Annotated in this window: 492 protein-coding genes, 1 tRNA gene, 2 pseudogenes, 10 riboswitches and 3 other annotated features (2 of these 508 only partly in view); of the genes and pseudogenes, 95 read left to right on the top strand and 400 right to left on the bottom strand. The window is 41.3% G+C overall.

Going from position 1 to position 461,373, the window contains the following annotated elements:
- The 66 genes from ACN6NB_RS07810 to ACN6NB_RS07485 form a co-directional block, all read right to left on the bottom strand.
- On the bottom strand, positions 1-332 hold the 5' portion of the coding sequence (locus ACN6NB_RS07810; RefSeq protein ID WP_064498448.1) for a hypothetical protein. It extends 208 nt beyond the left edge of the window; 332 of the gene's 540 nt are visible here — the first part of the coding sequence; it begins with the start codon at positions 330-332; its stop codon lies beyond the left edge, outside the window.
- Positions 333-353: 21 nt separating this feature from the next.
- On the bottom strand, positions 354-1,121 hold the full coding sequence (locus ACN6NB_RS07805) for a FliA/WhiG family RNA polymerase sigma factor (RefSeq protein ID WP_024424154.1): 768 nt from the start codon (positions 1,119-1,121) through the stop codon (positions 354-356).
- A gap of 24 nt (positions 1,122-1,145) precedes the next feature.
- The gene (locus tag ACN6NB_RS07800) at positions 1,146-1,646 is read right to left on the bottom strand and encodes a chemotaxis protein CheD (protein WP_039178568.1); all 501 of its coding nucleotides are present in this window, start codon (positions 1,644-1,646) and stop codon (positions 1,146-1,148) included.
- Positions 1,646-2,272, bottom strand: coding sequence for a chemotaxis protein CheC (locus ACN6NB_RS07795; protein ID WP_024424156.1), 627 nt, complete (start codon positions 2,270-2,272; stop codon positions 1,646-1,648). Before ACN6NB_RS07795 ends, ACN6NB_RS07800 begins: the two co-directional genes overlap by 1 nt.
- Before the next feature lie 12 nt (positions 2,273-2,284).
- Entirely contained in the window at positions 2,285-2,746 is a 462-nt protein-coding gene (locus tag ACN6NB_RS07790) for a chemotaxis protein CheW (RefSeq protein WP_024424157.1), read from the bottom strand.
- 24 nt (positions 2,747-2,770) lie between these two features.
- A complete protein-coding gene (locus ACN6NB_RS07785; RefSeq protein ID WP_039178565.1) occupies positions 2,771-4,798 on the bottom strand; it encodes a chemotaxis protein CheA in 2,028 nt (675 codons plus the stop codon).
- Between the two features lie 5 nt (positions 4,799-4,803).
- Positions 4,804-5,877: a protein-glutamate methylesterase/protein-glutamine glutaminase gene (locus ACN6NB_RS07780; RefSeq protein WP_039178562.1), complete on the bottom strand. Its 1,074-nt coding sequence runs from the start codon at positions 5,875-5,877 to the stop codon at positions 4,804-4,806.
- Positions 5,874-6,779 carry a MinD/ParA family protein gene (locus ACN6NB_RS07775; RefSeq protein ID WP_059375106.1) on the bottom strand — a complete coding sequence of 302 codons (906 nt, stop codon included), beginning with the start codon at positions 6,777-6,779 and terminating at the stop codon, positions 5,874-5,876. Before ACN6NB_RS07775 ends, ACN6NB_RS07780 begins: the two co-directional genes overlap by 4 nt.
- Complete coding sequence (gene flhF / locus ACN6NB_RS07770) at positions 6,773-7,891, bottom strand: flagellar biosynthesis protein FlhF (protein WP_144490548.1); 1,119 nt, start codon at positions 7,889-7,891, stop codon at positions 6,773-6,775. Before flhF ends, ACN6NB_RS07775 begins: the two co-directional genes overlap by 7 nt.
- Positions 7,891-9,924, bottom strand: coding sequence for a flagellar biosynthesis protein FlhA (gene flhA, locus ACN6NB_RS07765; protein ID WP_039178556.1), 2,034 nt, complete (start codon positions 9,922-9,924; stop codon positions 7,891-7,893). Before flhA ends, flhF begins: the two co-directional genes overlap by 1 nt.
- A gap of 29 nt (positions 9,925-9,953) precedes the next feature.
- Entirely contained in the window at positions 9,954-11,042 is a 1,089-nt protein-coding gene (gene flhB / locus ACN6NB_RS07760; RefSeq protein ID WP_039178554.1) for a flagellar biosynthesis protein FlhB, read from the bottom strand.
- Positions 11,039-11,818: a flagellar biosynthetic protein FliR gene (fliR, locus tag ACN6NB_RS07755; protein ID WP_024426982.1), complete on the bottom strand. Its 780-nt coding sequence runs from the start codon at positions 11,816-11,818 to the stop codon at positions 11,039-11,041. Before fliR ends, flhB begins: the two co-directional genes overlap by 4 nt.
- Positions 11,819-11,824: 6 nt before the next feature.
- Complete coding sequence (fliQ, locus tag ACN6NB_RS07750) at positions 11,825-12,094, bottom strand: flagellar biosynthesis protein FliQ (protein WP_003211206.1); 270 nt, start codon at positions 12,092-12,094, stop codon at positions 11,825-11,827.
- 16 nt (positions 12,095-12,110) lie between these two features.
- Positions 12,111-12,776: a flagellar type III secretion system pore protein FliP gene (gene fliP, locus ACN6NB_RS07745; protein ID WP_008354479.1), complete on the bottom strand. Its 666-nt coding sequence runs from the start codon at positions 12,774-12,776 to the stop codon at positions 12,111-12,113.
- The gene (gene fliZ, locus ACN6NB_RS07740; protein ID WP_039178546.1) at positions 12,769-13,428 is read right to left on the bottom strand and encodes a flagella biosynthesis regulatory protein FliZ; all 660 of its coding nucleotides are present in this window, start codon (positions 13,426-13,428) and stop codon (positions 12,769-12,771) included. The genes fliP and fliZ overlap by 8 nt, the downstream gene beginning before the upstream one ends.
- A gap of 18 nt (positions 13,429-13,446) precedes the next feature.
- Positions 13,447-13,809 (bottom strand): response regulator, encoded by a 363-nt coding sequence (locus ACN6NB_RS07735; RefSeq protein ID WP_007499584.1) that lies wholly within the window; start codon positions 13,807-13,809, stop codon positions 13,447-13,449.
- 27 nt (positions 13,810-13,836) lie between these two features.
- Complete coding sequence (fliY, locus tag ACN6NB_RS07730) at positions 13,837-14,955, bottom strand: flagellar motor switch phosphatase FliY (RefSeq protein WP_039178540.1); 1,119 nt, start codon at positions 14,953-14,955, stop codon at positions 13,837-13,839.
- Entirely contained in the window at positions 14,945-15,943 is a 999-nt protein-coding gene (fliM, locus tag ACN6NB_RS07725; protein WP_024424167.1) for a flagellar motor switch protein FliM, read from the bottom strand. The genes fliY and fliM overlap by 11 nt, the downstream gene beginning before the upstream one ends.
- Positions 15,944-15,975: 32 nt before the next feature.
- Positions 15,976-16,404 (bottom strand): flagellar basal body-associated protein FliL, encoded by a 429-nt coding sequence (gene fliL, locus ACN6NB_RS07720; protein ID WP_024424168.1) that lies wholly within the window; start codon positions 16,402-16,404, stop codon positions 15,976-15,978.
- Entirely contained in the window at positions 16,401-16,616 is a 216-nt protein-coding gene (gene swrD, locus ACN6NB_RS07715; protein ID WP_008344794.1) for a swarming motility protein SwrD, read from the bottom strand. The genes fliL and swrD overlap by 4 nt, the downstream gene beginning before the upstream one ends.
- A gap of 37 nt (positions 16,617-16,653) precedes the next feature.
- Positions 16,654-17,445 carry a flagellar basal body rod protein FlgG gene (gene flgG, locus ACN6NB_RS07710; RefSeq protein WP_047202163.1) on the bottom strand — a complete coding sequence of 264 codons (792 nt, stop codon included), beginning with the start codon at positions 17,443-17,445 and terminating at the stop codon, positions 16,654-16,656.
- A 17-nt stretch (positions 17,446-17,462) separates the two neighbouring features.
- Positions 17,463-17,909 (bottom strand): flagellar hook assembly protein FlgD, encoded by a 447-nt coding sequence (gene flgD, locus ACN6NB_RS07705; RefSeq protein ID WP_039178531.1) that lies wholly within the window; start codon positions 17,907-17,909, stop codon positions 17,463-17,465.
- Complete coding sequence (locus ACN6NB_RS07700) at positions 17,909-19,234, bottom strand: flagellar hook-length control protein FliK (RefSeq protein WP_474253295.1); 1,326 nt, start codon at positions 19,232-19,234, stop codon at positions 17,909-17,911. The genes flgD and ACN6NB_RS07700 overlap by 1 nt, the downstream gene beginning before the upstream one ends.
- Positions 19,235-19,936 carry a MotE family protein gene (locus ACN6NB_RS07695; protein WP_126681804.1) on the bottom strand — a complete coding sequence of 234 codons (702 nt, stop codon included), beginning with the start codon at positions 19,934-19,936 and terminating at the stop codon, positions 19,235-19,237.
- A gap of 12 nt (positions 19,937-19,948) precedes the next feature.
- Positions 19,949-20,392, bottom strand: coding sequence for a flagellar export protein FliJ (gene fliJ, locus ACN6NB_RS07690; RefSeq protein WP_024424173.1), 444 nt, complete (start codon positions 20,390-20,392; stop codon positions 19,949-19,951).
- An 8-nt stretch (positions 20,393-20,400) separates the two neighbouring features.
- The gene (fliI, locus tag ACN6NB_RS07685; RefSeq protein WP_024424174.1) at positions 20,401-21,717 is read right to left on the bottom strand and encodes a flagellar protein export ATPase FliI; all 1,317 of its coding nucleotides are present in this window, start codon (positions 21,715-21,717) and stop codon (positions 20,401-20,403) included.
- The gene (gene fliH, locus ACN6NB_RS07680; RefSeq protein WP_126681803.1) at positions 21,714-22,478 is read right to left on the bottom strand and encodes a flagellar assembly protein FliH; all 765 of its coding nucleotides are present in this window, start codon (positions 22,476-22,478) and stop codon (positions 21,714-21,716) included. The genes fliI and fliH overlap by 4 nt, the downstream gene beginning before the upstream one ends.
- Positions 22,471-23,487, bottom strand: a complete 1,017-nt coding sequence (gene fliG / locus ACN6NB_RS07675; RefSeq protein ID WP_039178520.1) for a flagellar motor switch protein FliG — start codon at positions 23,485-23,487, stop codon at positions 22,471-22,473. The genes fliH and fliG overlap by 8 nt, the downstream gene beginning before the upstream one ends.
- A gap of 11 nt (positions 23,488-23,498) precedes the next feature.
- Positions 23,499-25,091, bottom strand: a complete 1,593-nt coding sequence (fliF, locus tag ACN6NB_RS07670) for a flagellar basal-body MS-ring/collar protein FliF (protein ID WP_039178517.1) — start codon at positions 25,089-25,091, stop codon at positions 23,499-23,501.
- Positions 25,092-25,140: 49 nt separating this feature from the next.
- A complete protein-coding gene (gene fliE / locus ACN6NB_RS07665) occupies positions 25,141-25,458 on the bottom strand; it encodes a flagellar hook-basal body complex protein FliE (RefSeq protein ID WP_039178515.1) in 318 nt (105 codons plus the stop codon).
- An 11-nt stretch (positions 25,459-25,469) separates the two neighbouring features.
- Positions 25,470-25,922, bottom strand: a complete 453-nt coding sequence (flgC, locus tag ACN6NB_RS07660; RefSeq protein ID WP_024424179.1) for a flagellar basal body rod protein FlgC — start codon at positions 25,920-25,922, stop codon at positions 25,470-25,472.
- Complete coding sequence (flgB, locus tag ACN6NB_RS07655; RefSeq protein WP_039178512.1) at positions 25,922-26,311, bottom strand: flagellar basal body rod protein FlgB; 390 nt, start codon at positions 26,309-26,311, stop codon at positions 25,922-25,924. The genes flgC and flgB overlap by 1 nt, the downstream gene beginning before the upstream one ends.
- Before the next feature lie 288 nt (positions 26,312-26,599).
- Positions 26,600-27,379, bottom strand: a complete 780-nt coding sequence (codY, locus tag ACN6NB_RS07650; protein ID WP_007499612.1) for a GTP-sensing pleiotropic transcriptional regulator CodY — start codon at positions 27,377-27,379, stop codon at positions 26,600-26,602.
- A 34-nt stretch (positions 27,380-27,413) separates the two neighbouring features.
- Complete coding sequence (hslU, locus tag ACN6NB_RS07645; protein ID WP_474253294.1) at positions 27,414-28,814, bottom strand: HslU--HslV peptidase ATPase subunit; 1,401 nt, start codon at positions 28,812-28,814, stop codon at positions 27,414-27,416.
- A gap of 16 nt (positions 28,815-28,830) precedes the next feature.
- Complete coding sequence (gene hslV, locus ACN6NB_RS07640; RefSeq protein ID WP_024424181.1) at positions 28,831-29,376, bottom strand: ATP-dependent protease subunit HslV; 546 nt, start codon at positions 29,374-29,376, stop codon at positions 28,831-28,833.
- A gap of 14 nt (positions 29,377-29,390) precedes the next feature.
- Positions 29,391-30,308 (bottom strand): tyrosine recombinase XerC, encoded by a 918-nt coding sequence (gene xerC / locus ACN6NB_RS07635; protein WP_058837707.1) that lies wholly within the window; start codon positions 30,306-30,308, stop codon positions 29,391-29,393.
- A 62-nt stretch (positions 30,309-30,370) separates the two neighbouring features.
- On the bottom strand, positions 30,371-31,675 hold the full coding sequence (gene trmFO / locus ACN6NB_RS07630) for an FADH(2)-oxidizing methylenetetrahydrofolate--tRNA-(uracil(54)-C(5))-methyltransferase TrmFO (protein WP_034317774.1): 1,305 nt from the start codon (positions 31,673-31,675) through the stop codon (positions 30,371-30,373).
- Positions 31,676-31,745: 70 nt separating this feature from the next.
- On the bottom strand, positions 31,746-33,821 hold the full coding sequence (gene topA / locus ACN6NB_RS07625) for a type I DNA topoisomerase (protein ID WP_058837708.1): 2,076 nt from the start codon (positions 33,819-33,821) through the stop codon (positions 31,746-31,748).
- Between the two features lie 193 nt (positions 33,822-34,014).
- Entirely contained in the window at positions 34,015-34,917 is a 903-nt protein-coding gene (gene dprA, locus ACN6NB_RS07620) for a DNA-processing protein DprA (RefSeq protein ID WP_064498440.1), read from the bottom strand.
- Positions 34,918-34,980: 63 nt separating this feature from the next.
- Complete coding sequence (sucD, locus tag ACN6NB_RS07615; RefSeq protein WP_007499624.1) at positions 34,981-35,883, bottom strand: succinate--CoA ligase subunit alpha; 903 nt, start codon at positions 35,881-35,883, stop codon at positions 34,981-34,983.
- 22 nt (positions 35,884-35,905) lie between these two features.
- Positions 35,906-37,066, bottom strand: a complete 1,161-nt coding sequence (gene sucC / locus ACN6NB_RS07610; protein WP_059375084.1) for an ADP-forming succinate--CoA ligase subunit beta — start codon at positions 37,064-37,066, stop codon at positions 35,906-35,908.
- 176 nt (positions 37,067-37,242) lie between these two features.
- Positions 37,243-37,518, bottom strand: coding sequence for a FlhB-like flagellar biosynthesis protein (locus tag ACN6NB_RS07605; protein ID WP_003211418.1), 276 nt, complete (start codon positions 37,516-37,518; stop codon positions 37,243-37,245).
- A complete protein-coding gene (locus ACN6NB_RS07600; RefSeq protein WP_461199564.1) occupies positions 37,515-39,254 on the bottom strand; it encodes a glycosyltransferase in 1,740 nt (579 codons plus the stop codon). Before ACN6NB_RS07600 ends, ACN6NB_RS07605 begins: the two co-directional genes overlap by 4 nt.
- A gap of 26 nt (positions 39,255-39,280) precedes the next feature.
- Positions 39,281-40,045, bottom strand: a complete 765-nt coding sequence (locus ACN6NB_RS07595; RefSeq protein WP_327841989.1) for a ribonuclease HII — start codon at positions 40,043-40,045, stop codon at positions 39,281-39,283.
- Between the two features lie 76 nt (positions 40,046-40,121).
- Positions 40,122-40,970: a ribosome biogenesis GTPase YlqF gene (ylqF, locus tag ACN6NB_RS07590; protein ID WP_024424188.1), complete on the bottom strand. Its 849-nt coding sequence runs from the start codon at positions 40,968-40,970 to the stop codon at positions 40,122-40,124.
- A gap of 90 nt (positions 40,971-41,060) precedes the next feature.
- The gene (gene rplS / locus ACN6NB_RS07585; RefSeq protein ID WP_008354510.1) at positions 41,061-41,408 is read right to left on the bottom strand and encodes a 50S ribosomal protein L19; all 348 of its coding nucleotides are present in this window, start codon (positions 41,406-41,408) and stop codon (positions 41,061-41,063) included.
- 137 nt (positions 41,409-41,545) lie between these two features.
- On the bottom strand, positions 41,546-42,280 hold the full coding sequence (gene trmD / locus ACN6NB_RS07580) for a tRNA (guanosine(37)-N1)-methyltransferase TrmD (RefSeq protein WP_058837710.1): 735 nt from the start codon (positions 42,278-42,280) through the stop codon (positions 41,546-41,548).
- Complete coding sequence (rimM, locus tag ACN6NB_RS07575) at positions 42,277-42,801, bottom strand: ribosome maturation factor RimM (RefSeq protein WP_064498436.1); 525 nt, start codon at positions 42,799-42,801, stop codon at positions 42,277-42,279. The genes trmD and rimM overlap by 4 nt, the downstream gene beginning before the upstream one ends.
- Positions 42,802-42,809: 8 nt before the next feature.
- Positions 42,810-43,196 carry a YlqD family protein gene (locus ACN6NB_RS07570; RefSeq protein WP_024424191.1) on the bottom strand — a complete coding sequence of 129 codons (387 nt, stop codon included), beginning with the start codon at positions 43,194-43,196 and terminating at the stop codon, positions 42,810-42,812.
- Positions 43,197-43,299: 103 nt separating this feature from the next.
- Positions 43,300-43,545, bottom strand: a complete 246-nt coding sequence (locus tag ACN6NB_RS07565) for a KH domain-containing protein (protein WP_024424192.1) — start codon at positions 43,543-43,545, stop codon at positions 43,300-43,302.
- The gene (rpsP, locus tag ACN6NB_RS07560; protein WP_008344841.1) at positions 43,545-43,817 is read right to left on the bottom strand and encodes a 30S ribosomal protein S16; all 273 of its coding nucleotides are present in this window, start codon (positions 43,815-43,817) and stop codon (positions 43,545-43,547) included. The genes ACN6NB_RS07565 and rpsP overlap by 1 nt, the downstream gene beginning before the upstream one ends.
- 105 nt (positions 43,818-43,922) lie before the next feature.
- On the bottom strand, positions 43,923-45,263 hold the full coding sequence (gene ffh / locus ACN6NB_RS07555) for a signal recognition particle protein (RefSeq protein WP_474253293.1): 1,341 nt from the start codon (positions 45,261-45,263) through the stop codon (positions 43,923-43,925).
- Positions 45,264-45,276: 13 nt separating this feature from the next.
- Positions 45,277-45,609 carry a putative DNA-binding protein gene (locus ACN6NB_RS07550; protein ID WP_012009935.1) on the bottom strand — a complete coding sequence of 111 codons (333 nt, stop codon included), beginning with the start codon at positions 45,607-45,609 and terminating at the stop codon, positions 45,277-45,279.
- 143 nt (positions 45,610-45,752) lie between these two features.
- Positions 45,753-46,739, bottom strand: coding sequence for a signal recognition particle-docking protein FtsY (ftsY, locus tag ACN6NB_RS07545; RefSeq protein WP_024424194.1), 987 nt, complete (start codon positions 46,737-46,739; stop codon positions 45,753-45,755).
- Positions 46,740-46,760: 21 nt separating this feature from the next.
- Complete coding sequence (gene smc / locus ACN6NB_RS07540; protein WP_474253292.1) at positions 46,761-50,321, bottom strand: chromosome segregation protein SMC; 3,561 nt, start codon at positions 50,319-50,321, stop codon at positions 46,761-46,763.
- A gap of 105 nt (positions 50,322-50,426) precedes the next feature.
- The gene (gene rnc / locus ACN6NB_RS07535; RefSeq protein WP_008344850.1) at positions 50,427-51,170 is read right to left on the bottom strand and encodes a ribonuclease III; all 744 of its coding nucleotides are present in this window, start codon (positions 51,168-51,170) and stop codon (positions 50,427-50,429) included.
- A 181-nt stretch (positions 51,171-51,351) separates the two neighbouring features.
- Positions 51,352-51,585 (bottom strand): acyl carrier protein, encoded by a 234-nt coding sequence (gene acpP / locus ACN6NB_RS07530; protein WP_008344853.1) that lies wholly within the window; start codon positions 51,583-51,585, stop codon positions 51,352-51,354.
- An 81-nt stretch (positions 51,586-51,666) separates the two neighbouring features.
- The gene (gene fabG, locus ACN6NB_RS07525; protein ID WP_039178486.1) at positions 51,667-52,410 is read right to left on the bottom strand and encodes a 3-oxoacyl-[acyl-carrier-protein] reductase; all 744 of its coding nucleotides are present in this window, start codon (positions 52,408-52,410) and stop codon (positions 51,667-51,669) included.
- The gene (gene fabD / locus ACN6NB_RS07520) at positions 52,410-53,354 is read right to left on the bottom strand and encodes an ACP S-malonyltransferase (RefSeq protein WP_047202149.1); all 945 of its coding nucleotides are present in this window, start codon (positions 53,352-53,354) and stop codon (positions 52,410-52,412) included. Before fabD ends, fabG begins: the two co-directional genes overlap by 1 nt.
- Before the next feature lie 15 nt (positions 53,355-53,369).
- Positions 53,370-54,368, bottom strand: coding sequence for a phosphate acyltransferase PlsX (plsX, locus tag ACN6NB_RS07515; protein ID WP_024426965.1), 999 nt, complete (start codon positions 54,366-54,368; stop codon positions 53,370-53,372).
- Between the two features lie 15 nt (positions 54,369-54,383).
- Positions 54,384-54,950: a transcription factor FapR gene (gene fapR, locus ACN6NB_RS07510; protein WP_024424199.1), complete on the bottom strand. Its 567-nt coding sequence runs from the start codon at positions 54,948-54,950 to the stop codon at positions 54,384-54,386.
- 112 nt (positions 54,951-55,062) lie between these two features.
- A complete protein-coding gene (gene recG, locus ACN6NB_RS07505) occupies positions 55,063-57,111 on the bottom strand; it encodes an ATP-dependent DNA helicase RecG (protein WP_151284278.1) in 2,049 nt (682 codons plus the stop codon).
- Complete coding sequence (sdaAA, locus tag ACN6NB_RS07500) at positions 57,089-57,991, bottom strand: L-serine ammonia-lyase, iron-sulfur-dependent, subunit alpha (protein ID WP_024424200.1); 903 nt, start codon at positions 57,989-57,991, stop codon at positions 57,089-57,091. Before sdaAA ends, recG begins: the two co-directional genes overlap by 23 nt.
- Before the next feature lie 20 nt (positions 57,992-58,011).
- A complete protein-coding gene (gene sdaAB / locus ACN6NB_RS07495) occupies positions 58,012-58,674 on the bottom strand; it encodes an L-serine ammonia-lyase, iron-sulfur-dependent subunit beta (protein WP_047202147.1) in 663 nt (220 codons plus the stop codon).
- Between the two features lie 148 nt (positions 58,675-58,822).
- Positions 58,823-60,496, bottom strand: coding sequence for a DAK2 domain-containing protein (locus ACN6NB_RS07490; protein WP_474253291.1), 1,674 nt, complete (start codon positions 60,494-60,496; stop codon positions 58,823-58,825).
- Positions 60,497-60,511: 15 nt separating this feature from the next.
- On the bottom strand, positions 60,512-60,874 hold the full coding sequence (locus ACN6NB_RS07485; RefSeq protein ID WP_008344871.1) for an Asp23/Gls24 family envelope stress response protein: 363 nt from the start codon (positions 60,872-60,874) through the stop codon (positions 60,512-60,514).
- 271 nt (positions 60,875-61,145) lie between these two features.
- Between ACN6NB_RS07485 and rpmB the strand changes: the two genes are divergently transcribed.
- Complete coding sequence (gene rpmB / locus ACN6NB_RS07480; RefSeq protein ID WP_003212514.1) at positions 61,146-61,334, top strand: 50S ribosomal protein L28; 189 nt, start codon at positions 61,146-61,148, stop codon at positions 61,332-61,334.
- Between the two features lie 69 nt (positions 61,335-61,403).
- On the opposite strand, the gene spoVM is transcribed toward rpmB, so the two are convergent.
- The 17 genes from spoVM to ACN6NB_RS07395 form a co-directional block, all read right to left on the bottom strand.
- Complete coding sequence (gene spoVM, locus ACN6NB_RS07475; protein ID WP_008354550.1) at positions 61,404-61,484, bottom strand: stage V sporulation protein SpoVM; 81 nt, start codon at positions 61,482-61,484, stop codon at positions 61,404-61,406.
- Positions 61,485-61,555: 71 nt separating this feature from the next.
- A complete protein-coding gene (locus tag ACN6NB_RS07470; RefSeq protein ID WP_474253290.1) occupies positions 61,556-62,200 on the bottom strand; it encodes a thiamine diphosphokinase in 645 nt (214 codons plus the stop codon).
- A gap of 60 nt (positions 62,201-62,260) precedes the next feature.
- Entirely contained in the window at positions 62,261-62,911 is a 651-nt protein-coding gene (rpe, locus tag ACN6NB_RS07465) for a ribulose-phosphate 3-epimerase (RefSeq protein WP_144491193.1), read from the bottom strand.
- 3 nt (positions 62,912-62,914) lie between these two features.
- Positions 62,915-63,811: a ribosome small subunit-dependent GTPase A gene (gene rsgA, locus ACN6NB_RS07460; RefSeq protein ID WP_058837719.1), complete on the bottom strand. Its 897-nt coding sequence runs from the start codon at positions 63,809-63,811 to the stop codon at positions 62,915-62,917.
- 12 nt (positions 63,812-63,823) lie between these two features.
- The gene (gene pknB, locus ACN6NB_RS07455) at positions 63,824-65,779 is read right to left on the bottom strand and encodes a Stk1 family PASTA domain-containing Ser/Thr kinase (protein ID WP_144490564.1); all 1,956 of its coding nucleotides are present in this window, start codon (positions 65,777-65,779) and stop codon (positions 63,824-63,826) included.
- Positions 65,773-66,543 (bottom strand): Stp1/IreP family PP2C-type Ser/Thr phosphatase, encoded by a 771-nt coding sequence (locus tag ACN6NB_RS07450; RefSeq protein ID WP_029706534.1) that lies wholly within the window; start codon positions 66,541-66,543, stop codon positions 65,773-65,775. The genes pknB and ACN6NB_RS07450 overlap by 7 nt, the downstream gene beginning before the upstream one ends.
- A gap of 3 nt (positions 66,544-66,546) precedes the next feature.
- Positions 66,547-67,629, bottom strand: a complete 1,083-nt coding sequence (gene rlmN, locus ACN6NB_RS07445; RefSeq protein WP_024424208.1) for a dual-specificity RNA methyltransferase RlmN — start codon at positions 67,627-67,629, stop codon at positions 66,547-66,549.
- 3 nt (positions 67,630-67,632) lie between these two features.
- Positions 67,633-68,976, bottom strand: a complete 1,344-nt coding sequence (rsmB, locus tag ACN6NB_RS07440; protein ID WP_474253289.1) for a 16S rRNA (cytosine(967)-C(5))-methyltransferase RsmB — start codon at positions 68,974-68,976, stop codon at positions 67,633-67,635.
- Positions 68,963-69,916 carry a methionyl-tRNA formyltransferase gene (gene fmt / locus ACN6NB_RS07435; protein ID WP_474253288.1) on the bottom strand — a complete coding sequence of 318 codons (954 nt, stop codon included), beginning with the start codon at positions 69,914-69,916 and terminating at the stop codon, positions 68,963-68,965. The genes rsmB and fmt overlap by 14 nt, the downstream gene beginning before the upstream one ends.
- A gap of 5 nt (positions 69,917-69,921) precedes the next feature.
- Complete coding sequence (gene def / locus ACN6NB_RS07430; RefSeq protein WP_039178446.1) at positions 69,922-70,404, bottom strand: peptide deformylase; 483 nt, start codon at positions 70,402-70,404, stop codon at positions 69,922-69,924.
- Between the two features lie 15 nt (positions 70,405-70,419).
- Entirely contained in the window at positions 70,420-72,828 is a 2,409-nt protein-coding gene (priA, locus tag ACN6NB_RS07425; protein WP_099663246.1) for a primosomal protein N', read from the bottom strand.
- Positions 72,825-74,042: a bifunctional phosphopantothenoylcysteine decarboxylase/phosphopantothenate--cysteine ligase CoaBC gene (gene coaBC, locus ACN6NB_RS07420; protein ID WP_366204739.1), complete on the bottom strand. Its 1,218-nt coding sequence runs from the start codon at positions 74,040-74,042 to the stop codon at positions 72,825-72,827. The genes priA and coaBC overlap by 4 nt, the downstream gene beginning before the upstream one ends.
- A gap of 117 nt (positions 74,043-74,159) precedes the next feature.
- On the bottom strand, positions 74,160-74,363 hold the full coding sequence (gene rpoZ, locus ACN6NB_RS07415; protein ID WP_003211647.1) for a DNA-directed RNA polymerase subunit omega: 204 nt from the start codon (positions 74,361-74,363) through the stop codon (positions 74,160-74,162).
- A 3-nt stretch (positions 74,364-74,366) separates the two neighbouring features.
- On the bottom strand, positions 74,367-74,981 hold the full coding sequence (gmk, locus tag ACN6NB_RS07410; protein WP_024424214.1) for a guanylate kinase: 615 nt from the start codon (positions 74,979-74,981) through the stop codon (positions 74,367-74,369).
- Positions 74,982-74,990: 9 nt separating this feature from the next.
- On the bottom strand, positions 74,991-75,260 hold the full coding sequence (gene remA / locus ACN6NB_RS07405; protein ID WP_008344898.1) for an extracellular matrix/biofilm regulator RemA: 270 nt from the start codon (positions 75,258-75,260) through the stop codon (positions 74,991-74,993).
- Positions 75,261-75,336: 76 nt separating this feature from the next.
- Positions 75,337-76,212 carry a YicC/YloC family endoribonuclease gene (locus tag ACN6NB_RS07400; protein ID WP_107163640.1) on the bottom strand — a complete coding sequence of 292 codons (876 nt, stop codon included), beginning with the start codon at positions 76,210-76,212 and terminating at the stop codon, positions 75,337-75,339.
- A gap of 83 nt (positions 76,213-76,295) precedes the next feature.
- Entirely contained in the window at positions 76,296-78,971 is a 2,676-nt protein-coding gene (locus tag ACN6NB_RS07395; protein WP_247544212.1) for a calcium-translocating P-type ATPase, SERCA-type, read from the bottom strand.
- Positions 78,972-79,136: 165 nt separating this feature from the next.
- Here ACN6NB_RS07395 and ACN6NB_RS07390 point away from each other — a divergent pair, with 165 nt between their 5' ends.
- Positions 79,137-80,846, top strand: coding sequence for an Rqc2 family fibronectin-binding protein (locus ACN6NB_RS07390; protein ID WP_144491190.1), 1,710 nt, complete (start codon positions 79,137-79,139; stop codon positions 80,844-80,846).
- Between the two features lie 34 nt (positions 80,847-80,880).
- On the opposite strand, the gene ACN6NB_RS07385 is transcribed toward ACN6NB_RS07390, so the two are convergent.
- The 59 genes from ACN6NB_RS07385 to ACN6NB_RS07095 form a co-directional block, all read right to left on the bottom strand.
- Entirely contained in the window at positions 80,881-81,384 is a 504-nt protein-coding gene (locus ACN6NB_RS07385) for a precorrin-2 dehydrogenase/sirohydrochlorin ferrochelatase family protein (protein WP_047202134.1), read from the bottom strand.
- Positions 81,365-82,150: a sirohydrochlorin chelatase gene (locus ACN6NB_RS07380; protein WP_144491189.1), complete on the bottom strand. Its 786-nt coding sequence runs from the start codon at positions 82,148-82,150 to the stop codon at positions 81,365-81,367. Before ACN6NB_RS07380 ends, ACN6NB_RS07385 begins: the two co-directional genes overlap by 20 nt.
- A gap of 73 nt (positions 82,151-82,223) precedes the next feature.
- On the bottom strand, positions 82,224-82,979 hold the full coding sequence (cobA, locus tag ACN6NB_RS07375; protein ID WP_047202132.1) for a uroporphyrinogen-III C-methyltransferase: 756 nt from the start codon (positions 82,977-82,979) through the stop codon (positions 82,224-82,226).
- A gap of 29 nt (positions 82,980-83,008) precedes the next feature.
- The gene (gene cysC, locus ACN6NB_RS07370) at positions 83,009-83,602 is read right to left on the bottom strand and encodes an adenylyl-sulfate kinase (RefSeq protein WP_059377086.1); all 594 of its coding nucleotides are present in this window, start codon (positions 83,600-83,602) and stop codon (positions 83,009-83,011) included.
- 14 nt (positions 83,603-83,616) lie between these two features.
- Positions 83,617-84,753 (bottom strand): sulfate adenylyltransferase, encoded by a 1,137-nt coding sequence (gene sat / locus ACN6NB_RS07365; protein ID WP_144491188.1) that lies wholly within the window; start codon positions 84,751-84,753, stop codon positions 83,617-83,619.
- 57 nt (positions 84,754-84,810) lie between these two features.
- The gene (locus ACN6NB_RS07360) at positions 84,811-85,875 is read right to left on the bottom strand and encodes an inorganic phosphate transporter (RefSeq protein WP_047202130.1); all 1,065 of its coding nucleotides are present in this window, start codon (positions 85,873-85,875) and stop codon (positions 84,811-84,813) included.
- Between the two features lie 13 nt (positions 85,876-85,888).
- A complete protein-coding gene (locus ACN6NB_RS07355) occupies positions 85,889-86,590 on the bottom strand; it encodes a phosphoadenylyl-sulfate reductase (protein ID WP_047202129.1) in 702 nt (233 codons plus the stop codon).
- A 45-nt stretch (positions 86,591-86,635) separates the two neighbouring features.
- Positions 86,636-86,740 carry a DUF2292 domain-containing protein gene (locus ACN6NB_RS07350; RefSeq protein ID WP_369810469.1) on the bottom strand — a complete coding sequence of 35 codons (105 nt, stop codon included), beginning with the start codon at positions 86,738-86,740 and terminating at the stop codon, positions 86,636-86,638.
- 116 nt (positions 86,741-86,856) lie between these two features.
- Positions 86,857-86,959: riboswitch (SAM riboswitch) on the bottom strand.
- A 162-nt stretch (positions 86,960-87,121) separates the two neighbouring features.
- The gene (gene pyrE / locus ACN6NB_RS07345; protein WP_474253287.1) at positions 87,122-87,760 is read right to left on the bottom strand and encodes an orotate phosphoribosyltransferase; all 639 of its coding nucleotides are present in this window, start codon (positions 87,758-87,760) and stop codon (positions 87,122-87,124) included.
- A 7-nt stretch (positions 87,761-87,767) separates the two neighbouring features.
- The gene (pyrF, locus tag ACN6NB_RS07340; protein ID WP_474253286.1) at positions 87,768-88,472 is read right to left on the bottom strand and encodes an orotidine-5'-phosphate decarboxylase; all 705 of its coding nucleotides are present in this window, start codon (positions 88,470-88,472) and stop codon (positions 87,768-87,770) included.
- A complete protein-coding gene (locus ACN6NB_RS07335) occupies positions 88,444-89,376 on the bottom strand; it encodes a dihydroorotate dehydrogenase (RefSeq protein ID WP_047202127.1) in 933 nt (310 codons plus the stop codon). Before ACN6NB_RS07335 ends, pyrF begins: the two co-directional genes overlap by 29 nt.
- The gene (locus ACN6NB_RS07330) at positions 89,370-90,146 is read right to left on the bottom strand and encodes a dihydroorotate dehydrogenase electron transfer subunit (protein WP_474253285.1); all 777 of its coding nucleotides are present in this window, start codon (positions 90,144-90,146) and stop codon (positions 89,370-89,372) included. The genes ACN6NB_RS07335 and ACN6NB_RS07330 overlap by 7 nt, the downstream gene beginning before the upstream one ends.
- On the bottom strand, positions 90,143-93,358 hold the full coding sequence (gene carB / locus ACN6NB_RS07325; RefSeq protein ID WP_474253284.1) for a carbamoyl-phosphate synthase (glutamine-hydrolyzing) large subunit: 3,216 nt from the start codon (positions 93,356-93,358) through the stop codon (positions 90,143-90,145). The genes ACN6NB_RS07330 and carB overlap by 4 nt, the downstream gene beginning before the upstream one ends.
- Positions 93,343-94,437: a carbamoyl phosphate synthase small subunit gene (locus ACN6NB_RS07320; RefSeq protein WP_058837736.1), complete on the bottom strand. Its 1,095-nt coding sequence runs from the start codon at positions 94,435-94,437 to the stop codon at positions 93,343-93,345. Before ACN6NB_RS07320 ends, carB begins: the two co-directional genes overlap by 16 nt.
- Complete coding sequence (locus ACN6NB_RS07315) at positions 94,434-95,720, bottom strand: dihydroorotase (RefSeq protein ID WP_039178394.1); 1,287 nt, start codon at positions 95,718-95,720, stop codon at positions 94,434-94,436. The genes ACN6NB_RS07320 and ACN6NB_RS07315 overlap by 4 nt, the downstream gene beginning before the upstream one ends.
- The gene (locus ACN6NB_RS07310) at positions 95,704-96,627 is read right to left on the bottom strand and encodes an aspartate carbamoyltransferase catalytic subunit (RefSeq protein ID WP_039178391.1); all 924 of its coding nucleotides are present in this window, start codon (positions 96,625-96,627) and stop codon (positions 95,704-95,706) included. Before ACN6NB_RS07310 ends, ACN6NB_RS07315 begins: the two co-directional genes overlap by 17 nt.
- 130 nt (positions 96,628-96,757) lie before the next feature.
- Positions 96,758-98,086 (bottom strand): solute carrier family 23 protein, encoded by a 1,329-nt coding sequence (locus ACN6NB_RS07305; RefSeq protein WP_039178389.1) that lies wholly within the window; start codon positions 98,084-98,086, stop codon positions 96,758-96,760.
- Positions 98,087-98,241: 155 nt separating this feature from the next.
- On the bottom strand, positions 98,242-98,784 hold the full coding sequence (gene pyrR, locus ACN6NB_RS07300) for a bifunctional pyr operon transcriptional regulator/uracil phosphoribosyltransferase PyrR (RefSeq protein WP_024424234.1): 543 nt from the start codon (positions 98,782-98,784) through the stop codon (positions 98,242-98,244).
- Between the two features lie 170 nt (positions 98,785-98,954).
- The gene (locus ACN6NB_RS07295) at positions 98,955-99,869 is read right to left on the bottom strand and encodes an RluA family pseudouridine synthase (RefSeq protein ID WP_039178386.1); all 915 of its coding nucleotides are present in this window, start codon (positions 99,867-99,869) and stop codon (positions 98,955-98,957) included.
- On the bottom strand, positions 99,866-100,333 hold the full coding sequence (gene lspA, locus ACN6NB_RS07290; protein ID WP_024424236.1) for a signal peptidase II: 468 nt from the start codon (positions 100,331-100,333) through the stop codon (positions 99,866-99,868). Before lspA ends, ACN6NB_RS07295 begins: the two co-directional genes overlap by 4 nt.
- 94 nt (positions 100,334-100,427) lie before the next feature.
- Positions 100,428-100,802, bottom strand: coding sequence for a TraR/DksA family transcriptional regulator (locus tag ACN6NB_RS07285; RefSeq protein ID WP_039178384.1), 375 nt, complete (start codon positions 100,800-100,802; stop codon positions 100,428-100,430).
- A gap of 160 nt (positions 100,803-100,962) precedes the next feature.
- A complete protein-coding gene (gene ileS, locus ACN6NB_RS07280; protein ID WP_058837738.1) occupies positions 100,963-103,728 on the bottom strand; it encodes an isoleucine--tRNA ligase in 2,766 nt (921 codons plus the stop codon).
- A gap of 59 nt (positions 103,729-103,787) precedes the next feature.
- Positions 103,788-104,025, bottom strand: a binding site (T-box leader).
- A 59-nt stretch (positions 104,026-104,084) separates the two neighbouring features.
- Positions 104,085-104,579 (bottom strand): DivIVA domain-containing protein, encoded by a 495-nt coding sequence (locus tag ACN6NB_RS07275; protein ID WP_008344947.1) that lies wholly within the window; start codon positions 104,577-104,579, stop codon positions 104,085-104,087.
- A gap of 26 nt (positions 104,580-104,605) precedes the next feature.
- On the bottom strand, positions 104,606-105,382 hold the full coding sequence (locus ACN6NB_RS07270; protein ID WP_039178378.1) for a YlmH family RNA-binding protein: 777 nt from the start codon (positions 105,380-105,382) through the stop codon (positions 104,606-104,608).
- 53 nt (positions 105,383-105,435) lie between these two features.
- The gene (locus tag ACN6NB_RS07265; protein WP_041084921.1) at positions 105,436-105,717 is read right to left on the bottom strand and encodes a YggT family protein; all 282 of its coding nucleotides are present in this window, start codon (positions 105,715-105,717) and stop codon (positions 105,436-105,438) included.
- Positions 105,718-105,723: 6 nt separating this feature from the next.
- Positions 105,724-106,182 (bottom strand): cell division protein SepF, encoded by a 459-nt coding sequence (gene sepF, locus ACN6NB_RS07260; protein WP_003212271.1) that lies wholly within the window; start codon positions 106,180-106,182, stop codon positions 105,724-105,726.
- A gap of 1 nt (position 106,183) precedes the next feature.
- Complete coding sequence (locus ACN6NB_RS07255) at positions 106,184-106,873, bottom strand: YggS family pyridoxal phosphate-dependent enzyme (protein ID WP_039183105.1); 690 nt, start codon at positions 106,871-106,873, stop codon at positions 106,184-106,186.
- 6 nt (positions 106,874-106,879) lie between these two features.
- Positions 106,880-107,743 (bottom strand): peptidoglycan editing factor PgeF, encoded by an 864-nt coding sequence (pgeF, locus tag ACN6NB_RS07250; RefSeq protein ID WP_126681782.1) that lies wholly within the window; start codon positions 107,741-107,743, stop codon positions 106,880-106,882.
- A 211-nt stretch (positions 107,744-107,954) separates the two neighbouring features.
- On the bottom strand, positions 107,955-108,191 hold the full coding sequence (locus tag ACN6NB_RS07245; protein ID WP_008344958.1) for a YlmC/YmxH family sporulation protein: 237 nt from the start codon (positions 108,189-108,191) through the stop codon (positions 107,955-107,957).
- Between the two features lie 79 nt (positions 108,192-108,270).
- On the bottom strand, positions 108,271-109,047 hold the full coding sequence (locus ACN6NB_RS07240) for an ABC transporter ATP-binding protein (protein WP_144491182.1): 777 nt from the start codon (positions 109,045-109,047) through the stop codon (positions 108,271-108,273).
- A gap of 128 nt (positions 109,048-109,175) precedes the next feature.
- Entirely contained in the window at positions 109,176-109,532 is a 357-nt protein-coding gene (locus ACN6NB_RS07235; RefSeq protein ID WP_007499733.1) for a PTS glucitol/sorbitol transporter subunit IIA, read from the bottom strand.
- Between the two features lie 26 nt (positions 109,533-109,558).
- Positions 109,559-110,569, bottom strand: coding sequence for a PTS glucitol/sorbitol transporter subunit IIB (gene srlE / locus ACN6NB_RS07230; protein WP_024426936.1), 1,011 nt, complete (start codon positions 110,567-110,569; stop codon positions 109,559-109,561).
- A 13-nt stretch (positions 110,570-110,582) separates the two neighbouring features.
- The gene (gene srlA, locus ACN6NB_RS07225) at positions 110,583-111,113 is read right to left on the bottom strand and encodes a PTS glucitol/sorbitol transporter subunit IIC (protein ID WP_003210918.1); all 531 of its coding nucleotides are present in this window, start codon (positions 111,111-111,113) and stop codon (positions 110,583-110,585) included.
- Between the two features lie 18 nt (positions 111,114-111,131).
- Positions 111,132-111,563, bottom strand: coding sequence for a transcriptional regulator GutM (locus ACN6NB_RS07220; RefSeq protein WP_144491181.1), 432 nt, complete (start codon positions 111,561-111,563; stop codon positions 111,132-111,134).
- Positions 111,564-111,575: 12 nt separating this feature from the next.
- The gene (locus ACN6NB_RS07215; protein WP_039178366.1) at positions 111,576-112,820 is read right to left on the bottom strand and encodes an NAD(P)H-dependent oxidoreductase; all 1,245 of its coding nucleotides are present in this window, start codon (positions 112,818-112,820) and stop codon (positions 111,576-111,578) included.
- 244 nt (positions 112,821-113,064) lie between these two features.
- A complete protein-coding gene (locus ACN6NB_RS07210) occupies positions 113,065-114,003 on the bottom strand; it encodes a sugar-binding transcriptional regulator (RefSeq protein ID WP_039178363.1) in 939 nt (312 codons plus the stop codon).
- A gap of 151 nt (positions 114,004-114,154) precedes the next feature.
- Entirely contained in the window at positions 114,155-114,934 is a 780-nt protein-coding gene (gene sigG, locus ACN6NB_RS07205) for an RNA polymerase sporulation sigma factor SigG (RefSeq protein ID WP_024424250.1), read from the bottom strand.
- Between the two features lie 143 nt (positions 114,935-115,077).
- A complete protein-coding gene (gene sigE, locus ACN6NB_RS07200) occupies positions 115,078-115,797 on the bottom strand; it encodes an RNA polymerase sporulation sigma factor SigE (RefSeq protein WP_007499746.1) in 720 nt (239 codons plus the stop codon).
- A gap of 58 nt (positions 115,798-115,855) precedes the next feature.
- A complete protein-coding gene (gene spoIIGA, locus ACN6NB_RS07195) occupies positions 115,856-116,785 on the bottom strand; it encodes a sigma-E processing peptidase SpoIIGA (protein ID WP_039178359.1) in 930 nt (309 codons plus the stop codon).
- A 250-nt stretch (positions 116,786-117,035) separates the two neighbouring features.
- On the bottom strand, positions 117,036-121,352 hold the full coding sequence (locus ACN6NB_RS07190; RefSeq protein ID WP_144491180.1) for a S8 family serine peptidase: 4,317 nt from the start codon (positions 121,350-121,352) through the stop codon (positions 117,036-117,038).
- Between the two features lie 302 nt (positions 121,353-121,654).
- Positions 121,655-122,800, bottom strand: a complete 1,146-nt coding sequence (gene ftsZ / locus ACN6NB_RS07185; protein ID WP_024424252.1) for a cell division protein FtsZ — start codon at positions 122,798-122,800, stop codon at positions 121,655-121,657.
- 33 nt (positions 122,801-122,833) lie between these two features.
- Positions 122,834-124,156 (bottom strand): cell division protein FtsA, encoded by a 1,323-nt coding sequence (gene ftsA, locus ACN6NB_RS07180; protein ID WP_039178353.1) that lies wholly within the window; start codon positions 124,154-124,156, stop codon positions 122,834-122,836.
- 159 nt (positions 124,157-124,315) lie between these two features.
- Positions 124,316-124,684, bottom strand: coding sequence for a small basic family protein (locus ACN6NB_RS07175; protein ID WP_003210988.1), 369 nt, complete (start codon positions 124,682-124,684; stop codon positions 124,316-124,318).
- Positions 124,684-125,409: a DUF881 domain-containing protein gene (locus tag ACN6NB_RS07170; RefSeq protein WP_058837740.1), complete on the bottom strand. Its 726-nt coding sequence runs from the start codon at positions 125,407-125,409 to the stop codon at positions 124,684-124,686. The genes ACN6NB_RS07175 and ACN6NB_RS07170 overlap by 1 nt, the downstream gene beginning before the upstream one ends.
- 20 nt (positions 125,410-125,429) lie before the next feature.
- Positions 125,430-126,119 (bottom strand): DUF881 domain-containing protein, encoded by a 690-nt coding sequence (locus ACN6NB_RS07165; RefSeq protein WP_039178348.1) that lies wholly within the window; start codon positions 126,117-126,119, stop codon positions 125,430-125,432.
- Positions 126,116-126,895 carry a cell division protein FtsQ/DivIB gene (locus ACN6NB_RS07160; protein ID WP_039178345.1) on the bottom strand — a complete coding sequence of 260 codons (780 nt, stop codon included), beginning with the start codon at positions 126,893-126,895 and terminating at the stop codon, positions 126,116-126,118. Before ACN6NB_RS07160 ends, ACN6NB_RS07165 begins: the two co-directional genes overlap by 4 nt.
- Positions 126,896-127,022: 127 nt before the next feature.
- A complete protein-coding gene (gene murB / locus ACN6NB_RS07155; protein ID WP_041084933.1) occupies positions 127,023-127,934 on the bottom strand; it encodes a UDP-N-acetylmuramate dehydrogenase in 912 nt (303 codons plus the stop codon).
- A gap of 31 nt (positions 127,935-127,965) precedes the next feature.
- Positions 127,966-129,060, bottom strand: coding sequence for an undecaprenyldiphospho-muramoylpentapeptide beta-N-acetylglucosaminyltransferase (murG, locus tag ACN6NB_RS07150; protein WP_058837741.1), 1,095 nt, complete (start codon positions 129,058-129,060; stop codon positions 127,966-127,968).
- Positions 129,061-129,259: 199 nt separating this feature from the next.
- Entirely contained in the window at positions 129,260-130,360 is a 1,101-nt protein-coding gene (gene spoVE / locus ACN6NB_RS07145; protein WP_024424259.1) for a stage V sporulation protein E, read from the bottom strand.
- Between the two features lie 59 nt (positions 130,361-130,419).
- Complete coding sequence (gene murD / locus ACN6NB_RS07140; protein WP_052196550.1) at positions 130,420-131,766, bottom strand: UDP-N-acetylmuramoyl-L-alanine--D-glutamate ligase; 1,347 nt, start codon at positions 131,764-131,766, stop codon at positions 130,420-130,422.
- A 9-nt stretch (positions 131,767-131,775) separates the two neighbouring features.
- Complete coding sequence (gene mraY / locus ACN6NB_RS07135; RefSeq protein ID WP_003211854.1) at positions 131,776-132,750, bottom strand: phospho-N-acetylmuramoyl-pentapeptide-transferase; 975 nt, start codon at positions 132,748-132,750, stop codon at positions 131,776-131,778.
- A 135-nt stretch (positions 132,751-132,885) separates the two neighbouring features.
- On the bottom strand, positions 132,886-134,361 hold the full coding sequence (locus ACN6NB_RS07130; protein ID WP_144491179.1) for a UDP-N-acetylmuramoyl-L-alanyl-D-glutamate--2,6-diaminopimelate ligase: 1,476 nt from the start codon (positions 134,359-134,361) through the stop codon (positions 132,886-132,888).
- Positions 134,362-134,572: 211 nt separating this feature from the next.
- Positions 134,573-136,492 (bottom strand): stage V sporulation protein D, encoded by a 1,920-nt coding sequence (locus ACN6NB_RS07125; RefSeq protein WP_039178327.1) that lies wholly within the window; start codon positions 136,490-136,492, stop codon positions 134,573-134,575.
- A 128-nt stretch (positions 136,493-136,620) separates the two neighbouring features.
- Complete coding sequence (locus ACN6NB_RS07120) at positions 136,621-138,771, bottom strand: penicillin-binding protein (RefSeq protein WP_222123947.1); 2,151 nt, start codon at positions 138,769-138,771, stop codon at positions 136,621-136,623.
- Between the two features lie 7 nt (positions 138,772-138,778).
- Entirely contained in the window at positions 138,779-139,126 is a 348-nt protein-coding gene (gene ftsL, locus ACN6NB_RS07115; RefSeq protein WP_039178324.1) for a cell division protein FtsL, read from the bottom strand.
- A 37-nt stretch (positions 139,127-139,163) separates the two neighbouring features.
- On the bottom strand, positions 139,164-140,096 hold the full coding sequence (gene rsmH / locus ACN6NB_RS07110) for a 16S rRNA (cytosine(1402)-N(4))-methyltransferase RsmH (protein ID WP_024426925.1): 933 nt from the start codon (positions 140,094-140,096) through the stop codon (positions 139,164-139,166).
- A 66-nt stretch (positions 140,097-140,162) separates the two neighbouring features.
- Positions 140,163-140,594, bottom strand: a complete 432-nt coding sequence (gene mraZ / locus ACN6NB_RS07105; RefSeq protein WP_003211163.1) for a division/cell wall cluster transcriptional repressor MraZ — start codon at positions 140,592-140,594, stop codon at positions 140,163-140,165.
- A gap of 128 nt (positions 140,595-140,722) precedes the next feature.
- Positions 140,723-142,342 (bottom strand): bacillithiol biosynthesis cysteine-adding enzyme BshC, encoded by a 1,620-nt coding sequence (gene bshC / locus ACN6NB_RS07100; RefSeq protein ID WP_039178321.1) that lies wholly within the window; start codon positions 142,340-142,342, stop codon positions 140,723-140,725.
- A 65-nt stretch (positions 142,343-142,407) separates the two neighbouring features.
- On the bottom strand, positions 142,408-143,316 hold the full coding sequence (locus ACN6NB_RS07095) for a 2-dehydropantoate 2-reductase (RefSeq protein WP_474253283.1): 909 nt from the start codon (positions 143,314-143,316) through the stop codon (positions 142,408-142,410).
- Positions 143,317-143,517: 201 nt separating this feature from the next.
- Here ACN6NB_RS07095 and ACN6NB_RS07090 point away from each other — a divergent pair, with 201 nt between their 5' ends.
- Positions 143,518-143,997: an N-acetyltransferase gene (locus tag ACN6NB_RS07090; protein WP_007499784.1), complete on the top strand. Its 480-nt coding sequence runs from the start codon at positions 143,518-143,520 to the stop codon at positions 143,995-143,997.
- A gap of 45 nt (positions 143,998-144,042) precedes the next feature.
- Here the strand turns inward: ACN6NB_RS07090 and gerR are convergent, their stop codons facing one another.
- The 3 genes from gerR to ACN6NB_RS07075 form a co-directional block, all read right to left on the bottom strand.
- Entirely contained in the window at positions 144,043-144,582 is a 540-nt protein-coding gene (gene gerR / locus ACN6NB_RS07085) for a sporulation-specific transcriptional regulator GerR (RefSeq protein ID WP_039178316.1), read from the bottom strand.
- A 138-nt stretch (positions 144,583-144,720) separates the two neighbouring features.
- Positions 144,721-144,894, bottom strand: a complete 174-nt coding sequence (gene rpmF, locus ACN6NB_RS07080) for a 50S ribosomal protein L32 (protein ID WP_008354700.1) — start codon at positions 144,892-144,894, stop codon at positions 144,721-144,723.
- A 21-nt stretch (positions 144,895-144,915) separates the two neighbouring features.
- Positions 144,916-145,434 (bottom strand): YceD family protein, encoded by a 519-nt coding sequence (locus ACN6NB_RS07075; protein WP_019743276.1) that lies wholly within the window; start codon positions 145,432-145,434, stop codon positions 144,916-144,918.
- 206 nt (positions 145,435-145,640) lie between these two features.
- On the opposite strand from ACN6NB_RS07075, the gene ACN6NB_RS07070 reads away from it, so the two are divergent.
- Positions 145,641-146,885 (top strand): nucleotidyltransferase, encoded by a 1,245-nt coding sequence (locus ACN6NB_RS07070; protein WP_186319780.1) that lies wholly within the window; start codon positions 145,641-145,643, stop codon positions 146,883-146,885.
- 40 nt (positions 146,886-146,925) lie between these two features.
- Here ACN6NB_RS07070 and ACN6NB_RS07065 read toward each other — a convergent pair whose 3' ends face one another.
- Both ACN6NB_RS07065 and ACN6NB_RS07060 read right to left on the bottom strand, forming a co-directional pair.
- Positions 146,926-147,954 (bottom strand): SepM family pheromone-processing serine protease, encoded by a 1,029-nt coding sequence (locus ACN6NB_RS07065; protein WP_144491176.1) that lies wholly within the window; start codon positions 147,952-147,954, stop codon positions 146,926-146,928.
- Positions 147,955-147,958: 4 nt separating this feature from the next.
- A complete protein-coding gene (locus ACN6NB_RS07060) occupies positions 147,959-148,738 on the bottom strand; it encodes a patatin-like phospholipase family protein (protein WP_041084940.1) in 780 nt (259 codons plus the stop codon).
- Between the two features lie 148 nt (positions 148,739-148,886).
- Here ACN6NB_RS07060 and ylbJ point away from each other — a divergent pair, with 148 nt between their 5' ends.
- Positions 148,887-150,095: a sporulation integral membrane protein YlbJ gene (gene ylbJ, locus ACN6NB_RS07055; RefSeq protein WP_106025212.1), complete on the top strand. Its 1,209-nt coding sequence runs from the start codon at positions 148,887-148,889 to the stop codon at positions 150,093-150,095.
- A 13-nt stretch (positions 150,096-150,108) separates the two neighbouring features.
- On the opposite strand, the gene coaD is transcribed toward ylbJ, so the two are convergent.
- The 9 genes from coaD to ACN6NB_RS07010 all read right to left on the bottom strand — a co-directional run bounded on the left by coaD (position 150,109) and on the right by ACN6NB_RS07010 (position 155,166).
- A complete protein-coding gene (gene coaD / locus ACN6NB_RS07050; RefSeq protein ID WP_024426917.1) occupies positions 150,109-150,591 on the bottom strand; it encodes a pantetheine-phosphate adenylyltransferase in 483 nt (160 codons plus the stop codon).
- 1 nt (position 150,592) lies between these two features.
- Positions 150,593-151,150 (bottom strand): 16S rRNA (guanine(966)-N(2))-methyltransferase RsmD, encoded by a 558-nt coding sequence (gene rsmD, locus ACN6NB_RS07045; RefSeq protein WP_039178303.1) that lies wholly within the window; start codon positions 151,148-151,150, stop codon positions 150,593-150,595.
- A 310-nt stretch (positions 151,151-151,460) separates the two neighbouring features.
- Positions 151,461-151,733, bottom strand: a complete 273-nt coding sequence (locus tag ACN6NB_RS07040; protein WP_003212137.1) for a YlbG family protein — start codon at positions 151,731-151,733, stop codon at positions 151,461-151,463.
- Between the two features lie 65 nt (positions 151,734-151,798).
- The gene (ricF, locus tag ACN6NB_RS07035; protein WP_007499807.1) at positions 151,799-152,248 is read right to left on the bottom strand and encodes a regulatory iron-sulfur-containing complex subunit RicF; all 450 of its coding nucleotides are present in this window, start codon (positions 152,246-152,248) and stop codon (positions 151,799-151,801) included.
- Positions 152,249-152,305: 57 nt separating this feature from the next.
- Positions 152,306-152,713, bottom strand: a complete 408-nt coding sequence (locus tag ACN6NB_RS07030) for a hypothetical protein (protein ID WP_039178300.1) — start codon at positions 152,711-152,713, stop codon at positions 152,306-152,308.
- 72 nt (positions 152,714-152,785) lie between these two features.
- On the bottom strand, positions 152,786-153,034 hold the full coding sequence (locus ACN6NB_RS07025) for a YlbE-like family protein (RefSeq protein ID WP_039178297.1): 249 nt from the start codon (positions 153,032-153,034) through the stop codon (positions 152,786-152,788).
- Positions 153,035-153,053: 19 nt separating this feature from the next.
- Positions 153,054-153,467, bottom strand: coding sequence for a YlbD family protein (locus ACN6NB_RS07020; RefSeq protein WP_064498407.1), 414 nt, complete (start codon positions 153,465-153,467; stop codon positions 153,054-153,056).
- A gap of 110 nt (positions 153,468-153,577) precedes the next feature.
- On the bottom strand, positions 153,578-154,621 hold the full coding sequence (locus ACN6NB_RS07015; protein ID WP_058837749.1) for a CAP domain-containing protein: 1,044 nt from the start codon (positions 154,619-154,621) through the stop codon (positions 153,578-153,580).
- 122 nt (positions 154,622-154,743) lie between these two features.
- Positions 154,744-155,166, bottom strand: coding sequence for a CBS domain-containing protein (locus tag ACN6NB_RS07010; protein ID WP_039183094.1), 423 nt, complete (start codon positions 155,164-155,166; stop codon positions 154,744-154,746).
- 161 nt (positions 155,167-155,327) lie between these two features.
- Between ACN6NB_RS07010 and ACN6NB_RS07005 the strand changes: the two genes are divergently transcribed.
- Positions 155,328-155,693 carry a YugN family protein gene (locus tag ACN6NB_RS07005; RefSeq protein ID WP_039178290.1) on the top strand — a complete coding sequence of 122 codons (366 nt, stop codon included), beginning with the start codon at positions 155,328-155,330 and terminating at the stop codon, positions 155,691-155,693.
- A gap of 67 nt (positions 155,694-155,760) precedes the next feature.
- Here the strand turns inward: ACN6NB_RS07005 and ctaG are convergent, their stop codons facing one another.
- From ctaG to cyoE, 6 genes are all read right to left on the bottom strand, one after another.
- A complete protein-coding gene (ctaG, locus tag ACN6NB_RS07000; protein ID WP_041084946.1) occupies positions 155,761-156,639 on the bottom strand; it encodes a cytochrome c oxidase assembly factor CtaG in 879 nt (292 codons plus the stop codon).
- 30 nt (positions 156,640-156,669) lie between these two features.
- Complete coding sequence (ctaF, locus tag ACN6NB_RS06995; protein WP_024426910.1) at positions 156,670-156,999, bottom strand: cytochrome c oxidase subunit IVB; 330 nt, start codon at positions 156,997-156,999, stop codon at positions 156,670-156,672.
- 2 nt (positions 157,000-157,001) lie between these two features.
- Entirely contained in the window at positions 157,002-157,622 is a 621-nt protein-coding gene (gene ctaE, locus ACN6NB_RS06990; protein WP_024424780.1) for a cytochrome c oxidase subunit III, read from the bottom strand.
- Complete coding sequence (ctaD, locus tag ACN6NB_RS06985; protein ID WP_039178285.1) at positions 157,622-159,493, bottom strand: cytochrome c oxidase subunit I; 1,872 nt, start codon at positions 159,491-159,493, stop codon at positions 157,622-157,624. The genes ctaE and ctaD overlap by 1 nt, the downstream gene beginning before the upstream one ends.
- 176 nt (positions 159,494-159,669) lie before the next feature.
- Positions 159,670-160,737: a cytochrome c oxidase subunit II gene (coxB, locus tag ACN6NB_RS06980; protein ID WP_039178282.1), complete on the bottom strand. Its 1,068-nt coding sequence runs from the start codon at positions 160,735-160,737 to the stop codon at positions 159,670-159,672.
- A 279-nt stretch (positions 160,738-161,016) separates the two neighbouring features.
- Positions 161,017-161,934, bottom strand: coding sequence for a heme o synthase (gene cyoE, locus ACN6NB_RS06975; protein WP_003211774.1), 918 nt, complete (start codon positions 161,932-161,934; stop codon positions 161,017-161,019).
- Between the two features lie 393 nt (positions 161,935-162,327).
- On the opposite strand from cyoE, the gene ACN6NB_RS06970 reads away from it, so the two are divergent.
- The gene (locus ACN6NB_RS06970; protein ID WP_039178279.1) at positions 162,328-163,251 is read left to right on the top strand and encodes a COX15/CtaA family protein; all 924 of its coding nucleotides are present in this window, start codon (positions 162,328-162,330) and stop codon (positions 163,249-163,251) included.
- 38 nt (positions 163,252-163,289) lie between these two features.
- Here the strand turns inward: ACN6NB_RS06970 and ACN6NB_RS06965 are convergent, their stop codons facing one another.
- The 5 genes from ACN6NB_RS06965 to glsA form a co-directional block, all read right to left on the bottom strand.
- Complete coding sequence (locus ACN6NB_RS06965; RefSeq protein WP_257218364.1) at positions 163,290-164,726, bottom strand: cryptochrome/photolyase family protein; 1,437 nt, start codon at positions 164,724-164,726, stop codon at positions 163,290-163,292.
- Between the two features lie 100 nt (positions 164,727-164,826).
- Positions 164,827-168,273, bottom strand: coding sequence for a pyruvate carboxylase (gene pyc, locus ACN6NB_RS06960; protein ID WP_474253282.1), 3,447 nt, complete (start codon positions 168,271-168,273; stop codon positions 164,827-164,829).
- A gap of 79 nt (positions 168,274-168,352) precedes the next feature.
- Positions 168,353-169,564: a putative lipid II flippase FtsW gene (gene ftsW, locus ACN6NB_RS06955; RefSeq protein WP_039178273.1), complete on the bottom strand. Its 1,212-nt coding sequence runs from the start codon at positions 169,562-169,564 to the stop codon at positions 168,353-168,355.
- 209 nt (positions 169,565-169,773) lie between these two features.
- Entirely contained in the window at positions 169,774-170,055 is a 282-nt protein-coding gene (locus ACN6NB_RS06950; RefSeq protein ID WP_003212509.1) for an Fpa/YlaN family protein, read from the bottom strand.
- 122 nt (positions 170,056-170,177) lie between these two features.
- The gene (gene glsA / locus ACN6NB_RS06945) at positions 170,178-171,107 is read right to left on the bottom strand and encodes a glutaminase A (RefSeq protein WP_034281651.1); all 930 of its coding nucleotides are present in this window, start codon (positions 171,105-171,107) and stop codon (positions 170,178-170,180) included.
- 120 nt (positions 171,108-171,227) lie between these two features.
- Here glsA and ACN6NB_RS06940 point away from each other — a divergent pair, with 120 nt between their 5' ends.
- A complete protein-coding gene (locus ACN6NB_RS06940; protein WP_039183087.1) occupies positions 171,228-171,710 on the top strand; it encodes a hypothetical protein in 483 nt (160 codons plus the stop codon).
- A 15-nt stretch (positions 171,711-171,725) separates the two neighbouring features.
- Here the strand turns inward: ACN6NB_RS06940 and ACN6NB_RS06935 are convergent, their stop codons facing one another.
- Complete coding sequence (locus ACN6NB_RS06935; protein WP_039178271.1) at positions 171,726-173,048, bottom strand: PhoH family protein; 1,323 nt, start codon at positions 173,046-173,048, stop codon at positions 171,726-171,728.
- Positions 173,049-173,188: 140 nt separating this feature from the next.
- Between ACN6NB_RS06935 and ACN6NB_RS06930 the strand changes: the two genes are divergently transcribed.
- Together ACN6NB_RS06930 and ACN6NB_RS06925 are read left to right on the top strand one after the other, a co-directional pair.
- Complete coding sequence (locus ACN6NB_RS06930; RefSeq protein ID WP_474253281.1) at positions 173,189-173,806, top strand: YhcN/YlaJ family sporulation lipoprotein; 618 nt, start codon at positions 173,189-173,191, stop codon at positions 173,804-173,806.
- Positions 173,807-173,908: 102 nt separating this feature from the next.
- Entirely contained in the window at positions 173,909-174,139 is a 231-nt protein-coding gene (locus tag ACN6NB_RS06925; RefSeq protein ID WP_024424769.1) for a YlaI family protein, read from the top strand.
- Positions 174,140-174,169: 30 nt separating this feature from the next.
- Here ACN6NB_RS06925 and ACN6NB_RS06920 read toward each other — a convergent pair whose 3' ends face one another.
- Both ACN6NB_RS06920 and typA read right to left on the bottom strand, forming a co-directional pair.
- A complete protein-coding gene (locus ACN6NB_RS06920) occupies positions 174,170-174,451 on the bottom strand; it encodes a YlaH-like family protein (RefSeq protein WP_044334035.1) in 282 nt (93 codons plus the stop codon).
- A gap of 96 nt (positions 174,452-174,547) precedes the next feature.
- Complete coding sequence (gene typA / locus ACN6NB_RS06915) at positions 174,548-176,386, bottom strand: translational GTPase TypA (RefSeq protein ID WP_024424768.1); 1,839 nt, start codon at positions 176,384-176,386, stop codon at positions 174,548-174,550.
- Positions 176,387-176,499: 113 nt separating this feature from the next.
- Here typA and ACN6NB_RS06910 point away from each other — a divergent pair, with 113 nt between their 5' ends.
- Both ACN6NB_RS06910 and ACN6NB_RS06905 read left to right on the top strand, forming a co-directional pair.
- A complete protein-coding gene (locus ACN6NB_RS06910; RefSeq protein ID WP_024426900.1) occupies positions 176,500-176,679 on the top strand; it encodes a DUF5325 family protein in 180 nt (59 codons plus the stop codon).
- Positions 176,680-176,953: 274 nt separating this feature from the next.
- Positions 176,954-177,589 carry a hypothetical protein gene (locus ACN6NB_RS06905; RefSeq protein ID WP_024424766.1) on the top strand — a complete coding sequence of 212 codons (636 nt, stop codon included), beginning with the start codon at positions 176,954-176,956 and terminating at the stop codon, positions 177,587-177,589.
- A 42-nt stretch (positions 177,590-177,631) separates the two neighbouring features.
- Here ACN6NB_RS06905 and ACN6NB_RS06900 read toward each other — a convergent pair whose 3' ends face one another.
- The 6 genes from ACN6NB_RS06900 to ACN6NB_RS06875 form a co-directional block, all read right to left on the bottom strand.
- Positions 177,632-177,928 (bottom strand): anti-sigma factor family protein, encoded by a 297-nt coding sequence (locus ACN6NB_RS06900; RefSeq protein ID WP_047203711.1) that lies wholly within the window; start codon positions 177,926-177,928, stop codon positions 177,632-177,634.
- Positions 177,925-178,443: a sigma-70 family RNA polymerase sigma factor gene (locus tag ACN6NB_RS06895; RefSeq protein WP_039183084.1), complete on the bottom strand. Its 519-nt coding sequence runs from the start codon at positions 178,441-178,443 to the stop codon at positions 177,925-177,927. Before ACN6NB_RS06895 ends, ACN6NB_RS06900 begins: the two co-directional genes overlap by 4 nt.
- Entirely contained in the window at positions 178,443-178,706 is a 264-nt protein-coding gene (locus ACN6NB_RS06890; protein WP_427369343.1) for a hypothetical protein, read from the bottom strand. Before ACN6NB_RS06890 ends, ACN6NB_RS06895 begins: the two co-directional genes overlap by 1 nt.
- Positions 178,696-180,621, bottom strand: coding sequence for a hypothetical protein (locus ACN6NB_RS06885; RefSeq protein WP_404527004.1), 1,926 nt, complete (start codon positions 180,619-180,621; stop codon positions 178,696-178,698). The genes ACN6NB_RS06890 and ACN6NB_RS06885 overlap by 11 nt, the downstream gene beginning before the upstream one ends.
- A 111-nt stretch (positions 180,622-180,732) precedes the next feature.
- Complete coding sequence (locus tag ACN6NB_RS06880) at positions 180,733-181,539, bottom strand: inositol monophosphatase family protein (protein ID WP_039178252.1); 807 nt, start codon at positions 181,537-181,539, stop codon at positions 180,733-180,735.
- 133 nt (positions 181,540-181,672) lie between these two features.
- Positions 181,673-181,861 carry a hypothetical protein gene (locus ACN6NB_RS06875; RefSeq protein WP_039178243.1) on the bottom strand — a complete coding sequence of 63 codons (189 nt, stop codon included), beginning with the start codon at positions 181,859-181,861 and terminating at the stop codon, positions 181,673-181,675.
- Between the two features lie 287 nt (positions 181,862-182,148).
- On the opposite strand from ACN6NB_RS06875, the gene ACN6NB_RS06870 reads away from it, so the two are divergent.
- Positions 182,149-182,784 carry a DUF1054 domain-containing protein gene (locus ACN6NB_RS06870; RefSeq protein ID WP_064498401.1) on the top strand — a complete coding sequence of 212 codons (636 nt, stop codon included), beginning with the start codon at positions 182,149-182,151 and terminating at the stop codon, positions 182,782-182,784.
- Between the two features lie 27 nt (positions 182,785-182,811).
- Here the strand turns inward: ACN6NB_RS06870 and ACN6NB_RS06865 are convergent, their stop codons facing one another.
- Complete coding sequence (locus ACN6NB_RS06865; RefSeq protein ID WP_039178240.1) at positions 182,812-183,081, bottom strand: UPF0223 family protein; 270 nt, start codon at positions 183,079-183,081, stop codon at positions 182,812-182,814.
- A 190-nt stretch (positions 183,082-183,271) separates the two neighbouring features.
- On the opposite strand from ACN6NB_RS06865, the gene ACN6NB_RS06860 reads away from it, so the two are divergent.
- Positions 183,272-184,744, top strand: coding sequence for an aminotransferase class I/II-fold pyridoxal phosphate-dependent enzyme (locus tag ACN6NB_RS06860; protein ID WP_106025214.1), 1,473 nt, complete (start codon positions 183,272-183,274; stop codon positions 184,742-184,744).
- A gap of 44 nt (positions 184,745-184,788) precedes the next feature.
- On the opposite strand, the gene ACN6NB_RS06855 is transcribed toward ACN6NB_RS06860, so the two are convergent.
- Entirely contained in the window at positions 184,789-184,908 is a 120-nt protein-coding gene (locus ACN6NB_RS06855) for a GapA-binding peptide SR1P (protein WP_003212464.1), read from the bottom strand.
- A gap of 316 nt (positions 184,909-185,224) precedes the next feature.
- Between ACN6NB_RS06855 and ACN6NB_RS06850 the strand changes: the two genes are divergently transcribed.
- Entirely contained in the window at positions 185,225-185,605 is a 381-nt protein-coding gene (locus ACN6NB_RS06850) for a hypothetical protein (RefSeq protein WP_224929246.1), read from the top strand.
- 124 nt (positions 185,606-185,729) lie between these two features.
- Here ACN6NB_RS06850 and lpdA (ACN6NB_RS06845) read toward each other — a convergent pair whose 3' ends face one another.
- The 5 genes from lpdA (ACN6NB_RS06845) to ACN6NB_RS06825 form a co-directional block, all read right to left on the bottom strand.
- The gene (gene lpdA, locus ACN6NB_RS06845; RefSeq protein WP_039178233.1) at positions 185,730-187,142 is read right to left on the bottom strand and encodes a dihydrolipoyl dehydrogenase; all 1,413 of its coding nucleotides are present in this window, start codon (positions 187,140-187,142) and stop codon (positions 185,730-185,732) included.
- 4 nt (positions 187,143-187,146) lie between these two features.
- Positions 187,147-188,487, bottom strand: a complete 1,341-nt coding sequence (locus ACN6NB_RS06840) for a dihydrolipoamide acetyltransferase family protein (RefSeq protein WP_059377016.1) — start codon at positions 188,485-188,487, stop codon at positions 187,147-187,149.
- A 107-nt stretch (positions 188,488-188,594) separates the two neighbouring features.
- The gene (pdhB, locus tag ACN6NB_RS06835; RefSeq protein WP_039178226.1) at positions 188,595-189,572 is read right to left on the bottom strand and encodes a pyruvate dehydrogenase complex E1 component subunit beta; all 978 of its coding nucleotides are present in this window, start codon (positions 189,570-189,572) and stop codon (positions 188,595-188,597) included.
- A gap of 3 nt (positions 189,573-189,575) precedes the next feature.
- Positions 189,576-190,691: a pyruvate dehydrogenase (acetyl-transferring) E1 component subunit alpha gene (gene pdhA, locus ACN6NB_RS06830; protein WP_039178223.1), complete on the bottom strand. Its 1,116-nt coding sequence runs from the start codon at positions 190,689-190,691 to the stop codon at positions 189,576-189,578.
- Between the two features lie 409 nt (positions 190,692-191,100).
- The gene (locus tag ACN6NB_RS06825; protein WP_144491170.1) at positions 191,101-191,769 is read right to left on the bottom strand and encodes a YkyA family protein; all 669 of its coding nucleotides are present in this window, start codon (positions 191,767-191,769) and stop codon (positions 191,101-191,103) included.
- A 233-nt stretch (positions 191,770-192,002) separates the two neighbouring features.
- Between ACN6NB_RS06825 and ACN6NB_RS06820 the strand changes: the two genes are divergently transcribed.
- A complete protein-coding gene (locus ACN6NB_RS06820) occupies positions 192,003-192,182 on the top strand; it encodes a YjcZ family sporulation protein (RefSeq protein WP_026050085.1) in 180 nt (59 codons plus the stop codon).
- 111 nt (positions 192,183-192,293) lie between these two features.
- Positions 192,294-192,851, top strand: coding sequence for a peptide deformylase (gene def, locus ACN6NB_RS06815; protein ID WP_024424751.1), 558 nt, complete (start codon positions 192,294-192,296; stop codon positions 192,849-192,851).
- 38 nt (positions 192,852-192,889) lie between these two features.
- Here the strand turns inward: def (ACN6NB_RS06815) and ACN6NB_RS06810 are convergent, their stop codons facing one another.
- Positions 192,890-193,669, bottom strand: a complete 780-nt coding sequence (locus ACN6NB_RS06810; protein WP_059377010.1) for a Cof-type HAD-IIB family hydrolase — start codon at positions 193,667-193,669, stop codon at positions 192,890-192,892.
- A gap of 398 nt (positions 193,670-194,067) precedes the next feature.
- Between ACN6NB_RS06810 and ACN6NB_RS06805 the strand changes: the two genes are divergently transcribed.
- Both ACN6NB_RS06805 and rnjA read left to right on the top strand, forming a co-directional pair.
- The gene (locus tag ACN6NB_RS06805; RefSeq protein ID WP_008345114.1) at positions 194,068-194,277 is read left to right on the top strand and encodes a DNA-dependent RNA polymerase subunit epsilon; all 210 of its coding nucleotides are present in this window, start codon (positions 194,068-194,070) and stop codon (positions 194,275-194,277) included.
- Between the two features lie 5 nt (positions 194,278-194,282).
- The gene (rnjA, locus tag ACN6NB_RS06800) at positions 194,283-195,950 is read left to right on the top strand and encodes a ribonuclease J1 (protein WP_012009818.1); all 1,668 of its coding nucleotides are present in this window, start codon (positions 194,283-194,285) and stop codon (positions 195,948-195,950) included.
- A 92-nt stretch (positions 195,951-196,042) separates the two neighbouring features.
- Here rnjA and ade read toward each other — a convergent pair whose 3' ends face one another.
- The 5 genes from ade to ACN6NB_RS06775 all read right to left on the bottom strand — a co-directional run bounded on the left by ade (position 196,043) and on the right by ACN6NB_RS06775 (position 201,316).
- A complete protein-coding gene (gene ade, locus ACN6NB_RS06795; protein WP_474253280.1) occupies positions 196,043-197,773 on the bottom strand; it encodes an adenine deaminase in 1,731 nt (576 codons plus the stop codon).
- Between the two features lie 262 nt (positions 197,774-198,035).
- A complete protein-coding gene (locus ACN6NB_RS06790) occupies positions 198,036-198,704 on the bottom strand; it encodes a potassium channel family protein (protein WP_008345123.1) in 669 nt (222 codons plus the stop codon).
- 37 nt (positions 198,705-198,741) lie between these two features.
- Positions 198,742-199,578, bottom strand: a complete 837-nt coding sequence (locus ACN6NB_RS06785) for a gamma-glutamylcyclotransferase family protein (protein ID WP_474253279.1) — start codon at positions 199,576-199,578, stop codon at positions 198,742-198,744.
- 4 nt (positions 199,579-199,582) lie between these two features.
- Positions 199,583-200,893 (bottom strand): ATP-binding protein, encoded by a 1,311-nt coding sequence (locus ACN6NB_RS06780; RefSeq protein WP_285604731.1) that lies wholly within the window; start codon positions 200,891-200,893, stop codon positions 199,583-199,585.
- Between the two features lie 144 nt (positions 200,894-201,037).
- On the bottom strand, positions 201,038-201,316 hold the full coding sequence (locus ACN6NB_RS06775) for an AbrB/MazE/SpoVT family DNA-binding domain-containing protein (RefSeq protein ID WP_017359400.1): 279 nt from the start codon (positions 201,314-201,316) through the stop codon (positions 201,038-201,040).
- Positions 201,317-201,592: 276 nt separating this feature from the next.
- On the opposite strand from ACN6NB_RS06775, the gene mreBH reads away from it, so the two are divergent.
- From mreBH to ACN6NB_RS06760, 3 genes are all read left to right on the top strand, one after another.
- On the top strand, positions 201,593-202,600 hold the full coding sequence (gene mreBH / locus ACN6NB_RS06770) for a rod-share determining protein MreBH (RefSeq protein ID WP_024424745.1): 1,008 nt from the start codon (positions 201,593-201,595) through the stop codon (positions 202,598-202,600).
- 74 nt (positions 202,601-202,674) lie between these two features.
- Positions 202,675-202,806: a protein YkpC gene (locus ACN6NB_RS06765; RefSeq protein ID WP_003210922.1), complete on the top strand. Its 132-nt coding sequence runs from the start codon at positions 202,675-202,677 to the stop codon at positions 202,804-202,806.
- A gap of 107 nt (positions 202,807-202,913) precedes the next feature.
- The gene (locus tag ACN6NB_RS06760) at positions 202,914-204,146 is read left to right on the top strand and encodes an aminopeptidase (RefSeq protein ID WP_047203700.1); all 1,233 of its coding nucleotides are present in this window, start codon (positions 202,914-202,916) and stop codon (positions 204,144-204,146) included.
- A 35-nt stretch (positions 204,147-204,181) separates the two neighbouring features.
- On the opposite strand, the gene ACN6NB_RS06755 is transcribed toward ACN6NB_RS06760, so the two are convergent.
- Entirely contained in the window at positions 204,182-205,801 is a 1,620-nt protein-coding gene (locus tag ACN6NB_RS06755; protein WP_327841968.1) for an ABC-F family ATP-binding cassette domain-containing protein, read from the bottom strand.
- A gap of 143 nt (positions 205,802-205,944) precedes the next feature.
- Here ACN6NB_RS06755 and ACN6NB_RS06750 point away from each other — a divergent pair, with 143 nt between their 5' ends.
- A complete protein-coding gene (locus tag ACN6NB_RS06750) occupies positions 205,945-206,220 on the top strand; it encodes a hypothetical protein (RefSeq protein ID WP_474253278.1) in 276 nt (91 codons plus the stop codon).
- A gap of 63 nt (positions 206,221-206,283) precedes the next feature.
- On the opposite strand, the gene lepB is transcribed toward ACN6NB_RS06750, so the two are convergent.
- The 8 genes from lepB to yknW all read right to left on the bottom strand — a co-directional run bounded on the left by lepB (position 206,284) and on the right by yknW (position 214,567).
- Positions 206,284-206,856 carry a signal peptidase I gene (gene lepB, locus ACN6NB_RS06745; protein WP_029706712.1) on the bottom strand — a complete coding sequence of 191 codons (573 nt, stop codon included), beginning with the start codon at positions 206,854-206,856 and terminating at the stop codon, positions 206,284-206,286.
- A gap of 211 nt (positions 206,857-207,067) precedes the next feature.
- A complete protein-coding gene (locus ACN6NB_RS06740) occupies positions 207,068-208,960 on the bottom strand; it encodes a PTS fructose transporter subunit IIABC (RefSeq protein WP_058837767.1) in 1,893 nt (630 codons plus the stop codon).
- Positions 208,961-208,973: 13 nt separating this feature from the next.
- Positions 208,974-209,885, bottom strand: coding sequence for a 1-phosphofructokinase (pfkB, locus tag ACN6NB_RS06735; protein ID WP_059376998.1), 912 nt, complete (start codon positions 209,883-209,885; stop codon positions 208,974-208,976).
- Positions 209,882-210,637 carry a DeoR/GlpR family DNA-binding transcription regulator gene (locus tag ACN6NB_RS06730; protein ID WP_039178192.1) on the bottom strand — a complete coding sequence of 252 codons (756 nt, stop codon included), beginning with the start codon at positions 210,635-210,637 and terminating at the stop codon, positions 209,882-209,884. Before ACN6NB_RS06730 ends, pfkB begins: the two co-directional genes overlap by 4 nt.
- 318 nt (positions 210,638-210,955) lie before the next feature.
- The gene (locus tag ACN6NB_RS06725) at positions 210,956-212,149 is read right to left on the bottom strand and encodes an ABC transporter permease (protein ID WP_058837768.1); all 1,194 of its coding nucleotides are present in this window, start codon (positions 212,147-212,149) and stop codon (positions 210,956-210,958) included.
- Complete coding sequence (locus ACN6NB_RS06720; protein ID WP_058837769.1) at positions 212,136-212,837, bottom strand: ABC transporter ATP-binding protein; 702 nt, start codon at positions 212,835-212,837, stop codon at positions 212,136-212,138. The genes ACN6NB_RS06725 and ACN6NB_RS06720 overlap by 14 nt, the downstream gene beginning before the upstream one ends.
- Positions 212,834-213,931, bottom strand: coding sequence for an efflux RND transporter periplasmic adaptor subunit (locus ACN6NB_RS06715; protein ID WP_247544236.1), 1,098 nt, complete (start codon positions 213,929-213,931; stop codon positions 212,834-212,836). The genes ACN6NB_RS06720 and ACN6NB_RS06715 overlap by 4 nt, the downstream gene beginning before the upstream one ends.
- 9 nt (positions 213,932-213,940) lie before the next feature.
- On the bottom strand, positions 213,941-214,567 hold the full coding sequence (gene yknW, locus ACN6NB_RS06710) for a YknW family membrane protein (RefSeq protein WP_039178183.1): 627 nt from the start codon (positions 214,565-214,567) through the stop codon (positions 213,941-213,943).
- 517 nt (positions 214,568-215,084) lie between these two features.
- On the opposite strand from yknW, the gene ACN6NB_RS06705 reads away from it, so the two are divergent.
- The gene (locus ACN6NB_RS06705) at positions 215,085-215,462 is read left to right on the top strand and encodes a Rok-like winged helix domain-containing protein (RefSeq protein WP_034281609.1); all 378 of its coding nucleotides are present in this window, start codon (positions 215,085-215,087) and stop codon (positions 215,460-215,462) included.
- 47 nt (positions 215,463-215,509) lie between these two features.
- Here ACN6NB_RS06705 and moaD read toward each other — a convergent pair whose 3' ends face one another.
- Genes moaD through ACN6NB_RS06675 form a run of 6 tightly spaced genes read right to left on the bottom strand, consistent with a single transcriptional unit; the run spans position 215,510 to position 219,646 of the window.
- On the bottom strand, positions 215,510-215,743 hold the full coding sequence (moaD, locus tag ACN6NB_RS06700) for a molybdopterin converting factor subunit 1 (RefSeq protein WP_039178180.1): 234 nt from the start codon (positions 215,741-215,743) through the stop codon (positions 215,510-215,512).
- Positions 215,736-216,227, bottom strand: a complete 492-nt coding sequence (locus ACN6NB_RS06695; protein ID WP_058837772.1) for a molybdenum cofactor biosynthesis protein MoaE — start codon at positions 216,225-216,227, stop codon at positions 215,736-215,738. The genes moaD and ACN6NB_RS06695 overlap by 8 nt, the downstream gene beginning before the upstream one ends.
- Positions 216,224-216,748 carry a molybdopterin-guanine dinucleotide biosynthesis protein B gene (gene mobB, locus ACN6NB_RS06690; protein ID WP_144490618.1) on the bottom strand — a complete coding sequence of 175 codons (525 nt, stop codon included), beginning with the start codon at positions 216,746-216,748 and terminating at the stop codon, positions 216,224-216,226. Before mobB ends, ACN6NB_RS06695 begins: the two co-directional genes overlap by 4 nt.
- On the bottom strand, positions 216,730-218,007 hold the full coding sequence (locus tag ACN6NB_RS06685) for a molybdopterin molybdotransferase MoeA (protein WP_186315133.1): 1,278 nt from the start codon (positions 218,005-218,007) through the stop codon (positions 216,730-216,732). Before ACN6NB_RS06685 ends, mobB begins: the two co-directional genes overlap by 19 nt.
- Positions 218,008-218,016: 9 nt before the next feature.
- A complete protein-coding gene (locus tag ACN6NB_RS06680; RefSeq protein ID WP_144490620.1) occupies positions 218,017-219,033 on the bottom strand; it encodes a thiazole biosynthesis adenylyltransferase ThiF in 1,017 nt (338 codons plus the stop codon).
- 31 nt (positions 219,034-219,064) lie between these two features.
- Entirely contained in the window at positions 219,065-219,646 is a 582-nt protein-coding gene (locus ACN6NB_RS06675) for a molybdenum cofactor guanylyltransferase (RefSeq protein ID WP_144490621.1), read from the bottom strand.
- Positions 219,647-219,730: 84 nt separating this feature from the next.
- On the opposite strand from ACN6NB_RS06675, the gene ACN6NB_RS06670 reads away from it, so the two are divergent.
- Positions 219,731-220,648: a coiled-coil domain-containing protein gene (locus tag ACN6NB_RS06670; protein WP_144490622.1), complete on the top strand. Its 918-nt coding sequence runs from the start codon at positions 219,731-219,733 to the stop codon at positions 220,646-220,648.
- 47 nt (positions 220,649-220,695) lie between these two features.
- On the opposite strand, the gene rok is transcribed toward ACN6NB_RS06670, so the two are convergent.
- The 3 genes from rok to ahpA form a co-directional block, all read right to left on the bottom strand.
- Entirely contained in the window at positions 220,696-221,268 is a 573-nt protein-coding gene (gene rok / locus ACN6NB_RS06665; RefSeq protein WP_024426871.1) for a transcriptional regulator Rok, read from the bottom strand.
- A gap of 470 nt (positions 221,269-221,738) precedes the next feature.
- Positions 221,739-222,197: a TlpA family protein disulfide reductase gene (locus tag ACN6NB_RS06660; RefSeq protein ID WP_024424727.1), complete on the bottom strand. Its 459-nt coding sequence runs from the start codon at positions 222,195-222,197 to the stop codon at positions 221,739-221,741.
- Positions 222,198-222,279: 82 nt separating this feature from the next.
- On the bottom strand, positions 222,280-222,822 hold the full coding sequence (gene ahpA / locus ACN6NB_RS06655; RefSeq protein ID WP_003211758.1) for a biofilm-specific peroxidase AhpA: 543 nt from the start codon (positions 222,820-222,822) through the stop codon (positions 222,280-222,282).
- 271 nt (positions 222,823-223,093) lie between these two features.
- On the opposite strand from ahpA, the gene ACN6NB_RS06650 reads away from it, so the two are divergent.
- Positions 223,094-223,903: a mechanosensitive ion channel family protein gene (locus tag ACN6NB_RS06650; protein WP_024424726.1), complete on the top strand. Its 810-nt coding sequence runs from the start codon at positions 223,094-223,096 to the stop codon at positions 223,901-223,903.
- A gap of 22 nt (positions 223,904-223,925) precedes the next feature.
- On the opposite strand, the gene ACN6NB_RS06645 is transcribed toward ACN6NB_RS06650, so the two are convergent.
- The 14 genes from ACN6NB_RS06645 to fadH form a co-directional block, all read right to left on the bottom strand.
- Complete coding sequence (locus tag ACN6NB_RS06645) at positions 223,926-224,168, bottom strand: YkuS family protein (RefSeq protein ID WP_024424725.1); 243 nt, start codon at positions 224,166-224,168, stop codon at positions 223,926-223,928.
- A 50-nt stretch (positions 224,169-224,218) separates the two neighbouring features.
- Entirely contained in the window at positions 224,219-225,397 is a 1,179-nt protein-coding gene (locus ACN6NB_RS06640; protein WP_474253277.1) for an N-acetyldiaminopimelate deacetylase, read from the bottom strand.
- Between the two features lie 33 nt (positions 225,398-225,430).
- Entirely contained in the window at positions 225,431-226,141 is a 711-nt protein-coding gene (gene dapD, locus ACN6NB_RS06635; protein WP_039178160.1) for a 2,3,4,5-tetrahydropyridine-2,6-dicarboxylate N-acetyltransferase, read from the bottom strand.
- Positions 226,142-226,250: 109 nt separating this feature from the next.
- Complete coding sequence (locus ACN6NB_RS06630) at positions 226,251-226,709, bottom strand: flavodoxin (RefSeq protein WP_039178158.1); 459 nt, start codon at positions 226,707-226,709, stop codon at positions 226,251-226,253.
- Between the two features lie 16 nt (positions 226,710-226,725).
- Positions 226,726-227,619, bottom strand: a complete 894-nt coding sequence (locus ACN6NB_RS06625) for a WD40/YVTN/BNR-like repeat-containing protein (RefSeq protein WP_474253276.1) — start codon at positions 227,617-227,619, stop codon at positions 226,726-226,728.
- Positions 227,609-228,085 carry a flavodoxin gene (locus ACN6NB_RS06620; protein WP_144490624.1) on the bottom strand — a complete coding sequence of 159 codons (477 nt, stop codon included), beginning with the start codon at positions 228,083-228,085 and terminating at the stop codon, positions 227,609-227,611. The genes ACN6NB_RS06625 and ACN6NB_RS06620 overlap by 11 nt, the downstream gene beginning before the upstream one ends.
- 123 nt (positions 228,086-228,208) lie before the next feature.
- Positions 228,209-229,090: a LysR family transcriptional regulator gene (locus tag ACN6NB_RS06615; protein ID WP_024424721.1), complete on the bottom strand. Its 882-nt coding sequence runs from the start codon at positions 229,088-229,090 to the stop codon at positions 228,209-228,211.
- 97 nt (positions 229,091-229,187) lie between these two features.
- Entirely contained in the window at positions 229,188-229,631 is a 444-nt protein-coding gene (gene cbpB / locus ACN6NB_RS06610) for a cyclic-di-AMP-binding protein CbpB (protein ID WP_047203681.1), read from the bottom strand.
- Between the two features lie 146 nt (positions 229,632-229,777).
- Entirely contained in the window at positions 229,778-229,969 is a 192-nt protein-coding gene (abbA, locus tag ACN6NB_RS06605; RefSeq protein ID WP_003210802.1) for an antirepressor AbbA, read from the bottom strand.
- A 149-nt stretch (positions 229,970-230,118) separates the two neighbouring features.
- Positions 230,119-230,634 (bottom strand): ribonuclease H-like YkuK family protein, encoded by a 516-nt coding sequence (locus ACN6NB_RS06600; protein WP_039178147.1) that lies wholly within the window; start codon positions 230,632-230,634, stop codon positions 230,119-230,121.
- Between the two features lie 146 nt (positions 230,635-230,780).
- Positions 230,781-231,023 (bottom strand): YkuJ family protein, encoded by a 243-nt coding sequence (locus ACN6NB_RS06595; RefSeq protein ID WP_003212254.1) that lies wholly within the window; start codon positions 231,021-231,023, stop codon positions 230,781-230,783.
- A 184-nt stretch (positions 231,024-231,207) separates the two neighbouring features.
- Positions 231,208-232,104 carry a manganese catalase family protein gene (locus ACN6NB_RS06590; protein ID WP_024424718.1) on the bottom strand — a complete coding sequence of 299 codons (897 nt, stop codon included), beginning with the start codon at positions 232,102-232,104 and terminating at the stop codon, positions 231,208-231,210.
- A 423-nt stretch (positions 232,105-232,527) separates the two neighbouring features.
- The gene (locus ACN6NB_RS06585; protein WP_024426863.1) at positions 232,528-233,748 is read right to left on the bottom strand and encodes an EAL domain-containing protein; all 1,221 of its coding nucleotides are present in this window, start codon (positions 233,746-233,748) and stop codon (positions 232,528-232,530) included.
- 64 nt (positions 233,749-233,812) lie between these two features.
- Entirely contained in the window at positions 233,813-234,577 is a 765-nt protein-coding gene (fadH, locus tag ACN6NB_RS06580) for a 2,4-dienoyl-CoA reductase (RefSeq protein ID WP_039178144.1), read from the bottom strand.
- Between the two features lie 138 nt (positions 234,578-234,715).
- Here fadH and ACN6NB_RS06575 point away from each other — a divergent pair, with 138 nt between their 5' ends.
- The 4 genes from ACN6NB_RS06575 to ACN6NB_RS06560 all read left to right on the top strand — a co-directional run bounded on the left by ACN6NB_RS06575 (position 234,716) and on the right by ACN6NB_RS06560 (position 237,989).
- Positions 234,716-235,573, top strand: coding sequence for a metallophosphoesterase (locus ACN6NB_RS06575; RefSeq protein ID WP_047203677.1), 858 nt, complete (start codon positions 234,716-234,718; stop codon positions 235,571-235,573).
- Positions 235,574-235,729: 156 nt separating this feature from the next.
- Positions 235,730-236,227 carry a L,D-transpeptidase family protein gene (locus tag ACN6NB_RS06570; protein ID WP_474253275.1) on the top strand — a complete coding sequence of 166 codons (498 nt, stop codon included), beginning with the start codon at positions 235,730-235,732 and terminating at the stop codon, positions 236,225-236,227.
- Between the two features lie 73 nt (positions 236,228-236,300).
- Positions 236,301-237,578: an MFS transporter gene (locus tag ACN6NB_RS06565; RefSeq protein ID WP_039178137.1), complete on the top strand. Its 1,278-nt coding sequence runs from the start codon at positions 236,301-236,303 to the stop codon at positions 237,576-237,578.
- Positions 237,579-237,773: 195 nt separating this feature from the next.
- A complete protein-coding gene (locus ACN6NB_RS06560; protein ID WP_039178134.1) occupies positions 237,774-237,989 on the top strand; it encodes a hypothetical protein in 216 nt (71 codons plus the stop codon).
- A gap of 182 nt (positions 237,990-238,171) precedes the next feature.
- On the opposite strand, the gene ACN6NB_RS06555 is transcribed toward ACN6NB_RS06560, so the two are convergent.
- A complete protein-coding gene (locus tag ACN6NB_RS06555) occupies positions 238,172-239,068 on the bottom strand; it encodes a DMT family transporter (protein WP_144490625.1) in 897 nt (298 codons plus the stop codon).
- 113 nt (positions 239,069-239,181) lie between these two features.
- Between ACN6NB_RS06555 and ACN6NB_RS06550 the strand changes: the two genes are divergently transcribed.
- Positions 239,182-240,099, top strand: coding sequence for an AraC family transcriptional regulator (locus ACN6NB_RS06550; RefSeq protein ID WP_064498384.1), 918 nt, complete (start codon positions 239,182-239,184; stop codon positions 240,097-240,099).
- Between the two features lie 92 nt (positions 240,100-240,191).
- On the opposite strand, the gene ACN6NB_RS06545 is transcribed toward ACN6NB_RS06550, so the two are convergent.
- Positions 240,192-240,368 (bottom strand): hypothetical protein, encoded by a 177-nt coding sequence (locus ACN6NB_RS06545; protein WP_186315134.1) that lies wholly within the window; start codon positions 240,366-240,368, stop codon positions 240,192-240,194.
- Positions 240,369-240,602: 234 nt separating this feature from the next.
- Between ACN6NB_RS06545 and ACN6NB_RS06540 the strand changes: the two genes are divergently transcribed.
- On the top strand, positions 240,603-241,064 hold the full coding sequence (locus tag ACN6NB_RS06540) for a YkyB family protein (RefSeq protein ID WP_008356877.1): 462 nt from the start codon (positions 240,603-240,605) through the stop codon (positions 241,062-241,064).
- A 36-nt stretch (positions 241,065-241,100) separates the two neighbouring features.
- On the opposite strand, the gene ACN6NB_RS06535 is transcribed toward ACN6NB_RS06540, so the two are convergent.
- The 3 genes from ACN6NB_RS06535 to ACN6NB_RS06525 form a co-directional block, all read right to left on the bottom strand.
- Complete coding sequence (locus tag ACN6NB_RS06535; RefSeq protein WP_024424709.1) at positions 241,101-242,009, bottom strand: chemotaxis protein; 909 nt, start codon at positions 242,007-242,009, stop codon at positions 241,101-241,103.
- Positions 242,010-242,082: 73 nt separating this feature from the next.
- Entirely contained in the window at positions 242,083-243,393 is a 1,311-nt protein-coding gene (locus tag ACN6NB_RS06530; RefSeq protein ID WP_039178128.1) for an MFS transporter, read from the bottom strand.
- Between the two features lie 123 nt (positions 243,394-243,516).
- Positions 243,517-244,056, bottom strand: a complete 540-nt coding sequence (locus tag ACN6NB_RS06525; RefSeq protein WP_039178127.1) for an RDD family protein — start codon at positions 244,054-244,056, stop codon at positions 243,517-243,519.
- A gap of 301 nt (positions 244,057-244,357) precedes the next feature.
- Here ACN6NB_RS06525 and ACN6NB_RS06520 point away from each other — a divergent pair, with 301 nt between their 5' ends.
- Positions 244,358-244,510 carry a hypothetical protein gene (locus tag ACN6NB_RS06520; RefSeq protein WP_185847125.1) on the top strand — a complete coding sequence of 51 codons (153 nt, stop codon included), beginning with the start codon at positions 244,358-244,360 and terminating at the stop codon, positions 244,508-244,510.
- 64 nt (positions 244,511-244,574) lie between these two features.
- On the opposite strand, the gene ACN6NB_RS06515 is transcribed toward ACN6NB_RS06520, so the two are convergent.
- Positions 244,575-245,459: a cation diffusion facilitator family transporter gene (locus ACN6NB_RS06515; protein ID WP_106025229.1), complete on the bottom strand. Its 885-nt coding sequence runs from the start codon at positions 245,457-245,459 to the stop codon at positions 244,575-244,577.
- 293 nt (positions 245,460-245,752) lie between these two features.
- Here ACN6NB_RS06515 and ACN6NB_RS06510 point away from each other — a divergent pair, with 293 nt between their 5' ends.
- A complete protein-coding gene (locus ACN6NB_RS06510; RefSeq protein ID WP_024426854.1) occupies positions 245,753-246,922 on the top strand; it encodes an aminotransferase A in 1,170 nt (389 codons plus the stop codon).
- Between the two features lie 25 nt (positions 246,923-246,947).
- Here the strand turns inward: ACN6NB_RS06510 and ACN6NB_RS06505 are convergent, their stop codons facing one another.
- The gene (locus ACN6NB_RS06505) at positions 246,948-248,777 is read right to left on the bottom strand and encodes a PAS domain-containing sensor histidine kinase (RefSeq protein ID WP_059376958.1); all 1,830 of its coding nucleotides are present in this window, start codon (positions 248,775-248,777) and stop codon (positions 246,948-246,950) included.
- Between the two features lie 156 nt (positions 248,778-248,933).
- Entirely contained in the window at positions 248,934-251,060 is a 2,127-nt protein-coding gene (locus tag ACN6NB_RS06500; RefSeq protein WP_126681757.1) for a peptidoglycan D,D-transpeptidase FtsI family protein, read from the bottom strand.
- Between the two features lie 337 nt (positions 251,061-251,397).
- On the opposite strand from ACN6NB_RS06500, the gene ACN6NB_RS06495 reads away from it, so the two are divergent.
- Positions 251,398-252,198, top strand: a complete 801-nt coding sequence (locus ACN6NB_RS06495; protein ID WP_039178119.1) for a CAP domain-containing protein — start codon at positions 251,398-251,400, stop codon at positions 252,196-252,198.
- Positions 252,199-252,304: 106 nt separating this feature from the next.
- On the opposite strand, the gene ACN6NB_RS06490 is transcribed toward ACN6NB_RS06495, so the two are convergent.
- From ACN6NB_RS06490 to ACN6NB_RS06445, 10 genes are all read right to left on the bottom strand, one after another.
- The gene (locus ACN6NB_RS06490; protein WP_144490627.1) at positions 252,305-253,177 is read right to left on the bottom strand and encodes an NAD(P)-dependent oxidoreductase; all 873 of its coding nucleotides are present in this window, start codon (positions 253,175-253,177) and stop codon (positions 252,305-252,307) included.
- Positions 253,178-253,190: 13 nt separating this feature from the next.
- Positions 253,191-253,976, bottom strand: coding sequence for an SDR family oxidoreductase (locus ACN6NB_RS06485; RefSeq protein ID WP_228279974.1), 786 nt, complete (start codon positions 253,974-253,976; stop codon positions 253,191-253,193).
- Positions 253,977-254,049: 73 nt separating this feature from the next.
- Positions 254,050-256,011 (bottom strand): methyl-accepting chemotaxis protein, encoded by a 1,962-nt coding sequence (locus tag ACN6NB_RS06480; protein WP_039178114.1) that lies wholly within the window; start codon positions 256,009-256,011, stop codon positions 254,050-254,052.
- A 116-nt stretch (positions 256,012-256,127) separates the two neighbouring features.
- The gene (splB, locus tag ACN6NB_RS06475) at positions 256,128-257,156 is read right to left on the bottom strand and encodes a spore photoproduct lyase (protein ID WP_047203061.1); all 1,029 of its coding nucleotides are present in this window, start codon (positions 257,154-257,156) and stop codon (positions 256,128-256,130) included.
- An 82-nt stretch (positions 257,157-257,238) separates the two neighbouring features.
- Positions 257,239-257,481 carry a transcriptional regulator SplA domain-containing protein gene (locus ACN6NB_RS06470; protein ID WP_044331928.1) on the bottom strand — a complete coding sequence of 81 codons (243 nt, stop codon included), beginning with the start codon at positions 257,479-257,481 and terminating at the stop codon, positions 257,239-257,241.
- Between the two features lie 100 nt (positions 257,482-257,581).
- Positions 257,582-259,300 carry a phosphoenolpyruvate--protein phosphotransferase gene (gene ptsP, locus ACN6NB_RS06465; RefSeq protein ID WP_039178109.1) on the bottom strand — a complete coding sequence of 573 codons (1,719 nt, stop codon included), beginning with the start codon at positions 259,298-259,300 and terminating at the stop codon, positions 257,582-257,584.
- Positions 259,300-259,566, bottom strand: a complete 267-nt coding sequence (locus tag ACN6NB_RS06460) for a phosphocarrier protein HPr (RefSeq protein ID WP_003211078.1) — start codon at positions 259,564-259,566, stop codon at positions 259,300-259,302. The genes ptsP and ACN6NB_RS06460 overlap by 1 nt, the downstream gene beginning before the upstream one ends.
- Before the next feature lie 93 nt (positions 259,567-259,659).
- The gene (gene ptsG, locus ACN6NB_RS06455) at positions 259,660-261,759 is read right to left on the bottom strand and encodes a glucose-specific PTS transporter subunit IIBC (protein WP_058837789.1); all 2,100 of its coding nucleotides are present in this window, start codon (positions 261,757-261,759) and stop codon (positions 259,660-259,662) included.
- A gap of 201 nt (positions 261,760-261,960) precedes the next feature.
- On the bottom strand, positions 261,961-262,815 hold the full coding sequence (gene glcT, locus ACN6NB_RS06450; RefSeq protein WP_151284244.1) for a glucose PTS transporter transcription antiterminator GlcT: 855 nt from the start codon (positions 262,813-262,815) through the stop codon (positions 261,961-261,963).
- 55 nt (positions 262,816-262,870) lie between these two features.
- Positions 262,871-263,860, bottom strand: coding sequence for a LacI family DNA-binding transcriptional regulator (locus ACN6NB_RS06445; RefSeq protein WP_151284243.1), 990 nt, complete (start codon positions 263,858-263,860; stop codon positions 262,871-262,873).
- 93 nt (positions 263,861-263,953) lie between these two features.
- Between ACN6NB_RS06445 and ACN6NB_RS06440 the strand changes: the two genes are divergently transcribed.
- The gene (locus ACN6NB_RS06440; protein WP_162842493.1) at positions 263,954-264,097 is read left to right on the top strand and encodes a hypothetical protein; all 144 of its coding nucleotides are present in this window, start codon (positions 263,954-263,956) and stop codon (positions 264,095-264,097) included.
- Positions 264,098-264,151: 54 nt separating this feature from the next.
- On the opposite strand, the gene ACN6NB_RS06435 is transcribed toward ACN6NB_RS06440, so the two are convergent.
- The 6 genes from ACN6NB_RS06435 to ACN6NB_RS06410 all read right to left on the bottom strand — a co-directional run bounded on the left by ACN6NB_RS06435 (position 264,152) and on the right by ACN6NB_RS06410 (position 270,684).
- Complete coding sequence (locus tag ACN6NB_RS06435) at positions 264,152-265,246, bottom strand: M24 family metallopeptidase (protein WP_075611328.1); 1,095 nt, start codon at positions 265,244-265,246, stop codon at positions 264,152-264,154.
- A gap of 103 nt (positions 265,247-265,349) precedes the next feature.
- Entirely contained in the window at positions 265,350-267,269 is a 1,920-nt protein-coding gene (locus tag ACN6NB_RS06430) for a heavy metal translocating P-type ATPase (protein ID WP_474253274.1), read from the bottom strand.
- Between the two features lie 290 nt (positions 267,270-267,559).
- A complete protein-coding gene (gene stoA / locus ACN6NB_RS06425) occupies positions 267,560-268,048 on the bottom strand; it encodes an endospore biogenesis thiol-disulfide oxidoreductase StoA (protein ID WP_107163565.1) in 489 nt (162 codons plus the stop codon).
- A 54-nt stretch (positions 268,049-268,102) separates the two neighbouring features.
- Entirely contained in the window at positions 268,103-269,419 is a 1,317-nt protein-coding gene (locus ACN6NB_RS06420; protein WP_039178095.1) for a polysaccharide biosynthesis protein, read from the bottom strand.
- A 113-nt stretch (positions 269,420-269,532) separates the two neighbouring features.
- Positions 269,533-270,183, bottom strand: coding sequence for a cell wall hydrolase (locus tag ACN6NB_RS06415; RefSeq protein WP_144491165.1), 651 nt, complete (start codon positions 270,181-270,183; stop codon positions 269,533-269,535).
- A gap of 306 nt (positions 270,184-270,489) precedes the next feature.
- Positions 270,490-270,684 (bottom strand): hypothetical protein, encoded by a 195-nt coding sequence (locus ACN6NB_RS06410; protein WP_039178090.1) that lies wholly within the window; start codon positions 270,682-270,684, stop codon positions 270,490-270,492.
- A gap of 167 nt (positions 270,685-270,851) precedes the next feature.
- On the opposite strand from ACN6NB_RS06410, the gene ACN6NB_RS06405 reads away from it, so the two are divergent.
- Positions 270,852-271,040, top strand: a complete 189-nt coding sequence (locus ACN6NB_RS06405; RefSeq protein WP_003211747.1) for a YkvS family protein — start codon at positions 270,852-270,854, stop codon at positions 271,038-271,040.
- Between the two features lie 123 nt (positions 271,041-271,163).
- On the opposite strand, the gene ACN6NB_RS06400 is transcribed toward ACN6NB_RS06405, so the two are convergent.
- The 6 genes from ACN6NB_RS06400 to ACN6NB_RS06375 all read right to left on the bottom strand — a co-directional run bounded on the left by ACN6NB_RS06400 (position 271,164) and on the right by ACN6NB_RS06375 (position 275,480).
- Complete coding sequence (locus tag ACN6NB_RS06400; protein WP_039178087.1) at positions 271,164-271,382, bottom strand: hypothetical protein; 219 nt, start codon at positions 271,380-271,382, stop codon at positions 271,164-271,166.
- 452 nt (positions 271,383-271,834) lie between these two features.
- Complete coding sequence (gene queF / locus ACN6NB_RS06395) at positions 271,835-272,332, bottom strand: preQ(1) synthase (protein ID WP_003211403.1); 498 nt, start codon at positions 272,330-272,332, stop codon at positions 271,835-271,837.
- A gap of 15 nt (positions 272,333-272,347) precedes the next feature.
- Positions 272,348-273,079 (bottom strand): 7-carboxy-7-deazaguanine synthase QueE, encoded by a 732-nt coding sequence (queE, locus tag ACN6NB_RS06390; RefSeq protein WP_047202223.1) that lies wholly within the window; start codon positions 273,077-273,079, stop codon positions 272,348-272,350.
- Positions 273,072-273,512, bottom strand: coding sequence for a 6-carboxytetrahydropterin synthase QueD (gene queD / locus ACN6NB_RS06385; protein WP_047202222.1), 441 nt, complete (start codon positions 273,510-273,512; stop codon positions 273,072-273,074). Before queD ends, queE begins: the two co-directional genes overlap by 8 nt.
- The gene (gene queC / locus ACN6NB_RS06380; protein WP_126681749.1) at positions 273,513-274,169 is read right to left on the bottom strand and encodes a 7-cyano-7-deazaguanine synthase QueC; all 657 of its coding nucleotides are present in this window, start codon (positions 274,167-274,169) and stop codon (positions 273,513-273,515) included.
- A 151-nt stretch (positions 274,170-274,320) separates the two neighbouring features.
- Positions 274,321-274,365: riboswitch (PreQ1 riboswitch) on the bottom strand.
- A gap of 71 nt (positions 274,366-274,436) precedes the next feature.
- Entirely contained in the window at positions 274,437-275,480 is a 1,044-nt protein-coding gene (locus ACN6NB_RS06375; protein WP_151284238.1) for a YkvI family membrane protein, read from the bottom strand.
- A 244-nt stretch (positions 275,481-275,724) separates the two neighbouring features.
- On the opposite strand from ACN6NB_RS06375, the gene ACN6NB_RS06370 reads away from it, so the two are divergent.
- From ACN6NB_RS06370 to motB, 3 genes are all read left to right on the top strand, one after another.
- Complete coding sequence (locus tag ACN6NB_RS06370) at positions 275,725-277,827, top strand: ATP-dependent Clp protease ATP-binding subunit (protein WP_058838976.1); 2,103 nt, start codon at positions 275,725-275,727, stop codon at positions 277,825-277,827.
- Between the two features lie 379 nt (positions 277,828-278,206).
- The gene (motA, locus tag ACN6NB_RS06365) at positions 278,207-279,001 is read left to right on the top strand and encodes a flagellar motor stator protein MotA (protein ID WP_024424680.1); all 795 of its coding nucleotides are present in this window, start codon (positions 278,207-278,209) and stop codon (positions 278,999-279,001) included.
- The gene (gene motB, locus ACN6NB_RS06360) at positions 278,994-279,764 is read left to right on the top strand and encodes a flagellar motor protein MotB (RefSeq protein WP_039178076.1); all 771 of its coding nucleotides are present in this window, start codon (positions 278,994-278,996) and stop codon (positions 279,762-279,764) included. Before motA ends, motB begins: the two co-directional genes overlap by 8 nt.
- 28 nt (positions 279,765-279,792) lie before the next feature.
- Here the strand turns inward: motB and mhqR are convergent, their stop codons facing one another.
- Entirely contained in the window at positions 279,793-280,248 is a 456-nt protein-coding gene (gene mhqR / locus ACN6NB_RS06355) for a MarR family transcriptional regulator MhqR (RefSeq protein WP_034281539.1), read from the bottom strand.
- A 204-nt stretch (positions 280,249-280,452) separates the two neighbouring features.
- On the opposite strand from mhqR, the gene ACN6NB_RS06350 reads away from it, so the two are divergent.
- Positions 280,453-281,958 carry an ATP-binding protein gene (locus ACN6NB_RS06350; protein WP_058838975.1) on the top strand — a complete coding sequence of 502 codons (1,506 nt, stop codon included), beginning with the start codon at positions 280,453-280,455 and terminating at the stop codon, positions 281,956-281,958.
- 46 nt (positions 281,959-282,004) lie between these two features.
- Here the strand turns inward: ACN6NB_RS06350 and ACN6NB_RS06345 are convergent, their stop codons facing one another.
- The 6 genes from ACN6NB_RS06345 to ACN6NB_RS06320 all read right to left on the bottom strand — a co-directional run bounded on the left by ACN6NB_RS06345 (position 282,005) and on the right by ACN6NB_RS06320 (position 287,051).
- Entirely contained in the window at positions 282,005-282,247 is a 243-nt protein-coding gene (locus tag ACN6NB_RS06345) for an aspartyl-phosphate phosphatase Spo0E family protein (RefSeq protein WP_039178071.1), read from the bottom strand.
- Between the two features lie 300 nt (positions 282,248-282,547).
- On the bottom strand, positions 282,548-283,078 hold the full coding sequence (locus ACN6NB_RS06340; RefSeq protein WP_024426834.1) for a 1,2-dihydroxy-3-keto-5-methylthiopentene dioxygenase: 531 nt from the start codon (positions 283,076-283,078) through the stop codon (positions 282,548-282,550).
- A gap of 16 nt (positions 283,079-283,094) precedes the next feature.
- Positions 283,095-283,733 (bottom strand): methylthioribulose 1-phosphate dehydratase, encoded by a 639-nt coding sequence (locus ACN6NB_RS06335; RefSeq protein ID WP_126681744.1) that lies wholly within the window; start codon positions 283,731-283,733, stop codon positions 283,095-283,097.
- Entirely contained in the window at positions 283,697-284,392 is a 696-nt protein-coding gene (locus ACN6NB_RS06330) for a 2-hydroxy-3-keto-5-methylthiopentenyl-1-phosphate phosphatase (RefSeq protein ID WP_039178068.1), read from the bottom strand. Before ACN6NB_RS06330 ends, ACN6NB_RS06335 begins: the two co-directional genes overlap by 37 nt.
- On the bottom strand, positions 284,392-285,612 hold the full coding sequence (mtnW, locus tag ACN6NB_RS06325) for a 2,3-diketo-5-methylthiopentyl-1-phosphate enolase (RefSeq protein ID WP_144491163.1): 1,221 nt from the start codon (positions 285,610-285,612) through the stop codon (positions 284,392-284,394). Before mtnW ends, ACN6NB_RS06330 begins: the two co-directional genes overlap by 1 nt.
- Before the next feature lie 102 nt (positions 285,613-285,714).
- Positions 285,715-285,816: riboswitch (SAM riboswitch) on the bottom strand.
- A gap of 44 nt (positions 285,817-285,860) precedes the next feature.
- A complete protein-coding gene (locus tag ACN6NB_RS06320) occupies positions 285,861-287,051 on the bottom strand; it encodes a pyridoxal phosphate-dependent aminotransferase (protein ID WP_039178065.1) in 1,191 nt (396 codons plus the stop codon).
- Positions 287,052-287,215: 164 nt separating this feature from the next.
- Positions 287,216-287,373: riboswitch (SAM riboswitch) on the top strand.
- A gap of 80 nt (positions 287,374-287,453) precedes the next feature.
- Here ACN6NB_RS06320 and mtnK point away from each other — a divergent pair.
- Positions 287,454-288,647 carry an S-methyl-5-thioribose kinase gene (gene mtnK, locus ACN6NB_RS06315; RefSeq protein ID WP_039178063.1) on the top strand — a complete coding sequence of 398 codons (1,194 nt, stop codon included), beginning with the start codon at positions 287,454-287,456 and terminating at the stop codon, positions 288,645-288,647.
- A gap of 6 nt (positions 288,648-288,653) precedes the next feature.
- The gene (mtnA, locus tag ACN6NB_RS06310) at positions 288,654-289,715 is read left to right on the top strand and encodes an S-methyl-5-thioribose-1-phosphate isomerase (protein ID WP_327841960.1); all 1,062 of its coding nucleotides are present in this window, start codon (positions 288,654-288,656) and stop codon (positions 289,713-289,715) included.
- 24 nt (positions 289,716-289,739) lie between these two features.
- Here mtnA and ACN6NB_RS06305 read toward each other — a convergent pair whose 3' ends face one another.
- The 3 genes from ACN6NB_RS06305 to ACN6NB_RS06295 form a co-directional block, all read right to left on the bottom strand.
- Positions 289,740-289,877, bottom strand: coding sequence for a hypothetical protein (locus tag ACN6NB_RS06305; RefSeq protein ID WP_180272401.1), 138 nt, complete (start codon positions 289,875-289,877; stop codon positions 289,740-289,742).
- A gap of 89 nt (positions 289,878-289,966) precedes the next feature.
- The gene (locus ACN6NB_RS06300; RefSeq protein WP_126681741.1) at positions 289,967-290,458 is read right to left on the bottom strand and encodes a methylated-DNA--[protein]-cysteine S-methyltransferase; all 492 of its coding nucleotides are present in this window, start codon (positions 290,456-290,458) and stop codon (positions 289,967-289,969) included.
- Between the two features lies 1 nt (position 290,459).
- Complete coding sequence (locus tag ACN6NB_RS06295; protein ID WP_039178058.1) at positions 290,460-292,670, bottom strand: PAS domain-containing sensor histidine kinase; 2,211 nt, start codon at positions 292,668-292,670, stop codon at positions 290,460-290,462.
- A 293-nt stretch (positions 292,671-292,963) separates the two neighbouring features.
- Between ACN6NB_RS06295 and ACN6NB_RS06290 the strand changes: the two genes are divergently transcribed.
- Positions 292,964-293,983 carry an acyltransferase family protein gene (locus ACN6NB_RS06290; protein WP_039178056.1) on the top strand — a complete coding sequence of 340 codons (1,020 nt, stop codon included), beginning with the start codon at positions 292,964-292,966 and terminating at the stop codon, positions 293,981-293,983.
- Between the two features lie 27 nt (positions 293,984-294,010).
- Here ACN6NB_RS06290 and ACN6NB_RS06285 read toward each other — a convergent pair whose 3' ends face one another.
- From ACN6NB_RS06285 to htpX, 5 genes are all read right to left on the bottom strand, one after another.
- Positions 294,011-294,184: a hypothetical protein gene (locus ACN6NB_RS06285; protein ID WP_175297136.1), complete on the bottom strand. Its 174-nt coding sequence runs from the start codon at positions 294,182-294,184 to the stop codon at positions 294,011-294,013.
- A complete protein-coding gene (locus ACN6NB_RS06280; protein ID WP_087975542.1) occupies positions 294,177-294,341 on the bottom strand; it encodes a hypothetical protein in 165 nt (54 codons plus the stop codon). Before ACN6NB_RS06280 ends, ACN6NB_RS06285 begins: the two co-directional genes overlap by 8 nt.
- Positions 294,342-294,347: 6 nt before the next feature.
- A complete protein-coding gene (locus ACN6NB_RS06275) occupies positions 294,348-294,866 on the bottom strand; it encodes a DUF421 domain-containing protein (protein ID WP_144491161.1) in 519 nt (172 codons plus the stop codon).
- 97 nt (positions 294,867-294,963) lie between these two features.
- Positions 294,964-296,310 carry a TrkH family potassium uptake protein gene (locus ACN6NB_RS06270; RefSeq protein ID WP_084096377.1) on the bottom strand — a complete coding sequence of 449 codons (1,347 nt, stop codon included), beginning with the start codon at positions 296,308-296,310 and terminating at the stop codon, positions 294,964-294,966.
- Positions 296,311-296,454: 144 nt separating this feature from the next.
- Positions 296,455-297,354: a protease HtpX gene (gene htpX, locus ACN6NB_RS06265; protein WP_039178050.1), complete on the bottom strand. Its 900-nt coding sequence runs from the start codon at positions 297,352-297,354 to the stop codon at positions 296,455-296,457.
- 279 nt (positions 297,355-297,633) lie between these two features.
- Between htpX and ACN6NB_RS06260 the strand changes: the two genes are divergently transcribed.
- Positions 297,634-298,350 carry a DUF1836 domain-containing protein gene (locus tag ACN6NB_RS06260; RefSeq protein WP_144490633.1) on the top strand — a complete coding sequence of 239 codons (717 nt, stop codon included), beginning with the start codon at positions 297,634-297,636 and terminating at the stop codon, positions 298,348-298,350.
- A 123-nt stretch (positions 298,351-298,473) separates the two neighbouring features.
- On the top strand, positions 298,474-298,671 hold the full coding sequence (locus tag ACN6NB_RS06255) for an alpha/beta-type small acid-soluble spore protein (RefSeq protein WP_034281522.1): 198 nt from the start codon (positions 298,474-298,476) through the stop codon (positions 298,669-298,671).
- Positions 298,672-298,707: 36 nt separating this feature from the next.
- Here the strand turns inward: ACN6NB_RS06255 and ACN6NB_RS06250 are convergent, their stop codons facing one another.
- From ACN6NB_RS06250 to ACN6NB_RS06235, 4 genes are all read right to left on the bottom strand, one after another.
- Positions 298,708-299,886 (bottom strand): anti-sigma factor domain-containing protein, encoded by a 1,179-nt coding sequence (locus ACN6NB_RS06250; protein ID WP_247544250.1) that lies wholly within the window; start codon positions 299,884-299,886, stop codon positions 298,708-298,710.
- Entirely contained in the window at positions 299,883-300,638 is a 756-nt protein-coding gene (sigI, locus tag ACN6NB_RS06245; protein ID WP_039178045.1) for an RNA polymerase sigma factor SigI, read from the bottom strand. The genes ACN6NB_RS06250 and sigI overlap by 4 nt, the downstream gene beginning before the upstream one ends.
- A gap of 215 nt (positions 300,639-300,853) precedes the next feature.
- Positions 300,854-301,645 (bottom strand): TerC family protein, encoded by a 792-nt coding sequence (locus ACN6NB_RS06240; RefSeq protein WP_058838965.1) that lies wholly within the window; start codon positions 301,643-301,645, stop codon positions 300,854-300,856.
- A gap of 33 nt (positions 301,646-301,678) precedes the next feature.
- A riboswitch (yybP-ykoY riboswitch) is annotated at positions 301,679-301,849 on the bottom strand.
- A 77-nt stretch (positions 301,850-301,926) separates the two neighbouring features.
- Positions 301,927-302,541, bottom strand: a complete 615-nt coding sequence (locus ACN6NB_RS06235; RefSeq protein WP_039178042.1) for a DedA family protein — start codon at positions 302,539-302,541, stop codon at positions 301,927-301,929.
- A 246-nt stretch (positions 302,542-302,787) separates the two neighbouring features.
- Here ACN6NB_RS06235 and ACN6NB_RS06230 point away from each other — a divergent pair, with 246 nt between their 5' ends.
- Positions 302,788-305,208 (top strand): bifunctional diguanylate cyclase/phosphodiesterase, encoded by a 2,421-nt coding sequence (locus ACN6NB_RS06230; RefSeq protein ID WP_144491159.1) that lies wholly within the window; start codon positions 302,788-302,790, stop codon positions 305,206-305,208.
- A gap of 234 nt (positions 305,209-305,442) precedes the next feature.
- Here the strand turns inward: ACN6NB_RS06230 and ACN6NB_RS06225 are convergent, their stop codons facing one another.
- From ACN6NB_RS06225 to ACN6NB_RS06215, 3 genes are all read right to left on the bottom strand, one after another.
- Positions 305,443-305,907: a MarR family winged helix-turn-helix transcriptional regulator gene (locus ACN6NB_RS06225; protein ID WP_095408317.1), complete on the bottom strand. Its 465-nt coding sequence runs from the start codon at positions 305,905-305,907 to the stop codon at positions 305,443-305,445.
- A gap of 355 nt (positions 305,908-306,262) precedes the next feature.
- The gene (locus ACN6NB_RS06220; RefSeq protein WP_024426818.1) at positions 306,263-306,427 is read right to left on the bottom strand and encodes a hypothetical protein; all 165 of its coding nucleotides are present in this window, start codon (positions 306,425-306,427) and stop codon (positions 306,263-306,265) included.
- A gap of 38 nt (positions 306,428-306,465) precedes the next feature.
- Complete coding sequence (locus tag ACN6NB_RS06215) at positions 306,466-306,621, bottom strand: hypothetical protein (RefSeq protein ID WP_186319778.1); 156 nt, start codon at positions 306,619-306,621, stop codon at positions 306,466-306,468.
- A gap of 192 nt (positions 306,622-306,813) precedes the next feature.
- Here ACN6NB_RS06215 and ACN6NB_RS06210 point away from each other — a divergent pair, with 192 nt between their 5' ends.
- A complete protein-coding gene (locus tag ACN6NB_RS06210) occupies positions 306,814-307,143 on the top strand; it encodes a MerR family transcriptional regulator (RefSeq protein ID WP_024424656.1) in 330 nt (109 codons plus the stop codon).
- Between the two features lie 128 nt (positions 307,144-307,271).
- Here ACN6NB_RS06210 and ACN6NB_RS06205 read toward each other — a convergent pair whose 3' ends face one another.
- A complete protein-coding gene (locus tag ACN6NB_RS06205) occupies positions 307,272-307,643 on the bottom strand; it encodes a cupin domain-containing protein (RefSeq protein WP_081258444.1) in 372 nt (123 codons plus the stop codon).
- A gap of 209 nt (positions 307,644-307,852) precedes the next feature.
- On the opposite strand from ACN6NB_RS06205, the gene ACN6NB_RS06200 reads away from it, so the two are divergent.
- On the top strand, positions 307,853-308,716 hold the full coding sequence (locus ACN6NB_RS06200; protein ID WP_144491158.1) for a LysR family transcriptional regulator: 864 nt from the start codon (positions 307,853-307,855) through the stop codon (positions 308,714-308,716).
- Between the two features lie 64 nt (positions 308,717-308,780).
- On the opposite strand, the gene ACN6NB_RS06195 is transcribed toward ACN6NB_RS06200, so the two are convergent.
- The 8 genes from ACN6NB_RS06195 to ACN6NB_RS06160 form a co-directional block, all read right to left on the bottom strand.
- Positions 308,781-309,179: a metal ABC transporter substrate-binding protein gene (locus ACN6NB_RS06195; protein ID WP_039178034.1), complete on the bottom strand. Its 399-nt coding sequence runs from the start codon at positions 309,177-309,179 to the stop codon at positions 308,781-308,783.
- A 290-nt stretch (positions 309,180-309,469) separates the two neighbouring features.
- Positions 309,470-310,828 (bottom strand): magnesium transporter, encoded by a 1,359-nt coding sequence (gene mgtE / locus ACN6NB_RS06190; protein ID WP_048238682.1) that lies wholly within the window; start codon positions 310,826-310,828, stop codon positions 309,470-309,472.
- A gap of 208 nt (positions 310,829-311,036) precedes the next feature.
- Positions 311,037-311,201: riboswitch (M-box (ykoK) riboswitch) on the bottom strand.
- A gap of 133 nt (positions 311,202-311,334) precedes the next feature.
- Positions 311,335-311,475 carry a hypothetical protein gene (locus ACN6NB_RS06185; RefSeq protein WP_180272400.1) on the bottom strand — a complete coding sequence of 47 codons (141 nt, stop codon included), beginning with the start codon at positions 311,473-311,475 and terminating at the stop codon, positions 311,335-311,337.
- A 76-nt stretch (positions 311,476-311,551) separates the two neighbouring features.
- Positions 311,552-312,070 (bottom strand): PepSY domain-containing protein, encoded by a 519-nt coding sequence (locus ACN6NB_RS06180; protein ID WP_039178030.1) that lies wholly within the window; start codon positions 312,068-312,070, stop codon positions 311,552-311,554.
- 93 nt (positions 312,071-312,163) lie between these two features.
- Positions 312,164-312,853, bottom strand: coding sequence for a PepSY domain-containing protein (locus ACN6NB_RS06175; RefSeq protein WP_039178029.1), 690 nt, complete (start codon positions 312,851-312,853; stop codon positions 312,164-312,166).
- 66 nt (positions 312,854-312,919) lie between these two features.
- Positions 312,920-314,269: a sensor histidine kinase gene (locus tag ACN6NB_RS06170; RefSeq protein WP_144491157.1), complete on the bottom strand. Its 1,350-nt coding sequence runs from the start codon at positions 314,267-314,269 to the stop codon at positions 312,920-312,922.
- 3 nt (positions 314,270-314,272) lie between these two features.
- Positions 314,273-314,959 (bottom strand): response regulator transcription factor, encoded by a 687-nt coding sequence (locus tag ACN6NB_RS06165; protein ID WP_039178024.1) that lies wholly within the window; start codon positions 314,957-314,959, stop codon positions 314,273-314,275.
- Between the two features lie 210 nt (positions 314,960-315,169).
- Positions 315,170-315,373: a helix-turn-helix transcriptional regulator gene (locus ACN6NB_RS06160; RefSeq protein ID WP_039178022.1), complete on the bottom strand. Its 204-nt coding sequence runs from the start codon at positions 315,371-315,373 to the stop codon at positions 315,170-315,172.
- A gap of 752 nt (positions 315,374-316,125) precedes the next feature.
- Here ACN6NB_RS06160 and ACN6NB_RS06155 point away from each other — a divergent pair.
- From ACN6NB_RS06155 to guaD, 3 genes are all read left to right on the top strand, one after another.
- The gene (locus ACN6NB_RS06155; RefSeq protein WP_039178019.1) at positions 316,126-317,085 is read left to right on the top strand and encodes a S8 family peptidase; all 960 of its coding nucleotides are present in this window, start codon (positions 316,126-316,128) and stop codon (positions 317,083-317,085) included.
- Positions 317,086-317,197: 112 nt separating this feature from the next.
- Positions 317,198-317,389, top strand: a riboswitch (cobalamin riboswitch).
- Positions 317,390-317,539: 150 nt separating this feature from the next.
- Positions 317,540-319,828 carry a 5-methyltetrahydropteroyltriglutamate--homocysteine S-methyltransferase gene (gene metE, locus ACN6NB_RS06150; protein ID WP_474253273.1) on the top strand — a complete coding sequence of 763 codons (2,289 nt, stop codon included), beginning with the start codon at positions 317,540-317,542 and terminating at the stop codon, positions 319,826-319,828.
- Between the two features lie 139 nt (positions 319,829-319,967).
- Positions 319,968-320,438, top strand: a complete 471-nt coding sequence (guaD, locus tag ACN6NB_RS06145) for a guanine deaminase (RefSeq protein ID WP_039178016.1) — start codon at positions 319,968-319,970, stop codon at positions 320,436-320,438.
- A gap of 86 nt (positions 320,439-320,524) precedes the next feature.
- Here the strand turns inward: guaD and ohrB are convergent, their stop codons facing one another.
- Complete coding sequence (gene ohrB / locus ACN6NB_RS06140) at positions 320,525-320,941, bottom strand: organic hydroperoxide resistance protein OhrB (protein WP_039178014.1); 417 nt, start codon at positions 320,939-320,941, stop codon at positions 320,525-320,527.
- 161 nt (positions 320,942-321,102) lie between these two features.
- Here ohrB and ACN6NB_RS06135 point away from each other — a divergent pair, with 161 nt between their 5' ends.
- A complete protein-coding gene (locus tag ACN6NB_RS06135; protein ID WP_039178012.1) occupies positions 321,103-321,549 on the top strand; it encodes a MarR family winged helix-turn-helix transcriptional regulator in 447 nt (148 codons plus the stop codon).
- A 35-nt stretch (positions 321,550-321,584) separates the two neighbouring features.
- On the opposite strand, the gene ACN6NB_RS06130 is transcribed toward ACN6NB_RS06135, so the two are convergent.
- The 6 genes from ACN6NB_RS06130 to purU form a co-directional block, all read right to left on the bottom strand.
- Positions 321,585-322,013 carry an organic hydroperoxide resistance protein gene (locus tag ACN6NB_RS06130; protein ID WP_039178010.1) on the bottom strand — a complete coding sequence of 143 codons (429 nt, stop codon included), beginning with the start codon at positions 322,011-322,013 and terminating at the stop codon, positions 321,585-321,587.
- Positions 322,014-322,182: 169 nt separating this feature from the next.
- Positions 322,183-322,317 (bottom strand): hypothetical protein, encoded by a 135-nt coding sequence (locus tag ACN6NB_RS06125; protein ID WP_024424642.1) that lies wholly within the window; start codon positions 322,315-322,317, stop codon positions 322,183-322,185.
- Complete coding sequence (locus tag ACN6NB_RS06120; protein WP_058838957.1) at positions 322,307-323,443, bottom strand: Rap family tetratricopeptide repeat protein; 1,137 nt, start codon at positions 323,441-323,443, stop codon at positions 322,307-322,309. Before ACN6NB_RS06120 ends, ACN6NB_RS06125 begins: the two co-directional genes overlap by 11 nt.
- A 124-nt stretch (positions 323,444-323,567) precedes the next feature.
- Positions 323,568-324,815 carry a glutamate-5-semialdehyde dehydrogenase gene (locus tag ACN6NB_RS06115; protein WP_058838956.1) on the bottom strand — a complete coding sequence of 416 codons (1,248 nt, stop codon included), beginning with the start codon at positions 324,813-324,815 and terminating at the stop codon, positions 323,568-323,570.
- A gap of 12 nt (positions 324,816-324,827) precedes the next feature.
- Positions 324,828-325,925, bottom strand: coding sequence for a glutamate 5-kinase (gene proB / locus ACN6NB_RS06110; protein ID WP_039178004.1), 1,098 nt, complete (start codon positions 325,923-325,925; stop codon positions 324,828-324,830).
- 55 nt (positions 325,926-325,980) lie between these two features.
- Positions 325,981-326,199 (bottom strand) — a binding site (T-box leader).
- 43 nt (positions 326,200-326,242) lie between these two features.
- Positions 326,243-327,145: a formyltetrahydrofolate deformylase gene (purU, locus tag ACN6NB_RS06105; protein WP_039178002.1), complete on the bottom strand. Its 903-nt coding sequence runs from the start codon at positions 327,143-327,145 to the stop codon at positions 326,243-326,245.
- Positions 327,146-327,306: 161 nt separating this feature from the next.
- Here purU and ACN6NB_RS06100 point away from each other — a divergent pair, with 161 nt between their 5' ends.
- Entirely contained in the window at positions 327,307-327,492 is a 186-nt protein-coding gene (locus ACN6NB_RS06100; protein ID WP_126681736.1) for a hypothetical protein, read from the top strand.
- A gap of 35 nt (positions 327,493-327,527) precedes the next feature.
- Here the strand turns inward: ACN6NB_RS06100 and ACN6NB_RS06095 are convergent, their stop codons facing one another.
- Positions 327,528-327,842 carry a DMT family transporter gene (locus tag ACN6NB_RS06095; RefSeq protein WP_024424636.1) on the bottom strand — a complete coding sequence of 105 codons (315 nt, stop codon included), beginning with the start codon at positions 327,840-327,842 and terminating at the stop codon, positions 327,528-327,530.
- On the bottom strand, positions 327,839-328,168 hold the full coding sequence (locus tag ACN6NB_RS06090) for a DMT family transporter (protein WP_144491155.1): 330 nt from the start codon (positions 328,166-328,168) through the stop codon (positions 327,839-327,841). Before ACN6NB_RS06090 ends, ACN6NB_RS06095 begins: the two co-directional genes overlap by 4 nt.
- Positions 328,169-328,235: 67 nt before the next feature.
- A riboswitch (guanidine-I (ykkC/yxkD leader) is annotated at positions 328,236-328,344 on the bottom strand.
- Positions 328,345-328,564: 220 nt separating this feature from the next.
- Between ACN6NB_RS06090 and ACN6NB_RS06085 the strand changes: the two genes are divergently transcribed.
- The gene (locus tag ACN6NB_RS06085; protein ID WP_073204910.1) at positions 328,565-328,699 is read left to right on the top strand and encodes a YrzI family small protein; all 135 of its coding nucleotides are present in this window, start codon (positions 328,565-328,567) and stop codon (positions 328,697-328,699) included.
- 172 nt (positions 328,700-328,871) lie between these two features.
- Positions 328,872-329,915, top strand: coding sequence for a bifunctional transcriptional activator/DNA repair enzyme AdaA (locus tag ACN6NB_RS06080; RefSeq protein ID WP_144491154.1), 1,044 nt, complete (start codon positions 328,872-328,874; stop codon positions 329,913-329,915).
- An 18-nt stretch (positions 329,916-329,933) separates the two neighbouring features.
- Here ACN6NB_RS06080 and ACN6NB_RS06075 read toward each other — a convergent pair whose 3' ends face one another.
- The 5 genes from ACN6NB_RS06075 to ACN6NB_RS06055 form a co-directional block, all read right to left on the bottom strand.
- Complete coding sequence (locus tag ACN6NB_RS06075) at positions 329,934-330,479, bottom strand: GNAT family N-acetyltransferase (protein ID WP_064498356.1); 546 nt, start codon at positions 330,477-330,479, stop codon at positions 329,934-329,936.
- Between the two features lie 18 nt (positions 330,480-330,497).
- On the bottom strand, positions 330,498-330,986 hold the full coding sequence (locus ACN6NB_RS06070) for a small multi-drug export protein (protein ID WP_059376883.1): 489 nt from the start codon (positions 330,984-330,986) through the stop codon (positions 330,498-330,500).
- A 110-nt stretch (positions 330,987-331,096) separates the two neighbouring features.
- Entirely contained in the window at positions 331,097-331,849 is a 753-nt protein-coding gene (locus tag ACN6NB_RS06065) for an HAAS domain-containing protein (protein ID WP_144491153.1), read from the bottom strand.
- A 4-nt stretch (positions 331,850-331,853) separates the two neighbouring features.
- Positions 331,854-332,180, bottom strand: a complete 327-nt coding sequence (locus ACN6NB_RS06060) for a PadR family transcriptional regulator (protein ID WP_058838949.1) — start codon at positions 332,178-332,180, stop codon at positions 331,854-331,856.
- A gap of 114 nt (positions 332,181-332,294) precedes the next feature.
- On the bottom strand, positions 332,295-332,816 hold the full coding sequence (locus ACN6NB_RS06055; RefSeq protein ID WP_008346212.1) for an acyl-CoA thioesterase: 522 nt from the start codon (positions 332,814-332,816) through the stop codon (positions 332,295-332,297).
- Positions 332,817-332,995: 179 nt separating this feature from the next.
- On the opposite strand from ACN6NB_RS06055, the gene ACN6NB_RS06050 reads away from it, so the two are divergent.
- The gene (locus tag ACN6NB_RS06050) at positions 332,996-333,877 is read left to right on the top strand and encodes a dimethylarginine dimethylaminohydrolase family protein (protein WP_064498354.1); all 882 of its coding nucleotides are present in this window, start codon (positions 332,996-332,998) and stop codon (positions 333,875-333,877) included.
- Between the two features lie 39 nt (positions 333,878-333,916).
- Here ACN6NB_RS06050 and ACN6NB_RS06045 read toward each other — a convergent pair whose 3' ends face one another.
- The 10 genes from ACN6NB_RS06045 to proG form a co-directional block, all read right to left on the bottom strand.
- Positions 333,917-334,885 (bottom strand): ABC transporter ATP-binding protein, encoded by a 969-nt coding sequence (locus tag ACN6NB_RS06045; protein ID WP_064498353.1) that lies wholly within the window; start codon positions 334,883-334,885, stop codon positions 333,917-333,919.
- Positions 334,875-335,792, bottom strand: coding sequence for a C40 family peptidase (locus ACN6NB_RS06040; protein ID WP_474253272.1), 918 nt, complete (start codon positions 335,790-335,792; stop codon positions 334,875-334,877). Before ACN6NB_RS06040 ends, ACN6NB_RS06045 begins: the two co-directional genes overlap by 11 nt.
- Positions 335,792-336,871 carry a dipeptide epimerase gene (locus ACN6NB_RS06035; protein WP_058838946.1) on the bottom strand — a complete coding sequence of 360 codons (1,080 nt, stop codon included), beginning with the start codon at positions 336,869-336,871 and terminating at the stop codon, positions 335,792-335,794. Before ACN6NB_RS06035 ends, ACN6NB_RS06040 begins: the two co-directional genes overlap by 1 nt.
- A complete protein-coding gene (locus ACN6NB_RS06030; protein ID WP_144516366.1) occupies positions 336,868-337,809 on the bottom strand; it encodes a S66 peptidase family protein in 942 nt (313 codons plus the stop codon). The genes ACN6NB_RS06035 and ACN6NB_RS06030 overlap by 4 nt, the downstream gene beginning before the upstream one ends.
- Positions 337,810-337,919: 110 nt before the next feature.
- On the bottom strand, positions 337,920-339,542 hold the full coding sequence (locus tag ACN6NB_RS06025; RefSeq protein WP_099663192.1) for a peptide ABC transporter substrate-binding protein: 1,623 nt from the start codon (positions 339,540-339,542) through the stop codon (positions 337,920-337,922).
- A complete protein-coding gene (locus ACN6NB_RS06020) occupies positions 339,542-340,552 on the bottom strand; it encodes an ABC transporter ATP-binding protein (RefSeq protein WP_064498349.1) in 1,011 nt (336 codons plus the stop codon). The genes ACN6NB_RS06025 and ACN6NB_RS06020 overlap by 1 nt, the downstream gene beginning before the upstream one ends.
- A gap of 7 nt (positions 340,553-340,559) precedes the next feature.
- Positions 340,560-341,522 (bottom strand): ABC transporter permease, encoded by a 963-nt coding sequence (locus ACN6NB_RS06015; RefSeq protein WP_058838943.1) that lies wholly within the window; start codon positions 341,520-341,522, stop codon positions 340,560-340,562.
- Positions 341,519-342,454, bottom strand: a complete 936-nt coding sequence (locus ACN6NB_RS06010; RefSeq protein ID WP_039177974.1) for an ABC transporter permease — start codon at positions 342,452-342,454, stop codon at positions 341,519-341,521. The genes ACN6NB_RS06015 and ACN6NB_RS06010 overlap by 4 nt, the downstream gene beginning before the upstream one ends.
- A gap of 18 nt (positions 342,455-342,472) precedes the next feature.
- Positions 342,473-343,297: a M55 family metallopeptidase gene (locus ACN6NB_RS06005; protein ID WP_064498348.1), complete on the bottom strand. Its 825-nt coding sequence runs from the start codon at positions 343,295-343,297 to the stop codon at positions 342,473-342,475.
- 189 nt (positions 343,298-343,486) lie between these two features.
- Positions 343,487-344,311: a pyrroline-5-carboxylate reductase ProG gene (proG, locus tag ACN6NB_RS06000; protein WP_144491148.1), complete on the bottom strand. Its 825-nt coding sequence runs from the start codon at positions 344,309-344,311 to the stop codon at positions 343,487-343,489.
- A 168-nt stretch (positions 344,312-344,479) separates the two neighbouring features.
- On the opposite strand from proG, the gene ACN6NB_RS05995 reads away from it, so the two are divergent.
- On the top strand, positions 344,480-345,766 hold the full coding sequence (locus ACN6NB_RS05995; RefSeq protein WP_144491147.1) for a S1C family serine protease: 1,287 nt from the start codon (positions 344,480-344,482) through the stop codon (positions 345,764-345,766).
- A 31-nt stretch (positions 345,767-345,797) separates the two neighbouring features.
- Here ACN6NB_RS05995 and ACN6NB_RS05990 read toward each other — a convergent pair whose 3' ends face one another.
- Entirely contained in the window at positions 345,798-346,754 is a 957-nt protein-coding gene (locus ACN6NB_RS05990) for a ring-cleaving dioxygenase (RefSeq protein WP_047203045.1), read from the bottom strand.
- A 329-nt stretch (positions 346,755-347,083) separates the two neighbouring features.
- Between ACN6NB_RS05990 and ACN6NB_RS05985 the strand changes: the two genes are divergently transcribed.
- The gene (locus tag ACN6NB_RS05985) at positions 347,084-348,409 is read left to right on the top strand and encodes an APC family permease (protein ID WP_039177966.1); all 1,326 of its coding nucleotides are present in this window, start codon (positions 347,084-347,086) and stop codon (positions 348,407-348,409) included.
- A gap of 13 nt (positions 348,410-348,422) precedes the next feature.
- On the opposite strand, the gene ACN6NB_RS05980 is transcribed toward ACN6NB_RS05985, so the two are convergent.
- From ACN6NB_RS05980 to ggt, 18 genes are all read right to left on the bottom strand, one after another.
- Positions 348,423-348,752, bottom strand: coding sequence for a hypothetical protein (locus ACN6NB_RS05980; RefSeq protein ID WP_024426788.1), 330 nt, complete (start codon positions 348,750-348,752; stop codon positions 348,423-348,425).
- A gap of 63 nt (positions 348,753-348,815) precedes the next feature.
- A complete protein-coding gene (locus ACN6NB_RS05975; protein WP_058838940.1) occupies positions 348,816-349,772 on the bottom strand; it encodes a sugar-binding transcriptional regulator in 957 nt (318 codons plus the stop codon).
- A gap of 93 nt (positions 349,773-349,865) precedes the next feature.
- Complete coding sequence (locus tag ACN6NB_RS05970; RefSeq protein WP_144491299.1) at positions 349,866-350,651, bottom strand: SDR family NAD(P)-dependent oxidoreductase; 786 nt, start codon at positions 350,649-350,651, stop codon at positions 349,866-349,868.
- The gene (locus ACN6NB_RS05965) at positions 350,629-351,324 is read right to left on the bottom strand and encodes an SDR family NAD(P)-dependent oxidoreductase (protein WP_075611291.1); all 696 of its coding nucleotides are present in this window, start codon (positions 351,322-351,324) and stop codon (positions 350,629-350,631) included. Before ACN6NB_RS05965 ends, ACN6NB_RS05970 begins: the two co-directional genes overlap by 23 nt.
- Positions 351,325-351,355: 31 nt before the next feature.
- Positions 351,356-352,738 carry a dihydrolipoyl dehydrogenase gene (gene lpdA / locus ACN6NB_RS05960; protein ID WP_058838937.1) on the bottom strand — a complete coding sequence of 461 codons (1,383 nt, stop codon included), beginning with the start codon at positions 352,736-352,738 and terminating at the stop codon, positions 351,356-351,358.
- Between the two features lie 12 nt (positions 352,739-352,750).
- Positions 352,751-354,076, bottom strand: coding sequence for a dihydrolipoamide acetyltransferase family protein (locus ACN6NB_RS05955; RefSeq protein ID WP_144491146.1), 1,326 nt, complete (start codon positions 354,074-354,076; stop codon positions 352,751-352,753).
- 17 nt (positions 354,077-354,093) lie between these two features.
- Complete coding sequence (locus tag ACN6NB_RS05950) at positions 354,094-355,074, bottom strand: alpha-ketoacid dehydrogenase subunit beta (RefSeq protein WP_034281944.1); 981 nt, start codon at positions 355,072-355,074, stop codon at positions 354,094-354,096.
- A gap of 31 nt (positions 355,075-355,105) precedes the next feature.
- A complete protein-coding gene (gene pdhA / locus ACN6NB_RS05945) occupies positions 355,106-356,089 on the bottom strand; it encodes a pyruvate dehydrogenase (acetyl-transferring) E1 component subunit alpha (RefSeq protein WP_039177954.1) in 984 nt (327 codons plus the stop codon).
- A 180-nt stretch (positions 356,090-356,269) separates the two neighbouring features.
- Complete coding sequence (locus tag ACN6NB_RS05940; protein ID WP_058838935.1) at positions 356,270-357,301, bottom strand: alcohol dehydrogenase catalytic domain-containing protein; 1,032 nt, start codon at positions 357,299-357,301, stop codon at positions 356,270-356,272.
- On the bottom strand, positions 357,298-357,744 hold the full coding sequence (locus ACN6NB_RS05935) for a hypothetical protein (protein WP_041085086.1): 447 nt from the start codon (positions 357,742-357,744) through the stop codon (positions 357,298-357,300). Before ACN6NB_RS05935 ends, ACN6NB_RS05940 begins: the two co-directional genes overlap by 4 nt.
- Before the next feature lie 61 nt (positions 357,745-357,805).
- Complete coding sequence (locus ACN6NB_RS05930; protein ID WP_047203576.1) at positions 357,806-358,084, bottom strand: PTS sugar transporter subunit IIB; 279 nt, start codon at positions 358,082-358,084, stop codon at positions 357,806-357,808.
- Positions 358,085-358,103: 19 nt separating this feature from the next.
- A complete protein-coding gene (locus ACN6NB_RS05925; RefSeq protein WP_025093457.1) occupies positions 358,104-359,477 on the bottom strand; it encodes a PTS galactitol transporter subunit IIC in 1,374 nt (457 codons plus the stop codon).
- A 53-nt stretch (positions 359,478-359,530) separates the two neighbouring features.
- Positions 359,531-359,998 (bottom strand): PTS sugar transporter subunit IIA, encoded by a 468-nt coding sequence (locus ACN6NB_RS05920; RefSeq protein ID WP_064498339.1) that lies wholly within the window; start codon positions 359,996-359,998, stop codon positions 359,531-359,533.
- A gap of 239 nt (positions 359,999-360,237) precedes the next feature.
- Positions 360,238-360,969 carry a sulfate/molybdate ABC transporter ATP-binding protein gene (locus ACN6NB_RS05915; RefSeq protein ID WP_186319777.1) on the bottom strand — a complete coding sequence of 244 codons (732 nt, stop codon included), beginning with the start codon at positions 360,967-360,969 and terminating at the stop codon, positions 360,238-360,240.
- Positions 360,970-360,984: 15 nt separating this feature from the next.
- Positions 360,985-361,854, bottom strand: coding sequence for a sulfate ABC transporter permease subunit CysW (cysW, locus tag ACN6NB_RS05910; protein WP_144491144.1), 870 nt, complete (start codon positions 361,852-361,854; stop codon positions 360,985-360,987).
- Positions 361,855-361,859: 5 nt separating this feature from the next.
- Entirely contained in the window at positions 361,860-362,705 is an 846-nt protein-coding gene (cysT, locus tag ACN6NB_RS05905; RefSeq protein ID WP_039177942.1) for a sulfate ABC transporter permease subunit CysT, read from the bottom strand.
- 11 nt (positions 362,706-362,716) lie between these two features.
- Positions 362,717-363,754: a sulfate ABC transporter substrate-binding protein gene (locus tag ACN6NB_RS05900; protein ID WP_106025260.1), complete on the bottom strand. Its 1,038-nt coding sequence runs from the start codon at positions 363,752-363,754 to the stop codon at positions 362,717-362,719.
- A 260-nt stretch (positions 363,755-364,014) separates the two neighbouring features.
- Entirely contained in the window at positions 364,015-365,766 is a 1,752-nt protein-coding gene (gene ggt / locus ACN6NB_RS05895; protein WP_058838928.1) for a gamma-glutamyltransferase, read from the bottom strand.
- A 228-nt stretch (positions 365,767-365,994) separates the two neighbouring features.
- On the opposite strand from ggt, the gene ACN6NB_RS05890 reads away from it, so the two are divergent.
- From ACN6NB_RS05890 to ACN6NB_RS05870, 5 genes are all read left to right on the top strand, one after another.
- Positions 365,995-366,453 carry an ASCH domain-containing protein gene (locus ACN6NB_RS05890; RefSeq protein ID WP_039177937.1) on the top strand — a complete coding sequence of 153 codons (459 nt, stop codon included), beginning with the start codon at positions 365,995-365,997 and terminating at the stop codon, positions 366,451-366,453.
- Positions 366,454-366,659: 206 nt separating this feature from the next.
- Entirely contained in the window at positions 366,660-367,277 is a 618-nt protein-coding gene (locus ACN6NB_RS05885; RefSeq protein WP_024426775.1) for a DUF47 domain-containing protein, read from the top strand.
- Positions 367,278-367,292: 15 nt separating this feature from the next.
- On the top strand, positions 367,293-368,291 hold the full coding sequence (locus ACN6NB_RS05880) for an inorganic phosphate transporter (RefSeq protein WP_017359158.1): 999 nt from the start codon (positions 367,293-367,295) through the stop codon (positions 368,289-368,291).
- Positions 368,292-368,437: 146 nt separating this feature from the next.
- Positions 368,438-369,208 (top strand): type II toxin-antitoxin system SpoIISA family toxin, encoded by a 771-nt coding sequence (locus ACN6NB_RS05875; protein ID WP_039177934.1) that lies wholly within the window; start codon positions 368,438-368,440, stop codon positions 369,206-369,208.
- Positions 369,183-369,353 carry a type II toxin-antitoxin system SpoIISB family antitoxin gene (locus ACN6NB_RS05870; protein ID WP_024424961.1) on the top strand — a complete coding sequence of 57 codons (171 nt, stop codon included), beginning with the start codon at positions 369,183-369,185 and terminating at the stop codon, positions 369,351-369,353. Before ACN6NB_RS05875 ends, ACN6NB_RS05870 begins: the two co-directional genes overlap by 26 nt.
- Positions 369,354-369,571: 218 nt before the next feature.
- Here the strand turns inward: ACN6NB_RS05870 and ACN6NB_RS05865 are convergent, their stop codons facing one another.
- On the bottom strand, positions 369,572-370,471 hold the full coding sequence (locus ACN6NB_RS05865; protein WP_039177933.1) for an N-acetylmuramoyl-L-alanine amidase: 900 nt from the start codon (positions 370,469-370,471) through the stop codon (positions 369,572-369,574).
- Positions 370,472-370,780: 309 nt separating this feature from the next.
- On the opposite strand from ACN6NB_RS05865, the gene ACN6NB_RS05860 reads away from it, so the two are divergent.
- Positions 370,781-371,329, top strand: coding sequence for an ImmA/IrrE family metallo-endopeptidase (locus ACN6NB_RS05860; RefSeq protein ID WP_039177931.1), 549 nt, complete (start codon positions 370,781-370,783; stop codon positions 371,327-371,329).
- A gap of 26 nt (positions 371,330-371,355) precedes the next feature.
- Here the strand turns inward: ACN6NB_RS05860 and ACN6NB_RS05855 are convergent, their stop codons facing one another.
- Positions 371,356-371,979, bottom strand: coding sequence for a poly-gamma-glutamate hydrolase family protein (locus ACN6NB_RS05855; RefSeq protein ID WP_059376833.1), 624 nt, complete (start codon positions 371,977-371,979; stop codon positions 371,356-371,358).
- A 242-nt stretch (positions 371,980-372,221) separates the two neighbouring features.
- On the opposite strand from ACN6NB_RS05855, the gene ACN6NB_RS05850 reads away from it, so the two are divergent.
- Entirely contained in the window at positions 372,222-372,593 is a 372-nt protein-coding gene (locus ACN6NB_RS05850; RefSeq protein ID WP_039177928.1) for a DUF5412 domain-containing protein, read from the top strand.
- Between the two features lie 36 nt (positions 372,594-372,629).
- On the opposite strand, the gene ACN6NB_RS05845 is transcribed toward ACN6NB_RS05850, so the two are convergent.
- The gene (locus tag ACN6NB_RS05845; protein ID WP_099663179.1) at positions 372,630-373,454 is read right to left on the bottom strand and encodes a methyl-accepting chemotaxis protein; all 825 of its coding nucleotides are present in this window, start codon (positions 373,452-373,454) and stop codon (positions 372,630-372,632) included.
- 217 nt (positions 373,455-373,671) lie between these two features.
- On the opposite strand from ACN6NB_RS05845, the gene ACN6NB_RS05840 reads away from it, so the two are divergent.
- The gene (locus tag ACN6NB_RS05840) at positions 373,672-375,144 is read left to right on the top strand and encodes an NAD(P)/FAD-dependent oxidoreductase (RefSeq protein ID WP_144491143.1); all 1,473 of its coding nucleotides are present in this window, start codon (positions 373,672-373,674) and stop codon (positions 375,142-375,144) included.
- Between the two features lie 33 nt (positions 375,145-375,177).
- Here the strand turns inward: ACN6NB_RS05840 and hag (ACN6NB_RS05835) are convergent, their stop codons facing one another.
- From hag (ACN6NB_RS05835) to ACN6NB_RS05805, 7 genes are all read right to left on the bottom strand, one after another.
- A complete protein-coding gene (hag, locus tag ACN6NB_RS05835; protein ID WP_107163522.1) occupies positions 375,178-376,128 on the bottom strand; it encodes a flagellin Hag in 951 nt (316 codons plus the stop codon).
- A 282-nt stretch (positions 376,129-376,410) separates the two neighbouring features.
- Positions 376,411-377,322: a flagellin Hag gene (gene hag, locus ACN6NB_RS05830; RefSeq protein ID WP_144490645.1), complete on the bottom strand. Its 912-nt coding sequence runs from the start codon at positions 377,320-377,322 to the stop codon at positions 376,411-376,413.
- Between the two features lie 320 nt (positions 377,323-377,642).
- On the bottom strand, positions 377,643-378,554 hold the full coding sequence (gene hag, locus ACN6NB_RS05825; RefSeq protein WP_133743921.1) for a flagellin Hag: 912 nt from the start codon (positions 378,552-378,554) through the stop codon (positions 377,643-377,645).
- Between the two features lie 211 nt (positions 378,555-378,765).
- Positions 378,766-379,671 carry a flagellin Hag gene (hag, locus tag ACN6NB_RS05820; protein WP_144491142.1) on the bottom strand — a complete coding sequence of 302 codons (906 nt, stop codon included), beginning with the start codon at positions 379,669-379,671 and terminating at the stop codon, positions 378,766-378,768.
- A 230-nt stretch (positions 379,672-379,901) separates the two neighbouring features.
- Positions 379,902-381,425, bottom strand: a complete 1,524-nt coding sequence (locus tag ACN6NB_RS05815; RefSeq protein ID WP_474253271.1) for a Kelch repeat-containing protein — start codon at positions 381,423-381,425, stop codon at positions 379,902-379,904.
- Between the two features lie 102 nt (positions 381,426-381,527).
- On the bottom strand, positions 381,528-382,709 hold the full coding sequence (gene alr, locus ACN6NB_RS05810) for an alanine racemase (RefSeq protein WP_039177916.1): 1,182 nt from the start codon (positions 382,707-382,709) through the stop codon (positions 381,528-381,530).
- A gap of 163 nt (positions 382,710-382,872) precedes the next feature.
- Complete coding sequence (locus ACN6NB_RS05805) at positions 382,873-383,514, bottom strand: hypothetical protein (RefSeq protein ID WP_474253270.1); 642 nt, start codon at positions 383,512-383,514, stop codon at positions 382,873-382,875.
- Positions 383,515-383,628: 114 nt separating this feature from the next.
- On the opposite strand from ACN6NB_RS05805, the gene ACN6NB_RS05800 reads away from it, so the two are divergent.
- Positions 383,629-383,985, top strand: coding sequence for a YunG family protein (locus tag ACN6NB_RS05800; RefSeq protein WP_126681723.1), 357 nt, complete (start codon positions 383,629-383,631; stop codon positions 383,983-383,985).
- 46 nt (positions 383,986-384,031) lie between these two features.
- On the opposite strand, the gene ACN6NB_RS05795 is transcribed toward ACN6NB_RS05800, so the two are convergent.
- The 6 genes and pseudogenes from ACN6NB_RS05795 to ACN6NB_RS05770 form a co-directional block, all read right to left on the bottom strand.
- Positions 384,032-384,481, bottom strand: a complete 450-nt coding sequence (locus ACN6NB_RS05795) for a GyrI-like domain-containing protein (RefSeq protein WP_144491139.1) — start codon at positions 384,479-384,481, stop codon at positions 384,032-384,034.
- A 174-nt stretch (positions 384,482-384,655) separates the two neighbouring features.
- On the bottom strand, positions 384,656-384,889 hold the full coding sequence (locus tag ACN6NB_RS05790; protein ID WP_039177908.1) for a hypothetical protein: 234 nt from the start codon (positions 384,887-384,889) through the stop codon (positions 384,656-384,658).
- A gap of 99 nt (positions 384,890-384,988) precedes the next feature.
- Complete coding sequence (locus ACN6NB_RS05785) at positions 384,989-385,126, bottom strand: aspartate phosphatase (protein WP_095408252.1); 138 nt, start codon at positions 385,124-385,126, stop codon at positions 384,989-384,991.
- Positions 385,116-386,254 (bottom strand): annotated as a pseudogene (locus ACN6NB_RS05780) (response regulator aspartate phosphatase). The gene ACN6NB_RS05785 and the pseudogene ACN6NB_RS05780 overlap by 11 nt, the downstream one beginning before the upstream one ends.
- Positions 386,255-386,383: 129 nt before the next feature.
- Positions 386,384-386,803: a GNAT family N-acetyltransferase gene (locus ACN6NB_RS05775; RefSeq protein ID WP_144491138.1), complete on the bottom strand. Its 420-nt coding sequence runs from the start codon at positions 386,801-386,803 to the stop codon at positions 386,384-386,386.
- Between the two features lie 31 nt (positions 386,804-386,834).
- The gene (locus ACN6NB_RS05770) at positions 386,835-387,404 is read right to left on the bottom strand and encodes a TetR/AcrR family transcriptional regulator (RefSeq protein WP_144491137.1); all 570 of its coding nucleotides are present in this window, start codon (positions 387,402-387,404) and stop codon (positions 386,835-386,837) included.
- Between the two features lie 164 nt (positions 387,405-387,568).
- Between ACN6NB_RS05770 and lpdA (ACN6NB_RS05765) the strand changes: the two genes are divergently transcribed.
- Complete coding sequence (lpdA, locus tag ACN6NB_RS05765) at positions 387,569-388,963, top strand: dihydrolipoyl dehydrogenase (protein WP_144491136.1); 1,395 nt, start codon at positions 387,569-387,571, stop codon at positions 388,961-388,963.
- 110 nt (positions 388,964-389,073) lie between these two features.
- Here the strand turns inward: lpdA (ACN6NB_RS05765) and ACN6NB_RS05760 are convergent, their stop codons facing one another.
- On the bottom strand, positions 389,074-390,231 hold the full coding sequence (locus tag ACN6NB_RS05760) for an MFS transporter (RefSeq protein ID WP_059377839.1): 1,158 nt from the start codon (positions 390,229-390,231) through the stop codon (positions 389,074-389,076).
- A 121-nt stretch (positions 390,232-390,352) separates the two neighbouring features.
- Here ACN6NB_RS05760 and ACN6NB_RS05755 point away from each other — a divergent pair, with 121 nt between their 5' ends.
- A complete protein-coding gene (locus ACN6NB_RS05755) occupies positions 390,353-391,318 on the top strand; it encodes a LysR family transcriptional regulator (RefSeq protein ID WP_260982297.1) in 966 nt (321 codons plus the stop codon).
- Entirely contained in the window at positions 391,260-391,823 is a 564-nt protein-coding gene (locus ACN6NB_RS05750) for a GNAT family N-acetyltransferase (protein WP_039177895.1), read from the top strand. The genes ACN6NB_RS05755 and ACN6NB_RS05750 overlap by 59 nt, the downstream gene beginning before the upstream one ends.
- A 4-nt stretch (positions 391,824-391,827) precedes the next feature.
- Here ACN6NB_RS05750 and ACN6NB_RS05745 read toward each other — a convergent pair whose 3' ends face one another.
- From ACN6NB_RS05745 to ACN6NB_RS05725, 5 genes are all read right to left on the bottom strand, one after another.
- Complete coding sequence (locus tag ACN6NB_RS05745; RefSeq protein WP_039177893.1) at positions 391,828-392,352, bottom strand: DinB family protein; 525 nt, start codon at positions 392,350-392,352, stop codon at positions 391,828-391,830.
- 167 nt (positions 392,353-392,519) lie between these two features.
- Entirely contained in the window at positions 392,520-393,350 is an 831-nt protein-coding gene (locus ACN6NB_RS05740; protein WP_144491135.1) for an SMI1/KNR4 family protein, read from the bottom strand.
- A 275-nt stretch (positions 393,351-393,625) separates the two neighbouring features.
- Complete coding sequence (locus tag ACN6NB_RS05735) at positions 393,626-394,744, bottom strand: Rap family tetratricopeptide repeat protein (protein WP_144491134.1); 1,119 nt, start codon at positions 394,742-394,744, stop codon at positions 393,626-393,628.
- 193 nt (positions 394,745-394,937) lie between these two features.
- Positions 394,938-395,597 (bottom strand): type A chloramphenicol O-acetyltransferase, encoded by a 660-nt coding sequence (gene catA / locus ACN6NB_RS05730; protein ID WP_144491133.1) that lies wholly within the window; start codon positions 395,595-395,597, stop codon positions 394,938-394,940.
- A gap of 233 nt (positions 395,598-395,830) precedes the next feature.
- On the bottom strand, positions 395,831-396,154 hold the full coding sequence (locus tag ACN6NB_RS05725) for a SunI/YnzG family protein (RefSeq protein ID WP_058838868.1): 324 nt from the start codon (positions 396,152-396,154) through the stop codon (positions 395,831-395,833).
- A gap of 331 nt (positions 396,155-396,485) precedes the next feature.
- Here ACN6NB_RS05725 and ACN6NB_RS05720 point away from each other — a divergent pair, with 331 nt between their 5' ends.
- Positions 396,486-396,674, top strand: a complete 189-nt coding sequence (locus ACN6NB_RS05720; protein WP_058838867.1) for a hypothetical protein — start codon at positions 396,486-396,488, stop codon at positions 396,672-396,674.
- A gap of 229 nt (positions 396,675-396,903) precedes the next feature.
- Here ACN6NB_RS05720 and hag (ACN6NB_RS05715) read toward each other — a convergent pair whose 3' ends face one another.
- A complete protein-coding gene (hag, locus tag ACN6NB_RS05715) occupies positions 396,904-397,875 on the bottom strand; it encodes a flagellin Hag (protein WP_058838866.1) in 972 nt (323 codons plus the stop codon).
- Positions 397,876-398,321: 446 nt separating this feature from the next.
- On the opposite strand from hag (ACN6NB_RS05715), the gene ACN6NB_RS05710 reads away from it, so the two are divergent.
- Positions 398,322-398,768 carry a MarR family winged helix-turn-helix transcriptional regulator gene (locus ACN6NB_RS05710; protein WP_059377829.1) on the top strand — a complete coding sequence of 149 codons (447 nt, stop codon included), beginning with the start codon at positions 398,322-398,324 and terminating at the stop codon, positions 398,766-398,768.
- 32 nt (positions 398,769-398,800) lie between these two features.
- The gene (locus ACN6NB_RS05705; RefSeq protein ID WP_144491132.1) at positions 398,801-399,742 is read left to right on the top strand and encodes an acetyl-CoA carboxylase carboxyltransferase subunit alpha; all 942 of its coding nucleotides are present in this window, start codon (positions 398,801-398,803) and stop codon (positions 399,740-399,742) included.
- A gap of 200 nt (positions 399,743-399,942) precedes the next feature.
- On the opposite strand, the pseudogene ACN6NB_RS05700 reads toward ACN6NB_RS05705, so the two are convergent.
- Positions 399,943-400,104 (bottom strand): annotated as a pseudogene (locus ACN6NB_RS05700) (porphobilinogen synthase); the annotation flags it as partial.
- 182 nt (positions 400,105-400,286) lie between these two features.
- Positions 400,287-400,706, bottom strand: coding sequence for a MarR family winged helix-turn-helix transcriptional regulator (locus ACN6NB_RS05695; RefSeq protein WP_039177869.1), 420 nt, complete (start codon positions 400,704-400,706; stop codon positions 400,287-400,289).
- 112 nt (positions 400,707-400,818) lie between these two features.
- On the opposite strand from ACN6NB_RS05695, the gene ACN6NB_RS05690 reads away from it, so the two are divergent.
- Positions 400,819-401,805, top strand: coding sequence for a YhdH/YhfP family quinone oxidoreductase (locus ACN6NB_RS05690; RefSeq protein WP_126681994.1), 987 nt, complete (start codon positions 400,819-400,821; stop codon positions 401,803-401,805).
- 441 nt (positions 401,806-402,246) lie between these two features.
- Positions 402,247-402,642, top strand: coding sequence for a hypothetical protein (locus tag ACN6NB_RS05685; protein ID WP_039177866.1), 396 nt, complete (start codon positions 402,247-402,249; stop codon positions 402,640-402,642).
- A gap of 113 nt (positions 402,643-402,755) precedes the next feature.
- Here the strand turns inward: ACN6NB_RS05685 and ACN6NB_RS05680 are convergent.
- The 3 genes from ACN6NB_RS05680 to ACN6NB_RS05670 form a co-directional block, all read right to left on the bottom strand.
- Positions 402,756-402,828: transfer RNA gene (locus tag ACN6NB_RS05680), tRNA-Val, on the bottom strand.
- Between the two features lie 132 nt (positions 402,829-402,960).
- A complete protein-coding gene (gene metC, locus ACN6NB_RS05675; protein ID WP_039177864.1) occupies positions 402,961-404,139 on the bottom strand; it encodes a cystathionine beta-lyase in 1,179 nt (392 codons plus the stop codon).
- Complete coding sequence (locus ACN6NB_RS05670) at positions 404,136-405,254, bottom strand: methionine biosynthesis PLP-dependent protein (protein ID WP_039177862.1); 1,119 nt, start codon at positions 405,252-405,254, stop codon at positions 404,136-404,138. Before ACN6NB_RS05670 ends, metC begins: the two co-directional genes overlap by 4 nt.
- 78 nt (positions 405,255-405,332) lie before the next feature.
- A riboswitch (SAM riboswitch) is annotated at positions 405,333-405,454 on the bottom strand.
- Positions 405,455-405,675: 221 nt separating this feature from the next.
- Here ACN6NB_RS05670 and ACN6NB_RS05665 point away from each other — a divergent pair.
- Genes ACN6NB_RS05665 through ACN6NB_RS05655 form a run of 3 tightly spaced genes read left to right on the top strand, consistent with a single transcriptional unit; the run spans position 405,676 to position 407,425 of the window.
- Positions 405,676-406,416, top strand: a complete 741-nt coding sequence (locus ACN6NB_RS05665; protein ID WP_039177861.1) for an alpha/beta hydrolase — start codon at positions 405,676-405,678, stop codon at positions 406,414-406,416.
- A gap of 52 nt (positions 406,417-406,468) precedes the next feature.
- Positions 406,469-406,984: a YjcG family protein gene (locus ACN6NB_RS05660; protein WP_039177859.1), complete on the top strand. Its 516-nt coding sequence runs from the start codon at positions 406,469-406,471 to the stop codon at positions 406,982-406,984.
- Positions 406,985-406,990: 6 nt separating this feature from the next.
- Positions 406,991-407,425, top strand: coding sequence for a GNAT family N-acetyltransferase (locus ACN6NB_RS05655; protein ID WP_039177857.1), 435 nt, complete (start codon positions 406,991-406,993; stop codon positions 407,423-407,425).
- An 82-nt stretch (positions 407,426-407,507) separates the two neighbouring features.
- Here ACN6NB_RS05655 and ACN6NB_RS05650 read toward each other — a convergent pair whose 3' ends face one another.
- Positions 407,508-407,765, bottom strand: a complete 258-nt coding sequence (locus tag ACN6NB_RS05650; RefSeq protein WP_003210759.1) for a hypothetical protein — start codon at positions 407,763-407,765, stop codon at positions 407,508-407,510.
- 126 nt (positions 407,766-407,891) lie between these two features.
- On the opposite strand from ACN6NB_RS05650, the gene ACN6NB_RS05645 reads away from it, so the two are divergent.
- Positions 407,892-410,204, top strand: a complete 2,313-nt coding sequence (locus tag ACN6NB_RS05645) for a UvrD-helicase domain-containing protein (protein WP_126682001.1) — start codon at positions 407,892-407,894, stop codon at positions 410,202-410,204.
- Between the two features lie 16 nt (positions 410,205-410,220).
- On the opposite strand, the gene spoVIF is transcribed toward ACN6NB_RS05645, so the two are convergent.
- From spoVIF to ACN6NB_RS05620, 5 genes are all read right to left on the bottom strand, one after another.
- Positions 410,221-410,478: a sporulation-specific transcription regulator SpoVIF gene (gene spoVIF / locus ACN6NB_RS05640; RefSeq protein ID WP_008348417.1), complete on the bottom strand. Its 258-nt coding sequence runs from the start codon at positions 410,476-410,478 to the stop codon at positions 410,221-410,223.
- A gap of 138 nt (positions 410,479-410,616) precedes the next feature.
- On the bottom strand, positions 410,617-410,754 hold the full coding sequence (locus ACN6NB_RS05635; protein WP_024426457.1) for a YjcZ family sporulation protein: 138 nt from the start codon (positions 410,752-410,754) through the stop codon (positions 410,617-410,619).
- A gap of 84 nt (positions 410,755-410,838) precedes the next feature.
- Positions 410,839-411,060, bottom strand: a complete 222-nt coding sequence (locus tag ACN6NB_RS05630) for a hypothetical protein (RefSeq protein ID WP_025093421.1) — start codon at positions 411,058-411,060, stop codon at positions 410,839-410,841.
- A gap of 90 nt (positions 411,061-411,150) precedes the next feature.
- Positions 411,151-411,279: a hypothetical protein gene (locus ACN6NB_RS05625; protein ID WP_254967544.1), complete on the bottom strand. Its 129-nt coding sequence runs from the start codon at positions 411,277-411,279 to the stop codon at positions 411,151-411,153.
- A gap of 71 nt (positions 411,280-411,350) precedes the next feature.
- Complete coding sequence (locus ACN6NB_RS05620; RefSeq protein ID WP_047201814.1) at positions 411,351-411,701, bottom strand: DUF1360 domain-containing protein; 351 nt, start codon at positions 411,699-411,701, stop codon at positions 411,351-411,353.
- 167 nt (positions 411,702-411,868) lie between these two features.
- Here ACN6NB_RS05620 and ACN6NB_RS05615 point away from each other — a divergent pair, with 167 nt between their 5' ends.
- The 5 genes from ACN6NB_RS05615 (at position 411,869) to ACN6NB_RS05595 (ending at position 414,520) form a co-directional block, all read left to right on the top strand.
- On the top strand, positions 411,869-412,264 hold the full coding sequence (locus ACN6NB_RS05615; protein ID WP_228285950.1) for a spore coat protein: 396 nt from the start codon (positions 411,869-411,871) through the stop codon (positions 412,262-412,264).
- Positions 412,265-412,308: 44 nt separating this feature from the next.
- Entirely contained in the window at positions 412,309-412,644 is a 336-nt protein-coding gene (locus ACN6NB_RS05610; protein WP_024425013.1) for a hypothetical protein, read from the top strand.
- 88 nt (positions 412,645-412,732) lie between these two features.
- Positions 412,733-413,236 (top strand): spore coat protein, encoded by a 504-nt coding sequence (locus tag ACN6NB_RS05605; RefSeq protein ID WP_039177849.1) that lies wholly within the window; start codon positions 412,733-412,735, stop codon positions 413,234-413,236.
- Between the two features lie 146 nt (positions 413,237-413,382).
- Positions 413,383-413,874 carry a CotY/CotZ family spore coat protein gene (locus ACN6NB_RS05600; RefSeq protein WP_003211658.1) on the top strand — a complete coding sequence of 164 codons (492 nt, stop codon included), beginning with the start codon at positions 413,383-413,385 and terminating at the stop codon, positions 413,872-413,874.
- Between the two features lie 202 nt (positions 413,875-414,076).
- Positions 414,077-414,520 (top strand): CotY/CotZ family spore coat protein, encoded by a 444-nt coding sequence (locus ACN6NB_RS05595; RefSeq protein ID WP_047201813.1) that lies wholly within the window; start codon positions 414,077-414,079, stop codon positions 414,518-414,520.
- A 35-nt stretch (positions 414,521-414,555) separates the two neighbouring features.
- On the opposite strand, the gene ACN6NB_RS05590 is transcribed toward ACN6NB_RS05595, so the two are convergent.
- The 10 genes from ACN6NB_RS05590 to ACN6NB_RS05545 form a co-directional block, all read right to left on the bottom strand.
- Positions 414,556-415,239, bottom strand: coding sequence for a CotO family spore coat protein (locus ACN6NB_RS05590; RefSeq protein ID WP_144491084.1), 684 nt, complete (start codon positions 415,237-415,239; stop codon positions 414,556-414,558).
- A 114-nt stretch (positions 415,240-415,353) separates the two neighbouring features.
- Positions 415,354-416,130, bottom strand: a complete 777-nt coding sequence (gene fabI, locus ACN6NB_RS05585; RefSeq protein ID WP_024425017.1) for an enoyl-ACP reductase FabI — start codon at positions 416,128-416,130, stop codon at positions 415,354-415,356.
- 149 nt (positions 416,131-416,279) lie between these two features.
- Positions 416,280-417,086 carry a bifunctional hydroxymethylpyrimidine kinase/phosphomethylpyrimidine kinase gene (thiD, locus tag ACN6NB_RS05580; RefSeq protein ID WP_064498310.1) on the bottom strand — a complete coding sequence of 269 codons (807 nt, stop codon included), beginning with the start codon at positions 417,084-417,086 and terminating at the stop codon, positions 416,280-416,282.
- Positions 417,087-417,102: 16 nt separating this feature from the next.
- Positions 417,103-418,116, bottom strand: coding sequence for a thiazole biosynthesis adenylyltransferase ThiF (locus ACN6NB_RS05575; RefSeq protein ID WP_064498309.1), 1,014 nt, complete (start codon positions 418,114-418,116; stop codon positions 417,103-417,105).
- On the bottom strand, positions 418,113-418,880 hold the full coding sequence (locus tag ACN6NB_RS05570) for a thiazole synthase (protein WP_034282033.1): 768 nt from the start codon (positions 418,878-418,880) through the stop codon (positions 418,113-418,115). The genes ACN6NB_RS05575 and ACN6NB_RS05570 overlap by 4 nt, the downstream gene beginning before the upstream one ends.
- Positions 418,881-418,884: 4 nt before the next feature.
- The gene (gene thiS / locus ACN6NB_RS05565) at positions 418,885-419,088 is read right to left on the bottom strand and encodes a sulfur carrier protein ThiS (protein ID WP_039177840.1); all 204 of its coding nucleotides are present in this window, start codon (positions 419,086-419,088) and stop codon (positions 418,885-418,887) included.
- Complete coding sequence (thiO, locus tag ACN6NB_RS05560; protein ID WP_474253269.1) at positions 419,085-420,197, bottom strand: glycine oxidase ThiO; 1,113 nt, start codon at positions 420,195-420,197, stop codon at positions 419,085-419,087. Before thiO ends, thiS begins: the two co-directional genes overlap by 4 nt.
- Positions 420,181-420,798, bottom strand: a complete 618-nt coding sequence (gene tenI, locus ACN6NB_RS05555) for a thiazole tautomerase TenI (RefSeq protein ID WP_039183061.1) — start codon at positions 420,796-420,798, stop codon at positions 420,181-420,183. Before tenI ends, thiO begins: the two co-directional genes overlap by 17 nt.
- Complete coding sequence (gene tenA / locus ACN6NB_RS05550; protein WP_039177838.1) at positions 420,773-421,483, bottom strand: thiaminase II; 711 nt, start codon at positions 421,481-421,483, stop codon at positions 420,773-420,775. Before tenA ends, tenI begins: the two co-directional genes overlap by 26 nt.
- Before the next feature lie 78 nt (positions 421,484-421,561).
- A riboswitch (TPP riboswitch) is annotated at positions 421,562-421,671 on the bottom strand.
- 59 nt (positions 421,672-421,730) lie between these two features.
- Positions 421,731-423,572 (bottom strand): monovalent cation:proton antiporter family protein, encoded by a 1,842-nt coding sequence (locus tag ACN6NB_RS05545; protein WP_058838853.1) that lies wholly within the window; start codon positions 423,570-423,572, stop codon positions 421,731-421,733.
- 162 nt (positions 423,573-423,734) lie between these two features.
- Here ACN6NB_RS05545 and prpE point away from each other — a divergent pair, with 162 nt between their 5' ends.
- Complete coding sequence (gene prpE / locus ACN6NB_RS05540) at positions 423,735-424,478, top strand: bis(5'-nucleosyl)-tetraphosphatase PrpE (protein ID WP_151284197.1); 744 nt, start codon at positions 423,735-423,737, stop codon at positions 424,476-424,478.
- Positions 424,479-424,515: 37 nt separating this feature from the next.
- Here the strand turns inward: prpE and ACN6NB_RS05535 are convergent, their stop codons facing one another.
- The 4 genes from ACN6NB_RS05535 to ACN6NB_RS05520 all read right to left on the bottom strand — a co-directional run bounded on the left by ACN6NB_RS05535 (position 424,516) and on the right by ACN6NB_RS05520 (position 427,322).
- Positions 424,516-425,412, bottom strand: a complete 897-nt coding sequence (locus tag ACN6NB_RS05535; protein WP_039183058.1) for an RluA family pseudouridine synthase — start codon at positions 425,410-425,412, stop codon at positions 424,516-424,518.
- A gap of 17 nt (positions 425,413-425,429) precedes the next feature.
- Complete coding sequence (locus ACN6NB_RS05530) at positions 425,430-426,230, bottom strand: NAD kinase (protein WP_041089854.1); 801 nt, start codon at positions 426,228-426,230, stop codon at positions 425,430-425,432.
- A gap of 63 nt (positions 426,231-426,293) precedes the next feature.
- Entirely contained in the window at positions 426,294-426,923 is a 630-nt protein-coding gene (yjbM, locus tag ACN6NB_RS05525) for a GTP diphosphokinase (protein WP_039177834.1), read from the bottom strand.
- Between the two features lie 33 nt (positions 426,924-426,956).
- The gene (locus ACN6NB_RS05520) at positions 426,957-427,322 is read right to left on the bottom strand and encodes a UPF0738 family protein (RefSeq protein WP_126682009.1); all 366 of its coding nucleotides are present in this window, start codon (positions 427,320-427,322) and stop codon (positions 426,957-426,959) included.
- Positions 427,323-427,557: 235 nt separating this feature from the next.
- On the opposite strand from ACN6NB_RS05520, the gene ACN6NB_RS05515 reads away from it, so the two are divergent.
- The 5 genes from ACN6NB_RS05515 to ACN6NB_RS05495 all read left to right on the top strand — a co-directional run bounded on the left by ACN6NB_RS05515 (position 427,558) and on the right by ACN6NB_RS05495 (position 430,977).
- Complete coding sequence (locus ACN6NB_RS05515) at positions 427,558-428,136, top strand: CYTH domain-containing protein (RefSeq protein ID WP_474253268.1); 579 nt, start codon at positions 427,558-427,560, stop codon at positions 428,134-428,136.
- Between the two features lie 21 nt (positions 428,137-428,157).
- Positions 428,158-428,925 carry a lytic transglycosylase domain-containing protein gene (locus ACN6NB_RS05510; RefSeq protein ID WP_330544946.1) on the top strand — a complete coding sequence of 256 codons (768 nt, stop codon included), beginning with the start codon at positions 428,158-428,160 and terminating at the stop codon, positions 428,923-428,925.
- A 275-nt stretch (positions 428,926-429,200) separates the two neighbouring features.
- On the top strand, positions 429,201-429,599 hold the full coding sequence (locus ACN6NB_RS05505) for a globin domain-containing protein (RefSeq protein WP_008355333.1): 399 nt from the start codon (positions 429,201-429,203) through the stop codon (positions 429,597-429,599).
- Positions 429,596-430,507, top strand: a complete 912-nt coding sequence (locus tag ACN6NB_RS05500) for a ClpXP adapter SpxH family protein (RefSeq protein WP_039177830.1) — start codon at positions 429,596-429,598, stop codon at positions 430,505-430,507. The genes ACN6NB_RS05505 and ACN6NB_RS05500 overlap by 4 nt, the downstream gene beginning before the upstream one ends.
- Before the next feature lie 296 nt (positions 430,508-430,803).
- Complete coding sequence (locus tag ACN6NB_RS05495) at positions 430,804-430,977, top strand: hypothetical protein (RefSeq protein WP_039177829.1); 174 nt, start codon at positions 430,804-430,806, stop codon at positions 430,975-430,977.
- 106 nt (positions 430,978-431,083) lie between these two features.
- Here the strand turns inward: ACN6NB_RS05495 and pepF are convergent, their stop codons facing one another.
- From pepF to mecA, 4 genes are all read right to left on the bottom strand, one after another.
- Positions 431,084-432,910 (bottom strand): oligoendopeptidase F, encoded by a 1,827-nt coding sequence (gene pepF, locus ACN6NB_RS05490; protein ID WP_474253267.1) that lies wholly within the window; start codon positions 432,908-432,910, stop codon positions 431,084-431,086.
- 214 nt (positions 432,911-433,124) lie between these two features.
- Complete coding sequence (locus ACN6NB_RS05485) at positions 433,125-434,285, bottom strand: competence protein CoiA (RefSeq protein WP_144491080.1); 1,161 nt, start codon at positions 434,283-434,285, stop codon at positions 433,125-433,127.
- A gap of 162 nt (positions 434,286-434,447) precedes the next feature.
- Positions 434,448-435,968 carry a cardiolipin synthase gene (gene cls, locus ACN6NB_RS05480; protein WP_144491079.1) on the bottom strand — a complete coding sequence of 507 codons (1,521 nt, stop codon included), beginning with the start codon at positions 435,966-435,968 and terminating at the stop codon, positions 434,448-434,450.
- A gap of 86 nt (positions 435,969-436,054) precedes the next feature.
- Positions 436,055-436,720, bottom strand: coding sequence for an adaptor protein MecA (gene mecA, locus ACN6NB_RS05475; protein ID WP_024425038.1), 666 nt, complete (start codon positions 436,718-436,720; stop codon positions 436,055-436,057).
- Positions 436,721-436,984: 264 nt separating this feature from the next.
- Here mecA and ACN6NB_RS05470 point away from each other — a divergent pair, with 264 nt between their 5' ends.
- On the top strand, positions 436,985-437,650 hold the full coding sequence (locus ACN6NB_RS05470; protein ID WP_064498301.1) for a TerC family protein: 666 nt from the start codon (positions 436,985-436,987) through the stop codon (positions 437,648-437,650).
- 39 nt (positions 437,651-437,689) lie between these two features.
- On the opposite strand, the gene spxA is transcribed toward ACN6NB_RS05470, so the two are convergent.
- The 9 genes from spxA to ACN6NB_RS05425 all read right to left on the bottom strand — a co-directional run bounded on the left by spxA (position 437,690) and on the right by ACN6NB_RS05425 (position 445,624).
- Positions 437,690-438,085 (bottom strand): transcriptional regulator SpxA, encoded by a 396-nt coding sequence (gene spxA, locus ACN6NB_RS05465; RefSeq protein ID WP_003211421.1) that lies wholly within the window; start codon positions 438,083-438,085, stop codon positions 437,690-437,692.
- A gap of 193 nt (positions 438,086-438,278) precedes the next feature.
- Positions 438,279-438,857, bottom strand: coding sequence for a GNAT family N-acetyltransferase (locus ACN6NB_RS05460; protein WP_024425040.1), 579 nt, complete (start codon positions 438,855-438,857; stop codon positions 438,279-438,281).
- A gap of 137 nt (positions 438,858-438,994) precedes the next feature.
- Positions 438,995-439,282: a hypothetical protein gene (locus ACN6NB_RS05455; protein ID WP_144464921.1), complete on the bottom strand. Its 288-nt coding sequence runs from the start codon at positions 439,280-439,282 to the stop codon at positions 438,995-438,997.
- An 18-nt stretch (positions 439,283-439,300) separates the two neighbouring features.
- Entirely contained in the window at positions 439,301-439,786 is a 486-nt protein-coding gene (locus ACN6NB_RS05450) for an HIT family protein (RefSeq protein WP_041089836.1), read from the bottom strand.
- Between the two features lie 204 nt (positions 439,787-439,990).
- A complete protein-coding gene (locus tag ACN6NB_RS05445; RefSeq protein WP_024425041.1) occupies positions 439,991-440,911 on the bottom strand; it encodes an ABC transporter ATP-binding protein in 921 nt (306 codons plus the stop codon).
- 1 nt (position 440,912) lies between these two features.
- Positions 440,913-441,992: an ABC transporter ATP-binding protein gene (locus ACN6NB_RS05440; RefSeq protein WP_064498299.1), complete on the bottom strand. Its 1,080-nt coding sequence runs from the start codon at positions 441,990-441,992 to the stop codon at positions 440,913-440,915.
- 12 nt (positions 441,993-442,004) lie between these two features.
- Positions 442,005-442,922, bottom strand: coding sequence for an ABC transporter permease (locus ACN6NB_RS05435; protein ID WP_048238483.1), 918 nt, complete (start codon positions 442,920-442,922; stop codon positions 442,005-442,007).
- A 3-nt stretch (positions 442,923-442,925) separates the two neighbouring features.
- Positions 442,926-443,870 (bottom strand): ABC transporter permease, encoded by a 945-nt coding sequence (locus ACN6NB_RS05430; protein WP_047201795.1) that lies wholly within the window; start codon positions 443,868-443,870, stop codon positions 442,926-442,928.
- Positions 443,871-443,986: 116 nt separating this feature from the next.
- A complete protein-coding gene (locus tag ACN6NB_RS05425; protein ID WP_059374935.1) occupies positions 443,987-445,624 on the bottom strand; it encodes a peptide ABC transporter substrate-binding protein in 1,638 nt (545 codons plus the stop codon).
- Positions 445,625-446,106: 482 nt separating this feature from the next.
- Positions 446,107-446,327, top strand: a binding site (T-box leader).
- 53 nt (positions 446,328-446,380) lie between these two features.
- On the opposite strand from ACN6NB_RS05425, the gene trpS reads away from it, so the two are divergent.
- Positions 446,381-447,376 (top strand): tryptophan--tRNA ligase, encoded by a 996-nt coding sequence (gene trpS / locus ACN6NB_RS05420; RefSeq protein ID WP_024425046.1) that lies wholly within the window; start codon positions 446,381-446,383, stop codon positions 447,374-447,376.
- Between the two features lie 36 nt (positions 447,377-447,412).
- Here the strand turns inward: trpS and ACN6NB_RS05415 are convergent, their stop codons facing one another.
- The 9 genes from ACN6NB_RS05415 to ACN6NB_RS05375 all read right to left on the bottom strand — a co-directional run bounded on the left by ACN6NB_RS05415 (position 447,413) and on the right by ACN6NB_RS05375 (position 457,374).
- Entirely contained in the window at positions 447,413-448,165 is a 753-nt protein-coding gene (locus ACN6NB_RS05415; RefSeq protein ID WP_039177811.1) for a YjbA family protein, read from the bottom strand.
- Between the two features lie 157 nt (positions 448,166-448,322).
- A complete protein-coding gene (gene opp4C, locus ACN6NB_RS05410) occupies positions 448,323-449,222 on the bottom strand; it encodes an oligopeptide ABC transporter permease (RefSeq protein WP_080772319.1) in 900 nt (299 codons plus the stop codon).
- A gap of 33 nt (positions 449,223-449,255) precedes the next feature.
- A complete protein-coding gene (locus tag ACN6NB_RS05405) occupies positions 449,256-450,206 on the bottom strand; it encodes an ABC transporter permease (protein WP_034621771.1) in 951 nt (316 codons plus the stop codon).
- A 216-nt stretch (positions 450,207-450,422) separates the two neighbouring features.
- Positions 450,423-452,057, bottom strand: coding sequence for a peptide-binding protein (locus ACN6NB_RS05400; RefSeq protein ID WP_039177804.1), 1,635 nt, complete (start codon positions 452,055-452,057; stop codon positions 450,423-450,425).
- Between the two features lie 85 nt (positions 452,058-452,142).
- Positions 452,143-453,165, bottom strand: coding sequence for an ABC transporter ATP-binding protein (locus ACN6NB_RS05395; protein WP_041089820.1), 1,023 nt, complete (start codon positions 453,163-453,165; stop codon positions 452,143-452,145).
- A complete protein-coding gene (locus tag ACN6NB_RS05390) occupies positions 453,162-454,142 on the bottom strand; it encodes an ABC transporter ATP-binding protein (protein WP_039177799.1) in 981 nt (326 codons plus the stop codon). The genes ACN6NB_RS05395 and ACN6NB_RS05390 overlap by 4 nt, the downstream gene beginning before the upstream one ends.
- A 149-nt stretch (positions 454,143-454,291) precedes the next feature.
- Positions 454,292-455,095 carry a DUF2268 domain-containing putative Zn-dependent protease gene (locus tag ACN6NB_RS05385; protein ID WP_064498297.1) on the bottom strand — a complete coding sequence of 268 codons (804 nt, stop codon included), beginning with the start codon at positions 455,093-455,095 and terminating at the stop codon, positions 454,292-454,294.
- Positions 455,096-455,172: 77 nt separating this feature from the next.
- Positions 455,173-456,414, bottom strand: a complete 1,242-nt coding sequence (fabF, locus tag ACN6NB_RS05380) for a beta-ketoacyl-ACP synthase II (protein WP_039177794.1) — start codon at positions 456,412-456,414, stop codon at positions 455,173-455,175.
- A 21-nt stretch (positions 456,415-456,435) separates the two neighbouring features.
- Positions 456,436-457,374, bottom strand: coding sequence for a beta-ketoacyl-ACP synthase III (locus tag ACN6NB_RS05375; RefSeq protein WP_024425052.1), 939 nt, complete (start codon positions 457,372-457,374; stop codon positions 456,436-456,438).
- 171 nt (positions 457,375-457,545) lie between these two features.
- Here ACN6NB_RS05375 and ACN6NB_RS05370 point away from each other — a divergent pair, with 171 nt between their 5' ends.
- Positions 457,546-457,779 carry a hypothetical protein gene (locus ACN6NB_RS05370; RefSeq protein ID WP_474253266.1) on the top strand — a complete coding sequence of 78 codons (234 nt, stop codon included), beginning with the start codon at positions 457,546-457,548 and terminating at the stop codon, positions 457,777-457,779.
- Positions 457,780-457,789: 10 nt separating this feature from the next.
- On the opposite strand, the gene ACN6NB_RS05365 is transcribed toward ACN6NB_RS05370, so the two are convergent.
- The 4 genes from ACN6NB_RS05365 to ACN6NB_RS05350 form a co-directional block, all read right to left on the bottom strand.
- On the bottom strand, positions 457,790-457,987 hold the full coding sequence (locus ACN6NB_RS05365) for a ComZ family protein (protein WP_024425054.1): 198 nt from the start codon (positions 457,985-457,987) through the stop codon (positions 457,790-457,792).
- Positions 457,988-458,000: 13 nt separating this feature from the next.
- Positions 458,001-458,963, bottom strand: coding sequence for a BMP family ABC transporter substrate-binding protein (locus tag ACN6NB_RS05360; RefSeq protein WP_058838840.1), 963 nt, complete (start codon positions 458,961-458,963; stop codon positions 458,001-458,003).
- 91 nt (positions 458,964-459,054) lie between these two features.
- Entirely contained in the window at positions 459,055-459,630 is a 576-nt protein-coding gene (locus tag ACN6NB_RS05355) for a nad binding enzyme (protein ID WP_247544373.1), read from the bottom strand.
- Positions 459,631-459,703: 73 nt separating this feature from the next.
- Entirely contained in the window at positions 459,704-460,444 is a 741-nt protein-coding gene (locus ACN6NB_RS05350; RefSeq protein ID WP_474253265.1) for a hypothetical protein, read from the bottom strand.
- A 212-nt stretch (positions 460,445-460,656) separates the two neighbouring features.
- Between ACN6NB_RS05350 and ACN6NB_RS05345 the strand changes: the two genes are divergently transcribed.
- Positions 460,657-460,851, top strand: coding sequence for a YjzD family protein (locus ACN6NB_RS05345; protein ID WP_003211779.1), 195 nt, complete (start codon positions 460,657-460,659; stop codon positions 460,849-460,851).
- Positions 460,852-460,977: 126 nt separating this feature from the next.
- Here ACN6NB_RS05345 and ACN6NB_RS05340 read toward each other — a convergent pair whose 3' ends face one another.
- Positions 460,978-461,373 carry the 3' portion of an MFS transporter gene (locus ACN6NB_RS05340; protein WP_024426491.1) on the bottom strand. It continues 870 nt past the right edge of the window, so the window shows 396 of its 1,266 coding nt (coding positions 871-1,266); its start codon lies beyond the right edge, outside the window; its stop codon occupies positions 460,978-460,980.

Raw genomic sequence — 461,373 nt, 5'->3', positions numbered from 1 at the left:
ACTTCACTAAGGAGAGCCGACAGGTGCTCTGGTACGGGATCTTCACTTTCGACCGATTGCTGGGATTCAATTGGTGGTTGTGGCTGCTTTGGTGTCTGAAGATCCGATTTCAGCTCTTCAGCAGAAAAATCAGGGGAAGCGGCTGCCACTTTTGTTAGCTTGTCATTCTCTTCTTTGACTTCCATCAAAAATGCAGCCAGGGTATTTTCCGTTTCTTCTAGAAGTTCTCGCTGTTTTTGTTCTGTTGCCTTCAGCGAATTCATTCTCGTATATAAAATAATCACAAAATAAATAAGTGCAGCATGAAGCATGAAGCTAATCAGCCATAACATATTTTTTCACTCACTAACTCTTTAAGATTGAATGGCTTTATCAAGCAGATGCTTAAGCTTGAACAAGGCCTTTGAATGAATTTGCGAAATGCGCGAGGTAGATAAATTGAGCACTTGACCGATTTCCGTTAATGTCAGTTCTTCTTTATAGAAAAGACTGATCACGAGCTTTTCTTTTTCTGAAAGCTCAGTGATTTTTTCAGAAAGCTGTTCAATTAATTCATCTTTCAGCATTTTCTCTTCTGGAGTCACAGACTTCTCGTCGCGAATCATGACTTGGACATTTTCTCCGTCTTCTTGATCATGCAGCTTCTCATCGATTGAGAGCAGATTTGCAAAGAATCCTTCATTCATCGTTGTGACAACATCTTGTTCACTCATGCCGAGTTCCTCAGCCACCTCTGTCGGCGTCACATTACGCAAATAACGCTGTTCAAGCTTTTCAATAGCCGCTTCTACTTTTTTTGTTTTTTCTCTTGATGTACGAGGCAGCCAGTCCTCTTTACGAAGACCGTCGATGATGGCCCCGCGGATTCTGAAGGATGCATATGTATCAAACTTCAGATCTCTTCCGGGATCAAATTTTTCAAGGGCATCATATAAACCGAGCATCCCTAGACTGATCAAGTCTTCTTTATGCACTGACTTCGGGAGACCGATGGAAATTCTTCCAACATGATATGTGACGAGCGGCATATAGCGGCGCATAAGATCATCTCCAGCAGCAGGGTCTTTCCACTCTTTCCATCTAGCCCATAGCGCCTGATCTTCGTAATTTAAGGATTGCATCTTTATCCCCCTATACTTCCTTAGTTATATCTTCATAATGCCTTGCTTCACAGTACGGATCTCAAGCTCTGCCGTAAGCGGATCGAATTCAATCGTACGGCCACTGTTTCCGCCTGTATCCTCACTAATAATCGGGATATGATGAAGAGACAGATGTTCTTTCACAGCTGAAACGTTTCTAGGTCCAATTCTCATAAGATCATTGGTTGACTTAAACTTAAACATTTCCGCCCCGCCAGCAAGTTTTGCCTTTAGCGCATGTTTGCGTGCGCCTGCTTTTAGGAGCAGATCAATTGTATGCTTGACACCTGTATCTGCATATTTAGCCAAGTTCTCCACCGTCCCTTTTGAAAGAGAGGAGTCTGGCAGCATAACATGGACAAGGCCTGCCAGCTTTTTCTCTTGATCAAACAAGACAAGCCCTACGCAAGAACCAAGACCTGATGTCCGAATGCGGTCCGGTGTTTTGACAAGCTGAACATCCGCAATACCAACCTTTACAACTGCCGGAATTTGCACGTTCATTATAGGTTACCTAATGCTTTGAATAGTTTTTCAAACGATTCAAAGTCTGGTAATAGAAACATATTTCCTTTCAGCTCTTGCTTATTTTGATCATCAAAAATAGATGTATCAATCACAATCGCCTGATCACCTAGAGGACTGAATTGCATTAACCCTTCACTAATGACAGCTCCGAACATATCGAGCGTGACATCTGGAACACTTGGGTAAAGCTGCAATTTTGTTAAATCGGCAAGGGCTGATAGATAAGAGCCCGCTAAAATATTTCCCAGTTCATGAAGTGCTGACGTCCCCATCTCATGTTCATGAATCGTATCAATATCAAATGCCGGATCCTGGACAAGCTCTCTTACAAATTGCTCCGCTTGCTCAAACGGCATAATGAAAAAGATTGACCCGGTTAAATCCCCTTCCATTCGCAGGAAAATGCTTGCAACGGGAAGGTCTGCACCGCCAAAGAAATCCATTAAATCTTCAAACGAGAGAACCTTGACAAAAGGAACAGCCATATCAATTTTGCGATCCAATAGGTTGGCAAGAGCAGACGCTGCGTGGCCTGCCCCGATATTCCCAACCTCTCCTAAAATATCTAGCTGTTCATCTTTAATTTCGTTGAAAATGCTCATTTCACATCCCCCTTAATGAACAGGTGCACCTTGAACGCTCTTGTCGAGGACAGCACCGGCATGAATGATATTGAAAAGACGCTGATCATGCTTAATAATACCTGTCACCCATGACTGTCCTTCTTTTTCAGCTGATTCAGGAGAAGATTCTACTTCTTCCTGATGGACGGTTATGACATCATTTGCTTCATCAACAATCCAGCCGACTTCAATATCACCAACTTGTACAATGATCATTCTTGTTTCATCTGTAATCTCGTTGTCAGTAGAACCAAGTCTGACTCTCAGGTCAATGACAGGTGTCACGACACCGCGTAAATTAATAACACCGCATATATAAGGGGCAACGCCAGGAACTCTTGTCGGCTGCTGCCATTTTTCAATGGACTTTACTTCTGATACTGAAATGGCGTATTCTTTTTTGTTTACGATAAACACAATCATCTTTTCGCCAGTTTTGATATCTGTACTCATTTCAGACCGCTCCTCTATTGTTTTTTACTTGATCAGTGCATTACAGTCAACGATGAGTGCAACTTGACCGTCACCTAGGATCGTTGCGCCGGATATCGCAAATACGTTTGGCAGATAATCTCCTAGTGATTTCAATACAACCTCTTGCTGACCAATAAATGAATCGACCACAAATGCTGTCAGCTTGTCTCCTTTACGAACAACAATGATGTGCAGCTCTTCCTCTAATTCATTCGCATTTGGTACGTGGAATTGTTTCTTCAAGTACACGACCGGTACGATAAATCCGCGGAAATCAATCACTTCACGATCATGCGTTTGCAGGATGTCACTTTTCTTAATGACAGCCGTTTCAATAATAGAAGAAATCGGAATCGCAAATGTTTCCTCTTCCAGTTTTACAAGAAGAACGGAAATAATCGATAGTGTCAGCGGAAGCTGGATCGAGAATAGGGAGCCCTGTCCCTCTGTTGAGTTAATACTCACAGATCCGCCAAGTGATTCCAGCTTGTTTTTCACAACGTCAAGACCTACACCGCGGCCTGAGATGTCAGAAATCGTGTCAGCTGTAGAGAATCCTGCTGCAAAGATCAATGAATCAATTTGATGATCTTCAAGTGTTTCTGCTTCTCTTTCTGTAATAACTCCGCGCTCTAATGCTTTTTCAAGCACCTTTTTACGGTTAATCCCGCCTCCATCATCCTCTACTTCAATGAAGACATGGTTTCCGCTATGATACGCTTTTAATAGAACCGTACCTTTTTCCGGCTTGCCTTTTTTCACACGTTCTTCTGGTGATTCAATCCCGTGATCTAGACTGTTTCTAAGTAAGTGCAAGAGCGGATCTCCAATCTCGTCGATCACTGTTCGATCAAGCTCTGTCTCAGCACCCTCAATAATAAGTTCAATTTTCTTATTAAGCTCTTTCGTCAATTGACGAATCATACGCGGGAATCTGTTAAAGACAGTTTCCACAGGTACCATTCTCATGTTCAGGATGATTGATTGCAGGTCTCCAGAAATACGTGTCATTCTTTCGACTGTGTCTGTGAGTTCGTTATTTTCTAGTTCTTTGGCAATCTGTTCTAATCGGCCTCTATCAATCACAAGTTCTTCAAATAGATTCATTAGAGAATCTAGACGGTCGATGTTGACACGAATTGTTTTTGTTCCGCCGGCAGCTGCACCGTTATTGCCATTTGCTTTTGGTGCATCATTTGCTGGCGCTTTCGCAGCAGGAACGGAGACTTCTTCTTTTTTCTGTTCAGGCTGCGCCTCTTGTTTTTCAGCCGGAGCTGCTTCATCAAATGCGGAGACTTCAGAGATCTCAACCTTCTCAACCTCTGAGATCGCCGTGACGATTTTCTGCACTTCGTCCATCGGCAGTTTAGAAAGATAAGAAATGCTGAATTCTGATTCGAAATCTTCTGATTCTAACAGCTCTGCATTCGGAACGGTTTTGACAACCTCGCCTGCTTCATTTAGTCTTTCAAAAATCATATAGACACGAACGGCTTTTAGTAAGCACGCTTCGCTTAATGTCACGTTGAGTTCATAGCATTTAAAGCCTTGCTCTCTCGCTTCATCAAGAACCGTTCGTTCAAATTCGTTATAATCTAAGTCATTAGCAGCTGCTGATGCATCTGCTGTTTCAACGCTAGAAGCTGCCTCAGCATGGCTTCCTGTCACATCTAGCTTTTTACTAATCTCAGTGACATCACGTTTCCCGTCTCCTCCTTCTGCAATCGATTGAACCATTGCTTCAAGATGATCGAGTGCTTCGAACATCGTATCCATTGACTCAGGAGTGACAATCATTTGTTCATTCCGGATAGCATCAAACATGTTTTCTAAATGATGCGTTAAGTGAGCCATATCATCAAAGCCCATCGTTGCACTCATGCCTTTCAATGTATGAGCTGCTCTGAATATATCATTCACTAGCTGCAAGTCGGTTGGGTTCTTTTCTAAATCAAGAAGTTTTTCATTACAAGTTTGTAAGTGTTCTCTGCTTTCATCTAAAAAGATATCTAAGTATTGGTTTACATCCAACGTGTTCACGCCCTCTCTTTTTTCATGGAGCTTATAATTGCATGTGCGATGTCATCCACATGCCTTGTTTCATGTGCAAGGCCTGCTTTAATGACTGATTTAGGCATTCCGAAAACAACACATGATTCTTCTTTTTCTGCAATGACTTTCGTATGACCGCTTGCGACCATTTTTTTGACACCTTCCGTACCGTCACTGCCCATGCCTGTCATAATGACAGCGATTTTCTCGTAACCCTTTATATTGCTGATGGATTCAAATAAATAGTTAACAGATGGTTTGTGCCGGCTTTCCGTGTCTTCAGGGGACAGCCTGATAACAAGTGATCCCCCTTGGTCATGAAGTGACATATTCATTCCACCAGGAGCTATGTAAGCCACTCCATTTTTCGCGATGTCTCCATCTTGCGCTTCTTTAATCGTAATTTGTGATAAATGGTCTAACCTAGCAGCAAGTGATGCCGTAAATCCTGCCGGCATATGCTGCACAATCAATATAGGTGCCTCTATGTCCTTAGGCAGCTTCGTTACGACTCGTTGAAGTGCCCTTGGCCCTCCTGTAGATGTTCCAATAGAAATAATCTTTCGGAGTGAGGCGCCTTTTACTGTTTGCAGACGGGGTGCAGCCACTGGACTTGGCGGCTTTATCACCGGCTTAGGAGACACCTTCTCTTCAGTGCGTTTCCTTGACAGTCCTGCCGCAAGTACCCGCTCTACAATTTGCCCTCTCACTTTGTGCAAATCGAGCGAAATACTTCCCGAAGGTTTTGTCACAAAGTCGAAAGCACCGAGTTCTAAGCAATGGATGGTTAAATCTTTTCCTTGCTTTGTCTGGCTTGACACCATAATTACGGCAAGGTCGTGTTCAGCCAGAATTTGTTTTAATGCTTCTGTTCCATTTAAAACAGGCATTTCCACATCTAATGTGACAACATCTGGATTCAGTTCCTTGATCCGTTTTAAGGCATCTTCCCCATTTCGCGCCGTTCCGACGACTTCAATTTCTTGCTCAGCACTTAGAAAATCACTAATGAGTTTTCTCATAAAGGCCGAGTCATCTACTACTAGCACTCTAATCATGAGTCCACCTTCCTCCTTTTAAAAAAAGAGGACAACTTATCTATAAACGTATGCTGTTCTCTCCGTGCCTCTCTTATCTGCTGATGATATAGTGTTTCTGCCAGCATCTTAATGGTTTTACTCAGCCTTGAATGAGGCTGCTTCATATAAAATGGAATTTGTTCTGATACTGCTTTAGGAACCGCAGGATCATCAGGCACAGCGCCAGCGAATACAAGTTTTCTGTGAAGAAAACTTGTGACCACTCCTGCTAATTTCCGGTAGGTTTCAGACCCTTCTGACGGGGTTTTACACCGGTTGACAATGATTTGCACAGACCGTTCAAACTGATGAATGGCTAAGTGTTTAATTGCGCTGTAGGCATCCATGATGGATGTTGGCTCTGGCGTAGTCACAACGACTACTTCTCCTGCTGATAAGACAAATGGCAGCTGATCTTTTGACAGCCCGGCACCCATATCAAAGAATATACAATCGAAGCCCTGCATCATTTTTTCCATCTCTTCCAAAAAGAACGACCATTGATCTTTATCTAAAGAAAACAGCTGTTCAAGGCCGCTTCCGCCAGAAATGTAATATAGGTTATCCGTTCCTTTTGTCATAGCTGCTTGGAAGGATTTTTTTCTAACGAGAACATCTAATATAGAGCTAGTCGATGTTTTCCCTAGTAAAATATCAATATTCCCCATCCCAAAATCAAGATCGATTACTAACACTCTTTTGCCTGTGCTTGCGATAGACAGTGCCATATTCAGTGTCAAATTCGATTTACCTACCCCGCCTTTGCCGCTCATAACGGCAATGGTTTTTGCCTGTCCGTTGACGTTATGAGGAGCCGGTGTGATCATTTGACTCTGCTGAACTAGTTTTCTTAACCCTTCTGCTTGGTCGGGCTTCATGATTGTAAAACCATCCTTGTAAGTTCACGAGGAGAACCTTCAAGAATATCCTCAGGCACATTTTGGCCATTTGTTAAAAAACCAAGTTTGATTTGAGAGTCAGCAATGATTTGAAAAATGGTTCCCATCGTGTCCGTTTCATCTACTTTTGTAAAAATGAATTGATCGATTGGAACGTGTTCAAAGCGCTTGACCATGGCTTTCATGTCTTGATATTTTGATGTAGCACTCATCACGAGAAAACTTTGAATGCTCTCATCAAATGGAATAATGTCGGTCAGCTCTTTGATATACGCTTCTTCTTTAAAGTTACGGCCTGCTGTATCGATGAAAATATGATCATACTCTTTAAAGGTCTCTTGAGCTTTTACAAAATCCTCTCTCGAATAACAAACCTCAAGCGGTGCATTCAGCAGTTCAGCATATGTTTTCAGCTGTTCGATCGCTGCAATCCGGTACGTATCAGTTGTAATAAAAGCGATCTTTTTTTGCTGCTGAATGGCCGTTTTAGCAGCCAGCTTTGCAATCGTTGTCGTTTTACCAGCTCCAGTTGAACCGAACAGTACAATGTATTTTGAAGAAATCATCGGCTCATCAGAGGTTTTAGCTGGTAGCATATCTGTCAGCAGTTGTTCAAGTTCTTTTTCTATGTGATCTTCTTTAACCGCGCCCTTTGTTAAAAGACCTTTCAGGCATTCGTCTCGAATAGCATCATCAAGACCTTGATCCTTTAGCTTTTGATCGATTGCTACGAGAGGTTCAGGCAGAATACCAGCATGCCGTTCATTCCTCACATATTCTAAAGGCTGAGTATGAGTATGCGCTGGTTTCGCCGCTTTGGGAGCAAAGGATGGCTCTTCGGGCTGCTTTTGAACTTGTTCCTTTTTTGGTAACACTGGAAGAGGCGGCACAGGGTTTAACCCTTTACCAGCTCTTTCTTCGAAATCTTGATCCAGCACTGCAATCACTTCGACCATTTGCTGTTTCTTTAAACCAAACAGTTTGCGTTTGACAACGGTTTTGGAATTTAAAATAACGGCATCTTTCCCAAGCTGCTGCCTGATTTGAATCGTTGCCTCCTGCATAGAATTTGCTGTGATTTTTTTCATTTTCATTAGATATCCACCACTCCGATGCTCTGTACTTCCACATTCGCTTCTAGTTCGTTATAAGATAGTACCGGTAAATCTGGGAAATATCTTTCTAACAACTGCTTCACGTACATTCTTATAGGAGGAGAGCATAATAGAACCGGCGTTTCCTGACGAAGCGAAAGCTGTTCAATTTCTCTCGCCACTGATTGAATCACACTTTCAGAGGATTCTGGATCTAACGATAAGTAGTTGCCATGCTCTGTTTGCTGAACGCTGTCTGCAATCACCTTTTCTACTCGGCCTGAGCATGTCACGACTTTGAGTGATTCATCTTCTCTTGCATACTGTGCGGTAATCTGTCTTGCCAGGGCCTGTCTGACATACTCTGTTAATAAATCTGTATCAGTCGTTAATTTTCCGTAGTCTGCAAGCGTCTCAAAAATGGTGACAAGGTTTCGGATAGAGACCTTTTCTTTCAGCAGCTTCGCCAGTACTTTTTGAATATCACCGACTGCCAGCGGATTTGGCGTTACCTCATCCACTAAGACAGGATAACTTTCTTTCAGATGATCGATTAATTGCTTCGTTTCTTGGCGTCCGAGCAGTTCGTGTGTGTTTTGTCTAATCTTCTCTGTGATGTGAGTAGACACGACAGATGCTGGGTCCACAACCGTATAGCCTAGCATCTCAGCCTGATCTTTTTCTGCTTCGGATATCCATTTAGCCGGCAGTCCAAAGGATGGTTCGATTGTTTCAATCCCTTCAATTGGATCATCATCAGGCGTTGGGGACATCGCTAAGTAGTGATCAAGCAGCAGCTCCCCTTTTGCTACTTCGTTCCCTTTAATTTTCAATCGGTATTCATTTGGGTTCAGTGCAATATTGTCCCGGATCCGGACGACTGGAATGACAAGACCCAGTTCGAGGGCAAGCTGCCTTCGGATCATCACAATTCGGTCTAACAGGTCACCGCCCTGGTTTGCATCAGCGAGCGGGATGAGGCCGTAGCCAAATTCAAATTCAATGGCATCCATTTGCAGGAGATGAATAACGCTTTCTGGACTTTTCATCTCTTCTACCTCTGCCTGTTCCTCCAGTACCTCTTCAATTTCTTCTTGGTCTTGTTTGTTTTTCGACATCATGTATGCGCCAAGTGCAAGTAAACCTGCGATCGGCCCTGTCAAAAGTATGCCGATTGGCGTAAACAGCCCAAGAAGGAAGATCGTGCCCGCTGTCACATAAAGCATGGCTGGGAATGCGAAGAGCTGACCTGTAATGTCTGACCCAAGGTTTCCATTAGAAGCTGCTCTAGTCACAACAATCCCTGTCGCCGTTGAAATGAGGAGTGCCGGAATTTGCGAAACGATTCCGTCTCCTACCGTTAATAGGGTAAAGTGTGAAGCTGATTCTTGAATCGACATGCCTTGCTGAAGCATCCCGATAATGATTCCAAATATAATATTGATGATGACGATGATAATACCTGCGATGGCGTCCCCTTTAACGAACTTACTGGCACCATCCATCGCTCCATAAAAGTCTGCTTCTCTCGCTACTTTTTCACGGCGATTTCTTGCTTCACTTTCTGTCAGCATTCCTGCATTTAAATCTGCGTCAATACTCATTTGTTTACCAGGCATCGCATCGAGTGTAAATCTTGCCGCAACCTCTGATACACGCTCTGCCCCTTTTGTGATAACAATAAACTGAATGATGATCAGGATAAGGAAAACAACAAGACCAACGAGGATATTTCCTCCAACAACAAATGAACCGAACGTTTCGACAACTTTCCCAGCATCTCCTGTTGAAAGAATAGAACGTGTTGTAGAGATGTTAAGCCCTAAACGAAACAGCGTTAAGAGCAAAAGCAATGATGGAAAAATTGAAAATTGCAGTGGTTCTTGCATGTTCATTGTGGTGAGAAGCACGATAAGCGCAAGAGAAATATTAATAATGATTAAAATACTTAATAAAACGGGCGGAAACGGTATGACCAGCATCGCCACAATTAAAATAACACTGAATAAAACAGATAAATCTCTTGCTGACATGCCTGTTCTCTCCTTTTAAAACCAAAAATTCATAAAATCTTTTGTTTCGTTTTATAGACGTAAGCTAAAATTTCTGCGATAGCCTTAAAGTATTCTTCTGGCACCGCTTGGTCGATGTCGACCTGATCATAGAGCGCGCGGGCAAGCGGCCTGTTCTCTACAGTCATGACATCATGTTCTTTCGCAATCGTTCTAATTTTCAAAGCCAAAATATCCGTTCCCTTTGCTACAACATAGGGCGCGTCCATTTTTTCTTCGTCATACTTTAAAGCAATGGCATAGTGGGTTGGGTTTGTAATGATGACGTCCGCTTTTGGGACTTCCTGCATCATCCGTCTCATGGCCATTTCCCGCTGACGCTGTTTAATCTTTGATTTGATGAGCGGGTCACCCTCTGATTTTTTATACTCATCTTTGATGTCTTGTTTGGACATCCGCAAGTTTTTTTCATAATCAAATTTCTGATACATATAATCAAGCCCTGCCAAGATCAGAAGAGCACCAGCAGCATACAGCCCCATAATCAAGGTCATATTTGCGACGAAATGAAGGGTTTCCTCTGCTGTTAATAAAGGAAGCCGCAGAATTTCATCAAAGTGCATCCAAAGAGCAATAAATGTCGCAAAGCCAACAAAGCCAATTTTCAAAATGGATTTTAATAGCTCTACGAGGGCTCGAATACTGTATATTCGTTTAAATCCTTTGATTGGGTCAAGCTTTTCTAATTTCGGTTGAATCACTTCTGTCGAAAAGAGAAAGCCGACTTGTAAATAGTTACTGAGAACGCCTGCCAGCATACCAACACCAAGGATTGGCATAAGGAGGATCCCTGTTTCCTGAAGCAATTCCAAGAATAATTGATGAATATTAGATGTGCTAACCTTCATTAGCATAGTTGTTGAATAAAAACGTTCAATGAGCGCGATAATCCGCTCTTTCATAAAAGGCCCAATAAAAAAGAATGATAAAAAGATTAATAGAAATGAGATGGCTGTATTGACGTCGGTACTTTTGGCAACCTGTCCTTTTTTACGTGAATCCCGTCTTTTTTTCGGCGTTGCTTTTTCTGTTTTTTCACCTGCGAAAAATTGCAAGTCTAGTCTAAGCCTTGTCATCATGACGAACCACCGACCAATGCTAAGAAATTCCTCATGGTGAGTACAATCGTTTCAAATGTATTTTGGACAACACCGAAGATGACGCCCATACAAATGATGATCATAATAAAACTCACACCCATTTTAATAGGAAGTCCGACCACAAAAACGTTCATTTGCGGAACTGTACGTGCCACAATCCCCAGTGCCAAATCGACTAAAAACAGACTTGCCACTACAGGTGCCGAGATTTGAAAGGCAATGATAAACATTTGGTTGAAGCTCTTTGCGATAAAGTAAGCAAAGGATTCACTGCCGAAATTCAGCGCGTATTGATCAACTGCAATGTATTGAAAGCTGTAATAGATTCCATCAAGCAGCAGGTGATGTGCGTTTGTTGCCAGCATCAACAGCAGTGTGACCGTATAAAAAAACTGTCCCATCAGCGGCGTCTGCGCCCCTGTTTGCGGATCGATAATATTGGCAATCGCAAAACCCATTTGAAAATCAATGAATGAGCCGGCAATTTGAACAGCGGACACCATGATGTATGCAATCAGCCCAAGCAGCAGACCGACCATTGCTTCTTTCACCGCAAGCATCATATAAAGACCGTCGATGTCAAGTGCTGGCGGTTCTTTTATGGTGCTAAAACTAATGACAGCTAAAAACAGTGAGAATCCAACTCTGTGTACAGCTGGGATCGTTCTATGCGCTAAAAGCGGTACTGTCACAAAAAAAGCGGTGATCCGAATAAAAACTAAAAGAAAAGCAGGGAATAATTCTATGATTGACATCTCTGCTTAACCTGCAAATCGATCTAAATTCGAGAACAGTTCTGTCGTAAAAGACACAATTGTTGAAAGCATCCATGGACCAAACACAACGAGTCCAATGAGTACTGCAACAATCTTAGGAATAAACGCAAGCGTCTGTTCTTGAATTTGGGTTGTCGCCTGAAACACACTGACAATCAGTCCCACAATGAGTGCGAGCGCTAGAAGCGGCCCACTCACAAGCAATACTACATACACTGATCTTTCAGCCATCGTAATGACAAATTCTGAACTCATGTTTTAAGCACCTACTCTAAAAGCTTTGCAGCAAAGATTTAACTATCAAATACCATCCATCGACTAAAACAAATAACAATATTTTGAAAGGGAGTGATATCATAACCGGCGGAAGCATCATCATCCCCATTGACATCAGAACACTTGCGACCACCATGTCAATAATTAAAAATGGAATAAAGATCATAAAACCAATTTGAAATGCCGTCTTTAATTCTGAGATGGCAAAAGCGGGAACCATCGCCGTTAATGGAATATCTTTAATCGATTCAGGTGTATCCATTTTTGCGTAGCTAAGAAATAAAGCCAAATCTTTCTGTCTTGTATGTTTACTCATAAACTCTTTAATAGGCACTTCGGCTTTTTCATATGCCTGATTTAACGTGATGTCATCATTTAAAAGCGGCGTGAGCGCCTCTTTATTAATCTGTGAGAACGTGGGTGCCATGATAAAAAATGTGAGAAACAAAGCAAGTCCAACAAGCACTTGGTTTGGCGGCATTGAGTTGGTTGCAAGTGATGTTCTGACAAATGAAAGAACAATCACAATCCGTGTAAAACACGTCATTAAAATGAGAATGCCCGGTGCAACCGAAAATACAGTTAAAAGTAATAGAAGACGGACAGATGTGCTAATATTTCCTGCACCGCTGGAATTAAATAAATCGATAAACTCATTCATTTTGTTTCGGGCCTTTCTTTCTGACTTCTGATTGGGTCTTTTTCAATTCGGCTAGCTGCGCCTTTAAATTGGCTGAAAAAGAAGAAGTGGTCGGCTGATCATGTTTCTTTACCTGCGAGGTGAATTTTTGAACCATTTTTGGTAAATCGGTCTTACTCTCCATCGCTTCTTCATATTGTTTTACGATTGCTTCACATTCTTGTTCATCATCAATTTCTTTTAGCAGCTGGATTGAATCTGCTACGCCGACAACTAATACTCGTTTGCCCACCTTGATCAGCTGGACTGAACGGTTTTGTCCGACTGTCGTTCCGCCAATATTTTCAACATAGCGAAATGGTTTGAGTAAGCGGTTTTGCTTACCAACAAATCTCACCAATCCATAAATAAGCAGGATGACAAATAGTAAGGCACCAATCATTTTGACAAAATCCATAATGGAGACAGAAGAAGAGGGAACTTCTTCTGCCGGATTCGTTTGATTGTCAGTGGTTTTCTTCTCTGTATCCTTTTTGCTTTCTTTCTCATCTTTGAGCCAGTCATTCACTGTGCCATTCTCAGGATCTTTCGTTTCAGCAAACAGTGAGGCAGGCTGCATCGTCAAGAAAAGCATAAAACTGATCATTGCTATACATATCAAACGTTTTTTCAACAAATCTTACACCCTTTTTTAGCCTAACGTTTTATTAATTGCTTCAAGTACACGGTCTGCCTGGAATGGCTTCACGATAAAGTCTTTTGCGCCTGCTTGGATCGCGTCAATAACCATTGACTGCTGTCCCATTGCAGAACACATGATGATTTTTGCAGAAGCATCGATTTGTTTAATTTCTTTTAGTGCAGTGATTCCGTCCATTTCTGGCATTGTGATATCCATTGTGACAAGATCAGGAGATGTTTCTTTGTATTTTTCAACTGCTTGTGCGCCGTTTTCTGCTTCTCCTACTACATCAAATCCGTTTTTTACAAGAATATCCTTGATCATCATTCTCATGAATGCTGCATCATCTACGATTAATACCTTAGTAGCCATTTACTTATTCTCTCCCTGTATGTTTGTTTATTTTAAATTAGAAAGTCTTTCTGACTGGCTTAAAATGTCAGTCACACGAACACCAAAGTTCTCATCAATGACAACGACTTCCCCTTTGGCGACGATTCGTTTGTTAACTAGAATGTCTACTGGCTCACCAGCAAGTTTGTCCAGTTCAATGATACTTCCAGCTGAAAGCTCAAGAACTTCTTTCACACTGCGCTGAGTTCTTCCAAGTTCCACCGTAATGGAAAGCGGAATGTCCATCAGCATATCAAGATTTCCAAGCTGGCTTGTTGTATGCTGAGGCTCACTGAACGCTTCAAATTCGACTGGCGCCACATTTACAGGTGCTGCCGGCTTCGCCTGTCTTTTCGGCGGTGCCGCTTGCTGCGCTGGGGCAGACTGCGTTTGCGTTGCTGCCGGCTGAGGTTCAGGTGTGCTCACTTGAGCTTCTTGAACAGGCTCTTCTTCTTGCGCAGGGACTGTTAATTCTGCGATTAAATCCTTCGCAAATGTAATAGGATAAAGCTGCATAATATTTGAATCGATCAGTTCACCTATTGTTAATCTGAAGGATACTTTGACAAGCATTTCTTCAGCTGGAATGCGGTCTGTCCCTTCTCCTTCTTTCACATCAAGTAATTCGACGCGCGGCGGAGAAATATCAATCTTTTTATTAAAGACTGTCGACATAGACGTCGCAGCAGAACCCATCATTTGGTTCATCGCTTCTTGCACTGCACTTAAATGAATTTCGCTTAAAGAAGGGTCAGCATTTGTGCCGTCTCCGCCCATCATTAAGTCCGCAATGACTGCTGCATCTGTTTGCTGGATAACAAGCAGGTTACTTGCGCTGAAGCCCTCTGTATAATTCACTTCAATAGCGACATACGGATGAGGAAATTCCTCATTCAGCTTACTTTTTTGAATTACTGTAACCGTTGGAGTTGTAATCTCCACTTTTTGATTTAATAGGGTTGAAAGTGCTGTTGCAGAGCTGCCAAATGAAATATTACCGATTTCTCCAATGGCATCTTGCTCCATTGCAGAAAGGATTGTATCAGGCTCTATATCGTCATTGCTGCCTCCTTTAAGGAGCGCATCGATTTCGTCTTGTGATAATTTACTTCCGTTATTCTCCATCTTCTTCACCTCTTATGTCGTGATCTAGAATTTGAATCGCCTGTTTCCGATTCACGCGGCCGGCCTGTCCCAAGAATTTCGGTTTATTTCCGACCATAACAGTAAGAGGCGCATTTACTGGTTTGTCCAAGGCAATACAATCACCAATTTCCAAATTCAAAAACTCTTCCACCGTCATTTCCGATTGTCCCAGCTCTGCGACTACCGGTATTTTTGCCTTCATAATCCGTTTTTCAATGGCCTTTGTCTCTTGCTGTTTTGGTTCATTTCGTTCAGACTGCATCCAGTAGTGTACAGACAGCTTCGGAATAATAGGCTCTAATACAACGTGAGGAATACATAGGTTAATAACCCCGCTTACCTCGCCAATCTGTGTATTAAGAGAAATGACGACAACTGTTTCGTTTGGTGACACCATTTGAACAAACTGGGGATTTACCTCGAAATCTGCCATTTCAGGCTCGATGTCGGTTATGGACTGCCACGCTTCTCTGTAATTTTCCAAAGCTCCCTCAAACATGTTTGAGATAATCTTTGTTTCAATTTCTGTAAGTGATTCTGTCTTATTATGACTAATGCCAATCCCGCCCATCAGCCTGTCCATCATCGCATAGCCGATTGTTGGGTTTACTTCAAGCATGATTCTTCCTTCAAGCGGGCTGACATAAAATAAGTTTAATAATGTCATATTAGGAATCGAACGAATAAATTCTTCGTATGGTACTTGGTCAACCGAGCTGACAGTAATTTGAATATATGATCTTAGCTGCGCTGAAAAGTGAGTGGTGAGCAGTCTAGCGAAGTTATCATGAATCCTTGTTAAACTTCGAATCTGGTCTTTTGAAAAGCGCAGTGCACGTTTAAAGTCATACACTTTCACTTTTTTCGTCGTTTCTTCTTTTTTCAGCTCTTCTGCATCCATTTCGCCTGTTGAGATGGCGGATAATAATGCGTCGATCTCATTCTGGGAAAGCACTTCTCCTGACATTTCTTCACCTCCGTCGCGTTAATTAATCGCCTCTATTGCAGATTAAAGGAGGTTATATATACTTCTTTCACCTTGCCATCTTGCAAATAGTTATTCACTTTGTTTTTGACTTGTGTTTTAAAATGTTCTCTGCCTTTTTTGCCATCAAGTTCATCTGCATTCGTGTCTGATAAAATGTCGATTACAGCATCTTTTACTTGGAAACTTCTTTTCTCAAGCTCTGATTTTGCCTTTTCAGAGTCCGTTTCAATATTCAGGACAAGTTTGACAGCATTTCCTTCAGATTTTAAATTGGTGATAATCTCAGGAATTTCAACAGAAGCTTTTACGACTTCATCTGCTGTTGGCTCTTTTTCAGCTTTTGCTTCGTCTGACCCATTCAGCAGAAAAAAGATGCCTGCTCCAATTCCGACGATGGCAATAATCATGATTAGCATTACTACGACTAATTTCTTCTTCATTCAAACTCCTCTATTCCTTGATTCAATGAAATGACTTGGATTTTTCTGTAGAAAGAAATGATTTTCTCTTGAAGCTGCTCTTCATCTTCTTTCACAACGAATTTCTTTCCATTGGCCAAAGTAATGGTCGTGTCTGGAAAACTTTCGATTTGCTCGATATGGAGAGCGTTCAGCATAAATCCTTTGCCATTTAATCTTGTCACTTCAATCATATTAAGCAGAGAAGCGATCATCCGCTCCCCCTACCTCCTATCGTTTCAGATTCACAAGCTCTTGCAGAATTTCATCAGAAGTTGTGATCGTCTTTGCATTCGATTGGAATCCGCGCTGCGCGATAATCATTTCAGTAAACTCATCTGTTAAATCAACGTTTGACATTTCAAGTTTCCCTGTTTGGATCACGCCAGTTCCTTCTTCACCAGGTACGATAGGATTACTTGGTGCACCTGAGCTTAACGTTTGGCGGTAAAGGTTGTCACCAACTTTGTCTAATCCTCCTGCGTTACGGAAAGATACGAGTGAAATCTGTCCAACAGTTCTAGATACGTTGTTTTCAACAACCGAAACCGTTCCATCTGGACCAACACTTACACTTGAAACGCCATCTGGAATCGTTATCTTTTGTCCATTCATTCCAAGCAGATAATTTCCATCAGGGGTGACTAAGCTTCCCTCTGAATCAGTGTCGAAATTCCCTGTTCTTGTATAAAGAATTTCTCCTTGACTTTCAATACGGAAAAACCCATCTCCATTGATATAGAAGTCGTAAGGTTCATTTGTATTTTGAGAAGATCCCGCTGACATGATTTTATCAATAGAAGATAAAGATGATCCTAAACCAATTTGTTTTGAGTTGATTGAACCAGAGTTGTTCGTTGGTCCACCTGAACTTCCAATGGTTTGGCTGACCATATCTTTAAACGTGATACGGCTTTTTTTGTATCCGTGTGTATTGACGTTGGCTACGTTGTTGGCTACCACATCTAATTTTGATTGGAAGTTTTTCATTCCGCTAATTCCTGAGTAAAGTGAGCGTAACATTTATTTTCCTCCTCGAATTACTTCGTTTTTTCTCCAACTGCTGTAACATCCCAAGGGCTGATTTTCGTTCCATCTTCCAAAATAAGCAAGTATTCATTGTCTATGTTTTTAACAGACTTCACAGTGCCCGATATCTCTTTATCATCCAGCTTGCCCGATACTTCTTTACCAATCCAGCCTACATACGTCGTAAACGGATCTTGGTGTGCAACAAATGTAGACATGAGCTGATTCAGCTTGGTGATCGAATCGTTCATATTGGTTTGCTGTTCTAAAGATGAAAAAGTGGCAAGCTGCGTGACAAACTCACGGTCATCAAGTGGGTTTGTCGGATCTTGGTTTTGAAGCTGTGTGAGCAAAATTTTCAAGAATTGATCTTTGCCGAGCGTATCTGTTTTCTTTTCTGCTTTTGAAGAAGTGTCTGTTTGTGCGGCTGTTCTATTCGTAGCATCAACTGTTGCCATTAGATCTCCTCCTCTTCTTCATCTGACCCAACAAGAGCATCTAGGACATCTTGGAATTCTGCTTCCTGTTCATCAGTCTGCTGGAAATTCTGTCCTTTTGGCTGCTGCTGCTTGTTTTCTTCACTAAACTGTCCAAATAACGGCTGCTCATTTGATTGAAGCGGTATATGGAAACGGTCCACTTGAACCGACATATTCGGAAGCGCCTGCTTGAGCTGCGGAAGGTGATGCTCTAACAGCTCTTTTGCTGCTTGCGTCGAGGCAGTAATTTTACTCGCATACATACCGTTTTGTTTCGTTAGCTGAATGGTAATAAATCCAAGATTTTCAGGATTTAATCGAACGGTAAACCGTCCGCTTGAATTGCCAAACGGCGTGAATTTCATTTGCTTCCACGTGTTTAGAATTTGCTGATCAACTGTTCCTGGCTTTTCATCCGTCGTTTGTGTCTGCTGAACAGGAGCCGCTGACTGCAGGTGGAAAAACTGCTTATGACCTGGCAGAAGCGAGTGGGTCATTATTTTTTCAGAAGCTGGCGCAGCAGTGCTTTGTCCTTTAACGACTTCTTTTTTGATGAGCCACTCAAGAGATGCATTCCCTTTTGCCGGAGAAGCGAGAGTAGATTCTTGTTTTGGAGAGACCAGTTCCTTCAACTCTCCTAGTGAAATTTTCCACTCTTTGTCAGATCCTTTCGCACTCGCCATCATATGATCGATTAACTGATTAAAGTGCTTTAGCTCACTTTGAGTCATCGAATTCAGCTTTGGTGCTGAACCCTGCGAAAAGAACTGCTCTTTTACTTGCTGAACGAGTTTCTCATCTACCCAGTTTTTCGAAAGAAAGTCGATGAAGTCTTGACCTTTTCCTTCAATATCCTGCACAAGTTTCGCATCAAAGCTGAGCGGCTGTTGATTAAGCAATTGATAGATGAAAAAGTGGACTTGTATGAGCTGTTCACTATGTTCAGAACCTGGCTTTTCAGCTTGATCACCGTAAATGGAAGATTCCATTTTTTGAAATAATTCTTCAAGTGACTTGAGATCAGTTGCTTCAAGTGTTTGACCTTGTAGTGTTTGAAGCGCACTTAGTAGATCTGCGCTCATTCCTTCTTCAGGTGATTGCATCCATTTTTCAATGATCTGCATCGCATCATTGATAGAAAGTGAGGTAGAAGCGGCTGTCTCAGCATCAACAGGACCGCTTTGGGCGCCTGCTCCGCTAAGTAATTGTTTAAACAAACCGCTGGCAGTTGCCGCGCCGCCTCCCTTTAGTCCCGAGAGACCTTGAGAAGATTGCTGTAAGGCTGCAATATCCAATAGCTTCACTTATTGTCCACCCCCATTTTCACGTTCTTCTTTTTTGGCAAGCTCTTTTGTAAACGTTGCTGCCTTCTGAGGTGTCAGTTTTGCTAATATGTCTGTCAGTTTATTTTTGCTCAGCTCTTCAAGGATTTTTAATGCCTCTTTATCACTTAGTTCTGATAAAATTTTGGCGGATTTCCCTGGGTCCATGCTTTCATAAATGCTGGCGATCTTTCCTTTTGTCTGCTGATTAGAGGATGCCGCTGCATCAGAGGACTCCGCTGCCGAGTTATTACCTGACGTATTATTTGATGAGCTGTTATTCGATGAACTGTCATTGGCTGACGTATTCTTTGCATCATTTTCAGATGTTTTTTCAAGTGAGTTGATTTTTTGATTCAGTCTTTTAATCTCTTCATCACTTGTTTTCAAATCTTTTTGTGCAATTTCGAGCTCATTTTTTTGCTCTTTAATAGTCTTTTTCAGTTCTTTCAACTCTGCATCGCTTTGATCATTAGGTGAAGATGACGTTTTTGAGGTGTCATCTGAACCAACTAAGCTGCTGATCACCGGAATGTTTTGGAGCGGTTTTTTTAGATCAAAACCTGCCATATAAAGGATCGTGCCAGTGACAATCACAAGCACAATCAATGGGATGATGACAATAAACAAGATCCATTGAAATTTCCCGCCGCCTGATTCCTTTGTTTTTTCCTTCTTAGGCATTCATCTCGACTCCTAATGTCCTTGAAACATGAATTGGCTGATAGAGATATCATCCATTTCTTTCATTTCAATTGCCTTATGTTCAAGGGAAAACTTTTCAAATTGCTTTTCTTTCATTTTTTCAAACTTTTTAAACTCAATGTTTTTTTCAGTTAAATCAGATTGTTTTTCATTCATTTGATGACGTTTCATGATCACAAGCTGCTGATAATGCTGAATGGTGTTATCTAAGTTGGTCACAAATTGCTGGTAATGACGCATTTCTTGAACACTCATTCCACTTCTCAGCTTTTCTTCTTTGCTTTTTTCCATTAGCTCTTTTTTACTCATATTTTCATAGAGTTTTTCAGCGACTTGCTCAAATGCCGAAACGGATTGTTGGTACGCTGCAAGTGACTTGTCTTTTTCACTTTCTTTCAGTTCTAAGAGCTTTTGAAATTTGTATTGATATCTCACTGTTTTTGTCAATCCTCTCTATTCATCAAACTGAGCAATAAACTCACACTGTCTTCAATAGATACAGCCTCTTCTACATCCTGCTTTAAAAATGAAATCAGATGAGGGTAAGCCTGCATGGCCTCATCAATATCTTTGGAGGAGCCTTTTTTATATGCTCCTATATTAATGAGGTCTTCAGCGTTTTGATAAGTGGATAAAAGCTGGCGGAACCGGTTAGCTGCTTCCTTGTGATCATGACTTGCGATATTGCTCATGACACGGCTGATACTTTTCAAAATATTAACAGCGGGAAATTGTCCTTTGTTGGCTAAAGCACGATCAAGGACAATGTGGCCATCCAGGATCCCCCTCACTGTATCAGCGATCGGTTCATTCATATCGTCCCCATCAACAAGAACTGTGTAAAACGCTGTGATCGAACCAAGCTGATTTGTCCCAGTTCGTTCGAGCAATTTTGGCAGTATAGCGAACACTGATGGTGTATATCCTTTTGTTGTTGGCGGCTCGCCAGTTGCAAGACCTATTTCCCTTTGCGCCATGGCAACCCTCGTAACAGAATCCATCATGAACATGACATTTTTGCCTCTGTCTCTGAAATATTCCGCAATGGCTGTTGCAGTATAGGCAGCTTTCAGTCTCGTCAGTGCAGGCTGGTCAGAAGTTGCGACGACAACAATTGATCGCTTCAGTCCTTCAGCACCTAAATCCTTTTCAATAAACTCACGAACTTCACGGCCACGCTCTCCAACAAGGGCAATGACATTGAGGTCTGCTTCTGTCTGCTTTGCAATCATCCCCATTAAGGTACTTTTTCCAACACCACTTCCGGCAAAAATCCCGATCCTTTGACCAGTGCCAACTGTGAGCAAACTATCAATGACTCTAACGCCGACACCCATCTTTTCTCGAATAGGCGGTCTGTCCATCGGATTTGGGGGTGATTGATCTGTCGAAACAGGTGCAAGTCCCTTTGGAAGCATACTGCCATCAAGCGGATCACCGAAGGCATCAACGACTTCACCTATTAATCCAGTCCCTACTTTGACCTTCAGCGACTCACCCGTCGCTTCCACAAGACTTCCTGGTGAAATATTGGATGCTTCTACATAAGGCATGAGCAGAATGTTTTCATCTCTAAACCCTACGACCTCTGCTTTTATCGGATGGTGCTTGCTCCCTTTTTTATGAATGAGACACACGTCACCGATCGAACTCTCCGGCCCCTTAGATTCAATCATCAGCCCAACCACTCGGTTGACTTTTCCAAATCGTTTATAAGGATCAGCGGTTTCAATCGTTTCTTTTAACACATCCATTTTCATTTGTGATCACCTGAATCAATGACTTCTAATAATTTTTCTTTCAGCTGATTCAATTGGGTATCAACACTCGCTTCCACTTTTCCAAAACTTGTTTCTACGTAACAAGTTCCTTTTGGCGCTTTTTCATCCGAGTAAATGGCAAGATGTGTATCCTTTTGAAGGATTCTAATCAATTCGTCTTTATATTCCATCACATGCTCGTAATGTTCAGGGTCAACATAGATGGAAATATCGTCATATTCTTTCACTTCTGAAATGACCTGCTTCACAAGAGCCAAAAATTGATCTTTCGTCTCCTCTGCTGCATTCCAAACGCGTTTGGCGAGTTCAAAAGCAAGTTCCACAATTTGCTCAGCAGAGCTTTCAATTTTTTCTTCGTAGTCCTGCCTTGCAAGACCGGCGATGTCATTTGCTTGATCAAGAATAGCTTGGTACTGCAAATTCGCATCTGCTTCGCCCTTTTGAAAGCCGTCTTGATAACCTGCTTGTTTCGCTTCTTCAATGAGCTGTATTCTTTCTTCTTCAAAATCAGTTCTGCGCTGATTGATTTCAGCCATTGTTTTTTCCAGCTCACTGTTTGCTTGTTCTAATATGCGGCTCGCCTGATCTTCTGCATCACTAAGTACAAGCTGTGATGCCTCGGTTTCATTGACAAGCTCTTCTTCGTGATGTTCTCTTTTAAACTCCACTTGCTGTAAAGGAATCGTTTGCCGTCCTTGTTCAGGAATAACAGATGTTTCATGTTTGATAATCCTAGACAATGATATCGTCTCCTCCGCCTCGAGCTATGACGATTTCTCCAGCTTCCTCAAGTCGTCTTACGATGCTGACAATACGGGTTTGTGCTTCCTCGACATCTCTAAGCCGGACAGGCCCCATAAACTCCATTTCTTCCTTGAATGTTTCGACCATCCGCTGTGACATGTTGCGGAAGACAATTTCTTTGACCTCTTCGCTTGCCACTTTGAGTGCGAGCAATAAGTCATCATTTTCAACATCTCTGATGACACGCTGAATCGCTCTGCTGTCAAGAGTGACAATATCTTCAAAGACAAACATACGTTTCTTAATTTCATCAGCAAGTTCAGGATCTTGAATTTCAAGTGTGTCTAAAATGGTCTTCTCCGTAGCACGGTCTACACCATTTAGCACTTCCACAACCGCTTCGACTCCGCCTGTTTGCGTGTAGTCCTGCGTAAAGGTTGAAGACAGCTTTTGTTCAAGAATGCGTTCCACCTCATTGATGATCTCTGGAGATGTGCGGTCCATTAAGGCAATACGTCTTGCAACCTCAGTTTGTACTTCCTCGCCTAATTCAGATAAAATTTGCCCAGCCTGCACTGGATCCAGGTAGGAAAGGATGAGCGCAATCGTTTGTGGATGCTCATGCTGGATAAAGTTTAAAATTTGTTCTGGTTCAGCCTTTCGAGCAAAATCAAATGGTTTTACTTGAAGAGAGGATGTTAACCGGTTTAAGATGCTGTCCGCTTTGTCCTCACCAAGCGCTTTTTCAAGCACTTGTCTTGCGTACATAAGACCGCCCTGCGATATGTAGTCCTGCGCGATGGCAATGCTGTGAAACTCTTCGATGATTTCATCTTTTTTAGCAGTATCTACACTTCGTACATTGGAAATTTCTAATGTTAATTTTTCTATTTCGTCTTCAGACAGATGTTTGTATACAGATGCTGACACGTCTAGCCCTAAGGAAATCATTAGGATTGCTGCTTTTTGTCTGCCTGTTAGTCGATTTGGATCTTTTCTCGACATGTGTATTCCTCCTAATCCTCGGACAGCCAGCTGCGTAGCAATTTAGCAAAGTCTTCTGGTTTTTCTTTTGCCATTTTTTCAAGCTGATTTTTTCTCACCATTTCTTCTGTTTCTGGTTCAGTGTCGATATCAGGAACATCGATTGGTGTACGTTCATCAAACTCAAACTCTTCTTCCTCATCTCTTCTACGCTTACGTACAAGAAGAATGATAAGAGCGATAATTGCAAGTAGGAGCACACCGCCTACAATATAAACCCAGATTGGAATATTATTTGAAGGGTTATCTGCCGCAGTTTGCTGTTTACCGTCTAATTTTGATACTGATAAAACGATTTTGTTATCTAAGTCTGCTTGAGTGAGCGCTTGACCATTTGTGTATTCTTTATCAATCGATGTGCTAATGATCGTTGAAAGAATCTTTTTGATATCATCTTGTCTTTCAGCTGTTAAAGAGTTTGCATCGTTTGCAGTTGGTGGTTCGACCAACGCTTGAATGCCAACATCTCTAATTTTATAAGGGCTTTCTTTGATATCTTTATGAATGCGGTTGACTTCATAATTGATACGATCTTCACTCTTCTCGTAATCTCCGCTTCCATTCGCTCCATCGGCACCTTGATAATTTGTGACATCATCGTCACCTGTTCCAGCGGTGCCTCCAGCTGCTGCTCCATTGCCTGAATATGTTTCAGCAATCTTTTCAGCGCTGACAGCAATCCCCTGCATGTTTTCTTTATCAACAGGTTCTACAAGGTCTTCTTTTCTTTTTTCTTCAGTAAAATCAATGTCTGTTGTGACCGATACAGCCACTTTATCTTGACCCATCATTGTTCCGAGCAGCTGCTGAATTTTTCTTTGAAGATTCTTTTCGATTTCCTCTTTTTTCTGCTGCTGTGCATCCATTCCACTTGCATAAGAATCGGAACTGGTGTTTAAGTCGTAGTAGTTGGAATCTTGGTCCATAATGACAATGTTTTCTGTTTTTAAATTCGGCACACTTTTTGAAATAAGATGATAAAGGCCTTTTACTTGCTGCGGCGTAAGCGTGTAGCCAGGCTCAACTTGCAGCACAATGGATGCTGATGCATTACTTTGCTCTTCTCCAACAAAAACGGAATCTTTTGGCAGGTTAATCATCACTTTTGAATCTTTAATCCCATCAATTGTGTTGATCAGATTGGATAGTTCTGTCTGAGTTGCGTCTACTTTCAGAACATCAAATTCATTATCTGTTAAACCGAAGCCTGAATTGTTTGCAAAGAAGGAATAATCAATGTTGCCTGTCTTAGGAAGCCCTTCAGATGCGAGTGTTACTTTTAAAGAGTCTGCTTGCTTTTCTGGAACGAGAATCGTTGTTCCATTGTTTGCAAGTTCCGATTTAACGTTTTTGCCATCTAGTTCCTGTTTGATTTGTCCAGCTTCTGCCTCAGACAAGTCTCTAAAGAGCGGAACCATTTTTTCAGAAGAAGCAAAGATGCTAACAACCGTAATAATGATTGCTAGGGCAGCAACGCCGCCAATCATGAGTATTTTTTGTAATTTTGATCGATTTCGCCAAAACTCAACTGTTTTTGTTCTTAATTGCATTAAAGTACGATTCATCTTAACCCCCGGTCATTCCATTCAGTCTTTTTTTGTCCACCAGCACCTCCTACATCTGCATTCTCATAATCTCTTGGTACGCTTCGACTGCTTTATTTCGAAACTCTGTCGCAGCTGTGAGTGTGACACTCGCTTTTTGTGAAGCAATCATGACTTCATCGAGATTGACATCTTTTCCTTGTGCAAGCGCATTTGTATACTGGTCTGATTTCAGCTGTGATTGATTTAATGCCTCAATGGAATTCTTCAGCACATCAGAGAAATTCGTTTGACTTTTAGGTGCAGCCGCCTGCAAGGACGATGCATTCGTCAATTCACTTGCTTGCTGAGCGGTTTGAAGCTGGAAAGGAGATATTGCATTAACCAATTCTTTTCACCTTACTTTCCTATTTCTAAAGCTTTCATCAGCATGCTTTTGTTCGCATTTAGAGCAGTCACGTTCGCTTCATATGATCTTGAGCTGCTGATGAGGTCGACCATTTCTTTTAATGGATCGACATTTGGTGTTTGAACATATCCATTTTCATTGGCATCGGGATTTGTAGGATCATATTGAAGGTTGAATGGAGTTTCGTCTTCTGTAATCTTTGTTACTTTGACGCCGTTTCCTAATTTGCCGCTCGAATTCATACTTGAGTTCAATATAGATGAAAATGATTCACCTGACGGCTGTAATGTGACAAGTTTACGTCTATAAGGCTCCCAGTTGCCATCAACCTGTTTAGCTCTTGTTGTATCCATATTTGCAAGGTTTGAGGATACAACGTCCATTCTGAGCCTCTGTGCCGTTAATGCTGAGGCCGAAGCGTTCACTCCTGAAAAAATCGACATCACTTACCTCCTGTCAAAACTGTTTTAAGAGAATTAAATTTCCCGCTCATTCTTTCCACCAAAGCATTATACTGAATTTGGTTTTTAGCGAGTTCACTCATCTCTTGATCAATATCGACATTATTTCCGTTTTCTTGATATGAAGTACGGTTGCTAGAAACAACTGAATAATTAGACCCTGTTTTTGAAAAATCAATGTGACCTTGGTATGTTTTTTTAGCATCTAATTTGTTCGATGCGTCATTTAGCATGTCATGGAATGCGACGTTTTTCGACTTGTAGTTCGGTGTGTCTATATTCGCGATATTATTGCTTATGACTTTTTGCTTAACATTCGCTCTACCCAAGGCATTCTCAAGGTTGCTTATCGTTCCAGAAAATATATCCAAAACCATATACCTCCAATCATATGTATTTCATTCCATTTAATCATGTCGAGATTTGTAAAACCATATGTTCATTGTAAGAAATAATAGGATTAAAGTCTATGATGTATATGTAAAAAAAACTCGTAATATATATCTATTTTACGAATAGGTATAAAGGCCTAGATTCAAAGCACTACAGATTTGTAAGGGGTTTCTTGGAAAAAAGAGTGACATTTTTCGGACAAATCCTCATTTTTTCACATAAAAAAACCCTTTTCAGCATTTATTTCGGCTAAAAAGGGTTTTTGATTAATGAGATTTTAAATTTTCGAGTTCAATTAAAAATTTGTTGTTTAACACTTTGATGTACGTTCCCTTCATTCCAAGAGAACGAGATTCGATTACGCCTGCACTTTCTAACTTACGTAATGCGTTTACGATCACTGAACGAGTGATCCCTACACGGTCTGCAATTTTACTTGCGACAAGAAGACCTTCGTTTCCATCAAGCTCTTCAAAAATGTGCTCAATCGCTTCAAGCTCACTGTATGATAGAGAGCTAATCGCCATTTGGACAACCGCTTTACTTCTTGCTTCTTCTTCGATTTCCTCTGCTTTCTCGCGAAGAATCTCCATTCCAACAACTGTTGCCCCGTATTCAGCAAGAATTAAATCATCATCTGTGAATGTATCTTGTAAGCGGGACAGGATTAACGTACCTAAACGATCTCCTCCGCCGATAATTGGAACAATTGTTGTTAAACCTGATTGGAATAAGTCACGGTTCTCAATCGGGAAAGCTGTATATTCACTGTTAATATCAAGGTTTGAAGACGTTTCTGGGACATTGAATAGACTCTTTGTATATTCTTCAGGGAACTGACGATCTTCAAGCATTTTTTTCATACGTGCATTTTCGATCTGTTGATTAATGGAGTAACCAAGAAGCTTTCCCCTTCTGCTTAATACGAAAATGTTTGAATCAATGACATCTCTCAGTGTTTCCGCCATTTCTTTGAAATTAACTGGTTTCCCCGCTGCATCTTGCAGCATTGAGTTAATAATCCTTGTTTTTTGTAGTAACGCCATAATAATGATCCTCCTAGATTACTTTATTCATTTGTTAAAGTATAAATTGACTTAAATCTTTGTTATTTGCAATCTTTCCTAGCTTCTCTTCGACATACTGAGGGGTAATGGTCACTGTCTCCATCGTAATATCAGGCGCCTCAAATGAAAGCTCTTCAAGCAGCTTCTCAAGTATGGTATGAAGCCTTCTTGCACCGATGTTATCTGTCTCCTGATTGACATGATAAGCCACTTCGGCAATCTTATGAATAGCATCGTCAGAAAATTCAAGAGATATACCTTCTGTTTCAAGTAAAGCTTTATATTGCTTTAATAATGCATTATCTGGTTCCGTTAAGATTTTCACAAAGTCTTCTATACTTAATTTATCTAATTCTACACGAATTGGGAAGCGCCCCTGAAGCTCGGGAATCAAATCTGATGGCTTTGCCATATGAAATGCACCTGCTGCAACAAAAAGTACATGATCAGTTTTAACGGCACCATATTTCGTCATCACAGTTGAACCTTCTACAATCGGTAAAATATCACGCTGAACCCCTTCACGAGAAACATCTGCAGATGATGCACCGCCGCTTTTGGCGATTTTGTCGATTTCATCGATAAAAATAATTCCTTGCTGCTCTGCTTTGTAGACCGCTTCCTGACTGACTTCATCCATATCAATCAGTTTTGAAGCTTCCTCAGCCGTTAACGCCTTTCTTGCTTCTCTGACAGTCAGCTTTCTGCGTTTTTTCTTTTTAGGCATGAGATTGCCGAGCGCATCCTGCATGTTCATACCCATTTGCTCCATACCCGAGCCTTGAAGCATATCAAACATGGAAGGCTGCTGTTCTTCTACTTCGATCGTGACGTAATGATCTTCAAGTTCTCCCATCGCCAGCTGATGAGCAATTCGCTTTCTTGTCGATTCAAGTTCCACTTCTTCATTTGAATGATCTTGATCACGGTCATCTTCATCTGAACCGCCAAACAGCATCTCAAAAGGATTTTTTACAGACTGGCTTTTTTTCTTACCAGGAACAAGTAAATGAACAAGACGTTTATTTGCTTGTTTTTCTGCTTCATCTTGAACATCTTTCATTTTTTCTTCTTTGACGAGTCTAATCGCTGTTTCAACTAAATCTCTCACCATTGACTCTACGTCACGGCCAACATAACCCACTTCAGTAAACTTCGTCGCTTCCACTTTAATAAAAGGCGCACCAGAAATTCGAGCAATTCTTCGGGCAATTTCTGTTTTCCCCACACCTGTAGGGCCGATCATTAAAATATTTTTAGGAACGACTTCATCCTTTAGCTTATCATGTAAAAGACTTCTTCTGTAACGGTTTCTTAAAGCCACCGCCACTGCTTTTTTCGCATCAAGCTGACCAATGATGTATTGATCGAGCTTTTCAACTATCTCTCTTGGGGTGAACGGCTTTTTCTCCATACGTCTCATGTCCTTTCTATTCAAGCTCTTCTAAAGTGATTTGATCGTTCGTGTAGACACAGATTTCTCCGGCCGTTTCAAGAGCGGCCTTTGCAATTTCTCTCGCTGAGAGATGATCGCCTGCATGGGTTTTGAGTGCTCTCCCGGCGCTAAGCGCATAGTTGCCGCCTGAGCCAATGGCCAAAATCCCATCATCTGGTTCAATGACCTCTCCAGTTCCAGAGACGAGCAGGATGCTCTCTTTGTTCATGACGATGAGCATGGCCTCAAGCTGCCTTAGCATCTTGTCACTTCGCCATTCCTTCGCTAGTTCTACGGCTGCCCGCTTTAAGTTGCCACCATATTCTTCAAGCTTTGTTTCAAACTTTTCAAAGAGTGTAAACGCATCTGCTACTGAACCTGCAAAACCTGCAAGCACCTTGCCTCCGAAAAGACGGCGCACTTTTTTTGCTGTGTGTTTCATCACGACAGCCTGCCCGAAAGTGACTTGACCATCGCCAGCCATTGCACTTTTTCCTTTATGTTGAACGGCAAAGATGGTTGTTGCATGAAATGATGACATGAAAAAACCTCCTTTTAGGATCGTTTAAAAGCCCTTGGGTGATGAGACATGTACGTGTTTCTTAAAGAATCTTTTGATACATGCGTGTACACCTGTGTAGATGATAAATTTGAATGACCGAGAAGCTCTTGAACACTTCTCAAATCCGCCCCCTCGTTTAAGAGATGCGTGGCAAAGGTGTGCCTTAACATGTGAGGATGGATATGTAATGTACCTGACGCCTTTTTCATTAATTCAGTGAGAATGAATCGAACACCTCGGTCTGTAAGAGGCGCCCCGCGCTGATTCAAAAACACATGTGCATCAGCGCGGTCTTTCCCCTTAGATTTCAGCTTCTGCCTTCCATCCTCTAAATAAGTAATGAGCGCTTCATGAGCATATGACCCGAAAGGAACATACCGCTGCTTGCTGCCTTTCCCATGAACAAGCACTGTATCCATCGATAAATCAAGATCAGATTCTTTTAATGAACATAACTCACTGACCCTCATACCTGTTGCATAAAGAAGTTCTAAAATGGCTTGATTTCTTTGCCCAAGCGGTGTGCTGACATCAGAAACTGTAAAAAGCTCTTTTAGTTCCTCCTCATACAAAAATGAAGGAATCCGCTTATCCTGTTTTGGTAAGCTAACGAGTAAAAAAGGATTTTCTTTCACAAGCTGTTCTCTTAATAAAAATTTATAAAAGCTGCGAAGCGCAGAGACTTTCTTACTAATCGTTCTTCTTGTCAGGCCTTTTTCATAAGCTTCTGTTAAATAAATTCTCGTATCTTGATAGGATACCTCTTCAAAACCGTCTATTCCTTGAATGTTCATAAATCTGACAAACTCTTCAATGGCTTCTGTATATCCTGAGATCGTTAAAGCTGAATAGTTTTTTTCAATTTGCAGATATTCAATGAATAAGTGGACAAGACGCTGTTTATTCGTCATTTTTACACCTCTTTAAGGCTTTTAAATGGTATCACATATCTTGCTTTCCGTGCAATGTTTTACTACAGAGATTTCGAAATAGTTTGAATAGTTTCGATTGCGCGCTTAGCGTACTCTGCATAACGTTCTTGTTTGTTTTTAATTCGAACACCTAGATCTTTCAGCAAACCAAAATTCGCATTCATCGGCTGGAAGCTTTTCTTGTTTGTCGACGTGATGTAATAAGCCATACTGCCAATCGCCGTTTCCTCAGGAAGTGTCACAAGCTCTTCCCCTTTAACAAAACGAGCGGCGTTAATGCCAGCCACAAGTCCGGAAGCTGCAGACTCGACATACCCTTCAACGCCTGTCATTTGTCCGGCAAAGAATAGATCATCTCTATTTTTAAACTGATAAGTCGGTCTTAAAAGGCTTGGCGAGTTAATAAATGTATTACGGTGCATTACCCCGTAACGAACAATCTCTGCTTCTTCAAGGCCTGGAATCAAACGGAATACTTCCTTTTGATCGCCCCACTTTAGATGTGTCTGGAAGCCAACGATGTTATATAAAGTACCTGCTGCATCATCCTGTCTTAATTGAACAACAGCGTAAGGTCTTTTTCCTGTTTTCGGATCTTCCAGTCCTACTGGCTTCATCGGGCCAAACAGCATCGTTTTCTTTCCTCTTTTCGCCATGACTTCAATTGGCATACAGCCTTCAAAGAAGATTTCTTTTTCAAATTCTTTTAATGGCACAGTTTCAGCAGAAATGAGCGCCTCATAAAAACGATCGAATTCTTCTTCTGTCATTGGACAGTTTAAATATGCGGCTTCCCCTTTGTCATAGCGTGATTTCAAATACACCTTATCCATATCAATGCTATCTTTCTCTAGAATAGGTGCCGCTGCATCGTAGAAATAGAGATATTCTTCTCCTGTTAACGATTTTAATTCTTTTGAAAGTGCTTCTGATGTCAGCGGGCCAGTCGCGATAATTGTCGGACCTTCTGGAATGCTTTGCACTTCTTCTTGAAAGACCGTAACATTCGGATGATTTTTCACGCGATCTGTCACGTTTGCTGCAAATTCATGACGGTCTACTGCAAGCGCGCCGCCTGCAGGAACTGAGCTTTCATCTGCTGCTGCGATAATGGCTGAATCTAAATGACGCATTTCTTCCTTTAATACACCTACTGCATTCGTCAAAGCGTTCGCACGCAGTGAGTTGCTGCATACAAGCTCCGCAAATTTATCTGTGTGGTGAGCCGGCGTTTGTTTCACAGGTCTCATTTCGTATAAATTGACTTTAATTCCTCGTTTAGCGATTTGCCATGCAGCTTCACTTCCAGCTAAACCGGCTCCGATCACATTTACAAATTGACTCATTGGACAACTCTCCTATTTCGTAAGTTCTGTTTGATGACATAAAAAAGCAGGTGAACAAGGTTGCTCACCGCTATTTTTGTTGTTCCTCTTTATAATCACAGTTCACACATTGAACTTGAACGCCTTTTTTCAGCTTTTTCTCTACAAGCATATTTTCGCATTTTGGACACTTTCTTTCAATTGGTTTGTCCCAAGAAACGAATTCACACTCTGGAAAACGATCACAGCCGTAAAAAATGCGGCGTTTCTTCGATTTTCGTTCAACGATGTTTCCTTCATGACATGACGGGCATTTGACACCGATATCTTTGACAATTGGTTTTGTGTTACGGCAGTCAGGAAAGTTAGAGCACGCCATGAACTTGCCGTATCTACCCATTTTGTACACCATCGGATGTCCGCACTCTTCACAATCAACACCTGCGTATTCCGGCTCAATCTCAACTTCTTGCATCTCTGCTTCAGCTTTTTCTACCCGTTTTGCAAAGTCTTGATAGAAGCTGTCGATAATACGAACCCATTCGATCGTACCTTCTTCAACACTATCAAGTTCCTTTTCCATTTTCGCTGTAAATTCAACGTTAATGATTTCAGGAAAGAATTCGATGATTAAGTTGAGTACAATCTCTCCAAGCTCTGTCGGAGTAAATCGTTTATTATCAAGCGCGACATAACCGCGCTTTTGAATCGTATCTAATGTTGGTGCATACGTAGATGGACGGCCTATACCGAGCTCTTCAAGTGTTTTGACCAATCTTGCCTCTGTGTAGCGTGGAGGCGGCTGTGTGAAATGCTGTTCAGGTTCGATATCTTTTGAAAGGACTGTATCCCCTTCTTTCAGATCAGGAAGCATTTTGTCCTTTTCCTCGAGCTGGTCGTCCTTCCCTTCTACATAAACCTTCATAAACCCAGGGAATTTCACTTTACTTCCATTCGCACGGAAAGTAAGACCATTATGATCAAGATCCACACTCATTGTATCAAGAACAGCCGGCGCCATTTGGCTTGCCACGAATCGTTCCCAAATCAATTTGTACAGGCGAAGCTGATCACGGCTTAGCACATGCTTGACATCTGCCGGTTTTCTTAACGTAGAAGTCGGACGGATGGCTTCGTGAGCATCTTGTGCGTTTTCATTCTTTTTAGCCGTTCGTTTTGTTGTATTTAAGAAATTCTTGCCGTACGTCTGATCAATGAAAGCAGATACTTCTTCAATCGCCGTATTTGAAATACGTGTTGAGTCCGTTCTCATATAAGTGATGAGACCGACTGTACCTTCTTTACCAAGATCAATTCCTTCATATAATTGCTGTGCAATCATCATCGTCTTTTTTGCACGGAAGTTTAATTTTCTTGCAGCCTCTTGCTGTAAAGTAGAAGTCGTAAACGGAACAGCTGGATTACGTTTACGTTCTTTTTTCGTTACTTTCTCTACAGAGAATTTGTTTCCTTTTAATTTCGAAAGGATTTCTTTTACATCTTCTTTTGTTTTCAGTGGATGCTTTTTCCCGTTGAGGCCAAAGAAACTTGCTTCGAAGCTTTCTTTTCCTTTGAGGAATGTACCGTCAATTGTCCAGTATTCTTCTGGTTTAAATTCATTAATTTCATTCTCGCGATCAATAATGAGTCGGAGTGCAACTGATTGAACACGGCCAGCACTTAAGCCCTTTTTCACTTTCTTCCATAAAATCGGACTGATTTTATACCCAACGAGACGATCTAAAATTCGTCTTGCCTGCTGTGCATCAACTAAGTCCATATCGATCATACGAGGATGCTTAAAGGAATCTTTAATCGCATCTTTTGTAATCTCGTTAAAAACAACACGGCAGTCAGAAGAGAGGTCAAGGTCAAGGCTATGTGCTAAATGCCAAGCAATCGCTTCTCCCTCTCTATCGGGGTCAGCCGCGAGAAAGACTTTCTTTGCTTTTTTCGCCGCTGTTTTTAATTCCTTTAAAACTGGGCCTTTCCCGCGAATCGTAATATATCTCGGTTCGAAGTCATGCTCAGTGTCAACACCGAGCTGACTTTTCGGTAAATCCCTTACGTGTCCCATTGAAGCCTTTACTTTATACTTTTTTCCTAAATAACGCTCAATCGTTTTCGCCTTTGCTGGCGACTCAACGATGACTAAATAATCAGCCATACTCAAAATCCCCCTTAAGAGGTGTTCTCTCTTTATACATTTCACAATTCATATTTATGTTAATTGCACCTATCTAACAGGCAATCGTTAAAAATTCTTTATGATGAACATCATTATAAACACGAAAAACAAAGTGTAAACTTAAATCCTCACTATTATTAAATATTCCGATGTCTTTTGTCAAACGATATTTTTATGAGAGTTCAGTATATTGAACGCTGCGGAAGGAGAATTCCTCTAAAATATCCTTTGTGGAATGAACAAGCTTTGCCCCTTGCTGAATGAGTCTTGCCGGCCCTGTGGAATTAGGATCAAAGATGGATCCGGCAACCGCAAATACTTCTTTTCCTTGCTCAAGTGCTTGATAGGCTGTAATAAGAGAACCGCTCTTTTCTTTGCACTGAATCACAAGAGTTCCTCTCGTCAACGCACTAATTAAACGATTTCTCATTGGAAAATGCCACTTTTCTGGTTTGACATAAGGCGGATGCTCTGACAAAAGCAAATGATGCTCGCTCATGTATTGAGCCATTTGCGCATGCTCTTTTGGGTATAAATGCTGAAAGCCGCCGGCTATAATGCCGATCGTTTTCCCTTTTTTCCTGATGCTCTCTTTATGTGCAAGTCCATCGATTCCTTTAGCTAGCCCACTAACAATCATCCACTCTTCTTTGACAAGGTCACCAACAATTTTTTTCACACATGCTTCTCCATAAGACGATGGAAGTCGCGTGCCGACTACACCTAAACTTTTTTCTTCATTTAAATATGATACGTTTCCTTTTAGGAATAACACAGGGGGAGGATCATAAATATTTTTTAGTGTGCTTGGATATAAGGGTGATGTGATGGGAATCATGTGAATGTTTTGCTTTAAATAGGCTTGAACGATGTGTTGAAAAATGGGGAATTCATTTTCTTCAGCTTGTTTTAAGCGGGTAAAGTCGATCGTTTGTAATGATCGATCCTGTTTAAAATGATGTGTTTCTTCATTTATATATAGCTCAGGATCGACTTTCCACCATTTTGTAAGTAATGAGGGTGAGATGAGGCCTTTTAAGCGGTGAAAAATCATTCTTTCGGACACGTTGTACATACCATTCCTCCAGTTTAAGATAGAAAGAAGAAGACTTGTCAAAGAACAAGTCTTCTTGTGTCATTAATGCGTTTTACAAGCTTCGAAGAGATTCTTCTCTTTTAATACTTTAATCAACGTTTCTCCCATGACAGATGGTGTTTCTGCCACTTCAATACCACATTCACGCATTGTTTTTACCTTTTCATCAGCTGTTCCTTTACCACCAGAAATAATGGCACCAGCATGTCCCATACGTTTTCCTGGAGGCGCCGTTTTACCGCCAATAAAGCCTACGACTGGTTTAGTCATATTTGCTTTTACCCATTCAGCTGCTTCTTCTTCAGCCGTACCACCGATTTCACCGATCATAATCACAGCATGCGTTTCAGGATCTTCATTGAATGCTTTTAACACATCAATAAAGTTTGTCCCATTTACCGGGTCCCCCCCGATTCCTACAGCTGTCGATTGACCAACGCCAGCTTCTGAAAGCTGATGTACCGCTTCATATGTAAGCGTTCCAGAACGAGAAACAACACCCACATGACCTTTTTTATGAATGTAGCCAGGCATGATACCAATTTTACATTCTTCAGGTGTGATGACACCTGGGCAGTTTGGTCCAACAAGTCTTGTTTTCTTACCTTCCATGTAACGCTTCACTTTGACCATGTCCAGAACTGGAATATGTTCTGTGATACAAATGACGAGATCGACTTCTGCGTCAACAGCCTCTAAAATGGCATCTGCCGCAAATGGTGCTGGTACATAGATAACAGAAGCGTTCGCTCCAGTTGTCTGAACTGCTTCAGATACAGTATTAAATACAGGAACTCCTTCTACTTCAGTTCCACCTTTTCCAGGTGTGACACCGCCAACAATATTTGTTCCGTACTCAATCATTTGTTTTGTATGGAACAATGCGGTTGAACCGGTAATCCCCTGAACAATTACTCTCGTATTTTTATTAATAAATACACTCATTTAGGTTCCCTGCCTTTCTGCTCTACTTGACTAAAGATACAATCTTTTCTGCCCCGTCAGCCATAGACTCAGCAGAAGTGATATTTAAGCCTGAATCACTCAGGATTTTCTTCCCTAATTCAACGTTTGTTCCTTCCAGACGTACAACAAGTGGTAATGTTAAGCCGACTTGTTTCGTCGCTTCAACAACACCTTCTGCAATGACATCACATTTCATGATGCCGCCAAAAATGTTCACGAAAATCCCTTTTACATTTTGATCAGATAAGATGATTTTAAATGCTTCCGTTACTTTTTCAGCTGTTGCACCGCCGCCAACATCTAGGAAGTTTGCAGGGTCCCCGCCGTAATGCTTGATGATATCCATTGTAGACATCGCAAGACCTGCTCCATTGACCATACAGCCAATGTTTCCATCTAGAGAAATGTAGCTTAAGTCATACTTAGATGCTTCAATTTCTTTTGGATCCTCTTCATCAAGGTCACGGTATTCTAATATATCTTTTTGTCTATATAAGGCATTGCTATCAAAGTTTAATTTTGCATCAAGTGCCATGACTTTTCCATCGCCTGTTACAACCAGCGGATTAATCTCAGCAATTGAACAATCTTTTTCAACAAACGCATTGTAAAGGCTTGTCATAAACTTAACAGCTTGGCCAACTAATTTTGTTGGAATATTAATTTTAAATGCTACTTCTCTCGCCTGATAGCCTTGCAGGCCAATCGCTGGATCGATAACAACTTTCACGATTTTTTCTGGCGTTTTTTCTGCTACTTCTTCAATTTCAGTACCGCCTTCTTCAGATGCCATCAATACAATTCTTGATGTCGCTCTGTCCAAAACTAGTCCAACATAGTATTCCTTTTGAATATCGCAGCCTTCTTCAATAAGTAAGCGTTTTATTTCGCGCCCTTCAGGCCCTGTTTGATGTGTGACAAGTGTCTTGCCGAGCAATTCCTCTGCAAACCCTTTCACTTCATCTTTCGTTTTTGCAATTTTTACCCCGCCTGCTTTACCACGGCCGCCTGCATGAATCTGTGCTTTTACGACATATACAGAGCTCCCTAGCTCTTCTGATGCTTTCACTGCTTCATCAGGTGTAAATGCTACTTTACCATTTGGAACTGAAACCCCATATTTTCTTAGGATTTCTTTTCCTTGGTACTCATGGATATTCATTTCCCATCCTCCCAACATATGTAGAAACAAAAATTATAAAATAGACTGCGCTTTCATTTTAAAGAATAAAAAAGAGAATGTCTAGGGTTCTATGTAAAATCGTAAAATCCTTCTAAACATTCAAACTTTTATTTTATTAAAAATATAAATTTTTCAGTCAAATCACTTATTTTACCTTATTTTTTCATTTTTTGATCTAACCTGTAGATAAACGAAAAAATTTCTGCTACAGTATCGTATAACGCTTCAGGGATCTCCTCATCTAACGTTAAGTGGCGCATGAGTTCGACTAAATTACGGTCTTCCTGGATAGGGACTCCCGACTTTTTTGCTTCTTCAATAATATGATCTGCCACATAGCCGCTGCCTGTTGCAACGACTTTTGGCGCCTTTTGTTTTTCTTCATCGTAATGCAGAGCGACCGCTCTTCTAAGCGGTTTTGAATCCTTCATACTCGTAAGTCCAGCCCTTTCTCGCTGATTTTATGAAAGTGTTCATCTAGAAATTGAGACGGATCTACTGGCTCTTGTCTCTTTTTTGCTGTAATTCCCGTTAAACTGTATCCTAGAGCATTTAAATTCTCCCGTACAGCCGGAATCATCGGATTAATGGTTCCTTGCAGTTCATGAGCTGTCTCGACAGTAATGGACATGACCTTTTGCTGAATCGTACAGTCTATTAAGGTTTCTTCAAGGTTTTCCATGTTTAAATAAAACATCAGGCGGCACTGAGAAATATCAATAGAACCATCTTTTTTCTTATGTCCCTTTAGTATAAAGGTTAAATCTTGAACACTATGTTTTGAGAAAAGAGGATAGGAAACCATCATTTGACTGACGGTTTGGTTCTCCTGCTGCACAAATAACTGTCCATTCAATCTATGAAATAATTGATCCACTTCTTTTTTAACGTGCTCTGGTAAATCAGCCTGTCTCACATCATTTAAGGTAAGCTTTAATTGGTGCAGCTCCTGACTTTTGACATCCTGGCTGCCTTTTTCAAGCAGTTTCAGCATACCAATTTCATCACGCACACCGATTGCCTTTTTCATCGTCATTAGTAAATCGAGCACATCAGTTTTATTGCTTAATGTTGGTTCAGTCTGCTGCACCGCCTGAGCCAATGCTTTCGCCTCCGGTTTCGAAAGGAATGGGAACTCTTTTTGCAGTACAGCTGCTTTTGCGTCAGGCTGAGTGCCTGCCTGCTGGAGTCCGTGCAGCAATGCTGTGAGCTGTTTTAAGTTGGGTTCTTGCTGCCCATCTGCACCTTGTTTCATCAAGCTGGCCAGTATCCGCTCAATTTGCTGGAGCGGGATTTGCAGCTCTTTTGGACTTATTGACTGCTGCTGCACGTTTGTCTGAAGAACTTGGGACGGCTGACGCTCTTGAACGATTGGGGCATGGCTATTTTCTTTTTGCTTAGACGGATTGAGCTGAGTCGTTACTGGTAAACTACCGCCTTGCTTCGCCTCGCCTTCTCTCGCTGCTACAAGGACTGATAAGAGCTTTTCTGCATGGACGGCTGTCTCTGCATCTACAACTGACCGAACGGCCTGTGTAAGGGTCTGTGTAGCATCTGTGTGCTTCGGAAGCTGTGTTAATTGATTTAGCAGCGCTTTTATATCCTGATGAAGAGCAGAGGATGATTTCACGGCTAAAATAGATTGAAGTACCCCTTGCTGGATCGGTAAATCTTTCTTTAAAGCAAAGAGGAGTGCTTGGAGCCCTTTCTTCACATCAGCTCCTTGAAGCTGTTCGATCCATTTCACTGCCGTTTTTAACTCCCCTTCGTTAATGACGGACTTTTCCTTTAAAAAAGCTGTAGCTGTCAGCATGTTTTCAAGCCCATTTTTCAGTGAAAGTCCTTCTAATAGTTTAGCTGCTGCATCCTTTAACGTCTTAGGATCTTGATCAAATTGCTGAACGGGTCTTAGTTTATTGAGGCTGCCTCCGCCCTCTTGTTCAAATTGGAACCAATAAAATGCGTCTGCTTTAAGCTGGGCCGCCAGCTGCGCTTTTATTTTCGTTGAGCCTATTTGAACAAGGGCTGTATCATCTCCAAGCATTTTTAGTACTTTACCGAGAATCAGCCGATGAACATTTTCCTTCCCTTCGGTGTTTAATGGAACAGATTCAGCCGTATTCAGCCGGCTATTCAGTGCTGTATGTATATCCTCAACTCTTGTCATCACAGGCAGCCTCCTTAGATTAAAATTTATGATATAACAGATTTCACTGGCGCAAACGATAATCGGTGGATTGGGGCCGTACCATATGTTTGAATCGCAGCCAAGTGCTCTTTCGTTCCGTACCCTTTATGTTTTTCAAATTGATACTCAGGATACTTACGCCCATACTCTTCCATCATCTGATCCCTTGTCACCTTCGCAATACATGCACCTGCTGCAATGGATGCACTTTTTGCATCTCCTTTGATGATATTCTCTTGGTGAGTTGAAAGCGGGAGTGTCATGGCATCTATGAGTAGATAATCTGGTGTATGAGTTAACTGCTCCACAGCTCTCACCATCGCCAGTCTTGATGCTTCGTAAATATTGATTTCGTCGATCGTCGCCGCATCAACAATGCCGATTCCGATATCAAGTGCTTCTTTTTGAATTAAATCATAATAAGCCAATCTTTTTTTCTCAGATAATTGCTTTGAGTCGTTTAAACCGAGCAGGACTGTATCTTCCTTTAATATGACGGCTGCTGCCACAACTGGGCCGGCGAGCGGTCCTCTTCCTGCTTCATCTATTCCCGCAATACATGTGTATCCCTGCGCCTTTGCTTTGTTTTCAAATTGCAGCATGTCATCCCATGCCACGCGAAGTGCTTGCTGCTTTTCTCTCTCTTTGTGCCACTTTTCTATGAGTTTTTGGACACTTTTTCTCGTATCACCTTTTACAAGCTCACGAATGTATGACTCATCGCCTGCATGCTTTTCTATTAGTTCTTTTATTTGTTTCACCGTGTACATAGGCTTTTTCGCAGCCTCCTTCTTTATATCGGCAGTTTTTCACAAAAAATAAAGACCCGCATGAGCTGCGTGTCTTTTAGCTTTCAGGCTTCTCAAAAGTGAGGGGACCAAATTTTTCTGTTCGAATATCCCGAATAATGATTTCGGTGGTTTTGTCATAGTTTATGAATCCCCCGCTCATTAGACAGCCGCGCTTAGTCCCAATTGCATCAAACAGCTCAACCGTATCTTCAGGTATCTCCGCTAGGTCATAGCGTTTTTTTAATCGCTCTGGGTAGTTCTCTTCTAGAAAACGAAGTGCATACACAGCGACATCCTGTAAGTTGATGATCGAATCTTTGATCGCTCCAGTCACCGCAAGTCTGAGTCCTACTTGCTCATCTTCAAACTTCGGCCAGAGGATTCCAGGGGTATCGAGCAGCTCTAGTTCTTTCCCTACCTTTACCCATTGCTGTGATGTCGTAATACCAGGACGGTCTCCTGTTTTGGCAATGTTCTTTTTCGCTAAACGATTGATTAAGGTCGATTTTCCGACGTTGGGAATCCCGATAATCAGTGCTCGAATGGCACGTGGTTTGACGCCTTTCGCTTTCATGCGGTCGAACTTTTCTTTTAAAATTTCTTTTGAAGTTGTGATGATCTGATTTAACCCTTGTCCATCGACAGAGTTAATAGCTAGTGACCGAACGCCTTGCTGCTCAAAATGCGCCTGCCACTCCTTTGTCATACGAGGATCTGCTTTATCAGCTTTGTTTAATAGCATGATTTTGGGTTTATTTTGAAGGATTTCTTCGATCATTGGGTTTCTAGAGGACATCGGAATTCTTGCATCGGTTAATTCAAATACGATGTCGATGAGCTTTAATTTTTCTGTGACTTCACGTCTTGCTTTTGCCATATGGCCTGGAAACCATTGAATCGTCATATGTGCACCTTCTCTCTTCTACCTGTTATCTTTATACATTGTACAAAAAAAGAGCCTGTTACAGGTAACAAGCTCTTTCCTTTGATATCATTATCGTCTGATTTCTTTGATACGAGCCGCTTTACCGCGAAGTTCACGTAGGTAGTAAAGTTTCGCACGACGTACCTTACCGTGACGTACAACTTCGATCTTAGCGATTTTTGGTGTGTGTACAGGGAATGTACGCTCAACGCCTACACCGTAAGAGATCTTACGAACTGTGAAAGTTTCGCTGATTCCACCACCACGACGCTTAATTACAACACCTTCAAAGATCTGGATACGCTCACGAGTACCCTCGACAACTTTAACGTGTACACGTAAAGTGTCACCAGGACGGAACGCAGGAAGATCAGTGCGTAATTGTTCTTTTGTGATTTCTTCAATCAAATGTTGCATCGTTTTCAACTCCTTCCAACAGATGCTCATGTCCTCTTTCTTCATTGCAGCGGAACATCGTTTTCAAACTTGGATCAGCAAGCCGTCCAAGTCACAAGTAGTATCATACCATACCTCTATGCCGTGTGCAATACAATCTAGTCATTATGAAGCTGCCAAAGCCATCTTTTTTCATCATCCGTTAATGTTTTGCAAGAATCGATCAAATCTGGCCGTCTTGTATAGGTTCGCTTCAAGGATTCTTTGCGCCGCCACTCTTCTATTTTGGCATGATTTCCAGAGAGGAGCACATCCGGCACTTTTAGTCCTTTATAATCCGCTGGCCTTGTATAGTGCGGGTGCTCAAGCAGACCTGTACTGAATGAATCTTCGATGTGAGATGCTTCTTTTCCAAGCACATGAGGCAAAAGCCTGACCACACTGTCTGCAATCATCATCGCTGGCAGCTCTCCGCCTGTGAGGACGAAATCTCCGATTGAAATCTCATCTGTGACAAGATGCTCCCTGATGCGCTCATCGTAGCCTTCATAGTGGCCGCAAATGAACATAAGATGCTCTTCTTTTGCAAGTTCTTCTGCCTTTTTTTGTGTATATCTTTCCCCTTGAGGACAGACAAGAATAACTCGGGGCTTCGTGCTTGCTTTCTTCGTTAAATCTTCTACCGCATCAAATACGGGCTGTGCTTTCAGTACCATACCAGCACCGCCGCCATACGGATAGTCATCCACTGTTTTATGCTTATGATCCGAATACTCTCTAAAATTGACAACATGAAATGAAACAGCTTCTTTCTCCTGTGCTTTTTTTAAGATCGATGAGTGAAGCACACCTTCGAACATTTCAGGAAAAAGGGTTAAAAAGTCGATTTTCATTCGTCAATGAGTCCTTCCATCATTTCAATGCGAACAGTTTTGGATGAGATATCAATGTTTTTGACGACAGATGGAATATATGGAATGAGGGCATCTTTTTTGCCTTTTCTTCCAACCACCCACACATCATTTGCCCCTGGCGTAAGGATTTCTTTGATTTGGCCGATCAGCTTGTCCTCTTCATCGTATACTTCACAGCCAATGATTTGGTGAAAATAAAATTCTCCTTCGTCTAATGACCCAAGATGTTCTTTTTCTACCTTTAAGATTGACTCTTTCAGAAGCTCTGCATCATTTAATGAGTTGATTTCTTCAAATGTGAGTAAATCAAACTGTTTGTGCTGGCGGTGTGATGCGACAGTCACTTTCAGCGGCTCTTTTTGACCTTGTTTAAAAATATAGAGCACGCTTCCCTTTTTGTAACGCTCTTCTGGGAAATCCGTCTTTGACACGACGCGTACTTCTCCGCGCACTCCGTGTGTATTGACGATCTTTCCAACATTCAACCATTCTAGCTCCATGTTCTCAATCACCCCTGACGTATTTCCACAATGGTGCCGTCTTTCACGACGATGACATTATCTTGCATTTTGTCATCCCATTTATCACCTATTTTTACTTCAACCAGTGCATCCACTTCTGTTTCTTTCATTTCACTTCCAAGCGGCAAAATATGAAGCTGCTCTACTTGAAAATCAATCTGCCTGATCTTCTCTTGCCTTTTATCGATCGCTTTTTGAAATTGAGGGATGGCTTCTTGCTGATGTGGTTCTTTTTCATGTTTTTTTAGTTGAAAATATAATTGATTGCATTCACGTTCTAGTCTTTCTTTTTTCTCCAAAAAAGTCGTTAACAGTTTGTCCTTACTGCTTTCAGTTAATACTTGCATCACGGTGACATGTTGAATGATCTGCATCTTCCTTTTTGTCCCCCTATCCGAAGGCATTTGTCCTCTACAGTATAACGAAAAATAGATTTAAACGTGTAAAAAAAGGGGAGGTCCTAAGCCCTCTCCCTTTTTAGTCAGCAATCTCAAGTTGAACTTTCTTAGAAGACTCTGCACTTGCTGCAAAAATGACTGTTCGTATCGCTTTTGCTGTACGTCCCTGCTTTCCGATCACTTTTCCGGTATCTTCAGCATTGACAGACAGTGTGTAAATCACCTGCTCATCTTTTTCTAATGAAGATACGTGAATATCTTCAGGGAAATCAACAAGTGGCTCGACGATGGACACAATCAATTCTTCCAAGGACAGCTCATTCATTATTTGCTGTTTTTCGCATTATGAAATTTTTCAAGAATTCCTTGGCTTGAGAAAAGGTTGCGAACTGTATCAGATGGTTTCGCACCATTTTGAAGCCATTTAAGCGCTAATTCTTCGTTGATTTTCACCTCAGCTGGTGATACCACTGGGTTGTAAGTTCCAACTGTTTCGATGAAACGACCGTCACGTGGTGAACGAGAATCTGCTACAACAATACGATAGAAAGGAGATTTTTTTGCTCCCATACGTTTTAAACGAATTTTTACTGCCATTTTACTAGCACCTCCGAAAATATTTCAACAAGATAGTATATTAACAATGATAAAAGGGTTTGTAAAGTGTTTTTTCTTAACAACGGTTTTATCATGTATAACCAATTACATAAATGGTAATTTAAAGCCCTTTTTCTTTCCTTTGGACATGTTGGTCATTTGCTTCATCATCTTTTTCATTTCATCAAATTGCTTTAAAAGGCGATTGACTTCCTGTACAGATGTTCCGCTTCCTTTTGCAATCCGTTTTCTTCGGCTTGCATTGATGACCTCTGGCTGTTCTTTTTCCTGAGTCGTCATTGATTTAATGATCGCTTCGATGTGATTGAGCTGCTTTTCGTCCACTTGGACGTTTTTGAGCCCTTTCATTCTACCGGCTCCCGGCATCATTTGGATCAGTTCATCAAGAGGACCCATATTGCGAACTTGGCCAAGCTGCTCGAGGAAATCATCGAGCGTGAAGCTCATTGTCCGCATTTTTTGCTCAAGCTCTTTCGCTTTATCTTGGTCGACGTTTGCCTGTGCTTTTTCAATCAGCGTGAGCACATCTCCCATGCCAAGAATTCTTGATGCCATCCGCTCCGGATGGAATGGTTCAATCGCATCAAGCTTTTCTCCTAGTGCAGCGAATTTAATCGGCGTATTGGTGACAGCTCGAATAGAAAGGGCTGCACCGCCTCTTGTATCACCGTCTAGTTTTGTGAGAACAACACCTGTTAAACCAAGCTGTTCATTAAAGCTTTTTGCGACATTGACAGCATCTTGACCAGTCATAGAGTCAACAACTAGGAAAATTTCTTCTGGATTCGCTACTTCTTTTACTTTTTGAAGTTCATCCATTAATTCTTCATCGATATGAAGACGTCCTGCTGTATCTAAAATGACATAATCATGGTGTTCTTCTTTCGCTTTTTCAATTGCCTGTTTGGCAATTTCGACAGGGCTGACTTGATCACCTAATGAAAACACCGGCATATCAAGCTGTTTCCCAAGCGTTTGAAGCTGCTGGATCGCTGCTGGTCTATAAATATCAGCAGCCACCATCATCGGCTTGCGATTATGTTTTTTGCGAAGTAAATTGGCAAGCTTCCCAGTTGTGGTTGTTTTACCTGCCCCTTGAAGACCAACCATCATAATGACTGTTGGAGATTTTTTCGCTACAGCGATCTTACTCTCTTCTCCGCCCATTAATTCAGTGAGTTCTTCTTTTACAACTTTAATGACCTGTTGTCCAGGGGTAAGGCTTTTCATGACCTCTTGTCCAACTGCCCGCTCACTTACTTTTTTCACAAAGTCTTTGACTACTTTAAAATTGACGTCAGCTTCAAGAAGGGCAAGGCGTACCTCGCGCATCATTTCTTTTACATCTTGCTCTGACACTTTTCCTTTGCCGCGGATTTTTGAAATCGTCTGCTGCAGTCGGTCGGCTAATCCTTCAAATGCCATACTGTGCCGCCTCCTAATCTAATTTCTCAAGCGATTCAATTAAAGCTTCTGCTTCTTCCGTTTGCGCAGAATCAGCTACAAGCTCTCTCATTTTTTTGAGAAGTTCTTTACGCTCTTTAAATTTCTTAAACAAGAGCAGCTTTTCTTCATATTGTTCAAGCATCGCTTCAGTCCGTTTAATATTATCATAAACAGCCTGCCTTGATACTTCATATTCATCCGCAATTTCACCGAGGGAAAAATCGTCTAGGTAGTAAAGCGACATGTAGCTCTTTTGCTTTGCGGTCAACAACGATTGATAGAAGTCAAACAAGTAATTCATTCTCGTTGTTTTTTCAAGCGTCATGGGCTCTCTCCCCTTTGTTAAGTTCATTCCCTTTACATCAACTAAGTTTACACGGTTCTCTGCTGTGTGTCAAGTTTTTATCTTGTCACTTCATGAAGCTACGTATAAATAAAAATGCCAGCAGTTTTGCCGGCATTTTTTTGTTAGTCTTGTTGATCAATTACGTCTGAGAATAATCCATACACATACGATTCTGCATCAAACTCTTGCAAATCGTCCACCTTTTCACCTAAACCGACAAGCTTTACTGGGATGTTCAGCTCATTTCGAATCGCAAGAACAATTCCGCCTTTTGCAGTACCGTCAAGCTTTGTTAAAGCAATCCCTGTCACATTTGTCGCTTTAGAAAATTCCTTGGCTTGTGCCATGGCATTTTGACCTGTTGTCGCATCAAGAGCGAGCAATACTTCATGAGGTGCATCTGGAACCTCGCGCTCAATAACTCTCTTGACTTTCTCCAGCTCTTTCATCAAGTTGACTTTGTTTTGAAGTCTTCCTGCTGTATCGCAGATGAGGACATCTGCATTTTTCGCTTTTGCTGATTGAACGGCATCATAGATCACCGCTGCTGGATCAGAGCCTGCTGTTTGTTTGACGACAGGAACACCTGAACGCTCTCCCCAAACTTCAAGCTGCTCGATCGCACCGGCACGGAACGTATCACCTGCTGCTAAAATGACGGATTTCCCTTCATTTTTCAGCTTGTTTGCAAGCTTACCGATAGTCGTTGTTTTCCCAACACCGTTGACGCCTACAAACAAAATGATATTCAAACGCCCGTCTTCAATGTTCAGCGCAGAAATTTGTTCCTCTCCGCTATTGTAGATGTCAACCAGTTTTTCAGAAATCACCGCTTGTACTTCACTTGGGTCTTGAATGTTTCTTAATTTCACTTCTTTTTTCAGCTCATCAATCAGTTCCATCACAGTTGTGAAACCAACATCAGCGCCGATCAGAACCTCTTCGAGCTCTTCAAAAAAGTCTTCATCGACTTTGCGGTAGCGAGAAATCAGTTCATTTACTTTTCCCTGGAAGGAGTTTCTCGTTTTTTCGAGTCCATCTTTAAACTTTTCTGATACTGAATCGGTTTGCTGCGTAAATTTTTCTTTTAATTTCTTAAAAAAGCTCATTGGTTCAAAAACCTCCTTTAATTACTGGACAAGCTCTTTCGTTTCTTCTAGTTTGACAGATACAAGCTTAGAAACACCTGATTCCTGCATGGTCACACCGTAGAGCACATCGGCTTCTTCCATTGTTCCCTTGCGGTGCGTAATGACAATGAACTGTGTTTCCTCGCTGTATTTCTTTAAATATTGCGCAAAACGGAAAACATTTGCTTCATCAAGCGCCGCTTCTACCTCATCTAATACGCAGAATGGAACAGGTCTCACTTTTAAAATAGAGAATAGTAAAGCGATCGCTGTTAAGGCTCTCTCCCCGCCTGAAAGCAGGCTTAAGTTTTGCAGTTTTTTCCCTGGCGGCTGCGCGACAATATCAACGCCAGAGTTGAGCAAATCATTTGGATCTGTCAGCTTAAGATCGGCTCTTCCGCCGCCAAATAATGCTTGGAATACAGATTCAAAGTGCCCGCGAATTTGAGAGAATGTCTCAGAGAAGCGCTTTGTCATCTCTTGATCCATTTCTTCGATGACTTGGAATAATGTATTTTTCGCTTCTGTCAGATCATTTCGCTGTTCTGTTAAGAAGAGATAGCGTTCATTGACACGTTCATACTCGTCAATGCTGCCTAAGTTCACTGTTCCAAGTTCTTCAATCGCTAGTTTGATCAGCTTCACTCGTTTTCTTGCTTCATCTGGCGATAACGTCAACTGATACATCTCTTTTGCTCCTTCAAACGAAAGAGCATATTCATCGTTCAGATAAGCGATCAGGTTATCAAGCTCGACTTCCATACGGCCTAGCTTAATCTCTTCATCTTTTAAGCTTGTGGTGAGCTGCTTGTACAATCGCTTTTGTTCTTTAAGTTCACGTTCAGCGAATTCTAATGTTTCAGAAAGAGCAAGACGCTGCTTACGCCGCTCTGAAATGAGTGCGGTTGTTTTGTTTTTGTTTTCCAGCTTCTCTTTCGCCGCTTCTTCCAGTTGTTCGGCTCCGCTTGAACTAGATGACATTTCACTTGTTAAGAGTGACAGATCTTCTTTTGTTTCCTTCAGCGTCTGTTCAGCCTCTTCTAATTCAGCCATTAAGCTCGAAAGCTTTTCTTGTTCATTGGCTAAGGACTGATCTTTTTTCGCCAGCGAGATTTTCAGCTCTGTTAATTCGGCAGAAATGGTTTCTTTCGTTGAGCTTTGCGTCTGCTTACGCTTTGTTAATATATTGATTTCTTGATCAAGAGTCGTCAGTTTCTCACCTATAGAGGCTTCTAGAGCGACCTGCTTTTTGTCCTTATCCGCGAGTTCAGTAGAACGCTGCTGCAACTCTTCTTTTTCTTGATCATAGAGTTCAAGATGAGCATTGATATTTTTTTCTGCGACTTGCAGTTCGTATAGCTTCCCTTTGAGTTCTTGCTGCTTTTCACGAAGCGTTTCGCCGCGCTGGCGCAGTTCGTTTAATTGGCTTTCGTTTGCTCCGATCAATTGTTTCGTTTCTTTTGTTTCTTTTTCAAGGATCGTTGTTTTCTCTTCCATTTCAACGAGCTGCTTTGTTAACGTTTCGATCTCCCGGTTTCTTGAAAGAAGAGAGTTGTTCTTTTTCTTTACGCCGCCACCGGTCATTGAACCGCCGGGGTTTACGACATCACCATCAAGGGTCACGATACGGTAACGATGTCCAAGCATTTTTGCCAATTCATTGGCGCCTTTTAAGTCTCTAACGATCAGCACAGTTCCAAGTAAATTCTGAATCACCTTTTGATACTTTTCGTCAAAGGAAACGAGGTGACTCGCTACACCGATAAATGCAGCGTGCTGCTCTGCTGTTTGGACATCTCTGAGCTGAATGGTTCTTTCTTTGATGACGTTCATTGGCAGGAAGGTTGCACGTCCAAAGGAATGCTGCTTTAAGTATCCAATCGCTTGTCTCGCAGCAGCTTCATTTTCTGTGACGACGTGCTGCGTGGCTGCACCTAGCGCAATTTCAATCGCTGTCTCATACTGCTGATCCGTTTGAATCAGCTCTGCAATAGCACCGTGAATACCGCCTAACCGTTCTTTTGCCTTTAAGACCTCTTTCACTCCTTGGAAAAAGCCTGAGAAGTCTTCCTGCATGGATTCAAGCATCTCTTTTTTGGATTTTGCCTGCTGTACGTATTGATAGGCTTGGTAAAGAGCCGTTTCTTTTTTCTCGTATTGACGTTTCATTTGCTCAAGCTTTTGTTCTGCTTCTCTAAAACGTTTGACTTGTGCCAGAATGTCTTCTTCCAGTGCTGAAAGCTGCTGCTCAGCCTCTGTTTTCTTTTCTTTAACAGACACTCGTTCTTCGATATGTTTTTGGTTATTTTGCGTCAGCCGCTCTAGCTGCATCGCCGCTTGTCGCTGCTGTTCTTCTAATAATTTACGTTCATTACGGATGGAAGCCTGCTCATTGAGCAGATCAAAATAATCGCTTTTCAGCTGTTCAATTTGACCTTCCACATCTTCGCTATGAAGCGATAGTTGATGCTGCTTTGTGTTCACTTCATCTTTTAGCTGCTGCACTTCTTTTTGCAGGCTGTCCCGCGTGATTTTCTGCTGCTCAATCTTTTCGGTTAACAGTGCCTGCTTTTCAGTTAAGCGAACGAGCGTTTCTTCTAGCTGTCCCTGGTTTGCGGCAGCATTTTTTTTTCGTTCTTTTAGCACTTCTTTTTTTCCTTCAAGTTTTTCTAACTCTTCACTTGTGAAAAGAAGAACTTCTTGCAGGTCATTAATTGATTCATCAAGCGCTTGAATGCGGTCTCTCGACTCTTCAATTTTGGCTTCTTTTGCTTGGATATCTGTAGACTGCTTCATTTCATCTTGTTTGAAGCGCTCGACTGCTTCACCAAGTGTTGTCCATTTTTCATGAAGTGCTTCGATGTCATGGACAGTGAGGGCGATTTCGACATTTTCAAGCTCTTCTTTTTTTTGCAAATAGTCCTTTGCAATAGAGGCTTGCATTCTTAATGGTTCTACTTGATCTTCTAGTTCATGCAGAATATCTTCTACTCGGTTTAAGTTGTCCTGCGTTTCAAACAGTTTATTTTCGGCTTTTTTCTTTCTTGTTTTATATTTCAAAACACCAGCCGCTTCTTCAAAGATGCTTCTTCTCTCTTCTGCCTTACTTGATAGAATTTCTTCTACCTTTCCTTGGCTGATGATTGAAAAAGCTTCTTTTCCAAGACCTGAATCCATGAAAAGATCAATAATATCCTTTAAGCGGACAGATTGATTGTTGATGAGAAATTCACTTTCGCCTGACCGATAAACCCTTCTTGTCACACTGACTTCGTGAAAATCGATCGGTAAAAAGTGGTCTTCGTTATCTAATGTTAAAGTCACTTCTGCTAGATTGACTCTTTTCCTTGAGTCACTGCCTGCAAAAATGATATCTTCCATTTTTCCTCCGCGGAGGCTTTTCGCTGATTGTTCTCCAAGTACCCAGCGGATGGCATCGGTAATATTGCTTTTGCCGCTTCCGTTTGGTCCAACAACAGCTGTGACCCCTTTGACAAAGTCCACGGTCACTCGCTGTGCAAATGATTTGAATCCTATCACGTCTAAACGTTTGAGGAACATGAGAGTGATCCTCCTTATGTATTTAAAGTACTATCATCTTACCATATGAAGTGTAAAAAGATGATGGAAAACAGAGTGAAATCCCCCTGAATAACGAGGGGGATTTTATTGGTTCATATGATGTTTCTGCAATTTAGCAAGTGCTTCCTGTGCAGCGTGCTGTTCTGCTTCTTTTTTAGAGCGTCCATTTCCGATTCCGAGCACTTCACCTCGAAGGGATACATTTGCTTCAAATTCCCGGTTATGTGCAGGCCCTTTTTCATGCAGGATGCGGTATTCAAGCACACCTTTTCCATCGCGCTGCACAAATTCTTGCAGTTGGCTTTTAAAGTCCATGACGTGCGAGAACGCTCCATCATTAATTTTCGGATAAACGTACGCTTCTAGGAACCGTTCAACTGGTTCCAGCCCCTGATCTAAATAAAGTGCACCGATAAACGCCTCGAATACGTCCGCTAAGAGTGCTGGGCGTTTTCTGCCGCCTGTCATTTCTTCGCCTTTTCCTAAGAGAACAAGGTCACCGAAGGACAGCTCATGCGCTAGTGATACAAGTGACGGTTCACATACGATCGCCGCTCTTAGTTTCGTTAAATCTCCCTCGCTCATCGCTGGATATTTTGCAAATAAGAATTGAGAGATGGTCAATTCTAAAACAGCATCTCCTAAAAATTCAAGTCTTTCATTGTCCTCGTATGGCTTTTTCCGGTGTTCATTCACATAAGAGGAATGGGTAAAAGCTTGATATAGAAGCTTTTCATTTTTGAAGTGTACAGAAATGCGCTGCTGGAATTCTCTAAATTGCTCTAGTTTTTTGCTCTGTTTCTGTTTGTCTTTATATTGTTTTGGCATAGCAACCTCCAGGTAGGCGTAATCGCCTTTAAGGATACTGATTATATGGAGTCTCTCTTTCTACATGCAGGGAAACATTGCTCCCAGCATCTGAAAAAGGCTGACAATTGATCAGCTGAATGTGTTGAAACTAACATAAATTTTCAAAGTCCCGTCGAAAGTAGACGGGACTTTGTTACGCTTATTGCTGGTTATTTATGTAGTTCACAGCGTCACCGACTGTTGCAATTTTTTCAGCATCTTCGTCAGAAATTTCCATATCGAACTCATCTTCAAGTTCCATAACTAGCTCAACTACATCAAGGGAATCAGCGCCTAAATCTTCTTTAAATGAAGCTTCCATTTTCACGTCAGCCTCATCAACGCCAAGGCGGTCTACAATAATTTTTGATACACGCTCTAATACGTCTGCCATTGCCTTTCACCTCCCCTCAAAGTATTATAGTTGATTCGTTTTTAAAAAACTAGAGAAAACCTAATGAAATTTTGATATTTCTTAGGACATGACCATTCCGCCATCTACTTGGATGGTTTGGCCTGTAATATAACCTGCTCCTTCTGAAGCTAAAAAGACAACAACGTTGCTAATATCTTCAGGTGCACCAAAGCGTGCGAGCGGGATTTGTTTGAGCATTTCCGTCTGTACATTGTCATCAAGCTTGTCAGTCATATCTGTTGAAATAAAGCCTGGTGCTACTGCATTGACTGTAATATGGCGGGTTGCCAGCTCTTTTGCTGTTGTTTTTGTTAATCCGATGACGCCAGCTTTTGCTGCAACATAGTTTGCTTGTCCAGGGTTTCCACACACACCAACGACTGAAGCCAAGTTGATGATTCTTCCACTTCTTTGCTTCATCATTTGACGTGTCACGGCTTTTGTACAGTTAAAGACACCTTTTAAGTTTATGTTAATAACATCATCCCATTCATTCTCTTTCATTCTCATGAGCAGGTTGTCCTTTGTGATGCCTGCATTATTCACAAGAATGTCAATTGAACCAAAGGTATCAATCGCTTGTTTCATCATAGCTTGTACTTCTTCAGCATTTGAGACATCAGCTTTAACTGCAAATGCCTGCTGGCCGAGTGCTTTGATTTCATCTACGACTTCATTTGCTTTTGCTTCGTTTCCAGAATAGTTCACGACAACATTTGCACCACTTTTCGCTAGATCGATCGCGATGGAACGGCCAATCCCGCGTGATGCTCCTGTTACAACGGCTGTTTTATTTGTAAGCATCAAGAATCCCCCTTGAGTGTTTGAATGGCTGCTTCAATTGTTTCTTGATCTGAAACGGAAATCGTCGTCAGGCGGCGATTCACTTTTTTCACAAGACCTGAAAGCACTTTGCCAGGACCAATTTCAATAAATGTTGTGACGCCTAGATCAATGAGGCGTTCCACACTTTCTTCAAAACGAACTGGAGAATACAGTTGTTCAATGAGCTTTGTCTCAATGTCATCACGAGATGTCACGATGTCTGCTGTTACATTTGAGATGACCGGAGTTTTGGCATCCGCAATATCCAGCTTTGACAAAACATCTGTAAATTTTTCAGCAGCTGGTTTCATTAATGCAGAATGGAAAGGTCCGCTCACTTCAAGAGCAATTGCACGTTTTGCGCCTTTTTCTTTCGCTTTCTCTGAAGCAAGTTCTACCCCTTTTGCTGTACCAGAGATGACGATTTGACCAGGACAGTTTAAGTTAGCGAGCTCTACAAGGTGACCGCTTTCTGTCACTTCTTTTGTCACTTCGACAAGTGCCGCTTTGTCTAAGCCGAGAATCGCTGCCATGGCGCCTTCTCCTGCTGGAACAGCTTCATTCATTAATTCTCCGCGCTTTCTGACTGCATAAACAGCATCTTTAAACGAAAGTGCGCCTGCTGCAACGAGGGCAGTGTATTCGCCAAGACTGTGTCCTGCTGCATAATCTGCTTTAATTCCGCTCTCTTCAAATTTCTTTAAGATGGCGATACTTGTCGTTAAAAGAGCTGGCTGCGCGTTATAAGTGAGCGTCAGTTCTTCTGCATCCCCTTCAAAAATCATAGAAGATAAATCAAACCCGAGGGTATTGTCTGCTTCTTCAAATACAGCTTTAGATACTGCTTCTTGGTCAAATAAATCTTTTCCCATGCCAATTTTTTGAGAGCCTTGGCCAGGGAATAAAAATGCAATTTTAGTCATGCTGCTTTACCTCCATTAAGACTCTTTCGTCGTTTCTTTTTGGACTTCTTGATGAATGATAGCTGAAACGTCTTTTTCGACGATATCACGTGCCTGACGAATTGCATGGAAAATGGCATTTTCATCAGAGGAGCCGTGCGCTTTAATAACAGGTGCCTTTAAACCAAATAAAGCGGCACCGCCATATTCGGAGTAATCCATTTTAGATTTCATCTGCATCAATTTCGGCTTCATCATGCCTGCTGCTATTTTTGCTGTGAAACTGGATGTTAATGTTTCTTTCAGCATTTTAAAGACAGAAAGGGCTGTGCCTTCAATTGTTTTAAGCGCAATATTTCCTGTGAAACCATCTGTGACAACAACGTCAGCAACACCTTCTAATAAGTCACGGGACTCTACATTTCCTACGAAATTCAAGTCTGATGCTTTTAATAATTCAAAGGTTTTTTTCGTTAAATCGTTGCCTTTTTTATCTTCTGTTCCTACATTTAACAGTCCAACACGCGGATTGCTCTTTGGGAAGACACGCTCTGCGTAGATGGATCCCATCATGGCATATTGCACGAGATGTTCTGGTTTTGCATCAACGTTGGCACCAACATCTAGTAATAAGAAGCCGCTGCCATCCAGTGTTGGCAAAGTTGGGGCAAGGGCTGGTCTGTCAATACCGTCAATTCTGCCTACGATAAACAGCCCAGCTGTCATGAGGGCACCGGTATTTCCTGCTGAGATGCAGGCATCTGCTCGTCCCTCGGAAACTTCCTGCGCCATTTTTACCATAGATGAATCCTTTTTACGTCTGACTGCACGCACTGGTTCATCCGTCGGTTCAATGACTTCTTTTGCATCTAAAATCGTGATGCGATCGTTGTTTGTTATGTATGGTTTAATTTTGTTTTCATCGCCGACAAGTGTAATCTCGATATCTGAAAATGCTGTTAAGCTTTTTTGCACACCGTCAATAATGGCTTTAGGGGCATGATCTCCCCCCATTGCATCGACTGCAATTCTCATATTACGTGCCACCTTTTACTTTTGTTTTGAGCGATACATGACGAAGTCACCTGAGAAGACAACTTCCTCACCAACATAGCTGTTTACTTCAACTACGGTTCTTCCTTTTTCTTTATCATGTGAGGCTACTTTGGCTTTAGAGACGACTCTTTCGCCTTGTTTCACCTGCCTTGTAAACCTGATATTCGCTTTTGCTGTCAAAGCCAGTTCATCGTCGATGACGGCAACTGCCAGCGAATTTGCCTGGGCGAAGAGATGATGTCCCCTGGCAATTTGGTTTCGGCTGAATACATGCTCTTTTCTCACTTCTAAAATGGAAATGGCTTGGTCATCAAGTTCTACATCAATCATTTCTCCAATCACTTCATCCAGTGGAAGTGATTTCACTTCATCCTCTAATGTCTTTTCGGCCACATGCTTAATTCTTTCGCGTAATTCAGGGATCGACAGCTCTAAACGATCAAGACGAACCGTTTGTATGCTGACACCGAATTTACTTGCCAATTCTTCATCAGTAATGAATGGAGTCGAGCTGATCGTTTGCTGGAGGAGCTTTTGACGTTCTTTTTTATTTAGTTTCATATGCAGACACCATCCGTACATTTATGACTAGGTACTAATAGTAGTATATAATCTCATAGATGATAAATCAATCCTTGTTTCAAAAAGACAAGAAAATTCCTCCAGCGTTTAATCAGCTTAATTTATCTCCGCCCAGCACACCGCTATCTATCAGCGTTTGCCGGAGTTCTTTGTATTCGGGATCCGTCCAAAAGGCGTCCGATTGGACAAGGTCTGCCGCATCTTTTCTAGCCGTTTCCAGCGCTCTATAGTCGTGAACCATATCTGCTACCTTAAATTCGGGCATACCGCTCTGTTTTTTACCGAAGAAGTCGCCGGGTCCTCTTAGTTCTAAGTCCTTTTCAGACAGCTCAAAGCCATCGGTTGTTTCGGACATGATCCGCATCCGCTCTTTTCCCGTTTCTGACTTTGGATCAGCCATTAAAATACAAAATGATTGATGCTCTCCTCGGCCGACCCGCCCTCTTAGCTGATGAAGCTGAGACAATCCGAAGCGGTCTGCATCATAAATAACCATGATGGTTGCATTCGGCACGTTGACCCCGACTTCAACGACTGTGGTTGAAACGAGAATTTGTACTTCATTTGCGGTAAAGGCTCTCATGACTTGATCTTTTTCATCACTTGCCAGTTTCCCATGCATTAAGCCGATTGACCACTTTCCGCGGTATGCTTCAGTCAGCATGCTATGAACATCAAGCGCATTTTGGACATCCAGCTTGTCTGATTCTTCAATGAGCGGACAAATAATATATGCCTGTCTGCCTTTTCTCAGCTCTTTATCCACAAAAGCAAGAATTCTCTCAAGCATGTCATGCTTCACCCAATACGTTTCGATTTGTTTTCTGCCAGCTGGCAATTCATCAATGACGGATACGTCCATTTCTCCAAAGACAGTGATCGCAAGTGTTCGCGGAATAGGTGTAGCAGTCATAAACAAGACATCCGGATCCTGCCCTTTACTTCGCAGTTTTTTCCGCTGCTCTACGCCAAACCGGTGCTGCTCATCTGTGATGACTAGACCGAGCTGCTGAAATTCGACTTCGTCTTGAATGAGTGCGTGGGTACCGACTAAAATGTCAATCTCGCCTTCTTTTAGACGTTCAAGCAATTCTCTGCGGCGCTTTCCTTTCACAGAGCTTGTCAAAAGGGCGATATTCAGTCCCCATTTTTCAAACAGCTGGTAAAGCGAATCCGCATGCTGTTCTGCCAAAATTTCTGTTGGGACCATTAATGCACCTTGAAAACCTGATAAATGAGCGGCATAAAGCGCAATGGCTGCAACAGCTGTTTTCCCTGAACCTACATCTCCTTGAAGCAGACGGTTCATTCGATATGGAGACGCCATGTCTGACATGATTTCATCAAGCACTCTTGATTGTGCCTTCGTCAGTGGAAATGGCAGGCTGTGAACAAACTCAAAAACAGCCTCTTTGGAAAACGGATGCTGGATGCCTGATGTTCTCTCTCGTTCTTTCTTTCTAATCGCCTGCATCTTCAGCTGAAAGATGAGAAATTCTTCGTACACAAAACGTCGTCTTGCTTGTTTGAGCGAGTCTCTTGTCTCTGGGAGATGAATGGTTTTTAACGCTTCCTGATAGGACATGAGCTTATAAGCAGAGACAAGCTGCTTTGGCAATGGATCTTCAGCTTTGTCTACATAAAGTGACAAGGCTTGTTTCACAAAGCGTCTCATCATTTTCACGGTCACATTTTCTTTTACTGAATAAACGGGCTCTATACTGCCATCTTGCTCGTGCGTTCCTTTTTTAAATTCCTGGACCATGATAGATTGGCGGTTTTTATCCCATTTTCCTGTGACAGAAACTGTATCACCTAACACAAGGTTTCGTTTTAAATATGGACGATTGAAACAAATCGCTGTAATGAGAAAACGCCCGACAAGCAGCCTGAATGTCAGCCTGCTTCGTTTTTTTCCATAATAGGTGAGAACGGGCTCACTATGTACTTTCCCTTCAACTGTGACTCGTTCGTCATGCCTTACTTCTTCTAAGTTACGAAGCTCATAGTCGTCATATCGATAAGGAAAGTAGCCGAGTAAATCGGCTACTGTGTAGATTCCAAGTTCATTGAGTGTTTTTTCGGTTTCCTCTCCAATCCCCTTCAGGACAGAGACATTATCTTGCAGTTTCTGTATCACGAGATGAGGTCACACCTCCGAAAATCTTCTTTTCAAGCTCTCTTGCTGTCGGTGTCGCAGCGAGTCCGCCTTGGGCTGTTTCACGAAGAGCTGTTGGCATCGTTTGACCGATTTTGTACATCGCATCAATGACTTCATCACAAGGAATGCGGCTAGTGATGCCGGCAAGCGCCATATCTGCTGCGATCATAGCGTTAGATGCACCCATTGCATTTCGTTTCACACACGGCACTTCGACAAGTCCTGCTACTGGATCGCAAACAAGTCCAAGCATATTTTTAAGTGTAATCGCCATCGCTTCTGCAGATTGCTGCGGTGTACCGCCTGCCATTTCGACAATAGCTGCTGCTGCCATACCTGATGCAGAACCTACCTCTGCCTGACAGCCGCCTGCTGCACCAGAAATGCTGGCGTTATTCGCCACAACAAAACCAAATGCGCCAGAAGTAAACAGGAATCTGACCATTTGTTCCTTTGTTGGCTTTAATGTTTCTTTTACTGCAAATAACGTACCTGGTACAACACCTGCTGAGCCTGCTGTAGGCGTTGCACAAATGGTTCCCATTGCAGCATTGACTTCATTTGTTGCAACAGCCTTACTAACAGCATCTAATATTGTATGACCAGACAGCGTTTTGCCTGATGCGATATAGGCTTGAAGTTTGACTGCATCTCCGCCTGTTAACCCTGATAATGATTTCACACCCTTCAGCCCGTTTTCCACAGCCTGCTCCATCACTTCTAGGTTGCGGTACATCTGGGAGAAAATTTCTTCACGTGACTTCCCTGTCACTTCCATTTCTTGCACAATCATAATTTCTGAAATGGAGGTATTCCGTTCTTCTGTTAGCTGCACGAGTTCTTTGACGTTTTTAAACATCATTCATAACCTCCTTGTTGTTACTCTGCAATTTGTGTGACTTGAATAATGTTTGGCAGCGTTTCAAGCTCTGATAGGACAGCTGGGTCAATATTTTGATCCACTTCAATTGTCATCAGTGCCTCTTGCCCGACATCTTTACGCGCCACTTCCATATGACCGATGTTAATGGCGAATTTCGCTAAGACATTGGCAACTGCCGCAATCGTCCCGTAGCGATCGTTATGAACCACAAGAATGGCAGGATGATTCCCTGAAAGCCTGAGCTCAAAGCCATTTAATTCTGTGATTTCAATTTTACCTCCGCCGATGGAAATCCCGATTAATTCAAGGCTTCCGTTCGCATCTGAAATCTCTACTTTTGCTGTATTTGGATGCGCCGGCACTGCCTCTTCTTCTTTAAATTCAATATCGATCGCTTTGCTTTTAGCAATATCGATCGCTGTTTTGATTCGTTCATCAAATGTATCAAAGTCAAGAACACCGCCGATAATGGCGACATCTGTACCATGCCCTTTATACGTATCTTTAAAGGAACCATAAAATGAAACGACAATTCGTTTCGGTTCTCTTCCAAATAAGCTGCGAGCTACTCTCCCGATACGAGCCGCACCCGCTGTGTGCGAACTTGATGGCCCAATCATGACAGGTCCAATAATATCAAACACACTTCTAAATTTCATAGGTCTTCCCCTCTCATCACCACTCACGTATGGTTTGGTTCTTTCTTTAGACTAATGGATTCATTCGTTTCCCGCAACTCATTTTACCGTGGAATGGCTAGTAAAAAATTGCAAAAGAAGAAGAAGGGCTTTATTTGCCCTTCTTTCGTTATTCAACCGCCAAAATATATGAATAAAGCGGCTGTTTTCCATCGTGGACTTCAACTTCTACATCTTCAAATGTTTCTTCAATAAAGGCTTGTAACGCATCCAGCTCATCGGATGATGCATCTTCCCCTTTAATGATGGTGACAATCTCATCATCTTCTGTCACCATTTTGGCGAGAAGTTCTTTTGCTGCATCTAATTGATTTTTCGCTGTTAAGGTGATTTTCCCGTTGAACAGACCCATATAGTCACCTTTCGCAATGTCGATTCCATCAATTTGGGTATCTCTCACTGCAAAGGTAATTTGCCCGCTTTTCACATGGTCAATCGCTTCTAGCATCGCTCTTTCGTTATCTTCATTTGAAGCTGCTTCATTGAGAGAAAGAAGTGCCGACATTCCTTGAGGAACGGTCTTCGTCGGAATGACAACGACCTCACGGTTTGAGACAGTTGCCGCCTGTTTAGCTGCCATGACAATATTAGAATTATTAGGTAAGATAAAGACGGTTTCGGCATGTACGCTTTCTATTGCTGTGACAATGTCTTCTGTGCTCGGATTCATCGTCTGCCCGCCTTCAATGACGACGGAAGCTCCGATGCTTTTGAACAAGTCAGCAATTCCTTCTCCCATTGCGACACTGACGACGCCAAAGCGCTGTTTTTCAGCAGCAGGTGCTTTTGGTGCAGCAGGTGCATGTTCTCTTTCTTCGTTTACGATTGAGCTATGCTGCTCTCTCATGTTCTCAATTTTCATATTAATCAAGCTGCCGTAGCGCTGGGCATATGATAAAACATCTCCCGGCTGCTCTGCATGAATATGAACTTTCGCAAGTGTATCGTCAGACACTACAAGAAGTGAATCTCCGAATTCACTTAAGTCTTCTCTGAAGGCATTCTCATCAAAGGACTGTTTGTCTTCTTCAAATTTCACCATAAATTCAGTACAATAGCCAAATTCGATATCTTCTGTGTTCATATGGCTTTGCGCACTTTTATGATGCTCTGCACTGACAAGTTCTTTTAGCGTCGGTAAAGAAGCAGCTTTAGGAGGAAGCTCTTCTCCTCTTAATGAAGCAAGGAAACCTTCATATACGCATAGAAGTCCTTTACCTCCACTATCGACAACACCCACTTCTTTTAAGACAGGAAGCAGATCTGGCGTTCGATCAAGTGATGCTCTTGCTTCCTCAATCGTTAACTCTAGAACGCGGTCAATTTGATCTTCTGCCGCTGAAACAGCAACCGCTTTCTTTGCTGCATCCTTTGCAACCGTTAAGATGGTTCCTTCAATCGGTTTCATCACGGCTTTATATGCTGTATCAACACCCGCCTGTAAGGCAAGAGCAAATTCTTTTGCATCAATCGTTTCTTTTTGTTCAATATGTTTACTGAAACCTCTAAAGAGCTGTGACAGGATCACGCCTGAGTTTCCTCTTGCGCCCATCAATAACCCTTTCGAGAGAGCCACGCCGACCTTCCCAATATGATCGGTATTTGTTTCTTCAACTGCTTTTGCCCCTGAAGTCATCGACAAATTCATATTTGTCCCCGTGTCTCCGTCTGGCACTGGAAAAACATTTAACGCATCCACAATTTGTGCGTTTTGAGAAAGATGGTGAGCACCTGCAAGAATCATTTTTGCAAATGAGCGGCCATCAAGATTTCTAATAGACAATATATTTCCTCCTTACTACGGGTTCGTAACTTTTACTCCTTGTACATAAATGTTGACCGAGTCAACAGAAAGTCCAATTGTGTGATGAATCGTGTATTTGACTTTCGTTTGAACATTATGTGCGACTTCTGATATTTTTGTACCGTAGCTGACGATGATGTACATATCAATATGAATGCGGTCTTCTTTTTGACGCACAAGAACACCCCGGCTGAAGTTCTCTTTGCGGAGAATATCCGTCAAACCGTCCTTGATTTGATTTTTGGACGCCATGCCAACAATACCATAGCAATCGATCGCAGCGCCTCCTGCCACCATTGCAATGACTTCATTTGATATATCAATTTGTCCGTATTTCGTTCTAAGTTCAATGGACACATTGGTTCCCCCTTTTTGAGAAATTGCCCTGAGTTATCACTATTTTACTATAAGACCCTTCTTTTTAAAAGAAATCATTCAATCCGACCCAATCCTACTTATACTATAGCCTTGATTTTTTATCAAGATGTCAAGGTATTTTTCTTGAAAGAGGAGTAAACAATCCTTGCAAACCCCTTGAAGCTGTGGTAAATTATTAAAGTATCTTGAGGCATCTCTAAGTACGTATATGAAGAATATGATGATGTTTTCGCAGTTAGGAGGGAAACAAATGGCACGTAAATGCGTTATTACAGGCAGAAAAACAAAAGCTGGGAACAACCGTTCTCACGCAATGAACTCTACAAAACGTACATGGGGCGCGAACCTTCAAAAAGTTCGTATTCTAGTGGACGGTAAGCCTAAAAGAGTATATGTATCAGCTCGAGCTTTGAAATCTGGTAAAGTTGAGCGTGTATAAGCAAGAGTAAACGCCTGCTACAATAAACTGTAGCAGGCGTTTTTATGTGGAAATAAAGGAGATTACTCATTAATCTTTTTTAAATGAACCAAGCATCGCACGGACAATGCCGCCAAGAAATCTAGGCAGTTTGATTGTATAAAATTTCATTTTGTCCCCCTCCTAAAAGTACCGCTTGCAGCACAATTGAGCTTAATCAGCCATCCACATTGATAGGTTGGTCAATCTTTGCTTCTTACCATTATTAATATGCCTTTATGAAAAGAAAAAGTACCATTTGAGTGGATGAGTTCGTTACTAATACATAGTGTGGAACCGGGCTCAATATGACAATTTTTCAGAGGATATTTGAAACCTTTTAATGTCAGCTTTTCAACCGATGTACCAAAGGGCAGAAACGACACATATTTTTTATCCGGGTCTTCTTTGATTTCGTATGTACCAGGCTCAAACATTTGAATGATATTTTGTTTATCTACAAGAGTCATGTTCTGCTTGTGCTGAATGCCTTGATATAGAAGGTGAATATTTCCTAGAAAATGATCAGCCCTTCCTCCTGTAATGCCGTAGATGTAAATATGCGCTGGGTGCTGGCGCATGGCCCAGTTCAGTGCAAGCTCTAAATCGGTTTCATCCTTTTCAGCCTGAAATACATTCAGGGCAGGCAATTTCTTTTTCAGCTCACAAAGCTCTTCTTCTGTCACACTGTCAAAATCACCAAAAGCCTTGGCAGGCATGATGCCGCGCTCTAGTAAAAAAAGCGTTCCCCGGTCTACACCAACCCAGAGAATATCATCCTGCGATGCTTCATGTTCAAGGGGCGGAATGTATTCAAAAGGACCGCCGGCTACGATATGTATGTGCATGATATACGCTCCTCTCCATGTAAAAAGAACCAAAGATCAGAGTGACTTTGGTTCCTTTTTTTACGCTTCTCGAATAGCCTGAATAGCAGCTGCACGGTTGTCTTTACCGTATACCGCTGAGCCGGCCACAAGTAAATTAGCGCCCGCCTCTTTACAGCTTTTTGCAGTCTCTACATTGACACCGCCGTCTATTTCTATGAGTAAGTCTGATAAGCCCTTTTGTTCGCTAAGGGTCTTCACTTCTTTTACCTTCGTGAGGACAGAAGGAATAAACGCCTGTCCGCCAAAACCAGGATTCACCGTCATGAATAAGACAAGGTCTACATCCTCTAATACATGCTCAATCTGAGAAACAGGTGTGTGCGGGTTCAAGACGACACCTGCTTTTACACCTTGTTCTTTTATGTGCTGTATCGTTCGGTGCAAGTGCGGACAAGCCTCAACATGGACAGAAATAATGTCAGCACCTGCTTTGGCGAATGCAGGAATATACCGGTCTGGCTGCTCAATCATTAAGTGAACATCAAGCGGCAGCTTTGTATGCGGTCTGATTGCTTGCACAACATTCGGCCCAAATGTGATATTCGGTACAAAATGGCCGTCCATCACATCGATATGAATGTAATCCGCTCCGCCTTGTTCCACATCACGGATATCTTTCTCCAAATTGGCGAAATCTGCTGATAAAATGGAAGGGGCAATATAAACCATGATTTAGTACCTCGGCTTTCTGTCTTTGATTTCAGTTAAAAACTCTAAATAATGCTGATAGCGATACTCTTTGATTTGCTCTTGTTCGACCGCATCTTTTACCGCACAGCCTGGCTCTTTCACGTGCAGGCAGCCTCTAAACTTACAATCTGCACTCCGCTCTTTGATTTCTAAAAAGTAAAGACCTAAATCTTCCGCTTCGATGCCGGTAAATTCAAGTGAGCTAAAGCCAGGTGTATCTGCAATAAGCCCTTCTGCTGTACGAATGAGTTCGACATGTCTAGTCGTATGCTTCCCTCTTCCAAGATGGGAGGAAATATCATTGGTTTTCAGCGCCAGATCAGGACTCATCGCATTTAAAAGGGAGGACTTGCCTACACCAGACTGACCAGCAAATACAGTGATCTTATTGTGAAAATGCGGGGTCAGCTTTTCAATTCCGTCTCCCTCGATCGTGGATGTTAAATGAACATCATATCCAATTTGCCGATAGTCCTCTGCATAGCCTTGAATACTTTCACGCTCTTCATCTGTTTTCAATAAATCCACTTTTGTGATACAGATAATCGGCTCAATATCATTTGCTTCTACAAGCACTAGAAATCTGTCTAAAAGCGATGTGCTGAAGGTTGGTTCTGTCGCAGAGAAAACGAGCACCGCTTGATCGACGTTACTAATAGGCGGACGAACAAGTTCATTTGTCCGCTCTTTTACTTCTAATAAGTAGCCTTCTTTATCGTTGTCTGCTTGATACACAACATAATCTCCAACAAGAGGTGTGATTTTGTTTTTACGAAAAATGCCTCTTGCTCTGCACTGAATCACTTTTCCACTTTCTAAAGACTCATCAAGCACATAATAAAATCCGCTTAATGCTTTAATAATTTTGCCCTCAGGCATAAAGTCCCTCCTTTATTCATCTTCAGGGTATTCAATTGTTTTAGAGCTTACGACTTTATCATCAACCGTCACTTGATAGTATCCTTTTTGACCTGGTTCAATCTTAAATTTAATGGTCCGTTCGGTTGGTGCAGTGATGTTAAAGGTTTCATATGAATCAGAAATGCTATGCTCAGCATCGTCAATGGAAATCTGAACGGTCATCTCTTGCCCTTCTGTTACTGGTTCATACGGGATGGCAATCTTCTCAGTCACTGTTTTAGCCGGTTTTTTCTTCGGTCCGAGTGAGAAGGTGATCTTAACCGTATCACCTGGTTTCACAGCAGTACCAGCTCCTGGCTCCTGTTTCATCACTTCACCTTTTGGCACATCATCAGAATACGCTTCTTTTTCATCAAGCTTTAATCCGTTATCCTCTAAATAATTCGATGCAGCCTGTTTACTATATGTCGTTAAATCCCGCAAAGTAATATCGGCAGGACCTATGCTGACCGTCAACGTCACTTCTTCATCTGCTGCCACAAGCTCAGTACTCGCTGAAGGTTTCTGTTCCATGACAATCCCAGATTCGGTGTCATTATCATTTACTTCCTCCACAACAACTTGCTTAAACCCTTTTTTCGCTAATAATTCTTTTGCTTTATCGACCTTTTCACCTGTTACATCAGGTAATTCGGTCTTTTCCTTGCCCGTACTTTGGTAAAGCTGAATCTCGGTTCCTTCTTTTACCTTTGTGCCGATTTTCGGGTCTGTTTTGACGACAAGCCCTTTTTCAATTTTTTCATCAGCGATCTCAATTGGATCAGAGGCGACGGTAAAGCCGGCTTTCTTCAAGGTGTCCTCGGCTTTATCAATCGTCATGCCAGATACATCAGTGACCTCCACATCTTTTGGAAAAAGCAGTCCCGGAAACACAGTGATGGCTAAAATAGTCGCAGCAGTCAGAATAAATAGGATGGATGCCACAATCCAAGGCCATTTTTTCCGTTTCTTTTTCGGCTTTTGTTTCTCTTTTTTCTTCGGTTTTTGCACTGGATGGACAGCTGTTTTTTCATTGTCTTGATCGACTTGATGATCTTGAATGATTGGGATCGCTTTCGTTGCTTCATGATCTTCTTCGATCACAAAGCGTTTTTCTTTTAGCCTTGAAGGGTCGAAAGCAGTTTGTAAATCTTTTTGCATTTCAGATGCATCTTCATATCGATAAAAAGGATCTTTGGCCATCGCCTTTAAAATGATGTTTTCCACGCTTTGTGGAACAGAAGGATTCCACCTTCTCACAGATGGCGGCTCTGATTGCAAATGCTTCAGCGCAACACTGACAGCTGATTCCCCTTCAAACGGCATGCGTCCAGAAATGAGTTCATAGAGCACAATGCCAAGTGAATAGATGTCTGATTTTTTCGTCGCAAGACCTCCGCGTGCTTGTTCTGGAGACAAATAGTGCACGGATCCTAGGACCGAATTTGTGTGGGTGATGGTCGCTGAGCTGAGTGCTATGGCAATCCCGAAATCAGTGACTTTAATATTCCCCATGTTGTCTATTAATATATTGTGAGGCTTAATGTCCCGGTGGACGAGCTGTTTCGCATGGGCTTCTTCCATCGCCGCAACGACTTGCTCCATAATGCGAACGGCTTCTTTCGGATGAAGCGGGCCATTGGCGTGTATGTATTCTTTTAGCGTCATCCCCTCGACATATTCCATGACAATATAATAAATGTCATCTTCTTCCCCTACATCGTAGATGCTGACAATATTTGAATGATCTAAGCTTGCGGCTGATTGCGCCTCGCGCCGGAAACGTCTAATAAAATCATCATCGCTTGCAAAGTCAAAGCGCAAAATTTTAATCGCGACTTCGCGATCTAAAATCATATCCTCCGCCAAATAAACGTTTGCCATTCCGCCTCCGCCTATGACGCGAAGAATCTGATAACGGCCGCTGATCCGTTTTCCGATCAACACTTGCTGTCACCCTCCTCTGGCTGGGAGGAGATTTCTAACAATACTGCTGTAATGTTATCTTCACCGCCGTTGTCATTCGCTGTTTGGATTAATGCTGTTACTTTTTCATCTGGTGCGGTCGTTTGGTTTAAAATATGAATCAAATTCTCTTCTTCTACTTTATTTGATAATCCATCTGAGCAAAGCAGGATTTGATCTCCTGGGTCCACTTCAAAAGTATGTGCATCGATTTGAACGTGTTTATCTGTTCCCAATGCTTTTGTAAGCACATTTTTTCTTGGATGATATTCTGCATCCTCTTTAGAAATTTCACCTGTTTTCACAAGCTCATTTACAAGTGAATGGTCATCTGTTAGCTGGGTCAGTGCTCCTTCTCTTAGCAAGTAGCAGCGGCTGTCTCCAATATGGGCAATTGTGACCGTTTGCAAATGAACGAGCGCACAAACAATGGTTGTCCCCATTCCTTGGCACTCCTCATTGTTTTTCGCATGTTCATATACTTGATCATTAATGTCACTAATTTTTGAGATTAACCAGCTTTCTTGCTCTGCTGGTTTTGCTGGGATTGAAGATGTTTCTTCCCAGTATTCTTTTAAAGAAGAGACGGCCATCCTGCTGGCGACATCACCAGCAAGATGACCTCCCATTCCATCAGCTACAACAGCTAGAAGGGTGTCTTCTTTTGCTTCAAAAATACCTGCATCATCTTCATTATGCTGACGGACTTTTCCTGTATCGGTTTGAAAGGCTGCCCTTATCAACATTCGTCACCTCGTCTCTTCCTGACGCTCCTTCGCTCTTAGCTGACCGCAAGCAGCATCAATATCATGGCCTTGCTCTCGTCTAATCGTTACGTTTACGCCGCGTTCTTTCAGCGTTTTTTCAAATAGGAAGATTTGTTCTCTCGGTGTTCTTACATAATCCCTTTCCGGTACATAGTTCACCGGAATGAGGTTCACGTGGCACTTGATTCCTTTTAATAAGTCTGCAAGCTCTTCTGCATGATGAACTTGATCATTTACTCCGCCAAACAGGCCGTATTCAAAGCTGACACGTCTTCCTGTTTTTTGAATGTAGTATTCAATGGCTTCCATTAATTTCGGCAGCTTATATGCCTTATTGATCGGCATTAGACGGCTTCTGATTTCTGTGTTTGGTGCATGCAGGGAGACAGCAAAATTGATTTGCATTTGCTCATCAGCGAATTGATAGATCTTTGGAATGATTCCGCTTGTCGACACTGTAATATGACGCGCGCCAATATTTAAGCCGTTGTCATGGTTGATGATTTTAAGGAAAGCAAGCATTTCGTCAAAGTTATCAAATGGTTCTCCAATTCCCATGATAACAACCGAGCTGACTCTCTCATCTGTTTCGTCAAGTGCCTGTTGCACTTTCAATACTTGAGCAACGATTTCTCCTGCTTCAAGGTTTCGTTTTAATCCGCCAAGTGTAGATGCACAGAATGTACAGCCAATTCGGCAGCCAACCTGAGTTGTAACACAGACAGAGTTTCCGTATTCGTGGCGCATCAACACTGTTTCAATGGTATAACCATCATGTAATTCAAATAAAAACTTGATCGTTCCGTCTTGAGACGTTTGTTTGATCACGGTTTTTAATGTGGTGATCGCAAATTGATTTTTTAATTTTTCTCTTAAATCCTTTGAAAGGTTAGACATATCGTCAAAGGATGTCACACGTTTCTCATAAAGCCACTCGAAAATTTGAGCTGCGCGGAAAGGCTTTTCGCCTTGTTCTTTTAACCATTCTTTCATTTCGTGAAGCTCAAATGAGTAGATCGACGGCATTTCTGTCTTCAGTTCTTTTCTTACTTTTTGTTCTGTCATTTTTTATCCCTTCTTTCTCATGCTGCAAATAAAGAAACCATCTGTTCCGAAATAATGAGGAAGAATTTGTACACTTCCGTTTTGAACAAACGGAGCAACCTGCTCAGGCAGCCGTTCATTAAGAGATAGATCGGGTTCGAAGTCTTGGTGTTCTTGTAAAAACGCATGAATCACTTGTTGATTTTCTGTTGGATCCATTGTACATGTACTGTATACAAGGGTTCCGCCCGGTTTTAAAAGCGGGGCCGCTTCCTTTAAAATGGCCTGCTGGATAGCTGCAAGCCTTGCTGAGTCTTCTTGTGACTTTGTATATTTCATATCTGGTTTTCGTCTAATGACGCCAAAACCGGAACACGGCGCATCAATGAGAATACGGTCAAACGAAGCTTCGCTGTAATAGTCTGCCGCTTTCCTTGCATCAAGTGCTTTTGCCTCAATGTGAGTAAGGTTCAGACGTTTTGCTGCTTGTTTGATGAGTTTCACTTTATGTTCATGTAAGTCGAGTGAAACAATTTTCCCCTCATCATTCATACGTTCTGCAATATGAGTTGATTTTCCGCCAGGAGCCGCACAGGCGTCAAGCACCGTTTCTCCTGGCTGAGGGTCAAGCGCTCTTGCAACAAGCATCGAGCTTTCATCTTGAATCGTAACATAGCCTTCTTGAAAAAAAGGGGTTGAGACGATGGACCCTTTCATGAGCTTAAGTGCATCTTCAGATAAGTCGCCAAGCTCCGTTTCGATGCCTGCATCCATTAGTTTTTGCTGCAGTGCCGTCCGGTCAGTTTTCATTCGATTGACGCGAAGGGTTTGCTTTGGCGGGACTAAATGAATGCGGCACATGTTTTCTGCCGCTTCAAATCCGTACGCCTGAACCCATTCCTGCACAAGCCATAATGGGTGGCTTGTCTCAATGGACAGCCGCTTTACTGGATCTTTGATCACATCAAATGACGGAATGCCTTCTCTTTGTACGGAACGAAGAACACCGTTCACAAGTGAAGAAATGCCTTTGTGCCCGCGCTTTTTCGTTAGCTCGACAGCTTCATGAATGGCTGCACGATCTGGGATTTTTTCAAGGTACACCATTTGATAAAGTGACATCCGTAAAAGCTGCATCACCCACGGAGCCACCTTTTGCGGTTTTTTCACAAAGGGCGCAAGCATATAATCTAATGCCAGCTTATTTTGCAGTGTACCATACACAAGCTCTGTTAACAGCGGTTTGTCTTGATCAGCTAAGTCTTTATCTTTCATGACTGACTGCAAAAGCAAATTACTGTAAGCTTGGTTTTGTTCGAGTTTGATTAAAGCGTCCAGCGCTACTTCTCTCACATTACTTTTCTTCATTCATTAACCCTAATTTCTGCCCAATTTCGATATTTGCGCCTCTTAAGAAGTCTTCGCCGCTCATTTTTTTCTTACCAGCTGGCTGCACACCTGTTAACAAGAGGCCTTGCTTATTACCCGTTCCAATGACCGGACCTTCTTTTTGAAGCTCAATCACTTTCCCAGGTTCTTCTTGCGCTTGTAGCGGAACCTTTTTCGCTTCCCATACTTTTAGATGAGCGCCGTTCCATTCAGTATAGGCAACTGGCCATGGATTTAGCCCGCGAACTTGGTTGTAAAGCTCTTCACCGGTTTTTGTCCAGTCTAACCTTTCTTGCTCCCGCTTAATATTTGGTGCGTATGTGGCCGCTTCTTCATTTTGCGGAATCGGAGAAATAGATCCGCTCAGAACATTTGGCACCGTATCTTTTAGCAGTGCGGCACCAGCTGTACTTAATTTGTCATGCAATGTTCCAACATTGTCTAATTCATCGATTTCCACTTCTACTTTACTGATCATGTCACCTGCATCAAGCCTTTCCACCATGTACATGATCGTAACGCCTGTTTTCTTTTTGCCTTGAAGGATCGCATAATGAATCGGCGCGCCGCCTCTTAGTTCTGGCAGGAGAGAGGCATGAACGTTGATACAGCCAAACTTAGGTTCATCAAGTAACCGTTTAGGTAGAATTTGTCCAAATGCCGCTGTGACGATTAAATCCGGCTGTAATGCAAGCACCTTATCAATTTCTTCATCTAGGCGTACCTTTTCAGGCTGCAACACAGGAATGTCGTGCTTTAAGGCTTCCACTTTCACAGGAGGCGGTGTGAGCACTCGCTTTCTTCCTTTCGGGCGGTCTGGCTGCGTGACGACCCCTACCACTTCGTATCCTTCTGTTATCAGTGTTTGCAGCACAGGTACTGAGAAATCAGGGGTTCCCATAAATACGATACGTGCCATTTTCTTCACCCTTCCATTTCCGCAAGTTCTTTTTCTGTATAGGTTTCAATGATTTTTGACGTAAATAAAATGCCGTCTAAATGATCAATTTCGTGCAATAAGGCTCTTGCTAAAAATCCATCTGCTTCTATTGTAAATGGTTTGCCTTTCTTATCAAAGGCTTTTACCTTCACATAGTTTGGTCTCTCTACAGTGCCGTATAAAGATGGAAAGCTCAGGCAGCCTTCAATATCTGTTTGGCTTCCTTCTACTTCAAGCACCTCGGGGTTCACTAAATCAATTCTGCCAGATTCTTCTCCAATATCTACAACAGCGATTCTTTTTGAAACACCGATTTGTGGTGCGGCTAGTCCAACTCCATCCAGCTCAAGCATTGTATCATACATATCATCCAGCAGTTTTTTCAGCTTTTTATCGAACGTATCGACACGCTCTGTCTTTTGTTCAAGCACTTCTGCCGGATGTATGACTATTGGTTTTACTGCCACTTATAGCCCTCCGTTTTACATCATCATATATGGATTCATATCTATTGAAATCATCAATTGTTTTTGTTCCATTTCCTTTTGATAATGGTCTTGTATTTTCCGTAGTAAACTTGCCAGTTCATTTTCCCTTTTGTATTTTATCACGCATTGATAACGATATCTATCTTTGATCTTAGCGATTGGTGATGCAGCCGGGCCAAGGATTCGAGTATTCGGTGCACAATTCATTTTTAGGAACTGGACAATTTGATCAGTCACATGTGCTGCCTTCGTCACTTCCTCATGTGACACTGTCACCATCGCCAAAAAGTAATACGGCGGATAGGACTGGTGGCGGCGATGCAGCATCTCCTGTTCATAAAAGGCTTCGTAGTCATGCTGCTTCGTTAATTCAATACTATAGTGAGAAGGCGTATACGATTGAATAATGACCGAGCCCGCTTTTTCATGCCGCCCTGCCCTGCCGCTCACCTGTGTGAGAAGCTGAAATGTTTTTTCACTTGAACGGAAATCAGGGATGTGAAGGGATGTATCCGCACTGAGAACACCAACAAGTGTGACATCTGGGAAATCCAGTCCCTTTGCAATCATTTGCGTCCCGAGCAAAATGTCCGCTTCTTTATTACCAAAAGAGGTAAGAAGCTTTTCATGAGCACCTTTACGAGACGTTGTATCCACATCCATTCGGATGACTCTTGCCTCTGGCAGTACTTTTGTCAGTTCTTCTTCTACACGCTGCGTCCCCGTACCAAAATAGCGAATATGCTCACTGTGGCATTCTGGACATTCAGCAGGTACTGGTGCTTCGTGACCACAATAATGGCATTTCAGCCGTTTTTGATAGCGGTGATAGGTGAGAGAAATTTCGCAATGAGGACATTGCTCTACATATCCACAATCACGGCACATGACAAAGGATGAATAGCCTCTTTTGTTCAGAAATAAAACGGCTTGTTCTTTTCTTTCAAGCACTTCCTTTAACCTGAGCATCAATTCCTCTGAAAACATGGAGCGGTTGCCATTTCTTAGTTCTTCTCTCATATCAATTAACGAAACGTGCGGCAGCTGCTGCTGGTTGACGCGGTGTTTGAGCGACAGCAATGTATAGACGCCTTTTTTCGCACGTGCATAGGTTTCAAGTGAAGGTGTTGCACTGCCTAATACGACTGGACATTGATGCCGCCCTGCTCGTTCAATGGCGACATCCTTGGCATGGTAACGAGGCATTTCTTCTTGTTTATAAGAGGATTCGTGCTCTTCATCTATAATAATCATGCCTAGATTTTCAAATGGAGCGAAAACAGCAGATCTTGCGCCAACGACAAGCTTGACTTCCTTGCGATGGATTTTCCGCCATTCATCATATTTTTCTCCTGTCGATAAGCCGCTGTGAAGAACGGCCACATTTGAGCCAAATCGTTCTTTAAATCGCTGCACCATTTGAGGGGTTAACGAGATTTCAGGAACTAAAACGATCGCTTCTTTTCCTTTTTGAAGAACATGATCGATTGTCTGCAAGTAAATCTCCGTTTTGCCGCTTCCTGTCACTCCGTGCAAAAGAAAAGTTTCGTGCTGATCATCACTCACTGCTTGATGAATATGCTTGGCCGCCTCTCTTTGCTCTGGCGTGAGATCTAGTGGAGCAGATGGTGTAAACTCCCGGTCACGATAAGGATCTCGATAGATCTCTTCATAGCTTTCTGTTAACAGCCCTTCTTGAATAAAGGTTTTAAGCGTTTGAGAACTTGCGCCTGTTTGCTGCTGCAAGTCTTTCGCTAAAAAGGTTGTCTCTCCCGCTTCAAGCAGATAGGAGATCAGTGCTTTTTGTTTTACCGCATTTTTCTTTAGCTGTTGCTGTTTTTCTGCAAGTTTTTCTTTCGATACAGCCACCTGGAGCATGCGGACCTTTTTCTTTCCAGATTTTTGCGAGACATGGTATCTCACCTCTAGATGACCTTTTTGGACATGCTTTTGAATTTGTTTTAATTGTTCAGCCGGGATGTCAGCATAAAGAATGCTTTCTCGCTGACCGAAAAGCTCTTTCAATGACTGCGGAAGTTCTTCCTCTGAAAGCACTTGAATTTCTTTTTCATACTTTGCCTTCATGGCTGCGGGCAGCATCGATTGAAGTGCCGTGATATGATAGGACAATGTTTTTTCCGTCAGCCAGTGGGAAAGCTCCAATAGCTCATCTGTCAGAACAGGTGATAAATCAAATAAATCGACAATCTCTTTGATGTTTCCTGTCTTGATGTCTGTTTCATCTTTGACTTTTGTCACAAACCCTTGAATCTTCCTCGGGCCAAAGGGAACGACCACCCTCATTCCCGCTTTGACGAGATCTTTGAATCGATCTGGTACACGGTAATCAAATGGCCGGTCAATGGCTTTCGTTGTGACATCTACGATGACTTCAGCAATCATGCTCGATCACGCTCTTCTGGAAGCAGCTGTATTGCCTCCTTTAAAATTTCAAAAGCGAGGTCTTTTTTGCTCATCATCGGCAGCTCTTTTTTCGTTCCATCTGCTTTGATCATCGCTGCCACATTGGTATCTGTGCCAAAGCCTGCACCCTCTTTTGTGACGTTATTGGCGACAATCATATCTAGATGCTTGGATTCAATTTTCTTTTTCGCATAATATTCTACATCCTGCGTTTCAGCTGCAAAACCGACCAGCACTTGATGCTCTTTTCTTTTCCCCAGCTCTTTTAAAATATCTTTTGTCCGGGTGAATTCAATGTCCAGAGCGCCGTCCTGTTTTTTCATTTTATGAGCATATGTCGTGACAGGGGTGTAATCGGCGACAGCTGCTGATTTAATGACAAGATCAGCTTCTCCGTATACATCTAGCGCAGCTTGATACATCTCCTCAGCTGATTCAACGTGCACTACATGCACATGGTCAGGTTCAGTTAAAGAAACAGGTCCAGAAATCAGCGTAACATCTGCCCCCATTTGCTGAGCAGCCTCTGCGATCGCATAGCCCATTTTTCCACTAGAACGATTTGTAAAGAATCGGACAGGATCGATGACTTCACGTGTAGGACCTGCTGTCACCACGACTTTTTTTCCTGAGAGCGGTAAGCTTTTTGGCTCATCAAAAAAAGCACGGATGTGTTCAACAATTTTTTCAGGCTCTTCTAATCGCCCTTTTCCAATGTATCCGCAGGCTAAATAACCTTCACTTGGCTCAATAAAGCGGTAGCCGTCTTCATATAATGTGCGAATGTTCCGTTTCACAGCCGGGTGATCGTACATATGCACATTCATCGCTGGAGCGATCCATACAGGCGCTGTTGAAGCAAGCAAAGTCGTCGTCAGCATATCATCTGCAAGTCCAGCGGCCATTTTACCAATTGTATGTGCTGTTGCAGGGGCAACAAGAATGAGATCGGCCCAGTCAGCTACGTCAATATGCGCAATGACTCTTGGATTGTTTTCTTTGAATGTATCCACATATACCTCATGCCTAGACAGAGCTTGGAAGGTAAGCGGAGACACAAACTCACGAGCAGATTCCGTCATAATCACTCTGACATTTGCGCCTGCTTGTACGAGTTTACTAGTAAGTGCTGCTGCTTTATATACGGCGATTCCTCCGCTGACACCGAGCAAAATATTTTTTGACTGTAACATTTGTTTGTCCCCCTTAACGGCCTTTTTCACAAATTCGTCTACAATTCAAAAAAGTCAAAACCAATCATAGTTTTGACTTTTTTGAACGTATCGTATCTGCATTGCAGAAGCGATGTGTTATTCTTGATCCTCTTTTTCAAATGTCAAAAGACCAGCGTCGATTTCTTCTAGTGCTTTGCCTACAAATTTGTAAGACTTTGTGTTTTCAATCTGCTGATCTTGGTGGATCTGCATTTCACGTGCACGGCGTGCAGACACTGTTACAAGTGTATATTTTGAATCAAGTTTGTTCATCAATGAGTCAATTGAAGGATCTAACATGGTTTATTCTACCCCCAGCATTTTTTTATATCTCGGTGCGACTCTGTCTCTGCGCAGGTGTTCTGCAAGGACGATCGCTTTGATTCTTTCACAAGCAAGCTCGACATCATCGTTTTCAACGACATAGTCGTAAGCATCCATCATTTCAATTTCTTCTTTCGCAGCGGCCATTCGGTTTCGAATGAGCTCCTCAGATTCTGTACCGCGTGTAATGATGCGGTTTTGAAGTTCTGAAAGACTAGGCGGTGCAAGGAAAATAAAAAGACCTTCCGGGAATGCTTCTCTTACTTGAAGTGCACCTTGCACTTCAATTTCAAGGAAAACATCTTTTCCTTCGCTTAATGTCTGTTCAACATAGTCAACAGGCGTGCCGTAGTAATTCCCGACGTACTCTGCCCATTCTAACAGCTTTTTGTTTTCAATCATATGTTCAAATTCTTCCCTGGTTTTAAAGAAATAATCGACACCATTTCTTTCACCTTCACGCGGTTTGCGTGTCGTCACAGAAATAGAGTATTCAAATTTCGTATCTTCCTGGGAGAAAATGGCTTGTCTGACCGTTCCTTTTCCAACTCCCGAAGGTCCAGAGAGAACGATTAAAAGTCCTCTTTCTTTCATAATGGCGTATTACCCCTGCCCTTCATCTATGATTTCTTCTTTTACAGAAAGTCTTTGCGCGACAGTCTCAGGCTGAACGGCAGATAAGATGACATGGTCACTGTCCATAATGACAACAGCACGGGTTCTTCTTCCGTATGTAGCATCTATGAGCATGCCTCGATCTCTTGCGTCTTGTATCATTCGTTTAATCGGTGCTGATTCCGGACTGACGATCGAAATCATCCGATTCGCTGAAATGATGTTTCCAAATCCGATATTGATCAACTTTATGGTCATCTTCTTTCGTCCCCCTGTAATATAAACGTCTCTAGTCTCGCCGAAAGAGACGCACTGTAAACAGCATACACAATGACTATTCTATATTTTGCACTTGTTCTTTTATTTTTTCAATAGCACTTTTCATTTCAACCACCAGCTTTGTTAAATGGTGATGGTTCGCTTTTGATCCAATGGTGTTCACTTCACGGTTGAGCTCCTGTACAAGGAAGTCAAGTTTTCGGCCGGCAGCACCGCCTTGCAGCAAGATTTGCTGAAATTGCTGAAAGTGACTTTTTAATCTCGTAATCTCTTCTGTAATGTCGCAGCGGTCAGCAAAGATGGCAGCCTCTGTTGTCAGTCTGCTCTCGTCAAGCGCCTCACCGATCCATTCTTGCAATCGCTGATTCAATCGTTCTTTGTACTGACTCACAACCTCTGGTGCAAAGACTTTGATTTCTTCTGTATAGGCCTCTAGTTCAGAAAGCCTTAGTTCACAGTCTTTTTGAAGTGATGCTCCCTCTTGCTCTCTCATGAAGCAAAGCTCCTTGACAGCATCCTCGCAAGCTTCCATCAGCAGCTGCTCTAGCTGTTCATTTCGGCTGGATGACTCTTCCACCTGAACGGCAAGCTCAAGCCCCAATAAGTCATGTGCATGCTGAATGCCTGAAATGTGATAGCGTTCCTCGAGGTCTTTTGCGGCTTTCATGTATTCATCAAGCAGCGGCCAGTCGATCTGTAAGGACCGGCTTGCTAGTTTACCGCCTTCAATCGTGACAAACAGCTCAATTCTACCGCGCTGCACGTGACGAAGAATGATCTTTTTTAATGTATCTTCGAAATATAAAAGCGGCCTCGGCAAACGGGCATGAACCTCTTTAAAACGGTGATTGACCGATTTTAGCTCAACTGACACTGTCAGTTCTCCATCCGTTTTACTCGCTTGGCCGAATCCCGTCATACTGCGTATCATGTTAAAACACCCAATTCTTTCATATTAATAAAATGAAAAAGGTAATAGCAGACACTATTACCTCAAAATTATACCATAATGAATTATTTTTTTCTTGTCAAAAGTGATCCTGCCAGTAAAAAAGTTGGCAGTGCAGACATCCCGATGATCAGCAGCCAATCAATTGGTGCAATCGCGACCGTTTTGAAAATTGGCTGAAGCGGCGGGTAATAAATGACCACAAGCATGAGTAAAAGTGATGACAAAACCGCACCGATCAAATAAAGGTTCCCAAATGGATTACGTTCAAAAATGGACCGTTCACTGCGGCAGTCAAATACATGAATGAGCTGCGCCAAAACAAGCGTACTAAATGCGACAGTCTGTGCATATTGCAGGTTGTTTGGATCGCGGTGATACACAAATATAAATGCCAAAAGGGTCGCAAGCCCGATGAGGAATCCTCTTGAGATGACCTTCCAGCCAAGCCCCCTTGCAAAAATGCCCTCTTTCACATTCCGCGGCTTTCTCTTCATGACATCGCCTTCTGGCTTATCCATGCCAAGTGCCATAGCCGGTAGACCATCTGTGACAAGGTTTACCCATAAGATTTGTATAGGAACGAGCGGAAGCGGAAGCGCGAGGAGCATCGCAAACAGCATGACCAAAATTTCTCCGACATTTGATGCCAGCAAATAGCGGACAAACTTACGAATGTTTTCATAAATATTTCGGCCTTCTTTAATGGCGGATTTAATGGTCGCAAAGTTGTCGTCAAGTAAAATAAGAGAAGACGCTTCCTTGGCTACGTCTGTACCAGTGATGCCCATGGAGATGCCGATATCTGCTTGTTTAATGGCAGGCGCATCATTGACCCCGTCACCTGTCATCGCTACAACATGACCATTTTTTTGATAGGCTTTGACAATTCTCAGCTTATGCTCAGGAGAAACCCGGGCAAAGACATATACATTTTCAGCCGTTTGCTCAAGCTCTTTGTCGCTCATTTGATCAAGCGCTTTTCCGTCGAGCACCTGTCCTTGCTTCGGTAAAAGGCTTAAGTCTTTTGCGATCGCTTTGGCCGTTTCCACGTGGTCCCCTGTAATCATGACCGTTTTAATGCCAGCATCCCGGCACTCTTTAATCGCTCGTCTGACTTCAGGACGCGGCGGATCGATCATGCCCTCTAATCCGATAAATGTTAAATCAGCTTCAGCCTGCTGGACAGAGGTGATTTTCTCTGTCAAACCGACTTTTTTATACGCAATAGCAATGGTTCTAAGCGCCTGTCTTGCTAAACCTTGAATCGCAGCTTCTGTTTCTTGCCTGTGAGTGGCTGAAAAAGAAGCTGTGCGTCCGCCGTGCATGATATGACTTGAACGGTTCATTAGTACATCCGGCGCACCTTTTGCAATAACATACCGCTCTTTTTGATTTGTTTCAACGACGACTGACATCATCTTTCTTTCTGAGTCAAAAGGAAACTCCTCAATAACATGAAATCCAGCTTCGATGAATTGCTCTGTAAAACCCGCTTTACGTGCTGCGGTAAGGAGCGCTCCCTCTGTCGGATCCCCATCCAGCCTCATCTCCCCGTCTTTTTCAACGATAGTCGATGTATTACAAAGCGCCCCGTATAATAACACCTTTTGCAGGCTTGGATGCTTGTCGGCATGGACGATTTCCCCGTTTAAGGTAAAGTCACCGGATGGCTCGTAGCCTGTGCCAGAAATATTCCACGTTTTTCCCTCTGCCCACACATGGGTCACAGTCATTTTATTTTGCGTCATGGTTCCTGTTTTATCAGAGCAAATGATTGACGCGCAGCCGAGTGTTTCCACTGCCGGGAGCTTTCTGACAATCGATTTTTGTTTGATCATCCGCTGTACCCCTAGGGAAAGGGCGACAGTGACGATCGCCGGCAGTCCTTCTGGAATCGCCGCCACAGCAAGAGATACACCTGCTAGGAACATATGATACAATTCATGTCCTTGCACTACACCAAGAACAACAACGAGCACCGTTAAAAATAAAGCAGCCACAATCAGAATTTTTCCAAGCTGCTCGAGACGCCTTTGCAGCGGCGTTTCCATATTACCTGCTGCATCCAGCATGCCGGCAATTTGTCCCATCGCTGTATTCATTCCTGTACCAATGACAACCCCTACGCCGCTGCCTCTAGTAACAAGCGTCCCCATAAAGGCCATGTTCGTCAAATCCCCGAGCGAAACATGGCCGCTTGAAAGTGGACTTGCGTGTTTGACCGCTGGGATAGACTCACCAGTGAGAGCGGACTCCTCAATTTCTAAGCTCTTTGTATCTAGTAATCTAATATCTGCCCCAATCCGGTCTCCGCTTGAAAATTTCACAATATCCCCTGGCACGAGATGTTTAGACGGGATCTTGACCCATTCATTATTTCTCCTTGCATACACTTGCGGAGTTGATAATTCCTTTAACGCTTGAAGGGATTTTTCCGCCCGGCGTTCTTGATAAAAGCCGAGTACACCATTAATCAAAACAATGGCCACAATCGCAACAGCATCAATGTATTCTCCTAAAAAGGCAGAAATGATTGTTGCAGCAAGCAAGATTAACACCATGAAATCTTTAAACTGTGCTAAAAAAATGATCAGAGCCGACGCCTTTTTTCCTTCCTGCAATTCATTTGGCCCGTGTTTTTCAAGCCGCTTTTGTACATCTTTTTCTGACAGTCCGTCACCTATCGATGTATTCATTGTTTTTAATAAATCGGTTTGGTTCAGTTCATGCCAATTCATTTGACCTCGTCCACTCCTCTTTTGTTCTCTCTCATATGCAGTGTTCTATAAGCCAGTTTATTCAGACTCGTCCTAAATCATGCTATAATAATAAGACTGCCTAAAGAACGAGAAAACGGAAGGTTCTTTCAGTAGATTTGTGTGAAAGAAGAGGGTGTATCCAACATGTCATTTGACGGCATTTTTACATATGGTATGACTAATGAATTGCAAAAGGCATTAACTGGCGGAAGGATTTCAAAAATCCATCAGCCATATAAACACGAGCTGATTTTTCATATTCGAGCAAACGGGAAAAATCATAAGCTCCTTTTATCGGCTCATCCGAGCTATGCAAGAGTGCAGCTCACCGAGCATCAATACGACAATCCAAGTGAGCCGCCAATGTTTTGTATGCTTCTCAGAAAGCATCTTGAGGGCGGCTTCATTGAACGTTTTGAACAGATAGGATTTGACCGGGTGATCGTGCTTCATGTGCGAAGCCGAAATGAAATCGGCGATGAGCAGACGCGTAAGCTTTACATTGAAATCATGGGACGTCATAGCAACTTCATTCTTGTAGAGGATGGAACGCAGCAGATCATTGATGGTCTGAAACACCTTTCTCCATCTGTGAACAGCTATCGAACGGTGCTCCCTGGTTATGAATACCTACTGCCGCCTGCGCAGCAAAAATTGAATCCTTTTGACGTGACAAAGGATGATATTTTGAAGCATTTACGCTTTCAAGAAGGAAAGATCGCCAATCAAATTGTCGATACCTTCTCTGGGGTTTCCCCGCTGTTTGCAAAGGAAGCAGTACACCGGGCCGGTCTTGCCAATCAAGAAACGATTCCCAATACACTGCTCGACATGTTCCAGCTCATTCGCATGCATTCTTTTACGCCGCAGCTTACAAGAAAAGACGGGAAAGAGTATTTCTATTTATTAGAGCTTCAGCATGTCCAAGGCGAGATGAAGACATTCGACTCACTCAGCCAGCTGCTTGACCGCTTTTATTTTGGAAAAGCTGAGAGAGACAGAGTCAAACAGCAGGCGGCTGACCTTGAACGGTTTGTCGTCAATGAAAAAAAGAAAAATGAAAACAAGCTAAAAAAGCTAAAAAGAACCCTTGAAGAATCTCAGGATGCACACAAATATCAGCTCTATGGCGAATTGTTAACAGCCAATTTATATGCGATCAAAAAAGGGGATAAAGAAGCGACTGTCATCAATTATTACGATGAAGACGGCGGAGAAATTACAATCCCGCTTAAAACAAACAAAACCCCTTCTGAAAATGCACAAGCATACTTTACAAAATATCAAAAGGCAAAAAATGCAGTAGAAGCTGTAAATGAACAAATTAAGCGGACACATGAAGAAATTGCTTATTTTGAAGAGCTGATTCAGCAGCTGTCCTCTGCTTCGCCGAAGGATTTAGAGGAAATGAGAGAAGAGCTTGTTGAAGGAAAATATTTGCGCGCTAAACAAAAGCGTCACGCCAAAAAGAAAAAACCGACGGCCATTCAGCTCGAAACGTATGAATCGTCCCAAGGTATTCCGATTTTAGTTGGAAAAAATAACAAACAAAACGAGCATTTGACTACAAAGGCAGCTGCTCGTGATGATATTTGGCTGCATACAAAGGATATTCCTGGATCACATGTCGTCATTCGTCACCAAGCACCTGATGAACAAACGCTGCTTGAAGCGGCTCAAATTGCCGCCTACTTTTCGAAAGCAAAAGAGTCCAGCTCCGTTCCTGTCGACTATACAAAAATCCGTCATGTGAAAAAGCCGAATGGAGCAAAGCCTGGCTTTGTTACGTATGATCAGCAGCAAACATTATTTGTCACGCCTGACCAAGATCTTGTGCTCAAGCTGAGAAAATAAATAAGAAAAGCCGATAAAATCCTGACATGAGGATTTATCGGCTTTTTCTTTGTCGCTTTTTTCTTTCGATGTAAAGGGCATCAAGTGCGTCAATATCCTCTTGTTCAAGCAAGGATTCAATTGCCGCCGCCAGCTGTTTTGTCCGGGCGGGGCTTGCACCGCTTGTAGAGACTGAAATCGTCACTTTTCCTGCTTTGACAACCTTCGGCACCATCACATTGCCTAGCTCTGATTGGCTCACACAATTCACGAGCTGGTGAGGCTGTGCTGTTTGTGCAATCCATTCATTTACCGAAGGGTCATTTGTCGCAGCTACAATGAAAAATGCATCCTTCAAATCTTCAGCATCTACCTTCTTTTCCTTCCAATTCAATTGGTATGTATCAATGAAGTGTGCCATCTCTTCAGAAAGATTAGGACTGACAACGGTTATATGGCAAGGCTCCGTGCACAGCGCCTTTGCTCGTCTTAACGCCACCGATCCGCCGCCGGCAATGACCACTTGTTTATTGGTTAAATCAAGATGGACTGGAAGCATGGCTTTCTCCTCGGAAACGAAACGCATCGTCTTTGTTTAAAATGGTTTCTTGCACGCGTTCAATATAAGCTGCTTTAACATGTGGATGAAAGCCAATATACCGGCATACCCGGACATCTTTCAGCCGCTTTCTCGCCTGAGCGGCTTCACTTTCAATTTCTTTCATTAAAATTCCGGTAAACAGCAAGTAAGGAACGATATAGACAGGCCCATCGTCATCTGCTGATAACTGCGCGAGAACATCTCTATAATTTGGCTCACATGCTGTGATAAAACACGGAAGAACCTCTGCATGCGGAAGCAGACTTCGGACATCATCTGCAATGCCAAACACATCTCGCTTCACATCCGGATCAGAGCTCCCGCGGCCAATTAAAAGAATCCGCGCCCGCTCGCCTTGATATCCTGCTTCTTCAATTCTTGCGGCAACCGCTTTTGTTACTTCTTGATTCACCCCGATTGGCTTTCCATATGTGACCTTCACTTGCGGAAATCGCGCGCGCACTTTCTCAATTTCGACCGGTATATCCGATTTAGCATGCATGGCAGTTAAAAGGAGGAGCGGGACGATGGCAATGTGTGTCGCTCCTTTTTTCACACAGGCCTCAAATCCTTCTTCTATAGAAGGGTCCGTCAGCTCTAAAAAACAAATTTCTTGTATATCTGCTTTCACTAACGGCATACAGCTTTTCATAAAAGAAATGGCCTTATCTTGCGCCTCTTTTACTCGGCTTCCATGCCCAACATAAAGGACAGCTTGTTTCATGCGGCTCCTCCCTCTCACTTATTTCATCAGACGAAAAGACACGATGTATGTACGTGTCTTTTCTCTATCATTCTCATTTCTCGATTAATGCGGGTTCAAACCAGTTCAGTTTTTGATGAAAATGAACGACATCTCCAACAACAATTAAACTTGGATGCTCGATCCCTTCTTTTTCAACGGTTTCAGACAGTGTCGCCACAGTGCAGCAAGTTGTCTTTTGCCTCGTCGTGGTTCCCCAGTGTATAAATGCAGCGGGTGTTTCTGGATCCCGTCCATTTTTTAAAAGCAGGCGCTGCACTCTTTCCACGTTTTTGACACCCATGTAAATCACAAGAGTATCAATCCCTGTAGCCAGCGCCTCCCATTTTTCTTCAAAATGTTCATCCTTTTGATAGTGACCCGTGACAAAAGCAACATTTGAGCTGAATTCACGGTGTGTCACAGGGATTCCCGCATAAGCAGCTGCCGCAATACCAGAAGTAATTCCTGGGACAACCTCATACGGAATCCCGTGCTCAGCTAAGCATTCGATTTCTTCACCGCCGCGGCCAAAGACAAAGGGGTCGCCGCCTTTCAGCCGAACGACAACGTTCCCTTCCTTTGCATGAGCCACAAGCGCTTCATTGATGGCTTCCTGTCTCATTGTATGATGATTTGGCAGCTTTCCGCAATAAATCAATTCCGCCTCTGGTTTGGCGTGGGCGAGAATGTCTTGATTGACAAGACGATCATATAAGATGACATCTGCCTGCTGTATCGCCTTATGGGCCTTTAATGTGATTAAATCTGGGTCTCCGGGTCCAGCACCCACAATGTATACTTTCCCCATCTTGCTTTTCTCCCCCTGCCATCAGGCGATTATTTCGTTGTTGCTTTTACATAATCTACAAGACGCTGTTTGGATTCCTCACGGGATAATTCCCCTGTATCTAAGACGAGCTCAGGCTCAGCTGGCTCTTCATATGGTGAATCGATTCCAGTGAAAAATGGAATTTCGCCGTTTCTCGCTTTTTTATATAACCCTTTTGGATCACGCTCTTCACACACGTTCAGATCACATTTGACAAACACTTCGTGAAATTCCCCATCTTCGACTAACTGTCTGACAATGTGGCGGTCTTCTTGGAATGGAGAAATAAAAGCAGTGATGACAATCGTACCTTGTTCCACAAATAATTTCGCCACTTCTCCGATTCGGCGGATGTTTTCTTTTCTGTCGTCATCTGAAAACCCTAGATCTTTATTGAGTCCGTGCCGCACGTTATCGCCGTCAAGAACGGTGACTTGATAGCCTTGTTCAAACAGCTCTCTTGCAGCTGCATTTGCAATCGTTGATTTACCTGATCCGCTTAAACCTGTAAGCCAGATAATGCCGCTTTTATGCTTGTTTTTCTGTTGATATTCTTTTTTTGTAATAGATGCATCATGCCACACGATATGTTCGTTGCTCATGTCATACCCTCCCTTTAAGATACCGTCGTTTTTAATCCTTCGATTAATGTTTCAATGACTTCTTTTCGGCTGAACGTGCTTGGTGGTAATTCACCGTTTCTCAGCATCGTTCGAACTTTTGTACCTGAAAGAATGACATGCTCGCTTTTGTCGTGAGGACACGTTTTTGGTGTGGCCATCGCTTCACATGTATTACAGTAGAAGCTGTGTTCAAATTTTAATGGAGTAATACCGATTTCTTCGCTTGTAAATTGATCAAATAGTTCCTGCGCCTCGTATGTGCCGTAATAGTCACCAACACCTGCATGATCTCTTCCGACAATAAAATGGGTGCAGCCATAATTTTTACGAACAAGCGCGTGAAATATCGCTTCTTTTGGTCCAGCATAACGCATTGCAGCAGGAAAAACACCTAAAAAGACGCGGTCTTTTGGATAATAACCATTCAATAACACTTGATAGCTTTTCATTCTCACATCTGCCGGGATATCGTCAGATTTTGTTTCACCGACAAGCGGATTTAAAAATAAACCATCGACCGTTTCTAATGCTGTTTTTTGAATATATTCATGCGCACGATGAACCGGGTTTCTCGTTTGGAAACCAACAATGGTTTTCCAGCCATTTTCTTTAAATTGACGTCTTGTTTCTTCTGGCTCATACGTAAATTGAGGGAATGGTTTTTCACTGCGTTTCGTCAGTGTAATTTTCCCGCCAATGTAAGTATCACCGCGTTCAAATAATTTTTTCACGCCTGGATGATTGCGGTCATCAGTTTTATAGATATTTACCGCTTCTTTTTCCTTATCTGGTGTGTATTGATCCTCTACTTCAATGACCCCATATACAGTTCCATTATAAGATAAGCACACGATATCGCCTTGATGGATTTCCGCCGCCTTTTCTTTTGTCACTGGCAGTGTAATAGGAAGAGACCAAACGACACCACTTGCTAGCCGCATATTGCTCACAACTGCTTCATAATCAGCTTTTGTTAAAAACCCTTCAATTGGACTATATCCGCCAATTGCAATGAGTTCAAGGTCTGCAAAGGAGATCGCATCTAGTTCAATTTCCTTTGCAGCTGTGCTGAGATCATATTCTTCATTTACTCGATTAATTAATACGCCACCATGTGGTGTTAAACTCATTTGTTCATCTTCCTCTCAATGTTCATATTTATTAGATGTTAATAGTCGGATTTGTGATTAAATCCCGCCGCCCTGTTCATGAATAGAGCTGCTCTCATTTTTGACTGCCTTCATCAGACTCAGCGCACCAAGTGAGGCAAGCAGTACACTCATCATGATAAAGATAGAGTAATAGTCTCCTTTTAAGAAAAGGCTCACCAGCAAATACGATAGGCTGAGTGATAAGAAGGGTGACACCACCCACACTTTCAGCATTTTTTTCACAACATGTTTGTGAAAAATGTTTGGCCCGCCTTTTGCCATTCCAAGCCCGATAATAGACGAGGAGGTGATTTGTGTAAGCGGAACAGGCAGCCCAAAAATAGAGCTGACGATGACAAGCCCGGCACCGGTACTCGAAAGTAAAATCCCTTCGCCCGTTTGATAGCGGGTGATTTTCTTTCCGTTTGTTTCTAGTACCCTTCTCCCAAGCAAAAGCGCACCAAGTGCAACAAAGATCCCGCCGTAAAGAGTTCCTTGCCCGACTGACAAAACGCCTGACGCGACAAGCGGACCGACCGCATTTGCGACATTGTTCATACCAGCTGAAAACGCCTCTAGAAATCCGCTGAGGATTAACACGACAGATAAAATAGCTGTGCCTTTTTTAGACAGCTTCCGTTTAGGGAACATTCTGATGATTTTGACGACAGCAAAGGTAAAAAGAAAGGCGAAAATCGGGATGATCACCCAAAATGCCACAATCACTAAAATGGATTTCACAAACAATACTTTATACGCGACGGCCACACCAACCACAGCCCCTACTGTGACCTCACTTGTTGATAAAGGGATCGCCATCAGATTCGCTATGAAAAGTGATAGTGCAGCAGAACCAATGATAATACAAACGATTTCAAGTGTAATGACTGATTCTGGCATAATACCAGAGCTGATCGTTTTGACGACCTCACCGCCGCCAATCACTGAACCTGCTAAAATCCCAACTGCACAAACGCTGAGCGCATAAATGGGCTTTTGAATCGCGCCTGACCCGTACGCAATGCCCATAGAAGCAGCTGCTCCGCTTGCGCCTATGTTTAAAGCAAAGAATAGACTAAATAAAATTGCGGCGATTTCCATACATTATGCTCCCTTACTCATGTAATCCGCACTCTGTCTTTGCTGTGCCTGACCATCTGCCAGAACGCAGATCATCTGCAGTAAATGCTGGCTGTGTACACGGTGCACAGCCGATACTTGGATATCCCTGGTCATGCAGCGGATTATAAGTAAGTTCTTCTCTAGATGCATATCTCCATATGTCCTTCCACGTCCAATGGATAAGCGGACATACTTTCACTGATTTGAATTTTTCATCCTTATTTAAGAAATTCGTCCCTGCTCGTTTTGGTGACTGCTCTCTTCTTAAACCGGAAAGCCAAGCTGGATAACCAGATAGGGCTTCTTGCAAAGGAATGACCTTACGCATATGGCAGCAGCTTTGAGGATTTGTTTTCCATAATTGTTCACCGTGCTGCTCATTTTGCTGTTCAACCGTCAGCTCAGGCGTTTTCAATTCAATGTCTAAACCCGGGTATCTTTCCTTTACTGCATCAATTGTGTCGTATGTTTCTTTAAAATGCAGACCTGTATCTAAAAAGACAATTTTCGCATCTTTTTTTACTTTTGCAATCAGATCAATCAGAACGATGCCCTCAATCCCAAAGCTGCACGCATATACGAGCTGGTCACCATAATGACCGTACGCCCATTTCAGTACAGACAGGGCTCCTTTATACAAATCATCTTCTTGAAATGTAATGGACGGCTCTTGCCAATTTTCATAAGTTAACATGATTTCTCCCCTTCCGGAGTACAGCTCATATTGCTTTTTTCCGCACTACTTCAATCTAATTTTTTCGTTCTTTTCCACTTGAATCACTTGACCGTCCTGAACAATTAACGTAATTGAACCGAATTTCATATCCCCAATCAGTTCTTGCATATGCTTTACTAAGTCCTCATCCTGATTTTGTTTCACTTCCATCTCCTCTTCCTCCTCACCGTTAAAATAAAAAAACTTTCTTTCAGTCCGAAAGAAAGATGAGGAAGCTCACGATTTCCTTATCTTTCAAAATAGAATCATTTTGCAGGAAGTAGCACCTTGCGAATCGCAGGTTGCCGGGTTTCATCGGGCCAGTCCCTCCACCTCTCTGGATAAGAGTTTCAATTTGTCTTAAATATTAACACAATTCAAACAAAAGTCAACCCGACTTTATTGATAGGATTAGTTTTTATTAAAATTTGAGTCTATTTTACTATTTTTACCTAAACAAAAAAACTGTGCGGGCAGGCACAGTTTTTGTTAACGATGGGCTTTCACTTTTCAGACCGTTTCTTCCATCCAAGATTCAGAGGAAGGATCTTGTCTCCAGCGTTTTAGTTTGTTCATCGCAGCAGGCTCAATCGCTTTCAATTCAAGTGCCACGTCTGTCAATGTGTCATAGTCTGTTAAGGTGACATATGGAATATTTTTTTCTTGAAATGCTGCCGCTGCTTTTGGCAGTCCGTATGTGAAGATCGCGGCAACTCCTAGTACCTCGCAGCCCTCATCTTGAAGAGCAGCGACCACTTCAAGTACACTGCCTCCTGTGGAAATAAGGTCTTCTACAACGACAACCTTTTGGCCTTTTGATACGGCCCCTTCAATTTGATTTCCTTTTCCATGTGCTTTCGGCTTACTTCTGACATAACACATCGGGATGTTCAAGCGGTCTGCTGCTAATGCCGCATGAGGAATGCCTGCTGTTGCAGTACCCGCGACAACCTCTGCTCCCTTGAAATGAGTGAGAATCAAATCTTTTAGACCTTCAGCAATGTCGTGTCTCACTTGTGGATATGACAATGTCAGGCGGTTATCACAATAGATCGGTGATTTTATACCGCTCGCCCATGTAAACGGTTCGTCTGGTTTTAATGAGACCGCTTTGATTTGTAATAGATGTTTCGCGATTTTTGATTTCATCTGGCAGTCACTCCCACTCTTTCAAAATTTGATGATAGGCTTCTATTGGTTTATCAACTTTTGTGATTGATCTTCCGACAACGATTTGTGAAACACCTTGCTCTTTTGCATAGGCCGGTGTCGCCACGCGCTGTTGGTCATCGGTTTGATCATTCGGTAAGCGAATTCCTGGCGTTACAGTGAGAAAGGATGGTGAAATATGTTCATGAAGTGCTTTAGATTCATGAACAGAGCAAACAACCCCGTCTAGCCCACTTTCATATGCTAATTGTCCGTACCGGATAACAGTCTCTTGCAGCGGACGGTCAATGAGTAATTCATTTCTCATCATGTCTTCTGACGTACTAGTCAGCTGGGTCACTGCAATGATGCCCGGGCGGTTTTGTCCGGCAGGGGTTCCGCTTTCAAGTCCCTCTAACGCAGCCTGCATCATTCGTTTCCCGCCAGCAGCATGCACATTGACCAAATCAACACCAAGTGCAGCAAGCCGGTTCATCGCTTTTTGCACGGTTGTTGGAATATCATGTAATTTTAGATCAAGAAAAATGCGGCAATTTTTTTCTTTCAGCGCATCAAGAATGGCAGGTCCTTCTTGGTAAAACAGCTCCATGCCGACCTTCACAAATAATGGTGTCCCTTCAAAAGGGTCTAAAAAGGCAAGCGCGTCCTTCCCTGATGGAAAATCAAGCGCGATGATGGGCAAGTGCTTCATGTTTCCAGCTCCTTCCGATGCATTCCTCTACAGATGAATAACCATATGCTGCTAACACATTTGGCAGCTCTTCAATAATTTCCGGGCAAATAAATGGATTTACAAAATTGGCTGTGCCGACAGCTACTGCACTTGCACCTGCTAGTAAAAATTCAAGTACATCTTCAGCACTTTGCACTCCGCCCATCCCGATAATCGGAATAGAAACCGCTTGACTCACCTCGTGTACCATGCGCACAGCGACCGGTTTGACAGCTGGTCCTGATAATCCACCTGTTTTATTGGCAAGGATGGGTTTCCCTGTTTTTAAATCTAAACGCATACCGATTAATGTGTTAATCATGGTGAGTCCATCCGCTCCAGCAGCTTCAATCGCTTGAGCAATCTCCACAATATTTGCTACGTTAGGTGACAGCTTGACATAGACAGGTACAGACGAGACTTCCTTGACCGCTTTTGTCAATGACGCCGCCATATTTGGATCTGTACCGAAGGCAATCCCGCCTGTTTTCACATTTGGGCAAGAAATATTCAGTTCAAGGGCATGAACATTTTTTGCTTGGCTGATTTGCTTGGCTACTTCCACATAATCATCAACCTGTGAGCCAGCAACATTCGCAATAATAGGTGTATCAAATTGTTCAAGCCAAGGCAGCTCATTTTCAAGCACGCCTTTTAGACCCGGATTTTGAAGGCCGATTGCATTAAGCATACCAGCTCCTGTCTCGGCTACCCTTGGCGTGGGATTGCCAAATCTCGGTTCAAGGGTTGTGGCTTTGATCATGATACCGCCTAGCAATGATAGGTCATATAAGGATGCAAATTCTCTCCCGAACCCGAAGCAGCCTGATGCAGGGATGATTGGATTTTTTAAAGATAATCCCGGTAACTCAACGTTTAGCATGACAACGCCACCTCCTCTGCTTTAAAAACAGGTCCATCAAGACAGACTTTGACGTAAGGTTTGTCGAGCTGATCGGTATGACAGACACATGCAAAGCACGCACCAATTCCGCAGCCCATTCGTTCTTCCATCGAAATGTAGACGGGCTTATCAGGATACGTGTCTTTCAGCGCTTTTAGCATAGGTGTTGGACCGCATGAAAGCAGCACATCAAAGCTCAGGTTTTGCTCTTTTATCACATCTGTTACAAAGCCTTTAGCACCGTATGTGCCATCAACCGTTGCAATAAACGTATCGCCGAGTGCTTGAAATTTCTCCTCGTAAAATACATCCTTTTTCGATTGAAAGCCGAGGACATGCTTCACGATGACGCCTTTTTTCGTTAAACGCTTGGACAGTTCATATAGAGGCGGTACGCCAATTCCGCCGCCGACTAGTAATGCCGTCTCTCCGGGCTGGACGACTGAAGGATCATACCCGTTTCCAAGCGGCCCTAATACATCGACTGATTCTCCCTCCCGCTTTTGGGAGAGGAGCTTTGTGCCCTCTCCCTCTGCGCGGTAAATGATGGTTGCTTCTTGTTGCTCGGCATGAATGTTGGCAATACTGATCGGTCTTCTCAGCAGTGGTGTCATGGATTCACTGACCTTTAGATGAAGAAATTGTCCAGCCGTTTGAAAGGAGTCCACAAGGTCACCTTTTAATGTCATTTCGTAAATATGATCAGCGATCTCTCGGTTCGAGACGACCGTCAAGTATGCTTTTTTCATATCGTTACTGTCACCTCAGCATTCGTTTTCACTTCTGGCATTTCATCCGCTCTAAATGTCATGCTCTCAAGCACTCTTAAAATGGCTTCTGCAGTATCTAGGGACGTTAAGCAAGCCACTCCGTTTTCAACAGATTCACGTCTAATTCTAAAGCCGTCTCTTGCCGGCTGTTTTCCTTTTGTTAAGGTGTTGATGACAAATTGCGCTTCCCCGTTTCGAATGACATCGAGAAGATTTTTGCCTTCTTCTCCGATTTTGCCGACCACACTTGATGGAATGGAGGCTTGTTTTAAATAATTCGCCGTTCCTTCTGTCGCTAAAATATGATAGCCGATTGAATGGAATCTTCTTGCGATCTCAAGTCCTTCTTCTTTATCCTTATCAGCCACTGTCAGAAGTACTGTTCCGTCATTAGGAATTTGAATACCTGAGGCAATCAATCCTTTATATAGGGCTTTTTCGATCGTGACATCTTTCCCCATGACTTCACCTGTTGATTTCATTTCAGGTCCGAGTGTAATATCGACTCTTCTTAATTTAGCAAAAGAGAAGACTGGGACTTTAACGTACACTCCTTCTTGCTCTATGTGAAGCCCTTCTTCGTAGCCATAATTTTTGAGCTTGTCTCCTAAGATGACTTTTGTCGCAAGGTTGGCCATCGGAATGCCTGTGATTTTACTTAAGAAAGGAACCGTCCGGCTTGATCGCGGGTTCACTTCAAGTACATACACTTCACCTTTTGATAGGACAAATTGGATGTTCAAAAGCCCAATAATGTTAAGTCCTTTTGCAAGCTTGATCGTGTATTCTGCAATCTTCGCTTTGATGTCCTCAGACAATGTTTGCGGCGGATAGACCGCAATCGAGTCACCAGAGTGAACTCCGGCTCTTTCAATGTGTTCCATAATACCTGGGATCACGACAGTTTCGCCATCAGACACGGCATCTACTTCAATTTCTTTTCCTGTCAAATACTTGTCAATTAACACTGGATGCTGCGGATTGACCTTCACCGCATTCTCCATGTAGTGAAGAAGCTCGGCTTCTTGATACACAATTTCCATCGCGCGGCCGCCTAATACATAGGAAGGACGGACAAGGACTGGGTAGCCAATTTGATTGGCAATCTCTACTGCTTCAGGCACAGACGTTGCTGTTTTCCCTTTAGGCTGGGGCACGCCAAGTGTTTCTAACGTTTGTTCAAACTTGTCCCGGTTTTCTGCGCGGTCTAGGTCTTCTAGAGAAGTTCCAAGAATTTTAACCCCTCTATTTGATAATTCATCTGCTAAGTTGATCGCTGTTTGCCCGCCGAACTGAACGACAACTCCTTCAGGCTGTTCAAGGTCGATGATATGCATCACGTCTTCTACAGTGAGTGGTTCAAAGTAGAGCTTATCTGAAATACTAAAGTCTGTTGAGACCGTTTCAGGGTTGTTGTTAATAATGATCGCTTCATAGCCTGCTTGTTTAATTGCCCACACAGAGTGAACGGTCGCATAATCAAATTCAACCCCTTGTCCAATTCGGATAGGACCTGAACCTAATACGATAACGCTTTTCTTGTCTGTACGTTCTGATTCATTTTCATCTTCATACGTGCTGTAGAAATAAGGTGTCTCTGATTCAAATTCTGCCGCACATGTATCTACCATTTTGTATACAGGTACAATGCCTGCTTCTTGTCTGAGCTTGTAGACATCCGCTTCGTTCATATTCCACTCGCGGCTAATGTAGATATCTGAGAAGCCTTTTTCTTTCGCTTCTTTTAATACGTCTGTATTGCCTTTGTTTTCTTTTAATGTCTTCTCAAAGGCGATGATGCCTTCCAGTTTATGAAGGAAGAAGTAATCAATTTTTGAGAATTCGTGTATTTGTTCGACTGTATAGCCTCTTCTAAGCGCCTCAGCGATATAAAATAATCGTTCGTCTCCCGCCTTGATAATCCGTTTTTCAAGCACTTCATTTGTGATGTCTGCTTCATCTTTTAATTCAATGTGATGCACATCGGCTTCAAGTGAGCGTACAGCCTTTAGAAGAGACTCTTCTAATGTGCGGCCGATCGCCATGACTTCACCAGTTGCCTTCATTTGCGTACCAAGACGTCTGTTGGCAGATTCAAATTTATCGAACGGCCAGCGCGGTATTTTTGAAACGATATAGTCAAGTGCAGGCTCGAAGGCTGCATAGGTTTTACCTGTGACTGGGTTCATCATTTCATCAAGCGTTAAGCCGACTGCAATTTTCGCTGCCAATTTGGCAATTGGATAGCCTGTCGCTTTTGACGCAAGCGCAGAGGAACGGCTCACACGCGGGTTTACTTCGATGATATAGTATTGAAAGCTGTTTGGATCAAGTGCCAGCTGAACGTTACAGCCGCCTTCAATGCCAAGTGCGCGGATCAGCTTAAGCGACACATTGCGAAGCAGCTGATATTCACGATCACTTAACGTTTGGCTTGGTGCTACAACAATACTGTCACCTGTATGGATACCGACAGGGTCAAAGTTTTCCATGTTACAAACAACGATTGCATGGTCACCGCTGTCTCGCATGACTTCATATTCAATTTCTTTAAAGCCTGCAATGCTTTTTTCAAGTAAGCATTGTGTAACTGGGCTTAGCTTCAGGCCGTTTTCAACGATTTCCTTCAGTTCTTGCTCGTTTGTACAAATTCCGCCGCCCGTTCCACCTAATGTATAGGCTGGTCTGACGATAACAGGGAAACCGATTTGATCCGTAAACGCCATTGCTTCTTCCAGGTTATGAATGATTTCACTTTCTGGTACAGGCTCATTTAGTTCATTCATCAAATTACGGAATAAATCTCTATCCTCTGCTTTTTGGATGGCTGACAGCTTTGTACCAAGTACTTCAACGCCGCATTCAGCTAATACACCAAGGTCTGACAATTCAACAGCAAGGTTTAATCCAGTTTGCCCGCCAAGTGTTGGCAAGATCGCATCAGGGCGTTCTTTTCGAATGATTCGTGTTAAAAATTCTGGTGTCAGTGGTTCGATGTATACCTTGTCGGCCATTTCTGTATCTGTCATGATGGTCGCAGGGTTAGAGTTCACAAGAACGACTTCATAGCCCTCTTCTTTTAGTGCTAAGCAAGCCTGTGTGCCTGCATAGTCAAACTCCGCTGCCTGACCGATGATGATAGGACCTGATCCGATTACTAAAATCTTTTTGATGTCTACGCGTTTTGGCATACTTCTTCCCCTTCTTTCTCAGTCGTATGAATCATTTCCATGAACTGGTCAAATAAGTAGTTTGCATCTTCTGGACCCGGTGATGCTTCTGGGTGGTACTGAACAGTGAATGCTGGTGCTTCTTTATGTTTTAATCCTTCAATCGTATTGTCGTTTAAGGCAATATGTGTGACTTCGAGCACGTCTTCGTTAATCTTGCTAACCGTGTAGCCATGGTTTTGAGACGTGAGTGTCACCTTGCCAGTTGCTAGTTCTTTTACTGGATGGTTCGACCCTCTGTGACCAAATTTCATTTTTTCTGTGCTTGCACCGCACGCTAGAGCAAATAACTGATGTCCGAGGCAAATGCCAAAGAGCGGCACCTTTCCAATCAATTGCTGAATCATCTCAACGGCTTCTGGTACATCCACAGGATCTCCAGGTCCGTTTGAAAGCATGATGCCATCAGGCTTTAGCTGCAGCACTTCATCTGCAGTGATGTTGTATGGCACCACAATAACGTCGCAATCACGTTTATTGAGCTCGCGCAAAATGCCGTGCTTCATGCCGAAATCGACAAGAACAATTCTTTTCCCTCTGCCTGGGCTTGGGTACGCATTTTTCACAGATACTTGACTCACCTGATCAGTTGGCAGCTGCAATGTTTGAAGGCGGCGGACAACGTCTTCCACTTGTTCTTCAGGTCCTGCAAACGCCCCTCTTAAAGTCCCTGCACTTCGAATCATTCTAGTCAGCTTCCGTGTATCGATTCCGCTCAGCCCCGGAATGTTTTTCATTTTTAAATATTCATCAAGTGAGTATGAAGAGCGCCAGTTTGAGGGCTTTTCACAAAGCTCTTTCACAATCAGCCCTTTCACAAACGGTGTGATCGATTCAAAATCGTCACGGTTAATGCCGTAGTTGCCGATAAGCGGGTAAGTGAGTGTGACAATTTGTCCGCAGTATGATGGATCAGATAAAATTTCTTGATAGCCCGTCATCCCTGTATTAAAGACGACTTCTCCGACTGATGGTTCTAAGCTGCCAAAGCCTGTTCCTTCGAATACTGTTCCGTTTTCTAGCACTAAGCGTCTCTTCATTTTACTAGTCTCCCCTCTTCATAAACGACTTTCCCAGATGCAAGTGTCATGACCGGCCATCCTGATACAGTCAATTTGTCAAACGGTGTATTTTGTCCTTTTGATAAGAAGCTTGTTTTATCGATTGTCGTTTCTTTGTTTAAATCAATGAGTGTAATATCAGCTATGTGTCCTTCTTCAAGCTTTCCGTATGGAAGGGAAAAGGCTTCTGCTGGTTTGATTGTCATATAATCAACGAGTTCTTTTAATGTCCATTCGCCTGTTTTGACAAATCGTGTATACAGAAGCGGAAACGCTGTTTCAAGTCCCACAATTCCAAACGGGGCACGCTGCATGGTTTCGTTCTTTTCTTCTTCTGTATGCGGCGCATGGTCTGTGGCGATGAAATCAATCGTTCCATCTAACAGTCCCTCGATCAATGCCTCGCGATCCTCTTTTCCTCTGAGCGGCGGGTTCATTTTATAGTTTGTATCAAGACCCGGAATGTCCGTATCACACAACAGCAGGTGATGCGGTGACACCTCAGCCGTCACACGGATACCCGCTTTTTTTGCATCGCGTACGACCCGCACAGATTCTTTCGTACTGATATGACATACATGATAATGACAGTTCGCTGCTTCTGCTAAAAGAACATCTCTTGCAATATGCACCGATTCACAGATTGACGGTATTCCGTTTAACCCATTTGCTTTTGAAAATTCTCCTTCATGAACGCACCCGCCGTAAATGAGCGAGTTATCTTCACAGTGCGCCACAATCGCTTGATCAAGACTAGCTGCCTGTTTCATCGCTTCGTACATCATGCCTGCTGTTTGGATACCGACACCGTCATCTGTAAAAGCAAAGGCTCCTGCTTCTTTTAGTGCTGCAAAATCCGTCATCTCTTCCCCAATTTGTCTCGTTGTGATGGAGGCGTATGGCAGTACTCTCACAGATGAAGTCTCTTCGATTCGATTCATGAGCCATTCCATTTGCTCTTTTGTATCTGGAACCGGTCTTGTATTTGGCATCGCTGCAATCGTCGTATATCCGCCTCTTGCGGCTGCTTTAGAGCCTGTTTCAATCGTTTCCTTTTTCTCTCCGCCTGGCTCTCTTAAATGCACATGCAGATCGATCAAGCCTGGTGACACAAATAGCCCTGCTGCATCAATAACCTCTTCTCCGTCTTCTCTTTCTAGGTGACCAATCGCTTGAATCACTTTTCCTTTTACCCTAATATCCTGCTGCACTCTTTCACCTGTGCTTGTTAAGATAAAACCGTTTTTAATGAGATATGACATAGACAGAATCTCTCCCTTTTTGATGTAGTGTGCTATTTTGAAAAGCTCTTTTTAATACGGCCATTCGGATATAAACACCATTTTCCATTTGCTTGAAAATCCTTGACTGCTTGGACTCTACTAAAGAATCATCTATTTCAACACCTCTGTTTACTGGTGCTGGATGCATAATAATCGCGCGTTCTTTCATTTTGTTTGCTCTGTCTACTGTTAATCCATAAGTTGATAAGTAATCTTCACTGCCCATTTTTTCAGCGTGCCGTTCATGCTGGATTCTGAGCAGCATCACCACATCAGATAGTGCGATGGCTTCATCTACTTGGACGTACGTTCCGTGAGGGTTTTGTTCATCCTGGAAGGAAGCAGGTCCTGAAAAGAGGACTGTCGCTCCCAGCCTTGAGAGAACCTCAGCATTTGACCTTGCTACCCTGCTATGTTTGATGTCTCCATGAATCGAAATCGTTAAGCCTTCAAAGCCGCCAAACTCTTCAAAAATGGTCATGAGGTCAAGCAGTGATTGGGTTGGATGCTGTCCGCAGCCATCACCTGCATTGATGATGGGAATTCCAACCTTCCCGATCAGCTCGTTATAATATTCATCGGTGCTGTCTCTGATCACACATGCCTTTACTCCGATCGATTCCAGTGTTTTTACCGTATCGTAAAGTGTTTCGCCCTTTTGAACGGAGGTGCTTGCTGCATCTAAGCTCAGGACATTCATCCCTAATTTCTTCTCTGCTACTTCGAAGCTAAAACGTGTTCTTGTGCTTGGTTCAAAGAAGAGGTTTGCCACAAATTCTCCGGCTAATCCATGTTCTTGTTTCCCCTTTTTGAGTGCAGCTGCTTCTTCAATCAGCTGTAAAATCTCTTCTTTTGATAAGCTGCTCATTGTCGATAAATCATTCATTTTTTCTTCCCCCTCTAGTTTTTCATCACTTTCAGGTTCAAAAAAACCCTAAGCCTCGGCAGCTTAGGGTTCTCCAAAAGAAGCAGCGGCACTTTCGTGCATTCTGCTCCATTTAGAACCCTTGTCAGCCTCACTGGACTTCTTTTAAAAGGTTTTCTGTATTTGATTCATTTGACTCGTCATCTTCCGCTTTTTGATGCGGCAGGATCAGGTTTAACAGGACACCCGTAATCGCAGCAAGTGCCATTCCAGATAGAGTGAGATTGATTTGTTTCACCTCAATGAATGCCCCTCCAATTCCGATGACTAGGATGACTGATGCGATAATGAGATTACGCTTTTCTTCAAAATTCACTTTATGATCAATCAGGATTCTCAGGCCGCTTGAGGCAATGATTCCAAAGAGCAGGAACGAAACGCCTCCCATCACCGCGGACGGCACTGTACTGATTAATGCTGAAATTTTCCCTACAAAACCGAAGCAGATCGCAAACACGGCTGCTCCGCCGATGACGAAGATACTGAACACTCTTGTGATGGCAAGTACGCCAATGTTCTCTCCATAAGTTGTTGTTGGTGGTCCACCAATAAGTGAAGCGAAGATGGTCGCCGCACTGTCTCCTAAAATGGAGCGGTGAAGACCAGGTTTTTTAATAAAATCTTGTCCTACGACCTTACTTAACACCACCTGGTGGCCAATATGCTCAGACATTGTGACAAAGGCAACCGGCACCATCACTGTGAGAATGCTTAAAGTCACAGCAGGTGTATAGTCGACAAATGGCACGACGAAGTCTGGGACAGCAAACCATTTTGCGTCAATGACCGGCTGGAAGTTCACAATGCCTTGTGTTAAGGCAAAGAGATAGCCGCTGATAATGCCGATTAAAACTGGGATTAAGCTAAGGAATCCTCTTAGGAAAATCATACTGATAATCGTGACAGCCAGTGTGAAGCCAGCGACCATTAAGTGCTTGAGGCTGTAAACAAGCTCGGTTGCATTCGGATCAACATACATCGCCATGTTGACTGCTGTTCCAGCGAGTCCGAGTCCGATGACCATAATGACTGGTCCTACGACGACCGGCGGCAGAAGCTTCATCAGCCAGCCTGTTCCGAGCCATTTAATGAACAGGGCAATGAGCGCATAAGCGACACCCGCCATGAAGGCGCCAACCATTGCGGCTCCGGGGCCGCCCGTTGCTTTCACATTCAGTATGGGGGCGATGAAGGCAAAGGACGATCCAAGATACGCCGGAATTTGTCCTCTTGTGATGATTAAGTAAACAATCGTTCCCACACCGCTTGAGATGAGCGCGACGGCTGGACTCATATCAATGATTTTTGGTACAAGAATGGTTGCACCAAACATCGCAAACAAATGCTGCAGGCTAAGTGATAGCCATGTGAATGGTTTTGGGATATCTCGAATGCCTAAATTGGCTTTTTGCTGACTCATGATTTTCCTCCTAGATGTGTCCTTTTTCATTAAAAAAGCCTCTTTGCGAGTATGCGCAAAGAGGCCTAGAAAAACCAGACACGTCATGTTAGCCGTGTGCTCGGTGTCTCTGTTATTGCCCTCTTTGCAAACTCTCTGGAATGCATTTAAAAAGGTTATTTTTCGTATATAGCGACAAGGTCGTTTTGATCTACTTCATTCAGTTGAACCATAACGGTCTCTGCTTTTGATGTCGGAATGTTTTTCCCGATATAATCCGCTCGAATTGGCAGCTCCCGGTGTCCCCTGTCGACGAGCACAGCCAGCTGAATGGAAGATGGTCTTCCTACATCCACAAGGGCATCCATAGCTGCTCTGACGGTTCTGCCTGTAAACAGGACATCGTCAACGACAATGAGTGTTTTGTCATTAATGTCAGCTGGGATGTCTGCTCCCTTTACAAGCGGGTCTTGATTGTCTGTCTTCTTTGTCAGGTCATCACGGTATAGCGTAATATCAAGTTCACCCACAGTGACTGGATTTCCTTCAATTTGCTCGATGCGCTCTGCAAGGCGCTTTGCAAGATGTATGCCTCTTGTCTTGATCCCGGCAAGGATGACATCCTTCATCCCTTTGTTGCGCTCAATCATTTCATGTGCAATTCGGGTAAGCGCTCGTCTGATCGCTTGTTCATCAAGAATGACTGCTTTTTGTTCCATCTTTTACACCTCTTTTTGACAAATAAAAAGCCCCTTCTGCAAAGGGCAGAGAGGGGCGTTCATTTGTGCATACTCGTGCACAAATTGATCCGTTATCCTTCTCAGCCTCTCTGGACTGTTTTAAAGAATCTCAATTTCTTCGTTTATTATTTCAAAAAAAGAACGGCCTGTCAATCGTTATTTCTTAATGAATCGATAAAGCCCCTCATATCAGCTGGAATTGGTGCTGTGAATTCGATATATTCTCCTGTTCTAGGATGATCAAATCCTAAAACACCAGCATGCAGAAGCTGTCCATTAAAATCGACTGTTTTTCTCGGCCCATATTTCGGATCTCCTGCAAGAGGGTAGCCGATATATTTCATATGAACACGAATTTGGTGTGTTCTTCCTGTTTCCAGACGGCACTCGACAACCGTGAAGTCTTTAAAGCGTTCAATCACATCAAAGTGAGTGACGGCCTGTTTTGCATTTTCTTTTGTGACCGTCATGCTTTGGCGGTCTTTTTTGTCTCTGCCAATTGGTGCATCAATTGTGCCTGTATCATGCTGGATAATACCGTGGACAACAGCCGTATACTTTCTTGTGACAGTTTTAGCCACCAGCTGATTGACGAGTGACTCATGTGCGATATCGTTTTTTGCAACCATTAACAGCCCAGACGTATCTTTATCAATTCGGTGGACAATTCCAGGACGCATCACACCGTTAATCCCTGATAAATCGGTACAATGTGCCATCAGACCATTTACAAGTGTACCTGACACATGACCTGGGGCTGGATGAACGACCATTCCTCGAGGCTTATTTACGACTAACACATCTGCATCCTCATAATAAATATCAAGATCCATTGGTTCTGCTTCTACATCTAGCGCTTCCGGATCTGGAATCTCCACTTTGATTTGATCCCCAGCTTGTACTTTGTAATTGGCCTTTACTTGTTTCCCGTTTACTTCGATCAGCCCATCTTTTACCCATTGCTGGACTTGGGTTCTTGACCATTCTGGTTCTGTTGTGCTTAGAAATTTATCTAGCCGTTCACTCGTTTGTTCTTCTGAAACGGCAATATTTACTTGATTCATGTAGTTGACTCCTTATTTTTCTTTCCATCTAACAGCATTTGAATGAAGAGCAGAATAACCCCTACACAGAGAGAAGAATCTGCAATATTAAAGATTGGGTAGTGATAATCCCCAAATACGAAATGAGCAAAATCAACCACTTCCTGACGGAAAATACGGTCGATAAAGTTTCCGATCGCTCCGCCAAGCATTAAGGCCAGCGCTACTCCAAGCAGCTTGTCCTTTTGTCCATGTTTTTGTAAGTAATAAACAATTCCCGCAATAACAACGAGTGTGATCACATAGAAAAACCACATTTGCCCTTGGAGAATTCCCCATGCGGCTCCTGAATTTCGGTGAGACGTGATATAAAAGAATCCATCAATGACTGGAACAGAATCACCGAGCATCATATTTTTGACAATGAGCCATTTTGTTAATTGGTCTAAACAAATGATAACGAATGCGATTATGTAATAGAACACACACGTTCCTCCATCTTCATACTTTGATCTTTAAGCATTTTATCAAGAAAACAGGAAGGAGTAAAGAAACTTTAGTTGACAGACAAAAACCTCCCTACATGTGGAAGGCTTCAAAATGAGAATCATTTGATTCGGAAGGATAAGGAGTGAATGCTTTTTTCTCGTATTGCTTATGATATAAAAAGTCGTCAGCCGTGCGGGCGGTAGGAAGAATGCTCATTTGTTCAAGCGGAATCATATTACCTGTCGCCTCACATATGCCATAGGTCCCTTGTTCGATCTTTGCAATAGCGAGAGACACATCTTGCAGCTCTTCTTTGATGTGATAAAGAAGTGTGGTCGTTTTAACGTCATTCAACGAGACATGCTCAGCGGGTGAACGAAATGATGCGTATTCAAACAGTTTAGATTGCAGCTCTTCTTTGATTTGAAGGAGTTCCGTGTAAATCGTCTCTAGATCGCCATTCATGTCGCTATTTCAACTCCTGCCCTGTCGTGATAATCATATTGTTGCCCTGCCTGGTTACTTTAAAGCCATAAGATTTTTCCTTTCGTTCTAAACGCTGTCATTTTCTCAAAAAAGAAAACGCCCCGCATATGACGGGGCGCCAGCTTGTGATATCGCACTGTTAATTTTGGTAATATTTCTCCACGATTTCAGCATTTTTCAGCGACAATGTTGGGTATTTCGGATTTGCACCAACATCTTTTGAAATAATGCGGGAACGTTCGCACAGTTCTCCTTCTGCTTTTTGAACCACAATTCTTCCTGATGTATATTCAGGCGCCGATGTATCTGCATGCTGCTTATCCTCGACCGTTAATTCAGAGATGATAAAGAGCTGCTTCACATCTTCTTTAATGGATGCAAGAAGGTTTTTCACTTCGTCTGTCGCATAAAGCGTCACACTTGCTTCAAGTGAACGACCGATGACTTTCTCATTACGCGCAATCTCCAGCGCTTTTAGCACATCGTCACGTACCTCCATAAAGCGGTCAAACTTCGCTTCTGTCGCTTCAGCTTGAGGAACTGCCACACCTTCTGGCATATCTGTTAACTGAACACTTGGCTCTTCAACAAAGCTTAAGTGGCTCCATAATTCATCTGCTGTATGCGGAAGAATTGGTGCAGTCAGCTTCACTAATGCCATTAATGTTTCGTAGAAGACAGTCTGCATGCTGCGGCGGTCTGGGTGATCCGCATGCTCAATGTAGACGACATCCTTTGCAAAATCGAGATAGAAAGAGCTGAGCTCAATTGTACAGAAATTGTGAATCGCATGATAGACGACCGCAAATTCGTAATCATCATAAGCTTTTTTCACTTTATCAATCAATTTGTTTAATTTGATCAAGATGTATTGATCCACTTCGCGAAGCTCTTCTACCGGCACGGCATTTACTGCTGGATCAAAGTCAAATAGGTTTCCATGCAGGAAGCGGAAGGTGTTACGGATTTTACGATAGACTTCTGCTACTTGTTTCAAAATATCATCAGACACTGGATGATCGGCTTGATAGTTGACAGAAGATACCCAAAGTCTAAGAATTTCTGCACCGAGCTGCTTCGCAACCTTCGTTGGGTCAATCGTGTTGCCTAATGATTTACTCATCTTACGTCCTTCTTTATCAAGCGTAAAGCCGTGGCTTAGGACACCTTTATACGGTGCTTTTCCAGTGACAGCAACAGCTGTTGATAAAGAGGAGTTAAACCAGCCGCGATATTGGTCAGAGCCTTCAAGGTAAAGATCTGCCGGACGGACTAGGTCATCTCTTTCTTCTAAAACGGCTTGGTGAGAAGAACCGGAATCAAACCATACATCCATGATGTCCTGCTCTTTAGTGAATTCACCATTCGGGCTGCCTGGATGTGTAAAGCCTTCTGGCAATAGCTCATTCGCTTCTTTTTCAAACCAAATATTCGAGCCATGCTCTCTAAATAATTGAGATACATGCTGGATGGTTTCGTCTGTGATGATCGGCTCACCATTTTCTGCATAAAACACCGGAATTGGAACGCCCCATACACGCTGTCTTGAAATGCACCAGTCACCTCTGTCACGCACCATATTGAACAGGCGTGTTTCACCCCATGCTGGAACCCATTTCGTTTCTTTAATATTGTCTAATAACGCTTCTCTAAAATCTTTAATGGATGCAAACCACTGAGCTGTCGCACGATAAATCGTTGGTTTTTTCGTTCTCCAGTCATGCGGATAGGAGTGCGTGATAAAGTCGAGCTTCTTCAGCGCGCCTTTTGCTTCAAGCTGTTCTGTGATGGCTTTATTGGCATCCTCGTAGAATAGTCCTTCAAAACCAGGTGCCTCATCTGTCATCACACCTTTTTCATCTACTGGACAGAGCACATCAAGACCGTATTTCGTACCGACAATAAAGTCATCTTCCCCGTGGCCTGGTGCAGTGTGAACACAGCCTGTTCCCGCATCCGTTGTCACGTGATCACCAAGCATCACAAGAGAATCTCTACCATAGATTGGATGCTCTGCAACGATGTTGTCTAATTCTTTTCCTTTTAGCGTTTTCACGACTTCATACTCTTCAAAGCCGAGTGTTTTTGCCACTTGTTCAACCAGTTCAGATGCTACGACATATCGCTCAGCACCCACTTGAAGAACACTGTACTCTAAGTTTGGATGAACACAAATGCCAAGGTTTGCCGGAAGCGTCCAAGGTGTTGTTGTCCAGATAATGAATTGTTCGCCGTTTTCAAGAACGCCTTTGCCATCTTTTACTTTAAACGAAACGTAAATCGATGGTGAACGTTTGTCTTTATATTCAATTTCCGCTTCAGCAAGAGCTGATTCACTTGAAGGAGACCAGTTAACTGGCTTTAATCCTTTATAGATATAGCCTCTCTTCGCCATTTCACCAAAGACAAGAATTTGCTGCGCTTCATATTCAGGCTTTAATGTGACATATGGATTGTCCCAGTCTGCTCTGACGCCTAAGCGTTTAAACTGGCTGCGCTGACCTTCAATTTGCTTCCAAGCATACTCCTCGCATAGTTTGCGGAATTCTGCTGTAGACATTTCTTTGCGTTTTACTTTTTTATTTTTAGTAAGAGCTGTTTCAATTGGCAGCCCGTGTGTATCCCAGCCTGGTACGTACGGAGCATGGTACCCGTTCATTGATTTAAAACGGACGATAAAATCTTTTAGGATTTTATTGAGTGCATGCCCCATATGAATGTCACCATTCGCATATGGAGGCCCATCATGCAAAATAAACGTTGGGCGTCCTTTTGTCCGCTCTAAAACCATTTGATAGATGTCTTTCTCTGCCCACTCCTCTTGGATTTCAGGCTCTTTGTTCGGCAAGTTCCCTCTCATTGGGAATTCTGTTTTCGGCATTAATAAGGTGTCTTTGTAGTTCATACCCATTCCTCCACATGCAAATTCTGATTAAAAAACAATAAAAAAAGCCCTCTCATCCCATAAGGGACGAGAAGGCTTGTCTCGCGGTACCACCCTTTTAGACAAGCGCTATTTAAGCAGCCGCTTATCCACTCTAAAATCGTAACGTGATCAGACGCCTTTTCTTACTGTTTTTTTCAGAAAAGGAACTATAGGGGTGATCTCATTGCAGCGTCTCGTAATGTCAGGCTTCCACCATCCCTGATTCGCTTAATTACGCATGTAACAGCTGCGAGTGTCCCTTTCAAACGTTTATCTCTTGTTAATTTATGATGGTATTATATGCAACATGAGCACGTCATGTCAAGATGATGCGCTTATTCTTTTTCGTCAAAGACAGCGTCCACTTCATATTCCAGTAAATGATCCCAATCGTCATTTTTCAGAAGATCAAGCTGAGCTTCGATGAGCATTTGGAAACGAGTTCTAAAGACCTTCGATTGTTTCTTCAGTTCTTCGATTTCCATTGCAATCTTTCTTGATTTTGACAGCGCTTCGTTGATAATACGGTCTGCATTTTTCTCTGCTTCACGAATAATCAATTTTGCTTCTTTATCAGAATGACGCTTAACGTCTTCTGCTGCTTCCTGCGCCACAAGAATCGATTTGTTTAATGTTTCTTCAATTGTTGCAAAATGACCTAGTCTTTCGTCAAGCTCGTTTACTTTGTCTTCAAGCTCGTTCTTTTTACGGAGTACGATCTCGTAGTCTTTACGTACTTGGCTTAAAAACTCGTTTACTTCGTCTTCGTCATAGCCGCGAAAGCTTTTTGTGAACGTTTTATTATGAATATCATTAGGTGTTAATGGCAACCTCGCCACCTCCAGATTCAAGTTCGTTATGTCATAAGCTCAAATGTTACTTTGAATTTATCTTTTTTGGTCTTCCCATCAATCGTTTTGAGGCTAAAGCGGCCAAATCCCCTTACAGAGAGCTGATCGCCTTCACCGATTGTAAAGGAAGGGTCCTCAGTGACTTTCCAATTGACTTTGACAAGTCCATTTTTGACTAAAAGCTGTGCTTTTTGCCGAGACTGACGGCTGACAGCAGCACATACAGCATCAAGCCGAAGTGAAGAAATGGTATCTTCTTTGATATCAGTCTTCGTCATCACTGGCTTTATTTCTGCCTGCGTGATTTCCTCTAATGAAACGGATGCTCTGCCGACATGTGTCAGCTGCGCCCGCACAAAATCAGCGACATCACTTGTACAAATAAACTGCACATCTTCCTCTGAAAATAATAGATCTCCGAATTTTTGACGCTTCAAGCCTGTCCCAATCAATGAGCCGAGAAGCTTCGGGTGTTCTAAGGAAATAAACTTTTTCGCATAGTTCACCTGAAAATATGACAGCTCAACATCTTCAATAGAAGGTTCTAAATAATCAGGATAAATGAGAGCTCTTTTGCGCTCCGCTCCCTCATACCCGCCAAAAAACATGATCCCAAGTTCTTCAGCATGCTGGATGACGGACTCGGTAATAAATTGCTCACGCGGATCAAGGAAGTCTGTTAATTTCATTCGATATTGGTCGAGTGCGATTTTTTTCCAGCCTAACACTTGGTCGACAAATGGCTGTTCGTCTTTTCTAAAATGCTGATAGATATCGCTCATTTTGTTCCCCTCTTATGTAAAAGAGCCTGGCAGTGCCAAGCCCGGCAGCCTGTTTACATGATTCCTGCAATCATTTGATAAAGACCTCTCAATCCATATTCTGAAGCAAAGCGAATCACAAGCAATGCCACAATCGGCGAGATGTCAATCATACCGATTGGCGGAATAATTTTACGAAATGGTTCTAAATACGGTTCGCAAATATTTGTCAGAAAACGGCCAAACACAGTTTCTCTTGCAGATGGCACCCATGACATAAAGATGTAAATAATAATCGCGAATGAGTAAATCGTTAATACCGTTCCTAAAATATTAAAAATGAAATTTAGAATCACTATGATTTACCACCTCTGAGGTTCTTCCTCTGTCAATAGCTCTGATATTGTGCCAGATACATCTACATTATCAGGTGTGCAGAGGAATATATTCGAGCCAATACGCTGGATGTCTCCACCAATTGCATAAACGGTTCCGCTTAAGAAGTCAATGATTCGCTTTGCTTGATCATGCTGTATGCGCTGCAAATTCACGACGACTGCACGTCTGTTTTTAATATGGTCTGCAATCTCCTGCGCTTCTGCATAAACACGCGGCTCACTTAACACCACTTTAGAGGATTTCTGCACGCTTTGCAAGCTGACAACATTTTGTTTTCCTGTCTGCGGGCGCTCTTGAAATGCTGCTTTGTCCTTCGTTCCTTTTTCTTCTTGAACGGGTTCTCTTTCTTCATCAATATATTCGTACTCATACTCTTCATCGTCGAGAGTGAAAAAGCTTTTAAACTTATTTTTTATGCTCATGTCACGCACCTCCTGTTTCATTTCCAACAAGTGAAGAGCCAATCCGAACGAATGTCGCACCTTCTTCAATTGCGATTTCAAAATCATTTGACATGCCCATCGATAAATGCTGACAAGGTGCATTTACTTGGTTAAGATGTTTTACTTCTTCTTGAAGGTTTTTTAATGCTTTAAAACAGTTGCGAATCACAGTGTGATCCTCTGTAAATGGAGCCATCGTCATCAGTCCTGCAATTTCAATCTGTTTGAAATCAGCGAGCTGTTTCACAAATGGAATGACGTCTTCACTTTTCAAGCCGTGTTTTGACTCCTCAAGTGATGTGTTCACTTGTACAAAACAGCGAACTGTGTGATCCGCTCTTTTTTCAATTTCATTCGCAAGAGACATTCTGTCGAGCGAATGTAAGTAGTCAATTGTCTGAATGACTGATTTCACTTTTCGTGTTTGTAAACTGCCGATAAAGTGCCAGTTAATGTTTTCATCGGTTATGGCCGCCTGCTTTTCAAGTAACCCTTGGTCTCGATTTTCACCAAAGTGCACAATCCCTGCTTCCTTGGCTTCTAGTGCTCGTTCAATCGAGACATATTTTGTCACAGCGACGACTGATACATCTGCTGGTTGTCTACCGGCTCTTTTACATGCTTCGTTTATTTGTTCATTTATTTGTCTGAGATTCTCTCGTACATTCAATTGCACTTATGCCTCCTTAAACCCGACAAAAGACATCATACGTCCTGTTTTCCCTTGATCACGCCGGTGTGAGAAGAAAAGCTGATCATTGCAGCTTGTGCACATCGAACTGACATGTATGTTTTCTTCTTTTATTCCTGCATGAAGCAATACGTTTTTGTTTAGTGTTTTCAAATCAATTTTATATTGTCCTTGTGAAATCTCGGAATACACATCCTCTGTTGAAAAAGGAAGCTGTTTCACTTGATCCATGACGACGTCATCGACTATGTAGCAGCATCTGCCAATGGATGGTCCAATGACGACTTGAATCTGATCGACCTTGGCACCTTCTTGGCTGACCCATACATCAACCATCTTTGCACCAATTTGCTTGACGGTTCCTTTCCAGCCGGCATGAGCCGTTCCAATTAATCCGTTTTGCGGAGCTAGAAAATAAAGCGGAACACAATCAGCGAAACAAAGAGCGAGCATCATGTTCGTCTCAGACGTATATAAACCGTCTGTACCTGGCAGTGCCTCATCATAATGAAGACTTCCTCTTCCTCTTTGCTCCTTGGTGACTTTCAGGATGCGATCCTCGTGTGTTTGGTCTGCAAACACCCAATCAGAGAGCGGCACAGCAGCAGCATCTGCTATGACTTGACGATTCATTTGAACACTAGAAGCATCGTCTCCTACATGGAGTCCAGTGTTCAATGATTGATATGGAGTAAGGCTGAAGCCGCCATTTTTTGTTGTAAATCCGGCCAATACCTCTTTACCAGAACATGTCATGTTCGTCCAATCATGAATGGTCATTGCATATGGTGATTTCTGCTGAAAGGGGTCATATTTGTGTGTCAAAGCTGCCTCCCACCTTTCATTCATCTCTCTTTATTTCGCTCCTATTTTACCACAAGACATACATAGACAGTTAGTGGGATTCATTAAATATTACACTCAAATGTGCCCTTTCTGCAGGTTTTTTTTCAAATTGATATGAAAACGTAATCTTTTTACCCGAAAAAGACATTGTTTGCTAAGAATGAAGAGTTTATTTTAAGGAAAAATTGAATGATTCATTGAGGAGTTATACGAATTAAGAAGACAAGCGGACAAGTATCACATCTTCGCCAATTTTTACTATATTTCGCCATGGGACAATCATTTCCTCTTCTTTTCCGAAAAATCCCATCATTTTACCTGTGCCGCCAATAATAATCGCTTGGATTTTGCCGCTTGTGACATTAATATCAATGTCCCCAATGGTACCTAGTTTTTTCCCGCTGGATACATCGACGACATCCTTGATTTGGAATTCAGAAATGCTGATCATCTGTCCTTCCCCGCCTTTCGTTTTCTACTATAATATGTATGATGGAAAAGCAGGGACGCAGACCAATAGTTTCTTTTATCTACAATTTACTTAAATGCGGACGGCCATTTCTCCACATGACATCTACCGGACATTCAAAAAAAGAAGAAAGCAGGCCGCTTGTCATCATCTCTTTTGTTTCTCCTTGATCAAAAACAGATCCATTTTTTAATAATAAGGTATGCTGAAAAACAGGCAGAATCTCCTCTGCATGATGGGTCGTATAGAGCAAAGTAGGCGCATCAGGCTTTGCTGCAATCATTGAGATGGTCTCCAGCACTTGCTCTCTTGCTAGAAAATCAAGACCCGTCACAGGTTCATCTAAAATCAAGAGCTGCGGATCATTCATTAAAGCTCTCGCAATCAAGACTTTTTGCTTCTCTCCCTGTGAGAGTGTTTCATAAGTTCTGTTGGCATATTTGAATGAACCAAATGCTTTTAATAGATCAATGGCTTTCTCTCTCATTTCATCTGTCGGGGTTTCATAAAGCCCGATAGAAGCAAATGCGCCGCTCAGCACAATTTCAAAAGCATTGTCGTCTCTGTGCAATTTCTTTTCAAGTCCTGCTGAGATGAGTCCAATTTTCCTCCTGAGCTTTTCACCAAGAGCCTCCTTGCCAAAGACATGTCCCAGCACTGTCATCTCGCCTGACGTGGGGAAATAATAAGAGCAGAGCATATTTAATAATGCGGTTTTCCCCGCACCATTTAAACCGTAAAGTACCCAGTGTTCCTGCTTGTTCACCTGCCAGTCAATAGACTCAAGCAGCCATTTCCCATTTCGTTTTAATGAAACATTCTTCAATTCAAGTGACACGATAACTTCCTCCTGAGTAAAAATTCTGAATATACAAATAATGAATGTTTACAGCATATCGCAAATGCTCTTTCTGGTAAACCTCATGTAAAAAAGCTGCTCCTTTTTAGGAACAGCTTTTTTTATGGTTACGAAATTTCAATTCGTACGCCTTCTTTTATATCAGGAAACGTGTGCGGGGATGCAAATACAGCTCCTGGTAATACATCATCAAACGGCTCTTGGAAGTAGATCGAAATATGGCCGAGCTCTTTAAAGTTGTCATTTGCTTTATTGCCGAGTGCTGTGATCGTGTACGTTTGATCGCCCACTTGAATGGTTCCGCCCAGCTTCAGCGGCTCTTCTTCTAGATGTTCGAACTCATGAATGACAGACATATCTCTTAATTCCTGCGGCGCTGCGGGTCCAAATAATACAATCAGCTTATCTTCTTTAAATTGCGGGACTAAGATCCCAATTTCTTTTACGACAGATTGTGTTACCATGTATCTCGATTCCTCCTTTAATACGTTTAATACATACCGAAGCTAGCAACGTATGCGATCACAACAGATAGAACCCCTGTAATGAGACGGCTATACAAAACAGCCGGTACCCCATATTGTACCGTTTCCGGCTTCGCTTCACCAAGTGACAGCCCCACTGGAATAAAATCACACCCTACTTGACCGTTGATGGCAAATAGTGCAGGAAGTGCAAATTGAGGCGGAATGTTTCCTAGTGCGATTTGACTACCAATCAGAACGCCGATAACTTGGGCAATGACTGCTCCAGGTCCTAAGACTGGTGATAGGAACGGCAATGTACAGACCACTACGAGCAGTAAGAGCCCCCAAAGAGATCCTGCCAAAGGTGATAGAAAATGGGCAATCAGGTCACCAATTTTTGTATAATTGATAATTCCAATTAACATACTGACAAATGCCATGAATGGAATAATGTTTTTCAAAAGCATATCAACAGAATCACGGCCAGCCTGGTAGAACGTACCGGTGACTTTCCCAATTCCACGCGAGAATCTCATCAGAAAATTGCCTTTTTCCTGCCGCTCGATATTTTCCTCTTTCAGCTTTGCATACGTCTCTTTGAAATTCTCTTTGTCAATCGACTCACTGTTTTCCTGACCTTCTGCTTTTGCCTCACCATCAGATGCTTCTGCATAGGAAATATCTTTTTCTGTTACGCCTGATACGAAGATATCTTCTGTAATATGTTTAGCAAGCGGTCCAGAAGGAGAGGATGCCAAAACGTCTACAGTAGGAATGCGTTTCATTGGATAAAGTCCGATTCGCGCTGTTCCCCCGCAGTCAATGACAACACACATCATTTCATCTTCTGGTATGGAGTTTTTAAAGCCGTCACATGCTTCTGTCCCTGTCATTTCTGCAATTTTACGTGCAACTGGGTGAATGCCTCCCCCTGTAATGGAAACAACCTTTCTTCTTTTACCAGTTGGTTCAAGCTCTAAGCCTTCTCCCCATCCGCCAGCACCTTTTGCAACAAATACTTTGTGGTTTGTCATGTCTAACCCTCCCCTATTGTGAATTCGCTTTCATTTTTCCTGCTAAATATTTTGTAATCCATTCAGTAATGATTCCGCGTAGTAAAATGACGACGATCCCGACTAAGAAGTAACGAACAGCAAGCTCTGACATTGAATATCCAGCTTCTTTAATCCCGTTCGCAATTCCTAAGTAGACAAATAGTTCTCCTGCGTTGGCATACGGGAACAGTGATGTCACCGGATGAACAAATGAAACAGCTGAATCATAGAATGCTGGTTTTTGTTTTTCAGGTAAGAAGCGGCCAAACGTATAAGCCATTGGGTTTGTCAAAATAAGAACGGATAAGATCGGCATTAACGTGTAGCGCAAAATGGTATACTTCGCTGCAAATTGAATGGCTCTATTCACTCGCTCTTCTCCAATAAATTTCATGACAGCATAAGTGAAAGTAAGTAACACAACAAGCGTTGGAACGATACCTGTAACAAGACCCATGAATTGCTTTCCGCCGGCTTCAAACATTCCGATAAAGTGCTCTCCAAACCATTGAATCCATTCCATGTTTCATCTCCCCTTTCTTTAGTTCACATTTGTTAAATTTTTTTTCGAAATCGAGACAAGTGCCTGCTCAGCCGCCATGGATAGTGCTTGCATGACAGCTGGCGCCTTTTTACGTTTTTTCAATGTTTTCTTCATCATGTGGTGCTCGTCTAGCACAGCCCCTACATGCTTGCCTTCATATGAAGGAACTTCTTTAAATTTAGATAAGATCGACACGCCGCCAAGCACATGACATTTTTGAATGATATACGATTCATCCACAATGATGAGCGCAATGGCCCCAGGGCCAACTTTGCGCCGTTCCATTCCTGAAAATAAGTGATAGCCCTGTTTCCCTCTGTAGTCATCAATTAGTGAGTCCATGCTTTTGCGGTAATACTTGATCTGAATAAAAGATAATCCATACTGCACGATGAGAATGATACAAAGTACGATTGCTAATTTTTCCATAGCTTCACGTCCTTATGATTGAAATAAGTGATCTTGTAATGAACGCAGCTTCCAAACCGTTGTGTTTGAATCAAGCTCTACATCATCATGAGTGAGGAACTGTCCTAATTTGATGTCTTTTTTCGCTACGACTTTTCCGCTGATTAAGCCAATTGGAATATGACCGTTCGATTTCATGTCTTGATGCGTTTCAAGTACACCTCTTACGGAGTATCCGCCAATTCCGTCAAGTGATTCTCCTGCTTGAATATCTCTTTTCGCAACAGCGACTGTTTCTGACACTGGTACACCAATCGGGTGGATCGATGAGTCATGCTGTAAGACCGCTTTTGCGATGGTAACAGGTGTTTCAAGACTCGCTAAGTGAAAAGGACGGTAAAGCGTGTAGTGAGGACCTTTTCCAACTTTTAAGTAACGAAGCTCTTCATCTACTGGCTCAAGATCACTCTTGACGATAACGAATACGCCTGGTGCTAGCCCATTTACATATTCAACGACTCCGAAGTTATCGAGCACGCCGCCTTGTTGTTTTTGATTCAATTTATCTGCTACATTCTCTAAATTTGCTTCGACTCCGTGCATACCGACTTTATCTGGCAAAAGCCCTGTCGCGTTACTTAATAAGTTCATTTCTGCCATTGTTTTTGTTCCGTCTTGGAAGGCAGCGAGCATATGTGCACTCATATGTTTACTATCTGCTTCTGCTTTACACGTATCTGGATTTGCTTCTGGGAAGAATGGGTTGTTCTTGCCTTTCCCAGCAACGAGCACCTCAAGTCCCATTGTTTTCGCAAATTCATATAATTCTAGTGTTGCTGCCGGTTCGTCACCAGCTGATCCAGAGTAAACAAGTCCTGCATTTGTGAATAATTTATGCATCACCAAACCGATGGTAATATCAACTTCTACATTTAAAAGAACGAGATGTTTTTTTGAATTAAGCGCTTCCAAAGAAATGTTTGCTCCGACTTCTGGAACACCTGTTGCATCTACAACTACTTCCACAAAATCTGATTGAATCACTTCTCTATAATCATTTGTGACGACCATTTGATGCGGCTTCGCATGCTGCTTGTAAAAATTCGCTGCCTTCTCTGCTGCACTAAGGTGAATATCACAAACACCTGCTACAATCATGCCAGGAATTTTAGAAATTTGTGAAATGAGTCCAAAGCCCATTTGGCCTGCCCCAATAATTCCTACTTTGATTGGATCTCCACTGCGTTCTCGAGCTAACAATTGTTGATAGATTGACATAAAAATCATCCTTTCAGGTTTTCTTGCTTCTCGGGTAGATTGCTAGAAAAATAATCTGAAACTTTTAACAAATGTTATAAAAATTAACAAAAATCTGTTCCTTGTAACATTTGTTATTTTATTTATCATTTGTTATGAACTTAGTTTATATGATGTGTCAACTTTGTGTCAAGCTAAAATCGATAAAATTTTCAATCTTTTTGAGTCTAAAGACTCAAAAAAACTACCTAATATGATTAGGTAGTTACTTTAACAAGGCATCTCCTGTTCGTTCATCCGTAATTAATACATGAATTAATCCACCTTCTAATGCTGCCCTGATCGCTTCAATTTTCTCTTCGCCTCCAGCGACACCAATGACTAGCGGGATTTCCTTCAGCTTTTGCGGGCTTATGCCCATTACCCGGTCGTTCCACGGGTGGGGATACACTTCCCCTTGATGATCAATAAAGTTATAGCAAATGTCACCCGCCACATCCTTCGCTTGAAGAATATCCTCCTCACCGCTTGTCATATAAGATTTCACCATCGTTGAATGCTGCGGAACCCCGCCAATTCCGACAACCGCAATATTTGATGATTCTCCTAGTTTAATCACTTTTTTGATTGATGGCTGCCGGATTAGTACGTCCTTCGCTTCTTTCGTATCAAGCATAACAGGCACATGTAAAAACTCACATTTAGATTTGAGTGCTTCTGTGCACCTTGCAATAATATAGTTGGCGTGGATATCAACATCTTCGTTTCCCACACCCCCGACAAGCGGAACAAATGTCACGGATGGAAAGTGCTGAACTGACGTAAGCGCTTTCGCCATTTCATGCAAAGTGGTTCCTGAGGAAAAACCGATAACTTGTCCATCCTTTATTACTTTTAACAAAAAGCCTGCCGCTGCAGCGCCGATTCGGCTTTTGGTTGTTTCTTGGCTGAGCGTTTCCACACAGACGACTTCTCGCAGCCCATATTTCCGCTCTATTTTTCTTTCTAATGATCCATATTGTTGATTCACTTCATCATGAATAATGATTTCCACGATTCCTGCTTCACGTGCTTTTGCCAAATATTTCGATATGAGCGAACGGCTAACCCCAACAGCTTCTGCTATTTTAGATTGAGTGGCGCCTTCTTCATAATACATATGCGCAACCTTTATGAGCAGCCTTCTTTCATCATGGAATGTCATAATAACCCTTCTTTCCGCTTAAGTGTTCCCTAACAAATGATATCTAAAATAACATTTGTTAAAAACAGATTAAATGAAAAAAATAACAGAGTCAATACTAGAGACGTGCTCTCTCACAAGAATGAAAAAAGCCGCACATGAAGCGGCGGCTTTAAAAGATATTTTTATTCATTTGTTTGATGGCTGCTTTTTCAAGTCTTGAGACTTGTGCTTGAGAAATCCCGATCTCTTCAGCGACTTCCATTTGCGTTTTTCCTTGGAAGAAACGTTTGCGGAGAATCATTTTTTCTCGATCATTCAATCGGCGCATTCCCTCTTTTAAGGCTAATTCCTCTACCCATTGTGTGTCTTTGTTCCGATCATCACTAATTTGATCCATCACATAAATCGGATCTCCTCCGTCATTATAAATCGGTTCAAACAAAGAAACAGGATCTTGAATCGCATCTAGGGCAAAGACAATTTCCTCATGAGGCACTTCCAGCACTTTGGCAATGTCTTCTGCCGTTGGCTCCTTGCTTGTCTCACTAATCAGCCTCTCACGGACCTGAAGCGCTTTATAGGCAATATCTCTTAGTGAACGAGACACCCGAATCGGGTTGTTATCACGCAAGTATCGACGGATTTCTCCTATGATCATAGGGACCGCATAAGTTGAAAATCTGACATTGTGGCTTAAATCAAAATTATCAATTGATTTCATTAATCCGATACAGCCTACTTGGAAGAGATCATCCACATACTCGCCTCTGTTGTTAAAACGCTGAATCACACTTAAAACCAACCGCAAATTGCCATTGACTAGCTTTTCTCTTGCTGTATCGTCACCTTCATCTTGCAGCTGTCTGAACAATTTTCTCATCTCTTCGTTTTTCAGAACAGGCAGTTTGGAGGTGTCGACTCCGCAGATTTCCACTTTATTTCTGGACACTTTTTTCCCTCCCTACAGGAGCTGTTGTACAAAGTTCAGTATCTCCTTGGGATGGAAAAATATGCACGAGTGATGATGAGAATCATGAGAAAAGAAGTTGATTCCTTTGACAGCAAAGGGACAGAGCTTTCAAAAAATTTTTTTTAGACCATTTTGTTAAATTCTTTTTGTAATCGTTTAATAATTCTTTTTTCAAGCCTCGAAATATACGATTGAGAAATTCCTAGCATGTCAGCGACATCTTTTTGGGTTTTTTCTTCGCCGCCGACCAAACCGAACCTGAGCTCCATGATCTGCTTTTCGCGGTCATTTAATTGCTCCAGCGCTTTTTTCAAAAGTTTTTTATCTACATTTGCTTCAATATCCCGCGTGATAATATCATCATCTGTTCCAAGGACGTCTGATAAAAGCAGTTCATTTCCGTCCCAATCAATATTGAGCGGCTCATCAAACGACACTTCTGAACGAATTTTATTATTCCGGCGCAAATACATCAAAATCTCATTTTCAATACATCTCGAAGCATATGTCGCGAGCTTGATCTTTTTTTCTGGGTTAAATGTATTGACCGCCTTAATCAGGCCAATGGTTCCAATACTAATTAAATCCTCTATATTAATCCCTGTGTTTTCAAATTTTCTTGCGATGTAGACCACCAACCGCAAATTTCTTTCGATCAGGATGGCTCTTGCTGTTTGATCACCTTTTGGTAATTTGACAAGCAGTTCCTGCTCTTCATCCTTTGATAATGGCGGCGGCAGCGCCTCACTACCACCAATATAATAAATCTCATCACTCTTTAGACCTAGCTTCATGAGGAGTTTATACCAGTAGTAAGTGAGTTTAAATTTTAATTTTTTCATCTTCTTCTCCCTTCTAAATGTCAAGTTGACCTCGTAAGATAAAAGACATCACCAAAACTTAAGACACCCCTTGGATGATTTTTCCGTCTAACATATCTGGATGAATGATGGATTGAAATTCCTGATCTGCTGATAAACCGCTTAGACTCATGCCTACAAAACACTTGGCTGGCTGGATCATATGTGTTTTTGAATAAATGATGACCGTATCTGGTTTTAAGCATAGAAGAAACCCGTGATCATGACCGACCGCTCGATATGGAACAAGTCTTAAACGATCAAGAAGCGGAAATCGATCATCTAGCTTTTGCATCACTTCAACAGGATGAGACTGCTTCATAAGCTCTATAAAAGGCTCTCCGCAAATGGACATGAGCTGATCGGCCTGAACAATCATCACAGGTGTTTTCGTCATAGGATCATACAGCTGATTGCCAGAATCGACGAGTCCCTTTAGCCGGATGGTCTCTCCGTGAATGTGTATCTCCACAAGTACTTGTTCATCAAACTGTCTTTTTTTCGCACCGACCTCTCCTAATCTTTTCTTTGAAAAGAGCCAAATCGCAGGAAAGCCAGTTAAAACGAAAAGCCAGCTAATGGGATCACCAAATCCATCATTTTGTGAAATCAGCAGCCCGTTTTGAATAACAGTATTGGTTTGTAAAAACGAATGAACCCCGATCATGCCTCCTCCCATCAAAAATGTGACAAAGTAAAAAGCAAACAGGTTTTGAAAAAAGGAACGAAATCTTTGAAATCCAAAAGTTGCAAGCACGATCAAGACAGAAAAAAGCAGTTTGCCTAGAGGGTGTGACACAAACATTGCAAATGGTGTAAAGAGCAAGAGAACAATGCTCGATCCAATCAGAGCTCCTAACATATATCGCCTTTTTTTTACTTGTCGTTTGAGAATAAATGCAGTGAGTAAGAGAAGCAATAGATCAAAACAAAAGTTTAACAGCCAAATCACATCTAAATAAATGACCACCTTCTGCTCCTTTCATCTGAAACAAAGAATCAAAAGCAGTACTTGCACTTGTTTGTACCAGTATAAAACAGCCATGAGATGGAAGTCTGTCAATTCTTGTTGGGGATGATAGAGAACTTTTGGTGGATTGTTATTGTTTTTGTCGAGAAATGAGAGCGCAAAGCAAGAGAGTGTTCTCCCGGACAAGCCTTCAAACAATCGTTCGAAACGAAAAAGACACGCTCCTAGGAGTCGTGCCTTTTTTCAAGGATTATTTTTCATTGATATTTAATGTGCCTGGAGCCTTTTGTCGTGTGACATTTCCATAATCATCCCGCACAATCACTTCAATGACTGCACCCTTTGCTTTGGCAGTAGAGGTAGCTGTCCAGTAGCCTTCATATGTTCCGTTAGCTACCTCGCGAAGCGGCAGCTCTGTTGTATTTTGCAGCTTTGATCTAGCGTTTGTCAGCGGCATGTGAATGACAAACGTTGCGTCTAGCTTTTCTCTGCTGTGAAATGAAATTTTAACAGACTCACCTGATGATAGATTGACATTCTCTGCTGGTGTCAGCTTTGAAATCTCAGGTGCTTCGTATTGAACATCGATATCGACTTTTTTAGTCGTTTTGTTTCCTGCTGCATCTTTCGCTGTTACTTTGATCGTATTTTTCCCGTTTTCAAGCAGTATTCTTGCAGAATATTTCCCATCTTCTATTGCTGCTTTTTTTCCATTCACAGTGACTTGATCAAGATGATCATCCGTTACCTTTCCTTCTACAGTGAGAGATTCTTTGTTAGACTTTTCCCCTTTTTTCGGTGTATCTATCGTTAACGCCGGGGCTGTTTGATCAATGATCACCTTTACTGATTTGGATTTTTTCGTTGCGCCTTTATCCGTAACAGTAGCAGCCGTGAATACATGCTCTCCGCTTGAAACTGTGACCTTCTCTTTGAAAACACCTGACTGGTCTGCTTTCACTTTGGCAACCTCTTCATCATTTTGATAGATCGCTACATCAAGACCTGGAGAGGCTTTTCCTTCAATCTCCAGTTCATCTTTGTTCGTGATCGTTCCTGCTTTTGGAGACGTTATTTCTGGTACATCTGCTTCATATTGGACAAGCGCACGAATCATATAATTTCCCTCTTCTTTTGGAGAAGGAGAAAAGGCACCGCTTGTCAGCTGCCAGCTTCTTTCAGCATTTGGTCCATCTTCATCTGTTGCAAGGCCTGGAGATTCCGTATTCTTTTTCGTTTGAATATAGACAAGGTAGAAATCTCCCTCCACCGTAATGGCTTGATCTACTAAATCTACTTTTGTCCATTCACCATTGCGCAGCGCATTCGCTTTGAAAGGTCCAGCGATTTTCTCACCTGGAGCGCCGTCCTTCCCGGACGCATCATACACTTCAACCGCAAATTCATTCCCGCCAGGGGCTGGCCACTCTGTTGTCCAGAAACGGAAAAGCCCACCTGTGACTTGCGCTTGTTTCTTCCCCTTTTCTAATGAAAATTTCACCGCCCAGCCATTGCCAGGATCATAGAACGCCCGCGCATTTTCAGCTGTTCCGTCATCGTAGCCAATTTCGCCAGCAAAACCGATGAAAGGTTCAAGCTTAATTGCTTTTTCAAGCGGCTTTTCTGTCACATCCGCTGTAAACGAATATCCTTTAAACCCTTTCGCAAATACTTTGACTGTATACACACCGCTCAATGCCTCTAGAGAAAACTCGCCAGATTCATCTGTTTTGACCGGCTCAATTTTCGCATCTTCTACAAGATAAACCGTGGCATCCTTGACTTTTTCACCCGTTGTTTCGTTTACAATTGTGCCGGAGATCGTTCGTTTCTCAAGTGGCTGCAAAGAGAAATTCGCCTCTGTCGTGTCATTTGAGGAAATATTGACTTTTTGGGTGCGTGATTCAAATCCATATGCTTCAGCTTTCACTGTAAACTCCCCTGCACCATGAGAAAGCTGATATCTCCCTGTCGCTTCATCTGTGTACGTGGACTTGCCGCTTTCAAGAACACTGATTTCTGCCTTCATCGGAAGAGCTTTGATAGACGGAGCATCTAAGCTTTTTTCCTTTTTCATCTGGACATGTTTTTCTTTTATTTTAGCAGGCTTTGCCCTTTTCGGATCAACGGGTTTCTTCTGCTCCTGTGCTGGCTTTTCTTTTTTGATGATGCCAAGTTGTTTCTTTGCCTTTTGAGGCAGAGCTTGATCTGTTATTTTCACATCATCTAAATAAAAACCGTCTTTTGTCACACTGCCATCCGTTCTGAGCTGAAAAATAACCCCCACATTTTGACCTTTGTAGGCCGATAAATCAACTTCTCCTTTTGTCCATGCACTTGTTTTACCTGTATAGGCTGCCACCTGGACAGCATCTTCCCCCTCAGGCTGCACATGAATATGCACATAGTCATAATTTGCTTCAAGGTCATGCCAGTATTGATATTGTAAAAAGGAGGAGCCTGACTCAGGTACAGCAATCATCGGCATGGATAAATGAGCATCTGTTTGATTTTCATAAGGACTGTCTAGGTTCGTGGCGTAGACATGATCTCCAGTAAAGGCTTGTTTCGGACCTGTGGTCGGCTTTCCCCACTGCCAAGGATCTTTTGTTCCACCACTGAACCATCCACTAGGCCACGCTTCAAAATCTTGCGAGTAGCCAGTCGTGATGGATGTTTTAATCGGAAGCGTATACGGTTCTGATGCGGCTTCATTTTCTCCAAAATCTTTCACAATCCATCGGTACGTGACGTTTTCTCCCTCAAGTTCTGGCAGCTGGACAACATATGTCCCCTTTAAATGATTTCCATCCGTACGTTTTGCTTGCAGCGTCTCCCTTTTCCCTTGATCCACTTGATAGCTCAAGGAGACATTTGTCACAGCTACTTCATCTTCGGCTGTGATGCTTAGAGGAGTTGGCGTAGAGGCAAAAATTTCATTCGGTCCTTTATGAGAAAAAACAGGTGGTTCTGTATCTTCTCCTTCTTTTGTTACCTGTCCTTCAATCTTGCCAATTCCATCTGTTAATGCTGTGATCGCCTCTCTTGCATCAACTAATCCTGCCCCATAGCCATTGTTAGGGGATTCCGGGAATTGCTGATCTGTCAGCGGCTTTGCAGTATCAATGAGAATTTCTTCGATCTCTTCCACAGACAGATCTGACTGTACTTGGCGAAGAAGAGCCACAACAGCTGAAACATGCGGACCTGCCATCGAGGTTCCATTCCAGCCATCCTCATACCCTTTTCCAGGTATAGAAGAACGAATGTTTACCCCTGGGGCCGCAATATCTGGTTTCATGACGCCATATGGAGAGGGACCTTGCAAAGAGAAAGAACCCAATTTGTTGTTTTGATCTGTTGCACCCGTCGCAAAGGCTTCTGGATAGTTCGCAGGATTTGCAATAGATCCCTCACCGCCAGGGTTAAATAAATCCGTATTACCAGCTGAAAACTCTGGGAAGATGTCTGCCGCTCTCCAAGCATTGACCACATCTTTATACCAATCATCAAGACCAGGCCCGCCGCCCCAAGAATTATTCACTACGTCAGGTGCCTTTTCCGGATGAGGGTTCCCATTTTCATCTTTTGGGGCTAAAATCCATTCACCTGCGTCAAGCAGATCAGCATCTGATCCACCATCTTCTGAGAAAGCTTTCACCGCAATCCATTTTGCACCTGGTGCGACGCCAATTTGATTCTCTCCATTTGGCTCAGAGCCAACCATCGTTCCCGTCACATGTGTACCATGCTCTAAATCATCGTATGGCGTTTCAGAACCTGTCGTTGCATCGTACCAATTGAATTCATGTGAAGGTTCATTCGGACGTGCAGGATCAAATCCGCGGTACTTTTCTTTTAATGCAGGATGATCCCATTCCACACCTGTATCAATACTTGCCACAACGGTACCAGTACCGTCATAGCCTAAAGCCCATGCTTCCGGGGCATGAACTTGAGAAATATTCCACTCGATTCCATCTGCTGCTTTGATTTGTTTGTTCGGCTTTGAAGTCTTCAAATCAACAGGACGATGAATTTGACGGATTTCATTTGGCAGTACTTGATCTACTTCTGGGAAGGAAGCCACCTTTTCCATGACTTCTTTCGTTCCCGTCACAGCGAGACCATTCACAATATAGTACGAATGAATATCCTTCACTTGCTTTTTCTTTTGTGCCTTTTGTAAATAAGCAAGTAGCGCTTCCTGCGTCTCTTCAGATGTTGCTCTTAGTTCTGATACAACAGCTGATCTTTTTGTGTACTGCGTTTTAGCAGCTGTTAACTTCTGTTTTTTTGCTTTTGACACAGCATCCTTCGCCACTTTTTTGACATTTGTTTGTTCCTTCATTTTGACTAAAAAGGTCAACTTGTCTTCTTGTTGAAACTGTTTCATTAATCTAGATGAGATCTTTTCTTTTGTTTTCTTGGAGGAAACAGCTTCCTCTTGATATGAGGTAGAAGTCGATTTTGCTTGAACCATCCCAAAGCTTGTCATCGTTAAAGTACCAATCACCAAAAAACTCATCAAACGATAGCCGGCGGTTTTGCGAAACTTCATTTTCAATCAAATCCCTCCTCCTCAAATGGTCAAACAGAGTGCGGGTCTCACTCCTCCCTTTCCTTTGTTCATGACAAGATTCATGGTGTTCTATTTAATGTAGTCAAATAAAGTTCATCATTTTGTCGCTTTTTGTAATAGGATTTAAAAATGATTCTTTTTACTTAATCACTCTAAGTCAAAATACATATGTTGAATGAAGTGACCCAGACAGATTTAAGACTTTTTGATTAGTAGTCATACGGGTTTCTTTATATATTAGACATGAAAAAATCCCCTTCCGGTGGAAGGGGATGAGTAATACTTGATTAGCGTTTATTACGATTGCGCAAGAACGTTGGGATATCCAGCGTATCATCGCTTGATTGTGTATTTTGTCTCGGCTGAGATGATGGCTGCTGATGCTCCTCACGTTTCACTTCACGCTTTTGAGGAATGGATTGATTTTGCTTTAATCCTTGTCCTAATGGATTTCTTTGTGGTTTTGTCACTTCTGGCTCTTGCTCAATAAAGCCAGTTGCGATAACCGTTACCACAATTTCATCCTTCAAGTTATCATTAATGACAGACCCGAAAATCATGTTTACATCTTCGTCAGATGCAGAAGCAACAATGTCCGCTGCTTCTTGTACCTCATAAAGGCTTAGGTTCGTACCACCAGTAATATTCATGATGACACCTTGTGCACCGTCGATTGCCGTTTCCAGAAGTGGTGAAGAAATAGCTTTCTTCGCAGCTTCAGCAGCACGATTTTCACCTGTTGCAACACCAATACCCATAAGAGCAGAACCTTTATTAGACATGATCGTTTTCACGTCAGCAAAGTCAAGGTTGATTAAACCTGGTGTAGCAATAAGATCTGAGATCCCTTGAACACCTTGTCGTAGTACGTTATCTGCTGCACGGAATGCTTCAAGCATTGGCGTGTTTTTATCTACAATTTCAAGCAAGCGATCGTTTGGAATCACGATTAATGTGTCAACTGCTTCTTTCATAGAAGCAATTCCTTCGACTGCTTGAAGCTGACGTTTTCTTCCTTCAAATGTGAAAGGACGAGTCACGACTCCAACTGTCAATGCACCAGAATCTTTTGCGATTTTTGCAATGACAGGTGCAGCACCCGTACCAGTTCCACCGCCCATACCAGCAGTTACAAAGACCATGTCAGCCCCTTTTAATACTTCTTCAATCTGTTCTTTGCTTTCTTCAGCAGCTTTTTTACCGACTTCAGGATTCGCACCTGCTCCAAGCCCTCTTGTCAGCTTAGCACCGATTTGCATTTTCGTTTCTGCTTTTGATAGATTTAACGCCTGTGCATCTGTATTAACTGCAATGAAATCGACACCTTGTACGTCATTTTCGATCATTCGGTTGACAGCGTTATTTCCGCCTCCACCTACTCCGATTACTTTAATTGATGCTAGGCCGTCTATATTTGTTTCAAACTCCAACATGCTGAATCCTCCTAATCCGTCGAAAATCTAATTCTATTCCCAGAACATATTAAATAGTTTTTTCATTTTGCCCGGTTTTTTATTTGTCTCTTCTTGTGCTTTTTGTTTTACTTTCGGTCTTGGCTGCGCTTCTTTCACTTGTGGTGCAGAAGAAACCGGCTCCATGGATGCGCCTACTTCATGAAACGCCTCATCCGGCATTTGGAATCCAACCTGTCTGCCCTGAATCTTTGCATTGCGATAAGCAAAGTGGATCAGACCCACTCCTGTCATATACTGAGGTTCTCTCACTCCAATATAATTCGGACTTGCAATTCTAACATTGTTTTGCAAGACCGTTTGTGCAAGAGAAAGGATACCTGGTATAGCTGCCTGTCCACCTGTTAGAACGAATCCGCCAGGCAAATCATGGACACCCATATTTCTTAATTCCTCTGCCACAAAGAGCAAGATTTCTTCCAGCCGAGCTTCGATGATATTGGCCGCTTCAAGCTGTGTATACGTCTGTTTCTGATCGGTACCGATGACAGAAACTTCAAATGTTTCATCAGACGATGCCTCATCATAAAACGCATGTCCAAATTGTTTTTTGATTCGTTCAGCTTCTTCAGTAGAAGTTCTAAGTCCTATAGACAAATCTTTTGTAATGTTCTCTCCGCCCAAAGGGATACTGTGAGTAGAATAGAGATGCCCGTTTTCAAATACGGAAATCGTTGTAGATCCGCCGCCAATATCAACGAGAGCTACCCCTAGATTTTTTTCATCTTTCGATAATGCTGCTGAGCCCGATGCGAGCGGCTGCAAGCAAATATCCATAATTTCAATTCCAGCTCTCTCTACACATCGGAGCCAGTTATGTAGAATCGTTTTAGAACCTGTAATTAACGATCCATCCACCTCTAGCCGAACACCAAGCATTTTTTTCGGATCAGTGATCTCATCTCTTCCGTCGACGATAAATTGCCTCGGGATGACGTCTACGACGAGATGTTCTTGAGGAATAGATACTACCTGTGCAGCATCTAAGACACGTCTCACATCTTCAGCATGTATTTCTTTGTTTTCACTAGATACTGCGACCACGCCGCTCGTATTCTGAATATGAATGTGGTTTCCGTTAATTCCGACAATCGCCTTTTGTAAAGGAAAACCTACCATTCTTTCAGCCTGTTCAAATGCTTGTCTAATAGAATGAACTGTCTCATCTATATCAACAATCGATCCTTTTTTTAACCCTTCTGAAGGGACATTTCCAACACCTATAATGTTAAGCGAATCATCCGCCATTTCTCCGACGATGACTTTAATATTGGATGTACCGATGTCAAGGCTGACGTAAATTTCATTGTTGTTCATTCTATGGCACCTCCTCACATATCAATACTTTCTATTCTATTATTTGCTGAACAACAATACAATGAATGTGTTTTTACAAGTGTGTAACAAAACTTAAAAAATCAACATTTTTTATTAGGATTACTGAAAATATTCGTTACATCATATGTATATCCTTTTTTATGACTCACTTTTTTTCTTTTTTTCTCTAGAAATTGTCCATTTAGTTAGTAGAATTCTTCGAATAACTGCTATATTTTGAAACAATCTAACGCCGAAAGCAAACATTCCGACTAAATACAAGTCTACACCAAGATGGACGCCCAGAAAAGCTAAACTTATTGCAAGTATAATATTAAAAAAGAAGCCTGATACAAACACTAGTTCATCGTATGCCCCTTGCAGATGTGCCCTGATTCCACCAATCAATGTATCAAGTGCAGCAAGTACAGCGAGGGAAAGATAATTAGAATACTCATTCGGTATCGTAAAATTTGTTAAGAAACCGATCGCAACTCCTATGATTAAGCCAAGTACAGGAAGCCACATTAAGATTTCCCCTCCTTTACATCGTCAAGAGGCTTCAACTCGTTTACCTGAATTGCACCGTCATATGCTTTTAATTGTATTTGTTGCTTTGGCTGGCTAATACTCAAGCCGAAATTTTCCTGAGCAAACAAATCAGCAATATCTGATACATTTAAACGGCTGTATAATTTGTCGGCCTGGTCGCTGATCATCTTGATGGTCACTTCATCACCATCTAAGCTGTAGCCATCCATTTTTGTCGTGCCATTAATATCTCGAATCACACTAGTATTAATCACACGGTGGTCATTAATGGAAATATGCTTTGCCCCATACATATTGGCTTCGTTGATTAGCTTTTTCAGAAGATCAGGCGGGATATTTTTCACTTCTTCTCCAGTCAGATCCTTTGAGAAGAGCTGAGAGATATCAACTTCAATTCCCTCTCCTGTCACTTCTGTAAAACCAGCCTTTTCTTTTAAATCTTTTAATGTTTTTGTTAGTTGAGCTTCTTTTGATTGATCACCTTGATGACCATACTTTTTCAGCATTTCATCATATTTATCAATTTCTTTCAGTAAATCCAATTCTTTACTTTTAGATGCAGATAAATCCTCTCTTAGCTCCCACACATCGCGAGTATCACGAACTTTGGGCTTTTGCAATGAGTTAAATTGGATGGAGACCATGATGCCGAATATCACCATTAAGACTGTCAAACTAAGTAAAGGCTTCTTTTTCCTCAACACCACTCACCTTTTCACTTTTAATCTTTGTGTTTTAAAAGAGGATTCATACGAATATCCTTTTTTTCAATCGTCATCGAAATATGATCACTTGTCAGCTGATCGACCACTCCTCCTGCAATATTTAATGCAGGTATTAACACAGCCGGATCACCGATAGCAGAAATGACAAACGGCGCTGGATGCTGTACACCGTCAACTGTGACAACTGGGCCGTTACAATGTATGTATGATTGGTGTGTAATTCTCTGTCCATTAATAGATACGGCAGAGGCTCCTGATATAAATAGTTCGTTTATCACATGAAAAATGTGGCTCTCATGAACAATGTAATTATTGACATTTTGTCCACTCGGGATATAAGATGCATCTTCAAGGGATACTTTTACCCCTTTTCCTTTTACGCCGATCTCTCCTGTAAACATCCTGTATTTCTCAACATCTTCCAATACATTAAAATACTGCTCTTTTTCATTTTTCAAATTGGACTCAGTGGCTTGAACCTGTGATTGAAGGCTGTATAATTCTTTTTCAAGTTTCTGATTCGCCTTTTCTTGCTTTGTCAGCTGACTTTTCAAGGAGTATTCTTTTTTCCATTGCTCTGTGCGAATGACCTCTGCCTGATGCTGCTTAGTATATTGGTATGAAAAAGAAATCAGAAAACCAAGAACAAGCATTACAATTGAGAATATAACTGTTTTGCCTCTCAACGTTCATCTTCCTTTTTCTTAGATTTAAACGCTTCAAAATACGTCGCGACTTCCATATGGATTGTGCCTTTTTCAGAAGGTGAAAGTTCTTTTACAATGGCAGGATAGGTTTCCATTTTATCAGCGAATGTTTTAATTGAAGCAATCACAGTGTTCCCATCATTCATATAAAATTTAACGAGCCATTGGTTTGAGCTTGTCGGCACATAATATATTTCCGAGATGAGTTCCTGAATAGAGGCTGGCAGCTGATTTAAAGATCTTACAGTTTGCTTCAGCTTCTCTTTATTGTCCCAATCCACAAAAATAGGTCCTGCATGACTTGGTGTGACTTCTTCTGGTAATGCTGTCCCATTTTCAAGAAGCTCATAGTATAGATTTCCCTTTTGAAGATACGCAATATTGGCATATTCTTTGACAGCAATACTGACCTTATTTGGAAAATGTTTTTTGATACTGACACTTTTAATCAGTTTGTTTTGTTTAATATGATCTGCTGTTAAATCTTTATTTAAATTCCAAAACTCTGTTTCGCCTTCTTTGATTTGAGAAAGTTTCACAAGCTGTTTTGTAGGGACATGCTCGTTACCCGTAATAGTTAAAGAAGAAATTTTACTGATTGGTGTCTGCAAATAAATAATGATTAAAACCATGATAAAAAACAGTAGAATAAAAGAGATTAGTCTCCGGTTCGCTTTCTGCTTCCTTTGTTCTTTAATTTTAGGAATTCGTTCTTCTATATTGACGATCTTTTCATTTTCATGATCAGGTCGCATGTATATTCTTCACCCCATTCAAAGCTGCTTGTCCACACCTTTGGGTCATCATTTTGATGAGAAAACAAACGGCATTCTTTCATGCCGTTTGTTTTCCTGTGATGCCATCATTCATAAAAACTAGCTTTTAATTTGCTTCACCGATAATTTCTACTTCTGTATGCATATCTACATTGTAGTCATCTTTAATTTTCTTTTGGATGTACTGAATTAAGTCCAGCACGTCTTGAGCAGTAGCACCACCAGCGTTCACAATAAAGTTGCCATGCATATCCGAGATTCTTGCTCCGCCAATTTGGTACCCTTTTAAATTCGCTTTTTCTACAAGCTGTCCTGCATATTCAGGCAGCGGATTTCGAAAAATACTTCCGGCACATGGTCGATTATAAGGCTGTGTTTCCTTACGATAGTCTTTATTTTGCTGCATTTTCTTTGTGATTTTCTCGCGATCATCCTGTTTGAGCTTAAACACGGCCTCGAGAACAATGCCTGGTCGTTCCTTTTGAAGGACAGATGTTCTATAGCTAAAGTTCATCTGCTCATTTGTTAGCCACTCGATGCTTCCATCTTCAAATAAGATTCTCGCTTTCACAAGGATCTTACTAATATCAGATCCGTGCGCACCTGCGTTCATATAAACAGCACCGCCAATAGATCCCGGGATACCAGCTGCAAACTCCAGCCCTGAAAGACCCTGCTTACTAAGAGACGTTGCAAGCCTTACAACAGAATAGCCGCCGCCAACTGTAATTTCTTCATCATTTACAGTTAAATGATCAAGTCCAGCGCCTAACTTCAGGACAACGCCACGTATTCCTTTATCAAGTACGAGTAAATTCGACCCTCTCCCAATAACCGTCCAGTCCGCGTGGTGTTTTTTTATCTGATCCATGATCGTTTTAACTGCATCGATATCTTTAGGAACGATCAATAGATCTGCCGGCCCGCCTATTTTCATTGTCGTATGATTTGCAAGCGGCTCATTTTCAAGCACTTTACCGACTTGCGCTTCTAATAATTCATTCTTCAAGTTCTCCATATTACCCTCCGCCTTACCTAATATCATTCCATCATGTAGTCGTAATTTCTTTTAATACATTATATAAACGTCCAGCCGCATCTGGTACTCCAAGTTCTTTTGTTAAGCGGCTCATTTCGTTTAACTTTTCTTCATTACCAGCAATTTCATCAATGGCATGAAGAAGACTCTCTCCAGAAAGCTCTGATTCTCTTAAAACGATTGCAGCGTCATGCTTTTCTAGTGATCTTGCATTAATTTCCTGGTGATTTGCTGTGACGTATGGGCTTGGAATAAAAATAGTTGGGATTCCAAGGGCTGTCACTTCAGCAATCGTTGTGGCACCCGCTCTTGCAACAATCACATCAATTGATTTCAAGTACTCCGGCATTTGGTGCAAGAAAGGCTTTGTGATCATATTAGGTGCTGCATCTTTTTCCTTTAGTTCGTTCAGCACTTTTTCATAATGAACCTCACCTGTGATATATAAAAGCTGATAGTTCTTAGCCTTTAATTCATTTTGCATGTCAATGACTGCTCTATTAATCGGTGCAGCCCCCCGGCTCCCGCCAAAAATAAGAACTGTTTTTTTCTTTTCATCCAGCCCAAACTCTTTAAGAGATTTCCCCTCTTTTATAGAGACGACTTCAGAGGCTCTAGGGTTTCCCGTAAATACAACCTTTTCAGAAGGAAAATGTTCCTTAGCTTCTTCAAAGCAGATGGCTACCTTATCAACATATCTCGCCAGAAACTTATTTGTGATTCCAGGCAGACTGTTCTGTTCGTGAATAATAGTCGGGATTTTCAGCTTAGAAGCTGCATAAACAACAGGGCCGCACACATAACCACCTGTTCCAATGACCGCATCTGGCTTGAATTCTTTTAAGTAAGATTTACTTTTTTGAACGCCCTTTAGAAATCTCATCACCGTTTTTACGTTATCAAAGGAAAGCTTTCTTTTAAAACCTGAAATTTCTATGGACTTGAAAGGGATATTTTCTCTTTCTACAATTTTCTTTTCAAGTCCATTTTCAGTACCAATATATAAAAATTCTACATTAGGATGCAGTCTTTTCACTTCTTTAATAAAAGCTAAGGCCGGATAAATATGTCCGCCTGTTCCGCCTCCACTGATTACTATACGCATTATACCATTTCCCCTCAATTTTTTTCTGCTCTGAACAAAGTATAAACCCTGTTTTAAACAACAGGGCTCCGTTAAAACCTGTAAAGAAGAGTCAAAAAAACATGTTTTCAATACGAAAGCTGTCTTTTTCACTCTTCAAATCATTTTTTTGTACTTTTGCAAAATAAATGTCATCATGGTTTCATTAACTAGCAGCACATTAATATCTAGCGTACCTGCTTACATTCAGAAGTACGCCAATTGCCATCAGCATTAATGTCAGTGATGAGCCGCCATAACTTAGGAATGGGAGCGTGATCCCTGTCACAGGGATGAGTCCAGTAACAACTGCGATATTAATCATCACTTGAATGGCAACCATTGAAATAATGCCAACTGCTAGGAAACTTCCGTATAAGTCTGGGGCTCCAAGTGCTATTCGTATGCCTCTCCATAATAGAACACTAAAGAGCAGCAAAATGAGTGATCCTCCTATAAAGCCAAGCTCTTCAGACAATATCGCAAAGATGAAGTCTGTTTGAGGCTCAGGTAAATAAAAGAATTTCTGTCTACTTTGACCGAGACCCATTCCGAACAGACCGCCTGGACCAACAGCGTATAAGGATTGAATAATTTGAAACCCACTGCCTAGTGGATCTTCCCAAGGATTTAAGTACGATGTAATTCGTTTTATGCGGTAGGGCGCTGATAAGACGAGTGCAGCAAATCCGCTGAGCCCTAAAAGACCGAGAAATATAAAGTGAGCAATTCTCGCACCTGAAACAAATATCATAATAATACAGGTTCCAACCATTACCGTCCCTGTTCCCAAATCTGGCTGCAGCATTATGATGGCAAATGCAGAAAAGACAATGCCTAATGCTGGTGCGAAACCTTTACGAAAGGATGTGATATTTTTTTGTTTTTCAGATAAGAATTTTGCAAGAAACGCAATCATCGCAAGCTTCATAAATTCAGAGGGCTGAATACTAAACGCACCGACACCGATCCAACTTCTTGATCCATTTCTCTCCATACCGATACCTGGAATAAGTACAAGCAGTAAAAGGAGAAAACAAACAGCAATCAATATCTTTGACCAAGTCCGCCACGTCCAATAATCGACTCGCATAATGAAAAACATCGCGATAACTCCGATTCCGGCAAACAAAAGCTGTCTTTTTGCAAAATAAAACGAATCATCAAATTTATACGATGCCCACACAGCACTAGCGCTGTACACCATAATTAAACCAATCGTCAATAAAAGTAACGTAATGACAACAAGCAAAAAGTCCGGAGAAGTTTTCTTATTCGTCAAGAGACCGACACCCCAAGCATAATTCATTTGGGCTGTCAGTCATTATGAGAGACAAGCCCTTATTTAAGCATATGCACGGCGTTTACAAACATGTCTCCACGTTCTTCAAATGTTTTATGTTGATCCCAGCTTGCACAAGCCGGGGATAATAAAATCACGTCTTCTTCTTCAGAAATGTTAAACGCCGCAGGTACTGCTTGTTCAACATTATCGACATGTTTTACGTGATGTATTCCCAGTTCTTCACCAAGCTTCACAAACTTAGGTGCCGTCTCACCAAATGTGATGATTCCTTTTACATTTTTCATAAAAGGCTTCAATTCATCAAATTCATTACCGCGATCAAGCCCGCCGGCTAGTAAAATGGTCGGCTGCTTAAAAGCTGACAATGCTTTACTTGTTGCCAGTATATTGGTGGCTTTACTATCGTTATAGAATTTTCTGCTTTGAATTGTATCTACAAACTGGAGACGATGCTTCACTCCACTAAAAGTCGTGAGAACGTGTGCGATTGCTTCATTTGAACAGCCTGTATTTTTCACGACACATATAGCTGCCAAAATATTTTCTTGGTTATGCTCACCAGGAAGAACAACATCCTTTAAATCGATGATATGTTCATTCATGTAGTAAATTGCACCATTTTTAATATAAGCACCATGTTCTACTTGCTCTTTCACCGAGAAAAATACTTTTTTTGCTTTTGAAGCTTCAGCCAGTTTTACGACTGATGGATCATCGAGGTTAATGACAGCTATGTCATCTTCAAGTTGATGTGCGTATACTTTCTGCTTTGCTTTTTCATATTCATCACGAGTGTGGTGATAGTCTAAATGGGCATCAAAAATATTTAATATTAAGCTGATTTTAGGTCTAAAATCAACTGTTCCCATCAACTGGAAAGAAGACAACTCAGTTACAATCCACTCATCGCCAGCTGCCTTTGCAGCGACTTCGCTGGCAACTGTGCCAATATTACCTGCCACTAAAGTTTTTTGACTATCGCTTTTCAGCATTTCATAAATCAAAGTCGTGGTAGTGGTTTTTCCATTTGATCCAGTAATCCCAATAAAAGGAGCTGAGGTTAAATGATAAGCTAATTCAATTTCCGTCCAAACTGGAATTTGGCGGCGAATCGCCTCTTGAACCATCACATTTTCATATGGAATTCCTGGATTTTTAATTAAAATCGTTATTTCATTATCATCGAACATACGAAGAGGATGGCTGCCACAAATGACATCAATCCCCTTTTCAGAAAGAAGCTGAGCAGGTTCATTTTCTTCAAACGGCTTTTGGTCATTTACTATGACATTTACTCCATGCTCATGAAGAATTGAAGCTGCCGCATATCCGCTTTTTGCAAGACCTAATACTAGTACATGTTCGTTTTTTAACATTTGCATCTTATTCAATTATAACCACACCTCGATGTAAATTCCTAAAACAGCAAGTAATAAACCAGCTGTCCAGAAGGTGACAACTACTCTCCACTCAGACCAGCCAACTAATTCATAGTGGTGGTGAAGCGGACTCATCTTAAAGATTCTTTTTCCAGTTGTTTTAAAGGAGATCACTTGAAGAATAACGGATAACGTTTCGACAACAAATACTCCTCCAATAATGACAAGTAAAATTTCAAGCTTTGTTAAAATGGCAATCGCTACAATCGCTCCGCCTAAAGCAAGCGACCCTGTATCGCCCATAAATACTTTTGCAGGATGCGCGTTAAACACAAGAAACCCAAGAACGGCTCCAGCAACAGCTACTGAAAAGATCGCTACATCGTACTGTGATTGATTCCAAGCCAGTATAGCAAAGGCTCCAAAGGCAATAGCAGCGGTACCAGATAATAGACCATCCAGTCCATCCGTTAAGTTCACAGCATTTGAACCCCCGACAAGCATGAAAACGACAAGGATAAAGTAAGCCCATCCTAAATCGAAGCTGACATCTGTTCCTGGAATGCGAATCGTCGTTGCAAACTGATAATAATGGAAGACTGCATAAAAAATCACTGCGATCACAATTTGACCGATTAATTTCTGTTTCGATGTTAAACCTAGGTTTCGTTTCATCGCTACTTTAATATAATCATCTAAAAATCCTAATAGACCGTAGCCAAGCGTGACAAATAACAATAAAAACATTTCTGGACTAATCTCAGAAAATTTGTTGATCATCACAATCGTCGTAATTGTGATAGAAAAGATAATCATAATTCCGCCCATTGTCGGAGTACCTGATTTCTTTTGGTGAGACTGTGGTCCTTCTTCTCTAATACTTTGACCAAATTTAAGTCTTCTTAAAAACGGAATAAAAATCGGGGATAAAAGAACACTGATTAAAAATCCCATTATGATTGTAAACAATATCACCTGTTCAAGCATCGTTCTTTACTCCTTCCGAATTTCCAAAGCCGTTTTCCATCAGAAAATTGCATTCATTATTAAGGTATTCATTCGCGTTCTTCGTATGTTGTTTTTGTACAAAATGCTTCATTTCATTACACTCTTTTCATCATTTTAAGATTTGTTTAGATCTAAAATAGCGTCCATTGCAACCTTTGCATCATCAAAATCGTACACTTGATCGCCAACGATTTGATATGTCTCATGGCCTTTACCCGCTATTAAGACTGTATCGCCTTTTTTCGCATTGGCAATTGCAAAAAAGATGGCTTGTTTGCGATTCACAAAGCTATGATAATATGCGTCTGGCACACCATTTTCCATATCCTTTAAGATAGCTGAAGGATCTTCGCTTCTTGGGTTGTCTGATGTAAATACAGGCTCATCTGCATACTTCACAGCGATTTGGGCCATTTGAGGACGCTTTGTTTTATCACGGTCGCCGCCGCAGCCTATCACACAGAAAATTTTGCCGGCTGTTAATTCTCTACACGTTGTCAGGACATTTTCTAAGCTGTCAGGTGTATGGGCGTAATCGACGATCACAGGGAAATCTTGATCACAGTTCACAAGTTCAAATCGGCCTTTGACTCCCTCCAGCTCTTCAATAGCACTTACAATCGTTTCAAATGTTAAGCCAGATACGATCCCTACTGATACAGCTGCTAGGATGTTGTACACATTAAACTTACCGATGAGGGCAACTGTCACATTTTTGGTGCCAATTGGAGTGAATAAATCAAATTGAGTTCCCTTGGGCTTGATTTGAATATTCTTTGCCATGACATCTGCTTTTTGCTCTAAGCCATATGTCATGACTTCAGCAGCTGTCACTTTTTCATAGTAACTCGAAGCATCATCATCCGCATTTAAAATCGCATGCTTTGGCTTATCGTGATGAAAGGCACTGCCCAGCTGTGAAAACAGCAAGCTTTTCGCATGTTTATATTCTTCCATTGTGTTGTGGTAGTCAAGATGGTCCTGCGAAAGGTTTGTGAAAACGGCAATATCATAATCACATCCATGTACCCTGCCAAGATGCAGTGCGTGTGATGATACTTCCATAATGGCTGTGTCTACATCTTGATCAAGCATCTGTTTAAAGGTCTTCTGAAGTGTGACACTTTCAGGTGTCGTGTTTTTCACATCGAGAATGTCATCATTCACCTTCATATACATCGTACCGATTAAGCCTGTTTTCTTTTCGGCTTTTCTCATCATTTGTTCAATCATGTGTGTTGTGGAAGTTTTTCCGTTTGTGCCTGTGATCCCGATGAGATTCAGCTTATGAGTTGGCTGTTCGTAAAACGCATCAGCTATTCTTGCAAGAGCTCTTTGAGAGTGTTTCACAATAATGACTGGTACATCTGTTATGTTAAGAGGGTGTTCTGCTACAATCGCTGCAGCCCCGCTTTTCACCGCTTTTTCAGCATAATCGTGTCCATCTACTGTATAGCCTTTTATACAGACAAAAAGGCTTCCTTTTTTCACCTCTCTAGAATCCATTTCGATGGAAGTGATATCAGGATTTTCGTTTATTAATTCGTTGTTTTCACTTTTAAAGTATGTAAGGAGTTCTTGTAATTTCATTTCATATCAAACCTCTCAAATTCGTTCACGTGCATGTCTTGCGAAAAAAACACACAGTCTATATTTTATCGTAAAAAAAAGGATACATCCAGCGTATTCCTTAAGTTTCTCTTGGAAAAAACACACTTTAGGTTCTTTTTTTCAAACAGACCTTCTCTTTCAACAAAAAGAGGCAGCCGAATGAGTGCGGCTACCCTCTGTTCATTCTTTATTATTCATCGTTTAAGTATAATCTGATGGTGGAGCCTTCTTTGACCTTCGTCCCAGCAGCAGGTGATTGCTTCACCACTTTACTGCCAGTTCCAGAAGCATCGATCTTAAGATTAATCAGGAGGGATTCAAGGTCTGAAACAGATCCCCCTACAAGATTCGGTACTTCAATCGTTTTTGTGTCCAGCCACTGGTACTTCTTTTCAATTTGTCCTTTTCTTTTTTTCACACCCATTTCAGGCAGGCTGTCCCGCATAATATGACCCACAATTGGCGCAGCAACTGTCCCGCCAAATTGAATGGTGCCTTTCGGGTTATCTACAGCCACATATACAACGATACTTGGATCATCAGCAGGCGCAAACCCGATAAACGACACAATGTGGTTATTTTCCATGTACTTGCCGTCTTTTACCTTCTGTGCTGTCCCTGTTTTTCCGCCAACACGATATCCTTCAACAAATGCATTGCGGCCAGTCCCTTGAGCGACTACACTTTCAAGCGCATATCTGATTTCTTTTGATGTTTCTGCTGAAATCACTTTCTTTTTGGCAATCGGTGATTGCTTTTTCACAACCTCTTTTGTGATTGGATCTATCCATTCTTTTGCAATGTACGGCGTGTAAAGTGTTCCGCCATTTACCGCTGCGGCTACGGCAGCTACTTGCTGTATCGGCGTAACAGATACACCTTGACCAAAGGCAGTTGTCGCCTGCTCTACAGGGCCAACCCGGTCCAGCGGGAACAATATGCCCCGCCCTTCCCCTTGAAGATCGATCCCTGTTTTTTGGCCAAACCCGAAATTTTTAATATAGGAAAATAATTTATCCTTTCCTAGACGGTCGCCTAGTTCAACAAAGCCGGGGTTACAGGAGTTTTGCACCACTTCTAAAAATGACTGTGATCCGTGCCCTCCTTTTTTCCAGCACCTAAGCCTTGCACCATCTACTGTTACAGATCCGCTGTCAAAAAAATGATCGCGTTTTAAATTGACTTTTTTCTCTTCTAGTGCTGCTGCAAGTGTAATTATTTTAAACGTCGAACCTGGCTCATATGTGCTCCACACCGGTAGATTTCGGTTAAACACTTTCGAGTCAACTGATTGATAATCCGCTGGATCAAAATCCGGTCTGCTCGACATCCCAAGCACTTCACCGTTCTTCGGATTCATCGCAATTGCAATCATGCCGTCTGGGTTATATTTTGCCTGCGCGTTGTCTAATTCCCGCTCTATGATGGTTTGTACTTTCGCATCGACAGTTAACTTCATATCAAGGCCATCTTTAGGCGGTGTATAATCATCTGCTTCATCTGGCATTTTCTGCCCTTTTGCATCGGAATAGAACTTTACAGAGCCTTTTTCACCTTTTAGGTCATCATCATAATAGGCTTCAAGTCCAAGTAACCCTTGATTATCAATTCCAGCGAAGCCAAGCACATGAGAAAGAAAACTGCCGAAGGGATAGTGTCTGATGCTGTCTTCCGCAACATAAACGCCATCTAAATCAAGCTCTCTGACTTCTTTTGCTTTTTCATGAGATACTTTTCTTCCCTCTGGAGAAATTCGTTCAATCGATGTTTTCTTTGTGACGTGCTTGTACGCTTTCTCCTCAGACATATTCAGTACTGCCGCCAGTTTCTTGCTTGTTTCTGCGGGATCTTTAATTTGACGCGGAACGACCAATATAGATGGGGCACTTTTGTTCGTCGCAAGCTCTACCCCATTTCGGTCCAAAATATCTCCCCTTTCTGGTTCGAACGGGAGGTTACGGCTCCATGAATCTTTTGCTAAGCTTGTGAGCTTCTCACCCATAATAAACTGTACATATCCTAATCTAGTATCTATGATGAAAAAAATGATCACCCCAATCAGCAGCACGAAAAGCAATCGTTTTCTCACTGTTACACTTGATACTCGCACGCCCGGTTCACTCCTTATATACATATGGCTTGTTTCCATCATATGCAGGCCCGTCCTTATGTAGAACGTCTCGTCTATCCCGCTCGGCAAAAGAAAAAACCTAGCAAGTCGTTTGCTAGGTTTTGCAATTAATTCGGGCTTTTAAATGTCACAGTGACAACTTTATCTGAAATCTCCGCTCCACTTTTCACACTTTGTTTGATAGCATATCCTTGTCCCTTTGTTTCGATATGCACACCGGAAATGGATGCATATTGAAGAACTTCTCTTCTCGACCAGCCCGTCATATCAGGCATTTTGATGGTTTTTCCTGCTGTTTTCAAGAAAACTTTCTGGCTTTCAGAGAATTCAGAGCCTGCACTTGGCCACTGTCGTTTAATGGAGAGGCCGTCGCCGATGACAACAGGCGTTAAGTTTTTGTTTTTGGCTTCTGTTTCCGCCTGCTTCACTTCTAAATCTAAGAATGAAGGCATTGTTTCTTGCTTCACTTTTTGTTCGCCTGATTTTTTATCGTCTGTTTTTGTTGGTGCAATATTTAAATATAGCAGACTATTTTTCATCACTGGGTTAAAGATTTGTGCAACTGGGGCAGAGCCAGTTTCTGTGTCAGACAGCTGCGGCTGCTGTACAGCTACATAAACGAGCAGCTTTGGATCATCTTTCGGCGCCATTCCCATAAATGAAAAGACGTAATCATTTCTTCCTTGGAGATAACCACCGGCACCACCGATTTGTCCTGTTCCTGTTTTTCCAGCAACGTCAAAGCCTTTGATTTGGTAAGGCTGACCTGTTCCAATCTTCGAGGAAACAACCTCACCTAAAATGTCACGTACTTGCTTTGCTGTATCTGAAGAAATTGGCTTTCCAGCTACTGTTGGTTCGTGCTGTAAAATCGTTTTGTTTGTGTTCGGGTCTGTAATATGATCAATGACATATGGCTTCATCATCGTTCCACCGTTTGCTATCGCTGTCGCTGCTTCGATTTGTTGAATCGGTGTAATGGCAGACGCTTGACCGTAAGCTGTCGATGCTTTGTCATATTCGTATCTGTAATTGATTTTACTAGACGCTTCGTTCGGCAAGTCAATACCTGTTTTGTCATAGAAATGGAACTTCTGCAAATATTGTTCGTAGCGCGTGAAGCCTAACTTTTCTTTTGCCAGCTTTGCAAAGGCTACGTTTGACGAACGGAGAACACCTTCATGAAAGTCAATTTTCCCCCAGCCATTTCCGTTGTTGTGGTCTCTTACAAGGCCGCCGCCTACTTTATAAGTACCAGATTGATATTTATCATTGCCTTGGTAGGCCCCTTCTTGGATTGCCGCAGCAAGTGTAAAGATTTTCATCGTTGAACCTGGTTCAAACGCATATGAAATGACATCATTGTTATAATTCGTAATGTCTAATTCATTTAAATTAAAGCTTGGCCGCTGTCCCATCGCGAGCACCTTTCCCGTTTTTGGGTCAACGACTGTAGCAATGATTTTCTTCGGTTTATATTTTTTAGCAACCTGCGTCATACTTTCTTCAAGGAACGCTTGGATTTTTTGATCGATGGTCAGCGTGACGTTTTTCCCATCCTTCGGAGCGACAATGTCTTCTTTACTATTTGGAAGAGCCCATCCGCTTCTGTCACTGTTATATGTCACATAGCCGTCTTTTTCTTTTAAAAATTTGTTCAGCGCCTTCTCAAGTCCCATCGCGCCTGACATGTCCTTTGTCGCCTCATCTAATCTTGCATAACCGATCAGATTTGAAGCAAACATGCCGTTTGGATAATATCGCTTCGTGTCTTTTTCAAATGCGATCCCTGGAAGCTTTAGCTTTTCAATTTTTTCCTTTGTTGAAAAACTGATGTCTTTCCCAGCTTTACCAAACTCAACTTGGAACGCATCTTTTGTATTCAGACGCTTTAAAATTTCGCTTTCGCTCATATCAATTACTTTTGACAGCTCTTTTGCTGTCTTTTCTTTGTCAACGACATGCATTGGGTGCTTTGGATCGACCGTCATTTTCTTGCTCATGATCGCAATCAGCTTATAGACAGATGTATCCTCGGCAATCACATTCCCATTTCTGTCTAAAATAGACCCTCTTTTGGCTTCAAGTGTTTTCTTCGATTGATATTGTTCATTTGCCTTTGCGGCTAACACTTGACCATCGACCGTTCCTGTAATCTGAATATAAATAAAACGTGCAAGGATGATAAAGAAAAACAGGGCGAAGCAAATACTCGCAATTGCCGCGCCTCTGTTCATCATTTTATTCTTTTTAGGCATCGCCATCTTAATCAACCTTCTTAACATCTTTCGAAATGCTTAAGCCTGCTTTTTTCGCAGCTTCAATGATTCTTTCTGGTTCACTCAGCAAGTCTTTTTCCTTTTGAAGCTCAGTGATCTTCTTCGATTCTAAAGATACTTGCTGCTCTAATTTCTGCACCTCGATATTGGCGTGATAGACAGCAAAGGCTTTAGAAATGATGAGAATGGAGCTGCACATAAGAGCCATGACAAACATGACAAGTAAGATTTTTTCACCAAGTGTGATAGAACCTCTTCTTTTAATAACAACCGATTGGCCTTGCTGCTCTGTTTGATATTGTTTTACTTCTCTTTGGTAAGCCAAATTACTCATAAGAAACCTCCTTTTTATCATCATCTATGGTGTCGTTTTACTTTTTTTCTGCAATTCGGAGCTTCGCTGAACGGGCACGGTTGTTATGTTCCAGCTCTTGTTCTGATGCAACGATTGGTTTTCTCGTGATCAGCTTCAGCTTTGGTTCAAGTCCTTCTGGAATCACTGGTAGTCCGTGCGGAAGTTCTGGAAGAGAAGACATTTCTTTAAATGTACTTTTACAAATCCGGTCTTCAAGTGAATGGAATGTAATGACAGAAATTCTCCCCTTCGGATTGAGTAACTCTATTGCTTGTTCTAGTGCTTCTTCAAAAACTTTCAATTCATCATTTACGGCAATTCGGATCGCTTGAAACACTCTTTTTGCTGGATGTCCGCCAGTTCGTCTTGCAGGTGCGGGAATTCCTTCTTTGATAATGTCGACAAGCTCACCTGTTGTTTCAATTGGCGCTTTTTTTCTAGCTTCTTCAATTTTGCGTGCGATTTGCTTGCTGAATTTTTCTTCCCCATATTTGTAGAAAATCCGAACTAGATCTTCAAATGGCCATTCATTCACCACTTGTTTTGCCGACAATGCGGCTGTTTGATCCATTCGCATGTCAAGAGGTGCATCATGGTGATAACTAAAGCCTCTCTCTGGTGTGTCGAGCTGAGGAGATGAAACCCCAAGATCAAAAATCACACCGTCTACGCTTGTAATGCCTTGTTCATTCAGACGTTCTTTTAAATATCGGAAGTTGCTTTTTATGAAAAGAATGTTCGCTTTAGAATCCGCGAGCTTCTCTCGTGCATGATCCAGTGCAGCATCGTCTTGGTCAAATCCAATCAATGTACCTTTTTCTGATAGTTGAGATAGTAAATATGAGCTATGACCTGCTCCGCCCAGCGTGCAGTCTACATATGTACCGTCTTCTTTGACGTTTAAACCGTCAACTGTTTCTTTTAATAATACTGTCTCATGTTGAAACATGATGTTATGGTCCCACCTTTTTCAAATAGAAATGAATGTGTAGAAAGCTTGCTGCACAAGGGATTATTATATATCAAACCCAATCATGTTTTCAGCAATTTCAGCAAAAGAATCTTCTTGCTCTTCTGTATATTGTTCCCAGATCGACTTACTCCACAACTCAATTCGATTTGAAACGCCGATGACCACACATTCTTTTTCGAGTTTTGCATATTGGAGTAGGTTTGATGCGATGTTAATGCGCCCCTGCTTGTCCAGATCGCATTCAACTGCGCCGGAGAAGAAGAACCGGGTAAACGCACGTGCATCTTTTTTCGTTAGCGGCAGTGCTTTGAGTTTCTCTTCAATTAGTTTCCACTCACTCATAGGGTAGCCAAATAAACATTGATCAAGCCCTCTCGTCAGCACAAACTGTTCTCCGAGACCGTCTCTAAATTTAGCAGGGATGATCATGCGCCCTTTTGTATCAATCGTATGTTGGTATTCACCCATGAACATGATAATCAGAGCCCCACTTTCTCACCCTTACTCTCCACTATCCACCACTTCTCTCCACAAAACTTATTTTACACTGTTTCTACATAAAAAAAAACCCTGAACTAGTCAGGGTTCATTAAAACTTTATTTCAAAGTTTGACAATTTGCTGCTTGTTTTGAAATGAAAATGGCAGATTTTTGAACGTTTTGAAGAATTCTGGACCATATTTGTTTAAAAAGTACATGATATTCCAAATTCTTTCTTGCGGGGCATCTAGTGGTTTTAAGCTGTTTTCAATCCGTTCAAAATCCCGAAGGATATATCCTTCCTTCTCTTCCACACGCTGCGCCACCTTTTGATAAACAAATTGAAGCTGGTCTTCGATAAATTTGGCATTTTTATCTAGCAGCTGCTCGAAGTTTGGTTCAACCTCCAGTGCTTCTTGCCTCAATACACCGTGAACTTTCGCTAATTCACGTTTCGCATGATCAACGGCTTGAACAAAGCTGTCTGGAAGGCTTTGCTCAAAGTGAGCCTCTTTCTTTTCTTTTACTCCGCTTGTGAGCACTTCTTCTACAGAAAGTTCTCTAGCCGGCAGCTTCTTATCGATGTGCCTTTCAAGAATGGTCACGTGCAGTCTTGGAAGAACAGGTGCCATCTTCAATTTAAAATGCTCAAAGATTCCTTTCAGCTCCCCCCAATAGTTGACTTCACCGTGTCCTGCCATAAAAGCAAGTGTCGGAAGAAGGGTTTCCTGCATTAAGGGGCGCGTCACCACATTGTTGCTGAACCGTTCTGGGTGCTCCTCAATTTCCTGCAAAATCTCTTCTTTCGTCCATGTAAGCCCCACTTCTGATATAGAAAACTGGCCGTTTTCTTTTTCAATAAGGAAACGCTCCTCATCATATTCGTAAAACAGGTTCGCCTGATTGTCAACAGCTTCAATGATCGGCTGATATCCCGCTCGTTTCATGGCAGCCTGCGTTTCATTCAAACGAGCTGTGACCGCATCATTTGTCTCGACAATGTGCTTGAACAACGTACGCTCAAGTGGTTTAACGCCTAAGTCTCCTGAATTAAATAGAAGAAGTCCATCTTCTTCAAAAAGGTCGCATACAATCCATTCAAAGAAATCAGTAAACGTTTGTGATTTGCGTAAACATCGAAGAAGCTGATCAAGCAAGTCATTTGTATATGCAGATTCCTCATACGTTGAAAACACGTCACGTAGCCATTTCTCTGTTTTTTCTTGATGTAGCGGTGTTCTTTTTGCAGCAGTTTTTTTAACGTTATGTAATGGCAGCTTTTGCTTGACTGGACCTTTGTCGCCAGATGTGTAGACAAAATTAATTTCATCTACGTCATGATCCTCACCTGCTACCCAAAAGACTGGAATCACAGGAACGCCAAGCGCTGATTCTTTTTCTTTTGCGAACTGAATAATGGATATGATTTTATGTATGGTATAAAGCGGTCCTGAAAGTAGGCCTGCCTGCTGCCCTCCAACCACCATGACACTCCGCTTGTCACGGATCTTTTCAATGTTCTGACGCATCGCTGCCGATTCAAACTTTGCATGGTATGCGCTCATATAATCTGCTAAAGCCTCGCGCGGGAAGCTCATTTCCATGAGATCGTCGTATCTCTTTTTCCATGTGTGCTCAGAATGTATATCATAATCAAAAAAAGCAGTCATCTCTTTTTTTTCTTCTATATAATCACGTATGAATAAATTCTGACTTCGGATGGAAAGTTCAGTCAATTGCATGTTTAGAACTTCCTTTCTTCAATAAATAGTTAGTTTCCCGAAAAAAGTATAGCATGTAAATGAGCTCACTCAAAAGATTTTGTTTGCTTTTTTTCCAATACTTCCAAGCTTCGATTGAAGAAAGTAAGATGTGGCGCCAGAATCTCTTGAGCTTGAGCCTTTTTTAAAAGATAGCCAACGATGGCTTTTCTTTCGGTTTCACGGCCTTTGACGATATCTTGAAGCATCGACGATTGATTGGCGGCCGTTTTCTTACAAATTGAAACGACGTGTGACCAGAGCTGCTCTTTTTCAGCCAGACCTAAAATGGACAATGCTTCTTCAAATGCACATTTCATCATGTATTCATATGAAGGATTTGCAATCAATTCCCCATTTTTCACATGCAATAAAGCCGTGAGCGGGTTAATGCATACATTGACTAGCAGTTTTTCCTCCAGCACTTTTTTCCATTCATCCGTATAAATCATCTGAAAATGAGCCGGCGTTTCATTAAAAGCATTTCTCACATCAGCTGCATCCTCAGGATGAAAAGCCCCCCACTTGATGACACCAATCCCTGTATGGTTTACCGAATGATCTGATACCTTCATCGCCCCGTGCTCTACGACACCTATATATATTGTATGCGCCGTTTTCCAGTTTTCTAAATCTAATAAGTGGGCCATGCCATTTTGTAAAAATAAGATTCGCTGACGAGGTAATGTCGATAGGTCATCAAGCACCTCTTGCAAATGATGATATTTCACCGTCACAATCAGCAGATCAAATCCTCCTGTAATTTCTGCCCTTGCCTCGGCAGACGACCAGAATGTCTCTCCTTTTACCGTTCGTTTAATTCCTGATGTTCGAATCTCCTCTGCCTGTTCTTTTCTTCTTGTCAAAACAGTGATGTCATGATGCTGTGATAAATAACTAGCACAAAGCAGACCAATCGCACCGCCGCCAATGATTCCAATGTTCAACTGCCGCACTTCCCTTTTTCTGTTTACTTCATCATATCAACCATTTTAACAGTTTCATGCCGCGATGCAAAAAGCAGATGGCGCGCCGCGATTGAATTTTTTTAATTTAAAAACTATAATAATAAGTGTAAAAACTTTTTGAGGCGGATGGGATGAAAACGCCTTCAACGACATCACTGTCAACATTATGTGTGTAAGGGGGAAGATCATATGACACAAGTAAAGCGACTTCTAATCAATTACAAAACTTTAGAGGAATTTAAACAATTTAAGGAATATGGCATACAAGAACTATCCATGCTTGAAGACCTTGAAAGTAATATGATAGAAAATGACAGCAACTCTCCATTTTACGGGATTTATTTTGGAGATAAGCTGGTTGCACGTATGAGCCTTTATCAAGTGGACGGCTCGACGACAACGTATTTTGACCACAATCATGATTATTTAGAGCTATGGAAGCTGGAAGTGCTTCCTGGGTATCAGCGTAAAGGGTACGGCGAGGCACTTGTTGATTTCGCCAAATCTTTCGGGTTGCCTATCCGAACCAATCCACGCGTCAAATCTGCCGGTTTTTGGGATAAAATGGGCTTTGAAGCGGTGAAATATGATATGGAACGCGACAAAGGTGAAAATCCACTCATCTGGGAGCCCGCCCATATTCAAAAGAATACAGGTGAATCCGCTTAATACTGATGGCAAAACGCCCCTCCTTTCTCTGTGAGGGGCGTTTTCTTATTTAGCATATTCTTTTAAGTTGATATTCTGTTTGACTCTTTCAACAATCCCAATGAGTGCCCGGTAATCTTCTTCTGTCATTTTTAATTGTCGCTTCAAGTGTTCATTTTCTTCCGTGAGCGACTTCAGTTGATGCTGTGCATCCGCTAGTTCTTCACGTAAATAAGCAGAGCCAGCAGGTTCTTTTTCAAGCTGCTCTAAAAACTGAATCACTTCTCGCAAGGTTAATTCAGTCTGATCTGAAGATGTCTTCTCTTCTATCGTTAACGTATTTTGCGGTAAACCTGAGGAATGGATCCCAATCTTTTTACGCAGTTCTTTTCGCTGTTTTTTCGCCAGCTCAATGCCTGCCTGATATTGTTTTCTGACGTATGAGTTCCATCTGAATCCACATGCTGCAGCTGTTCTTGACAATGCTTTCCCGACTTCCTCAAATGCGGAAAGCTGCGTTCCTCCATCTCGAATGTGCCTTAAGACGACTTCCGCTAAAAGTAAATCTTCATCTTGTGTCCATGCATCCTGCCTTGTAATCGTCAATTGATCATCCCCCCTGAATCTGAATACCACATCATATGCGCTTACTAGAGTAGATAGACTATTTGCAGGAGAGAAACCTAAAAAATAGACAAATAAAAAAACGCAAGGGAAGATTCCCTTACGCTTTTTTATCAAGCATTAGTTGCTTTTTACGTCTTTGCCTTTGTATGTTCCGCAAGATTTGCAGACACGATGAGAAATTTTCATTTCACCGCATTCTGGGCAAGCTACCATACCAGGTACTTGTAGTTTGAAATGCGTACGACGCAATCTTTTTTTCATTTTAGAAGTTCTTCTAAAAGGTACAGCCATTATTCCCACCTCCTTAAAGAGTTAAGATTCATTATTTTCTTCTAAGAGCTTCTTCAAGCCTTCCAGACGCGGATCAATTCGGTTTTGATGTGCATCTTCCGAAATGACCGCCCAGTCGTTCCCTTCCTGTGGTGCAGCACCTTTTACGTCTGTTTGGTCGCAAAAGATTTGCATCGGCACTTCAAGAAGAATTTCTTCCTTGACTATAGGCGTTAAGTCGATGATATCGTCTTCTACAACAGATACGTCTTCATCTTCTATATCGTCTGTCTTATGAAGTACAAATAGTTCTTTCGTTGAAATCGCAAATGGATAATTTACATCAACAAGCGTTCTTGAACAAGGCAATGTCATTTCACCTGTGATGGTTAAATCAAATGCGACTTGCTTTGATTCGATCACTCCAGTCCCTTTCACCTCTACTGGTGAAATGCGACGTATATCTGAATGAAGGCTAGTAAGTTCATTTAAGTCAACCGTCTCATGAAAATCGAAGCTGTTTTTAGCTTTTTGATGTAACTGATAAACTGTCCATTTCAATTGTATCACCTCTAAGAGCAACAAACATGATTATAGCTTTCATCATGCTATTTGTCAATATTTTTTCTTTACAGTCCTTTGTGATGTCAGAGCGTTGTTTGACATCAGTTCACGGAATGCCTACACTGAAAAAAATGGGCTTCATTTTTCCCTTATGCTACTGTAGCATAGACCATTTAACCATAGCAAGAAAGGCGGAACATCTATTGAAAGCAACAGGAGTTGTTGTCGAGTACAATCCATTTCATTATGGACATGCCTATCATGTTCGTCAGGCGAAAACACATACCTCCTCAGATGTAGCCATTGCCGTCATGAGCGGTTCCTTCCTCCAGCGCGGAGAGCCTGCCATCGTCTCCAAATGGACACGTACTAAAATGGCATTACAAAACGGTGTAGACATCGTATGTGAGCTTCCATACATCTATGCAGTGCAAAAGGCAGAAACCTTTGCAAACGGCGCTGTGTCCATTTTAGACGCTTTAAAATGCCGCTCCCTTTTTTTCGGAAGCGAGGATGGAGATATCAAAGCATTTGAACGAACAGCTCACGCTTGGCATGAGAAAAAAGAAGAAATTGATTTTTTCACAAAAGCAAAGGTCAAAGAAGGGCTTAGTTATCCAGCTGCCTCTGCCGCTGCGTTTCAAGAGATCATTGATCCTAAACACTTACTGGATCTGTCTAAGCCCAATAACATTTTAGGCTTCCATTATGTCAAAGCGATCTTAGAGAGATCTCCTCACATAGAGCCCTTTACCTCTCAAAGAATTGCATCAGGTTATCATGATCAAGAGCTTCCTAAACATCAGAAAATCGCAAGCGCAACAAGCATCCGAAAAGCGTTAAAAGAGAATGGGTCATTTGAAACTGTCGCCTCTTATCTTCCGGAAGCTTCGCTTAAGCAATTACATGACTATTATTCTTCTTATGATCTTTTACATACACAAGAAGACTATTTCAGCTTCTTAAAACATGTGTTTCACACAATGGATACAGCAGAATTAGAAGGCATCTATGAAATTGAAGAAGGCATCGAACACCGCATGCAAAAGGCGATCACGCATGCGTCCTCCTACGAGGAATATCTATCACTTTTGAAAACAAAACGATATACGTGGACAAGGCTGCAGCGGATGAATACGCACCTTTTAATGAGGGTAAAGAAAACTGTGATGCATGAGCTGCTAAACGAGAAACACACGCCATACATTCGTTTACTTGGTATGTCAAAGAAAGGACAGCAATACTTATCACTTGTCAAAAAAGAATTGGACGTACCGCTCATCAGCAAGCTGTCTTCCTTTTCACACCCTGCCCTTGATCTTGACATTCGTGCTTCCCGCGTCTTCAGCCTTCCCATCAGCGAACCAATGCAAACAAAGTTAACAGAAGCAGAATTTAAAACCTCACCGATCCGCTATGATGAAGAGACTGGTCTCTTCCAATCTTGATAAAAAGAGCAGCCTTTGATGAAGGCTGCTCTTTTTTTAGTTAAGATGCTTTCTCTTTTAACTTGTTTAAATAGTTCAGTGCGTCCTGCATTGTGTCCACAGGAACGATTTTCATATCACTTTTAATATCTTTCGCTGTTTTCACTGCATTTTTGTAGTCTGAGTTTGGATCACCTTTATCGTTTGGTGCAAAGAAGATATCTTTTCCTGCTTTATCTGCTGCAACGACCTTTTGAGCAATGCCGCCAATTGGCCCGACCGTGCCATCTGCGTCAATCGTTCCGGTCCCTGCAATCGCATAGCCATGAGTTTCGTCTTCCTTTGTTAGCTGGTTATAAATTTCAAGTGACATCATTAAACCTGCCGACGGGCCGCCGATATTTTCAATATCGACCTTAATGGAAGGCGAGACTTTCACATTTCGATCTGTAAATAATGATACGCCAATCCCGACTCGATTCGGCTCTTCTTTAAAAGGTTTTAACTTCACTTGCTGCGTGATATCCTTGCCGTTTCGTTCAAGGACAAAACGGACAGATGTACCTGCTTTTTGACGACTGATATACGACACCATTTTATCAGCTGAGTCATACGTCTTGCCATCAACGCTTTTAATCCGGTCACCCACTTCAATTTTGCCGTAAGCAGGCATGCCTTTCATGACGTAGCTCGCATATACCCCATTAAACGTATAATCTACTTTTTTACCTGCTTTTGTATACGCTGCAATCATGGCATTTTCTTGAGAGCTTTTCATTAGCTGAAGCTGTCTTTTCATATAATCTTCATCCGACTCTCCGTCCGCTTTAATATTTTCTTCTGGGACGATTTCGTCATATTTATTCATTTTCGCAAGCAAATACGTATACGGATTGGCTGGACCTACTTTAATTGTCATAAGAGAGAAGCTGCCCTTCTCACCGTATCCACCGTCCACTTGAATGTGAGGGGCAATCTCTGTTGCATCACCCGGCTTTGTCACGTAATACGGCAGTTTGACAAAAGTTAAGCCAAATAAGACAAGAACAACGACAAAAAAGCTGAGCCAGCGAATATTCAATTTTTTCATTCGATTAACACTCCCATTTATCAATGACATCTTTCAGTTTACCTGTTAATTGGTCTGCGGCGAGCTCCCCAGCTTCAATCATCTCCTGAACCTGTGTGAACGAACTAGAGCTAAATGTTTCAAGCCTCGGCCGAATCATGAGATCTGCATGAATGGTTTGATGACGGACCAATTCATTTTGAAGGATGTCCAAACTTTGCATAATCACATCCGATAATCTCGTCGCCTTTTCTGTTTTTTTCACCCTTGATACATCAGAGGCGATGATAAGGTCTGCGCCCATTTCTTTTAACACAGACACAGGAATGCGGTCAACAACCGCTCCATCCACTAGCTGTCTGCCGCCCATTTCGTGAGGAACAAACACGCCTGGAATGCTGATGCTTGCTCTAACTGCTTGTGAGACAGATCCTTCTTTAAACACAACCTTTTCCCCTGTTTCGAGGTCACAGGCGACCACCGCAAGGGGCATTCTTAATTCTTCGAATGTTTTCCCATATGTAAACGTGTGAATCAGCTGCAAAATTCGATTTCCTTTTAAAAGACCGATTTTTGGCAGTGTATAGTCAGCATAATACTTTCTTCTGAAGACAAGTGCAAGTTTTTTCATTTTTTCTACGTCTTGTCCTGCCGCATAAAAGCTCCCAACAAGTGCGCCAATACTGCTTCCTGCGATCATATCTACCTGTATCCCTTGCTTCTCAAGACTAGACAAAACCCCGATATGCGCCATTCCCCTCGCACCCCCGGAGCCTAGTGCAAGCCCGATGATCGGTCGCTTCATGAAAATCCACCCTCCTCTTTCTATGCATATATACGAATCTATAGGTCTAAACATGCCCCTACTGCTCGTATAGTAATAGAAGACAGGCTCGGCAAATTTCTTATCACGAGCTCGCCAATAGATCATAACGGCAAGGGGCGAAATCTCCATGAAAAAATGGAACACTCTGTTCATCGCTGCTTTTTTTATTTTTTTAACAGCCACTGTGATTACACACCCACAAGCCTCTTTGCAAGCGTCGAAAAATGGACTTGCAATGTGGTGGGAGGTTGTGTTTCCATCATTGCTTCCTTTTTTTATTTTGTCCGAGCTATTAATTAGTTTTGGGATTGTCAGATTTGTCGGAGTATTATTAGAGCCATTTATGCGCCCCATCTTCCGGGTGCCAGGTGTAGGCGGATTTGTCCTAGCAATGGGAATGGCTTCAGGGTTTCCTTCCGGTGCGAAATTAACGACAAGATTGAGGCAGGAAAGGCAGCTGACGCGGATCGAAGCAGAGCGTCTCGTTTCCTTTACAAATTCATCGAATCCATTGTTTATTTTCGGTGCGGTGGCTGTTGGTTTTTTTCATCACCCTGCTCTAGGCATTGTATTGGCAAGCGCACATTATTTAGGGAACCTTGCTGTTGGTGTGACGATGCGGGGATATAAAGCGAGGCATGATGCGCATCTAAGAAGCCGTAAGAAATTTTTATTCCCGCCGTTTAAAGAGGCATTCAATGCTCTTCATACAGCAAGACTCGCAGAGAAAAGACCGCTCGGCCAAATTTTAAGTGATGCAGTCATGTCATCAGTCCAAACACTCTTTATGATTGGCGGCTTTATTATCTTATTTTCTGTGTTTAGCAAAATGCTGTCAGTTGTCCATGTGACAGACCTTTTATCCATAGGGCTCGGATATATGCTGCAAACGATGCATCTTCCGCCAGAATTAGACCTTGCCATGATTGCCGGTTTATTTGAAATCACATTAGGAAGCCAGATGACGGGGGCACAGGAAGTCACCCTTCTCGCTAAAACCATTGTGGTCAGCTTTATTTTAGGATTCAGCGGGTTTTCTGTTCAAGCCCAAGTCGCGGGCATTCTAGCGGCAACCGATATCCGCTTTAAACCATTTTTCTTCGCCCGTTTGCTTCACGGGATTTATGCAGCTGTTTTTGCCTTTTTATTATTCAAGCCTCTTTATGTCTCTCGATCAGACATCGCTCTCCCGGCGGGTGCCTTTGATGCAGGCCAGCAGGTCGTCATGTTCAGCAGCGTGCTTTGGAATCAGCTTGTGACAGCTGGTCCTTTGATCACACTTTGCAGCTTGATTGTGTATATCGCGCTCTACTATCGGAAATTAAAAAATGGATGAGTGCTGGGTGCACTCATCCATTAAATTTTTCCTTCAGCGCTGCCTCTACCTCTTTTGGTACAAGATCTTTGACTGCCCCATGATATTTCGCTACTTCTTTGACAATGCTGGAGCTTAAGAAGGAATATTGATTGTTGGTCATCATAAAAAACGTTTCAATTTCATCGTCTAACACTTTGTTCATTGAGGTGCCTTGCATCTCATACTCAAAGTCCGTCACAGCCCTTAGTCCGCGTAAAATGACTTTGGCTTCTTTTTGCTTCGCATAATCAACGAGAAGGCCGTGAAAGGATTCAACTTTGATATTTGGCAGCTCCTTCGTCGCTTGGCGAATAAGCTCACACCGTTCTTCAACAGTAAATAACGGTTTTTTAGATGAATTATTTAATACACATACATACACTTCATCAAAAATCTTTGCACCTCTTTTGATGATATCCAAATGCCCCAATGTGACTGGATCGAAGCTGCCCGGACAAACGGCTATGTTCCCCATATTAATTTCCCCGCTTTCTATAGATCGTAATACCAGTCAATCCGTACAGTTCCTGTCTTGTGATGTGAAGTTGTCCTGCTTCTTCTGGCAGCTTCACATCTTTATCGTGCTCACACACGATCACGCCGTCATCTGTTAACAAGGCGTGCTCGTCAATCATTTCAAGAAGTGCTTTTAGCTGTTGATCTTTATAGGGCGGATCAAGGAAGATGGCTTGAAAGGATTCCTCTCGTTTCACAACAGCTGCGAGTGCACGCTTTGCTTCATTTCGAAACACTTCACTTTGATCCATTAGCGACAATTGATTCAGGTTGCCTTTAATCGTCTGAATCGCCTTCATATCTCGATCAACAAATATGCAATGATCGAATCCTCTAGAAAGCGCTTCAATTCCTAAACCACCGCTTCCTGCAAATAAATCAAGAGCCCATCCACCATCGAAATACGGGCCGATCATATTAAATATCGATTCTTTTACTTTATCTGTCGTCGGTCTTGTTGATTGACCTGGTACCGCTTTAAGTGTGCGGCCTTTTCTCGTTCCAGAGATGACTCTCATTTTTCCACCACTTTTTCTGCTTGCTTCTATTGGTCATTGTTGATGACAAAAAATTCAACATTATCTTACCACATCACTCCTCAAGGAACAATGCGCGGATTTTCATTCATTTTCTATGTATAGATCAAGAAATCCGGGGTCATACTACTTATAACAGCATCTGATGTGGTGCTGTTGCCAACCGCGGAGAAGACTTACGTTTCCCCATAAGTTCTTCCTCCGGTTTCTCCTCTCCCTTTGCCTTCTCCTTAATGAATCATTAAGAATAGAAGGACCCCGCGGGTGATGCCGCGGGGATTTTTTTGTGTCTTTAAAAGCCCACCTTATAATCATACTCTTTTGCTTTGTCCAATTTGGATTCGTACTCTAATTTAATAAAAGGTTTATATGAAGGCTCAACACGTTTCACAAATGGTAACGAGCTGAGCTTAGCCATATGGCGCTCAAGATCATTCATATCACAATAGATCACCGCATATTTCATTTTCCTTGAAATATAGTGAACATTCCCGAATTTTCTTAGCGCTTTTGACTGCTTTAACGAATGCAGCCAGACGACCATCCCTTGACGTTTGGTTTCCATCTTTTCACCTGCCGCTTTTCAATTCTTTTCATTCATTATGTAAAAGACGAGACATTCAAGTCTCGTCAAGATACTTTACAGCCGCAGCTGCCACCTGATCCACAGCCACCGCCGCATGATGATAGACCATCAAAATATGGGTTCCCTGTTGGAACTTTAATATATGCTGATACAGCTTGACCGATTTCAATACTAATCTCATCTAAGATGGATTGAATCGCTGTTTCTGCTTTTTTGAAATCAACCACTGTATCGTGAAGATCTAGCTTTCTTTTGACCTCACGCATTTCCTTTGAGATCGTTCTATAGTCCGGATGGTATTTGCCGAACCGCTGCACATCCTCATATTGCTCTTTTACTTTTGTAAAATGGGCAATAATTTGTTGGGCTTCTTCGTCTTGCTGGAGACGCTTAAAGCAGTTGCGGTAATGTTCAGCCTCCTCCGACTGAAGAATCATGGCAGCCAATTGATTTGCTTCCTCTTGGAGCTCCACAGATTCGATTGTCGCATACATAAATGTTGCACCTCCAATTCATAGTTTACCACGAAACCTATGGATCAGAAAATGCTTTTACGTGACAAATACATCCCATGTTTCTCTTTTCTGTTTATATTCTGGATGACGAGAATTCAGCACAACGGTCATTTTATGCTTTCCTTTTGAAAGGTGCTTGACCACAAATGCCGCAGTATACTCATTCCCTGCACGTTTCCCGTCTACATACACTGTGAAATATCCCGCCTTCTCGTTCTTTTTTAGACGCTCTGGCTGAAGATGAAAATCTTGAAGTGTACTTTCTATATAGACCGACGATCCTTGCACTTTGTATTTCAAAAAGCCTTGCTGCTGCATTTCGCTTTTGGTTTGCTGCATGACTGGTACTGCTGGGTCTTGCTTGATCACTTGCTCTTCTCCATGTTGACTTTGACACCCGGTAACAAGAAAAAGCAATGCGCCTATTGACAGCATCCATTTCATCATCTGATTCTCCTTTCATCTACTTTTATAGGATGCTCAGGAAATAGACATCTTAATCAACTCAAAAAAGCCTCAACCGGCTCCATTTTGATTGCGCATTGCTTGGAACATTTGAATCATCATTTCAGCCATTTGGACGCTATTGCTCAACTGACTTACACGATGAGGAATGGTTTTTTCGTAAAAGTTCATTTTATCTAATTCAAAGGACGAGAGATTTTCAGGATGTCGCGTCAGCTGTCTGTACCAGAGAGGACGCTGCCTTATGAATTTGATTCGATCCTCTTCGGCCATGACAAATTCCTGTACTTCTTTTCGCACCAGAAGCATCCCCTTTCACTTAATCTTTCCTGAAGGAGAATGGGTGCTGACTGCCTCCAGATGAACCTTTCTTTGAACCATTGGATGAAAATTGGCCGAGTAAGCTTTGTAAAGAGGAAATAGACTGGCTCATTTTGTTAATCTGTTCATTCATTTGATCAGCGTCCATTTTTTTCACAGCAGAAACCATTTTAGACATAAAATCTGCTTTTCCTGCTTCACTTGGCTTAGAGGCTTTTTCTTCTTTAGTGTCTTCAGATTTCGATTGCCGGTAAGGTGACCACATCTCATCTTCCTCACCAAACATGACCCAATTCTCGTAGACACTTTGCCAGCTTTTTTCTTGCGTTTGCACTTCTTGAATTAACTTCGGATGGCGTCTGACGAATTGTTTAAATTCATCAATGGATGTTTGTTTTTGCTTGTTTGTCATATCCTCACCCCCCATACAAATGCCTACTATACTATATACACCAGCATCTATTTTGGTGAGCCTCTTTTTAAACATCAAAAAACAGCTGCGACTTATGCAGCTGCTTTCGTTTAAGATGATTTCTTGATGAAATTCTGGGTGTAATATTTTTCTTTCACTCCTACGCCAAGATGCGTGTAATCTTTATTTAATAACGCCTTCCTGTGACCTTCACTATTGAGCCAGCCCTCTACCGCTGCAGGTCCATCGACATAGTTATAGGCAATGTTTTCACCTGCGAGCTGAAAGCCCACCTCGCCTCTTTCTAACCGGTCTTTCAGCGTACCGTATTTTTTAGATTCATGGGAGAAATAATGATTCTCTTTCATGTCCTCACTATGCATAAAGGCCACTTCAGAGGTTTCATCATCCCACTTTAAGATCGGCAGGTTGTACTTATGGCGGATAATATTGGTCATATCAAAAATTTGTTTTTGACTGGATGTTTCGATATCTTTCCACTTTTCGCCCGATATTGGCTCAGGTTCTACCAATTGACCTCGGTAGACGACCTCATACGGCTTTTGTTTCACAAATGTATCTGCGTTGAAGGCCCTGATACTTGAAAGGGTGCTTTCAAACTTATCCATGTAAAGCTGAACATACACATCATCTCCCACTTTCACAGTGGGTCTTGTATTCATATCATCTTCTGAGAATTCAAAGCGGTATGAATTTTGTTCATCCTCTACATGAATGTAAGGTGCAATTTGTGTTTTCTTAAATACTTCACTTGTGGCTTGACCGATTTTAAATGGTTCTACATTCAGTCCGTCTCCTGTTGCAAACAAGGTCACCACTTTACTATCCTTTACCCCTACTTGAATATAGTGCTTCTTCGATTGGTTGTAAATCCACCAGTCATAATCATATGCGGAAGGATCAATGCGATCTGGTTCTCCCAGCTGTTTAAGCACTTCGTTTGAAGATTTCCCCATAAAGGACATGAGCCCCTTCTTTGGGATATTGATCGGCTTATCGCTAGATGTTTCTTCATTAGACACCTTCGGTTCATTGCTGTTTTCTTTTTCTGGTGAAGATCCATATTGAATAAACAGAACGTACGTTCCAGATATAATCAGGAGGATGAGGAGTGTTTTGAGCACAGTTTTCAAATAAACACCTCCGTTAAATTGGCAAGGTACAAAAAGTACCTTCTACTGTCATTTAAACAAAACTTGCTCCATTTATCAACGACAATACAGCCTATTTAACACGAATTTAAAATATGCCCCTCTTAATGAAGAAATCCTTGTCCATGATCTTGATCCTGTTGAGAGATTTCTGTCAGTGCATCTCCCGCGCGATCATTTGATAAATCTTCGACTGATAAATCTCCAAGAGCGACAATCCCTGTTAATGCACCGTTTTTCACAACGGGAATGCGGCGGAGCTGATGCTCTGACATGAGCCGGACAATTTCTTCAAGCGTTGCATCTTCTTCAGCAGTTAGTACTTCCTTTGTCATCAGCGAGCCCACTTCCTGTGAATTTGGCTTTTTTTCTGCAATGCCTCTAAGCACAAGGTCACGGTCTGTCACTATTCCAACGAGCTGTTCTCCGTCAACTACTGGAATGGCACCGATGTCAGCATCTCTCATTTTGACTGCTGCTTCATACGTATTGTCATCTTGCTGACATGTCACTACTTTTTTTGTCATAATATCTTTGATTTTTTTCGTTTTCACGTTGATTCCTCCATCCGTTATTTTCTTTATTACTGTAACCAGCTTATAAAAGAACATACCTTTCACAGTTGAAAGTTTAACGCTTTCATACTATGATTGTCAGTAAAGGGAAATTTTATAAGGAGGGGTTTTGGGTGAAGTTTGAAGGTACGGGGATTGAAGAGGTATCAGCTGACTTAAATAAATTAGATTTCATTATGGAAAGTGAAGGATTTGTACGAGCCGATCAATGGGATTATGAGCGTGTGACGTACGACAGAAAGTACAGCATGGTAGAGGGAACCTTTTATTTACGAATTTCCGGCTACGCCACTGAAGGAGATGTCGGTTCCAAAAAGGCACACATCCAGCTTCTAACACCATTACTTGGAAAACATTATTATCCACATGGCGTTGAATATGGCGAAGGCGAAGAATTCCCTAAGTCTCTCATCCAATCAAGCAAAAAAACACTCGCACAGCTGAAGGAAAAACTAGAAGCCATGACGGCTGAAGCATAAAACAAGGCTAAAATGATCTTTTAGCCCTTTTTCTAAGATGAAAGCACAGCCAGTCGGCTGTGCTTTTTTATTCATATTTCGGAATAAGCGCATCTGGTACGGCATCTTTTGCTCTTTCTTTTCTTGCCCAGTCAAAGAAGACAACAGCAAGAATAGAGCCGTACACAATCTCCTGAATAATTTTCATCAAAATGGCACCTAGCTGCTGATCCTCTAGCAGTGGCAAGGTGTGGAACATTTCAGGACCAGTGAGAGCAAGGCCTGCAAGCATATCACTTGGCACACATAAATGCAGTGCTTGTATCCATGCACCCGCATCAGAATAGGTTGCATAGATCGGTGCCTCACTAAACATGATGAGTGCACAGGCCGGAGTCATCAATATCCCGTCTGCCATGATATATCCAAGCTTCAAAATGCCTGTGATCTGTGGCAGACTTTGGACTTTATGGACAAGCGGCCACCACATGAAAAAGGCAGCGATAAAAATAACAACCGTCATCAATGCATGGTAAAACGGATCTGTTTTCACAAAATCAAACACAAGTGGAATGTGATACAGCGAAAACAAGCCGTTAAACCCAAGCAGTGCAATTAAAGGCTTGGAAAACAAACGGAAAACAGCTTGAATACCTGGTGTTTGAATGATCCGCTCCCAGATGGCTGCAGGCAATCCTGTAATAAGGAGAGGCGGGATGACTAAATAGAGCACTGCCATTTGCGCCATATGTGCACTAAACATAATATGCCCCATTAAATCAATTGGGCTCCCTTTCACAGCATATAACAGAACAAGCCCCGTCAGAAATAACGTTTTCTCTTTCACCGTCGCACGGTGCTTCCCCTTTGTCACAAGAAGCAGATAAAGAGCAGCTGCTATCACAATACAGGTCAAATAATAAGGGCTCCATAATGCCCGAAATCCGAATATTTCTAAGTTCTCCATTGCTGCGCCTCCTTCAAGGGCAAAGCGGGTTTACCACCATATAATGGTCAAAAAGGCTAATACGGTAATAAACGCAACAAACACACCTGAGTATAGAAACAAGGCGGGTGTTTCATGCCCTTTTTGGTTCATGTGCATAAAATAATAAAGCTGAAAAGCCACCTGAATGCCTGCAAGCAGTAAAATAAATGGTACAGCGAACCAATTTCCAACGTCTTCTGAGGCGATCGTTAAAAACGCAACAAATGTTAATCCAATCATCAAGCCGAAAGAAATGAGCTGATGTTTCATTTCTTCGGCATTTTTCTTTTTACGATATACAAGGTCGACTTTGGACTGATTTGTGTTTTTATTTCCCATTCTTATCCCACCATTCCCATTAAATATACAACGGTAAAGATGAAGACCCACACAACATCAATGAAGTGCCAATAGAGACTTGCCACATAATATTTCGGTGCATTGTATAAATCGAGTCCGCGTCTCATATTTCGAATCATGAGAGCGGTAATCCAGCAAAGTCCGAAGGCGACGTGAGCTCCGTGAGTTCCTACAAGTGTATAGAAGGAAGAACCAAGAGCTGAGCTGGTAATCGTAAATTCATACGCATGCACGTAGTGATAAAACTCATAAATCTCAACCCCTAAAAATCCAGCACCTAAAAGGACCGTGATACCAAGCCAAAGCTGCATCTTTTTAAAGGCAAAGTTTTTCATATGATACATGGCATACACACTCGTTAAACTGCTCGTTAATAGAAGCATTGTGGCAATAAAGACAAGTGTGAGGTCAAACATATCAGTTGTTTTTGCTCCGCCTGCATTTGAGTTTTTCAGCGCCAAATACGTGGCGAAAAGCGATGCAAACAGAACGGTTTCTCCTCCAAGAAACAGCCAGAACCCGACAAACTTATTCTTCCCTTCTAACGTGGCTTTCTCTGGAGAAGCCGGAAAGGTTTCCGCCGTCATTTTTTGTGGTTCCATTATGCTTTCACCCCTTTATCATCGTCGTCGGTCAAATCTTCTTTGTGAATATGGTATCCATGATCATCTTTCAGAGACCTAACGAGCATGGTCGCAAACGTAATACCAAGACCAATGAAGATCACTGGAAGCCCCCAGTCGTGCTCTTGACGATACATGAAACCAAACGCTGACACAAATAGACCGAATGAGATAATGACAGGCAAAATGGAATTATTCGGCATGTGAATATCATCGAGCGGTTCAGATGCTGTCATTCCTTTTTTACCATCCATTTTTTCAATCCATAATGGATCTAGTCCTCTCACAAGCGGAAGCTGTTTAAAGTTGTATTCTGGCGGAGGCGAAGACACTGCCCATTCAAGTGTTCTTCCATCTCCCCAAGGATCGCTCGATACACGCTCCCCTTTTGCTGTTGTCCAAATGATATTAATCAGCATGATCACAACAGCTACAAACATAAACAGTGCCCCAATCGTACTGATCAAGTTCCCAAGCTCGAGACCCTGACCTGGCAGGAACGTAAAGACCCGGCGCGGCATGCCCCATAGACCGAGAAAATGCTGGATAAAGAAAGTTAAGTGGAAACCGATGAAAAACAGCACAAAGCCAATTTTTCCAAGTTTCTCATTCAGTATCTTTCCAAACATCTTCGGCCACCAGTAATGCACACCTGCTAGAATACCGAATACAACCCCGCCGATAATGACGTAATGGAAATGCGCCACAACAAAATACGTATCATGGAACTGATAATCTGCTGCAGCTGCCGCAAGCATGACCCCGGTTACCCCGCCAAGTAAGAACGACGGAATAAAGGCAACAGAATAAAGCATCGGCGTTGTAAACTTCACATTACCGCCCCATATCGTGAGCAGCCAGTTGAACACTTTAATTCCTGTTGGCACCGCAATTGCCATGGTCGCTACGGCAAAGATCGCATTGGCGATAGGTCCAAGCCCTGTTGTGAACATGTGATGCGCCCACACCATGAATCCAAGGAAACCAATCAATACAGTAGCGAAGACCATGGACGAGTAGCCAAACAGTCTTTTTCTTGCAAACACAGGAATGATCTCAGAGAAGATTCCAAATGCCGGCAGGATCAAGATATATACTTCCGGGTGTCCGAAAATCCAGAACAAATGCTCCCAGATGATTGTATTCCCTCCAAGCTCTGGATTGAAAAAGCTCGTGTCAAACATTCTATCAAGCATCAGCATCGCAAGCCCTGCTGTCAGCGGCGGGAATGCGAATAAAATAAGTGCGGAGGCGACAAATGTCGTCCAAGTAAAGAGCGGCATTCTCATATACGTCATACCAGGCGCTCTCATATTTATAATCGTTGCAAGAAAGTTAATCCCGGCAATCAGCGTACCAATACCCGCTATCTGCAAACCTAAAATATAGAAATCCATTCCATGCCCTTCTGAATTCAGCGTGAGCGAAGCGTATGCAGTCCAGCCTGCATCAGGTGCTCCGCCCATAAACCATCCAAGGTTTAAGAAAATTCCTCCGAAAAAGAATAACCAAAAACCAAGTGAATTCACAAACGGAAATGCTACGTCACGTGCACCAATTTGAATTGGTACAACCGCATTCATTAATGCAAATAAAAGCGGCATAGCTGCAAGGAAAATCATTGTCGTTCCATGCATCGTCATGATTTCATTGTAAACCCCTGCACTGACAAAATCACTTTCAGGGATGGCTAGCTGAATACGGATAAACATCGCTTCGATTCCGCCAACCAAAAAGAAAAATCCCCCTGCCACTAAATATAATATGGCAATTTTTTTGTGGTCAACCGTTGTCAAATAATCCCATAAGACAGCGCCAAACCCCCGCTTTTTAGCTATTGTACTCACCATGAAATCCCCCTCTTATCTCCCATTTGCCCCTTTTCATATAGATGTCTTTCTTCACGATCCTTTAAACAGACTATGTCTGACAGATGACGACTTCTCGGTTGTAGAGACATATTCGGGAGCTCTTAACAAAAACTTCACATCGATCACATACCCTCTTGCATATCTGCTTCTAGTTGTTACTCGACTTTAAGACCTTTTAAATACTCGTAAAGTGCATCTGCTTCTGAGTCATTTAATTTAGGGTACGTTCCTGTCATCTTATTACCTGGTTTAAAGCTTTCTGGATCTTTCAGCCATGCTTTCACATTTTCTTTGTTCATGTCTTTGATTCCAGCTACTTTCGTCCGTTCTCCGAAGGTCGCAAGGTTTGGTGCTGTCCTTGCTGCTTCCGGCCGTTCGTCACCAGGCTCTACTGCGTGACAGCTTAAACAGTTTTTCTCTTTAAATAGCTTTTCACCCTCTAAAGCGAGATCTTTTGTGGATTCAGGCTTCTTGTAATCAGCCATTTTTTTCGTCCATCCTAAGAACTCATCTTGAGAAAGCGTTTTAACTTTAAAGTCCATTAAAGCATGTGACGGTCCGCAAAGCTCCGCACATTTCCCGTAGAAATATTCCCCTGCATCTTTCGTTCGTTTCGAGTCAAAGATTAAATAAAATTTGTTCTCATTATCTGTGTTTGTATCAATTTTACCGCCAGCCGATGGAACCCAGAATGAGTGTTTGACATCTGATGCTTTTAGCTTAAAGTACACCTTTTGATCTGTTGGTACGATCAATTCCTGACTTGTGACAATCCCATAATCAGGGTATTCAAATTCCCACCAATATAAGCTGGCCCTTACATTCACAACAAGTGTTTTTTCAGGATCTCGTTTTTTCTTATCCATAGCGCTTGTATCCCCTAGTTCAAGCGTGTATGCCACAACAGGTACAACGAGAATAATAAGTAGAAGAATCGGAATCGCTGTCCATGTGATTTCCAAGTTGCGGTTCCCTTCCACCTGCTTTGGAATCGTATCTTCTCCCACTTTAGAACGTTTGAATTTAATGATGACGTAAAAGAAAATGATCGATACAACAATGACGACAAGAACCATAATAAGTGTACTCAGTACCGTTAGGAAAAACTGTTTATCTGCTACTTCCCCAACTGGCTTGAGTGTTGATAAGTATGGTTCACCACAGCCCGCCAAAACGAGCGTCAGTAAGAGAAACAGTGAATAAACACGCCATTTTCTTATCATAATTTGTCCCAACCCCTTTTGCTTGATCTCCTTTGCCTTTCGCTTTTTACCTCTTATTTATAAAATCACTTCTCACCCATCTATAACCCCCGCCTCTTATAAAAGCACTTACATTTCCTCTTTTCATAAAAAAATGATGTTTTTACTCAAAATACCATCTATGTATAAACAGAAAGCCGCCTAAATAGAACTGAATATCAGGCGGCTTTCATAGTTGTTAGAAAATGTTGTGTTATAAGATATAGCCATTGTTTTGATGTGATCAAAGTGTATTTCACTCTAGAATAGTGTAATAATAATCATCGCTACGAAAAAGATGGTTAAGTAGTTTAATGAATAAACGAACATGAGCGTTGACCACTTCATGACGTCTTTCATTTTAAAGCCCATAAGGCCAATAACAAGCCATCCAATATTAAGCAGTGTACCAAGTGCGACAATCGGCCATCCTAATCCACCTAAGAAAAATGGAAGTGGAAGAAGACATGCTGTCCAAATGATGATTTGGCGTTTTGTGACTTCAAAGCCGTAAACAACTGGCAGCATTGGAATGCCCGCCTTACGGTAATCTTCTGTTTTCTTAATCGCAAGTGATAGGAAGTGCGGGATTTGCCAAATGAACATAATCATAAACAAAACCCAAGCCGTTGTGTCGATTGTACCTGTGACAGCTGTCCAGCCAATTAATGGCGGAACCGCGCCAGATACACTTCCGATAACTGTATTGATGGTGTAATGGCGTTTAGACCACATGGTGTAAAGAACCGCATAAGTAAAGACTCCAATAAATCCAATCACTGCTGATGTAATGGTTGTCATCAGAAGCATAATGAGTCCTAATACAACAAGCAGAATGCCAAATGCATACGCTTGCCCCGGCTGAATTTTACCTGTAACCGTCGGTCTTGTTTTTGTTCTTTCCATTAATATATCAATATCACGGTCAAACGCATTATTAATCGCGCATGAACCGGCAATAATAAGAGAAGAACCAATCATTGTTAACAGCACAATATCAAGATTTCCAAGAAAACTCATACCTGTAAAATAAAAAGCAAGCCACATTCCAGTAAATGTCGTAATGAAATTGGAATTGACGATGCCCATTTTAATCAGAGCAAGAAAATCTTTCCACGCTGTTGTTTCTTCTATTTGTCCATGAATAGCTGCTTCCGCGGCTGTTTTGGAATTTGCCAATGTGTATAACCTCCCTTGCCCAAACCTTCAAACGAACGAATGACACGTAAAATCATTACAACTCTATCATACAAGATAAACAGCTGTAAAAAAACATCCTATTAAATAATAAACGACAAACTTGAAGTTATTTGTGAACTTTTCGTGAATTTATTAGGATATATGTGTGTTTCAGAAGGCGGTGCAAAATGAAATATTCTCTCCTCTATTTCTATCAGACTGTCAAAGAAAGATCAAGCACTCTAAATCTGTAAACTTTGTGAACTAACATATCATTTTTTTGTGAACTTTGGTCATTATGAATTGCAACAGAACACGCATTTGGCTTAAACTTGAGAGCATGTGAGGTTTTCATTTACATCAGAAGTTTTTTAGAGAAGGTGAAATAATTTGATGAAATTTGCTTTAAGGCTATTGAGCGTGATCACAACATTTGTGATGCTGATCGTACTGATTGGCGGTGCGCTTGTTACGAAAACCGGTTCGGGTCTTGGCTGCGGTAGACAGTGGCCCCTTTGCCACGGTCGTTTCTTTCCTGAAATGAATCCCGCTTCCATCATCGAATGGAGTCACCGCATGTCAACAGGGGTTTCCACCATTCTTGTTCTGGCACTAGCGGTCTTATGCTGGAAAAAAATTAGTCCAGTATTCCGTGAAACCAAATTTTTGGTCATCATGTCCATTATATTCTTAGTGCTTCAAGCGCTTTTAGGAGCTCTTGCCGTCGTATTTGGTTCTAACGCACTTGTGATGGCACTGCATTTCGGTATTTCACTCATTTCATTTGCTTCAGTATTACTGCTTGCCCTTCTTGTCTTTGAAGCAACCAGATCTGAAACAAAACTTGTGAAGCCGCTTCATATCGGCAAAAAGATGCAGTTCCATATTTATGGGTTGATCACGTATACGTATATCGTTGTCTATACGGGTGCTTATGTGAGACATACAAAGTCAAGCCTTGCTTGCTCTGTCTTCCCGTTTTGTTCAAAAGACGGTGCGCTTCCAACTTATTTTAATCAGTGGGTTCAAATGTCTCACCGAGCAGCAGCACTTCTTTTATTCGTCTGGATATTTGTCGCTATGTTCCATGCCATGAAACATTATAAAGAACAGAAGCAGCTGTATTATGGATGGATCATCTCAGCCATTCTGATTACACTTCAAGCCATTTCAGGTGTGATGTCTGTTTATTCTCAGCTTGCACTTGGTTACGCGTTGGCTCACTCATTCTTTATTTCTTGTTTGTTTGGGGTACTATGCTACTTCTGCTTACTTATTGCCCGGTTTAAATATGAAAGCAAAGAGCCATTTAAATAAGATTTACATCCCCCTATCATGCCGAAAGGGGGATTTTTTTATTGTTGTTTTGCTTCTTCGAATAGCGAGATGGCTTTTTTGCGTCTTTCCCCGTGATCAACTGTTGGCAGCGGGTATGTATCCCCTAGTACACAGCTCGATTTCAGTTGTTCATCGATCGGCATTTTACTTGGTTCATGAATCCATTTTTCATCGACATGCTTAAGCTCTGGTACATATCTTCTAATATATTCCCCGCTCGGATCAAATCGCTTTGACTGAGTCGTTGGGTTAAAAATACGGAAGTATGGAACGGCATCTGTCCCAACAGAAGCTGCCCACTGAAATCCTCCGATATTCGAAGCCTCATCATAATCCACAAGCTTTTTTGCAAAATACGCTTCTCCCTTTCTCCAATCAATCAAATAGTCCTTTGTTAAAAATGAGGCGGTGACCATTCTTAAACGGTTATGCATCCAGCCTTCCTCATTTAACTGCCGCATCCCTGCATCGACGAGGGGAAAGCCTGTTTCACCTTTACACCATGCGTTAAACAGCGTCTCATCTTCATTCCATTTCATCCCTTGAAACGCCGAATTAATTTCTTTTTCTTTCATCTCTGGATAATGAGCATAAATCATATGGTAAAAATCTCGCCATGCTAGCTCTTTGATAAAGGTTTCTCTGCCCTCGTCTTCAAACAGCGCTTCCTCCTGAACCGCATGGAAGATCGTTCGGATTGAGATTGTCCCTGTTTTTAAGAAACGTGACAGCTTGCTCGTTCCAAAAACAGATGGAATATCTCGTTTTTCATGGTAACGTGTTAATCTTTTTTGGATAAAGTCATGCAGCGTGTTCATCGCTTTGTGTGAGCCGATTTGATCAAATTTCCTTGAGCATTTCTTGATCATGCTGCGTAGTTTGTCATTCCCTTCATGCGAAAGTGACTCATCACAAATCGTATGAGCGCTGCTGAGAAATGATTTGTCAACTTTTATCACAGGCTGCTTCTCTTGCTTTCGCCATGATTGATAGTATGGAGTAAACACTTGATAATGAGTGCCATCCGCTTTTAAAATATCTTGCGCCCCGTGAAGGTGTGTATCTTGCCATTTTGACACATGAATGCCCTTCTTTTCTAAAAAATCGGTTACGTGATGGTCACGCCTTTGTCCGATTCCCACTTGATCTTCATTAAAAAAAACAGCTTTGATGTCATACAGATCGATAACTTGCTGAAAGGCACGCAAGACATCTCCATAGAGAAGGTGAACATACATTTGAGATTCTCTTGCTTCCTTGACGAAATGCGCCACGTTTTGGAAAAAATGTTCGTTGTTTAAATCGAGGTCCATTTCAGTAAAGAATGGATCTAGATGATAAAGAGCAAATAATTTGTACTCGTGTTTTTTTGCATATGTGATCGCTTTTGATAAGGCGATATGATCATCTAATCGCATATCCCGGCGAAACCATATCACAACAGTTTTGTCCAACCTTCTTCACCTCACTCTATAGTGTAATCACTCTCACTTGCTGCTGCACATTTTAATGCGCTCAAAAAAAAGACACATCACGGTGGATGTGTCTCACTTCTTATTCAGGCTTTAATACAATGAGCAGATCACCGGTTTGAATCGGTTCTCCATTTGTCACATGTATTTCATCTACGACCGCAGAAAATGGGGCTTGTACAGTCGTTTCCATTTTCATGGCTTCGTTGATCATCAAATGCTCGCCTTGTGAAATTTTTTGTCCTTTTTCCACGAGTACTTTAATGACAGTGCCTGGCATCGACGCGGCGATGTGATTTGGATTCGAGCGGTCCGCCTTCATTTTTTCTTGAACGGAGGATTTGATGCTTTCATCCTTAATCACCACTTCACGTGGCTGGCCATTTAACTCAAAGTAAAGAACTCTTGTGGCATCTGGATTCGGTTCGCCAATTGATACGAGTTTGACAATAAGGGTTTTTCCTTTTTCGATTTCTACCTCAATCTCTTCTCCAAGTCTCATCCCGTAGAAGAACGTTGGTGTATCAAGAACAGAGATGTCACCATAGCTTTCTGCTGTTTGGACAAATTCAGAAAAGACTTTTGGATATAGGGCATACGCAATTGCGTCTTGCTCTGTTAACGTCAGGTCATGAGATTCTTTGAACTGCTTCTTAATGTCTTCAAAGTCCACTGGCTTCAGCTTCTCACCAGGTCTGACAGTAAGAGGCTCTTCCCCTTTTAAAATCAGCTTTTGCAGTTTTTCTGGGAATCCGCCATGCGGCTGGCCTAAATAGCCTTTAAATAATTCCACAACAGAATCCGGGAAGTCTAATGTTGCTCCTTTTTCATAGACATCTTCTTCTGTTAGATCATTTTGCACCATATAAAGTGCCATATCTCCAACTACTTTAGAGGATGGTGTTACCTTTACAATATCACCAAACATGTCATTCACACGTCTGTACATTTCCTTTACTTCATTCCAGCGTTCGCCAAGACCGACACCTTTCGCCTGCTGCTGCAAGTTACTATATTGACCGCCAGGCATTTCATGCTCATAAATTTCTGTATGAGGCGAATTCATGCCGCTTTCGAATTCATGATAGTATTTTCTGACGGAATCCCAGTATTGAGAAAGGCGTTCGACAGATTGGACGTTCATGTCTGGCTTTCTTTCATGTCCATCTAAAGCATAATAAAGTGAGCTTGCACTTGGCTGCGATGTGAGTCCTGCCATAGAGCTGACGGCAACATCCACAATATCAACACCTGCATCAATCGCTCTTGCATAGGTGAACAGTCCATTTCCACTCGTGTCATGCGTATGAAGATGGATAGGGATTGTAAGCTCATCTCTTAAAGCAGAGACTAGCTCATAGGCTGCCTGCGGTTTTAATAACCCCGCCATATCTTTAATACCTAAAATATGTGCGCCGGCAGATTCAAGCTCCTTCGCAAGAGATACATAGTACCTAAGATCATATTTTGGACGAGACGGATCAAGGATGTCCCCCGTATAACAAATGGCCGCCTCTGCCACTTTGCCTGATTCCCGAACAGAATCAATGGCAAGCGTCATGCCTTTGACCCAGTTTAAGCTATCGAAAATACGGAACACGTCAATGCCTGCCTCGGCAGATTCTTTTACAAATGCTTTGATCACATTATCCGGATAGTTTGTATATCCGACAGCGTTTGATGATCTTAATAGCATTTGGAACAGTGTGTTTGGCACTTCTTGACGAAGCTCTTTCAATCGTTCCCACGGATCTTCTTTTAAGAAACGGTACGCGACATCAAATGTAGCACCGCCCCACATTTCCATACTAAACAGCTCCGGCCATAAACCTGCTGTTGGCTGGGCAACTTTCTTTAAATCATGAGTTCTAAAGCGTGTCGCAAGCAAAGACTGATGCGCATCTCTAAAGGTTGTATCAGTTAAAAGGACGTTATTTTGTTCTTTCACCCAGTTGGCAAGTCCTTCAGGTCCATGCGTATCTAACAATTGTTTTGTCCCAGACGGGATCTCTTGATTGAGAGGAAGCTTCGGTACGTCTGGCTTGTCAAAATGAGGCTTCTTTTTCTCCGCAATACCAGGGAACCCATTAATGGTAACGTTACCAATATAAGTTAACATCTTCGTTCCGCGGTCTTTTTGCTTAGGGAAATTAAATAGCTCTGGCGTTGAGTCGATAAACGATGTATCGTATTCTCCTTTTAAGAATTTCTCATGCTTAGCTACGTTTTCAAGAAATGGGATGTTTGTTTTAATCCCGCGAATCCTGAATTCTTGTAAATTTCGGACCATTTTAGCAGCCGCTTGATCAAATGTGAGCGCCCATGTGGACAGCTTGACCAATAGTGAATCGTAATAAGGTGTAATGACCGCACCTTGGAAACTGTTCCCTGTATCAAGACGTACACCAAATCCCCCACCTGAACGGTAGGCCATAATTTTTCCTGTGTCTGGCATAAAGTCATTGAGCGGATCTTCTGTTGTGACCCTTGATTGAATGGCAAAGCCGTGTGTAAAGATATCTTCCTGCTTTGGAATACCAACTTCTTTGCTGTGAAGGTTATGCCCCTTTGCAACAAGAATTTGGGTTTGGACGATATCGACACCTGTGATCATTTCTGTGATCGTGTGTTCTACCTGCACCCTTGGATTAACTTCAATAAAGTAAAACTCTCCATTTGCAACAAGGAATTCTACAGTCCCAGCATTAATGTACGATACATTCTGGGCCAGCTTGACAGCTGCTTCGCAAATATCTTCACGCAATTGATCTGTTAGAGACACACTTGGCGCCACTTCAATGACCTTTTGATGCCGCCTTTGAACTGAGCAGTCACGCTCATATAAATGAATGATATTGCCGTGATTGTCACCAATCACCTGCACTTCAATATGTTTTGGATTCTCAATCAGCTTTTCAACGTATACTTCATCATTTCCAAAAGCAGCTTTTGCCTCTGACTTCGCACGGTCATAGGCTTCCTTCAGCTCTTCTTTTGATCTGACAATCCGCATACCCCGGCCGCCGCCGCCTAGTGAAGCTTTAATAATAAACGGGTAACCGTATTCTTCACCGAATTTTTCGACTTCTTCGACCGAATCAACTGGTCCGTCACTTCCTGGAATGACTGGAATACCAGCTTTTTTCGCTTCTTCTCTCGCCTTTACTTTATCTCCAAACATATCTAAATGCTGAGAAGTTGGACCGATAAATTGAATGCCTTCCTCTTCGCATCGTCTTGCAAAATGAATGTTTTCGGATAAAAATCCGTAGCCTGGATGAATCGCATCCACGTCATTTCGTTTTGCAATTTCGATGATCCCCTCGATATCAAGGTAGGCATCAATCGGTTTCTTTCCTTCTCCAACTAGATATGCTTCATCTGCTTTATAGCGATGATAAGAGCCAGAGTCTTCTTTGGAATAAATGGCCACTGTACGTAAGTTGAGCTCCGTACAGGCCCTGAAGACTCTGATAGCGATTTCCCCTCTGTTTGCAACTAGAACCTTTTGAATTGTTCTCTGTGACATTCTCACTCCTCCATATCCCTTAAAATTTTATATGTACTCTATAATAAAGGAAGAAATGAAAACTGTACACTTTTGTTTTCTAAAGATTCAAAGTTTTCTGCAATCCATTTTTTTCAACCGATGGTTTGCTCATTGATTTTTTCTTTTTGTAACGCTCTTTATATTCAGTAAACATGCTGATATTCAGCAGCATGCCCATACAGATGCTAAGTAAAATGATGGACGATCCCCCGTAGCTGATAAACGGAAGTGTCACCCCAGTGATTGGAATAAGACCTGAAACACCGCCTAAATTGATACAAGTTTGGATCGCAATCATGGAGGAAATTCCTATTGCAAGCAAACTTCCAAACGGATCTTCACACTTTCTCGCAATATAAAAACCTTTCACGACGATGAAACCAAGAAGAGCGATAACGAAAAACACGCCGAAAAAACCAAGCTCTTCTGAGATAATTGCCATGATAAAGTCTGTGTGCGGTTCTGGCAGATATCCGTACTTTTGAACGCTTTCTCCTAGACCGAGTCCAAAAAAGCCGCCTGATCCAATGGCATAATATGAATTAATCAATTGATGCCCAGTAGCCCCTGCATCTTTAAATGGATCTTGGAAACTCTCAAAACGTCCGAGACGATTTTGCGTGAAAATTTTATCCCAAAAAAGAATAATAAATGGGGTCACGACGACCATTACTGCACTAAATAGCGCGAGCAGCTTCGCTAGCGTTTTGCCGCTAAAACCTGAGCATAAAATCATCGCAAGGGCAATCATGCCAATGATAAAGGCTGTCCCATAGTCTGGCTGCAAAATGATAAATCCGCACAGGATAGAGACAATCACGATCGGAGGCGTAACACCTCTTAAAATATGATCAATATAATGCTGCTTTTTGGCATACACCGCAGCAAGATAGATGATGACGACAATCTTCACAAATTCAGCTGGCTGAAGACTAAAAGGTCCTAATTTGATCCAGCTTCTTGCGTTCCCTGCAATATGACCGCCAAAATATACATAGATGAGGGAAAAAACTGAAAGCAGCAGCATACCAATCTGGAATTTCTTATTTGAAAACAGCTGATATGGAACTAATGCTGTAAAGATCAAGATGGCTGCTCCAACAATCATAAATAAGAGCTGTTTCTTAAAAAAGTTATCTGGCGCGGCATCGTATCTGATAACAGATGTAATCATACTTGAGCTATACACCATAACCAAACCGAATGCGCTGATTAAGATAATGGCGAACAATAATGAGTAGTCATACGATTTTAGCATTCTCTTTAACATATAATCCTCTTCCTAACGTCTGTTTCTACTGCTTGATATCTTCTTAGCTGTTCTTATTCTACTACATTTTCTCCGTTTGATCCCGTTTTACCTCTTTTATATTGTTCGTCATTCATGAAAGAATCAAGTCCGTTTGCCGTCAATCCATCAAAAGAAAATAGAGGACAAAAAAACTCAAACTTAGTTATGGAAGTTTGAGTTTTCAATCATTATTTTTTTGTGAACGCATCATGAAGTGCGGAAAGCTCTCTCTCAAGTTTATCGAGCAGTTTCTTGCCTTCATGTTGATCAACTAATCCAAGCCGGACAGCGAAATCAATTTCTCTCGATAATCCGAACATTTGAGTATCTAAAACCTCTTCATAAAGAGGACATTGCGGCATCGTTAAGTTGTCCATTTGCACTTGGATCAATTTTAAAATTTTATCTGCATCCAATTTTAATAAAGCCAGTGCTTTTTGCCGATGATCGACTAAAATTTCTGACGCCAAAAGTATCCCTCCGTTCCCCAGGCGAGTACCTAATTCTTCTATTTATCATAAAGCGAAACGCCCAAAATTGCAAGCAGATTTGTACAGTTCGCTTTGTAAAAATAAAAAGAAGACATTCATCATTAAAAGATACTCATCTCATATTTTTCACTCATGAGCTCAAGCAGCTTAATCCCAGCAATACTATTCCCTTTTTCATCCAGTGCAGGACCAAAAATTCCGATCCCAAAATCATATGGAGCCGCTCCCATAATCCCGCCTGAAACACCGCTTTTAGCGGGTATGCCGATATTAATGGCAAACTCCCCGCTTGCATTGTACATGCCGCACGTCACCATAAAGGTTTTACAAATTCTAGCGACATCTTTTGAAAGAATTTGCTGCCCCGTCTCTGGATGTCTGCCATCTAATGAAAAAACACAAGCAATTTTCGCCAAATCTAAGCTGTTCATCATGATGGCACATTGTTTCGTATACACGTCCATGACCTCTTCTACGTTCCCTCTAATAATATGATATTGCTTCATATAATAGCACATAGCCCGGTTAATCATAGATGTCTCGAATTCGGATGCGGCTGTTTCCTTGCAATATGTAATGCTTTTATCATTTGCAAGCTCTCTAATAAAGCCAAGCAGGCGGTTTAGCTGATCTTGCGGTGTCGCACCTCTTATTAAGCTTGTGACTGCAAGCGCTCCTGCATTAATCATTGGATTCAGCGGCTTATTCGGACTTGCTGTTTCCAGCTTAATCATTGAATTAAACGGGTCACCTGTAGGCTCTTGGCCAACAAATTGAAAAACTTTTTTTGGCCCTTCTTCTGAGAGTACGAGCGCAAGGGCTAATACTTTTGAAATACTTTGCAGAGTAAAGCGTTTATCTACATCTCCTGCCGAGTGGCAAGTATTACTCACATGATACACAGCCACAGATAAATCCGTCTGATCCGCTTTGGCGAGAGCGGGAATATAGGATGCTACTTTGCCATCTTTGGCCACTTTTTTTGCTTCTTCTACAAATCGCTGAAGCTCTTCATTGTCGCGACATGCCATGCCCAATATCCTCCCTATCTTTCATGTAAGATTAGTGTGTACAAGGAGATGCATGTTTATGAAAGTGACAAAGCAGGCGAAAACTTCTATAATTTATGGTGGAAAGGGGTTGTCTTGAACATGAGCATCATTCAAATTAAGGGGAACGTAAAGTACAAGATCACCATTGATCCAAGTGTATGGATTTTTGATGACCGCAAATTTTTAATGGATTCATTTTTTGAAAAAAGTGCAGCAAATGAAGAAAGTCAGCTGGATCAGGAGCTTGACCAAGAGCGGGTGATCAGAGAAGGACAAACACTTCCACCCACTTTAAAAACAGAGAAGAAGTACGAAAAGGAAAGACTCGTCACAGGCAGCTTCGGAATGAAGCTGGGTGATATGCTGAAAAATGCAGAACCGCTTGAACATGCAGATACATGCGAATTTGTCACAGAAACAGGAACAATTTCTGTTCCGCTTTCTCAGGCAATGGAAAGCATTGCACACTTCAGCCAAAATGGGAAGCCTATAACTGAAGAAGGACCAATCCACGTTTATTTCGCGGATCAGTCCAACCTCACTCAGCCGATAAAAGGTGTCAAAGAGCTCATCATTACATAAGACAGAGGGTCTGGACTACAGCAAATCAGCTGCAAGCTGTGCAAGTCCAGACCTTTCTCCTTTGACAAGCTTGACATGTCCAGATATTTGCTGTCCTTTGAACCGCTCAATGACATACGTAAGCCCATTATTTAAGCTGTCTAAATAAGGATGATCGATCTGCTCTGGGTCCCCCATAAGCACAATTTTACTTCCCTCTCCGACTCGCGTTAATAATGTTTTCACCTCGTGTTTCGTTAAATTCTGCGCCTCATCAATGATAATAAATTGATCAGGGATACTTCTTCCGCGTATATACGTTAAAGCTTCCACTTGAATCGAACCAATGCCCGCCAAAATCGCATCAAGTTCACCAGGTTTTTTTGTATTAAATAAAAATTCTAGATTGTCATAGATCGGCTGCATCCATGGTCTGAGTTTCTCTTCCTTTTCACCTGGCAAGTAGCCTAAGTCCTTGCCGACAGGAACAATTGAACGGGCGACGATCAGTTTTTTAAACATCCCGAGGTCCTCTGTCTGCATTAATCCGGCAGCCAGCGCAAGGAGTGTTTTACCAGTTCCCGCTTTTCCGATCAATGTCACGAGGGGAATATCACGGCGCAATAGCAGCTCTAGTGCCATCGTCTGCTGAACATTTTTCGGACGAATTCCCCAAACATGCTCTTGATCATAAATGAGCCGTTTCACATTCTCTGCTTTTTGATCAAGCATTCCTAAAGCAGAACCGCCTTCATTCCCCTTCATAATGACAAACTGATGAGGGTTTAATGGTACACTCGTGACTTCTTTTATCGGCAATTGGCTTTGTTTATAAAATGTATTCAATTGCTCCGTCGGAATATAGAGCTCATGATAGCCGTTATCAATGTCTTCGTTTTGCAGCACACGGTCACTTAAGAAGTCTTCAGCTTGGAGGCCTATAGCATCTGCCTTTACCCGGACTAAAACATCTTTACTGACCAAAATAACTGGCCGGCCGTGAGGCTTTGTTTCTTCCTCTAAGCTCAAATTTTTCGCGACAGCCAAAATCCGATTATCGTTCGTTTTTTCAATAAAAATTTCTTGAAGTTCATGGAAAGAGCGATGATTCAGCTCGATGCGCAGCGTTCCTTTTGACTCTAGCGTAATTTTTTCATGCAGTTTCCCTTTCGATCTCAAACCGTCGATTAAACGTGAGACGCGCCGAGCGTTTTGCCCAACCTCGTCCATGTATCTCTTTTTCGAGTCTACTTCTTCTAACACAACGGCCGGAATGACGACCTCGTTGTCTTCAAATGAAAAGATTGAATTCGGATCCTGTAATAACACATTTGTGTCTAATACATAAATTTTACTCAGGTCCTTCGCCTCCTGATCGGGGTTTCATTCATCCTTGTCTTTCCCAAAACGATTGTTAAAATATATGTTTTCATGAATAAAGTTAGAAGGTTAATTCAACAATAAAATAAATCATGCAGTTTGTGAAGGAGGGAATTTAGATGCGACTATTTTTAACATTATTCATGATTCAAACGATCATTCTGTTAGGCGCTTGCCAGCAGCAGGAAAAGCCAGAGGCGCTGAACAAGCAAGATGGACGCCAACACTTAGTACGGGTATCAGACTCATCGAAGAAAAAGACAAATCAAGCCCGCCCATCCACAGATGTTGCGCAGCATCTTGTCAATGTGACAGAGCACGTAGCAGATGTCAATGATGCAACAGCAATCGTCATCGGCCGCTATGCTGTTGTTGGTATTGATGTAAAAGATGATTTAGATAGAAGCAAAGTAGAAACCATTAAATATTCAGTTGCAAAAGCGCTGAGAAATGACCCGGAAGGTGCAAATGCTGTTGTGGTTGCTGATCCGGATACAGTCAGCCGTTTAAAAGAAATGGGCAAAGAAATTAAAGCAGGCCGTCCTGTAAGCGGTATTATGGATGAACTAGCTGCTATTGTCGGCCGCGTGATGCCAGAGATGCCGAAAAATGAGATCGACCGTAACGAAAAGGATCCGACAAATGATCCGAATAATCAGCTCAAAGAACAAGATCAAAAACAGTTAGAAAAAAAGCAAAACGACCAATCAAACCATCATATGAATCAGAAGAAATAATGAGAACGGCTTATATCTCCTGTGATATAAGCCTTTTTCTACGCTGATTTTAAGTGGCTGGAAAACATGCTATAATAAATGCATTAAAGTGAGGTGAAAATGATGAGAGTGAAGTGCTCATTATGTGAAAAGCTTGAAACCATTGATGATGATACACTCGTTGCGAAACGGTTAAGAAACCGGCCAATTCATACATATATGTGCGATGACTGCCAAGAACGCATTAAAATAAAGACAGAAGCTCGCATCAAAACCGGCAGATTCTCTCTTTATCAGGATCCTGCGACAAAAGAGAAAAAGAAGAAAAAAGGAAAGAAAGAACAAAAGACATAAAAAAGACCTGACACATGTTCAGGTCTTTTTTTACGTATTGACTGTTCCTTCTTTTTTCGCACGATGCAGCCGTATTTTATAAATAATCAAAATGGCAGCTGCCACAACAAGGCCTTCCGCTACTGGCAGGAAGATTCCTAGAAATGTGAGAAACGTGCAGCCAAAAATCAAAAACAAATAAATCACGAGCGCTTTTAAAATCGGTAAACGTCTTGCAAAGCCGAGCTTAAAAACAATAATCGCTAAAACAAGGATGGTGCCATATAGGAGCCACATCCCTGTTTGCGGATTTTCATCGACACGAAACAGCATCGCGAAAAAGGATAGATTTTCACTTACTTCCTGATCATTCAAAAAGATTCCCTCCCCTTATCTTTCAGGGTTCTATCTTTTTAATTCTTCATGGAATTAAGATAATCCTGCTAGCTTTTTCTTCTTCGCTGCTTTCTCACGTTCGTTTTTGTCTAAAATTTTCTTTCTAAGACGAATGGATTCAGGTGTAACCTCACAGTATTCGTCTTCATTCAAGTACTCAAGAGATTCCTCAAGTGACATAATACGAGGTTTTTTCATGCTAACCGTTTGATCTTTCGTCGCTGAACGTACGTTTGTTTGTTGTTTCATACGGCTTACGTTTACAACAAGGTCGTTCTCACGGTTATGCTCCCCAACAATCATGCCTTGGTATACTTCAGTACCTGGCTCAACGAAGATCACACCGCGCTCTTCAACACCTTGGATTCCGTAAGCAGTCGCTTTACCTGTTTCCATTGAAACAAGTACACCTTGACGGCGTCCGCCGACTTGACCAGACTGCATTGGCTGGTAGCTGTCAAACGTATGGTTCAAAATACCAAAACCACGAGTTAATGAAAGAAATTCAGTTGTGTATCCAATTAAACCACGTGATGGCACTGTAAAGATCAGGCGAACTTGACCGTTACCATTGTTGATCATGTCAATCATTTCACCTTTTCTTGCACCCATTGATTCCATAACAGAGCCAGTATGCTCTTCTGGTACATCAATTTGAACGCGCTCTACAGGCTCACATCGAACACCATCAACTTCTTTTACAATAACTTCTGGCTTCGATACTTGTAATTCAAATCCTTCACGTCTCATATTCTCAATGAGAATGGATAAGTGAAGCTCTCCGCGTCCAGAAACAACCCAAGCATCAGGTGAATCAGTTGGATCCACACGAAGACTGACGTCTGTTTGAAGCTGCTGCTCTAAACGCTCTTCGATTTTACGTGATGTCACGTATTTTCCTTCACGGCCTGCAAATGGGCTGTTGTTTACAACAAACGTCATTTGAAGTGTCGGCTCATCAATACGAAGGATTGGAAGTGCCTCTTGGTGTTCTACCGGACAAACCGTTTCACCTACGTTGATGTCTTCCATTCCAGATACAGCGACAAGATCTCCCGCTTTCGCTTCGTTGATTTCCACTCGTTTTAACCCTTGGAAACCAAAGATCTTTGTTACACGGAATTGTTTCACAGTGCCGTCGACTTTCATCAAGGCTACCTGCTGTCCTACTTGCATTGTTCCTCTGAATACACGGCCAATTCCAATTCTGCCAACATAATCATTGTAATCAAGTAGCGCCACTTGGAATTGAAGCGGCTCTTCATGGTTATCAACCGGACAAGGAATATGGTTCACAATAGCTTCAAACAAAGATTCCATGTTTTCATCTTGTTTGCTCGCATCGTTACTTGCTGTACCATTGATTGCTGATGCATAGACAACTGGGAACTCAAGCTGTTCTTCTGTTGCATCCAATTCAATGAACAAGTCAATCACTTCATCGACTACTTCAGCCGGACGAGCAAAGTCGCGGTCAATTTTATTGACGACAACGATTGGTGTTAAGTTTTGCTCAAGTGCTTTTTTCAGCACAAAGCGTGTTTGAGGCATACAGCCTTCATAAGCATCCACAACAAGGAGTACACCATCTACCATTTTCATGATACGCTCAACTTCACCACCGAAATCGGCGTGTCCTGGTGTATCTAAAATATTAATGCGTGTATCTTTATAATTTATCGCAGTATTTTTAGCTAAAATTGTAATACCGCGCTCTCGCTCTAAATCATTTGAATCCATGGCTCTCTCAGCGATATTTTCATTCGCACGGAAAGTACCAGCTTGATGGAGCAATTGGTCAACAAGCGTCGTTTTACCATGGTCAACGTGGGCAATAATTGCGATGTTGCGAAGGTCTTTTCGAAGTTTCACATTTTCATCTCCTAAAATAATTAGATAACTTTCATATTATATCACAATCCCCTTTAAATGCCGATCGTTTTTCTGTAAACTTATATTAACTCTAAAAAAAGGGATGGGGACATATGAAACAAATCAAATGGCTTCTATTATTATGTGCATTACTTGCAGTTGTCAGTATGGCGTTTATTGGGGTAACTCTTGCAGAAAAAAACATACTGGGTATATGTCTAAGCATTGTATTCGCCATGATTTTCATGGGTACAGGATTTACATTAAAAAGAAAATTAAACGTGCAATCATAAAATTAGGTAAAAGCCTTTTACATTCTACATGTAGAAGGCTTTTTATTTTGAGTAAAAACAAGACAATTCACCTATGAAAGCTTGCGTCACATACAAAAACATCTATTGAGAATTGACAAAAGTAAGCAATCTGAACCTCTCCAAAATTCGACAAGAACTTTTATAGTTCTCCAAAATCAAACAGAAAGTTACAATTTTCCTATTCTTCCACAAAGTTTCTCATGGTATGCTGTTATTGCAACAAAATTTAACAGAAAAGGGAGAGAAAAGAAGCATGAAGAAGTTTTTGAGCAAATCGCTCAGCTCTGTTGTATTTTTCGCTTTAGCTATCATTCTTACTTTCACAACAGTAGCTCCTGGGCAAGCAAGCGCTGCAACTTTCAAAGGCATTCCTTTTGAACAGCAGCAAATCATTAAAGAATTATTGGAGAAAAACGAGCGTGTCATCAACATTCTCATCAATTCATTTGTTGAGGAAGACAACAACTACACATTTGATGTGAAAAAAGCTGTTGAGCTCGGACTAACTGAAGAAGAAGCGGCGACTGCTGAGAAATTCTTAGATCGCGCAGCTGTTCTTACAATCGTTTTCAGTGAAAGCATCACTAAAAACGAAAAAGGGAAATTGGTTTTTGATGCAGCAAAAGCTGTTGAACTTGGTCTTACAAAAGAAGAAGCGGCTAAATTCGAAAAGCTTTTCAAATCAGTGATCAGAATTGCTGATCTTGCTGGTGATGCCCTTGTTCTAGACAAAAAAGGAAACGTTGTGATTGATTCAAAAATCGCAAAAGGTCTTGGATTCAGCTCTACTGAATTACTTGTTTTCAACCAAATGCTTAAGAAAATTCCTCAAGAGCAATTAAAAACGTTTTATGATGCAGTTCAAATTGCGAAAGAAAAATTAAGCTAAGCTCAGAAAAACCCCCACCTGGTTTATCCAGATGGGGGTTTTTTATTTCAGCCAATAAAGAATGATCATCATGGCGTATCCTATACCAAATGCGATACTTGCTCGATATAACAGCTTGCCATAGTAGCGCTTTTCAAATTTTCTTCTTTCTTCCTTTTCATCTATATATGGCATGAGATCAGGAGTTTGTATAAGGGTTATTGGCTCTTTCATTTCGTGATAAAGGTGTTGGCAGCTCTCGCAGGATTGTAAGTGCTCTGCAACAATTTTATTTGTTTCTGCACTTGTGTCCCCCTCTATATAAAGTGGTAACAATTCTTCAATCAAATAACAGCTCATTTATTGAACTCCTCACAATGTAGCATTCGCTTCAGCTCTAATCTGGCTCGATGAAGGGTTGTTTTGACTTTAGATAAAGTCCAATTCAAAATTTCAGCTACTTCTTCATATGACAATTCTTGAATATCTCTTAAAATGAGGACCTCCCGGTAGGAATCCTTCAGCTGATAAATATGATGCCACAGCCTTTCGATGTCAGCTTGTTTTTCAATGTGATCTTCTGGTGTCGTGAACGACTGCTGCTCTAAGAAATCCATTTCCTCTACGTTCGTAAAAGTCCATTTTACTTTTCGGCGATAATCATTCACAAATGTGTGATACGCAATGGTATAAAGCCATGTTTTCATACTTGAATGTCCCTTAAAGGAGGACAACCCATGCAGTGCCTTCATAAATACGTCCTGTGCAAGGTCCTTGGCTGTTTCCATATTTCCCGTCCGGCGATATAAATATTTAGTGATTTCCTGAAAATATTCTTGATAGATTTTTTCAATTTGCTCTGCTGGTCTGGACATCAAAAATAAAACCACACAGTCATCCAAATCGATAAAACGATAAAAAAGAAGTATAACGAGTAAATAAACCCTTTCATGCGTTTTAACTCGTCATAGTCCTTCTGACCTTCCATCGGCGCTGAGGGCTGCTTTTCACCCGTGACCGCATGCTGAAATTGCTGTTCGTGTGCCTTCATCCAGCTAGCTGCCTTGTCTCCCAGATCCCCTTCTTGATACAGTTCATATAAGTCTTGAAAGATGGCTTGTTTTTCTTTATCTGTCAAAACGATGCACCTCTTTTGTTCGTCCATTCACTTCATAGATTTTATGCTCATTTGATCCGAAGGTTTGTATGATGACAAGCCATGAAATGTCGATGTTCCCTTCTTTGTCGATCATTCTCACAGGTTTTATTTGCTTTTTATAGATCGTATATGGTTTATACCTTTTAAGTACTTGCTGATAGACGTCCTCACGATCTTGATTAGATACTGCGTGCGGGATAGAAGAAGCAACTTGCACTCTCAACTCAATTCCATCATCCCCTTTAAACAGATTGACGACATGAGAGGAGCGTTTAAATGTATATTGTTTACTTTCACTAGTGCCTATTTCTTTCCTTACGTCTTTTGGTGTTTTCCCTATGATCTTTAACAAATCTTCATCGCTGACGTTCCCTTTTTTCTGTTGAAGAAACGCTTTTGACAACTTGAAGCTGATAACTTCTTTTGATGAGCCATTAAACAGAAACTCCGATTGATCTTTTGTTGTGACCCTCACTTCATGCTGCCAATCAAAATAAAATTCATCAATGCCTGTGATTTGATAAGCTGGCGGCTTGAGGTTTAAATGTTTATAAATACTGTTGATCCTGTTTTTTATCTCCGTTTCTGTTAAATGGATTCCGTCAATATCCTTTAATTGAAAGATGGCGTTTACGTATTGCGCTTGTCGAAGCGTCCCTTTTTCCCAGGTGGCAGACGCTAAACTGTCCTCTTCATTCTGAGACATTTTTGGCAGAAGAAGAACGTTCGTCTCTCCATCCTCTTTTTGTACAGTCAATTGAATGCGATTGAGATCTATTGATCTTCCGCTTCTTTCGAAAAATTCAATGGTCTTTTGCCTATATTCTTTATCGGTCAGTTCCTTTCCCTCTACACGACCTCGATAAGAATATTCGCTTAATTCACCTGTAAACGGAGAAATATTCACTTCATACTGATCATCTGCAAACACGTAATGATAAGGGATAGGCTGATGACTAGCATTTAAATACAGCGATTGATTCTCCGGTACAAACTTTGAAGCGAATGCTTTTGCACTTGCTGCTGATAAAGGGCGATATTCTTCCGAGAAAGTATCTACCAATTCCGTTTTGGTGAATTGGAACATGGTATGAGGGATATTAATAATCGGATTGAGTAATAGCAGAAAAAAGACAGCTATACAACCAGCGCCCCACTGCCTTAATCTCACTTTGTCCCGCAGTAAAGCAGATAACAAATAAATCGTCATAAAGCTTCCTGCTGCTGCCGCTAAAATGACAATCGATTTAAATGTAGATTGAAGTTCATACTTCGAAATAGAAGGATAAAATATATAAAGCAAGGCTGCAAAAATCAAACCATAGAATAAAAGCAATTCCTTCCACTTCCAGTGCCAAAACAAGCGAAAGAAAAGGTGCAGCACCAAAGCGGCAAAGCCAGCCATAAGCAAAATAGTAATCAGATCTCTCCATACTAGATCCATATCACCACTAAGAAAGAACTTTTTGCTTTCAGCAAACACAATAAACACGGTTTGACATAAAGGCAGAAGTAACACAGATAAATCAAAAGCAAAAAACATACCTTTATTTTTTAAATAAGGAAGAGAAATGACATAGTAAAGTGATGCGAGCAAAACATACCCATAAATGAGAAATTGCATGAAATCTGTCAGCACTTCAAATGTTTCGATCGTATACTGTCTAGCTAGGACTTGGTGGATCATTTCAACTGTCATTCCGCCAAGCAGAACAACTCTTAATACGATTCCACCATAAAATACATAACCACTCTTCTTTTCTTTCCATAGCGGAAGTGTCATGAAAAGAACAAATAGTCCAAGTACACACCATTGAATGATGCGGATACTATACTCATTTAAAATAAAATACCTTTCAAAATGGAGCGATAAATCACTAAACAAATCAAACATTGATACACAATCCTTTACATAAAATTAAGGCCTCATTCGTATAGACATTCGCCTTACCAAAAAGTTTCAGGAAAAACAAAAAATCACTTCATTCTCATGAAGTGATTCTGTTTATTTTTTATTTCCGCTTCCTTTTATGTAATCATGCAAGATTTTTTCACAAATGGATCGATTTCCGGCGACTATGCTGTTTTTATCTAGGAACGTAAGACGTTCTCCGTGAATATTTGAGTAAACAGCCCCTACTTCATCAAGCAGTACGCAGCCCGCTGCATAATCCCATGGCGCAAGCCTTAACGTGACATATGCGTCACTTCTGCCGCTTGCAATATAAGCAAGCTCAAGGGCAGCGGATCCAATCGTTCGTGTCCCTCTCACATCACGCACAAGACGGGCAAATGGTTTGGCGTCAAAATAAGGGCTTTCGATCGCCCATGTCGGATTAATCCCCACAATGGCTTTTTCAATTTCCACATCTTTTAATCGAGGGAGCAGGGTATCGTTCATATAAGCTCCTTCTCCTTTGATGGCATGGTAGAGCTCGTCATGAATAACGTCATAAATAAGACCGATTTTCCCAACACCATTTTCAAATATCCCGATTGAAATGGCAAAGTTGCGTTTTTGATGGACAAAGTTCATTGTGCCATCGATCGGATCAATAATCCACACAATCCCATCGAGTGAGGTCACCTCTTCCCCTTGTCCCTCTTCTCCTAAAATGTGATGGTCTGAAAATGTCGACTGTATTTTTTCAATAAAAAAACGCTCTGTTTCTTTATCGATATTCGTGACAAGATCATTTGGATTTGATTTTGTTTCAATTGATAGACCTTCCTGCATGGACGCTTTAATACGGCTCCCTGCTTCTTTTACCCAGAGCTTTGCAAGACGGTCAATTTCCACCCAGTTTGTCATCAGATTGTAAACCTCTTTTCTATGTAGGACCTATTTGTAATAGCATACTGATATTATGTACGTAAAAGCAAGAAAAAAGCAGCTTCATACAAAAACGAACCGATGAATTGGTTCGTTTTTACCTCACGCTGTTTTACCCTTGAAGCTGCTCCCATTCTTTTCTTAGGCGCTCAAGCTTTCGTTTGCTGCGTTCGATTTGGATGTCATCTTTATGCTCGATGGCTTCATGAAGCGTAGAAAGCTCATAATCAACCTCTAATCTCCACACAGCGATGCGATTCTTCTTCTCCTGCCTATACCCCTGCTTCACGATTTGCTTCATTGGTCAACGCCCCTTCCAGAGAATGATTCATTCCTTGTCAGTTTTCATTGATAAAAAATTCAATCGATAAGAGAAATGGTTCTTGCTTATATCGTATGAAGCGATCGCATAACCGCAACGACATTCTGAAAATTGTGTCTTTACCTATTTGTTATGTACCACAAAATTGATGATTTTAAACGCTGCACCACGACCTTCATAAACTTTGATCTGACGGTGCATCTTTTTTTGAGCTTGACCCAAGCTATGATAAAATATGATCAGCGAAAAGATACAGGAGGCATAACATGAGTGAAATGCGTTTTAGAGATGAAGATTTTGAAACATTCACAGTTGATGGTTTAGATGAACGAATGACTGTATTAAAAGAAAGAGTCCGTCCAAAGCTTGAGGCAATTGGCGAACATTTTGCACCACTTCTTTCTTCTATTACAGGAGACGAAATGTTTGTACACGTTGCAAAGCATGCTAGAAGATCTGTCAACCCACCAAATGATACGTGGGTTGCTTTTGCAAACAGTAAGCGCGGATATAAAAAACTTCCTCATTTTCAAATCGGGCTTTGGAAAACACATGTCTTTGTCTGGTTTGCACTCATTTATGAATCTCCAGTAAAAGGTGAGTATGGCCAGCTATTTGAAAAAGAACTAGACACCATCCAGCAGAAAATACCGCAAGATTTTGTTTGGTCTAAAGATCATATGAAACCAGATGTCATGCGTCACAGCGAACTAGATTCAGAACAGCTGAAAACGCTGTTTGAACGTGTTCAAACAGTCAAGAAAGCCGAGCTTCTTTGCGGCATTCAGCTACCGAGAGAAGAAGTCGTGCAAATGAATAATGAAGAATTCCTCTCGAAAATTGAAAATGCCTTCCGCACGCTGACGTATCTATACCGTTTTACACAGAAAGAATCTGTATGAAAAAACGAGCCCTTTGAGGCTCGTTTTTTACATGCGTATAATAGCAGTCTCTTCTGCCTCTCTTGCGGTTTTTACTGCATGATAAGGGGAATACCCGCTTCCCTTTTCAAACGCCGCACAATGCGTTTTTTCCTCTGCTTTTGATGGCACAACCTCTTTAAATCGTTTATATGCGTCTAATAACTCCTGCTTCGCAATTCCTTTTTCGTAGGCTTTTTCAACAGCCTGAAAAAATGAAATGACCGCAATCTTTTCCTCTGTCGTCCAGTCGACATCCATTGGATATTGATATTCCATTTACTTGTCCCTCACTTTAATACTCATTTCTGATTTGAACTTTTATTATAGCATCTGTTTGTTAAGAAACCGATTGATTTTATGCTTTACATTCCGATCAGTTCATAATATAATTCTTTTGTTTTATGCAATGAAATCTGCTGTAATTGGCACAATAATAGCAGGTATTTCGATGAAGGTGGGAAAGCAATTGTCACAACATGATACACCCTTATACACTGGACTAAAAAAACACGCAGCAACCAATCCAGTCCAATTTCACATTCCAGGCCATAAAAAAGGAGCCGGAATGGATCCTGAATTTAGAGCATTCATTGGCGACAATGCATTAAGCATTGACCTCATTAATATAGAACCTCTCGATGATTTACATTCACCTCGAGGGATGATAAAAGAAGCACAGGAGCTTGCTGCTGAAGCCTTCGGTGCTGATCATACGTTTTTCTCTATTCAAGGAACAAGCGGCGCCATCATGACAATGGTGATGACGGTATGCGGACCTGGAGATAAAATTATCGTTCCTCGTAACGTTCATAAATCAATTATGTCCGCGATTGTATTTTCTGGCGCCATTCCTGTTTTTATTCACCCAGAAATAGACAAAGAGCTTGGCATCTCTCACGGTATTACACCTGAATCAGCCAAAAAGGCGCTCACTAAGCATCCAGATGCGAAAGGTTTACTTGTCATTAATCCAACGTATTTTGGTATTTCAGCAGACTTAAAATCAATCGTAGACATTGCCCATTCATTTGATGTGCCTGTCCTTGTCGATGAAGCACACGGTGTGCATATCCATTTTCATGATGAGCTTCCCCTCTCTGCGATGCAGGCAGGTGCCGACATGGCAGCAACAAGTGTCCATAAACTTGGCGGCTCTCTTACGCAGAGCTCTATTTTAAATATGAAGGAAGGGCTTGTTTCAAAAGACCGCGTGCAATCGATTTTGAGTATGCTGACGACAACATCCACTTCTTATTTGCTCTTAGCGTCACTTGATGTCGCTCGAAAACGATTAGCCACTGAAGGAAAGGCACTTGCTGACGAAGCCATTCGTTTGGCTGAATCAGCGAGAGACCGCTTGAATCAAATTGACGGTATTAGCTGCATCGGCAAGGAAATACTCGGTTCAGCTTCTACTTACGATTATGACCCAACGAAATTAATTATCTCCATTAAAGACCTTGGGTTAAACGGACATGATGTCGAAAAATGGCTGAGAGAAAGCTATCGAATTGAAGTAGAGCTCTCTGACCTTTACAATATCTTATGTATCGTAACCCCTGGTGATTCAGATGAGACAATTGATACGCTCGTGACGGCGATGCAGGAAATTGCCGCAGCGTCTACTCGTGACGGCGGCAAACAAGCGGTAACAGAGGTACTGCTGCCTGATATCCCATCGCTTGCTATGACGCCGCGTGACGCCTTTTATGCCACAACTGAAGTCGTTCCTTTTAAGGAAGCAGTCGGCCGCATCACCGCAGAGTTTGTGATGGTATATCCGCCAGGTATTCCAATTTTTATACCAGGTGAAATTATCACAGAAGAAAATATATCGTATATCTTTAAAAATATTGAAATTGGCCTCCCTGTCCAAGGACCTGAAGATTCAACGCTTGAAATGATCCGTGTGATTAAGGAACAAAAACCAATTTTATAAAAAAGAAACATGCAGCCCCAAATGGAGCTGCATGCTTTTTTTATTTATTCAGAGGCTTCATCACAGCAATGACAGTGACCGCACGTTCCGTATAGCGTTGTCACTTTTTCATTTTCAAATTGATCAATGGTTTCATTGCAATCTTGACAAATAATTGTACCCACGTACATTCCCCTTTTCTTCATTCATAGTTTGAAAGCGTTTGATCTATTTCTTATCTCTATAATATGATGTCACATTTAAGTTGTCAACGGTTAATTGTATGACACATTTAATCATTTTTTATAAATATGTGCTTTTTTCTCATCATATTGAGGGAACGTTTCAATTGTATTTTGCTTCATATCAATTCTGTAACAATTGAGTAACAATCGAAAATTGTCAAAAGGGACATGATACACTAGAGTGACTAACAGGGAACAAGCTCCTAAAAATGTTGGGACAACCCCAAATGATTTTGAGGTGAATAGATTGAATTTTATGAGGACACTTCTCATTATATTCCCCATGCTCTTTGTACTTAGTTCATGCTCATTTGCGTATATCATACCGACTCAGACCGACCAAGTCAGTCATATTCAAAAACCGAGAATTCTCTTTTTTACTGATGCAGAAAACCTTGATAAAGAAAGCCCTTATTATGATGCAGTCCTCGATTTAAAGAATGAATACCCTAAGGAAATGTCAAAAATGATTGTGAAAGAAGATCGTAAAGGCTGGAAAAATGAAGTTGATGAACTGCCGGCTATTTTACTTGTCAATGATGAAAAAGTCATCGTGAAGGTTGAAGGAAATGTTCGCAGTAAACAGGAGATCTTATCGCCCTTATGCCATGCTTTAGACCGCGTCAATACAAACTAATGATATTTTCCTTGCACTTATATATAACCATATGAAAAAACCCCTCACCTCATGAGGGGTTTTTCATATGGTGTTCAGGGCGCAAAAAAACCCTCTCCATCAAGGAGAGGGTTTCATAGGTTCATTATTTTACGATGTGGATTGGGCTTCCAATTGCTACTTCAGCCGTTTCCATTGTAATTTCACCTAATGTTGGGTGAGCATGAATTGTCATAGCGATGTCTTCAGCAGTCACTCCAGCTTCGATTGCAAGGCTAAGCTCTGAAATCATATCAGAAGCGCCAACACCTGCGATTTGAGCACCGATAACTAGACCATCCTCTTTACGAGTGATCATTTTCATGAAGCCATCAGTTGCATCAAGAGAAAGTGCACGTCCGTTCGCTGCGAATGGGAATTTCGCTGCAACGATTTCGATTCCTTCTGCTTTTGCTTCTGCTTCAGTGTATCCAACAGTTGCAAGTTCTGGCTCAGAGAATACAACAGCAGGAATACCAAGGTAATCAATTTCAGCTGGCTCTCCAGCGATTGCTTCAGCTGCAATTTTACCTTCGTAAGAAGCTTTGTGTGCAAGTGGTGGTCCATCAACGATGTCACCAATTGCATAGATGTTAGATACGCTTGTACGGCATTGTTTGTCTGTTTTGACAACTCCGCGGTCAGTCAATTCAACACCAACTTGCTCAAGACCAAGCTCATCAGTGTTTGGACGACGACCAACAGTCACAAGTACGTAATCAGCATCAACTGTTTTTTCTTCACCTTTTACTTCGAATGTAACAGTGACACCATCAGATTTTTCTTCAACGCCTTTTGCAAGAGCGTTTGTATGGATTTCAACGTTTCCTTTTTTCTTCAGGTTACGTTTAACCAATGAGCTCATTTGCTTTTCGAAACCTGGAAGGATTTCGTCTCCACCTTCAAGGATCACAACTTCTGTTCCAAAGTTTGCATAAGCAGTACCAAGCTCAGTACCGATGTATCCACCACCGATAACAACTAACTTTTTAGGTACTTCTTTAAGCGCTAAAGCACCAGTTGAGTTGATCACGCGGTCTGTGTATTTAAAAGTAGGCAATTCGATTGGACGAGATCCAGTAGCAAGAATTGCATTTTTGAAAGTGTAAGTCTGTGCTGAATTTTCATCCATTACACGTACAGAGTTGCTGTCTACGAAATAAGCTTCACCTTTAACGATGTCTACTTTATTTCCTTTAAGAAGACCTTGAACTCCACCTGTTAATTTGTTTACAACAGAAGCTTTCCACTCTTGAACTTTTGTGAAATCAACTGTTACGTTTTCAGCTTTGATACCCATGTCTTCAGAATGCTTAGCATTTTCGAAACGATGGCCAGCATTGATTAATGCTTTTGAAGGAATACAACCAACGTTTAGACATACACCGCCAAGTGTTCCTTTTTCAACGATTGTTACTTTTTGTCCAAGCTGTGCAGCACGAATAGCAGCTACATATCCACCAGGACCTGCACCGATGACAAGAGTATCTGTTTCGATTGGGAAATCTCCTACTACCATGACATTACGCCTCCATTAAAATTAATTGTGGATCATTCAATAAACGCTTGATGTGGTTAAGGGCATTTTGCGCAGTAGCTCCGTCAATCATACGGTGGTCAAAGCTTAGGGAAAGAGCTAAGACTGGAGCTGCAACGATTTCGCCATCACGAACAACCGCTTTCTCAGCGATACGGCCAATACCAAGGATCGCTACTTCTGGGTGGTTGATGACTGGAGTAAACCATTGTCCACCAGCAGAACCGATGTTTGTGATTGTGCAAGATGCACCTTTCATTTCAGCTGGAGCCAATTTACCATCACGTGCTTTTGTTGCAAGCTCGTTGATTTCGTTAGACACTTCGAAAATTGCTTTGCGATCTGCATTTTTCACAACTGGAACGAGCAAGCCTTTTTCAGTATCAGCTGCAATTCCGATGTTGTAGTAATGCTTTTGAACAACTTCATCCGTTTTATCATCGATAGAAGTGTTAAGTACTGGGTACTTTTTCAAAGCAGAAGTTAGAGCTTTTACAACGTAAGGCAAGTAAGTTAACTTGATTCCTTGATCAGCTGCAACTTGTTTGAATTGTTTACGATGAGCAACAAGGTTTGTTACATCAACTTCATCCATTAATGTTACGTGAGGAGCTGTATGCTTAGAGTTCACCATTGCTTTCGCGATTGCTTTGCGGATTCCGCTCATTTTCTCGCGAGTTTCTGGGAATTCTCCTTCAAGAACTGGAGCTGCTGCCGCTTTAGGAGCTGCTTCTTCTTTCACACTTTCAGCTGCTTGAGGTGCTGCTGCTGGAGCTGCAGAACCACCATTAACGAAGCTGTCGATATCTTCTTTTAACACACGTCCGTTTTTACCAGAACCTGCAACTTTGTAAATTTCAACGCCTTTTTCGCGAGCATATTTACGTACAGATGGCATAGCGATCACGCGTTTGTTTGGATCAGCATCTACTTGCTCTTGTGCGCCTGCACCAGTTGCTGCTGCCGCTTCTTCTTGTGCTACTTCTTTCTTCTCTGGCTCGTTACCAGCTTCAGCAGTACCTTGTACTTGAGCTTCAGTTTTTGCTTCGCCTTCTTCTTCGCTGCCTTTAAATTGAAGATTTTCGTAACCAGGTGCATCAAACGTAATGATTGTTTGTCCTACAGTTGCAACTGTTCCCTCTTCAACTTTTAATTCTAATACTTTTCCTTTAACAGGTGAAGGAATTTCTACAACTGCTTTATCATTTTGTACCTCTGCTAAAACGTCATCTTCATTGATTTCGTCGTTTGGTTTAACAAACCACTTAACGATCTCACCTTCGTGGATACCTTCTCCGATGTCCGGAAGTTTAAATTCAAATGCCACTGTTTTTCGCCTCCTAGATTTTGTTGAACCCTTGTTGTGTATGTTTACACGGTCATGTAATTGATAAAGGGGAAGAGAAATAAATTCTGTTCCCCTCTGTCATTTAATTAAAATTCAAGAACTTTTTTCGCTGTTTCAAGTACATCTTTATGGTTTGGAAGCCATACGCTCTCAGCTTGAGAGAAAGCAAATACAGTATCAGGTGCAGCTACACGAAGTACTGGTGCTTCCAGGCTAAGGATCGCTCTGTCATTGATTTCAGCTACTACGTTTGCAGCAATACCAGCTTGTTTTTGTGCTTCTTGAACAACGATCGCACGTCCTGTTTTTTCAACAGAAGCGATGATTGTTTCAATATCAAGCGGGCTTACTGTGCGAAGGTCGATAACTTCAGCAGAAACGCCTTCTTTTTCTAGCTCTTCAGCAGCTTTTAGTGATTCGTGAACCATTGCACCGTAAGTGATGATTGAAAGGTCAGTACCTTCACGTTTCACGTCAGCTTTACCGATTTCAATTGTGTACTCTTCTTCAGGAACTTCCTGACGGAAAGAACGATAAAGTTTCATATGCTCAAGGAACACTACAGGATCGTTGTCACGAATTGCAGAAATTAAAAGTCCTTTTGCATCATAAGGTGTTGAAGGAATGACAACCTTGATACCAGGCTGTTGTGCGATAAGACCTTCTAAGCTGTCAGCGTGAAGCTCAGGTGTGTGAACTCCCCCACCGAATGGAGAACGGATTGTCACTGGAGAATGCCAGCGTCCGCCAGAACGGTAACGCATACGAGCCATTTGTCCAGAAACAGAATCTAATACTTCGTAAACGAATCCGAAGAATTGAATTTCCATTACTGGGCGGAATTCTTGTAGTCCAAGGCCAATTGCAAGACCGCCAATACCAGATTCAGCAAGTGGAGTATCGAATACACGATCCTCACCAAACTCTTTTTGCAATCCTTCAGTCGCACGGAATACGCCGCCGTTTTTACCAACGTCTTCTCCGAAAACGAGAACGTTTTCGTCATTTTTCAGTTCTGTGCGTAACGCATCAGTGATCGCTTGAATCATTGTCATTTGCGCCATGGCTTACTTCGACTCCTTCTGTTTGTAAATTTCAAGCTGTTCAACTAAGTTGAATGGTTTCACATCGTACATGTTTTCAATCAAGTCAGTGACTTTTTGCTTAGGCTGTTCGTCAGCTTCTTTGATCGCTTGTTTGATTTGTTCTTTTGCATCTTCGATCACTTTATTCTCTTCTTCTTCAGACCATAGGCCTTTGTTTTCCAAGAATTTGCGGTAGCGTACCAATGGATCTTTTTGCTCCCACTCGTTTTCATCTTCTTTTGTACGATATCTTGTTGGATCGTCACCAGCCATTGTATGTGGGCCGTAACGGAATGTAAGAGTTTCGATTAATGTTGGACCTTCACCATTTACAGCGCGCTCACGAGCTTCAGCAGTTGCTGCATAAACAGCTAATGCATCCATACCGTCAACTTGTACGCCTACGATACCAGCTGCAGCTGCTTTTTGTGCAATTGTTTGTGCAGCAGACTGCTTTTCAACAGGTGTAGAGATCGCATATCTGTTGTTTTGGACAACAAAAATCGCTGGCGCTTTGTAAGCCCCTGCAAAGTTAATACCTTCGTAGAAATCACCTTGTGAAGCTCCACCGTCACCAGTGTAAGTGATTGCAACAGCTTTTTTACCGCGCTTTTTCAAACCAAGAGCTACACCAGCAGCTTGAATGATTTGTGCACCGATAATGATTTGCGGTGAAAGTGCATTCACATCATCAGGCATTTGGTTACCAACAAAGTGTCCGCGAGAGAACAAGAATGCTTTTGTTAGCGGAAGACCATGCCAGATTAATTGTGGTACATCACGATATCCTGGAAGAATGAAATCTTCTTTCTCAAGTGCAAAGTGAGTTGCAAGCTGAGAAGCCTCTTGTCCAGCTGTTGGCGCATAGAAGCCAAGACGTCCTTGACGGTTCAATGAAATTGAACGTTGATCTAATACACGTGTAAACACCATACGGCGCATTAATTCTTTTAATTGGTCATCTGAAAGATCCGGCATTGCCGCTTCGTTTACGACTTCGCCTTTTTCGTTTAAAATTTGAAACGTTTCAAACTGCTTTTTGATGGCATCAAATTGCTTTTTGCTATCAACAATTGCTTTTTTTGTTTTTGCAGCCATTCTAAAGTCACCTCTTCCTTTCTTTTAACAGTCCATTTGTCGTGAATCCATTTATACATACAGATATAGGATAACCCAAAATACTCATATGACTCCTGTATATAATAGCCACTAAGATCGTTGTCGAAACATAGGTTGACCACTCTTTTTTGAGTCCTTCTAACTGTATTAACGATAGTTCACAAAAAACTAATACAACTTCTGTTAACAAGGAATAGTTTACAACAAGAAAAATAGTCCGTCAATTGATTTAACGGCTTTATTTAAATAAATGTATTCGCTTTACTTTTTATGGTGAACTGTATCAATCTGTTTAACAAACAACCTAATCTGTACTAGTATAGAGTGTACTACTGTACTACAATAGAAAATGTTTGTTTTTGTCGAAAAATAAAAAAAGAGCTGTTTTTCAGCTCTTTTTTGACTCTTGTTCTGCTGCTTTATACAAAGCCTTTTTATGATCATTCAATTGATCTGTATATCGATTGAACTTCTTACTTTCTTTTCTGACTTTGCTATATGAACGATTGACGGTCTTCAGCTTAGACTTCAGCTCTTCATATCCTAGATCCTTTTTCTTAAAAGATTGATACAAATGCTGATCTTGTTTCAGCGCCTTTTGATACTCCTTGTATAGCTGATCATATGATGCATATCGTTTCTCGATCGATTTGACTGTTTGATCTGCTTTCTCTTTTAACTCGGCATCTTGCAATCGTGCGGCAGATTCCTTTACCGTATTCAATTCTTTTTTCGATTCATCCATGCTGTCTTTTTCTGTTTTTAAATGTTCTTCTCGTTTCGCTGCCGATGCTAATGCCTGATCAGAAAGGCTTGACACTGTTTTGGTATGGTCCTTTGTTGTTTGAATCATTTTTGTGTACAGCTTCTGTTCTTTTTTCTCATAGCTTTGCAGTGTACCTTGCTCTTTTTCGAAGGAAGCTTCTTTTTCACTCATTTTCGTCATCGCATCCTGCATGTCATTGAATGGATTTTGACCTCCGCATCCTGTCAGCAAAAGGGTACATATCCCCGCCAAAGCAGCACCTGCTTTCATGCTTCTTTTCATCTGTCTCATCACAAGGTCCCCCTTTACATCTCCACATACCACTATAATTTTTATAGGCGTTTGTGACAAGAAAAGAGGTCAGTCAGATAAGACGGAGAAGATTTTTTTCAAGCAATAGGCTCATGACTATACAAATAGTGCATTCATACATAGTTTATATTACACGCTTCGCCTTCACTTATGAAAGGCCGAGTGTATTTCCAAAGGAGGTCAAAAGTATGTCTAATTATAGTCATGGAAGTATGTATGGTGGATACGGCGGTTACGGGTATGGATACGGCGGCGGCTGTTGTTACCCAAGTTATGGCGGTGGATACGGATGCGGATACGGCGGCGGACGTACATTCGCTTTAATCGTTGTGCTTTTCATCCTATTAATCATCGTTGGCGCAGCATTCTTAGGCGGCGGTGGCTGCTGCTAAGGCTGTTTAAGCCTCTGACCGGTCTCAAAGGACCGGTCTTCTTTATTTCATTGCATATGTTGTGTATCATTTTATATACTTTACATACAAAGGAAATAGGAGTGAAGTTTTGTGATTACCATGGATGATATCGTAAGGGACGGACATCCCGTCTTAAGACAAACAGCTGAAGCGGTCGAGCTCCCGCCGACAGAGGAGGAAAAACAGCAATTAGCTGACATGATCGAATTCGTCAAAAACAGTCAGGATGCTGATATTGCTGAAAAATACGGACTAAGACCCGGCGTTGGATTAGCTGCTCCGCAGATCAATATTAGTAAACGGATGATCGCAGTTCATTGTGAGGATGAAGACGGAGAAGAATACAGCTATGCTCTGTTCAACCCGCGTATTGTCAGTCATTCAGTCAAAAGAGCTTATTTAGCTACTGGTGAAGGCTGCTTATCAGTTGATGAAGCCATCCCTGGATTTGTTCCTCGATATCAAAAAATCAGGGTCAAGGCCACAACGCTTGAAGGAGAGGACATTGATATCCGTCTAAAAGGATTCCCTGCTATTGTCTTTCAGCATGAAATTGACCATTTAAATGGCATTATGTTTTATGATCATATTCAAAAGGATCAGCCTTTCGCTGAGCCAGAAAACTCTGTTGCGATCGGCAGATCATAACATAAAAAAGAAGACCCCACATCTAAGGGTCTTCTTTTTTATTCTTCAATAAGGCCAAGATGGGTCACTGCATGGAATATGCCGTCCTCATCTACTGGCTTTGTCACAAAATCAGCCAATGCTTTCAGTTCACTCACAGCATTTCCCATCGCAACGCCTGTTCCAGCAAACGAAATCATTTCTCTATCGTTCAGTCCGTCTCCAAAGGCAATGGTATCCTTTTGATCGTAAGGAAGTCTTTCGATGACTCGTTTGATGCCTTCAGCTTTTGATCCGCCTTTTGGCAGAACATCTGTTGACAGCTCATGCCATCTGACAAGGTCAATCTCATTGTAGAATGCCTTATATTGCTCTTCCTCTTCTGCCTTACAAAATAACAGCATTTGAAAAATGTCGTTTTCTTTAAAGAAAGACAAATCGTGCTCAGGATGCTCTGTTTTTAAAGTACCGATTCCTTCATGGATAAACGGATGGTTCGGCACAGACGCCTTCATCGTTTCTTCTCCCATAAAAACAAGCGGATGATCATGACGATCCGCTGTCTCATAAATCCGCTCCATCAGCTCCTGCTTCAGCGGATTACCGTAAATAACATCTCCCTCATACATGACATACTGACCGTTATAAGCAATGAATGAGTCAAGCCCTAATTCTTCTAAAATGGGCTGAATCAGAAAAGGAGAACGCCCAGATGCAATAAAGAGATGATGACCTTTTTCTTTTAATAAATGAACCGCTCGCTTCGTTGACTCAGGTATATTTTTATCATGGTCATATAAAGTACCGTCGATATCAAAGAAGATGACTTTTTTATTCATATCTCGCCCTCCTGTCCTTTGTTATGTATACACACTCCCTTTCATCATACAGAAAGATTTCCGCTTTCGAAACCAAATCCTTTTGAAAACGCCTATTTTCCCACATATATCCATGTAACATTCATTGGAAACATCATATAATACAAGTATATAGAGAGAGCGGAATACGCTGTTTAAGCTTACTTTAAACCGAAAGGAGGCGGCCTGTGATGCTTCGTCGTCTGCGCAAGAAAATTCGAAGACAATGGAAGGACATGCTTCGTAAAAAATCGATTGCTTAAAGGGATCTTTCGCACATTTGCCGAAGGTCCTTTTTTCTCAGAGACTTTTCTTATGCGCGTTTTTTTAATATAATAGAATAAGCGAGTGTAACATACGGTATTTAAGGAGAGATTTGGATGATATATAAGGTATTTTTTCAGGCAAGTACTACTGAGGTACCTGTAAGAGAACACACAGATTCACTATACGTTGAAGCGGTTTCTGAAAGAGACGTACGCGATAAGTTGAAAAAACATAACTACAACATTGAATTCATTCAGCCTGTAGACGGTGCTTTTTTAGACTATGAACGAGAAAGTGAAAATTTTAAAGTATTGGAGCTATGAGAGGAATGAAATTTGTAAAAAACGATCAGGCGGCAGTTTTTGCGCTCGGCGGTTTAGGCGAGATCGGTAAAAACACGTATGGCGTTCAATTTCAAGATGAAATCATTTTAATTGATGCTGGTATTAAGTTTCCTGAAGATGAGCTTCTTGGAATTGACTACGTCATCCCTGACTATACGTACTTAGTTAAAAACGAAGATAAAATCAAAGGTCTTTTCATCACTCACGGACATGAAGATCACATCGGCGGTATCCCTTACCTTCTCAAGCAAGTGAATATTCCAGTTTACGGCGGCAAACTCGCAATCGGCCTACTTCGTAATAAATTGGAAGAGCATGGTCTCTTGAGACAAACAAAACTTCACATTTTTGAAGAAGAAGATACCATTAAATTTAGAAAAACAGCTGTGTCTTTCTTTAGAACGACACACAGTATTCCAGATTCTTATGGAATTGTCGTCAAGACACCTCCTGGGAACATCGTACATACAGGTGATTTCAAGTTTGACTTTACTCCTGTTGGCGAGCCTGCCAATTTAACCAAAATGGCTGAGATCGGAAAAGAAGGCGTACTTTGTCTTTTATCTGATAGTACAAACAGTGAAATCCCAGAATTTACGATGTCTGAAAGACGTGTAGGTGAAAGCATTGATGACATCTTTAGAAAAGTCGACGGACGTATCATCTTTGCCACGTTTGCTTCAAACATTCACAGACTTCAGCAAGTGATTGAGTCTGCTGTTGCCAACGGCAGAAAAGTCGCTGTATTTGGACGCAGTATGGAGTCTGCTATTGATATTGGACAAGATCTTGGCTATATTAAATGTCCAAAAAACACGTTTATCGAACATAATGAAATCAACCGCCTTCCAGCAAACAAAGTAACCATTCTTTGTACTGGTAGCCAGGGTGAACCGATGGCAGCTCTTTCTCGTATTGCGAACGGTACTCACCGCCAGATTTCGATTAACCCTGGAGACACTGTTGTCTTCTCATCTTCACCAATCCCAGGTAACAATATTAGCGTAAGCCGCACCATTAACCAGCTTTATCGTGCAGGCGCTGAGGTCATTCATGGCTCGCTTAATAATATTCATACATCTGGTCACGGCGGACAAGAAGAACAAAAACTGATGCTCCGTTTAATTAAACCAAAATTCTTTATGCCGATTCACGGTGAATACCGCATGCAAAAAACGCATATCAAGCTTGCGAATGACTGCGGCATCCCTGAGGAAAACTGCTTTATCATGGATAACGGTGAAGTTCTTGCACTGAAAGGTGACGAAGCAAGTGTCGCTGGCAAAATTCCATCAGGCAACGTGTATATCGATGGAAGCGGTATTGGCGATATCGGAAACATCGTTTTAAGAGACCGCCGCATTCTTTCTGAAGAGGGTCTTGTCATTGTAGTCGTCAGCATGGACATGAAAGAATTCAAAATCTCTGCTGGACCTGATTTGATCTCAAGAGGTTTTGTCTACATGAGAGAATCTGGAGACCTTATCAACGATGCACAGGATTTAATTTCAAAGCATCTTGAAAAAGTAATGGAACGTAAGACAACTCAGTGGTCTGAAATCAAGAACGAAATTACTGACACTCTTGCACCTTTCCTTTATGAAAAAACAAGACGCCGTCCAATGATCTTACCGATTATTATGGAAGTGTAATCACAAAAAAGAGACACAAGCCGCTTGGCTGTGTCTCTTTTTTTCACCATTCATTGAAAAAACCGCATATATACATATGCGGTTTCTCTTTTTTATGATTGAATTGGGAGATGCTGAAAGTTTCTGACATCAAACAAACCCTTTGTCGTCATTTTCACATCAGGAATGACTGGGAGTGCCAAGAAGGACAGCGTCAAAAATGGATTAAAGTCTAAATTAAAGCCTGTTTCTTTTAACGCTTCATGGAGCGCATGAAGGCTTTCATTTACAAGATGTGCCGGCTGATCTGAAAGTAAACCAGATATCGGTAATGGCAGCGTATGAAGAGACTCGCCATTTTTGACAACAGTCAAACCGCCGCCTGCTTCTTTTAACACGTCAATGGCTTTTACGATATCAGCATCATTTGTGCCAACCGCAATTAAATTGTGAGAATCATGCGCAACCGTTGTTGCAATTGCGCCCTTTTCTAATCCAAAGCCGCTGACAACCCCTATCCCCATTTCAGATAAGCCTTGATGGCGTTCGACAAGCACCATTTTTAATACATCTCTTTCTGTATCACTAGTGAATTGTCCGTTCGTTTCTGAAGGAGAGACTTGTTCTAATTTTGTTTCTAGCTGATTCGGAATAATGCGGATCACATTCATTTTTTGATGAGCTGTGATAGGCAGTGCCAGATCTTGCTCTTGAACGTCTATAGTATGAACAGATTGTAATAATGCTGGACTCGGTACAATTTTTTCGACACCTGGCTTGTACTCTCCATGCTGCGCCACCAATTCTCCTGCAATAAATACGCTGGTGATGTCGACTTGATGAAGATCAGAGACGAGCATAAAATCAGCATCAAAGCCTGGCGCAATGGCTCCCTTTGTTTTGAGGCCAAAACACTCTGCTGCGTTTAAACTTCCCATTTGAAACGCTAAAAATGGATCCAACCCTTCTTTTATAGACATACGTACTTGTTCGTCAATACTTCCCTCTGCCATTAAATCATCTAAATGTTTATCATCGGTACAAAAGAAAAAACGTCTCGCATTCTTTTCATTCACAGCTGGTAAAACGTTTTTCACGTTTTTGGCAACAGAGCCTTCTCTTAGCATGACATACATGCCTCGTTTTACACGTTCAAGGGCTTCGCTGGCTGTTGTTACCTCATGATCTGTTTGGACACTCGCTGTGCGGTAAACGTTTATTAATCGGTCTGTTAAGCCTGCTAGATGGCCATCAATCAGTTTATGTTCGTTTTGTGCATCAAGCAGCTTTTGAAGCATATCTTCTTCTGCCTGCTCTACACCGACGTAATCCATCACCTCAGCAAGACCAAGAACCTCTTTCTCTTGATACAAAGGCTTTAAATCTTTCGCTTTTAAGACAGCACCTGATCGTTCAAAACTGACTGCCGGTACGCAGGATGGCAGCATGAAATAAATATTTAAGGCAGCTTTTCTCGCTTCTTCCAGCATAAAACGGATGCCTGAGATCCCTGACACATTGGCAATTTCATGCGGGTCTGTTACGACAGTTGTCACACCGTGCGGGACGACAGCTTTGGAGAATTCAGCAGGGGTCACCATAGAGGACTCGATATGAACGTGGCCATCAATAAAACCGGGTACAAGCATTTGATCTGCTGCATCCAGCTCCTGTTCTCCCTCGTACTCTCCAATCCCTACTATTTGTCCATTTTCAACAGCGACATCAGCGTCTATCCATTCCTGGTTAAACACGTCCATAACCTTCGCATGTTTAATCACTAGGGCTGCTCTTTTTCTCTTTGCAGCTACTTCAATTTGATGTCTGAAAAGCTCCTTATCCAACGACACTGCCTCCTCCAAGTAAACAATATAATGTTTCTTATCGTAAACGAATCTGTTTGCCCAGTCAATGACATTTAGAGAAAATCATCCAGATAAAAAGGCTGATTTTTATTTCTGAATAGTGATAATTGCACGAAAAATATGATGATTGACTTTTGCTGTTTATGCAGAACAAAACAGCCCTTTTTTAGTGTCTTCTTCTCTCCTCACTGTCCGTCCTGTGTGTACACAACAATATAAAAAACACCCCGCTCCGGAGTGTTTAATAATCGTTCTGCATTTCTCGTTTTTCAAAGCGTCCAATATCGGCTACTGCCCCGATGACAATCAGAATATCTTCTTTTTGTATCATTTCATCTGCGAGTGGTGAAACAATCACTTCTTTTCCACGCTTTATCGCCACAATATTAATGCCATATCTCGCTCTAATATCGAGATCTAAAAGAGAATGCCCTGCAAGCCTGCTGTTGGCAACGATTTCAATGAGGCTGTACTCATCTGACAGCTCAAGATAATCTAATACATTGTTGGAGATGATTTTATGTGCAATTCGTCTGCCCATGTCTCGCTCTGGATGAACGATGCGATCGGCCCCAATTTTATTTAGTACCTTTTCGTGATAGTCGTTTTGTGCCTTTACTGTGACCATTTTGACGCCAAGCTCTTTCAGCATAATCGTCGTCAAAATACTGGCCTGAATGTTTTCACCAATCGCAACGATGACATGATCAAAATTACGAATACCGAGATTTTTTAAAACCGATTCGTCTGTCGAATCGCCAATGACCGCATGTGAAGCAATTTTCGCGTATTCGTTCACTCGATCTTCATTCATATCCATGGCCATGACTTCAAGTCCTTCTTCGCTCAGCGCTTTGCAAATACTTCCGCCAAAGCGTCCAAGACCAATGACTGCATATTCCTTTTTCATGTTCAGACTCCTTTTATCTCACTTACCATGCATTTTACTACGGTTTGATTAATGAATCCATATGCGAGCGAATTTTTTTACGGAACGCTTCACTTAAGTAGAGGTCTGCTCCTTTTTCAATTTCACTGCGGTAATGACCTGGTGGAGCAATTTCTTCGCTCTTTTGAAGAACAAGAAAGGTTAAACAGTCCTCATATATTTGATCACCTATTTTGACATCGACAAAAGCTGGACGATATGTGCCCTCATATACGCCTTCTCGTTTGTACAAATATCGAATGGCCTCAAAAGGAACCTCATATAAAACGCCCTCTGTTTCTCCGCCGTCTTCTACCATATCGGCTCTTGACCCATCAGGCCTCACCAATGTAAATCTAGTTGTAAAGCCGTTCAGAGCACCACCGCCGATGATTTGTTTAAAATAATGATCGACTTCTGCCAGTTTAAATCTTGCATCATCCATACAAGAGCCATAGGCAAAATAATAGAAGGATGCCGGCCTCTGCTGCCATAGTCTATATTCCTTCCAGCAGCCACTCTCGATTTCCTTCAGCGCTGATGCCTTCTGTTTTGGTAAAGTGTATGTAATAGCCGCCACCAGCCCCCGGTCTGTCATGACATCGACCACCTGCTTGTCATACCCTTCCTCAAGTAAATCTATCTTATTCAGCGTGCTTGCGGTTACCTCGTACAATTCTCCATATACTGTGCTTTTTTCTTCTGGAACGCACGCAGGGTATCCTTGACCTGTATCATAGATTTTGCCGCTGATCCAAGCTGATTTAGCTAATAGTCTGCTTTCTTTCATATATGTCTCGTGGTGTTCTTCATGCTGCAGAAGCGTCCCATATACAAATAAAGCTTTCGCCTTCATGAAATCACGTCCTCTCGCCTTGCTGCTGTCTGCTTTTTTGACACACAGGTAAATAGATATGAAAAGTTGTACCTTTTCCCAGCTCACTGACCACATCCATCCTACCGTGATGATCTTTTAAAATCGTTGCACAGATGGTGAGGCCAAGTCCCGTCCCTTCTGTTTTCGTGGAGAAGAAAGGATCATAGATTTTCTGAATATCCTCTTCAGACATCCCTTTTCCTTCATCTTGAATGGTAATTTTCCATTCGTTCATCACTTTTTCTGTTGATATGTATATGCTGCCGCCTTCAGGCATTGCCTCAATGGCATTTTTGATTAAATTAATGAACAGCTGCTTCATTTGATTAGCGTCTGCTAATATAGCTCCGGCATCCTGCTTTTTAAATGGCTGTTTGAGATCAATATTCGAAAGGACTGCATTGGTTTTTAGCAATGTAATGACCTGCTCTAACAGTCCATGAAGCTGAACTTCTTGAAAATGGACCGACTGCGGCTTTGCCAGCACAAGCAGTTCACTTAAAACAAAATCAATCCGTTTAATTTCGGAAAAGATAATGTCAAAATAATCGGTTCTTTCAGGATATTGAGTTTTCATTAGCTGCAAAAAGCCGTTTACTGAGGTCAGCGGATTTCTGACTTCATGGGCGATTCCAGCGGCGATTTGTCCTGCAACGGCCAGCTTTTGCGCCTGCATTTGCAATTGTTGATTTGACCTTTCAAGCTCAAGCTTTGCCAGCTTTTGTTTTGTAATATCTGCAACTGTTCCTATACCTCCAGTAAACTGGTGCTCTTCATCAAAGTAGAGCTTATAATGAACGTCTCCCCATACTTTCTTTCCCTCTTTATGAAGAAGCTGGAGCTCGATCCGTCCTGAATCTTTATGCTCTTTGATGACAGATGACAAATGCTGAATAACTCTTTCTTCTTGATCAAAGTACTGATTGTACATCGTACCTAGACATTCATCTATGTCATAGCCGGTCATTTGTTTCCATGCTTGATTTAAGAAAATGATTTGCCCTTTTTCATCTGTTTCAAAGACGATTTCCTGCAAGTTATCTGTAATTCGATTCAGCCGCTCTGTCAGTTCGTGTGCTTCTTTTTCTCTCTTATTTAGATCTGACACAAGCAAAGTCAAGCGGTCTATATATCCTGAGACAACCCAGATCCCTGCTAACACAACGACTGTAAAGGCTAAATCGAGCGGCCAATTAATTTGATAGCCGCCTAGATAATAAAAGAAATCCCAGCTTATGATTAAGATAAATGCAAGAACAGATAACACGATCCGCACTTGATATGTTTTGTTCAAATGATTCCACCTGCCGCCCTGAGATTCTTTGTCAATTGTACCATTTTCCACTTATTTTTTGAGGGAGATGGGGCATTTTTAAGGAACTTTTTTAAAGAAAAATAGCCTGTTCTCAGCACAAAGGAAGAGAGCAGGCTATTTCGATTACTGCTGAAGAGCTTCTTGCAGCTCTTTTAACAGCAGTTCTGCGCCTTCAGCGCTTAATGTAATTTGACCATTTCCGTATTCATGGTTCTCTGATGTAATCTCACCAGTCATGAGACAAACGCCCTCTGGCTGATATTTTTTCAAGACGATTTTATCTCCATCTATAAAAAATTCCATACTGTCTTTAATAGCGATATCAAGTGCTCTTCTCAATTCGATTGGCATGACAATACGCCCTAGTTCGTCTACTTTTCTTACGACTCCGATAGATTTCAATTTCGTTCCCTCTTTCTTTCATTAGCTCAAGATCAATCTGTTTTTCACCAATTGATATATCGTAGACGTAAGAGATTCTTAAAAGGTTTCTCCTCTATAAAAATTTTTTTCATAAAAGAAAAAACAAAGGGAAAATTTATTGTGATTGTCAAAATGATACTTGAATTTTACAGATTCATTTCAAGGTGATCACAAACCCCCACAAATGACATCAACCCTCTGAACTTTTAAATGTAAAATTGTTTAAAACAGCAAAAATAGAGATTGGGTGAAAACATGTTTCAAAATGCCGAAATTGGAATTGATTTAGGAACAGCTAACATATTGGTTTATAGTAAAAATAAGGGAATTATTTTAAATGAACCGTCCGTCGTGGCAGTCGATACAGAAACAAAGACTGTACTTGCCGTCGGATCAGAAGCAAAAGAAATGATCGGGAAAACACCTGGGAAAATTGTTGCGATCCGTCCGATGAAAGACGGTGTTATCGCTGATTATGATATGACAACAGATTTACTTAAACAAATCATGAAAAAAGCAGGAAAAAATATCGGGTTTACCTTTAGAAAACCAACTGTCGTTGTATGTACACCTTCTGGATCAACAGCTGTTGAGCGCCGCGCCATCAGCGATGCTGTGAAAAACTGTGGAGCAAAACATGTGCATTTAATTGAAGAACCTGTTGCAGCTGCAATCGGTGCTGATCTTCCGGTAGACGAGCCTGTTGCGAACGTCGTAGTCGATATTGGCGGCGGAACAACAGAAGTTGCGATTATTTCATTTGGCGGTGTTGTCTCTTGTCATTCGATCCGAATTGGCGGCGATCAGCTGGATGAAGATATCATTACGTTTGTCAGAAAGAAATATAACCTATTAATCGGCGAACGGACTGCCGAGCAGGTGAAAATGGAAATTGGGTATGGCCTTATTGAGCATGAGCCTGAATCATTAGAAGTGCGCGGGCGCGACCTTGTGACAGGTCTGCCAAAAACGATCACACTTGTCTCTCATGAAATTCAAGGCGCCATGCGAGAATCACTTCTTCATATTTTAGAAGCGATTCGTGCCACATTAGAGGACAGCCCTCCAGAGCTAAGCGGAGATATTGTAGACCGCGGCGTCATTTTAACTGGCGGAGGCGCTCTTTTAAATGGAATTCAAGAATGGCTTTCTCAAGAGATTGTTGTTCCAGTTCATATTGCAGCTAATCCACTTGAGTCTGTTGCCATTGGAACAGGTCGTTCATTAGAAGTCATCGACAAATTGCAAAAAACTTTAAAATAATCTTCTTGTTCTACTTCTTTTTTCGTCATTTCGATCATATCGTGAGAAATGGATAAACGTGAAGGAGGAAGAACATGTTGCTTGATTTAGGTAAACGGGTCGTTGTCACAGTCATTTTAACGGGTATTATTTTAGGGGGAATGAGCCTGTCGTTTTCACATATGCCGCCTTCTAATGCACAGCCTGTGAAACAACTGAACCGCTAAAAAAGCCGCACGAAAGCGGCTTTTTTATTTTGGCTTTAAGCGTGCTCCCCATTTTCCTTTTCGGTCATAAATCTGATATGATGAACATGACTAAAGGAGGGTTTTTTATGAGTTCATTTGAAAAACAACTAGATCAATATGCTAAGACCATCGTTGAAGTCGGTGTGAATGTACAAAAGGGGCAGGAAGTGGTTGTATCCGCATTTACTGAATCTGCACACCTTGTTCGTCTTGTCGCGAAACACGCATATGAGCGCGGGGCGAAAAACGTACATATCCGCTGGAGTGATGGTGTTCTCACCCGTTTAAAATTTGAACATGCGCCACAGGATGTCTTTGAGCAATTCCCAGAATGGGAAGCACAGATGATGGAGACCATCGCAAAACGCGGCGGTGCTTTTATTACCATCCTGTCAGAAAGCCCTGACCTTCTGCGAGGCATTGATTCGAAAAAAATCGCTGCACAGCAAAAAGCTGCTGGTTCAGCACTACATACATATCGTCAATACGTTCAATCTGACAAAGTCGCTTGGACGGTCGTAGGTGCTGCATCAAAAGAATGGGCGAAAAAGATTTTCCCTGATCATACAGATGAAGAAGCTGTCACTTTATTGTGGGATCAAATCTTTAAAGTCGCACGCGCTGATCAAGCAGATCCTGTTGAGGCTTGGAAAAAGCATGATGCGTCATTAAATGAAAAGGTCAAAATACTCAATGAACGCCACTACCACAAGCTTCATTATGAAGCACCGGGCACAGACCTAACGATTGAACTTCCAGAGCAGCATATTTGGGTAGGTGCTGGCAGCGTAAGTGAACGCGGCGTTTCCTTCATGGCCAACATGCCGACAGAAGAAGTCTTTACCGTACCGAAAAAAGACGGTGTAAATGGGACAGTCTCAAGCACTAAGCCGCTCAGCTATGCCGGAAACATCATTGATGAATTTTCATTAACCTTTGAAAATGGCCGGATTGTGGATGTGAAAGCAAAAGAAGGCGAAGATATTTTAAAATCTCTCGTTGAAACAGATGAAGGCTCTCATTATCTAGGTGAGGTTGCCCTCGTACCAGATGATTCACCAATTTCTAACTCCAATATTCTTTATTACAATACACTTTACGATGAAAATGCATCAAATCACCTTGCGATCGGCAGCGGATATGCGTTTAATATCGAAGGCGGAAAAGAAATGAAACGAGAAGAATTGGATGCAGCGGGTGTGAACAGCAGTATTACACACGTTGATTTCATGATTGGTTCAAAGGAAATGAATATTGACGGGATTACAAAAGACGGGAAACGCGAACCGATCTTCCGAAATGGAAACTGGGCGATTTAATCAAAAAAAGACATCCATAGGATGTCTTTTCTTTGTTATGCGTAAAGCTCTTCAAGTCTTTTTTTTATGTCTTGATCTGATAAGAACTCATCATATGTTGTTTGTTTATCGACGATGCCATTTGGCGTCACTTCGATAATTCGGTTTGCGACTGTTTCAACAAACTGATGGTCATGAGATGAGAAGAGCATTGCTCCTTTAAAGCTCATGAGGCCGTTATTCAGCGCTGTAATGGATTCTAGGTCTAAGTGGTTCGTTGGCTCATCCAGCAGCAAAATATTCGCTCCAGACAGCATCATTTTTGATAACATACAACGAACCTTTTCTCCTCCTGATAAGACACTTGCTTTTTTCTTCACTTCTTCCCCAGAGAAAAGCATACGTCCTAAGAAACCACGCAGGAAGCTTTCACTTTGATCGTTCGGAGAATATTGACGAAGCCAATCAACGAGATCAACATCGTTTCCTTCAAAATATTCACTATTGTCTTTCGGGAAAAAGGCTTGTGACGTTGTGACACCCCATTTAAATGATCCGCTGTCTGGCTCCATTTCACCAGCAAGGATCTTAAATAAAGTGGACACAGCAAGCTCATTACGGCTTAAGAACGCAATTTTATCTTCGCGGTTCATAATAAAGCTGACATTATCAAGTACTTTCACACCGTCAATTGTTTTTGATAGACCTTCTACTTGAAGGACATCATTTCCGATTTCGCGCTCTGGCGCAAAATGAACATACGGATATTTACGTGAAGACGGCTTAATGTCGTCTAAAGAGATTTTATCAAGCAATTTCTTTCTTGATGTCGCTTGCTTCGATTTAGAAGCGTTCGCACTAAACCGGGCAACGAATTCTTGAAGCTGCTTAATTTGTTCTTCTTTTTTCTTATTTGCTTCTTGGCTTAATTTCAGCGCTAACTGGCTGGACTCATACCAAAAATCATAGTTACCGACGTATACTTGGATTTTTCCGAAATCAAGGTCCGCAATATGTGTACATACTTTGTTTAAGAAATGTCGATCATGCGAAACGACGATGACGGTATTTTCAAAGTTAATGAGGAACTCTTCGAGCCACTGGATTGCTTGTAAGTCCAAGTGGTTCGTCGGCTCATCGAGAAGAAGAACGTCAGGCTTGCCGAATAAAGCTTGAGCTAAAAGTACTTTTACCTTTTCAGAACCGCCAAGCTCAGACATTTTCTTCGATTGAAGGCTTTCTGGAATGCCAAGACCCTTTAATAGGATCGCTGCTTCACTTTCCGCTTCCCATCCGTTTAATTCAGCAAACTCACCTTCAAGCTCGGCTGCACGAATCCCGTCTTCATCTGAGAAATCAGGTTTCATATAGATCGCATCTTTCTCCTGCATCACGTCATATAGACGTTTGTGACCCATGATGACGACTTTTAGCACTTCAAACTCTTCGTATTCAAAGTGGTTCTGTTTTAAAATCGCTAAACGCTCACCAGGGCTCATATGAACATCACCCGTTTGAGCCTCAATTTCTCCAGAAAGAATCTTTAGGAACGTTGATTTACCAGCTCCATTGGCACCAATTAATCCGTAGCAGTTGCCAGGAGTGAATTTAATATTTACTTCTTCAAATAGTTTACGATCAGCAAAGCGCAAACTAACATTATTTACTGCAATCATTTATTAATCCTCCATCACTCATTCATCATTATGAAGTATAACATGAATAACGTTTGATAGAAACGTCTCTCGCTAAGAACGAAGGCTTTTTGTCCATTATGGTATAATAAACGGGAATGATTGATTGAAGGAGTTCGGGCGATTTGAGATTACTCACACTGATGGAATACTGTTTATTGATTTTCTTTATGGGCATTTATTTATCTGCAACAGGCTTTAATGCGAAGGACTTTGGCCTTTATATTGGGCTTGTCCTCATTTACACACTGGTCCACATCTTTTCCAAACGCTTTTTACAAAAGCAGGGAAAAGAAAACCAAAAAATCGGATTGTTTCGATCCGTATTAGCCATTACCGGATCTGTGTTCGCTTCGGTACTAGCCATTGTGATCATTGTTACAGTGCTCACGCCAAATTAAAAACGACCCTTCTGTAAGGGTCGCTCGTTCAAGCACCTTTCTCTTGCCTCTGAGAAGGTGCTTTTATTTTGTCTGTCGAATGTCGCCAAACGGGAAGAAAACAAATTCTGATGTCCCGACAACCCGATCCTTTTCAATGAGGCCAAGTCCATTTCTGCTGTCCATGGAATTGAGTCTATTGTCCCCCATCACAAAGTAATCGTTTTTCGGTACTTTCACTGGACCAAAATCTCCAGTTAAATGCACTTCATACTCTTTCGCATGCGCCTTGTTCTCTTTTAAATAAGGCTCATCTACTTTTTTACCATTAATGTAAAGCGTATCATCCTTCATTTCAATCGTATCACCTGGAAGGCCGATCAATCGTTTGACATAATGAATCTTCTGACCATCTTTTCCATTAATAATCACGATGTCACCGCGTTTCACACCACCGAGATAGTTAATGGTTTTGTTGACAAACAGCTTTTCCCCGTCATGAAGTGTCGGTTCCATTGACTCTCCTTCCACCACATACGGTTCAAATATAAATGTACGGATGAGCAAGACGAGCGCAAGTGCAATTAAAATGGCTTTGATCCATTCAAACAGTGAACTTTTCTTCTCTGTTTTGGCTTGCTTCGCATCAGATTGAATGTCATTTTCGTTTTGTTTGTTTTCTTCGTTCAAAATACTGCTTCCTCCTAAGACTTTCTGCTAAAAGACTTGAAACGTGAATTGAATAACTTTACTTTATCATATGTCATTTAAAAATTCACAAGACAACCATCTAATTAGATATTTTTTCCTAATTCACTGATGATTAAACAAAAAGAAGCACCGTTTTTCACGATGCTTCTCTTCTGCATTACGCTTCTTGTTGAACCGGTTTTTTCAAAATACCCAGTAAAATCGCTGTCACAACGGCACCGATTAAGATGCTGATGATGTAAAGAACTGGATGATTTGTTACCCAGAAAACAAATAGTCCGCCATGCGGTGCAGGAAGCGTCACTCTAAAGAATTCCGTTAATCCACCAGCAACTGCTGCACCAATAACAGCTGAAGGAATCACACGAAGAGGATCTGCCGCCGCAAATGGGATCGCCCCTTCAGTGATGAAGGCTGCTCCCATGAAGTAGCATGTAATCCCTGCTTCACGGTCACGTTTTGAGAACTTATTTCTAAAGATCGTTGTTGCAAGTGCAATACCTAGTGGTGGAACCATTCCGCCTGCCATAATTGCAGCATGCGGTGCATAGTTGCCAGCAGCAATCATTGCAAGACCAAATGTGTAAGCCGCTTTGTTAATTGGGCCACCCATATCAATTGCCATCATACCAGCTAAAATAATACCCATTAAAACAAGGTTTCCAGTACCTAATGATTCAAGCCAATGTGTTAATCCGTCCATCACCATTTTCACTGGTGTGTTGACAATATAATGCATGATAATGCCTGTAAAGAAAATACCGAACAATGGATACAGCAGAACCGGTTTAATCCCGTCGAGTGTCTGCGGTACGAATGTGAATACTTTTTTGAGCAGTACAACAATGTAACCTGCTAGGAAACCAGCAATCAGTCCACCTAAGAACCCTGCACCTGCTGCTGACGCCATAAATCCACCGACCATACCTGGCGCAAAACCTGGACGATCTGCAATACTCATGGCAATAAATCCAGCTAATACCGCAACGATTAAGGCAAGCGCATTATCGCCGCCAATTCCTTTTAAGACAGCTGCAAATGAATTAAATGAAGGGTCCTTAGGATCTGCTGAATTAATTCCCCAGAAGAATGAAATCGCAACTAATATACCGCCTCCGACAACAAATGGAAGCATGTTACTTACACCACTCATTAAGTGCTTGTAAAATCCGCTTCTTCCTTTGCCAGATGATTCAGTTTCGTCTTTAGAAGAACTGCCGCCTGAACCTTTATAAATCGGCGCATCTTGATTGATGGCTTTTTCAATTAATTCCTGCGGACGGCGAATACCAGCTGTTACAGGGACTTCAATGACATGTTTGCCTTTAAAGCGTTCCATTTCAACTTGCTTGTCCGCTGCCACAATGATGGCTGGTGCTTCTTCAATTTCTTTTGCTGTAAGGGCATGTTTAATACCGCCAGAGCCGTTTGTTTCAACTTTAATGTCAACGCCCATTTCTTTTGCTTTTTCTTTCAAAGCATCTGCTGCCATAAATGTATGTGCAATGCCGGTCGGGCAAGCTGTTACCGCTAAAATTTTAGCAGGTTTTCCTTCTGCAGCCGGCTCTTCTTGAACTTCCTCTTCTTCTTCATCATCTTGATCATGTGTATTGATGATCTCAATGATTTCATCTTCAGTCGCCGCTTCAAGAAGCTGCTTTCGAATTTCTTCACGCATAAGAAGTGTAGATAAACGAGAAAGTGCCTCTAAGTGCGTGTTGTTTGCGCCTTCAGTTGCGGCAATCATAAAGACAAGATGACTCGGCTGAGCGTCCAGTGATTCATAATCTACACCAGCAGTGGAGCGGCCAAATGCAATGGCAGGCTCTTTTACACTTGCTGTTTTAGCGTGCGGGATGGCAATTCCTTCACCAATACCAGTAGAGCTCTGTTTTTCACGATTAATCACAGCTTCTTTATAGCCCTCTTTATCATTTAACTTGCCTGCTGTATCTAAAACAGTGACAAGCTCTTCAATGACTGCTTCTTTCTGCTGGCTGTCTAATTGAAGCTTAATGGTATGCTTCGTGAGTAGTTCTGTAATTTTCATGATGACTCCTCCTTTAAATGCGTGTGACTTTTACTTGTGGTAATAGTGTGTCGACAAGCTCTTTTGTGCCAAGCTCCTCAGAAAAGGCTGTAGCGCTTCCTGAAGTGACACCAAGCTTAAATGACTCTTCAATTGAAAGGCCTTTTGAAACGCCGGCTAAAAACCCTGCAACGACTGAATCCCCTGCTCCAACTGAATTAACGAGCGTTCCTTTTGGAACATTGGACTGATAGATTCCTTCTTTACTGAATAAGAGGGCGCCATCACCAGCCATGGAGACGATGACATGCTCAGCACCTTGTTCTAACAGCTTTTTCCCATAAGGAATGGCTTCTGCTGCTGATGAAATACTCGTCTCAAACATTTCACCCAGTTCATGATGATTTGGCTTCATTAAGAACGGTTTCATGTCTGCTGCTTTTTTTAACGCTTCGCCAGAAATATCAAGAACAACTCTTACACCTTGCTCCTGGCAAACTTCAGCAATACGCTCATATGTGTTATGAGGTAATGATGAAGGAATGCTGCCAGCTAAAACAACGACATCTCCTTCAGTCAATGAAGAAAATTGAGATAGAAACGACTCAAATTGCGCTTCAGTAATAGATGGGCCGAGTCCGTTGATTTCTGTCTCTTCACCTGTTTTTAGTTTTACATTGATCCTTGTATCTTCTGACACCTCGTGAAAGGCTGTTTGTAATTGTTCGTTCTGTAAAAAATTTTGAATATATTTGCCTGTAAATCCACCAATGAATCCAAGTGCTTTCGATTCAACACCGTGACGTTTTAATAGCCTTGAGACATTGATTCCTTTACCACCTGGATATTTTTGATCATAGGTTGAACGATTTAAACCGCCGACTGCAAAATCCTCCACGTGTACGATGTAATCAACTGATGGGTTTAAAGTAACTGTATAAATCATGTTTTCACTACCTTTATAACCGTTTTTTCATGGTAATTATCGAATGAATCTTCTTTTGCGTCGTTTGTGATAATGGTGGCTTCCTGTAAACTAGCAAAGGTTGAAAACGATATTTCGCCAAACTTTGAGGCATCTGATAAGATATAGGTTTTTTTCGCCTGTTTCATGGCTCTTTTTTTCATGAGTGCTTCCTCTGGATCAGGTGTTGTAAAACCCGCCTCGGGATGAATGCCATTTGTCCCAACAAAGCTTTTGTCAAAACGATAATTCTCCATCGCTGTCAAAGCTGCGGCTCCAACCATGGCTCCTGTTCGATGTTTCACTGATCCGCCTATCAAGTAAAAGGTAATACCTTTTCTCATGAGGGCTTCAATGTGCATCACACCGTTTGTCACCACGACAATATCTTGATCTGGATCGATATATTCAATCATTTGCTGTGTGGTTGTACCAGCATCTAAATAAATACAGTCGCCCTGTTTTAAAAGAGATGCCGCCGCCTCTGCTACCAATGACTTTTCTTGAAGGTTTTTGGCAGATTTCTCAAATACATCTGGTTCAAGGCGAATACTCGAAATCTTGGCTGCTCCTCCATGAACCCTTTTAAGAAATCCTTTTTCTTCAAGGGCTGATAAATCTCTTCTAATTGTAGATTCAGACGCATCCGTCATCATCGTTAAGTCCTGTATTTTAATGACATCATTTTCTTCCAAGCTGTCGATTATGAGTTGATGTCTTTCCGGTGTTAACATGCGAACACCCCTTTTGAAAACGTATTCATTTTGCGCGCACCTTTATTGTAATCGCTTTTTTCAACATTATCAATACAAAACAATCAAATACATTCAATAACTATCAAAATCTTTCACCATGGTCATCTTACCTTTATATGTACCATTTGTAAACTGAAAAATATGTGACAATAAGATGAAAGTCATGATATTAGCATTTCTATCATTTTTTATTTCATTCAATGGAACTAAAAAAAGCTTTTATGCGATTTGCATAAAAGCTTTTGATGGGTAATGAAGGCGAATGTAAACTGTTTGTATGCTTCTTTCCTCTTCGATTTATTCATACCTGAGCGATTCAATAGGGTCTAGTCTCGCTGCTTTATTCGCAGGAATTAACCCAAAAACAATACCAATGAGCATACTAAACAGTACGCCTCCACATACTACTTGCCAAGATACAAGAGACGGCCAGCCGGCAAATAGTGATACTAACGAAGCTCCGCCTAAACCAAGTGCAATCCCCATCAACCCGCCGATGAGTGTTAAAACGACAGACTCAATTAAAAACTGGACGAGGATTTGAGCCCTTGTTGCTCCCATCGCCTTTCGAATACCGATTTCTCTTGTCCTCTCTGTCACAGAAACGAGCATAATATTCATCACACCGATTCCGCCAACAAGTAAAGAGATCCCGGCTATTGAGCCAATGATCGTTGTCATAACGGATGTTATTTGACCAATCCCTTCTGCGATTTCTTCCATATTGATCATTTCGTAAGCATCTTCTGTATGATGATTTTCATTTAATATGGCAGCCGCGCTCTTTCCTACTTCCTTCATTTGATCAGCATGTGCGACTTGAATAGACAACTTATCATATTCACTCATACCAAGTGTGGAGGTGAGCATCGCAAATGGGACATAGATTTCATTCATATCAAATGAAAACATCCCTTTCTGTTTTGCTAACACACCGATGACTTCAACTGGCTGTCCGTTCATCCAAATCAGTTCGCCTAATGCCTTTTGTCCGTTGAATAGTTCTTTTTGTAAGCCATCTGAGATAAGAGCAGCTCTTCTGCCGCTTCTAAAATCAATATCTCTTAAATCCTGTCCTTCTGCGATTTGTAATGAATGTACATTTGTATACCCTTCATTTATACCGTTAACTGTCGCATCAACTGTCGTATCTTGAAACCTCAGCTGCATTCCTTGTGCAGTCGAGGAGGCGACCTGCTCCACCCCGTTGATTGTCCTAATGCTTTTTATGTCTTCCTCAGTAAATGATGCTTCGAATAAGGCATTTGGATTTGCATTTAATTCTTCGTCAGAAGGCGTATATGTCATATCAATGGTATTGTTTGGACCTGAAATCGATCCTTTTAACATTTGCTCACCGCCTTGACCGATCGCCACGACTGCAATGACTGATCCAACACCAATAATAATCCCAAGCATCGTTAAAATAGAACGTAATTTATGAGCTAAAACCGAATTCAGCGCTATTTTGATATTTTCAAAGAGTTTCATTCATAGCGTCCCCTTGTATCCATCTATCTTCAACAAGCCGTCCATCTCTCACAACGACAGTCCGATTTGTATACGCAGCTATTTCTTCTTCATGGGTGACAAGCACAATCGTTGTCCCTTCCTCATTCAGCTGTGTAAACTGTTCCATAATTGAGATGCTTGTTTTTGAGTCGAGAGCACCAGTCGGTTCATCTGCTAAAATCAGCTGAGGCTTATTGACAATCGCTCGTGCAATTGCCACCCTTTGCTTTTGTCCTCCTGACAACTCACTTGGCATATGTTTCATTCGATCTGCCAAACCAACCTTTTCCAGTGCCAATTCCGCACGTTCTTTTCTTTCCTTTTGACTGATCCCAGCGTAAATCATCGGCAGTTCCACATTGCGCCTCGCATTTAACCTTGGCAGCAGATGAAATTGCTGAAAAACAAATCCAATGGATTGATTTCGAATGACCGCAAGCTCCTGGTCCTTTGCTGCTGACAGCTCTGTACCTTGAAAATGATATTGTCCTGTCGTTGGGCGGTCTAAACAGCCAATAATATTCATTAATGTTGATTTTCCAGAGCCGGACGGGCCCATAATGGACATATACTCGCCTTTTTCAATGACAAGATTCATATCACTTAATACATCAAATGTTTCGTGTGCGACCTCATAGCTTTTTGTCACGTTGGAAAGCTGAATCATTCAGCATTCACTTCCATTCCGTCATACATGTCATCTGTTGGATGAGCAATGATTTGATCCTCTGCCTTGACACCTTTTGTCACTTCAAGATCATGACCTGACGTTTCCCCTATGACCACTTTTACTTTTTTCAATTCATTTTTTTCAACAACATAAACGTATTGTCCATCAGTCTCTTTTTTTACCGCTGTTTCAGGAATTGTTTGCGCTTGGCGCTTATCTGTTTGAATTTCCATGATCATTTTAAAACCAGGCTTCGCCTCAGGTTTCTTTCCCTTTATTTCTACCTCAACAGGATATTGAACCGTTTGGTCGCTCGAAGTTGTTTCGACTGCTGTCTGGACAGGAATAGTGCCTACTTTTTTCACGACTCCTTGCCAGCTCTTCCCGCGAATGACATCAGACGTTACCTTCACTTTTTGTTTCTTTTTGATTTTTATGGCATCATACTCTGAGATCAAACCCCGCACGGTCATTTTTTTATCATGACCAATATGGATGATCGGCTGCCTTTCTTCCGCCTTGCCTGCCCCTGCCTCTTGCTCAATGGAAATCACTGTTCCATCAATTTTACTATGTACGGTTAAATCTTCTATTTGAGCCTTTACTTTTTCTTGGCTGATCTCTGCTTGCTTTTGTTCTAATTCAGCCGCTTTCAGTTCTAATTGAAGCTGATCTCGCTCGCTTTTGATATTAACGCCTGCTTTTTTCTCCTCTAATTCACTCAGCCGATTTTGCAATTGTTCCAGTTTTAATGTACTTGATTCAACGGCTAGTGCTTGCTGCTGCTCTTCAAACTCCAGTTCCTTATTTTCATATGTAAGAAGCGGCGTTCCAGCCTTTACCTTTTCCCCTTCTTTCACAGCAATTCCCTTCAATTTCCCCTTTTCCTCTTCTTCATAGATGAACTGCTCTTCAGAGAATGAAAGTGTCCCCGGTGTCATCACGGTAGAGGTGATTTCTTTTGGCGTGAGTTTGACTGTTTTAATCGCTGCTGTAGAAGCAGGCTTTGCTTGGTTTTTCGCAATATTAAATCCAATAAATAGTCCAATCACAATAATTAAAATAGATCCGATGATGATTTTCTTTCTCATAAAAACCTTCTACCCCCAGCTTACTGATATGTTAATTGCTGTTCCTACATATTGAAAAATTAACGTTAAGATATAAAAAACGCCTATAATCACCCAAGAAATTCTCGGTGATATACGCCCAACTTGGATGAATAAAAAGCCAGTTAAAACAAGATTCCAGATCACAAATAGATCGATATTGGCTAACACCGCCTGCCATGGACCAGAAATTCGAATGAGCGCGTTTAACGAGGTAACCGTGATGTCTTTTGGAACATGAAAAAGGATGACTGCCAAATGAGAAATAATTGTCCCAATGATCGTAACGGGTGTAATGAACAGGACCGCTGAAAAAAGCTGCCGAAATGATGCATCACCTTTCGCTAAAAAAACGATGAACTTATATATAGCCGCATTGATGACAATTCCAAATACGAGACCAATGAGCGTCACCACATAAACAACAGGTACCGGCAAACTTAAATCTGCCCACATTCCCTTATTTACGAGCTCAGACAAATAAGTCACAACGACTGTTAAAATAAGCACACAAGATAAAGGCCACCAAACAACTGGATTTTCCCATACTCTTTTCAGGTGCTCTGATGGTCTTGTACTCACTCCAATGATTGTAGGTTTGTCCATGTTTTCTTTCATCAAATGTCATCCTCTCTATGTCAAGCAAGTATGCAAACGCACAATAACGCTCTTTTTCTTTCTATTTTATCAAAAGATTGCCAATAAGTGATCGAACATTTGATTTTCTTATTTTCGTTGAGAAAAAATTTTATCTATTATTCTATTTTCACGAAAGAAACCCTTCAAATGACCTCATGATCCGACCATATTCATACCAAGAATCGTGCTTTTACTGACCTAAAAACATTTTATTAAGTAAACAATATGTCTTTCGGAATAAATATCCTTTTCTTTTGGATTCGCATGGTCTTAGATAGACACAACAATTTTTTGTTAAAATAATCCTAGTAATTTCGACAAATCCCGGCTTTATAGGACTATGATTGGTTTCTTTTACAGAACAAATAAGTCTTTAGTATCAATACTTTCATATTAAAAAATTAAAAATAAAGGGATTTTACTTGATCAAAAGTTATTTTTTCATATAATGTAAAATAGAGGTAGGTTAAATGATAGTGGAAATGGAGTCAAGTGAATGTTAAGAGAAAAATTGAAAATGCAATTGATTTTACTGTATGAAAAGGAACAAGAAGCATGGCAATACTTTCGAAAGGAAAGAGAATCGATTTATCATGAGCTCAAATTACTTGATATGAAAGAAAGCAGACCTTCTAATGACAAAATATACTACGCTGCAAGATGTGTAGATATTATCAAAGAGAAAAAGGGAAGCATTGTGAGCACAAAAGAATTAAAGGAACAGCTTCAAGCCCAAACAGATTTCAATGTGAGACGAATCAGCGAATTGTATGATCTCATTCAGCAGCTCGATCCTCACATTTCTAAAGCAAGAAGGGGATGTTTTATTTACGAAGATCACACCCAAGTACCTCTACAAACTTTTCACACATAAAAAATTGGTTACAGCCGGGTGGCCATAACCAAATCCTCTAATATCTATTATCCACCACTTACAGGAGGAATGAGTGCAACAGTGTCCCCGCTACGCACTTCAGCATTTTCCCTCGTATATATTTCGTTGACTGCAACCATTACGTTTTGTGCAGCATCAACACCATATACCTCCTGTAATTCTATTTTAATCTCATCAACCGTTGTTTGATCTTTTTGAATGATGATTTGTTGTTTACCGGCCTTCTCAGCAAGGCCGGCGAACAATAATACATTAATCATGCTGATCACCTTCTTTCTCTGCAAGTTGAAGATTGCTAGGTTTACCTTCTGGATATGAAACCGTTTCAAGCTGATCACCTATCCAGGCCTCTCCGTCTTCCCAATATTCTTTTTTCCAAATGGGAACGATTTCCTTGATGCGTTCAATGGCATATTCATTTGCTTCGTAGGCAGCCTTCCTATGAGGAGACGAAACGGCGATCGCAACAGCAATATCCGTTATCTCAAGTGTTCCAATCCGGTGCACAATCGCTGCTTCAGTGTCAGGCCATCGATTCTTGATTTCTTGTCCAATCTGCCTTAGCATGCTTTCCGCCATTGGTATGTATGCTTCGTAGGTTAAACGCAATGTTTTCTTGCCGTTTGTCCATTCTCTGACCGTCCCGATAAACGTCGTAATCGCCCCTGCCTTTCGTCTTGTCACATGCTGAATCAATTCGTTTACCTCAATCGGGGTTTTTGTTATTTTAAAAAGTTCGCTCAAAACGTGCCGCCTCCCTTCAATAAGTGAAAAGCAAATGTCATCCCGCGCTTATCAAAAGCTGAAAACACAGGAAACGGGTAATTTTCGGTTAATTGATCTTCTTGAGAAAAATAAATAGCTGCTTGTATATTGGAAAGAGTGGAAAGGTCAATAAGCTCCTCTTCATTCTTTACACAAACGATTTTGCGATAAGGCGCCTGTTTGTATCCCTCTACGAGAACAGCGTCTAACGGAAGATGCTGACACATGTTGAGCAGCTGTTCTAACGTGAAGTCCTGCATCGAAAAGTGAAATTCACCTTCTCCTTCCACACCTGCGGCATAGGCACCTGCCTGAATATATCGATCAGTATCTTTTTCTTTGACAAGGCGATCTGGTGTCCCCCCATGTCCATGGTGTTTAAAGCAGCCTAGCTTCAGTCCTTCACGTTCGGCCAGCTGACAGAGCTTTTCGATTAATGTGGTCTTGCCACTATTTTGAAAACCGACCACCTGTAATATGCTTAATTTGTCATCCAGCATGGAGACCCACCGCCTTTGTGCTGAAACAGCAGAACATCAACTTGATCACCTGCTTGAAAACCTCTTGTTCCCCCAGGCAGCATGATGAAACAGTCAGCCTCTGCAATAGAGGTCACTGCACTTGATTTATCAAGACCTGTCGGAGTCACACTGATCTGACTCCCAGTGAATTGAAGAGCCGCCCTGACAAAACGAGTAAACGGATTGGCTTTTGGAAAATCATGTGTGAGTTTCGCCTCAGCAAAAGCGGGAAACGGATTTTCTTTCATATACCATTTATAAATGATCGGTTTCACAAATAATTCAAAGCCCACAAAACAGGCAGCAGGGTTTCCAGACAGCCCAAACAGCAATTGACCATTCGGCATTGCCGCCACAGTCGTCACACTTCCAGGTCTCATGGCTACTTTATTAAACAGTACCTTGGCTCCCAGCTTTTCATAAATGGCAGGCAGAAAGTCAAAATCACCCACTGACACGCCGCCTGTTGTGATCAGAATGTCTACCTTGCTCATGGCTGCTTTTACTGCATGATAACTTTTGTCAAAATCATCGGAGACACCGCCTAAATCTAGCGGCTCAGCTCCGGCCTCAAGTATCTGCGCATAGACCATACTCAGATTACTATTTCTAATCTTGCCGTCTACCATGGCATCACTTACTTGAAGAAGCTCTGTGCCCGTTGAGATAATGCCAATCACCGGTTTTTTGACAACTGGCACTACCGCATATCCAAATGTCGCCAAAAGAGCCGTGACGCCAGAAGTGACAGCTGTTCCTTTTTTGACCATCACGTTTCCTTTGAGAACCTCTTCTCCTTGACGAGAAATATTGTCTCCCTTTTTCAGCGGTCTTTTCAGTGACATGAATGATTTGCCGTCTTTTTCGAAAGTCTTCGTCAGCTCGATCATGATGACGCCATTTGCTCCATTTGGAATTTTTGCCCCTGTCATAATACGGATGGCCTGAAAGGAACCGATGGTTTTTGCTGAGACCATTCCTGCACCAATATGATCAATGACCTCGAATTCAACTGGATGCGCACTTGACGCTTCTTTTGTATCTTCTGCCCGAAGCGCAAATCCATCATACGGAGAACGATCAAATGCCGGAACATCATGGTCTGCCAAAATATCTTCTGCAATAAACCTTCCAAGGCTATCCTTTAAAGGGACCCATTCTATTTCTCCATGTTTTTCGTATTGGTGAACTTTCTTTATGGCCTCTTCTACTGGTATTGGCTGCCGTCTTTCCATCACACTTCACTCCTATATCCCTAGCAGTCTTGCTAGTAATGAATTGGCTTCTTTTTCATCATTTGTTCCATGGATTAATGCACGTCCTCCTTTGAAACAGACCATCCGGTAATTTTCGTAGCGTACATGGATTAAGAAGTCGTTTACTTCCACCTCACAAATAGATGAGAGCCGCTCTTTCATATGCTGAAATGAGAGTTCTGCTAAATCCTTTGAAACAATTTGAACGGTGTCACGTCCGCAAAGGACCGTCGATTTTTTACGCTGATCATGTAAATAAGGATAGGTTCTTGCGATGCCGCAAGTTGGACAGTTCTTCTCTTTAGTTAGAGATAAATCCATTTTAAATGATGTGGACTGCCAAAGATCAAACGTGACAAATTTCCGCTCGATTTGATCTTCATGCCCTGTTAAATATTTTAGTGCCTCTGTTTGCTGATAAGCAGAAACCATTTGAACAGCAGGTGAAATAATCCCCGCTGTATCACACGTCAAGCCGCCAACAGGCATTGCCGTGAACACACATGATAAACATGGCGTTTTATCCGGCAATATGGTCATATACATCCCCTGACTGCTCACACAAGCGCCATATATCCACGGCGTCTTCGTTTCTAGTGATAAGTCATTCATCACCATTCTTGTCTCAAAATTATCTGTTGCATCAATGACGATATCTGCTCTCTGGAATAACGGCCTTAACAGCTCCGCCCCTGCATCTTCAATCAGAGCGTGTATGGTCACTTCATGATTGATCTGCTCGAGACGTTTTTGTGCCGCAGCTGCTTTTGGTACATGTGCCTTTGCATCATGTTCCGTGTAGAGCTGCTGCCGCTGTAAATTTGAAAATTCCACATAATCACGATCGACAATCGTAAGCGTACCGATGCCAGACCGGACAAGCCCTTCCGCAGAAGCGGTACCAAGTGCACCGGCTCCAACGATCAGCACATGACTTTCAGCCAGCGCATGCTGCCCTTTTTCCCCAACCGGAGGGAACAAGATTTGTCTTGAATATCGGTCATTCAATGCTGTTCTCTCCTCACCGTTTTTTTATGTATCATATCATACCGTTTTCAGGTAAATCGCTTCTTTTATTGATATTACGAAATTCATTTGATGTCACGTTCAGTTCTTCCTCTGAAACGATGCGCACCTGAAGCTTTTGAAGCAAATCTTTAATGGCTAATTGATTCTCTTTTAAACACGCGCGAATAAACGGCAGAGAGCGGCGGTGATAAAGTGCAAATAAAGGCTGTAATCTGCCCTGAACAAGCGGGATGATGGCATCTGCGTGCTCGCTGCAATAGGACGATAATACTTCCGCCGTTTTCTTCCGTATGAAAGGCATGTCACACGCCGTCACTAAATACCATTGTGCTTCTTGCTTTTGCATCGCTGTATATATGCCGGCAAGCGGTCCGCATCCGCGCACCTCTTCATCATCTAACCAAACACTTTGTTCACCTCTTGCTTTGAAAAAAGGAAGAAGCGATGGATGACTGATGATGACAGTCTGCCTGTCTAAAAGCTGCTCTTTCACATGTTCATATAATGGTTTCCCTTGAAACATATGACTTGCCTTTGGCTCTCCAAAACGTCTGGAAGCTCCTCCAGCTAAAATCACATTCACTACGTGCATCCTCTCATCCTCCTTTGATATGGTTGTTCTAATCGCACTCCTTTCGCATACTTTATTGGTAACATGAATAAGGAGGGTCTATCGATGAACAGGCGCCATGCTTCTCCCCTATTCCATGATCTATCTCAAGAAAATTTATACTTAAAAGCTGAAACTGCCAAATATCAACAAATGATCTCTGATTTACAGTCCTCATATACGTATTCTAAAAATAAGAAGCTAACTCAAGAATATCATGAGATGAAAAAGGATTACACGCAATTAAAACAACAACTGGATGAAATAACCAATGACCAACATGATGCTGCCTCAAAAATACAGGATCTCTCCTACAGCAAAACAGAATTGTTACATAAAATGGTCCTTCTCCATGAGATGCTGCAAAAGGAAACCTATCATAGAAGAAAAGAAACCGAAGAAAAACACAGGCTGCATTTGAAAGTTGTCAAATATAAGGAAATCTCGCAACAATTAAATGAACGGATAGAGGATCAAGATAAACGACTTGCAAAAGAGGAGAAAAAAGGAAATACTTTATCCGCAGTGATTGAGAAGCTGCAGCAAAATTTGGGCGATAAAAACGCAGAGCTCCATGTATTACAGGAAGGCGTCAGACACCTTCAAGAGCGTTTTTATGAAACGCAGGAGAAATTACTGCAAATTGAAAAAGCAAAAGAAGCGATTTTTCATGAAACGCTCACGAGCTATCAAAAACAGTTAGCAGAAAGCGAGGAATGGATCGCATCTCATTTTGCTGATATTGACCAGTCAGCACAAACAAATTCACAGCCATTCTCACGAGACCGCATCCTGCAAACGACAGAAGAAATCGAACCGATTTTGAAGAAACTCAACGAACAAGTTCAAACACTTCAGGAACAAGTCGATGCTGTGCAGCGTAATGGAGAAGTCATGACAGTCAAAATCGACGGCTTTAAAAAACAGCGTGATCACCTGCCTAAGGAACGCAAAATTGTCTATACAGTTGATCAAAAGAAGTAATTCTCGAAATAAAAAACTGCTGGCTTGACGCCCAGCAGTTTTTTTATTTATTCGTCTTCTGTTTGAATGTCGCCTTCTAAAATATACTGTCCGCGATAAGGCTTCTTCACTTCAGGATACATTTTAATTAAGCTTTGCATAAACGTTGTCATATTTGGGATTTCAAGACCGCTCTCTTTTTCGATCTCTTTTTGAAGCTCTGAGCTTTTAATCGCTGCATTATGACGTTTTAACGTTTTAATCGCAGCTTCACGAAGCTTCGCTGCCTTTGAGCCAGGACGAGCTGTGCCTCTTCTGCGTCTTGTCGATCCTTCAGGAATACCTACAGGTGCACCGTTTAGCTGTCCTGTTCCTAAAGATGATGATTGTGGTTGTGCCGGCTGCTGGTAGCTTCTCATTTCTTGCGCAGCAAGCTCAGCTAATACAGGCAGTGAATCTGTCTTTCTTTCTGTACGTACTTCTTTTTTTGTATCTGACACTAGACCTGTTCCTTGACGGTCTAATTCTCTTAATTTTGCATAAATCGCATCGCGCTCAATTTGATATTCACGGATGACCTTTACTTCTGCCTCGTTTAATTGTTCCAATCGTAAACGTAACGCTTCCCTCTCATTAAACAATGGATTTCCCCCTCATCATATAAAAAATATTCTATAGTAAATATTAGATTAGAAAACTAATTTTATCAACTATTTTTTTATCATTTTACAGTTTGCTAACAGATAGGTATTTTCAACTAAAATTTTGCCAAGGAGGAAAAATCGGCACTCATTTCATTGCCACTATAGGCTTTTGACAAACCTTAAAATATTGTAAAAAAATTGAATAAACGCTTATACTACTTGATTTATATAGTTATTTACCTAACTGAAATTTCTTTTGTGCAAAAACGTTCTGAATAGTAAAAAGTTAAAATCTTTACAATTTCATTTCAAAACAAAAATGTAAATAGGTCGTTATACCTTTTTGTTTCAGGGATATTTTTTAATAAACTCCCTCATTTTCTCTTTTCTTAGGAATAATAAACTCATCCAGTGCAATACGCCGCCTGTTTTTGCCCATGAAAAAACCCCCATTTATGGGGGAAAGTCTATTCTGCAGCCTTTTCAGACTCAGAAAGCACTCGATTGACACGCTTTTCAAGCATTTTCATTCCGCTTCCGCCGGCTTGGAAGTGACGCAAAGCACCTGTTTTATCAAATACATAATATGCAGGTACATATTCGTTTTCAAAGGCTTCTGTTAGGTGATGATCACTGTCCACAAAGATTGGCTGCGTAATTTCATGTTCTTTCGCAACTTCTTTGATTTTTTCTAGATCTAGGTCATCTTCTGAACGAGGCATATGAACTGCTACAACGTTTAGTTGATCCTTGTACTCATCACGGAATTGATTGACTTGAGGCATTGCCTCTTTACAAAGATGACAGCTGACTGACCAGAAATGAATCAATGTTGGTTTGTCACCAATCAAATCTTCTTTTGTTACTTCTCCATTTAACCACTCTTTTGCACCAGTTAGTTCTGGCATTGGTTGACGTAATTTCATTATGAAGCGCCTCCATCCATTGTATGTGTCGAAACAAAAAGGTCTAACATCAGTTAGACCCTCCTGTTTCTTCAGTTATCAATTAAAGTGTTTTTTGACCAGGTTTCCAGTTCGCTGGGCAAAGTCCACCAGTTTGTAATGCTTGAAGAACACGTAATGTCTCATCTACATCACGACCGATATTGTTGTGGAATACTGTTTGGTATTGAAGTTCGCCTTCTGGGTTAATGATGAATAAACCGCGAAGAGCAATTCCTTCTTCTTCAATTAAAACGCCGTATTCTCTAGACACTGTGTGGTTAGTATCAGCAGCTAACGGGTATTTTAATTCACCTAGACCATTGTCTTTACGGTCTGTATTGATCCAAGCAAGATGCGTGTGGATTGTATCAGTAGATACACCGATGATTTCTGCATCTAAATCTTCGAACTCGTCATAACGATCGCTCATTGCAGTAATTTCAGTTGGGCAAACAAATGTGAAATCCATTGGATAGAAGAAAAGAACTGTCCATTTGTCATTCTTCATGTTTTCCTCTAAACTTACTTTACCAAATTCCTTGTTAGCAAGTACTGCTTCCATTTCAAAACGTGGAGCTTGTTTTCCTACAAAACGCTCTGCCATATGTAAATCCCTCCAAAAAATAATATCTTTATACAGTCTTCTTAGCTGTATATAAAATGAGAATCAAAACTTAAAATTCTCATTTAGTTAATAACTTCACAATTACAATTATAATACTTATGCGATTTTTAGTCAATATTAATTAATAATAAATTTAATTAACGATTTGTCACAATTCCTGCTTCACCTATCAAAAGTTTAACATGACTTGCATAAGGGAACAAATGATTAGCTTCTCTTTTAGAGCATACATAGAAAGGTTTTGAAGATCATGAGAGCATTTCAACAAGTAGATTGGGTTTCCATTATCCTCAATAGCAGTATGATTTTGCTAAAACTAGTCGCCATTTTTGCCATTTACTTTATCATCAGAGCCATAGGAAACAAGATGATTAAGCGAGCCTATTCCACATTCGCTGAAAAGCATGAAGTCTCTTTATCAAGAGCCCAGACGCTGCAAAGTCTAACGTTAAATATTTTCGCCTACTTATTGATTTTTATTCTAGTTGTGATGATCCTCGACTTATTTCATTATAACCCGACTGCTTTGCTGGCAGGTGCAGGCGTTGTAGGACTTGCGATCGGTTTTGGCGCTCAAGGGTTAGTGAGTGATATTGTGACCGGATTCTTTATACTATTGGAAAAACAATTTGATGTAGGAGAATATATAACGGTCGCTGGCTTTGATGGGATTGTCGAACAAATTGGACTAAGAACCACACAGCTTCGAAGCTTCGACGGCACCCTTCATTTCATTCCTAATCGCAGCATACTGAATGTGAGCAACCATTCAAGAGGGACGATGCAGGCACTCGTTGATATTGAGCTGTCTCCGGATGAAAATGTGGATCAAATGATCACAGCCCTTCAAGCTGCCTGTGATGAGGTGCGGGAGGAAACTCCTCAAATTATCGAAGGTCCTCAAGTTGTCGGCGTGGAGGCGTTCGGTTCTTCTTCCCTTGTGCTGCGCATCATAGCGAAAACTGAAACAATGGAGCAATGGCGGGTAGAACGAATCTTGCGCAAAAAAATGAAAGAAGTACTCGATATAGAAAAAGAGCAAAAAGAACCGGGATCATAATCTACCGGTTCTTTTTCTTGTTTTATTGAACACGCTGTTCTACTTCTTGGCAAATTTCATCAGCCGTCATACCTGATGCTGTAATAACAGATGCCTTTGTTGTTGTGTCTGAAATGCCAAGAACATTTGAATCTAATCCTGTGACGACATAACAGTCACACTGATCCATTTGCTGTTCATTTTGAATACGTACGACATCATACCCTTTTTGCTTCAATAGTTCTTCTACATCGGATAAAGATTGTTCTACACCAATTCTTGTCATAATCAAGAACACCTCCTGTTCATAAGGTGTACAGGAGGCAGCTCGATTATTCATTCACCAGCTTGCTTTTTAAAATAAGCCGTCATGACATTCACAGCTGTTTCAATCGCGTTTTCATCCGGCTGAAGCTTTGCATGATGGAGGCCGTATTCTGAATCGACCCCTAACCAAAACATGAAGCCGGGATATTTTTTCAGCATGTAGCCAAAATCTTCTCCTGTCATGGCTTCTCTGCATTCAATCACATTCGCAAGTCCTTCTTCGGCTACATATGACATAAATTCCTCTGTCAAATCCTTTGAATTGTCCACTTCGTAATAAGACGAAGGGTAACGAACGGTTGCTTTGCATTCGTAGCCAATTTCAATTCCTTTTGCCAATGCTTCAATTCGCTTTCTCACCTTGTCCATAGACTCTGGCGAAAGTGTGCGAATGGTACCGTCAAGCTTTGCATGCTGCGCAATAATATTTTGAGCCGTTCCGCCGGTAATCGTGCCCACTGTAATGACCGCACTATCAAGGGGATCAACATTACGCGAAATCACCGATTGCAGCTGACCTACAAGAGCACTTGCAGCAACAACCATATCATTTGCTAAATGAGGATATGCAGCGTGTCCGCCTTTTCCTTCAAGCTCAATCAAAAGCTCACTCGTATTGGCAAATAGCAAACCAGGCTTTGTAGCAATTGTTCCAACAGGATATTCAGGTGCGATATGCAGCGCTGTAATAAAGTCTGGTGTCCATTTTTTGAGAACATCACTTGCAAGCATTGGTTCGGCACCGCCTGGACCTTCTTCTGCCGGCTGGAAGATAAATAACACGTCTTCTTTAATCGGTTCATGAACGAAATGATCGATGATACCAAGTGCAATGGTCATATGAAGGTCATGTCCACATGCATGCATCTTCCCTTCATGCACAGATTCAAATGGATACCCTGTTTTCTCGGGTATAGACAGGCCGTCCATATCTGCACGATAAGCAAATACGCGCGTTGGATTTGTCCCTTTCACTTTTACAAAAAGCCCAGTTCGCCATGTTTCAATCTCAACTCGATCTTTTGAATAGGTGTCCAAATGCTGAATAAGATACGCTTGTGTTTTAAATTCTTGGAAACCAAGCTCAGGGATTTGGTGTAAATCTCTTCGAATGGATATTAATTGCTCACGATTTAACAAGTGAACTCGCTTCCTTTCTTCTATACGAATAAGACGTGGATATCTCATCCACGTCTTTGTCTTCAGCTGCGAATTATATAATTAAAGCTGACGCAGTTCTTGTTTGATTTCAGTCTTACCTTTTGTTTTTTCATCGATGTCTTTGATTTTCTTAGCAGGTGTACCTGCTACAACTGTGTAAGGCTCTACATCGTTCACAACGATTGCACCAGCAGCTACTACTGCACCTTTACCAATTGTCACGCCTTCTAGAACAACAGCGTTCGCACCGATGACAACGTCATCTTCTACCACAACTGGTTTAGCAGACGGCGGCTCAATAACACCTGCAAGAACAGATCCAGCACCGATATGACAGTTCTTACCTACTGTCGCACGGCCGCCAAGCACCACGTTCATGTCAATCATCGTACCTTCGCCGATCACAGAACCGATATTAATAGAAGCACCCATCATAATGACTGCATTATCACCGATTTCAACTTGGTCACGGATGATTGCCCCTGGCTCAATACGGGCTTTAATGTTTTTCAAATCTAACATCGGAATTGCAGAGTTGCGGCGGTCATTTTCCACGACAACATCTTCAATTTTGTCTTTGTTTGATGCTAGCACTTCTTGAATTTCACTCCACTCACCGAAAACAACTCCAGTGTTTCCTGTGATGAATGTTTTTGCATGTTCACCAAACTCAATACCTTCTAAGTCACCTTTAATATAGACTTTGACAGGTGTTGATTTTGTACTATTTTGAATAAATGAAATAATTTCATTAGCGTCCATTTGTTTCATGTATGTATGTCCTCCTCTTAATTTATACTTCATTACTGTACCAAAGGAGTGTTTTAATGACAAGTGAAAGAGTCATCTCCTCAATGGAAAATAAAACAAGCGGGACCGATTATCCCGCTTCTTGCTGGTGAAGCTGAACAAATTGTTTACCAAAAGAAATTAATTCGTCTTCTTCCTCTCCTTCTGGATTCAGCTCAATTTTAACTGATGGGAGGACAATGTCACCGCCAAGCTCCTTCACTTTTTCTTCGATTAGGTCAACAGCTCCGCAAAAATGTTCGTAAGATGTATCGCCAGAACCGAATACTGCAAATGCTTTTCCCGTTAAATCAAGCTCTTCCATTTCTTCATATAAATCAATAAAATCATCCGGAAGATCGCCATCTCCCCATGTATACGCACCTAACATAATGTGCGAGTAATCATTAAGCAGCTCCGCATCAATATCCATCGCTTCATGCCGGTCCACGCTGGCTCCTGCTTCCGTTATACCTTTTTCAATTAAATCTGCCATCGCTTCTGTATTTCCAGACATCGTGGCATACACCAATAAAACCTTTTCTGTCACTTTTTCTTCCTCCTTATCAATGAATCAACGCTGGCTCCTCATACGGCCTGACAAACTTACTTTCATATAAACCCGCACAGAAAAAGTTTTCGTTTTGATTGGCTACACGAAAACCGTGCCCTTTGATCGTATCAAACCATTTGAGCTCTTTTTGCTCAATATCAAGCTGATACACTTTAGAAAATCCGTGTTCGTCTTGTGAAGTGGTCACATACACAATGCCGTTATCCTCTGATACATCCAAAAATGATTCTTCTCTAGCAAAGGCCTGTGATTGAATATCATGCAGAATATTTGTATGTAAATCTAAAATTTGAACAGATCCTTTTTTGCCTTTTTTTGAACCTAATGCACAAACAAGAAGATGTTCATGACAGAGCAGCATAGAAGCTGTCATTCGGTGCTCCTCTCTGTTTAAAAGAAAAATCTGTTCACTCTGCAAGTCATACACCCATATTCCTCCGTGAACCTCATGAATCTGTGTTCCAATATAAAGGTGGTCACCTGCAGCACATAAAGAACGAATGACCGGCGGATGATTCACATGAGCAAATGGCTTCATAATTTCCCAGGAAATTCCGAAATTATTTGACACATAGATACTATGTTTTCCATGCGCACATACAAACCCATCTTTACGTCCTGTAATAGACCAGACGACTGCGTTTGTTGGAAATGAAGATAACGCCCATGTATTGCCTTCATCTCCTGATCTAATCACTGTGCCATTTTCACCAACACCGAATAAATAAGGGCCAATATAGCTGATCGCATGAATTTTATGCTTGAGTTTAAACAGTTGCTGCCATCCGCTCTCCACACTATAGTGAAAAATACCTTCACGTTTTACAGCAACAAAGTATCCACCACTTTTAGATGCTGCAACGGCTGTTGCTCCTTTATGAAACATGATTTTCAACTCGTTTCTCAGACAAAGCGGCCCACGTTAAAAAGCTCACAGCAAATTCCTGACAGCACGCCACATCTTCATCTGTATCCGGTGCAAGCTCCATTTTTAATGTTTCAGGAAAAACAGATGCACCCGTTGATTTCAGCATGTCATGGAATGTATGGACAGCCTCGCAAAACTTTGGATAGCTGTAATCACCCGATCCAAAGACAGCTGCTTTTATGTGACTAAGTTCAAGAGTAGAGACCTCCTCATAAAAATCCTCTGCTTCATATGGCAAATCTCCATCACCCCAAGTATAAGAACCAATGAATACGTAATCGTATGAGGATAGGTCCTCTGCGTTCATATCATCAAATTCCATCATCTCTGTATCTATGCCTTTTCCTTCAAGTGTTTGCTTTAAGATCGCTGCCATATCTTCCGTATTTCCAGACATACTCGCAAATGCAATTAGTGCTTTCATCTATCGGTCACCTCATCTAAATGATAATCATTTTCAATTATTATATGTACACTTTAAATGATAATGATTTTCATTGTCAAATGATTTCATAAAAAAAAGTACCTCCCTATTCCAAGAAGGTACTTACACGGCATCATTTTCAAGCATTTCTTTAACCACACCAACAAATGCTTGTACCTGTTTTAACTGAAAAGACGCTTCATAGCCTAGCAGCCATGTGTCACGGCCGATTTGCTCTCCGTTCACATCAACAAGCGGTGTTTTATAAACACTTTTTTCGTGGTCATATAGAGTAACAGAAGGCAAAATGGCGTAACCGATGCCGTGGTAGGCCATTTGTTTACATGTTTCAATTTGGTCTACTAAAATCGTCTGCTTTGGAGATACTTTAAATTTTTGATGCCACCAGTGCTGGATTTCCTGATAATACGTGCTGTCGCTTTTAAATTGGATAAATGGCCGCTCAGTCTTGATTAATTCATCTACGTCCTTGATCACGGAATCGACTAAGTATAAATGATCTGTCATCAAGTATTCCTTTGTCCCCTTCCAATCAGGGTTTCCGCGAATGATTCCTATGTGCACATGGTCTTCATACAAGCTTTTGAGCATTTCACTGCTCCAGCCGGTAACGAGTGACACCTTGGCATTTGGATATTTTTCGACATACCGTTTTAACACCTTTGGCAGCCAGTGCTGTCCAATAATCGACGCCACCGCAAGCTTGAGTGTACCGTGAATGTCACCCTCAAGTTCATCAATTCGTTCTCTCACTCGATCCTGTTCAACCGTTACCTCTTTTGCAAATTGGATAATCTGTTCACCTGCTGAAGTCACGGTCAGCCCCTTTTGTGAACGAAAAAAGATTTTCGTTCCCCATTCCTTTTCGATCGTCTGCAATCTTTGCGATAATGCAGGCTGAGAGACAAAGAGCCGTTCCGAAGCCTTTCTCATATTCAATTCTTCACTTAGCACAACAAGCATATGTAACTCCTGAAGCTGCATGGGCGTCCCCTTTCTCTCTATAAGTTTTTCTTATTTCATATGCTCATTATATAAATTTTAACTTATGAAGGCAAAAAAAAATAAGCTGGGCTGCAGCTCATTTTTTCGCGGAATGAATGACCTCATTTAAGCGCTTTAATACAACTCGTCGAGTAAAAATACCTTCAAAGACTTGCTCCTCATTTACTACACAAACAAATCCATTATTTGTCACAGCGTGAACGCCTTTTAGTACAGGATCTGTCGTTTTGAGTCTCGGAATATCCTTCAGCATAACCTCTTCGACCTTCAACTGGTCGAGCTTCTCGAATTCGATTCGTTCTAAACCGAAGATTTTATCCATAATCATATTCGTTCCAATTAACCCGTGTAAATGATAAGAAGCGTCTAATACCGGAATAGCTGTATATCCTGTTTTGGTTAGAACCAATAGGGCATGCTCAAGGTTATTGCCAATTTGAACATGTGCGACTTTATCTGCATCAATCATATGCTCGGCTACTGTGGACTCAAGCAATTGAGTCGGCTCTATCTCTATCATGTTTCTTCGACCCCTTTTCTCTCAATCATCAATCATACATTCCCCATTACGATTAAGCATAAACTAAAACGAATTTTGTCGAAAGATTTTTTCTGCATAAAAAAGATACTCAGCCCCCGAGTATCTAATAGAATGTTAAACCAATATTAATTCTCAAACCTTACTCTGTCATACAATGTGATCAATTGCTTATACGTATTGTCGTCGACATTTTTTGTTCCACATTCTATATCATTGATCTCACTGCTTAGTAATTCGACAGCATATTCCTGATTCAGCAATACGTTTAATAATAGCTTTTTCTCTTCTTCATTAAAACGATTTTCGATGACGCTCATTCAACATCAGGCCCCCTGTTTCATATATGCTTTTATATTGATTAGCAGGCTTTTGAATGTCTGCTTCCTCTCTATACAGCTAGAATAAGGAACTAGAATCGAATCGTCAACCGCACGTTTCGACAAGGTTTGGAGAAAAATGACGGAATTTATTTTGTGTATCGATTGGCATAGCAAAATGCTGCATATGAGTCGGGTTTTATTTTTGCTTCAATTCCCATAGCTGTGATCATTCCGGTCATTTCCTGGATCAGCTCTTTTGTACTTCCTTTTTTGCCAATATCCAGATGGGCTTCAAAACGAAGGTCTGCCCCTTCCTCAGCAAACGGAAGAAGCAAATCCATCAGTTCTGTTAAAGGCCCCTCAAGGATGTCTGCACATACCTTTTGGCTAAACGCTGTCTCTAATGAAATTTTTTCTCTAAGACTTTGCACGGGTCTTTCAATCACTTGTTGTGTGAGGCAGCCCCAAGCTCCTTTGCCAATCCGGTGGAGATGAATTGCAGTCATAAATGTTGTGACATTTTGATTGACCTGAGAGTCCGTACCAATTGATAACACATAGGCGGATCTAGGGTCTTTTCGAATAAAGTCTTTCATTCTCATGACGACATCAGAAAACGCTAAACGATCTTCAGAAAGATTGTAGAAAAAAGAATCACTCACAGAAAGGAACTCCTTTTTAATGGTCTCTTATCCGAAAAATGCGCTGATTGATCATCTTCCATTTGTACATATCATCTATGATGATCCATGTATGCTGCCGCAATAAACGAAGGAATCCTCAGAAAAAACATTTCATACGATTCAGCTTAGGATTGTAGAAGCTCAAAAATCTCAATCGAAATCATATCAATGTTGTCAAATGGGAAAGTGTTTGGCTTATCCCCTTGTTGAAAAACAGTCAATTCAAACGTTTGATTCTTTTCGAAATACTTAACACTACAGATTTTCTCACCGTTCACTTCGAAATAACGCTGTGCCGGCTCGTTTGCAGCTTCTGCTGTCTCTTGAAGACTTTGCAGCCTTGTAATGATACCCATTAATTGTGACATTCTAAAAAAAGACTCCTTTCAAAAAAACAACTCAAGATGAACCCGTATTGATTATACACAAGTCCTACAAAGCATCATACCATAAAGTGTTCTCAGATGATATTTTTCCTCTTGAATTCAAAAAAAGAAAAAGAATCTGTTTTTTTAGTTTGAGTCTTTTTTCTAATCTCATGCACCATGATTTTTATAAACCAGCAGATCTCATCAGTCGTTTCGCAATTTCATCAAAATCCTCTTTTGATATGCCTGGAGCAAACTCTTCCGGTAATTCTCTATAATCTGGCACAGGTGCACCTTGCGGGGTGCCTTCAATGACTGTGAGCGGTTTTCCATCAATCGGGTGGCTGCCTTTCCAAATTTTATTGATATCCTTGTAGTCCGTATCACTAAATGTATACAGCTTTGTATGAACATTCTGATCTTCAAATTTTCTCGCTGAATCAAAGTATTTGTTATCAAGATTTGGGATTGGCAGCATCTTCCCTACATCTACTCCTGTAGCGACTTCTAGTGCCTTTGCATATGCCACAATATGCACGCCGCCCCTGACAAGTAAATAACCGATCATCTCTCTTGCTGTAGGGTGGTCCGTCATTTCATATACACGCATTTTGTGCGTACGTGCTCCGCATTCAAGGAAGAAATTATGAAGGAGGTCAAGAATCAGGTTGCCGCTTGAGAACACATTCTCTCCTGTCCAAGGTTTTGCCATTGAATCAAACGGATAGCCTGTTTGGGCTGTTTGAATAAAATGCTGTGTATTTCGTTTATCGACAGCTGCCTTCATCGGCGTCGTATCTGGGTCCCCGCCATGGGTGGTTCCTGTAATCATGAGATTGATGGCTGTGGTCACAAGCTCAACATGACCGAATTCTTCAGCTGTAATACTGGATACGAGGTCATAAAACGGTTTGAGTTTTCGTTTCCCTCTAAAGTTAAAGGATTGAAACATGTAATTATTTAATGTGGACATTTCACCGAATTTTCCGCCGAGTAATTCTTGCACAGCAGCGGCACCATTTGCATCTGGGTGATCTGGTCTTGGCAAATCAATGAGCAGCCGCGTGTCACGTTTGATCATGATGTTTCCCTCCTACTGTCTAACTATCATCACTTAAGATGTATGGAGGGTTTGGGCTGTCCTATGCATGAAGGGAAAGATTGAAGCACAAAAAAAACTTGGCGGGGGTAGCGCCAAGTTTTTTGGATCTTGATCTGATAGAGGGGTTGGGGAACAGAGAGTAGCTTCTCTCTATAACTAAATGATAATGATTATCAGTTTCATTGTCAACCATTTTTTATTTTCTTTTTTCTATCAAAAAAAGCAGCCTACGAGGCTGCTCAGATTGATGACAAAAAGCTGAAATTCCTTTTGTTTACATTTCAGTGTGATAGAAAACCTTTGAAGTCTAGGAAGGACGAGTACCGGAGCGAATTATACATTCGTGAGCACTGCCACGCAGGACTGACAAAGAATGCGAGGATTAGTCTTCACGCCGCGTCTTCAAATTAATCCATCTTGCTCATATAAATAGGCATATGGAAGGTCTATAAACAAATACATATCTCCCTCTAAAGGATAAGAAAACGTACGTATCCTCTCACCTGTTTCTAAATCACTATAAATATCGCTGAAAAATCCTTTTCCGCTAATTCTCATTTGAAGAATATTTGCTAGGAAATAAGGACGCCAGCTCCAGTTTTTTTCTATATACTCCGGCTGAAACAACCATTCTTCTTCTTTTTTGAACACATTTCCAGTGATTTGAAAGCCTTCTTCATTACACATATAAATCCGAAAGCTGCAATCTGTTAGTTCAAGTGCCAGTTTTTGAATGAGCTCATCATTTGTGCTGCACGATTTCTTTAAAGTCGTAACAGCTTGATGAATTCGTTTATAAAATGTTTCAGAATGTTCGTAGACAGCTTGCAGCTTCTTTTTCTCATGGGCAATAAATTGCTGGAATTCTTCTCTAAGCTGATCTTTTCGGTGGCTTCGATCGATTAATTCTCCTGCAGGCTCATGAAGATAGAACCCTTGAAAATATCTCCCGCCATTTCTCCAAGCATACTGTAGCTGGAAATTTGCTTCAATGTCCTCATAAATTAAAGCAGCTCCTATTTTTCTTGCAAGCAATGAAATGCTGTACAAGACATATTCATAGGAAGGAGATGGAGCCGATGCCTTTAATGCCTGTAAATCTATTTTTAATAAATCAGGTGAAAGCAAGGCAATCCGGTCCAGATTACTGCTTTCTTTTCCTATATTTGAGACAGCGATTTTAATCCCATATGTACGATAATACGTTAACGTATGGTATAGCTGTTCAATGTCGCCGCTAAACGTATGCTCTGCAAACTCAATAACAAACCGGTTAAGCTGAATGCCCCTTGCTTCATATTCCTTTAAGAGTTCTAAAAAGCTTTCCCCGTGATCCAGCATGAGGATATTGGCATCATGATTAATAAAAATGAGCAAATCGTCATCTGCTGTTGTGAAGAGATCAAGTGCTTGAGTCAGTACTTTGTGATCTACTTCCAATTTATATTCGTCAGGAATAGATGAATCCGTAAAGAAGGAGCCTAGGCTGACCGTTTCTGACTCAAGCTTCATTCTTCCTAGAATCTCATAGCCTATCACTTTTTGCTCTTCCGCACTGAATATTGCTTGATAGTGCGGGAAAACATCTTCAATATTCGTTAAAATATCCAATGGATCGACCATTTTCATCACCTGCTTCTCTCTTTGTGTGATTATACCACATCAAAAGCAGGTCTTACATCGTCAATCAAAATGGTGATTGGTTGAGCCATTGTCCCCCATCCATCGTAATACAATCTCCATTTATATAAGACGCATGCTCCGATAATAAAAAGCTCGCAAGCGCTGCAATTTCCTCTGGTGTGCCCAGTCTGCCAAGAGGAACGCTATCTAATGTTCTTTGCGCTGCTTCTTCTGATTCCCATAGTTTATCTGCTCCGCCTGTTCTCTCGATTGGGCCTGGTGCGATGGCATTGACGCGAATTCGATATTGCCTCCCCCATTCAACAGCAAGCGTTCGAGTCAGGGACAACACGCCGGCCTTTGCTGCCGCCGAATGCGCCACGCCTACACCAGCACCCCATGCATAGGTAGCCACCATGTTAAGGATACTTCCCCTTTTCTTTTGCCGAATCCAGTAATTGCCCACTGCATGGCTGCAAAAGAATGTACCATTTAACACAATATCAATCACAGCTTTCCAGCCGTTAGGAGACAGCTTTTCTGCTGGCACTAAAAAATTTCCTGCTGCGTTGTTAATGAGGGCATCGACATCACCAAATGTATCCACCGCAAACTTGACCATTTGGTCAGCATCCTCTGGGTTTCGCACATCCATTTGGAAGTAAGCGACTGCTCCGCCCTTCTGCTTCATTTCTTTTGCCGTCTTTTCCAGCGTCTCTTCCGTTCTACCAGTAATCACAACATTCCAGCCTTCAGCTGCCAAATGGGCAGCCATTGCCTTCCCCATACCGCTTGATCCCCCTGTCACAATCACTGTTTGCTTCGTCATTTGTTCTCCCCCTTTGTATGATTTGAATGACTATTCATTCATTATTGTCTATCATATCATGATTGACCCTCGGTGCACCATATGGGAGATTATCCAAATATGATGCTATACTTAATTTTATTTATAAAGGAGTCTTATATGAAGCAGCTTTCCCGCAGACAATTTTTAAAAGGAGCAGCTGGTGCGAGTATTCTCGGGTTTTTGGCTACAAGTTGTGGATATGGATATGCCAGGTACATTGAGCCGCGCATGATCGATACGGTGTCACTGACGATTCAAGATGCTCAGCTTCCAGCTTCATTTGACCAGTTTAAAATAGCTCAATTTAGTGACGTTCATTTGAGTGATACATTTCCTGCGAAGGACCTAGAAGCCATCGTTCAGAAAATCAATGCTGCATCTCCAGATCTCATTGTGTTCACAGGTGATCTCGTTGATTTTCAAGCATCCACCCAAGAGCATGAAAAAGCGAAGACTTATTTGAATAAGCTTCATGCTCCGTTCGGTAAACTCGCCATCTACGGAAATCATGACTACGGACCATTTGGCGTGGAGCTTTATGAGAAAACAATGGAGGCTTGTGGATTTACATTATGTAAAAATGATGTGTTTCTATTAGAAAAAGATCATGCACATATTCAGATTGCTGCACTGGATGATCTTATGATGAGCGTGCCTGATTACGATTTGATCAAACGGGAAGTATCATCTGATTTATTTACGTTGCTGCTCGTCCATGAGCCTGATGCAGCATTAGAGCTGAAAACAACACCTATTAACTTGCAGCTTTCCGGGCATACGCATGGCGGTCAAGTGCAGCTGCCTTTCTATGGACCGATTCTCACAGCACCTTACGGCCGTAAATATGTAGAAGGTTTATACGAAAGCGATCAGCAACGCATCTATGTCAACCGTGGACTTGGGACAACACGGCTCCCGCTTCGGTTTTTAGCCAAGCCAGAGTTAACCTTTTTTACCTTTACATCTCGTGTATAAATAGAAGCCAAACCGCCCTCTCCTGCATATGTATAATCAAAGTTCTTTCTCATGACAAATGTTAGGAGAAACCTTACTGGGCCTGATTCCGTCCATATAGTATGTCAAGTGACGGCATCATGGCTTCTTTTATTTGAGTAAAAGGAGTGTACTTTGGTGCTGCGATATACGGTGAAAAGAGGAGAAACTCTTGCTTCTATAGCGCTTGATTTTCGAACAACAACAGATGCCTTAAAGGCTGCAAATCCGTCACTTCAAGCTCGCGAGCCCGAACAAAATGAGGTCATCATCATACCTGGTTTGCCAGATCCTAATGCGATCCCATACCGCATCTTTGTTTCGATTTCAACGAAACGCCTCGTTTTGTTTTCTGGATCACAACTTATTCGTTCGTATCCGATTGCAACAGGGGAAATTTTAAATATGACACCGACAGGTTCTTATTATATTGTCAACAGACAGCCAAACCCAGGAGGTCCCTTTGGCGCTTATTGGCTGAGCCTCTCAAAAATTCATTACGGCATTCACGGTACGAATAACCCGTCTTCAATTGGTAAAGCTGTTTCTAGAGGATGCATTCGCATGTATAATCAGAATGTCATCGAGCTTGCTTCACTCGTTCCAAACGGAACACCTGTGACCATTAGCCAGTAGATGAAATCAATTGTACGAATGGTTAAAATTTTATATGATATAAAGTGGGATCTTCAGGTTAAGGAGCGTATTTATGGATATTTTTAAAAACAGAAATTTTGTTCGTCTCTTTTTTGCGGCACTTGCTTCGCAAATGGGGACAACAGTAGGCAATATGGCGTTTGCCTTTTATTTGCTCGACCATTTTAGTCATCAGCCCGCATACGCCACATTGGCTGAACTTATGTATTCTCTTCCTACCGTCTTTGTCTTTTTTATGGTCGGTGTGGTCGCAGACCGTTTTGATCGTAAAAAAGTCGCAGAGAATTGTGATTGGATACGAGCTGGGCTGACGATTGTATTATTCATCGTTATTTATTTTAATTCACTGCCACTTATTTTCTTGATCTTGTTTATTCGAAGTGCTATTACGAAGTTCTTCTATCCAGCTGAAGCTTCTCTCGTTCAGGCGATTTTAAATAAAGATCAATATGCAAAAGCCGCTGGCTTAAATCAAATGCTGTTTAGTTTATTTATGGTATTTGGCGTTGGGCTCGGTGCCATTATGTATAAGACGATTGGACTTCACGGTGCCATTACAATTGATTTGGTCAGCTTTATTATTTCAGGCATCCTGATTCGTTCATGTAACATTCCAATTGAAGCGCGTCAGCCAAATGGACAAGCTGGCTGGAGAGGCATGACCATCAAAACGTCTCTGAAAGATTTTAAAGAAGGCATCCTATATATTTTAAAAAATAAATTATTGGCTTCTTTAATTTTTGGCTTTTTTGTTTTCGGTCTAGTCAATGGCGCATTTGCCGTTCTTCCGATGTTTACAATGAAATATGGACTTTCACCAGACCATTTTGAACTGCATACATCCTTCTTTACCATTGCGATCGGTGCAGGCTTGCTCGTTGGAAGCTTAATGGGCTCTGTCCTCGCTAAAAAGGTAAAGATGCAATATCTCATGTCGATTCCAATTTTGGTCGCAGGTATTTTGATTTTTGTCCTTGGTTCTACCCATACATTATGGTTGTTTTACGTCACGTCATTTGTCATTGGTACATGCATTGGCCCAGTCAACATTGTCATTGGCGGCTGGCTGCCTAGAATCGTCCATCCTCGACTGATGGGCCGTGTGTCAGGATGGGTTGATCCGCTCACTATGTTTGCTCAATCGATGACATTAGGTCTGATTGCTGTATTATTTCCAAAACTCATCACAAATGTTTCTTATATTTATTACGGAATGGGCTTTATTATTTTACTTGTCTTCCTTTTTTACTTCATTACACTGCCAAAGTTCAGCAGAGAAGCTGACGACTTAGACGTACAGCGTGAACTAAAAGGGCAGGGAGTTCAATAAGTAAATAGCAAAAAGGACTTTCTTTTCAGGAAAGTCCTTTTTGCATGGCTGAAACGTCCTTCATGCATTTCCTCTGTTGAGAGAATCTGCTTGAAGGCTTGCTTTATTGATCCATTTTTTCTTGTTTTTCACAATAAAATGCCTTTACATCTTTAAACGTTTTATAGTAGGATAGTCAGGTTGGAGGTGAAAGAAATGCTAAAAAGTTACTATTTTATTCATACTAAAAATGAACAGGGACAGTTTGTTGTACATACAGAAGATTGTGCATTTTTAGGCGATGCTGCAAGCCGTACGTTGATTGGCCTGCACATGAATGGTGAAAGCGCCATGGATGAAGCCAAACAAATGACGAATGAAACTGACTTTAATGGTTGTTTTTATTGCGCTTATTCTATTCATACAAAATAATTCATCCTATATGCATCACATATACGCGCATATGGTGGGCTGCATATATAAAAAAGATATCATTTGAGAAACTACCCATTTTGATAAATAGGTAGTTATCATGAACTAATAGTTCACTTTGTTTATATTTCATACAGTCAATTCTTCTTATCATTCCTTCTATTGTTCATCACCCATCCCGCTCATTTTTTCGGCTGATACAATGCCAAGAATAAAATCATATAGACAATACAAGCTGTCCCTATCCATTGGAAAAGTCCGAATGGCTCTTTTAACCAGAAAACAGTCGTGACGACTGCTGCAAGGGGCTCAACACTTCCAATTAAGCTCGACTCTTTTGGTGATAAGTATTGCAAACTTTCTATGTAAAACCAAAAAGCGATCATCGTTCCAAATATGACCACAAATAATAAATAGACATATGCTTCAAAAGGTAAATGAGTGAAATTGAACTTCCATGGAGGATGGATCAAGCTAAGGGCGCCTCCTCCTATAAGCATCGCCCAGCCGACAACCACTAGAGAGTCGAATTGTTTTAACAGGCTGATCGGATATAACGTATAAAACGAGAGCGCCACAGCCGATAGTATTCCCCAAATCACTGCCACAAATGGAACGGTTAATGTTGAAATAGAACCATTCGTCAATAAGAAAAACATACCCGCCAAAGCCAATACCACTGTAATCAAATCTCTTCTAGTGAAGGTTGATTGCCTGCGAATGACCAAATACACGATAATCATGACAGGGGCTGTATACTGCAGCAGCGTTGCCACAGCAGCATTTCCATGTTGAATGGATGCCATATAAGTATATTGAACAGCCAGCATACCCATTAGCCCAAATAGAAGGACTTGCATCGCTGTCCTCTTCTTTTGCCACACACCGAACAGATGTGTTTTTTCTTTTGTCATCACATGAACAAATAAAAGCAATCCCCCTGAAATGAACAGCCGAACCGTCACAAGCCAATTGACATCAATCCCATATTGCTGAAACAATTTTTGTGAAATTGTTCCTCCTACTCCCCAGCAGATAGCGCCTATGAGTACAAGTAAAATTCCCTTTCTCCTATTCATTTTCATTCTCCTCAATTCTCAACAAATCATGATAATATAGTTGATAGTAGTTCACTTTGTTACATATTGATATATCAATTGAACATAAAAATAAAAGAATATTGAGGAGAATTATGCACAACCATCATTTTCTGATTGACTACAACCTGAAAGAATTAACGGAGCATTCTACGACAACATGGCCTATTGCTATTTATCATACGAAAATTCGTCATCATAGAAGCGGCTACATCCCTCTTCACTGGCATGACGAGTTTCAATTTGTCTTTATTTTAGAGGGTGAAGCTGAATTTCATATCAATGAAGAAACATTATGTTTAAAGCAAGGAGATGGCATTTTCATCAATAGTGGCTGCCTGCACATGGCAAAAGATGCGAATGGGACGGCATGTACTTATGTTTGTTTAAATGTCTCTCCCTATTTCATCACAGCGAATGAATTATTCACCACATTTGTCCATCCATATATGCGTGCGAGCCAGACACCTTATATTTTATTCAACCGAAAAGATCATTGGCCAAAGCAGATCTATCAATGCATTCAAATCATTCAACAATTAATTGATGAAACTCCGGTATATTATGAACTTGAACTCAATATTCAGCTTATCACCATTTGGAAATGCTTATTACAAAACGGCTTCCAAATGAAACATGATGCGCGTAAACACGATAAAAATGAACGGATGAAACTTATGCTGAATTGGATTCACCAGCATTATTATGAAAAGATCCTTCTCGAAGATATTGCTCGTGCAGGACAGTTAAGTCGCTCAGAATGCTGCAGATCCTTCAAAGACATTTTAAAGAAATCACCCATGCATTATGTAAATGAATATAGAATTCAGCAAAGCCTCGTCCTGCTCCAAGAAACAGATTTCAATATTACAGAAATCGCCTACCAAGTAGGCTTTAACAGCACAAGTTATTTTATCAATTTGTTTAAAAGAATAAAAAATACGACACCTTTAGCATATAGAAAATTAAAACAGCTGGATTCTCTCCAGATAAAATGGATAGAAGAAAAATAATGCAGAAGGCGTCTTAAATGGCTTTTGTAAATACAAACGATGAGAATGGCTACATTTCAATCGCCCTCGCCTAATGCAGACAAGGGCGTTTTTTATTGCTGTTTTTGTTCTTTTAGTTTCTTAAAAATCACAAATTGATATACTCCGAATAGTACGGTGAGGATCATAATTCCTGTAAATAATTGATCGGCTGGAAGCAAGAAATATACGACAACAAAAGATAAAAGCAACACAAGATAACCTATATTGAATGCTTTTTTGAATGTCATGATATTACCTCCTTTCATTAATAGCTTATATACATACTATATAATCAACAGAAATAGAATCAGTTGAAGTTTTTTTGGGGGAGATTGGGGGATTCGAACACACAAAATTTTTAACCCTCCATAATCCCTTTATACCAAAGGTTTTCTTTTTACAATATCTCTATTTGCAATTTACTAATAAAAACGTATAATTTATACTAAGCACAGGAAGACGAAAGACAAAGGAGAGAAAAAATGGACGATTATGCTCATACTAAAGACATAGAACCTACAGCAGAAAACATCGCAAAAGCCATTTATACTGTTAACCGCCATGCTAAAACCGCACCAAACCCCAAGTTTCTTTATCTTTTGAAAAAACGCGCGCTGCAAAAACTATTGCAAGAAGGTAAAGGAAGAAAAGTGGGCCTACATTTCTCTAACAATCCCAAGTATAGTCAACAACAGTCCGACGTGCTGATTGAAATTGGAGATTATTATTTTCACCTGCCACCAACGAAAGAAGACTTCGAATTTTTGCCACACTTAGGAAATTTAAATCAATCATATCGCAATCCGAAAGCGAATATGTCATTAAACCGAGCAAAGCAAATACTTCAAACGTATGTCGGTTTAAAAGAAAAACCTGCCGCCACAAAACAAAAATCACATTACACAAAGCCCGTCTTCAAACGACTCGGGGAAAGTTATTTTTAAACAGAAAAAAACCACTCATGCCGAGTGGTTTTTTGTTTAGATAATAAAATGATCGACTTTTTCAATCAGCTGATGAATTTCTGGTTTACTGATTTGATCATCTGCACCGATCGTTTCCCCTTTATGACGCAAATCTTCAGTGATTAATGAAGAGAAGATAAGAATCGGGATGGAATTTGTTAAAGGATTGTCCTTGAGCAATTTTGTTAGCCGGTGGCCATCCATTTTAGGCATTTCAATATCCGTAATAATCATATCAATTTCTTCTGTCACACTGATTCCTTTGCTGACAAGATCCATGACATGATCATATGCCTGTTTGCCATCTTCAAAGGTCACAATGTTTTTATAGCCTGCTTCGGTTAATTCATTTGTTAATAAACGCATGAGAAGCGGAGAATCTTCAACGACATACAGCTTCTTCCCTGTTCTTCTCTCGTCTTTCTCACCGTCAAACATATGATACGTATCAACACCTGAAGCGGATTCAATATCATAAATGATTTTTTCGTAATCTGGAAGGAAAATCATTTTTTCATCAAGCTTAATGATGCCAGTTAAATGACGGTCCATCCCTTGATTCAGTGCAGTCGGCTTCTCAATCTCTTCCCAGCTGACGCGGTGAATTTGTGATACTGTTCCTGTGTGGAACACAAATTTCCGTTGGTTGAATTCAGTCACAATATATTTCTCTTGTTCCGACTGATCTGACTCGACATTAAAAAAGGAAAATAGATTGATGACTGGTAAAATCTCGCCTCGTAAACTAATCATCCCTTCTACATCTTGGTGAGAGTGCGGTACAACCGTCACCTCAACCGGCTGAATGATTTCTCTTACTTTCATGACGTTAATGCCGAATTGATTTGCACCAATTTCAAACTTCACAATTTCCAATTCATTGGTACCAGAGTCAAGTAAAATTTCTTGTTTATTTAAAGCCACGGAAATCCCTCTATTCTTCAATATTAGATTGTACTTTTTATATCGGCAGCATAGGTAAAAAGTTGACGTTTCTTTACGCTTTCTCTCGAACGAATTGATGAATCACAAGTCCTATCGATGCAAGGATGAGCAAAGACCCTAGTGCAAGGCGGCTTGCGAGATTTCCGTGCTCTGCAAACAGCAGGGTAACTGAGCCATAAATAATGGGCCCAATAATGGAAGACACCTTTCCTGAGAAGGCAAAGAGGCCAAAAAACTGTCCTCGCTTTTCCTTCGGGGTTAGTTCAATAATCAAGATTCGTGATGCCCCCCAGCTTGCGCCAAGTGAAATCCCAAATAAACTGCCAGCTACCCAGAAGACCCATTCGGTTGTCGCTGTCACAGCTAGAATGAGCGCCACAATTAAAATGACATACACGACGGTAATCGAGCGTTTTGCCCCTATCGCTTTTGTGATATAACCAAACAGAAAGGAGCCAATGATACTTGAAATGGTCGACACAAGATAGAGTAAAATAAATTGCCCAGCTGTAAAGCCAATAATGATTTTGGCATAAACAGCCATCATCGCAATTGCTGTTTGTAAGGCATCATTCATAAAAAAGAAGGCGATCATAAAAATAAAAGCTGGCTTGTACCTTTTCATCTCTTTAAACGTGTGAACAATCTCTTTATACCCGCTGAAAAAAGATGCCTTTTTCTCTTGCTGAGGCAGCGGATGAGGATCTTTTACAAAAAAGAGAAAAGGTAGGAAAAAGAGAAGGAATAAAAGGGCTGTTGGGATAAATGCTTCATGAAACTGGTCATTGCCGACAAGTAAATAAACAGAGAGACCCACAAGTGTTCCTAAATAGCCAACGGCGATACCAAATCCAGAAATAAGCGGGATTTCATCCTTTGTCCCAAGATCGGGCAAAATGGTGTCATAGAAAACAAGACTAGAATGATAGAAAAACTTTGCGATCACAAACAAGGTAACCACGACCAATAAAGAAACAGGCAGCCCAAACCATTCACTTGAGAAATCAATCCCAGCAAAAATCCCCATCAACACCGTACAAGCAATACATATGAACGTAAACACCGTAATGTAGCGTTTCTTTTTTCCTGTACGATCAATCAGCACTCCGTATAAAGGTGTAAAAATGACGAGAAAAAAGCTGGCTAATGCGTTTGCATAAGAAATAAAGGTACTTGCGATCTGGTCCATTCTCGCACTGTCCCCGATCGTTTCCTGCAAGTAAAACGGGAAGAAAATGGTGATCATATTTGATGAAAAGATCGTATTTGCAAAATCATACAAAGCCCAGGCCAGCACAGGTGCTGTCAAAAACAGCCCGAAGCCTGCCCCTTTTTTCTGAACAGTCATTTTCCCTCTTTTCAATAGATTGACTCCCTTCTCTGCTTTATTTTCACTATCATTCTACTTTATGTGACGTTTCCCTCTTCCATACAAGCATCTATACAAAAAGCACCCCTTACTATATAGCAGAGGTGCTTCTTTTCATTATTTCTTTACAACAATGGTACTTGCAATCAAATCGTGAAGTGCTTGTTTTTTTTCTGTGAAAAACGCAATGATGTAGCCAATACATAAGATTGGAGACAAAAAGCCTTTTGCAAAAAATCGGCCTGTCGCGCGCCCGAATGTTATTTTTTCACCCGTTACTTTTGTCACTTTAATTCCAAGAGCCATCTTGCCAAGAGTTCCTTGCAACTTTGATGATTCCATGATCGCATAATACAGCCAAGTCACCGCGATACCGACTAAGATCGTTACGCCATAGAAAAAGATAAGGCCCATAATGACTGCCCATTCTTCATCCGTAATCACCGTTGAAGAATAGTAATAGCTATCATCATACATTAAAAATGCCGCCTCAGGGCTTGAGACAAAAAAGAGTGTTGCCAGAATAAATACAATGAATGAAAATGGTACACTAATAATGATACCGTCCAAAAGATGTGCAAGAAAACGATAGCCTACGCCTGCTAGCTCAGGATGCTTCTTTTCTTGAATGTGTGGTTCTGTTATGTTGGTTTCCATCCTATTTCTCCTTTATTATGTATGTTTTCTATAAATTTCTTATAATCATTCGTTATTATATCCTATGAATATAGCAAGATCAATGCAGCTTTACACTTTTACATACATTTTAGATCAGTTTGATCTAAATGATTTATGTGAATAAATACTGAAAATTTGTGAAAATCATGGCACTTCTAGTTCTTTTACCTCCTGATTTTTTAACATTTTGTGATATTTTCGTCTTGTTTCCATTCTTCTGTTGACAATGATTCTTCAAATGGTACAATAGTCAAGGATTTTTTAAAGAAAGGTGTTCATGATGGGAACTGTCGTATTATTAAAGAACAACGAAATGACTGTAATTGAAGATATTTGCGAAGCTGATTATTTAGATATGAAGCATGGTTTGTCAAAAGATGACACAGCTTATATCTCTTGGTACGAAGACTACGATACTGCTTATGGATATTGATTTCATTTCATAGATGAAGCGTAAAAAAAGGCGATACAACCTGAGAATAGGTTGATCGCCTTTTTTACGTTTGTGAGCTTCTTTCACTTTCAGGTTCCACATGAATAAAGATTTGCGCATGCGTAAATTCGAGCTGAATCTTCTCTTCAATTCGATCACATAATTGGTGAACATCTTCAATGGTTGTCTTTCCATCTACAATCAAATGGAAATCAATATATTCCTCTGCACCAGACCGCCTTGTTCGAAAGTCATGATATTCAATGAATTCTTGACTGAATCCTTGAATGATCGCTTCAATTGATTGTTCTTCCTCTGGTGTTAAACGAGCATCAACAAGCGGCGGGAAGGCTTCCTTCATGAGTTTAAACGCTTCACGCATAATAAAGAGGGCCAGAATCATTCCAATGATCGGATCTAGGAAATACCAGTCGGTTAATGCCACAAGCAATAAACTGAATGCCACCCCTAGTGACGTATACACATCCGTTAAAAGGTGCAATGCATTTGATTTCATGGCGACTGAATGTACTCGCTCAGCCTCTTTGTTCACAATCCTCGATACAACAAAATTGATGAGCGCGCCTAGCAGCATGACCACAATGCCAAGCACGGGTAGCTTAACTGGCTCTGGATGCATTAATTTGTGAACACATTCGTATATAATCCAAATGCCAGCAACGAATATCAGCAGGGTCTCAATCGTTCCAGAAATATTTTCGACTTTTCCATGTCCATAAGGATGTTTAGAATCTGCTGGCTTTCTTGAAATACGAACAGAAATAAATGCAATAAACGACGCCATTAAATCGAGAAACGAATGAATGGCTTCTGATAAAACCGCAACAGATCCGGTTAAGAGACCTACAATGATTTTTAAGATGACAACAAATGTGTTGCTCAGCACGGATAGAAACGCGATTTTCGATGTCTTCGCTGATTGTTCCATCTATCGTCCTCCTTTAGGAGATCGTATGTCTATGAAAGCCATTCCCATGACCATGATTCTCACGTTCTTTCAGTTTACGCAGTTTTGCCGTTTTCTAATCATTCTCATCACAGCCTGTATTTTCTCTTGAGGTTACGCTATAATAAATGTTGCTCTTTCTTCAATATATCACTCATGCGGTGATGGATAGGAGAATAGACTACATATAACGCTATCCAGTGCCTTTCGCAGGTGACATTTATGCAGTGAATGGTAAAATAGGATAAAAACATAAATTTTTAAGGTGATGAGAAATGGAGCATTTGCTGAATCCAAGAGTAAAGGATATTGAAATTTCAGGCATTCGAACATTTTCAAATCTCGTATCGTCATATGAGGATGTCGTTTCATTGACGATAGGCCAGCCCGATTTTTATACGCCGCATCATGTCAAAACAGCTGCCAAAGCAGCCATTGACGAGAATTTCACCTCATACACTCACAATGCTGGTTTCTTAGAGCTAAGACAAGCGATCCAGCATTATATCAAGAAGAAAGTGAATCTTGATTATGATGCAGAGTCAGAAATCATTGTGACAACAGGTGCAAGTCAAGCAATTGATGCTGCGTTTCGAACCATTTTAACAGAAGGCGACGAGGTCATTTTACCTGGACCTGTATACCCCGGATATGAACCGATCATTCGAATGTGCGGTGCCATGCCCGTACATATCGACACAACGAATGCCGGCTTTAAATTGAATGCCAAGCTGATTGAGGATGCGTTAACGGAAAAGACAAAGTGTGTGGTTCTTCCTTACCCTTCAAACCCGACTGGTGTCACGCTTTCAGAAGAAGAATTGAAAGAAATTGCCCAGCTCCTTGAAGGAAAAGACATCTTTATTTTATCCGATGAAATTTACAGTGAGCTGACATTTGACCGGCCGCATCATTCAATTGCCTCTTTCTTAAAAGAACAGACCATTGTCATCAATGGACTGTCTAAATCTCATAGCATGACTGGATGGAGAATTGGCTTTTTATTTGCTTCAGCTCCAATTGCTAAACATGTATTAAAAGTACATCAATATAACGTGTCTTGTGCCTCGGCTGTCTCACAAAAGGCGGCACTTGAAGCTGTGACAAATGGTGTGGATGATGCACTGATCATGAGAGAGCAATATAAGAAAAGACTCGATTATGTATATGATCGGCTCATTTCTATGGGGCTTCCGGTGATTAAACCTTCTGGCGCTTTTTATATTTTTCCATCCATTGAATCGTTTGGGATGAGTTCCTTTGATTTTTGCATGGAGCTGTTAGAAAGTACAAGACTTGCGGTCGTTCCAGGCTCTGCTTTCTCTCCACTCGGCGAAGGGTATGTGCGCCTGTCTTATGCTTATTCACTTGAAACGCTGAAAGAAGGACTTGACCGGCTAGAACAATTTGTACTTGAAAAACGTTCCATTCATTCGCTAGATTGAAACAACGGCTCTCTTGCCGTTGTTTTTATTTTGCAGGAAACATGATGTGAAATACGGTGCCCTTTTCAGGCTGACTATCCACACGGATCGTCCCATTATGATTTTCTAAAATATTAAATGTGACCATAAGGCCAAGCCCAGTTCCTTTTTCCTTTGTGGTTAAAAAGGGCTCTCCAATCCGTTTCATCACCGCTTCTGGAATGCCGACCCCTTCATCACGAATGGTGACAAGTATTCCATCACTTTCTGCTTTGGCCGTGATGTCTACCTTTCCTCCGTCCGGCATGGATTCTACGGCATTTTTGATTAAATTGATAAACACTTGCTTGAGCTGATTTTGATCCCCGTTCATCAGGAGACCTTCCTCTATCTCACTTGTGTTCATTAAAATGCCATTTAAGTTCGCTTGTGTTTCTAACAAAGCCGTAACTTCGCTGATGATTTTTTTCAAATCAAGCGTCTGCATTGAGGATGTTTGCTGCGGTTTCGCCAGCATTAGCAGCTCACTCAAAATAATTTCTATTCGGCTCAGTTCAGAGAAAACAATCTCGAAGTATTGATCGCGATCTTTTGTTTTCGGTTTAATGAGCTGTAAAAAGCCTTTGATGGCGGTTAATGGGTTTCTGATTTCATGTGCAATGCCAGCCGCCAATTGACCTGCGATCGATAATTTTTCTGAGCGGAGCATGAGCTCTTCTGTCTGCTTACGTTCGGATATATCTCTTAAAATAATTTGAACCGCTGTTTCTCCAAAGAATGTAGTTGGGATACATACCATTTCTGTATAAATCAGCTTATGCTTAAACGTATGACAGCTCATCGTGACAATCTCGGAATCTGATGCTCTTTCAATAATACGAGATAAACTCTTTTTGACCTTCTGCTGATCACAGGAATGAATTTGATGAAAGATATCCTTTCCTATTAATTTATCGTAATGCTCGGCTTCAAATAATTTAATGCCTGATTCATTCATAAACACCCATTTGTGATCATGGATGACCGCAATCGTGTCAATGGAGTTTTGAATGAGCAGCTGATACCTTTCCCGGCTTTTTTGAAGAACAGTTTGGAATTTTTTACGGGATGAGATGTCCACTAGCAGCAAAAGCTCTGCCCGCTGATTTTGATAAATCGTCGGTGATGACTTTACCTCAATATGAATACTGCTCCCATCCTGACGCTTCCATATCTGTTCAATCATTCCGACTGGAAGGCCTTGCTGCAGCCTTGTTATGCGGCTTCTGACAATATCATGGTACTCTTCAGCAATAAAATCAAACGCGGACTTGCCGATCATGTCATCTCTTGCACTTACCCCCATTAATTGCAGCATCGCATCATTCGCATACACAATTTTCCCTAAAGTCGTAATACATAACGGATTTGGCAGCATGGCAATCAATTGTTCAGCTTCACCGACATTTTGGAAAGCCGGCAGACTGCCTAGCGACTGTTCTGCTACTTTTGATGCTTCTTGAAATGCTGCTTTTTGGGGCTTAGTATCCAGCACCCTCATTTTCAGGATCATTTCTCTACTTACTTCGTTGTCTAACCCATCACAAGCAACAAAATCAATGCTTGCTTCGACCCATACAGCTGTCAGATCACTTCTTAGCAGTCTAAAGTGGCAAACCTCTAGCATGTGCTGATTGTAAAAATAACTTTCGACGAGAAATTGATCTTCGGTATGAACAAAGTCTTTCAAAAAACACCCTAGTAAATCCTTTTGTTCATAGAGCAAAAGCTGCTTACAGTTGGAAGAAATGTAGAGAAAGCGGCCATTAGAAGAAAGAACGGCATGTAAATCGATGTTCGAATACAATTGATTCGAATCTTTCATTTGTTGTTCCATCGTCGTCCGACCCTCCTTTTCATTTTTTAGGGTTGTCCTTAGATTGATGTATAAAAAAGATTCGCTAGAAAACCCGTATTTTCCTTCTGTCATCGAGGGAAACGTCCATATTTTCAGCAAAAAGGGAGCACTTTCTGCTGCTGTGCTCCCTGCGGTTTATTGTTTTTCATATTTCTTTTGTAATTCAACGTACTTATCCACAATTTTACTTGGGATATTTTTAATGACAGGATCTTTATCTGAGACATAAGGTGTCACGACACTAAACGCTACCTCTGGATTAGAAGAAGGATAATATCCTCCAAAGGTTAAATTGTACGTGGCATTTCCCCACCAGCTGCGGTTGGCGCCATAGTAGAAGGTTTGCGCTGTACCCGTTTTTCCCGCGACATCATGCTGACCAAATCGGCCAGCGGCAGTTCCGCCTGTTGATGTGACCATTTTCAGTCCCGTTTTTACGCGGTCAATATCTGCTTTCGAGTTGTTAATCGTATTCAGCACCTTCGGCTCATATTTTTTTACGACTGGGCCTACTTCATCCTTCTTCGTTGGAAGATGAACACTTTTCACTACTCTTGGCTGAATACGGCTGCCTCCATTGGCAATTGTCGACATGTATTGTGCCACTTGGAGCGGTGTATACGTGTCATACTGACCAATTGCTTCATCAAGCAAAAGTCCGCCGACCGTCTTAGGATGCGTCTGCATCCCGCTTGATTCCTGCGGCAGGTCGATCCCTGTTTTTACGCCAAGACCGAATTGCGCATAGTAGTTTCTCATTTTTTGTAAGTGCTCAGGCCTTGCAGGTAACGGACCATCCTTTTGATAGGTGATGCCCGCCATTCTCATCGCTACTTGGAACATGTAGACGTTGGAACTTTTTTGGAGTGCCTGAATGTCGTTAACCCATCCAAGAACTTTGTAAGACTGTTTCGGCTTTCCATTACTTCCTGCAAAAAAGAGCGGTGTATCCATATAGGCCTGATTGTGTGACATCCCGTCCTGATAACCGCCAAGTACTGTGGCTCCTTTGACAACAGAGCCCATTTCGTACTGGGTGGTAAATGTTCCGATCGCATAATCTGTGACGTCTCTGCCGTCCATTTTCTTGCCCGACATGGCGAGAACATCCCCTGTGTGAGGATCCATCATGACGACAAAGGCACGATCCATCATATAGTTTCTCGCACTGGCCGATCTAAGCTCTGATTCGACGATTTTGTCGACTTCCTTTTGCAGCTCCATATCAAATGTCAGCGCAAGATCAAGTCCTCTTCGTCCTTCTGTCCGCTTGATCTCATCAAGCAGCTTCCCGCCAACCTGTGTATATTGAACGGTCGCTTTCTCTGGGTTTAGAAAATCCTCGTATTGATATTCTAAATAGCTCTTCCCTACACGGTCATTTCGCGAGTAGCCTCTTGCCATATAGTAATCTTCGCGCTCTTTAATGATTCCTTGCTCTGGTGTGGTCACACCGCCAAGTACATTATAAAGGGTCTTTTCATACGGATATTTTCTTGTCCAGTCGTTGATGACGTTCACACCTGGCAGTTCATCAAGATGCTCTGAGACAAGTGAAATCTCTTCATATGTCAAGCTCACGGATGAAGTCTGTTTTGATTCTTTCGTTTCATCGAGTAAAGCAACTTTTTCGTCACCTTTTTTCTCTTCGTTTGGGTCCATTGCCTTCACGATTTGAGGCTCAAAGGCATATCCACCTGTAAATCTACGGTAGATCGCTGCAACAGCTTTTTCCTCCGCATCCTTTTCAATCGCTTTGACTTCTTTCTTTGGGACACGCTCTACTTGAAGCGGATAGACATCCTTTGCATCGATATCCTTTTTCTCCGTTTTTGAAATGAGCTTATCCGCTTCTTTTGGATGGCTCGCCAGCCAAAAATCCCGAATGTCACGCTCTCTCAAAAAATCAGTATCCATTTTTATATAAGTCGCAAGCTTTCTTGCTACCTTAATCTTATCCTTCGCTTTCACACCGCTTTCTGATGTATAAACGATGGCAGGTACACTTTCGTTATCAACGACGACTCTTCCTCTCGCGTCATACATTTTTCCTCTTGGAGACGGGTATGATGCCGTTTTGACCTCTGTTCGGTTGGCTTGCTTTTTATAATCTTCACCATTGACAATTTGCAGCACACCAAGCTTGATCACAAGTCCAGCAAATAAACTAAATACAGCGAAGAAAAAGAGATTAATCCTCCAGGCGTTCCGGCGCTTCATTTTTTTCTGCTCGGCAGCACCTTGATGCTGTTTCTCTCCCACTTATGTAGCTCCTCTCATCCTTTTCAATCTTTTACAATTACCACTCATTATTGTAACACTTTTGTAATAGTTGTTACAGCGAAACGAGTGAAAAAAAGCTGTCAATCCCTAATCTGCAAAAAAATATACTAACACTTTAAAATATTGGTATGTTTATGTCGTTTTCTTTAAATGGAAGGATGCCCCATCCTTTGATATGAAGCGGCTCTTACTATGACTTTAACAAAAATGACAAACTGGTATTGTCAATGGAGGATGCTGGTACGTTTATAACAAAAAGTCCATGGTATGATTTTTTGTGAGAAAACAAAACAAAGATTTTAGGAGGAGTTACAATATGAAGAAGAAATCATTCTTTTTTTCAGCGCTGACAGCTGCTGCACTCATCACATTCACTGGGGGACATTCGGCTGATGCGAAGGAGCTTAACCTGAAACAAGTGATAAACGTACAGCATCAAGCCATTGATCTTCATACATTAGCAGCAAAATTACATATCTCTTCAGATGTAAACAAGCTAAGCAAGTCAAATCAAAAAGAGATCGAAGCTCTATTAAACAAGCTGATCAAGAGCGGTCAACCTGTTACTGGAACAAAAGTAGTGAAAGAAGTAAACAAAGCAAAACAAGAACAAAAACAAGAATCAGTGAAAAAACCAACTGCTTCTAAACCAAGCACTCCAGCAAAAGAAAACACAAACAGCAATAGCAACACAAAAGCTGACCAAAAAGACACAAATGCATCAAAAGCAGACAGCAGCTTAAATGCATTTGAAAAAGAAGTGGTTGAGCTTACAAATAAAGAGCGTGCAAAGCAAGGCTTAAAGGCACTTTCTGTGGATTCTAAATTAAGCAAATCTGCTCGCGCAAAATCTCAAGATATGAAAGATAAAAACTATTTCTCTCATACAAGCCCAACTTATGGATCTCCATTTGATCAAATGAAGCAATTCGGTATCACTTACAAATCAGCAGGTGAAAACATTGCCCAAGGTCAAAGATCTCCTCAAGAAGTTGTGACAGCATGGATGAACAGTGAAGGCCACAGAGCGAACATCTTAAACAAAAGCTATACACATATCGGTGTTGGTTATGTGAAATCTGGAAACTACTGGACGCAGCAATTCATCGGAAAATAATATCAAAAAAACCTGTCCTTATTTGGGACAGGTTTTTAATTTTCTACTTTTTCAGCAATGCGAGGGCTTGTTTACACGCTGCAATCCACATAGGCGGGGCAGTTTTTTATTTGACCCATAATTTATAGATGCTCTGTGTCCCGCTGTTTTCTTCGCCCTGTTCACTCAGCTTTTCATAAAGTGATTTCGCAAGTGAGAGCCCTGGCATTTCTTCTCCCATCAGCTCTGCTTCTTCAAGTGCAATGCCCATATCCTTGATAAAATGCTTCACATAAAACCCTGGCTCGAAATCGCCTTTCAGCATTCTTGGTGCAAGGTTTGACAATGACCAGCTGCCTGCTGCACCTGTTGTGATGCTTTTGAGCACCTGCTTTGGATCAAGCCCTGATTTTTCGGCATAAGCCATTGCCTCTGCGACACCGACCATCCCCGCTGCGATGGCAATTTGGTTACACATTTTTGTATGCTGACCGCTTCCTGCCGGTCCTTGATATTGAATGTTTTCACCCATTTGCTCAAATACCGGCAGGCAGGCTTCATAGGCAGACCTTTCTCCGCCGATCATAATGGCGAGCGTGCCATTTTGAGCTCCTATGTCTCCCCCTGATACAGGTGCATCTAATGCAAATACACCTCTTTCCTTCGCTTTCAACTCAATTTCTTTTGCAAGCTGAGGCTTCGAGGTCGTCATATCAATGAGATATGTTCCAGGCGCGGCATGTGCCACAAGCCCATCTTCACCTAAATAGATCTCTTCTACATCCGATGGATATCCCACCATTGTGATGACGGCATCTGCACTTTCTGCAATGTCCTTTACTGCCGGCTTCCATGATGCTCCTTTTTGAATCAATGCGTCTGCTTTTGCTTTCGTTCTTGTATAAACGATCACTTCATAGCCTGCATCCATTAAATGTCCTGCCATACTGCGCCCCATTACACCGATTCCTATAAAACCAACTGTTTTGATTTGTGCCATCACTTGTTCCTCCTTAAAGAGACTTTGTCAAGCCACCATCGATGATCAGTGTTTGACCTGTCATATATGTATTGGCTTCAGATAAAAGAAAAGCTGCATATGCTGCAAATTCCTCTGGCTGTCCATAGCGGCCAAGCGGGATCGCTTGTTCAGCCTGTGCTTTGATTTCTTCAACCGTTCGATTCTCTCTTTGTGCGCGGTGCTTTTCCAGCTGTTTGACGCGGTCTGTTTCAATTTTTCCGGGTGCTAACGTATTGATCAAAACACCATCCTTTGCCAGCTCCTGAGCGACTGTTTTTGTCCAGCCGGCTATAGCTGGTCTAAATGTATTCGACAGCATCAAGCCTGGGATCGGTTCTTTCACTGACATTGACGCAATGTTTAACACACGTGCACCACGTTTTTTCAAATAAGGTAATGCCTCTTTTAATAACCGAATATAGCTGAGTAAATGAAGCTGAAATGATTCGATCCAATCTTCATCTGTTAAGGTGTCAAGCGTTCCTGTTTTAGGTCCGCCTGTATTGTTCACAAGAATGTCTAGACGTTGCTCATCGCCAGCCGCCGCTTGAACAAGCGCCTTAATTTGCCTGGCGTCAGATACGTCACATACTTGATAAGTCAGCTGTCCTTTGGCAAATGGAGACAGCTCATTGACTGTTTCTTTCAGCGTTTGTTCATGTCTTCCCGAGAGCATTACATCCGCTCCCTCTTTTGCTAGAGAAAAGGCAATCGCTTTTCCGATACCTTGACTGCTTGCAGCGACCAATGCTTTTTTTCCAGTTAGTTTGACATCCATGTCAGCACCTCCTCTCGTTCATTTTATCATACAAAAAGAACCTTGCTCACGTCGCAAGGTTCCTTTCCAAGAATCACACCTTAAATCGGTCAACCGCCTGACGCAGTGCCTGGCTTGATTCGTTTAGCATTTCAGTTGAGGTTTTCGTTCTTTCTAACGCTTGAACTTGTTCATCTGTGGACGCATGCACTTCCTCAGCTGAGGCAGCAGATTCTTCTGAAATAGCAGCAATACTTTGAATGGATTCACTCATCTTCTGCTGTTCTTCTGTCATTTCATTGATCTGTGTATGAATGCTATCGATTGAACCGACAAGTGCCTGCATTTCCATTGTGATGCTGCTGAGTGCCTCACCTGTTGCATTAATGGCATCACCTTGTTCCTCATTCATTCTACTTGCTGCTGTCATTGCTTCCGCCGCTTTTTTCGATTCATCTTGAATGAGTTTGACGGTTTCGCTAATGTGTTTTGTTGACTGTGCAGATTGTTCAGCAAGCTTTCTGACTTCTTCTGCAACTACAGCAAATCCTCGTCCGCTTTCTCCTGCTCTCGCCGCTTCAATGCTTGCATTCAGTGCAAGTAAATTCGTTTGATCAGAGATTTCAGAGATAGCAGTCACGACGTTTTCAATATTTTTCGTTTTATGCTCAAGATCTAGCAGCATTTGCTCAACCTTTTTCGATTCATCGCTCGCTTGTGTTGATTTTTGGACGAGCACACCAAGTGCATCAAGCCCTTTATAGCTTGCATCTTCAGATGATTTTGAGTTGGTTTGCATTTGTGTGGCGAGTTCACCCATATGGCGCACTTTCTCATACAATTGCTCTGATTTCTCATTAATCGTTTCTGCATCTGATGCCTGCTTAGTCGCCCCTGTTGCCACCTCTTGAATCGCCGTTGCAATCTGTTCGCTAGACAGCAAGGTCTCATTTGAAATTTGGGTCACTTCATCCGCTGATTCCACAACTTGATCTGAAGCCCCTTTCACTTTTTCAATTAACTCCCTGATGTCCTCGGTCATTTGATTAAAGCTTTTCGTAAGGAAACCAATTTCATCTTGAGACTTCGTTTCAAGCGTGCTTGTTAAATCGCCTTCTGACACCTTACGAGCATGCTCTATTAGACGCTTGATTGGCGTAGTTATGCTTCTTGCCAATAAGAAACTGAGGATCATCGCAAGAATAATGGCAATGACGGATATAATGATGCTTGTCTGATTCATTTTTTCTGTAATCCAAAGCAGTTGCTTTTTCTCAAAGCTGACACCAACCGTCCAATCGGCTTCTTTGATTTTAGATGTGACCGTCAGTTCTTTACTGTCATCAATACCTGAGTTGTCGATCGCTTTTTTCACAGAAGCGACCTTTGATATATTTTTTCCTTGCTCTGTTGGATGCGCCAAAAGGGTGCCTGTGCCATCAACTAAGAAAGCGGTCCCCTTATAAGGAATCTCTTGTTCATTGATATAGGACTGAATCGAGGACAGCTTCAAATCAAGTCCAGCGACCCCAATGACCTTTCCATCTTTGACAATCGCCTTCGTGGCTGAGACAATCACTTTTTTCGTTGCTTCATCTACATATGGATCTGTCCAAACGACCTGATCAGGCTTTTCGGCTGCTTGTTTAAACCAGCCTTGTTTAGATGGATCATAGCCTTCGCCAAGATCGAACTCTGGGAAGCCGAGCATTTTGCCATCAATTGTTCCAATATAGGTAAACGAAATGAGTTTATCCTGTTCCTGCAATTTTTTTAGTGCATCTGTTTCATAAGCTAATGTTTGTTTTGTTTGTTTTTGCGCAAATTCTTCAGTCATTGTACTTGTTGCCACTTTGTTAATGGTATTGCCGTAATTATCAAGCTTTTCTGTAATAATGTCTTTCAGGCTTTCTGCCGTTGCTGCTGCGGTGGTTTTTGCATCTCGTTCAATAAGTGGTCTTAACACTAAGTTAGAACCCACTTGAACAGCCACGACGGTTAAAATTAAAATAACTGAGATGAAAACAGCTATTCTCACTTGAAGTTTCTTAAACATCTCCTCACACCCCTACATCTACTTTCACACCTTATTTTATATATCGGCAAAATGGGTAAAGCATTCAATAGTTGTAAGAAAATTTAAATAGAAAAAACAAGCCCTATAGGCTTGCTTTAAGTAAAATATTCAATCTTTGCAGACGGAAAGTACTGATCAATATATGATTCTAACGTCTCTCTTAGTTCTTGTTCCTCATCTTTTTGGTAGATATATTTCCCAATCCCATATCTCCCCCACTTGTATCGTCTTTTTTCTTCATCTAATTCTAATTTAGATTTCGGGTAGTTTTTTTGAATCACACGCTTTGCTGGTTTTGTAAAGCGATGCTGAATCATCTCAAAAGTAATATCATCTCTCACATCATCAGGAAGAGCTGCATCGAGCTTTTCAAATAAAACTTTATATCCTTCCTGCCAGCCTTCATGGATGTAGATGGGAGCAATAATAAAGCCAAGAGGATAGCCTGCCTTTGCGACCTTAACAGCCGCTTCAATCCGCTGATCAAGCGGTGATGTGCCAGGCTCGAAATATTTAATGACATAATCGGCATTAATACTAAAACGGAATCTTGTCCGACCATTATGCTTTGCATCTAACAGATGATCAACATGATGGAATTTCGTGACAAATCGAAGCTTTCCTAAGTCGGTTTGCCCGAAGTATTCAATCGCTCGTTTGAGTGTATGTGTCAAATGGTCAATTCCTACGATGTCTGAAGTACATGATGCTTCAAATCTCGTGATATCTGGCGCTCGCTCGTTCATGTACTGCTCAGCTTGATCTAATATTTCTTCTACATTGACGTACGTTCGAATGTAGGGCTTACTTCCCATTGTTGTTTGCAAATAGCAATAATGACAATGTCCCATACATCCTGTTGCAAATGGGATCGCATACTCTGCAGATGGTTTAGACGAGTCAAACTTCAATGTCTTTCTCACACCAATGACAAGCGTTGACTTCGCGTTACGATACTTTTGCAGGTCATTTTTCCCCGGAATATTTCTTACCTGGTTGTGTGAAGTCGTTTCTCTTATTTCGATTCCCATACCCTCGAACTTTTCCTTCAGCTCTCGTCCTAACGGGTACTCTAACGCCCGGGGTTCAATGTAAACTAGCTGGGGGACGAAAGGTTTGATCATATTAAGCACATCCTTACCTTTAACGTTTTTATACCGTTACTTTAACCGCACAGGATGGCTTTTATCCTTTCTAAAATCTCCCTTATTCAAATAAGTCTTGATAAAGTGCTTCTGCTTCTTCATATGTTGGAAAAACAGCATCATCAGGTGCTAGTGGATGATACGTTTCAAGTAAAAAGAGGGCAAGTTCTTCTTCGTTGTAAGGATGTGAAACAATTTCAGCTTCTTTAATTTGTGCTACGTTTGCAGCATGTGGATTTCGATAAATGACATATACTTGATCACCTGGTTTATAGTCTGAGAAAGGCAATCTGGTCACCTCCATTTTTTAATAATAGGATGCCCTTCTCACTGCCCAATATGACTCAATATGATAAAATTCGACAAAAAAACCAGACAGTTTCACCTGTCTGGTTTTCATTCACTTAGTTCTGTTGAAATGTTTTCTTGACGAAATCAACCACTTCTTCTGTTGTGCTAAGTGATAAAATATGCTCTTTAAATGATGCAGCTTCTTCCTTAGATAGCTTGCTTAGCTGTGTTCTAGCTGGAAGAATGGATGTTGCACTCATTGAGAATTCATCTAATCCTAATCCAAGTAGAAGCGGGATTGCGATTTCATCTCCAGCCATCTCACCGCACATGCCGACCCATTTACCCTCTTTATGCGCTGCTTCAATCACAAGCGTAATGAGACGTAAAATCGCTGGGTTGTAAGGCTGGTAAAGATAAGACACTCGTTCGTTCATTCGATCAGCAGCCATTGTGTATTGAATCAAATCATTCGTTCCAATACTGAAGAAATCTACTTCTTTTGCAAATTGGTCTGCGATGACAGCCGTTGATGGAATTTCTACCATCATTCCGATTTCAATGGAATCAGAAACGTCTGTACCAGCGGCAACCAATGCTTCTTTTTCTTCAAGTAAAATGGCTTTTGCTTCTCTAAATTCTGATAATGTCGCGATCATAGGGAACATGATTTTCAAGTTTCCATATGTACTTGCACGAAGTAAGGCGCGTAGTTGAGTTCTGAAAATCTCCTGCTCTTCCAGGCAAAGGCGAATAGCTCTATAGCCAAGGAACGGGTTCATTTCTTTTGGAAGCTGCAAGTAAGGAAGTTCTTTATCGCCACCAATATCTAGTGTGCGAACAACCACTGCTTTCCCTTCCATCTTCTCTAAAACGGTTTTATACGCATCGAACTGCTCTTCTTCTGTAGGAAGCTGGTCTCTGCCCATGTATAAAAATTCAGTACGGTACAATCCGACTGCTTCGCCGCCATTTTCAAGTACACCTTTTACATCTTCAGGTGTTCCGATATTTGCAGCTAGCTCTACGTGAACGCCGTCTTTTGTAACCGTTGGCTGGTCAACAAGTTTCGCCCATTCCGCTTTTTGAGCTAAGTAGTCTTCATGCTTTTTTTGATACGCTTTCACTTCATCTTCAGAAGGCTGAATGATGACGTCTCCAGTAATACCATCCACAATGATCAGATCATCGTTTTTCACCGTTTTTGTTGCTTCTTTTGTCCCAACAACTGCTGGAATCTCCATAGATCTCGCCATGATCGCTGAGTGAGAAGTACGACCGCCGATATCTGTCGCAAAGCCTTTAACAAATTGTCTGTTCAGCTGAGCAGTATCAGAAGGTGTTAAATCTTCAGCTATGATGATGACTTCTTCAGAAATCATGCTTGGATTTGGAATGTCAACGCCTAGCAAATGTCCAATAACACGTTTTGTGACGTCGCGAATATCCGCTGCACGTTCCTTCATGTATTCATTGTCCATTGCTTCGAACATTGTGACAAACATTGTCGCTGTTTCTTTTAAAGCAAATTCAGCATTTACTTTGTCAGCACTAATTTTATCCTTTACTGGGTTAAGCAGTTCAGGATCACTTAACACAAGAAGGTGGGCAGAAAAGATATCTGCTTTGTCTTGGCCAAGTTCTTTTAGCGCATGTTCTTTAATTGCTTCAAGTTCTTGTTTAGAAACATGAATTGCTTCTTCAAAACGCTTCACTTCTGTCTCTGGATCGTTGATGTCTTTTTGGTGAACTGTTAAATCTGGTTCTTCCAGACGATATGCTTTTGCAATTGCAACGCCTGCTGAAGCACCGATTCCTTTCAGTTGTTGCATTACTCGCCTAGGCCTTCACTTTTCATTGTGTCTTTAAGCGCAGCAAGTGCATCATTTTCATCAGAACCAGAAGCAGAGATTGTGATTGTAGCACCTTTCGCAATTCCTAGAGACATTACACCCATAATAGATTTCAGGTTCACTGTTTTACCATTATATTCTAAGTTGATATCAGCATCATATTTACTAGCAGTTTGTACAAGAACTGTTGCAGGACGTGCGTGAATTCCAGAATCTGCAGTTACTTTGAATGTTTGTTGAGCCATTTTTATCAATCTCCTTTTTATACAATTAATACATCCACAATATTATATCATACTGCCGAGCTTGTCATCTAACAAGAACGGCAGTTATGAAAATTATTTTGAAATTTTCATGATGTTTTCTTGTCCAGCTTTGATTTCACCGGATTCTTGAAGGTCAATAAATTGTCCTTCACTTAAGTTGGTAAATACAATTGGTGTCATCAAAGATGGTACTTCAGACTTAATTTTATCAATATCAACCTCTAAAAGTTTTTGACCGATTTCTACTTGATCTCCCTCTTGTACAAATGCTTCAAATCCTTCTCCTTTGAGGCCGACCGTATCAATTCCGAAGTGGATTAAAATTTCAAGTCCACCGTCAGATTGCAGGCCAATGGCGTGTTTCGTCGGAAACACATTTAAGATCTTCCCTCTTACCGGTGAAACAACCGTTCCATCTGTTGGCAAGATAGCGAAACCGTCACCCATCATTTTCCCTGAGAATACTTGATCTGGTACATCTGTAATTGGATGAAGCTCCCCTGTAATTGGTGAAGCAAAAATTTCTTCCCCTTGTTCATTTTGAAGCGGCTTTGCAATGACTTCTTCGACCTGCTGGCTGACTTCTTCTTTTGCAGAAGGGTCTTTCGCTGGACGAGGCGTGCGGCCTGCAATGATGTCCTGCATTTGTGTTTTTAAATTATCAGAACGCGGGCCGAAAATTGCCTGGATGTTGTTCCCTACTTCGAGAACACCAGAAGCGCCAAGCTTTTTCAAGCGGTCTTTGTCCACTTTCTTCTGATCATTGACAGTAACACGTAAACGCGTGATACAAGCATCAAGGTGCTTAATGTTTTCTTGATCACCCATTGCTTCAAGGATTTCATAAGGCAAGTCATTCCCTTTTTCAGACTTCGCCTCAATTGCTCCGTCTGCTGCTTCATCCTCGCGGCCTGGCGTTTTCAGATTAAATTTGCGAATGGCGAATCTAAATCCGAAGTAGTAAATGACAGCAAGTACGAGACCTACTGGAATGACAAGCCACCAAGCGGTTCTATTCGGCAGGATACCAAATAGGAAGAAGTCGATTAACCCTCCTGAGAAGGTCATCCCGATTTTCACATTTAGAATATCCATTATCATAAAGGATAATCCAGCAAATACACAGTGAATCGCAAATAATATCGGTGCTACAAACAAGAATGAGAATTCAAGCGGTTCAGTGATCCCTGTTAGGAAAGAAGTAAGGGCTGCTGATCCCATAATTCCTGCTACAAGCTTTTTATTCTTTGGTTTTGCTTCATGGTAAATCGCAAGAGCTGCTGCTGGAAGACCGAACATCATGAACGGATATTTCCCTGTCATGAATGTACCAGCTGTCAGCTGAACACCATCTTTGATTTGCGCCATGAAAATACGCTGGTCACCACGGATAATATCTCCTGATAAGCTCTTATAGCTAAAAAATTCATACCAGAATGGTGCGTAGAATATGTGGTGTAGACCAAACGGAATTAATGAGCGTTCAATGACTCCGAATACAAAGGCAGCCAGCGGCTCATTTGCTGCAAGCAGTCCTGTTGAAAATGAGTTCAATGCACCTTGGATTGGCGGCCAAATGACTAGCATCAAAAGCCCTAAAATAAGTGCTGAAATAGAAGTGACGATTGGAACAAAACGCTTACCAGCAAAGAAACCAAGGTATTGCGGGAGCTCAATTTTGTAAAATTTATTAAACATATAAGCGGCTAATACCCCGACGATAATCCCGCCAAAAACGCCGGTAGACAAGGTCGGTATACCGAGCATATTCACATATGCTGGATGGCTTTCCTTAAAGAACTTAGCCAATTTGATCGAATCGGATGGAATAGATCCGTTAGCCATTAATACGGCACTCATCGTTACGTTCATGACAAGGTAACCGATGATAGCGGCAATCCCTGCCACTCCGTCTCCATTAGCAAGACCGATGGCAACCCCTACAGCAAATAATAGCGGAAGATTCGAGAAGACGATGTTCCCCGCATTCTCCATGACACTTGCAACAAGCTGAATTGTATCATTGCTTAAAAATTGAGCTACATCAATCAGCTGCGGATTTTGCATCGCATTCCCAAGTGCTAGTAAAATACCGGCAGCAGGAAGGATCGCAACTGGAAGCATAAGAGCTCGTCCAATTTTTTGCAACACACCAAAAAGTGATTTAAACACTGGTTGAACCTCCTTTTGTTTTCGCTTACAACATACATTTGGGCTGCTCCCTGACGTACATTTCATAATTAACCGTTTACATTTCACTTTCAAATGCAAAAAAGGCATGGTGATATAAGGTTGCGCAAATAACAGGATCTTATCCTGTATTTACCTTAAGTCACTCATGCCTGATCGAATCAGTTACACGTTTCAAGGAAACTATGAAATTTTATTTGTCAATCTGTACAGATGAAGTGTCAAGTAGACAGCCTCAGCATCCTGTACAGGCTTTTTCAATGCATGCTGCAAAATTTTGATCATTTTCCAAGCAGTATTGTAGCATAAAGGATATTCATTTTTCAATAGATGAAGCAATTTTTCTGGCTCCTCTAAAGATTCTCCCCGTTTAATACGCTCAATTGAAAACGTAATATGGCGTAATAAGCGTAAATAATGAATACTTTCTCTGTCTACTTTCATATGAAATGAATCTTCTATAACTTGGACCATTTGTGTAATCAGCTGCGAATGACGGTTCACCTCAGATAAAGGCCGATTCGTCAAAGCTGAATGGATATGGAGCGCTATAAAGCCAATTTCTCCTTCTGGCAGCTTCGTTTTAACATCTGGCCGCTCGTTAATCAGTTCAACGACTTCCTTTGCGACCTCGTATTCTTTCGGGTATAGCGATTGCGTCTCAAGCATAAAAGGGTTCGTGATATCATAGCCTTGCTGCACCCGCTTAAAACTAAACGCAATATGGTCGGTCAGTGCAACATGAATATGCTCATTCAAGCGTTGTCCCATTTTTTCTCGTATATGATAAATGACGTCATTGGCAAGCTCAATCATGTTCTCATCAATATGATGAAGCAGTTGTTTATATTCTGTTTGTTCCTTCGTATTTCTTAACACAAACATTTTTTCAAACACGTCTTGATCGAGAAAATCCCCCGATTTTTTACCGAAGCCAATCCCTTTCCCAATCAGAACTACTTCGCCCAAAGAAGGGTGCCTTGCGATGATGACATTATTATTTAACGCTTTATCAACGGTGAAGGATTCCATGAACATCCCCACCTCCTTCTTTTTCAATCCCTCTTATCGTACAAAACAGATGAAACGTGCGTCAACGATTGTTTTTCAAAACGGTAGTTGTTCGCTCAATCAGACGAAATGGCAGCATTCTTTTTTCTGATTTCTCTCCCTTTAATGCACGGTCAAACAAGTCAAACGCTTCCTGCCCCATTTGTTTGAGGGGAATATGAATGCTGGAAATCCCTAGCGCCTCACTCAATTGGTTATTTTGAAAGCTGAGTATGGCTGGTGATTCTCCTACTTTTATGTCATGACGCTGCGCCTCTAATAAAAAGCCTGCAGAGACTTCGTCATTTGTAATGAATAAAGCTGTAGGACGATTTTTCATTTTCTGCCATTCTGCAAATAAGTGCTTCCCATCAAGCAGGGATAGCTTCCCTTCGATGATCCATTCCTCATCAATGGTCTGCCCGAGGGATTGCATCATGTCTTGATAGGCCTGAAGGCGCGACTCGCTATTCGCTCCTTCTGTTCTCGCAAGAACGATCGCAATTCGTTGATGTCCGCATGCCGCCAAATGATGCAGGCCCTCCTTAAATGCTTGGTCATGTGCAATCGACACGGTTGAGCATTGATCGTGCGGCGCAGGATGACAAAATATAATCGGTCCTGATTCCTGCCACTTTAAAATGTGCCTATCACTTAACGCATTTGAACAAAATATTAAACCATCCACACGGCGCTCTTTTAAACTCATTAACGCTTCTTTTTCTTTTAATGGATCGTATCCTGTTTGAAATAAAGCAAAATGCATGCCGTGCGCCTGTGCTTTTTCTGCAATACCTGTGACGAGTGCGCTGAAATAAGAGTGTTCAATGTTTGGAAGGACGATGCCAAGCATATTCGAATAGCCCTTCGCTAAATGGACCGCCTGGATGTTTCTCGTATACTTGAGCTCCTCCATCGCTTGTAGAACACGTTCCCTTTTTTCTTCTTTAACATAAGGATGCTCATTCAACACACGTGATACGGTTGTCACAGATACGCCCGCTCTTTTCGCAATCTCCCTTATGTTTGCCATTTTTTCTCCTACTTTCTCTTGATATGGTAAGCGTTTCATACTTTAAGATGTATGTGAGCTGAACAAATCACTGGATGGAAAGGGGAATTCAAGATGGGTTTCATCATATGGATTATATTATGTATGACTGTTTTGTTTTCTGCTCGTTTTGCATTACATCCTTTAGGAAAAGAACATAAAATCAAACCGTTTCAATCAATTGATGATTTTTTTGTTGATAAGGATCGAGAAGAGTGATAAAAAATCACGATGACGCTTCCAAGACCTGGACGTTCATCGTGATTTTTTTCATTACTTGATGATCGTCAGCTCTTTCGGATAATTGGTTAAAGTGACTGGACCATCTGCCGTAATGAGAACATCATCTTCAATTCTTACGCCGCCGACTCCCGGGACATAAATTCCTGGTTCAATCGTATACACCATACCTTCTTGCAGAAGGTCGTCATTTGCCTGACTCATAGAAGGAAACTCATGAACAGAAACCCCTAACCCATGTCCGAGGCGATGCGGGAAATATTCACCATATCCCGCTTCTGTGATGAGCCCGCGGGCTTTTAAGTCAAGATCACCGATTCTAACGCCAGGCTTACTCATTTCAAGTGCTGCCATTTCTGCATTTAAGACGGTTTGATAAATGTCCTTTTGTTTTTCAGAAGCTTCCTGATAGATGAATGTTCTTGTGATGTCTGAGCAATATCCATCGACAATGACACCAAGGTCAAATAACACAAAATCGCCTTTTTTTAAGGCTGCCTGCCCAGGATTTCCATGAGGCTCGCCTGATTTTTCACCAAAGAGAACCATGGTTGAAAAGGACATGCCTTGAATGCCTTTTTTCTTTAGTTCATATTCAATGACAGCGAGAACTTCTGTTTCCGTGATTCCTTCTTTTAAGGCGTTAACTCCAATTTTTACACCTTCATCTGCTAATTGTGCCGCTTTTTTGAGTGTAGCAATTTCAGATTCATCTTTAATCAGTCTGAGCTGATTGAGCTCATCTTCAGCCCGGACGAACATTTCTGCCCCCGTGACAGCTTGGAGCTGCTCTGCTCTTTGAAGCGGTATCGATTCTTTTTCAATCGCAAGACGCGCGGCATGAACACCTCGTTTTTCTATCGCTGATTGAATGAAATCAAATGGATTCTCATGATCTTCATATCCAATGATATCGCCGGACCATCCTGCATTTTTTGCCTGCTCGACTTCCATTTTAGGCAAAATAAAAAATGGTTCTGCCTCTTGAAACACAAACAGCCCCATCACTCTTTCATGCGGCTCTGTGAAGTATCCAGATAGATAAAACACATTTTCCTTTGTATGTATAAATGCACCTTGAATGTCTTCTTTCTTAAGCCAAGAAGACAAGCTCTTCATTCGGTTCATCATGATCCTCCTCACACGTTTTACTACTGGTCTATTGTATCAGTTTTTGCTGTATTTCGCACAAAAGCGCACTGGCATATATCCAGTGCGCCTTGATGATTAATTAAGATGCACGAAGCAGACGCAGACCATTTAAAATGACCAAAATCGTACTTCCTTCATGCCCGATGACGCCAAAAGGCAAATCAAGCACTTGTAAGAAATTCGCACAAATTAACAGACAGATCACCGTTAATGAGAAAATAATGTTTTGCTTAATGATTCGATTCATTTTTCTTGAAAGACGGATCATCTTTGTTAGGTTATTTAAATTGTTCTTCATTAAGATGAGATCCGCAGTCTCTAAAGCAACGTCTGTGCCTCCGCCCATCGCAACCCCAACATCTGCTGTAGCGAGTGCTGGCGCATCATTGATTCCGTCTCCTACCATGATGATTGAATTACCTTGTTTTTTTAATTGATTGACCTCATGTACCTTTTCATCTGGAAGACATTCAGCCACGACAGTTTGGATGCCGGCTTCCTGCGCAATAGCTTCAGCCGTTTTTTGCTGATCTCCTGTCAGCATGACGGTTTGGATGCCTAAATCATTTAGTTCTTGAATCATTTTTTTAGCTTCAGGTCTGATTTGATCCTTAAGGCCAAGACAGCCAACAACTTCTTCACCCTTTTGAACGTAGACCACTGTGTATCCTTGCGCTGAAAGGTCATCACCTGTCTCTTCCATCTCGCGGTCGATTGACGCCTTACCAGCGAAGTCTTTCTTCCCAATCCGCCACGTTTCCCCATTTAATTGTGCTTTCACACCAAATCCAGAGGTTTCTTCAATGGTGACATGGACTGATTTATCTGTTTGGTGCTCCTTTGCCATATCAGAAATTGCTTTCGCTAATGGATGGTTTGATTGACTCTCAATTTGATAGAGCGCCTGATAAAAAGCAGATTCATCCTGTCCTTTAGCGATGACGACTTGCTCTACGGCTGGCTTCCCGTTTGTAATCGTCCCCGTTTTATCAAAAGCAATCATGCTGCTTGTGCCTAGTTTTTCTAAAAAGACACTTCCTTTGACAAGCATTCCATTTCTCGCGCCATTTGAGATCAATGACAGTGCTGCTGGCATAATGGATGCAACTAGAGCACAAGGTGAAGCAACGACCATAAACACCATTGCCCGGTAGAAGGTTTCACTCATGCTCCAGCCGAGTACAAAATGAGGCAGAACCATTAAAATTGCGACGGTGATCAGCACACCTTTTACATAGGCACCCTCAAATTTTTCAATAAATGCTTGGCTTGGCGAAACACTTTCTTGAGCGGATTCGACAAGTTTAATAATTTTATGGAAAAGCGTTTCTTCATTATGTTTAGTGACTTCCACTGTTAAGGAACCATTTAAGTTCACTGTTCCTGCAAATACGTCTTCCCCCTGCCCTTTTTCCTGTGGAACAGATTCGCCTGTAAGTGCAGATTCGTCCACACTTGTTCTCCCGCTTAAAATCACACCATCTGCTGCAATGCGTTCCCCAGCTTTGACCATAATACGGTCACCAGGTGTTAATGATGAAGCGGCGATTTGAATGGTCGTACCATCTTCTTCAATTAAAGTTGCTTCATTTGGTGCAATGCTCATTAATGCTGTTAAATCTTTCTTGCTTTTATTTGACGTATACGTTTCTAGCGCACCACTCAGTGAGAAAATAAAAATTAAAATAGCGCCTTCTGCCCAATAGCCGATCAGAGCTGAGCCTATTGCTGCGAAAATCATTAAAAGTTCCACATTCAAGGTCTTAGACGAAATCGTTTCTTCAATTCCTTCTTTCGCCTTTGCAAAACCACCAATGACAAATGCCAGGATGAAAAGAGGAATGCTCCACATGCTCTCATCTTTTAGAAACCATGCAATTAAAATGAGAATCCCCGATATCCCTGCTGCAATTAATTCTCCGTGCTGTGCCCATTTATGTAAGGACCATTTCGATTTCTTTTGATTTGTCGTTTGGTAAAGTGCTGTATTCTCATTCATGATTGTTTTCTCCTCTCTAATTGATAATCGTTTTCACATTATCAATCGTTGCCCGTTTCTTATTCCATCTATATTTTCTGCTATTTCAAGCTTTTTATTGGTCTGTAACTCATTATAACAGGTTCTGAACAATTTTCAATTAATAATTATTATAATTTCTTTTTGATAATAATTATCATTATTGATATAGACCGTTCCTTCTTCTTCTGAGCACAGTGTATTCAGATGAAAAGCAAATGAACACAAAAAAAGAACCAACAGAATTGGTTCTTTCACAGAAAGGATTTGTTCTAAGAATTCGTCCACTCTTTGATTTGTTTTTTCGTCAGTGGACCTACATGATTTTTCACCACTTCTCCTTTTTCATTAATCAAAAAGGTCGTTGGAATGGTGATAATTTGATATTTCTTCATCATTTCTCCGTGTTCATCTAGTATGATCGGAAATGTAAACCTTCTGTCTTTCACAAATTGGGCAACAGCATGTTTACTTTGTTCAGCACCTAGTAAATTCACGGTCAATATGTCAACATCACTCTGATTTTCTTTCACAATCTGTTCAAATTCGGGCAGCTCCATTTTGCAGGACGGACACCATGTTGTCCAAAAATGCAAAATGGTCTTTTTCCCTTTTGCGGGAACCATCTGCATTTCACCAGTTAATGTCGGTGCCTCTATTCTTGGCGCCATCACAGGCTCTTTTGCTTCCGCTGCTGCGCTTATTAGAAATAGCAGCATGGTCATCATTAGAAGACTGGCGGGTAGATGTTTACGATTCATCAGGATCTTCCTTCCCAGTTTTCTTATAGCTTGCCCTCTCGATGGCGATGACATTCAAGCTTTTTTCAATGTAAGAAACATTGAAACGCCGAGCTCCTTACAAATCGTCGCATAATGCAGGGCAGTCAAAAGCAGCATGCCTGTGTTCATTCCTAAAATGACCCCCATCATATTCAAGCTTTCCATTGAACCGAGGAAATACACCATAGAAAAAGAAACGACATGCACCCATATATTATGTAGGAACACATCTTTGATGAGCCCCATACCGATTAAACACGCTTGAAACGGCATCACAAACAGGTGGCATAAAAAGTATGGCCAAAGCAGCTGTAAATAGACAGCAGCTTGCGGTGAATCAAAAAAGAGCTGTGTGAGCGGGTAAGCAAAATAATACATGACCATCACTGCCGGCACCCCGTATCCAAACGTTATGAGAATCGCCTGTCTGACCCGTTTTTTCACAAGATCATACTGACCTAAAGCATAGGCTTCAGAGACACTCGGAATCATCACAATCATGATCGAATGAGCGATAAACGCTGGGAAAAAACCGATCGACATCGCGACACCAGCCAGCATGCCGTAATGATCAACAGCAAGTGTTCCAGAGATGCCTGCTGCAACGAGCGCTCCTTTGATTAAAAATGGTTCAACCGCATTAGCGATCGCATGAAAGATGCGCATGCCCGTTGTCGGTATAGAAACGGCTAATAGGCGCTTTCGCACATCAATCCCTCTTAATTCAACAGACCTGACATTCACAGCATTTTTCGCCATGACGTATTGGGAGTATAAATAAATAAAGACGACAAGATCACTCGCAACAATGACACCGATGGCGATGAGTACTGCTGTTTCAATATCAAACGAATACCAATGAAAAAACAAAAATAAGCAGATCAGCTGGATTGTTTTCTTCATCATATTGGCTAGAGCGATTCTGCCCATTTGCTGCTTTCCCATAAAGTAGCCGCGGGCAATGGAGGTAAACGCAATAATCGGGATAAGTGACAGCACTAGGCCCTTCATAAGCGGATGATACGACTGAAACACTGGAATGAAAGGCAGTACAATGGCTGCTATACCTGTTGTTGTACTTGTCACCACAAGCGTCATTTTAAAGGCATGACGGAGCATACTTTTGTGGAGACGTTCATGTGATTCTGCAATGAATTTAGAAATGGAGACTGGCAGCTCTAAGCTGGCGATCACAAGGACAAGCATGATGATTGGAAGGATACTCATATATAAACCCATTCCATGTTCTCCAAGCTCTCTCGCTAAAATCATATTGACTAAAAACTCGATACACTCCGCAATAAAAGCTGCGACAGATAGCAGAATGACCCCTTTTACAAATCGATTCATGTAGCCTCCCCTTGTCTAAAGCAAATTCTTTTCACATTCTATGAGACAAGTCCAAAAAATATTTTAATAATTGAAGACAAAAAAAGAGCAATCTCATTGATCGCTCTTTTTCTTTATACGGCAAATACGTGACGTCCGATGCGTTCTACAATTTTGCGGGAACGAATCCAATGATCTGTTGCCGTTTTTGGATTATAAAAATAAATAGCCTTTGTTGTTCTGTCATGCTCTTTTACTACCTGCTTCACAGCTTTAATGGAATCTTGATCTGCCTTATCACGAATACTTCCATTCGATACTGGCTGGAAAGCATTTCGCTGATAAATCACACCTTTCACGCTGTCAGGAAAAGAACGATGCTCTACTCTGTTTAAAACAACGCTTGCCACCGCTTTTTTCCCTTCGTAAGATTCACCTTTCGCTTCAGCGTGAACCAATCGAGAAAGCAAGTCCATTTCTTCATTAGAATACTGTTTGCCGCTTGCCTTATTCGTCGTTTCAGATTTTACTTTTTTCTTTTGCTTCGGTTTTGAAGACTTTTCTTCTGTTGACGTACTTAGCATTTTCACTTTTGGCTGACGCTTCTCTTCAGAAAATGCTGGGATGACTTGATCGTGACCTTGATCTATATATGAAAGCTGATGTTTAACAGGTGCTTGTGAAAGTTCGTGACTTAATGTGCCTTGATGCTCTTGTATATTGTCCATCTTCATTGCTGCAACCAGCATAAGGATGACAAAAAGAGCTGTATGAATTTTAATCATTCGCCTTTTTCCTCCTTTAATCAAAGTAGGCTGTAAGATACTTGTCCACTCTAACAAGACCTCATTCTATTTTCACGCACAAAGATTTACATGCCTGTCCAAATTCAGTCATTAAATGGCATGTCCTAGTTTTGCGCACATAAAATGGAATTGTTAGCGCTTAAAAAGGTCCCTTTTTCACCTATCATCATCCTTATGCTCCTGTTTATGGGTTATTACATTTTCTTTTCATATGTATCAAAGTGGTTTGAAGTGTGACAAAAGAACGAAAATAAAAAAGCTTTCTCTCATCAATGAGAAAAAGCTTTAGCTTCTTGCTTCTGTAAGATATTCAAAAATAACATCTCCACCATGTTTGGCGATTCCGCGAAAATGTTTAAAATCATCTTGATTCACCAATACAGAACGAAACGTTAAAAAGTCATCTTTTTGGATGGTCACCTGTTTTTCCGTCCCATTCCGTAAAGATTCGATGATTGTGAGGATTTGTTCTTCAGTCAAAAAAATCGCTCCTTTTCAGCCATGATCAAATATTAAATATACCATTCGTTAGAAGAGCATACAACGAAAACAAAACAAAAACGTCTTTATCCTTTACATTGGTATGAAAATATTGCAAAATACTTTTTAATAGGGAATGAAATCTGTTTTTAAAGGAGAGGGATCGGTTGAAGATTGCAAAAATTGGAAATGTGATCGAATTTAGAAATGGTTTAACAGGTGTAGTTGAAAAAGTGAATGAAAACTCTGTCATTGTGGATGTCACCATTATGGACAACTATAGAGATTTAGAACTGGATTCACTAACAGTCGTTAATCATAAAAACTATAAAATCATCAAAGACTCCGTACATTAATTTGCAATCCTCAATACAGACGCTCGGTACATACGTATATATAAAGCAAATTTGGCTCGTTTGACAACTTTGCTCTATTTGAACAATCACATATGAAAAAGACTGATACCACTTAAAGAGGGGTCAGTCTTTTTGCGTATGAAAGGTTTGCATTTCCGCCTTCGTCTTGTACATCTCGACTTCCTCAGGGGTGATCACTCCTTTATCAATCAAGAGGGCAATCACTCCAAGCAATGTGGAGGCACTCCATTTATACCGTTCTTTGTTTTGATGTTCAAGCATTTGAAGCTCTTCTCTAAGCTCCATTAGCAGCTGCTCTGCCCGCTCTTCTTTGTTTGCCAAATCCAACGCCTCCATTTACCATTCAATACCCCTATTTTATCTTAAATCAAATGAGATAAGCAAAAAAAGCATGATTCATCTTTACAAACATACGTTCTGTCATGTATAATATATTTACGAGCTGGTAGCCCCCAGCCGTCCTAGCAAGTTCTATTCCCATTCGTATGAGAAGAGTGACATGACTCTTCTCTTTTTTATGATTAAATCGCTACAATCCCATAAAAAAAGACATGCATCTGGCATGTCTCAGATTGTTGACAAAGGGCTAAAATGCTTGATTTTAGCCCTTTGTCTTCATTTCAGCGTGATAGAAAACCTTTGCAGTCTAGGAAGGACGAGAACCGGAGCGGAGCGAATTTGACATTCGTGAGCACCGGAGCGCAGGACTGACAACGAATGCGAGGGTTTGTCTACACGCTGAAACATGCATCTGGCATGTCTTTTCCTATTTATTAGCGATTATCAATCGTTTCTGGATACATATCATGGTTCATCATACGATACGATGCCATTTCTTCATACTTTGTCCCAGGTTTCCCATAGTTCGTATACGGATCAATTGAAATACCGCCTCTTGGCGTAAATTTGCCCCAAACTTCAATATATCTTGGGTCCATCAATTCGATTAAGTCGTTCATAATAATGTTCATACAATCCTCATGGAAGTCACCATGGTTACGGAAGCTGAACAAATATAATTTTAGGGATTTACTTTCGACCATGATTTCATTTGGGATATAGCTGATATAAACTGTTGCAAAATCCGGTTGTCCTGTTTGCGGACATAGTGATGTAAATTCTGGGCAGTTGAATTTCACAAAGTAATCTCTATTTGTATGTTTATTTGGGAACGTTTCAAGCACTTGTGGTGCGTAATCAAACAAATAATTGGTTCCTTGGTTTCCTAGTAACGTGACACCTTCTAATTCTTCTGGTTTTCTTGTCGTCATGACATCTCTTCCTTTCTATACGCCTCGTTTATTTCCCCACAATAACGTGTGCAGCTGTGGCAGCACTCTTACACGGTTTAAGTCTGGATCTTGTGCGACTTGATCTACAAGCGCTTCATATTTTTTTAATAAATGCGTCAATAAGTACGCATCATCACCTGTCGTCGTGTCATCATTTCCTACCTGCAAATAAAAAGGAAGCTCAGGGTATTTCGCATGAACATCCTTCGCATAGGCTAGATCACGATCGTCAAAGATCACGACCTTCAGGCTTGCATGCTGCAATCTATTTCCGTTTTTCAGCTCATCTATGATACGTGTTAGTTTCGTAAAATCTGTTTTCATATTCGAGCTTGGCGGCTTAGGGGAAATGGTTAAATCATCAATTTTCAAAAACCATTCCTGATACATCGTCCCTTGTGTTTCAAGCGCTGTATCGATCCCCTCTTCATGCAGTAAATCAATGAGGGATTCCATTTGTTTTAAAAGCGCAGGGTTTCCTCCTGAAATGGTGACATGAGAAAAAGCCTGTCCGCCTATTCTTTTTAATTCTTTGACAATGTCTTCTGCCTCAAGCCACTGAATATCATGCTTCGCTGAGCCGTCCCATGTAAAGGATGAATCACACCAGCTGCAAGAGTAGTCACAGCCAGCCGTTCTGACAAACATCGTTTTTTGTCCAATCACCATTCCTTCTCCTTGAATGGTTGGACCGAAGATTTCTAATACAGGAATCGCTTTAGCCATTGATCTCAACTCGTTTCGGACGGTAAATGCAATAGCTTGTTGGTGTCTCTCTGACAAAGACTTGAACACATGTTGGCTTGTTCGCTAAAGTCGATAAATACGCTGCGACTTTGTCATATACGGTCTTTGCCACCACCTCAGTGGTTGGCATCGCGTATCGATCGTTTGATGAGAATTCCTCGTGATCATTGAGCAGCGTGTGATCGTACTGCCCATGAATGAGCTTCTTCAATGTACTAAAATTGACAAGGAAACCCGATTCATCTAGGTCGTCGCCCGCAATTGTGATGTTGATGGTGTACGTATGACCATGAACACGGCTGCATGCGCCCGCATCTTCTCGTGGGATGAAATGGGCAGCCGATACATGCATGTCTTTATTCAATTCAAATGAAAATGGATGATCGGTTTGTGGATAGATTTGAGAAAGCATTTATTTTGCCTCCTTCATTTCCATATAAGTGTCATAGCCGTTTTTCCGCAGCTTACACGCAGGACATTCCCCGCAGCCATCAGAAATAATGCCGTTATAGCAAGTGAGCGTTTCATTTTTCACAAATTCCAGTGCATTGAGCTCATCTGCAAGCTTCCATGTTTCTGCTTTATTCAGCCACATCAGTGGCGTATGAATCACAAATGGTTTTTCCATTGCTAAATTCACTGTGACGTTGCAAGATTTCACAAACTCGTCACGGCAATCTGGATAGCCGCTAAAGTCTGTCTCACAAACACCCGTGATAATATGTCTTGCTCCAATTTGATACGCCAAAATAGAGGCAAAGGATAAGAACACTAAGTTTCTTCCTGGCACAAATGTGGAAGGAAGCTCTCCTTCTTTTTCCTCAATGTCAATGTCATCTCTTGTTAAAGCATTAGGTGCCAGCTGATTCAAAAGAGACATATCTAATAGATGATTCTTCACACCTAACTTGTCAGCAATTCCTTTGGCGACATCAATTTCTTCTTGATGACGCTGATTATAATGAAAGGTCACTGTTTCTACCTCTTCAAATTGTTGAAGTGCCCATAATAAACATGTCGTACTGTCCTGTCCCCCGCTGAAGACAACGACTGCTTTTTCATTTTTCATTTTCTGTTCTCCTCCTTTTGCAGATGCGTACAACACTGCATCTGAAAGGCTCCTGAAAACCCCTATTTTTCTCAAAAGAAAAGACACCTTTACATGTGTATGAGGTGTCCCAGCCATAAAAAATAAAAAATGCCACATCCAAGGATACGGCAAGTCCTTAGTTTTTTATAGAGGGTTTTGCTAGAACCTCTCCCGTCTTCACGGATTTTTGTTCAATTTTCACAGATGATAGTGTACCACATATTTTTCATGCAGGCTATCCTTTCTTTACTTACCTAGCGGTTCAGGCACTTTTTTTAGACAAAGAAAGAGAATAAAAAAGATGCTGACATAGCCAAAAACCGGGTAAACTGTTGAAATCAGTGTACCGTAACCAATTTTACTAATCACATAGCAGCATATGAGAATAAGGGATATCGTAAAGATGCTGTTCATTCGGATATATGCCCTTACTTGTCTCTCCAGCCCGTATAAATTGCCTATGACGGATGTAAAAACTTCACCGAAGATGACAAATAAATAAATGAGATGAATGGAGTTTGCAACTTGATACACCACCTGGGCCATTGGAATATCAAACGCCTCCAGCATATTTAATGAAGAAAGAGATAAAAAGCAAGCAAGCAAAATGAGTGTCAGCATGACGCCCCCAAGCACCGCTCCCTTTTTAATGACTGCTTCAGAGGTCATTTCATTTGCAACGGGTACTAACACTGCCTGTGACAGTGCTAAATTAAAGGCACCATAGGACACTGCTGATAGTATCCACTCGCCCTCACCCATTTGCAGCGCAAGAACATAACTTTCACTGCTGCTAAAAACAAATGAATCAAGAAACACAATCAATGAAAAGAAAATCAGCATTGGAACGACAAGGACGTTAACACCAAATAGTCCTTTTGAACCTTTAAAGAGTACAATGACGCTCAGAATGATCGTCAAAAAGATCCCATACTCCTTGGATATGCCAAGCTGTTCTTCAAAAATAGCCCCTGCACCTGAAATCATGACTGAGGTAACACCGAGTAAAATAAAAAACATCACAATATTAATATATCGACTCGCAGCTGCGCCAAATAAAAACCGGTTCATATCTTGATAAGATTCTGCTTTGATTCGTTTCGAAATCAGCATCATTTTTGCACCAAGGCCAGTAAAAATAACACCGCTAATCAGAATCCCTAATAGTCCAATCCAGCCAAAACGAACAAAAAACTCTACGATTTCTTTTCCTGTCGCAAACCCAGCTCCAACCACTGTTCCTACATATACAAAGGCAAGCTGAAAAGCGGATTCATTTGAACGTTTCATGTGACCCCTCCGCACCCATCACTTTCGATTGTCTCTTTTTTATCCTATGAGACAAGTTCCTTGAAAAGAAGGACAAACCATGATTAAATGCAAAAAAGGATTTTTATCCGTCTTTGAGCAAAACAGTTGAAAGTCAAAATAGGTCAGAGTATACTATAGTCAAAGATGGTCAAACAACAGACCATTTTCTTTAACATTCATTGGTCAAATAAAGTCAAACTTTATTTTAAGGAGGTCATGGCAAATGCGTTGTCAACATTGTCAAGTAAATGAAGCAACTATTCGCCTGAATATGCAAGTAAATTCGTCCCGGAGCCAAATGGTTTTATGTGAAGACTGCTATACCTCTTTGATGGAGCAGTCAAAAATGAAAATGGGACCTCAGCTTTTTGGAGGAAGTTCATTCTTCTCTCAGCAGGCAGGTCATGCCCCAAACATGGAGCAGCCAAAACAAAAAGGCTTACTCGATGAGCTTGGCCGTAACTTAACAGATGGAGCAAATGCTGGCTTAATTGATCCAGTCATTGGCCGTGATGAAGAAGTCGCAAGAGTCATTGAGATTTTAAATAGAAGAAATAAAAATAACCCTGTTCTTATTGGTGAACCAGGTGTTGGAAAAACAGCGATCGCAGAAGGACTCGCACTGAAAATTGCCAGCGGCGATGTACCAAATAAATTAAAGAACAAACAAATCTATTTATTAGATGTTTCTTCACTTGTCGCAAACACAGGTGTACGCGGTCAATTTGAGGAAAGAATGAAGCAGTTAATTAAAGAACTGCAGAGCCGTAAAAATATCATCTTATTTGTAGATGAAATCCACCTTCTTGTGGGCGCAGGATCTGCAGAAGGATCAATGGATGCTGGAAACATTTTAAAACCAGCCCTTGCAAGAGGCGAACTGCAGCTAGTAGGTGCGACGACATTAAAAGAATATCGCCAAATTGAAAAAGATGCTGCACTCGAACGACGCTTCCAGCCCGTTATCGTGGATGAGCCAACACCAGATGAAGCGATCGACATCTTAAAAGGTATTCAAGAGAAGTACGAGGCCTATCATGGTGTCACCTATTCAGATGAAGCCATCAAAGCGTGCGTTCAATTATCTTCCCGGTATATTCAAGACCGACATTTGCCGGATAAAGCCATTGATCTAATGGATGAAGCTGGTTCAAAAGCGAACCTCTCCATTGATGCAGCAAGTGAAGATGAACTGACAAACCGACTTGCGCAAATTGCCGCAGAAAAACAGGCTGCGCTAAAAGAAGAACAATATGAAAAAGCAGCGAAGCTTCGCGATGAAGAAGAAGCCATTGAAGCAAGACTTCAAAACAAAACAACTGACAAAGAGCATATCGTCACAGCAGAGGACATTCAGGCCATTGTGGAACAAAAAACAGGCATTCCTGTCGGCAAACTACAAGCAGACGAACAAACCAAAATGAAAGAAATTGATGTCCGTCTAAAAGCACGAGTAATTGGGCAGGAGCATGCGGTTGATAAAGTGGCGAAAGCCGTGAAAAGAAGCAGAGCTGGATTAAAATCGAAACATAGACCGACAGGCTCCTTCCTTTTCGTTGGACCAACAGGTGTCGGGAAAACCGAATTGTCTAAAACGCTGGCTGAAGAATTATTCGGCTCAAGAGATGCGATCATTCGTTTAGATATGAGTGAGTACATGGAAAAACACTCTGTGTCCAAACTCATCGGTTCTCCTCCTGGTTATGTTGGACATGATGAAGCTGGCCAGCTGACTGAAAAAGTGCGCAGAAAACCTTACAGCATCATTTTGCTGGATGAAATCGAAAAAGCACATCCAGATGTACAGCATATGTTCCTTCAAATCATGGAAGATGGGCGTTTAACAGACAGCCAAGGCAGAACTGTCAGCTTTAAAGATACAGTCATCATCATGACAAGTAACGCAGGCAGCGCAGATAAAACGGTCAAGGTCGGCTTCCAGTCTGATCAGGACGAAGCGATTGAGGAACAATCACTCATTGATTCGCTCAGCAGCTACTTCAAACCAGAATTTTTGAACCGTTTTGATAGCATCATTCAATTTGATTCACTAGACAGAGAGGACTTAGTGAAGATTGTTGATCTTCTGCTTAATGAGCTGTCAGAGCAATTAAAAGAGCAGAATTTAACAGTCCATGTCACAAATGAAGCGAAAGAAAAAATCGCAGAGCTTGGATATCACCCTGCATTTGGTGCTCGTCCACTTCGAAGAACCATCCAAGAGCACGTTGAAGATCAAATGACAGAGATCCTGCTTGAAGAGGAGCAGCTTTCTGGATTTACTGTGGATGTTGAACATGACGAAATCGTCGTAAAAAAAGGATAACTACACCTTCAGGATGATATGCACCTCCATCATGTTGCGGCGGCTAAGTTCCATCTGAACGCTGACGCTCCCCCGCCTCTTTTCCTTTACGATAAAAGAAAAAGAGGTGGATCACATGATGAATTGGAGCTACGATCTTGTCAAAATCATGTATGAAGAAAAACTAAAAGAGCTGCTTCATTTAGATGAACCAGCACAAAATGATTAGATGGAGACTCCCTTTATATGAGAGGGAGTTTCTTCTTTTTACATATACAGAAAGCGCTTTCGTCAAAAATTCTTCACAGAAACTGTCTTAATTTTATATTCTGACTAAAACCCTTCTAGAACACACCGATATTAACTATAGAAAAAGATAGTTAAAGGATTTGGTGAGATAATGGACAAAACATCGTTAATTGGTATTATTTTAGCATTTATTGCACTAGGTGTCGGTATGGTTTTGAAAGGTGTGAGTCTAACTGCTCTTCTCAACCCGGCGGCTATATTAATCATCATTGTTGGGACGGTTGCAGCTGTTGTCATCGCATTCCCTTCTAGTGAAATTAAGAAAACACCAAAATTGTTCGGCAAAATTTTCAAAGACAGCCAGCTTCCAACGATTCAAGAAATGATCCCTCTATTTTCAAACTGGGCACAAATTGCGCGTCGTGAAGGCCTTTTGGCATTAGAAGCAAGTCTTGAGGAAGTCGATGATGATTTTCTAAAGAACGGGTTAAGCATGGCAGTTGACGGCCAAAGTGCTGAATTTATTCGAGACGTTTTAACAGAAGAAGTTGATGCCATGTCTGAACGACATCAGTCAGGCGCATTAATCTTTACACAAGCTGGTACATACGCTCCGACACTAGGGGTACTTGGCGCCGTTGTCGGACTTATTGCAGCACTTGCCAACATGGGAGATATTGAAGCACTTGGACATGCAATCAGTGCTGCCTTCGTCGCCACACTGCTTGGGATTTTTACCGGGTATGTATTATGGCACCCATTTGCCAACAAATTGAAGCGTAAATCAAAGGAAGAAGTAAAGCTTCGTCTAATTATGATCGAAGGCATTCTTTCTGTTCTTGAAGGTCAATCTCCAAAAGTCATTGAACAAAAACTTCTTATGTACTTACCAGCAAAAGAACGTGCAAATCTTGTCATTGAAGAAGGAGAAAATCAAAATGGCTAGGAAACGTAAAAACCATGATCATGAAGACCATGTAGATGAATCTTGGCTTATCCCTTATGCCGATCTTCTGACACTTCTTCTCGCCCTCTTCATTGTGCTTTTTGCATCTAGTTCGATTGATGCGGCAAAATATGAACAGATGGCTAAGTCTTTTAATGTTGTTTTTACTGGCGGTACTGGTGTCATGGATCAATCCAGCATGCAAAGCACGGAAGAAACTGAACATAGCAACCAAGTCAAGAAAGCAGCCGAGGAAGAGAAAGATGAAGAAGCCAAAGCAAAGGCTCGAGACCAAGCGGTTCTCACAAAGGTCAAACAGCAGGTCGATTCATTCATTGCAAATAAAAAACTTGGTTCCAAGCTCGAAACAAAGCTTACGGATGAAGGACTTCTCATTACGATTGAGGATAGTATCTTCTTTGATTCCGGGCGGGCAGTTATTCGATCTCAGGATGTCCCGTTAGCAAAAGAAATCTCAAAGCTGCTCGTCATTAATCCCGCTCGTGACATCGTCATTAGCGGACATACAGATAATGTACCGATCAGAAATTCAGAATTTGAATCAAACTGGTATTTAAGCGCCATTCGTGCTGTGAACTTTTTAAATATTCTTCTTGAAAACAGCAACCTAGATCAAGAGAACTTTAGTACAAAAGGATACGGCGAATTCAAACCGATTGCCTCAAACGATACAGCAGAAGGCAGAAGTAAAAACCGGCGTGTAGAAGTACTCATTTTACCGATTGAGAAAAAAGCGAAATAAAAAAGGAAGCCAGCGGCTTCCTTTTTATTTATTCTTGATGATCATATAAATGCTTTGCACGCAGCCCTACATGTTTGAGCATATCGATGCAGGCATCTTTCTCTTCTTCGCTCAGGACACTGATCATCTCATGAATTTCTTTCGCATGATCTGGGAAGATGTCATCAAGCAAAGCTCGTCCCTGCTTTGTAATATGCGCAAATGTCACCCTGCGGTCTTCTGCACAAGCCTTCCGGCTGAGGAGTTCTTTCTTCTCCAATTTATCGACCACATAGGTGATGCTGCCGCTTGCAAGTAAGATCTTATCACCGATTTGCTGAAGCGGCTGATCACCTTTATGATACAGCAATTCTAGCACAGCAAATTCAGTTGGATTCAGCCCGTGCTTCACAATATGTTTGTTCATGTGATGATTAATTGAGCGATAGGCACGTGATAATACAATAAATAATTTCAATGATTTTTCAACATTATGATTTTCCATTTTTTATCATCCTTTATGAAATGCAACCCACTAATGTGACATTAATAAACAATAAGTAAAATGTCAACATTTTGATCCATCTTTAGCACGAAAATGAGACCAGAACGAATCACCTAATTTTTTAAAAATCACACAAGTCATCGTAATAAAGATAGGTTCAATGCTATAATAAGTCTATTAGGTAATACGTTGGAGCGATGAATGATGAGTATACTCAAAGGGTTTTGGAAGAAGATCAGACTTTACCTTATTTTGGTCATGCTTCCAACCCTAATCATTAGTTATTTTATCTACGAAAAAGAAACTGAAAAAATCGATTTAAAGAACAAACAAACCGCTACACTTATGTTAAATATTCACAAAAACCAAATGAATTATTTAATAAGTGAAACAGAAGCGAGATTAACTTCCCTTGCCATGGGATTTGACCAGCCGGTTGAGACGAAAAAAGTACAAAACATCCTAGAGAAAATTTATAAACAAGAACCTCGTTTTTCAGGTCTGTATCTCCTAGACAAAAAAGGAAATGTAACAGCAAGCACCACCCCGTTAAAGGAAAAAATCAACCTATCATTCAGAGATTACTTTAAACGCATTCAAGTGACCAAGCAGACCGTGATCACAGACAACTATGTGAGCCGAATTACAAAACAGCGGATTCTCTCCATTTGTGTGCCTGTTCTCGATGAAAATGAAGAGGTCACCAATGTGCTGATTGCCGCCATTCAAATTGATTATTTAAGAAATATTATGAATGTATTGAATCCTGATCTTCATTTTAAAATGCTGAATCAAAATGGACATGTCGTGTTTACAAGTGGTCCACAGCCAGTACCTGAGGGCGGCAGCACCGTGTCTACATATTTAGATGAAAACAGCTGGAAGCTGGAGGTCTTTCCGCAGCGTGCTTCAACAAGTGAAGTGCTGTCTGTGATGCTCATCCCTTTATCCAGTGCGTTTATTTTATTAAATATTTTATTCACACTAGTCCAGTATATCGTGTTAAGGCGGCAAACTCAGCAGGAGCGTCATCAAAATGAAGCGCAAAAGCTTGAATTGATCGGAACACTCGCAGCAAGTACAGCACACGAAATTCGCAACCCATTAACTGGGATCAGCGGATTTATCCAGCTATTGCAAAAGAAGTATCATTCAGAAGAAGATCAGCTCTATTTTTCTGTCATCGAGGAAGAAATTAAACGGATCAACCAAATCGTCAGTGAATTTCTTGTATTAGGAAAACCAACGGCAGAAAAATGGCAGAATAACTCTGTTAAAGAAATTGTAAGTGAGATCATGCCGATCGTTTTCTCTGAGGCAAACCTTTATAATGTCGAAGTGGACCTACAAATCAATACGATTCAAGATGTGGGCGTGTATTGCACGAAGGATCATATTAAACAAGTCGTTTTAAATGTAGCAAAGAACTCTTTAGAAGCGATGCCAAACGGCGGTCATTTGAAGATTGTGATCGAAGCTGAAAAAGAACATGTCATCATTAAAGTAGCGGATACAGGTGAAGGCATACCAGAAGAGATGTTAAAGCACATCTTCCTCCCCTTTATTACGTCGAAGGAAAAAGGCACGGGTCTTGGGCTTGTCGTGTGTAAACGAATCATTTCGATGTATGGCGGAACAATTGATATTCATAGCGAAGTGAATAAAGGAACGACTGTTATGATCATGCTTCCTTCTGCTCACTCAGCATAGCTGAAGATGTCAGCCGGTTTTGCTTATGCAAGACCGGTTTTTCATGTCAATAAGAGGGGCGGTTCACAGATAAAAGACTCATTTGAGACACAAGATCATGAAAGGAGGGGGCAGATTGTTTCTCATGAAAAAGAAGATGCTGATACTCATTCATCAGGTTGTCCAGTTCTTGACTATATTTAATTGTCATCTCACCAGTGTACCCTTCCACTTGAGCAGCTTCTACCATCTGTTTTCTCTTCTCATCAATGGACATCAGCAATTGTTCTTTCCTTACATAAATATTCATGATCTCAGCTCCCGCAATGATTTCGACTGTCTATGCTCAAAATGATCCGACACCAAAATTATACTTTATTTGTAAATTAAATTAAATATGCTTATTTTATTTAATTTTTTACAGCCTAAAGACCTTTTACCCAATCAAATTTGGGGGTAAACTTCAAATTTGGACAGGACTGTCACATTGATTAAACAGAATTTTATCCTATACAGAAGATCAAAATCAACTATTTTCTTTCACATTTTATGTCTAATTTCCTAAAAAAAAGCTGATCTTCCGCCTCATGCGGAATGATCAGCTCTATCATTAAACCGTTTCTTCCTCGTAAATTGGCACCCAGCCCTCAGTTGTGACAAATATGCGAACTGCGACCACTTTGCGATCCTCTTGAAGTGTAAAGTAATGACGGATGTTTGGCGGAACAGAAATTAAATCACCTGGGTTCAATCTTACATCAAAAAAGACGCCATCCTTGCCTTGAATAGCAAAGATTCCGTGCCCGCTCACAATAAAGCGTACTTCATCATCTGTATGGTGATGCTCACGTTTAAAGTTTTGGAGCAGCTCATCAAGATTTGGCGTGGCATCAGATAATGAAATCACATCCTGCGCTTTGTACCCTCTTTTTTCAGAAATACTTTGGATTTCCTTTTGGAAAACAGTCAAAATCTCTTCCTTTTCCTCATCGGTTAAATCATACTTTTCTGATAAACGGTTTGGCAGCTTTTCAATATCCCAATGCTCATAAATAACCCCTTGGTTTTCTAAATATGATGCAACCTCTTGCTCGTTCTCAAGTAATGTGTTCTCTTCATTGTGAATCAAAATCGTCGCCATGTGCTTTTCCTCCTTTTTATCTTACAAGCTGCTGTTGATACAGCGCTAATTTTAAGTGATAGCTAAATAAAAATTCATATGCTTCTAATACTCGTTTTGCTTCAAAGGCTGTTTTTCCCCAGACCGTGATGCCATGATTGCGAATGAGTACAGCACCAGATGGCGCCTCTAGTGTCAGATGTTTGGCAAATTGCTCTGCAAGATGCGGAATATGAGCTGGATTTTCAATAATCGGAATCGACACTTCTGCATCCTCTTCCCAATAACCAAGCGCTTTGATGATTTCGTTGCCTTTAAAACGAATCTCTCCCTTATCCCCATACAGCTCTGACATCACATTATTATCAATGGTGTGGACATGGAGACAGCAGCCTGCTTTCGTCCGTTCATACACGTACGTGTGAAGCAGTGTTTCAGCTGATGGTCTAAGCGTCTCGTTCGGATCATGTGGCTGGCCTGCCGCGTTTACCAGCACAAAATCTTCGTTTGTTTCTTTTCGTTTATCTTTGCCGCTTGCCGTCACCAAAAACGTGATTGGATCATCCGACACCTTGATCGATAAATTACCGCTTGTTCCGAAAAACCAGTCTCTTTGGGCCAGTTCACGTTTAACGTCTGCTAGCTCCTGCCAGCATTTGCTCTTTGCGTCTGCCATTCCTTCACTTCCTTTATTTGAACAAATTGCGCGTGTAGATCAATAAATGTGTCAAACTCCTTATGTACGAGCCCGAGCTCTTGACATTCATTGAGCAAGTAGTCGCGCGCAAACGTAAGATCTGCATGTTTCGCCGCCTCCACATCAGTCACTGAATCTCCGATCATGATGATGAAATCATCCTCATGAGTCAGGTTTCGAATGATTGAGGGCTTACAGCATCCGCATCCATTTTGACATTGCGTATCGCAGGCATGCGGCCATTCAATCTGAATATGCTCTTCCCCAAATGATGCATGATTGCAATAAATATCGTCTCGATCGACAATGCCTTCGAGGATGGGGTAGACAAAAAAGTCCATCCCCCCACTAAGTACATAGAAAGGAATGTCTGCTTTTTTTACCTCATCCACAAATTCCTTAAATCCTTCTCGAATCTCTGTATCCTCTAAAATAAATGATTGAATGGCTTCCTTCTGATCACTTGTCAGTAATTGAAACATCTGCCCGACGCCTTCTTGAATGGTAATTTCCTTTGACAGGACACCATCCTTCAGTTTCGTCCATTCACTCGGTGCAAACTGTTTCATGATGCGGATGATATTATCATTTTTTGTAATTGTTCCATCAAAATCACAACACACAATTGGTTTTTTCATTATTCTGCTACCCTTCCCCAAAGATCAAGTGCCGCTTTTAAGTCTTGGCAGGAAGCCGCCTTATCTTGGATAGACTCTTCCTGTATCACGGCATCAATGATCGAACGAAATGCCTTCCCTCCGCCGATGGCTCCCCGCGGATGTCCGTGAATGCCTCCACCTGCGTTAATCACATGATCAATTCCAAAATCTTTGATCAATACTGGAACCATTCCTGGATGAATGCCTGCTGACGGGACAGGGAATGTTTTTTGAACCGTATCCTCTTTCACGCAAGCTTCATAGATTCCAAGGGCATCCTTTTTCGGAAGTGCAACCGATCCATAAGGTGAGGGAAAGAGGCTCAAATCAGCGCCAGCATATCGGTTTAATTTGCCTAAAAGAAGAGAATGCGAGAATCCATATTCAGGAGAGGATGTCAATGCACCACTCACTGCGGGATGCGCCATAATAGGCAGTGGAATATCTGGATCCTCAGCTAAGCTTTGCATGACATCAAGACCGTAAGCAAAGACATTGAATAAGAGCGCATCTGCTCCAAGTTCAGCGGCCTTTCTCGCTCGATCCCTCAGGTCAAAGGTTCTGCCCGTTAAATTGACAGCATACAGCGTGCGGTGTCCTGTCTCTTCATAGGTTTCTTTTAAAATCTCTTTTCCTTCTTTGATTCGCTCTTCAAAAGGAGCTAATGGACTTTCAAATAAAATTTCATCGTCTTTGATGAGGTCAACCTCGCCTAATGCCTGTAAACGGAGCTGCTCTTTTAAATCCTGCATATCACGGCCGATAACACCTTTAAAAATACTCATCAATAATGGACGATCAAATACATTTACCTTATTTCGTATGCCATCAATTCCAAATGCCGGTCCTGGCAGGCTTTTTTTAAATTCTTCAGAAAATTGGATATCGACTAGCTTCACTTTTCCGTCTAGTGAAAGCTTTCCAAAAATCGTCGTGAAAACAGCTGGTAAATCTGCTGAAAAGTTTGCCTCAGGATAAGCAATGGTCACCTCTGATTGATAAAGGCCATTTTCGGCTGGAGCAGCCTTTTCTAATACTTTTTCAACTCGGCCTTTATGCTTTTGAAGCTGCTCCTTTTTGAGCTGAGGCAAATCCGTCCATGATCCAACTGTTAAACCAAGCGCGATCTGCTCCGCTTTTCGATTTATTTGTTCATCCTCTCGATGTGTTAATACGTATGTTGCCAGTAATTCACTCACTAGGAATCCCCTTTCGATTGCATCATGCATATGTTCAATAAAAAAACCTCTTCAAGTGCTTCTTGAGCGCCTTAAAGAGGTTATTTCGTGTTATTCATCCGAATCTTATCTCTCAGCGCTTGCTGCAAGAATTAGCACCGTGCTTCATGGAAGTCGGTTGCCGGGCTTCATTGGGCTAGTCCCTCTGCCTACTCTTGATAAGAATATTCAATTTTCTTAAATATTGCCTGAATTATCGCACCATTTTTTTATGTTGTCAATGGCTTTTTTTCAAACAGCTTCAAGGCAGCGATGCGCTGAGCAGCTTCTTGTAACCGCTCCTCGCTTGTTAGAAGCCCTACTCTCACGTACCCTTCACCGTGAGCACCAAAGCCATTACCTGGCGCTACAACAACATGCGCTTTTTCTAATAATAAATCAGAAAAGGCTTCAGATGTATATCCTTCTGGCACCTTTAACCAAGCAAAAAATGATCCCTTTGGAGCACTGACTTCCCAGCCAATTTCTTTGCAGGCAGCTATCCACACATTCCGTCTTTTCTCATATCGGTCATTTTGCACCCGTACGCACGTTTGATCGCTTAATAGGGCTTCCGCTGCTGCATCCTGCGTGGCTTTAAACAACGAGACAAACAAATGATCCTGATAAAGCTCAATCGCTTCAATAACAGACGGATTACCTGCTGCAAATCCTACTCTCCACCCTGCCATATTGTACGTTTTAGACAATGTGTAAATTTCTATTCCCGTCTCTTTCGCTCCATCTACTTGCAGAAAGCTGATCGGCTTTTCTCCATCAAATCCAATGCCGCCATATGCAAAATCATGAACAACACAAAGCTTGTGATCTTTCGCAAATGTCACGGTTTCTTCAAAAAATGAACGGCTTGCCGTAGCCCCCGTCGGATTGTTGGGGTAATTTAAGTACATTAATTTCGCCTTTTTCTTATCATCCTCAGGCAGCAAATCGTAGTCAGGTAAAAAATCATTTTTTTCAAGAAGTGGCATGGTCACCATATGAGCTCCAGCAAGTACAGCACCTGACCAATAATCAGGATAACCTGGGTCAGGGACGAGAAGCGTATCACCCGGATTCAGCAGGCATTGAGGCAGCTCAACAAGCCCTGCTTTCCCGCCAAATAAAATCGCAATTTCCGTCTTTGGATCAAGCGTAACGCCATATTCTCTTTCATAAAAAGCGGCAGCGGCCTTTTTTAATTTCGCTGTTCCACGGAATGAGGAGTATTGATGATTTTCAGGTTTTGCTACCGCTTCCTGCATGGCTTTTACAATGTGCGGAGGAGTTGGCTGATCAGGATTTCCCTGCCCCAAATTAATGATATCTGCCCCTTCCTGCACTTTTTTCTGCACCTTTTGGACAAGGGACGCAAAAAATTGTTTCGGTAATTGTTTCAACACATCTGATTGCTGGAATTCCATTTCTTCACCTTCTATTCAAGTTACGTAACAATACAATCACTGTAATGGATTGTTTTATGAATTGTAAAGCAATTTTGAAAAAAGATTGACATGTAAAGCGCAGCTCTGATAATATCTTGAATTAAGAAATGCAAACAGACACGAAACAATTACATATTGATTTCTCTTATCGAGAGTTGGGCGAGGGATTTGGCCTTTTGACCCCAACAGCAACCGACCGTTAATACCACTGTGAAGTGGGGCGCAGCAAGTAACGCGCCAAGACAATTGTCTTATAGGGCACGGTGCTAATTCCATCAGACGTATGTGCTGAGAGATAAGAGAGGCTTTGAGCATACACACCATCAAGCCTCTTTCTCTCAGGAGAAAGAGGCTTTTTTATATGATTTGGAGGGGAAGCAATTGGTTACACTTACGGCATCATATGAAGAACTAACAGAAAGCTCGGCAGTTGCACTCGCAATTAGACTTGGCTTAATCCAAGAAAGCAGTCATTTGACTTGTACTGAAATCGGCGACGGGAATTTAAATTACGTCTTTCATATTTATGATCACAAACAAGAAAAAGGATTGATCATCAAGCAGGCGCTGCCTTATGCAAAGGTGGTTGGTGAGAGCTGGCCTCTTACATTAGACCGGGCAAGAATTGAAAGTGCTGCCCTGATCAAACAGTCAGAATATGCTCCGCATCTCGTACCAGCGGTCTATTACTCGGATACAGCTCTTGCAGTGACAGCCATGGAGGATCTCTCACACTTAGAAATCGTCAGAAAAGGGCTAATTGCCGGAAAACAATATCCGCATTTATCTGATCATGTTGGAGAATTTTTAGGAAAAACACTTTTTTACACATCTGACTTTGCGACAAATCCTAAAATCAAAAAACAATTTGTGAAGCAATTTACGAACCCTGACCTGTGTGATATCACAGAAAAACTTGTCTTCACAGACCCTTTCTTTGATAGTGAAACAAATGACTTCGAAGAAGAATTAAGAGAATCAGCAGAAGCGCTTTGGGCAGATCTTGAAGTGCAGGCCAAAGCAGCAGAATTGAAGCGTATCTTCCTGACATCAGCTGAAACATTGGTTCATGGAGATCTTCATACAGGCAGTATTTTTGCAAATGAGACTGAAACGAAAATCATTGATCCAGAATTCGCGTTTTACGGTCCCTTTGGATTCGATATCGGCCACTTTATCGCCAATCTGTTCCTGAATGCTTTATCTCGCGAGAATGAACACGAGCAGCAGCACCTTTTTGACCATGTCGTCAATGTATGGGCAACATTCAAAGAAGTGTTCACAAAAGCTTGGAAAGAGGACAGCATTGAAGCATTTAGTGTATCGGACAGCTTTTTAGAAACAACGTTTGACCGGATTTTAAAAGAAGCGACAGGCTTTGCCGGCTGTGAGCTTGTCCGCCGAACAATTGGCCTTGCTCATGCCGCTGATCTTGATGCGATTCCATCACCAACTAGACGGATTCAACAGAAAAAAGCAGCACTGACACTTGGAAAAACATTTATCAAACAATATCATGCAGTGGAAACAGCGTCTGACCTCGTCGCATTATTCCAGCCATCTGTAAAGGAGTGACGGGTTTTGTCAAAAGAATTTGAAGTCCCCCGTTCTGTCGAATGGGAAGAAAACCGTATTCACATTTTAAATCAGCAAAAATTACCGACCGAAACCGTCTTTGAGCATTTATATACGAAAGAAGATGTGTATGATGCAATTGTGACATTAAAAGTACGCGGAGCCCCTGCGATTGGCATTACAGCAGCATTTGGACTGGCACTTAGTGCGCAAGCCATTGAGACAGAAGAAATCGATGTTTTTAAACAAGAAGTGATTCGAATCAAAGAATATTTAAACAGTGCTCGTCCAACTGCTGTGAACCTCGCCTGGGCATTAGACCGGCTGCTGCAGCGCATTCAGCGTGCAGCATCAGTAAATGCAGCTAAAACAGATCTTGTCCATGAAGCCATTCAAATTCAAATTGAAGATGAAGAAATATGCAGACAAATCGGTCAAAATGCACTTCAGCTCTTTAAATCAGGTGACCGTATCATGACCATTTGTAATGCAGGCTCCATTGCAACGAGCCGGTACGGAACAGCCCTTGCTCCCTTTTATTTAGCCAAAAAGAAAAATCTTGACCTTCACATTTATGCATGTGAAACACGCCCTGTTCTTCAAGGCGCTCGTCTGACAACATGGGAGCTCATGCAAGGCGGCGTGGATGTGACACTCATTACAGATAACATGGCCGCCCATACGATGAAAGAAAAGCAAATTTCTGCTGTCATTGTTGGAGCTGACCGTATCGCTCGTAATGGAGATACAGCGAATAAGATTGGAACGTTAGGTCTTGCCGTTCTAGCCAAGCATTTTCACATTCCGTTTTTTGTAGCAGCACCGCTTTCCACTTTTGATGTATCCACCCATGACGGGTCAGATATCCCAATTGAAGAGCGCGACCCGCTGGAAGTAAAGGAATTAAACGGTGTCCCCATTGCACCGCCCGATGTTCAAGTATTCAATCCCGCCTTTGATGTCACTCCTCATCATCTCATTTCAGGCATCATTACAGAAAAGGGAATTATCACATCGAACTATGCAGAAGAGATTGATGCTCTTTTCGCCGAAAGCATCTCCCAATGATCGCAAAAAAGCGCCGTGTTCTTGTCATTTAAGAGCACCGCGCTTTTTTGTTTCTTGATTCGTTTTTGTTAAGATTTCTTCTTTCTGTTCTTCCGTCAAAACGTTCATTTTGACACATAGTGACGTAACTGCATACACTTTACCTTTTTTGCCCCAAAACATGCCAGCGCCCTCCTTTTTCCCTCAACCAACTTTTTTAGCTTAATAAAAGGATATGTTGCTCAGGAAAAATTCGGAACAGGTCAATCGATTTATTTTTGAACAAATGGGATGCCTTCTAATTCAAGGAGGACCGCTTTCATGTCTGTCTTCGATCCTGCATAGCCCGTCAGAGACCGGTCTTTTCCAATCACCCTGTGACACGGAATAAAAATAGGTAATGCATTTCGTCTGTTAGCTTGTCCGATGGCTCTTACAGCCTTGGGATTGCCTATCGCCTCTGCAATGTCTGCATAGCTTTTTGATTCACCATATGGAATGGCCGACAATGCTCCCCACACCTGCTCTTGGAACGGAGAACCTGTTTGCTTGAGCGGGAGATCGAATACTTGACGCTCTCCCTTGAAATATTCATCCAGCTGCTTTTTCGCTTCTTGTAAGACAGGCGTATCTGCTTGCTTTAAATTCACTGCCTGCTTTTTTGCTAAAAACGGCTCATCATCAAACATCACCTCGATGATGGCATCGTCCTTTTCTAGTATGTATAATGCCCCAATGGGTGCGTGATAGACGGTATAATACACGTTACTGCTCTCCTTCTTGTTTCTGCTGCCTTAGTGGCAGCGTGAGATGGAAGACGGTTCCTACGCCTTCCTCACTTTCTACCTCAATGGTTCCTTGATGCTCTTCAATAATTTTATAACTAACCATTAACCCAAGTCCAGTTCCTCTTTCTTTCGTTGTATAAAAAGGCTCACCTAGACGCTTTAGCTTATCCTCCGCCATTCCGCAGCCTTCATCACGCAAGGAAATGACAATATGCTCCTCGCCCTTTCGCTGAATGCTCACATAGACATTTCCTTTGCGCGGCATGACTTCAATTGCATTTTTTAAAATGTTAATAAAGACTTGCTTTAATTGGTTTTGTTCACAATAAATGAGTGGAATCTCATCCAGCACATTGAGATGCATTTGAACATTGCCAAGATTCGCCTGTGCGTGCAGAAGATCCATCGTGTCTTTCACAATTTGCACCACATTTTTTTCTTCATATACAATGGCTTGCGGTTTCGCTAAAATCAAAAATTCAGTGATGATGGATTCTATTCTTTTCAGCTCTGATGTGATGACATTAAAATAGAGCGAATACTCCCCTTCAATATTTCCTTTTAATAGCTGAATGAAGCCTTTTAATGCTGTCATCGGGTTTCTAATTTCATGAGCAATTCCAGCAGCAAGCTCTCCGACCACATGAAGGGTATCTGATTTTCTCACCCGCTCTTCTAATTCCTTCCGCTCTGTCACATCTCTAAAGATGGCCAAATTCATATTATGGATAATGTTACGTTTAAAAGAGAACTCCAGTATACGCTGATCTGGATGGTTCAGTACAAACGGAACCTCATTGTCCATTTCATCTAATGACATCGCCTCGGCTGGTTGAGCCAAATTTTCAATTTGATAAGGGGCAAGGATGTGGAAAAGATTCATTTCTGTTAAATGATCGTCCTTCAATTGAAGCAGCTCGCTTGCAGATGGATTGACTTCAATGATTCGGTATTGATTATCAAAAAGAACAATGCCGTCCATTGACCCATTAAATACTTTACGGAATTTGAGCTCACTTTCGCGCAGCTCCTGCTCCATTCTTTTTCGATCACTTACATTACGTAAAATGGTTAGGTGCTGTCCTTCTAATACCGCATGTTTTGATGTAAACTCAAGCTCTTTATACTGCCCATTTGCCATTTTGAACAATAGCTCTTCCCTTATTTCATGATTGCGGATATAGCGTCTTCTTGTTGGTCTATATCTCTTATCAGATTTGACGAGAAAGTCGGTAAGTTTTTTGCCAATCAGCGAGTGCATCGGTAATTCAAAAATTCGACAGGCTGATTCATTGGCTCTCACAATCTCTCCATCATCCGCCCATATGATGATGGCATCCATTGCATTTTCGAAAATTTCTCTAAAGCGTTCTTCACTTTTTAACAGTTTCTCTTCCATCAGTCTTTTTTCTGTAATATCCCGCATGATGGACATATAAAAACCACTCATCACATTTGATGTAATGGTGAGTTCGAATAATTTTTGCTGGCCAGATTGAAGGGTAACAGGAAGCTCCCCTTTTGCTTTCCCTGTTTCTTTAAGTGACGTTAAAAGATGCTGCAAAGCTGGAAGATTATCTCCTTCAACAAATTCATGCAAATACCGATCGGTTAAATCAGTCTTTTGCAGCTCAAAGCTCTGACAAAAAGAATGATTCGCATCAATCATGCAGCCATCCTGATCAAATATGACCATCCCGTCAATGGCTCGGTCAAACAAATCTTTGAACAGCTGCTCATTCATGGAGCGTTCTCGTTCTAATATTTTTTTGGAGGAAATGTCTCGCATGACCACAATATATTGCTGATTCATGGTGTCATGCTCTGCAACAAATTCAATGTATTTTGTTTCACCACTTTCAAGCTGAATGGAGATTTCTCTTTTTAACGTACCTTTTCGAAAAAATAGATCGAGTGAGCATTCAACTTTATCTTTCGGGATGCCGTATAGGAAATCTAGAACGGATTTATTGAGGAGGTCTTCTTTCGGTGTCTGTACAAGCCTGCATGTTGCTTCGTTGGCTTGGATGATGTTGAGGTGTTGATCAAATATAAAAATGGCATCTAGCGTCTTATTTAACAGCATTTTTTGCTGCATCAACTCAGTTCGCAAATATTCGTTCTCTTTTTCTAATTTTCTGATATCTCCTGCAGGGGTTAATCTATTGCCATCGAGCGTTTCAGTCATTCTCTTACACTCCTTTTCCAGCCTCATTCCTCTACAATATTTCTACAATATTTTCATTGTTCCTTCATTCGACTCATAAAAAAAGATAACTTTTTACACGAAGACTGTCTCATTTATTTCATTTGGATGACAGGATTGTATAACAATTCACTTTTCTTACGCTTCTTTTACAACCGTTCTACAATTTCACATCAAATAGCGAATTAAGCGAAAATGTATTTTAGAATGGGGCAAATAAGGGAACAGTGCACTTAGAACATTTATGTTTGAAATCGAGCAGGAAAGGTGATGTTATGGCATCTTCACGAGATAGTTATTTTGATAATGCAAAATTCCTTCTGATTTTTCTAGTTGTTTTTGGTCATTTGTTACGATCATTCATTCACGATAATGACTGGATGCTCTATTTATACAAGTTTATTTATACCTTTCACATGCCCGCCTTTATTTTAGTTTCTGGCTTTTTTGCAAAAGGTTTTAGAAAACCGGGCTTTATGAAAAAAGTCGCCGTTAAGCTGATCATCCCATATTTAATCTTTCAGGTGATCTATTCGGTTTACTATTACCTATTACAGGATCAAAGCATAACCAATTTAAATCCAATTGATCCGCAATGGTCCTTATGGTTTTTAATTAGTTTATTCTTTTGGAATTTGCTGCTTATTCCTTTTTCAAAACTACCGTTCCACTGGGCGATGATCGTCAGTTTATCGATTGCATTACTTGTCGGTTATGTGGACAGCATCAGCAATACACTCAGCTTATCACGTACGTTTGTCTTTTTGCCTATGTTTTTAGCTGGATTTTATTTAAAAAAGCAGCATTTTGAATTCATTCGTACAAGCAAAGGAAAACTGGCAGCACTTTTTGTATTGATGGCTGTCTTCCTGTTTTGCTACTTCTATGAATTTGATTATTCCTTCTTATTTGGCTCAAAGTCGTATGCTTCTCTAGGAGATGAAGGAATGATTGCGGCGATGAAACGAATGGCTTGGTATTTGCTTGCATTTGGTGCTACATTCAGCTTCTTTGCATTAGTTCCAACACGCCGTTTCTTCTTTACAAAATGGGGAACAAGAACGTTATATGTTTATTTATTACATGGCTTTGTGATCAAGCTGCTAAGAACCACTTGGTTTGATGACTGGGCGCTAAATGCAGCAAGTGTTCTTATTTTATTGCTGCTGACCATTCTGTTAACCTTTACCCTGTCTAGCACTTTTGTTAAAACCGTTGCACAGCCAGTGATTGAGCTCAAAATGAACAACTTCATGCGAACGATCACCGGCAGGCAAGGGAGTTATATCAAATAAAAAACGATCCTTATTGGATCGTTTTTTCTATTTCTTATTCTGTTTACATGCAGCATCTTTCTTTGGCTTCATCAACGTATCAATCCATTTGCTGCTGTTGATATCTCCAAGCTCACTGCCAAATTCCTCTTCTAAAATATCTGGGTCCATCGGCTTTTTATGATCCTTCATCTCTTTGCTCTTCATATGCTTCTTAGTCACGAGATGCTCCCCCTTGTTTCCCTTTATGAGAATTACGGTTTGCCTGACGATCTCTTGATTGTTCGTCAAATTGGGTTTGCCCTTGATCATGTGCCATGCTTTCTGTCGGCGTCATATTATTTGTTAATGCTTCATTTTTCGCTGCTTTTCTTTTCATCTGAAATCAGTCCTTTTTTGTCAGGTTTAGTTCTTCTCTTAATTGGTCAAGGAGTTCCTTCATTTGCTTGACCGTCACTGGCTTTTCCTCAGGTTTTAACTCAAAGCCAATTTGTCCATTGGCTTCTAGCGTGGCTTTTTTGAGACAGCTGATGTCAGTGATGCCTTGCTGCTTTAAACGCATTTTAAATTGATCCCTTGTGAGCCTTATTTTCTTCAGCTTATGATCAAGCATTTCGCCATCCTGTAAAATCACGACTGATTTTCCAGAAAGTAACTTTTCAAAGAAATCAGATTGAATCGACAGCTTTTCCATAATGACAAGTGCCACAATAAAGATGGTAGCTGCATAAATGGTTTCAAGTAAACTATGCTCAATAAAGGGTTGGATAATAATCGATCCGATTGAAATCATAATGACTGTTTGTTGTACAGTTAATTGACTAATGGATTTAGGTCCTGCTATTCTCAGCAGCAAGGTACCAACTAGCAGCATGACAATTGCTTTCCATAACACATCCAGCACGTCTCGTTCACCTCTTACCTATAGATTGCGAACATCCCATGTGATTTAGCCAGTTAGATAATGGAAATAAAAAAACAGCATTCAAATTGAATGCTGTTTAGCCAATGATGACGCGCTCTTTCGGATAATGATAATTCGCTTCGCTTTCTCTTCGGCCGATTAAATATAAAAAGCTTGGAATACCGATCCGTCCAATAAACATGACAATCATGATGATACATTTACCAAACACAGTGAGATCTGAGGTAATCCCAAGCGACAGTCCCGTTGTTCCGAAAGCAGAGCAAACTTCAAATAAATTTTCAAGAAGTGTATTATGCTCTGTTAAGGATAACAGGAACGTAGCGCCAAAAACCAAAATAAAAGCCATCATGGTCACCATAAGGGATTTATTAATATCTGCTTGATGAAGCTCCCTCTTGAAGATTTTGATGGACTTGTTTCCCCTAGCGTAATGAAACAATGCGAGTAAATTAAGGGCAAACGTAGTTGTCCGAATTCCGCCCCCCACAGAGCTTGGGGAAGCCCCGATAAACATGAGCATACATAAAAATAAAAGCGTCGGTTCGGTCAGCTGCGTAATATCTAACGTTGTCAGCCCCCCGCTTCTTGTTGCAGTCGATTGAAACAAAGAGTAAAACAAGATTTCGTGCCAGCTCTTCCCTACGAAGCTAAACCCGGCCTCTAGTGCATATATCCCAATCGCTCCAACAACGACAAGACCGCCAAACGTGAGCGTTGTGATTTTTGTAAACAATGAGAACGATGCGTGCTTTCGGTCCTGATTGAACAAATAATCCTTCACTTCCACTAGCACAGGAAAACCAATCGCTCCAAAGATGATCAGCAGCATCGTAATAAACTGGACGAAATAATCATCTTTGTAAGGGATAAGTGAGCTCCCCGTAATATCGAAGCCCCCATTGGTTGTCGCACTAATACTCGAGAAGAAACCATGTAAGAAAGCTCCTTGCACATCATAATATTTGAGAAAATACATGCTTAAAATGAGCCCGCCGACAAACTCAATCAGTAAAATCAAATATAAGACCTGCTTCATTAGTTTTACAATTCCAGATAAATTGCTCTGGTTTTGATCTGCCATGATAAGTTTTCTTTCTTTAATTCCAATTCTTTTTCGCATGACAAGCCATACGAAGGTACCGAGCGTCATAATGCCAATGCCTCCGATTTGCAGAACAAACGCAAGGATCCACATCCCTGTGACACTAAAAGTTTGTGAGGTGTCGACAACAGTCAGTCCTGTGACACTTACAGCACTCACCGCTGTAAACAAGGCATCAATGAATGTCCATTTGACCCCCTCTTGATGAGCCACTGGAAGGCTGAGAAGAATAAGCGACACGGTTACAGCAAGAAAATAATAAAGGGCAATCAACTGAAACGCTGACAGCCGGTCAATTAGCTTTTTTATAGGATTCATTGTCATTCCTTCTTTTATCTATCTTTTCGAATACCTTTATCATTTTAATGAAAAGAGACATGATTTTAAAGCTATTTTATGCTTTATTTTCTTTTTCATCAAAAAGAAAAAGACATCCTGTAAAAGAATGTCTTTTCGTCCTTCTTATTTTGCTTCAAGTCTTCTGATTCTTTCATTTAAATCAGGGTGTGTTGAGAAAAGAGAAGCTTTTCGTTTACCGCTGATTTTTAGCGTAGCGACTGCTGTTTGGTCATCATCTTTGATTCTTGACGTGTACGCCTCAAGTGAACGAAGCGCATGAATCATTTTATCTTTACCTGCAAGGTCGGCTCCGCCGCGGTCTGCATGGAATTCACGGTGTCTAGAATATGCAAACACGACAAGACTTCCTAGGACAGAGAAAATGATTTGGAAAACAATCACAGCGATAAAGTGAACAATCGGCACAAGCTCTTCACGTGAAACAAAACGGCTTGCGATCCATGCCGCAATTCTTGAAAGGAAGACAACGAACGTGTTGACGATTCCTTGAAGCAGCGTCATTGTCACCATGTCACCATTTGCAACGTGAGCAACTTCGTGGGCGATTACACCTTCAACTGCTGCATCATCCATTTCATGAAGCAATCCAGTTGATACCGCAACAAGTGATCTTCTCTTAGAAGGACCTGTTGCAAATGCATTTACTTCAGATGATTGATAAATACCAACCTCAGGCATTTTAGAAAGGCCTGCTGCTCTTGAAAGTCTGTGCACGCGGTCAACAAGCTGCTGCTCATCATATGTTAATGAATCCTTTTCTGGATTTAACACACGTACACCCATCATCATTTTTGCCATCCAACGAGACATTGCAAGTGACATAAACGAGCCAACAAAACCAACAACTGCACTGAATACAAGAAGATAAAGGATATCAAGTCTTCCGTCTGCTCCTATATAAGAACCAACACCAGTTGCTGCACTAATAACCGACAGTACAATACCAATCGTAGTGATAACAAGAATGTTCGTTAATATAAACAGAAATATTCTCTTACCCATACATAACCTCCGCTGTCATATTAAGTTCAAATGAACTTATTAATAAAATTATAAAAATAAACGTCTCAAATTGCAAGGAAAAAGGAATCACTTTCTCTGTTTATCATAACGGCTAAAGCCCCGTCACATCAATATTTACGACATTTGCCCCAGCATAAAAGTGAACAAATTGTGACGCGCCGGCTTTGATTTTGAGTTTATTTTGCATTTTCATCAAAAAGAGACTATGATGTTGAATTAGATCAATAATCACGTTTTGACGTACAAATGAGGTGGAACATGGTTACTTTTAAATTAACGAGAATTGACATGACAAGACTTCTGTATTCTCTAAAAGGAGAGGGAGATCTGACTCCGCTTCAGCTTTTAAAACTATCTGTAAAAAATGGCAAGGATCATGACTATGATGAATTAAAGATCCCGTCTTTTTTTGAGAAGCTTGAACGGCGGAAGCAAAAATCAGAGCATGGTCTTTCTACAAATGAAATTGTTGAGCTTGGCAACTTGTGTGAGCTGACTTCTCTTAAATCGACGGCGATTCAAAATTGGATCAAACGTGATATTAAAGATATGATTGGCCATCCAGAGCTTGGCAAAAAATACTCTATTGATCAGGTCGTTATTTTATTAATTGTCAGGGATTTAAAATCAGTTTTTGACTTCGATACCATTCGTGTGATCTTATCTGCCCTATTTAACACCATCACAGATCGAACAGATGATATTATTAGTCCAATCCGTTTTTATGAAGCATATGCGCACGTCCTTGATTTTATTTATCACAATACACAATTTCCATTAAAGGAAACAAATTTACGAGAAATAACCGAGGAGCAGACAGACAAGCTCCATGACGAGTTTACAGAATTGACGAAGAGCCAATGGCATTTGATTAAAGGGATTATCAGTTCTACCGTCTTCTCTGTCTTTACTTCTCATTTGCAAAGCACAGCTCAAGAAATGATGTATAATACGCTGCAGCTGAATAAGGGATAAATAAGAACCGAGGTGACTTCCATCACCTCGGCTTTTTTGTACAGCAATTGCCAGCATAATTGCACGCCGTTTTTTTCAAAATAAGAAGGCGCAACAAACATGAGGTGAAAGGAGGAATATGACATGGCAAATCGAAATCAACTTCTTGTTCCTGGAGTAGAACAAGCTTTAGATCAATTTAAATACGAGATCGCTCAAGAATTTGGCGTCACTCTCGGTTCAGATACAGTCTCACGTGCTAACGGTTCTGTTGGCGGGGAAATCACAAAAAGACTCGTTCAACAAGCTCAATCACAAATGGGCAATCAATCTAAATCATGACATGGTGAAATACGCCGGAGCTATTCTGGCGTTTTTTTATTGTTCATATGTGTGCTCATGCCGGTTCTCGCGATAAGGAAACGGTGCACCTTTCCCTTTTTGCTTTGCATGTTCTCTTTTTTGTTCAGCGGAAGGATTGTTCAGATCCCTGCCGTTTTTTTTTGCGTGTTTTTCCGCATCACCACGTGATGGTCCGTTCCAGTGTCTTCTTTCATCACGATCAGTTGAGTGATTTTTTTTTTGCTCTTTATCGAAAGATTGATCCTTTTCTTCCTTTATCTTATTGTCTTTGCTTTCATCCTCAGGTTTTTGAGGCTTTTGAACAGATCCTTGCTCTTCCCTCTCTGCTTCCTTCTGCTCTTTGTCCTCAGCTTCTGGAGCCTCTTGATCTGGCTGCATCTCTTTGCTATCGTCTATTTTTACGTCTTCTTGTTTGTCTTTATCTGCTTGTTCTTCATCATGTTTCTTAGGATCTTCTTCCTTCACAGCATCGTTCTCTGCTGCGTCTTCATCCTTTTTGATATTTTCATGTTCTTTGTCTTGCATTTCTTGATTTCTAATATATGTTCCTGTTGAAATGCCTGCCTTTTGAGCTTTTTCCCTTGTTTCCAGGTCACTTTCCACAGCTTCCAGCTTATAATTGCGTTTTTGATATTCACCAGAAATGGTATTAATTTTGCTTTTTACGTTTGTTTTATATGTATTGTCCTGCTTGTTTTCATAAACGGTTGAAATATAAATACTTTTAGAGTCGTTCACATATCCTTTTTTGTCACAGTCATCTATAATTTCCTGCACGACTTTGGTCATGTCGTTTTTTTCTAAATCCTTCATACTCGCCAGTACTTGCTTCGCATCTTTATTCAGCGGTGTGACACCGATCACTTGATAATTGTGATCAAGCTTCAGCTCAAAGCTTGGGTTAATGTCAATTGTCATATACGCATATGCTTTTTGACTTGAGAAAGATGGCATCATAGTAAAAATTACGACAATAATCGCTGCTATTGATAGGATTCCTGCATTTAAAGGACGTAAACGAAGCAGGTCAAAAAAACCGGCTCTTTTTCTTTCAAGACGTGATTCATTTGGAAATGTCACTTCTTGGCCGATTTCATAGTTTTGCTCTTCATATTTTGTCCGCAGAAATTGTCCATCAGGGGTCAGCAGCGTGACATATTTTTTGTTTTTCTCTACTATAATGCCTCTTCTCATGAATTAAGCACCCCTTTAAGGTAATCTTTCAAATACACATAATCACCTGTCATAATGATCGCCATCGCAATGATATATTTTCTATTTCTCTCAATCGTTTTGCGGCTGACTTCCACTAGCTTTTCCAGCTGTTTGACCGGCAATTGTTTTTTCTGAAATAAAATCGTTCTCAGCTCATCGTGTTCAACGAGTGTATGGGCTACTTTAATCGCATTTTGCCTGGCATCGGCATGCTTTGGTGAATGCTCAAGCAGCTCTTGAAACGTGAGACCGTATACTTTCAGTCGTTCTTTAAAATGTTCAATCTCTTCTCTTCTATGTTCTTGTTCAATTAAACGCCTATATTCATTTGCAGAGAGCTCTGCTTCAATCATGCTTTGAGAGTATTCGCCATTCTCACTTTCTTGCAGGTCCATTTGAACCGTTGGCGCATTTCTTGCTTCTTTACGAATATAGTCAATCACTTTTCTTTTAATAATTAATTCTGCGAAAGCAAGCAGTGAGTTTCCTTTTTCGGCAGAGTATTTTTCTATCGCTTCATTAAAGGCAATTAAGCCTATGCTGAATTCATCATCTTTTTCATCTATATATCGTTTACAAACGGATGAAACCGTCTTAGCGACAAATGGTTTGTATTGCTCTATTAATGCATTTTGCAGTTCGCTATCACCTTGTTGAATACTGATAGCCGACTGCTCTAATGTTTGCTTTTTCTTTCCTTTTTTAAACAAAAGGCTAAGCAATGGTTTCACCTCAGTTCTCCCTATATTACTCATTTATGATAGCTAATTTATGAGGGAAGCGCAAAGGAAGAAATGAGGAATTCATTTCCTGTTACTCAATTATGACATGTATGTCATCATCTACTTTACAATGTTTCGTCTAAAAGCAAAGAAATAAGGGGGTATCTCCCCCTTATTTGTAATATACGTGTTATGAAAATGAAATGATATTTCTTTCAAAAAAACTACTCTCCCAGGCGTGCCTCTTGTTTCTCCTCGTTTTCCTGCCCGCCTTTTCTTGATGGACTTGATAAAAACCAGCCAAATGCTGCAATTGCGAGAAGCACTGTCCAGAAAATGATTTTCCATAATGCTGAATGGATAAAATGAGACGATACGACCCCAATGGCTGGATGTGACAGTGTATAAAGCGTGAGCTTCACACCCACCCATCCGACAATGACAAATGCTGCTGTTTCTAGGCTCGGTCTTGTTTTGAGCAGTTTCACAAAGACCGTTGCTGCAAATCGCATAATGACAAGACCAATAATACCGCCTAAAAGAATGACAATAAATTGACCGCCATCGAGTCCACCGATTTGCGGAAGACTTGTTTTCGGCAGTGTCACAGCTAAAGCGACGGCTGCTAAAATAGAATCAACAGCAAAAGCAATGTCGGCAAGCTCTACTTTCACGACTGTTGCCCAGAAACCGCTTTGTTTCATATTTGTTTCAGTTTCCTTTTTCTTAAATACGTGCGATTTTAAAATATGGTGAATGGAAATATAAAGAAGATAAATTGCGCCAATGGCTTGAACTTGCCACACATCCACTAAAAACGAAATAAGAAACAGAGAACCAAACCGCATGACAAACGCACCTGCAAGTCCGTAAAACAGTGCCTTTTTTCTTTGTTTTTCAGGAAGGTGTTTGACCATCACGGCCATGACCAGCGCGTTATCAGCTGCTAAAATCCCTTCTAATCCAATCAGTACGAGCAGAACCCACCCGTACTCTAAAATAATGGTTGCATCCATCATCATTCCTCCTTGTTTTTTTATCTATTGTCCCACAACAGACAAAGGCTTATGAATGCAAAAAAGACCTTTGCCTGTAATGGCAAAGGTCTTGCTAGACATGTGATATGTAGAATCATGCCAACAAAGCCGATGAACATCAGTCCATGTAATGACGACTTTGTTTCCGGTAAAAACCGGACGCTACTCCCCTTTGGCGGGATTTAGAATATTTAGATTACTTATATCTTAATCAATAGACACTGGATTGTCAACAGGTGACTTTCACTTCGATCCATTGATTAGGCAGTTGGCGTTTCTGTTTTTCTTTTTCTTCGTTTTAGCAATAAGTAGAGAACAAACAATAACACAACACCGATCCCAATTGGTAAAAGATATGGATCTAAGATGGCGCCAACCTCTTTCCAGTTCTCTCCGAGCATAAATCCAAGATACACATACACAAACGTAATTGGTGTAATTGCCAAAAACGTATACAGGCAAAAGACCCACACATTCATCTTGGCAATACCGCACGGGATGGAGATAAGTGTTCTGACTCCTGGTATGAACCGGCCGCTGAATGCGACGAATCCGCCATGCTTTTCAAAGAAAGCATCAGATTTATCAAGCGACTCAGGTTTTATAAAAAAGTACTTTCCATATTTATTTAAAAAGGGTCTGCCGCCATAACGTCCTAACCAGTACAAGGTCAAAGGACCAGCCACGCCGCCAATGGAGCCGGCCGCTACAACACCGATAAAGGCCATGTCCCCTTCTGAGACCCAGTAACCCGCAAGAGGCAAAACCACTTCAGCAGGTACAAATTCAATGCATAATGCGAGGAAGATGCCAAAGTATGACAAGTTCTTAAAGGCATCAGCTAAAGAAATAATAAAATCTTCGATGTTTATCAATCCCTTTCAAACATAATCATTTGACTGATTCTATCTCTTTTAGAATCACACCATATATTAAACGAATAAAACCGAAGAAACGATTCGCTTTTCGTCGTTTTTTTACATTAAATTTGATTTTACTATAAAAGAAGGGTGAAAAAAACGTTGATTATTGTATTTAAGTGAAGGAAAGGTGAACACAGAAGCCATTCGATCCGATATATTAAGTATATGTCTGTTTTAAAGTACTGGAGGTTTTCTTACATGACCCATTTAACAGGAAGCTACAATGGATGGCTTGTCTTTCTGTCAATCGCTGTCGCCGCTGTTGCCTCCTACTCAGCTCTTCATATAGCCAGCAGGGTAGCACAATCAAGCGGTGCAAAGAAAAAGGTATGGCTGCTCATTGGTGCAATGATCATGGGAATGGGGATATGGTCGATGCATTTTATTGGCATGATGGCATTTCAAATGCGTGTTGGCATCACATATGATACATACTTACTGATTTTATCGATTTTGGCCTCATTTATCGGATCCTTGATCGCTTTTTCAATATGCATTCAAAAGCAGCTCTCTAGAAGACGGCTGCTCATTAGTTCAATCACCATGGGTTCAGCTATTTGCAGCATGCATTATCTTGGAATGGAATCAATGGCCAATGTCTCAATCAGCTATGATCCAGTCCTCTTTTTTCTTTCGTTTTTCATTGCTGCCATTACCTCCTACTTCTCATTGAAGCTCTTCTTTCGTGTTGACCGCACTAAAAGTAAACGGGAGAATTATCTTTTAAAGGGTCTTGGTTCAATGTTGATGGGCGGTGCTATAGCAGGTATGCATTATACTGGTATGGCTGCTTCTACCATGTTTTATCGTACAAATGGACAGGCTGCTGAAGGTGGTTTTTTTGAAATGTCGCCATTCAGCCTGTCGCTTTTCATCGGATTGATGACACTGATTGTCCAAACGCTGATGATCTTTGGTGCCTATATTGATCACCGGATCATGACACAGTCAGATCAGCTGAAGGAAAATGAACAGCGGTTTCAATCGCTGATCAAGCATAATATAGACGGTATTATCGTGTTATCTGTCCATCGAAAGGTGCTTTCTGCAAATGACTCAGGTAAACAAATCTTAGAGTTGTGCAATTCTAAGATTGGTGATGATGTCAGCCAATATGTGATGCCTACTGAATTGTGGGAAGAATTTATTTCTCAGTCAAAAAAAGCCATTACACGCGAAGCAGAACTGAAAGCAGCAGATCGTTTTTATTATTATCATGTCACTTACATACCTGTCCATGTAAACAATTCACTCGACAGCATTTATCTTGTTTTAAAAGATTTAACGCAGCAGCGGATAGCAGAAAAAGAAATTCATGTGATGGCACATTATGATGCATTAACAGAGCTTCCTAACCGCCGCCACGGCATTAATCATTTAAATGATGTTCTCTCCGCTCAAGAAAAGTCAAAAACATCAACAGCGGTTCTGTTTCTTGACTTAAATCGTTTTAAAATTATTAATGATGCACTTGGGCATAACATCGGAGACTTACTGCTGAAAGCTGCCGCAAATAGACTGACGCAATGTTTACCGGACAATGGCTTTATCGCAAGACTTGGCGGCGATGAATTTTTAATGATCTTTCCTCACATGGATCATGATACATATAAAGTCGAACAATTTTCTAAAAATATCATCCATCAATTTGAACGTCCTTTTTTCATCCAGAACCATCAGCTCATTACATCCATCAGCATTGGAATCGCTATCTCTCCGCAAAATGGCAAAGACGGAATGGAGCTGATGAGAAAAGCCGATATGGCCATGTATTTATCCAAAAAACATAAGCAAAGCCGTTATGAGTTCTTTACCGAATCCATGGAAAGATTGAGTGAGGACAGGTTAAACCGGGAGCTGGAGCTGAGGGATGCCATTCAAAGAGAACAATTTGTCCTTCACTACCAGCCGCAAGTCAGTGCCAAAACAAGAAAGATGACTGGGGTTGAAGCCCTTTTAAGAATGAAGGCACCAGATGGTTCCTTAAAGTCACCTGAGGCTTTTATTGAGCTGGCAGAGGAATCAGGACTGATCATCGATATTGGCAGATGGGTCATTGATACGGCTGGCAAGCAGGCAAAAAGGTGGTATGACGATGGGCTAAAGATCCCTGTGGCTGTGAATTTATCTGCGAAACAATTCAATTCTGAAGACTTAATTGATTTGATCAAGCTGACACTGAAAAAATACGACCTGAAACCGTCCCTCTTGGAGCTTGAAGTCACAGAAAGTATGACAATGGACAATATCAAGCAATCAAAACAAGTGCTGACATCGCTAAAACAGCTTGGCGTCCGCATTAGTATTGATGATTTCGGTACAGGCCACAGCTCCTTAAGCTATTTAAAGGATTTACCTATTCATCGGCTGAAAATTGATAAATCCTTTATTGAGGATATTTTAAGTGATTCAAAGTCAGAACAGATTACAGGGGCTATTATAGCGATGGGACACCAATTATCTCTCGAAGTGATAGCAGAAGGTGTTGAAACATTTGCACAGGCCCAGCTATTATCTGCCCAGGGCTGTGACGACCTGCAAGGGTTCTATTATGCCAAGCCGCTGCCAGCAAGCGATATTGAAAAATTCATCGCCTATCCGGCGCATCTTGATACATAAAAAAGGTGCCAATCATGGCACCTTCCAGCGTGCAGACAAACCCTCGCATTCGGTGTCAGTCCTGCGTGCCGGTGCTCACGAATGCTCAATTCGCTCCGCTCCGGTACTCGTCCTTCCTAGACTTCAAAGGTTTTCTGTCACGCTGAGCCGAGAAGAAGACAAAGGGCTAAAATAAAGATCACTTTAGCCCTTTATCAACAATCGAAAAGGTGCCAATCATGGCACCTTTTCGTTTTATCTAAATAATAAATGCTGACTGTGAATACCTGCTTTTTTCAATAGACTAATCAATTGCTCTTGTTCTTCACGCGTCAGACCAGAGAATGCACGCGCAATCCGAAGAGAGTGGATCGGATAAATCTTGTCAAGATAACTTCGCCCTTTATCCGTTAAATGGGCATAAACCGAACGTTTATCCTTAGGGTCCTGTTCTCTTTCAATGAAACCATTTCGTTCTAATTTGTCAATTACGTACGTCACATTCCCGCTGACAAGCAGGAGTCTTGAGCCGATTTGCTGAAGCTTTTGAGCACCTCTCGTGTACAGTAATTCAAGTACGGCAAATTCAGTTGGATTAAACCCATGCTCTTTGCTGTCTCTAATACTGTGTTCTGAAACGCTTTTAAATGCTCTTGCAAAAACCTTGTAAAGCGTCATTGAGCGTTCTACTTCTTCTTCATTAAACGATAGTCTCATCACATATCTACCTCTTATAATATTTTTTTAACTTCAAGGCTGTCTTGCGGTGCAGTTGGAGCCTTTCGTAAAAAATAGAAGTACGTTTTTGAAAACCCTTTCAACCACATAAGTGACTCCATTCGTGTTATGTATAAGTTTTCGATATAAACTTTTAAAATCCTTCTTATTTTTCACAATCATCTCGAAAAAAAGCTTTTTCAGCAAACCATCAAGATGCGACACACTTTAACATAATCTGTAAAGAATCTATGGTTTCTTGCACTTCATTCGCCAAATTTCTACAAAATTCAATATTGCTATAATATTAAACAAAAAAAGAACCCTTTATGTGACATACGCACATTTCAAGGGATTTTTACAAACAGCGCTCTGTTTTGTTGAAAAAGAAATGATACTCTTTTTTTAAGTCACTAATTGTCATGTTCTTGGCCGCATCAGGGCTGTAAACCCCCAATGAACATAGCTGCTTCGTATAATAATGTCTTTCTTTTGCTAAAGCTTCTTTTAATATACGCCGCACCGATTATCCCCTCCTATCAAGTGATTTGGATCGGGTGCTTATGAAGACCTCTCATACAAATCATTTTGCATGGCTCTTAGAAGCGCATGTGCATTCTGACCCGCAGCCTGCATGAATTGCTCGAGCAATTCATCCCTCTTCACATCTAATGCGATGATTTCTTTTGCCATACGAATGATCTGTGCTTGCTCCATTATATGCTCCTCCTCCTATGTCAACTCACCATGATTATATGCCGACGTAAGATGCATTGCACATTACCTGTTATCTTTCCTTCCATAGTTTTTTCATTTTTTTCGTTTTTGTGTTATATTTTCTAACAAACGATAGGTTTTTTTACTTCTCGTTCTATATAATATGAAGAAAAGACTTGCAGGGGTGAGTATATGACGCAGGAAGATGTATCTTATAAAGATAAAAAAGTCATTTCAATCGGGATTGTCAGTGAGTTAACAGGGCTATCCGTCAGGCAAATCCGATATTATGAGGAACGTAAACTCATTTACCCCCAGCGCTCAACAAGAGGCACACGGAAATATTCTTTTGCAGATGTTGAACGTTTAATGGACATCGCCAATAAACGGGAAGACGGTGTGCAGACAGCTGAAATTTTAAAAGACATGAAGAAAAAAGAACAAGCGCTAAAAAGCGGACAATTTAAGAAAAAAATGCTTGAAGGCCAGATTAATGCACACTTTCGGTATAAAAATCGTTAAACAAAAAAAGAATCGCTTATTCTTTAAAATCAAAGTTTTGTTCGTATTGATTGTTGCAATTGCTGAATGAAAAAGAGACAGCGATTGCTGCCTCTTTTTTAACTAACGCACCTGTTAAGTGCAACGAGTTAGTGTTCATCGATTCGCTCAGGAATCGAAACGGTTCGTTCATTGACCACATTCCCCGTGTTTAGCGTCGTTTTGGGTTCAATTAATAGCAAATGAACTTCTTCTTCAGCAATTGGCTGATGTTCAATTCCTTTAGGAATCACAATAAACTCCCCTTCATTAAGAGCTATTTCTTTATCCCTGAAACGGATGACCAGCTTCCCTTTACATACAAAAAACATTTCATCCTCTTCATCATGGTGATGCCAAATGAATTCACCTTTAACTTTTACCATCTTAATGTATGAATCGTTCAATTCTCCGCTTATTCTAGGATTCCAATAATCATTTATTTGCAAAAATTTCTCTTGGACATTCGTCTTTGAAATCAATAGATTCCCTCCTCATTCATTGGAAACGTTTGTTCTTCTTTTCCTAGATAAAATTCCCTACCTCACCATCCTCCTCATGATCAGATACCAAGGGACACAATTAGCATCAACCTCTTATATCTTTAAGTTTACTTATTCCATTGGATCACGTAAAATCAAAAAATAATGTATAGTTGATCACAATTTGTGATGCAAAAAGGAGAGTTATTTTGGATATTAAATCTTTGGAAGTGTTTAAAGCCGTTGCAATTGAACAAAGCATCACAAAAGCGGCACAGAAATTGAATTATGTGCAGTCCAATGTTACTGCACGAATCCAACGTCTTGAACAAGAATTAGGAGTTCCTCTTCTCTATCGATATCATAAGAAGATATCTTTAACACCTGCAGGACGCGAACTATTGCCCTATGTAAACAAATTACTCTACGATTTCGAAGAAGCGATAGAGGCAGTAAAGCTTTCCTCTACTCCGCGGGGAACTTTACACATTGGATCTATAGAGTCAACCGCTTCTACAAGATTGCCAAAAATTTTTGCCGAATATCATAAGAATTTTCCACAAGTAGAATTGAGTATGTATATGGCACCTACAGTAGATCAAGTTAATTCTATTCTCAACTACAAGGTAGACGGCGCATTGGTAGATGGGCCCATTCTTCATCCGGAAATTATGGAGTATCCTGTATTGGACGAATCCCTGGTCCTGATTACAAGCTACTCCTCGGAGCAATTCCAGGTAGAATCAATTTTACACGAACCATTGCTCTCGTCATTCGCTCATTGCATCTATTTAGGCCGTTGGCAGCAATGGCTAGAGAGCAGCGGTTATCCTCCTATGAAGGTAATGGAATATGGTACTTTAGAGGGCGTGCTTAAATGCGTTGAAAACGGTCTGGGAGTTACCGTATTACCAAAATCTATGGTTGAATCCCGGGTGCAAGGCGGCTTTACCTGTCATCCATTACCGGAGCCACATAGAATAGTACCCACTGTGTTTATAAGGCGCCGCGATTCTTACATGACCAGTGCCCTCTCACACTTTATGGAGTTAATGGGTATAACTGATTTGTGATAAAAAAAAGATAGGAGAGCTAATTTTTGTCAGCTCTTCTATCCTTTTAAATATACCTTGACTTTTATTTAGAGGATGCCTCAGACCCTTCAACAACCCCTACAAAGTCAATTCGCACACCGCCTCTTTCTGGATCTTCTTTCACCCGAAGGGCAAGTGCCTTTTTCTTCCCGGTTTTTGCATCTTCATAATTCGCATGGAACACATGAATGCTGGCTTCTTCTAATTGAAAATCCTCATAAGAAATTGTGTCTATGCCCCATTCTTTTTTCAATTTCAGAATGTCATTTGGGCTCGGGACCGCACCTTCGACGTAGACGTCTTCCATTTTTCTTTTATTTCCTTCAGTGATGGCTTCAAGCATATGCTCTGCAGCCACTAGCCTCCGGTCTTTCCCCTCGTCTTCCCTTTGACATGCATTCAGCAAAAGCAAACACATCACAATGAATAAAAACTTCTTCATGTTTCTCTCCCACCTTCTCCTTAAAATGTAAAGGATGGAAGCGCTATATGCAATCTTTATACAAAAAAAGACTGTAAAACGTCATGTTTTACAGTCTTAGATTGTGGACAAAGGATGGTTCTTTGTCTACCTTTCAGCGCGATCTGAAAACCTTTGAAGTCTAGGAAGGACGAGTACCGGAGCGGAGCGAATTGAACATTCGTGAGCACCGGCACGCAAGGACTGACACCGAATGCAAGGGTTTGTCAGCGCGCTGAGACTGTAAAACGTCATGTTTTACAGTCTTCTTGCTACATAAGTGTATGGAGGAACGCTGTCGCAATTCCAAAATAGATGAGCAGTGATAAAATATCATTCAATGTTGTAATAAGCGGCCCAGATGCAATAGCAGGGTCGACGTTTAATCTGTGTAAAATAATAGGCACGATCGTACCTGCCATCGTTCCAATAATCAGTGTGGCAAGTAGTGAGGACCCGACAACAAAACCTAAAATCATATTGCCCTGCCACACCATTGCGACGACTGTAATAATGATGGAACAGACAATCCCAATGTAAATACTTGTTCGGAGCTCTCTAAAAATCAGGCGTACAATGGTTTTTTTCGTTAATTCCTCTTTTGAAAGTCCTCTAATGACGACCGCTAGCGACTGTGTCCCTGTATTCCCTGTCATCCCAGCAATCATTGGCATGAAGAAGGCTAAAGCGACGACTTGCTGAAGGGTATCTTCAAAGTAATTTAAAATACTGCCTGAAATCAGCCCAATGAATAAGAGCAAAATGAGCCACGGGAGACGTCGGTATGCTGCAACAAAAGCGGGCGTGTCGAATGTAATATCTTTACCAGAGGCTGCGAACTTCTCATAGTCTTCTCCTGCCTCTTGGATGACGACATCAATGATATCATCGACTGTGACGATTCCGACGAGGACATTGTTCTCTTCCACGACAGGAATGGCAAGAAAATCATACCGTTCAATCAGCTTGGCGATTTCTTCCTGATCCTGAAAGGCTCCAACGGCAATGACTCTTGTAAACATAAGATCCTGCACTTTTTCATCTGGTTCACCTAAAATGAGATCACGGTACGACAGAACCCCTACAAGCTGCTTTTGATCGTTAATAACATATAAATAGTTGATCGATTCTGCAATTTCAGCAAAGCTTTTCAACTTCACAACTGCGTCCTGAACCGTATAGTGCTGAGGAATCCATACGTACCGGTTGGTCATAATCCGGCCTGCTGTCTCAGCAGGATAATTCATGAGAAGCTGGACGGCCTTTGATTCCTCTGCCTCCATGTTTGATAAAAGCTGATCTTTCAGCTCATCATCCATTTCATCAAACAAGTTGGCTAGGTCATCGTTATCCATTTTGTTTGTGACGAAGGTGGCTTTGTCTTTCCCTACTTTTTCAAGCACAATTTCTTGGTACTCGCGCTCAAGCTCACCCATCATTTCCGTCACATCATCGACTGTTAAAAAGCTAAGGAAGCGGCCGCGGTGTTTTTCTGGAAGTTCTTTAAATAAATAGGCCATATCATATGGCTGAAGTTCTTCCATAATGTTTTTGAATTCTTTGCGTTTGCCATCTCTTAACAAAATAATGATTCTTAAAATGAGTTCATCGTACGTAATGTTCTGTATCATCGCTGTTACCTCCCCAAAGTCAGGAGATACCCGAATCCCTTAGAATGTGCGGGGGTCAGGATCTCCTCTGTCTGATGCGTCAATCTGATCTTTTGACATACTCTCTATGTGTCTCGAATCGGGATGATCCATCCCCACACCTCCTTTTCTCATAAAAAAGCACCTTCAACCGAATGAAGGCGCTTTGTAAGCATGACAAAATAAACACTTGCTCCTTCAATCGTAGAGCTTTAGCACTGTATGGCATAGGATAAAATCCAGCTGCATTAAAAATCACCTTATGTCGATGATTTCTGTTGACCCATTGGCGTCTTTGGACATTTTTGGGCAGCAGCGTATCTCCATACAGGAGCCTCACCTAACGAAGTCTCATATTGTTAACACACTGAGATTACAGAAAAAGCGGAATGATGTCAATAAGCAAGATGCCAAGTATTCTTATGTATTCGCTTACTTTTCAAAAAAAGAGCGATGGACAACTCTTACCATCGCCCTTTCATGTCTTTTTATTCCTCTTCCGGCTGATTCATATCCTCTTGGGAGAGGAGATGAAAGGAATCATGCAAAAACAAAGCATATCCTTCTCCATCAGGATGCGGAACGTATTCCGCATAATCCATTGTCTGCTCTTCTTCTTTTTTCTTCATATTCTCTCGCCTCCTTTCCCGTAGTTTGTCCCAATGAAAAAACCTTACACATGAAAGTGTAAGGTTTGATGATGGCTTAATCATCCCATTCTTGCTTCAGGATTTTGCCCGTTTTAGCGGAAATCTCAAAATCAACTTCTTCGCCGCTTGGTGTTGTGATTTCAACTTCATAGATGTACACACCATTTTCTTTATCTAGATCAGAATCGGTGACTGTGCCTTTTACTTTTGCAAGAGCAATTTTTTCAGCTTGTTTTTTCGTGATCTTCACATTCTGTTTCTTTTCTTTGACTGGATCATTCAGCGCTTTTCCAGTTTTTGCATCGACATATACTTTATATTCAAAGCCGCCTTTTTTAATCTCGACCTCATACACCCATTTTCCTTTTTTACGCTCAAGATCCACATCGTCTACATAGCCTTTCACCACTTTTAAGGCTGCTTTTTCAGCTTGTTTCTTTGAAACAAAAGACGATTTCTTTTGCACGACTTGCTCGGCGTTTGCTGTTTGATTTGTATTTTGCGCTTGAAGTGTGAAACCACCTGCGACAAGAGTTCCCGTTAATGCTGTAGCTACTAGTACTTTTTTCATCATGTTCATTTCCTCCTCTTTTTGATTTCTTCTATATCTTAAGAAAACAAGATGATAAAGGAAGGAAAGAAACATGAGAATATCATGAGAAAAGGATTAGTTTTCGTACGTAATGCCCTCAATGTCTCCTGTATAGGCGTTCACAAGTACCTCTGCCTCTCTGCCGTCAGGCAAATCCAGCTCCACCTCAAAAACGAGCATACCGCTGAATGTTTCAAGATCGGCATCATCCACTGTTCCGCCAACTTCTTTGACGGCAATTTGGATCGCTTCCTCGACAGTGATTTTTGTGAGCTTCTTTTCTTTAGAGGTTGGTTTTTTCTTTTCTGCTTCAAGCACCTTGAATGACTGTTTGTCGACCTCGACTTGATACAATTCTTTTTTTGATTGGATGGTAAAAATAAAACGATCTGTCGTCTCTTTTTTTTGAATGACGGTTCCGCTCACCTTTTTAACAGCCGCCTCTTCTGCCTGGAGCTCAGCATTTTTTTCATTCGGCTTCTGATAGCTTTTTAACTGTCTAATTTCTTTCATTTGACCGCTTGAAGAAGATGCAATGATTTGGTAGATGCCATTTGCATTTTCCAGCGTCAATGTATAGTCCTGTTTATGGTTGATTAGATCAATATGTGTAATGTTTCCATTGTAGTCTTTTGAGATCATTTTTTTCATTTCTGCTTCACTTAATATTTTATGATCAATGGTTTGGATCATGAGCATTGCAAAGGCCGCAAGAATTGCAAGACATCCTGCGAGCGCAAGCACCATTTTCGTTTTTCTAGACATGCAGCGCCTCCTTCCTATTTCCTATTTTATAAGGAGGAAATGAGAAATTGATGAGAAAAGACCCATTCATTTCTGAAAAAGAATGGTCATGGCTGTCCCTTCGCCGATACGGCTGTCTACCTTCAGCTCGGCCCCATGTTCTTCTGCAATTTGCTTCGCAATTGAAAGACCAAGACCGGTTCCGCCCGTCTCGCTGTTTCTCGCTTCATCCACACGGAAAAAGCGGTCAAAGATTTTCGGCAGATCCTCTTCTTTTATACCGATTCCTTGATCAATCACTGAAATAAACGGCTTGTCTCCTGCCCATCCGCAGGTCACATCAACTGGCTCTCTACTATATTTGACCGCATTATCAATTAAGATGGTCAAAAGCTGTTTGATTTTCTCTTCGTCTCCTTCTGCGATCAGCGGCTGATCTGTCTGCACATGGAATTGGATCGTTCGATTGGTGGCCACTTCAAGTGTATGACATAGCTGCTTGCACAAATGACCAAGATCAACCGGCTTCATATCCAAGTATAACGGCTGACCGTTTTTCGCCAATGTCAGTAATTGATCTGTCAGTCTTTTCATTTTTTTCGCTTCATCATGAATCGCTTGGGAAGATTCTTCTACAACCTCTGGACGTGTTTGCCCCCAGCGTTTTAGTAAATTGCTGTAGCTCATAATGACGGTAATCGGAGTCTTTAATTCATGAGAGGCATCATGCAAAAATTGCTGTTCTTTTTCATAATGCTTCTCGAGAATCTCGGACATTTCATTAAAGGTTTGTCCCATTTGATATAGTTCATCCTTTGAATCGCCTGTTAATTCAATTCGTTTAAACGCCTTCTCTTTCATACTTGCCTTCATGGTACTCGTTATTCTGCTAATCGGCCGGACAATTTGCTTTGTTAACACGTGGCCAGCAAAATAGGAAAGCACAATAAACAAAACGCCGGTTGTGATTAAAATCATTTTTAATAACGCTAAGTTCTCTTCCGTATTTTCGATTTCTTCATATACTTGAAGCGACATAATCTCACCATTTGTCCAAATGACCGGAATAGCAGCGAACGCAACCATATGCTTATTGTATTCTTTGATTTCAGCCGTCTGGCCAGATTCGTATGTAAAAGGCAGTGAGCTAAACGTTGATTCCTTTGTGACAGTCAGTTTTGACTCTTCCGATTCTGTCACGACACGGATCATGCCATTTTGAGGCAGGTACGCCTTCAGCAGCTCCGAGGACGGAAGACCCTCTTCCTCTGATTTTTTTAAAGCAATGGCAATATTTTCAGCCACCTCAGACAAACGGGACATATCTTTTTGCGTCAAGGTCATCGAAAAAATAAAATAAATGGCTGTATGAAACAAGAGCACCATTAAAAACAAAGACAACGACGTATAAAGCTGAATCTTATTTTTTAATCTCATTCTTTATCCTTTCATCACATAACCCACACCTCTCACTGTGTGAATCAGCTGTTTTTCGAATGGGTAATCGATTTTTTTCCTTAAATAACGGATATAGACATCAACCACGTTTGTATCACCAAAATAATCAAAACCCCAAACCGCTGTTAAAAGCTGATCTCTTGTGAGCACTTGCTGCTGATGGTTCAGTAAGTGGACAAGCAGATCATATTCTCTCGGCGTGAGTTCAAGCATTTGCCCAGCCCTTTGTATTTCTCTTGTTTTCTCGTTGACCGTTAAATCTGCTATGCTCAGCTCTGTCTCCTTTTCTTCTTGTGCATGTATATTCAGTCTTAGCTGCGCGCGAATTCGTGCTAATAATTCTTCTATGTCAAAAGGTTTTGTTATATAATCATTCGCCCCAAGATCGAGCCCGCTTACTTTATCAGGGACACTCCCCCTTGCTGTAATCAAAATAATAGGTGTCGCTGTATTTGTCTTTCGAACCCTTCTCAGCACTTCAAGACCACTTAACTCTGGAAGCATGACGTCAAGCAGCACCAAATCGAAGCTGTCTTCTTCAAGAGCCTGAAGGCCGGCCATTCCTGTCTCTTTGACTGTCACCTCATATCCTTCATATTCAAGTTCAAGTGACAGCACCCTTGCGATTTTCTTTTCATCTTCGACTACGAGTATCTTCCCTTTGTTCATCTCTATCTCTCCTATCTGAAAGGCAAGCTTGTCTTTCCATTATTATATGTTGCCTTTCTCATTTGGAACAGTCACAATCTTCACATCTATTTTTTCATAAAAGAAGAAATATATTGAATGAAGTTGTTTTTTAACACAGTAACCGCACATCAATTGAAAGGAAAATAAAACGGCTAACCACTCAAAAAAAGACCTCATCTTGAGGCCTGTTTACTTTTTTATAGGTCTGCTGACAAAGAGCTGATCTACTGAAGTTCCTAAAACAAAAGCTATGTCAAAAGCTAATTGCAAAGTGGGGTCATATTTATCATTTTCGATCGCATTTATGGTTTGTCTCGACACCTTACAAAGTTTAGCTAATTCTTCTTGAGACAATTTATTAGATTTTCTTAGCTCTCTAATATGATTCTGCATTTAATCACCATATTTTTTTCTGTAAATGAGGAATGTGAATACATATATTATTGAAACCACAGACAGGAACGCGATAGGTGAAATCCCAATGCCCTGATTTGAGTTCCCTTGAATCGTTAGAAAGATATTCTGTGCGACTTCTAATAAAAGCATACCGAAAACCACAATAAACGCATAAGATTGAGCTTTCGAGTAAATAAATCTCTTTCGTTCATCACCCTTTTGAATCATCGAAGTGATCAAAATGAACAATCCGATCAATAATATTATAACTGAATAGACAACCTTTACGTAATCCAATCTTTAGTCCCCTTTCAAATAAAATGTCAAATATTCTTTACATTTATAATCATAGCATTAGTCCCTTAAATGTCAAATACTTTTTACATTTCTTATTCTTTATAAAATTATCATTGAAAAGCAATATTCTGCTCTCATGGTTTATCTATTTTCTTCTCTTCTTTCATCTATTGATTCTTTTTCAATCTGCCTATTTTAGTTCTATTCACCCATTTTCATCTGTACAGGTGCAACCTCACTATGCAGCATTTCCTTCTTTTTCATATGATATCAAGAGTTTTCTTCAAAAGGTGAGCTCTTTCGTCAATAAGTGAGGAGAACTGCACTTTTGATAATAGAATGATTATTTGAAAAATTATTACAATTGACCCTTTCCGATCAAAAGTTTCTTTTATACAATAACATTATGCAGCCTGAATCTACTTTGAAAACAAAATAAGGAGGGCTTTCTTATGAAAGGTGAAATTCGCTTAATTCCGTATGAAGTAAAAGCCAATGTGATGGAAGCGAAAGAGACGCCGGAAAGTATTCAGGAGATTAAAGCACCCGAACTTTGGTCAAGTGGCTTCAAAGGAAAAGGCATAACCATTGCTGTCCTTGATACAGGCTGTGACACAGAGCATCCCGACTTAAAAGATCAGATTATCGGAGGAAAGAACTTTACCGATGATGACGATGGAGATGCTGAAAATGTCAAAGACTACAATGGGCATGGTACCCATGTAGCAGGAACGATTGCCGCAACAGATCAAAATGGCGGAATTTTAGGGGTTGCCCCTGAAGCCAAGCTGCTCATCGTGAAAGTTCTTGGCGGTGAAAATGGCAGCGGAAAATACGAATGGATCATTGATGGCATCAACTATGCTGCAGAGCAGAAGGTTGATATTATCTCCATGTCTCTCGGTGGTCCAAGCAATGAGCCAGCCCTGCAGGAAGCCATTCAAAATGCGGTGAAAAGCGGTGTGCTTGTTGTGTGCGCAGCAGGAAATGAAGGGGACGGGGACGAGCGTACGGAAGAGTTCTCCTACCCAGCAGCATACAATGAAGTCATTGCCGTCGGTTCTGTTTCCCTTGCTAGAGAATCCTCTGAATTTTCTAATGCCAATAAAGAAATCGACCTCGTCGCTCCAGGAGAAGACATTTTATCCACTCTCCCTAACCATAAATATGGCAGACTCACAGGGACTTCAATGGCTGCCCCTCACGTAAGCGGTGCACTAGCCATTATTAAAAATGCCGAAGAAGAAGCGTTCCAGCGCAAGCTGACAGAGCCTGAGATCTATGCTCAGCTTGTCAGAAGAACCCTTCCATTAAAACAGTCGAAAGCCCTTGTAGGGAATGGATTTTTATATTTAACTGCGCCTGATGTCCTTTTAGAAAAAACATTGGAAGCAGATCTTTTATCTCTATAGCTTAAATAGAGGTCCTGAGAAAAGTAAGAATTTTCTCAGGATTTTTTTAATTAAAATTATTCAAAATTTACTTTGACGAAATGAAGTGAACGTTATATAATCGAACACAATAAATTCATAGTTTGAGAGTCGGTAATTCGATTACACGTCGAATTTTAATTGGGAAGACCGGTGTAAATCCGGCGCGGTCCCGCCACTGTGAGTGAGGAGAGCTTTTCTCAGTAATCCACTGTCATTAAGATGGGAAGGATGAAAAGCTTGTAGATTCACCAGCCAGGATACCAGCCGCTCTATCACATCAAACCCCCTACGGTTGATAGGAGATGTCGGAAAAGCGTCAGTGTTACTCACGCCTTATTTCGCACACACATTTTGTCTTTTAAACCAGACATTTACCTCATCAATCTTGATCATGAGCGTAAATGTCTTTTTATATTTAGAGGAGGAATTGGAATTGACAATTGTTAAAACAAGTAATCTAGGCTTTCCGCGAATTGGTTTAAACAGAGAATGGAAAAAAGCACTTGAGTCTTACTGGAAAGGTCAAACAGACCGCGAAACCCTCTTAAGCACACTGGATGAACAATTTTTAACTGCCATTAAAACACAAATCGATCAACAAATTGATGTTGTACCTTCTGGAGACTTTACCTTCTATGATCACGTACTGGATACTGCTGTTATGTTCAATTGGATTCCAGAGCGCTTCCGCAGCTTAAAAGACCCGCTAGATACATACTTCGCGATGGCAAGAGGGACAAAAGATGCCGTCTCAAGTGAAATGACAAAATGGTTTAATACAAACTATCACTACATCGTTCCAGAATACGAAAAAAGCACAGAATTTAAACTCACACACAACAAACCGCTTGAAGCTTACGAAAAGGTGAAAAAGGCATTTGGTGTTGAAACAAAACCGGTTGTACTTGGTCTTTATACATTTGTCTCACTTTCTAAAGGTTATGAAGCAAATGAAGTGAAAGAAATCCAGCAGCGTCTAGTGCCGCTTTATACGCAGCTTTTAAAAGAACTTGAAGAAGCCGGCGTCAAATGGGTTCAAATTGATGAACCTGCACTTGTCACAGCTTCAAGTGAAGACGTAAAATCCGTAAAAGAAATTTATCAAACGATCAAAGAAGCCGTACCTGGCTTGAACATTCTTCTTCAAACCTACTTTGATTCAGTAGATGCGTATGAAAAGCTTGTCACATATCCTGTTGAAGCAATCGGTCTTGATTTTGTCCATGATCAAGGGCGCAACCTGGATCAAGTGAAAAAGCACGGCTTCCCGAAAGATAAAATTTTAGCAGCTGGCATCATTGATGGAAGAAATATTTGGAGATCAGATCTTGGGGAAAGATTATCCTTTATTTCTGAAGTCATTGCTGAGGCTCAGCCGAAAGAAGTATGGCTGCAGCCATCAAGCAGCTTACTGCATGTACCAGTTGCCAAGCACCCAAGTGAACAGCTTGAAGAAAAACTATTAAACGGACTATCTTATGCCACTGAAAAGCTGGCTGAATTGACATTATTAAAAGAAGGTTTAACAAAAGGAGCAGCTGCCATTGATGCCGACATTAACGAAGCAGCACAAGCACTTCTTACCTTAAAAGAGTTCGCAAAAGGAACAAATGCGGATCTCACAGCGGAACGCAACAATCTTTCATCGAAAGATTTTAAACGTCCAGTTGCCTTTGAAGAACGCCTGCGTATCCAAAACGAATCTCTTGAGCTCCCGCTTCTTCCAACCACAACAATTGGCAGCTTCCCGCAGTCTGCCGAAGTACGCAGTGCTCGTCAAAAGTGGCGCAAAAATGAGTGGACAGATGCAGAGTATGATGAATTTATTAAGAAAGAAACAAAACGATGGATTGATATTCAAGAAGAAATTGGCCTGGATGTGCTCGTACATGGAGAATTTGAACGGACAGACATGGTTGAATACTTCGGTGAAAAGCTAGCCGGATTTGCCTTTACAAAATTTGCTTGGGTACAATCCTATGGATCACGCTGCGTGAAGCCGCCAATCATTTATGGAGATGTAGAGTTTATAGAGCCAATGACAGTGAAAGAGACAGTTTACGCACAAAGTTTAACAGAGAAAAAAGTTAAAGGAATGCTGACAGGACCTGTTACCATCTTAAACTGGTCTTTCCCAAGAACGGATATCTCTCGAAAAGACATTGCTTTCCAAATCGCTTTCGCTTTGCGTAAAGAGGTAGAAGCTTTAGAGGCAGCTGGTATTCAAGTGATCCAAGTGGATGAGCCTGCGCTAAGAGAAGGACTTCCGCTCAAAGAAAGTGATTGGGCAGAATATTTAAACTGGGCAGCAGAGTCATTCCGTTTATCCACATCATCCGTTCAAAATGACACACAAATTCATACACATATGTGCTACAGTAACTTCGAGGATATTGTCGATACGATCGAAGACTTGGATGCTGACGTGATTACAATTGAACATTCACGCAGTCATGGCGGATTCCTCGATTACTTAGAAAAGCACCCGTATTTGAAAGGACTTGGACTAGGCGTTTATGACATCCATAGCCCGCGCGTTCCATCTGTTGAAGAAATGAGCGAAATCATTGATGATGCGCTGAACGTTTGTCCAACAGATCGCTTCTGGGTGAATCCGGATTGCGGTCTAAAAACTAGACAAGAGCCTGAAACCATTGCTGCTTTGAAAAACATGGTCACAGCTGCTCAAGTCGCTCGTAAAAAGCTGGCGCAGCACGCATAATTGAATACCTCTCCCCTGCTGAACGTGGCAGGGGTTTTTTATGTGCAAATTGGCCTGTTCGATCTTCTACTATGAAGATTTCTTTTCTAGCATGATTCGTTTATACTAGAGAAGTCAGTCGAACAAAGGGAGGAAGACAATGAATCACGAAGATTTTTTACAACGCGCAATTGATCTTGCAGTAGAAGGAGTCAATAGTGGAACTGGCGGCCCTTTTGGAGCAGTCATTGTCAAGGATGGTCAGATTATTGCAGAGGGAAGCAACAATGTGACAACGAGTAATGACCCTACCGCACATGCAGAAGTCACAGCCATTCGAAATGCATGCCAAACTCTACATACATACCAATTAGAAGATTGCACTCTATACACAAGCTGCGAGCCTTGTCCGATGTGCCTTGGCGCTATTTACTGGGCTAGACCAAAAGCGGTGTATTTTGCTGCTGGACATCAGGATGCAGCGGATGCTGGTTTTGATGACTCGTTTATTTATGAAGAAATCAACAAAGAATACGAATCAAGAAATATACCATTTTACAAGCTGACACCTCAAAAAACCCTTGCGCCATTTGAAGCATGGGAAGCATACGATAAAAAGAAAGAATATTAAAAAAAGACACCTGCTCGTAAGCAGGTGTTGCGAATTGTTGACAAAGGGCTAAAATGGTTTTTATTTTAGCCCTTTGTCTTCTACTATTACTTCGCCACTTCAAGCTCTACTTCAATGTTCCCTCTTGTTGCTTTTGAATATGGACAGAATTCATGTGCAGCATGGACAAGCTCTTTCACTTTGTCATGATCATGACCTTTCGCAGACACAATCAGCTTTACGCCAAGCTTAAAGCCGCCGTCGCTTTCATCTTTTAAAAGACTGACATGTCCTTCTACTTCCGATTCAATTTCTATCCCTTGCTTCTTGGCTACCTGTTCAAGTGCTCCTCCGAAACAAGCTGCATAGCCTGCTGCAAATAATTGCTCTGGGTTTGTACCAGTCTCTCCATCTTTCTTTGCGTTAGGCATGACAATGTTATGATCGAGCACACCATCTTCTGAACGAACATGTCCAGCTCTTCCATGCTGCGCCTTTACTTTTGCTGTGAATAATGGTTTCATCTTCATCTCCTCCTTTATCTATTGATCCTTTTCACGTTCTATTCATTTCTCAAACATTTATCGCACATTGAACAATTTTTCATTTTTCGTCTGTATTTATTTTAAAAAGGAAGAAAATCTTATACAATGATAAGTATGACAAAAAATAGTTGGTGACTGACATGACAAATGAATTTGAACATATGAAGCTGGAAAATCAGCTTTGTTTCTTGTTATATGCAAGTTCACGAGAGATGACGAAGCAGTATAAACCGTTATTAGAAGAATTAAACATTACGTATCCGCAATATTTGGCACTGCTTTTATTGTGGGAGCATGGAACATTAAATGTGAAAACGATGGGAGAGCTTCTCTATTTAGACTCCGGTACACTCACACCCATGCTGAAACGAATGGAGCAAAACGGACTCATTATCCGAGAACGCTCGAAAGAGGATGAGCGGTCTGTGCAAATTCGTTTAACGGAATATGGAGAACAGCTAAAGGAAAAGGCTACTGCAATTCCGTCTCACATGCTGACTGGGACAGGCAGATCAGAAGAAGAGCTAAAAATACTGCGCGCCTCTTTACATGAGCTTTTGCAAAATTTAACACAACCAAAAGGCTGAGGGAACGATCCCCTCAGCCTTTTATTGATGTCTAATTATTGTGCGACAGCTACTAGTTCTACTTCGATATTTCCTTGAGTTGCTTTTGAATATGGACATACACCGTGTGCTTTATGAACAAGTTCTTCTAATACTGACTGCTCAATGCCAGTTCCCTTTACTTCTAATTGAACGCCTAGTTTGAAGCCGCCATCTGAACTGTCTTTTAATAAGCTGACATGTGCTGTTACTTCACTTTCAAAACGGATACGCTCTTGTCTTGCTACCATTTGAAGGGCAGAATCAAAACATGCAGAGTAGCCTGCTGCGAATAATTGCTCTGGGTTTGTTGCTTTTTCAAGTTTTTTTGCTCTTGGTGTTCCAGGCATTGCTACATCATGCTCAAGTACACCATCTGTTGAAACAACCTTTCCTTCTCTTCCTCCGACAGCTGATACCGTTGCTGTAAATAAAACGTCTGACATGAATATAACCCTCTTTCTCTCCAATAATATTTTCTACAATTGAATTGTACACAATTTAAATTGCGGAGTCAATCAATAAATACTCTTTTTTAAGTTTTCCTCCCTGAACCCTTTTTATGAGCATGTCCCAAAATTGTTAGACATAAAAAAAGCCCTTTAACAAGGGCTTTTAGATCGTGTCATGCTGTGGATTCGGTTGTTCTAGCGTATGGTTTCTGTTATCTGGATCGGCATTTGCTGCTGCCAGCCACAATGCCATGATGGTGATGCTTGTACAGACGACTGCCCATTTTTTAAAATTCATATAAACAATCCCCTCTCTGAATATAGATTCGCGCATGTTCCGCTTCCCCATAGAACATGGAAGATTTTTCATAATCCCCCATTTCATTATAATACTTTGCGGTATCTAATGCCAGCTCCTCTATATCAGGATATGCATAGGCAGACTCTAAAAAATGGAAAATTTGTTTCATATGCTCCGCATCTTGTCTTAAATACAATGCTTCTAGAAATATGGTTTTCTGAATATGAATGTCATCTTGAAGAGCTTCTGCTCGCTTCATACATTCTTCTCTGTAGTGTAATGCTTCTTCGTGTTTTCCTTGTTTGTATAATATCTGAGCGGCTGTATAAAGAGGGTCTATAGATCGACGAAGATGATCGGATTGATTTTGATCAAATAACGAGATGGATTCTTTCATTAATTCGAGTGCGCGGCCTAAGTCTCCCATTCGGTAATAACTGTTGCCCATATTAAATAAAGAGGAGGCAATAAAACGCACATTCTGAAACTCTCTTGATCTCGCAAGTGCTCTTTCGAGATGTGGTAATGCTTTTTCATGCCTTCTCATATCATCGTAGTTACCGGCCACAATAAATTGACACTGAATGGTGCGAAGCGCATACAGTTCATGCTGAACATAAACATCCAGCGCTAGTTTAGCATGGTGCATCGAGATATGCGTTTGTTTCATGTGGTAATATATTTCTGACATTTTAAAATGAAATTCCGCACGTTCAATATCATCTGATACAAAAGAAAGCTTGTGCTCTGCCTTTTGATAAGACGATATGGCAGCAATATACTCCCTCCGTCCGAATTCATACATGCCTCTGAAAAAATGATAGTAGTATTCAAGCATGCCTGTGACATGCGTTTGATGCTCATCTATTTCTTTCGAAAGCTCGGAAAAGTTGGCGCGAAGCTTTCCTTCCTTTAATGGCTTTAAATAATCGAGCATGACCTCATGCCGAAATTCCATTAAAGAAAAATAGAGAAGCAAATTCTGATCTTCTTCCATTGAATCAAGAGAGGTGCGAATTTCCTGTTTTAACTGTTCTGCTTGTTCTGAATCAAATCTGCGGATTAATTCATACCACTTGTTGATTTTCACTCCAATATCCGAAGAGGGAATGATTTTCGCCATACGTTGCCTTCTCCAATCTTCTCAAAATATAAAACATTACCATATTTTATCATACTTGACCGGAGAAATACAAAAATGAAAGGAAAAAGAGAGCCTGTTGTCACAAGACTCTCTTTTGAATTCGTTATTCTCTTATTTGTCCTTGACCACGAATGACAAATTTTTCAGACGTTAAGGCTGGCAGACCCATTGGTCCTCTTGCATGAAGTTTTTGTGTACTAATACCTATTTCCGCTCCATAACCAAATTCAAATCCATCTGTGAAACGAGTAGAAGCATTATGATAAACAGCGGCAGCATCGACAGCTGTTAAGAAAAGGGCTGCATGTTCATCATTTTCCGTAATGATCGCTTCAGAGTGCTTAGAGCTATAAGTTTGAATATGCTGAATCGCTTCTTCTATGTTTTTTACTATTTTAATGCTGACAATCGGTGCTAAAAACTCCGTTGCATAGTCCTCAGTTGTCGCTAATGCAGCACTAGGAGCAAGCGCGCAAACAGCTTCATCACCGCGTATTTCTACCCCATTTGATTGAAGGGCTTCAAATAACGAAGCACCGTATGTTTTTGCCCAAGTTTCATGAATGACAATGCTCTCAATCGCATTACAAACAGATGGTCTTTGGGTTTTGGCATTCAGCACAATCCGCTCAGCCATTTCGTTTTTCGCTGTTTCATCAATGTAGATATGACAATTTCCCGCACCTGTCTCAAGCACCGGCACAGTTGACTCTCTCACTACAAGATCAATTAAATTCTTCCCGCCGCGCGGAATGAGGACATCGAGGTATTCATTTAAGGTGAACAGTGTTTTCGCCGTTTCACGGCCCGTATCTTCAATCAATTGCACACTGTCTACTGGAATATCCGTCGTATGAAGCGCTTCATGAATCACCTTTACAATCGCTTTATTACTATGAATAGCAGATGAGCTTCCGCGCAGAATCACAGCATTGCCAGTTTTCAAGCAAAGGGTCGCAGCATCGACTGTCACATTTGGTCTTGCTTCATAAATCATACCAACCGTTCCAAGCGGTACACGGACCTTTTCGATGAATAGACCGTTTTCTTTTTGAATGGTTTCTAACGTTTCACCAATTGGGTCTTTTAGCTGAATGAGTTGAAGGGTTGCGTCTGCAATGGCTTCAATTCTCTCTTCCGTGAGTGTGATCCGGTCAATGACAGATGGCGTGAACTGCTTTTCCTCAGCCGCTTGAACATCCTTTTGGTTCTCCTCTATTAAATAAGCTGAAGATGCTTTTAGTGCACTTGCTATGGCGTGCAGGGCAGCATTTTTTTGTTCCGTCGTTTTTAGAAGCAACTGATCTTTAGCTACACTTGCTTTTTTTGCTTTTTCAAGAACTTCATTCATCGTATTCCCTCCTCAGTTTTGTACATGCTGTACCCAGTGATCTCGGTGTATGACCTCAGGCTTCTCTTTTGAAAGCTCGTCACTTCGCATTCCTTTAATGCCAAGAAGCTCATCGGATGCGTACAAGGTTTGTCCCTTACCAACTAATCCGTTTGGCCCGACGACTTCTACAACCTCTCCTTTAGAAAAGTCACCAGCGACATCAATGACTCCTGCCGGAAGAAGACTTCTGCCATTATGCAAAATCGCCGCTTCCGCTCCTGCATCAATCATGATCTTTCCAGAGACCGGTGAGTGGAATTGAATCCATTGACGGCGGTTGTTCACAGCTGATAAATCCTGTTCACCGATATACGTTCCGTCACCTTGACCCGCAAGAATGCGAAGCAGTTTGTCTTCCCCAGTGCCTGTACCAATGAAGACTTTCACACCAAGTGAAAGTGCCGTTTGTGCAGCAGACAGCTTCGATTTCATTCCGCCTGTTCCAACCTTTGAACCAGTGCTCTTTGCATATGAAAACAATTCTTCTGAAATGTGAGTCAGGACATCAAACCGCTTCGCCTCAGGATGCTCATTTGGATTTGCATCATAAATGCCATTGATGTCTGTTAATATGATCAATTGGTCTGCATGGATTAATCCACTGACAAGAGCTGACAGCATGTCATTATCCCCAAAGGTAAGCTCCTCGATGGAAACTGAATCATTTTCGTTTATGATCGGCAAAATCTTTCTTTCCAGCAGCTCCATCATCGTTGCGTAAGCATTTCGATATCTTGTTCGATCTGAAAAGTCATTACGTGTTAAAAGCATTTGAGCAGGTGTCATCTGAAACTGTGAAAAAAGCTCTGTATATTTTTGCATTAACAAGCCCTGACCAACGGCAGCGGCTGCCTGTTTCCCCTTTAAGGTCACAGGTCTTGATGGATAGCCTAGGCTTCCAAATCCTGCCGCAACGGCTCCTGATGAAATTAAAATGATTTCATGCCCTGCTTCTTTGAGCTTTGCTATGGCTCTTACATGATCCTGCATCTTTTGTTCATCAATCGCTCCTTTTTGCTCTGTTAATGAACTGCTGCCAATTTTTATGACGATCCTTTGCTTTTTCATCCTTGATTCCCTCCGCTATACCTTTAGGCACAAAAAAATCCCTTTTTCTCCTTATGTAAAGGACGAAAAGGGATTTTCCGTGGTACCACCTTCATTGAATAAGCATGCGACATGCTTATTCCACTCAACTCCTGTAACGCCAGGCACGCGCTTAGATTTTTCCTCTAAGGCTCAAAGGGCAGGTTCAGCAGCTGTCTGCGGCAAATGTTTCAGCATATCATTTGCTCTCTTTACGCATCAGTTCCTGCTTACTATTCCTTTTCAACGCTCGTTAATTTTTTTATATTATCACCAATTGCTAAAGAAAAGTCAAGCGGTCAATTAAAGACAATCGTTTTATTCTCATGAACAATAATTCGATCTTCCAAGTGCCATTTGACAGCACGTGCAAGCACACTGCGCTCAATTGTCCGGCCAATATTTTTTAGAGCTTCCGCATCATCCCGGTGATCTACACGCTCAATATCTTGTTCAATGATCGGTCCTTCGTCTAAATCATTGGTCACATAATGAGAAGTCGCACCAATTAATTTGACTCCCCGCTCATATGCCCGCTTGTATGGGTTTGCACCAATAAACGCTGGCAGGAAGGAATGATGAATATTAATGATTTTATTCGGATGCTCTTCAATAAATTTAGGCGTTAAAATTTGCATGTATCGAGCAAGCACAACGGCATCAATGTCGTACTTTTCTAATAGAGCAAGCTGCTGTTTTTCTGCCTCTTGACGAATGTCTTTATTCGCCTTCACAAAATGGAATGGGATGCCGAGTGCTTCGACCGTATCCTTTGCCGTTTCATGATTGCTGATCACAACTGCGATTTCAGCCATTAAATTTCCGCTTTGCCATTCCCATAGAAGTTCATTTAAACAATGAAGCTCTTTCGATACAAAGATCGCCAGCTTTTTCAGATCACTTGCACGTGACATGCTCCATGTCATTTGAAATGATGCGGCAATTGGCTCAAAGCTATTTTTCAACTGATCTAAGTTGGCCGAAATGTCTTTCCAATCAAATTCAATTCTTAAAAAGAACCGGCCGCTTTCATGATCTGTTGTATATTGGCTGGATTCAATGATGTTCGCTCCGTGCTCAAATAAAAAGGAAGAAACAGCTGATACAATACCAGGCTGATCCGGGCAACTGACAAGCAGTCTGCCTTTTTGCTCGTGCTTTTGTCTGTGTAATTCAAGTTTCTCTGTAATCAATGTTCTCATGTTTCATGACCTCATTTACGTTTTCATTCTAATGAAATATTATACTGGACTGGAAAGAGAAAAAGCAATGAAGAGTCCATTTTTTATTGAATATTCATTCAATTCTGCACCTAGCATGATATAATGTGAGTAGACCTTTTATCACAAAAGGAGTGATGGAGATGAAAAGCATGACTTTGTTTGGTAAAGTGAGCTTTTGGGTCGGCATCATATGTCTGATCACAGGTATTTATCTATTTATGACCGGTGAAAGACTCATTCCTTTGCTCACATTTGGTGTCTGTTTTCTGCTTGTGAGTCAGCTTTACCGCAAAAATGAAAACGATTCCAATCATCATTCGATGTAATAAAAAAGGCTGGCAGACAGATGCCAGCCCTTTTCTTATTCAATAATCTTTAACCCGACCGCCGCAGATAAAATCAATGCGATAAAGAAAATACGTTTTGCGTCTTTCGACTCACCATAAAACAGCATGCCGACAATGGCTCCTCCAGCAGCTCCAATACCTGTCCAAATGGCGTACGCCGTTCCCATCGGAATTGTATTCATCGCAAGAGAGAGCATGAGAAAGGACAGCGAAAATCCAGCTGCAATAAATAAAATCCATTTGACATGCCGGTCTTTCTGGAATTGATTCATCATGGTGACACAAAGCATTTCTAAAATGCCTGCCCCAATGAGTAAAAGCCAGCTCATGATTCAGTCTCTCCTTTCTTTTCTCCTGTTGTCAGTTTGAGCCCTAATACACCGCTTAAAAGCACCATGATTAAAAGTAATTTCACTAGCTGTACCGGCTCCCCCATGACCATACCTACTATGACAGTACCTGCTGTCCCAAGTCCGGTAAAAACGGCATAAAGTGTGCCAACTGGCAGTACAGTCGTAGCTCTCAGGAGTAAATAAAAGCTGACGACAATACAAACGATGGTTGCGGCCCATTCCAATAAAGAGTCAGCATATTTCAATCCCATCACCCAGCCGACTTCAAAGACCGCCGCAATCAAGACATTTCCCCATTTCATTAGATCCCTTCCTTTCTGAACGATTCCAACCAACAAAAAAAAGCCTGGAAATCGATCGTTTGATCAAATCTCCCGGGCTTTTATCCCTCCGTGTCATACGGTCTATTGTCTAGACCCTATGTGTTTTCTCTCGGTCCAGACTGCGCCACCCGCACGGAACCCTAGAAAACCAATTCATGATAAGCAGATCTGACTTAGAGCAGATTCTGTGTCAAAATTGTATCACACCCCTAAATACTGGTCTATCACTTTGCTTTCCTCTGCCAAATATACTTGTTCATTTTTCGAAAGAATTTTTATGGGGCCCCCGTATACTAAGTGTTAGAAACAGGTTAACTGATCAAGAAGATTTACGGGCTGTTTCGCGTGCTGCGGACTGAAGGGAAATGAGCATATATGACAATCCATTTATTTTTTATGACATTGACGATCAAGCGTAAATACAAGGACATGGAGACCGTACTTTACGAACAAGAAGTTGAAGCATTTTATGAAGAAATGAAACAGAAGCAGCTAAAGTATATGAACTAAAACAGGAGGAGATCGACATATTTATCATGCTTGCATACGAGAAAGAAGTTTCATTAAAGCGCGGGTACGGCAACGATCACATCGCTGATATAATGAAATAAGATTGATGTGATGAACGATCAACTTTAGAATGCTGAAAAACATTTTATAGAAAATCAAGAGGTGGATTCATATGATGATGACCGATGAACAAAAACATGAATTTTATCAAGCACTTGTTGACAAGAATCCGCAATATGACGGCACATTCTTTGCCTGTATTAAGACAACCGGCATCTTCTGTCATGCCACATGTACGGCCAGAAAGCCAAAATATGAAAACTGTGAGTTTTTCTTTACAGCGGAGGAGGCACTGCTGGCAGGGTATCGCCCATGCAAACGCTGCACACCGTTAACATACCCTAACAGCATTCCTGAAGAAGTCAAAACACTCGTTTCAGCAGTAGAAAAAAATCCTGAGAAACGCTGGAAAGAAGAGGACTTCCGTCAATTAGGGATTCACTCTGCCACAGCTCGAAGAAAATTTAAAGACATTTACGGCATGACCTTTGTTCAATATGCAAGATCACGCCGAATGGGACTTGCCTTTAAAGAAATTTTGAACGGAAAAAAAGTAATCGATCAGCAGGTCACCTTCGGCTATGAATCTTCAAGCGCCTTCAATGATGCATTTACGAAAATCATGGGAAATCCCCCTAAAAAAGCGCAGATTCATATTCTCTATGCTAATTTTATTTCCACACCGATCGGGCGGATGATCAGCGTGACAGATGCCACACATGTGTATTTACTGGAGTTTATGGACAGGCGGGGTCTCGAAAAAGAAATTGAAACATTAAGAAAGAAGCATCATGCCCGTATTTTAGTTGGAGAAACAAACGTCCATCAGCAATTAGCAAAGGAATTGGCCTTATATTTTGAGAAAAAGCTGACAAAGTTTACTGTACCCCTTTCCTTACATGGCACCCCTTTTCAAATGAAGGTGTGGGAGCAGCTCTCACTCATTCCAGCAGGCGAAACGAGATCCTATCGTGATCTAGCCACAATACTGGGCGATCCGCATTTGGTTCGTGCAATTGGTAATGCAAATGGTGCGAATCAATTGGCGATTATCATTCCTTGCCACCGCGTGATTCAAACAAGTGGTGAACTTGGAGGCTACGGCGGGGGAATTGAACGAAAGAAATATCTGCTTCAGTTAGAACAACGTGCATAAAAGAGAAAACGGCTCTGCTTATTCGGTAAGCGAGCCGTTTTCTCCGTTACGGGTGATGCTGTATACATCAATGATTTGGTCCCATTTTGAAATGGTTTTTTCTTTTTTCATTCCCATCTTTAAAGCAACCTTCACCGACGCTTCATTCTCAGGACGTATTAAGCTGATCATCCGTCTGACCTTCATTTCTTCAAATCCATAGGTAAGACAGCCTTTTGCAGCCTCCGCAGCATAGCCATTCCCCCACGCCGCTTTCTTTAGCATATAGCCGATCTCAAGTTCGGTTTGCCCTTCAATGTTTTGCAGAACAATTCCGCTTTGTCCAAGTCGTTCATTTGTTTCTTTATCTTCAATGATCCATAGCGAGGTGTGGTACGTGCGGTCATTTTTTTGATTCCATGCAATCCATTCTTTTGTCTGCTGTTCATCCTTCAAAGAAGGATAATACTTCATCACTTCTTCGTCTTGAAACAGCTCGTCATATAAAAATGACGCATCATGTTCATTCATCGTTCTCAGTTTCAGGCGCTCTGTTTCAAATACTGTTCTTGTTTGAATTGTCATTGATGATCCTCCCTTTTTTTACTTGCTAAAAATATCTCCGAACAACCCATTTGAATCTGGGGCAAAGTAATGGAAGCCCGCACCGGTTAAACTTGCAGCCAGCGCTGTCCACATCATTAAGCTGACGGTCATCCACACCGCGACTTGCTTTCTTTTCGTTCCAAAGCTCATGCACATCAAGGCCGCTAAATGACTGCCGATGATAAAAGGACCAATGAGCGCTAATCCAGGCAGACCATATCGTTCCCAAATTTTTCTCGCCCGCAGCTGCTTTTTCTCTCCTTTTTCATCACCTTTCTCTTCTTTTCTCTTTAACCACCATGCTTTAAACCGGTCCACAAACAAAATGAGAAACAAGACTGTGAGAAAGTTGCCGATAAATCCAATCACAGCCGTTGTCACAGGATGCAGCCCACTTAAGATTGCGAATGGAACGACTCCAATCACTTCAAAAAAAGGCAAAGCAGCCAATACAAAAACGAGTACATACCCCCATACGATATCCAAAAACAGAACCCCTTTTCATTTTTGTCCTCTCCCCATTGTAATGAAAAACACAATTCCATTTCTACATTTTTTTAGAAAAAGAAAAGCACATCGGATCGGATGTGCTCAGTTTACATCGAGTGTTCATTTTTCTTGTTTGTTTTCCGTAAAAAAACAATCGTGAGCAAGACTAAAATGACAATGGATAGCAGACTTGTGAAGAGAAGCATCAGTGGCGATGTCCATCCAAGCAATTCGAATATGAGCTGTGGTCCGAAGAAGATCAGCGGAATGAGCGACACCATATTCGCCTTTAATATGGCATTCAATAAGACAATACACAGCAGCAAAAGAAGAATGACGCCCCATCTTTGGCTTGATGTTAGCACAAGTAAAGGTGTACCAAGTTTTTGGTCCAATAATTTCACTGTGATCAGGGCTGTCATCTGAAAAACACCTAATATCCAAAAGTAAAAGAATGCCCTCCTGCTTGTTTGAAAGGCAGAAGCTCTAAACATCACAATGGTCATGATCACATTGGACACTATAATCAGCGGATAACCAATGAGTGCATACCAAGAATACGATAAACTTTGACTGATGGCATCTGCTAACATCATGTAAAAAAGTGACCCAATTAAAAAAGCACTGACAAACGGCACCCAGTCTTTATGATTTCCTGACAGCTCTTTTGAGAGTTCATCTGCATAGCTCCGCGGATCTCCGCCGAACACATCCTCTCCTGTTTTGCCGTCTTTTTCAGCCTCAACCGCATGTGTGGTCAGTTCGTCCATCAGCTCATCAATCTCATCCTGATTTTTTCCCTTTGATATGAGATAAAGTTGCAGCTCTAGTAAAATGTGTCGTGTTTCTTTTGATACCATAATCTCACTTCCCTTTTTGTAATAAGCGGTTTACATTATTTGAAAGCTCATCCCAGCGGGCAATAAACTCTGTGAGCGCTAGTTCACCCGCTTGTGTGAGCGTATAGTATTTCCTTTTCGGTCCGCTTGCTGAAGCTTTTGTGACAGTGGTCACCAGCTGTTCCTTTTGCATTCGCAGCAAAATCGGATAGATACTGCCTTCACTTATTTGATCAAACCCATAATGCGCGAGCTTCTTCGTCATTTCATACCCATAAATTTCGCCCTCAGAAATAATCGACAGCAGACAGCCTTCTAAAATTCCTTTTAGCATTTGTGTGGATGTTGTCATAATCGTTCCTCCGGTTTCAGTATCTTGCATCACAAGATAGCTTCATCTTACCATACACTATCTTGCCATGCAAGATACCGTACTAGAAAAAAATCACCGCTTAAAGGGTGATTTTTACGCCCAAGGTTTATCTGTCCCAAGTGCGTCAGCAAGCGCCTTACTATGTTTTCGGCGGCTTTTTCTTTCCTCTGCCCGCTGCTTCGCTGTTTGATGAAGCATGATCTCTTCTTCTGTTTCCGGCATCACCTGCGGGACTCGTTTAGGCTTTCCGTTTTCATCTAATGAGACAAATGTCAGAAATGAAGTCGCTGCGAGCCTGCGTTCTCCCGACATCAAATTTTCTTTAATGACTTTGACGAACACTTCCATAGAAGACGTGCCGACCCATGTGACATAGGATTCCAAGCATACGGACTCCTTTTGTCCAATCGGCTCTAAAAAGTCAACAGAATCCATTGAAGCTGTGACCGTTTCACTGCGGCTGTGTCTTGCTGCCGAGATAGAGGCAATGTCATCTATATAGCTCATTAATTTCCCGCCAAATAACGTTTGGTGGTTATTCGTATCGAGAGGGAATACCCTGCTGGTTTTTACAACTTTCGATTCCTTGCAGTATTTGAAATTTTCTTCACTCATCATCATAGCTCCTTCTTGCTGTTTTCGTAGATGCGGAACGACTTTTATTAAACACTATTCTTTTAGGTTTGTCTAAACTTTTTGCTTTAGTCTTATGTGAGAGATTTTCTTTCGGAAATGTTTCAACCATGACAAGAAGAAGGAATAATAGAACTATGAACGAACAAGGAGGCCATTTGATGGATTCGATGAGAGCAGAGCAATTATACAAAATGCCGCAATGCATGAGTGAATACGACGATTTAGAAGAAGTTCTTTTATGCAGTCCTATTTATATGGAAATCAAACAAATTATCAACGAAACACAGAAACATTTTGCGAAAGAAAATATTTCTCAAATGAAAGCAGTCGCTCAGCATAAAGAGTTGATCCAAACGCTTAAAGATCATCAAGTACGGCCCATCCTGCTCCCAGCGAATGACCGCTTCCCTGAGCAAGTCTTCACTCGGGATATTGGGTTTACGATTGGACATACACTGTTTGTTTCAAAGATGGCCGCTCCGGTTCGGCAAGGAGAAGAACAATGTCTAAAAGAGTGGGCACAGGCAAACGGGTTATCAGCTGTCACCTTGACAGACGGAACGATTGAAGGCGGCGATGTGCTTGTGGATCAGAACCGTGTGTTTGTTGGCACGAGCAAAAGAACTAGTCCAGCCGCTATCTACCAGCTCAAAAAGGAACTGCCGGATCACGACATCATCCCAATTCACCTTCCTCCTCACATTTTGCATCTCGATTGTGTGATGAATATTCTGTCTCATGACGAGATAATCATTTATCCTGAAGCGTTCAAGCAAAAGGATCTCCAGCTGCTCAAAACGTATTATCATTTTGTTGAAATCAGTGAACAAGAGCAATTCACACTTGGACCAAATGTTTTATCCATTGGGCAGAAAAAAGTGATCAGCTTGCCAAGCAACCAAGAAACAAATGCTGCATTAATCTCTCACGGGTACACCGTTATTGAAGTGGACTTTTCTGAAATTATTAAATCTGGCGGCTCGTTCAGATGCTGCACATTACCTATTCGGCGTTCATCTATTAAAAAAGCCAGCGTGTAGAACAGCTTGTCTACTTGCTGGCTTTTTATCTGGCTTGTCCTATTTTCTATTATATAAATGACAGGCGACTTCATGTCCTTCTTCCACTGCTTGTAATACTGGCTTTTTTTCAGCACACACATCCATCGCGGCAGGACATCTTGTTCGAAATACACAGCCGCTTGGCGGGTTCACTGGACTTGGAATTTCTCCTTTTAAAATAAACCTTTTGCGCTTGTCCTCTACGTCAGGATCTGGAATGGGGATGGCAGACAGCAAGGCTTGTGTATATGGGTGAAGCGGTGTTTGATATAATGCATCACTCGTCGTCAATTCAACGAGATGGCCTAAATACATGACACCGATTCGGTCGCTAATATATTTCACCATCGACAAGTCATGTGCAATAAAAAGAAAAGTTAATCCTTCCTCTTTTTGCAGTTTCTTCAGCAGATTCACGACCTGCGCTTGAACGGAGACGTCTAATGCAGAAATCGGCTCATCTGCCACAATAAACTTTGGCGCTAAGGCAAGTGCTCTTGCAATGCCGATTCTCTGCCTCTGTCCTCCGCTAAATTCGTGCGGATAGCGGGTGGCAAAATCATAGCTTAACCCTACCGCTTCGAGCAGTTCTTTTACGCGGGCAATCCTTTTCTTTTGACTGCCATAAAGCTGATGAATCTCCATTGGCTCCAGCATAATATCTTTTACTGACAGTCTCGGATTTAAGGAGGAATACGGATCTTGAAAGACCATTTGCATTTGCCGGTTGAAATCAAATGATTCTTTTTTAGAAAGGCGGTGAAGACTTTTCCCTTCATATAAGGCTTCACCATCTGTTGGTTCATAAAGACGCATGAGCACTTTCCCAAGTGTGGATTTGCCGCAGCCAGATTCACCAACGAGACCAAAGGTTTCACCTTGTTTCAGCTGAAAAGAGACACCATCCAGCGCTTTTAACGTTCTCCCTTTTGATAGGTGAAAATGTTTTTTGAGGTTGTTTACTTGTAAAAGTGGTTCAACTGTCATGACCGCTCCTCCTCTCGCTTGGTAAATACCGCCTTGCACCTGCCCATTCCTTTTCATATGAAGTGCCAGAAAGGGAGAGCAGTTCAATTTGTCTGCCGGTTTTAGGCGAATGAAGCATCTTCCCGTCCCCAGCGTAGATCCCTACATGGCGGACCGCTCCCTTTCCGTTTTCATTTGCAAAAAACAACAAGTCACCTGGTTCTAAATGGCTTGATGTCACCGGCGTTCCTTGAACTGCTTGGTCACTTGCGTCTCTCGGCAAAAGATATCCGCACGCTTTGTACATGCTGTAAGCAAAGCCTGAACAATCATAGCCAAAGCTGCTCATGCCTCCCCATAAATACGAAAGTCCAATAAATTGTTTTCCTGTGTCTACGACATCTATGCCGGTCAAAGAGTAAGCATGTGAAACTGGGCGTACATCCGCTTTGTTGATTTCTCTTATTCCTACTGGGGTGACAACATAAAATTGATCATCTGTTTCTTTGGCTGCTGCCAGCTCTGTTAAAAAACTAATCTCCATATCGGGTTCCCCGTTTTGATAGAGCGTGGCTTTTTTCTGACAAACAATCAGAGATGCTGCTGACGCACTTCCCTCTGTTACTTGGTTTAATTGCTCAACAGGTATATAGCCTGGATAGCCTTGCGGATGTTTCCGGCTGGCCTGCTGCGGTATGACAACTTTCATCCAGCCATCTGCCTCTTCTAATCCAATCACTCGCCCGCCGAGCAGTACTTGAGATTGAATCAAATTTTCTTCACATAAAGCCAACTTTTCTTCATATGTTTGCTGGTCAATCCACTCTTTGATGTTGATGGAGTCCTGAAGTACATTTCGATCGATTTCTCTCGGAGACTGCGGCGCTGTCCATACGTTAGCGACTGGAACCTTTGATTCATATATCATCACGAGACTCCTTTCACCCCTTGAATCCCTAACCCATGATCGAGCGGTAAAAATATGTCTTTTCCTTTGTACACGATTCCTCCGTCTATCATGTCTTCTTTCAGCATAAGCGGCGCATCAAAATCGCAGCGGGTGATATTCGGCTGACTTGCGGCGAAATGTGCCGCTGCTGTAATGCCAAGCTTTGACTCAATCATACTGCCAACCATGCACTGAACACCGTATGCTTCAGCTAGGGCATTGATTTTTAGTGCTTCTTTTATGCCGCCCGATTTCATTAGTTTTAAATTGATCAGATCACAGCTTCTCGTTTCAAGCACTTTGATTGCATCATGAAAACTAAAAATGCTTTCGTCTGCCATAATCAATGTATCAGTTGCTTCTGTCACACGGCGCAGACCTTCGATATCTTCTTTCGGCACTGGCTGTTCTACTAATTCAATATTCAGTGCTTCCATTTTTCGAATGGCTGTGATCGCTTCCTTCCACGTCCATCCTTGGTTTGCGTCGAGCCTGATCTGAATGTCCGGTCCGACTTTTTCTCGAATCCGCTTGATCCGCTGAATATCCGTGTGTATGTCATCTTTCCCCACTTTCACCTTTAACGTCTGAAAGCCTTCGGCTGCGTATTGTTTCGCATCTTCTGCCATCTCGAGCGGACGGTTTACACTGACCGTATAGTCGGTTTCGAGCTGATGACGATATCCGCCAAGATATTGATAAAGCGGAAGTCCTGCCTGCTTTGCTAACCCATCATAAATGGCCATATCGATTGCAGCCTTTGCGCTTGTGTTGCTTGCGAGCACACGGTTCATAGCAGAAAAGATTTGTTCATACTCTGCCAAGGAAGCCCCGAGCAAAATGGGTCTGATCACTTCACAGATAGCATAGTCGATGCTTTCCAGCGTTTCTCCTGTAATCACCGCCGTGGGAACTGCCTCTCCGTAGCTGACGTCACCTTGATCATATGTGATGATGACGATTAGAGATGCTGCGTCATACACCGTTCTTAAAGCGGTTTTAAAAGGCTTTTTTAGCGGTACACTCGTTCTGCATGTATGAACATCCACGATTTTCATTTGATCGCCTCTTTCGCAGCAACGCCTGGAGAAATGTGCAGTTTTTTCCCCTCCGCATCTAGTGCAGCCTGCACGCCCATTGGAATGGCAAAGTTCGGTGATGAATGACCGATCCGAAAGCCGCCGAGTGCAGGTTTCTTTTGCGGCACAATATAGGTTTCCCACAGCTGTTCCAAGGTTAAGGACTGGTCTTTCTTTTTTGGTTCACATTGATGAAAATCTCCAATGATGAATCCTGCCGCATCATCCAGTTTTCCAGCAGAGGTGAGGTGCTGCATCATGCGATCGATTTTATACGGCTCTTCGTCAATATCTTCAATGAACAACAGCTTTCCCTTCGTATCAATTTCAAAAGGTGTACCAAGTGTTGTCACGATGAGGGCAAGATTCCCTCCTATGATGTCACCTGAAGCAGTGCCGGGGTAGAAGGTATGAAGAGGTGACAAGTGGTGCGTATACGTAAAGGCCTTCGGGGCAAACAGCTGCAAAAAGGTATCCTTCGTATACGGATGAACCTCTTCAAGTCCTACATCAGAGGAAAGCATTGGACCATGAAAGGTCACAAGGCCGGTCTGCTGCTGGATGGCCGTATGTAAAAACGTAATGTCACTATAACCCCAAAAGATTTTCGGATTCCGGCGAATGAGATCATAGTCAATGGCTTCCGCAAGTCTTCCAGTTCCGTACCCTCCGCAGGCACAAATAACTGCTTTGACTTCTGGATCTTGAAACATGTCATGAAGATCTTCCACTCTTTCATGATCACGCCCCGCTAAATACCCGTACCGAGAATCGAGATACTTCCCTTTTTTCACCTTCAGCCCGAGGCTTTCTAAAAAGGCAATTCCTTTTGCTAATTTCAATTCATCAGGCGGGCTTGCTGGTGCAATAATCCCCACCGTATCCCCTGTTTGAAGCGCTGCTGGCAGCTGGTTCATGCCAATCCCCTCTTTCTCTTTGTTTCTTTCAATCTATGGGCATCTTCTCCATAACATGAACGAATAAAGGAACAGACGCTTTTTTCCAAAGCGTCCGTGTTTCTCATTTACTACTCTCCATCTACTTGTGCCCATTTCAAATCGATATACCCAACAGGATGGCGGACAATCCCCTTTACGCCCTCTTTTTGTAAATGGACTTGGTTATAAAAATGAATTGGAATGATCGGTGCTTCTTCCATGAGAAGTGCCTCTGCCTCATGAAGGATGCTGTTTCTCTTTTGTTCATCTGCTTCCTGGCTCGCCTTTTTAATCAGCTGATCATAGGTGTCGTTTGACCATCCCGTCCGGTTCATCGCATTCCCTGTTTGAAAGCTCTCGAGGAAATTGATCGGATCTGCATAGTCTGCTAAAAATGAACTTTGCGAGAATTGGAATTTCAGTGCCTTTTGATCTTCTGCAAATACATTGGCTTCCATGTTCGCAAGCTTCACGTCTACACCCAGCGCTTCTTTTAATTGCTGCTGGATGGCTTCAGCTTTTTTCTTGTTCTCAGGCTTTGTACTATATGTTAATGTGACGGGCGGCAGCTTCGAATAGTTCTCTTCTTTCAGCCCTTTTTCTAATAGCTTCGCAGCTTCACTCGTATCTTGTTTGACAAGATCGCCGCCAGCTTCTCTGAAATCTTCACCCTTTGAATCTAGAATTCCCGGTGAAACGAAGGCGCGGGCAGGCTTCTCTTTATTCTTCGTTACATAATCCACGATATCTTGCGGATTGATCGCCATTTGAAAGGCTTTGCGAATGTTCTTATTTTGAAAAGGTTCCATGTTCACATTCAGACGATAAAAGAACAGTCCTGCCTGATCTTCAATGTGCACATCTTTATTTTTCAGCAAATTTTCACTTTGTTCTGCTGGGACGAAGGCAGTATCTAAATCTCCCGATTGATACATTTGATAATCAGTGTTGCGATCACTGATCATCAGCCACTTTACCTGATCCAGCTTAACTGATTTTTTGTCCCAATACGTCTCACTTTTTTCCATAGTGAAGCTCTCATCATGCTTCCATTCTGTCAGCTGAAACGGTCCATTCCCAACAAAGGTTTTGGCATCCTTTGCCCAGTTTGGGTCCTTCTCAGCTACCTTCTCATTGACAGGGAAAAAGGCAGGGTTTGCGGTCATATTTAAGAATGACTTCTGCGGGTATGCCAGTGTGACTTTTAGCGTTTTGTCATTTTCAGCACTGACTTTTACGTCCTCTTTCTTTCCCTTTCCGCTGTTAAATGCCTCTCCGCCTTCAATCATGTAAGCTAAGAACGATGCAGAGGAGCCTGTTTTCGGATCGAGCAGACGCTTCCACGCATATTCAAAGTCACTCGCTTTCACTGGATCACCATTCGACCACTTGATACCATCTCTTAAATGAAACGTGTACGTTTTTCCATCCTCTGAAATCTCCCATTTTTCAGCCATTGCAGGAGATGGTTCGTGCTTTTCATTCAGTCTCGTTAATCCTTCCATTAAGTTATTCAGCCCTTGCCACGATACATTATTAAAACCAATCGGCGGGTCAAATGACGTCGGTTCGTTTTCGTTATTTAAGGTTAATATTTTCTTTTCACCTTTACTACTTGATGATCCTTTACCTGCTTGCTCATTCGCTGTACATCCTGCGAGCAGCATGATGATGAACAAACAAACACTGATGATCCACCCTTTTTTTCTCATCAAAAACTCCCCCTTTGTGTTGAAGATAACATCGCTTGGTTCGCTCGCTCATCCTGGAGCCAGCAATGCACTGTATGAGTAGGTGATCGCCGCGTTTCATGCGGCATGATATGATCACACACTTTCATGGCCACCGGGCAGCGATCGGTATACGGACAGCCCTTTGGCGGCGCAAATAAATCAGGCGGGCTTCCTTCGATCGGAATCAGTTCATCTTTCATATCAAGTCTTGGAACGGATTGCAGGAGCCCTTTAGTATAAGGATGCTGCGGACTGTAAAAAATATCTCGTCTTGTTCCGACTTCAACCATTTTCCCTCCGTACATGACTGCTACTCGGTCGGCAACTTGGGCTACGACCCCTAAGTCGTGTGTGATTAAAATAATGGTGACACCTGTTTTCCTCTGAATCTCTTTAAACAGCTCTAAAATTTGTGCCTGTATGGTCACGTCCAGCGCGGTCGTCGGTTCATCTGCGATCAGCACCTTTGGCTCACAAATCAGTGCCATTGCAATCATGAGCCGTTGCCTCATTCCTCCGCTGAATTGGTGCGGGTATTGCTTTAACCTCTCCTTCGGCTGCGGAATACCAACCAAATCAAGCATCTGTACGGCGGCTTCTTTCACTTCTTTTTTCGTCAGCTTTTGATGTTCCTTCGCTGCTTCCATCAGCTGATCTCCTATTGTCAAGGTTGGGTTGAGTGCCGTCATCGGATCTTGGAAGATCATCGAGATATCGACACCTCGTATGGCGCGCATTTCTTTTTCAGATAATGACAGCAAGTTGCGGTCTTGAAACCAGATTTCTCCCTGATCAACATGCGCGCTGTATGCAGGCAGAAGCCTCATAATACTTTGTGATGTCACACTTTTTCCGCAGCCTGATTCTCCTACAATGGCTAAGGTTTCTTTTTCATAAACATCGACATTCACTCCGCGTACTGCTTGAACTGAACCGCCGTATGTTCGAAAGCTGACGTGCAGATCGATAATTTGCAGAACTTTTTTCACAGCACCATCACCTCTTCATCTTTGGATCAAGCGCATCTTGCAAGCCATCACCTAAATTGTTAAAGCAAAACATCGTGAGTGAAATAAAAAATGCCGGGAAAAATAAACGCCACCAATGTCCATTGTCTGACAGCACAGTCGGCAAAGCATCATTGGCCATCACGCCCCAGCTTGCAAACGGCGCTTGAATACCTAAACCGAGAAAGCTAAGGAACGCTTCAGCAAATATCGCGGTCGGCACAGTGAGGGTCATCTGGACGATAATCGGCCCCATCGTATTCGGCAGAAGGTTGCGGCGAATGATCCGCAGGCTTTTGGCACCAAAGGTTTTGGAGGCAAGGACATATTCCTGGCCTTTCAGCTGAAGAACCTGACCTCTCACAATTCTTGCCATTCCAATCCATCCGGTGACAGTGAGCGCTACAATAATGGTGACAAGCCCTGGTCCCATGAGCACCATCAATAAAATGACGACAAGTAAATAAGGAAGTCCGTAGAGCACCTCGACAATCCGCATCATGATATGGTCATAGCGTCCGCCTTTATAGCCGGCTATGCCCCCATAAATCACACCGATGGCAAAATCAATCAGGGCTGCCATGACACCCACAAATAACGAAATGCGTGCTCCGTACCAAGTACGTGTAAACACATCTCGCCCAAGCTCATCTGTTCCGAACCAGTGAGCAGCAGAGGGCGGCAGATTTTGCATCGAAAGACGCTGCTCTGTCACACTGTTTGGCGCAAGCAATGGGCCTAAGATTGCCATGACAAAAAGAAAAATCAGGACCGATAGACTAAACATCGCAAGCTTATTTTGCTTCAGCCGCCTCCATGTATCAGCCCAATAGGAAAGAGAGGGTCTTTTAATGGCATGGGCTTCCGTTTTCTTTTGCTCTCGAGGAGAAAACCATTCGTCCGGGACTTCAGGATGCCTGTTCGGTGGATCATGCTGAAGGTGTATACTCATGCCTTTCCTCCTTTCTGATGCAGCTGAATCCTTGGATCAAGGAGACGATACGCCACATCGACAATGAAGAGAAGTGTGATTAAAATAATGCTGTAAAAAACAGTGGTTCCCATGATGACAGGATAATCACGATTGTTAATGCTCTCGACAAAGTATTTTCCCATTCCAGGAATGGCAAATATTTTTTCAATGACAAAACTTCCTGTTAAAATACTTGCGACAAGTGTTCCAAGAATGGTCACAACGGGTAAAAGTGCATTCCGAAGCGCATGCTTAAATACAATTTTTAAGGGAGAAAGTCCTTTTGCTTTGGCAGTACGGATATAGTCTTGCGACAGCACTTCAATCATGCTCGATCTCGTTAACCTGGCGATAATGGCCATTGGCCCGACAGCAAGGGCGATTGTAGGCAGCACCATATGCATTGGACTTGTCCACATCGCTGTAGGAAAGAGCTTCAAATTGACAGCAAGCTGCTGAATTAATAAGGTAGCAAAGATAAAGTTTGGAATGGATATACCGAAAACAGCAATGGTCATAGCGATGTAATCAATCAAACCATTATGCCGGAGGGCAGCCATGACCCCTAGCAGAATGCCAGAGATGACAGCAATCAATATTGAGATAAGACCAAGTTCTAATGAGACTGGGAAGCCTCTCGCCAATAGATCATTGACACTTTCAGAAGGCTTTTTAATGGAAGGACCAAAATCAAAGGTAACAATGGATTTTAAATAGATGACATATTGAACATAGAGTGGTTCGTCTAAGTGATAGTAGCTTTCGAGGTTTCGCTGGACGGTTTCGTTTGTATTTCGTTCTTCATTGAAAGGCGATCCTGGGATGACCTTCATTAAAATAAACGTTAAAGTCGTAATCGTTAAGATCGTGGCAATCATCGCAATAAAACGCTTGAGCAAAAAGCTGGCCATCTACTGTCTCCCCCTCGCTTAACAAAATGTTGTACGTGCGGCAAGCTCTGTCATGACAAGCATCGCTTGATAGGCTTCTAATATATTCTCTGCTTGGTACGTCACCATTGTTGTTCCTTCTATGATGGCAGTACCCGGCATTAAATTCGCCCATTCAGCTTGTCCATAGTTGGCAAACTCAATCTTAAGCAGCGGCTGATTAGGAGGCGTCAGCGGCTTCATTTGATCAATCTGTTTCATCGCGGCTTCCACTTGCTGCGAGATTTGTTTATTGACTTTGGCAGGGGGTAAGCATTTCACAGCAGATCTTGAGATGGTCTCTTTCACCGCTACTGTTTTCACACCAGGCATCAGCTTTTCTGCCTCTAGTGCTGCTTGATCATCCCCGCAAACAAGAATCACTGGAACACCATAGTAGCCTGCAACATACGCATTAAAGCCCATTTCACCAATTGGATGATCATTTATGTAAAAATGTCTGACCCCAAAAATCATACTGTGCGACATCACACCTTTCATTGATGCTCTTGCATGATAGCCTAAAAAAACAGCGGCATCATAGGTTTGATCCAACCCTTGCACCATTGAATAAGGCTTTACATCACCTGATATGAGAACTGCCTCTTCATGCAGTTCTTCGATCAAAAGATTATTCATTTTAGAATGACTGTCATTCACCAAAATGTCGGTGGCACCATGCTGAATAAGCGCCTCTACACAGGCATTCACTTCACCTGTCATAATGCGTCTGCCCCGCTCATAGTTATGCTGGCGTGAATCAACAAATGTATGATCAGCTAGACCAGTAATTCCCTCCATATCGACAGATAGATAGAGCTTCATTCCCATCCCCCTTTAATTAAACATAAAATTTGTGTATATTTTTCTAAATTTTCTAAAAAATTATATGAGAACTTGATTGATTTTTCAATACAATGTCTGAAAATAAGGAATTTAGACTCAGATAATACAGGTCAAAAGGCTATTTCAGAAAGGATTTTTTTAACAAATAAAACACCACTAACTATGTCTTTAGTGGTGTTTATCCGCTTCATTAATCTGCGATTTCAGCTGTTCATATTTCTTCATGGTTTGTGTAAATAAATCATCAAACATCTGAGGTGCCTGCTGTTGAATGACCTCAGCGCCTTCTCCTGTAATTCCCCCTTTTGTCGCCACTCTATCGACAGTTTCAGCAAAGGTGAGACCTCGTTCTACAAGGATCTGGCCTGTCCCTAAAAGGGCATACGTTAAAAACTCATTCGCTTCCTCTAAGGAAAGATCACTATTTCTCACAGCCGCTTTCGCCATTTCTTCAAACAGAGCAGCAATAAAACCAGGAGATGAGCTTGTCAAATTGCTTGCCGCATCAAACCGGTCTTCCTCTACCTCCCTGACGATGCTAAAAGCTGAAAGCAGACGGTGTAAACGTTCTTTGTTCTCACGCCCTGCGGTTGCACCATGCGCAACAAGGGATACGCCTGTGCCAACAGCTGACGTGAGTGTTGGGATGTATCTAGACACTGGCTGTGTTGTATGTGCTTGTAACTTTTCTAATGTCACAGCTGCTGCTACTGACACAATATGTACCGCTTTCGCTTTAGATGGCAGCTGATCTAGAACATCTAGTACAGCAAGCGGCGGCACGCAGACAAACAATATATCACATGACGCAGAAAGTTCGTCTAATGAGCAAATGCTGATTTCTTGGTGCTTTTCTTGAAGCTGATGCAGGCGTTCCGTTTCACTTCTTGTATGGATCATGATTTGATGAGCATCTAGTACCCCATTTTCCAGCCACTTTTGCACCATCATATCAGCCATACTTCCATATCCAATAATTCCGATTGTCTCCACAGTTTAAACTCCTCTATTTGCTAAGATTCACTACTTATTTTAACAATTTCCCACAATGTTTTCATTTTTATCCCACACTTTTTTCTTACGATAAAATCAGTCACCACCACATACGGTAAAACACCTTGAACACATACATGAAAAAATAAATGAAAGAGAGTGATTCGGATGACTCACAAAGATGACAAACAAACTATTGAACAACCTCAAAAACAGAAGAAGCCAAATGGCTGGTTTAAACCATTCGTCAGCGGTGTTGTGGGCGGTATATTAGCGTTAGGTGTCTACGTTCTTACACCGTATGCTCAGCATTCATCAGACAGCACTGCAAATGATTCGGCAGCGAAAACAGAAGCAGTATCGACAAATCACACGAATTCGTCAAAAACAACAGCCGTCCAAACATCAAATTCATCAAACAGCATTTCCAGCATGGTCGAAAATGTATCACCAGCAATTGTGGGCATTACAAACTACCAAGCACAAACTCAAACAGACACGAGCTTTGGCGATTTCAGTAACCCTTTCGATGAATCACAGCAAAACAAAAGCAGTCAAGAGGAAAAAACCGGTACAGGCTCAGGAGTGATTTTCAAAAAATCAGGCAATAAAGCCTATATCTTAACAAACAACCACGTCATTGAAGGGGCAAACAAACTCACCGTATCCTTACACGATGGCAAAACCATTGAAGGAAAACTGGTCGGAGCTGATCCGCTCACTGACCTAGCTGTTGTGGAAATTAGCAGCAGTCATGTGACGAAGGTGGCGGCATTAGGCAATTCCTCCTCACTGCGTGCTGGAGAAACTGTCATCGCAATCGGAAACCCGCTTGGTGAAGACCTTTCAAGAACGGTGACACAAGGAATTGTCAGCGGTGTCGACCGAACAGTCTCTATGAACACATCAGCAGGCGAAAGCAGCATTAATGTCATTCAAACAGATGCAGCCATTAATCCAGGTAACAGCGGCGGCCCGCTTCTGACGACAGACGGAAAGGTTGTGGGGATCACGAGTATGAAAATCTCTGAAACAGGTGTGGAAGGCATTGGGTTCGCGCTGCCAATCAATGATGTCAAACCAATCGCTGATCAGCTTCTCGCAAAAGGAAAAATTGAACGTCCATATATCGGCATCAGTATGCTGGATCTCGAACAAGTTCCAGATGTGTATCAGAAAGAAACACTCGGACTTAAAAGCAGTCAGCTCGATCAAGGCGTGTATGTCAAAGAAATCGCCGCTGGCTCACCTGCCGCCAAAGCAGGCTTAAAGTCAGAGGATGTCATTACCGCCATCAATGGAAAACAAATCAAAACTGGCAGCGAATTACGTCACGAGCTATACACGAATGCAAAAGTAGGAGACACCGTGAGCATCACCCTCATTCGAAACGGAAAACAAGAAACGAAGCAGGTCACATTAACACAATCTGAATCTAAGCAGGTCAGTTCCTAATGAAAAAACAGCTCAGTTATGAGCTGTTTTTTTATGACGATTGAATTGGCGTTAATCTTTGTTCAATTTCTGCTCGTTTATGCTCTAGGAATGGCGGAAGGGCTAATTGATCGCCAAGTACATCCACCCCTTCATCAACTGTAAACCCAGGACCATCTGTTGAAATTTCAAATAAAATACCATTTGGCTCTCTAAAGTAAAGAGCTTTAAAGTAAAAGCGTTCTACAACACCAGAGTTCGTAAAGCCTGCTTTTGATATTTTTTCATACCATTTTTCAAGCTCTTCTGCATCCTTCACGCGGAATGCGACATGATGCACACTTCCTCTGCCGGAACGTTCAGAAGGCCCTTCTGTTTTTTCAATCACATGAATTTCTGTTCCAGCACCGCCATTTCCTGACTCAAAAATGGTCACGATCTCACCATCATTTGATTGTTCACGTGCTCTTTCGGTGAAACCAAGGATGTCTGTTAAAACACGGATCGTCTTATCAGCTTCTGCAACAGTTAATTCAACTGGACCTAAACCTCTAATCGCATACTCTGCAGGGATATCGTCATGCACTGGCGGTGAGCCTTCTTCTTGTGCGTTCGGTTCTACTGTTAAAAACAGCTGCTGCCCTTCTGGATCTTTAAAACGCAAGGCAGGTCTTCCGCCTCTCAAGGAAGCTGTTTCTTGCTGTACGCCTTTATCTTCAAACCGCTTTTCCCAAAACGTGAGTGCCTCTTCAGAAGAAACGAGAAGGCCTGTGCTTGTGATCGCATTTGTCCCTTCCAAACGGCGGGCAAGCATTGGAATCTCAAAGAATGTAAGCTCTGTTCCTGGTGAGGCAACCTCATCTCCATAAAACAAGTGATACATAGACGGGTCATCTTGATTGACTGTTTTCTTTACAAGTTTCAAGCCAAGAATTTGGCGATAGAAATCAACATTCTTCTGAGCATTGGCTGTTAACGCAGATACGTGGTGAATCCCATTGATTTTCATTATTTTCACTCCTATTTTAAATTATCTCGAATTCGAGATAATATCCTTATGAATAAAATAGTTCATTTTTCAAGAAAAGTCAACCATTTGACTGTACGTTTACTGGATGTTCGGTTTCCGGCCATTAAATTAACATTAAATCGAAAATATTCTTTCATCGTTCGTTTTTAACACAACATTCACCCTAATATCTCCAATAAACGAACACTTTCAATCACAAATACGAAAATCAGAAAATTTTTTTAATTCTTGTTTTCCTAAAATCGTATTACAATGAACAAAATACATGTCACAGTAACGTACGAAAGTGATGCAGGAGGTCGTGTGTAATGAACAAAGAACAACCAGCGTTAAAACAAGACATCGGCTTATTTTTCGCCCTATCTCTTGTCATCGGGACCATTATCGGGTCAGGCGTCTTTATGAAGCCAGGCAACGTCCTTTCCTATTCAGGGAGCTCAGACATCGCATTATTCGCTTGGCTGTTAGGTGGAATCTTAACCCTTGCAGGCGGACTGACTGTCGCTGAAATTGGTACACAAATCCCGAGAACCGGCGGTTTATACGCCTATCTTGAAGAAGTGTATGGTGAATTTTGGGGCTACTTATGCGGCTGGGTGCAGATTATTATTTACGGACCCGCCATCATTGGTGCACTTGGTCTTTATTTTGGTTCATTATTAGCCAATTTATTTTCGCTTTCGACTTTATGGTCTACAACGATCGGCATTATCACCGTTTTATTTTTATGTATCATCAACATCATGGGAACAAAATACGGCGGATTTGTTCAGGGGCTGACCACTATTGGAAAGCTTGTCCCAATTGCCGCTATTATTGTGTTTGGCATATGGAAAGGTAACGAAAACATCTTCATGGCTGTCAACGATAGCATCGCTCAAATGAACTTCGGTGCAGCGATTTTGGCTACGTTATTTGCTTATGATGGCTGGATTTTACTTGCTGCGCTTGGTGGAGAAATGAAAAACCCTGAGAAACTGCTTCCTCGCGCGATGGCAGGCGGAATTTTAATTGTGACGGCTTGTTATCTCTTTATTAATGTCGCACTTTTGCACGTGCTCCCAGCTGATCAAATCGTCCAGCTAGGTGAAAATGCGACGAGCACTGCTGCTACCATGCTCTTTGGACCAATTGGCGGGAAAATCATTAGTATTGGGATCATCATCAGCATCTTTGGCTGTTTGAACGGAAAGGTTCTTTCATTCCCACGTGTGATTTTTGCAATGGCAGAACGAAAGCAGATTCCTTTCGCCAACGCGATTTCCCGTATTCACCCAACGTTTAAAACACCTTGGATCGCTGTATTTGTGCAAATTTTGATCGCCATTGTGTTTATGATCGTCAGTAATCCCGAGAAGCTCTCTGAAGTATCGATTTTCATGATTTACATCTTTTATGTCATGGCCTTTTTCGCCGTCTTTAAGCTGAGAAAACAAAACAGCGGAATGAAGCGTGCGTACAGTGTACCACTTTACCCGCTGACACCAATCATTGCGATTATCGGTTCATTATTCGTCTTAATCAGCACCATGATCACCGATTGGAAAAGCTGCCTGATCTCCATGCTGATCGGGATGGCTGGACTGCCTATTTATTATTATATGAAAAAAACACAAAATAAAGCAGAGCACTAATCAGTGCTCTGCTTCATTTTTTATATTGTTTGATTACTTTGTATGATTCGTTTAAATATCTCATGAGCCGGTATGGCTTACTAAGCACGCGGATTGGGAGCCTTGAGATAAATCCATTCAGGTTCGACTTATATTCCTGCGTGATCCGCTTTGGCTTTGTCGCTATTTTTTCATATACTTCTTTGTAAAATTCCTTCATGATGTCGACTTGCACACTGATCTTTTGATGACACTCTGTACACTCAACGCTTTTCATCTGATCATTCACATAAACGATGCTGTGGAGGGTCTCTTCTTGGCACCGAGTACAATGTAGGTTTGCTTCCATTTCGGTTTTCTTCAAGATACACAGCTCCTTTCTCGTTTGATGTTGCTCTTGTTATACCATTCGAACGCTGCAAGCCTTTTATTGCACGGATGCTTCCTTTAAAATGGCTGCCGCCGTTAGTTCGTCTGTCACCAGTACTTGGATGAACCCACCATTTAAAGCCCCTAAAATACTTTCAGCTTTATGGGTTCCTTCTACAACAGCGATGACCGTTTTGACGCTCTTTAATTGTTCCAGCGATAAGCCTATGACCTTTTGATTCAGTTCATCTTGGACAGGTTTTCCTGCTCCATCAAAGAAACGAAAACCAATATCACCAACAGCCCCTGATTGCCTTAAACCAGATAAATCCTCTTCTTTTAAATAACCGACTGTTTTTAAAGTCGACCCTTTATGCGGGTTGCCAATACCGATGAGGGCAATATCCACATTTCTGCCTTCTTCAAGCACAGCTTCTATGTCCTGCATCGCCATTAGCCGTTCTTTTAATTCTTCTGTTTCTAAAATCGCAGGGGCATATAAATAGGAACACGTGCCGTTCATTTTCTTTGCCAGCTCATATGCCAGCTGATTGGCATGAATATCGACTGCCTGCCTGCCCATTCCGCCCTCTAAAGGAATGACCTTCACATCGTTTCTTCGTTCAAACGGATATTCTTTGACAAGCTCAGCAAGCGTCGTCCCCCATGAAATACCGATTTTCTCCGCATTTTTCATGTTTTTAGACAAATAATAGGCGCCTGCTTGACCGACTGCCCGCTTCACCATCTCGGACATTGTCCCAACACTTGGGACAACGACCGCATCTGTTAATTGAAAGGTTGTTTCCAGCTGCTTCTCAAGTTCCACTGTATGAATGCTTTCGTCTTTAATGTACACTTCAACGATTCCCACATCTTTTGCTTTTTGTAAGAGCTTTGAAATGACTGGTCTTGAGACATTGAGCTTTTTTGCAATTTCTTGCTGCGTCCACCCGTCTGTATAATAAAGATGAGCAACTTTGACGAGCTGTCGTCTTTCTTCCCAATTCAGCATGTGACATCATCCTTTTAATATACTATGATTACCAGTATATCAAACATTCGTTTCCAATTGGAACAATTGTTATGAAAATGAAAAAAAGAGCGATTAACTCTCCGCTCTTTTTCCCTCAGTATATTTCGGCTGATATGTTCTCCCACCGTCTAACAGGATAATTTGTCCGTGCAAATAACTCCCTTCATCACGTGTGAGAAATAAAGTGAGTCCTGCGATATCCTCAGGTTTTCCTAACCTTCCGATTGGAATGAGTGATTGCAACTGCCGTTTCTCCTCAACAGTTGGATAGAGTGTATCAAGCATTTGAGATTCAATCACGCGGGGAGCAATCACATTGATGCGTATATGATGGGAGCCTAGTTCCTTTACGAGCGATCGCATCAATCCAAAAGCACCTGCTTTTGATGCATAATATTGAATACCGCCGCCTGAGCCGGTGATGGCCGATCCCGATCCAATAATGACAACACTGCCTTCCTGCCGCTCACACATATAGGGTGCCAACGCTTTGATGCAATAGTAAAGACCATATAAGTTCACAGCCAGTGTCTTTTTCCAAAGTGAAAAATCGACTTCTAAAAAAGGTAGTGATTTTGTCATTCCTGCTGAATACACAAGATGAGCAATACCGCCCAGCTCCCTTTCAGCTGCTGATATCATTTGCTGAACACTTTCCCACGATGAAACGTCAGCTTGAAATATCAGCAGCTGAGGATACTGTGTCTTTAAGAGCGAAAGTCCCATTTCATCTATATCTGACACAGCAACCGGCTGTCCTTCTTTTAAAAAACGCTCAGCTATTTCTTTTCCGATCCCTTGTGCTCCGCCAACGATGAGAACTGGTTTTTGATCATTAGCCAGCGCTCTCACCCCCATCAAGCATAATCGCCACGCCATCTGTAAATGCACCATAGGATGTACTGAGGAACACCGTCATATGGGCCACAGTCTCCTTGATTTGCTCTGTATCAGGAACCAAATGGAGAGGAGGCGGCAGCAGCGCAAGCACCCGAATGCCTTTGTCTTTAAATTCTCTTGCTAACCCTTTTGTCATGGCATTCAGCATAGAATTCGATGTAGCATGCGAGATCCCGCCATCTCCTGTGATACTGCCTGATGACGATATATTAATGATGCAGCCTTGCTTCTGATCAACCATATGCCATACGGCAGCCTGACTGGAAAGAAAGACGGTATTCACAGCCGATTCCACTTCATCTACCCACCCATCAGGGCTCACGTCATCAAGCTCTGCGCCTGCTCCTTGCTCTGCTTGATTGACCAGAATATCCAGTTTACCGCATGTATCAATCACTTGCCTCAGCATCCGTGTCGCATCATGCGGCGTTTCCAGCGGGTTCTGAATAATACTCGCTTGACCGCCCATTTTTTGAATGTCTTCACGAATGGTTTTAGCCTTTGATTCATCATGAAACGTGTGTAAAAAAACATGTGCACCTGCCCGGGCTAAAGCCAGGCAGATGGCTTCTCCAAATCCATCTGTGCTACCTGTCACAAGTGCCGCTTTCTGATGAAGCTGGACGTGCACACGTATCTCCTCCCTATCCCTTGTTTGGCCATTATTTTCTCAGCTTACTCACGATATCAAGTGCTGCTTCATAAAAACCTTCTGAGATGGTCGGATGCGGATGAATCATTTTCGCCATCTCTTCTGCTGTTCCTTCTAAATACATAAAGGAGGAAGCTTCTGAAATCATCTCTGTGACGTGCGGGCCAACCATCGTCGCGCCAATCACTTCACCATAGGCTGTATCGTATACCAATTTAATAAAGCCTGTTTGCTCACCTGCCGCTAGTGCTTTACCGCTTGCCGCTAAATCAAATCGTTCTGCCCGCACGTTAAGTCCTTTGGCTTTTGCCTCTTTCTCAGTCAGACCGACACTTGCTACCTCTGGTAATGTATAAATACATCTAGGCATGATATCAGCATTCATTTTTTCAGACACACCGCAAATATTACTGACCGCAACAGCGGCCTCTGCCATCGCTGCATGAGCCAGTTGATAGCCGCCCGCAACATCCCCAACTGCATAGACACCTTCAACGCTTGTCTGCATCTTGTCGTTCACCTTGATAAAAGGACCATCCAGCTGAAGATCAAGCTGGCTGACAGCAGAAACAGCAGGTCTTCTTCCTACACAAACAAGCAGTCTTTCAGCCGTAAAGATATGCGTCTCCCCTTTATCGTCTGATGCATGAACCGCTTTGACTCCTTCGCTTTCCGTTACCTCTGTCACAGTGGTTTTCTTCGCGATATGGATGCCTTTTTTCTTTAATTCTCTTTCTAGCAGCTTAGATGCTTCCTCGTCTTCTTGCGGAATAATGGACGGAGCTGCTTCAATAATCGTGACTTTTGATTGAAGGCTCTGGAAGATACAAGCCAGCTCAAGTCCAATGACACCGCCGCCAATGATGACGACAGAAGCAGGAATATCTGGGATGTCAAAGATCGTATCACTTGTGTCAAATTGAATGTCTTTAAGGCCCGGTATTGGCGGAATAGCGGGTGAAGATCCAGTGGCAATCATGAGCTCTTTCGTTTCAATCAATTCTGAACCATCTTGTTTTTCAATCTCAATCTGGTGTCTTGTCACAGCTGTACCTCTGCCGTTATATACATCAATCTTTCCTTGCTTTAATAAAAAGGCAATTCCGCCTCTGAGCTTTTCAATGACGTCATCTTTGCGCTTTCTCATTTTATCGAAGGAAAGGACCAAATCACCTGTTTCAATTCCCCAGCTTTTCGCCTTCTCAATTGATTCAATGACTTCTGCATGTTTGAGCAGTGTCTTTGAAGGAATGCAGCCCCGATTTAAACAAGTACCGCCAAGAAAATCCTCTTCAATCAATGCGACCTTCCGTCCACGCTCAGCTGCTTGAAGGGCGGCAGTATACCCGCCAGGCCCTCCGCCAATGACTGTCAGATCATACGTTTTCGTCATCCGATTCATCTCCTACATTAGCAATTCAAATGGTTGTTCAAGCACTTTTTTAAGGTCTGTTAAAAAGGCAGCCGCTGGTGCGCCATCTACCACTCGGTGATCAAACGATAAACTAACGCCCATCATCGGCCGCACCTGAATTTCTCCATCTACCACAACAGGTTTTTCTTGAATGCGCCCAACGCCTAAGATCGCCACTTCTGGCTGATTGATAATCGGGGTAAAGGTATCAATGGCATACATACCTAAGTTACTAATGGTAAAAGTGGACCCTTTCAGCTGGTCTGGCAGCAGTTTTTGGTCACGTGCGTTTCGGCCGATTTCTTTCGCCTCTTTTGTCAGCTGTTTTAATCCTTTTTGGTTCGCATGAGAAATGACTGGAACCATTAAGCCATCTTTTACAGCGACAGCGAGACCAATGTGCACATCATCATGGAAATGGAGCTCATTTTGTTCAAACGTCATATTGATATGCGGGTGGCGCGTAAGTACATTGCTAACCGCATGAATGATAATTTCTGTGAACGACAGTCTGTAGCCTGTCTCTTTTTCAATCGCTGGCAATAGCTGTTTGCGTACTTCTTTTGCTTTTGTCATATCGATTTCACTTGTTAATGTCACGTGCGGTGCTGTAAAGGCACTTTGTGACATGCGATCAGCGATCACTTTTCTCATGCCAGCTAGTTTTTGTGTTTTCACTGGAGAAGACTCAGCTGTTTGTGCAGCTGCTGCCGTTACATCACTCTTCATAATTTTTCCGTGCGCACCAGATCCAGCAACATTCGCTAAATCGATTCCTTCACGAGCAGCCACTTTCTCTGCTAGAGGTGACACGCGCTGATCTTTCTCATTAGAGTGGACAGCCGCCTCGACGTCCCGCTTTTGAACTCTGCCTTTAGGTCCTGTGCCAGATACCTCATGAATCGCCACATGATGATCCTTTGCCGTTTTTCTCGCCGCAGGAGTGGCACGCACTTTTTCATTAGGTGTTTTTAGGGCTTCAGTAGAACTGGATGAAGCCGTGTCTGATGAAGCCGATTCGCTGCTCCCGGATGAATCTTCATCTGATTGTGCTGGCGGTTCGCTTGGCACCTGTTCATTTGCCTCTCCGATATATCCAATGACAGCATTGACTGGAATTTGATCATCGGCTTCATAATATTTCTTTAGAAAAATACCATCATCATAGGCTTCCACTTCGATATTGATCTTGTCTGTCATAATTTCAAAAAGAGGCTCACCGATTTCAACCGAATCTCCTTCTTCTTTAAACCATTGAAGCAAGGTGCCGACTTCCATCGTACTGCTTAGCTTCGGCATAAATATCTCTTTTGGCATGATCTTCTCCCCTTTACTTAAGAGCGCACAAGCTCTTTTGCTGCTTCAATAATATCTGGCACTTGTGGAATGACCGCTTTTTCCAGCGTCGGGTTGTATGGTATTGGAACCGCAAGACCGCCAAGTCGTTTAATTGGAGCATCTAAGTAGTCAAAGGCTTCACTTTCCGCTATCATACTTGCAATCTCTCCGCCATAGCCGCCTCGTTTTACCGCTTCATGAACCACGATACATTTACCTGTTTTCTTCACAGATTCGATAATCGTTTCTTCATCTAATGGGACAAGTGTTCTTGGGTCAATGATTTCAACATCGATTCCCTCTGCTTCTAGTTCCTTCGCCGCTTCTAACGCTTTGTGAACCATAATCGCTGTTGCTACAATCGTGACGTCTTTCCCGCTTCTTTTCACATCTGCTTTTCCTAGAGGAATTGAATATTGCTCTTCAGGCACTTCACCGATTGTTTTATATAAAAGCTTGTGCTCGTAGAAAATGACAGGGTTGTCATCATCCATCGCTGCTTTTAAAAGACCTTTTGCATCATAGGCTGTTGAAGGCTGAACCACTTTGAGTCCTGGAATATGTGCCATCCACGCTTCTAAGCTTTGTGAGTGCTGCGCCGCTGCACCCGTTCCCGATCCTGCTGGCGTTCTTACAACAAGCGGCACCTTCCCTTTTCCGCCAAACATGTATCGTGTTTTGGCTGCTTGGTTCACAAGCTGATCCATTGCGATTGTAATAAAGTCAGAGAATTGAAGTTCTAAAATCGGACGCATACCGGTTAAAGCCGCTCCGACTGCCCCACCTGCGATGGCAGCCTCTGAGATAGGTGTATTGCGAACGCGCTCTGGACCAAATTCTTCAATCATGCCGCGCGTGACCCCAAAAGCACCTCCATATACGCCAATATCTTCACCTAAAATGAAGACATCTTGGTTTTCTCTCATTTCCTGACTCATAGCCTCTCGAACAGCTTCTAAATATGAAATCTCTCTCACTGTTGTTTTTGTCACGTGATTCCCCTCCTAATTAGGCGTATACATCTTCTAATAGTGTGTCAATTGACGGTTCTTTACTGTTTTTGGCGAATTCTACAGACGCTTCAATTTCCTGCTTCGCTTCTTCCTGTAAGCTTGCTGCCTGCTCTTCTGTCAAAACATTCAGTTCAATCAAGAGAGACTTAAAGCGTTTGATGCCGTCTTTTTGTCTCCACTCTGTCTCTTCTTCACGTGTACGGTATTTTTTCGCATCACTCTTAGAGTGACCCTTCCAGCGGTACGTTTTCATTTCAATAAGTGATGGGCCTTCTCCCGCTCTCGCACGGCTGACTGCTTCATCAACTGTGTTCATAATTTCAACCATGTCATTTCCATCAACTGTTTTCCCTGGCATTCCGTAGCTTTCTGCTCTTGTTGAAATATCTTCAATGTTGATCATTTCTTTCACAGGACCAGACATACCGTACTGGTTGTTTTCACAAATAAACACAACCGGTAAATCCCAAATGGATGCGAGGTTTAAAGCTTCATGGAAGCTGCCTTCATTTGTGGCACCATCTCCGAAGAAACAAAGAACAACAAAGCCTTCCTGCTTCATTTTAGATGTGAGCGCTGCACCTGTTGCCAGCGGGATACCGCCGCCAACAATTCCATTTGCCCCAAGATTTCCTTTTTCTAAGTCCGCGATATGCATGGAGCCGCCTTTTCCTTTACAATAACCGGTTTCACGTCCAAACAATTCAGCCATCATTTTATTGACCTCGGCCCCTTTTGCAATACAGTGACCATGTCCTCGGTGTGTGCTGACGATCTTATCTTTATCTTTTAATACGGCAATCGATCCAACAGCTGATGCTTCCTGTCCAACACATAAATGAGTGGTGCCATGGATAAGTCCTTTTGCAAAGAATTGATCGACCTTTTCATCAAAATATCTCACTAACCACATTTGTTTATATAAATCTGCTAATTTCTCATGACTAATCTGTTCAGGCAAAGTGATTTGTTTTTGCATTTCTTCTCTCCCCTTTACATTTGTTCTTATATGTTACATTTGTAATTATCATACGTTTAAGTGTCAACGAAGTCAAGCAATTCTCTCTCATTTTTAAGCGTTTTCATCTTTTGTCAGAAAAAAAGAGAAAGGCAAAGCCCTTTTCCAAAGAACTTCTCTTTCTCTTTTAATCTCCTACACTCATTCATCTGGATACATCATGATTTTGACGCTCTCACCCTCAGGATTCCTTGCACATTCTATCGCCTGAAGCAGCTGGCTTAACGGATAACGGTGCGTCACCATCTTTTCAGTGTTGACCACTTTTGCTTTCAGAAGCTCAAGGGCTTCACGATAATGATATGGATGCGATGAATAGGCTCCTACTACCTTCACTTCATCATTGAAAAATCGTTCAGCAGGAATGGCCACATCTCCCTTTGGAAAATGAGCAAACACCAAAATCGTCCCGCCTCGCGCTACAGCTTGAAACGCCTCTTTTAAAAGCGCACTGCTCCCAACAGAAATAATAACGAGGTCTGCTCCCTTACCATCTGTTTCTTTCATCACCCGGTTTTCCACTGGCTCAGCTGCTGGATGAAAAGCGGCATCTGCACCTAAACTTCTCGCACGCAGCAGTCTATTCTCATTCACATCTGTTATCATCACTTTTCCAGCTAAATAATATTTGGCAAGCTGCAATTGAATACAGCCAATTTGCCCCGCTCCAAGGATCAAGACGGAATCTCCTGGATGAACAGGTGCTCGTTCAAACCCGTGCAGGCAGCAGGCAACGGGTTCTACCATCGCCCCTTGCTCATACGATACGTCTTTTGGAAGCTTGCCCATCGTGTGCTTGACATGCAAAGCAGGTATACGGATATATTCTGAAAACCCTCCTGGCTCTACATTTGTGGCTGTAAACTGCGGACACATCGTATAGAATCCCTTTTGACAAAAGTCACAGGTGAAACAAGGCACATGATGCGCCACATAGACCCTGTCTCCCGTCTGGACATTTGTCACGCGTGTGCCGGTCTCGACAACATCACCAGCGATTTCATGTCCCAGCACGGTCCCAGGAGGTACTGTCTCATGCGTTGCTTTATAAATATCCGTTCCGCATAAGCCGCAGGCTCGCAGCTTTAACAGAACTTCATCATCACCGATGACTGGCCGGTTCCGCTCCTCATACCGAATGTCCTCTGAAGAATAAAAGACAGCTGATTTCATGTAGCTGCATCCTCCTTTTCATCACCCTTCGCAAAATCCTGTAACGTTTGCACAAGCTGTTTGTACTCACTCATCTCACTTGATATCCAGTAACGCCCTCCGAATATCCGGGCTGGTCCCACCCTGACATAGACTTTCCCGATATGAGGATATGGCTTTAAAAAAAGCTTTCCTTTAATATCAGACACAGCATATGTGTGCCATCTGCCAAAAGCCCCTATCTTCAGTTGATCTTCACTAATGACGACATTTGTCGGCTGGTTCAGTCCTGTGATACTAGACAGCATGAGAATCGGCAGTGTATAAACGCCTAACACTGCTAACGGCTCAGGTCCTGCTGACCATAACGTATAAAGAGACCAGAGAAAAAACAGACAGATGAGCACAGCCGGAAGAAAAATAGACAACACTGCAGACGTTCGGCTATAAGCATGATGCTGCATGAGACTTCCTCCTTTCAAATCACTAGAAGGAGCCGCGAAAGCTCCTTCAGAAAATAGCCCTCTACTTGATATGCTCTATGATTTTCTCGATATCATCTTCAATGCCAAATCCAGTTAAAAAGGATAATGTTTGAATCACAGGTGTCCCTTTTGTATCACTCACAGGCGTTGTTGTCACAATTAAATCGGCGCCCTCTGCTTTTTGCGGGACTTCAGATGCCTTACATTGTTCCACCACGACATCATATCCTTTTTCCTTTAATGTCTCTTCTACCTTTTTAGCCACAACCGTTGATGTTGCAACTGCCGTTCCGCATGATACTAATATTTTCTTCGCCATTAGAATCCCTCCAGCTCATTTATTGTTCTTTCTGATCTAAGCCCATTTCTTTTGCATACTGCTTTTTAATATCATTTCGCACCCAGTACCATAGAAGCGCATAAGCCAGAGCACAGATAATCGCTGCAATAAAGTAAGGGTTGCTCGGATCAAGAAGTCTCACCATGATCCAAGGAATGACGTGAGAACCAAGGTCAATACCTGAAATCATGTTTGCCCCTTCTGGGAAATCAAAGCCGACGGCTTTCCCCATGGTCGTTGCAAGCGGTGCAAGGTTCGTTGCGATAAAGAAGACAATCATTAATGTAAAAATACTGTTAATAAGGCCGCGAATAATATTTCCACGAGCGGCTGCTACTGCCCAGACAACTGTAAATGGCAGAACCGATAAGTCAGCAAACGGAAGCATGCCATTGTAAGGCAGAACAACAGCGAGCAAAATCGTAATCGGCACCATTAAAAGGGCTACCGCCATATTCGCTGGATGACCAATGACAATCGCTGTATCTAAACCAATATAGACATTTTTCCCTGGAAAACGCTTTTGAATATAAGAACGAGCGCCCTCAGAGATTGGAATGAGTCCTTCCATTAATAACGCAACCATTCTTGGCATTAAGACAAGAACTGCTGCCATTTGAATCCCGAGTGTCATCACGCCTTTTGCATCATAGCCGCCGAGAAGACCAATAATGATACCAAGTATGAGACCCATCACAAGCGGTTCGCCAAAGATGCCAAAGCGTTTCTTTAATGTTTCTGGATCAGCATGAATTTTGTTTAAACCAGGAATTTTATCAATGACGCGGTTGGACGCATACATCAGCGGTGCGAAGTTGACCGTTTCAGCATGAGCCATCGATACGCCTTTTAATCCAAAATGGTGTTCGATTGTCGGCGCTGTCCAATCGGCTAATTTAAGCGTGATCGCAGAAACAATCAAGCCAACAGCAAGAGCCAAGAACATATTATGATAAGCGTAGTAAGTAACAGAGGCTGCGAAAATTAAATGCCAGAAGTTCCAAATATCCACATTCAGTGTTTTCGTGAAGTTTACGGACAATAAAATCACATTTAACAAAAGCACAAGAGGAATCATGAGCGGGGCAACGGGTGTACCAAAGGATATGGCAGCTCCAATCGGCCATCCAACATCCAAAATATCGAGCTTTAGCCCAAGGGAATTAACCATAGCTTTCGCTGCTGGCCCAAGACCGCTCACGAGCAAATTAATGACAAGATTGACACCGACAAATCCAATTCCGATCGTAATACCGGCTCGGAAAGATTTCTTAAAGCCCTGTCTTAAAATCATACCGAAAAGCGTCATAATAATCGGGAGCATAATAGTTGGTCCAAGGTCTAATATAAAATCGACGGCTTGCTTGATCATACATCCACCTCCTGAATTTTTCAGATAAAGCGCTTACATTATTTCATGAATGATTATTGGTTTAGCTCTTGTTGAAGCAAGTGAGCCGCTTCTTCATAAGAGGTCATGTGAGACAGCTTTGTCATCACTTCTTCTTTTCTAAAAAGTGTCATCAGCTTCTCGAGCATCACAAGCTGCTTGCTAGGCTCAGAGATTGCTAGGACAAACACAATTTTGGCTTGCACTGTTTCATCGGGGCTCCCCATCTTATGAAACACGACAGGTTCCTTTAAAGTAGCTACACTAATCGCCGGTTTGTTCACATGCTCAGGATCTGTATGCGGAATCGCTACCCCAAAAGTTCCAAGCGGGAGACCTGTAGGATATGTTTTTTCTCTTTCAAGCACTGCAGGTAAATAGCTCGATTTAATGTACCCTCCAGCTTCTAACCTGTCTGCTAAGTATGTCGTCACCTCCTCTCTCGAAGATGCTTCGAACTGCAGCGTAATCAGTTGTTCATTTAACTCAAACAAGTTATTCAAACAACCACCCCTTTCATTTGGTATAAACATGAACACATGTAACAAAAAAAAGAACATTTTAGAATAGAACCTTTTATAAAGCGCTTACAATATCAAGTTATTAAAAATGTTCAACGTTGTTACCTTTGTAAAGATATTATAATATTCGAAATTATAAGTCAATGTTCCTAGGGAAATTTTTATAAAAAAAAGACGCAGTGATCACTGCGTCTTTCTCTACTCATCTTCTATACTTCTTGTTAAATGTGGCTTCCTATATCTAAAAATTCAGATACAAATAGACTGTCTGTCTGTACTGCCATTTCTTCCTTTGTGCCAATTTTTTCGATTCTTCCTTCATTCATCACCACGACACGATCAGCAATATCGAATGCTTCTTCTTGATCATGTGTCACAAAAATAGTGGTCATTTGAAAGTCACGATGAACTTTTTTCAGCCAATGCCTTAATTCTTTCCTCACCTTTGTATCAAGAGCGCCAAAGGGTTCATCTAAGAGGAGTGCCTTCGGCTGAACGGCAAGTGCTCGTGCCAGTGCTACACGCTGCTTTTGTCCGCCTGACAGCTGCTCTGGATAACGCTGCTCATACTGCGTGAGCTGAACAACCTCTAAAAGCTCATGCACCCGCTCTTTGATGTCTTTTTTAGGCAGTCTTTCTCCTCTAGGTTTAATTTTCAGCCCATATGCCACATTATCAAAAACCGTCATATTTCGAAAAAGCGCATATTGCTGAAACACAAAACCGATTTGCCGTTTTCGTACTGGAATGTGTGTGTAATCCTGATCTCCGAATAAAACTTGCCCGTTATTGGCGTAATCAAGACCTGCAATGATTCTTAATAACGTCGTCTTTCCAGAGCCAGATGGTCCTAATAAAGAAATCAATTCACCATTTCTTATCGATAAATCCACGTTTTGCAAAACCTTTGTCTGACCAAATTGTTTTGATATTTGTTTTGCTGTAATCCCCAAGGCCGATCCCTCCATTTATGTTGACCGCTTGCCAAGCCGGTGATCCCTCTGCTGAATGATTTGTTTAATGATTAAAGTAATGACTGCCACAAATGCCATAAGAGACGCCACAGCAAAAGCGGCTTGAAATTGGTACTCATTGTATAAAATTTCGATATGAAGCGGCATCGTATTGGTCATCCCTCGAATATGACCTGATACAACCGACACAGCACCAAATTCACCAATCGCTCTTGCCCCGGCTAAAATAACGCCGTAAAAAAGAGCCCATTTGATATTTGGGAGTGTCACAAGGAAAAAAGTCTTCCATCCGTTTGCACCAAGTGTGAGTGATGCTTCCTCCTCATGAATGCCTTCATGCTGCATAAACGGGATTAATTCTCTAGCAATAAACGGAAATGTCACGAATATGGTTGCTAGAATCATGCCTGGTACAGAATAAATGACTTTCCATCCATTCTCCATAAGCCAAGGTCCTAAAAGCCCGTTTGAACCAAATAAAAGCACAAATACAAGTCCAGCAATCACAGGCGAAACGGCAAACGGGAGGTCAATTACAGTCGTTAACAAACGTTTGCCGCGGAAGTTAAATTTTGTGATAAGCCATGCAGCACTCACCCCGAAGATCATTTGAAGCGGCAAGGTGACGACGACAATGAAAACGGTCAATTTGATTGCCGCTAGTGTATCTGGATGTGAGATGGCCAGAAGGTATGAACTCCACCCTTTCTCGAATGCCTTTGAAAACACGGCGATCAGCGGTATGAGTAAAAATAAAATCAAAAAAGCGTACACCACCGTAATTAATAGGATTTTTACCGTTTTAGATTCGGTTACAGGACTTTTATACTGAACATGATGCCGATGACTAAGCTCTCTCTCCAATGGTTTCACCTCACGTATACTTGTTTTTTCCGCTCAACATACCACTGAATGCCGTGAATCAATAACAGGATGAAAAACGAAAGAAGCAGCATCAAGCATGCAATCGCTGCTGCACCATGATAATCATATTGTTCAAGCTTGGACATGATCATCAGCGGTGTAATTTCTGTTTTAAACGGAATATTTCCAGCAATAAACACAACAGAGCCATATTCCCCTAGTGCTCTTGCAAACGCAAGTGAAAATCCAGTCATCACCGCAGGAAACAAGGCTGGTAGCAGCACGTGAAAAAAGGTCTGTCTCCTTGTCGCACCAAGAATCGCCGCAGCCTCTTCCACTTCCTGCTGCAGCCCTTCTATCACAGGCTGGACGGTTCGGATAACGAATGGTATGCCGATAAAAATAAGTGCCAAAATAATCCCAATCGGTGTGTATGCCACCTTTAAATGCAGAAATTGACCAATCCACCCATTTGGAGAATAAAGGGTGGTGAGAGCGATACCCGCAACAGCCGTTGGGAGCGCAAAAGGCAAATCGATGAGAGCATCTAAAATTTTCTTTCCGGGAAATGTGTACCTGGCGAGAACCCAGGCAATCAGTACACCAAACCCTGCATTGATGAGAGCAGCTGCAAAGGAAGTCGTCACGGTCAGCTGGAGCGACTTCAATACTCTTGCATCGGTAAACACCTTCCAAATCCCCTCTGCTCCTAATGAAGCCGTCCAAATAAATACCATGGATAAAGGAATGACGACAATCGCACTTACATAAACGAGCGTCACCCCAAGGCTCAGCCCAAATCCAGGCAATATACGTTTTCTTTTATTGGCGGCTGCATGTGTTTTCTTCATCACATCGCCCCCTATTTTTGTCCGCTGTATATTTGATCAAATAAGCCGCCATCATCAAAAAATCTTTTCTGCGCCTTTCTCCACCCGCCAAATGCTTGATCAATCGTCACCATATCAATCTTTTTAAACTGGTCTTTATATTTGTTTAAGACTTCTTGATTTCTAGGACGATAATAGTTTTTCGCCGCAATTTCCTGCCCTTTTTTAGAATATAAATAATCTAAATAAGCCTTTGCCACTTTCTCTGTTCCTTTACGTTTCACATTTTGATCGACGACCGCAACAGGCGGCTCTGCTAGAATACTAATCGATGGGGTGACAATCTCAAATTTGTCTTTGCCTAGTTCGTGCTGTGTTAAATAGGCTTCATTTTCCCATGCAATTAACACATCTCCAAGACCGCGTTCAACAAAGGTCGTTGTGGCCCCGCGAGCACCTGAATCAAGGACTTCGACATGTTCATATAGCTTTTTGACAAAATCCTTTGTTTTGTCTTCATTCCCATGAAATGTTTTATCGGCATATGCCCATGCAGCTAAGTAATTCCATCTCGCACCGCCGGACGTTTTCGGATTTGGTGTAATGATGGACACACCTGGTTTAATCAAGTCGTCCCAGTCTTTAATATTTTTGGGGTTCCCTTTCTTCACAAGAAACACAATGGTGGATGTATACGGAGTTGACTGATTTGGAAATTCCTTTTGCCAATCTTTTGAAAGCAGTCCGCGATCTGCAATCGCATCAATGTCATACCCTAAAGCCAGCGTTGCCACATCTGCCTCGAGTCCATCAATAATCGATCTTCCCTGCTTTCCTGATCCACCGTGAGACTGCTTGATCGTGACATCCTCACCTGTTTTGTCTTTCCAATACGTCTGAAAGGCTTGATTGTATTCCTGATACAATTCACGTGTAGGATCATACGAAACATTTAACAGCTCAACCTTCCCCTTTTGCTTTGAGGATTCGTTTGCGTTTGAGCACGCAGCACTCGTCACAGCCAAGACCACTACGATGGTTACAACCGAGACCCATTTCCACTTTTTCACGTTATCCCGCTCCCCTGTTATCAAATAATAGTGACACCAACCTTGCCGTTTCATACGCAAAAAAGACCCTTAGCCACTTGAAATACATTACAGTCCTGTACTTCAAATTGCCAAGAGCCTTCGGTTGTCCGATCAGCTATGTATGATTGATGTTAGTCTATATATTATTCAAACTATTCACAGGTGTCAACTCTGTTTTTTAATTAAACAAAAAAAGAAACGCCATCTTGCAGAGGCGCTTCTTTTCCCGGGAAATGGTTTTAATCGGCAGATAGCTTTAAATTGACACCAACAGCGGTTCCGTTTCTCGAGGAGTCAGCAACTCCAGTAAAAGTCCCTGCTTTTCGATCAATGAGTAAGGCTTGCACATTTCCTATATCAATAGGCGAACTGCCAAAACGGTGACCCATATCATTTAGCTTCGTTCTCACATCAAGGGGAACTCCTACTTCGTAACGGTAAGAAGTTGGACTGTTTGTATATATCCGCGGCTCTTCCACGGCATCTTGAAGCTCCATGTCGTATTCAAGCAAGTTTAGGATGGTTTGTGAAACAGACGCAATAATGGTCGTTCCTCCAGGTGAGCCCACAGTCATGACCGGCTCGTTATCTTTGAATATGATCGTCGGGGTCATACTGGATAATGGACGTTTATTCGGCTGGACTTCATTTGCTCCGCCTGGTCTTGCGTCAAAATCTGTTAGTTCATTGTTTAAGAAAAAGCCATATTCCGGAACAAGAATCCCTGTACCAAATAACTGTTCAATGGTTGTTGTGAATGACACGACATTTCCCCACTGATCGGCAACAGTAAAATGAGTGGTCTCGCCAATGGTTTTATCTTCTGGCTGCGGGACAATCGGGGATGGATTTTTTTCATCCTCATAAGCCCATGGATCTCCTTCTTTCGGGTTTTTGTTCATTTGATCTAATTGAATGAGAGAAGCTCTTTTTGAAATGTAATCATCGTCTAGTAGTCCTTTTAGTGGAACATCTACGAATTCGGGGTCGCCTGCATATGCAGCACGGTCAGCATAGGAGAGATGCATTGTTTCAGCAAGCAGCTGATATTTTTCGAATGATTTGGGGTCATATTGTGATAGATTGAAGTGATCTAGTATTTTGAGTATTTGCAGCATAAACACACCGCCTGAGCTTGGTGGAGGCATACTTGCAAGCTGGTATCCTTTATAGTCCCCCCAGATAGGCTTGTCAGTCTTGACCTCATAACGACCAATGTCATCAGTTGTCATCGTTCCGCCAAAATCTTGGACTGTATTTGCAAGTGCCTTTGCTACTTTTCCTTCATAAAATGCTTTACTTCCTTTTTTCGCAATGAGCTTAAATGTTTTGGCAAGACCTGGCTGTACAAGCAGATCGCCTTCTTTGAGCGGCTGATCATCTGGAAGAAAGATTGGCGCTGCAGCCGTTTTTTTCAGCTTCCCTTGATGATCTTCAATGGCTTGTGCCAGAACAGAATCGATTTCAAATCCATCCTCTGCAAGCTGAATGGAAGGCTCAATCAATTCCTTCATCGAACGGGTCCCCCACTTATCCAATGCTGCCTCGAGACCTTTTACTGTCCCTGGAACACCAACCGCATTACCGTGTGTAGACCGCTCAGCAAATGGGATGACTTTTCCTTCGTCCGTTAAAAACATGTCAGGTGTTGCGCCCTGTGGTGCTCGTTCTCTACTATTGATGATGGACGTTTCTTTTGTCTTTCCATCATAAACCATCATAAAACCACCGCCGCCAATTCCAGACATCATTGGCTCTGTCACATTCAGTGCGTACTGGATGGCAACAGCAGCATCCACTGCGTTTCCACCTTTCTTCAATACATCAGCACCTACTTCTGATGCCAGCGGGTGAGCAGTAGCCACCATGCCATCTTTACCAACAGCTACTTTACTCCCATGAGATTCGTTCGCATTGACTTGGCTGACAGGCAGAAAAAACGAGAAAACAAACAGACATATGGACAAAACAGTTAGAGAAATGCGTTTCATGAACAACACCCCTTCCATATTCTTACTTTGACCTTACCGACTTCTTGACCAGAATACAATAGATTATTCTAAAATTTCTAAAATTTTCATCCTATCATCCTACATTTCCCAAATCGGACATTGTTTTTCAAAACATATGACGCACTCGATCATTAGGAATAAAGACACAGCATTTCCAACGATTCGGGTTCAAGGTATAATAAATACAACAAAGAGGGGGAAAAAACGGTGAACAACAAAAGCAGATTATTTTGGGAAGACTATTGGAAAGAGAAATCAGAACAAGCACCCGCTGACGCATTTGTATCGGCGTGGGCATTCGGATCAGATCCAGATCATTTACTTGATCTTGTCAAGCAAGGAAAGAAAACAGCCACTTGTTCTGGACACCTGTTTTATGAAAAGGAACAGGAGCCGCTTCCAAAACCCGGACAATATGCGGTCATTTTGGATAGCCAGGAAGAGCCAAAAGCCATCATTGAAATTACACATGTAGATGTCATGCCAATGAATGAAGTCCCCGAATCATTTGCAAAAGCAGAAGGTGAAGGCGATTTATCTTATGACTATTGGTATAGAGAACATAAAGAATTTTTCACAGAAGCACTCCAATCATACGGATTAGATTTCAAAGAGGATATGCTTCTTGTTTGTGAAAGGTTTAAGCTGATTCATTCGGCTTCTTAGCCTATAAGCGGTGCCAAAAATGGCCCGCTTTTTTCGTTGCTTTTCCCCTTTTAGAAAAAGGTGTGTTGAGATCACATCTTTAGGTCAGAATAAGATCAAATAGAAAAAGTGAAGAAATTTTCGACTACACCTGTTTTTTTTCGACAAAAGAATATATAATTATTTGATGTGTGCATTGTCTCATTTATACAATGGAGGGTTTTTACATGTTAAAAAGGAAAAAAGACAAGTTTTCCGTCTTGTTAACGGAAATTGCTAAAAATTTAGATGAAACTGCTGAGTATTTTGTTAGCTATAAAGTAACAAATCAAACCACTCTGAAAGAATTTTCTGACACATTGAAGGAATATGAGACAAAAGGTGATAATCATGTTCATACCATGATTAAAGAGCTGAACAAAGCCTTTATTACACCGATTGAACGTGAAGACATTCTTCAATTAACGAATAGCCTCGATGATGTTTTAGATGGAATTGAGCATTTTTCCGCAACATTAGAAATTTACTCAATCACAAGCTCTGACGAACATATCGACAAATTCAGCCACTACATCAGAGAGTGTGCGAAAGAAATTTTAATCACAATTGATTTACTAGCTGAAAATCGCTTGAAAGATATTCATCCGCACGCAATCAAGATTAAAGAGATTGAACATAATTGTGACAATCTTCATCGTAAATCATTAAAGAACTTGTTTGGAAAAGAAACAGATCCAATTAAGGTGATTCAATACAAAGAAATTTACGAAACACTTGAAGAAATCGCTGATTCCTGTCAAAGTGTTGCCAACAATCTAGAAACAATCATTATGAAGAATGCGTAACGGGGTTAGTTAAACATGGACACATTACTCATCCTTACCATACTTATTGTCATTTGTGCACTTGCTTTTGATTTCATTAACGGGTTCCACGATACAGCAAATGCCATTGCGACTTCAGTTTCAACGAAGGCATTAAAGCCTAGACATGCGATTATCATGGCAGCGTTCATGAACTTCTTAGGAGCAATGACATTTACAGGTGTGGCAAAATCCATTACAAAAGATATCGCAGATCCATTTACACTTCAAAACGGCTCTGTTGTGATCTTGGCTGCTTTAATTGCCGCCATCACATGGAACTTGCTTACTTGGTATTACGGGATTCCGAGTAGTTCTTCACATGCACTAATCGGATCAATTGCAGGAGCGGTTATTGCCTCTGCTGGTTTTGGCGCTTTAAACTATTCGGGATTCATTAAAATCATTCAAGCCCTTTTGCTTTCACCTATCCTAGCTTTCGTATTGGGATATATCGTGTATACCATTATCAAAATTATATTTAGAAACAACAATCTCGCAAAAACAAATAAACAATTCCGACGTGTTCAAATTTTAACGGCTGCACTGCAATCGTATACCCATGGAACAAACGATGCGCAAAAAGCGATGGGAATTATTACGATGGCTTTAATTGCAGGTAATTTGCATACAACAGACGACATTCCTTTCTGGGTACAATTCTCTTGTGCGCTTGCAATGGGACTCGGTACTTCTATTGGCGGCTGGAAGATTATCAAAACAGTCGGCGGTAAAATTATGAAAATTCGTCCAGTAAACGGAGTATCTGCCGACTTAACGGGTGCAGCTATTATCTTCGGTGCGACGTTTATTCACTTACCTGTTAGTACCACTCACGTGATCTCATCTTCTATTCTAGGTGTAGGTTCTGCACACAGAGTCAAAGGGGTAAACTGGGGTACGGCAAAACGTATGCTTGTCACTTGGGTGATTACATTACCGATTTCAGGAACTCTAGGAGCTCTTATATACTTTGTGTTAAATGCGATTCTCTAATTTCAAAGACCTGTCTGACAGGTCTTTTTTTATTTGTCTGCACACTTAAATATCCTTTCCCCGCAGGACATTTTTTCATGAAGCAGGGTTTCCAATCATATCCATAGAAATAAACAAGTAATCATCTGTCTATGGGAGAGAAGAACATGCTATTATTTTTTCAATTGACTGTATGGTTATTGCTAGGTGCTCTTGCTGTGTATGTATTTGCGGTATGGCGCTTTGAACAAAAAGTAAAAGAAAAGATGTTTGCCATTCGTAAAACGTGGTATTGGATTTATGTAGCGGGTGCTGTCGTGTACTGGACAAATGATCCTTCTTCTATCTTCACTGATTGGATGCACTACTTGATCATTGCCGTTTTTTTCGCATTAACCGATGCTTTCATCTTTCTTAGCTCCTATATTAAGAAACTCGGAAATCATGAGCTGGAAACCGACACCCATCAACTCCTTGAACAAAATAACGATCTGCTTCATTCTTACCTTAATAAACTAAAAACGTACCAATACCTATTGAAAAATGAACCGATCCATGTATATTATGGAAGTGTAGAGGCATATATAGAGGGAATTGAGCGGCTAATTTATTCTTTTGCCGACAAGATGAATATTCAAGCGGTGCTTTGTCCATACGATACGCAGGAACAAAAAGATGACCTGCTTCGGACACTTGACCAGCGGGCTCTCATTCAGGCGAAGCTTGACAGGCAGGAAGTATATTATGATGATTTCGGTCATTTGGTGCTCATCCCATTTTCTGTAGCAGATGCTCATTTTGTCATTAAGCTCACCTCCGATGAGATTGTCACGGAGTTCGACTATTTATTAATGACATCACTTACAACAATTTATGACCTAATCTTGCCTGACGAAGAGGAAGGTGATGAAGATGGACCACGCACTTCAAGGGGATAACAACAATCCTAAGAAAAACCCTTTTAAAATTTTAAAGAAAAAACGCCATATCAGTATGGCCGATTATAAGGTAAGCCCCCATACTGAGCGAATTTTTAAAAAGAATGAACAGCTTCTCGATGAGTATAAAAACAAAAAGGCTTGATTACACTAAAGGACGCGGAACGAAATCCGCGTCCTGATTCCATTTTTACATAGACTTGCATACAATACGCTATACGCTGCAACGATTGAGGTGCCAAAATGAAAAAGAAAATCAAACAACTAAGATATGTTCAGTTTGCCGAATATCAGCCATCCCCATATACTAGGCGATTAATTGAAAAAAGTGAAACAGCCATCCAATCATACAAACAGAAACACTCACTGATTTAATAGTTTAAGCAGCTTTTCCTTCGTTTTAGGACCGTATACCCCATCACTTGTCAGACCGTTCACCAGCTGAAAGCGTGCCACGGCATTCGCCGTTTTTTCTCCGTAAACACCATCGATGCCTTTATCTGCAGCCGATTTATCAGGATAAAAATAAACGGCAGCAAGCGCTTTTTGGACGAGGCGTACGTGCTCTCCCTTCGTTAGAGGCGAAGTCACCTTTAAAATCCCATCCGGCAGCTCATACATCATTTTTCCATCATTTCGATAAATTTTAAGAACCTGTCCAATTTGAATCTTGTTCGGGTCGCTAATGTTATTCCACTTCTGTAGATCCTGAACTGTGACGTCATGAGCTTTAGCAATACTCGTTAACGTATCCCCGCTTTTGACGACATACGTGATGACCGTCTCAGGGTCTCCTGCCGTTTCAATTCCTTTTTTAAATTCATCCCATGTAGCAAGAAGCAGGCGTGGACATGCTTTTCCAGACCAGTGCTGATGTGTAACCACGTTAGCTAGTGGAATGTTATGTTCTTTCAGCAGCTTTTGGATGAGCCATTGCGCATGTTTGACCGCTTGCTGGAAATTCCCATCTTCATTTTCACAAATTTCAATGCCGATCGACTTTCGATTACCATTGCCTTGTCCGTCCCCTGCATGCCAGCCATTTTCATTTAACGGCAGATGCTGAAAGATTTCATGATCATCCACTGTAAAGTGCCAGCTCACCTCTGTCGTTGGGCGTTTCACATATGCCGCATGACTTTTCGCATCCGCTCCTTTTGATGTGTTTGCTGTGTTATGCACCGTCACATACATCGGTGTCATGGCGTATCCTGGGCGGTTTCCGTTTCCAACTGGAATAAAATCTTGATAAATTTCTACCATGTTCTGCACTCCCTTTTGCTAGATTGAATTGATCTTTCTCATCAATTGGTGGCGTTCGTAAGACAACATGAGTTTGTTTTAGTGATAAGACTATGGTAAAATTTGAATTCAATCACTCATTTTAGTAGTGGAAAACGTAAAAATGAAGAAAAAAACAGGAATTAATTCCATTTTTCCTTGATTTTATGTTAAAATTGTTAAAAATAAGCCGATAATAAAAGTAAGCAATAGCTCAATTAGCTATTTAGTCCTATATGGACTTTTCTTTTACGCCAAAAACAGAACATACGTTTGCTTGGAGGTTTTTAAATGACTGGATTTTTAACCCATTTAGAAGAAGAGATTAAACGGTTATATGCCAAACTACAAATAAGCGGTCCTGCTTATAGAGACATGCAAAGGATCGCTTCTGAATTTCATGTATGGGTCCACTATGAGGATACTGGCAGCATGATGATCAAACATCAAGGTCTTTACAGTATTATATTAAACAGATCTCTATCGTCAGAGGAACAATGGCAGGATTTTGCCCACGAGCTTTGTCATGTGCTGAAGCATGCAGGCAATCATTTCAAGATGCACAAACTCTTTCGAGAACTGCAAGAGTTTCAGGCTAAACAATTCATGTATCACTTTTGTGTACCGACCTTTATGCTGATGCAAATGAAGCTTCCAAACCTTCGGCAGCAAGCCATTTTGCAGATTGCGCAAACATTTCACGTCACCTGGGCTTTCGCTGAAAAGCGGCTGGCCTTATTCGAACAACGGAAAGCAGGCATTCGCTTTCAACAAGAGTTTACATCTTATTTAATGAAAGCCGAAAAGGTCGCGGAAAAAGAAGCTGTTTATCAAACGTAAGCCTCTCTGCATAGGAGACCAGGCGTTTACTCATACAGGTTTAATACTTGCTTGAGTACATTTGTGTACCGATAAAATTGCTCATTTTGCGTTTCACGGCGATAGCGCCGTCTGAAATCTTGAAAGAATGCTCTTCTTTGCGCCTGACTGATTTCAAGTTGTACACTTTTTCCCGTCAGACATTGATTATTAATATTGTGAGGATGTGTTCCAGAATAACGATCAGATTCAGATAGCAGCACTGCTTGGAAGCCATTAAGCGTTAAACGTTTCACTGTTTCCGCCGCTCTTTCTCTGTCTGTCCCGCCCACTAATGTTTGAAGCATCTCCGTTTCCCCGTAGCCATGGAGCGCAAACGTGTAATGATGGGTATGCACTAGAGAAAGGCAGACCGGCTCATCGAAACGTGTGCTTGTAATGTGAAGCACATGATTGCCTTTCACTTTAAGGCCTTCAAATAAATACATAGACTGATCACTTGCGATTTCATGAATGAGCTCACTCACGCCAGATTCAATTCCTCCGGCATGAGGAGATAAAACCAAAAGCTGGTCACCTTTCCGCTCGTGAAGAATTTGATAATCGATTCCTTCTCTTTCATGAGCGGAAAGCTCTTCATAACTTTGATATGTATCAATGATTTGCGTCATTCCATCTTCCCCATTTCTCTATATGAGCATAAGTCTACTGATCTTAAATTCTTTTGTAAAGGGATTTCGAATGACCTATCGACATGAAACATCCTTAAATTTTCCTTATATTTACGGCTATCTGTTGAATTTTGAGAAAAAATGACCGATAATTGAAATGAATAGAACTTTTGGACTATATGAATCTTTTTGCATTCTCTCTCATAAATTAGAAATATTGTGATCTACATCTGGAGGAATTCATGTTAAAAAAGAAAACCACCATCACCCTTGTCATCTTATTCCTTAGCTTCGCTGGCATCATTTACTGGAAATGCTTTTCTCTTCAAGGCGTATCTCACGGAACCTTTATCCGCTCGATGACATCACCAGACGGAACATATATCATCAACACCTATCGACATAGCGGAGGGAAACTAAAGGAGAACGCAGTTAGAGCAGAAATTGAAAACAAACTCACCCACCGAAAGAAAACGATTTACTGGAAATACCCTGATAAAGACCCCCTCATCAAATGGAAAAATGGACAGCTTGTTCAAATCGGGCATGAATTTTTAAATGTGGTAAAGGGTGAAACATACGATTATCGCTTTGATCGGAACAAAAGAAAATAGCGTATTAAAAAAACGAATCCCTCTTGGATTCGTTTTTTACGTAGACATCAGATGCTGCATAAATTCTTTCATTTCTTTACTTACGCTCGTCAGTCGTTCCACAATTTCACTAAACTCTGTTACAAGTAAAGCCTGCTCTGCTGATGAACCTTTCATATGTCCCATACTCTCAAGTAATGTATGTATATTGGAGGAAATTCCTTGCAATGAGCTTTCGATATTTTCTGTTGCACGTGAAGTTTCACTTGAAAGCTTTTGAACCTCACTGGCTACAACACTAAAACCAGCCCCTTCTTTTCCTGCCCTGGCTGCTTCGATTGACGCATTCAATCCTAGCAAACTCGTTTGTTTCGAAATCCCTTTAATCATCTTTGTAATATCGGATGTTTTTTTCGAGCTTTCAAGTGTTTGCTGCGTTTGTAAGGTCATTTCCTCACTTGTCGCAGAAAGCTCCTCTGAATGCGCCGCCACCACATGCACCTTTTCTTGAATACTATGAATGATGTCATTTAATGACTCCATATATGCTTCAAGCTCTAATTGATTTTTAAGCGGAAAACCTAAAGCGAGTGCGCCGATCACTTGTTGATTTTCATCAAAAATTGGCAGCCCCATTGCATTTAACGGTATTCCGTAAACCGATTCAGGCACAAACATACTTGATGTCTCACCTCTAAGCGCTTTTTTCATATTTAAATCATCTGGTTTAATAAGTTCTCCAGCACGAATTTGAAAATCCACATCTTTCGATGGCAAATACAGCAAGAATTTCTCTCGATCAATGACACCCATCGTCACTTCGTTTTTTAAAATCTGCATCATATAAGGTGCTGCTGTCACAATACTCTGTAGTATATCCAATTTCTCTACCCCCTTATATAGTTTATCGGTCGTTCTTCTTAAATTAATAGTTACTTTTTAAAAATAATAATAATGATTGAAGAAATTCTTCATATTTACGAGTAAAAAGAAGTACGTTTCCTTTCTATATTCAAGCGGAAATTTGCTATAATTAATGAATCAACATATGATGAAATGGTCATGTAACCATTTTGTGTATTCAATGGAGGCGCATGTTTTGACACAACCCATGAAATATGAGCGGGCAATCGTCATTGGCGGAGGTATCACCGGGATGCTCGCTGCAAAAGTTTTATCAACGTTTTATCATCAAGTATTGATTATTGAAAAGGATGAACTGCCGGACTCTCCTGAGAATCGTCTCGGCACTCCTCAAGCCTTTCATCCACATAGATTGCTGCCACTTGGCAAGCAAATCGTTGAACGGCTATTTCCTGGTTATACAAAAGAGTTACTGGCAATGGGCGGATTTAATACGATGCATCAAACCTCTCGATTTATTACAAAAGATGGCGAATTAACGCTCACTGATAGAGAAGAAACCGCCGTCACAAGACGCGCAATGCTAGAGTGGGTATTGATGCAAAGAATGGTAACAGAGGAACGCGTGCAGTTTTTAGAAAAACATGAAGCCATCTCCCTTCAGTTTAAAAAGGGAACTAATCAAGTCATGGGGCTTATCGTGAAGGACCGGCAAGTAAAACCTGGCAGCATTCATGAAATGAAAGCGGACTTAGTAATTGATACGTCTGGAAGAATGTCTAAATTGCCAAAATGGCTGAAAGACGCTGGACTCACCTTACCACAGACTGATGAGTTAAGTGTGTTTCTAGGCTACAGCACAAGATACTATCAAATACCATCAGGTGCGCCACCCCTGCAATCAATGGTTGTAGTTGGCCAACCAGACAAGCAAATCCCAACAGGACTGTTTGAACGGGTAGATCATGATTTAGTAGCTGTGCTTCTTTCTGCAGCCGGCGGTTCACATTATCCAACAACGGATGCTGATCAGTTTGATTCAGAAACCGCTGCTCTGAGCGATCCCGCGATAACAGAAGCCATCACCCATTTAACGCCCTTTACAAAACCAAAAGGATTTAGAGTTCCTTCTTGCGTAAGACATCACTATGAACATATGCAGGATTGGCCAAGTGGATTATTGGTGATGGGCGATGCCTTATGTACGTTAGATCCCATTCATGGTCAGGGTATGACCAAAGCAGCTCTTGAAGCACAAACACTTGACCGTATGCTCAAACAAGCACAAAACAATGAGCGGCTGTCTTTTGAAAAGGACACATTACAACAAATGCAGCAAGCGAGTGATCTTGGCTGGTGGCTTTGTGCAATTGCTGATATGGTTTGGGACGGTGTCGAGTTAAAAGGAGAAACAACCATACCCCACTTGACGTTCCTACAGGAATTTTTAAATCGCTACGTACAATACGCCATTGTCACAAAACAGCCTGAACGTCTTGAGGTGTATCACCGAATGCATTCTTTCTTAACAGAACCGAGAGAAATCATCAACTTAGAACAGCTGCACGACATGATTCAAGCTGACACCTCAGGAGAAACCGCCGAATGGTGGAAGCAATGGGATCAAAAGAACGATGAAGGCAACCGAGCTTTTTTCCATGAAGCGGTTCCTGACTTTCGTCTAGAGCACTTGCTGTCATTTGATTGAACTAAAAAAAGCCCCTTTATTGGGGCTTTTTCATTAACGTAATAATTGAAGTACGTTTTGTGGCTGTTGGTTTGCTTGTGCTAACATTGCTTGAGATGCTTGAGAAAGAATGTTGTTCTTTGTGAACTCACTCATTTCTTTCGCCATGTCAACGTCACGGATACGAGACTCAGCAGCTGTTAAGTTTTCAGCAGAAGCACCAAGGTTGTTGATTGTGTGCTCTAGACGGTTTTGAACTGCACCAAGTTTAGCACGTTGAGCAGATACTTGGTTGATAGCTGCATCAACAATTTTTAGTTGAGTATCAAAACCAACATCTTCTGCTTTTGCATCATTGTCAGCAAATTTTCTTACATCGATGTCTTTAACAGCTTGATTTTCTACAATTTCCCCATCAGTTTTAACTCCTAATGCATCAGTACTCATTTTTTCAATATTAACTGAAATTTGTTGAGTTGCGTTAGCACCGATTTGGAATACTAAAGCATTACCAGTAGCTGGAGTTGGAGTTGCATCTGGATCATCTGGATCTGGAGCTGCTGCATCCTCTCCTGCTTTAAACGTACCATCTAACAATTTTTTACCGTTAAACTCTGTACGATTTGAGATACCATCTACTTCTTCTTGTAATGCTTGAATCTCATCTTGAATAGATTGAAGATCCGTATCTTTGTCTTGTGTACCAGTGTTTCCAGCTTGAATAACTAGTTCACGAACACGTTGAAGGATTGAGTGAGTTTCAGTCAATGCACCTTCAGCTGTTTGGATAAGAGAGATACCGTCCTGTGCGTTTTTAGATGCCATTTCTAAACCGCGGATTTGTCCACGCATTTTTTCAGAAATTGCTAGACCTGCAGCGTCATCTCCTGCACGGTTGATTTTAAGACCAGAAGAAAGTTTCTCCATGTTCTTTTGCCCTGCTCCATTGTTTGCAGACAAACGGTTCAGAGTGTTAAGTGCTGCGATATTGTGGTTAATTCTCATTTCCTATTACCTCCATGTGTTTGAACCAATTAGACATCCATGTCCAAAAGTTCTAAAACAGATTTTTTTGTAAGCCTTACATTCCCTTTATCGAACCATAATAGAGAATGTTTAACAAAAAAGGATCAAATAAGGAAAAAGACTTATTCGTTATGATCGTTTCGCTAGAGAATACTTTAATTTGAGGACTTTTTTCACATTTTACAAAAATGACTTAAGAATCATAAAAAGAGAAATTCGAAGAACAAGACATAAAAAAAAGCCCCATAAAGGGGCTTTTCATTAACGTAGTAATTGAAGTACGTTTTGTGGCTGTTGGTTTGCTTGTGCAAGCATTGCTTGAGACGCTTGAGAAAGAATGTTGTTCTTTGTGAACTCACTCATTTCTTTCGCCATGTCAACGTCACGGATACGAGACTCAGCAGCTGTTAGGTTTTCACCAGAAGCACCAAGGTTGTTGATTGTGTGCTCTAGACGGTTTTGGACTGCACCAAGTTTACCACGTTGAGCAGATACTTGGTTGATAGCTTCATCAACAATCTTTAATTGCGCATCAAAACCTACATCAGCTGCAGTTGAAGCATTATCAGCAAACTTTGTAACATCGATATCTTTCACGGAATGAAGAGCTGCAATAGAACCATCAGCTTCTTTAATTCCTAATGCACTTGCAGCCATACTTTCAATGTTTACTCCAATTTGTTGAGTTGCATTAGCACCAATTTGGAAGATCAAACTTGTTGTAGTTGCAGGAGTACCAGTGTTCTTAAATGTACCATCTAACAATTTTTTACCGTTAAACTCTGTACGATTTGAGATACCATCTACTTCTTCTTGTAGAGCTTTAATCTCGTCTTGAATAGATGTAAGATCAGTAGCTTTATCCTGTGTCCCAGTGTTTCCAGCTTGTACGACTAGTTCACGTACACGTTGAAGGATTGAATGAGTTTCAGTCAATGCACCTTCAGCTGTTTGGATAAGAGAGATACCGTCCTGTGCGTTTTTTGAAGCCATTTCTAATCCGCGGATTTGTCCACGCATTTTTTCAGAGATTGCAAGACCTGCTGCGTCATCTCCTGCACGGTTGATTTTAAGACCAGAAGAAAGTTTCTCCATGTTCTTTTGGCTTGCACCGTTGTTTGCAGACAAACGGTTTAAAGTGTTAAGTGCTGCGATATTGTGGTTAATTCTCATTTCCTATTACCTCCATGTATGTGGGACCTGACAGACGTCCTTGTCTGAAAAAAGTCCTTTTTCTAGAGTTTATATACTCTAACAATTCTTTTATCGGATTATTTTATAGGAAGTTTAGCATTTTTCATAAATTTATTAACAAATTTATAAGCCTTAGTTCATGATTTAACTCTACACCACCAATTGGGGGATCCAGTTAGAAATTTTATTATTTTTAACGCTGTAACTAAAGTACGACTACACATCGAATGATTCCAAGATATAATTGCCTTCATGAATAATTTAGAAAAACAAAAAAAGCCCCATAATGGGGCTTTTTATTAACGTAATAATTGAAGTACGTTTTGCGGCTGTTGGTTCGCTTGTGCAAGCATTGCTTGAGACGCTTGAGAAAGAATGTTGTTCTTTGTGAACTCACTCATTTCTTTCGCCATGTCAACGTCACGGATACGAGACTCAGCAGCTGTTAAGTTTTCAGAAGATGCACCAAGGTTATTGATTGTGTGCTCTAGACGGTTTTGGACCGCACCAAGTTTAGCACGTTGAGATGAAACTTGATTGATAGCTGAATCAACAATTTTTAGTTGAGTATCAAATCCAACATCTGTTGCATCTGCTGCATTAGTTGCAAAGGCTGTTACATCTAAATCTTTAATTGATTGGTTTGCAACGATACCACCAGTTCCATTATCAACACCCAATGCATCTGCACCCATATCTTGGATGTTCACTTTAATTTGTTGGGTTGCATTAGCTCCAATTTGGAAAACTAAAGATGGGTCAGTATTTACTGGTGGGGTAGAAGCTTTAAAAGCACCATTTAAAAGTTTCTTACCATTGAATTCTGTGCGATCAGAAATACCATCAATCTCTTCAATTAAAGCATCCATTTCGTCTTTAATTGCAGTTAAGTCTTCACCTTGCTGTGTACCAGTATTTCCAGCTTGAACGACTAGTTCACGTACACGTTGAAGGATGGAGTGAGTTTCAGTCAATGCACCTTCAGCTGTTTGGATAAGAGAGATACCGTCTTGGGCGTTTTTTGAAGCCATTTCTAATCCACGGATTTGTCCACGCATTTTTTCAGAGATTGCAAGACCTGCTGCGTCATCTCCTGCACGGTTGATTTTAAGACCAGAAGAAAGTTTCTCCATGTTCTTTTGGCTTGCACCGTTGTTTGCTGATAAACGGTTTAATGTGTTAAGTGCTGCGATATTGTGGTTAATTCTCATTTCCTATTACCTCCATGTATGTGGGACCTGACAGACGTCCTTGTCTGAAAAAAGTCCTTTATTCTAGGGCTTATCAACCCTGATATTTAAAATATCGGTCCGTTCTAAAGAAAGTTTAGTTTTTATCAAACTTTCATCTTAATTTTAATATGAATTTAAAATCTTTTTATATCTAAATCAATTTAAAAAAGCCCCATTAAGGGGCTCTTCATTAACGTAGTAATTGAAGTACGTTTTGTGGCTGTTGGTTCGCTTGTGCAAGCATTGCTTGAGACGCTTGAGAAAGAATGTTGTTCTTTGTGAACTCACTCATTTCTTTCGCCATGTCAACGTCACGGATACGAGACTCAGCAGCTGTTAAGTTTTCAGAAGATGCACCAAGGTTATTGATTGTGTGCTCTAGACGGTTTTGGACCGCACCAAGTTTAGCACGTTGAGCAGATACTTGGTTGATTGCAGAATCAACAATGTTTAATTGCTCATCAAAACCACCAGCAGCAGTAGCAGCTACATCTGCAAATTTAGTCACATCAATGTCTTTAACACTTTGACCAGTAACAATTACTCCAGCATTTTTTGCACCAATTGCATCCGCACCCATGTCCTCGATATTAACACCAATTTGTTGAGTTGCATTAGCACCAATTTGGAAAGTCAAACTTTTTGTAGTTGCAGGATCACCAGTATCTTTAAACGTACCATCTAACAATTTTTTTCCGTTAAACTCTGTACGATTTGAGATACCATCTATTTCTTCTTGTAGAGCTTTAATCTCATCTTGAATAGAAGTAAGATCCGTACCTTTATCTTGTGTCCCAGTGTTTCCAGCTTGAACTACAAGCTCACGTACACGTTGAAGGATTGAATGAGTTTCAGTCAATGCACCTTCAGCTGTTTGGATAAGAGAGATACCGTCCTGTGCGTTTTTTGAAGCCATTTCTAATCCTCGGATTTGTCCACGCATTTTTTCAGAGATTGCAAGACCTGCTGCGTCATCTCCTGCACGGTTGATTTTAAGACCAGAAGAAAGTTTCTCCATGTTCTTTTGGCTTGCACCGTTGTTTGCAGATAAACGGTTTAATGTGTTAAGTGCTGCGATATTGTGGTTAATTCTCATTTCCTATTACCTCCATGTATGTGGGACCTGACAGACGTCCTTGTCTGAAAAAAGTCCTTTATTCTAGGGCTTATCAACCCTGACACTTCTATTATCGGAAGTGGTTATAGGATGTTTAGCAGATTTTTTAATAGATATCATATTTTTTCATGACATTGATCCTAATTTTAACAATTTTACAAATATAAGAGCTGCTGATCTATTATCAGCAGCTCTATCGTTTTTGAATATCAGTATTGCTTGATATCAAACATTAAGATATTTTGGTACACAACGTAATCCTTCTTACTTGTGAAAGGACCTTTATTGTGTTCATCATTGATTTCATAGAAGTTCATACCAATTCCAAAGCTTCTTTCTTTGTACCAGTTAAGAAAATCGTTGATTTCTTTCATTGAGAGCAGATATTCCTTTTGCAGTCCATTGATCATGGTTATAGAAAGTATACCTTTCGCAGTTTCTTCTCCAGGTTTTGTTCCATCCTGATCTTTTGGTTCTTCCGTGGATCCATCACCAGGTTTTGTTCCGTCTTGATCTTTCGGTTCTTCCGTGGATCCATCACCAGGTTTTGTTCCGTCTTGATCTTTCGGTTCTTCCGTGGATCCATCACCAGGTTTTGTTCCGTCTTGATCTTTTGGTTCTTCCGTGGATCCATCACCAGGTTTTGTTCCGTCTTGATCTTTCGGTTCTTCTGTTGCATCTTCATCTGGCTTTGCTTCATCTTCAGTTATTTGCAAGTCACTTAATGGAATAGAAATCACTGATTTGTAATCACTTTTTGCAGAAAAATTTCCCATATAATATGAGTAGTTACGTCCGCCAATGACATACAATTGGTCATCAACAATTGCTGCGACAGCTGATACTCTACCTTCTGGTAAATCATACGCTGAATTTTTAAATTGACCATCTTTCGGATTGAAAATTTGAACTTTATTCAGCATTTCACTTGAACGATCACCAGTCCGCTGTCCACCAATAACGAAGAATTTCTCATTATATGTTTCGTAGGCTGGTTCAAATACATATGAAGTTAAGTCACTATCTTTTAATTTACTCCATTTATCTGTTGAAATATCATACTGGAACAAAGATCTTTCTCTACTATGCCCAATAGAATTTTCTCCACCTGCAACATATATTTTGCCGTCAATTGCAGAAATGGCTCTCCCATTTCGAGGTGGTAAAGCCGATGAGTCCAAACTCTTCCATTCACCAGTGGCAGTATTGAATTGATAGACATTATTTTTATAAGAGTTTTTTGAAGAGACAATATATATATTCTCTTTCACTGCAACTGCGTACAAAGTTCCCTTGCTATAAGTTGAAAAAACATGATCTCTTGGAATTTGAATCGGTTCTTCAGCCCACTGATCAAGTTCTGCATCATAAATATCAATCGTATTATAGGATACTTTAGTATCTTCGTTAATCCCGCCTATTAAATAGATTTTTTTACCTACAGTAGCATATGTTCCACCTGTTCTATATCTTGGCATACTTGCTTTCTCTTCCCACACATCTTTCTTAGGGTCATACATAAAAGTTTGGTTGTTTAATTTATTTTTTTCACTTGCTCCACCAAACACATAAATCTTTCCATCAACAACTCCCACACTAGCATTAATACGTTCTTCTGGTAAATCAGCTCGTTTCGTCCATCCAGTTGAATTTTCAGCTGCATTCGCTTTGAATGGATTAATGGTACTTATTAAAAGAAGTACCAAGATAAATAGTAAAAATCTTTTTTTCATTTTTTCTTCCTCCAGTTCATGACATTCCCTCCTTTTACCATCCTTATTTTTACTTTTTTTATCATTAAAGGTTATTATTAATCAATTTTTATGATGAAATCCTCACACATACATCACCGGCGTCGATATTTTAATAATCTTCCCGCCCCGACGATAAAACCTAGGAACGCGGCGGCTTAAAGTGGCGACAACTTCGTAGTTGATCGTATTGAGCATTTCAGCAATTTCATCGACAGAAATTTCTCCGCCCTTTTGACGACCGTAAATAACGACTTCCTCGCCTTGTTTTGCTTTCATTTCTCCTAAACTGATCATCGTCATATCCATTGTGACTCGGCCAGCAATCGGCATTCGTTTTCCGCGGAAAAGCATAAATCCTCGATTTGATAAGGCTCGTGAGTACCCATCTGCATATCCGATTGGTATGGTCGCAATAACTTCATCAGGTTTTGCTACATAGGTTGCCCCATAGCTGACGGTCCTTGGCTTAGTCACCATTTCCTTCACGAACGCAATCCTTGCTTTTAAACTGAGAGCGGGCTCTAGCTTAACAGCGTCTAAACTCTCAATGTATTGCGAGGGGTACAGTCCATATAGCCCGATGCCGAGCCTAATCATATCTGCACTAAATTCAGGAAACGCGATGGCAGCTGCTGTATTGTTCATATGTACCGTGGGCAATGTAATGCCTTGTTTTTTTAAGAAACGAAGAAAATCAATAAAAATGCTGTGCTGAAGCAGTGTGAAATCAGGGTCAGGCTCATCCGCAGTGGAAAAATGCGTAAATATTCCATCCCATCTCAGGTTTTCACTCTCTTCAAGCGCCCTCACCACCTCTAACAGCTCTTCCTTTGTCCGTACACCTAATCGTCCCATCCCCGTATCGACATTGACATGAATCCCAAGCCGGGGCAGACTTTCTTCTTCTGCTAAAATCTCATTTGCTTGAACAATCCAGTCTTCACGAAGGCCGGAGAGGTCAATTCTCCAGGTTGCAGCCCTTTTCACACAGTCGAGCGGGGTAAATCCAAGGACGAGAATCGGTGCTTCAATTTTTGCTCTCCGCAATACAATGCCTTCTTCCAAGCTGGCAACTGCAAGCTCTGTCGCACCGCTTTCTAATGCCTGCCGCGCAACCTCCACGGAACCGTGCCCATATGCATTCGCCTTTACGACAGCCATGATCTTACTTTTCTTTGGAATATGCGCTTGAATGGCTTCGATATTTCTTTTAATCGCGTCAAGATTGACCTCGATCCAGACTTCCCTGCAAAGCTTTTGCATGTATGTTTCCTCCTCATCACATGAGTCATTTCGATATCAATGTTCGTTTCTTATCTAGTCTATCTTTATTCATTTTTGAGAAAAACATTCAACCGCAATGACTGGACCAGCTTTGACTTGATTGACATAAAAAAAGAAACCACCTCAAACTGTGATTTCTTCTTTAATCCGCAGATTTCATCATTGAATCAATTTCATGATAAATCTCCTCCAGATTTTCTCGTTCAGTCAAATATTCGGCAGTGCTCTTACGAACAGGCACATCAAATTTTAGAAAGGTGAGCGTGATCGTTGATGATTCCTGATCATTCATAGTTAATCTCAATTCAAGTGTCGAGATCTCTTCATTATTATCACTCTCAGTAGATTGTTCAATCTGTACACCATCTTCTAACATGTCAACTTGTTTCAACTCTTTCAAGGAAAGCTCAGTGACTTCAAACCTGAATTTTCGAAATAAGCCGCCAGGTTGATGTGTAATAAAGCGCATGACCTTTCGCACATCATCAATCAAAACAAAACCTTTATCCACATTTTGTGAAAAGATGTATGTTGAAGCCTGAAAGCCGTCTTCTTGAAAAAGCATCATCATTTTATCTAATAATATGTTTGGATCATTCTTTTCTTTTTGTCTTTGTAATCTACTAACTATGAATAAAATGACCATTCCCCCGATGATGCTGAGAGCCGTCCCCAACCCATTCCCTACATCTACGAAAACAGTAAAGCCTAAAATAGCAACAATATAAGCGATTACAATACCTATGATGAATACCACATCGAGCTCTCCTGTCTGAATCTTCATTGTTATATTGGTTTAGCCATAGTATAGCATCTGGATTTTGATCGAAAAAAAATCTACTATAGACTAAACAGATACTACATTCATTTCACTTTTCAAATAGAAAGGATTTTTATGATGAACCTCTACACGACAGACGAAATCATTGATGCTCTTTATAAAGCATGGTCTTCTCAATCTAGTTCAAAATGGAGTAAAGACAACCCGGCAAACGGACAATGTGGCGTCACTTCTTTAGTCGTACATGATCTTTTAGGCGGAAAAATAAACAAAACTGCATTACCCAACGGATGGCACTTTTACAACGTAGTGAATGGAACAAGAATCGACTTTACTTCTGCACAATTCTCTGAGGAAATCGTTTATATGGATGTACCTTCAAATCGAGAAGAAGCATTTCAAGATACGAATGAGGATCAGTATCGTTATTTAAAGGAGCGAGTCGTAGAATATTTAAACATTTCATATTCATGAAAACAGACCATAAGAGGTCTGTTTTCATTGCAGTTCAATAAAGTGTTTAAAAGATAGGTAGTAAGAACTCACACACGCCTTCTTCTTCTCTATATCTCTCCATAATAGGTACCTGACGCGTGTTCAATTGATTGTGTTGGATCATTTGAGGCAATTGTCTCCAAAATAAATTCACTTTTTCGGTTGTATGTGTCACTGTAAACACAGCATACTTTCCCCCTTCAAAATGACCAGTCTGAACCATTTGATCATTTGAGAAATCTCTATTTGTCATAAGCATGAGGTCGTATCTGCATTTTTCTGATGGAATTTTTCCAGGATCATCTTGAGGAACACCATATATACCATATTCCTTTAATTCATCATTTAATTGATGTTGCTTGATCCATTTCTTAAATCTCTTCATCATCTCAAGATTCTCTTTGCTGCCATATGATCCTATATTTCTCATATACACCATTTTCATATTCGTTATCATTTCAATTTTGTAATTCATGATTTCCCTCCAACTCGTATTGGAAGACTGGCCAATCATTCCTTACAACCAACGGTAACATCCTTTAAAATAGAATGCAGTAGGATATTAAAAATAATGTAATGTGCGATCTAGTTCATACATGTTCTCTGTCATTTTTAAAATAAAAAAGAACGGACTTTAGCCGCTCGCTCGTTATTGATTTTCTTTTGAAGATTTAGCATTGAGAAAGACGACAATCAAATAGATGATTGTTCCGAAAAACAAACCATTTAACAAACTGATAAACAACATCTTACAAACTAGGCCAATATAATAAGACGCTGGCGTTCCTGGAAACACAGCCATATTAAACAAGCTAATCATAAAGGTTAAAGCAAAAAATATAATAAAAATCCTTCTAAATAATGTTGATTTTAACATTGTCATTTTTACTTCCTCCTTAATATCTTTTCTATGGAAAAAATATTCTTTATTCATAGCATATATTCCGTCTTAAAATAAAAAGCCCTTAAAGGGCTTTTTATTTTATGCAGTGTAACCGATACTTGCAGTATGACCTCTCCTAGCTTCATCATGACTTGCTGTCACTTCAGATGTAAAATAACCAACAATACTGATAACGCTGATCATCACAAATACGACTGATAACGTTTTAAATTTCATACTGACAGTCCCCCCGCTTCACTTGAGTTTGGAAATAAAGAATTTTCTCATAAAAAAGCATCGCATTGTCTTTATCTCCCATTTCATTATAATATTTTATTTTGCAGCGTCTTTTGCTAAATCTTCTAGATCAGGATACATTGACTTTATTTCTAGCAATTCCATTATTTTTTCCAACTGCTCAAAATTGTTGTCAACGTATAGTGATCTTAAAAATTTGAATATCAATAACAGTACATGGTCTTTCAGTTTTTCAGATAGTTCTATGCCGTTATTTAAAGCATATATACCTAAATCCTGTTCTTTCTTTTTGAAGTAGGCTTTTGACAACATAATAAGCGGGTCTAAGATTCTATTTAAATGTTCGTATCCCTGCTCTCTAAATGCTCGAATTGAGTCATTAAAGTGAATTATTGCTTGGGCTATTTCTTTGTTATGAAAATAACTCAACCCTAAATTATAGAGTGCTGATCCTTTTAATCGTTTTGTTGAGTTGTCGGCGGCTTTTTCTAGTGCGTGTTGAAAATGGGGTATTGCTTTTTCGGGGCAGCCCATATCTATGTAGTTTAATCCAATCACAAAAGAACATTGTATTTCTCTTACTGTGTATGTATCTTTTTCTCGATAACATTCTATTGCCTGTGCGATATGGTGCATGGACATGTGGGTTTGTTTCATGTGGTAATAGATTTCAGCCATCTTGTAATTGAACTCGGCCCGTTCAATATCGTCACTGACAAGAGACAGCTTTTTTTCTGCCCGTTTATAGAAGGTAATCGCATTTAGGTATTCATAGTTTTCGAATTCATACATGCCGTAGAAAAAATTGAAGTAATACTCGAGCAATCCTGTTAATTTCTCTTGGTCCCTTTTGATCTTCATTGCGAGTTCCTTGAAGTTGGCCCGCTCTTTCCCATTTTCTAAAGGATTCAAGTAATCAAGCATTAATTTATGTCTGAACTCCATGAGTGAGAAATACAATAATAAATCTTGATTTTCTTCCATATGATCAAGCATTGATTTGATTTCCTCTTTATATGCTTCGGCGTCCGGTACGTTAAATCTTTGAATATGATAATACCATTCATTGATTTTCAAACCGACGTGAGAAGAAAGCACTTTCTCCATCAGTCCTTACCCCTTCCTCTATTTTCCCTATAATGACATATATTATCATTTTATGAACCATTCGACACCGAAAAGAAACCGCAAAAAAGCCCTATAAAGGGCCGTGTGAATGATAAGATAAAATGACTTCTATTCATAAATAAGCACCCAGTATTCTGCCCCAGGTTCTCCTTCTTCTACAACAGCCTTCCAGCCTCTTTTTTGATAAAAAGATAAAGCTTTGTGATTTTCGGAGACACATTTGAGGGTGACCGGTGTTCCCAAAACGTTGATCGCTTGTTTGAGCAGCAGATCTCCAGCCCCTTGGCCCGCAGCTTCTGGATGTACAAACAAGAGGTGAATAAATCGATCGGGTACATATAGAGAAATGAATCCGAGGATTTTATTGTTCTCCTCAGCTAAGAAAATTTGCTCTTCCTGCGTATCTTGATCAAAATCTTGCAGATTGAGTTCTTCTGGATTGAGCCAGTGAAAGCTTTGGCGCCGGGATTCTAAATAGATTTGTCTTAATTCTGGATAATCTTCTATGCTTGCTTCTCTAATCAACATCGCAACATCCCCTATGTTTTTTATTTGAATGTTAATTCGCCTCTAGAACGCGTTTTGCCTGTATTATGCCTGCCAGTAACAATTGATCACTGAACTGCAAATCATTGACAGCACGTGCAAGAGCAATTGTACCAATCATGCTGCTTACTAGTGCGTAACTCGTAGAGAGATCTATGTTTCCAGCATCAGCTATAAACTCCATAAATCGTTTCAATTCATCGGTATAAGCATTCCGTACCTCTTGCGATAATTGAGCAATTTCTCCTGCCAGCGCAGGCAGTATACAGCCGACCTCCGTCTGATCACGGTGAACCGAACTTAAATAGAATTCAATGATCGTCTGAATTTGAGGCTGATCTGCTTTCTTGTCTGCAACACTTTGCAGCAGTTTGATCGTATCAGTGATAGCAAAATGAAAAGACTCTATCACCAACTGATCCTTGTTCTTAAAGTGAGCATAAAACCCCCCATGAGTTAGGCCTGCTCCTTTCATAATGAATGGCAAACTGATATTACGAACGCCATTTGTTCGAAATGCTCGTGCAGCACTTGCAATGATCTGCTCTCTCACTTTTGACTTATGACCTTTTGGATAAGGCATCCCTCTACCTAACCTCCTTCTTATCAAAATATTATATTCATCATATTATCTTGTGTCAATTGACTGAAATCCATCTTTGCTCACTCAGGTGGGATTGACTTCATTAAAATATGATGACTATAATATATTATGATCATCATATTTTAAAGTTGGAGGTGCAAGAAATGATTCATTTAGACACAGTAGATACATTAGTAATTGGATCAGGTCCGGGAGGCTATGTGGCGGCATTACGTTCAGCTCATCTCGGCATGAAGACAGCGATTGTAGAGCGTGATCAGTTAGGTGGAGTATGCACCCATGTAGGCTGTATCCCTTCTAAGGCGCTAATAGCAGAAGCAGAGCGGTTCAAGCTCCGCACACAATGGGGTGGTTTTCAAGAAGGCGGCTCTTTCAAGGAAGCTCAAGCGTTCAAAAAAGCGGTTGTGGACAAACAAGCGGGAGGCGTACAATTTTTATTAAAGTCAGCGGGAGTTACCATACTGGAAGGCGATGCAAGTTTGATCGATCAGCATACAGCAGTCATTCAACATGCCGAAAAAGGTAAAAAGCAAATCAACTTCAAACACCTTATACTAGCAACCGGCTCCCGTCCAATTGAAATTAAATCACTCCCTTTCGGTGGTCGTATATTGTCTTCCACTGAAGCACTATCCCTTCCCGAGATCCCTAAAAGCCTTGTCGTAGTTGGGGGTGGTTATATTGGGGTTGAATTAGGACAGATGTTTGCTAGGTTTGGAACAAAAGTCACCATCTTGGAAGGCGGCAATCAAGTATTGCCTGGCTTTGAAAGTGAGCTTGTCTCGCCTGTCGTTCGTCAATTGAAAGAAGATAAAATCACGCTGATTACAGGAGCAAACGTCACAGATGCCGAGCAGCGTATGAGCGGAATTGATCTTCATTATGAGAAACAGAAAGAAAGCTACACGGTGAAAGCGGAATATGCACTGATTACTGTCGGAAGAAAACCGAATACAGATGGAACATTAGGTCTTGATTCTATCGGGTTGTCTATTCCTTCTCACGGACGAATTGAAATTGATGAACAATGCAGAACATCCATCCCGCACATATATGCGATTGGTGATATCACAGAGGGGCCTGCTTTGGCTCATAAAGCTTCCTATGAAGCAAAAGTTGCAGCAGAAGCAATCGTTGGTAAACCTTCGATAATAGACTATAAAGCGATCCCACTTGTTGTTTTTTCCAGCCCAGAATTGACGAGTGTTGGACTAAGCGAAACAGATTGCAAGCAAAAATCCATTCCGACTGTCATTGGGAAAGCAATGTTCTCCATTAATGGCCGAGCGCTTGCATTAAAAGAACCAGAAGGTTTTGTGAAGATTGTAGCCCATGCTGAATCTGGTCTTATTCTAGGGGCACAAATCGTAGGGGCTGAAGCATCTACTCTTATATCAGAACTAGCTCTCTCTATTGAAGTTGGCGCTACAGCAGAAGATTTAGCAATGACGATTCATCCTCACCCAACATTAGGTGAAATGATCATGGAAGCTGCAGAAATGGCTACCCGTAAAGTTGAAAAATATCTTGCAAGATAATTCGTTCATGTGCAGCTTCTAAAAAAATAACCGCCATAGCCTATTTAATTAGGAATAGGCTATGGCGGTTTCCATTGTGCAATGATATAAAAGCGCCGATCAATTGATCTTTAATTCGATCCCACTTCGCGTTTTTTACCAAGATTCATGGATAACTGAACGCCAATCATCAGCATGACGATGACAACCATTGCCACAATAGAAGCATAAAAATGTCCGCTTAGATCGAAAACCAAGCCAATGAAAAATGGACCGAATCCACCTACAATGTACCCGCCCATCTGCGACATCGCTGACCAGGTTCCGGCTTCCTCTGGAGTATTCGTCTCCATAATCGGGAGCATAAGCGCTAAAGGAAATAATCCACCTGCACCCATACCTAGGAAAATGACGGCTGGCAAGATCGGCATTGGCAGAAGAAGAAAGATAAGGCCAATAAGTTCAGACAGACTGCATAAAATGAGAAATAATTTCGGTTTTCCTAATCGAGTAACGACCGCTGGAACAAGCAGTGCCACTGGAATCTGAATGAGTGTAAATATGGTCAGCAGCATGGCAGCATATTGCGGACTGTTTCCAAAGCTAAGAGCAATCGGTGAAATCCATGCCGTCAAAGAATAAAACATACTAGACATAAAGCCAAAGAACAAAGTGAATTGAATAGCCTTTTTGTTTCTCAACGGCAATTTTAACGGCAAGGTTACATGATCACTTTGCTCATTTTTGCGAACTAAACCGACCCATAGAATAAGGGCAATCACCCCTAGAATCGCCCAGCAGGACAAAGCTAACGTAAGGTGATGCTGACTGCGTAGATAAATCGGAATGGTGAAGCCGGAAGCGAGCGCTGCACCTATTGTCATCGAAATTGAATACACACTAACAATACCAGGATTTCTCGGGAAATATTTTTTAATAAAACTAGACAATAAAGGACCCGCAAAGCTAATCCCTACCCCTCCTGCGAACGCAGTCATGAGCAGGATAGCAACCGATTGGCTTGTACCACGCAGTGCTGTGGCAATCGTGATAAGAAGAATTGAGAAAAACAGCGTTCTTTCTAAACCAAAACGCCGGCTGAGTATCGTCGCAACAGGAGCAAATACCCCCATACAAAGGACAGGCAAAGTGGTCAAAAGACTTGCTGTCAGTGCGTTTACACCAAGCTCTGATTGAATCATGCTCATCATGGAAGCCACGGACGTAATGATTGGACGTAAGTTTAATGCTGCTAAAAATAAAGCGGCTAAATAATATATTTTTTTCATCAATACCCTTCTTTCATCTCGTTAAGGTTACTTTGAGTATAAAACTGCTGCATCCATTGATCAATACAATAAATCGTATTATGATGATAGGAAAAGGCTATCATTTATGAAAGGAGGACAAATGGATACCCGGCATATTACCTATTTTATGGCTGTATATCATCATTTGCATTTTACAAAGGCTGCTGAGGAGCTAGGCATTTCACAGCCGACACTTAGCCAGCAAATTCGACTGCTTGAAGCAGAAGTTGGGATGCCGCTCTTTGATCGAATCGGCAAAAAAGTCGTGGCTACCGAAGCCGGTTCGCTGCTTTATCAATATGGCATGAAAATGCTTCAAGCTGAAAGAGATGCAAAAAATGCGATGAAAGAACTATTATCGGAAAAACGAGGAACCGTTCGTCTCGCAGTACTCCCATCCGATCTTGATTTTCAGCTGGTGCCACTTTTTGTAGAATTTAAAACACTTTACCCCGAAACCAATCTGAAGGCATATTCAAATATCTTCGTGCGTGAAGAAGTCCTTTCGCATAAAGTGGATCTCGGCATCGGGCTGCGAGGGCCTGCAGATAAGCGTCTCGTTCAAATTCCACTTGGGAGTGAGCCATACGAATTATTTGTTCATTCAAAAAGTGATTTAGCCCAAAAGAGTGAAGTGACATTGGAAGAGGTGACTCAGCATGCGTTGGTCATGTATCCGAAGGGATATCTAGGAAGGGATTTAGTAGATGACGTATGTAAAGAACAGGGTGTTGAACTAGACACTGCCATGGAGGTTGGATCCGCATTTTCGCTATTGCAGCTGGTTGAAGCCGGGATCGGTGCAACCATTCAGCCAAGAGGATTACTAAAACAACATTCGACGTGGTCCAATATTGTTTCGATTCCTATTGCTGAGCCAGCACCTGTCCGGCACTTGGAATTAATTTATTATGCAGATCGATTTGTCAGCAAAGCACAACAGCAGCTATCTGAATGGCTGATAGACTTTTTCCAAATCAAGAACAAACTAAAAGTGAGGTTAACACATGAAGAATGCAAACAGCATATTCACAAGAACAAACCGGGTTGTTATTCGCCAATTTGACAGGCAGGATATTGAAGCATTTTATCAATACCGAGCAAATCCCTCTATTGCAAAATTTCAATCTTGGGAAAACTACACGTACGAAGATGCTGAATCATTTGTTCAACATCAAATGACACAAAAACCTAATCAACCGGGGACGTGGTTTCAATACGCTATTGCCTTATCTGAATCCAATCAGCTGATAGGAGATTGCGCCATTCATACACTTGACAGTGAGCCGAGAATTGTTGAAATAGGTTTTACACTCGCGCCTGAATACCAAGGAATGGGCTATATTCATGAAGCTCTGAGTGCAATTTTCGAATATATCTTTATAACACTAAACAAACATAAAATCATTGCCTTTACAGATGTGCGCAACGAAAAATCCATTCGAGTGCTGGAACGTTTAGAAATGAGACGCGAAGGACATTTGCTGCAAAATTATATGTCGAAGGGACATTGGGTCGATGAATATCAATATGCCATGCTTCAATCTGAGTGGGCCGCCAAGCACCATTAAACATTTATTTCCTATTCAAAATCCCTAAATAAGCGCTCCACGGGCCCACATCGGTTCGATATCGTTCCGCCATGACTCGAACAATCTGGGACATATGTGTGAAGTCATGGACAACCCACGCAGAAAGTAATTCGCTCACTTTCACGACCCCAAACTCCGGGTGAACGCCCTTTTTTTCTAAATCAAGGCCTGAATGTGTCATACGCTGAATGTATGCCACATTCTCCATCCGCATATGATGAAACTCAGATAATGCTTGTTCTATCTGTCTTTCAGATTGGTTCAAATGAGAGTAGCGGTCAAACGCAGGAAATGGTGTATTCTCTCCATCAGCTAGAATCACATTTAATCGAGGAATCCAGTTGAATTTCTCTGCTTCAATCAAATGTTCAATGACTTCAACTGGATTCCACGTCCCCTCCCCTTCACGGCTGTGAAGCCAATCCTTCGATAAACCCGACAAAAGACTTTCTAACGTGTGAGGAGTTCGACTCAACATATCCAAAGCTTCATTTAAATTAAAATTCATGTGGTTGCTCCTTTATCCATTTTCTTTATTCTAATGGATTTTGGATAGATTGTAACTTATACTTCAAGACAGATAAAGAAGAAAATAAAAAGCGTTTTTGATCAACCTTCAAATAGAACTTTTCTATAATGCTGGCTAATTGCCTTTTAAGGACTTTTATTCTTTCACTATCGTTTTTTCACTGGATGAATGTCTTCTCCCAAAAGGACGATAAGAGACTCTCCACTATTTTCTAGAAACTCGGCAATCTCTTGCAGCTCTTTATTGATACGGTCATTCCTTGGCATTTCTGGATTTAACAAAAGGATTGAGTGAACAGTAGTGGCTGCTTCGTACAAGACATTTTGATCTTTTATCTGTTTGATGCATTTTTTCATACGATCGAAAAACCATTCAATCTCTTCAATGTCTTCCATTGGATAATGTGCCATTTTAAAGAGGTTCTGCTGACGAAGGTCTTGTCTCTCAAATATTTGTTCAAGCTCTTCTTTACTGACATACAAATCCGAAGATTCCTCATCAATCTCTACAACCTCGATCATCGCATCTTCAGCTGTATATAACTGCTCAATAAAATCATCGAAAGTATCCGCCAGTTTAAAATCGACTCCCATCTCTAAATCAAAATAGTGAATAGGCGGGTGTTCCTTCGTTTCTCGATAATCCATTGCGATCCATGTATCTTCTTCTCCGCTGATGATCACAAGCCCCTCCGGCAGCTCCAATTCATCACTTAACTGGGAACTATTCATGATGCCATCATCTTTGGCGATTCCTCTTAGATGGTCAAATTGAACATGATCATCTGCCCATGAGTTCGGCCGATCAGTTGGAAACGCATTACGCACTGTAAAGCCACCGTTCCATTCTAAAATGAGCTTTTTGTATGTAGCAGGTAAAGTGACACCAAGTGTCCCCTCTGCTTCACGAATTTTCTCCTCATCTACCTTTTCTAACGTGAAAGGGCTCTCTTCTTCTTTCTCCCAGAATGATTTCAAAGTGGATACCTCCCTATATCTATTGAGGTTAGTATAACATTGACCAACTGTTCAATTGCTCATTCTACTTCATAAAAAAACAGACTATTAAAGTCTGTTTTAATCTTTTCTATACGTTTTCAGAGGTTGTATTTCGATCAATTATAGTCGTATTTCGATTTGATTTTTGTTGTTCCTCCATTGTTGTATTCCGTATTGATTTTGTTCCAATGATTTTCAAAGTTTCTGCTGTTGAAACACTTAACAATACAATGGATACAATGACTAGTAATTTTTTAATAATCATACAGACACTCTCCTTTTTGAATATCATTTTGAGCTTTAAGAGCCTTTCTATAATATTCGGCAGCTTTTTCAAAGTCCCCCTTTTTTTCAGAAGATAATCCGATACTTTGAGCAAATGCCTCGACATAGACATATAGTTGCTTTTCCTCAAAATAATTTAGCACTTCCTGAATTGCTTTCTCATTAGCATTTATATAAATCGCTTTTAAAGCTTTAAATAACATCAAACACAACGAATCATTTCTCTCTAAGGAGCACTTAAGACCATCTTCTACGAGTGGAGCGGCTTCATCATGTAGACTAGACTTATACAACGACCAACTTAAACTAAATAGGGTGATTGGTTTTATATCAATACTTCGTGGTGTAATAATGTCTAAAACTTCTCTGTAGCGTATGATTGCTTCAGTGTACTTTTGTTGTCGATCATATGTATTCGCTATGTTCAATAGAATTTTAGCAATTAACATATTATCGGCGAGCTCTTCTGCTATAGAAAAAGCTGTATTTAGATGCTCTAATGACTTGTCATATCGCTTGAAATCATCATAATTTCCTGCAATAACAATCAAGCTTTGTATTTGGCGAACTTTATATTGTTCATGCTGCTTATAGATGTCTAAGGCCTTTATGATGTGATGCATAGAAACATGAGTTTGCTTCATAATATAGTAGGCTTCAGCCACCTTGAAGTGAAACTCCGCTTGCTCAATATCATCTACAACTAATGCGAGCTGCCTTTCAGCGATCTTATAATATTGAATAGCCTGTATGTATTCTTTTTTACTAAACTCATACATTCCTCTAAAAAAAGCATTATAGTATTGCAGCATACCAGAAAGTTGATGATTTGAATTTTCGATTTTATCAACCAAATCAGAAACAGAAGGCGATCGTTTTTCTGAAGGCTTAATATAATCAAGCATAAGCTGATGGCGAAAACACATTAGTTGATAGTAAATCAGTAAATCCTGGTCTTCTTCCATCCGTTCAATTTCTTGTTCTACCTCAGCTTTCAAAATCTCTGCATCGGGTACACTGAATTGCCGAATCATTTTATACCATTCATTTATTTTCACACCAACATGTGAAGAAATCACTTTCTCCATCCCTTATTCCCCTTCTATTAAATTCCTTTATATTACATTTATTATCACATGCAAGAGATGACAAAGCACCGAAAAGAAACCGCAAAAAGAACAGTTCATAACATAACGTGACTTTACACATTTCTGCTCACAACAGAAAAAGCAGACTCTACTAAGTCTGCCTTTTTCTATCAAATGACTATACCTTTGAAAATTAAGTATACAATGAATCGCTTAACCACTCTTCACAATGTTCTATCAGCCATCTTAAATATTCCACATATTGACCGGCATGATAGCCATCACAAACAGCATGATGTACTTGAATGGCGACTGGCAAGATGATTTTTCCTTCTTTCACCTTAAATTTGCCTAACGTAAATATCGGCAGCAAATAAGTTTCATCTGTAGATACATTAAGGTTAAAAGAAGTAAAATCAATCCAAGGCAGGCTTGAAATATTGAACATATTTTTTGGCATATGAGGTTTCGGAAATAGTTTGTTACTTTCGCTATAAGCTTCAATGTCAGCTACACAGCTTCTATAAAATCGAGCAAAATTTTCGTCATAAGGCGTCCAAATACTTGAAAATGTCTTTGTTTCTTTGTTTAGAATCGTATAACTAGGATGGAGAAGATCCCAGTGACCAAGTTCATCGTTCACTAGATCCATCCGAAACTCCGGTATTTTTTGCACAGCTCTTGCTAACAAATAAATTTGCACAGGATATACTTTTAGCTTTTTTTCTTTTAATATTGAATGCAATTTCGTGATATCTAAATCGATCACTAGGCTATATGAGCATCGGGTTACCTTCATATAATGATGAAAGTGCTCTTTTCTCGGATAATTTCCATCTATTTTTTTAAACATTTTTTATCTCCTCCTGAATGTGATTTACTGTATTCAGGAGGAGACTTTATCTGTTTTCACCACCACAATCATCCTTTCAAGAGATATATTATGTTTCAGTCTATCACTTAGCAACCTTCAACAACTCTTCGTAAGTCAACTTGGCTGAAGTATTGAAGTATTCATTCTATTAGTATATCTAAAGAAGTGGAACTCGAATAAAAAAGCACCTTCTATCTTAGAAGATACTTATCTTATATTCTAGCACTAGCTTTTTTATAATTTTGAAGAAAATGATGACCTTCATTTAAAAAAACTAGAAAACGCTTATTCATAGTTTCAATAACGATTCTATCTGGTTGACCATATGGAGCACCAATTCTATAATCAATATTATCTGCAACTGCATACTTGTCTGACTCTTTAATACTAACGATTTGATCAATTGGTATTTCTGTTTTAGATAAACCAAATTTTAAGACTAAGTATTTTTCACCAAAACTGTAACGAGTTTTTAGGAAAATAGTAAAAATAAAGAAAAGTGCTAATAAAAAGATTAACATAATTACATATTCCATAGAATCACTCTTTCTTATACTTTTATCTAATTTTACCATGTTTTTTACTTTTTAAAACCAACAACTTTAAGAGAAGTATTATATACGTTTAAATTCACCCTAGTAAGGCAAGTTCTATGAAGTGCTGTTTATACATTTGTATAAGTTAACTGCGATTCCCCCTCCTCTATATTGGAAAGAATGACTGAGATACTTCTCACTATTTTACCAATGTAAAACTTATAAAAAAGCATCTATATATGTTCATTTTACTTTTAGTAAAGAAATCAATTGTTTTAGTTTGTTGCGAACGACCTTTGTTCATGTAATTCCTCAAGGAGGTGCTCGGCTAGTGACACAGGAAAATAAGGCATCCAAAGGTTTGTTAATTACTTTACCCACCGCTATTATCGCAATTGTGTTGATTTTAGGAAAAATTGATACACCTGTAACAAATATTTTATTTTATGTAGTAGCTTTTGGTGTAATGGGTTTAACTGTTTCAAGCTTAATAAAAGACTACAAAAAAAAGAAAGATTGATTACTTGTCAGGGAGCTGCTTTATGTAGCTCCCTGTTTGTTAAAAACAGGATAATGACTAACACTGAGAAATACAAAAGCCACTCTCGAATATTTGGTTAGTTGGATAGTATTATTCTTTGTCGTATTTATTGGCGTTGAAGCATCTTTTAGAACGATCAATAAAATGAAGCATCGAACCGAATTAAGACAAACAAAAAAAGCCCCTATATATAGGGGCTTTTGGTTTATTAACGTAATAATTGAAGTACGTTTTGTGGCTGTTGATTCGCTTGTGCAAGCATTGCTTGAGACGCTTGAGAAAGAATGTTGTTCTTCGTGAACTCACTCATTTCTTTTGCCATGTCAACGTCACGGATACGAGACTCAGCAGCCGTTAAGTTTTCAGAAGATGCACCAAGGTTGTTGATTGTGTGCTCTAGACGATTTTGAACTGCACCAAGTTTAGCACGTTGTGCAGAAACTTGTTTAATAGCTCCATCAACGATTGCTAACTGATCATCAAATCCACCATCGTCATCAGCTGCAATTGTTTCAAATTTAGAAACATCGATGTCTTTAACAGACTTACCTGTCTCAACTGCACCATCTGCGTCTGTAACGCCTAAAGCAGCAGCGCTCATATCTTGAATGTTGACTTTAATTTGTTGTGTAGCATTTGCACCAATTTGGAATACTAAAGCATCACCAGGAGTTGCTGGGACTGCAGGTGTACCTGTACTTGGATCATCTGGATCTGTCGGCGGAGTTGCTGGTGTGCCAGGTGTACCTACTCCATTAAACGTACCATTTAATAATTTTTTTCCGTTAAACTCAGTACGATTAGAAATACCATCGACCTCTTCAACAAGCGCTGTGATCTCATCTTTAATTGCAGCTAAGTCTTCACCTTGCTGTGTACCAGTATTTCCAGCTTGAACGACTAGTTCACGAACACGTTGAAGGATGGAGTGAGTTTCAGTCAATGCACCTTCAGCTGTTTGGATAAGAGAGATACCGTCTTGTGCGTTTTTAGACGCCATTTCTAATCCTCGGATTTGTCCACGCATTTTTTCAGAGATTGCAAGACCTGCTGCGTCATCTCCTGCACGGTTGATTTTAAGACCAGAAGAAAGTTTCTCCATGTTCTTTTGGCTTGCACCATTGTTTGCTGATAAACGGTTTAATGTGTTAAGTGCTGCGATATTGTGGTTAATTCTCATTTCCTATTACCTCCGTGTAATTTTTTTTAGAGAGCTTATCTGTAAAGTCCATTTAGATGAAAGCTCTTCCTTAGAATTTTCGATTTCTAAGGCATGTGTATAGTAGTAACGCAGAGCACCTTTTGGCTCTCTTACTTACTACCGTATGTAACATCAGTTATGGCAATAATCATGAAACCTCCTTCTATTCATTCAAAATGATTAGTCTTGTCACTTTTACGAGACTAGATACCCGCCATAACAATGAGTATTATGTTACCTACTATAGACTGAACTTCCATATATTTTAGTTTGTGGAATTTGTTAAATTCACAAATTAGACACATTTAACAAGAAGAAATATCTCGTCCATGTTGTCATATTGGCTTATGTTAAGCTTGTGAAAAAATCATATTGATGTATAATACAATTGATGTATGATGCATGAATTGTAGGAGGTTGACCTTTTGAAAAGAGAAGATGCCTTAAAACTAAGAACAGATATTAAGAAAATGATTATATTAACTGGGGTTTTCGAATCTCAAAATTTGCCGAATGGACCATTTGAAAAACCTCTACCAACTTCTCAAATGATGGCGTTAGAGGAACTAGAGATGGAAAAACTAACTGTTTGGCAACTATCCAATAAACTTAGATTAGAGACTTCAACTGTAAGTAGGTTGGTAGATAAGTTAGTAAAAATGGGGCTTGTTTATCGTGAAGTAAATGAAAAAAATAGAAGAGAACTTTTTCTGCACCTCACAGAAAAAGGGCACATTACTGTTAATCGCTTAAGAGAACAATCCCTTACATTTTATCAACGTATCCTTAATAATTTATCAGAATCAGAACAAAAAATAGTTGTGGATGGTTTTGAATTATTTAATGATTCTATTTCTAAGTCTTTTGATTAGAGTGAGGTAAATCATAACCTTTGGAGGATAAAATGAGTTTGGATTTTGAACGTCCTATTATTGAACTAAAAGAGAAATTTGATGAATTAAAGAAAATGATGAAAGAAAATAATGTAGATTTATCGTCAGAAATTCATTTATTAGAAAAACGTTTAAATAAAATGCAAGATGAAGTTTATTCTAATCTTACAGCTTTTCAACGAGTTCAAATTGCAAGGCTACGTAACCGGCCCACGACATTGGATTATATACCTTTATTGTTTACAAATTTTTTCGAACTTCATGGTGATCGATTATATGGTGATGATAAAGCAATGATAGGTGGTATTGCAAAATTTAAAGGAATGCCCGTTACGGTTATAGGTCATCAAAGAGGTAGAAGTACAAAGGAAAATATAGAAAGAAATTTTGGAATGGCTCATCCAGAAGGATATAGAAAAGCGCTAAGACTGATGAAACAAGCTGATAAATTTAATCGCCCTATTATTACATTTATTGATACTATAGGCGCCTATCCAGGGAAAGGGTCTGAAGAACGTGGAATTTCTGAAGCGATAGCTCGAAATCTATTGGAAATGGCTACGCTTAAAGTGCCAATTGTTTGTATTGTAATTGGAGAGGCATCAAGTGGTGGAGCTCTTGGCATTAGTGTCGGTAACCATATCCATATGTTAGAGTATTCATGGTACTCGGTAATTTCACCAGAAGGAGCAGCATCTATCCTATGGAAGGACGCTAAGTATGCTCCAGAAGCTGCTGAACATATGAAAATTTCAGCAAAAGATTTAAAGCATTTAGGAATTATTGATGAAATCATCCCTGAAATAAAAGGTGGAGCACAAAATGATATAAAATCACAGGCACAAATGATTGAATCTGTGATCGAATCATCTCTAAAAAAATTGACACCATTATCCTCAGAAGAGCTTATCCAACAGAGATATGAAAGGTATAGACAAATAGAAAATATGTAAAGTCCGTATTACATTTAGGAGGATTCTTACAAGATAGTTCTAAATATTTTGTAAGTAACCTCTTAAACTGAATATGCTGATACTATTAAAAGATGTGTGATCGGTATGAAAAAGGATTTCTTCCATCAATACTTTTTCTGAAGGTCCTCAAATAATTCCTCATAAAAAAACAGACCCTGCATGGTCTGTTTTCATTTTGCCTATATGTTTTGAGATTCTCCATCTCTCAGTCGCGGAGCCATATCTAAAGCAAAATAAGTCAAAATGCCAGCGCATCCGGCGCGTTTGAACGACATTAATAATTCTCCAATTACAACATTTACATCAAGCCAACCATTCTGAATAGCTGCCATCAACATTGAATCTTCTCCACTGAAGAAAGAATTTTGTCTATTCCTTACCTAATTTCCATAAAAAACTTAATATTATATTTATTATCACATCCAAGGATTTACAAAGCACCGAAAAGAAACTGAAAAAAGCTCCTGTAAAGGAGCCTTGTGATAGTTATCGATTTAATATGAAACTTGTTTATAAAAGTACATCATTGAAAATTATTTATAATGGTACTTAATGCTTTCTTTAGTACAACCTTATCATCATTTGACAAGTTTTGAAGCGCTGTCTTGTTCAGCTCAATTGTTGCTGCTTCAACTTGATCTCTAATGACTAAAGATTTTTGAGTAGCCTCTACTAATATATTTCTTCGATTGTTTGGATCTATTGTGCGTTCAATTAAGTCAGCTTTTTGCATTTTATCTAATATTCCAGAAACGGTTGAGGCTTCTAAATATACAAGTTCTCCAATTTGTTTAGGAGATAACTGACCCTCTCTCCATAGACAGTTCAACACACCATATTGAGCGGGTGTCAAATCACTTTCCTCTAAAAGTTTACTAAAGTACTTGAACACTTTATTTTGACTAACACTTAGTAAAAAATTTATGCACTCTGATAATTCCATTTTATCTCCCCCACATTGACTTCACCTATAATATCATGGTAGTTTTTTAATTGAAATACTTTTGTAACAGAAATATTTTGTTGTAATATATTTTTAGAGAGGAAGATACACAATGGATTCATTTAAAGCGATTCTAGTTACAGAAAAAAATGATCAAGTTAGTTATGATCTTCAAAATGTAAGTGTTAATGATTTATCCGAAGGAGAAGTATTAATTAAAGTAGCATATTCTTCAATCAATTATAAAGATATGCTGGCTGTTCAAAAAAATGGAGGTGTTATTCGTAACTATCCAATGATTCCTGGAATTGATCTAAGTGGGACTATCGTTCATACAACAGATCATCGTTTCGTAGAGGGTCAACAAGTGATTGTCACAGGTTTCGCTATGGGCATGAGCCACACTGGAGGTTTTTCTGAATATGCTAGAGTACCTGCGGATTGGATTGTTCCTTTGCCAAATAACTTGACTTTAAAAGAAGCAATGATTTTTGGAACAGCAGGCTTTACCGCAGCTCTTTCTATCATGGCTTTACAGGAAAATGGTATGAGTACGAAAAATCAACCTAATATACTCGTTACAGGGTCAACTGGTGGAGTTGGTAGCATTGCTATACAATTATTATCTAAAATTGGGTACAACAATATTTTTGCTTTAGTGCGTAAAGATAATCAAGTTGATATAGCAAAATCTTTAGGAGCAACTGATGTCATTTTTGCAAACGAATTAGGAGAGCTAAAAAAACCATTAAACAAGCAAAAATTTGACTTCGTCTTAGATACCGTAGGAGGAGATGTGGCTTCTGTGATCATTCCTCAAATTTCTTATGGTGGAAGCATGAGCATGTGCGGGAATGCAGGCGGAATTAAATTAACAACAACTGTGTTACCTTTTATTCTAAGAGGGATCAACCTTCTAGGGATTGATTCTGTAAATGTACCAATCAATAAACGCAAAGTAATTTGGAACGAGATAGCAAACGAATGGAATATCTCCCAAACGACTCTAGTCAATGAGATTACGCTCGATACGTTACCTGAAAAAATTGAAGCCATTAAAAATGGCCAACATTTAGGAAGAACCATTATTAAATATTAAGATAAACGAACTTTATTTATTTAAATTACACCAGACAAATATTGAATGTATTGATGCAGATACCCCATCCCAAACAGGTGGGGTACATCTATTCAAAAAAGAGCAGGACATGCTAGTGCTAAAACAACCTCAGGTATTTATAGTCATGTCACAAACAAATTAGAATTTAACACTGCAGAACACTAGGCAAGGGTTTCAACGATGATTCCGACTGGCTCGAACCAGCGACCTCTATCCTGAAAATGTGGATTACTCTACCTTTTTAAGGGAGGATTTAATTGTTTTTCTAAATTAATCTCTCCCATCTTAGATAATGAACTATAAATTCTTTATGATATAATTCAATATCAGTTTAAAAATGCCTTTTTTGAACTTTAACAGACGATCCAAATTACATCACAAAAAGCTTTTATAAAACGTATTTTTAGGAGGTTAACATTAGTGGACAGTTCCCTCAATGAAATAAAGCTTATCATTCCAACAGGATGTGACAATGCTCCTAGGAAGCAAATAGTCATTGATTTTACAGTAGCTATATTAACGCGGCAGACTGAAGTTATTAAGGAATATGCGGATGAATCTATTATCTGGTATCAGTTAAAGGATAATACAAAGCTTGAAGGACGAAATGCCTTAATCTCCACTTTGTACAAAGAGGACAGAGAAATCGTTAGCGAACTTGAAATTTGCCAAGTAATCACACACGGGAAATTTGCTTCAATAAATGGTGTGATGTTACTAGCGAATGGTTTAAAAATTGATTTCTGTGATGTATATATTTTTAGTAGTGCTGCAAAGTCTGGAAAGATAAAGGAAATAAAATCATATAGGATTTAAAAGTTACTGATCCATTTATTAGGTGACTCAAAAGGCGTTGCGATACAAATTTCATACGTTTTCATGAAGAAAGATAAAAACAAAAAACCCTTGCTACGCAAGGGTTTCAACGATGATTCCGACTGGGCTCGAACCAGCGACCTCTACCCTGTCAAGGTAGCGCTCTCCCAGCTGAGCTACGGAATCGGGTTATGTATCAGTTCTGGGCTTTCTGTTACTGACAGTCTCTATTATATAACCATAATAATAAAGCGTCAATGGTTTTGTTTAAAAAAGATCAAAAAGCCGGCGGCTGTGCCGGCTTTTTTCTCTCCTTCTTTATGATTGGTTCACAAGAACAGGCTTTAGTTGATCCAGTGCTTGTTTGAAGTCACGTTTGAGGTCTTCTCCGTTTTCAACTCCGACACTTAAACGAAGCAGCCCATCTGTAATCCCTCTTTTTTCTCTTTCTTCTTTTGGCATAGCTGCATGTGACATTTTGGCTGGATATGACAAAATCGATTCGACGGCGCCGAGGCTGACGGCGAATACAGGTAATGTGACGGCATCCACCAATTCTTTGACTGCCGCTTGGTTTTCTAGTTCAAATGAGAGAACAGCCCCTGCTCCGCTCGCTTGCTTTCGCTGAATATCTGCACCCGGGTGATCATCTAAGCCTGGGTAGTATACTTTTTTGACCGCAGGATGTTCTTTAAGAAATGAAGCTAGCTCGAAGGCCGTTTGACTAGCTTTTTCTAATCTGACCTGAAGGGTTTTTAACCCTCTTAAAACGAGCCAGCAATCCTGCACGCCAAGGACCGCACCGAAGGAGTTTTGCAGTGAATAGAGTTCCTCTCCCAGCTTCTCATCTTTTACCACGGCTAAGCCTGACAGCACATCACTGTGGCCGCTTAAAAATTTCGTTGCGCTGTGCAGAACAACATCCACACCAAGGTCCAGCGGACGCTGAAGCGCAGGCGTTAAAAACGTATTATCTAAGAATGTCAAACAGTCATGCTCTTTCGCAATCTGTACGACACCTTCAATATCTGTAATGCCTAGTGTTGGATTTGACGGTGTTTCCATGTAAATGACCTTTGTATTCGATTGAATGCCTCTTTTGACTTCATTCAAATCCGTCATATCCACGAAGGTATGCTCAATTCCAAATCTCGACAGAACTTGGGTGATCATTCGGAAAGTCCCGCCGTACACATCTCTTGTGACAAGGACGTGATCTCCCTTTGATAATAGAAGAAAAGCGGTTGAAATAGCAGCCATGCCTGATGCAAAGGCAAGCCCTCTCGTTCCTCCTTCCAGCGCCGCAATCGTATCCTCTAATGCTTGACGTGTAGGAGTTCCCGATCTCGAGTAGTCATATTGGCCAAATTCATCGAAGCTGCTTTGATGAAAGGTGGATGCATGCTGAATCGGTACACTGACTGCACCTGTTGAACGGTCTGTTTTAAACGCATTATGAACGAGTTGTGTTTCGAGTGTCCAATCATGTGTGGTCATTTGGCGTGTACCTCCTCTTTTACTTGTGATAGTGCCTGTTTCAGGTCTGCTTTCAGGTCATCTACATGCTCGATGCCAACAGAGAAACGGAGCAGCTTGTTACATACACCGTTTGCAATGCGAATTTCTTCTGGGATATCCATGTGCGTTTGCGTTGCAGGATACGTAATGAAGCTTTCGACTCCGCCAAGGCTTTCAGCAAAACAAATCGTTTTTAGCTGCTTTAAAAATGGATTGACCCAGTCCTCTTTAGCTACTCGAAATGACAGCATGCCTCCCTTTCCTGGATAAAGCACATCTTGAATTTCTGGCTGTTTCTTTAAAAACTCAGCCAGCTCCTTCGCATTTGCCTCGTGCTGGCGCATTCTAAGAGCCAGTGTTTTCATTCCTCTCATTAAAAGCCATGAGTCAAATGGTGATAGAACCGCTCCAATCGCGTTTTGATGCTGGAACATGTCTTCAGACAGCTGCTCTCCTTTTGTCACGACAAGCCCTGCAAGAACATCATTATGTCCGCCTAAATATTTGGTTGCGCTATGAATGACAATGTCCGCTCCAAGCGTAATCGGCTTTTGCAAGACTGGTGTGTAAAAAGTATTATCGACAATCACCAAAGCGCCATGTTCTTTTGCAATCTTCGCTATTTTTTGAATATCTGCTTCCTGCATCAGTGGATTTGTCGGTGTTTCAATAAAGACCGCTTTTGTGTTTGGCGTGATTTTAGAGCGTAAACAGTCTTCATCTGCAAAATCATCATAAAGAAAACGTAAGCCGTACTTTTTCCATTCGTTTTCAAACAAACGGTATGTACCGCCATATAGGTCTGATGAGACGATGAGTTCATCTCCGCTTTCAAATAGAGCCATGATCGTTTGAATCGCAGCCATTCCCGAACTGAAGGCAAAACCGGCCGTCCCTTCTTCGAGTGAAGCAATTGCATCCTCTACGAGCTGTCTTGTTGGGTTTTTCGTTCGAATATAATCAAATCCTGTAGATTCCCCTATACCTCTATGTCTGTATGCTGTCGAAAGGTAAACGGGAGGACTGACAGTGCCAGTCACCTCTTCGCTACGGTTTCCAATCTGCGCTAATTTCGTTTCCACATGTTCTGTCATTTGACACCATCCTAAGTAAAAATCTGATTTCAAAACAGAAAACCCCTTCTTCATAAGAAGAAGGGGTTTAATCGCTTCCTCTTATCTTCCAAGCAAAAAAGCTGCTTGCTGGATTTAGCACCTTGGTACATCACATGTAGTGATGCATACCGGTTGCTGAGGTTTCAAAGGGCCAGTCCCTCCACCTCTCACGATAAGAATGTGTTGTCTGTCTGTTCTAATTCTTAATACTGTAACCCATTAAATCTCATTTTTCAAGGGGAAATGTCATGATTAATTAAAATTTTCTGTATTTTATAACAGAATCGATGTTATACGGTTTGATTGCATGTTAGCATATAGGAACAACGCTGTTTTTCGTGTTACAATGAATGGAAACGTTTCACTTTATGATGAATTTGGTTAGCTGGAGGAATGGATTATGGTGAAGAAAACAGGAATCATTCAAGAAGAAACCTTACAGTCAAAAGAACTTGGGGCGGACATGACCATTTTGATCTATTTGCCAGTCAATTACTCCCCCCTTTATACATATCATGTCATCATTGCCCAGGATGGTCATGATTATTTCCGCCTAGGCAAAATAGGCAGACAGGCAGAAGAATTGATGCAGAACAAAGAAATGGAACGCTCGATTATCATTGGTGTCCCTTATGAAAATGTTACGGAAAGACGGAACACGTATCATCCAGACGGCACAAAGTTTGAAGCGTATAAACGCTTTTTAGCCAATGAACTGGTTCCTTATATTGATGAACACTATCCAACCTATCAAATTGGATCAGGACGTACGTTTATTGGTGATTCACTTGGTGCGACGATTTCCCTCATGACAGCCATTGATTATCCTTCTTTATTTGGCGGGCTGATTTTGCAGTCCCCTTACGTTGACGAGTCGGTTCTAGAAGCCGTCAAACAGTCGACAGCCCTTTCTCATTATGCGATTATCCATCAAATTGGGCTGGAGGAAACCGCTGTGAAAACAACAGATGGCCAGGTGCTTGATTTTGTTCAGCCGAATGATGATTTAAAGGCCCTTCTTGAACAATCTGGAGCGGATTATTTATTTGAGACATTCGAAGGGGATCATAAATGGACGTTTTGGCAGCCGCTCATTGCGCCTTCGTTAAAAAGAATGCTCCCATATTCGTTAATCAACTGAATTTTGTTATAATAAACAATAATAAATACTTTCTTATTCAGGAGGGAACATGATGAAATACGGAGTTGTTATATTTCCATCAAAAAAATTGCAAGATATTGCGAACTCTTACCGGAAGCGTTATGATCCGAACTATGCACTCATACCGCCTCATTTAACATTAAGAACACCTTTTGAATTAACGGATCTAGAAGCGGCTGAGGTCGTCTCAACGTTAAGAGATTATGCAAAAAATGCTTCTCCTATTACGTTACGTATTAAAAAATTCAGTTCATTCGCTCCTGTAAACAACGTCATTTATATGAAAGTAGAACCGAACGAGGACATCATGGCGCTCAATGAAAGATTGTACGCAGAGCCACTGGCTGGTACACCTGAATATGCCTTTGTTCCGCATGTCACAGTGGCTCAAAAACTATCAGATGATGAGCATTCAGACGTACTTGGCACATTAAAGCTGAGAAAGATTGACCATGAAGAAACAGTGGATCGCTTCCACCTTTTATATCAATTAGAAAACGGATCTTGGACCGTCTATGAAACATTTATTTTAGGAGAAGAGGGTTAAAGACATTTGAAAACAGTCATCGCAACAGAACAAACACAACGAGAAGATGCATATTACGTTCGAAAAGAAGTATTCGTCAAAGAACAAGAAGTTCCAGTAGAGATCGAAATAGATGAACTAGAGGACAAAGCCACCCATTTTGTCATTTACAATGATGACAAAAAGCCTCAGGCGGCCGCTAGACTGCGGATCATTGAGGGATCAAAGGCAAAGCTAGAAAGAATTTGTGTGTTAAAAGAGGCGCGCTCCTTCGGCCTTGGCCTCAAGCTATTAGAGGCGCTAGAAACAGAAGCAATTGCTAATGGAGCAAAAGAAGCGGTGATGCATGCCCAAGTCCATGCGCTTCCTTTCTACGAAAAGAAAGGCTACAAAGCGGTTTCTGAACCGTTTGAAGAAGCTGGAATCACCCATGTCAAAATGACAAAAACACTGTCTGTTTGACCAAAAGAAAAGCCAGAGCATTCAAAATGCCCTGGCTTTTTCTTTTTCATTATCGTTCGCCAATGGAAGAAAGCGCAATCATTTATATATACGTATTGATATGAACGCCTTTTCCTTCCTCCATAAACATATCTCGTACAAAGCGTTCCCGCTTTTTTTGCTGTACTTTCGTTTCCGCTTCTGTCACTAAGTCCTCTTTTTTCTCCAGCTCTCTGTAAATCTTGTCATGAAAGGTGCGAGTAACCTTTGTTACTTTCGCGTAGTCTTCTTTATCCTGAGGAGCTGGACGATTGATATATTGAAAATACAGATCCGGCTGAATCGGGGCTATATATCCCATCAAGAACGCCTCCTTTGCTTCTCTCTTACTCTACTATTCCCTAATTATGACTGTTTGAAACACGCCTCATTTGATATGATTAGATGTGTTTCATTTTAAGATTGATTGACTATTGGAGGACTAGCTTTGAAATGCGCACGACGACATGATCGAACGATCTCATTACATACGTATTCGAGAGAACATTATCAATTCCTCCATGACGAGGGAAAAAAAGGACAATTATTCTGCCCATATTGCGGACAACCGGTCTTTTTTAGATTAAATATACATGATGAACCTGCCTTTATTCATAAGCACATGTCTCAGCAAGAGATTTGTGAACAAGCTGAAGAACAAGCAGATCATAATCAAACGGCTGAACAGGAGGAAAAGGCTTCCTATAAAGAACTTGGCGGCTTCCGTTTTCCAACCGGCAAACAGATCATCTCGCAAACTAGCGAATCATATGACTGGCAGGAACCAAAGTCGATTCAATTTAGCGACGCCTTACATTTAGAAGAAAATGAACAAGTTCATACGATCGACCTCTTCCCGCATATCACCTTTAGCACACCGCAGCTTCAAGCTGTCACACATTTAGATGGTCCGATGCTTGTGCTGGCTGGTGCCGGCAGCGGGAAAACAAGAGTCCTGACGGCTAGAGCGGCTTATCTCATGTCCCATCATCATATTCCTGCTCACCATATTTTACTCGTAACTTTTACTACAAAAGCGAGCAGTGAGATGAAAGAAAGACTGCGCAAGCAATACCAGCTTCATCCTTCACAAGCCAGCCAAGTGGTGACAGGCACCTTCCACAGTCTTTTTTATAAAATGCTGCTTCACGATGACGCAAATAAATGGAACGGCCAGCATCTGATCAAGTTTGACTGGCAAAAGGAGCAATACATTCGAAAAGCCATAATGAATGAAGGACTTGATGAGAAAGACTACCCTACTGATCAAGTGCTGCAATCCATCGGCTATTGGAAAAATGCCTTTTTACCAGGTGAACTTCCTGATTTGAAGGATGAAAAGGAAAAACACATGTGGACGATCTATCAATCATATGAACAGCAAAAACGAGATCATCAGCAATTTGACTTTGATGATATGGCGATTGCCTGCTTACATATGCTGACAGAACAGCCTAAACTGTTAAAACGGTATCAAGAACGATTCCAGTATATTTTAGTGGATGAATTTCAGGATATTAATCCAGTGCAATATCGCTTGATTCAACTTTTAGCCGGAGAATCAGAGCAGTTATTTTGTGTAGGGGACGATGATCAAGCCATTTACGCATTTAGGGGTAGCAATCCTGCTTTCATCCTTGAATTCAAACAGGATTATCCTTCGGCTCAGATCGTCCATTTACATGCGAATTACCGCTCTCATCATACAATTGTCGCAAGTGCAGATGCGATTATTAAGAAAAATCAGCATCGTTATGAGAAGACGTTAAAAGCCGTTCGGGCGGAGAAAATTTCGCCGACGCTCTTTTATCCATATGATGAAGAAGAGGAAGCGACGATGATTGTCGCAGATATTCAGGAGAAAATTAAAAACGGCGCAAAGCCGAATGACTTCTGCGTGCTGTTTCGTACGAATACAGGCGGCCGTGCGATTTATGAACGACTGCATCAGTCGGCCATTCCGTATGAAACGGATGCTGGCGTTAAAGCCTTCTACAGCAGACGAATTGTTCGGGTACTCCTCGCCTTTCTTTCCTTAAGTCAGGATGCAGATGATGTGGCCGCCATGAAACAGCTGCTGCCGGTTTTCTTTTTAAAGCAGCAAACGCTGAATACACTAAAGGCACTGACTATCACAGAGGATTGTTCAATGGTAGATGCGCTCGGAAAGCTGACAGATATACAGCCGTTTCAACGGAAAAAGCTGCAATCAATCGTTCCTTTATTCCGAACGTTACGAACATTAAAGCCATCGGACGCGGTGACATTTATTGAACAAAAGATGGGACTCGGTGATTACTTAAAAAAACGGGTGAACGATACGAATGTACTTGAAAAAGGGACAGATGATGTACGTGATGTGAAAACAGCTGCCAGACGCTTTGAAACGATTGAAGCCTTTCTCGCACATGCCGAACATATGAAATCTGCCGAAAAGGAAAAAACAGATGAACCCGGTGTTCAGCTCATGACGATCCACCGTGCAAAGGGACTTGAATTCCAGACAGTATACATCACTTGTGTGGTCGATGGGGCATTGCCTCATGATTTCTCACTGGATGAACTCAGAAACGGTGATGAAGAAGCGCTGGAAGAAGAGCGCCGTTTATTATACGTGGCCATGACAAGAGCTGAACAATCTCTTTATCTGTCTGTTCCTTCATTTAGACGAGGCAAAACGGCTCATCGTTCTCGCTTTTTGTATCCTCTTCTAAAGAAAAACCGTGAATTATTTACAAAAAAACAACAGGCCCCCCTTTAAACGGAGAGCCTGTTGTTTATTTTTTGTTATTCATCATTTTAGCGATTGTATTGAAATCAAGCTTTTCTTTTCCACTAGTAATCGATTGAACGATTTTGTCTTCCATTTCTTTAGGTACACGTTTGTTCGCAAGCTGCGCTACTTTTTTAATGACACCTCGAACGGTATTCTCATCTTTAAAGTTGGCATTTTGCAAAGAACCTGCAAGTTTAAACACATCATTCATATTCACACCGGTTTTGTTTTCTACGCTTTTAAAGAATTTATTATCCATTCATTTGCCTCCTCTTTGTGGAGTAATCACCTTACTATATGAAAATAGGCGGGATATGTGCCTATCCTAAAACCTTGTTTGACCAAAGAGAAAGGAAAGCAAAAGGCTTCCCCCTTGCTTCCCTCACCTTCTTACTTTTTAGTAGTTAAAGAAAGAAGCACCAACGATGATTAGAAGGATGAAAAGCACGACAACAAGAACAAATGTTGATCCATATCCGCCGCCGTAGCCTCCACCGTAGCCTCCGCAAGAACCGCCACCGTAACCGTAACTCATATTTAAGCACCTCCTCTTCTCCCTTACAAAGTATGAAAAATGCAAGAAATGGTTTGGACGATCACATAAAAAAGTGCGGAATTTTTATTTCTGCTGTTTAAAGACGTAATCTGCCTCTGTATGACGCATCATGAATGCTTCTGTTTCTTTTGCAAAAGCCTCCATCTTCACGCCAAATGCTTTTAAGTGCTCCTCAAGATCATGCGCTTTATCCGATAGATCCATTTCAGCCTTTTCGTGCGCTTGTTCTTTCCCATCATGGGGTTTAGTGAACAAGGAACCGATTAATTGTTCGAATGCATCCATTCTGGTCACCCCTTCTCTCTTACATATGCACCACTCAAAAAAAGGGCAACAAAAAAACCGGATAAATCCGGCTTTTGTTTTTCTCTTCTATTATTGAGGTTTCTTTTTGTTTCCACAGCCGCAGCCAGTTTTCTTGATTTTTTTCGTATATACAGATTGTTGATTTGACTGCGCTGGATAACCTTGAAGCATATGTGACGGCGTTTCAGTTGGTTTCATCGCAACCCTTCCTTTCCTGTTCCATGATAGTATATGCATTTATTGAAAGCGTGTCTGATCAGAATGCCTGTTTATTTCACAAGCTTCGAGACGACCGTTTCAATGATGCCTGCTGCTGCGGCAATCGCTAATAGTAAATTAAGCCACATGCTGATGACAGGAAAAAGTATGTATATCAGAAGTAAGGCAGCAGTGCACCACATGCCAGTACACCAATAACAGCTTAACAGTTCTCCAACCCAGGACCGCAGTCCTTCACCTTTAATGATGATATATGTTTCGACCTCACCTTGTTCATTTACCTCTTCCTGTTCTTCATGAAATAGACGTCGGAAAGGGGCAGTAATGGTATCAAACACAATCAGTCTCGTCAGTCTAAAGGATGCGAGGGCAAACACGACAAATGACAAAGCACCGCTCAGAAGCCTCCACCTCCTTCTTTCTTCTTTTTCCGTCCTTTCTTTATATATGCAAGAAAAAAGACCGTCATGATGAATCGAGTGGAAATAAAATTGGGTTGTACTTTTTCACACTTTCCGATTCCACCTTGAGTCCTTGCTGCATTAAATAATGTATAGATAAGAAAGGAGTGAAAGTATTGTCTATTGAAGAAAGTGCTGAAATATTATATACACAACTGTTAAACGAATTAATCAGCAATTATGATGATTTCATTGAGATCAAAGATTCCGAAAATGTCACAATTCATAAAACAGATGTAACAGCTGCACTCTCCCTTCAAGCGACCGTAACGACAATCATTACTCTTTTAATCCAAATTCTTGTACCAGACGATGAAGTGGCTGCTGACATCACAGATCAGCTTTTAGCTGTGCAACAAGTGGAAATCCAAAAGAAAACTGTGATTCAAATCATCAACTGCTATAACATTACAATTACATTATCAGATGCATCCATTATGAACTCCGTCCAAATTCTCACTCAAACATTGAATGTGCTCTTAGTTGAAGCCGGCATTCTTTGACCCTTTCTTTTTCTAACATGACGTATGAAAGAGGTGAAATCATCGTGGCTGAAGAGAACGAAAAAAAGGAATTTCAAATCAATACGGATATTGATCCATTAACAAGTCTTCTTGTCAGTGATGTGTTAAACAAAAACAATATCACTGATGATCAGAAAGCAAAAATTTCAGATGATCAAAGAAGAATGATTTTGAAATTAGTCGAGGACTTACAAAAGAAAGCAAATGATTTCGTAGAACAGCAGCAGGAGAAAAAAAGGCAGGCTGAGGCAGCAAAACAGCCAGAAGAAGTAGTGCCTGAACCAAAAGTACGTCCAAATCGAAATTCACTTCGAAATCGTATTCAGCAGCGTCGTAATGCTCAGCGTAATAACGATTAAATAAAAATGGGTTGCCTGCTAGGGTAAATGCCCGAGACAAAACAACGCATTCCAGCATTTAATAAAGTAAACGGAAGGAGGAATAGAAATGGATTCTAAACCATATTCTTGGGTCGCTCTAGATCGTAACTGTTCACACCACGGACACCACAGATACCACGAACACCACGACGATTGCAACTATGAAAGAAAAGCACTTTGTGACGATTATTATGATGACGAAGATGTCTTACAAGATTTGGATCAAGTAAGCTTCACAAAGCAGACATCTGAAGAGGTCATTATCGTTAGGGACTCTTGTGACATTAACGTATCTTCTGTCGATGCACAGGTTGCAGCATCTATCCAAGTAGCGATTCAAACAGCGATCATCACGATTACAAACATCTCAATCGCAGACGGTGATTTGGCAGACCGCGTCACGCAAGATCTCTTACAAGCTGCTACTCACAAACAAACAAACCGCCAAAAACTTGTCATCGAAAATTCAAGAAACGTTACAGTATCTACAATCGATGCGGACATCTCTATCGCAATCCAAACACTTACACAAACTCTTGTTGCGACAATCGTTGCAATCGGCATCCTCTAATGTCCAAAAGCAGAGCGAAAAGCTCTGCTTTTCCTTTTATAAAAATACAGCAAATATAAATGGTCATTTACCCACACCAACTAGAGGGCGCATACATATGTTGTTAAGGACTAAAGTCAAATACCTTGTTAAAGGAGCTGAAATCCATGAGCTGCGGAAAACACCATGGCCGACATGATGAAAACTGTGTATGCGATGCGGTTGATAAGATTTTAGCAGAGCAGGAAGCTGTAGAAGATAAATGTCCTACGAGCTGCTACAGTAATTTATTAAGCCCAACAGTTTCTGGAAAAGATACGATTCCGTTTTTACTTTTTGATAAAAAGGGCGGGTTGTTCTCTACTTTCGGAAACATTGGAGGATTCGTTGACGATTGCCAATGCTTCGAATCTATTTTCTTCCGGGTTGAAAAATTACACGACTGCTGTGCTACGTTATCTGTATTAAGACCTGTTGATGTACACGGACATACGCTAAGCGTGTGTCACCCTTGTGACCCTGACTTCTTTGGTTTAGAAAAAACGGACTTTTGTATTGAGGTTGATTTAAACTGCTTCTGCGCAATCCAATGCTTAAACCCAGAGCTTGTCGACAGAGTCATGCCATCGAAAGATAAAAAGCATCATCACCACGGCTAAATCAACAGCCGTTCATCTAACTTGTCATGAGTCAAAGCATCCCCTTCCTTATGAATGACAACCAATTATGCGGAGCAGTCGGCATAAGTAGCGACCGCTTCCGCATTGGTTAAAAGTAGATGCACGAACCGGCAAAGATAGCTTGTAGATGATAACAGTGCTCAAACACTCAAACAAATTTCCTAGTATAGGAGGGTTGAATATGAGCCGCAAACATTCATGGAACTGTGTAACAGAGGCTGTTGAAAACATTAGCGACTTACAAAATGCTGTCAAAGAAGATTGCCCGACCAGCTGTTACAGCAATCTCCTTTCTCCATCACATTCATTAGGTGACACTGTCCCGTTTGTTCTCTTTACATCCAAATCAAAACCATTCGTCGCATTCGGAAATGTCGGAGAAGTAGATCCAGGCCCTTGCTTCAGCACTGCATTTTTCAGAGTCGAACATATCTGTGATCACTGTGCAACACTCAGCTTGCTTATCGCATTTGACAAAGACCGTCATATTTTAGATTTTACAGATAAAGATTCCTTATGTGATGTGTTTCGATTAGAAAAATCGAAGTATTGCGTTGAAGTAGACCTTGACTGCTTCTGCGCTATCGAGTGCCTAAACCCAAGACTCATCAACCGTAACTGCTAACAAAAAAAGTCCCTATATGGGACTTTTTTTCTTTGTTAAAAACCAAGCGGGTGGATGGAAGAAATCTCAGCAATCACTAATTCGACTGGATTTCCCCCGCCTGCTGTACGAATGATCACAGTATCATCTTTTCGATCCATGATAATTCCTCTATATGTTTTACCATCAGCTTCAATCAGACAAAGAGCTCTTGGCATATTATGAGGCAGTCTTGTGAGAAAATCGACTTTTTCATCAATACTCATCTGACTTAAAGGCTTTTTCACTCGTTTTCTTCTTGGTTCTTCTTTTGTTTCATGAAAGACACCTTCTGGCTGGTTCCCCTCTTCTTGCTGAGGCTCTTGCTTTTGTATGAGCTCTGGTTCTTGTATGTTCTCTTGTTCCTGTGCAAGCTCGGTTTCTTGTGTGTTCTCTTGTTCCTGTGCAAGCTCAGCCTCTTGTGCGATATCTCGTTCTTCTGTAAACTCGGCTTCTTGTTTTATTTCTCGATCTTGCTGGAGTGCAGGCGGCTCAGCTTCTTTTTTCTGCTCTATTTCTTGAGCCGTAGGAACCTGCTGCGTGCTTTCTTCGATCTCGCCTGCATTGTGATCACTTTCTGGCTGTTTTTCTGATTTCTTTCGCTTTCTCACAATATTTTGCATGGCCGGCTTTGATTCTTGATAGCTCGGCTGAACAATATACATCAGCGGCTTTTGATTCTCATCACCTATATTTGACATACTAATCCCTCCCGAATGATTCATTCCTTATATATATGAACGGAAGCCTCAAATCAGAAGAAAAATAAAAAAACAGCATACCCTTCATCGGTATGCTGCAAGTCATGTATTCGTTTAGCGGGCAATGATATGGAAGCCAGAATCAACATGCAGATTCTCACCTGTCATGCCGCGAGATAGATCACTGAATAAGAATAGAGCTGTATCGCCAACTTCTTCAGGAGTTGTTGTACGGCGAAGTGGTGCACGCTCTTCAATATCCTTTAGAATGGTATTAAAGCCGCTGATGCCTTTTGCAGATAACGTACGAATTGGACCAGCAGAAATACTGTTCACGCGGATGCCTTCTGCGCCTAAATCAGCTGCTAAATATTTCACACTTGCTTCAAGTGATGCTTTCGCTACACCCATTACGTTGTAGTTTGATACAACACGCTCTCCGCCTAGGTATGTAAGCGTCACAATGCTTCCACCCTCTGTCATTAATGGACGTGCTGCTTTTGCTACAGCAGTTAATGAGTATGCACTAATGTTGTGCGCCAAAAGGAAACCTTCACGGTTCGTGTTCAAGTATTCGCCAACAAGCTCTTCCTTGTTTGCAAATGCAATGGCATGCGCAACGCCATGAATGACTTGTACTTTTTCTTTAATTGCAGCAAAACATTTTTCGATTTCTTCATCACTTGTCACATCACATGGTAGAATGATTGAATCATCACGCTCAAGTGTGCTTGCAAGCTCTTTTACCGATTCAGCAAGACGATCTCCAACATAAGTAAAAATCAAACGAGCTCCAGCTTCATGAAGTGAACGGGCAATTCCCCAAGCGATGCTTCGTTTATTGGCAACACCCATCACCACGATATTACGGCCTTCTAAAGAAAAGTTCATATGTAATAAAGCCTCCTATTTTTTCAAGACATAGTATTAGTACCTGATCATAATATTATCACAGATCATAAGAGAATGACAATTTCCTCTGAAAGAAAGTTTCATTTTCGCAAAAAAACCGCCCTCACAAGGAAGGCGGTTCGATTCCCTTAACGTTTGATTCTGTTTTGCTGATAAGCAAAATGGTTCGTAGGCCCGTGTCCAGATCCAATTCGTAAAGGGAATTTGATCGCTTCATGGACAAAGCTTTCTGCTGTTTCAAAGGCTTCCTTTATCGAATAACCTTTCGCAATTTCAGCTGTTAATGCTGCTGCAAACGTGCAGCCTGTGCCATGTGTATGTGGTGTATCGATATGTTCATTTGTGATTTCAATAAAGCCTTTTCCATCATACAGCAGGTCGGTAATCATCCCATCAGATGGACCATGGCCGCCTTTGATCACGACATGTTTCGTACCGAGCTCATAAAGGCGCTCTGCTGCCAGATAGCGATCCTCTTTCCTCTGAATACGTATACCTGACAGTACTTCTGCCTCAGGAAGATTCGGCGTAACAGCATAGCTCACAGGCAGCAAGTGTGTTTTCATCGCAGCGACCGCATCTTCATTTAATAAAGAGGCTCCTCCTTTTGCGATCATGACTGGATCTACAATCAGCTTCATATCATATTGAACCGTTTTTTCAGCTACGATCTTGATCATGTCTGCACTCCACAGCATCCCTGTTTTGACGGCATCTGGCAGTAAATCTTCTGCCACTGCATCTATTTGACGCTCTAACGCCTCAATTGAAAGCGGGTAAATCCCGTGAACACCTAGTGTGTTTTGCGCAGTAATCGCTGTGATTGCAGACATTCCATACACACCGAGCTCCTGAAAAGTTTTCAAATCGGCCTGAATGCCTGCTCCGCCGCCAGAATCAGAACCCGCGATTGTGAATGCTTTTTTGATCGTCATTTCTTCACACCTCTCATTAGCCAATCCATTGATGATAAATCGTTCTTGCTTTGGCAATATCATTGGTTCCATGAACAAGCGCTCTGCCATCTTTAAATAAGACAAGCTTAAATTCATCCTTTTGACACGACAGCAAATATGGATTTTCAAGCACATCCATCCCTGCTTTCTTTAACCGAAGAGCTACTTCATGTAAAGGCGGCGGTGTTTCTGCTGCACTGCGGATTTGTACCGTATTGCGGCCGCATAGTACATCTGCCTTCGCTCTCTTGTCATATGAAAGAAATGGATACGTCTTCAGTCCACAGCTTGGACATTGCTTCTTCTTTAAAGACGCGACCGACCGAATGTCAGACCGTTCATTTTTCCATAAATCGAAGGATTTTAATATTGGCGTCACTTGATGTCCTGTTAAATATTTAAGTGCATCTGCCACTTGATATGCGGCCACCTGCTGCACAACTGGACTAATGATACCTGCTGTATCACATGTCATGCCTTGTGCAGGTAAATGTTCAAGCAGACAGTGTAAACACGGCGTCTCACCAGGAATCACAGTAAATTGAATACCATAACTGGCTACACAGGCCCCATAAAGGAACGGAATTTGATGTTTGACAGCAGCATCATTTGCAATCATTCTTACCTCAAAATTATCCGCTGCATCGACAATGATCGAAGCCCCACTGACCAGTTCGTCAATATTGTGAGCAGTCACATCAATCACGATGCCTTTGACGTAAACGTCACTGTTTACTTGCTTGAGTCTTTTTTCAGCCGCCACAGCCTTTGGCAGCCGATCCTTCACGTCTTGCTCCGTGTAAAGCTGCTGGCGCTGAAGGTTGCTCCATTCAATATAATCTCGGTCCAAAATGGTGACAGATCCAACTCCGGCACGAACGAGCATTTCTGCACTAGCCGTTCCAAGTGCCCCCGCTCCAATAATGACCGCCTTTGAGTCATTTAGCCGCTTTTGTCCCTCTGTTCCAATTGGCTGAAAAAGCTCTTGGCGTGAATAACGAGTGCTCAAAATGACGGCATTCCTTCCTGTGGACTGCTCGCTGTCCCATAGTTTTTCAGGGGAATACGTCCTGCCTCATAGCCTAGTCTTCCTGATTCAATCGCCAGTTTCATTGCTTTTGCCATTTTCACAGGATCCTTTGCACCAGAGACAGCGGTATTTAGTAATACTGCGTCAGCTCCAAGCTCCATCGCATAAGCTGCATCCTTCGGAGAACCTACGCCAGCATCAATAATGACCGGCACCTTCGCCTGTTCGATAATAAATGAGAGATTCAAAGGATTTAGTAAGCCTTGGCCTGAACCAATCGGAGAAGCACCAGGCATAATGGCATGGACACCGAGTTCTTCTAATTTTCTTGCGAGCACCACATCATCAGACGTATATGGCAGCACGATAAATCCTTCTTCGAGCAGCATTTCAGATGCTTTTAATGTTTCAACTGGATCTGGCAAAAGAGACCTTGAACAGCCAATGACTTCTACCTTGATCATGTCACACAGCCCAGAAGCCTTTGCTAAACGGGCAATACGCACTGCTTCTTCTGCTGTACTTGCACCAGCTGTATTCGGAAGCAATGTATATCTTGATAAATCAAGCTGCTCCAGGAAATTCGGCTGAGATGCTTCGAATATGTTCATTCTTCTGACAGCAAAGGTTAAAATTTCGGCTTCCGATACGTTCACCGCTTCTTTTTGAACCTCAAATGATGGGTACTTCCCTGTTCCGAGTAATAGTCTTGATGTGAATGTTTTTCCGCCAATGTGCAGCATTGGATCATCCTCCTCCTACAAAATGAACGATTTCAATCGTGTCATTTGGTTGAATGACTACTTGTTGAAACGCTTCTTTATCAATAATTTCTTGGTTCTTTTCAACGATCACCACACGGTTTTCAAGCTGATAGGCTGATAGCAGATCATAGATCGTTCCATTCTCTTGATCGAAGTCAACGATTCTGCCATTCAATTGAATCTTCATACGAATAGTGCCTCCTTTCGTCCAATACGAAATGCGTGAAGCCATTCCTCTTTGACCGGTTTGTCTAATATGAGGTCACGAATGATTTCTCCAGTAATCGGCGCAAGTAAAATGCCATTCCTGTAATGCCCTGCAGCAAAAAGAATACGCTTGTCTTCTGGATGTCTTCCGATATAGGGATGCCGGTCGTTTGTCGCCGGACGAAGGCCTGCCCAGCACTCTTCAATCGGCATCTCTTTAATAGAAGGCATCAGCTGAGACGCCTTTTGAATCACAGCTTCCACTCCGCCAAGCGTTGGAACAGCCTGCCACTCGTTTGGCTTCATCGTTGCACCGATAACAAGCTTTCCGCTATCTCGCTGAACGATATAACAATGATCATGATAAATGGTGTGTGCGAGCGCTGGACCGTTATTCCATACAGACACACATTCTCCTTTTACTGGATAAAGAGAATGCGATAATCCGAGCTCTTCAAAAAAACGGCCAGACCATACACCACTTGCAACTGTCAGGTCATCACATGTGAATGTGCCCTTCGTTGTTCTGACAGTTAACACTTCTTTGTCCCGCTTCACTTCGATCACAGGTGTACACTCTTTCACATCTGCTCCGTACCGGACCGCCGCCTGCCACAAAGCCCTGCATACAGCATAAGGCTCAACATGCACATCCTCTTCAATCAAACCTGCTCCCAGCATGTGATCTGTTACTTGAGGCATGCATTTTTTTACGCTGCTTGCGTCAAGCCACTTAAATGTAGACAAATGCTGCATCCGGCAAAGGGCCTGCTTCTCTTCTTCAGTAAAGGCGACCTTCATGATGCCGCCTGCTGAAGTCCGAATATCAATGCCTGATTCATGCAAAAGATCGACCTTTAATTTTTCGTATAATGCCTGGCTTGCTCTGCCTGCCTGAAAGAAAATATCCTCATGCCCCTCTCCTTCAGCATGTGCACCGAGCATCCCGGCAGCCGCACTTGTCGTTTGCTTCCCTATCTCATTCGCTTCAAATAAGACCACCTGTTTTCCTGCTTTTGCAAGGTGATAGGCGATTGACATCCCTATGATTCCACCACCAATGATTGCAACGTCATAATGCTTTTTCATAAGGATTCTCCTTTACCTTTTCAGAAAATGCTTGTGCCATCATACGCGGCTGATGATGAGTAAATATCCCAGACATGACAGCGATTCCTTTCACATGAGCATGTTTCAATTCTGGAACTCGTTCTGGGGTCATCCCGCCGATGGCCACCACTGGAATTGTTAGTGCAGAAGTCAGTTCTTTCACAAGCTGTACACCTCTTGCCTGGAGTCCTGGTTTACAAGAGGTGTCATATACGTGCCCAAACATGACATACTCTGCTCCATTTTTCTCTGCTGCTTTCGCTTCTTCTATCGAATGGACGGACACCCCTGCATGAAGGTGAGGGAATTTTCTTCGCAGCTCTTTCGGCGAAAAGCTATGGCCCGGAAGATGCACCCTGTGAATATTGGTTAGCAGCGCCACGTCTACTCGGTCATTGATCACGAGCTTTTCTTTCGGCACACCTTCTAAAAGGAGATTCTTCACGAGATCAACAAGCTCACCTGCTGTTTTAGAACGTTCCCGAATATGAATAAAATCCACTTCAGACGCAATGGCTTTTATTTGTTTGATCAGTTCACCCGCAGGAAGCGAATCATTTGTCACTGCGTGGAGTTCCATTTGCACCAACCCCATCTAAGCATGCTGTTTGCCACAATTCTTTTTGATACGCCATCTCCCAAAAATGATATTCGTAATAGCTTGAAATCACAAAATTTTCTTTCATATTGGCGCGTACATGTTCTGGTGCTTTTTCTGCTAGTTCATCAAAGCGGTTCACCTGTTCGAAAACGAGTTCCTTAAACCAATCGCCTCCATATGTCAAAATCCATTCTTGGTAAATTGGATGGTCAGGTGTTGTTTGTTTTAGCTTTTCACCTACCTCATAATAGAGCCAGTAACACGGTAATAACGCGGCTAAAATCTCTTCAAACCGTCCGCTTTTTACAGATCGATACATATGAGAGGTATACGCATAAGCAGTCGGGGAAGGCTTAAAGTTCTCAATGGCTTCATCAGAAATTTGCAGAAGCTCTGTAAATTTCCTATGCAGCGACAGCTCTGCTTCATACGTGCCCTGGGCATGATACGCCATTCTGCCCGTCGTATGTAAGTCCTCACTAATCGCCGCTCCATATGCCTGCACCTTTGCAAAATGAGTTAAATAATACGAATCCTGCATCACGTAATAGGTGAAACGATCGAGTGAAAGTGTGCCATCCCCAATCCCTTTGACAAAAGGATGCGTAAAGCTTCCATTCCACCATGTTGCTGCAGCCTCTTTACATTCTGTTGAAAACGTCATGTTCCTCTCCTCCTGTTTTTCCATATAAAAAAGCCACTTTCCGCGTGGAAAGTGGCTTGGAATTTGTAAAAAGCATAGTCAAAAACCGCACCACTTCCCTACGCAGGTATGAACCTGTTCAGGTAATGAGGGTCTAAAAGTCGACACTTTTATCTCAGCCCTTTTAAAGGACTCCCCTAGTGGATCAAATATATGATGTTGTACCTCTATCTTAATCAGGAATTGTTCATTGGTCAAGCGTTCATTGTCATTCTAATTGGGCTCTTAGTCCTGCCACATACTCCCGGGAGCCCGATACAAGCACACGATCGCCGCTTCTAAGTGTCGTATCTCCATGCGGTACTAAGCTGTCTACCCCTCTGAAAATGCGGACAAATACCAAATCACCGGTGAAAGGAAATTCTCTCAGCATGACATTATGATAACGATGATTGTTCATTTGAATTTGATACAAAGAAGAATCCTCATTTGTTAGCAATCGAATCGCATCAGGTGCTTCAATCAAAGCTCTTAGCACCGTTTTAGATGAAAGGAAAGTAGAAAACGTATCAATGCCTGCTTCTTTCAATGTCAGCTCTGCCTCAGCTTTGTTGACACTTGCAATGACTTGTTTTGCTCCTTCTTCTTTTGCAAATAAAGCAATTTCCTTATTTTTTGTCTCACTGCCTGTTGCGACGACAAGGACATCCTCTTGGCCGACGCCTGCCTTTCTCAGCGTCTCATCGTCGTATTGTTCAATTGATTCGACTTCAAAGATAGAGTCTGCCAGCAGTGCTTCCTTATTTTCTTGAAACACATGCAAAATCCGAATGTCATATTCATCCTGATGCAAATCAAGTGTGACAGGTAAGGTCAGCTGATTTGCACCAATAAAGGTCACACGCTTCTTATGGCTCGCCGCTTGTTCTTTTTTAAAGAGCGCTTTAAACCAAACAGGTGTTAAAATACTCGTTAGCACAGCAACTAAAATCAGCGCTCCAGACATTTTATGATCAATGACACCGAGCCGCTCACCAATCGTCGCAGCTGCAATGACGAGAGATAATGTTGAAGTTAATAAAAAGCCTGAGCCGATGACCTTATTCATGTCATACCATTTTTTCAAATAAAGAATTGGGATGAGCTTACTTATAAGCAACGCAATAAACAGCAGCGGAATCATGATCATGATGGTTGGATCCTTAAACAGTGCCCATATATTCAGATCCACTCCGACCATCACAAAAAAGATCGGGATTAAAAATCCGTAGCCAAATGAGTCCAGCTGCTGAACGAGCTCTTTATTTGGTGAAAGAAGGGACACAAGCACGCCAGCTAAAAACGCCCCTAGAATATTTTCAGCCCCGAGTGATTCAGATAAGGCAACTAAGACTATAATGAGAGTAAAGATTGCCCTTGTCCCAATTTGCACGGTTCCTTTTGACATCGACTGAAAAATTGACTTTGTCTTAAATACGCGGCCAAATAAATAAAGAAGAATGCCTGCAGCAAATAATAAGAGCAGAAGCCACATGTTCCCTGTTCCATCTCCATAAATGGAGGAAAACACAGCAAGTAAAATCATCGTGACCAAATCAGCAATGACAGCTACAAGCAGAATGATTTGACCGATATTCGTCTGCATCAACTTTTCCTCTTTTAAGGTTGGCACCACTACGCCTAATGAGATGGTAGAGATAATGAGCGTCATTAAAAAGGCATTTTGGATAAACCCTGCGAGTACAAACGCATAGGACAGGATAAAAGAAATACAAAATACCCCAAGAAAAATAATGGTGGCTGCTTTAAATGTATTTGGTTCTTTTAAACCATTTGGAAGTTCTCGTGCTTTCTTCTTTGACTCAAAAGAAGAAAAATCTATTTCAAGTCCACTTAAAAACATCAGAAAAATAAAACCGAGCATGGATAATGTATCTAACCACGCATCATGTTCGACAACCAGTTGAAGACCGCTTTTCCCAATGATGAGCCCCATAATGATTTCAGCTACAACGACCGGAATGGTCAGCTTAAATCGGTGCAATAAAATAGGGGTGAAAAAGGCGACAATAATAACGACAACGAGTGATGAAACAGATGTATGCTCCATTGGCTAAAGCCTCCTAACATTCATGTTTAATTTTATAAGTCTTACGTTAAAGGATTGATTCTAACAATTGCCTAAATGAAATGAAAGCCATTCGTTATATTTTCTAAAATTCAAACTTCTTTATATCCGACGAATGGATGAAAAAAATCAGGAGGAAACCTTATGAAATTCGATATCATTGGCGATATCCACGGCTGCTACGAAGAGCTGCTTACACTCATACACAAACTAGGATACGAACTCAAACATGGATTACCCGTCCATCCTGATAAGAGAACGCTGGCCCTTGTTGGTGATTTAACAGATCGAGGGCCTCAGTCAGTAGACGTCATGCGATTTGTCATTCATGCCTATTCACACGGCGCAATCCGCTATGTACCTGGCAACCATTGCTTTAAGCTTTATCGCTATTTAAAAGGAAATCCCGTCAAATTGCTTCATGGCATCGAAACGACAGTGAACGAAATAAAAAAATTGCCCATTCATGAACAAAACAAATTGTCACATGAATTTAAGCAGTTATTCGAGAAGGCTCCGCTTTATGATGTACTCATTCCTGATGAGCTGATCATTGCACACGCAGCGATGAAGGAAAAGGATATTGGAAAAAAGCCGAATAAACAGATGCGGTCCTATTTATTATTTGGTGCCGTCACAGGAGAAACATGGCCAGATGGACGGCCTGTTCGCAAGGACTGGGCAAAGGAATATCACGGAAAACCGTGGATTGTGTATGGCCATACACCTGTGAAAGAACCTCGATTCGTTGGCAGAACCGTCAATATTGATACAGGCTGTGTATTTGGCAACAAACTGTCTGCCCTCACATACCCTGAGCTTAAAACGGTCTCCGTTCCCTCATCTATGCCTTATGACGATTCAAGATTTCAGCATTTCACATTATAAAAAAACCCGGCCCTGCGATGCAGGTGACCGGGTTTCTCTAATTAAAAAGCAAGGATTTCATATCATCAGGAAGCGGAGCTGAAAATGTCATTTGCTCACCTGTCATCGGATGAGGAAACACAAGGGTTTCACTATGCAGTGCCTGCCTGTCTATCCGCTCGGCCCTTCCGCCATACAGCGTATCTCCGATGAGCGGATGCCCAAGAAATTGCATATGCACACGAATTTGATGTGTTCTCCCGGTTTCAAGCGAGAGAGACACATCCGACATATTTAACTCAGCGATTACTGCTCGCACGGTATAATGCGTCACTGCCTCCTGCCCAGTATCATCAACCATCCGCTCGATGATACTATCCCCTTTTCGGGCAATTTTTGCAGCGATGGTTCCATGTTTTTCTGTGATCATGCCATGTGTAAACGCTCTGTATGTTCGCTTAACCGCTCCACTCTTTTGTGCCTTAGATAAAAGGCTATGGGCAAAACGATGCTTCGCCACAAGCATAACGCCAGATGTATCACGATCAAGACGGTTCACTAAATGAACCGTATGCCGAACAGACTGCTTGGCATAATGGTGCAGTAATCCATTCGCAATACTGTGCTCGGGGTGCTCCCGAGAAGGGATCGAAGGAATATACGGCCTTTTATTCAGAACAAGGACATGCTCGTCCTCAAATATAATATCAAGCGGAATCGGTGCAGGCTTCAGCCCTTCACTCACTTTTTCCTCGGGAAATAGAATGGTGAGCCTGTCCCCTTCATGCAGCTCATATCTCACGGTAACATGCTCTCCATTAATGAGGAGGTCACCGCCATCAAACTTAATATCCGTCAGCATTCTTTTCGAAATACCAAGATCAATTAAATATTCCTTTAAAAACAGCCCTTCTTCTTTGGCTGTCATGGTTTTGTTTAACGTAAAGTATTCCAGCGAGAACAACCTCTTTCTTATTCTCCTTTTCCGATAAAGGAATCTTGCACCCTTTTCCAAAACGGAAACGGTCTAAATCTAGCAAAACGGACATTCTCATCTGCCACCCGGCATTGAATGGATTTGACGTCTTTATGAAGCAGCGTCAAATGATCAATCGTCACCTGAAAATCGACATCATTCCTCGGCTTAATCACACAAGTATGGTGGTCAGGCAAAATAAGCGGTGAACCGACCGTCCGAAACACTCTGTTGTTGATTGAAGCCATTTCTGCCAGCTGAATGGCTCTAATGGAAGGATGAATAATGGCGCCTCCAAGTGCCTTATTATAGGCCGTACTGCCTGATGGAGTAGACAAACAAAGGCCGTCACCTCTGAATGTTTCAAACAGCTGTCCTCTGATTTCAACATCTGCCACAAGCGTCCCTTCCATGCTTTTAATCGTACATTCATTCATTGCTAAATATTTCTCTTCTCTGCCGCCGTCGTTGTATCTGACAATGACCTCTAAGATCGGATATTCCACAATATGATAAGGCGTTTTCGCAATGGCTAAGACGAGTTTTTCAATCTCACTCGGCACCCAGTCAGCATAGAAGCCAAGATGACCTGTATGAACACCGACAAAGGCTGTTTCATTCAGACGGCTGCTGTAGCGGTGAAAGGCATAAAGAAGGGTGCCGTCTCCACCAACCGTAATGACAAGATCCGGTTCCTCTTCATTTAGTTCCATGCCAAAATCCAATAAGTAGGTCTGAATTTTACTTTTGAGCGTGTCAGATACAGAATTCCCTTTTGAAGAAACTGCAAATTTCATGAATTCTTCTCCTTTTTCACCTTGCTGCTATGAGAGGGCAGCATCATATTTGATCAAACTGGCTCAGCTGTCGTTTTTCTTTTTCCGGGAAAATGCCACTTGTGCTTCTTGAATTTCCCCTCTAATTTCGGACATTTCTTCATCGAGACGAGATGCTGCCTCAGATGCTCTTTGAAGGCGCAGCTTGACCTTCTCCGGGATATTCCCGCTATATTTATAATTCAGAGAATGCTCAATGGTCGCCCAAAAGTTCATCGCAAGCGTACGAATTTGGATTTCGACAAGGAGCTGCTTCTCTCCGTTGATCGTTTGCAGCGGATATAACACAACAAGGTGGTAAGAGCGGTATCCGCTTTCTTTATGTTCTGCAATATAGTCGCGTTTATCTACAACCACAAAATCTTTACGTGACTGGAGCATTTTTTTCACGACTTGTATATCTTCTACAAACTGGCACATAATGCGAAGCCCAGCAATATCCTGCATCGTTTCAATCTCATGCATCGGGATGTTTTTACGCTTTGCCTTTTCTAATATGCTGGCAACGGGTTTCACTCGGCCTGTGACAAATTCTACTGGTGAATGGTCATCCTCGAATTCATACAGCTTTCGAATGCCTTTTAGTTTCACTTTTAATTCTTCGACTGCTTGTTTATACGGTGCGAGGAATTGATCCCATTGTTTTTTGTCCATGAAACTTCCCCCAATTCCATATACCTAATTATTTCAGAGGAATGTGCTTTTCACTTTCTCTTCCATATCTCCGTAATTGGCATTGTCTTTAATATTGTCGATTAAATAATGTAATTCCTGTTGAAGCTGAATGAGTTCCAGCGAATATTCATCCGATGCCAAATAGACAGGGATGTCACGATTCATTGCTTCTTTTAATGGAGCCCATGTATGTTCCCCTAAAATAAGATACGAAAAGGACTCCTCGGTTTCAAGTATGTAAACGAACGCAAAGTGATCAGAATCAACAAGCATTTGTCCTGATGCTTTTGCTTTTTTGATTTGCTCTTCTGACTGGATTGTCAAAATCAGCCTGTCTTCTTTTAAAGTTGCTTCTGTGATTTCAATTCTGTTTTGCATCATGATCTCCTTTACAACAAAGTACAGCTTTATTTTATCATATCAAGTTCAATATTGATAAACCGAACTTTTGGAGAAAATCCTGTTTTTCTCTTTTAAATGATTCTTTCCCACGATTCTTCATTCAATTTGGTCCACGTCTAAAGAAAATAAAGAGAAAAAACAGTCTTTTACATGGTGAACACACTTCATGTACAATAATCATATTTCTTCTAAATGAAAGGTTGATGTCAAAATGGCACAGGAAATTGAAATAGAACTAAAACAATTATTAATGAAAGAAGAATTTGATCAGCTGAAACAGCATTTTCAATTGAAGGATGCGGATTTCCACACGCAAACCAACTATTATTTTGATACACCTCAATTTGATATAAAATCTCAATTGGCTGCATTAAGAATGAGAGAAAAAAACGGTCAATGGGTGCTCACATTAAAGGAACCGCACGAGATAGGCTTGCTTGAAACCCACCAAACGATCGCTCCCCCATCACAACTTAACGATTTTGAGCTGCCAGCAGGTGAAGTTGCGGACAGATTAGACCACCTGAACATTCAAAAGGATCAAATTGTGTACTTTGGTTCACTTGAAACGTCAAGAGCAGAAAAAATGATCCAAGAAGGCTTAATTGTTTTGGATCACAGCCGATATTTAACAGTAGAGGACTATGAACTTGAATTTGAAGTGAGCGACCTGGAAATCGGACAAGCCGCTTTCTCCGCATTGCTCCGCAAATTTCATATCCCAGTACGAAACACGAAAAACAAAGTCGTTCGTTTTTATGAAGAAAAAATGAAAACACAGAATAGATGAATTCCTTGAAGGAGGAACATGATGAACGTTAATCAACTTCAATCCTTTATGCAGCTTCAAGCGCTTAAAACGTTACAAACAGATCCAGCACAAACGCAAATGTCTGCGGGTCAAGAATCGAATGCCCAAGCTTCATTTCAGTCGCTGCTGCAAGATTTTTTAGGCGGATCAGAATTATCACGTCTCCCGCTTTCCATCTCTGCTTTTATGGGCACGGATCCATCAACGGCTCCGAACACGCAATATGCGCGTACAAACCCATATTTATCTGCGATTGCCGGCAGTGATCAGCTTCAAGCTCAATCTTTATATGCAAATGACAATCAATTAAATACAGCGAATGGCATTGGAAATGTCTTAAACAACAGCTACACACCGCCGCTTCAAAAGGCTGTCTCCAGTGGCTCATCATCAAAAGAGATTAATCAAATCGTGTCACAAATGGCTCAAAAGCATGGCGTTCCTGAAAAGCTCATTCACGCAGTCATCAAGCAGGAATCCGGCTATCGCACGAATGCTGTCAGCCATGCAGGTGCGCTTGGTCTCATGCAGCTCATGCCATCTACGGCTAAGTCACTTGGCGTCAACAATGCCTTTGATGCTGCCCAAAACATTGAAGGCGGAACGAAGTATATAAAACAAATGCTTCAGAAATATAACGGAAATATCTCACTCGCCTTAGCTGCCTATAATGCAGGTTCAGGAAATGTAGATAAATACGGGGGCATCCCTCCATTTAAAGAAACACAAAATTATGTAAAGAAAATCACAGCTCAATATTTCGCTTAAACCGAAGAGAATAACCTCTTCGGTTTTTTGTATGTCGCTTTTCCCCCTTTTTTGACTGAATGTGTTATGATATGGTCAATTGATCACGGAACCCGCCCCACTCTTTATTTCGAGCAGACCAAAGCTGTTTGTTTGTGGAATTGAGATGAGGTTGTTAAAATAAGTACAAGAATAGAAACAATAAAATAGAACAAACTGAATATCACTTTTGAAATAAATGAAATGCGCAATAGGGTGAGTCATCCTATTAACTACGAGTAAAAGGAGTAGTCAACATGGTACAATCGTTTAACGCACCTTACGAAGCGGTTGGAGAGGAACTTCTATCGCAACTTGTTGATACTTTTTATGAAAATGTAAAGTGTCATCCTTTGCTTCATCCTATTTTCCCGGATGACTTAAAAGAAACAGCAAGAAAACAAAAACAGTTTTTAACGCAATATTTAGGCGGACCACCGCTTTATACAGAGGAGCATGGCCACCCAATGCTGCGGGCGAGACATCTCCCTTTTCCGATTACTGAGGAGCGGGCGGACGCATGGCTTGAATGCATGGAGGATGCAATGGATCAAGTAGGACTAACCGGCGATATTCGTGACTTTTTATTTGAACGGCTTTCTCTGACGGCTCGTCATATGGTCAACCAAACACCTGAAAAGGATGGACGATCTTGAGCTGCAATTCGCACGATCAATATTTCTCACACTGTCACGGACATCCTCAAAAGCCGATTGAAATCTATGTATTCATTGATCCGCTAAGCCCAGACTGCTGGTTATTAGAGCCATCCATTAAAAAATTGAAAATGAAATATGGCCGTTTTTTCACTTTACGAACAGTAACAAGTTCTAGTATTAATGCATTGAATCGGAAAAGAAAGAAACATTTACTGACTGAAGCATGGGGGAAATTTGCCACTAAAACGCAGACCAAAAAAGAACAAATGCTGTCTGAACAAATTGTGACATCACCCTACCTCGCCTCACTCGCATTAAAAGCAGCGGAGCTTCAAGGAAGAAAATGCGGAATGAAATTTTTGCGTCTCATTCAAGAATCGCTTTTTTGCCATCAGCAAGATGTCACAAGTGAGCAGGTGCTGATAGAAAATGCAAAAAGTGCTGGTCTGGACATCGAGGAATTCCAGCGCGACATTCATTCTCAAAGTGCGGTGAAAGCACTACAATGTGATATGAAAATTGCAGCTGAAATGGACGTATCTGAGCTTCCGACCTTCGCCTTTTTTAATACCGTAAATGGAGATGAAGGATTAAAAATTTCAGGTGCCTACTCTTATGATATATACGAGGAAATTCTTTTTGAAATGATTGGTGAAAAACCAACACCATCTGAACGGCCTCCAATTGAATGGTTTATTGCATACTTTCAATTTGCATCCGCAAAAGAGATAGCCGTTGTTTATGACCTGACGCTTGAAGAAGTTGAACGAGAAATGAAGAAGCTAGCTTTCGCTCAAAAGGTAGAACGTGTACAAGTGCAGCAAGAAATGTTTTGGCGCTATAAAGAGAATGACAACCATACAGATCTTGATGTATATCGCTGTGAAAATGAACATGGGTGCTGACCCATGTTTTTTCTTTACTTCAAAAAGGAACTTTTGTTCTATTTATAGACACGAAGAAACCGCGCCGGGATAAGCGCGGTTTCACTATGTCTTAACGACAACAAAGGGGATGGGAGAAATTTTTCACGGTCAAACAAAGGGGTAATGTTTGTATGTGATTAATTTCACATCTGTAGTATATCAAATTTTGTCGACTTATGACAACAGATATACTATATGTTCATATTTTTGTCACAAAACATAAGAGGGTTGTCACTTTCATATAGTAAAAGTAACAAAAAAATGGGGGGATCTGCATGCGCAGCACAACTATTGGACTTGTTGCCATTGGCTTATGTTTCTTTTTAAATATATTAGGCTTAATGAAAATGCTTCCTCTTTATTTGACGTCTCCACTCTTATTTGCTGCGATTCTTTTTACGCTTTATCGAATGAATCACCGTAAGACCTTTAGAGGTTTTAAAGGTTGATCATTAAAAAGGATTGGCCTCTACATCTGAAGAGGTCTTTTTTATGAGAAAAAAACTCCTGTCAAAAGATGAGCTGGCACTCACACGTCTGACAGAAGTCTTTTCATTACTCACCTGTTTTGGAGATGAGCTCTTCCATTTCTTTTAGTTTTTCTTCAAACAATTGGCATGCTGCTTCAATTGGTTCTTTAGAAGCCATATCAACACCAGCTTTTTTCAGCACATTGATTGGATAATCAGAGCTTCCTGCTTTAAGGAAATCTGTATAGCGCTCTACCGCTGGTTTTCCTTCTTGTAAGATTTGCTTGCTTAATGCCTGTGCCGCACTATAGCCTGTCGCGTATTGATACACATAATAGTTGTAATAGAAATGAGGAATTCTCGTCCACTCTAATCCAATTTCCTTATCAACCACCATGCCGTCACCAAAATACTTCTTGTTCAGGTCATAATAAAGGTTCGTCATAAATTCTGGCGTTAAAGCCTCTCCTTCTTGTGCTTTCACATGAATAAGATGCTCAAACTCAGCAAACATCGTTTGTCTGAATACTGTTCCTCTAAATCCTTCTAACAAGTGGTTTAATACATACAAGCGCTGTTTTTTATCGTCTAAATGATTAAGCAGGTATTCGCCTAGTAACGCTTCATTTGTAGTGGAAGCCACTTCAGCTACAAAGATACTATAGTTTCCATACGGATATGGCTGGTGTTTTCTCGTGTAGTAGCTGTGGACAGAGTGCCCAAATTCATGAGCCAGCGTAAACAAATTATCAATGTTATTCTGCCAGTTCATGAGGATATATGGATTTGTACCATAGCTTCCTGATGAATAAGCACCGCTTCGTTTCCCTTTATTCTCATAAACGTCTACCCAGCGATTTTCGAGTCCTTCTTTTAACACGGACACATATTCTTCTCCTAATGGCGCTAACCCTTTCAGCATATAATCTTTTGCTTCATCGTAGGTGAGCTTCATGCCAGCATCTTTCACAAGTGGTGTATACAAGTCGAAATTGTGCACTTCATCAAGATTTAATACCTTTTTGCGTAATTCAATATAACGGTGTAACAACGGTAAATATTGATGAACTGTATCAATTAGATTGTCATACACTTCTTCTGGGATGCTGTTTCGTGATAGTGCTGCTTCTCTTGCCGATTTGTAATTTCGTACTTTTGCATAAAAATTATCCTTTTTAATTGAACCGCTTAGTGTAGAAGCAAGTGTGTTCTTATACTGATCATACGTTTTATACACAGCTTTAAAGGCATTCTTTCTCACTTCACGATCATCACTATTTAAAAATGTGATAAAGTTGCCGTGGGTAATTTTCTTTTCCTCCCCATTCTCATCCTTTACAGAAGGGAACGAAATATCGGCGTTGTTAAACATACTAAAAGTAGTAGATGCAGATGAAAGTGGTTCAGAGGCCTCAGCTAATAAAGCTTCTTGTTCCTCACTTAAAATATGTGGACGCTCTTTATTAATTTCTTCGAGAGCATGAGAATACAGTTTTAATTCTTCTTTTTCCAGAATAAATTGCTGCAATTTATCTTCTTGAATTGATAAAATCTCTGGAACAATATAAGCAGATGTACTAGACAGCTGTGTAAATAGATTCGAGGCTTTATCATTTAACGCCTGAAAGGATGAGTTCGTTGTATCTTCATCGTATTTCATGTGCGCATATGTATAAAGCTTGCCAAGCTTTTCAGAAAGTTGATCCTGAAAGGTTAGGGCTTCATACAGGACATCAGCAGAATGGGCCAGCTTGCCTTTAAATTGTGCCAGCTTCGGAATTTCTTTTTTGACCGCTTCGAATTCCTTGTTCCATGTATCGACGCTTTCAAAAATATCTTCAAGGCGCCATTTGTTTTCTTCTTTTACTTCGCTTCTGTCTGGTAGATGATTGTTTTTGTTTTGTGAAGTCATATGAATCCCCCTTGCATGAGTTGTGTTGAACCAACCTTTCAGAAAGTGAAAGAAATTGGTGTTGTATTTATCTTCTTTGTTTTGAACTATATTTGTCAAATCATATGCAGAAATAAATACCAAACAGACTAAAAAAATGAGAAAAAAGCGTTTCTTTCGATTCAATAGCAGCACCACCTTTTTCTTATCATGATCAAAGTGGTCATGAAACATGCTAATGAAATAAGAAAGCATCTCGTTTTAGCACTTCATCAAGTGTTTGTATTGGCATTTGATTCGACGATACTTCATAATTACCCTCTTTCGTCATATGTAAAAACCCTTGTCTTACAAGCGCCTTTACATATGCAGTGACCACCCCTTTTATTTCTTCTCTTGACACATCACTATATCGGAGTTTCACTTCTTTCATCTGCACACACCGGTTGATTTCTTTCATCAGCTGTTGAATCGTTAGTCTTCCGCTTCCTTTTTTCCTCATCATCCAATCATAGAGGCAACCTTGCCAAACATATACGGGACTTGTAAAGATATACGCTTCTTGCACCGGGATAAATAATGCAGTCGGCAAAAAAGGGAGTGCCGTTTGATGATGCTCATAAAAAATATCTCTCAAACGTTTGCTTTCATTTGATAAAATGCGAGGAGGACGCTGCCTAAATTGCTGTATACATTTAAGCCATTGTTGGTTTACTTGACACTTGCTTGAGGGCGGAGATAGGATTACAGGAATTTTGCTGTATGCGGAAGGTGATCTGACAGTCATTGCCGCACATATTTTCGTTGGTTGAAACACGAGAAATTGATCAAGATGGATGAACTTATTTTGAAGCGGGCAGAAAAAAATCAACCGCCTTTTCTCTGATTCCCTTAAAATTCCCCAATGAATGGAGGAGAAAGAAAAAAGCTGGGCAGATTTTCGTTTCAAACGATTTGCCCCTATCATCCATATTGGAAAGAGACCTGCTTCACGGAGACCTGCTGTTCTTCTGCGCAGCTCCTGCCGGGAAATATTAGCACATTGAAATTCGATTGCATAGGTTTCATTTCCTATAGTGACGGTCACATCAGGACGCTGATGAACCTTTGACATATATTTTTCCAGCGCAGGTTTATGTCCAAGCCGCTTCAGCCAATTCATAATGGCTTCCTTTCCCGCCTGATGATAAGCCGTTTCGCCTGAGGCTAACGAACATGCTGTCAGCTGTTTATGCGCAAAATGATAGACACGATGCTCCCCTAGCTTTAATTGCACCTCCTCCCTACATTCAGGACAATAAAATTTGCACGTCGTTCTTACATGCTCCAGCCGGCTTTTCGATAGATGATGTGTAATTCGGATAAGCTTACCGTTATCCATCATTGCTGCATTCATTCAGTTCGCCCCTCGCTCTTTGATGCCCGTATTATAACTTGTTCGTCTATAAGAAAGCGAAAAGGGAAAATGAATTTTTACCGTGTCAAAAAATGATTTTACTGATCATAACTTCCGTAAAATAAAAAATCCCCCTTATAGAAAAGAGGGAAAATACAATCTTTATAAAAGTGGTGATAATAATCTTGCAGTTGATTCAAACAGTCTGACCCTCAAAGGTCTCTTTGCGAACTCTTCTGACACAATTTCATGTGACTGCTCTAAATCACCTAAGAAATCGTTGACAAGCTTCTCTGTGCTTTTCGTTTTATAGAGGAAGGCATTCACTTCAAAGTTCAAATGAAAGCTTCTCATATCCATGTTTGCCGTTCCAATTGAAGCCAGTTCATTATCCACAATAATAAATTTACTATGCATAAAGCCTTGATCATACTCGTACACCTTCGCCCCTGCATCAAGAAGCTCTGGGAAGTATGAACGAGACGCATGGAACACAATCCGTTTATCTGGATTCTTTGGAGCAATAATCCGGACATCTACTCCGCTCAATGCGGCAATTTTCAATGCGGACAGAATATCATCATCCGGGACAAAATACGGTGAAGCGATCCAGATGGACTTTTTAGCGGCGATGATCATAGAGAAAAAGAGATTTTTAATGACCTCCCACTGCTTGTCAGGCCCGCCAGCAATCATTTGTACGCCTTCTGTTGTACTCTCAATGTGGCTGAAATCTTTGAAATAGTCCACACCTGAGCATCTTTCATTCGTCATATAATACCAATCCTGCATGAAAATCTGCTGGAGGTCACGAACTGCTTCGCCCTTAATCATCAGATGTGTATCACGCCAGAATCCATATTGTCTACTTCTGCCCATGTATTCGTCTCCGATATTAAGCCCGCCGACAAATCCCACTTCTCCATCAATGACAACAATTTTCCTATGGTTTCGGAAGTTAATTTTATTATTTAAAAGGGGGAGCCTTACTGGTAAAAATGGAACGATCTGAACGCCAGCCTTTTCTAGGTCAGCAATATATTGACGAGAAAGCTTTAAGCTTCCTACATCGTCATATAAAAAGCGGACAATCACGCCATTTTTCGCTTTTTCAATTAGAATGTCCTTTAATTCTTGGCCAAGGTCATCGTGGCGGAGAATGTAATATTCTAAATGAATGTGATGTGTTGCTTTTTTGATCTCTTCAAAAATATGAGAGAATGTTTCTTCACCATTGGTTAAGACTTTAGAGGACGTGCGATATGTAATAGGAGTATGTCCAAGTCTGTGGGCCAGCTTAAATAAGAGCTGCTGATGATCACCCATATGCGTCATTTTTTCAATCGCTTCTCTATGAATACGTTCATCTTCCTGGATTAACTGCTCATCCAATACCGCTTTCTTTTCAAACAGCCGGCGCTTTTTGATATTGCGTCCAAAGAAAATGTAGAACAAAAAGCCGAATAACGGAAAGCTGCCCAGCAGAACAAGCCATGTAATCGTGTGAGACGGATTCCGATTCTCCAAGAAAATAACAAATCCGATGAAAATAATCGATAAAGTAAATAGAACACTGACTGAACTTAATACACTTACCGCTAAATCACCGGCAATCAATTGGACAATTAAATAAGCACCTATCGTAATGATTAGAAAAAATAGAACTTTGACTAAATTTCTCATTTCATTTTCTCCTTGCCGATCTCTTTATTTACCTATTCATTCAGATAAAAAAGCCGATTCCTCTATAGAAATCGACTTTTTGTTAGTTACGAGAAGTGCTGTTGAATCGTTTCAAGGGCATTCCCTTCGATAATCAGCTGACCGTATTCTTTCAGTCTGTAGATGCTGACAACTGATTCATGAGCATATTCAAGCAAAATGCTGAGCTTATTCTCCACTTGCTCATCTGACAAATCCTCGTGGAAGTCAACATATAGATAATAACGGTTTTCAAACGAATATAAACTTGTGGTAAAATCCTGCATATTTAATTGAGAAAGTGCAATCAAATCTTCAAAATCATCCATTTTCAACACGAATTGAAGTTGAAGTTTTTTGTCCTTCTCATTATGGTCTTCTTGATCTTGCTCTTCTTTATGAAAATCATCAAGCAGTGCGTCTAAGCTTTCTTCATCTGTTTGATCTTTTTTATCTTCTGGAATCGGCAATTCGAGCTTTTGTCCATCTTTAGAAAGTTGGGCTTTTGTCACGACAATTTCAAGACCCTTGTCAAGTGCCTGTACTTGAATCCAAAGCGGTCCCTCTACTGCAAATTCTTCTTCTTCGTGCACTTCGTCCATTACTTCCCAAAACAGCTCTTCACTGCGCTCACGATTATACCAAATCTCTTCACGGTCAAATCCGCGATCTTCAATATCACCGTAGGAAATATAAAATTTGACTGTATGTTCATTTATTCTTTCGATTTCCATTTTGCCAACCTTCCCTTCTATATAAGATGTTGAAGGGACATACAAGCTCCCAATTAATAGTACTTTACTACACTTTACCCGTTCCGTCTACATGTTAACCGTTTAAAGAATTGAGGTATTGCTTCGTACTGTCTATTTTATGATAAAACATGAATAAAAGAAATAAAAACGCATTTTTTGCAGAGAAAACTTGCAGAAACATATATTTGAATTGTCTTCATATATTGGTTGTACGAGCTCTATTTGGGACATGAGGTGAAATGGATGGAAACAGAGTGGATCGTATCCTTACTGATGATTATTGGCATAGACCTGATTTTAGGCGGAGATAATGCGCTCATCATTGCAATGGCCAGTCGAAATTTATCACATGATAAACGCAATAAAGCCATTTGGATCGGCACACTTTTAGCCGTGCTGATGAGAATTACAATGACTGGTGCCGCCGTTTATTTATTGACTATCCCTTATTTGCAGTTTATTGGCGGTCTTTTTCTCCTTTATATAGGATACAATCTGTTAATTGAACAAAAGAAGGAATCGATTCGGATTAAGAGCAGCGGCTCCCTTTGGCGTGCGGTGCAAACCATTGTGATTGCCGACCTCTTTATGTCACTTGATAATGTCATCGCAGTTGCAGGTGCGGCAAAAGGCAACATGCTTCTGACCGCTTTTGGCCTCATGATTTCTGTACCGATTATTATTTGGGGAAGCAAGCTGATTCATGCAGCTTTGACCAAATTTCCGTTTCTTTTATACGGAGGAAGTGCGCTATTGGCCTTTACTGGCGGAGAAATGATTGTGCGTGATGTAAAATTGACTGAATTTATGTCACAGCATGCCACGCTTGAATTGTTGCTTCCGTTCTTAACCGTCATAGTGGTCATATTAGCCAGCCTCTTTTACGAGCAAACGGCTGAAACCAAATAAAAAAAGCTGCCAAATGATCGGCAGCTTTTCGTGTTTATATTAGTTAGCAAGTCGCTGAGCTTCTCTAAGTTGGAATGTACGAACCGTTCTTGGCAAGAAACGTCTAATTTCATCTTCATTGTACCCAACTTGTAATCTTTTTTCATCCAAGATAATTGGACGACGTAAAAGACCTGGATGCTCATTGATTAGTTTATACAATTGTTGAAGCGGCATTGTCTCAACATTGACATTTAGTTTTTGGAATACTTTTGAACGTGTTGAGATAATTTCGTCTGTGCCGTCTTCTGTCATTCGAAGAATTTCTTTGATTTCATCGATTGAAAGAGGCTCAGAAAAAATGTTTCTCTCTTGATATGGGATATTGTGCTCTTCTAACCACGCTCTTGCTTTTCTACATGATGTACAGCTTGGTGATGTGTATAATGTTACCATAAATCTTCACTCCTCAATTTGTAGAATGAATATTGATCTGTATTCTTAAATTAAAATTGTTCTAAATAAGTAATCTTTATAGTGATTATACTATAAAAAAGTAAGTGTGAACAGATTTTCTTGCAATTTTTGTGACAAAAACTAGACAATTTCATTCATTTTGTGGTGCAGCTTGATGTCAGAACATTCTCATTTAGTCCAGATGATCGAAAATATTTTTTTGCTTTCTATTTTCAATGATCTTCAATACATCATCAACATCCTCATACGATTGTCCATACCATTCTTCATCTTTATACGTATGGATTCGTTCATAGGTCTTCCTCATAGCTTCCATGATCTCTTCCTCATGATTTGTAAGAGGCGACCAATAAAGAATTTCCATGCGGTTCACTTCATTTGTTGCAAGTGACCTGCGTTTATAACCAATTGATTCTGCATGCTTGAAGTGCTCTCTTTGGTAAAACTTTAGGCGTTTTGCAGTATCTGCATCATCTTCATCTACAGGCTCGACTTCAAGCAAGATCGGTTTCTTTTTTTCCTTCAGCTTATGGATCAGCTTTGATCCGAGGCCTTCACCTCTTGCATCTTTGGAAACAAATAAATAATCAATAAAGATGAAAGAATCAAATTCGGCGTACATCATCACATGATGAGGTCCTTCCTCCTTATGATAAATATCACTTCTTTCCTTTAATAAAGCTTCCATATGCTCTTTTGACTTCATTTCTTCTATCGGGAAGTATTCACTGAGCTTTTCATACCAATTCATGGATCTGCTCCTTATGCTATAGTTAAGAACCACTTCCTTAGATATTCCCGATTTCCTGCTATTTAAACGCCTGTACTAGTAAGACGCAGCAAAGTCTTCAGTAGTTTCACTTTTTTTCAATTAACGTAAAAAAAGTTTTATAACGAACGATTCATGACGAGTTGTATACAGACAAACAAGATCAGTGTCATCGTGATTTGAAACATGATGAAATAAAGATATTTTACGCGCCGTGCTTCTTGCTTGTGCCCCCTTGTCTTTCGGTTAAGCATATATTCCACTGAAAAAGACACAATCCCAATGAGCGCCATAAACAAGAGCATCCACTTGCCTCCGTTTGGCTTCCTGAAAAAAGACGTTGAAAATAGTATGAATACAATGAGAACATGAAGCAATGAATAACGATAGGTTTTCCATTTCAACATCCAATTTTCCCCCTTCTTTTATTTGTTTAATTCTTTGGTAAGAATGGTGATGGCTTCCTTAACTTCTACAATATTTTCTTTGGTGTTCATTTCATTTCTAGCATGAAGTAATACTGGTCGGACTGATTCAACTGAACGTCCGAAGTTATACATCCATTCATATCTTGGCACCATCCAAGTATGAAAATGATGGGTTGTATCTTCGTTGTAAAAATAATAGACATATTCTATCCCTAAAGCGGTTCTTTGTGCTTTTCTTATCCTTGCTAAAACGTCTATGTAGTCTAATCTTTCTGAATTAGTTAAATCATCTAAACATGTGATGTGTCTTTTTGAAGCTAAAATTATTAACCCTTTAATTGGATAAGCGACATCTTGATGGGCGTGAAAGTACTCTGTTTCAATAACCACGCCACCTTCTGGTTCAACTAATCCATTCGTTAATGCACAACTAAGACACTCAACTTCAACTGTTTCCCCATTTGATAATGTTATTCTTTTCAATTGTCCTCCCCCAAACGAAAAAGTTTACAATTTGAAATTTCATAACATAAGCGTATCATATTTTTCCTTATTTTGAATTAAACTACTTATTTTCACTTCACCTATGATTGTGAGTTTATTTCTTTTTGATGAGTGACACTTTCTATATAGATGAAACTAGACCCAAATAAAAAGAAGCACTGCATTAGCAGTGCTTCTCTCTTCTTATGATTGTTTCGCCTGAAGCTCTTTGAATTCTTCCTCTGTGCAGCTCACAAAGTGACCTGGCTTTACTTCACGGAACTCGGTGTTTGTTCCTTTGTGAACAGATGGATCATACTTGATTCGTTTACGATTACGCTCATAATCAGGATCTGGAAGCGGAATCGCAGACAACAATGATTTTGTGTATGGATGAAGCGGGTTTTCGTATAATTCATTCGCTGGTGCCAGCTCAACCAATTTTCCGAAATACATCACGCCGATACGATCGCTGATGTATTTTACCATGGACAGGTCATGAGCAATGAATAAGTACGTTAAACCTTTTTCCTCTTGAAGCTCTTTCAATAAGTTGACGACCTGCGCTTGGATCGACACGTCTAATGCAGAGATTGGTTCATCGGCGATGATGAAATCAGGCTCTACTGCTAATGCACGTGCAATTCCGATACGCTGTCTTTGACCGCCTGAGAATTCATGCGGGTATCTGTTCGCATGCTCTTTGTTCAATCCAACAGTTTCAAGTAATTGATACACACGCTCTTTACGCGCCTGTTTTGTTTTCGCAAGACCATGAATGTCGATGCCCTCTGCAATGATATCAAGCACTGTCATTCTAGGATTGAGTGAAGCATATGGATCTTGGAAGATCATCTGCATTTGACGGTTGAATTCAAGCATTTTTTGTCTTGATTTCTTCCCGTGTACATTTTCCCCTTTATAAAGAACTTCACCATCTGTCGCATCATAAAGTCTAATGATTGAACGACCCGTAGTGGATTTACCACAACCAGACTCACCTACAAGACCAAGCGTTTCACCTTTGTAAATATCAAATGAAACCCCATCAACTGCTTTCACAGTTCCTCTTGCTGTATGGAAATGCTGCTTCAAATTTTTGATTTCTAACAGTTTTTCTGCCATGCTATTCACCCTCTTTTACTAATACAGGTTTTTCGTAGCTACCTTCTAGTTCACGCATTCTCGCCTTTACAGAAGCAGGCGGTTCAACTTTAGGTGCATTCGGATGAAGTAGCCATGATTTCACATAATGCGTATCTGATACTTTGAACATTGGCGGTTCTTGTTCGAAGTCAATTTTCATTGCATAATCGCTGCGGAGTGCAAATGCATCTCCTTTCGGCGGGTTTGTCAGATCTGGTGGTGTTCCTGGAATGGCAGTCAGCTTTCCTTCTTCTCCACCATCAGTGTCAAGACTCGGCATTGATGCTAAAAGTCCCCATGTATACGGATGCTTTGGATTGTAGAAAATTTCATCAACAGTCCCTGTCTCCACAATCTGTCCTGCATACATAACAGCTACACGATCAGCGACGTTGGCCACAACACCTAGATCATGCGTAATAAAGATAATCGAAGTGTCAACCTTTTTCTGAATTTCTTTCATTAATTCTAAAATTTGTGCTTGAATTGTTACATCAAGTGCAGTCGTCGGCTCATCAGCAATCAACAGCTTTGGATCTGCTGCAAGCGCCATGGCGATGACAACCCTTTGTCTCATCCCGCCACTAAATTCGTGCGGATATTGTTTGATTCTTTTTTCAGGCATTGGAATTCCTACAAGCTCCAATAGTTCAATGGCTCTTTTTTCAGCCGCTTCTTTTGAGATTTGTTCATGCTTGAACAGCACTTCTGTAATTTGCTTCCCGACTTTCATCGTTGGATTCAAAGACGTCATCGGATCTTGGAAGATCATTGAGATGTCTTTTCCTCGAATGGTTTGCATTTGTTTCTCGGTTTTCTTGACAATATCCTGGCCATCAAACAGGATCTGTCCGCGCTTGAAATAACCCGGCGGCATCGGAATTAGTCTCATGATCGCTTGTGATGTCACACTTTTACCAGAGCCAGATTCACCTACAATAGCAAGTGTCTCGCCTTTATTTAAGTGGAAGTTCACACCACGAATGGCTTGAACTTCTCCACCATATGTTTTAAATGAGATTGCAAGGTCTTTCACCTCTAGAATACGTTCACGTTCCATCCTAATCACTCCTTATTTACGCAACTTCGGATCTAAAGCGTCTCTTAGTCCGTCTCCAACCACGTTAAAACCAAACATTGTAATACAGATAAATGCGGCTGGGAACCATAATCTCCAAGGGTAGTACGTCATGGCTGGAATTCCGTCAGACGCCATTGTTCCCCAGCTCGCTAACGGAGCCGGTACACCAAGCCCTAGATAGCTTAGGAACGCCTCTGTGAAAATAGCAGAAGGAATCGTTAATGTCATTGTCACAAGAATTGGTCCCATTGAGTTTGGAATTAAGTGTTTAAATAAAAGTCTAGATGTTTTCGCACCTAATGTTTGTGCTGCAAGAACGTATTCTTGACTCTTTAATTGTAAAACCTGTCCCCGAACAATACGCGCCATGTTAATCCAGCCTACGACTGTCATGGCGAGGATAATCGTTAATAATCCTTTAGGAAGAACAACCATCATTAAGATGACCATTAATAGTGTTGGAATTGCCCATAAAACGTCTGCAATACGCATCATCACTTCATCTGTACGGCCGCCTTTGAATGCAGCAATACTTCCCCAGATAATACCGATGATTACGTCAAGGAGCGCTGCAGCAAGACCGATGAAGATCGAAATTCTTGCCCCGACCCATGTACGGACAAACATGTCACGTCCTAAATCATCTGTACCAAACCAGTGCTCTTTTGAAGGCGGCTGGTCAGCATTCAGCAAATCAGTCGTGGAGTAATCATATTTAGAAAAAATCGGAACAAAGATGGCCAGCATCACAATAATAAAAATGATTGTGAGTCCAACCATTGCAAGTTTATTGGCACGGAAGCGAAGCATGGCATCCTTCCATAAAGATAGACTAGGTTTAGAAATTTTTTCAGATTCTGCTGCGTCAGCTGTCGCAGGCACAAATAAATCTTTTCTCATCTCTTCCATGTGTTAGACCCCTTTCTTCGCCTTCGTCAGTTTAATTCTAGGATCGATAATACCGTAGAGAACGTCAACGACTAGAATACTGACTAATAGAATAATACTGTAGAAGACTGTAACACCCATGATGACGGTGTAATCACGGTTTGTAATGCTTGTGACAAAGTGAGAGCCTAATCCAGGAATACCAAATATCTTCTCAACGACAAAACTACCTGTTAAAACTGAAGCAGCCATTGGTCCCATGTATGTGATAACAGGCAACAATGCGTTTCGGATGGCGTGTTTGATCGTCACAGCTGATTTTGTTAATCCTTTCGCTCTAGCCGTTCTAATGTAGTCACTATTTAGTACTTCAAGCATACTTGACCGTGCAAGTCTAGCGATAAATGCCATTGGCATGAAGGAAAGTGCAATAGAAGGTAGTACGGTGCTGGCCCAAGACTCCCATCCTGCAACTGGGAAGATCGCTATAATGCTTGCCTCAGATGCAAATACATATTGTAGTAGCGCCGCTAAAATGAAACTTGGAACTGAGATTCCAAAGATCGTTAAAATGGCAATCGTATAGTCTTGCCACTTGTTATGATAGAGCGCTGCAAGGACCCCAAACAATACACCAAATGCTAATGCGAGGAGAATTGCCTCAATTCCGAGGGTAAAGGAAACGGGGAATCCAGAACTGATTAAGTCATTTACGGTTTGTCCTTTATATTTAAATGAGGGACCAAAATCTAATTTTGCAACTGAACCTAAGTAGCTTACATATTGAACAAATAAGGGCTTGTCCAATCCGTAGTGCTCGTTTAGGTTTGCTTCAATTTCAGCAGGAAGTTTCTTCTCTCCAGAGAATGGACCACCAGGTGCTGCCTGCATGAGAAAGAAAGTTGCAGTTACAATAACAAACAGTGTGATTAAAATATATATTAATCGCTTACCGATATATTTAAGCAACGGAATTGCACCTCCATGATTTTACAACAATTTCTCTAATCAGCAAGAAAGGTATATGGAGAGACATCCTCCATATACCTTAAGATCCTTGCCGTAGATCTCTTACACTATGACTCTTACTTTTCGAAATGTGCCCATTTGTATTGAACATCACCTAGTCCAGATACAACTACACCTTTTAGTTTAGGATCTTGTACCCAAAGCTGAGTGTAGAAGTAAATTGGTGCTACAGGCATATCGTTGATGATGATTTCTTCTGCTTTTTTCAGCATTTCTTCACGCTTTGTTTTATCTGTTTCTTTAGCAGAATCATTCAACAATTGTTTGTACTCTTTGCTTTCCCATCCAGTGTCGTTGTTTCCACCGTCTTTATCTTTGTAAAGCTCAAGGAAGTTCACTGGATCGTTGAAGTCACCTAACCAGCCCATACGTCCGATTTGGTAGTCTCCACTGTGGATTTTGTCGATGTATACGTTCCACTCAGAGTTATCAAGTTCAACTTTCACACCTAAATCTTTTTTCCACATTTCTTGAATTGCTTGTGCAATCTTTTGGTGGCCTTCATCAGTGTTGTAAGAAAGTTTCAATGTTGGAAGATCAGAAACAGACTTATAACCTAATTCTTTCACACCTTTTTCAAGAAGCTCTTTAGCAGTTGCTACATCGTGATCTTTGAAGTAGCCAGTTTTGTTATCAGTGAATCCTTCCATTGTTGGAGGAACGATTGCCATTGCTGGCACTTGCTCACCTTGCGTAATTTTGTCAACGATCGCTTGACGGTTGATTGAGTATGTCAGGGCCTTACGGATATTTGCATTGTTTAAAGGTTTTACTTTTGTGTTGAATTTGTAGTTATAGATACCAGCGATCGTTTGGATTTTCAGACCGCCTTCTTTTTTCAATGTTTTTAAAGACTCAGTTGGAAGGCTTCCAGTTGGAGAACCAGCCCAGTCAAGCTCGCCTTTTTTGAACATGCTAAGCTCAGTGTTTGTATCTTTGATCATAGACATGTTGATTTTTTTCAATTTCACAGTATCTTTATCCCAGTATTCATTGTTCTTTTCAAGCGTGATAGAACCGCCATGTTTCCATTTAGAAAGAACGAATGGTCCGTTAGATACGTAGTTTTCACCAGCATTTGTGTACCAGTTTTTATTCTTTTCAGCCACTTTTTTGTTGATTGGCATATACGTATAGAATGCAGTTAGTTCAGTAAAGAACGGTGTTGGGTTCTCTAGCTCAACTACAAGCGTTTTGTCGTCTTTAGCTTTAATGCCAACATCAGCAACTTTCGCTTTCCCTTTGTTCGCTGCTTCAGCACCTTTAATATAGTAAAGCTGGTAAGCATATTGAGATTCATTTTTAGGATCTAATGCCCATTTCCAAGCATATTCGAAATCTTTAGCTGTAACAGGGTCACCATTAGACCATTTTGCATCACGAAGTGTGAATGTGTATGTTTTACCATCAGCACTTGTTTTGATATCAGAAGCCATTGCATTTTCTGGCTTTCCTTCAGCGTTAATTCTTGTTAATCCTTCAAAAGTCTGACGGATGACACTACCTGAAGTTGAATCATTTGCCAATCCCGGATGTAGAGAAAAAGGCTCAGTGGAGATATTCACATTTAATGTTGTTTTAGCCTCTCCAGAACTGCTCGTGCTGTCGCCTGATTTGTTTCCGCTGAAACCACAAGCGCTTAATACAAGTGTGAAAATAAGCATTAAAGTAACAACAGACCAACGCTTTTTCAACTGTATTCCCCCTTATAATATGTTTTTAGTTCAAAGGTCTCGATAGAAGATGAGATTCAGATTTAAGAAATAGCGTAAAAAAGTCCCTGAATAGCTTACTTTCTATTTCTTTTGTTTTTTCTGAATTTTCACTATGTAAAGAGCCTAGCACAAACGTGTGAACAAATTCATTATAATGAATAGAATAATTTATTGCAATATCAATTTCATATATTTTTTAAAAACGTAAATGGGGATAAAGAGGGATTTTTATAAACTAAAGTCTCAATCACTTCAACAAATTAAAGCGTAAATTGATTAAAATAATTTAACAAATTGAGCAGGAATAATGTTTTATACATATAATTAATCATCCTTTTTTAAAAAATTCTGACAGATATTTGTTATTTTATCTAAAATTTTAAGTGTCAATAGGCATGATGAGAAGGTCACATAATGGCTTCGTGACTTTTTCATGGGCATCCTTTATAATAGATAGACATATTGTTGCGATGAAAAAGAAGAGTACATATATTCACCATTTACAGAGAGTCTGCGGCCGGTGTGAGCAGATAATGGCATGTATGGAATGGGCTTTGGAGCAGCTAACCGAACACTTCTAAAAAAGTGAGTAGGCTTAGACGGAGCAGTCTCCGTTATCAACGTCTTGAGTGATTTCTATGTGAAATAACAAGGGTGGTACCACGGTTCATTCGTCCCTTTTCTGTTGAAAAGTGATGGGTGGGCCTTTTTATATTGAAGAAAAGAGGTTTTAGTATGACAAAGAAGACAATTTTTTCAGGCATTCAGCCGAGCGGTTCTGTCACATTAGGGAACTATATTGGAGCAATGAAGCAATTTGTCGATTTGCAGCATGACTATAATGGCTATTTTTGTGTCGTAGATCAGCATGCGATTACAGTGAGTCAGGACCGATTAGCTCTCCGCCAAAATATTAGAAGCTTAGCAGCTCTTTATTTAGCTGTTGGACTTGATCCAGAGAAGGCCACATTGTTTATCCAATCAGAGGTACCTGCTCACGCCCAGGCAGGATGGATGCTGCAATGTGTTGCTTATATTGGAGAATTAGAAAGAATGACCCAATTCAAGGACAAATCCGCTGGTAAGGAAGCAGTTGTTTCAGGCCTATTAACGTATCCCCCATTAATGGCTGGCGATATCTTATTATATGGTACTGATTTAGTCCCTGTTGGAGAAGACCAAAAGCAGCATCTTGAATTGACTAGAACGCTTGCTGAACGCTTTAACCGAAAATACAATGACATCTTCACTGTGCCTGAAGTAAAAATTCCAAAAGAAGGCGCTCGGATTATGTCTTTAACAGATCCAACGAAAAAAATGAGCAAATCCGATCCAAACCAAAAATCCTTCATTACCCTATTAGATGAACCAAAGCAGCTTGAAAAGAAAATTAAAAGTGCTGTGACGGATTCAGAAGGCATCGTCAAGTATGACAAAGAGAACAAGCCTGGAATTGCCAACTTGCTGACAATTTATTCTGTATTAGGCAACATATCGATTGCAGAGCTGGAGCAAAAGTACGAAGGCAAAGGATATGGTGAGTTTAAAGGAGATCTTGCGAACGTTGTCGTTGATGCTTTAAAACCAATTCAAGATCGTTACTATGAACTGATTGAATCAGACGAGCTTGACCGTATTCTAGACGAAGGTGCTGAAAAAGCAAACCGCGCAGCAAACAAAATGCTGAAAAAAATGGAGAATGCGATGGGTCTTGGCAGAAAACGCAAATAAAAAAAGCTTGCAGCACTACCCGCTGCAAGCTTTTTTCTAATTTACTTTTGATTCGTTTTCCATTTCCCAAAGCTTTTCGAAAAATGGCTGTCCTTTAATCATTTTTTCACAGAAAGCTAAATGATTTTCTGACCATCCATCAATCGTTTCATTGTAAAGCATGTTCCAAATCTCTTCGAATGACATTCGTTTGATTTGGTTGTACATGCGCGGGTTCCATTCCGTATACCAATACGCAATCTCCGCCCTGTTTTGGAGCCCCTTTAATTGATCGAGCGCCATAAACATCAGCTGCTTCAGCTGTCTTTCTTTTCTCGTTAATCCGCTGATATGCTGCGGCGGCAGTGATAGAATGTGGTACTCCTTCGTCGATTCAAGACTGTCCTTAGAGAATTCATATTCTTCTGCTTTCACATCTTTCACCATTTCATAGACCAATTGCTCCTGCCTTGGGATCAAGCGGCTTTTTCTCACAGGAATGGAATACCCAATCGTATCCACGGCAATGATTCGTATGCCATCTGTGACTACAAAGCAATACTCTAATTTACGGCGCTCATGATTTTTTCGAATATATGATTTCTCAAATACAGACTCTAGCAGCGTCTTTGGCAGCTCTGAAAGATCATTCTCTATGTAATCAAACAAAGGACTCTGCACCTTAAGTAAAGGCACTTGATCTAACAGCTCAACGCTGTCCTCCTTACGCCACTCATGAAAATGACACACATTGTAGCCATTTTCTTCCCCTTCAAACCAATTCACCCATACGTCATGAAGAAATAACATAACCAATCCCTCACTTTATAAAAACTGTTGTCCACAGTATGGGCAAGGGATAGAGAAATTATTCCAACTTTATCAAAACTTCAAGCTGGATGAATGACGGCTTCGTGTCTTTATTTCATTCAGGAAACGGAGAGCGCACGCAGAGCCCCTTTAAACCTTACTTCAGCTTTTTAGGATCAAGCGCATCTCTCAGCCCATCTCCTAAAAAATTAAAGCATAAAACAGTCAGCAAAATGAGTAAGCCTGGGAAAAGCGGGTACCACCACGCTTGCACCATAATCGAGAAATTTTGTGCATCTTGCAGCATGTTGCCCCAGCTTGCCGTTGGTGGCTGAATACCAAAGCCAAGGTAGCTGAGCGTTGATTCAGCTAAAATGACAGAGCCTACTTTTAATGTAGCTGACACAATAATAGGACCGATACAGTTCGGTAAAATATGCGAAAAGATGATGACATGATTTTTCGTTCCAATGGTTCTTGCCGCGAGTACGAATTCTCTTGTTCGAAGTGATAAGAATTCACTGCGAATGAGCCTGGCGGTTGTTGTCCAGCCAGTCAGAGCAAAGATTAAAATCAATTTATCAATGCCCGGTTTGAAAATGGTGACGAGCGTGATCAATAGAAAAATATCTGGAATCGACAACACGACATCCACAAACCTCATTAACAAGGAATCAACAAACCCTTTGAAATACCCCGCGACCGCGCCAACGACAGTTCCAATAGTGATTGCACCAACCACCGAGACGAAACCGACCAATAAAGAAACGCGCGCGCCATATAGCACCCTTGAGAAAATATCGCGGCCAAACTTGTCTGTCCCCATAAAATGCTCAGCACTTGGCGGCTGGAGCCGCTTCAATAAATCTTGATGCTCTGGTGCATATGGAGCGATCACTGGAGCAAAAATGGCAGAAAAAATAATGACCAATAAGATCACGGAGCCGGCAACTGCCAATTTATTTTTGAAAAATTTCTCGCAAAATAAACGCAGCATTGTCTCTGGCTTTGGCGGAAGGCCCTCCTTTAATTTGATATCAACAGGAGGTGTTCCCATATTAGGCTGTGCCAATTGTCCTTCAGCTCCCTTCTAATATTCAATACGCGGATCAACGATCGCATATAAAATATCCGCTATTAAATTTCCCACCACCACGAGCACTGCGGAAATAACGGTCATCGCCATAATGACCGGATAATCTCTCGAAAAGGCAGAATCAATGAACAGCTTTCCAAGTCCAGGCCAGGTGAAGATTTGTTCCACCACGACTGCGCCGCCAATAAAGGATGGTATCATCAATCCGAAAATCGTTATGACAGGCATAAGACCGTTTCGTAAACCATGTTTAAAAATAACTTTGTTTTCTCTAAAGCCTTTCGCTCTTGCGGTGCGAATGTAATCCTGCCTCATGACATCAAGCATACTCGACCTTGTGTACCGGGTCAGCCCTGCCATATCAGCCGTTGCTAAAACAAAGGCAGGTAAAATAATGTGATGGAGCCGATCAAACACATTAAAATCAGCATTCAAGGTAGAGACTCCGCCAGTCGGGAACCACCCTAGGTTCACGGATAAAACCATAATGAGGATGAGACCAAACCAAAAGTTTGGAATAGCCAGTCCGATAAAAGATGTAACCGTAATCCCATAGTCAAGCTTTGTATACGGACGTTTTGCTGAAAGAACACCAAATGGGATGGCGATCAGCAGGGCAACTAATGTAGAAAAAATCATGAGGATGAGGGTATTTGGCAGCCGGGCAAAAATCAAATCAGCCACGGGCGTTCCCTTTTTGACAATGGATGTGCCAAAGTCACCTTGAAGCATATTGCCAAGCCATTTCATATATTGCACATATTCCGGATCATTCAAGCCGTACTTATCAATAAATGCTTCCCGGTCTGCCGCACTAATGGTAGGGTCCATCATGAGTGACATCGGATCGCCTGGTGCTGCTTTCATAATGGCAAAGGACAAAATGGTAATCCCTAATAAAATAGGAATAGAGAGCAATGTCCTTCTAATGATATATGTAACCATATGCACAACTCCTTTTTCATCGGATCGCCATTCTGTGAAAAAAAGGCTAAAATGAAGTTATTTTAGCCCTTTGTCTTCTTTTCAGCGTGATATAACCCCCCTTGAATTCTCGTGCTGATGCAGAGCGCGATTAGCACCACGCAAAGACCGGACACCAAATGCAAGGAATTGTTCTCACGGTGAAAGGGGAGAATCCTCCCCCTCTTCACTATCAGCCTACTGTTCAAGCCACCATTTTTCGATTTTGTAATACTCATCTTTCGGGTGGTAAGAATAGCCTTGAAGATTAGATGGCATAGCGCGATGTGAGTTAGCATAGTAAAGGAACGTATATGGCTGATCCTCTGCGATCAGTTTATAAATTTTTTCATATGCCTTTGAATAATCTTTTCGATCGCTTAATTTTTTAGCATCGACTAACAGCTTATCGACCTCTTTATTTTTATACCAGATGTTATTTAAGCCTTTTTCTGACTGGCTTGAGTGGAAGATGCTAAATTGATCAGGGAATGTCGCAAGGCTCCAGCCGAGCAGCAGTGCATCATAATCCCATTTAGGCGGTGTCGTCTGCTCAATGAGTGCACTGAATTCCACAATTTGCGGCTTCGCTTCCACACCAATTTCTTTGAGCTGCTGCTGGACAACGACAGCGATATCTTCACGAACTTTATTTCCTTGGTTGGTCTTTATGACAAAGGAGAATTTCTTGCCATCCTTATCAAGATAGCCGTCTCCATCTGTATCCTCCCATCCCTCTTCTTTCAGCATCTTTTTGGCTTTTTCTTGATCAAATTCAAATACTGGAACACTTTCATCCTTTGGATAGTTCCAGGACAGCGGACTTTCTGGAATGTTAGCTACTTTGCCGTCTCCATCTAACACTTGGTCAACAATCGTTTGACGATCAATGGCATGCGTCAGCGCTTGGCGAACCTTTTTACTCTTAAAAAGTTCATTTTTCTGGTTCCAGCCAATGTATGAATAATTCAGGCCTAGGTCAGATTCAATTTTAATGTTGCTGACTTTTTCAGCTGTTTGCAGCTCTGCTCCTGGTACAGCAAAGAAATCAATATCGCCTGCTGACAGCTGAGCAATGGCTGCATTTTGGTCAGGAATCGTTTTAATCGTGACGGTATCAAGGTATGGGCGTCCATCCCAATAATCGTCAAAGGCTTCTAGTTTGACGTAGTCTCCTTCTTTCCACTCTGCAAATTTAAATGGACCAGAACCGATTGGTTTTTTTCGGTTAAATTCGTTTTCACCGAGATCCTTTATAGGCACATCACCTAAAATATGCTTAGGTAAAATGCCGTAGCTTCCTAATGTAACATTATAAAAATAAGGATCTTTTTTATTGAGCTTGAATTCGATCGAGTAGTCCCCTGTCTTTTTAACAGACTCTAATACTTCAAAGCCTGATCCGCGCTCCCCATTGTAGTCCTTATTGATTGGAATGCTGTATGTAAACACAACATCATCAGCAGTCAGTTCTTCACCATCATGAAACTTCACACCTTTTTTAATGGTGACATCAAACTGCTTGCCGTCATCCGATTCTTTAATATCCTCTGCCAGCGATAGCTGAGGGTTCAGCTTTCCGTCTGTTTGAAGTAAGAAGCTGTAGATTCTTTCTTCAATATCAGAGCTTGCCACATCTGTAGAATACAGAGAGTTAAATAATGTTGGCTCTGCAATTGAACCGATGACAAGATCTCCGCCTTGTACCGGTTTACCAGTGGATTTCTTTTCACTGTCTCCAGATGTTTTATTTCCACCAGAACAAGCAGCTAGGATTAATGTAAAAATCAGCAGTAAACTGACCAAAATGGACTTTCTATTTCTAACTTTCATAGACAATTCCCCCTATTCTTTTTTAAAAATCATGACAGAATCCTGTTTCATCCCCCCTCTCAAAGATGAGATCATACAAGCTTGATCAAGCGTTGTAGAGGTGGCAGGCAACAAAGTGGTTCGTTTTTAACTCCTGAAATGCTGGTACTTTTTCTTTACAGATTTCTTTCGCATGCGGGCATCTTGTGTGAAATACGCAGCCTTTTGGCGGATTTGCAGGACTCGGCAGGTCGCCTTGCAGCATAATGCGTTCTCTTTTCACCTGCCCTTTTTTACGGGTGACAGGAACGGAAGAAAGCAGAGCCTGTGTATATGGATGGAGCGGTTCATCGTACAGACTATGTTTATCGGCAAGCTCCATCATTTTGCCGAGATACATGACGCCGACTCTATCGCTAATATGCCTGACCACACTTAAATCGTGAGAGATAAATAGATAGGTAAGGTCAAATTCCTCCTGAAGCTCCTCCATTAGATTAATGACCTGCGCCTGAATGGATACATCAAGTGCCGATACAGGCTCATCTGCGATGATCATGTCGGGATTCATGGCAAGCGCACGAGCGATGCCGATTCGCTGCCTCTGCCCGCCTGAAAATTCATGGGGATAGCGGTTCGCAAAGCTTGGATGTAGACCTACCTTTGATAAAAGCTGTTCTACTTTTTCATTTCTTTCTTTTAAGGAATATAAGTGATGTGTTTTGTAGGGTTCTTTGATGATGCTTCGAAGTGTTTTTCTAGGGTTGAGTGATGCAAAGGGATCTTGAAAAACCATTTGGATGTTTTTTCGTGTAGATTGTCTTAGCTTTGATTCTGATACGCGCGTGATGTCTTGCCCTTTAAAAAAGATTTGACCGTCAGTTGGTTCATATAGACGAATCATCGTCCGTCCTAATGTGGATTTACCGCATCCTGACTCCCCGACAATACCTAACGTTTCACCTTTATAAATCTTCAAGTCTATGCCGTCAACAGCTTTTACTGCACCGACTTTTTTCTGAAAGACACCCGCTTTAATCGGAAAATGTTTTCGAATCTGTTTCAGTTCAAGAATCGTTTCTTTCTCTGGTAATTCCGTTATTTGTGTTTGATTTTGAGCAAGGGTCATGTTTGATCTGCCTCCTCATATAAGAAACATCTGACGCTTCTGCCATCTTCAAATGTTCTCAGCTTAGGCAGTTCACCCAGGCAGCGTTCCTTCACTTGCGGACATCTAGGAGCAAAGCGGCAGCCGGCTGGAAGCTGATCTGGCGCAGGAACATTTCCTTTGATGGCTGTTAACGGCTGGATGTCTCCATCAATGACAGGAATTGATTCAAGCAGCCCTTCTGTGTAAGGATGAAGCGGCTGTTCAAACAACTCTTCCACGGTTCCATTTTCAACAACCTGTCCGCAGTACATGACAATCACTCGATCTGCTACTTCAGACACGACACCTAAATCATGTGTGATAAGAAGAATAGAAGTACCAAAGGTAGAGCATAAATCTTTCATTAATGTGAGTACCTGTGCTTGAATGGTCACATCCAGGGCAGTTGTCGGTTCATCTGCAATGAGAAGCTTCGGATCACAGCTGAGCGCTATGGCAATCATTACTCTTTGCCGCATGCCGCCTGATAATCGATGCGGATAATCTTTCATGATTTGCTCCGGACGGGAAAAACCAACAAGCTTCAGCAGATCAACCGCTTTTTTGACCGCTTCTTTTTTTGAAAATTTTTTGTGATAGATGAGGATTTCTGTTATTTGTTCTCCGATGGTTAAGACGGGATTAAGTGAGGTCATGGGTTCCTGAAAGATCATAGATACTTCATTACCGCGGATGCTGCATAATTCCTTTTCACTATATGTAACAAGGTCCTTTCCATCAAGTTTGATAGAACCGTCCATAATTTTCCCACCAGTTCCATGAATCAGACCCATAATGGATAAGGACGTAATGCTTTTGCCAGATCCAGACTCACCGACTAACGCGACAGTTTCTCCTCTGTTGATGCTGAAATCAACGCCATCAACAGCAGGTATCGGTTCCTTTTTTCGAAAAAAATATGTTTTTAAGTTTTGCACTTCAAGCAGCGTGCTCATTCATTCGCCCCTTTCTCCATAGATCAATAGAATTGAACCTGAATATTCCGTCTTTTTAAAATAAAAAGAATTATTTGTATATTATTACATCGCTATGACGAAATCAAGAAGTATTTAGTAAATTTGTAATATGTCTCTTTTTATGTGAATTACTCACTTTTTGATTCTATCGCCTTTAAAAAAGTTTCTGACGGCTCTGCAATCATAGACTCCTCGCTGATTCGGTGCTCATTAAAATATTTTTTCACGATATAGAACCCAGTGGCGTAACCAAGCATTTTAGGGTAGTTCCCTTTTCCATAAAGAAGATTCTGTATCAGCCTTTCGTCGTCCTGGACTTTTTGATCAAGATGACTGGATACCCATTTCTTGTACATGCGCTGAAGCTGGGATTCGCTATAGAAGGTAGTCCATTTCGCTGTATAGCTTTCACCATATCTATGATACACAGCATATTCAGCGAGCCCCTCCATCATGATTGTATCGAGGAATGTAAAGTCTTTTTCTTCTTTTGAGAGAAAATGCAGCCTGCATACATGGTGATACTCGTGAGTCAGCAATGTACCAATTCGCTCCTTCGGGGTATTTGGAGACAAAAAAAGAAAGACCTTGTCATCAAATGCCATGCCGGATTGATAATAAAATTGCTCTCTGATTTCTCTGCTGCTCTCGTTGACAGGTAAAATAAACACAGGGATGTCAGGACCTTCCCACTCTTTTTGAAGCGTTTGGTATTCTTTCATGACAAGCTTGAAGTACCCTTTTTCTTTGAGCTTGTCGATCATGTTTTTACACGAGCTCCAAGACCGAACCATCCCGTGATGCTGCAGGTGAGCGAGGATAGACGACCATTCTTTTTCCTCTGCCCCTTTAAAATAAGGAACAAAGCGCGCCGCAAGCTCCTGAAATGATGATGATTGATGAATGAGATATTGTGTATTGATCAGACCCATACCGCTGAACACCTCCATTTTCATCATATGCAAAAAAGCGGCGATCTGTTTATCGACCGCCGCTTTCTCAGGAAGTATTACGCTTCGTATTTTTTGAAAATAATTGTCGCATTATGCCCGCCAAAACCAAGTGAGTTACTTAAAGCAACTTGTACTTCTTTTGAACGTGCTTCATTTGCTACATAATCAAGATCACATTCTTCATCCGGTGTTTCAAGATTAATGGTCGGAGGAATGACGCTGTCTTTAATCGCAAGAACAGAGAAAATAGCTTCTACTCCGCCTGCTGCGCCAAGTAAGTGACCTGTCATTGATTTTGTTGAACTGATTGCAAGCTGGTTCGCATGCTCTCCGAACACTTCTTTAATCGCCATTGTTTCAAATTTATCATTGTAAGGTGTGCTTGTTCCGTGGGCATTGATATAATCAATGTCTTCCACAGACAAACCTGCATCTCGAATCGCTTCTTGCATTGCACGGACGCCGCCTTCACCGTTTGGAGCTGGCGCCGTAATATGGTAGGCATCTCCAGTTGAACCATAACCAACGATTTCAGCATAAATGGTCGCACCACGTTTTAACGCATGCTCAAGTTCTTCAAGAACAATAATCCCTGCACCTTCACCCATGACAAATCCGTCACGGTTTTTGTCGAACGGACGGCTTGCTGTCTTTGGATCAGGATTTGTCGAAAGGGCTTTGTTCGCACAGAAACCCGCAAACGACATTTTTGTTAACGGCGCTTCTGTTCCGCCTGTGATCATTGCATCTGCATCTCCGCGCTGAATGACTTTAAATGCATCACCAATTGAGTTTGTACCTGTTGCACATGCTGTCACTGTACAAGAGTTAACTCCTTTTGCACCAAGTGCAATAGAGATTTGACCTGTCGCCATATCAGGAATCATCATTGGGACGAAGAATGGACTTACGCGTCTTGCCCCTTTATTTGAATACACTTCGAACTGCTCTTCAAATGTTTCAAGTCCGCCAATACCAGACCCAACCCATACACCAACACGCGGTGCGATTTCATCTGTGATTTCAAGACGTGAATCTTCGAGCGCCTTTTGAGCAGCAACGACTGCATATTGCGTAAAGCGTGCCATTTTTCGCGCTTCTTTTTTCTCCATGTAATCTTCAATGTTAAAATCTTTTAGTTCTGCTGCTACTTTTGCGGTATATTCACTTGAATCGACACGTGTAATCGGTCCAACCCCTGATACACCCGCTAAAGCATTTTTCCATGTTGACTCTACATCGTTGCCAAGTGGTGTCAAAGCACCTAATCCTGTAACAACTACTCGTTTCTTATCCATTAATTTGTGCACCCCACTCTTTTATCGGCCCCATCGCATAGCGATTGCGCCCCAAGTTAATCCGCCGCCAAAACCAACCATTACAATCACATCGCCGTCATGAATTTTTCCGGCTTCGATTTCTTCACATAGTGAAATTGGAATAGAAGCTGCTGATGTGTTTCCATATTTATGGACAGTCTTCGACATTTTTTCAACTGGCAGCTCTAAGCGTTCGCGTGCTGCTTCCATAATGCGAATATTTGCTTGATGCGGGATCAAGAAGTCAACGTCTTCTTTTGATAGTCCAGCTTTTTCAATGACGTTTACACTTGACTCGCCCATTTGTCTTACAGCAAATTTAAATACTTCTCGTCCATTCATGATTGTATGATCTTTTTCATCTAAGTACAAGTGCTTCCCGCCGCTTCCATCTGCTCCGAGTTCAAATGATAGAATTCCTTTGCCTTCGCTGACTTCTCCCAGCACAGCAGCGCCAGCTCCATCTCCAAACAAAACAGCTGTATTGCGGTCATCCCAGTCGGTAATGCGAGAAAGTTTTTCAACACCGACGACAAGCACGTGTTTGTAAGTTCCTGATTCGATAAATTGTTTTCCAGTAACAAGCCCATACATAAAGCCAGCACACGCAGCGCTAATATCCATTGCACATGCTTTATGTGCACCGAGCTGCTCTTGAATCATACAAGCGACTGTCGGAAATGCTTGATCTGGCGTGACTGTCGCCACAAGAATCATATCGATATCTTCTGCAGCCACATCTGCGTCAGCTAATGCTTTTTTTGCAGCAGCAAGCGCCATATGAGATGTATTGACATCATCAGATGCAATTCTTCTTTCTTCTATACCTGTTCTAGTACGAATCCACTCGTCAGAAGTTTCAACCATTTTTTCTAAATCATGATTTGTTAATACTTTTTCAGGTATATAGCGGCCAAGGCCAATAATTCCAGCATTCATTGAATAAGACTCCTTTTACTCATACGAGCATGTGATATTGTGATCTTATATTAGTATCTGGTACTAATTTTACCTTATTTTTTTCTTCTTGGCAATACAAACGTCTAACCTTTCCTCTCACTTTTTTCATAGATTAATGATATATACCAATAGTAGAAAGGAACATGTGATATGGTGCAAAAAGATATTTTCTCAGCAATGATGTTTGGACAGCCGATTGAAAAGGAGAAAACCAAGTCAGAGGCAAAGGAGGAACGTGCGGAGACATCTTCAAGTGATGACTCAATTGACTACATGCATGTCATGAATCAAATTGGGAACATTATGAACTCCATCGATGAGCTGAAGCCTGTGTTTAAAGATGTTGGTCCTATGATTAGTGCCTTCAAGAAAAAATTATCATAAAAAAAAGCCACTATTCTGTGGCTTTTTCTGATTCTGCATCTGCTTTTCCAAGCTCGTATGCTTCCTGCATGACAGATGTAAATAATGTTAGCAGCGGCTGAAGCGCTTCAGGCTCAAGCTGAATCCCTGCTTTATCTAATTCTTCCTTTGCCTGCGGAAAATACTTCATGGCAATTTGTAAAAATTCCATCGATTTTTCGTGCTGCATGATCGTCGTCTCCTCACTTTTCATTTGGCAGTTTGCCAGTTTTTTTGTAAGACGCAATATCACTTTCAATGTCTTTCACAAAAGCGTCGTCAATGGTGGTGCTAAATTTCCCCATCTCGATCACTCCTTCTTTAAAATCAAAGGAGTACTCACCTTGTTCATTTAGCTTGCCTTCATTAAATTTCTTTGCAATGATGCTGTACGCTTTATCAACATGCTGGACAGTGCTCGTTAAAACCGTATGACTTCCGAGGTTGGATTGATCGGTCACGTACCCGATCGCTGATAAATTATCGGCTTTGATTTGTTCAATGACAGGGATATTATAACCATCACCTGCGGGATACACAACATCTACGCCCTGCTTTTTTAATTTTTGATAGAGCTCCACCGCTTTGTCAGCATCATCCCAGTTTTCGACAAACTCTGCTAACACTTGTACATGTTCATCTTGATATTTTGCCCCTTTGATAAAGCCGTCTACCTCACTTTGCCAATCATATGTAGCAAGAATACCAATCTTTTTTGTTTTAGACATATGTGCAGCTGTCATGCCTCCGAAAAAGCCCATCGCTTCACCTTTAAATGTCACGTTTGTGACATTGTCCGCCTGAGGCTTGTTTCCATTGACCGTAATAAATTGTATGTTTGGATAATCTTCACTGATCAAGTTGAAAATTTCACTGTATTCATTGCCATGGCCAATAATCAAATTGACTCCTTTTTTATGGAATTCTTCAATGGCATCAACGATTTTCTCCTTGTCGACCATTCCTTCCTTATAATAAACATCTACACCAAATGTTGATTGGATACTTAATAAGCCTTTATAACCTTTCGTTCCCCAAACTTGATCATTGATCGTATCGGGGACGAGTAAACCCACCTTCTCAATTTTTCCTTTTAAAGGCGCCTGCGAGCAGGCAGATAATAGAAGAAGGAACGAAAAGATCATGACAAGCCGCTGGTACTTCATGCCATGTTCAACTCCCTTTTGCAACATGCAGTGATGAACCTGTATGTTAAATATAGGTTTATTTTATACTGAAAAAAGATAAGATGGAAGATCATTCTTGCTTTTTGTCGAAAAATGTTGAGTTTTGTCTTTTCCATTCAGCTATCATATCTTCTGCTTTTTTGTCATCTGTTTCGCTTTCTACCTTCAATTCATACGTCATGTCCTGTCTTTGACCTGTGTCTGATACCCATTGTAACAAGTTCTTCGCCACATCTTCTACAAAAAATGAATCTGCACGCTTTGTTTGATCTTCATTGAGTGTCCATGGTCCGAACATGTTAGGAAGAATCACTGCCGGCACATTCTGTTTTGCTGATTCGTTTTCAGGTTTATCAAAAAGAATCCGGTACATGCCATGCTTTGCTTTGATGTCTTCCTGCCTGTTATGCGGTTCCTCTAATTGAATAAAAATGAGATCATACGTGTCTTTGCTATCCTGAAGGTCAATGACACGAACGAGATCATTTCTGCCCAGCCACATCATCCGCTCTTCTAACAGTCCTTTTTGTTCTTCTTTAAGATCATGAGGACGCGTGATATCCACTTGAATGCCCTCTTTCATCATATATTCACAAAGTGTCAGGCCAAAAAACTCATCTGCCCCTATGATCAGTCCTGTTTCCATGTTCATGTCCCCTTTTTTAATATCGAATAAAAAGAAGAGCCCTTTCTATGAAGGGCTGTTATCATCCTATTCATCACAATTCTCTTTCATGCGATTTATAAAACTTGTGAATGGATTGAAAGATTCTTCTCGGATGATCAAACATATGCAGTGTGAGATCGATCTGACAATGTTCTGGATTTTTCATATGCTGATCAATAAAAGGTTTTGCGTGAAGTTCATATGCATAAGGTGCGCCGTTTAGTCTTTGCCATATATGAATCGGCACATGAGCAGAATGAACAGGGCAAGAAGGCAGTGGATACGTTTCAGCTTCCTTTTCAGAACAGCCATAGCTCTCTGCTAACTCTTTGATCAGCTGCTTGTAAAAGAATTTGTGTTCCTTTTCTCTTTCTCGTTGTGCATCCAGATTCAGACATGGATTCATCATCGCAATGGACCTTAACACTTCAGGCATCTCCTCAGCAAGGCTCATGGCAACAAGTGCGCCCATTCCCTCTGCGAGCACATGAATTTCCCGGTTTAATATTTCTTGTTTTAATGTGTGATGCACGAGCTGCTTGGCACTAAAAACAGCATCTCCGCATCCCCAGTGATTCCCATGAAGTTGACTATTAAACAATGTATATCCTTCATCCTTTAAGGCAGTTAAAAGCTGGTTTCTTCCATAATGCTGAAGCCAGAATGATGTATTTTCCTGCACAAAGTGATTTCGGTCACCGAGGATTAGAATGCCAAAGCCATTTGGTTTTTGAGGAAGGTGAATGATGTTCCACTGGGAACCAAGCTGGAAAAAACGTTCGCTTACACCCATATGGCCAGCCTCCTTTCAGTGATTCTGCTTTCTATGATATGAACAACCACTCTTGTAGGAATAAGGAAATCCCCTAAAGACAGAAGAATTCTTTTTATTTTTATAGCAGAAGGTCTAAAAATGGTCACATAAAGGCGGAAAACAGTCTTTTCCCTTCACTTGCATCTATGGTATGATAATCAATAGATTGTTACATAAAGGACGGTGGGATTATGCATTATATTATCACCCTCATTTGGACTTTTCTGCTGACACATATGGCTGGTTACATCGTTGCCTCTATGAATGGAGCTGCTTATGATTTTACGCTCACTTCCATTCTTGCAGTTGTGTTTACGGTTATTTTATTCATCTTTGCTGAAGTAAGTCCAATGAAAGAAACGGAAAGTTCAACAAAACACTCTTAATATGCAAGAAAACGATTTGTGAAAAAGAGCTAAAATGATGTTTAGCTCTTTTTTCTTTTTTTCTGCGTGATTGAAAAGCGGCATGCTAAAACCCCCTGTCTATAACATACAGGGGGTTTTTATTGTTCACACCTCGACGGTTTCGGACTTTTGTTTGTCCGCTGTCAAATGGCTTTTCGCAAGCCCTGTAAACAGGAAGATCGCGATACCTGATAAAATTTCAAGGATTCCTCCGCCAGCAATGACAGGTCCCGCTCCAAATCTTTCTGCCAGAACGCCTGATACGACAGCTGCAAGCGGGAGAAAGACATTTGATGACGCATTGATCACAGCATATACTTGCGGCTGATCCTCTTGGTCAACAGACGTTTGAATAATGACCATTTCCGGTACATTGATCGCACTGACAGCAGCTCCGAAAATAAAGGAAGCAAGCAGAACGACCGGCAGCCATGTACTCATCCCTGTAATAAAGAACGCTGCCCCTTCAATCATGCCAGCGACAATAAAGAACAAACCAAA

It is taken from the genome of Bacillus sp. 11B20, assembly GCF_056098985.1.
Note: the sequence above shows the minus strand (reverse complement) of the source record. Positions and strands in the feature narration are given on the sequence as shown.

Bases quoted from the DNA above. Each gene is read 5' to 3' on its own strand.
- ACN6NB_RS07805 (WP_024424154.1), bottom strand. From the start codon at position 1,121: ATGCAATCCTTAAATTACGAAGATCAGGCGCTATGGGCTAGATGGAAA.
- ACN6NB_RS07800 (WP_039178568.1), bottom strand. From the start codon at position 1,646: ATGAACGTGCAAATTCCGGCAGTTGTAAAGGTTGGTATTGCGGATGTT.
- ACN6NB_RS07795 (WP_024424156.1), bottom strand. From the start codon at position 2,272: ATGAGCATTTTCAACGAAATTAAAGATGAACAGCTAGATATTTTAGGA.
- ACN6NB_RS07790 (WP_024424157.1), bottom strand. From the start codon at position 2,746: ATGAGTACAGATATCAAAACTGGCGAAAAGATGATTGTGTTTATCGTA.
- ACN6NB_RS07780 (WP_039178562.1), bottom strand. From the start codon at position 5,877: ATGATTAGAGTGCTAGTAGTAGATGACTCGGCCTTTATGAGAAAACTC.
- flhF (WP_144490548.1), bottom strand. From the start codon at position 7,891: ATGAAAATGAAAAAAATCACAGCAAATTCTATGCAGGAGGCAACGATT.
- flhA (WP_039178556.1), bottom strand. From the start codon at position 9,924: ATGTCAGCAAGAGATTTATCTGTTTTATTCAGTGTTATTTTAATTGTG.
- flhB (WP_039178554.1), bottom strand. From the start codon at position 11,042: ATGATGACAAGGCTTAGACTAGACTTGCAATTTTTCGCAGGTGAAAAA.
- fliR (WP_024426982.1), bottom strand. From the start codon at position 11,818: ATGTCAATCATAGAATTATTCCCTGCTTTTCTTTTAGTTTTTATTCGG.
- fliQ (WP_003211206.1), bottom strand. From the start codon at position 12,094: ATGAGTTCAGAATTTGTCATTACGATGGCTGAAAGATCAGTGTATGTA.
- fliP (WP_008354479.1), bottom strand. From the start codon at position 12,776: ATGAATGAGTTTATCGATTTATTTAATTCCAGCGGTGCAGGAAATATT.
- ACN6NB_RS07735 (WP_007499584.1), bottom strand. From the start codon at position 13,809: ATGGCTACTAAGGTATTAATCGTAGATGATGCAGCATTCATGAGAATG.
- fliY (WP_039178540.1), bottom strand. From the start codon at position 14,955: ATGGAGAATAACGGAAGTAAATTATCACAAGACGAAATCGATGCGCTC.
- fliM (WP_024424167.1), bottom strand. From the start codon at position 15,943: ATGTCAGGAGAAGTGCTTTCCCAGAATGAGATCGACGCATTATTATCC.
- fliL (WP_024424168.1), bottom strand. From the start codon at position 16,404: ATGAAGAAGAAATTAGTCGTAGTAATGCTAATCATGATTATTGCCATC.
- swrD (WP_008344794.1), bottom strand. From the start codon at position 16,616: ATGATTGAAGTGACAAGATTAAATGGCAAAGGATTTATGCTGAACGCT.
- flgG (WP_047202163.1), bottom strand. From the start codon at position 17,445: ATGTTACGCTCACTTTACTCAGGAATTAGCGGAATGAAAAACTTCCAA.
- flgD (WP_039178531.1), bottom strand. From the start codon at position 17,909: ATGGCAACAGTTGATGCTACGAATAGAACAGCCGCACAAACAGACACT.
- ACN6NB_RS07695 (WP_126681804.1), bottom strand. From the start codon at position 19,936: ATGCCTAAGAAGGAAAAAACAAAGGAATCAGGCGGCGGGAAATTTCAA.
- fliI (WP_024424174.1), bottom strand. From the start codon at position 21,717: ATGAAAATGGATGTGTTAAAAGAAACGATTGAAACCGCTGATCCTTAT.
- fliG (WP_039178520.1), bottom strand. From the start codon at position 23,487: ATGTCGAGAAAAGATCCAAATCGACTAACAGGCAGACAAAAAGCAGCA.
- fliF (WP_039178517.1), bottom strand. From the start codon at position 25,091: ATGAATCGTACTTTAATGCAATTAAGAACAAAAACAGTTGAGTTTTGG.
- flgC (WP_024424179.1), bottom strand. From the start codon at position 25,922: ATGTCGATTTTTTCAGGAGTGAACGCTTCGGCCTCAGCATTAACGGCA.
- codY (WP_007499612.1), bottom strand. From the start codon at position 27,379: ATGGCGTTACTACAAAAAACAAGGATTATTAACTCAATGCTGCAAGAT.
- hslU (WP_474253294.1), bottom strand. From the start codon at position 28,814: ATGGAGAAAAAGCCGTTCACCCCAAGAGAGATAGTTGAAAAGCTCGAT.
- hslV (WP_024424181.1), bottom strand. From the start codon at position 29,376: ATGTCATCATTTCATGCAACAACCATCTTTGCCGTTCAACATAAAGGA.
- xerC (WP_058837707.1), bottom strand. From the start codon at position 30,308: ATGACGAATAAACAGCGTCTTGTCCACTTATTCATTGAATATCTGCAA.
- trmFO (WP_034317774.1), bottom strand. From the start codon at position 31,675: ATGAGTCAATTTGTAAATGTGATCGGAGCCGGTTTAGCTGGAAGTGAA.
- topA (WP_058837708.1), bottom strand. From the start codon at position 33,821: ATGGCTGATTATTTAGTCATCGTTGAGTCGCCAGCAAAGGCGAAAACG.
- dprA (WP_064498440.1), bottom strand. From the start codon at position 34,917: ATGTACAACGTGTCCGAAAGAATGATTTTTCACCGCTTAAAAGGCCTC.
- sucD (WP_007499624.1), bottom strand. From the start codon at position 35,883: ATGAGTGTATTTATTAATAAAAATACGAGAGTAATTGTTCAGGGGATT.
- sucC (WP_059375084.1), bottom strand. From the start codon at position 37,066: ATGAATATCCATGAGTACCAAGGAAAAGAAATCCTAAGAAAATATGGG.
- ACN6NB_RS07605 (WP_003211418.1), bottom strand. From the start codon at position 37,518: ATGAAGGATTCAAAACCGCTTAGAAGAGCGGTCGCTCTGCATTACGAT.
- ACN6NB_RS07600 (WP_461199564.1), bottom strand. From the start codon at position 39,254: ATGACAAGAGTTGAGGATATACATACAGCACTGAATAGCCGGCTGAAT.
- ACN6NB_RS07595 (WP_327841989.1), bottom strand. From the start codon at position 40,045: ATGTACACGGTGAAACAAATAAAAGAACTAATAGAAAAGCATGCAGGC.
- ylqF (WP_024424188.1), bottom strand. From the start codon at position 40,970: ATGACGATTCAATGGTTTCCAGGCCATATGGCAAAAGCAAGACGTGAA.
- rplS (WP_008354510.1), bottom strand. From the start codon at position 41,408: ATGCAACATTTGATTGAAGAAATCACAAAAGAACAATTACGCACTGAT.
- trmD (WP_058837710.1), bottom strand. From the start codon at position 42,280: ATGAAAATCGACTTTTTAACCCTTTTTCCTGAAATGTTCGAAGGTGTG.
- rimM (WP_064498436.1), bottom strand. From the start codon at position 42,801: ATGGAGCTAGAATGGTTGAATGTTGGAAAGATCGTCAATACACACGGA.
- ACN6NB_RS07570 (WP_024424191.1), bottom strand. From the start codon at position 43,196: ATGCAGATCATTCAACATGTCACCGTGATGCAAGTATTAACTGAAAGC.
- ACN6NB_RS07565 (WP_024424192.1), bottom strand. From the start codon at position 43,545: ATGAATGAGCTGTCCTTGGAAGAATTGATTGTGTCCATCGTCGAGCCA.
- rpsP (WP_008344841.1), bottom strand. From the start codon at position 43,817: ATGGCAGTAAAAATTCGTTTAAAACGTATGGGAGCAAAAAAATCTCCT.
- ffh (WP_474253293.1), bottom strand. From the start codon at position 45,263: ATGGCATTTGAAGGATTAGCCGACCGACTGCAGCAGACGATTTCAAAA.
- ACN6NB_RS07550 (WP_012009935.1), bottom strand. From the start codon at position 45,609: ATGACGCTTGAAAAAACAACGAGAATGAATTACTTGTTTGACTTCTAT.
- ftsY (WP_024424194.1), bottom strand. From the start codon at position 46,739: ATGAGCTTTTTTAAGAAATTAAAAGAAAAATTTACGCAGCAAACCGAT.
- smc (WP_474253292.1), bottom strand. From the start codon at position 50,321: ATGTTCCTCAAACGTTTAGACGTGATAGGATTCAAATCATTTGCACAG.
- rnc (WP_008344850.1), bottom strand. From the start codon at position 51,170: ATGCCAAAACAATATAAAGACAAACAGAAACAGAGCAAAAAACTAGAG.
- acpP (WP_008344853.1), bottom strand. From the start codon at position 51,585: ATGGCAGACGTATTAGAGCGTGTATCAAAAATTATTGTAGACCGCCTT.
- fabG (WP_039178486.1), bottom strand. From the start codon at position 52,410: ATGCTTACAAATAAAACAGCCGTTGTAACAGGAGCATCACGCGGGATT.
- fabD (WP_047202149.1), bottom strand. From the start codon at position 53,354: ATGACTAAAATTGCATTTTTATTCCCTGGCCAAGGCTCTCAAAAAATT.
- plsX (WP_024426965.1), bottom strand. From the start codon at position 54,368: ATGAGAATTGCAGTCGATGCAATGGGGGGAGATCATGCCCCTAAAGCC.
- fapR (WP_024424199.1), bottom strand. From the start codon at position 54,950: ATGAAACTAAATAAAAAAGAACGTCAAAAGCTCCTCCAGCAAACGATC.
- sdaAA (WP_024424200.1), bottom strand. From the start codon at position 57,991: ATGTTTAAAAACGTCAAAGAACTCGTGCAGCTAACAGAAGAACGGAAT.
- sdaAB (WP_047202147.1), bottom strand. From the start codon at position 58,674: ATGAAATTTAGAAGTGTGTTTGATATTATTGGACCTGTCATGATTGGG.
- rpmB (WP_003212514.1), top strand. From the start codon at position 61,146: ATGGCACGTAAATGCGTTATTACAGGCAGAAAAACAAAAGCTGGGAAC.
- spoVM (WP_008354550.1), bottom strand. From the start codon at position 61,484: ATGAAATTTTATACAATCAAACTGCCTAGATTTCTTGGCGGCATTGTC.
- ACN6NB_RS07470 (WP_474253290.1), bottom strand. From the start codon at position 62,200: ATGCACATACATATCGTAGCCGGCGGTCCTTTTGAATACATTCCGCCC.
- rpe (WP_144491193.1), bottom strand. From the start codon at position 62,911: ATGGTTTATATTGCCCCTTCCATTTTATCAGCAGATTTCGCCAATTTG.
- rsgA (WP_058837719.1), bottom strand. From the start codon at position 63,811: ATGCCTGAGGGCAAAATTATTAAAGCATTAAGCGGATTTTATTATGTG.
- ACN6NB_RS07450 (WP_029706534.1), bottom strand. From the start codon at position 66,543: ATGTTGATAAGGGCAGCCTTTCAAACCGATACAGGAAAAGTCCGTCAG.
- rlmN (WP_024424208.1), bottom strand. From the start codon at position 67,629: ATGACAGAACAAAAAGTAAGAAAAGAACTGAAGACAGAAATGCCGTCG.
- rsmB (WP_474253289.1), bottom strand. From the start codon at position 68,976: ATGAAGAAAAGTAATGTGAGAGAAGTAGCGCTGGACGCTTTAATCAAA.
- fmt (WP_474253288.1), bottom strand. From the start codon at position 69,916: ATGGCACGTATCGTATTTATGGGAACCCCTGATTTCTCAGTACCTGTG.
- priA (WP_099663246.1), bottom strand. From the start codon at position 72,828: ATGATTGCTGAAGTCATCGTAGATGTCACAACGAAAGCCATTGACCGG.
- coaBC (WP_366204739.1), bottom strand. From the start codon at position 74,042: ATGTTACAGTCAAAAAATATTTTGCTCGGTGTCAGCGGAGGAATCGCC.
- rpoZ (WP_003211647.1), bottom strand. From the start codon at position 74,363: ATGTTAGATCCTTCAATTGACTCATTGATGAACAAACTTGATTCAAAA.
- gmk (WP_024424214.1), bottom strand. From the start codon at position 74,981: ATGAAAGAAAGAGGACTTTTAATCGTTCTCTCTGGACCTTCGGGAGTT.
- remA (WP_008344898.1), bottom strand. From the start codon at position 75,260: ATGACCATAAAGTTGATCAATATCGGATTTGGAAACATCATTTCAGCG.
- ACN6NB_RS07400 (WP_107163640.1), bottom strand. From the start codon at position 76,212: ATGATACGCAGTATGACGGGATTCGGCCAAGCGAGTAAAACGGATGGA.
- ACN6NB_RS07395 (WP_247544212.1), bottom strand. From the start codon at position 78,971: ATGAATTGGCATGAACTGAACCAAACCGATTTATTAAAAACAATGAAT.
- ACN6NB_RS07390 (WP_144491190.1), top strand. From the start codon at position 79,137: ATGTCATTTGACGGCATTTTTACATATGGTATGACTAATGAATTGCAA.
- ACN6NB_RS07385 (WP_047202134.1), bottom strand. From the start codon at position 81,384: ATGCTTCCAGTCCATCTTGATTTAACCAATAAACAAGTGGTCATTGCC.
- ACN6NB_RS07380 (WP_144491189.1), bottom strand. From the start codon at position 82,150: ATGAAACAAGCTGTCCTTTATGTTGGGCATGGAAGCCGAGTAAAAGAG.
- cobA (WP_047202132.1), bottom strand. From the start codon at position 82,979: ATGGGGAAAGTATACATTGTGGGTGCTGGACCCGGAGACCCAGATTTA.
- cysC (WP_059377086.1), bottom strand. From the start codon at position 83,602: ATGAGCAACGAACATATCGTGTGGCATGATGCATCTATTACAAAAAAA.
- sat (WP_144491188.1), bottom strand. From the start codon at position 84,753: ATGAGTTTAACACCACATGGTGGCGTATTAATTAATCGAGTAAATGAA.
- ACN6NB_RS07360 (WP_047202130.1), bottom strand. From the start codon at position 85,875: ATGGAAATCGCCGCAATTTTATTTAGTCTATTCTTTGCTTTAAACATA.
- ACN6NB_RS07355 (WP_047202129.1), bottom strand. From the start codon at position 86,590: ATGTTAACTTATGAAAATTGGCAAGAGCCGTCCATTACATTTCAAGAA.
- ACN6NB_RS07350 (WP_369810469.1), bottom strand. From the start codon at position 86,740: ATGCAAGAACTGATTGGGGATATGAAATTCGGTTCAATTACGTTAATT.
- pyrE (WP_474253287.1), bottom strand. From the start codon at position 87,760: ATGAAATCAAAAATCGCGAAACATCTATTACAAATCAAAGCGGTCTCA.
- pyrF (WP_474253286.1), bottom strand. From the start codon at position 88,472: ATGAAGCACTTGCCCATCATCGCGCTTGATTTTCCATCAGGGAAGGAC.
- ACN6NB_RS07335 (WP_047202127.1), bottom strand. From the start codon at position 89,376: ATGCTAAACGTTGAGTTACCGGGATTATCTTTAAAAAATCCAATCATC.
- ACN6NB_RS07330 (WP_474253285.1), bottom strand. From the start codon at position 90,146: ATGAAAAAAGCATACTTGACGGTCGTCTCGAACCGAGAGATCGCTGAT.
- carB (WP_474253284.1), bottom strand. From the start codon at position 93,358: ATGCCAAAACGCGTAGACATCAAAAAGATTTTAGTAATCGGATCAGGT.
- ACN6NB_RS07320 (WP_058837736.1), bottom strand. From the start codon at position 94,437: ATGAAGAGACGCTTAGTGCTAGAAAACGGAACAGTATTCGAAGGAACA.
- ACN6NB_RS07315 (WP_039178394.1), bottom strand. From the start codon at position 95,720: ATGTCATATCTCATTAAAAACGGTTTTATCTTAACAAGCACAGGTGAA.
- ACN6NB_RS07310 (WP_039178391.1), bottom strand. From the start codon at position 96,627: ATGAATGATTTATCGACAATGAGCAGCTTATCAAAAGAAGAGATTTTA.
- ACN6NB_RS07305 (WP_039178389.1), bottom strand. From the start codon at position 98,086: ATGAGTCAGCAAAAAGCCAATTTAGGCATTCGAGATATCCCAAAACCA.
- pyrR (WP_024424234.1), bottom strand. From the start codon at position 98,784: ATGGAACAAAAAGCAGTCATTCTTGATGAACAAGCGATCAGACGAGCG.
- ACN6NB_RS07295 (WP_039178386.1), bottom strand. From the start codon at position 99,869: ATGAATCAAGTAAATATTGCCGTTTCAGAAGAACAAACGAGTGAACGG.
- ACN6NB_RS07285 (WP_039178384.1), bottom strand. From the start codon at position 100,802: ATGAATGGCGATCTAGAGACGATTTACACGGAACTCCTTCAAATCAAA.
- ileS (WP_058837738.1), bottom strand. From the start codon at position 103,728: ATGAACTACAAAGACACCTTATTAATGCCGAAAACAGAATTCCCAATG.
- ACN6NB_RS07270 (WP_039178378.1), bottom strand. From the start codon at position 105,382: ATGAGCGATATCTATCAGCATTTTAGAAAAGACGAACAGCCATTTGTC.
- sepF (WP_003212271.1), bottom strand. From the start codon at position 106,182: ATGAGCATAAAAAATAAGTTTAAAAGCTTTTTCACTCTCGACGATGAA.
- pgeF (WP_126681782.1), bottom strand. From the start codon at position 107,743: ATGAATGAAAGGTGGGAGGCAGCTTTGACACACAAATATGACCCCTTT.
- ACN6NB_RS07245 (WP_008344958.1), bottom strand. From the start codon at position 108,191: ATGATCAGCATTTCTGAATTCCAAATCAAGGATGTCGTCGATGTATCC.
- ACN6NB_RS07235 (WP_007499733.1), bottom strand. From the start codon at position 109,532: ATGGTAACACAATCTGTCGTAAAAGAAATTGGGATCTTAGTCCCGCAA.
- srlE (WP_024426936.1), bottom strand. From the start codon at position 110,569: ATGACAAACCACAAAGTATTTGTTGCAAAAGGTGCTGGCGGATGGGGA.
- srlA (WP_003210918.1), bottom strand. From the start codon at position 111,113: ATGGAATGGATTCAATGGTTTGGAGAGCACTTTATCGGAATGTTTGAA.
- ACN6NB_RS07220 (WP_144491181.1), bottom strand. From the start codon at position 111,563: ATGGAAAAATTAGCAATCGTACTTTGTATCATTCTCATCGTGCAGTAT.
- ACN6NB_RS07215 (WP_039178366.1), bottom strand. From the start codon at position 112,820: ATGTCAATCTATCAACAATTGTTAGCTCGAGAACGCAGTGGAGATCCA.
- ACN6NB_RS07210 (WP_039178363.1), bottom strand. From the start codon at position 114,003: ATGACATTCCATGATGAAAGAAGGCTGCTCATAAAGGTTGCGCATATG.
- sigE (WP_007499746.1), bottom strand. From the start codon at position 115,797: ATGAAAAAATTAAAATTTAAACTCACTTACTACTGGTATAAACTCCTC.
- ftsZ (WP_024424252.1), bottom strand. From the start codon at position 122,800: ATGTTGGAGTTTGAAACAAATATAGACGGCCTAGCATCAATTAAAGTA.
- ftsA (WP_039178353.1), bottom strand. From the start codon at position 124,156: ATGAACAACAATGAAATTTACGTCAGCCTTGACATCGGTACATCCAAT.
- ACN6NB_RS07175 (WP_003210988.1), bottom strand. From the start codon at position 124,684: ATGTGGCTTCCTGTACTTGGCTTAATCATAGGAGTTGCGATCGGTTTC.
- ACN6NB_RS07160 (WP_039178345.1), bottom strand. From the start codon at position 126,895: ATGCGACCTGATCATGAAAATGAAAAGATCGTCAATATAGAAGAACGA.
- murB (WP_041084933.1), bottom strand. From the start codon at position 127,934: ATGGAGAACTTGAAGAATGAATTATTAGAAGCGCAAGTCGGTAAAGTG.
- murG (WP_058837741.1), bottom strand. From the start codon at position 129,060: ATGCGTATAGTAATCAGTGGAGGCGGAACAGGCGGACATATTTATCCG.
- murD (WP_052196550.1), bottom strand. From the start codon at position 131,766: ATGCAAATGTTAAAAAACGAACATGTACTAGTATTAGGTCTTGCAAAA.
- mraY (WP_003211854.1), bottom strand. From the start codon at position 132,750: ATGCTTGAACAGGTGATATTGTTTACAATCATAATGGGATTTTTAATC.
- ACN6NB_RS07130 (WP_144491179.1), bottom strand. From the start codon at position 134,361: ATGAAATTACAAGAACTCCTTACATACTTTAAAAGTGAAAACAACGAA.
- ACN6NB_RS07120 (WP_222123947.1), bottom strand. From the start codon at position 138,771: ATGCCTAAAAAGAATAAAATGATGAACAGAGGCGCGGCAATTGCGAGT.
- ftsL (WP_039178324.1), bottom strand. From the start codon at position 139,126: ATGAGTAATTTGGCTTACCAAAGAGAAGTAAAACAATATCAAACAGAG.
- rsmH (WP_024426925.1), bottom strand. From the start codon at position 140,096: ATGTTTCAACATGAGACAGTATTATTAAAAGAAACAGTTGACGGTTTA.
- mraZ (WP_003211163.1), bottom strand. From the start codon at position 140,594: ATGTTCATGGGTGAATACCAACATACGATTGATACAAAAGGGCGCATG.
- bshC (WP_039178321.1), bottom strand. From the start codon at position 142,342: ATGCAATTGACTGAACTTTCCATCCGAAGTCAGAATTTATTCATACGT.
- ACN6NB_RS07090 (WP_007499784.1), top strand. From the start codon at position 143,518: ATGACACAAGTAAAGCGACTTCTAATCAATTACAAAACTTTAGAGGAA.
- rpmF (WP_008354700.1), bottom strand. From the start codon at position 144,894: ATGGCTGTACCTTTTAGAAGAACTTCTAAAATGAAAAAAAGATTGCGT.
- ACN6NB_RS07065 (WP_144491176.1), bottom strand. From the start codon at position 147,954: ATGAAAAAATTGAATATTCGCTGGCTCAGCTTTTTTGTCGTTGTTCTT.
- ACN6NB_RS07060 (WP_041084940.1), bottom strand. From the start codon at position 148,738: ATGAAGCGACCGATCATCGGGCTTGCACTAGGCTCCGGGGGTGCGAGG.
- ylbJ (WP_106025212.1), top strand. From the start codon at position 148,887: ATGAAAAAATGGAACACTCTGTTCATCGCTGCTTTTTTTATTTTTTTA.
- coaD (WP_024426917.1), bottom strand. From the start codon at position 150,591: ATGGGGAACATAGCCGTTTGTCCGGGCAGCTTCGATCCAGTCACATTG.
- rsmD (WP_039178303.1), bottom strand. From the start codon at position 151,150: ATGAGAGTCATCTCTGGAACGAGAAAAGGCCGCACACTTAAAGCGGTA.
- ACN6NB_RS07040 (WP_003212137.1), bottom strand. From the start codon at position 151,733: ATGGAAACCAAACGTCAAGGGATGGTCGTCTGGCTGCATTCGTTAAAG.
- ricF (WP_007499807.1), bottom strand. From the start codon at position 152,248: ATGTATGCGACAATCGAATCTGTGGAGCTCCAAGAGGAAGCAAATCAA.
- ACN6NB_RS07030 (WP_039178300.1), bottom strand. From the start codon at position 152,713: ATGAAATGGATGCTGTCAATAGGCGCATTGCTTTTTCTTGTTACCGGG.
- ACN6NB_RS07020 (WP_064498407.1), bottom strand. From the start codon at position 153,467: ATGACAAACAAGCAAAAACAAACATCCATTGATGAATTTAAACAATTC.
- ACN6NB_RS07010 (WP_039183094.1), bottom strand. From the start codon at position 155,166: ATGACAAAAAAAGTAGTGACATGTCAGCAAGATGACAATACGTATGAA.
- ctaG (WP_041084946.1), bottom strand. From the start codon at position 156,639: ATGGAGAACTTAGAAATATTCGGATTTCGGGCATTATGGAGCCCTTAT.
- ctaF (WP_024426910.1), bottom strand. From the start codon at position 156,999: ATGGGAAATAAAAACACAAATCAGTCCAAAGTCGACCTTGTATATCGT.
- ctaE (WP_024424780.1), bottom strand. From the start codon at position 157,622: ATGGAACCACAAAAAATGACGGCGGAAACCTTTCCGGCTTCTCCAGAG.
- ctaD (WP_039178285.1), bottom strand. From the start codon at position 159,493: ATGGTGAGTACAATAGCTAAAAAGCGGGGGTTTGGCGCTGTCTTATGG.
- coxB (WP_039178282.1), bottom strand. From the start codon at position 160,737: ATGATAAGAAAATGGCGTGTTTATTCACTGTTTCTCTTACTGACGCTC.
- ACN6NB_RS06970 (WP_039178279.1), top strand. From the start codon at position 162,328: ATGAAATTTGCTTTAAGGCTATTGAGCGTGATCACAACATTTGTGATG.
- pyc (WP_474253282.1), bottom strand. From the start codon at position 168,273: ATGTCACAGAGAACAATTCAAAAGGTTCTAGTTGCAAACAGAGGGGAA.
- ftsW (WP_039178273.1), bottom strand. From the start codon at position 169,564: ATGTTAAAGAGAATGCTAAAATCGTATGACTACTCATTATTGTTCGCC.
- glsA (WP_034281651.1), bottom strand. From the start codon at position 171,107: ATGGCATGTCGCGACAATGAAGAGCTTCAGCGATTTGTAGAAGAAGCA.
- ACN6NB_RS06940 (WP_039183087.1), top strand. From the start codon at position 171,228: ATGAGCATCATTCAAATTAAGGGGAACGTAAAGTACAAGATCACCATT.
- ACN6NB_RS06930 (WP_474253281.1), top strand. From the start codon at position 173,189: ATGCGACTATTTTTAACATTATTCATGATTCAAACGATCATTCTGTTA.
- ACN6NB_RS06925 (WP_024424769.1), top strand. From the start codon at position 173,909: ATGAGAGTGAAGTGCTCATTATGTGAAAAGCTTGAAACCATTGATGAT.
- ACN6NB_RS06920 (WP_044334035.1), bottom strand. From the start codon at position 174,451: ATGCTGTTTCGTGTCGATGAAAATCCGCAAACAGGGATGTGGCTCCTA.
- ACN6NB_RS06910 (WP_024426900.1), top strand. From the start codon at position 176,500: ATGAAACAAATCAAATGGCTTCTATTATTATGTGCATTACTTGCAGTT.
- ACN6NB_RS06905 (WP_024424766.1), top strand. From the start codon at position 176,954: ATGAAGAAGTTTTTGAGCAAATCGCTCAGCTCTGTTGTATTTTTCGCT.
- ACN6NB_RS06900 (WP_047203711.1), bottom strand. From the start codon at position 177,928: ATGAGCTGTTATTTGATTGAAGAATTGTTACCACTTTATATAGAGGGG.
- ACN6NB_RS06895 (WP_039183084.1), bottom strand. From the start codon at position 178,443: ATGTCCAGACCAGCAGAGCAAATTGAAAAAATCTATCAAGAATATTTT.
- ACN6NB_RS06885 (WP_404527004.1), bottom strand. From the start codon at position 180,621: ATGTTTGATTTGTTTAGTGATTTATCGCTCCATTTTGAAAGGTATTTT.
- ACN6NB_RS06880 (WP_039178252.1), bottom strand. From the start codon at position 181,539: ATGACAAACTGGGTGGAAATTGACCGTCTTGCAAAGCTCTGGGTAAAA.
- ACN6NB_RS06875 (WP_039178243.1), bottom strand. From the start codon at position 181,861: ATGAAGCAAATCGTGAAGCAGGGGTATAGGCAGGAGAAGAAGAATCGC.
- ACN6NB_RS06870 (WP_064498401.1), top strand. From the start codon at position 182,149: ATGAGTGAAATGCGTTTTAGAGATGAAGATTTTGAAACATTCACAGTT.
- ACN6NB_RS06865 (WP_039178240.1), bottom strand. From the start codon at position 183,081: ATGGAATATCAATATCCAATGGATGTCGACTGGACGACAGAGGAAAAG.
- ACN6NB_RS06850 (WP_224929246.1), top strand. From the start codon at position 185,225: ATGAGGACACTTCTCATTATATTCCCCATGCTCTTTGTACTTAGTTCA.
- lpdA (WP_039178233.1), bottom strand. From the start codon at position 187,142: ATGGTAGTAGGAGATTTCCCAATCGAAACAGATACTCTTGTCATCGGT.
- pdhB (WP_039178226.1), bottom strand. From the start codon at position 189,572: ATGGCGCAAATGACAATGATTCAAGCGATCACTGATGCGTTACGCACA.
- pdhA (WP_039178223.1), bottom strand. From the start codon at position 190,691: ATGGCTGCAAAAACAAAAAAAGCAATTGTTGATAGCAAAAAGCAATTT.
- ACN6NB_RS06825 (WP_144491170.1), bottom strand. From the start codon at position 191,769: ATGAGACAGATGAAAAGAAGCATGAAAGCAGGTGCTGCTTTGGCGGGG.
- ACN6NB_RS06820 (WP_026050085.1), top strand. From the start codon at position 192,003: ATGTATGGTGGATACGGCGGTTACGGGTATGGATACGGCGGCGGCTGT.
- ACN6NB_RS06810 (WP_059377010.1), bottom strand. From the start codon at position 193,669: ATGAATAAAAAAGTCATCTTCTTTGATATCGACGGTACTTTATATGAC.
- ACN6NB_RS06805 (WP_008345114.1), top strand. From the start codon at position 194,068: ATGATATATAAGGTATTTTTTCAGGCAAGTACTACTGAGGTACCTGTA.
- rnjA (WP_012009818.1), top strand. From the start codon at position 194,283: ATGAAATTTGTAAAAAACGATCAGGCGGCAGTTTTTGCGCTCGGCGGT.
- ACN6NB_RS06790 (WP_008345123.1), bottom strand. From the start codon at position 198,704: ATGAAAAAGGAATATGCAGTCATTGGTCTTGGACGCTTTGGCGGAAGT.
- ACN6NB_RS06785 (WP_474253279.1), bottom strand. From the start codon at position 199,578: ATGAAGGCGAAAGCTTTATTTGTATATGGGACGCTTCTGCAGCATGAA.
- mreBH (WP_024424745.1), top strand. From the start codon at position 201,593: ATGTTTCAAAATGCCGAAATTGGAATTGATTTAGGAACAGCTAACATA.
- ACN6NB_RS06765 (WP_003210922.1), top strand. From the start codon at position 202,675: ATGTTGCTTGATTTAGGTAAACGGGTCGTTGTCACAGTCATTTTAACG.
- ACN6NB_RS06760 (WP_047203700.1), top strand. From the start codon at position 202,914: ATGAGTTCATTTGAAAAACAACTAGATCAATATGCTAAGACCATCGTT.
- ACN6NB_RS06755 (WP_327841968.1), bottom strand. From the start codon at position 205,801: ATGATTGCAGTAAATAATGTTAGTTTGCGCTTTGCTGATCGTAAACTA.
- ACN6NB_RS06740 (WP_058837767.1), bottom strand. From the start codon at position 208,960: ATGAAAATTACAGAACTACTCACGAAGCATACCATTAAGCTTCAATTA.
- pfkB (WP_059376998.1), bottom strand. From the start codon at position 209,885: ATGATTTATACAGTTACTTTAAACCCATCAGTTGATTACATCGTACAC.
- ACN6NB_RS06730 (WP_039178192.1), bottom strand. From the start codon at position 210,637: ATGTTAACACCGGAAAGACATCAACTCATAATCGACAGCTTGGAAGAA.
- ACN6NB_RS06725 (WP_058837768.1), bottom strand. From the start codon at position 212,149: ATGAAACTCTTTGAAAATATCAAAATAGCGCTGAATTCGGTTTTAGCT.
- ACN6NB_RS06720 (WP_058837769.1), bottom strand. From the start codon at position 212,837: ATGATTCAGCTTTCCAACGTGACAAAAAGCTATGAGGTCGCACACGAA.
- ACN6NB_RS06715 (WP_247544236.1), bottom strand. From the start codon at position 213,931: ATGAGAAAGAAAATCATCATCGGATCTATTTTAATTATTGTGATTGGA.
- yknW (WP_039178183.1), bottom strand. From the start codon at position 214,567: ATGAAAGAAAACATGGACAAACCTACAATCATTGGAGTGAGTACAAGA.
- ACN6NB_RS06705 (WP_034281609.1), top strand. From the start codon at position 215,085: ATGTTAAGAGAAAAATTGAAAATGCAATTGATTTTACTGTATGAAAAG.
- moaD (WP_039178180.1), bottom strand. From the start codon at position 215,743: ATGATTAATGTATTATTGTTCGCCGGCCTTGCTGAGAAGGCCGGTAAA.
- mobB (WP_144490618.1), bottom strand. From the start codon at position 216,748: ATGCTGGATGACAAATTAAGCATATTACAGGTGGTCGGTTTTCAAAAT.
- ACN6NB_RS06675 (WP_144490621.1), bottom strand. From the start codon at position 219,646: ATGCACGTAGTGAATGTGATTTTAGCTGGAGGAGCTTCCAGACGTTTT.
- ACN6NB_RS06670 (WP_144490622.1), top strand. From the start codon at position 219,731: ATGAACAGGCGCCATGCTTCTCCCCTATTCCATGATCTATCTCAAGAA.
- ACN6NB_RS06660 (WP_024424727.1), bottom strand. From the start codon at position 222,197: ATGAAATTACGTCAACCAATGCCAGAACTAACTGGTGCAAAAGAGTGG.
- ahpA (WP_003211758.1), bottom strand. From the start codon at position 222,822: ATGGCAGAGCGTTTTGTAGGAAAACAAGCTCCACGTTTTGAAATGGAA.
- ACN6NB_RS06650 (WP_024424726.1), top strand. From the start codon at position 223,094: ATGAGAGCATTTCAACAAGTAGATTGGGTTTCCATTATCCTCAATAGC.
- ACN6NB_RS06645 (WP_024424725.1), bottom strand. From the start codon at position 224,168: ATGACAAGAATTGGTGTAGAACAATCTTTATCCGATGTAGAAGAACTA.
- ACN6NB_RS06640 (WP_474253277.1), bottom strand. From the start codon at position 225,397: ATGAGATATCCACGTCTTATTCGTATAGAAGAAAGGAAGCGAGTTCAC.
- dapD (WP_039178160.1), bottom strand. From the start codon at position 226,141: ATGAAACAAATGGACGCTAATGAAATTATTTCATTTATTCAAAATAGT.
- ACN6NB_RS06625 (WP_474253276.1), bottom strand. From the start codon at position 227,619: ATGTTTCATAAAGGAGCAACAGCCGTTGCAGCATCTAAAAGTGGTGGA.
- ACN6NB_RS06620 (WP_144490624.1), bottom strand. From the start codon at position 228,085: ATGAAAGCACTAATTGCATTTGCGAGTATGTCTGGAAATACGGAAGAT.
- ACN6NB_RS06615 (WP_024424721.1), bottom strand. From the start codon at position 229,090: ATGCAGCTTCAGGAGTTACATATGCTTGTTGTGCTAAGTGAAGAATTG.
- cbpB (WP_047203681.1), bottom strand. From the start codon at position 229,631: ATGATAGAGATAGAGCCGACTCAATTGCTTGAGTCCACAGTAGCCGAG.
- abbA (WP_003210802.1), bottom strand. From the start codon at position 229,969: ATGAGCGTCATCGAAAATCGTTTTAATGAAGAAGAGAAAAAGCTATTA.
- ACN6NB_RS06595 (WP_003212254.1), bottom strand. From the start codon at position 231,023: ATGTCACAATTAATGGGTATCATTACAAGGCTGCAAAGTCTTCAAGAG.
- ACN6NB_RS06590 (WP_024424718.1), bottom strand. From the start codon at position 232,104: ATGATCAAACGTGACACGCGGCTGCTCATTGATTTGCCAAGACCAGAT.
- ACN6NB_RS06585 (WP_024426863.1), bottom strand. From the start codon at position 233,748: ATGGTCGATCCATTGGATATTTTAACGAATATTGAAGATGTTTTCCCG.
- fadH (WP_039178144.1), bottom strand. From the start codon at position 234,577: ATGACGAAGCAAACAGTGATTGTGACAGGGGGATCAAGCGGTATGGGG.
- ACN6NB_RS06575 (WP_047203677.1), top strand. From the start codon at position 234,716: ATGAAGCAGCTTTCCCGCAGACAATTTTTAAAAGGAGCAGCTGGTGCG.
- ACN6NB_RS06565 (WP_039178137.1), top strand. From the start codon at position 236,301: ATGGATATTTTTAAAAACAGAAATTTTGTTCGTCTCTTTTTTGCGGCA.
- ACN6NB_RS06560 (WP_039178134.1), top strand. From the start codon at position 237,774: ATGCTAAAAAGTTACTATTTTATTCATACTAAAAATGAACAGGGACAG.
- ACN6NB_RS06555 (WP_144490625.1), bottom strand. From the start codon at position 239,068: ATGAATAGGAGAAAGGGAATTTTACTTGTACTCATAGGCGCTATCTGC.
- ACN6NB_RS06550 (WP_064498384.1), top strand. From the start codon at position 239,182: ATGCACAACCATCATTTTCTGATTGACTACAACCTGAAAGAATTAACG.
- ACN6NB_RS06545 (WP_186315134.1), bottom strand. From the start codon at position 240,368: ATGACATTCAAAAAAGCATTCAATATAGGTTATCTTGTGTTGCTTTTA.
- ACN6NB_RS06540 (WP_008356877.1), top strand. From the start codon at position 240,603: ATGGACGATTATGCTCATACTAAAGACATAGAACCTACAGCAGAAAAC.
- ACN6NB_RS06525 (WP_039178127.1), bottom strand. From the start codon at position 244,056: ATGGAAACCAACATAACAGAACCACACATTCAAGAAAAGAAGCATCCT.
- ACN6NB_RS06520 (WP_185847125.1), top strand. From the start codon at position 244,358: ATGGGAACTGTCGTATTATTAAAGAACAACGAAATGACTGTAATTGAA.
- ACN6NB_RS06515 (WP_106025229.1), bottom strand. From the start codon at position 245,459: ATGGAACAATCAGCGAAGACATCGAAAATCGCGTTTCTATCCGTGCTG.
- ACN6NB_RS06510 (WP_024426854.1), top strand. From the start codon at position 245,753: ATGGAGCATTTGCTGAATCCAAGAGTAAAGGATATTGAAATTTCAGGC.
- ACN6NB_RS06505 (WP_059376958.1), bottom strand. From the start codon at position 248,777: ATGGAACAACAAATGAAAGATTCGAATCAATTGTATTCGAACATCGAT.
- ACN6NB_RS06495 (WP_039178119.1), top strand. From the start codon at position 251,398: ATGAAGAAGAAATCATTCTTTTTTTCAGCGCTGACAGCTGCTGCACTC.
- ACN6NB_RS06490 (WP_144490627.1), bottom strand. From the start codon at position 253,177: ATGGCACAAATCAAAACAGTTGGTTTTATAGGAATCGGTGTAATGGGG.
- ACN6NB_RS06485 (WP_228279974.1), bottom strand. From the start codon at position 253,976: ATGGATGTCAAACTAACTGGAAAAAAAGCATTGGTCGCTGCAAGCAGT.
- ACN6NB_RS06480 (WP_039178114.1), bottom strand. From the start codon at position 256,011: ATGTTTAAGAAACTTCAAGTGAGAATAGCTGTTTTCATCTCAGTTATT.
- splB (WP_047203061.1), bottom strand. From the start codon at position 257,156: ATGATCAAACCTTTCGTCCCCCAGCTAGTTTACATTGAACCCCGGGCG.
- ACN6NB_RS06470 (WP_044331928.1), bottom strand. From the start codon at position 257,481: ATGGAGGTGACCAGATTGCCTTTCTCAGACTATAAACCAGGTGATCAA.
- ptsP (WP_039178109.1), bottom strand. From the start codon at position 259,300: ATGCAACAACTGAAAGGAATCGGTGCTTCAGCAGGCGTTGCAATTGCA.
- ACN6NB_RS06460 (WP_003211078.1), bottom strand. From the start codon at position 259,566: ATGGCTCAACAAACATTCAAAGTAACTGCAGATTCTGGAATTCACGCA.
- glcT (WP_151284244.1), bottom strand. From the start codon at position 262,815: ATGTTCATGGAATCCTTCACCGTTGATAAAGCGTTAAATAATAATGTC.
- ACN6NB_RS06445 (WP_151284243.1), bottom strand. From the start codon at position 263,860: ATGGCAAACATAAGGGAGATTGCGAAAAGAGCGGGCGTATCTGTGACA.
- ACN6NB_RS06440 (WP_162842493.1), top strand. From the start codon at position 263,954: ATGGGTTTCATCATATGGATTATATTATGTATGACTGTTTTGTTTTCT.
- ACN6NB_RS06435 (WP_075611328.1), bottom strand. From the start codon at position 265,246: ATGAACCGAATGAAGAGCTTGTCTTCTTGGCTTAAGAAAGAAGACATT.
- ACN6NB_RS06430 (WP_474253274.1), bottom strand. From the start codon at position 267,269: ATGAATGAGAATACAGCACTTTACCAAACGACAAATCAAAAGAAATCG.
- stoA (WP_107163565.1), bottom strand. From the start codon at position 268,048: ATGAATCGTAAACATCTACCCGCCAGTCTTCTAATGATGACCATGCTG.
- ACN6NB_RS06420 (WP_039178095.1), bottom strand. From the start codon at position 269,419: ATGAATCGATTTGTAAAAGGGGTCATTCTGCTATCTGTCGCAGCTTTT.
- ACN6NB_RS06415 (WP_144491165.1), bottom strand. From the start codon at position 270,183: ATGATTAAAATTCATACAGCTCTTTTTGTCATCCTTATGCTGGTTGCA.
- queF (WP_003211403.1), bottom strand. From the start codon at position 272,332: ATGACGACAAGAAAACCAGAAGAATTAGAAGGTGTCACGTTACTAGGA.
- queE (WP_047202223.1), bottom strand. From the start codon at position 273,079: ATGGCTAAAGCGATTCCTGTATTAGAAATCTTCGGTCCAACCATTCAA.
- queD (WP_047202222.1), bottom strand. From the start codon at position 273,512: ATGCTTTCTCAAATCTATCCACAAACCGATCATCCATTTTCATTTGAA.
- queC (WP_126681749.1), bottom strand. From the start codon at position 274,169: ATGAAAAATGAAAAAGCAGTCGTTGTCTTCAGCGGGGGACAGGACAGT.
- ACN6NB_RS06375 (WP_151284238.1), bottom strand. From the start codon at position 275,480: ATGAAACGTTCAAATGAATCCGCTTTTCAGCTTGCCTTTGTATATGTA.
- ACN6NB_RS06370 (WP_058838976.1), top strand. From the start codon at position 275,725: ATGCGTTGTCAACATTGTCAAGTAAATGAAGCAACTATTCGCCTGAAT.
- motA (WP_024424680.1), top strand. From the start codon at position 278,207: ATGGACAAAACATCGTTAATTGGTATTATTTTAGCATTTATTGCACTA.
- motB (WP_039178076.1), top strand. From the start codon at position 278,994: ATGGCTAGGAAACGTAAAAACCATGATCATGAAGACCATGTAGATGAA.
- mhqR (WP_034281539.1), bottom strand. From the start codon at position 280,248: ATGGAAAATCATAATGTTGAAAAATCATTGAAATTATTTATTGTATTA.
- ACN6NB_RS06350 (WP_058838975.1), top strand. From the start codon at position 280,453: ATGAGTATACTCAAAGGGTTTTGGAAGAAGATCAGACTTTACCTTATT.
- ACN6NB_RS06345 (WP_039178071.1), bottom strand. From the start codon at position 282,247: ATGAATATTTATGTAAGGAAAGAACAATTGCTGATGTCCATTGATGAG.
- ACN6NB_RS06340 (WP_024426834.1), bottom strand. From the start codon at position 283,078: ATGGCGACGATTTTGATTCACAATGAAGAGAACACATTACTTGAGAAC.
- ACN6NB_RS06335 (WP_126681744.1), bottom strand. From the start codon at position 283,733: ATGGCAGACGCAAAGAGCAAATGCTGGCAGGAGCTAGCAGACGTTAAA.
- ACN6NB_RS06330 (WP_039178068.1), bottom strand. From the start codon at position 284,392: ATGAAAAAACCAATTGTGTGTTGTGATTTTGATGGAACAATTACAAAA.
- ACN6NB_RS06320 (WP_039178065.1), bottom strand. From the start codon at position 287,051: ATGGAATTCCAGCAATCAGATGTGTTGAAACAATTACCGAAACAATTT.
- ACN6NB_RS06305 (WP_180272401.1), bottom strand. From the start codon at position 289,877: ATGTTTTGGGGCAAAAAAGGTAAAGTGTATGCAGTTACGTCACTATGT.
- ACN6NB_RS06295 (WP_039178058.1), bottom strand. From the start codon at position 292,670: ATGACTGAAACGCTCGATGGCAATAGATTAACCCCTGCAGGAGATATC.
- ACN6NB_RS06290 (WP_039178056.1), top strand. From the start codon at position 292,964: ATGGCATCTTCACGAGATAGTTATTTTGATAATGCAAAATTCCTTCTG.
- ACN6NB_RS06280 (WP_087975542.1), bottom strand. From the start codon at position 294,341: ATGAAAAGAAAAGCAGCGAAAAATGAAGCATTAACAAATAATATGACG.
- ACN6NB_RS06270 (WP_084096377.1), bottom strand. From the start codon at position 296,310: ATGAATCCTATAAAAAAGCTAATTGACCGGCTGTCAGCGTTTCAGTTG.
- htpX (WP_039178050.1), bottom strand. From the start codon at position 297,354: ATGGGTAAGAGAATATTTCTGTTTATATTAACGAACATTCTTGTTATC.
- ACN6NB_RS06260 (WP_144490633.1), top strand. From the start codon at position 297,634: ATGGTTACTTTTAAATTAACGAGAATTGACATGACAAGACTTCTGTAT.
- ACN6NB_RS06255 (WP_034281522.1), top strand. From the start codon at position 298,474: ATGGCAAATCGAAATCAACTTCTTGTTCCTGGAGTAGAACAAGCTTTA.
- ACN6NB_RS06250 (WP_247544250.1), bottom strand. From the start codon at position 299,886: ATGAGAAGAGGCATTATAGTAGAGAAAAACAAAAAATATGTCACGCTG.
- ACN6NB_RS06240 (WP_058838965.1), bottom strand. From the start codon at position 301,645: ATGGATGCAACCATTATTTTAGAGTACGGGTGGGTTCTGCTCGTACTG.
- ACN6NB_RS06230 (WP_144491159.1), top strand. From the start codon at position 302,788: ATGACCCATTTAACAGGAAGCTACAATGGATGGCTTGTCTTTCTGTCA.
- ACN6NB_RS06215 (WP_186319778.1), bottom strand. From the start codon at position 306,621: ATGGAGCAAGCACAGATCATTCGTATGGCAAAAGAAATCATCGCATTA.
- ACN6NB_RS06210 (WP_024424656.1), top strand. From the start codon at position 306,814: ATGACGCAGGAAGATGTATCTTATAAAGATAAAAAAGTCATTTCAATC.
- ACN6NB_RS06195 (WP_039178034.1), bottom strand. From the start codon at position 309,179: ATGAAGAAGTTTTTATTCATTGTGATGTGTTTGCTTTTGCTGAATGCA.
- mgtE (WP_048238682.1), bottom strand. From the start codon at position 310,828: ATGATACAGAACATTACGTACGATGAACTCATTTTAAGAATCATTATT.
- ACN6NB_RS06185 (WP_180272400.1), bottom strand. From the start codon at position 311,475: ATGAAGAAAAAAGAAGAAGAGCAGACAATGGATTATGCGGAATACGTT.
- ACN6NB_RS06180 (WP_039178030.1), bottom strand. From the start codon at position 312,070: ATGATGAAAAAAGTACTAGTAGCTACAGCATTAACGGGAACTCTTGTC.
- ACN6NB_RS06175 (WP_039178029.1), bottom strand. From the start codon at position 312,853: ATGTCTAGAAAAACGAAAATGGTGCTTGCGCTCGCAGGATGTCTTGCA.
- ACN6NB_RS06170 (WP_144491157.1), bottom strand. From the start codon at position 314,269: ATGAGATTAAAAAATAAGATTCAGCTTTATACGTCGTTGTCTTTGTTT.
- ACN6NB_RS06165 (WP_039178024.1), bottom strand. From the start codon at position 314,959: ATGAACAAAGGGAAGATACTCGTAGTCGAAGATGAAAAGAAAATCGCA.
- ACN6NB_RS06160 (WP_039178022.1), bottom strand. From the start codon at position 315,373: ATGCAGAATCATATTAGAGAGCTAAGAAAATCTAATAAATTGTCTCAA.
- ACN6NB_RS06155 (WP_039178019.1), top strand. From the start codon at position 316,126: ATGAAAGGTGAAATTCGCTTAATTCCGTATGAAGTAAAAGCCAATGTG.
- guaD (WP_039178016.1), top strand. From the start codon at position 319,968: ATGAATCACGAAGATTTTTTACAACGCGCAATTGATCTTGCAGTAGAA.
- ohrB (WP_039178014.1), bottom strand. From the start codon at position 320,941: ATGAAACCATTATTCACAGCAAAAGTAAAGGCGCAGCATGGAAGAGCT.
- ACN6NB_RS06135 (WP_039178012.1), top strand. From the start codon at position 321,103: ATGACAAATGAATTTGAACATATGAAGCTGGAAAATCAGCTTTGTTTC.
- ACN6NB_RS06130 (WP_039178010.1), bottom strand. From the start codon at position 322,013: ATGTCAGACGTTTTATTTACAGCAACGGTATCAGCTGTCGGAGGAAGA.
- ACN6NB_RS06125 (WP_024424642.1), bottom strand. From the start codon at position 322,317: ATGAATTTTAAAAAATGGGCAGTCGTCTGTACAAGCATCACCATCATG.
- ACN6NB_RS06120 (WP_058838957.1), bottom strand. From the start codon at position 323,443: ATGGCGAAAATCATTCCCTCTTCGGATATTGGAGTGAAAATCAACAAG.
- ACN6NB_RS06115 (WP_058838956.1), bottom strand. From the start codon at position 324,815: ATGAATGAAGTTCTTGAAAAAGCAAAAAAAGCAAGTGTAGCTAAAGAT.
- proB (WP_039178004.1), bottom strand. From the start codon at position 325,925: ATGAAAAAGCAAAGGATCGTCATAAAAATTGGCAGCAGTTCATTAACA.
- purU (WP_039178002.1), bottom strand. From the start codon at position 327,145: ATGAGAACATTGATTACAGAGAAACTTGAATTACACAGACAAAAGCAC.
- ACN6NB_RS06100 (WP_126681736.1), top strand. From the start codon at position 327,307: ATGAAAAGCATGACTTTGTTTGGTAAAGTGAGCTTTTGGGTCGGCATC.
- ACN6NB_RS06095 (WP_024424636.1), bottom strand. From the start codon at position 327,842: ATGAGCTGGCTTTTACTCATTGGGGCAGGCATTTTAGAAATGCTTTGT.
- ACN6NB_RS06090 (WP_144491155.1), bottom strand. From the start codon at position 328,168: ATGAAATGGGGAAATGTCTTGATTGCGGCGGTCTTTGAAGTCGGCTGG.
- ACN6NB_RS06085 (WP_073204910.1), top strand. From the start codon at position 328,565: ATGACAATCCATTTATTTTTTATGACATTGACGATCAAGCGTAAATAC.
- ACN6NB_RS06080 (WP_144491154.1), top strand. From the start codon at position 328,872: ATGATGATGACCGATGAACAAAAACATGAATTTTATCAAGCACTTGTT.
- ACN6NB_RS06075 (WP_064498356.1), bottom strand. From the start codon at position 330,479: ATGACAATTCAAACAAGAACAGTATTTGAAACAGAGCGCCTGAAACTG.
- ACN6NB_RS06065 (WP_144491153.1), bottom strand. From the start codon at position 331,849: ATGGTATCAAAAGAAACACGACACATTTTACTAGAGCTGCAACTTTAT.
- ACN6NB_RS06060 (WP_058838949.1), bottom strand. From the start codon at position 332,180: ATGACAACATCCACACAAATGCTAAAAGGAATTTTAGAAGGCTGTCTG.
- ACN6NB_RS06055 (WP_008346212.1), bottom strand. From the start codon at position 332,816: ATGAGTGAAGAAAATTTCAAATACTGCAAGGAATCGAAAGTTGTAAAA.
- ACN6NB_RS06050 (WP_064498354.1), top strand. From the start codon at position 332,996: ATGGATTCGATGAGAGCAGAGCAATTATACAAAATGCCGCAATGCATG.
- ACN6NB_RS06045 (WP_064498353.1), bottom strand. From the start codon at position 334,885: ATGACAGTTGAACCACTTTTACAAGTAAACAACCTCAAAAAACATTTT.
- ACN6NB_RS06040 (WP_474253272.1), bottom strand. From the start codon at position 335,792: ATGATATATGAATCAAAGGTTCCAGTCGCTAACGTATGGACAGCGCCG.
- ACN6NB_RS06035 (WP_058838946.1), bottom strand. From the start codon at position 336,871: ATGAAAATCGTGGATGTTCATACATGCAGAACGAGTGTACCGCTAAAA.
- ACN6NB_RS06030 (WP_144516366.1), bottom strand. From the start codon at position 337,809: ATGAACCAGCTGCCAGCAGCGCTTCAAACAGGGGATACGGTGGGGATT.
- ACN6NB_RS06025 (WP_099663192.1), bottom strand. From the start codon at position 339,542: ATGAGAAAAAAAGGGTGGATCATCAGTGTTTGTTTGTTCATCATCATG.
- ACN6NB_RS06015 (WP_058838943.1), bottom strand. From the start codon at position 341,522: ATGAGTATACACCTTCAGCATGATCCACCGAACAGGCATCCTGAAGTC.
- ACN6NB_RS06010 (WP_039177974.1), bottom strand. From the start codon at position 342,454: ATGGCCAGCTTTTTGCTCAAGCGTTTTATTGCGATGATTGCCACGATC.
- ACN6NB_RS06005 (WP_064498348.1), bottom strand. From the start codon at position 343,297: ATGAAGCTCTATCTATCTGTCGATATGGAGGGAATTACTGGTCTAGCT.
- ACN6NB_RS05995 (WP_144491147.1), top strand. From the start codon at position 344,480: ATGACTCACAAAGATGACAAACAAACTATTGAACAACCTCAAAAACAG.
- ACN6NB_RS05990 (WP_047203045.1), bottom strand. From the start codon at position 346,754: ATGAAAATCAATGGGATTCACCACGTATCTGCGTTAACAGCCAATGCT.
- ACN6NB_RS05985 (WP_039177966.1), top strand. From the start codon at position 347,084: ATGAACAAAGAACAACCAGCGTTAAAACAAGACATCGGCTTATTTTTC.
- ACN6NB_RS05975 (WP_058838940.1), bottom strand. From the start codon at position 349,772: ATGCTGAATTGGGAAGAAAGACGACAGCTCGTCAAAGTTGCTCATCTT.
- ACN6NB_RS05970 (WP_144491299.1), bottom strand. From the start codon at position 350,651: ATGGGGGTGAGAGCGCTGGCTAATGATCAAAAACCAGTTCTCATCGTT.
- lpdA (WP_058838937.1), bottom strand. From the start codon at position 352,738: ATGACGAAAACGTATGATCTGACAGTCATTGGCGGAGGGCCTGGCGGG.
- ACN6NB_RS05955 (WP_144491146.1), bottom strand. From the start codon at position 354,076: ATGCCAAAAGAGATATTTATGCCGAAGCTAAGCAGTACGATGGAAGTC.
- pdhA (WP_039177954.1), bottom strand. From the start codon at position 356,089: ATGCAAAAACAAATCACTTTGCCTGAACAGATTAGTCATGAGAAATTA.
- ACN6NB_RS05940 (WP_058838935.1), bottom strand. From the start codon at position 357,301: ATGAAATCAGCTGTCTTTTATTCTTCAGAGGACATTCGGTATGAGGAG.
- ACN6NB_RS05935 (WP_041085086.1), bottom strand. From the start codon at position 357,744: ATGCAGCATCATGCTTATAGCCGAACGTCTGCAGTGTTGTCTATTTTT.
- ACN6NB_RS05930 (WP_047203576.1), bottom strand. From the start codon at position 358,084: ATGGCGAAGAAAATATTAGTATCATGCGGAACGGCAGTTGCAACATCA.
- ACN6NB_RS05925 (WP_025093457.1), bottom strand. From the start codon at position 359,477: ATGATCAAGCAAGCCGTCGATTTTATATTAGACCTTGGACCAACTATT.
- cysT (WP_039177942.1), bottom strand. From the start codon at position 362,705: ATGAAGAAAACACATGCAGCCGCCAATAAAAGAAAACGTATATTGCCT.
- ggt (WP_058838928.1), bottom strand. From the start codon at position 365,766: ATGAAACGCATTTCTCTAACTGTTTTGTCCATATGTCTGTTTGTTTTC.
- ACN6NB_RS05885 (WP_024426775.1), top strand. From the start codon at position 366,660: ATGTTAAAAAGGAAAAAAGACAAGTTTTCCGTCTTGTTAACGGAAATT.
- ACN6NB_RS05880 (WP_017359158.1), top strand. From the start codon at position 367,293: ATGGACACATTACTCATCCTTACCATACTTATTGTCATTTGTGCACTT.
- ACN6NB_RS05875 (WP_039177934.1), top strand. From the start codon at position 368,438: ATGCTATTATTTTTTCAATTGACTGTATGGTTATTGCTAGGTGCTCTT.
- ACN6NB_RS05870 (WP_024424961.1), top strand. From the start codon at position 369,183: ATGGACCACGCACTTCAAGGGGATAACAACAATCCTAAGAAAAACCCT.
- ACN6NB_RS05865 (WP_039177933.1), bottom strand. From the start codon at position 370,471: ATGGTAGAAATTTATCAAGATTTTATTCCAGTTGGAAACGGAAACCGC.
- ACN6NB_RS05860 (WP_039177931.1), top strand. From the start codon at position 370,781: ATGACTGGATTTTTAACCCATTTAGAAGAAGAGATTAAACGGTTATAT.
- ACN6NB_RS05855 (WP_059376833.1), bottom strand. From the start codon at position 371,979: ATGACGCAAATCATTGATACATATCAAAGTTATGAAGAGCTTTCCGCT.
- ACN6NB_RS05850 (WP_039177928.1), top strand. From the start codon at position 372,222: ATGTTAAAAAAGAAAACCACCATCACCCTTGTCATCTTATTCCTTAGC.
- hag (WP_107163522.1), bottom strand. From the start codon at position 376,128: ATGAGAATTAACCACAATATCGCAGCACTTAACACTCTGAACCGTTTG.
- hag (WP_144490645.1), bottom strand. From the start codon at position 377,322: ATGAGAATTAACCACAATATCGCAGCACTTAACACTTTAAACCGTTTG.
- hag (WP_133743921.1), bottom strand. From the start codon at position 378,554: ATGAGAATTAACCACAATATCGCAGCACTTAACACATTAAACCGTTTA.
- hag (WP_144491142.1), bottom strand. From the start codon at position 379,671: ATGAGAATTAACCACAATATCGCAGCACTTAACACATTAAACCGTTTA.
- ACN6NB_RS05815 (WP_474253271.1), bottom strand. From the start codon at position 381,425: ATGAAAAAAAGATTTTTACTATTTATCTTGGTACTTCTTTTAATAAGT.
- alr (WP_039177916.1), bottom strand. From the start codon at position 382,709: ATGCAAAAGCTTTGCAGGGAAGTCTGGATCGAGGTCAATCTTGACGCG.
- ACN6NB_RS05805 (WP_474253270.1), bottom strand. From the start codon at position 383,514: ATGAAGATTCAGACAGGAGAGCTCGATGTGGTATTCATCATAGGTATT.
- ACN6NB_RS05800 (WP_126681723.1), top strand. From the start codon at position 383,629: ATGAACCTCTACACGACAGACGAAATCATTGATGCTCTTTATAAAGCA.
- ACN6NB_RS05795 (WP_144491139.1), bottom strand. From the start codon at position 384,481: ATGAATTACAAAATTGAAATGATAACGAATATGAAAATGGTGTATATG.
- ACN6NB_RS05790 (WP_039177908.1), bottom strand. From the start codon at position 384,889: ATGACAATGTTAAAATCAACATTATTTAGAAGGATTTTTATTATATTT.
- ACN6NB_RS05785 (WP_095408252.1), bottom strand. From the start codon at position 385,126: ATGAAATTTAAAACGTTATCAGTCGTATTTGTGATGATCAGCGTTATC.
- ACN6NB_RS05775 (WP_144491138.1), bottom strand. From the start codon at position 386,803: ATGTTGATTAGAGAAGCAAGCATAGAAGATTATCCAGAATTAAGACAA.
- ACN6NB_RS05770 (WP_144491137.1), bottom strand. From the start codon at position 387,404: ATGCCTTATCCAAAAGGTCATAAGTCAAAAGTGAGAGAGCAGATCATT.
- lpdA (WP_144491136.1), top strand. From the start codon at position 387,569: ATGATTCATTTAGACACAGTAGATACATTAGTAATTGGATCAGGTCCG.
- ACN6NB_RS05760 (WP_059377839.1), bottom strand. From the start codon at position 390,231: ATGAAAAAAATATATTATTTAGCCGCTTTATTTTTAGCAGCATTAAAC.
- ACN6NB_RS05755 (WP_260982297.1), top strand. From the start codon at position 390,353: ATGGATACCCGGCATATTACCTATTTTATGGCTGTATATCATCATTTG.
- ACN6NB_RS05750 (WP_039177895.1), top strand. From the start codon at position 391,260: ATGAAGAATGCAAACAGCATATTCACAAGAACAAACCGGGTTGTTATT.
- ACN6NB_RS05745 (WP_039177893.1), bottom strand. From the start codon at position 392,352: ATGAATTTTAATTTAAATGAAGCTTTGGATATGTTGAGTCGAACTCCT.
- ACN6NB_RS05735 (WP_144491134.1), bottom strand. From the start codon at position 394,744: ATGGAGAAAGTGATTTCTTCACATGTTGGTGTGAAAATAAATGAATGG.
- catA (WP_144491133.1), bottom strand. From the start codon at position 395,597: ATGTTTAAAAAAATAGATGGAAATTATCCGAGAAAAGAGCACTTTCAT.
- ACN6NB_RS05725 (WP_058838868.1), bottom strand. From the start codon at position 396,154: ATGGAATATGTAATTATGTTAATCTTTTTATTAGCACTTTTCTTTATT.
- hag (WP_058838866.1), bottom strand. From the start codon at position 397,875: ATGAGAATTAACCACAATATCGCAGCACTTAACACATTAAACCGTTTA.
- ACN6NB_RS05705 (WP_144491132.1), top strand. From the start codon at position 398,801: ATGAGTTTGGATTTTGAACGTCCTATTATTGAACTAAAAGAGAAATTT.
- ACN6NB_RS05695 (WP_039177869.1), bottom strand. From the start codon at position 400,706: ATGGAATTATCAGAGTGCATAAATTTTTTACTAAGTGTTAGTCAAAAT.
- ACN6NB_RS05690 (WP_126681994.1), top strand. From the start codon at position 400,819: ATGGATTCATTTAAAGCGATTCTAGTTACAGAAAAAAATGATCAAGTT.
- metC (WP_039177864.1), bottom strand. From the start codon at position 404,139: ATGACCACACATGATTGGACACTCGAAACACAACTCGTTCATAATGCG.
- ACN6NB_RS05670 (WP_039177862.1), bottom strand. From the start codon at position 405,254: ATGACAGAACATGTGGAAACGAAATTAGCGCAGATTGGAAACCGTAGC.
- ACN6NB_RS05665 (WP_039177861.1), top strand. From the start codon at position 405,676: ATGGTGAAGAAAACAGGAATCATTCAAGAAGAAACCTTACAGTCAAAA.
- ACN6NB_RS05660 (WP_039177859.1), top strand. From the start codon at position 406,469: ATGAAATACGGAGTTGTTATATTTCCATCAAAAAAATTGCAAGATATT.
- ACN6NB_RS05650 (WP_003210759.1), bottom strand. From the start codon at position 407,765: ATGGGATATATAGCCCCGATTCAGCCGGATCTGTATTTTCAATATATC.
- spoVIF (WP_008348417.1), bottom strand. From the start codon at position 410,478: ATGGATAATAAATTCTTTAAAAGCGTAGAAAACAAAACCGGTGTGAAT.
- ACN6NB_RS05635 (WP_024426457.1), bottom strand. From the start codon at position 410,754: ATGAGTTACGGTTACGGTGGCGGTTCTTGCGGAGGCTACGGTGGAGGC.
- ACN6NB_RS05630 (WP_025093421.1), bottom strand. From the start codon at position 411,060: ATGGATGCATTCGAACAATTAATCGGTTCCTTGTTCACTAAACCCCAT.
- ACN6NB_RS05625 (WP_254967544.1), bottom strand. From the start codon at position 411,279: ATGAAACCAACTGAAACGCCGTCACATATGCTTCAAGGTTATCCAGCG.
- ACN6NB_RS05605 (WP_039177849.1), top strand. From the start codon at position 412,733: ATGGATTCTAAACCATATTCTTGGGTCGCTCTAGATCGTAACTGTTCA.
- ACN6NB_RS05600 (WP_003211658.1), top strand. From the start codon at position 413,383: ATGAGCTGCGGAAAACACCATGGCCGACATGATGAAAACTGTGTATGC.
- ACN6NB_RS05595 (WP_047201813.1), top strand. From the start codon at position 414,077: ATGAGCCGCAAACATTCATGGAACTGTGTAACAGAGGCTGTTGAAAAC.
- ACN6NB_RS05590 (WP_144491084.1), bottom strand. From the start codon at position 415,239: ATGTCAAATATAGGTGATGAGAATCAAAAGCCGCTGATGTATATTGTT.
- fabI (WP_024425017.1), bottom strand. From the start codon at position 416,130: ATGAACTTTTCTTTAGAAGGCCGTAATATCGTGGTGATGGGTGTTGCC.
- thiD (WP_064498310.1), bottom strand. From the start codon at position 417,086: ATGACGATCAAAAAAGCATTCACAATCGCGGGTTCTGATTCTGGCGGC.
- ACN6NB_RS05570 (WP_034282033.1), bottom strand. From the start codon at position 418,880: ATGCTGCACATTGGCGGAAAAACATTCACATCAAGACTATTACTCGGA.
- thiS (WP_039177840.1), bottom strand. From the start codon at position 419,088: ATGAAGATTCAATTGAATGGCAGAATCGTTGACTTCGATCAAGAGAAT.
- thiO (WP_474253269.1), bottom strand. From the start codon at position 420,197: ATGAAAAAGCATTATGACGTTGCAATCATTGGTGGTGGAATCATAGGG.
- tenI (WP_039183061.1), bottom strand. From the start codon at position 420,798: ATGGAACTCCACGCAGTGACAAATGATTCGCTTCCTGCGGGTGAACTG.
- tenA (WP_039177838.1), bottom strand. From the start codon at position 421,483: ATGACGTTTTCAACAGAATGTAAAGAGGCTGCAGCAACATGGTGGAAT.
- ACN6NB_RS05545 (WP_058838853.1), bottom strand. From the start codon at position 423,572: ATGGAGCATACATCTGTTTCATCACTCGTTGTCGTTATTATTGTCGCC.
- prpE (WP_151284197.1), top strand. From the start codon at position 423,735: ATGAAATTCGATATCATTGGCGATATCCACGGCTGCTACGAAGAGCTG.
- ACN6NB_RS05530 (WP_041089854.1), bottom strand. From the start codon at position 426,230: ATGAAATTTGCAGTTTCTTCAAAAGGGAATTCTGTATCTGACACGCTC.
- yjbM (WP_039177834.1), bottom strand. From the start codon at position 426,923: ATGGACAAAAAACAATGGGATCAATTCCTCGCACCGTATAAACAAGCA.
- ACN6NB_RS05520 (WP_126682009.1), bottom strand. From the start codon at position 427,322: ATGCAAAACAGAATTGAAATCACAGAAGCAACTTTAAAAGAAGACAGG.
- ACN6NB_RS05515 (WP_474253268.1), top strand. From the start codon at position 427,558: ATGGCACAGGAAATTGAAATAGAACTAAAACAATTATTAATGAAAGAA.
- ACN6NB_RS05510 (WP_330544946.1), top strand. From the start codon at position 428,158: ATGAACGTTAATCAACTTCAATCCTTTATGCAGCTTCAAGCGCTTAAA.
- ACN6NB_RS05505 (WP_008355333.1), top strand. From the start codon at position 429,201: ATGGTACAATCGTTTAACGCACCTTACGAAGCGGTTGGAGAGGAACTT.
- ACN6NB_RS05495 (WP_039177829.1), top strand. From the start codon at position 430,804: ATGCGCAGCACAACTATTGGACTTGTTGCCATTGGCTTATGTTTCTTT.
- pepF (WP_474253267.1), bottom strand. From the start codon at position 432,910: ATGACTTCACAAAACAAAAACAATCATCTACCAGACAGAAGCGAAGTA.
- ACN6NB_RS05485 (WP_144491080.1), bottom strand. From the start codon at position 434,285: ATGAATGCAGCAATGATGGATAACGGTAAGCTTATCCGAATTACACAT.
- cls (WP_144491079.1), bottom strand. From the start codon at position 435,968: ATGAGAAATTTAGTCAAAGTTCTATTTTTTCTAATCATTACGATAGGT.
- mecA (WP_024425038.1), bottom strand. From the start codon at position 436,720: ATGGAAATCGAAAGAATAAATGAACATACAGTCAAATTTTATATTTCC.
- ACN6NB_RS05470 (WP_064498301.1), top strand. From the start codon at position 436,985: ATGGAAACAGAGTGGATCGTATCCTTACTGATGATTATTGGCATAGAC.
- spxA (WP_003211421.1), bottom strand. From the start codon at position 438,085: ATGGTAACATTATACACATCACCAAGCTGTACATCATGTAGAAAAGCA.
- ACN6NB_RS05460 (WP_024425040.1), bottom strand. From the start codon at position 438,857: ATGAATTGGTATGAAAAGCTCAGTGAATACTTCCCGATAGAAGAAATG.
- ACN6NB_RS05455 (WP_144464921.1), bottom strand. From the start codon at position 439,282: ATGTTGAAATGGAAAACCTATCGTTATTCATTGCTTCATGTTCTCATT.
- ACN6NB_RS05445 (WP_024425041.1), bottom strand. From the start codon at position 440,911: ATGGCAGAAAAACTGTTAGAAATCAAAAATTTGAAGCAGCATTTCCAT.
- ACN6NB_RS05440 (WP_064498299.1), bottom strand. From the start codon at position 441,992: ATGGAACGTGAACGTATTCTAGAGGTGAAAGACCTTGCAATCTCATTT.
- ACN6NB_RS05435 (WP_048238483.1), bottom strand. From the start codon at position 442,922: ATGGAAGAGATGAGAAAAGATTTATTTGTGCCTGCGACAGCTGACGCA.
- trpS (WP_024425046.1), top strand. From the start codon at position 446,381: ATGACAAAGAAGACAATTTTTTCAGGCATTCAGCCGAGCGGTTCTGTC.
- ACN6NB_RS05415 (WP_039177811.1), bottom strand. From the start codon at position 448,165: ATGTTATTTCTTCATGACGTATGGGTGAATTGGTTTGAAGGGGAAGAA.
- opp4C (WP_080772319.1), bottom strand. From the start codon at position 449,222: ATGGGAACACCTCCTGTTGATATCAAATTAAAGGAGGGCCTTCCGCCA.
- ACN6NB_RS05405 (WP_034621771.1), bottom strand. From the start codon at position 450,206: ATGGTTACATATATCATTAGAAGGACATTGCTCTCTATTCCTATTTTA.
- ACN6NB_RS05400 (WP_039177804.1), bottom strand. From the start codon at position 452,057: ATGAAAGTTAGAAATAGAAAGTCCATTTTGGTCAGTTTACTGCTGATT.
- ACN6NB_RS05395 (WP_041089820.1), bottom strand. From the start codon at position 453,165: ATGACCCTTGCTCAAAATCAAACACAAATAACGGAATTACCAGAGAAA.
- ACN6NB_RS05390 (WP_039177799.1), bottom strand. From the start codon at position 454,142: ATGAGCACGCTGCTTGAAGTGCAAAACTTAAAAACATATTTTTTTCGA.
- ACN6NB_RS05385 (WP_064498297.1), bottom strand. From the start codon at position 455,095: ATGGGTCTGATCAATACACAATATCTCATTCATCAATCATCATCATTT.
- fabF (WP_039177794.1), bottom strand. From the start codon at position 456,414: ATGGATAAGAAACGAGTAGTTGTTACAGGATTAGGTGCTTTGACACCA.
- ACN6NB_RS05375 (WP_024425052.1), bottom strand. From the start codon at position 457,374: ATGAATGCTGGAATTATTGGCCTTGGCCGCTATATACCTGAAAAAGTA.
- ACN6NB_RS05370 (WP_474253266.1), top strand. From the start codon at position 457,546: ATGGTGCAAAAAGATATTTTCTCAGCAATGATGTTTGGACAGCCGATT.
- ACN6NB_RS05365 (WP_024425054.1), bottom strand. From the start codon at position 457,987: ATGCAGCACGAAAAATCGATGGAATTTTTACAAATTGCCATGAAGTAT.
- ACN6NB_RS05360 (WP_058838840.1), bottom strand. From the start codon at position 458,963: ATGAAGTACCAGCGGCTTGTCATGATCTTTTCGTTCCTTCTTCTATTA.
- ACN6NB_RS05355 (WP_247544373.1), bottom strand. From the start codon at position 459,630: ATGGAAACAGGACTGATCATAGGGGCAGATGAGTTTTTTGGCCTGACA.
- ACN6NB_RS05350 (WP_474253265.1), bottom strand. From the start codon at position 460,444: ATGGGTGTAAGCGAACGTTTTTTCCAGCTTGGTTCCCAGTGGAACATC.
- ACN6NB_RS05345 (WP_003211779.1), top strand. From the start codon at position 460,657: ATGCATTATATTATCACCCTCATTTGGACTTTTCTGCTGACACATATG.